This is a genomic window from Tessaracoccus flavus (assembly GCF_001997295.1).
Lineage (GTDB): Bacteria > Actinomycetota > Actinomycetes > Propionibacteriales > Propionibacteriaceae > Arachnia > Arachnia flava.
In genome coordinates this window covers 454,596-915,968 of sequence record NZ_CP019605.1, presented here as the reverse complement: position 1 = coordinate 915,968, position 461,373 = coordinate 454,596, and the positions used below count along the sequence as shown (strand labels likewise).

The following is a 461,373-nucleotide window of genomic DNA, read 5'->3' as shown; positions in this document are numbered from 1 at the left end:
CATCTCACGCCGCTGGCGGTTGCTGCTGGTGAGGTCGGGCAAATAGCGGCGTCGGCCGAGCATTGTTTCGGTGTAGCCGTCCTTGCGGGCCTGCTCCACGATCCCCTCGAGGTACGCCTTCACGCCCCCGACCCGGGAGAAGTAGTCGTCCATCAGTTCGCGGGCCTCACCGACGGAGATCTTCAGCTGGTTGGACAGCCCAAAGGCGCTCAGACCGTAGGCGAGGCCGTAGTTCATGGCCTTGATCTTGGCCCGCATCTCCCCGGTGACGTCCTCGGGTTCGACCCGGAAGACCTTGGACGCCATCTCGTTGTGGAAGTCCCGGCCTGACCCGAACGCCTCGATGAGCCCCTCGTCCCCGCTGGCGTGCGCCATGAGCCTCATCTCGATCTGCGAGTAGTCCGCCGACATCAGCGATTCGAACTCCGGACCCGGGACGAACGCAGACCTGATCCGCCGCCCGACCGCCGTGCGGATGGGGATGTTCTGCAAGTTGGGATCGGTCGAGCTCAGCCGACCGGTGGCCGCGATCGTCTGCATGTAACTGGTGTGGATGCGGCCGTCGTCCCCGACCGCGGCGAGGAGACCGTCCACCGTCTGGCGCAGTCGGATCGCATCGCGGTGTGCCAACAGGTGACCGAGGAACGGGTGCTGCGTCTTCTCGTAAAGCGACTCGAGTGCCTCCGCGTCGGTCGTGTAGCCCGACTTCGTGCGCCTGGTCTTCGGCATCCCCAGCTCGTCGAACAGCACGCCCTGGAGTTGCTTGGGTGACCCGAGGTTGACCTCGTGGCCCAGGACGTCGAACGCCGCCTGCTGGGCCGACGCCACGCTCGTGTCGAAGTCGTCGCGCAGCGACTGCAACCTCCCCGCCTCGACGGCGATGCCCAGCTTCTCCATTGTCGCTAGGGTCGTCTGCAGCGGCAGCTCCACGGAGCGCATCAGCTCAGTCCCGTTGCGTTCGTCCAGCTCGCGGTCCAACACCTCCGCGAGGTCGAACACGGCGCGCGCATGGAGCAGGGCCGTGTCGACGGCCTCCGCGTCGTCCTCGGTGAAGTCGAACGCCAGTTGCGCGTCACCGGGGGAGCTCTCCTGGGTGCTGAGCTCCCGCTGGAGGTGGCGCAGCACGAGGTCGGCCAGATCGTAGGTGCGCTGGTCCGGGCGAAGGAGGTAGGAGGCGAGCAACGTATCCTGCGCCACCCCGTCCAATTGCCATCCCCTCGCCCAGCAGGCCAGCGTGGGGCCCTTTGCCCCATGCACCGCCTTGGGGTGCTCGGGATCGGCGAGCCATTCGGCGACGGCGGCATCGTCCTCGGGGGTGAGCTCGGCCGTGTCGAGGTAGGCGCCCGCGCCGTCGGCGGCTGCCAGCGCGAGGGCAGTCAGATCGCCGGTGCCGCTCCCCCAGGTGCCCGCGAAGTGGACGGCGGTGCGCCCGACGGCGTGCTCCGCCAACCAGCCACGCACCTGCCCCTCCTGGAGGCGGGCCCCCTCGACGGTGAAGCTCTCCACCGTCACCGGCTCGGCGGGGCCGAGCTCCAGGAGACGCTCCCTCAGCACCCGGAACTCCAGCGCGTCGAACAGCTCGTGGACCCGCTCCCGGTCCCACTCGCGCCGTGCCGTGTCGTCGATGCTGATGTCGAGGGCGAGATCACGCAGGAGTGCGTTGAGCCGGCGGTTCCTCACCACGTCGGCGAGATGGGTGCGGAACGATTCGCCGGCCTTGCCAGGCACCTGCTCGGCGCGGGCGACGAGATTGTCGAGCCCGTCGAACTGATCGAGCCATTTCGCGGCCGTCTTCGGGCCCACCCCAGGTACGCCTGGAAGGTTGTCGCTGCTCTCCCCGACGAGCGCCGCCAGCTCCGGGTAGCGGGAGGGCTCCACAAGGTACTTCTCAGCAACGGTTTGCGGGGTCATCCGCGCCAGGTCCGAGACACCCTTGCGCGGGTACAACACGGTCACGTGGTCGTTGACCAACTGCATCGCGTCCCGATCGCCGGTGACGATGAACACCTCGAAGCCCTCCGCAACCGCCTGCGTCGACAGCGTCGCGATGAGGTCATCGGCCTCGTAGCCGTCCTTCTCCAGATGGACGATGCTCATGGCGTCCAGCACGTCCTTGACGAGCGTCACCTGGCCCTTGAACTCGGTCGGAGAGGCAGACCGGGTGGCCTTGTACTCCGGATACTCCGTGGTGCGGAAGGACTGACGGGAGACGTCGAAGGCCACCGCCAGGTGCGTCGGCTGCTCGTCGCGCAGCACGTTGATGAGCATCGAGGTGAAACCGAACACTGCGTTGGTGTGCTGACCCGTCGACGTCGCGAAGTTGTCGACGGGCAGTGCAAAGAATGCCCGGTACGCCACCGAGTGGCCGTCGATGAGGAGCAGCTTTCGCGATTGAGTCACGTCGCCGAGCCTACCGCCCACCACGATGGGGGGTCAGGTCTCCCGTCTGTGGGTCTGCCTATGGCAGAGTGCCGCCATGAACAGCATCCCCGACTGGGCCCTTGCGGTCGCCTCCCCCCTGGACACCAAGATGGGCCTCGACCTCACCGAGCTCAGCGCCGAGCGCGTGGTCGGCTCCATCCCCGTCGAGGGCAACCAACAGCCGTTCGGTCTCCTGCACGGCGGGGCCAGCGGGGTACTGGTCGAGACCCTCGGCAGCATGGGCGCACTCGCCTACGGCTACCCCGACCGCGCGGGGGTGGGGGTCGACCTCAACGTCACCCATGTCCGCGGCGTTCGCAGCGGCCGGGTGACGGGGACCGCGACGGCTGTGCACCTCGGCCGGACGATCGTCGTCTATGCGGTCGAGATCGTCGACGACGAAGGCAGGACGACCGCGACCGGCCGACTCACCTGCCACATGACCGCGCTGCCCGGTACCACGCCAACAGCGTGAGTCCGGTTGCCGGCAGCTACTTCTTCTTGTGGCTGATGACGCCCTCGGCGACGTCGCGCATGGACTTGCGCAGATCCATGGCCGTCTTCTGGATCCACCGGAAGGCCTCGGGTTCGGTGAACCCGAGGTCGGCCTGCAGGATGCCCTTGGCCTGATCGATGATCTTCCTCGACTCGAGTCGATCCTCGAGCGAGTTGAGCTCGTCCTCGATCGCCTTGATCTCCTGGAACCGACCCATGGCGATCTCGATGGCCGGGATCACGTCCGACGCGCCGAACGGCTTCACCACGTAGGCCATGGCCCCCGCGTCGCGCGCCCGCTCCACCAGCTCGCGCTGGCTGAAGGCGGTCAGCATGACGATCGGGGCGATCCGCTCCTCCGCGATGATCTCCGCCGCCGTGATGCCATCCATCTTGGGCATCTTCACGTCCATGATGACGAGGTTGGGCTCCAGTTCGCGGGCGAGCTTGACGGCTTCTTCGCCGTCCGCGGCCTCCCCGACCACCTCATAGCCCTCCTCGGTGAGGAGTTCAACCAGGTCGAGACGGATCAGCGCCTCGTCCTCGGCGACGATCACAGTGGGCTTCTTCTTCATGGTGTTTCAGGCATTTCTAACTAGGGGCACGGCCATTGGCGGACCGCAGACAAACCTGCGTGCATCCTACTCGCGTGGGCGACGACATGCCCACTCACGGGCAGCCGCCGCCTTGTGCAAGAATATAGGTCGCGCCCGGCCCGGGTGGCGGAATGGTATACGCGGACGGCTCAAACCCGTCTGGCCGCAAGGCCGTAGGGGTTCGACTCCCCTCCCGGGCACGACACAAGAAGGCCCCCCTCGATCACGAGGGGGGCCTTCTGTCGCGCTGAGGCGTCCCGAAGGGTCGGCGGGTCAGCTCTCGCCGAGCTCCTTCACCTTGTGGACGCGCAGGTTGTTGGTCTTGCCCGGGATACCCATCGGCGAGCCGGAGAGCATGACGATTCGCTCACCGACCTCGATCATTCCGCGGTCACGCAGGTGCTTGTCGACGGCTTCAACGACCTCTTCCTGGTTGGTGAACTCAGGCGTGATGTGCGTATCAACACCCCACGACAGGGTCATCGTCTGGCGGGTGGCGCGCTCGGGCGAGAACACCAGCATCGGGATCGGCGAGCGCAGACGCGAGAGTCGACGGCCGGTGTCGCCCGACTTGGTGAACGCGACGAGGTACCTCGCGCCGATGCGCTCGGCAACCTCCGCGGCCGCCTTCGCCAGGATGCCGCCGGTGGTGTGCGGGTCCCAGTCGATGATGTGGATCTCGGCGTGGCCCTCGCGCTCGGTCTTCTCGACGATGCGTGCCATCGTCGACACCGTCTCCACTGGGAAGTCGCCGACGGACGTCTCGCCGGAAAGCATCACAGCGTCGGCGCCGTCAAGGATGGCGTTAGCGACGTCGGAGGCTTCGGCGCGGGTCGGCCGCGGGTTGGTGATCATCGACTCCAGCATCTGGGTGGCGACGATGACCGGCTTGGCCCACTTCCGGGCGGCGCGGATGATCCGCTTCTGCACGAGGGGGACCTCTTCGAGCGGCAGCTCGACGCCCAGGTCTCCGCGGGCGACCATGAACGCGTCGAAGGAGTCGATGATCTCCTGCAGATTCGCGATGGCCTGCGGCTTCTCCAGCTTGGCGATGACGGGGAGGTGACGACCCTCCTCATCCATGATCTCGTGGACACGACGGATGTCGTCACCCGAACGCACGAAGGACAGGGCGATCATGTCGACGTCCTGGTGGAGGGCCCACCGGAGGTCGCGCTCATCCTTGTCGCTGAGCGCCGGGACGGACACGGCGACGCCGGGGAGGTTGATGCCCTTGTTGTTGGACACCGGCCCGGGGACGGTGACCTCGCACACCACGTCGGTGTCGGTCACCTCGACGGCCTTGAGGCCGACCTTGCCGTCATCGATGAGGATGTGGTCTCCGACGTTCACGTCGCCGGGGAGGCCCTTGTAGGTTGTCGAGCAACGGTGGTCGTCGCCGAGGATGTCATCGGTGGTGATGGTGAACGTGTCCCCCACCTCCAACTGCACCTTCTTGTCGTCGGCGAAACGGCCGAGGCGAATCTTGGGGCCCTGCAGGTCGGCGAACACGCCGACGGTCTTGCCGACGGCTTCGGCCGCCGCGCGGACGTTCTTCAGGCGGGTTCCATGCTCGTTGTAGTCGCCATGGCTCATGTTGAGGCGGGCAACATTCATCCCCGCGTTCAGCAACTCAATCAGGCGGTCAACGGTCTCGGCAGATGGGCCGAGGGTACAAACGATCTTTGCTCTACGCACGGGGCAACCCTACCTGACGGGCTCCCCGGACGCACCGTTGGTTCTCCGATTGCTCCCAGATTCAGCCGGCGCGGACGATCTGAAGCGCACGGTCGAGATCGTCCGGGTACTGGGAACGGAAGCTGACATACTCCCCAGTACCTGGGTGGGTGAATCCAAGTTCCACAGCGTGGAGCCACTGGCGGTCGAGGCCCAGCCTGGCCGACAGCGTGGGGTCGGCCCCGTACAACGGGTCTCCCACGCAGGGATGCCCCAGCGCTGCCATGTGCACCCGGATCTGGTGCGTGCGGCCGGTTTCGAGGTGGATGCGCAGCAAGGTGGCCGCCCGGTGCGCCTCGATCGTCTCGTAGTGGGTGACGCTGTGCCTGCCACCTTCGACGATGGCCATCTTCCAGTCCGCGCCGGGATGCCTGGCGATCGGCGCTTCGATCGTCCCCTCGAACGGGTCCGGGTGGCCCTGCACCAACGCGTGGTACGTCTTGTCCACTGTGCGATCGCGGAAAGCCTGCTTGAGGACGCTGTAGGCCGCCTCAGACTTGGCAACCACCATGAGGCCGCTGGTCCCGACGTCTAGGCGCTGCACGATCCCCTGCCGCTCCGGCGCACCGGAGGTGGAGACAGCCACCCCCGCAGCGGCGAGATGCTCCACCACCGACGGCCCCTCGAACCCGAGGCTCGGGTGGGCGACGACGCCGACCGGTTTGTCCACGACGACGATGTCGGCGTCCTCGTGGACGATCAGCACGCCGTCCGCAAGCCGGGGATCGAGTCGCACGGGCGACGGGGTCAAGGCCTCGGTCAACTCCAACAGTTCGCCGCCGCGAACACGCTGGGAGCCTTTCGTGATGACGGCGCCCGCCAGCAGGAGGTTGCCGCCGTCGATGAGGCTCTCGATGCGGGAACGGCTGTGCCCGGTGACCCGTGCCGCTGCCGCGTCGACCCGCTCCCCCGCCAACGCCTCCGGAATGAGGAAGACGCTCATGCCGGCGCCCTCTCCTCAGCCGGCTCGTCGGCCGCCTCGTCCGGGAAGAAGCTCCCCAGCAGGATGAGAGCCGCGGCGGCGGTGATGAACACGTCAGCAACGTTGAAGATGGCGAAGTACTTGAGCTGGAACATGTCGACGACGTGACCGCGCAGCGGTGAGGGCGGCTGCGTGAAGCGATCCACAAGGTTCCCCGTGATGCCCGCGAGCAGCATGCCGAGCGCGATGGCGTGCCACAGCCGCGTGATCCGGGGCAGCCCGACGACCAGGCAGGCGACGGTCGCGATGATGGCGAAGATCGTGAAGAAGATCGTGGCGTCGGCGCCCATGCCGAATGCCGCCCCCGGATTCCAGATCAGGTTGAGCCGGAACAGGTCACCGACGAGATTGATCGGCTCCCCCGGCTCGAGCTGGGCGAGCGAGATCTTCTTCACCGTCTGGTCAAGCCCGAGCCCGAACACCCCGATCCCGAACGCGATGAGACCGACGCCCCGATGACGAACGCTCAGCGTCGTTCCTCGCGCTGCTTGCACGCCACACACATCGTCGCTCGCGGGAAGACCTGAAGTCGGCCCTTGCCGATCGGCTGTCCGCAGGACTCGCAGAGGCCGTATTCGCCCTTGTCGAACAAGTGGATGGCTAGGCGCAGCTGCTCTGCCATGTCACGCACGTTCTGGGCCAGGGACAGTTCCTGGTCGCGCTCGAAGTTGCTGGAGCCGACGTCGGCGGGATCCCGGCCGGCTCCGTCGGTCCCGCCGCGGAGGATGGCCGCCAGCTCCGCCTCGGTCTGCGCGATGCGCCGTTCCAACCGCTCGAGTTCATCCTTGAGCTCGGCGCGCTGCTCTGCGACCTCCTCGGCCGTCCACGGCTCTTCCCCCTCGAGCACGGGGAGCGCAACCGCCTCGGGGGCGGTGGCTTTCTTCGACGTCGGCATGGATCCTCCTGATCGGGACTGGTTGCGGAAGGCTACCACCTCCCGGCAAGCAACACAGGCCGACACCCACAAAGGGCGTCGGCCTGTGGACCACGTGCGGTGACTAGTGCTGATCCCCCTCGGCGAGGGCGTCGAGGCGCGGGGTATCGGAATGACGCTGGGCCAACTCCGGCACGTCGTGGGGTTCGGGCTGGTCCTCCTTGACGGCGGCCAGGAGCCGCTGCAGGGATCCGGTGATGTTCTCGCGGTAGGAACGCTCGAACGAGCGGAGCGCGTCGACCTTGCCGGTCAGCACCCCCTGCTCGTGTTCGAGCTCCGCGAAGAGCTCCCGACGGCGTTCCTCGGTCTGGCGGTCGAGATCCGTGGCGCGAGCAGTGGCGTCGTTGGTCATGGCCTCGGCGTTGACCCGGGCCTCCGACTCGACGCGCTCGGCCTTCGTACGGGCGTCGGTCTTGATCTCGTTGGCGCGGGCCTCGGCTTCCTCGATCTTGCGCTGCGCCTCGGTCTGAGCCTCATTGACGAGCGTGGTGGCCTGATCGGTCGCCATCTGGAGGAGCCGGGTGACCGCCGGGGCGGCCTCCTCACTCGTGGTCACGGTGAGGTGCTCGGTGCCGCCGACAGCGGTGACCTTCTCGGAACGGGAACGGTCGAACTCGGCGCGGACCTGCTCGAGCTGGGCCCTCAGCCGCTCGTTCTCCGCCTCCAGCTCCCGCACCCGCTGATCGTCGACCTGCGGGGCGAAAGCCTCGTCGTCGCCGGACTCCGACGACGACAGGCGCTCGATCTGAGCGCGCAGTGCTTCGATCTCACGATCCTTCTCCGACAACTCAGCCTGGTGCTCGGAGCCGTCTCCGGCGTCTCCCCCGCCCTGCTGGACGGATTCGACCTCACGGCGCAGACGGTCACGCTCCTGCTCGTGCTCGGCGAAGGTCAGCTCGACCTTGTCGATGAAGGTGTCGACATCGCCGACCGAGTAGCCGGTCTCGCCGCGGCGCGCCATGCGAAAACGGATCGCGCGCACCTCGTCCAGAGTCAAGCTCATGTTTGCTCCAAGTACTTCTAGGTTCAAGCGGCCTCGCGGCCAATTCCTGGACGCTAGCCTAGCGCGTCAGAACGGGAGGAAGCGCAGCATCGACTGTAGGACCTGGAGAAGGACGAAGAGCACCAGGACGCTGAGGTCGAGTTGAGCGTTGCCCATGCGCACCGGCTTGATGACGCGACGCAGCGCCTTCACCGGTGGGTCGGTGAGGGAGTAGACGAACTCCACGATCACCAGGATCGGACCCTTCGGGGTCCAGCTGGGTGCGAACATCGGCACCCAGGACAGGATCACGCGGGCGAGCAGCAGCCAGATGTAGATGTTCAGCAGCCACCACAGGAGATATGCGACCACAGGCGATCAGCTCTGGTTGAAGAAGCCGCCCGAGGCGATGCGCTCCTTGTCCTCGGGTCCCACCACCAGATTCTGGGGGCAGAGGAGGAAGACCTTGCTGGAGACGCGCTCGATGTTGCCCTTGAGCCCGAAGATGAGACCTGCGGCGAAGTCGACGAGGCGCTTGTCCTCGCCGTCCTCCATGTCGGACAGGTTCATGATGACGGGGATGCCATCGCGGAAGTTCTCCCCGATGACGCGCGCTTCGTTGTACGAACGGGGGCGAACGCTGACGATCCGACTCAAGTCGGCCACCTCCTTCACGACCGGGGCGGCGGGCGCAGGGCGTCGCGTCGGCAGAGGCGAGACGGGAGCGACGGCCGGAGCCGGCTCCAGTTCCTCGTCGTCGGCGAAATCGGCGTCAGCGTCATACTGATCCTCATCCTGGTAGCGACCGTCCTCGACGAGTCCCATCCATGCGGCAAGCTTCCGAACGCCCACTTATGCCTCCTTGTTCGCTATGCAAGGCTAGCGCGCCGCGGCAACCGCGGATGCGACGACGCACCGGCGAGTCGGCATCACTTCATGAAGTCGGGGACGTCCAGGTCGTCGTCGTCGTACTGCGGGGCCACGGGCGCCGGCTGAGCCGGGCGCTGGCCGGGCATCGGGTTGGCCTGTGGGGCCGCCGGCTGGGCCTGTTGACGGGGCTGCTGGGGCTGGGCCTGCTGCGGAGCCGGCCGGCTCTGCTGGGGCTGGGGACGCTCCGCGGGGCGGCTCTGGCGCTTGAGCGGCTGTCCTCCGTCGAAGCCGGCGGCGATGACGGTGACGCGGACCTCGTCGCCGAGCGCGTCGTCGATGACCGTACCGAAGATGATGTTGGCCTCGTCGTGGGCTGCTTCCTCGATGAGCTGAGCCGCGGCGGACACTTCGAACAGACCGAGGTCGGAGCCGCCTGCGATCGAGAGCAGGACCCCGTGCGCGCCGTCGATGCTGGCTTCCAGCAGCGGGGAGGAAATGGCCATCTCAGCTGCAGCCCGAGCACGGTCTTCACCGCGGGCGGAGCCGATGCCCATGAGGGCCGAGCCGGCCTGGCTCATGATCGACTTCACGTCGGCGAAGTCGAGGTTGATGAGGCCTGGGGTCGTGATGAGGTCGGTGATGCCGGAGACGCCCTGCATGAGCACCTGGTCGGCCTGCTTGAACGCGTCGAGGATCGCCACCTGGTGGTCGGTCATCTGCAGCAGCTTGTCATTGGGGATGACGATCAGCGTGTCGACTTCCTCGCGCAACGACTCGATGCCTGTCTCGGCCTGTGTAGCGCGACGCCTGCCTTCGAAGGAGAACGGCCTCGTGACGACGCCGATGGTGAGTGCCCCGATCGAACGGGCGATCTTCGCCACGATCGGAGCGGCACCGGTGCCGGTGCCGCCACCTTCGCCGGCCGTCACGAACACCATGTCGGCGCCCTTGAGCGCCTCCTCGATGTCATCGGAGTGGTCCTCCGCTGCCTGGCGGCCCTTGGCCGGGTCGGCCCCGGCGCCGAGACCGCGGGTGAGTTCGCGGCCGATGTCGAGCTTGACGTCGGCGTCGCTCATCAGCAGAGCCTGCGCGTCGGTGTTCACGGCGATGAACTCCACGCCGCGGAGCCCGGCCTCGATCATGCGGTTGATGGCGTTGACGCCGCCGCCGCCGACACCGACAACCTTGATCACTGCGAGGTAGTTCTGAGATGCGCTAGCCATGTCCGCAAGGCTAGGAGAGGCGGTCGCCGCCCGTCCAACGGCGCGGCCGAATCGTCTCCGATTCACCTCAAGTGGTACTTCAGGGTTTCGTCAGCGGGTCGTCGGATGCCGTGGCGCGGAGACATCGAAGACGGTCGCGTCGATCTCCAGGAGCGCCTCGAGCACCTGCGCCTTCAGCTCAGATTCCTCGGCGCTCCCCCACACCACCGTCCGGCCCTCGGGCAGCAGCAGCGAGATCTGGTCCACCGCGTCGGCCTGGATCGCCTCCACCTCCGGACGAATCTCCCCCGGCACGTGGCGCGCCACCGTGGCGATATCGGCGAGCAACCTCTGTTCCTCGGTATCGCTGCGGGCGAGCAGTGCCCCCGACGAAGGCTCGGCGGTGCTGTGGAACACCACGCCGTCCTCGTCGATCCACTCGAACTGGCCGCCGCGTTCGCGCTGGTATTGCATCCGACGCTCCGTCACGATGATCTCGATCGCATCCGGGAACCGACGCACCACGTCCACCTCGTCGACGGGAGCCAGCTCTCGGACCCGTTCCTCGGCGGATTGCGTCGAGATCCGCAACAGGGGCTCACCGACAGGTACGGCGGCCGCCTGAGCCACCTGTTCCTCCGTGAGCAGTTCGAGGCCGCTCGTAGAGACCTGCTGGGCCGCGAAGACGGGTGAGAAGAACAGCAGCCAGGTGCCCACTGCGGCGCCCACCACGAGCACCGCGACGCCGCCCCACAGGATGAGGGTGCGCCGCTTGGCCGCGCGTCGCTTGGACTGCAGCGCCTGGACGAATCTGCCAGGCGTCAGGGGTTCACTCACCGGGCTTCCGCGTCGGGGCGTTCCTTGAGGATGTCGGCCAGGAGAGGGCCGACGATCGTGACGTCGCCGCAGCCGAGCGTGATGATCAGATCGCCGGGCTGGGCGATGTCGTTGAGTGCGGCCGGCAGATCGTACTTCTCCTGCACGTAGACCACCTCCTCCGCCCCGTGCTTCTTCGCCGCATCGACGACGAGTTCACCGGTCACGCCGGGGATGGGGTCTTCGCGAGCGCCGCAGACGTCGTTGATGACGGCGATGTCCGCCAGGGTCATCACCTCGCCGAACTCGTCGGCGAAGTCGACGGTGCGGCTGTAGAGGTGCGGCTGGAAGCAGGCGATCAGCCGCCCCGACAGCCCGGTGGCCTCGTTGCCCGCCTCAGTGGCGCGGCGCGCCGCTGTCAGCGCGGCGCGGATCTCGGTGGGGTGATGGGCGTAGTCGTCGAAGACCCGGATGCCCGCGGTGTCGGTGATGAGCTGGAACCGGCGCAGGGTCCCCTCGAACCGTCCAAGGGCGTCGACGGCTGCCTCATGGGTGAGCCCGAGCAGTCTCCCCGCCGCGTAGGCCGCCGACGCGTTGGCCAGGTTGTGGTTGCCCGGTACCTGCAACACGATGCGACCCGAGTCATCGCCGTAGCTGATGGTGGCCGAGACCCCGTTGCCCTCGGGCCGCACATCGGTGATCCGGACGTCGGCGTCTGGAGCTTCCCCGTACCGCACGATGTGTCGCGCCTCACCGACGAGATCCTCGGCCAACTGACGCGAGCCGGGATCGTCGACATTGATGATGACGTGTTGGACGGTGGGCCGTGTGGCGAAGGCGCGGAAGCCGTCGGCGTAGGCCTGGGGTGTGCCCCAGTTGACGAGGTGGTCGGCCTCGACGTTGGTGATGACTGCGATCTCCGTGGGGTACTGCAGGAAGGATGCGTCCGACTCGTCCGCCTCAACGACGAACGCCGGGCCCGTCCCCAGCTCGGAGCTCACGCCCGTGGTGGACAGCGGCCCTCCGATGACGTAGCTCGGCTGAGCCCCGGCCTCGGCGAGCATGACGGCGGTCATCGCCGTCGTCGTGGTCTTCCCGTGGGTGCCTGCCACCGACACGCCCCGCTTGCCGAGCATCAGCGCCGCCAGCGCTGCGGAGCGATGCCAGATCCGCAGCCCGCGCCGCTTCGCCTCGACCAGCTCGACATTGTCGGATCGGATCGCCGACGAGATGACAACGGTCTGTGCGTCCCCGAGCTGCTCCGGGGCGTGGCCGACGTAGGTCGTGACGCCGGCGCGGGCCAGGCCCTGGAGCGCGGTCGAATCCGATTGATCCGAACCTGAGGTCTTGACGCCGAGCTGGGCGTAGAGACGGGCGACCCCACTCATGCCAGAGCCCCCGGCGGCGATGAAGTGCACGGGCCCGACCTGGTCCGCTGGGATGACGTCGATGGGGTTGAGGAGCATCTACGAGAGCCTTTCCTTGGCAGCCGCCGCGAGGACGGCCTCGGCGAGGGTTTCCGCCGCGTCGGAGGGATACATCCCGCGGGCTGCCTGGGACATCGCCGCGAGACGGTCGGGATCGGCACACAGGTCGACCACCAGCCGCTCAAGCTTATCCGCCGTCAGCTCCCCATCTTCAACCATCACGCCGGCACCCGCTGCGACAAGGCCCGCCGCGTTGCGTGCCTGCTCGCCGTTACCGTAGGGCCACGGCACGAAGATCACCGGAAGGCCCGACACTGCGGTCTCCATGACCGTGCCCGCCCCCGCCCGGCCCAGCATGAGGTCAGCGGCGGCGTAGGCCACAGCCATGTCGTCGACGAACGCGACGGGTCGGTACCGGGCGCCATTGTCGTGCTCCACGACGACGTGCTCGGATCCGAAGTTCTTGGGGCCGAGCACATGAAGGATCTGGATACCCGCGGTAAGGATGGCCTCGCGGGCGCCCGCCACGGCCTCATTGATGCTGCGCGCTCCCTGCGACCCGCCGCTCACGAGCAGAGTGGAACGCTCCGGGTCCAGCCCGAAGGACTCGCGGGCCTGCGCCGCACCGAGCTTCGGATGGGTGATCGACGCACTGATGGGCATACCGATCAACCGCGCCCCCGGCAGGGTCGTCTCCTCGAACGTGGTGCCGACGAAATGGGCCCACCGCGCCCCGACCTTGTTGGCCACCCCCACGAGCTTGTTCGCCTCGTGCACGACGACAGGCACGCCCGACATCCGCGCAGCCAGGTACGCGGGAATCGACACATACCCCCCGAACCCCACGAGCACGTCCGCCTTCGCCTCCCTGAGTAGGCGTCGGGCCTCCCGCGTCGACCGCGTCAGCGTGTACGGAAGCTTGACCAGGTCCAGGTTGACCGAGCGCGGGAGCGGGGCCGGGGTGATGAGGCGCAACTCCAGGCCGGCCTCGGGGATGACCCTCGTCTCGAGTCCCTTTGCCGTCCCGATGCAGAGGATGGACGCATCCGGGCGCCTGGCGAGGATCGCCTTGGCGGTGGCGATGAGCGGGGAGGTGTGGCCGGCGGTTCCACCGCCGGCGAGTACGACACTGGTCATCAGTCTTCCTTGGTAGCAGCCATCACGCTGGTCATCCGCGGCCGCGCCGCCCTGGGTGCCCTCGTGGCGAGATAGGCGCGGGCCGACGGGGTGTCTCGGGCCAGCGCCATGAGCACGCCGGTGGCCATGAGCCCCGCCATGAGCGCCGAGCCGCCGTACGAGATGAAGGGCAACGGCACGCCGAGCACCGGGAGGAGGTGGAGGACGACGAAGATGTTGATGATCGCCTGGACCAGGAACCACCCCGTGATGCCCGCGGCGACGACGCGATTGAACATCTTGTCCGACCGCATGGCCACCTCGAGTCCGGCCCAGCCGAGGAGTGCGAACAGCCCCACGACGAGGAGGACCCCGAAGAGGCCCAGTTCCTCGCCGATCACGGCGAAGATGAAGTCGGTGTGAGCGCCGTCCTTCAGCCCACCCCACTTCTGCTTGCCCGCTCCCAGGCCGAGCCCCCACCAGCCGCCTGAGGCGAGCGCATAGAGCGCGGCCATAGGCTGCGAGGACAGGTCGGTGTTGGACTGCGGGTCGAGGAAGACGCTGATCCTGCTCATCCGGTTGCCGGAGCCGTAGACCAGCAGCACGACCAGACCCAGCGCGGCGGCCCCCATGGGGATGAGGACGCGCAGGGAGGTGCCGATGAACCAGAGGATCAGCACCATGATGAGGCCGACGATCAGCCCGGTGCCGAGATCCCGGCCGGCAAGGACGAGCGCGAGGATGAGTCCGCCGAGGGGGACGAGGGGAACCGCCAGTTGCGCCGGTTCGTGCAGGCGCCCCCGCTTGAGGTGGAAGACGGTGCCGCACCACACGATCAGAGCGAGCTTCGCGAACTCCGACGGCTGGAACTGCACCGGGCCGATCTCCAGCCAGTTGGTGTTGCCGTTGACGGTGACGCCGAGCGGGGTCTGCACCAGGATGAGCAGAACGACCGCCAGCGCCCAGACGAGCCAGCCGATCCGTCGGAGCAGCGCCGGCGGCGTGCGGCTCAGCGCGATGGCGAAGACGAGGCCGGCGCCCAGGAACTGGAGTTGCCGGATGGCGAAGTAGTAGGGACCGTCCTGAGTGGCCTGCGCCAGCACCGACGAGGCGCTCAACACCATCAGGGAGCCGATCACGACAAGGATCGTGACGCTACCGGCGATGAAGTAGTACGGCGCCATCGGCGACGCTGCGAGCGTCTTGACCTGGGACCAGACGGTGATGGGCCGAGCCGGGGAAGCTGCGTCGGTCGCCATCGAGCACCACCTTTCGTCTAGTTGAGATACCGGGCGACGGCCTGGGCGAACGCGTCGCCCCGGTCCGAGTAACTGTCGAACATGTCGAGGCTGGCGCAGCCCGGGGAGAGCAGCACCGTATCGCCCGGTCGGGCCATGGCCCCAGCCAGGGCGACCACCTCGTCCATCACCCCAGTGTCGGTGCTGTCCAGCACGCGGACAGGGAGGTCGGGCGCGTGTCGGGCAAGCGTCTCGGCGATGAGGTGCCGATCGACTCCGATGACCACGGCGCCGCGCATCTTGCTCCGGTGCGAGGAGATGAGCTCGTCGAAGGTCGTCCCCTTTGCCTGACCCCCAGCGATCCAGACGAACGAGTCGAAGGCCTGCATGGCCGAGTTCGCCGCGTGGGGGTTGGTGGCCTTGGAGTCGTCCACCCAGGCCACCCCACCGCTCTCGGCGACCTTCTGGATCCGGTGGCCGGCCAGCTGCAGGCGTTGGAGGCCGGCGGCAACGGAGGGGGCCCGGACCCCGTAGCTCCGCGCCAGGGCGGCGGCGGCGAGCGCGTTGGCGACGTTGTGCGGGGCGAACGGCTGCACATCGGAGATCTTCGCCAGTTCGAGGGCGGAGTCACGGCGCTGCTCGACGAAGGCGCGATCGACGATGAGGTCGTCGACGATCCCCAGCATGGAGATGGCCGGGGTTCCCAGCGTGAACCCGATCGCCCGTGCCCCCTCGACCACCTCGGCGTCCTCCACCATGCGCTCGGTGACGGGCTCATCGACGTTGTAGACGCACGAATGGGTGACGCCCTGGTAGATCTTCGCCTTGTCGTCGGTGTAGCGCTGCATCCCGTCGTCCCCGGCGTACCACTCGAGGTGGTCGGCGTGCACGTTGAGCACGACGGCCGAGTGCAGGTTGACGTTGTTCATCCAGTGCAGCTGGAAGCTCGACAGCTCGACGGCGAACACGTCGTAGTCGACGTCGTCGAGGATGGCCTCAATGATGGGCCGGCCGATGTTTCCGACCGCGGCTGCCTTCCGCCCGTCAGCGATCAGCATCGACTCCAGCATCTGGGTGGTGGTGGTCTTGCCGTTGGTTCCGGTCACCGCCAGCCACGGGATGGAACGGTCCGGCTGCATCATCCGCCACGCGAGTTCGGTCTCCCCCCACACCGGCACTCCGGCGGCGGCCGCCTGCTTGAGCAGCGGCGCGCTGGGCCGCCAGCCGGGCGAGGTGACCACGAGGTCGGTACCGGGCGGGAGCTCCGCCGTCGCTCCCCTGCCGAGCCGAACAGTGACGTCAAGGGTCTCCAGCAGGGTCGCCTTGTCGGCGTGTGACTCCGATTCGTCGAGGACCGTGACCTTGGCGCCCAGCGACATCAGCCCGTCGGCAGCGGCGAATCCGGAGACCCCCAGCCCCGCCACGACGACCTGCGCACGGCTCCAGTCCGACAGTCTGTTCGCGCTGCGGATCCACTCCCCGGTCACTGGCCGACCACCCATTCCGCGTAGAAGATGCCGACGCCAAGGGCCACGCAGAGCCCGCAGATGATCCAGAACCGGATCACCACGGTCACTTCCTGCCAGCCGAGGAGTTCGAAGTGGTGATGGATCGGCGACATCTTGAAGATCCGCTTGCCCTTGGTGGCCTTGAAGTAGCCCACCTGCAGCGCCACCGAGCCGACCTCGATGACGAAGAGGAGGCCGAGAACCACGAGCAGCAGCTCGGTGCGGGTGAGCACGGAGAGACCGGCCAGCGTCGCTCCGATGGCCATGGATCCCGTGTCCCCCATGAAGATCTTCGCGGGCTTCGCGTTCCACCACAGGAAGCCGAAACACGCTCCGGCGAACGCGATGGCGACGACCGCCAGATCGTGCGGATCACGCACCACGTAGCAGCGGGGGCCGGCAGTCGAGGCGCGGGAGCACCACTGGTTGAACTGCCAGATGCTCACGAGAGTGTAGGCGGCGAACACGAGGGTGGCGCTGCCGGCCGCGAGCCCGTCGAGCCCGTCGGTGAGGTTGACGGCGTTGGACCAGGACATGATGAGGAAGACGATGAACAGCACCGCGAGGAACAGCGGCAGGTGCAACCAGTTGATGTCGCGGAGGAAGCTGACGGCCGGGGACGCTGGGGTGAGCCCGCGGTCGTTGGGGAAGTTCAGCGCCAGCAGGGCGAAGGCGGCGCCGATGAGGAACTGGCCGATGAGCTTGCCTCGGGGGGTGAGCCCCAGGCTGCGCTCCTTCGAGATCTTCGCCCAGTCGTCGAGGAAGCCGAGCGTGCCCATGCCGATGGCCAGGCCGAGCACCAGCAACGCCGACAGGGACGGTGCCTGCCAGCGAAGCAGGTGCGCGACGAAGTAGGCGAGCACGGCGGCTCCGACGATGACCAGACCACCCATGGTCGGCGTCCCACGCTTGACGTAGTGGGCGGTCGGACCGTCCTCGCGGATGAACTGGCCGTACTGTCGCCGGGTGAGGAAGTTGATCAGCAGGGGCGTGGCCAGCATTGCGAACAGCAGTGACAGCCCGCCCGCGAGCAGGATCATGATCATGAGTCGTCTCCGTCCAGGGCAACCAGTTCAGCAGCGACGGTTTCCAGCCCGACGCCTCGCGATCCCTTGATGAGGACCACATCGCCGGGGGAAAGGTTAAGCGACGATGCGATGGAGTCGCGATCCGAGACCCGCGCGGCGAGCCCCTCCGCGGTCGCTCCGGCCACGATGCTGCTCGCGTTCTCGCCGACCGCGATCACCTCGGCCACACCCATGTCGGCCGCGAGCCGTCCCAGCTCCACGTGGCTCTCCTCGGTCAGGGGACCGAGCTCCAGCATGTCGCCGAGGACCGCGATCACCCGACCCGAAGGGTGTTCCGCCCTGGTGCTGAGCCCCAACTCGACGGCGGTCCGGAGGCCCACCTCCATCGAGTCCGGGTTGGCGTTGTAGGCGTCGTTGAGTACCAGCACCCCGTCGTGGCGCTGCAGGAGTTCCATGCGCCAGCTGGACCGCTGCGTCGCCCCGGACAGCGACGACGCGACCGACTCGACATCCAGCCCGACGGCGACGGCGGCCGCTGCAGCGGCGAGGGCGTTCATGACCTGGTGCCGGCCGATGACCGAGAGCTCCACTCTTGCCGTCCGGTCGCCGTCGTCGTCGGAGACCACCAGCTCGAAGCTCGCCTGGCTGAGCCCGTTGAGTGTGACGTCACGGGCGGAGACGCGGAGATCACCGGGAGGCAGGTCCCCTTCGCCGAACCAGGCAACCCGGGCGCTGGTCCTCTCGCGCATGGCGGCGACGGCCGGGTCGTTGGCGTTCAGCACCGCCCAGCCCTCACTGCTGAGATCTGCGACGATCTCCGACTTCGCCTTCGCGGTCGCCTCGACCCCCCCGAACTCGCCGACGTGGGCCCTGCCGACGTTGAGGCACACGCCGACGTCGAGGCCCACCAGGGAGGTGAGCCAGGAGATGTGCCCGATCCCCCGGGCCCCCATCTCGGAGACGAGGTAGGCCGTCTCGTCGTCGATCCGGCAGGCGGTCAGGGGGACGCCTACCTCGTTGTTCTGCGATCCGACGGGTGCCACGGTGGGGCCGGCGGCCTCGAACACCTGCGCCATGAGGTCCTTCGTGCTGGTCTTGCCCGAACTGCCGGTGACCCCGATGCTGATCATGCCGCGGGCCCTGGCTTCGCGGACGAGCCCGCGCGCGAGCCAGCTCAGGGCCGTCACGGAATCCTCCGCGAGGAGGTGCGGCACGTCGGCCTCGGTTGAGTACATGCCGATGATCCCCCGCGCGCCGGCCTCCACGGCCGCGCCCGCGAACGCGTGGCCGTCGACCCTCTCCCCCGGGATCGCGACGAACAGGCAGCCCTCCGTGGCCTCGCGGTTGTCGATCACGACGTCCGGGCCGACAGTCGCGTCCTCACCGAACAACTCGACCGGAGCCGGCTGCATCAGATCGACGAGTTCACTCATCAAGCGTGGCCGCATCCTGCGTCCCTTCCTCCGTCAGACGGCGCCACGCGTGCGTCGCCTCCTGTGCGTCATCGAAGTCGACCGTGCGGTCGGCCAGGATCTGTCCCCGCTCGTGTCCCTTGCCGAGGATGGCCACCACCGTACCGGGGGCGGCCCTCCGGAGGGCCTCTTCGATCGCGGCGCGTCGTCCAGGCACCTCCACAACGTCGCCGCCCGCTGCACGCGCTCCCGCGAGCGTCTGCGCACGGATGTCCTCCGGAGGCTCGCTCCGGGGGTTGTCGTCGGTGACGATCGTGAGCGCGCTCGCCCGGGCCGCCGCCGCCCCCATGTGGGGGCGCTTGTCGGCATCCCGGTCTCCCCCGCACCCGAGCACGGTGATCACGGGTCCGAGCACAGCCAACGACTCGACCGCCGCTGACACGGCCTGGGGGGTGTGCGCGAAGTCGACGACGACCATGGGGGCGGGCCCGTCGAGCGGCACGCGCTGCATCCGGCCGGGGACCTGGGCCGCCCTGAGTCCTCGGAGTGCGGCGTCCGTCGGAGTGCCGGCCGCCTCGAGCATGGCGAGGCTGACGGCGGCGTCGATCATGTTGTACTCCCCCGGCAGCGACAAGGTGAGGTCCAGCGTTTCACCGTCGCGGGTCACGGTGGCGGTGCCTCCCAGCGGATCCACCGGTCGGTAGCACTCGAGCCGGTAGTCCACCCCGGCGGCGGTGCCGACTGTCACCAGGCGACTGGCTCCGTGACCCGCCACCCTGTCAGCGAGTTCTTTCCCGCGTGGGTCGTCCACCCAGATCACGCTGACCTTGGACCGGCCCGGCTCGAACAGCGCGGCTTTCGCTTCGAAGTAGTCGTCGACGTCGCGATGGAAGTCGAGGTGGTCGCGGCCGAGGTTGAGGAACCCGACGACGTCGAACTCGATCGCCTCCACCCGGCCGAGCGCGAGGGCGTGGGAGCTGACCTCGAGCGCGACCGCTTCAGCACCCCGGGCCGACATGACCGCCAGTAGCGCCTGCAGGTCTGGCGACTCGGGGGTGGTCACGGTGGAGCGGGTCGATGGGATCTCCGCGTCCCCGAGCCTGAATCCAATCGTGCCGATGGTGCCACAGAGAACCCCGGCGGCCGCGAGCCCGGCCTGCAGCAACGCCACGGTCGTCGTCTTGCCGTTCGTTCCGGTCACCCCGAGCATGGTCATCCCTCGAGCCGGCTCGCCGAAGAGTCGCGCGGCCATGACGGCCATGACCCGCCGTACGTCCGCGGCCGCGACGACCGGCACGTCCTCCCGCCGCAGGAGCGCCAGGCCCTCGTCGTCGGTGAGGATTGCTCCGGCGCCGGATTCGACCGCGCTGCGTGCGAACTGGGCACCGTGGGCCCTCGTGCCGGGGAGTGCCACGTACAACCACCCCGGTTGGACGGCGCGGGAATCGAGCGTGATGCCGGTGAGCGACACGTCGGCCGTCGTGTCGCCCATGAGTCCCAGGCCCGCCCCCAGCACCGAGAGTGGGGCTGCTGGCGGATCGGCGGGGCGAAGCGGGCTGTCCATCAGTCGAACGTTAGCGGTAGCTCCGGCGCTTCGGCGGTGGAGGGCGCAACGTGGAACCGGGGCAGGGCCAGCGACAAGACGTTGTTGACCACGGGCAGAGCGAGGCGGCTGCCCAGGTTGCCGTTGGTCGGCTGATCCAGCACGACGTACACCACGATCTGGGGGTCCTCTGCGGGGGCCGCCCCGACGAACGACGCTGTGAAGCCGTTGTAGCACTTGCACGCGGGGTCGAACCGCTGCGCGGTGCCGGACTTGCCGATGGTCCGGTACCCCGGGATGGCGCGCGAGTCATTCAGCGTGATGACCGACTCCATCATCTCGACCACCATCGACGACGCATCCTCGGAGATGACACGCCGCGATTCGGGCGTCGGCAGTTCGATCGGCGTACCGTCCGAGGTTGTCGCGGACCGGATCAGCCTCGGCTGGTGGTAGACGCCACCGTTGACCGCTGCCGAGACCGCGGCAGCCATCTGGATTGCGTTGACGGAAAGTCCCTGCCCGAACGCGATCTGATCGCGGGTGTAGTCGGCCATGTCGGCGCCGGGCACCACCCCCGTCGACTCACCGGGCAGGCCGGTCCCCGGCTTGGTGCCGAGCCCGAACTCCTGGAGGTATCGGGAGAGTTCGGCCTTCGGCAGTTGCCTCGCAAGCTGGATCGTGCCGATGTTGGAGGACTGGGCGACAATCCCCCGCGCCGTCAGGTTGATGGTGCCGTGGTCGAACGAATCGCGCACATATCCTCCGCCGGACGCGATCCTCGGCGGCACGACGACCTTGGTCGCCGGGGTCACGAGGCCGGAGTCGGCCAGCGCTGCCATCGTCAGCACCTTCTGGACCGAGCCCGGCTCGTAGACCTCGGTCACCGCCCGGTTGCCCCTGTCCTCCTCCTCGGCCGCGCCGGGGTTGGTGGAGTCGTAGCTCGGGTAGTTGGCCAGCGCCAGAAGCTCACCCGTCTTGGTGTTCATCATGACGAGCTTGCCGGTCTTGGCCCCGGCTTCCCGGACGCCATCGGCGAGCGCCTGCTCGGCCATCCACTGCATGTCGGAGTCGATCGTGAGGGTGTAGCTGTTGCCGTCCACCGCCGGGGTCATCACGTTGGTGCCCAGGGGGATCCTGCCGTAGGTGGAGCGGTCGTAGGTGGTCTGCCCGGGAGTGCCGCGGAGGCCCTCCTCAAGCGAGTACTCGAGGCCGCCGGCGCCCTCGCCCTCGGCGTTCATGAACCCCAGCACGTTGGATGCGACGCTGCGGTTCGGGTACACGCGAATCGGGTCGGGGTCGGCGAACACGCCGAACCACGGACGCCTGCGGTCTTGGTCGATGCCCAGCTTCATGTCGGCCTGGATCGCGGTGTAGACGTCGGCCGGCACCTTGCGCTCAACGATCTCGTAGCGCGAGTCAGGCGTGGCGATGAGGTCGAGGTACGTCTGCTTCTTGCCGCCGAGATGCTTGACGAGGATCTCCGCCACGGCGTCCGGTGCCGCGGCCGCCTCCTCCTGCTTCTTCGCGCTCATCGCGTAGCGCTTGTCGGCGCCGTTGGTGCGCACCATGTCGGGATCGATGGAGATGATCATGGCCGGTTCGGTGGCGGCCATCACCACGCCGTTGCGGTCGGTGATGCTGCCCCGCGTGGCGGGCAGCTCGCGCGTCGACTGCATCTTGGCAGCGGCCTCGGCCGCGAAGGCCTGCGAATCGAGCGCCTGCAGTTGGACAGCCCGGAGACCGGCGCCGCCGAGCAGCATCGCCACCACCACCATGAAGACACGGATGCGCACGGACTGGCGACCGACGGGGAGCCGAACCGACTTGCGGTACCGCCGTGGTGCCGGCTTGGCCTTGCCGGCCGGTCGCCCGGCCGGTCGGCCGGTCGGCCGGACAGCCGGGCGAGGCTTCTTCGCCGGGTTCGTCCCGCGGGAGGCAGTCGTGGGGCGCTTCTTCGCGCCGGGCGCCGGCCGCCGCTGCCCCGTCACGGCTGCTCCTCCGTGGAGCCCGCCGCGACGAGAGCCGGATCAGCCACGGCCGGGGGCGGCTCCGGGGCCGGGGTGATGATGGGCACCGTCGGCTCCGCCGGGGAGGGGGCGATGCCCCTGAGGAACGGCATCTCATCACCGGTGGCCTTGGTGGGTTCCCCGGTGACGGTCCCGTCGGCGAGATTGACGAAGGCGGGGTACGGGTTGGGCACCATGCCCAGCTCCGTGGCGCGCAGCGCCAGCGCGTTGGCGCTCGACGCGCGCTGGAGGTTGGATTCGAGCGCCGCTGCGCGGTACCCGAGTTGGGTAGAGGTGGTGCGCAGCGACGCAAGTTCCTTCGACTGAGCCCCGACGGAGGTCGTCACGATCATCACGAGCGCCAGCCCCGCCGCCAGGAGCGACAACACGATGCCGACGAACCCGAGGGTGGAGACGGCGGCGGTCGGAGCTGCGGGCACCACCCGCAGCCGCGGGCGTGGCTGGACATCCTGGGCGATCTGCTGGGCGCTCATGCGGCCTCCTTCACTCGTTGGGCGACCCGCAGCCGCGCGGACGCGGCCCGGGGGTTGGTGTCGATTTCGTGTTGATCCGGGCGCTCGGCGCCTCGCGTGAGCAGCGCCAGCTCGGCCCGCAGGTGATCGGGCACCACGGGCATGTCCCGGGGCCCGCGGTCGGTGGCCCGTTCGGCAAACGTGCGCTTGACCAGCCGATCCTCCAGCGAGTGGTAGCTGAGGACGGCCATGCGGCCACCGACCGCGAGTGCCCCCACTGCCGCTGGGAGTGCAGCCTCAAGCGCAGCCAGTTCCCGGTTCACCTCGATCCGCAGAGCCTGGAAGGTGCGCTTGGCAGGGTGGCCGCCCGTGTGGCGCGCGGCCGCCGGAATCGCCGCGGAGATGGTCTCCACCAACCGGGCGGACGTGCGGAACGGTTCGGCCTCCCGTGCCGCGACGACGGCGCGCGCGATGCGGTCGGCGAACCTCTCCTCGCCGTAGCGGCGGAGGATCCTGGAAAGGTCGCGAGAAGAATAGGTGTTGAGCACGTCGGCGGCGGTCTGACCCTCCCCCTGGTTCATCCTCATGTCCAGTGGCGAGTCGACCCGGTAGGCGAACCCGCGGTCGGTCCGGTCGATCTGCAGCGACGAGAGGCCGAGGTCGAGGAGGATGGCGTCCACCGTGTCGACGCCCAGGTCCTCCAGGACTTCGGGCAGTTCGTCGTAGACCGCCTGCACGAGGGTGGCCCGGTCGGCCAGGTGCCCCAGCCGCTCGCGAGCCACCTCGTGGGCATCCGGATCGCGGTCGATCCCGATCAGGCGGGCGGAAGGGCAGGCCTCAAGGATGGCGATGGCGTGACCGGCCAACCCGAGCGTGCCGTCGACGTACACGGCGCCCGGCGCTGTCAGCGCGGGGCGCAACAGTTCGACGATCCGGTCGCGCATGACCGGATCGTGGACGTCGGCAAAGCCCTGCGTTGCGATGGTTTCGACCCTTCTGGTGTTGTGTGTGGTCCTCGTCTGGAGGTTCCCTTCCGGGGGACCTGACATCGGGGAAGTGAAGTCAGGGCGCCGGCCGGGAGCCACCGGACGAGGCCGCTATTGATCGCCCAACAGGGCTGTGACTGCGCTGTCCATCTCCGCGAATCCGTCTTCGTTGGCGTCGGAGTAGGTGAGCCAGGTCGAGGCGTCCCAGATCTCGGCGCGGTCCCCCGCACCGATCACGACGACGTCTCGGTCCAGTCCGGCGTAGGTGCGCAGCAACGGGGGGATCGTCACGCGGCCCTGCCGGTCTGGGATTTCAAAGCTGGCCCCGGCCGTCAGCATGCGCTGATAGTCGCGGACCTGCTTGAGGGTGCTGGGAGCGTTGAGCACGGGGCGCAGCAGCGCCTCGAACGTGGCCTTGGGGTAGACGGCGAGCGCCCGCTCCTGGGTGCGGGTGACCACAAGCCCCTCCTCGAGATCGTCACGGAAGCGCGCGGGAAGGATGAGTCGGCCCTTCTCGTCCAGCTTCGGCGTATACGTCCCCAGAAACACTGTCGGGCACCCCCTTTCCTCCCTCGAGCCACCACTTCGCTCCACTGCGCCCCACAGTACCCCACTTCCCTCCACTGGGGCACCACTTTGCGGCGTGTTCCCGGCTCGCTTCCCCCTGCAACTAGGCTGGTCCCGGCCGCATCGCCGACCACCCACCCAAAGGAGCCTCTGGTGAACGAGTCCTCAGTCACGCTGCGTGAAGTCGCGGAACTTGCCAACCGCATCTCAGCGGAGATGGCACGCGTCATCGAAGGCAAGCCTCAGCAGATCCGCACCGCCGTCACGGTCCTCCTGGCCGGGGGCCACCTCCTCATCGAGGATGTCCCCGGCGTCGGGAAGACGGTGCTCGCGAAGTCCCTGGGCCGCGCCATCCACGGCGACGTCAAGCGCATCCAGTTCACGCCGGACCTGCTGCCGAGCGACGTGACGGGAGTGTCGGTGTTCAATCAGTCCACCCGGGAGTTCGAGTTCAAGCCGGGCGGGATCTTCGCCCACATCGTGCTGGGCGACGAGATCAACCGGGCATCACCGAAGACCCAGTCGGCCCTGCTGGAGTCCATGGCCGAGGGTCAGGTCTCCGCAGACGGCAAGACGTACGCCCTCAGCAAGCCGTTCATGGTCATCGCGACGCAGAACCCCATCGAAATGGAGGGCACCTATCCCCTCCCCGAGGCGCAGCGGGACCGCTTCATGGCCCGGATCACCATGGGGTACCCCGCCCGAACCTCCGAGATCGCCATGCTCACCCACCACGCGGGGGGAGACCAGCTGGACACCGTCACGCCCGTTACTGATGCCTTGGCCGTGGCCGCAGCCGTCGAGGCGATCCGGGCGGTCTACGTGGCCCCGGTCATCAACGACTACATCGTGACGATCGTCGACAAGACCCGCACCCACGACGACCTCCGGCTCGGGGCAAGCCCTCGGGCCTCGCTGCACCTCATGCGCGCCGCCCGCGTCCAGGCTGCGCTGGCCGGGCGGGACTACGTCATCCCTGAGGACGTCTCCGCACTCGCGGTGGAGGTGCTCGCCCACCGGGTGCTCACCACCGTAGAGGCGCAGGTGGCTAGGAGAGACCCCGACGACATCGTGCGGTCCATCGTTGCCTCCGTCCCCACTCCCGCCCGGGCCTGACATTGGTCCGCAACGGCACACGGCTCACCGGCCGCGGGGTCGCGCTGGTACTGCTCGGCGCACTGGCCTCCGCCGCCGCCGCCTACATCGGTGAGCTCGACCTGCTGTGGCTGACGGTGGCCTTGGTGGCGCTGCCGCTGCTGTCAGTGGTCTACCTCGTGCTCGCACGCCCTCGCGTGCGGTACGAGCGCAGCGTCGATCCGTCTCAGATCCCGGTAGGCACCACCACGCGGGTGGTGCTTCGCGTGGCGAACCAGTCGCCGGCCCAGTCCAGCGCCCTGAGGTTCGCCGACGCCGCGCCGGAACCCCTCGGCGGGGGCGCGAGCTTCCTCATCGCGCGCGGCTTCGGACGCTGGAGGCAGGCCGTCGGCTACACCGTCGAGGCCACCCGGCGGGGCCGGTTCCACCTCGGCCCGTTGCGCGGCACCGCAACCGACCCGTTCGCACTGGCCGCCCGGACCTTCACCGCGAAGGGCGACGAATCAGTGCTCCGGGTGACGCCGAAGGTGTGGCCGCTGGGAAAGCTGTCGGGAGCCGCTGGGATGGGCTCGGCGGGTGACGCCACCCCCAGCGGCTGGGGCCGGCCGGTCAGGACGACGTCCTGGTCCGCGAACACAGACACGGCGACGACATGCGCCGGGTCCACTGGAAGCTGTCCGCCAAGCAGGACGACCTCATGGTCCGGCTGGAGGAGCATCCGTGGGACCCGTCCAGCACGCTGATCGTCGACACCCGCACCGCGGCCCACTTCGGCGACGGCCCGCGCGGAAGCCTGGAGTGGGCGGTCTCGGCCGTCGCGTCGGTGGCCGCGCTTCTGACCGAGGGCAGACATCGGGTTGCGATCCTCTCGCCATCCGGCGTCGTCCACCAATCCGGACGCGCCGTCGGTGAGTCCGCCAAGCGGGCCATGATCGAGTCCCTGACGGATCTGACCGCATCGGACATCGACTGGCTCGGAGAGGCAGTCGCCGACCCGGAGGCGATGGGATCGTCGGCGGCGGTCATCGCCGTCACCGGACTGCTCAAGCCGTCCGATGCCGCGGCACTCGTCGCCGCGAGTGCCAGGGCACGCAAGCTCATCGCGCTCGTCCCTGACGCCGACGCCTGGGGCGGCGCCCCTCACCCGGAGCACGACAAGGCCTGCCGACTGTTGCTGGGCCACGGCTGGACCGTCGAGCGCTACCGGCCGGGCGAGACCGTCCCGCTGGTCTGGGAGAGGGTGTCACGGTGAGGTTCTCCTATCACCCTCTCACTAGCGTCGTCATCGCCGTGGCGGTCTGGCTGGGGCTGTTGCCGCTGCGGACGATGCTCCAGGACCACACCTTCCTCTACGAGGCGATTCTTCCGCTCGGGGTGTCGGCCGTCGTGGGGCTGGCGCTCGCGGCGCTGCGGAGTCCGCGGGCGTTGACCCTGCTGGCCCAGTTCGTCGGCGTCGCCGGGGTCGTCGCCTGGCGCGGTCTCAGCCTCGCCGAGGGGCCGGAACCCGCCGCGGCCCTTCGTGACCTGACCTTGGCTGGCACTGCGGCGATCCGTACCGGCGTTCCGCCCCTGGAGCCGCAACCCGGCCTGGCCTGGCTGATCCTGCTCCTCACCGCCACGCTGGTGCTGGTGGTGGAGTTGCTCGTCAACGGGCTGGAGCAGCCCGCATGGGCGATAGCGCCGCTGGCGCTGAGCTTCGGCATCGCCGCGCTGGTCATCCGGGAGGATCTCCCGTGGCCCCACGTCGTCCCCGCCCTGGCGGGATTCCTCATGGTCCTGGCCAGCGTCACGGGCGTCCACGGTGACGCAGTGGGGAGGGCGTCGCGGGCCACCGCGCACCACCTCTCCAGGATGGTCGCCGCTGCTGCGATCGGAGCTGCCGCGCTCGGGGTGTCCCTCGCCGCGGCACCGCTGGCGCCGCTGGGCGAGAAGCAGCCCTGGGCCGAGGCCGGCAACGACGGCCCCATCCAGCTCAGCGACCCCACGGTCCGGCTGGAGGAGGATCTCCGCCGGCCCAGCGACCGCCCCGTGCTCACCTACCGCACCGACGACGGCGAACCCATCTATCTCCGCACGGTCGCGCTGCCGGAACTCACCACCGGCGGCGCCCGGCTGCTGCCCATGCGCCTGTCCCGCTTCGGGATGGAGAACGCCTACAGCTACCCGGGCGACGAGGTCGAGGTCGAGGTGCAGATGGCCGAAGTCCCGTCGGAGTACCTCCCGGTGCCGTTCGCGGTCGACTCGATCGACGCCGCCGGGAACTGGTCCTACGACCCCGACACCATGGCGGTCGTGGCGTCCGGGCCAGAGCGCAGCCAACAGACCGTGGGACTGGAGTATTCGGTGGTCTCCACGGTCGTCAATGCCAGCCGCGACCAGATCGCTGCGGCGGAGGCCGGGGCCGACGTCGATCCGACGAACACGACGATCCCGAACGGCCTGACCCCCGGCGTCACCGAGCTCACCGCCCAGGTGGTCGCGTCGTCCACCACCGCCGGCGAGAAGGCGCTGGCCATCCAGTCGTGGCTCCGCTCGGACGCCTTCGCCTACACGCTGGACGCCCCGAGCACCACCTCCACCGACGCCATCAGCGCCTTCCTCACCGCCGATCGCGCCGGGTACTGCATCCACTTCGCCGCCGCCATGATCACGATGGCGCGGATTGAGGGCATCCCCGCACGCATGGCGGTCGGCTTCACGCCGGGCCAACAGCTCGAGGACGGGTCGTACGAAGTGACCTCCCACGACGCCCACGCCTGGCCGGAACTGTTCCTCGAACCCCTGGGATGGGTGCCGTTCGAGCCCACGCCCGCCTTTGAGGGGCCCGGTGACTACACCGACCCGGCGGACCAGGCACCGGCCGAGCCCTCCCCCGACCCCTCGGCACCCGCCGAGCCGTCAGAGCCCGCCGAACCGTCGCCGAGCCCCACCGCGTCCCCGTCGGCCCCCGCCACGCCACAGAGCGATCCGGGGTCCTCAGTGCCCGGGTGGGTGCCCGCGCTGCTCTGGACGCTGGGCGGGCTGGTGCTCCTTGGGCTGCCGGCGCTGGTACGGATCGGTCTGCGCTCGTGGCGCCTGCGAGGCGGTCAGGATCCGGGTGCGGCTGCAGACGCGGCGTGGCGCGAGGTGGAGGATCTGTTCGTCGACCACGGACGGTCCTGGCCTCACGGTTCGCCCGTCCCTGCCGCTGAGGCGGCGTCCGACGGGCTGCCCGCATCAGCGGCGTCGTCACTGATGTCGCTCGCCCACACCGTGGAGAGGAGCCGTTTCGCGCGCGCCGGGGCACCGGCCGACGACGTTGCCAGCCATGTCCGCGCCGTGCGCTCCGGTCTGGCGGAGACCACCGACCGGTGGCGGCAGTGGCGTGCGGTCCTGGTTCCGCCGTCGCTGTTCCGGCGACGGCGACCGGCTCGCCCGGGCAGTTGACTAGCCGCCTAGAATGGCAGTCAAGGCCGACGAGGGAGATCCAATGGCGCTTTCGGAGCAGGAACGCAAGCTGCTGGAGCAGCTCGAGGCGTCGCTCATGGCGGACGACCCGAAGCTCCACGACACGTTGAGCGGTTCGTCATCCATCCGGGTGCACCGGCGACGCGCCACGCTCGCCGGGCTCGGGTTCATCGCGGGTGTCGTCGTCCTGCTGGTGGGCGTCCAGATCCATCCTGCGATCAGCATCGCGGGGTTTGTGCTGATGCTGGTGGGGGCCCTCGTCGGGATCAACTCCTGGCAGCGCGTCGGCGACGACTCCGACCAGCCCGCGCGGCCCCGGTTCACTGCGCCGTCGGGCGGACCTGCCCAGACCAGCCAGGACTTCATGGACAAGCTTGAGGAGCGCTGGCGCCGACGCCAGCAGGGCGACCTCTGACCCTGCCGCGCCTCACGCGGATGCGAGGTACGGCCGCCTGGTGAGCCGCGCACGCTGTACAGCCTGGGGCCCGAAGCGCAGCACCGCCTTATCGATCGCCGCCTCCGCCTCGTCCCAGCCGTGCACGGGCTCGTCCAGCGCAGGCTGCTGGTAGGTACTGGCCTTGGCAACCAACTTCTCCACCCGCACCCCCACCCGTCGGATCCGGGCGCGCTGCAGGTTGAGTTTGCGGAACAGCCGCATCGCTTCACAGTAGATGTCGTTGGTCCGGTCGGTGAAGGCGCCGAGGGTGCCGGTGCGCGTGATCGTCGTGAAGTCGGCGAACCGCACCGAGAGTGTCACCACCTTCCCGACCATCTGCTGGGCCCGCATGCGGGCTGCGGTGCGGTCGGCCATGCGGAGGATCTCGGTGGCCACGATCGCCTCGTCGTCGGTGTCACGGCCGAAGGTCTCCTGCGAGCCGACGCTGTGCTCGGCCGGCTCGCGGGCCAGCACGGACCGGTCGTCGCGCCCCCAGGCGAGGTCGAACAGTAGCGCTCCCTGGCCGTCGCCCAGCGCGCGCTGCAGGGTCCCCCGCGGAGTGTTGGCGAGGTCCCGCACGCAGTTCAGCCCCAGCCGGTGCAGCTTCTCGGCTGTGGCCTCCCCCACGCCCCAGATCGCCTCGACGGGCAGGGGATGCAGAAACCCGATCACGTCCTGCGGCGCCACCTGCACCAGCCCGTCGGGTTTGGCTTGTTTCGACGCCAGCTTGGCGATGAACTTGCTCGGCCCCAGCCCGACCGAGCAGGCGATGCCCTGCTCGTCCATCACCTGGGCGCGGAGTTCCTGGGCCACCCGCAGCGGGTTCCCGCCCAGCCGCCGCAACGCCGTGGTGAGGTCGATGAACGCCTCGTCGATCGACGTCATCTCCACCCTGTCGGTGAGCGTGTCGAAGATCTCCGAGACCCCGGCCGACACCGCGCCGTAGTGGTCGAAGTCGGGGTGGACGACCGCCACCTGGGGGCAGAGCCGACGGGCGCGGCTGGACGGCATGCCCGCCGAGATCCCGTAGGCGCGCGCCGGGTAGTTTGCGGAGAGCACCACGCCGCGCGTGGAACCGCCCACGAACATCGGCACCTCCCGCAACTCCGGGTGACGCGCCATCTCCACAGAGGCGTAGAACGCGTCCATATCGACGTGTGCGATAACCCTCATGTCACCTTCCTGAACTTCCCGGGCTGGAGTGCCACAGCTTGCGTGGGGCCTCCGCCGCTCCTGTGCCGGCCGGCTTGATATCGGAGTACGGCGACTGCTTGAACCCGGTGGGGTGCACCAGCACCCGGCGCCGACCCATCCCGCCGGCGCGGGTGTGCTGCTGCGGGTCGGGAGGCGGCTCGTCGCCGTCGGACGGCAGCGGCGGGGCCGATTCCGGGGCCACCCACTCCCCCACCAGGCTGTATCCCTCGGGGACGTCATCCAGCACCGCGACGACCGCGGCGATGGCTTCCGCCTCGGTGGAGCCGGCGTTGAGCGCGGCGCGCCAGGTCTCGTACAGGGACCCCAGATCCCAGGCTCCGACCGCCCGGATCGAGATCCCCCGGGGTCCGGTCCGCCGCACCCGGCCGCGCACCAGCAGCAGCCATGAGGAGAACATCGTGGACGCGTAGTGCCCCTGCACGTCCTCGAAGAAGGTCGCGTCCACCGGCCCGGTGGAGTCGTCGAGGGTGAGGAAGATGACCCGCCTGCCCGACCGGATCGGCGGCGTCTGTGTGGCCACCTTGACCCCCGCCACCAGCACGTCGGCCTGGTTGCGGTGGTTGAGCAGAGTGCGGGAGCTGGTGGCGCCCAGCGCCCTCAACAGCGGCAGGTAGCGGCCCATGATGTGCTGGCTGGCGTCGAGGCCGAGGATCTCCAATTCGGCCTTCAACCGCTGGTCGTCGTCCATCTCAGGGAGTCCCGTGGCCACGACGTCGGCCGTCGGCTCGCCGTCGTCCATCCCGAAATCGAGCGCGCCCTGCACGGCCTGGGGTACGTGTCCGGGCTTCTGCCGCTGGGCGCGCGCCAACTCGCTCGGGTCGTCGCTGAACACCTCAGGCCTCCGCCCGCGCGCCCTCGCCACCGCCCGCTCGTCGGCGCGGCGCTGACGGTGCAGGTCGGCGAGCGCAAGCAGCAGGTCGCGGCGCGTGATCTGTCCCCTCCGCTGGACGGCGGCGTGGCGGCCGATCCGGTAGAGGCGGTCGAACGCGCCAGCCAGGATGAGCCGCTCCACCACCGGCTCGGCCACGCGTGCCCGGTTCCAGAAATCGCTGAGGGACGAGTACGGCTGGCAGGCGACGATCCGCTCGATCTCCTGCTCCGAGATGCCCTTGACGTCGGCCAGCGACAACCGGATCCCCCACCCCTCCACCTGCGGCAGCCCTTCACTGACCGGGTGCTCCGCTCCGAGATGCTCCGGCAGCCGCATCCCCTCCTCCACGGAGTCCAGCCGTTCGGCCCGGTACTGACCGGTGCTGCGGTTCACATCGAGGCCCAGCACCGCGAGGTTCATCCGGCGGGCCTCTTCCAGCAGCAACCGCTTCGGGTACATGCCGGGATCGTGGGTGAGGATGCCGGCGAGGAAGTGGGCCGGGTAGTGCCTCTTCAGCCACGCCGACTGGTACGTCGGCAACGCGAAGGCTGCCGCGTGCGCCTTGCAGAACCCGAAGGAGGCGAACGAGACCAGGATGTCCCAGAGCTGCTCGATGATCGGCTCCGAATACCCCCGCTGTCTCGCCAACGGCACGAACCAGTCGCGCACCTGCGCCTGGCCCTCCGCGTCGCCGAGCGCTCGACGCGCCTCGTCGCCCTGGGCGAGGGTGCACCCGGTGGCGATCGAGATGATCTGGATGACCTGCTCGTGGAAGACCACCACCCCGTAGGTCTGTTCGAGCGCCGGGATGAGGCTCGGATGCGGGTAGTCGGGGGCCTGCCACCCCTGTCTCGCCTCGAGGAACGGGGTGACCATGTCTGACTTCACCGGTCCCGGTCGAAACAGCGAGATGTCGATGATGATGTCGTCGAACGTCTCCGGGCCGAACTTCCCGACCAGCTCGCGCTGCCCGGGCGACTCGAGCTGGAAGCACCCGAGCGTCGCGCGGTGGGCGATCATGTCGTAAACGCGCTCGTCGTCGAACGGGGCCAACTCGTCGATCGCCGGCGCCGGGCCGGTCGCGTCGGTGCGTTCGATCTCCACCAACGCGTGCGCCATGGCCGACTGCATGCGGATACCGAGCACATCGAGCTTGAGCAGGCCGAGGTCCTCCACGTCGTCCTTGTCGAACTGGCTCATGGGATAGCCGCCGTAGCTCGCCTCCAGCGGCGTGCGTTGCCGGAGCGACGAGTCGCTGAGGATCACTCCGCACGGGTGGAGCGCGATGTGCCGGGGAAGGCCGTCGAGCGACTCGACGAGGCCGAACAACACATCGAGCCGCTCCTCGCCCAGCCCTGCGGCGCGCAACTCCGGCAGATCCCGCAGTGCGGCGCGCGCATCCCTGGCGCGGATGTGCGGGAAGGCCTTGGCCATGGCGTCGATCTCGACGGGGGGCAGGCTGAGCGCCGCGCCGACGTCGCGCACGGCGTGGCGTACCCGGTAGGTCTCGATCATGGCGACGCAGGCCACCCGCTGACCGCCGAATGTCTCGAGGATCTTGTCGTAGACCTCCGTGCGGCGTGCGGACTCGACATCGAGGTCGATGTCCGGCAACGCCTGCCGCAGGGGGGACAGGAAACGCTCCATGATGAGCCCGTAGCGCAGAGGATCGACCCCTGAGACGCCGAGCGCGTAGTTGACCAGGCTGCCGGCCCCCGACCCGCGGGCGGCGCAGCGAATCTGCAGGTCGTCGCGGATCATGCCGACGACATCTGCCACGGTCAGAAAATAGGACTCGAAGCCGAGCCGACCGATCACGGCGAGCTCGTCGTCGAGGCGGTCGGCCGCCTCCCGGGTGGGCGCGCCGTACCGCTGGACCAACCCCGCCTCGCAGCGGGCCCGCAGCACAGAGGCGGCTTCGGCCTCGGTGGTGCCGAGCGTCTCGAACTCGGGTAGCCGGATCTCCCCCAGCCCCACGTCGCCCACGGGATCGAGCCGGCACCGCAGGCCGAGTTCGCGGGTCGCTGCCAGCAGCGTCGTCGCGTCGTCCCTTCCACCCAGGCGGGCGGCCTCCTCCGCCACCGCCCTCATCGAATCGGTGTCCTTGAGGTAGCCCTCGGCGTTGCGGCGGTCGATGTTTCGCACGTCGAGCGGCACTAGCCGGCGCGCCGCGTCGAGCACATCGAGGGTGGCGGCCTGGCTCCGGCGCGCCATCCGCACCATGTTGGTGAGCACCACCGGCACCCCTAGGCGATCGGCCAGCCCGATCATCCCTCCGGCCTGGTGCGCCGACCCCACTGCCCGACCGCCCGTCTGGTGGTTCGTGGCGGACAGGACAAGCCCCTCGCCCAGCTCCTCGCGCCAGTCGCCAACCACCCGCGCGGCGGGCTCGGGGAGCCCCGCCGCCACGAGCTCTCCCGCCTCGGAATCAGCCCCGAGCAGCACCACCACGTCGCGTCCAGCGCAGTGGCGGGCGATCATCTCCAGGGTCGCCACCGGATCGGACCGGTCGCCCGAGAGCTGCGCCGATGTGACCAGTTCGCACAGCGTGCCCCACCCGGAACGGGAGGTGGCCAGCACCGTCACCCTCGGCAACCGCTCGTCGCGGAGCTGCCCACCGCGCGCAGCAGCGGGACGGCGTGGGGCGCTCCACCCGTCGGGACGCACCGCCAGGTCCGCCCCGACGATGGGCGCCACCCCTGCCCGGAGGCAGGCCTTGGCGAACCTCACCGCACCGTAGAGACCTCCCCTGTCGGTGAGGGCAAGCGCGTCCAGACCGAGCCGTGCCGCCTCGCCGACGAGCGAGCCCGGGTGCGCTGCTCCGTACTGGAAGGAGTATCCGGAGGCGACCCGCAAATGGATGAACGGGTCCATCACGACGCCTCCGAAACGGCCCTCGCCTGTCGACGGAGCCACGCATACACCAGCGTCAGGAACTGCTGCGCGTCGCGCACCAGGTCCGCCGCATCCCGTTCCGTCACCTGAGCGGTAGCACCGGCCTGCACAGCGAGCGCCCGGGGGCCGATCGCGAGAAAGAAACCCGCCCACTCTGTGAACTCGGGGCTACGCGTGCCAGCAGCGGCCACACCGTCTGCCGGGAGCTCGGCCCCGGCAGCCCGGACACCACCGACAACGCCACCTGCTCGGCCGCCCTGTACGCCGTGAGGTACCTCTCGGCGGGAGAATCGATCAGGTCCGCCTCGTACGCGAGCACCCGGGCCCTGGTCAGAATGAGGTCGATCATCAGTCAAGCACCGCCTGCAGCACCCAGTCCTCGGCATCGACGGTGCGGGCCAGCTCGTACACGCCCCGGTGAGCACCGTTGCCCGCTTCGACGCGCCACACCTCCCGCTCGCGTACCAGGTCACCCTGGGTTGAGGCGACCTCCTCCCCGCGTGCCGCCCGCGCCTGCTGCCCCAGCCACCAGGGCATGGCGCGGCTCCAGCGTCCCTGCACCTCCTTGACCAGCAGCAGCCGGTCGCGCCAGATGAACTGGCGCGGCTCCTCTCGGAACAGGACGTGGATGGGTTCGTCGTAAGCGCGCATGGCTACCTCCCGGGGATCGCGGACACTGAAAAGTTGAATCGACCCGGGAAGCCCAGGCTCGGCGCAGGGGTCGAAGCTACGCCGGGCCTGGGCGGCCCCATTTCCGAGCGCTTGTGCAACCAGAGCTTCCCCGAACTAATCGCACAAGCGTTCGGAGAAGTAACTATACGACCCCTCACCGACAAAACGTCAAGGTCTGCGAGAAGAGCTTCGCGAACACCGGGATGGCCGGAACTGGTTTCCGAAGAATCCTTAGCCGCCTGAACCGCCCCTTCGGGTGATGAGAGCTCTCTTGAAGGGTCTCAACTGTCGTGTCGCCAGCCACCTACTGCCAGCTCTGCGACCCTGCCAGGCCTGACTTGGCTCATTTAGTGCCCATCGTTCGGGGCCGTCGAGCGGGCTATCGGCGCTGGTGGATCCGATCCAAGAGTTGGGTGACGTTGTCGGGTAGGGGGTCTTCGGCGGTGACGGTCTGGTCGTCTGCCTGGATGTCGCTGGTCCGGTAGCGCCGCAGCGTCTTCACAAGTTGCTTGATGCTCACGCCGGTCGATGTTTCGAGCCATCGGGCGACGGCCAGGGCGGCGAACACGATGGTCAGCTACGCCTCGATCGAGTCGCGCTTGTGGTGGTAGATCGGCCTCGCCCGGAGGTCCGACTTGGACATCCGCAAACGACTTCTCGACCTGCCAGAGCTGGTGATAGGCGCCGATCACCATCTCCGCGGTCGGGTCGGGCAGGTTCGTGATGTAGCCCTTCCACCCGGCCAGCGTGCGGGCCTTAGCCTCCAACTCGAGGTTGATGCTCTTCTTCCCGCCGTCGAGGCGGACGAACCGGTTGCGTTTGACCCACCTGCAAGAATCAGCTCAACTTCGACGCCACCGGCGCCGACCAGCCCCACACCGGCCCGTCATGAAAGATCGAGGCTAAATCAGGCCTCAATTGTGGAACTGCTCTGATAATGTCTCCCTCAACGTGAGTGAGGTTGATGATGACCGTTCGATCCCCCAGAATTTTGCTAGCTGTCGGAGTGGCTGCCCTACTGACAGCGATTGCGCCTCAGCCCGTTTGGGCAGAGAGCGAGATAGAGGACCGCTCAGCCACGCCGCTAGCGCTCGCCAATCCCCAGGTTTAGGATGATCTATTGGAATCTCTCCCAGCCTCAATCTTGGAAAATAATTCCATCTGGGTAGACCCGAGTATCCCTCCGGGTACAGCCTTCTTGATTCTCCATCCGGACGGACGCATGACTGTTGCCGAGGGTCAAACTGAACGCCAACAAGCAGATGCAGCGAAGGTGCTTGAGGCGCAACGCTTGGCCACCTGCTACACCAATGTTGCTGTTCCATCACGCACAACCATAGAGCGGTCGGCGAGTGGTTGCCCTGCCATCATTGGGACTACTCCGGACACCATGATCACGTACACGGTAGCGAGAGATCAGTATTCAAACAGTTTTGTTTCTTGGGTTCCATGGTCGTTTAAGAAGACCAGAGTCTATCCCAATCCACCTCCTTCGAACTTCTATTATTGGCGGTACACCGGTCAGTGGAATCCGAATCGGCGGGGCAAATAACATGTCGGTCCGAGTCCCGTGGGGAGCGGTCGCAGCCTACCCAGAGATCAAGTTTACCAATGGGGGGTACATCGGATGGGCCGGAAGTTTCCATGTCTGAGACGAAGGGCGCAGCCAAAAGATTGCGGGTTGCAATTGCAGGTGCCGCGGCAGGGCTAGCGGCTATGGGCCTGAGGTTATGGCAGGCCTCATTGCAGGGCGGGCCTTGGTGGGTCGCTGCTGACTTGATTGTTGGCACCCTCGTGACCATCGGCATCGCGACGGCCGCAGTGCTTCTTGGCCGGACGGCGTTTCCTCCCGGCGGCCGTCACGGCACCCGTACAACGTTCCTGGCCGGGCTCGGGTGCGTGGCCGCTGTGGCGCTCATTCGCTGGCTCTCCTTCGCGAGCAGCGGCACCAGCCCGATCCCCGGAGATGGATCCGTTTCCCTCATCCTTGATGTTCTGCTCACCTTGGTTGGGTGGTCGGGGGCATTCCTCATTGCGCTTGCGGGTGCCGATTGGTTCGGCGGACGCAGCGGACGCGGATCGCTAGATGTGCCGTCACAACGAGGGGCAGGAAGCGCGGATGCCCCAGGGTGGAGGCAGTAGGCGGGCGGCTGGCAAGGTAGCCAGCCGCCCGCCGGACAGCCCGGCCGGTCCATCGTCAGCTGGAGCGACGACCCTATCGGGGCTATTCACAGAAGTGAGTGGATCAGGGGTCTCAACCCGCCGGCGTCGAGTAGGCACCGAGCGACGTAGTTGACGATACTGCGGAACCCGCGGGCGGTCCCGCGGAGGTGTTCCAGAAGGCCATTCACGGCCTCGGTGGGACCATGCGATGTCCCGGGGTGATCGAAGAACGCCAGAATGTCATCGCGGCGACGCTTCATCGTCTGCCCCAGCGACTGCAGCTCATCGAGGCCAGTCGGGACACCGCTCTGGATGCTGGTGATCAGCCGGGTCATGATCTTCTTCCCCTCGGCCGGCTGGTCGGCTTGGTGGGCATCGATCACGTCCTGGTAGACGCTCCAGGTGACCTCGAACGCGACATGCCGCTCGTCAGCGAACACCTTCGCGAGCCGATGCTGCTGCTTCTCGGTCAGCAGCCCAGCCCTGCCACTAAGTCTGACGCGCGACAGAAGAGCCCGTTTTGTGAGAAAACTCCCACAAAGGCCTCACACGGACCTCACGAGCCTTCGGAAGTCTTCTCGTAACGCGCAGTTCACCAACGACGCCGAGGAGACACATCATGGACGAGACCACCCCCATCCGGGTCCTGCTCTACAGCCACGATTCCCAGGGGCTCGGCCACGTGCGCCGCAACCTCGCGATCGCGCACCACCTCGCCCGCGTCATCCCCGAGGAGACCGGCCGCCCCGTCTCGGGCCTCTTGGTCTCGGGCCTCCCGCGCGCCAGCCGCTTCCCCCTCCCGCAGGGCTTCGACTGGCTGACCATCCCCGGCATCGCCAAGGGCGAGGACGGCTACCACGCCCGCTTCCTCGGGACCGCCACCAAGGACCTCATCAACCTGCGCTCCTCCGTGCTCGAGGCGACGCTGCTCGGCTTCATGCCCGATCTCGTCATCATCGACCGCCACATCTACGGCGTCCGCAAGGAACTCCGTCGCCCGCTGCGCCGCCTGCGCGAGGCCAAGCCCGAGGCCCGGGTCGTCCTCGGCCTGCGCGAGGTGCTCGACGAACCTGAGGTCGTCGCCGCCGAGTGGAAGCGCCTCAAGAACCCCATGAAGTTGCGCGAACTCGTCGACGAGGTGTGGATCTACGGAGACCGCGCCGTGCACGACCCGATCGCCACCGGCGAGGCCCCGCCCGCCCTCATCGACCGCCTCCGCTTCACCGGCTACCTCGCCTCCGGCCGCGCCGACGCCCCCGCCGGCGAGGAGGGCCTGGCCGAGAACCCGCCGTTCATCCTCACCACCACCGGTGGCGGTTCCGACGGCATGGACCTCCTCCGCGCCGCCGTCGCCATCGACGTGCCCGAGGGCCACCAGCACCTCGTCGTCACCGGCCCGCAGCTGGGCGAGGACGAGGTGGCGGAGATCCAGGCGCTGGCCGGCGAGCGCACCGTCGTGCACGCCGCGCTGCCCGGCCTCGTCGAGCACATCGAGAACGCCTCGGCCGTCATCGCCATGGGTGGCTACAACACGGTGTGCGAGATCCTCGCCACCGACACCCCCGGCCTCATCGTCCCGCGCGAGGTGCCCCGCCTCGAGCAGCTCATCCGGGCCCGCGCCATGGAGCGCGCCGGTGCCATGGAGCTCATGCGCGCCGACGACGTCACCACCGACGCCCTGAGCGCCTGGGTGGCCGACGCCGTCAACCGTCGCGCCGACCGCTCGCACGTCGAGCGCGACGGGCTCGACGTCACCGCCCACTACGCCGCCGAACTCCTTCAGCGCGCGTCCGTCCGCGAACTCGTAGGAGCATCCGCATGAGCCGCATCGGCTACGTCCTCAAGGTCTACCCCCGGTTCTCCGAGACCTTCATCGTCACGGAGATCCTGGCCCGCGAGGCCCACGGCGACGACATCTCCATCTACGCGCTGCGCCCCACCACCGACGCGCGCTTCCACCCCGAGATCGCCCGCGTGAAGGGCGGCGTCACGTGGATCAGCCGCTACCCCAAGGGCGCCGACCTCTGGGCCCGCATCGCCGACGCCGTCACCGACGAGGCCATGCGCGAGCGCTTCGCCGCGATCCTCCCCGAACTCGCCACCCTCCCCGGCGACGAGGTGGCCCAGGGCGTCGAGCTGGCGCAGGCCGTCGCGGCCGACGGCATCACGCACCTCCACGCGCACTTCGCCACCCTCGCGGGGCGGATGGCGTGGATCGCCTCGAAGCTCACCGGCGTGCCGTACACGATGACGACCCACGCGAAGGACATCTACCACGAGTCCGTCGACGCCGCGTGGCTGCGCCGCCTGTGCGCCGACGCCGACCGCGTCATCGCGATCAGCCGCTTCAACGACGCCTACCTCGCGGGCGTGCTGGAGGGCACCGACTCCCGGGTGTCGCTGCAGTACAACGCGCTCGAACTCGACCGCTTCCCGTACCGCGAGCCGGCCTCGGCCGGTGAGGTGCTGCGCGTGTCCGCCGTCGGGCGGCTCGTCCCGAAGAAGGGCTTCGGCGACCTCATCTCCGCCGCCGCGCTCCTGCGCGACGCCGGCGTGCCCGTCGACGTCACGATCGCCGGCGACGGCGACCTCACGGCCCAGCTGAACGCCCAGATCGCGTCGCTCGATCTGTCCGACAATGTACGACTCATTGGGCCCCAGACCCAGAGCGAGATCCGCGTCCTCATCGCCGGCTCCGACGTCTTCGCGGCACCCTGCGTGCCTGGCGAAGACGGCAACATCGACGGCCTCCCCACCGTCGTGCTGGAGTCGATGGCCATCGGCACCCCCGTCATCGGCACCGCCGTGACGGGCCTGCCCGAGGTGATCCTCGACGGCGAGACCGGCGTCCTGCTCGAGCCAGGCGACGTCGACGGTCTGGCCGCTGCGCTCAAGGCCTTCGCCGACGGCTCGGTGCCGGCCCAGGCCATGGCCGCCAACGCGCGCGCCCTCATCGAGGACCAGTTCGACAGCCGCCGCCAGGCCGCCACCCTCAGCGCATGGCAGACCGGAGCAAGCCCCCGCTCCCTGAGCGTCGCCGGCGAGGAACGCACTTCGTCGCACGGCTCCTTCGTCGCCGCACGCTCAGCAACCGCCAGCGACGACGAAGGGCGTCGTGAACTGCAGGAGGTCCAGGCATGAGGATCGCGTACGTCTCCGTCGACCCCGGCATCCCCGTCTTCGGCACCAAGGGCGCCTCGGTGCACATCCAAGAGGTCGTCCGCGAGCTCATTGCGCGCGGCCACGACGTCACCGTCTACGCCACCCGCATCGGCGACGACGTCCCCGCCGACCTCGCCGACCTCCGCGTCGTGCCCGTCAAGGTGGCCAAGGGCGACCCCGCGGCCCGCGAGCGCGCCCAGCAGGACGCCTCCGCCGAGATGGTCACCCGGATCCTCGCCGACGGTGCCGACCTCGTCTACGAGCGTTACTCCCTCTTCAGCACCGTGCTGGCCCGCGTCACCGCGGCCAGCGACGCCGTCGGCGTCCTCGAGGTGAACGCCCCGCTGATCGACGAGCAGAAGAAGCACCGCGACATGGTGGACGAGAACGGCGCATGGGCCGCGCTCCGCGCCCAGGTGCACGCCGCCGCGGCCACCATCTGCGTCTCCGACCCGGTCTCCGCCTGGGTGCGCCGCCACACCGACGGCGACCGCGTCCACACCGTCGCCAACGGCGTCAGCGTCACCCGCATCCTGCCGCAGCCTGAGGACGACGACGTCGTGGTGACGTTCGTCGGCACCCTCAAGCCGTGGCACGGCACCTCAGTGCTGATCGACGCCGCCGGCATGGCCCGCGAGCCGTGGACCGTGCGCGTCGTCGGCGACGGCCCCGAGCGGGCCGCGCTCGAGGCGCAGGCCGCCCGACTGGGCGTCGACGTCGACTTCCGCGGCGCCGTCGCCCCCGAGGAGATGCCCGCGCACCTGGCCGGCTCGGCCATCGGCGTGGCGCCCTACCCGGCCTCCGTCGAGGACGGCGACCAGTACTTCTCCCCGCTGAAGGTCTACGAGTACCTCGCCGCCGGCCTGCCCGTGGTGGCGTCGTCGGTGGGCCAGCTCCCGGGGATCATCACCGACGAGGGCGTCCTGGTGGCGCCGTCGGACCCCGCCGCGCTGGCCCGCGCGCTCGACCGCTTGGCCGCCGATCCGGAGTCGCGCCGCGCGATGGGCGCGAAGGCCCGCGAGCGCGCGGTGTCGGACCACAGCTGGTCTGGCGTCGTGGACAGCATCCTGGGGTTGGCTCTGTCTGAGGGCGACGGAGGCCCTTCGTCCCCGCTGGCTCCTTCGTCGCCGGCGAGGCTCAGGGACCAGCACGATGGCTGACCGCTTGAAGCTCGACACCAACGCGCTGGCCCGCACGCTGCGGCTGGTGCAGCCGGACCTGCAGCCCCACAAGAAGCTGATGCTCGGCGGCACGGGCGTGCTGCTCCTAGAGGTCGTGTTCCGCGTGCTGGAGCCGTGGCCGATGAAGATCGTCATCGACGCCGTCTCCGCCTCGCTCGGCGCCGACCTCGCGACGAACCAGGCGCCCGCCACCCTCAGCCTGCTTGTGTGGTGCGGCGTCGCGCTCGTGGTGATCGTCGGGCTACGTGCGCTCAGCAACTACCTCGCCACCGTCGCGTTCGCGCTCGTCGGCTCCCGCGTCGCCACCGCGCTGCGCGCCCGCGTGTTCCGGCACGTGCAGGGCCTGTCGCAGCAGTTCCACTCCCGCAACCGCTCTGCGGACACCGTCCAGCGCATCGTCTCCGACGTCGGCCGCCTGCAGGAGGTCGCGGTCACCGCCGGCCTGCCGCTGCTGGCCAACATGCTCACGCTCGTCGTGATGCTGATCGTGATGATCTTGCTCGATCCGCTGCTGAGCCTCGTGGTGGTCGTCGCGATGCTGCTGTTCTTCGCCGGGTCCGCCGGCACGTCCAAGAAGATCGCCGTCGCCTCCCGCAAGACCCGCAAGGGCGAGGGCCAGCTGGCCAACACGGCGCAGGAGTCGCTGAGCTCCATCAAGATCGTCCAGGCCTACGGACTCGAGGACACCATCGCGGACCGCTTCTCGTCGGCCAACAACCGCTCGCTCAAGGAGGGCGTGAAGTCGCGCCGCCTCGCCGCCGGACTGGAGCGCCGCACCGATCTCATCGTCGGCATCGCCACCGCCGTCGTGCTGGTGGGCGGCGGCCTGCGCGTCATGGAGGGCTCCATGACGCCCGGCGACCTCGTGCTGTTCACCACCTACCTGCGCACCACCATGAAGCCGCTGCGCGACATGGCCAAGTACACCGGCCGCATCGCCCGCGCCAGCGCGTCGGGTGAGCGCGTCGCCGACCTCATGGATGTCGACGCCGAGGTGCGCACCCCCAACCGCGCCGTCCGCCCCCAGAAGCTGCTCGGTTGGGTGCGCTTCGACTCGGTGCTGGCCGGCTACGGCAAGGAGATCGTCCTGCGGGGCGTCACGCTGACCGCCCGCCCCGGCGAGATGATCGCGATCATCGGGCCGTCGGGGTCCGGCAAGTCCACCATGACGTCGCTGCTGGTCCGCTCGCTCGATCCAAAGCTCGGCGAGGTGACCCTCGACGGCCACCCGCTGCGCGAGCTCGACCTCGCGTACCTGCGCGCCAACGTCTCGCTCCTGCACCAGGAGGCGGTGCTGTTCACCGGGACGCTGCGCGAGAACATCCGCTACGGCCGCCAGGATGCCACCGACGAGGAGGTGGAGGCAGCCGCGCAGGCCGCCCACGCCCACGACTTCATCATGGCCCTCCCGGAGGGCTACGACACCGTGGTCGGGGAGCGCGGCGGCACCCTCTCGGGCGGCCAGCGCCAGCGCGTCGCCATCGCCCGCGCCCTGCTGCGCGACGCCCCCGTCGTCGTGCTCGACGAAGCCACCACCGGCCTCGACCCGGAGGCCGCCGTCGTGGTGCTCGACGCCATCGGCCGCCTCGTCCAGGGCCGCACGACGCTGGCCGTCACACACGACGTCGAGATGGCCATGCGCGCTGACCGCGTCGTCTGGCTGGAGGACGGCCGCATCCTGCGCGACGGCCCGCCCGCCCAACTGCTCGCCGAGGATCCCGTCTTCCGCGACTGGGTGGAGGCCAGCGGCCGCACGCCCGACGAGATCAGGAGGGGACGATGAGACAGCTCGTCGACGCCCTGCTCGACCCGGTGATCCTGGCCGAGCTGACCGGGCGCACCGTCGTCGCCGACCGGATCCGGATCAAGGCGAAGAACTCCGTGGTGCTCGCGCTGCGCGACGCCGAGACCGGGCAGCCCGACGGCTGGGCCCGGGTGCTGTGGCCGATCACGCAGGACAAGGCGTCCAAGGTGGTGGAGCGCGCCCAGCGTCGCGGTCAGCGGATCCAGACCCGCCCGCTGCACGCCGGCTTGATGATGCAGTGGGGCGAGCTCGCCTCGGACCCGCAGCTCGCGGCGGTTTATCGCGTCGCGCTCAAGGAGGGCCTGATCGAGGCCGGCGACCAAGTGCTGCGGTACAACCCGCTGCGCCGGCTGGTCGTGCGCCACGGCGACACGACGGTGCGGCTGTCGACCCAGGCCAACCCCGTGGCGCTGCCTCTCGACTGGGCGCTCATCGAGGACGGCGTGCCGCTGCCCGGGCGGCTCGATTCCGGCGCGCACCCCCAGATCGCGGTGCAGCGCTTCGTCGGCGACACCGACCTCGAGGACACCCGCGACCTCGCCGCCACCCGCACGGTCGGCGCTGCGCTGGCCACACTGCATCGCGCTGAGGTGCCCAACGCGCTGCGCGGCTGGCTGTCCAGCCGCGAGCCCGACCCCCGCGAGCAGGGCGCCGCGCACGTCGAACTGCTGAGCCTGCTCGACGACGACCTCGCCGCCCGCATGGCGTCGCTCGCCGATCAGACCGCCCGACGGTGGGACCAAGTGCGCACCGACACGCGGTTGGTCGTGCACGGCGACGCCTCGCCCGACCAAATGCTGCTCGACTCGGCCACCGGCCGCGTGTGGGTCACTGACCTGGAGCGCGCCTGCCTGGCCGACCCCGCCGTCGACCTGGGGTCATACCTGGCCAACTGCTCCGACGACGAGGGCGCCGCGCTGCTCGCCGGCTACACGGCCGCCGGGGGAGCGCTCCCGGCGTCGCGCCTGCTGGACGCGGCACGGTCCCGGGCGATCCTGCTGGCCGCCGCTGACCCGATCCGTCGCGCGGAACCCGAGTGGCGCGAGCACGTCTCGCAGCGCCTCGACGCCCTCGAGGGGACCCTCCGATGAGCCGGCCCCTGAGCGCGAGCGCAGCGAGCGACGAAGGGCCCCCGCAGCGTGCGAGCGATCGGTCCCTGAGAGCGAGCGCAGCCGTCGATCGTTCCCTGAGCGTGAGCGCTCGCGCGAACGACGAAGGGCCCCCGAGGCATGCAGGCGAACCGTCCCCACGTCGTGCTGCCGATCGCTCCCTGAACGAACCGGCGACGAAAAATCAGGCGCGCCGCGCGGCCCCCAGCCCCGTCATGCAAACACTGTGTGCAACAGACGGAATTCGGCGCGCGTGGCCGTCCCCAGACGGTAGCCTGAGCGTCGAACTCATCGACGAGTCCCACAATCTCCGCGCGGGGCGCATCGAGGTGAGCGGGATCCTTGCCTTGACCCCCATGGACAAGGATCGCAAGCTCCCTGCGCTCGGCGCGGGCCTACCTCTGGTGGTCCATCGCCTGCACAAGCGGGCGGTCGCGCTGACGCCGGATCGGGCGATCAAGATCCTGCGTCCGGGGCGTGCGCCTCGGGTCGCAGCCGCCTCGACCGCTGTCGCCGTCGCGTGCGCCGCTGCCGGCTTCGGCGCCGCCGAGGTCCTCTCCTCCACGGATGATGTCGTCGAGTTCTCCCTGCTTCCGGGTACTACGTTGTACGACCTCGGACGAGCAGGGGCACAAGGCGAGTCCTCGGACGGGCTAGGGAGCCCCTTCCCTTCGACAAGTTCGCTCGTTCCTCGCGAACGCTCAGGGCGACGCGTCGTCGCTGGCTCGTCCCTCGCCGGCGACGCTCAGGGAGCGATGGAGGGATGGCGAGCGCTCGCCGACGGCTGGCCCGACTTCGCCCGCACGACCCTCGAGCTGCCCGCGCACACCTCGGGCGACGAGATCGAGGTGCTGCGCACCTGGTACGGCCATGCCCTGCGGTTCGGCTCACTCGACCGGCTCGACGAACTGGGCGCCGCCGTCGACGAGGCGTGCGAGGCGCTCGCCGAAACCCCCGACCCCGCCGTCACCCTCCACCGCGACCTCCACGACAAGCAGGCGCTCTGGGACGGCACCCAGATCCACCTCCTCGACCTCGACACCGCCGCCCGCGGCGAGGCCGCACTCGACCTCGCCAACCTGCTCGTCCACGTCGAGCTGCGCGCGATGCAGGGCGTGCTCGATCGAGCCGACGACATCGCCGCCATCCTGATGGGCGCCGTCGACAAGCTCGAGATCTCGGCGCAGCGGCTCGCCGCCTACGCCCAGGCCAGCCGGCTCCGGCTCGCCTTCCTCTATTCGTTCCGCCCGGCGTCCGCGCCGTGGCTCGGCGCCTGGACCGACCAGGCCCTGACCAGAAAGTGATACCCATGCGCATTTCAGTGATCGGTTGCGGTTACCTCGGCGCCGTGCACGCCGCCTGCATGGCCGAGCTCGGCCACGAGGTGATCGGCGTCGACGTCGACCCCGCCAAGATCGAGTACCTGCGTCGCGGCGAGGCCCCGTTCTTCGAGCCCGGCCTGCCCGAGCTGCTGGAGAGCGCGATGGCCACGGGCCGGCTGCGCTTCGAGGAGGCGCCCGCGCTCGAGGAACTCGCCGACGTCAACGTGCACTTCATCGCCGTCGGCACGCCCCAGAAGGACGACACCGGCGCCGCGGATCTCACTTACGTGACGTCGGCCGTCGCGCTGCTCCTGGAGGCGATCCCGGAGGGGTCGCACCCGGTGGTGGTCGGCAAGTCGACGGTCCCCGTCGGCACCGCGGAGGCGCTGGCCGAGATCCTCGAGGCGCGCGGCATCACGCTCGTCTGGAACCCCGAGTTCCTCCGCGAGGGGTTCGCGGTGCAGGACACGCTCAGCCCGGACCGCATCGTCTACGGCGTCTCCAACGATCCCGAGCACGCGCAGCGCGGCCGCGCGGCCCTCGACGAGGTGTACGCGAGCCTGCTGGCGTCGGGCATCCCGCAGATCGTCACGACCTACCCGACCGCCGAACTCGTCAAGGTGGCGGCCAACTCCTTCCTGGCCACCAAGATCTCGTTCATCAACGCGATGGCCGAGCTGTGTGAGGCGACCGGCGGCGACGTCGCGGACCTCGCGGAGGCCATCGGCCACGACGACCGGATCGGCAAGAAGTTCCTGCGCGCTGGCGTCGGCTTCGGCGGTGGCTGCCTGCCGAAGGACATTCGCGCGTTCATGGCGCGCGCGGAGGAGCTCGGTGTCGCGGACGCTGTGGCGTTCCTCAACGAGGTGGACGCGATCAACCTGCGTCGTCGCGACCGGGTCGTCGACCTGGCCACCAAGGCGCTCGACGGCGACGTCACCGGCCGCCGGATCACCGTGCTCGGTGCCGCGTTCAAGCCCAACAGCGACGACGTGCGTGACTCGCCCGCCCTGGACGTGGCGCGCCGCCTGGCCGACATGGGCGCCGCGGTCACGGTGACCGACCCGGAGGCGCTGCCGACCGTGCGTCGCGTCGCGCCCGGGCTGCCGCTGGAGCCCGACACCCAGGTCGCGCTCGAGGGCGCGGACCTCGTCGTCCTGCTGACCGAGTGGCGCGAGTACGTGGACCTGGATCCGGCCTCGGTGCGGACCCTTGTGGCGCGCCCGGTGCTCATCGACGGCCGCAACGCGATCGACCCCGCCCATTGGCGCGAGGCAGGCTGGACCTACACCGGCCTCGGCCGCCCCGCTGCTCCCTGAGGAGGTCGCCATGCCGAGTCATCGCTCCCTGAGGAGGTCGCCACGCCGAGCTTGCGAGGCCGGGCGGCCGTCTCGAAGGGTAACGGCCGCGACCTCGGTCGCCGCCCTTGACCCCGACTCGGGGCGGCGTGCGGGCGAGGGTTCGTTACCCTTCGACACGCCGGTTCGCGCAAGCGCTCACGCGGCGGCTCAGGGAGCGGCCTTCAGACACGGCGGCTCAGATACCCCAGGTGTCTAAGGTGTCAAGCGGCAGGCTGGTATCGGTGTTGCCAGGCGGTGTTCTCGTCGTAGAGGGTGCGTGTTTTGAGGCAGCCGTGGAGGATGCCCGTGAGTCGGTTGGCGAGGGCCCGGAGGGCTTCATGATGCTTGTAACCGGCAGCTGTCTTCGCGTGGTAATAGTCCAGCGCCCCAGGGCTGCGCGACAGGCTACTGAAGGCCCACCGGTCCATGGCGTCGGCCAATCGCGGGGACGCACATGGCGGGCTTTGACGATCCGTTGTCGCCCAGAGGCTATCGTCAGGGGTGAGGTACCGGCGTAGTTACGACGCGCTTTGACATCCTCGTAGCGGTCGGGGTCGTCCCCGAACTCGCCAAGCACCCGGGCGCCGATCACGTGCCCCTTGCCTGGTAGCGAGAGGTAGATCTCGGCGTCCGGGTGCTGCTCAAAAGCCGCTGCCATCTCGGCCTCGACCGACTCGATCTCAGCACGGGTGGCCTGCAGGATCCTGATCAGCGTCACGGTGCGCACCGCCAGCGCCCGGGACTGCTGTGGCGGGGCCGCAAGCTGATCACTGTGGAGCACGTCAAGGATCTTGGCGGCGGTGTGATCGAGATAGCGTTTCCGGCCGGCCCGTTTCAACGTGGTGACCGTCTGCGCATGGGTCAACTTACGGCCCGATCCCGGGTCGGGTGCCTTGGCCAGCACCGCCCACACGTCACGCCGGTCGAACTTGTCGTCGAGCAGCGGTAACGCCGCCGGGTAGTACTGCCGCAGACACGCCGACAACCGGTTCAACTGCCGTCGCGGCAGACGCCAGCTTCGTCGATCCATGCGTTCTGGCCGCGGCAAATCATGCCGAAGTGCTGACCAAAAGCAGTCATCGTCGTCGCAGTCGCAACACCCCACGGTGAGCCAGAGTCGCCCCCGGTGGTTACGTAGGTAGACATCTCAACAGCAGGACCATCCCAATGGCGCTGGATCACCATGGCGATCGGCTTGCCCGTGCGCCGAGGCTCGCGCTCTTGGTGAATGCGGTCCTCGGAGCAGACGTTCAGCACTCGTTTGAGTGCCGACTGGTTCGCATACTCATGGCTAACATCGTCGCCCCTGTGACTTGGAGGAACAGAGACAGGCTGGCAAGTACCGCGGCAAAAGGTACTGAACTGATAAGCCCAGCTGCCGCGGCGGTGATGGCGGTGATGGCTACGCCAACTGCCAGGAGTGCGATCGCGGTATTTCTCAGCAGTTTCGGAGGAGAACCTTTCGACCACGAGAAGTTCCCGGAAATCAGGAGCGCTATTAAACAGGAACCGAAGATCAGCAGCGCTGTAGATACCCAACTGGTGAACGTCCAGAGCCATGAGGGGACGGTAACTTCTGAGGGACCTCCTCCACTCACCCAGATCACCACCGATAGCAATAACGCTATGCCCGCTGTCAGGCCAACTCTCATCCGCTCCCTCATTCTCAGAATCCTTCGCCGTAGACCTTTAGTCTTCACAATCGAGGTTAGCAGTCGGGGTCTGAATCCTCCGGTTTCGAGGACACTTCGGGCTATGTGGCGGGTCAGCTAGCCGTCGACGACCTGCTCCAGGCGTTGCAGGTCTGCGCTGGTGCCGATCTTCAGTGGGGTGTCGCTCAGGCTGACGTAGCTGCCGTCACTGAGTGCGGTGAATCGTCCTTGGGCCATGCCCACGGTGGCATAGCGTCCGTCCCGCACTTCTTCCAGGAAGAGCAGATCGGGCTTTGACGTTGCCAGCGGCTGAAGGTTCGCGACGCGGTGGTCGACTCCGTCCACAAGCCCACCCATTTCGACAACTTCGATGGTGGAGCGCTCAGACAACTTTCCGGCGAGACTCTCGGTAATTTCAACTGTGTATACCGTGATCGGGATGCCCATGGCCTTGATCTCCTCGGGTGAGGGAGCCTCGGAGGCACCGATGTAGGGGTTCACGCGTGGATCGTCTGACGTGTAGTCGGGAAGGTCGAGGTCGCTGCGCGAACTAATGACCCTTGCTTTCACGATGGCATCGGCCGCTGATGCCAAGTCCTCCACGGACTCGTAGTGCGGAAGGTCGACGAGGATGGTGAGGGTCTCTGTGGGCGAGGGCGCTACGGACGGGTCGCCTGGCGTCTCACGAACAGTGGCGCAGGACGCGACGAATAGCGCCAGAATGGCTGCTGCGACTGGTCGAAGATACCTCATGATTTTCCTAATAACGAGAGGAGACGTTCATTTGATCGAAATAGTAGGGAGTGATGACGGCGTTCCTGTCACGGTTGTAAGCCATGATGGAGAGGTAGTATCCCGGCGGCTTCCCTGGAGCGACGGGATTATCAATGAGATCGAGGACGTGTCCGAGTTCGTGGACTGTCACGGACCGTACGAAGTTGTGCCAGCAGTTGCTGCAATCGCGCCGGTACGCGTCATTAATCGTTCTAGAGTTGATGCTGATCTTGAAGGTTGAGGTGTACCGATAGTAGGCGCCGCACCAAGACTCCGTGTAAGAGCCGACATACATCGCGTTGGGTGTTCGCCTATAATCGGGACGCGGGTGAAATTCACCTCGGGGACTTGCTCCCAAGCGTCGTCCGAGTACTGGAGCAGCACATTCCAGCTTGGACTGTAGAGCGGTCGATAATAGGTTTGAGTTGCCGAGGGCATCCCAGTGCCGCTGTAGATCGCGGCATTAGCAGGCTGAACCGTCCCGAGTGCGAACGCCAAGGCGAGAAGTCCCACAAGCTGCTCTTATGTAGGATCGTCGTAGGATTGCGAAGCGGTGCAGGGTCCCCCTTGATGGACAGCTTCCTCAGTTTCCGATAACAGGAGTGTACCAAGCGGGTTGCCGTTGTCGGCGCCGGCTTGCGGCGGCGTGTACGGCGCATGTGAATCTGGGGCCAGCGACGTTGGTCCTCTACGACGTGTCCACGCTGTATTTCGAAATCGATCAGGGTCACTGGGTGACCCTCACTTCCGTCGCCTATCCAGTTCCACTGCCCGTCTCTGGGGGCACACGCTCGCGGTCGTCGATTCTCCGGCCCCGCCCTTCTGGTTGCATAACCGGCTCTTCACAGAGTGAGTGGATCAGGGGTCTGAACCCGCCAGCGTCGAGTAGGCATCTGGCGACGTAGTTGACGATGCTGCGGAACCCTCGGGCTGTGCCTCGCAGATGCTCGAGTAAGCCATTGATCGCTTCGGTGGGACCGTTCGAGGTGCCGGGGTGGTCGAAGAATGCGAGGATGTCATCGCGGCGCCGTTTCATGGTCTGCCCGAGCGAGCGGAGCTCGTCGAGGCCGGCAGGAACCCCGCTTTGGAGGCTGGTGACCAGCCGGGTCATGATCTTCTTTCCCTCGACCGGGTCGGGGGCTTGGTAGGCGTCGATCACATCCTGGTATCTCAAGGCGCCTCATCGGTCTCGCAATACAGGGTGGTCACGTCGGACTGCTGAGGGACCTCCTCGCGGCAGTGTGCTTCTGCCCGCCCTTGTCTCCCTCGGCCAGATGCGCGACCTTGGCTGCGACCTCCTCCACACCGGTGTCAGGATCGAAGAGCGTCCACCGGTTCTAGGCTGGCCGCCCGAAGCGACGGGTAGATTCCAGCCACCGCACCTGCCACCAGCCCGACCAGCGGACCGAGGATGACTAACAGAGGCGAAATGACGGCTGTCCACCCGAGGACGGAACATGCGATCACCACCGTGACGACGCCTATCGATGTGCCGGTCAGGCCGCCAAGAGCCCCCAGCACGGACGCCTCAACGAGGAACTGCGCCGCGATGTGCCGAGGAAGCGCTCCCATCGCCCGCCGTAGCCCGATTTCACCCGTGCGCTCCATGACAGCGACGACCGTGGTGTTCGCGATGCCGACCATACCGACCACCAGGCATACCACGGCCAGGACAAGGAAGAGTCCGCTAAGTTGAGCGTCGACCGTCTCCCGGAGACTGGTGGGATCCGGTGGCAGAGTGACGCTGAAACGGTTCGGGTGAGTCGCAGACATTGCAAGGGGCAACTGCTGACCGACGATAGGACCTGCTCCCGGCTCGACGTCGACGACGAGGTCCACCTGCATTTCAGGCATCGGATCGTGCCACAAAACGTGGGCCGTCGTCATCGGCACCACGACGGCGGAGAGTAACTCAGGCAGGCGTTGGGTGTCGTCGATGATGCCGATAACGGTGAACCAGGCACCACCGATGATCACAGCGGGCGAACGGCTGATGTCGGAGATGCCGAGGTCGTTGGCAGCGCCAATACCCATCACGGCGACCCGTGCCGTCCGCTCCTCATGTCCCGTATCGAAGCCACGGCCCTGCGAGTAGGTGGCTCCGGCCGTTTCCAAGAAGCCGGCGCTGGCTGCAAAGGGTAGCTCGATTGTTCTGGTGCTGGGTGGGTTGCTGACTGACTGTTGAAGATGCCACCGTAAACCAGCGTTCCGCACGCCGGTGATGGCCTTAGCCCGGTCTCCCGCGTTCAAGGGAAAGGCGAGCGCATCTATTCGGCTCCCGATTGAGGTGACTTCCTGGGTGACCCTCACTTCCGTCGCCTCGACGAGGCTGAAGGCCTTGGAGACTTGCACGCTCGCAGAGCTGGTGAGCCCAAGGATGGCGATGAGGACCGCGATACCGATGACGGTTCCTAGCGCCGTGAGCACCGCGCGTCCAGGACGCTGTGTGATTCCTGCAATCGCTTCGTTGAGGAGCGCAGTCGTTTGGACGCGACTGCGCTGAATCTCAACCATCGTGGACCACGCCATCGAGCAGAGTCATCCGCCGGGTGCCAATTTCAGCAATGGCAGCGTTATGCGTGATCAAGATTACCGTCGTCCCAGATCGACTGAGCTTGAGGAGTAGATCGACGATGAGTGCTGAGTTAACAGAATCCAAGTTGCCCGTGGGTTCGTCGCACAGCAGGACCGTCGGCTGAACCGCCATCGCACGCGCTATCGCCACGCGCTGCCTCTCGCCCCCCGAGAGAACTCCAGCGTGTGATTCAGAGCGATCGGCGAGGCCGACGAGTTTGATCGCCGCACTGGCACCACGCATCCTTGTTGCGGCGTCCTGGTGACGGTAAAGCCCGGCAAGACTGACGTTCTCCAGGACAGTTCGTCGAGCCATAAGGTGGAAGGCTTGGAACACGAAACCGATAGTTTGCCCACGGATGGCTGTTCGTTCCTGCTCGCGCAACTCACTCGTGTCGATGCCATTCACTAACACATGGCCCTGACTTGGGCAATCCAGGAGCCCTGCCAGGTTGAGAAGTGTCGACTTCCCCGAGCCGGAGGGCCCAGTGATAGTAACAAGTTCCCCCGACGAGATCGCGAACGAGCACGGCTGGAGCGCCTGCACTTGAGGCGGCCCTGCGAAGACCTTGGCGACGCAGCGAAACTCGAGGACGTTCATCCGACCCCGATCACCACCAAGTCGCCCTCGGCAAGCGTTCCCTCGGTGACCGGAGTCACTGCGACCATGCCGTCGCCCGACTCCCCGACCGTGACAACAACATCGCGGACCTCTTGGCCCTTCTCGACGCGAACGCGGGTCTCACCGTCCGCGCTCGTCACGAGGGCTGCCTCGGGAACCATTAATTGATCGAAAGGAGAGGTGAAAGTCGCGACATTCACCCTCATGGTCGAGCCACTAGGAATCTCGATCGGTACGTTGAGGGAAACCGTCACCTCAACGCGGTCATCGCTTTCGCTTTCGGTCTCCGACACCAACTTGACGTTGCTCACGACTCCCTCCCATCGTTCGCCGTCCGGCGCGATGAGTGTGGCATGGTTATCTATCGAAACCGCGTCTCCGACGGGGCGGGGGAAGGTAGCGATCGCGGACAGAGGTCCAGCAGCCAATTGGACCGTCCCCTCACCAACCTCACGACCAACCACAACGGAAATCTTGTCCACTGTCACTGGTAGGAAAACAAGAAAGGCCACTTCACCCAGAGGAATCTGAGGGCCGGCAGCCGCTCGAGCGGTGTTGACGGCCTCTCGAGCGGCCTCCAGATCCTCGTGCGCAAATTCGACAGCGCTGGTCGCGTCATCGACACCGTCGAGCGTTGGCCGCTCCGCTGGTCCGAGTGCTTCCGCTGCCTCCACGGCATGGTCGTAGTCGCGCTTAGCCCGCCTCAGCGCAGTTTCGGCAGTTGCGGCCGCACGGTCAGCTGCAGTGAAAGCATCTTCCGCAGCCTTCAACTCCTCACCTCCGACTTCGACGACCGAGTAGCCGCGATCTTCATAGAAGCGTGTGACGGCAGACTTGGTTGACGCCCCAAACGTGGTTTCACCCTCCTCCACGCTGTAACCGAGACTTCGGAGGCCGACTTGCAGCTGGGTCACGTCGGGCCCGTTCATACCGGGCCCTAGGGCTCGATAGGCAGCGACCCGCCCAGGCATCAGGAAAGTGGGACGTCCGCCCACATCAAGCAGTGCATCGCCCTGCGTCACCTCGTCGCCAACGTCAACCCAAAGCGCTGACACGATAGGCCGGGCAGCACTAGTCGGTATAGCAGGAGACACGAGGGCGATCTGCGTCTGCTCCAACCGAGCATCAGCAGATTCGGTACGCTGAATCTTACCTAGAGCGACTCTCGAGGTGAGAGTGGCTGGAGCCGGGGGCGCAGCGTCCGCAGCAACTTGGTCCGGCGACCGCACCAACTGGCCAGCAAGCATGCCGATGATCAACATCAACATGGCGGGAAGGGTCATAGCCAAGAGCGGACGCTTCCTGACGAGGCTCCTCAACGAAAGAGCTCCTTAGCATTCTCCAGAAGCTTCCTCTTCATCTCGAGCGCTCCGCGCAATGACGCCTCGTTTTCTGCGATCAGCCGTTCCTGTATGGCAGCGTCAAGAGACATCATTCTCGCCACGAAATTGGTCCTCTCACCACACTCCAGGTCTTCGAGTGCCATCTCTCGTTGCCTGGCTGGCGACTCTCGAAGTACTGACTCCTCAGCATCCCAGCGGTGGACAAACTCATACCCGGACTCGGCCATGCACTCTGACCACTCTGCTTCGAGTGCTGCAAACTCTTGGGAACTGAGAAGTTCCTCTTGCGCCTCGGAAGACAGTTTGTTAGGCAAATCCAAGAACGCCGCATCTGCAGTCACGCCGTCAGTGAGCCTCTGTTGCACCTCGGCGTTACAACCACCTTTAGGAAGCGGAACACCGGACACATCGACTGCCGCGACGGGATTTCCAACGGCATCCGTCCCCAGCAGCAGTTCCTTGAACCGCCTGACGTCGTCTGTTATGGGAATCTCGATAGCATCGTCAACCAATGACGACTCCCCGGAACCATAGCCGTTCTCCTCCACGGCCTCTCTATCGAAAAGACCGTATCGAAGATGTCCGCTGTCGTAAACATCCTCATATAAATCTGGCTCGAATCGCTCAGGCCTGGTTTCGAGCCCGAAGCGACCCATACATTCGACCCGAGCGTGCTGCTGGCTATCCATTATCAAGCGCCACTCATCCACCGTGGTCTGATAGCGATCAAGCGGCAAGACCAGCTGGCTCTCGGACGTTACCGGCGTGAGTCCTGTGGTTGCAGGAGTGGCGCCGACGCGCTCGTTCGGCGGCCTCGACCCGACTTCAGGAACGCATCCCGCTAGTGCGACCACAAGCAGCGCGGCACAGGCACCTCTGAAAACCATCGATATCAGGGATCCTTCTCGTGGGGATGCCGAGCGGATCCCCCTAGACACCATCACGAGATCCAGAACGAACTTGTCTGATTGTTCCAGGTGGAACCTACGTTGTTCCAACTCATCTGTGTGTCCTTGTAGGTACGGGCCCCCACTAAGCCACCATCCCAGAAAAGGACAAAGTCACATTTGTATGAGTCTTTGACCGACGAAACCACATCGTTCCATCCGGTGGGCATCACTGCGCGAGGAATTTCGGCGTCGGTGTTCTCGGCGGTCAAGCATCCATGTGGGTAACGGTAGGTGGCGACGGCTGCTCCCAACGCTGCTTTCTGGCGGCCTCGACGGTTCATTCGGCTCTCTACCATTGGATTCCTCACACATCGATCACCATGGGTCTCACGGGAGGCTACCACCCACTACGGTCAAACGCGGTTCATCAGTCTCTGGGGCTCACGCTCGCGGTCGTTGATTCTCCGGCCCCGCCCTTCTGTTGCATAACCCCACCCGCCAGCCTCGCCTATCCTGACTCTCATGCCCAGCCTCAGGATCCGCGGTGCCACTCTCGCCGGCATCGCGTGCGCCGCCCGGTTGGCCAAGCTCGGTCATATCGTCGAGCTCGACACCGGCGGCGACGACCTTGGCGCCCACTGGTCCCCCGCGCAGGACCGCCTGGCACCGGTGCTCACCCTGCCCGCTACGTGGCGCGACCTGTTCAAGAAGTCGGGCCGCACCCTGGACGCCGAGCTGGCCCGCTCGAGTCTGGAGCTGATCGAGGCGCCACCCGCCATCCACCGCTTCGTCGACGGCGCCGAGCTGCCACTGCCGACCGAGCGTGGCCGTCAGTTCGCGATCCTCACCGCCCGCTACGGCCAGCCCGTGGCCGAGCGGTGGCGCGACACGCTGGATGCACTGGACGAGGTATGGCTGGCGGCGCGTCGCTTCGGCGTCGAGAGCCCTGCTTCCCCAACCGGCGGAGCAAACCTCCGCGCGCTGTGGCTCGACCGGACCCTCGCCGACGTCGCCGAGAGGGTCGGGCATCCTCATCTTGCCGAGATTGTGCTGAGTCTGGCCCCGCTCGCGGGAACCCGCTCCCGGCGCGCTCCTGGGTTGCTCGCGAGCCGGTTGGTGGTGGAGCGCACGTTCGGCCGGTGGCGGCTCGTCGACGCCGACGGCGCAGCTCTCCCCGCTACGCGCCTCCTCGGCCTGTTGGAGGAGCGGCTGGCCACCCGTCGAGTGCGCGTGGTGGAGGGTCTCGGAGCCGAGGAGCACTCGGTGGACTGCCTGCCGCGGGCGCCGCTGCTCACCCGGGCAGCGCTCGCTCCGGCGACGAGCCACTCCTGGGAGGACAGGGCCGGTGAGGAACCGTTCTCCGAGGTGATCGACCACACGGGCAGGTGGCCGGTGGTGACCTGGCGGGTGCCCACCGCGGAGGGGGTCAGCGTGCTGACCCGCGACTACAACCACGCACACCGCGCCGTCAGCTGGGGCCTGGAGCCGCGATCGGCACGCTCCGTGCTGCGCCGGGTCCCGATCGACCGTGCGGGCGCTCCGTCCCGCGCCTCGGCCTGCTCACCCGCCGGCCCGGAGCCATGGGCGGAACTGGCCAGCGCGGCCCTGGCCGTGTACGAGGTGCACGAGCGGCTGACCGGCGAGGATTGCCGACCGACCAACCGCAGCCGCCGCTAGCGCGACCCGCGCAGCCATCCCCAGCCGACCAGCAGGACGACGACGGCGGCCGCCCCCATGACCGCGAGGTCCGGCACCGCCCGGCCCACCTCCGCCAGCCAGGACTCCAGGCGGAACTGTGCCGTGGCGTCGAGGATGCCGCCGAGCCCCGCAGTCGCGTCGGTGGCCACGAAGAGCACTCCGACGGCGGCGAAGAGCAACCCGCTCACCAAGCCCAGCACCGACGTCGTGAACGGACCGATTCTCAGCGCCCGCGCCCGACCCCACCGCTGGCCGAGCCGCAGCCGGTCCCAGACGAGCGCCAGCAGCACGAGCGGCACGACCATCCCGGCGCCGAACAACGCCAGCAGCACCGCGCCGTACCCGACGCTGCCGCCGACCGCCGCCATCGTCAGCACCGCGCCGAGGAGGGGCCCGGTGCACGCCCCCGCGAGCCCGTAGGTCGCGCCGAGCAGCACTGTGCCCAGGGCGCCCCGCGGGTCCCGGCCGCTCTGCTTCACGCCAGGCACCGGCAGCTGGATGCCGAGCGCGGTGAGCAGACCGAAGCCGATCAGCACGACGCCGCCGATCGTTGCGACAGTACCCCGGTGCGTGGTGAGTAACCCTCCCAGTGCGCCGGCCGCCACGCCGAGCGGCACCAGCGTCAGCAGAAGACCCAGATAGAACAGCGCTGTGCGCCCGAGCAGGGTGGCTTTCGAGCCGCCGAAGGCGTAGGCAAAGAAGGCGGGGAGCAGCAACGCCGCGCACGGACTGAACAGAGCCGCCGCCCCGCCGAGGAAGGCGCCAGCGTAACCGACGCCCATCAGCCGTGGAGGGCGAGCTGCTCTTCGATGATCTGCTCGAACGTCGACAGCGGCTGGGCACCCGAGACGAACTGGCTGCCGATCACGAACGACGGCGTGGACGTGACGCCGAACCCGTTGGCCTCGGCGCTGTCGGCCAGCACCGCCTCCTGATGGGCGGGGTCGGCCCAGTCTGCTTCGAACGTGGCCCGGTCCAGGCCGAGGTCGGCGACGATGCCGTACACGAGCTCGTCGGGAATGTCGGGGTGGCCCTCGTTGGGCAGCGCGCTGAACAACTCGTGCGAAAACTCGAAGAACTGCCCCTGCTCGCCCGCGGCGCGCGCAGCGGTAGCGGCCCTGATCGATTCGTCACCGAAGATGGCCAGGTCGCGGAACTCCACCCGTAGCGTCCCGTCGTCGATGTAGCGCTGGAGGCCCGGGAGCACATCCTCGGCCCACACCGAGCAGAAGGGGCACCGGTAGTCGGCCCACTCGGTCAGCACCACAGGCGCATCGATGTTGCCCATCGCGAGGGGATCGCCCTCGATCCGCCTCGGCAGGTCTTCCACCATGAAGCGCTCCATCTCCGCCACCTGCTGCGGGTCGATGGAGGGCTGGGGAGCCGGCTGGTCCGGCGCCGGTGTGGCCGGCGGCGTCGAGGTGGCCGCAGGAGCGGGCACCGCTGCGGGAGTTCCTGGCCGCATCGCCAGCAGCCCGCCGAGCACGACGACGACGAGGACGAGACCGACGATCACCGCCTTGTAGACCATGGTGGGGTCCTTGGGCGACTGATCCGGCGCACCGCTGAAGGTTTCGGCGGGGGCGGTGTCGTCCGGCTGGTCGATGGGCTGCGCGTCGGTCATGGGCTCGCTTCTGGTTCGAGGGTTCGGCCTCCACTGTGCCCGACGCCGCGCACAAATCCCAGCGGAGCCCGCGCCACGACACCGCAGGGCTGGGCGTCGCGCGCACTGCGACCCCTGCGGGGTAGTAGGCTGGACTGTCTGTCTCACCCCGAGGATGCATTGTTTTGAGTACATCGCGCGCTGATTTGGAACGCGAGATCGCGCTGGAGCAGGCCCACGTGGACAAGGTCTACGCCAACCTGAACACCGCCACCGCCAACGCCAAGTCCATGGCCCGGCAGGGTCGCGAGATCTTCCTTTCCGACCGCACGAACTTCCTCCGCGAGGAGGACAGCACCGCCCTCTTCGAGCGCGACGCCTTCGCCTACCAGGCCGCCCGCCGGCTGGCGGTGCTCGACTCGGAGCATGAGGGGCTGGTGTTCGGCCGCATCGATCTCAGCCCGGACGAGACCCGATACATCGGCCGGATCGGGGTGCGCGACAAGGAGTACGAGCCCCTGGTCATCGACTGGCGCGCGCCGGCGGCCGAGCCGTTCTACCGCGCCACGCAGGCCGAGCCCATGGGCGTCGTCCGGCGCCGGGTGCTGCGGTGCCGCGACGACCGGGTGGTCGGCATCGAGGACGACCTCCTCGACGGCTCCGCCGAGACGTCCCTGCCGATCTTCGGCGAGGGCGCCCTCATGGCGGCGCTCACGAGGGCGCGCGGCCGGACCATGCGCGACATCGTCGCCACCATCCAGGCCGAGCAGGACGAAGCGATCCGCGCGCCCTACCAGGGCGTCACGATCATCTCGGGCGGCCCCGGCACCGGCAAGACCGTCGTCGCCCTCCACCGCGCCGCCTACCTGCTCTACACCAACCGGGCACGGCTGGAGAAGGGCGGGGTGCTCGTCGTCGGCCCGTCCAACGTGTTCATGAACTACATCGAGCGCGTCCTGCCCAGCCTCGGTGAGGACTCGGTGACGCTCAAGGCCATCGGTTCGGCCGCCAACGACGTGCTGGGATTCGCCAGCGAACGGGTGGACGACGCGGCGTCGGCGACCGTGAAGGGCAGCCTGTCGATGCTCGATGTGCTGCGCCGGCTGGTGCGGCTGCCGCTCATCGACCATCCCGAGGCGCTGCGCGTCCGCGTGACGGTCAAGGGTGAGGTTCTCGGACTCGGGGAGGCCGAGCTCAACCGGATCCGCGACCACGTGCTGGCGTCGACCAAGCTCAACCGCGGCCGCGCGATGGCGTTCGACGCGGTGGTGCAGGCGCTGCTCCGCAAGTTCCCCGACGACGTGTCGATCGAGCCCGCCGAGCTGGAGGAGCGGGTCCGCGAGCACCCGAGCCTGCTGATGTTCATGAACGCCTGGTGGCCCACGCTGAGCGCGACCCGCGTGCTCGCCCGGCTGGCCGACCCGGCCGTCGTGGCGAAGGTCGGCGACCGGCTCACCGCTGATGAACGGACCGCGCTGGCCAGGTCGTACGCCTGGGTCGCCGGCTCGGACGAGGGCGCCGAGATCGTCCGCGGCTGGTCGGTGGCCGATATCGCGCTGCTCGACGAACTGGTGGACATCCTGGGCCAGGCTCCGGATGAGGCCGAGGAGATCGACCTGTTCCTCGAGGGCGGCGACGTCGCGGAGGTGCTGACCACAGCTGACCTCCTCCGGCAGGAGCGCGCCCGCGAGCCCGACGAGGATCCGGTGACCACGTACGCGCACATCCTGGTCGACGAGGGGCAGGATGTGACGCCCATGCAGTGGCGGATGCTGCGCCGTCGGGGGCCGCAGTCGTCCTGGACCATCGTGGGCGACCCTGCCCAGAGCTCCTATCCCCGCCAGGATGAGACGGCGGCGGCCATGGCTGACCTCGTCGGCCGCGGCCAGAGCCGCACCTTCACCCTCAGCACGAACTACCGCTCCCCCAGCGAGGTGTTCGAACTGGCGGCGAAGGTCATCACCCAGGTCTTCCCCGACGCCGACCTGCCACGGGCGGTGCGTTCCACCGGCGTGGAACCGCACCTCGATGCCACCTCGTCCGCCGATCTGCACGGCGCGTTGCGCGAGCACCTGATCGATCTCGCCGGCCAGGTCAACGGGACCATCGGCGTCGTGTGTCCGCCGTCGATGCTCAAGGACGTCCAACTGTTCGTCATGGAGGATGACCGGCTGCGTGCCTTCGAGGACCGGCTCATTGTTGTCACCCCGCTCCAGGCCAAGGGGCTGGAGTACGACGGGGTGCTGGTGCTCGCTCCCGACCGCATCGTGGAGGAGGTCCCAGGACGCGAGCGCGTGCTCTACGTCGCCCTGACCCGCGCCACGCAGCGGATGACGATCCTCGACGTCGACACGAGCACCTGGCGCGCCCCCCTCGACTGAGCCCGGGACATTCAAGGTTCGGCGACCGGCCACGCCTGTTAGACCGAGTCGCTGGACGGGGTGCCGCCTGATCTCGGTACGCTACTTCCAGCAATGACGCTTGGGGGAAAACATGGTGCGCTGGGCACTGCTGCTGTTGGCTGCTTGTCTCGCCTGGGGCGGTGCCTCGGCACCGGACGCGCACGCTACGCCTGGCCCAGACGATTGGCGGGTCCTCGTGGAGGAACAGGCCACCGACTCGGCCCTGAGCGGTTTCCACGGCGCCGAGAGCGTCCTCGCCGGTGACACGGTTGCCTTGCGGGTCCACAGCCCCGGGCAGCCGGTGGCCATCGATGTGTACCGCATCGGCCACTACGGCGGCACGGGCGGGCGGCTCGTCGCCCAGATCCCCTCCCAGGCAGGCACCGACCAGCCGCCCTGCACCGTCGAGGCGGACTACATGGTGGACTGCTCTGCCTGGTCCGTCACCCACTCGATCGACACCGCGGGCTGGCAGCCGGGCGTGTACTTCTTCAACCTGCGTCACCCGTCAGGACTCCGCAAGACAGTTCCGGTGATCCTGCGCTCGGCCAGCCACGCAGGCACGGTCACGATCATGTCCGGCACCGCCACCCATCAGGCCTACAACCCCACGGGCGGCTCCAGCCTCTACCAGGGGGTCGACGGAGACGGCCGGATCTCGTGGGACCACCGTTCACGGCGCGTGACGTTCAACCGGCCGTTCGCCTCCCAGGGCACTGGACGGGTCCAGAAGATCCTGAACTACGAGGTGGGCCTGATCCACCATCTCGACTCCCTGGGCGTCCCGCTGTCCTACACCACCAACTTCGCGCTGCACCGGGACGGCGCCGGGCAGTATGCGGGCTCCCCCGCGATGGTGTTCCTCGGCCACGACGAGTACTGGAGCGTCGAGATGCGCACCGCAGTCGAAAAGCTCCGCGACAGCGGCACGAACCTGCTGTTCCTGGGTGGCAACACCGCCTACTGGCGCATCAGGTGGAACGACGACGGCACGGTCATCACAAGCTACAAGGACGCAGCCGAGGACCCCGTCCAGAACTCCCGGGACACGACGACGCTCTGGCGCTCGCCGCCCGCAGCCGCCCCCGAGGCCTCGCTCCTGGGCGGGCAGTACGTCTGCGCCAGCCCATCGTACGTAGCCGCCCCCCTGGTGGTCACCGACCCCGGCTTCTGGGGGTTCGCTGGCCTGGGGGTCCGGGCGGGGTCGCAGTTCCCGGGCCTCGTGGGACACGAGATCGACCAGGTCGCAGCAGCCTCCCCGTCGACGACCAGCGTCGTCGCGAGCAGCCCGCTGCAATGCAAGAACATGATGGGACGCTCGGACCTGACCTACTACACCGCCCCCTCGGGTGCGGGGGTGGTCAACGTGGCCACGTTCGGGTTCGCCTGGGCCGTGTCGCCGTGGATCGACGTGGCACCGGCGGAGTCCCGCGCCTTTGCGCGAGGGTTCCTGCGCAACCTCGTCGTCGAGGCGGCCAAGGGCCCGCTGGCGCTCCGCTTCCCCAGCACGCCCGACCTCGAGAAACGTCCGGAACTCGTCTACGTCACCCCGGGCGAACACCTCGTCAACGGGCGGCGCTGGCGAACCGTCTGCGAGGCGTACTCGCAGACGGAGCGCTGCCGCACGGAGATCTGGGCCACCACTGTCCGGCCTAGCGGGACCGGCTTTATCCGCAGCACCGGATGGGTCTTCAACAACCTCACCTACAAGCCCCTGCCCCGCTCGGTGTGGCAGGGCAACCCACTGGCCAGGACCGGCACGTGGGTCAGCGCTGAGGGCCGTCAGTGGCGAAGCGAGTGCGACACCCCGGCGACTGGGCGGAACGCCTGCCGCAACTACCTGCGCGCCGACGTCGTCGGGCCGCGCCGGGACGGCACAGCCGGCTACGAGTGGCAGCGGCAGGTCTGGCTGTTCAACTCGCTGGTGCTCTTCCGCTGAACCGGGCCGTCAGACCCGCCCCTTGAGGGCGGCCAGCACCTCGCGCGTGGCCTTGGAGCGGTTCTGCGTGAAGAACTGCAGCCCCGGGGCTCCGGCGTCGAGCAGCTCCCGACACAACCGCACCGCCTCCGCCAGCCCATGCGCCCGGACCTCCTCCTTCGAACCGAGCGCCCGCAGTTCGCCGACGAAGCGCTCGGGCAGGGGGCATCCGGACAGGGCGGCGAAGCGTTCGATCTGGGTGATGACGGTCAGCGGCATGATGCCCGGGATGATCGGCACCTCGCAGTCCATGGCCCTCATCCGCGCGACAAGCTCGGCATAGCGCTCGGCCTCGAAGAACAGCTGCGTGATCGCGAACTCGGCCCCGGCCTCCACCTTGGCCGCAAGGATCTGGGCGTCCAGCTCCGGATCGAGCGTGGTCTCGTGGGGGTTGGCGAACGCGGCCACCCCCACGCAGAAATCGCCCTGCTCCTTGATGAACGACACCAGTTCGGTGGCGTTGGCGAGCCCGTCAGGATGCCGGACCCAGTCCCCTCCGCCCGGCATGTCGCCTCTGATGGCCAGGATGTTCGTCACTCCCACGTCCCGATAGGCGGCCAACGCCTCGGCGATCTCGGCCTTCGACTGTGCGACGCAGGTGAGGTGCCCCACGGTCAGGGGGCCGCCCGACGACGCGATCCGCCGTGTCGCGTGGATGGTCCGGTCGCGCCTCGACCCGGTCGCACCGTAGGTGACCGACACGAAGTCGGGATCCAGCGGCGCAAGCGCCTCGACGGCGGCCCACAGCACCGGCTCCTCGTCGTCCGTCCGGGGAGGGAAGAACTCGAATGAGAACAGTGGTCCGGTGGCGGCGTCGAGGAGTTCTCGCACGCTGCCGGGGGTCGGTGGAGGGGTGGGCATGCGCCCAACAATAGAGTCCGGCCGGGGGCTCGATTAAGCTCGTCCGCGTGAGACGCAACCTCGATCCCGCTGCCCCGCTCAGCACCGCGCTGATGTCAGCGATCAGCGAAACCCTCGACACGTTCCTGACCGACCAGGAGGCGTTGCTCGACGACGTGGGTGCGCTGCCGATGCTGGAGGTAGCGCGCGAGGCAACCGCCGGGGGCAAGCGTCTTCGCCCGGCCTACTGCTACTGGTCCTACGTCGCCGCCGCCGGCGAACCCGCCGACGACGCCGCCCTGCTGGCCGTCGCGTCGTCGCTGGACCTCCTGCACGTCAGTGCGCTGGTCCACGACGACCTCATCGACGACTCGGACACCCGCCGCGGCGTCCCCGCGGCGCACAAGCGGTTCGAGGAGCTTCACGAGCGTCAGGCCGGTCGTGGTTCGCGGGAGGACTTCGGCCGGTCGTCGGCGATCCTGCTCGGGGACCTGCTGCTGATGTGGAGCATCGAGCTGGCCGACGCGTCCGGCCATCCGGGCCTCGACCTCGCCCGGCCCCTGCTGAGCGTCATGCGCACCGAGGTCACGGCGGGCCAGTTCCTCGACGTCGCGGCCCAGTACCGGGTGGCGCCCGCCACCAGCTACGCCGACGAGTTGACCGTTGCCCGCCGCGTGCTCGAATACAAGTCGGCCCGCTACTCGATCCGACGGCCCGCGCAGATCGGAGCGGCCCTGGCTGCGGCCGACGCGGCGGTGCAGGACGCGCTGGGCGAGTTCGGCTCCGTGATCGGCCGAGCGTTCCAGCTTCGCGACGACGTCCTCGGGGTGTTCGGCGATCCCGCCGTGACCGGCAAGCCGTACGGCGGGGACATCCGCGAGGGCAAACGCACCGTCCTGGTTCTGACGGCGCTCGACGACGCCAACCAGGCCCAGGCGGCCGAGTTGTCGGATCTGCTCGGCCGCCACGACCTCACCGACGCCGAGGTAGACCGGGCCGCCGCCATCATCGACGAGTCCGGTGCCCGGCGGCACGTCGAGAGCATCATCGAGCGCAGCACCGATCAGGCGCTGCGCGTGCTCGAGGAGGCCTCGCTGACCTCGGAGGGCCGCACCGCACTGACCGAACTGGCGCTCAGGAGCGTACGGCGTGCTCACTGACCTCCGCGGGCTCACCTCCGCGGAGGTCGCCGAGCGCGTCGCCGCCGGCCACGTCAACACCCTGCCCGCCCGGTCCGGGCGCACCACCCTGGAGATCGTCCGCGCCAACGTGGTGACGCGCGTCAACGGCATCCTGTTCGTGCTGTTCGTGTTCGTCATGATCACCGGCCACATCGAGCAGGGCATCTTCGGCCTCCTCATCATCGCCAACTCCAGCATCGGGATCATCCAGGAGCTGCGCGCCAAGCGGACCCTCGACAACCTGGCCGTCGTGGGCGAGGCCCACCCCATCGTCATCCGTGACGGCACCCACCACCGCATCACCCGCGACGATGTGGTGCTCGACGACCTCATCGAAGTGACGCCGGGCGACCAGATCGTCGTCGACGGGTCCGTCGTCGCGGCCGACTACCTGGAGGTCGACGAGTCCCTCCTCACGGGCGAGGCTGACCCTGTGGCCAAGGGCCCGGGTGACCAGGTCCTGTCAGGGGCGTTCGTCGTCGCCGGCAACGGCGTCTACCGCGCTGAGAAGATCGGGGCGGAGGCCTACGCGGCGCAGATCACCGCCCAGGCGGCGAAGTTCACCCTCGTGTCCTCCGAGCTCCGGCAGGGCATCAACCGGATCCTCAAGGTGGTGTCGTATCTACTGGTGCCCGTGGCGGTCCTCACCATCGCGGTGCAGTTCAACCAGCCCGACACCCCGTGGCGCGAGGCGGTGCTGAGGATGACCGCCGCGCTGGTGCCCATGGTGCCGGAGGGATTGGTGCTGCTCACCTCCATGGCGTTCGCGCTCGGCGTGGTGCGGTTGGGGCGGCGCCAGTGCCTGGTACAGGAGCTGCCGGCCATCGAGGGACTGGCGCGGGTGAGCGTCGTGTGCGCCGACAAGACCGGCACCCTCACCCAGCACGCCATGACCGTAGGCGAGGTCGTCGATCTGACCGACGGCGAGGTTCCGCTGCGGGAGGTCCTGTCCCAACTGGTGGCATCCGATCCCTCCCCCAACGCCTCGATGCTGGCGATCGCTGGCGCCATCCCGCCCGCAGCAACGCGCTGGAAGGCAGTCGCGCGGGCACCGTTCACGTCGGCCAGGAAATGGTCCGGGATCAGCTTCGCCGGCGAAGGCAACTGGGTCATCGGGGCGCCGGACGTCCTGGGCGACGCGGCCCTGGCTCGACGCGCCGAGGCGATCGGCGTGACCGGGCATCGGGTGCTGCTGCTGGCCTCCTCCGACACCCGGGTCGACGCCCCCGAGGCACCGGGGACCCTTAGGCCGGCGGCCCTCATCGTGCTCGACCAACTGGTCCGGCCCGACGCCGCCGAGACGCTGGCGTTCTTCCGCCACCAACGCGTCGACATCAAGGTCATCTCCGGCGACAACGCCGCCTCGGTCGGCGCCGTCACGCGGTCGCTCGGCGTCACCACCAAGGCCCCGGTCGACGCCCGGCGCCTACCGCCCCCCGGAGACGCGTTCGCCGACACCGTCAACGACTCCGACGTCTTCGGCCGGGTGACGCCCGAGCAGAAGCGCCAGATGGTGACGGCCCTGCAGAGCCGCGGCCACACGGTGGCGATGACCGGCGACGGCGTCAACGACGTGCTCGCCCTCAAGGACGCCGACCTCGGCGTCGCGATGGGCTCGGGTGCTCCCGCCACCCGGGCCGTCGCGCAGATCGTCCTCCTGGACGACAAGTTCGCAAGCCTCCCGTACGTGCTGGCTGAGGGGCGCCGCGTCATCGGAAACGTGGAGCGCGTCGCCAAGCTGTTCCTCACCAAGACCATCTACGCGGTGACGCTCGCGTTGGTGATCGGGCTGCTGGGGCTGCCCATGCCGTTCCTGCCGCTGCAGATGACGGTGGTGGGCTGGTTCACGATCGGGATCCCCGCGTTCCTGCTGAGCCTGGCCCCCAACCGGGAGCGGGCGCGCCCGGGGTTCGTCTCGCGGACCCTCGCGGTCGCGGTGCCGGCCGGTCTCATCGTGGCGGGGGTGTCGATCGTGACCTACCTCCTGACCCGGGGCTTCGGGGACGTCTCAGACCTGGTGCAGGAGCAGGCGTCGACCGCCACGCTGACGGCGCTGATCATGACGGCGACGTGGGTCTTGGCCACCGTCGCGCGGCCGTACCTCTGGTGGCGGGTGGGGCTCGTCGCCTTCGCCTACAGCTTCTACTTCACGGTCTTCGCCACGCCGGCGTTCCGCGAGTTCCTCTCGCTCGACATCTCAGACGCGGGCAGCATGCGCACGGGCATCATCGCCGGTGTGGTGGGCATGGCCCTGGTCGAGGCCGCCTGGTGGGTCACCGCCGCCGTGCGCAGGGAACGCCCCCGGTTGTGGGGGATGCCAGCTCCCCTGGAGGCCGTGTCCCACTAGTCCACCGGTCGTGGGCGCAGCGTTGCCGTGGGGAAGTTAGGGCCGTCGCTGTCGTAGGCGTCCTCTCCATAGGAGCGAGCCCCGGGATCGCCGTCCCAGGCCTCGGCCAGCTGATCGGCGATGGCGCGCGTCGTGGCGAAGGCATCGGATCCGGAGAAGACGGCGGTTGAGACAACGACGCGACGTGCACCGGCGGCAATCACTTGGCCGACGTTGTCCGGCGTGATGCCGCCCGCGGCGAACCAGAGCGGACCCGCCGGGAGCGCCGTGGCCGGGTACAGCCGCGCCAGCTCAGCCACCTCGTGGCCCACCGCCCCACCATCGATCGCAGGGCCGATGAAGCCGAAGTCGAAGGGGTCTCCGTCGATCCTGTCGGCCTCTGCAGCACGGTCGATGGAGCGGCCGATGAGGGCGTGCTCGTGGGGCCGCTTGTAGCCGAACGGGCGCCAGCCAGGACGGCGCAGATAGAGCACGTCGGCCAGGCTGGCCTCGGCCACCTCGGAGTCGTCGGTGCCGACCACCGTCTGCAGGCCGAACAGTCTCTTGCGCGCCACGCTGATGGCTGCGGCGGCGTCGTCGACGGAACGGTCGCCCCTGGTGAAGATGAGCAGGTCGGCGCCGTGGGCGGCGAAATCCGCTGATTCCGGCCCGGAATGCTCGGGCGGGACGACGATCGCGAGCCTGGCGAGACGCAGGCGGGTCTTGATACCGACGAGTGCAGTCATCGGGCCAATCTACTGCCGATGGTCGACTGTGCGGACGGTCTTGGGTGCAACTCGCCGCGCTGGGTGGCGGAGCCCTCGCCGCCCTCCCCCTACAATCGGGGGAGCAACGGGCTCGTACGGCCTCTTCCCCGACCGTGCATGGAGTGGTATGAACAGCACTTTCGACCCGTTGGTCGGCCAAGTGCTCGACGGCCGCTACGAGATCGTGGCGAAAGTGGCGCGCGGCGGCATGGCCACGGTGTACCGCGCGCGGGATCTCAGGCTGTCCCGCGCAGTGGCGGTCAAAGTCATGCGCAGCGACCTCGGGGAGGACGACGAGTTCGCGGCCAAGTTCGACCGCGAGGCGCGTTCCGCCGCTGTGCTCAGTCACCCCAACGTCGTCAGCGTGTTCGATCAGGGATCGTCGGCCGGCCAGCCCTACATCGTGATGGAGTACATCGAGGGCGAGACGCTGCGTCGGATCATCAGCCGCGAGGCCCCGCTCCCGCCACACAGGGCGCTGGAACTCTTCGAACAGATCGCCGCGGCGCTGGCGTGCGCACACGAGTCCGGCGTCGTGCACCGCGACATCAAGCCGGAAAACGTCATGCTGACCTCCCGGGGACAGGTGAAGGTGGCGGACTTCGGACTCGCCCGCCAGGTGGGCTCGCCCCAGATGACGGCCACCGGGGTGTTGGTCGGAACCGCCAGCTATCTCCCGCCCGAGCTCGTCACCCACTCCCGCCCTGACGGGCGTAGCGACATCTACTCCGCGGGCGTCGTCCTGTTCGAGCTCCTGACGGGGAAGAAGCCACACACTGGCGAGAACAACTATCAGATCGCCTACCGCCACGTGAACGTCGACATCGAGAAGCCGTCTGAGCGGCTCGCGGAGATCGGCTACCGCGCCGACTGGACCATCCCCGACTATCTGGACACCTTGGTTCTGGCCTCCACCGCGCGAGATCCCCGGGCGCGCATCGAGAACGGCCGGGAGCTGCTGCGCGGCGTTCGGCGCGTCCGTCAGGAGCTCGCCCGAAGCGGCGGCGGGGACAACCCCCGGCTCGCCGCGGCGCTGTTGCCCGCCAGTCCGGTCGAGTTGGAGACCGAGCGGTTCAGGCCACGGACCGCCGAGCGGCCGCGTCCGGCAGTCTCCGGCACCACACCGGACACCGTCGTCGTCCAGCACCATCAGTGGCGCCGGGCGCAGTCACCCACCTCACCGGTGCCGAGCCCACGCCCCGAGCCCGTCGCTCACCGGTCCCCCGCCGAACTTGCCGGCTCCCCCCGGAGCCAGCGGACGCCGGCGTTCCCCAACCTCCACATCTCTCACGACCCCGTCCACCGACGACGACGCGGGGCGATAGCGCTCGTGCTGGTGCTACTGCTCACCGTCGGAGCCGGTGTGGGCTCGTGGTGGTGGCTCTCCGGACGGTTCACCACCGTCCCGGCGATGGTGACGCTCAACGAGGCCCGCGCCCGGGAGGCCGCCGTGGCCAACGACCTGGACGTCGGCACCGTGACGGAGTACTCCGAGACGGTCGCCAACGGGCTCGTGATCCGTACCGACCCCCGCGCCGGAGAACGGCTGTTGCGGGGGGCTCCCGTGACGGTGGTCGTCTCGCTGGGGCCAGAGCGTTACCCCGTACCGACGCTCGTCGGACTGCAGCGGGGAGACGCCGAGCGGGAGTTGATCGACGGCAGTCTCGCGGTGGGTGAGGTCACGGAGGTCTGGTCGGACGACAGGCCGGAGGGCGAGGTGCTGGCCGCCTCGCAGGAACCCGGCGAACAGCTGAAACCCGACACACCTGTCGATCTGACCGTGTCGAAGGGTCGAGAGCCCATCGCGATCCCTGACTTCCAGGGGGCGGCAGCCGATTCGGCTGTGCAGGAACTGGGCGATCTCGGCTTCGAGGTCACAGTCGAGGAGGAGAACCATCCCGACATCAGCGCGGGCCTGGTCATCCGGCAAAATCCGCGCAACGCCACCGGGTACCGGGGCGACGCCGTGACGATCGTCAGGTCGCTGGGGCCGGTGATGGTGACCATTCCGGGCGTGCGCCTGCTGTCCACCGACGATGCCGTCAAGAAGCTTGAGGACCTCGATCTGGTGGTCACGGTCGAGCGGAACACGGACTTCCCGATCCCGCTCAACATCGCCTCCGGAACTGACCCCGCCGAAGGCAGCGAGGTGCCTGTGGGCTCCGAGGTGACGCTGTACGTCGCGTGACGGGTTCGCTGAGCCTACGGCCTGTCAGACTGTCCCTCGGGAGGATTCTTCGATGCCCGATTTCATGATCATCGTGCTCATTGTGCTGGCCGTCGTCGCTGCGGGCTTCGCGGTATGGGGGGTGCTGCGCTACCGGTACGTCAAATCGTTGCGCGACAAGGGCTGGACCTTCATCACGTCGCCCGACATCTCGATCGCCTACGGCCTCAACAGGCCGCCGTTCGGCGTCGGCTTCCAGCGCTCCGTGGATGACCAGATCGTCGGGGCAGCACCGGACGGCACCCCGTTCTCCGCCTTCCGCTACCGGTCCAGCGAGTGGTCCACGAGCGGATACGTCGTCGCGATGCCGCTGGGGAGATCGCTCCCTCCCACGGAGATCACAGCGTCCGGCCCGTGGCGTGTCCAGGTCGATCACGCCTGGATCGTCCTGGTCGAGGCCCCGAAGGACGCAGAGTCGCTCGAGCGGGCCATCGTCGAGTTGGCGGAGCTGCGAGGTGGCGTCCTCGCCTCGTCCGGTCCGGATGTGATCGGCCCACCTCCCCCGCCCGGTCTGAGTTTCCACGAGCGGCCCTGGTGGCGCTACGTCCCGCGCGACGACTCGTTCCTCGACTACGTGTCCCACACGCGCGGCGGGCGCAACCATCAGGCTCACGACATCGTCCACAGCGAGAACGCCGGGCTGCCCTTCGTGCGGCTCCGCCACGACTGGGAGACCACCAGGACGGTCAGGGATTCCGAAGGGCGCACTCGCACGGAGGTGGATCACCATTCCGAAGTGCTCTGCGAGTTCCGGGCGGCGTTCCCGTTCCGGCCCCTGTCGGTGAACTGGGGCTGGCTCGGCAAGACCCAGAAGTTCGAGCTCGAGGCGTTCAACGACCGCTGCAAGGTTCGGGCCCCCGATGCGCGGTTCGCGTCCCACGTCATCCACCAGCGCCAGATGGACTACCTGCTCAGCCTGGGCCGGCCGAGCTTCACCATCGAGGCCGACGGCCGGATCCTCGTCGGTGACGCCCGCGGCTGGGAGCCGACGGACATCGACCGCGCGGACCAACTCCTGCGCGGGTTCTTCGCCCGCGTGCCGGACTACGTGTGGAAGGAGCTGGGCGCCTGGCCGCGACCCATCCCAGAGCTGGAACCAGGGCCGGCACCCGCCTGACCCGGTCGTTTACCTGGCTGGCAAGGCCGGAGCCAGCCGGAGCGTCAGTTCGCGAGCGCAGCGCCGATGGCGGCGCCCGCCGTCTGGCAGTCGGCGTCGCTGACGTCCAGGTGCGTGACGGCTCGCAGCGTCGTCGGGCCCAGCACGGATACGCGCACCCCCTGCTCGGCCAGCCGTGCGGCCACCGTCGGCGCGTTGGGCGCCTCGATGACGACGATGTTGGTCTCGACGTCGCTCTCAGCCAGGCTCCCCGGGGCGGCCTCGTTGATCGCCCGTGCCAGCGTGCGCGCCGAGGCGTGGTCCTCGGCCACCCGGTCCAGATTGTGCTCCAGCGCGTGAAGCGCGGCGGCGGCCAGGACGCCGGCCTGGCGCCAGCCCGCACCGAGGCGCTTGCGCTGGGTGCGCGCCCGCGCCATCTCCTCGGCGGTGCCCACCAGGACGCTGCCGACGGGGGCGCCCAGTCCCTTCGACAGGCAGAGGCTGACGGTGTCGAAGAGGGCCCCGTAGTCGGCGAAGGAACGGCCCGTGGCGGCCGCGGCGTTGGCGAGGCGGGCGCCGTCGAGGTGCAGCCTCAACCCCAGCCCGCGCGCGGACTCGGAGAGCATTTCCATCTCGGAGAGACTCTGCACGGTCCCTCCCCGAAGTTGTGCGTGTCCTCGACCGCGATGCACGCCGTCTCGACGAGGTAGGGGCCGCAGCCGACCGCGGCCAGGGCGAGGGCGTCGTCGGCGACAAGACGGCCGCGCGCCGAGCCCCAGGTGCGCATCGTGACGCCGTGCAGCGCTGCGTGCGCGCCCATCTCGGCGCGCGCGATGTGCGCCTGGGCATCGCAGAGCACCTCCGTGCCCGGCTTCGTGTGCAGCCACACGCCGAGGAGGTTGGCGAGCGATCCCGTCGCGCAGAAGAGTGCGGCCTCCTTGCCGAAGAGACCCGCCACCTCAGCCTCGAGCCGCAGCACCGTCGGGTCCTCGCCGTAGACGTCGTCACCGACCGGAGCCGCGGCCATCGCGGCCCGCATCGCCTCGTCCGGGCGGGTGACCGTATCGCTGCGAAGGTCGATCACAGGTCCTTGGCCTTGAACTCCTGCACCGGGTTGACCCTGTTCAGCCGGCCGGAACGCAAGCGCTGCGCCACGGTGAACGCGAGCTCGAGCGACTGGTTGCGGTTGAGGCGCGGGTCGCACACCGTCTCGTAGCGGCTGGACAGGTCCGCCTCGCCGAGGTTGTGGACGCCACCGACGCACTCGGTGACGTCGTCTCCCGTAAGTTCGACGTGCAGGCCGCCCGGCCAGGTGCCGAGCTGCTCGTGCACATCGAAGAAGCCGTGCACCTCGTCGACCACGTCGGCGAAGGACCTGGTCTTGTAGCCGTTGGCGGCCTCGAACGTGTTGCCGTGCATGGGGTCGCAGACCCAGGCCACCTTCCGCCCGCTGGCCTCGACGCCCTCGATGATGCCCGGCAGGACGTCACGCACCTTGCGGGCACCCATCCGGGTGATGAACGTCAGACGCCCCGGGACCCGGTCGGGGTCCAGCCGGTCGGCGAGGGCGAGCGCCTGCTCGGGCGTGGTCGTCGGCCCCAGCTTGACTCCCAGCGGGTTCTGCACCCGGCGAAGCAGCTCGACGTGGGCCCCGTCGAGTTGGCGCGTGCGCTCCCCGATCCACAGCATGTGGCCCGAACAGCCGTAAAGCTGCTCGGAGCGCGAATCGACGCGGGTCAGGGCACGCTCGTATTCCAGGAGCAGCGCCTCATGGCTGGCGTAGAAGTCGACGGTGCTGAGCGAATCGTCCTGGACCCCGCACGCGACCATGAAGGCCAACGCGTGGTCGATCTCCGACGCCAGCTCCTCGTAGGCGGCCTCGACGGCGGAGTCGCGCACGAACTGGGCGTTCCAGCTGTGTACGCCACGCAGATCGGCGAAACCCCCCTTGACGAAGGCGCGCACGAGGTTGAGGGTGGCGGCCGAGGAGTTGTACACCTGGAGCAGCCGACCCGGGTCGTGGGCCCGCGACTCCTCGGTGAACTCGAAGCCGTTGATCGCGTCGCCACGGTAGGCCGGGAGCGTCACATCGCCTCGGGTCTCGGTATCCTTCGAGCGCGGCTTCGCGTACTGGCCGGCGATGCGGCCCACCTTCACCACCGGGACCTGCGCGGCGTAGGTCATGACCACCGCCATGGAGAGCTGCACGAGCAGCTTGCCCTTGATGTCGCCCGCGGTGACGGCCGCGAACGTCTCGGCACAGTCGCCGCCCTGCAGGAGGAAGGCCTTGCCCTCCGCGACGTCGGCCATCTTCAGCCGCAGGTCGTCGCATTCCCCTGCGAACACCAGAGGCGGGAGGGATTCGAGAGCTGTGATGGTGCGGTCGAGGGACTCGGGGTCGGAATACGTGGGCTGCTGAACCAAGGGCAGAGCGCGCAATTCTTCCCGGGACATGATGCTCGACATGGAGGGAAGGTTACCTCAACCCGGCGTGGCCTCCCCGCGACCGCGGTTGCGGTGGAATATCGGCTCAGCCGCGGCCGGGATCGTGGAGGCCCTGATCGATCGCGTACAGCGTCAGTTCGACGCGGTTGTGCAGCTGCAGCTTGCGCAGCACGTTCTGGACGTGGTTCTGGACCGTCCGGTGCGACACGAACAGCTCGTCGGCGATCTCCTTGTACGCCATGCCCTTCGCCACCCGACGCAGCACCTCGATCTCGCGGGTGGTGAGCACCGGGCCCTCCTCGTTGCGCGCCTGCGCCGCGTTGACCATGCGCCTGAATTCGCCCAGGACCAGACCTGCCAGCCCAGGCGTGAACACCGCGTCGCCGACCGCGGTACGACGGACGCCCTCGATGAGCTCGGCCTTCGAGGCCGACTTCACCAGGTAGCCCTTCGCCCCCGCCTTCATCGCGCGGAGCACATCGTCGCGCTCACCCGACGCGGACATGACGAGCACCTGGATGTCGGGAAACTCCGCCAGGAGGGTCTCGGTGCAGGTGGCTCCGTCCGGGGCCGGGATCTGCAGATCCATGACGATGACGTCCGGCCGCACGGCCCGAGCACGCGACAGGCATTCCGTGCCGCTCTTCGCGACCGCGACGATCTCGAAGCCGACCTCGCCGAGGTCCTCGCTGAGGGCGTCGATCCACATCGGGTGGTCGTCGACAAGCATCACGCGCGTCCGATTCTTCTCCTCAGTCACTGTGCCTCTGCCTTTCTCCGTTGATCGGCACTCTCAGTTCCCACTCGGCACCCGCGCCGGGCGAGGACCTGAGCGTCGCAGTCCCGCCCACGGCACCTATCCTGCCGACGACCGAGTCCCGGATCCCCAACCTGCCGCTCTCCGCGGCCTGCCGCACGAGCTCCGCGCTCATCCCGACGCCGTTGTCCCGCACCCACAGGATCACTTCGTCGCACTCCTCCTGGTCGAGCAGGATCCACGCCTGAGCGTCAGCGCCCGCGTGGAGGTCGACGTTGGTGAGGATCTCGGCCACGGCTGCCTCCACCTCATCGACGAGAGATCGGGACGCCATCACGCCGCTCGCCATGGTGGAGACGGTGACGCGAGCCGACTGGTACTTGTCCAGCACCGCCGCCAGGTCCACCACTTCGCTGTGCTCGAGCCCGACGATCTCCCGATCCTGCAGCAGGGTCCGCAGTTGCGCCTCCGACTCCCTGGCCAGCACGGCCAACCGGGCCCCCCGTGGACCGAGCGACGGCCCTTCGCGCTCGACCAGCGCCAACACCTGGAGGGCGCCGTCGTGCACGATCCTGGAGAGACGTTCGCGCTCCGCCAACGCAGCCGAGCGCAGCCGGTCCTGCTCCTGCTCCCGCAGGGTGGCGCGGAACTGAGTGATGAGTACGCCCAGGCAGGCGGTGAACAGCAGGATGACGAAGCTCGAGCCGAGCCGCTCCATGGTGAAGTGCCCAGGCGTGAACACCAGCACGGCCGCGACGGCGGCGGCGAAGGCCACCCCCCAACGGGTGCTCCGGAAGATCGCGGCGTAGGCCGCGCACCCCCCGATCCAGTACCCCGCGAGGCTGAGTGGAGCGCCCCCGGGCCGGACCACCAGTCCCGTGGTGAGCGTGATCGCCAGGGTCACGCCAAGATCCGCCAGGTGGGCAGCGGGCGTGCGACGGTGCGCCTTGCGCATCCGCAGCGTGATGAGGGTGTGCCAGACGATGATCGCCACCGATACGGCGACGACGGCAGCCGGGTTGTGCGCGCGGGGCATGACGATAGCCAGATTGACGGCCACTGCGTGGGCGGCCAACAGCGAGCGGGCCACCGCGACCACCGTGTAGACCCGACCGAGCATGTCGTGGCGCTCACGGAACCACACGCCACGGGCGCGGATCCAGCCGAGCCCGGGACCCAGCCCCCGGCGCGCTGGGTCAGGCAACGTTCTCCACCGCCGGTTGCGGGGGCTCGCCGCCCCCGGGCCGGGGGATGACGAAGTCGTCGGAGCCACGCTCGGCCAGGTCGCCCTGCTTGACCCTGGCCGCATAGACGTCTGCGTATTCCTGACCGGTCAGTTGTTGGATCGCGGCCAGCGTCTCGTCCGTGACCCAGCGGAGCACCCTGGTGTTGCCGGGAGTACCCGCGTACGCGGAAAAGTCCAGAGGTTCGCCGATGATGACCAGCGGACGGGTGACCCACGGGATACCGAGCGGGCCCTTGCGCGACTTCGTCCCCACCACGCCGACGGGGATGACCGGGACGCGGTTCTGCAGGGCGATCCTCGCCATGCCCGTCTTCCCCTTGTACAGACGTCCGTCGGGGGATCTGGTCCCCTCCGGGTAGATGGCGACGACGTTTCCCTCGGCCAGCGTGTCGGAGATCGCGCCCAGCGCGTCCGCGCTGGCGCGCCCCCCGGTTCGATCGATCGGCACCATGTCGATGCGCTTGAGGAACCACGCGATGATCTTGGCGCCCAGCCCACCGTCGCCGCTGAACAACTCCGCCTTGGCAGGGAATCGGAGCGGTCGCGGGACCATGGCGGGGATGACGAGGGAGTCCAGTGCGCCGATGTGGTTGCTCGCGAGGATCGCGCCGCCCTGCCGGGGGAAGTTCTCGGCCCCGATGAGGCGCGCCCCATAGCCGTACTTCACCAGGGGACGAAAGATCGCAAACTTGAACAGGCGGTACCACATGGCCCGAAGTCTAGTGAAGACCGCGGGCCGCTCTACCCGCCTCCGCCACGATCGCAGTGCCTATGCTCGGGGTATGCGCGTATTCCCTGCCCCCTCCCCCACCGTCTGGCCCGAGGCTCGGCCGCTCCGACTGGGCGACGGGGACACTGGCATCGTCATCTCCCACGGGTTCACCGGCTCCGTCGCGTCCGTCGCCCCCTGGGCACGAGGCCTGGCCGAACCATCCGGCGAGTGGCCAGGTGCCCGTGTCGTCGCCCCGCGGCTACCTGGGCACGGCACGTCCTGGCAGGACCTGGCCCGCACCCGCTGGTGGGACTGGTACGGCGCCGTCGAGGACGCCTACCTGGGGCTGGCTGCGGAGTGCTCCGCCGTGTTCGTCGCCGGTCTGTCGATGGGCGGAGCGCTGGCGCTTCGACTGGCGTCGCTGCACCCAGTCGACGGCGTGCTGCTGGTCAACCCGGCCGTCGCGTCACGGGACCGTCGGATTCCCGTGGCCGCACGCCTTCGCAACGTGCTGCCGCCCCAGCGGGGCATCTCCTCCGATATCGCCGACCCCGCCCAGCGCGAGCCGGGCTACCCACGGTTCTCGGTGAAGAGCCTGGGCACGATGGACGACCTGTGGCGAGACACCCGCCCGAGGTTGCCCCGTGTCTCCGCGCCGACGCTGTTGCTGCGGTCCGCCCAGGACCACGTCGTCGACGACCTGAGCGGAGAACTGATCCGCGCCGCGGTGCCCAGGGTGGAGGAACGCGTGCTGACCAGGAGCTACCACGTCGCGACGATGGACTATGATCGCCAGCGGATCATCGACGAGTCGCGCCGTTTCATCCTGGACATCGGCGCTGCCGGACCGCGGGGAGCGAGCTGAAGAGCCAACGACCCGGCCCGAACCCCAACCGGGAGCGGCCAACGCCAACCGGTAACTGGAAACGCCAACGGAGAGCGGCAAACGCCAACCGACAAGCCAAGACGCCGACGAAACTCAGCTACGCCCGTGAGATCTCGCGGGCGTCGCTGAGTCTGGCGGGCGTCGTCGGATCTCAGTTGGCGTTGTCCCTGGTCGGTTGGCGTTGAGCACTACCGCCAGGCTCGAGAAGCGAGTCGCCTCAGCCGACGACGCGGCGTGCGCCGGTGAACGGCATGGAGTTGAGGCTCGTCACCCGGATACCGCTGCGCGGATTGGCTGCGTCGACGATCTTCCCGTTGCCGATGTAGAGCCCGACGTGGCTGACCGGCGAGTAGTAGAACACGAGGTCACCGGGACGGAGCTCGGACTTGGAGACCTTCCGCCCCACCGACGACCACTGCGCGCGCGACGAGCGGGTGAGGTTGATGCCGACCTGGCGGTAGGCGTAGCTCGTGAGCCCAGAGCAGTCGAAGGTGTTGGGCCCCGACGTCCCCCAGACGTAGCGCTTTCCGACCTGCGCGAGCGCGGCCTGCACCGCTCTCTGCGCCCGGTCCGAGCCACCTGATTCCGCGGCGGGCGCCGGCTCATCCTTCTTCGCTGCCTCCGTCGCGGAGGCCGACGGCTGAGCGCTCGCGGTGTCCCGCGACCGACTCGTGGATCCGGCCTGGGCTTCGCGCTCGCGCTGCTCCGCCTCGCGCTGCTGCTGCTCCGCCTGGCGCTGCTGCTCGTCGGCGATGCGCTGACGCTCGGCCTCGATAGCTGCGAGTCGCTGCCGCTCCTCCTCCGAGAGGCGCTCGTACACGCGCTCGGCTTCGGCTTCCTTCGCGTCGAACTCTTCGGCCAGCGCGACGGCCTTGTCCCGCTCAGCTCGGAGCGTTGCCTCGGCGGCCGCGGCGTCCTCGCGCAGCGTCGTCAGCCGTGCCTGGTCGAGTTGGAGCTGCTGGATTCCGGCGTTGGCGCGGTTCAGCTCGCTCTGCATCGTGGCGAGCCCGCTGAGGAAGCTGTCCGATGATCCGCTGGTCAGCAACTGTGCGGTGAGGCTGATGGAGTCGGTGTGCATCTGGAGGGTAGCCACGTCGCCCAGCTCGCTGGTCAGCGTGGCAACCTTGCCCTCCTGCGCGGCGAGGTCCGCACTGAGGTGCTTGAGCGTAGCCTCCGCGTCCTGTGCGCGCTCGCTCGCCTCGATGATCTCCTGGTCGATCGCCGACGCCTGCTGCTGGATACTCGCGAGCTCCTGGCGGGCCCGCTCGACGGCTTCCGGGTCCGCCTGTGCCACGGCGCCCGACGTAACGAGCAGGGCGGCTGCCACGGCGCTGGCCAGGGCGAGTCGGGCACGGTTCACAGGATCTCCCAAGGGTGGCTGTCTGAGAGAAGCTTAAGTCCCCCTCAGGTTATTCTCAAACTATCTCCGGCCCTGTGGACGGTCCCTCCAGAACTGTCAGTGGCTGCGCCTAGGGTCCGGTGCCATGTCGAGCGTCAACCTGCAACCGTCCTTCGACGATCTCGGCGTCCCGCTGGCCGACGTCACGTTCGTCGTCGTGGACCTCGAGACCACCGGCGGCTCCGCCGAGGCGGAGATCACGGAGGTGGGCGCGGTCAAGGTTCGTGGCGGCGAGGTGCAGGGAGAGTTCCAGAGCCTGGTCCGGCCCACCACCCCGATCCCCCCGATGATCCAGGTCCTGACGGGGATCACCAACCACATGGTCGCGGCAGCCCCGCCTGCCTCGCAGGTGCTGCCCGCCTTCGCTGAGTTCGCAGCGGGGTCGGTGATCGTTGCCCACAACGCCCGCTTCGACACCGGCTTCCTCCGTCGCGGTTACGAACAGTTGGGTCTGGCCTGGCCGCGCCCCACCGTCATCGACACGGTCGCGGTGGCCCGCACCGCCCTGCTGAGGGACGAGGTGCCCAACTGCAAGTTGGCCACGCTCGCCCGCTATTTCCGGTCGAGCACCGAGCCGAACCACCGCGCGCTGAGCGACGCGCGCGCCACCGTCGACGTCCTCCACGGGCTGATGGAGCGCGTCGGCAACCTGGGCGTCCACACGCTCGAGGACCTCGCCGAGTTCTCCCTGCAGGTATCGCCGGACAGGCGCGCGAAGCGGGTGTGGGCGAGCGACGCACCGGAGCAGGCGGGTGTCTACTACTTCGTCACCGACTCCGTGGATGCGAGCGGCGCCCCGAAGCGCGAGGTGCTGTATGTCGGCAAGTCGAACAACCTCCGACGGCGGGTGCGCTCCTACTTCTCCGCCGCGGAGAAGCGCGGCCGCATCCATGAGATGGTGCGGGTGGCGACGGGGGTCGAGTTCGTGGCGTGCGCCACCGAGCTGGAGGCGGAGGTCCGGGAGCTGCGGATGATCGAGTCGCTCGCTCCGCGCTACAACCGACGCTCCAAGCAGCAGCGGAGGCTGCTCTGGTTGAAGCTGACCAAAGAGGCCTTCCCGAGGCTTTCAATCGTGACGCAGGTGCGCGACGGCGACCACTATTTCGGGCCGTTCCGCAGCAGGGAATCTGCCGAGGAGGCTGCGTTGACGCTCTACGACGCGTTCCAACTGCGCCGGTGCACCGCCCGACTCTCCGCCCGCCGCGCCTCCGCACCGTGCGCCCTTGCCGAGATGGGCCGGTGCCTGGCCCCCTGCGAGCTGGGGCCGTCAGCCGAGGCCTACGCCGGGGTCGTCGGGGCCGTCACGCGGAGCTGGGAGGTCGACGTCCGCCCGGTCCTGCGCAGCGTCCGGGGCCGGCTGACCAAGCTGATCTCCCAACAGCGTTTCGAGGAGGCCGGCGCCATCTCTGGGCGGCTGTCCGCCTACCACCGCACGTCGCTCCGCTACCACCGCATCCGCTCACTCGCCCGGTGCCCCCAGATTGTGGCGGCGGTCCCATCCGCTGAGGGATGGGACATCCACGTGATCCGCTACGGCAGGCTCGCCGCAGCCACGACCGCTCCCTCGGCCCGCGCCCGAGCCGCGGCCGAAGAGGCGGTGGCGGCCGCCGAGACAGTGTTGGCACCAGTGTCGGGGCTGCCGGCGGGCAGTGTCGAGGAGGCGGAGCGGATCGCGTCCTGGCTGGAGCTTCCGGGTGTGCGGCTCATTGACGTCGACGGCGAATGGGCGTGGCCGGTCGGGGCGGGGGTTGCCGCCGACGCATTGCCGGAGGAGTTGCTGGGCTCCGACCTGATGGCCTCGACGCCCCGGTGCGACGACGAGTCGTGGCTTCAGACGGCAGACGTAAGGCGCCTCCCCGGCGGGGAAGGCGCCTTACGAGCAGCGGTCAGCTGAGGGAGACCGACTCGATGACGACCGGCTCGACCGGACGATCGCCGAAGGAGGTCGGGGTCTTGGCGATCTCGTCGACGACCTTCTGGCTGGCGGGGTCGGTGACGGCACCGAAGATCGTGTGCCTGCGGTTGAGGTGGGGCGTCGGCGCGACGGTGATGAAGAACTGCGAGCCGTTCGTGCCCGGACCTGCGTTGGCCATGGCCAGGAGGTAGGCGCGGTCGAACACGAGGTCGGGGTGGAACTCGTCGGCGAAGGTGTAGCCGGGGCCGCCGCGGCCGTCGCCACGCGGGCATCCGCCCTGGATCATGAAGCCGTCGATCACGCGGTGGAAGGTCAGGCCGTCGTAGAACTTGCCGGTCGTGGTCTGGCCCGTCTCAGCGTCGGTGTACTCCTTGGTCCCGGAAGCCAGGCCCGTGAAGTTCTCGACCGTCTTGGGCGCGTGCTCGTCGTACAGGTCGATGATGATGTCGCCGTGATTGGTATGCAGCGTAGCGGTGCTCACTGGTGTCCTTTCTGTTGTTCCGCACCAGTGTTGCAGACGGTCCTAACCCGCCGCACCGACCGCGTCCGTCCTCACTCGGCCGCGAGCCGGATCTGCTCCTCGATCTCCGAGACGAACGCCTCCACCTCATCCAGTCCGGAGACGGGCCCACCGGCCAGCCCACCGTCGGCGCCGAGGAGCACCGCGGAGACATTCCCGCTGAGCCCGAGCGCACGCGACGCGATGCCTTCGTGGTCGTACAGCGCAATAACGCCCTGCCGCTCGGTCAACTCGGACCCACCCATCGTGAACGGGACCACCAGCGAGACCTGCAGGATCGGCAGCCGCTCCTGCCACTCGCTCAGGCGGTCGATCGCCTCGCGCGCTGGCGTGCAGAGGCAGTCGATTCCGACGAGGAGTTGCGCCTGCTGGGAGGCCAGGGCACGGGCCGTCGCGGGCTCGCCGTCGGATCGGAGCAACACCACATCCGGGATGGGCCGGCGCACGTAGTCCGCTTCCACTTCCTGCTGTTTCGCTTCACTCTCGTCCTCGGGCGGGGCGGGTGTCGCGGTTGCGTTGAGGAGGGCCGTCACGGGTTCGTAGCCGACGGCGACCTTCCCGACGGGGGCACCGTCGCGACCCAACTCCACCGCGGTCGGCGTGTAGCCACCGCTGAGGGCCCGGGCCAGGTTGAATCCCGGGTCCTCGTACAGGTCCAGGTCCGCCCACCCGTCGGACATCTGGCCCGGCGCGCGCAGGACGACCACCTCCCGGCCCGGGTGCCGCTGGCGCCACTCAGGCAGATCGGCGATCACGCGTTCGCACGAGCCGCACCCGGCCAGCACGAACAGCAGCACCACGCCGTCGTGCCGGGCCGCGAGGCTGCGGATACCGATGGACTCTCCGCTGGCGACGTGCGTCACGACGGCGCCGCCGAGCCACCCCGGGCCGTCGCCGGCGACGGGACCGGGCGCGCCACCGAGCGACAGCGCGACGGCGGCACTGGCGAGGGCTGCGACGGCGACCCATCCCCAGCCCGACGCACCGAGCGTGTAGACCGACTGGTCCAGGACGGCTGCGACGACAGCAGCCACGGCAAGGAGCACGAGCACGACGTTGCGCACCAGGGTGCGGGTGGAGACGTCGTGCGTGCCCAGCGTTCCGAAGCAGGCGCAGCGCACGGGCTCGTCGAAGCCCAGTGCGCGTCCGATCACGACGGTGTAGGCGACAAACAGCGCCAGCGCAGCCACGGCCCCACCGATCAGCAGCCACCCCACACCAGCCGCAAGGACCACGGCCAGGAGCAACTCCAGCCAGGGCAGCGCGGCCGGCGCGGGCGACCGACGGAGGACCTCTGGGAGCCTGAGCGCCGTGAACGCTTCGCGGGTGGCCGCGGGCGACCGCAACTTCGCGATGCCGGAGACGGCGAGGAGGAAGGCGAGGGTCAGGCTGGCGAGCGTGAGAAAGGTCACGCTGCGATTATTCCAGCACCGGTCCGACGTCGTAAACGGTAGGCATTTGCCCGCTACCCCCTTGAGCGAACCCCACAACGAGGTAGCGTGGAGGTTGCTCGATTACGAGCCAACAACTATGGGAGGAACTTGTGGGTAAGTCACAAGAACTGAAGAAGGCCGCCGCCGACACCGCGTCCGCCGCCGCCGATTACGGAGCAGTCGCGCTGAAGGAGGGCTTGGAACGTGCGCAGCATCTGCTGAACGAAGCCCGCGAACAGGCCGGGCCGTATCTGCACGATGCCAAGGTCCGCTCCGCCAGCTTCGCGTCTCGTCGCCTCGACGACATTGAGCCCCACCTCAAGGACGCTTTGGATCGCGTTACCCCGGCCGTCGACGCCGTCCGCGGCAAGGTGGCCGACGATCTGTTGCCGAAGCTGCAGGACGCACTGCACCACGCTGCCGAGCACCCCGCGCTGGCGGAGGCCTCGAAGCGCGGTTCCGCCGCCGTGCGGGCGCTCAAGGGCGAGGTGGAGCCGGTGCGCAAGCCGAGCAAGCTGAAGAAGGTCGGCAAGTTGCTCGCCGTCGGCGCGATCCTGGCCGGTGCAGTCGCCGCTGTGCGCCACTTCCTGGCGCCGAAGGACGACGGGTGGACCGCTCACGAGCCCAGCAAGGCCTACCAGAACAACAACGACACGTTCTCGACCGCCGCGAAGTTCGCCGCCGACACCGCCACCACCGATGAGGTGGCGCCGGACGACGAGGCGAAGGCCGAGGACATGACGAGCGAGGGCGGACCGTCTGCCACCGAGACCGAGCCCATCGCCCAGCCGGGCGAGGTCGGCGCCGGCGTCGACGGCGCACCGGTCGAGGGTGACTCGGTCGACTCCGTCGAGGCCGAGGCCACGGAAGAGAAGCACTACGGTGATGGCTCCTACGTCGGGGACAACCCGCCGGAGGGCTTCAACATCAAGGGCAACGAACGGTCGAAGAAGTACCACGTCGAAGGCACGGGCGGTTACGAGCGCACCATCGCCGAGGTGTGGTTCAACTCGGAGGAAGCAGCCGAGGCTGCGGGATTCACCCGCGCTCAGCGCTGACTCCACACCACTACAAGACAGTTGGGCGGCACCTCACGGGGTGCCGCCCAACTGCGTCTGCGGGTAGGACGGGTTCTAGCTCAAAGCGCGCCCCACGTCGGCCGCCCAGGTGCCCGCGCCGCTGACCGTCACCCCGGTGAGGCCCTGCCAACTCGCGGCCTCCTGCAGCAACGGCGCGAGTCGCGTTGCCAACTGCGGTGCCCTGCGGGCGGCGTGCCCCTCGACGTGGGCGTGCTGCACCCGGAGCGCCCCGGCGCCCCGATCGCTCTTGAGGTCCACCCGGCCGACGAGTTCGTCGTCGATGAGGACGGGCATGACGTAGTAGCCGTGCTCGCGCTGTGCGGCGGGCGTGTAGATCGAGATCCGGTACCTCATCCCGAAGAGCCTCTCCACCCTCGGCCGGTACCAGATGAGTGGGTCGAACGGGGACAGGATCGCGGCGGCCGCGGTGGTGCGCGGCACCGTCGTTCCGGCGGCGAGCCAGGCGGGTCGGTCCCATCCCGCGACGACGACGGGCTCGAGTTCGCCGGCCTCCTCCAGCCGGGTGACGGCCGCCTTCGCCGTCGACACCGACAGTCGTGGATAGTCGGCCAGGTCGTCCAGTGTCGCCACCCCGTACGCCCGGGCCGCCCGGCGGATCAGTTCCAGGACGGCGTCGGCCTCGGCGACGTCAGAGCGCGCCTCCACGGGGAGGACGCTGGCCGGAGCCAACACCCTCTCGAACCGCCGGCGTCCGACCACCACCAGATCCCCGCGGCGAAACAGCGCGGTCGCGGCGCTGTGCACGCGGTTCTTGTTCCACCACCCGGAGCCCAGGGCCACGTTGTCGGGGTGGTCCAGATCACGCACGCGCGCCGGCCCTCGTTCGGCGAACTCGGCGCGCACCTCGTCGAGCAGCGAGGCGTTCTCGCGCTGCCACTGCTCGTATCGCGGCCGTTCCGGCCGTGCCCGGTGCCAAGCCCAGAGCGGCCAGTCCGCCACGGGCAGCACCGTGGCCTCGTGCGCGGTGTATTCGGTGTAGGCGCCCAGCGTCGCGCCGCCCGCATCGTGGTGCAGGAGGCGGTCGAGCACCGCCTTGTCGTAGGGGCCCAACCGCGACCAGAGGGGGATGTAGTGGGAACGTTCGAAGACGTTGACGGAGTCAAGCTGGAGCACTCCCATGCGTCCGATCGCGCGCCCGAGCGCCGCGGGTCCGATGCGGGATGGCCGCGGGGCGGCGAGCCCCTGCGCCGCGACGGCGACACGGCGGGCGGCGGCGAGTGTGAGACGTCGGGGCACCGTCGAAGCCTACGCGCCCCGGCCTCTCCGCTGGGCCGTCGGCAGGAGCTGACTTGAGCAATTGAGATGGGTCGACGCCGCGACACGCCGGGGTGACGTCGTTTTGAAACGTTCACCCATCTCACTTGCTCAACTCCCGTGCCCCAGTTATCCCCAGGCCGAAGGAAAGCAGCGGGTCGGACGGGCGCTCGCCCTAAGGTGGGGGCGTGATGTGGGAACCGGCGGTGGGCGCGGCGTTGCTGGCCGTCGCGGTGCTCGCTTGGGTCGTGCCGCGCGTGCGCGTCGCCGACCCCGAGGCGCCGGACTTCGCGTCGCTGTCCACCCCGTGGAGCTGGATCGCCATCGCCGCGACGACGCTGCTGGCAGGCCTCGTCGCGGGCGTCGAGCCGCTCCACTGGATGCTCTGGCTGCCCTACCTCGGGCTTGGGGCCCCGTTGGTCTACGTGGATCTCCGAACGACCTGGCTGCCGAAGAGACTGCACTGGCTGGCCGCCGCCGGCATGGCGGCTGGTTGGATCGCGGTGGCCTTGACGGATTGGCGCACGGCCGTCGCCGCCGCGGCCGGAGCCGCCGCGGCCGGCTTGTTCCTGTACACCGCGTGGCGCGTCACCGCCGCGCTCGGGTTCGGTGACGTCCGGCTGGCATTCCTCGTCGGCGCCGTCGCGGGCCTCGGCGGCGCGAGCGGCTGGGCCGCCTCGTTGCTGGCAGGCACCGTGCTCGGCGCAGTCCACGGGATCGCGCACGCCCTCTGGGCCCGCCGCGACCGGGCCCGCCCGGCCCACTTCCCGTACGGGCCTGCCCTCTGGCTGGGCCCGATCGTGGCGCAGGCTATCGCTGGGTAGCGGCGACCCACGTCTCGAGCGTCGTCGCCGCCCGACCCGAGTCGATGGCCTCCTGCGCTGCCTTGAGCGGCCCGCGGAGCTGATCGACGAGCGGCTCCACCGTGGAGATGCCGCGGTAGGAGAGCAGTGCGGCGGCGGCGTTGAGCACGACGATGTCGCGGACGGGGCCCGCCTTCCCGTTCATCGTGTCTCGGGCCACCTGCGCGTTGTGCGCCGGTTCGCCTCCGGCCAAGTCATGGGGGGCAGCAGGCTCCAGGTCGAGATCCACCGGGTCGAGCGTCGTGCGGTGCACGCGGCCCTCCGCGATCATCCACACGTCCGACGACGACGTCGTGGTGAGCTCATCGAGCCCGTCGAACCCGCGGAACACCATCCCGCGCGTGCCCCTCTCGGCCAACACGCGGGCGATGACGGGGGCGACAGCGTCGTTGGCCACGCCGAGCGCCATGGCGCGCGGTTGCGCGGGGTTGGCGAGAGGGCCGATGAAGTTGAAGGTGGTCTGGATGCCGAGCGCCTTGCGCACCCCGGCGACGTTCCTCATCGCGGGGTGGTAATGCTGGGCGAAGAGGAACACGATCCCCGCCTCGTCCAGGACGGTGGCCTGACGGTTCGGCTCCAGGTCGATCCTGACCCCGAGCGCCTCGAGGGTGTCGGCGGTGCCGGACTGCGACGACGCGGCGCGCGAGCCGTGCTTCACGACCTTGGCCCCAGCACCGGCGGCGACGATGGCCGCCATCGTCGAGATGTTGACGGTGTTGGCGCGGTCTCCCCCAGTGCCGACCACGTCCACGGCGTCGGGATCGAGCGCGATCGGCATGGCGTTGGCCAGCATCGCGTCGGCCAGGCCGGAGATCTCGTCCTCGCTCTCCCCCTTGGCCCGCAGGGCGGTCAACATGGCCGCGATCTGCACGTCGGAGGCGCGGCCGGCGAAGATCTCGTTGAGCGCCCACGTGGCGGCGGTGGCCTCGAGGCCCTCGCGCCGAACGAGGCCGGTGAGGATGTCAGGCCAGGTGTACCCCGACATCAAGCGACCTGCGCCAGCCGGGCGCGGATCAGGTTGGCCGCCTGTTGCGGCATCGTCACAGGGTCGATGGGGAACGGCGCGACGGCCTCGGCGCGCGCCCAGGTCGCCAGCCAGGCGTCGGCCTCACGGGAGATCAGCAGCATGATGGGGGGCGAGTCGGCGTACTCCTCCTTGACCTGGTGGGCCAGGCCGAAGCCGCCCGACGGCTGGGCATTGCCGTCGAAGATCATGAGCGCGTAACCCAGATCCGTGTCCAGCGCACGCAGCAGTGCCCCCTGGGTGGCGACCTCGAACACCTCGATGTCGGGCAGATCCGAGGCAACCTTGCGGCCCAGCGTCAGCCGGATCTGTTCGCGCACGTTGCGATCGTCCGAGAAAACAAGCACCTTGGCGGGGGCTTCGCTCATGTTGGTCATTCCTTCGCGTGGTTGTCGCTGACAGGCTCATCGTAGCCAAGTCGTGCAGCCCTGGCGCGCGCGGCGTCCTCGCGGTCGAGGGCACGGTCCACGCGCTTGGCCTCGCGGTTCGACTCCTTGATCCACTGGACGAAGATCGTGATCATCGCGGCGAGCATCGTGAGGTCGCCGGTGGCCCACATCAGCCCGCCCGCGTAGGTCTGGTCGGTGAGCGGCGCCAGGCCCCAATCGCGATCGAAAGCCAGATACCACTCCTCCGCGATGAGCCTGCTGGAACCCATGATCGTGACGCCAAGGAAGGCATGGAACGGCATGGTGAGGAAGAACAGCAGGATGCGGATCGGGTAGGGCATCTTGATCGGCACCGGGTCGACCCCGAGCAGGGGGAAGAAGAAGAGCGTGCCGACGGTGACGAGATAGAGGTGCAGCGAATCGTGGAAGAAGTCGTTGCGCAGGGTCAGCTCGTACCACCCGGTCATGTACAGCGCGAAGGGACTGGCGACCATGAGCCCGGTCGTGAGCGGCGGAAACAGCAGGATCTTGGCCACCATCGAGTGCAGGACGGCGAGCAGCCATCCTCGCTGCCGCTTGGGCAGGGCACGAAGCGCCAGGGTCGCGGGGGCGCCGTAGACGAGGAACACCGGGGCGATCATGTTGAGCAGCATGTGCTGGATCATGTGGGTCCAGAACAGCACCGTGTCGTAGACGCCGAGGAAGGAGAAGCTCGCCACGGCGATGGAGCCGAGCCCCAGGCCGACGAAGGAGATCGTGCGCACGACCGGCCAGGCGTCGCCGCGCCTGCGCAGGGTGAGGACTCCCCACAGATACAGCCCCGCCACCGTCACCAGCATCAGGACCGCCCAGGGGGGGAACTCCCAGGCCGTGAAGTAGCGGGCGCCCTCGAGCGGGATGATGTCGTCGTCGGGCTTGGCGTGCAGCGGAAAAGTGGCCAAAACCCCGGTAAACATAGGGCGCATTATCGCACTGGCCCATGGCGGATCCCAACCGGGGTCGTCTTGATTCGCGCGGTCGGCGTGACCAATACGTTTTTTCCGGCAATAATGACGGCGTGGCCACGAAACATGAAGATCTGATCGCACCAACGGAGTTGCCGTCGGGCGCGATCCACCAGTTGCCCTCTGCACGTCTGAACAAGCCCTACGGCCGACCTGACACCGTCTCGGTCGGGGTCATCGTCTGGCTCGCCAGCGAGCTCATGTTCTTCGCTGCGCTGTTCGCCGCCTACTTCTGGATCCGCAACCTCACCAATGAGGCCGCGGCCTCCGCCGGGGTGGCGTCGCTGTGGGAGACGAACACCGCTCACCTCGACGTGGCGTTCGCCAGCGTCAACACCGCGATCCTGGTGCTGAGTTCGGTCACCTGCCAGCTCGCGGCCAACGCGGCGGAGGCGCGCAGGGTCAGCGGCTCGTGGCTGAACCCCCTCAGGTGGGGCATGCGCGAGGGGTTCATCATCACGGCGATCCTCGGGTCGGTCTTCATCGCCGGGCAGGTGTGGGAGTACTTCACGCTGTTCAGCGAGGGCTACACCATCTCCACGAACCAGTACTGGTCCGTCTTCTTCCTCGCCACCGGTTTCCACGGTATCCACGTCTTCGGTGGCATCGTCGCCATGTGGTACGTGCTGGCACGCTCCTACATGACCCGCACCCACACCCACGAGCAGACCGTTGGCGCCCACGTCGTGTCCTACTACTGGCACTTCGTCGACGTCATCTGGATCATCCTGTTCGGCGTCTTGTACTTCCTCCGCTGACGAAAGACCGGGAGACTTCATCGTGCAGATCTTTTCCACCCTCAGACGGCACGGGGCGGCCAGGCCGCTCCTGCTGATCCTGGCTCTCCTCCTGGTCGGTCTCAGCTACTCCGCCGTGAGCCCGCAGCGCTCGTCCGCGGAGACCGAGATGACCCAGCAGATCGAAGAGGGCAAGGCCCTGTTCGACTTCACCTGCTCGTCCTGCCACGGGCTCGGCGGCGAGGGCACCTCCCAGGGGCCGAGCCTGATCGGTGTCGGCGCGGCCTCCGTCGACTTCCAGATGGGCACAGGACGCATGCCGGCCGCCCGCCAGGAGGCGCAGCTGCCCGCCCGCAAGGTGAACTACACGCAGGAACAGATCGAGGCGGTGGCCGCCTACGTCGCCACGCTCGGCCCCGGCCCCGGAATCCCCGCCGAATCCGCCTACACCCTGTCCCTCGAAGGCGACGAGAAGGCCGAGGCGATCGCCCGCGGCGGCGCCCTCTTCCGCGCCAACTGCTCGGCATGCCACGGCATCGTGGGCGGCGGCGGCGCAATGCCCAACGGCAAGTTCGCTCCCTCCCTGGCGGAGACCTCCGACGTCCACATCTATGAGGCCGTGCGGACCGGACCGCAGCAGATGCCGCTGTTCTCCAAGGAGGTCATGCCCGACGAGAGTGTGGCCGAGATCATCGCCTACCTCAATGGTGCCGAGGAGCAGGCCAACTACGGCGGCATCACCATGGGTGACGCCGGACCAGTCTCCGAGGGCTTCTGGGCCTTCATCATCGGCATCGGCGGCTTCGCGCTGATCGCCACCTGGATCGCTAAGAAGGGGGCTCGCGCCCGATGAGCCACGACAACCTCCCGGTGCACGACCCAGACCTGGGCCACAGCGTGGCGAACCCGGGGCTGGAAGAGCACATCCCGCGCTACACGGACGTCAACGAGGGCGCCGGGAACCGGGCCTATCTGGCGATCCTGACCATGCTCGGCCTCGTACCGCTGCTGGCCATCGCGTTCGTCGTCATCTACTTCGCGGTGCCGAAGGACATGGTGCTCGACTTCGGCATCATCCGGGCCAGCGCCCTCAACGTCGGCCTCGGCCTCACCGCAGGCCTCGCCGTCACGCTCATCGGCGTGGCCGTCATCCAATGGGCACGCGTGCTCATGGGTGACGAGGAGTCGGTGGAGTTCCGCCACACCGCGGCGACCTCCGCCGAGGACCGGGCAGCGCTGGGCGCACTGTACGACCAGGGCGTCGAGCAGTCGGGCGTCCGCCGCCGGAAGCTGCTGCTCGGGGCCCTCGGCGGGGCGCTCGGGATCTCAGTGGTGCCCGCACTCGTGCTCCTCGCGGACATGGGACCCCACCCGACGAAGCGCGTGCGCGAGCAGACGATCGAGCGGACCATCTGGGCCGAGGACGTCGTCCTCGTCAACGACGAGAACTGGGTCAAGCTCCGCCCCGAGGACATCGAGATCGGCCAGCTCGTCAACGCGCAGCCGGAGAACCTGCGGGAGTTGCACGGCGTCGAGGCGCACCAGGCGAAGGCCAAGGCCGCGATCATCGTGGTCCGGATGGATCCCAACTCGATCAAGATCCCCGAGTCGCGCAAGGACTGGCACGTCAGCGGCATCCTCGCCTACTCCAAGATCTGCACGCACGTCGGATGCCCCATCTCGCTGTGGGAGCGTCAGACGCACCACCTGCTGTGCCCCTGCCACCAGTCCACCTTCGATCTGGGCAACAGCGGTGTCCCCGTCTTCGGCCCGGCCGCGCGTGCACTCCCGCAGCTCGCCATCAAGGTGAACCAGGACGGTTACCTCGTCGCTCAGGGCGACTTCAGCGTCCCCGTCGGCCCCAGCTACTTCGAGCGCGATTCGCGCAACGATTTCAAGGACGGTGACCAGTGATGGCCAAGCCCACCAGCGTCGTTGACGCCTCCCCCGCCATCGAGGCCCAGCAGGCCCCCCGCAAGGGCGGCGGGGCTCCCGGCGCGCTCGGCTGGGCCGACGAGCGGCTCGGGCTCGGCAAGATCGGCAAAGCGGGACTCCGCAAGGTCTTCCCGGACCACTGGTCGTTCCTGCTCGGCGAGATCGCGCTCTACTCCTTCATCGTCCTGCTGCTGACCGGCGTCTTCCTGACCATCTGGTTCAAGCCGTCGATGGCGGAGATCCACTACGACGGCTCCTACCAGCTCCTCAAGGGCATGCCCGTCTCGGAGGCCTTCGCCTCGACGTTGAACATCTCCTTCGATGTGCGCGGCGGTCTCCTCGTGCGCCAGATCCACCACTGGGCGGCGCTGCTCTTCGTGGCCTCGGCCACGGTGCACATGCTGCGCGTCTTCTTCACCGGCGCGTTCCGTAAGCCCCGCGAGGTGAACTGGCTGATCGGCGTCGGGCTGCTATCCATGTCGCTGATGGCGGGCTTCACCGGCTACTCGCTGCCCGACGACCTGCTTTCGGGCACTGGCCTCCGCTTCGTCGACGGGCTGATCCGCTCCATCCCGATCATCGGCACGTGGGCCGAGTTCTTCGTCTTCGGCGGGGAGTACCCCGGCGGCCTGATCATCTCGCGCCTCTACATGGCCCACATCCTGCTGATCCCCGGGCTCCTGCTCGGTCTCATCTCGGCGCACCTGGCGCTCGTGGTCTACCACAAGCACACCCAGTACCCGGGCCCCGGCCGCACGGAGAACAACGTGGTGGGCTACCCGCTCTTCCCCGTCTACATGGCGAAGGCCGGCGGCTTCTTCTTCATCGTCTTCGGCGTCCTGGTGCTCATGGGTGGCCTGTTCCAGATCAACCCCGTGTGGACCTATGGCCCCTACGATCCGGCCAAGGTCACCGCCGGGTCCCAGCCCGACTGGTACATGGGCTGGGTCGAGGGCGCGATCCGCATCATGCCGGCCTGGGAAAGCTACCTCCTCGGCACCACGTGGACCTGGGCGGTGTTCCTCCCCGGTGTGGGGCTCATGGGCCTGCTCTTCACTGCGCTGGGCGTGTGGCCGTTCATCGAGGCCTGGCTGACCGGCGACAAGCGGGAGCACCATCTCCTCGACCGGCCGCGCAACGCCCCCACGCGCACTGCGCTCGGGGTGGCGGGGATCACCGCCTACGGGCTGTTCTTCATCGGTGGCGGCAACGACATCATCGCGACACGGTTCTACCTCGACCTGAACGCGATCACGATGTTCCTGCGAGTCGCCGTGTTCGTCGGCCCCGTGATCGCCTACATCATCACGAAGCGGATCTGCCTGTCCCTGCAGCGTGCCGACCGCGAGCGTGCGCTCCACGGCTCCGAGTCCGGCGTCATCATCCGCACGCCGGAGGGCCGCTACTACGAGGATCACCTGCCGCTCAGCCACGACGAGCAGTTCGTCCTCACGCAGCACCTGCAGCACAAGCCGCTCGTTGCCGGTGGCAGCACGGACGCCTCGGGCGTCGCCCGTCGTGGCGGCATCAGCAAGCTCCGCGCGCGCCTGTCCAGGTGGTATCTGGGCCACGAGATCGCCAAACCGACTGCGGCCGAGATCGAGGCGGCTCACCACCACGACGATGATCACGTAGCGGTCGGCTCAGGCTCGACGCCTCCGCGCGAGCTGCACTGACCCTCCCAGCCGAAAGAGGCGCCGTCCACCCGGACGGCGCCTCGTTCGCGTCGTCGGGCTGGGTAGAGGCCCCCAACTCTCCACCCAACAGGTCAGAACGCCAACGGGAATACGGAAACGCCAACGGGAATCGGGAAACGCCAACGGGAATCGGGAAACGCCAACCGTCCGTCGCTGAACGCCAAGCCGGAAGTGGAAACGCCAACAGGTAGACCCAAACGCCAATTGAGAAGGCCATACGCCGACGGCTATCAGCTTCGCCCGTGATATCTCGGGGGCGTCGCTGAGTCTCGTCGGCGTCTCGGCCCGTCCGTTGGCGTTGCGGCGGTCTGTTGGCGTTGCGGCGGTCCGTTGGCGTGGAGCGCCGACGGTTGGCGTCGCGCACTCCGCGCCGTCGTCGCCAGGCCACGACGCGGGTGCCCGCACGCCTTCCTCCCTCTCAACAGGACAGGGTTACGGCGCCCGGACCGGCGGGGTAGCATGTGGCCACGTGCGATTCCTTCACGGTGACCCCGGCTACGACCTGACCTACAGCGACGTCTTCATGGTGCCCAGCCGCTCGGCTGTGAGCTCCCGTCTCGATGTGGACCTGACCTCGACCGACGGCTTGGCCACCCCGATCCCCCTGGTGGCGGCCAACATGACCGCAGTCTCCGGGCGACGGATGGCGGAGACCATGGCGCGCCGCGGCGGTCTGGCGATCTTCCCGCAGGACATCCCCAGCGACGTCGTGGCGAAGTCGATCAGCAAGGTGAAGCGGGCCCACCCCATCTTCGACGCCGCCGTCACCGTCGCGCTCGACACCACCGTCGGGGAGACGCTGTCGCTCATCGGCAAGCGCGCGCACGGCGTCGCCGTCGTCATCGACGAGGACCGCCGGGTACTCGGCCTCGTCTCCCCCCAGGACGCAGCCGGCTCCGACCGCTTCGCCCAGGCGCGCGACGTCATGACCACCGACGTCACCCGCGTGTCCGTCAGCTCCTCCCCGGCCGAAGTCTTCGACGTCCTCTCGGAGCAGCACCAGAAGGTCGCCGTCGCCGTCGACGACGGCGGTGCGCTGGTGGGCCTCATGACCCCCAAGGGTGCACTCCGTTCCGCGATCTACTCCCCCGCCCTCGACCACGAGGGCCGCCTCCGCGCCGGCGTGGCGGTGGGGATCAACGGTGACATCCCGTCAAAGGTCCGCGCCGCGCTGGACGCCGGCGCCGACGTCCTCGTCATGGACACCGCGCATGGTCACCAGGACAAGATGATCGGCGCCCTGGAGGCGGCCCGGGTCGAGCGCGACCGGTTCGCCGGCGAGACCGGCCGCACGGTGCTGATCGTGGCTGGCAATGTGGTGACGGCAGAGGGCGTCAACGACCTCATCAATGCGGGGGCGGACATCCTCAAGGTCGGCGTCGGCCCAGGCGCGATGTGCACCACCCGGATGCAGACCGGCGTCGGTCGGCCGCAGTTCTCCGCGGTTCTGGAGTGTGCTGCAGCGGCCAAGGAACGGGGCAAGTCCATCTGGGCCGACGGCGGCGTGCGCCATCCCCGCGACGTCGCCCTCGCGCTGGCGGCAGGCGCAGGCTCCGTCATGATCGGCTCGTGGTTCGCCGGCACACATGAGTCGACCGGCGACCAACTGACCGATAGCCAGGGGCGCGCCTACAAGGAGTCGTTCGGCATGGCGTCGGCCCGCGCGGTGCGGAACCGCACCCGTGAGTACTCGGCGTTCGATCGCGCGCGTGCCGCCATGTTCGAGGAGGGCATCTCCAGTTCGCGGATGTACCTCGACCCGCGGCGCCCGGGCGTCGAGGATCTCCTCGACTGGATCACGTCGGGCGTGCGCTCGTCGTGCACCTACGCCGGTGCGCGGAGCCTGGAGGAGTTCGCGGAGCGCGCCGTCGTCGGTGTGCAGAGCGGGTCCGGGTACGAGGAGGGTCGGCCGCTCGATCAGAGCTGGTGACCCCTGCCCCCTCGACGGCGCCGGTAACGAGGCTTCAGCCGCATCGACGGCAGCGGCGGCGCCTCCAGGCGCCGGAGCTGGCCGCGGTAGCCTCGCACCCCGCCGAAGCGGTCGTCGTCGCGCTGCCACGCGTCCCTCAGTTCGACGATCTCCTCGTGGCTGCGTCCGATGAAGTTCCACCACATGACGATCCCCTCATCGAAGGGCTCACCGCCGAGCAGCATGATCCGGGCTTCACGGTCGGTGGGGTTGCTGAGGCGAAGATTCCCCAGGCCCGCGTCGCGGACCCCCATGGAGTCCTTGTCGATGAGGACACCGTCCATCTCGATTGATCCGGAGTCGACCAGCACGCCGTGCTCGAAGCCGGTGTTCACCTCGAACTCCCAGATAGCGCCCGGCCTCAGCACGATTTCGGCTCCCAGCAGCGGCGTCTCCGTGTGGATAGGTGAGACGCCCTCCTCCAGAGTCCCGACGAGCACCTTCGCGGTGCCTCCGTCGACGTCGACGGGCTCGGGCCGGAAGTGCTGAAACTCCCGCTCCATGTTCTTGGCGTGTTCGGGCAGCACCACCCACAGCTGGACGCCGTGCAGGTACTCGGTCTGATCTGTGGTGACCTCCGAGTGCGAGATGCCGAAGCCGGACGTCATGAGGTTCACCTCCCCCGGCCGCACGAGTTCGTGGATCCCGCCGGAGTCCCGGTGCTCGATCTCGCCGTCGAACAGCCAGCTGACCGTCTGCAACGACGTGTGCGGGTGCGGGGCCACGTCCATCCCGCCGGTGGCCTCTACCAGGTTGGGTCCGTAGTGATCGGCGAAGCACCAGGCGCCGACGAAGGACCGCTCCAGCTGCGGGATGGTGCGTCGCACGGTCATCGAGTCCGCTCCCTCACCTAGGCTCACGAGCCTCGGTTCAAGGCGCTGCACCTCCGACGGCGGGTGGGGCTCGTGCCCGCATTCCATCACCTGTGGTGAACTCTCGATGTTGCTCATGGCCAGTCCTCTCGGCGGATTCAACCACGCTACATCGGGACTGCCGCCCCGACGCCGGACCGGAGACGATTCACCGTGAAACGACGGGCAGCCCCAGGTTTCGTGTGCACCCGACATAGGGCAGGGTGGATGCCATGCTCGAAGTCCTAGAGGTCACGCGACGATTCGGCGATCTCACCGCCCTTGACCGTGTCTCGTTCACAGTGCCGGCAGGCCAGTTCACGGGGTTCGTCGGTGGCAACGGCGCCGGCAAGACCACCGCCATGCGGATCATCATGGGGGTGCTCGCTCCCACCTCCGGGGAGGTCCGCTGGGACGGCGCCCCAATCACCGCGGCGGATCGCGCCCAGTTCGGCTACTTGCCCGAGGAACGCGGCCTCTACCCCAAGCAGCCGATCCTGTCCCAGCTCGTCTACCTCGGCGAGCTCCACGGCATGGGCGCCCGCGAGGCTCGCCAGGCCGGCGAGCGACTGCTGGCCCGCTTCAACCTGGCCGACCGTGCCAAGGACAAACTTGAGAAGCTCTCCCTCGGCAACCAGCAGCGCGTCCAGATCGCCGGGGCCGTCATCGCCGGCCCAAAGGCGCTGATTCTGGACGAGCCCTTCAGCGGACTCGATCCCGACGCCGTGGACGAGATGTTCGGACTCCTCACGGAGTTCACGACGCGCGGGGTCCCGGTGCTGTTCTCCTCCCACCAGCTCGAACTGGTCGAGCGGCTGTGCGACAACATCGTCATCCTCCGCAAGGGCGAGGTGATCGCCGCGGGGTCGGTGGAGGAGCTGCGCACCTCCGGGCCCACCCACCACCGCATCGTGACGGACAATGACCTTGGCTGGTTGCAGACCCAGCCCGGCGTGCAGGTGGTCGACCTCGACGGACCAACCGCTCAGGTCGCCTTCTCCGACACCGCCACCGCTCAGCGAGTGCTGGCCGAGGCCCTGGCCCGCGGACCCGTCCACTCCTTCGGCCCCATCGTCCGTCCGCTGAGCGAGTACTACCGAGAGGTTGTCCGATGAATGCCACCTGGTCGTCTGGGTCACCTCCGGTGTGCGTTCGTCTGCACGTACGCCGGGGCCCGCACCCTACCGAGTTTGCGGAGCGGGCAGTCGTCGCCGTGCAGTCCGGCTCGCGGTACGAGGAGGGTCGCCCGCTCGTTCAGAGTTGGTGAGTTCAGCCTGACCCCGGCCCAGGAGCGCCCGATGTGCTCGCCACTGGCCCAGGCCGGCCACGACGTCGACAAACCCATCGCGCACGCCGACGAAGGCGACAGACCCCACTGCGACGAGGACCGAGGCGGCGGCAGCGAACGAGCCACCCAGCACGTAACCGAGGGAGAAGCCCCGCACGGACAGTGCGACGAGAGCCAACCACAGCAGGAGGGGCAGCACCACGAAGACCCCAGGTGCGGCGACGCGGTTAGCGACTTTCGGGGTGCGCGCGAACGGGATCTTGCGGTTGGTGATGCCCTGCTGCACCGACTTCACCACGCCCGCGAGGTTCACAGGGATCAGCACAAGGTTCAGGGCTTGAACCCACACGACGTCGACCGCGCGATGTCCGACGCGGCGAAGGTCAGCCGCCTGCGCCGCTAGATACGGCACGGCCGTGATGAACAGGAAGGGGCTGAGCAGCTCCCCGACCATCGGTACCAGCATCAGGATCAGTGCGGCGACGCTGGTCCATGCGATGGAGCCCAGGTAGTCCACGCGCAGGGCCACCTCGCCGATTCGGATGGGTTCTCTCCGCGCCAACCGCCCCCGGACGACGTCGAGAATCTTCGGCATGATGATCAGGCCGCCGTTGGCCCACCGCCGTCGCTGCACCACCAGGGACCCGAAGTCAGGAGGGGTGGCGCTGTAGCTGAGCCGCTCGGGATAGTTCACCAGGCTCCATCCTCGCGCCGCGAGGTCCATGCTCGACTCGGTGTCCTCGATCACGGTTCGGTCCTGGATATAGGTTCGCACTTGGAAGCCGCGCTCGGAGACGACCTGCTCGATGTCGAGCAGCGCCTGCCGACGGATGATCGCGTTAGCGCCCACCCAGAACGTGGCATTGAACCTGGTCTTCCCGAGGTGGTGCAGGTGCTGCAGGTCTGTCGTGGCTCCCGCGACCCGCTCCACTCGAGTGGGAGCTCCGGGCATCGAGCAGTAGGGCGTCTGAATCACGGCGACTCGCTCGTTGCCGGGACGCCGCAACTCATGGACCAACCGGGTGCAGTAGTCACGCACCACCAACGAGTCCGCGTCGAGAGTCAACACGTAGTCGGTCTCAGGGACGATCAGATCGGCCTCGGCGGGGCTGGACACCGCGACCAGGACGTCGCCTTGAGTGGCAGCGTCGACCCTCCACGCCTGGCCCATCAGCGACAGATAGGAGTTGAGGTTCATCGCCTTGTTCGCCTCTTGCGACAGGGAGACGTAACGCTTCCGCTCGAAGAGGTCCAGTTCGGCAGAGAAGGTCCGAACCAACCGCACGTAGCCCCTGCGCAATTCAGCCCGGCTCGGCAGGTCCGTGGTCGCCGCGCGACCCCGCAGCGCCGTGGCCTGCTGGAGCAAGTCCCCACCCAGGCCCCGGAACACCTGGTCGACGAGGAAGGCGTCGGCGTGATCCTCCACCGTCCAGGTCGCCGCTAGCCCCATCAGCCACTCGGCCGCACGCACCTGGGTCGCCGCCAAGCCCAGGACATCGTCGGGGCGCACCTCGGTGCCTTCCGCACTGCGGAAGCGCTCCAACGCATCCCGGGTGAACACCCGAGGCTCCGTGAGCGCGGCCGCGATGCTCGAGGGCAGCGCCCGGGATGCCTCCAGCTTGGCGAGTTCCGTCGGGTCGATGGGAAACGGCTTGTCGTCAACCAACAGCACGACGCGCAGCGACGGGAAGTCCTGCAAGGCCGCCGACCACAGCGTCGCGCTCACCACCCGCGGCTCTTCCTGGTACGACGGCACGAGCACCGTCATCGAGGAGGTGTCCCCGTCGAACATCGCGTCCAGTTCCTCGCGGGCCGTACGACGATGTGCTCGCAACACCGCGATCGCGCCAGCGCGGCCCAGGAGATACATGGCCGAGGAGTAGGCCAGCGCCGTGGCGGCCGACACCAACACGGCCAGCCAGAGGGCCTGCACCACGGTGGGAGCCTGATGCCGACCGAGTGTGTCGATAACGAACCAGAGCCACAGGACGAAAGTCAGCAACGGTGCGGCGACCGCTACCACGGCGCTCATGAGACCCGGCTTGCGATGGGCGAACGTGGGATAGGTGGAGGACGGGAAGGCGCGCAGAGTGCGCCCAGGCGGGTACTGCATGGGTGAGAAACCAGCTTCCGGGACCGGGGGTCCGCTCAAGAACCGATGACCCGCGGCCGCTCCCCCGAGCAGTAGGGCCAGGAATACCGAGGGTACGCGGATCTGCGTGGCCATGCCAACCCAGCATCGACGCGTCCATGGCAACACGCGGCAAGATCGTGAGGAGCCTCCAGGCCCCTCGAAGGGGCAGAATGGTGGCATGCTGGAAGTCAGGCAGGTCTCGACGGAGCCAGCGCGCAGGTGGCCTTCCCCGACACCGCCACCGCTCAGCGAGTGCTGGCCGACGCCCTGGCCCGCGGACCCGTCCACTCCTTCGGCCCAATCGTCCGTCCGCTGAGCGACCACTACCGAGAGGTTGTCCGATGAACGCCACCACCCGCCGCACACCCCCCTGGGCGATCGTCGCCAAGCGGGAGATGTTCGTCCAGCTGACAGACAAGACCTTCTGGATCGGCACGCTCACCACCATCGGGTTGATGATCGCCGCCGTCGGGTTCAGCTTCCTCATGCAGGCCGGCGACGGCTCCCCCACCCTCATCGCGGTCGACTCCGACGACGCAGCGGGCGTGGTCGCACTGGCCAACGCCCAGGGGCAGAATGTCGAGAGCGTGCGTTACGAGACCGCCGAACTCGAGTCCGCCGTCGAGAACGGGGACGTTGAGGGTGCGCTCCACCGGGGTGACGCGGGGTGGGAGATGCTGCTCAAGCCGTCGATGGGTGCCAGCCCCACCCTCGACGGCGCGGTGCGCGACTACCAGTTGGAGCAGAACGCCACCGCGTTGGGCGTCGACGCCCGCCAGCTAACCGCCGATACGGTCTTGACCTTGCGCCCCGTCGGGGCCGAGTCGGGAGACGTGCCTGCGATCATCATCGCCACGCTCGCCTTCGCGATCCTGTTCATGTTCTCGGCGCTCACGTACGGCTACATGATCGCCAACTCCGTCGTGACGGAGAAGGAGTCAAGGATCGTCGAGATCCTCGCCGCGACCATCCCGACCCGCCAGCTGCTGATCGGGAAGGTCGTCGGCAACACCGCACTTGCCCTTGGCCAGGTGTTGCTCTTCGTCGCCGTGGCCCTCGTGGGACTGTCTCTCACGGAGTACCGCTCGTTCATCGGCCTCATCGCGCCGGTCACGGGCTGGTTCGTGCTGTTCTTCCTGGTCGGTTTCGCGGCGCTGGCCTGCCTCTGGGCCGCCGCCGGGGCCATGGCCACCCGCGTACAGGACGTCCAGCAGACCACCACGCCGCTCATGATCATCATCATGGGCGTCTACTTCGCCGGATTCATCGCCACGGGCCGGGTGCAGGAGATCCTCAGCTACGTCCCCATCGCCTCCACGGTGGTCATGCCCGGCCGCCTGCTGAGCGGGGACGCCTCCTGGATCGACGCCGGCCTGGCCCTTCTCGTCGCCGTCGCGTTCATGGCCCTCGCGGTCGCCGTCGGTACGACGATCTACCGCCGCGGGTTGCTCCAAACCGGTTCGGTGCTGAGTTGGAAGGACGCCCTACGCAGAGCCTGACGCCTGGGGTTCGGGGCGCTGGTGCTGCGCGGCGCGTTCATCGCCGTCGGTGCTGTCCTCATCGAGAGCTTCTCATGGTTCCGGTACCCGTTGCCGTTGGCGGTCATCGCGAGCATCCTGACCTTGTCGGTCGTCACGAGCCTGCGGGTGACCCGCGGCACGGTCCACGTCGTGAGCGAGATCAAGCCGATCCTGCTTCCCGCGGCACGTTGCCGTCGGCGACTGGGATGCCTCGCACCCCGCTCGCAGTCCGAGAGGAACGCTGATCAGTCCGAGCGGCAGGGGCCCGGTCCGGATGGCGACGCACGTCGAGATCACTGGAAACGGAAGGGGCCAGCTGAGAGGCGCCGAGACCCTGACGTTTTGCACACGTTCCCTGACCTCCCCGGCGAGCCTGCGTCTTCCTGGCCCTCGGTCATCAGCCGGTGTGTCGGTCGCTGGGGTCGCTCAGGCGGATGAGGACGCGGCGCAGTAGAGGAGTTCGTCGTCGCCCTGAGTAGGAGTAGGGCCCTCGAGCTGATCCACTGGGCCCCCACGTTAAGAGCTCCCGTGGTCGGCCGGAAGATCTGGCTCCGCAGATGCGGTGATCGCAACGAGCGTGCCGATCGTGATGGCGAGTGCGAGCTTGCGGAAATCTACCTGCGACAGATCAGGGCTGGGATGGCGGCAAAGACGATCTGCATCGCGGCCATCCGCTGCTTGCCGGAGCGCGGACACGCACCTCGAAGTCGGGAGGGTTGCCCGGAGAACTCCCTCAGTCGCCGGCGCTGCGGACCGTGGGCTCGGGACGTCGTTGATTCCTGGTCGCGGGCCGCTGGGTCGCGCGGACGTCGGACCCCATCCACCGGTGCGCGAACATCCCAATCACTGGGCGGTTGCGAGAAACCGAGATAGCGCTGGTATATTGGCGGCGAGAACAGGCTTTACCAAAGGGGACCTCCATGACCGAACCCACTAAGTCCGGCATCACACGCCGCACTGTTGCCAAGGGCGCCGCTTGGAGCGTCCCCGTACTCGCCGTTGCGGGGGCAGCGCCGGCCTACGCCATGTCACCGACCACCACGCTGCCGCCGTGCGTCACGTACACGTTCGCTCCCACCGCCTGCAAGTGGCCTGGCAGCAACAACCTGTGGTCCTACTACTTGGTGCTCAAAATCTGCAACACCTGCCAAACGACCCAGACCATCAACTTCACAATCACCAGGCTGCAGAATAACTCCGGCAAGGTCTTCCGTGATTGCGGGGCGGAGACGCTCCCGATCACGATCAACGAGACACTTGAAGCAGGTGAATGCACGGAGATCATTCTGGGCGACTTCTCGTCCGCAAACGCAGACGGCTCGGGAAGCAGCGCCGCGTTCATTGAGGCCTACAGTGGGAACATCAAGCTCTTCAGCGTCAAGGCGCCCCCCACCGATTGCGAGGCACCCCTGGTGAACTCCTGCATCGCCCCGACCACCACGGTCGCCCCGACCACCACGGTCGCCCCGACCACCACGGTCGCCCCGACCACCACGGTCGCCCCCACCACCACGGTCGCCCCCACCACCACGGTCGCCCCCACCACCACGGTCGCCCCCACCACCACGGTCCAGCCTTAATCCGAGGAGCGAGGCCCGCGAGGAAGATCCTCGCCGGGCCTCGCTCCTCTCAGGCCTGAGGAGCCATGCAGTTTCTCATTCCCGTCCCGGATAACAAGTACTACCTCTGGCAGATGCTCGTCCAGATCGCACATTTTCGTGAGATCGGTTACGAAGAGGACGTCCATTATTTGGTGGCCTACAACGATCCGCCGTCTATTCACCTCCGCGACTTCTTTGAGTCCGAGGATTTGAAGTGCTACATCCACGCCTACCCGGATACTCGGGAGGACAGGAGCTATAGCGCGTCGATGAAACCGTGGCTGCTGGGTCAGTTCTACGGCCAGTTCCCCGAAGCGGAGGGCATGGTCTTCAACTACCTCGATCCCGACGTGATGTTCACCGGGCCCATGGATTTCAGTCCGTACGAGGCACACGACGGATGCTGGTACGGCTCCGACACGCGCAGTTACACCGGGGCCCAATACATCCGCGAGAAAGGCGAGCAGCTCTTTCTCGATCTCTGCGACATCGCAGGGGCAGATCCCGGGGACGTGCTCGCACACGATCACAACTCCATCGGTGCCCAGTATTTCATCAAGGACGCGGGCGCCGACTTCTGGTCAGATGTGGAGAAGGCCTCCGTCCGCGCCTTCAAGCACATGGTCGAGACAGCGGATCGCTACCACCCGGAGGGGCACCAGTACCCCATCCAGGCGTGGTGTGCCGAAATGTACATGCAGCAGTTCATCACGGTGCGGGCGGGCTTCACACCCATCGCCAGCCCCGAGCTTGATTTCCATTGGGCGAACCATGACGTAGCAGCGTGGGACTCCAAACCATATTTTCACAACGCCGGCCAAGTCACCGAGGATGGGACCCACTTCTGCAAGATCTCGTGGGTAGAGTCGCCCTTTAACAAGGAGATCACTGTGTCGCCGCAGTCAGCGTCTTCGAAGTATGTCGACCTCATTCGGCGCACAGAGGCCATGTTCCCAACGCTGGTGTGGGAATGAATCCGGCGATCGGCCAGGTCCTTGGTGACTATGTCCGCATCCCCAGACCTGACGCGAGTCTCCGCAGACTCGATGGCACATAGGTGACGTTACGGGCTCTGTCCGCAGAACGCCCCGTCCTCTTGCTGTGGGTAGCCTCTTCCGCCCCGGCCGTGAGACGACGAGAACACTGGCTCCGGTATGGCAGGCGCAGTTGGGTCCGCAGGTCGACGTCGTCCCGAGGAGTCTCAAGCCTCCCTGCCGGCGACATCGCCGTCAACCACTTGGCCCCCGAAGGCGCCTTCTCCCCCCTGCTCGACTCCACCAGTGTCTGGGACACGAGGAAGTCCCTGTGGGCGGTCATGGGATCTCCTTGTAGGCGGACAGCTCATCTCCCTGTCTGCGGTCAGCTGATCTCCCCGTGTTGGTGTCAGTGCAAGGGGACCGCCCCGCGTCCGGCGGTGGCTTCAGTTAGGCGTAGAGAGGTGCCTTCGGTGACGATGACGTGGGCGTGGTGGAGGAGCCTGTCGACGGCTGCGGTGGCGAGGGTTTTCGGCATGATGGTGTCGAACCCGGCGGGGTGGAGGTTGCTGGTGACCGCCAGAGACCGTCGTTCGTAGGTTGCATCGACCAGGCGGTAGAACGCTTCGGCTGCTGCTTGCCCGGAGGGCAGCATGCCGATGTCGTCTACCACGATCAGTTCGGCGCGGGTGATGCGGGCGATCACCTTGTTGACCGAGTTGTCGGCTCCAGCGCGGGTGATGGCGGCGGTGAGGGATTCCAGGGTGAACCAGGACACCCGCATGCCGGCGTCGATGACGTTGTGGGCCAGCGCCTCAACGAAGTGGGTCTTCCCGGTCCCGGAAGGCCCGGTGATGGCGAGGTTCTCGGCGCGGCTGATCCATTCCAGGCCGGCGAGGGCGGACTGGGTCGGGGCCGGGATGGAAGAATCGTGTTCCCGCCAGGAGTCGAACGTTTTCCCGGCTGGTAGTCCGGCGGCTTTGCGCCGCATGGTCTTGGTGGCTTCGTCCCGACCACGGATCTCCTCGGTCAGGAGCACCCGCAGCACTTCGGCGGGGTCCCAGCGTTGGGCTTTCGCGGTGGCCAACACCTCGGGGGCTGCGGCGCGTAGGTAGGGCAGCCGCATCCTTCGCAGCAGACCCGTGAGGTCCTCTGGCAGCGGCGGCGCCGGGTGCATGGTGGTGGGGTTCATGAGCTGTGTTCCTTCGAAGTGGTGAAGTTGGCCCAGGCTGCGGTGCCTGGCTGGGCGGAGTGGGACTCGTCAGCGATGACGAGGTCGGCGTTGGTGGCGCCGCTGGCTTGGTGTTCGACGATCGCTGCCAGATCACCTTCGGTGAACCGGCCCGCCGCGGCAGCGACACCCAAGGCGGCATCGACGGCGTCGGTGCCGATGAGGGCGGCGAGTTCGACTGCGGCGGCCATCTTCGACCGGATCCGGACCGTCCCTGCAGCTGCGGCCTCAACCAGCCACGAGACCGCCCCTGGACCCAACTGGAGGAACTGGGACTCGGCTCGGCTGCGTGGCCGTGGCTGGGGCACTCGGGGTGACCCGTCGGGGTCCTGGGGATGGTGCGGGTAGTGAGCCAGATCGATCATCGGGTTGCCGGGCGTCGAGAGCCGATGCCTGCAGACCTCCGCAAGACCCCGCCGGCCAGCAACCCATTCCGGCGCCGCTGGGAGGGCATCAAGGTCGGCCACGACCACCAGCTCGTCCCCAGCTGCCCTGACCCACACCTCAGCCCCGACAAGCCCAGGCGGGGTGGAGTAGCGCACCGACCCGAACCGGATCGTCTGGTCAGTGTTGACCGTGCGGGTCTGACCCAACGCGACCGTGTGCGGGGCGACTGGCAGCATGTGCAGCCGGTGGCGCTCATCGACCAAAGCATCGGCTGGGATCCTGGCGGTCTCGCGATGTTTGCGGCCGTTGACCTTGCCCATGAACTCGACACACGCCTGCTCCAATTCCGCGAAGGACCCATACGACTCACGCAGGTTCGCGTCCGTGGGGACCAGGTCAGCCTTCGCCAACCGGACCGTCGCTTCGGTGCCGCCCTTCGACTCCGGGTCGAACGGGACACACGTGTAGACCTGACATCCGTAGTGGCGGGCGACTTCCACGATCTGTGGATGCCTGACCGCGACACCGGCGACATGGTCGACGGTGACGGTCTTGGCGTTGTCGGTCAACAGATACGACCAGACCCCACCCAGCTGCCGCAGCGTCGCGTCCAAGCATGCGATCAACGTCGGCAACGTCGGGTCCCAGACCGGGATCACGACCCGGAACCTGGACCACGCCAACCAGGCACAGAACAACACCGTCGTGCGCAGCTGCCCGCCCGGACCGGGAACTCTGGGGCCCTGTCCCCAGTCGAACTGCAACCACAACCCCGGCTCGGTGATCCACGGCCGATACGAGCGTCGGTGCCCAGCCCGCCACGCCGCCTTCACCTGCGCGACCGCCCGGCGGGTGGTGCGCTCCGTCCCGGCGAACCCCTCGCGACCAAGCGGGCATGGACCACATCGGCGCGGACCTTGCCCTTGCCGACCTCGACCCAATCCTCGATCTTGGGCATGAACCCATCCAGCATCCTGGGCCTCTGCCCCCGACCCGTCACCGGCCGACCCGAATCCCGCGCAGCGACATAGCGACGCACCGTCTTGGGATCCACCCCCGCCAACAGCGCCGCAGAGTGCGCACTCTCCGTGGCGTCGAACGCCTCCAAGATTTCCATGATCTCCCTGGCAGACTTCTTCATGTGTCCCTCCGGTGGAACCTGCTCGTGGTGGTCGAAGACCTCGAGCAAACACCGGTTGGGTGGGCAACAAGAAGCCCGCTCACCCCGAGGGATGAGCGGGCTTGCCGCGTTTTGGAGGCGGGTCAGTGCTTGTAGTCGCCCCGGTAGAACTCGAGGACCCAACCGGACGTGGCCCAAATCCCCATTCCCAGGCCGAGCAGCGTGATCCACGCCTGCTGCAGCGCGGGGCCGAGGAAGATGACCGCGACGACCACCGCCGCCCAGAAGGGCCAGATGCTCTTCGGCGCGAAGAAGCCCAGCTCGCCCGCGGCCTCGTAGACCTCGCCGTCCTTCCGGTCCTCGGGCCGAGGATCGAAGTTCCGCGCCTGGATGTGCAGATAACCGGCGATCAGCGCGCCCAGCAGCCCCGAGAAGGCTAGGGCGAGCGTGCCGGCGATCTCACCGGACATCAGCCAGTAGACGGGCGCCACGACCCCGAAGTAGATCCCGAGGAATCCAAAGATCCAGCGTTCCGACTTCATCGGTGGGTGCCTTCCAGTTCGTTGACATCGTGGTCGAGGAGCTCACCCGGGTCGGCCTGATGGTCGACGTCGACGAGTTCCGGTCGAGCGGCGTCGAGCGCCGGGCTGATCGAGCGGACGCGCGGCAGCGAGTCGAAGTTGTGCCGCGGGGGCGGGCAGGACGTCGCCCACTCCAGCGAGCGGCCCCAGCCCCACGGATCGTTGACCGTGACCTTGGGTGCCTTACGGGTGATCCACACGTTCCACAGGAAGGGGAGCATGGAGACGCCGAGAAGGAACGCGCCGAACGTCGAGATCTGGTTGAAGACCGTGAAGCCCTCCCAGGCGCCGTAGTCCGCTATGCGGCGCTGCATGCCCTTCGTGCCGGCCCAGTGCTGGATGAGGAACGTGGTGTGGAAGCCGACGAACGTGGTCCAGAAGTGGACCTTGCCCCAGCCCTCGTTGAGCATGCGTCCGGTGAACTTCGGCCACCAGTAGTAGAAGCCGGCGAACATCGCAAACACCACCGTGCCGAACAGCACGTAGTGGAAGTGGGCGACGACGAAGTACGAGTCGGTGACGTGCCAGTCGAGAGCGGGTGCTGCGAGGATGACGCCGGTGAGTCCACCGAAGAGGAACGTGGTGAGGAAGCCGATCGCGAAGGTCATGGAGGTGTTGAGCACCAGCGACCCTCGCCACATCGTGCCGATCCAGTTGAAGAACTTCACCCCAGTGGGCACCGCAATCATGAAGGTCATGAACGAGAAGAACGGCAGGTTGACCGCGCCGGTGGCGAACATGTGGTGCGCCCACACCGACACCGACAGCGCGCCGATGGACAGCGTCGCGAAGACCAGGCCGTAATAGCCGAAGACGGGCTTGCGGCTGAAGGCGCTCAGGACCTCGGTGATGATGCCGAAGAACGGCAGGGCGATCACGTAGACCTCGGGGTGCCCGAAGAACCAGAAGAGGTGCTGCCAGAGGATCGGCCCGCCGGACGCGGGATCGAAGACGTGGCTGCCGAGCACGCGGTCGGACTCCAACACCAGCAGACCGGCGCCGAGGACCGGGAACACCAGGAGGACCATCATCGAGGTGACGAGGATGTTCCACGAGAAGATCGGCATGCGGAACATGGTCATACCGGGCGCACGCATCGTGATGATGGTCGTGACGAAGTTGACCGCGCCGAGGATCGACGACAGGCCGAGCATGTAGAGGCCCACGATCCACAGATCGTGCCCCACCCCCGGCGAGTGGATCGAGTTGCTCAGCGGCGCGTATGCGAACCAGCCGAAGCTTGCGGCGCCGTTCGGGCTGAGGAAGCCCGCGCAGGCGATGAGGGAACCGAGGACGTACAGCCAGAACGAGAAGCCGTTCATGCGCGGGAAGGCGACGTCGGGCGCGCCGAGCTGCAGCGGCAGGATGGCGTTGGCGAAGCCCGCGAACATCGGTGTCGCGAACATCAGCAGCATGATCGTGCCGTGCATCGTGAAGAACTGGTTGTACGTCTCGTAGTTCATGAACTGCATGCCCGGGTTCGCGAGCTCAGCGCGGATGCCCAACGCCAGCAGACCACCGAACAGGAAGAACGCGAACGCAGTGAAGAAGTACATGTTGCCGATGACCTTGTGGTCAGTGGTCGTCAGGTACTTCATCATGGTGGCGCCGAGCCGGTGGGGCTCAGCCTGGACGGGTGTTTCGACGAGCTGAGTGCGGCTCGCGGTCAGATCGCTGCTCACTGGTTCTCCTCGGGTGCGGCAGTGGGCAGGACGGCCTGCAAGGCCTCCTGCAGTTGACGCTCGCCGGCGTTGCCGCCCTCGGCAAGCCCCCTGACGTGCGCCTCGTAATCCTCTTCGGAGACGACGTGCACCTTGAAGAGCATGAGCGAGTGGAACTCGCCGCAGAGCTCGGCGCACTTGCCGTCGTAGGTGCCCACCTTGTTGGGGGTCACCGTCAGGTAGTTGGTGTGACCGGGGATGACGTCCAGCTTGTCGCGGAACACCGGCACCCAGAACGAGTGGATGACGTCGGCGGACTCCAGCTTGAAGCGGATCGTCTTGTCGACAGGCAGGTACAGCTCGGGGATGGTCTCGAGGGTGCCGACGGTGTAGGCGTTGGTGCCGACGTCGGGGTTGCCCTCCTCCATGTAGTTGAAGGTCCAGGACCACTTCTGGCCGATGACGCCGATCTCGACGTCGGGCTCGCCTTCGAAGTTCCGGACGCTGTCCTGGGTCTTGACGGTGTAGAAGAACAGCACGCCGATGATGAGGAACGGCACGAGGGTGTAGAGCAGTTCCAGCGGGAGGTGGTACGTGGTCTGCCGCGGAGGGGCGTCGTCGCCATTCCGGTTGCGGTACCGCACGACGGCCCAGCCGATGAGCCCCCACACCAAGCCGCCGATGACCAGGGAGGCCACCCAGGCGCCCAGCCACAGGTCGCCGACGTTCTCCGCCTGCTCGGAGGCCGCCTCGGGAAGACCGAAGAACACCGCCCCCTCTTCAGCTGAACAGGCTGTCAGGCTCGCGAGAGCGAGCGGGACGCCGAGGGCCAAGGCCGCCCGAACCGTCCGTCGACGCGACGCAGCAGGATTGCCACTCACTAGTTGCCCTTCCGTTGACCACACTTGTTGGGTGCAACCATAACGCAAAAAGCCACCCCCACGGCACTGTCTCCGAAGGGGTGGCGTAGAATGCACCGGCTCCGCGACGGGCGGCCCGGCGGGTGGCTCAGTGGAACGAGTCGCCGCAGGCGCAGGAGCCCTGCGCGTTGGGGTTGTCGATGGTGAACCCCTGCTGTTCGATCGTGTCCATGAAGTCGATGCTCGCGCCGCCGAGGTACGGAGAGCTCATGCGGTCGGTGACAACCTTCACGCCGTCGTAGTCGGTGACGACGTCGCCGTCGAGCTCACGGTCGTCGAAGTAGAGCTGGTAGCGCAGCCCCGAGCAGCCGCCGGGCTGGACGGCGATGCGGAGCGCAAGATCGTCGCGGCCCTCCGCCTCGAGCAGGGAGCGCACCTTCTGCACTGCGACGTCGGTCAGGACGACGCCGCTCTGGGTGGTCTGGGTATCGGTCACGCTTGGCTCCAAGTCGTTCGTAGAAATTGCGGTTCTGAGGGTCGAGTCTACGCCGCCGAGGCAAAGAGTTCACCACGACCACGTGGTGGCCACTCGCATCGCCACCTCCGACAGCCTCTCGGGGGTGGGCTCCTCCCCCGCAGCACCCAGAGGATAGGCCTCCTCGAATCCCGCCAGCCTCAACTCCCGTGCGGAGACGAAGTTGCGGCCGACGATCGCGATCGCGGGGCGCAGCGCCGCTCCGGCCATCGCCACCGCGCGCTTGACGATCGGCCCTCCGACGGCGTGGAAGTCGAGCGACTCCGCGGCCGTGACGACAAGGTCGGCGGCGCCCATGGTGTCCGCGAGGCCGGCCACGTCCGCGAGGTAGGTCAACGGATCGGTCATCCGTCCACCGAGCGCCTGCACGATCAGCCCGAGCCCGCCCGCCGCGCCAGCCCCGGGGAGCGTGGGATCGAGACCCAGCGACGACGCCCAACGCTCGGCCTCAGCGTCGCGGGCAAGGACGGTCGAAAGGTCGTCGCCGGCACGCCTCCCCTGCGTCGCCGCCAGCCCGTTGAGGCCGACCAACGGCAGCGCCACCTCCTCCTCCGGCACCAGCGCCACGAGGTCGCGGTCGGACCAGCGCTCGCGCGCGTCTTCCAGAGCGACGCCGGGGTCGGTCCCCAGCGCCGCCGCGAGCCCCTGAAGCTCGGGGGCCGCGGTGCCGGTGAGGTCGACTAGCGGAGATCGGTCGCTCTGGAGCACCTGCCGCAGTGCGGCCGCATCGTCGGGGCGCACGACGTCGGTGCGGGGTGCCAGGGCTTCGAGCGCCTCACGCAGCGGCTCCCCACTCACCCCCAGCGGGACGACGGCCACCTGAGCGCCGCGATCGGAGAAGGCACGGGCGATCAACGCGGACGCCGCCGCGGGGCTGAGCCCAGCGACGGCGTCGGCTGTGATGACTACTCTCAAAGGTCGGTCGACTCCGGGTCGCCCTCGTACAGTTCGTCGTCAGCGTCGGGGATCAGCCCGTAGTACTCGCTTGTCGACTGCAGCAGGGCCCGGACCTCCTCGACCGAGACGTCGACGTCGGGAAGCACCAGGTCGGATTCGGCCAGCACGTCCTCCGGCACTTCGACGCCGAGGCGGCGCACACCCTCACCCAGCCTCTCGAGAGCGGCGATCATCCCTTCCTGGTCGCCGGCCTCGACGCGCTCCTCTAGAGCACGGTCGAGTTCGTTCAGTTCGAGCAGGTGCTCGGGCTCCAGGACCCACTGGCCCTGGCCCATGATGCGCACGATCATGCCTGGCGCCCCTGCGTGTCGCCGGACTCTTGGGCGGCGGGTGCGGACTCGATCTCCGGACGGGCCGCGGGTCCGCCGGTGAGCTGCGCCTTCATGGCGGCCAGTTCGCTCTCGACGGTGGAGTCCGCCGCCAGCATGTCGAGCTCGCGGGTGATGTCGTCCTTGACGGTGCCGGTGGGGTCCTCGAGCGCGCCGGAAGCCAGAAGCTCGTCGACGGCGGACGCGCGGGCCTGCAGCTGCAGCGTCTTGTCCTCGGCCCGCTGGATCGCAAGGCCGACGTCGCTCATCTCCTCCGAGATACCGGTGAAGGCCTCGTTGATGCGGGTCTGGGCCTCGGCAGCGGAGTACGTGGCCTTGATCGTCTCCTTGCGGGTGCGGAAGGCGTCGACCTTCGCCTGGAGTCGGGAACTGGCTCGAACGAGCTTCTCCTCTTCACCCTGGAGCTGCGCATGCTGGGTCTGGAGGTCGTCCAGCTGCGTCTGCAGCCCGGCCTTGCGGGTGAGGGCCTCACGGGCCAGGTCTTCCCGGTTCGATTCGAGCGCCCGCTGCGCGGCCGACTGGAGACGCTCGACCTCGGAGTTCAGCTTGGAGGCCTGCAGCTCCACCCGCTTGCGGCTCGTGGCGACGTCGGCCACACCGCGGCGCACGTTCTGGAGCAGCTCGAGCTGCTTCTGGTACGAGTAGTCGAGGGTCTCGCGAGGATCCTCGTACTTGTCGAGGGTCTTGTTCGCCTTCGACTTGAAGACCAAGGCGATGCGTTCAAAAATGCTGGCCACGGGGTGTCCTTCCAGACGGGAGTGTGCGAACACTACGTTAGCGCGGCTGTCGACCCCCGGGGTTCTGCGAGACCCTGAAATCCGCCCTGAGCTTGCCGCCGGGGTCTTGGCCCCCACAGCGCCAACCCAGAGAGGGAGACGCCAACGGAAAGCCGGAAACGCCAACCGGGAGAGGCCAACGCCGCCGATGCTCAGCGACGCCCGTGAGATATCGCGGGCATCGCTGAGTCTGGCGGGCAACACCGCATTTCGGTTGGCGTTTGGCCCTTCCTGTTGGCGTTGCCCGTCGTCGGTTGGCGTTGCGTCCGCCCTGACAGACGCTGGGGGGTTCCCGTCGGTCCTCGACCAGGGTTGGCGGTGGTTTCGATACACGGCCGCTCGTGCTCGCGGCCGCTACTCAGGCCCAGCCGTTCCGGCACCGTGGTGAGGGAGGCTGCACGTCCCGAAAGGTGCAATTCAGGGACATGTACGACCACTATGGACGCGCGTGTCACCAAACTGACCCTTTCAGAGCGGGCGACCGCCGTTCAGAGGCGACGCGGCGGCAGGTAACATGGGCGGCCGTACTCACCACACAGAGCAGAACCGGGGCAACAGTGGCACTCTTCCGCCCGTACGAGCGCAATGAGAGCGCAAAGACCGACCGCATCCAGTCGTTGACGCCGAAGGGCGAGAAGGCCGCCGCGAAGGCCGCCGCCAAGACGGCACCTACGGCCCCCGCAGCGGCGCCCGAGGCAGAGAATCCGGGCACCCGCGCGGGTATCCGGAAGAAGCAGGGTGCCACCCCGTCGCGCAAGGCCGCGGAGGCAGCGCGCATGGAGCGCCTGCACCCGACGCTGTCGCCCAAGGAGCAGCGCCGAGCCGACGCCCGGGCCAGGTCCGCCGCACGGATGGACTCCTGGTCGCGGATCGAGCAGTCCCCCGAGCGCCAACTCCTACGCGACTACGTCGACACCCGGTGGACGGTCGCCGAGTTCATGCTCCCGCTCATGATTCTGCTCATGGCCCTGTCGATGATCTCGATCCAGGCAGCGCCGCAGATCTCCTACTACGTGACGCTGGCGCTCTGGCCGCTCATGATCATGGCGATCATCAACGTGGCGATCATGTGGCGCGGCTTCAAGAAACTCCTCGCGGAGCGTCACCCCGGCGCCTCGACGAAGGGGCTGCTCATGTACATGATGAACCGGTCCATCATGCTGCGCAGGTTCCGCCAGCCGGGGCCGAGGATCAAGCGCGGGGACCCGATCTGATGAGCTACCGCTGGGAGCCGGTCAGCGGCGCCTACTCAGCCGACGAGCTGGAGGCGGCAGGGCTGAAGAAGTCGTTCGAGGATCAGACCGCGGCCGAGGAGTGGCTGGCGCTCTTCTTCGGCGAGCTGCTCACCCACGGCGTCGCAGAGGTCAGTCTGTACGAGGAGGACCGTCTGGTCTACGGACCGATGTCACTGCTGCCCTGAACTCGGAACGCGCCACGACCGCGCCAAACGCCAGCATCCCGAGCCCGGCTGCCACGGCGAACGGGGACTGCTGGCGCGCGATCGCGATCCTGTCCTCGTAGCGCTGCACCTCACCGGTCTTCTCGTTGGTGAGGCTCGAGTACTCGCAGGTGTCCCCCGGGCCCATCTCCACGCCGCGGCACGAGGTCGACGGCGAGATCCAGGACATGGCCCCCCACACGGCGACGACCAGACCGGCGACGATGAAGGCGATGAGGCCGAGCCGTTTGAGCATGCTGGACAAGGTACCAAAGCACTAGGGTGGAGCCGTGACGCGAACTGACCCAACCTTGAACCTGACCAAGTCGCTGCCCAGGTCGGCCGACGTGCTACTGCTGGGCCTGGCGACCATCCACCAGGGGGATCGGGCCCTCGTCGGCCTCTCCCCCGAACTGGGCAAGAGCTACCAGAAGGCATACGGCCGCAGCCTCGCTGAGCTCGCCTCCGCCATGGGCGCCAAGACCGCCCTGGAGGAGGTGACTCAACTCCCTCCGCTCGGGTCCACGCGTGTTTTCGTCGTCGGGCTGGGGGACGCCGACGTCACACCTCACGGCTTGCGCGGGGCACTCGGCAACGCGTTGCGCTGCATCGCCGGGCTGGAGGATGCCCAGGGCCTCGAGGTGGCCGTCTCGCTGGAGCTGAGCGATCCGGAACTCATCCAGGCGGCCGCTGAGGGAGCAGTTCTCGGCGCCTACTCCTTCCAGCCGATCACGGGCACCGCCAAGCCCTCGCCCGTGGCCAGCATCTCCTTCATCACGCCGCTGACCGGCACCGAGCAGCGCACCGCGCTGACCACCGCCCAGCACACTGCCGCTGCCGTGTGTCAGGCGCGGGACTGGGTCAACACTCCCCCGAACCTCCTCTACCCCGAGAGCTTCGCCGAGGCCGCCAAGACCCACGTGCGCGAGCAGAAGGTCGCCGTCGAGATCCTCGACGAGAAGGCACTCGAGCGGGGCGGCTACGGCGGCATTCTCGCAGTCGGCGGCGGCTCCGCCCGCAAGCCCCGCCTCGTGCGGCTGAGCTACGCCCCGCGCGGCGCGGAGCGGCACCTGGCACTGGTGGGCAAGGGCATCACCTTCGACTCCGGCGGCCTCGACATCAAGCCCGCCGGCCAGATGGCCGGCATGAAGTACGACATGTCGGGCGCCGCGGCAGTCATCGCCGCCGTCAACGCCATCGCTGCGCTCGGACTGAAGGTCAAGGTCACCGCCTACGCGGCGCTCGCGGAGAACCTCCCCTCGGGCAGCGCCTTCCGCTCCGGAGACGTCCTGACGATGTTCGACGGGCAGACCGTCGAGAACTACAACACCGACGCCGAGGGACGGCTCGTCATGGCCGACGCGATCGCCCGCGCCGGGCAGGACAAGCCCGACCTCATCGTCGACGTGGCCACGCTCACCGGAGCGTGCATGGTGGCGCTGGGGCTGCGCACTGGTGGACTCATCACCAACGGCGAGGAGACCTCAGACCTGCTGCTCGACGCGGCGGAGGCCGCCGGCGAGGACTTCTGGGAGCTGCCGCTCACCGACGCCACACGCGAAGAGCTGAAGTCGACCGTCGCGGACATGAAGTCCGGTGCGGGCAAGCGATGGGGCGGCGCGCTCGTCGCGGGTGCTTTCCTCGAGCGCTTCGTGGGGGACGGCGTCGCATGGGCGCACCTCGACATCGCCGGGCCCGCGGAGAATCCGGAGTCCGCCTACGGCTACGTGCCCAAGGGCGGCACCGGCGTGGGCGTGCGCACGATCGTCACGCTGGCCGGGCTACTTCAGCGCTGACCCTGCTTCTTGGCGCGGAGGCCGTACTCGCGCATCCGGCGCGGGTACGGCACTACGCCGGCGTCGTAGCAGGGCACCCCGTGGGCGGCGGCGAAGTCGTACCCATAGTCGGCACTGGGTAGGCCGCGCCGCGTCGATTCCCCGTCTGCGGCGACGAGCAGGATGGATGGCTTGTTGAAGCTGGTCGGCTGCTCGACCCAGGCCTCGACGCCACGGCGGGTGGCCACGAACTCGCTCAGGTGATCGCGCAGCGCGTCCGGCACCTGCTTGGCTTCCCTGGCGAGGCTCACCTCACGCTTGCGACGACTAAACCAACCCACATCCACATTATGCAGCCCCGCCCCAACGGGCCGAGCACGGTCCCTGCCGAGAGGACGTCCATGCCAGACTGGGCGCCATGAGTGACGCGTACGACCTGGCCATCCTCGGAGCCGGTTCAGCCGGCTACGCCTGCGCGCTTCGGGCGGCGACGCTCGGGCTGTCCGTCGTGATGATCGACGAGGCCGAGGTCGGCGGCACCTGCCTCCACCGCGGGTGCATCCCCACCAAGGCCTGGTTGCACGCCGCCAAGGTCCGGCGCACCGTGTCGAAGGCCCCGTCGTTCGGCATCGGCGCCGAGCTCGGCGACACCGACGCCGAGGCGATCCGCGCCTATGCCGACGGCGTCGTGTCAGGCCTGCACCGAGGCCTCACCGGTCTGCTCAAGAGCCGGGGCGTCACGGTCGTCGCGGCGCGAGGCTCGCTCGAGGTGAGTGACGCCGGGCCGGCGATTCGGACGCCCGACGCTCTCCACCGTGCAAGCGCCGTGCTCGTGGCCACCGGCGCGGCGCCCGCCACGCTGGGGTTCGACATCGACGGCGAGCGCATCCTGACCAGCAACCACGCGCTCCGGCTCAGCACGCTGCCGGAGACGGCGATCGTGCTCGGCGGCGGAGTCATCGGCGTCGAGTTCGCCTCCCTCTGGGCCGATCTCGGCGTCAGCGTCACGCTGCTGGAAGCCACCGACAGACTGCTCCCCGGCGAGGAACCCGGGCACGTCCGCGTCCTGCGCAGGGAACTGGAGCGGCGCGGCGTCGACATCCGCCTCGGCGCGCCGGCGACCTCTGCCGAAGCAACGGACGGCGGGGTGCGGGTGTCGGCCGGCTCGGATTCCGTCTCCGCGGAACTGCTCCTCATCGCGGCGGGCAGGCGCCCCGTCACGTCGGGGATCGGCCTCGAGGAGGCGGGGGTGACTCTGAGCCCCAGCGGTCACGTCGTCGTCGACGGCAACCTCCAGACGGCCGCACGCAACGTGTACGCCGCGGGCGACCTGGTGCCCGGCCCGCAGCTGGCCCACCGGGGCTATGCGCACGGCATCTTCGTCGCCGAGCGGATCGCGCACAACCTGGGAAGGCACCCACGCAAACCCACTCCGGTTCGCGACGTCGACATCCCCCGGGTGGTCTATTCGAGCCCCCAGCTCGCCTCGGTAGGCGTCACATTGGAGGCGGCGGGGGCGGGTGCCGATTCGGTGGACTACCACCTGACGGGCAACGGACGCGCACAGATTCTGCGCGCTCCCGGGGAGCGCGAAAGCGGCGTGGTGCGTATGGTGCGAGCAGCCGACGGACGCATTGTGGGGCTGCACGCCGTCGGCGAGGACGTCTCCGAACTCATCGCCGAGGGTGCCCTCCTCGTCGGCTGGCACGCCACGCCCGAGGACGTGGCCGGGATCATCCACCCGCACCCCACCCTGAGCGAGGCGCTTGCGGAGGCCAACTGGGCGCTCGCTGGACAACCCCTGCACATCCACGGCTGAAACGCATATAGGCTGGACCCATTACCGCGGTACGCAAAGGAGCCACACTCACATGTCAACCGAAGTCACCCTCCCGGCACTGGGCGAGTCCGTCACAGAAGGCACCATCTCACGCTGGTTGAAGGCCGTCGGAGACACCGTCGAGGCCGACGAGCCGCTGCTCGAAGTCTCCACCGACAAGGTCGACACCGAAATCCCGAGCCCTGTGGCAGGGACGCTCCTGGAGATCAAGTTCGAGGAAGACGACGTCGCCGAGGTGGGCGCCGTGTTGGCGATCATCGGCGATGCTGACGACGCCCCGTCCGACGACGAGCCTGCGGCCGCGCCCGTTGCCGAGGAGGCAGCCCCCGACGACGCCGACGATGCGGCCGAGGAGGAGCCCGTCGAGGTCGCCACACCCGAGGAAGAGCCCGAGCCCGAGCAGGCCCATGACAAGCCGACGGCGGCCGCATCGTCGTCCGGCGTCGAGGTCACGCTCCCCGCGCTCGGTGAGTCGGTGACAGAAGGGACCATCTCGCGCTGGCTGAAGGAGATCGGCGACACCGTCGAGGCCGACGAGCCGCTGCTGGAGGTGTCCACCGACAAGGTCGACACCGAGATCCCCAGCCCCGCCGCCGGCACCCTCCTGGAGATCCGCTTCAAGGAAGACGATGTCGCCGAGGTGGGCGCCGTCCTCGCGGTCATCGGGGACGCCTCCGCCGAACCCGAGCCCAAGGAAGAGACCGACCCGACGCCGGCGCAGCCCGAGCCGAAGGAAGAGCCCAAGGAAGAGCCGAAGCCCAAGCCCAAGGAAGAGCCCAAGCCCGAGCCCAAGGAAGAGCCGAAGCCCGAGCCCAAGGAAGAGGCGAAGGTCGAGCACTCCCCCGCAGTCGAGGCCGCTGTGGCCAGGCGTGCCGCGGAGTCGTCGGGCGACGGTACTTACGTCACCCCGCTCGTGCGGAAGATGGCCAAGGAGCACGGCGTCGACCTGTCGTCCGTCAAGGGCACCGGCGTCGGCGGCCGCATCCGCAAGCAGGACGTCCTGGACGCGGCCGAGGCCGCCAAGCAGGCTCCCGCCGAGGAGAAGAAGCCCGCCGCCGCACCCGCCAAGGATGAGCCGAAGAAGGCCGCGGCCGAGGGCTCCGAGCAGGTGCGTGGCACCACGGAGAAGCTCTCGCGTCTGCGCAAGACGATCGCCAGCCGCATGGTCGAGTCGTTGCAGGTGTCGGCGCAGCTCACCGCGACCGTGGAGGTCGACGTGACGGCCATCAGCCACATCCGCAACCAGGTGAAGGACGACTTCAAGAAGCGCGAGGGCGCATCCCTGTCCTACCTCCCGTTCATCACGATGGCCGCGGTGGAGGCGCTCAAGGCGTTCCCCATCGTCAACGCCACCATCGACACGGAGGCGGGCACCGTCACCTACGCCGACGGCGAGCACGTCGGCATCGCGGTGGACACCGAGAAGGGTCTGCTGGTGCCCGTGATCAAGGACGCCGGCACGCTCAACCTCACCGGCCTCGCCAAGAAGATCGCCGACCTCGCCGCCCGCACGCGCAGCAGCAAGGTCGCCCCCGACGAGCTGTCCGGCGGTACCTTCACGATCACGAACTACGGTTCGGCCGGCACGCTGTTCGACACCCCCATCATCAACCAGCCGCAGGTGGCGATCCTCGGCACCGGGGCGCTCGCCAAGCGTCCCGTGGTGGTGGAGGACCGCTTCGGCAACGAGTCGATCGCGATCCGTCACATGATGTACCTGTCGATGAGCTACGACCACCGTCTCATCGACGGCGCCATGGCGGCACGGTTCCTGTCGGCAGTCAAGGAGCGCCTCGAAGACGGCGACTTCGGCGGCGAACTCGGCCTCTGACGCACGCTGACGCCAGACGCCCTGGGACACCCGTCCCGGGGCGTCTCGCCTTTCTGGTTGAATCGGGCCCGTGTTCATCGGAATCGGGACGGTCGTCAACGTCGCCACCGTGGTCGTCGGGGCCCTCCTGGGGCTGGCTCTCGGCAACCGCATTCCGGACCGCACCAAGGAGACCATCACCTCCGTGCTCGGGCTGTTCACCGTCGTGATCGGCGGGATGTCGGTGGTGTCGATGACCAGCGCCGACCTGACCGGAGCCGTCGGGTCGTTCGCGATGATCATCGTGCTCGCGTCCCTCCTCGTGGGGGCGCTTGTCGGTTCGTGGCTGCAGGTCGAGTACCGGCTCGAGCAGGGTGCAACATGGTTGCGTGGCCGGTTCACCGCCTCCGGAGACGCGGCACGCTTCGTGGACGGCCTGGTGACGTCGACGCTGGTGTTCTGCGTCGGCCCCCTGGCTATTCTCGGCTCGCTCTCCGACGGGCTCGGCCGTGGTGCCGAGCAGCTGCTGGTCAAGTCCGTGCTCGACGGTTTCGCTGCGATGGCTTTCGCCTCGACCCTCGGCTGGGGGGTGCTCGCGTCGGCCGGGACGGTCGCCCTCATCCAGGGGTCGCTGACCGCGCTCGGATACTTCGCCGGGGACGTGCTGACCGTCGCGCAGGTCGACGCGCTCACCGCGACGGGGGGCGTGATCCTGCTGGGTCTCGCGCTCCGCCTGCTCGATCTCAAGCAGGTGCCCGTGGGAGATCTACTGCCGGCCCTCCTGCTGGCGCCGCCGCTGGTCTCGGTCGCGGCGGCGGTGCTGTGATGCTGACGTTCGAGTACCTCACCGCATCCGGTCCCCTCGACTACTACCAGGTGTGGGATCACCAGCGCGCCGTGCACGCGACCGTCGCCGACGCAACGCGCCCCGGCCATGTCATCCTCGTCGAGCACGCCCCCGTCTACACCGCGGGGCGCCGGACGAAGCTGAGCGACTACCCGAAGGACGGCACCCCCGTGGTGCCCGTCGACCGCGGCGGCGAGATCACCTACCACGGCCCCGGGCAACTGGTCGGGTACCCGATCGTGCCGCTCCGCGACGGCGTCGGAGTGGTGGACTACGTGCGGGCCCTGGAGGGTGCCGTGATTGATCTGCTCGAGGGCTACGGGCTATCGGCCGGGCGGGTTCCGGGCCGCACCGGGGTATGGCTACCCGCCGAGGGCGAGCGCCCCGAGCGGAAGATCTGCGCCATCGGGGTGCGCGTGGCCAGGCGCACCACCATGCACGGCTTCGCCCTCAACGTCCTCAGCAGCGCCGAGCGGTTCTGCAACATCGTGCCGTGCGGCATCGCCGACGCCGGGGTGACGTCGCTCGTCGAGGAACTCGCGTGGCCGTGGTCGGTCTCAGCGGTGGCGGAGGCCCTCGAACCCCATCTGCGCCGCGCCCTCGAGATGGTGAGCAGCGGCGGTGTCTCGTCCAGCTGATCAGTTGCCCGCCCCATCCACCAACACAAGAGCCAGCAGTGATCTGAACGGAGGCACCGCCCCTCCCTGCCGGGCGCAGTATCCGATCCGGCACCAGGCAGCCAGGCCGAGGAGGCTGGGCACCAGCCCATCCGAGCGCGACGGGCGCTCCCGGACGGTGGAAGCTTGGACAACACCGACTAGGCTGGGCACGTGACCGCAGTTAAGCCAGATGGACGCCGCCTGCTGCGGGTCGAGGCGAAGAACGCCGAGACCCCGATCGAACGCAAGCCCGCGTGGATCAAGACCACAGCGAAGATGGGGCCGAACTACTCGGACCTCCAGACGATCGTGCGCGAGGGTGACCTGCACACCGTCTGCCAGGAGGCGGGCTGCCCCAACATCTACGAGTGCTGGGAAGACCGGGAATCGACGTTCCTCATCGGCGGCGATCAGTGCACACGCCGCTGCGACTTCTGCCAGATCGAGTCAGCCAAGCCCGAAGGCTACGACCCGTCCGAACCGTTGCGAGTCGCCGCCTCCGTCAAGAAGATGGGGCTGCGCTACGCCACGGTGACCGGCGTCTGCCGCGACGACCTCGCCGACGAGGGCGCCTGGCTCTACGCGGAGACCATCCGGCAGATCCACGCGGTCAACCCCGGCGTGGGGGTGGAGATGCTCGCGCCGGATTTCTCCGGCAAACCTGAGCTGCTCGGGCAACTGTTCGACGCACGACCGGAGGTCTTCGCGCACAACGTCGAGACGGTGCCGCGGATCTTCAAGCGGATCCGCCCCGGGTTCCGCTACGAGCGGTCGCTGGAGGTCCTGACGATGTCGCGCTCGGCCGGGCTGGTGACCAAATCCAACCTCATCCTCGGGATGGGCGAGACCCGCGACGAGATCAGCCAGACCCTCCGAGATCTCCACGACGCCGGCACCGAACTCATCACCATCACCCAGTACCTGCGGCCCAACGCCACCCTCCATCCCATCGAGCGTTGGGTGACACCGGAGGAGTTCGACGAGCTGGCGGATGAAGCCCGCGAGATCGGATATTCTGGCGTGCTGTCCGGGCCGCTGGTCCGCTCGTCCTATCGGGCCGGTCGCCTGTACCGCACCGCGATGGACGCCCGTAACACGATGCAGAGGTAGTTGAGATGGCCAGCGAAAGAGCCAAGGAGCTAGCAGCCAAGCAGAAGGCCGAGCTCAAGGCGATGAAGGAAGCCAAGAAGAACTCGACCAACCCCGCAGACTGGGGCCGTTGGCGCCAGCTGACGGAGACCTACAAGGTCACGGCGCAGTACGACAAGCAGCTGCCCTGGTTCATGATCGGATCCTTCGTCCTGGTCTTCGCCCTCCTGCTCGTCGTCGGTTTCCTCCTGGACTCCCCGCTCATCTGGGGCATCCTCGGGGTCTCTGCCGGCCTGCTGGCTGCGATGGGCATCTTCGCGATCCGCGCCCGCAAGGCCATTTACCGGCGCTACGAAGGGCAGGCGGGTTCCGCGGAGGTGGCGCTGCAGATGCTGCCGAAGAAGTGGGTCTCGACTCCGGTCATCACGGCCACCCGCCACATGGACGCCGTCCACCGCACGATCGGCCCCGGCGGCCTCGTGCTCATCGGCGAGGGCGACCCCGGCCGTCTCCGCCCCCTGCTGGCCAGCGAGAAGCGCAAGCACGAGCAGGTGGCCTACGGGGTCGAGGTAAAGACCATCCAGATGGGCAAGGGCGCCGGCCAGGTTCCCCTGGACAAACTCGCCGACCACATCAAGAAGCTGCCGAAGTCACTCACGCCGGCGAAGATCGTCGAGGTCAACCAGCGCCTCCGGGCCCTCGACGCGATGCGACCCAAGGCGCCGATCCCCAAGGGCGTCATCAACACGAAGGGCGCCCGCTCCGCCATGCGGGGCCGCTGATCCGCGGTGGCGAACCTCGTCAACCTCGAGTCCGTCACGCACGGATTCGGCACCCGGATTCTGCTCGATGACGTGTCCCTCGGGCTGGGCGCCGGAGAGGTGATCGGCGTCGTCGGCCGCAACGGCGACGGCAAGACGACCCTGCTGCGCATCCTCACCGCCAGGCTCACGCCGGACGCGGGGCGCGTGACGATCTCCAACACCGCCTCCATCGGCGTCCTCACGCAGGAGACGATCGGAGACGATCACCAGAGCATCCGCGACTGGATCGTCGACGGCGAACCCGACCACGTGTGGGCCGCGGATTCCGACAAGCGCACGGTGGTCGAGTCGCTGCTGGCCGATCTGGAGCTGGACCGACGCCTGGACACCCTGTCCGGCGGCGAGCGCCGCCGCGTCGGGCTGGCAGCCGTCCTCCTCGGCCACCACGACCTCATCGTCCTCGACGAACCCACCAACCACCTCGACGTCGAGGCCATCGCCTTCCTGGCGAGCTACCTCCAGGGCCGGGTGAAGGCCGGGCTGGCGATGCTCGTGGTCAGCCACGACCGCTGGTTCCTCGACGCCGTGTGCACCCGCATCTGGGAGGTGCACGACGGGGTCGTCGACGCCTACGACGGCGGGTACGCCGCCTACGTGCTGGCACGCGTCGAGCGCCAGCGCCAGGCGTCGGCCAACGAGGCGCGGCGCAAGAACCTGGCGCGCAAGGAGCTGGCGTGGCTCCGTCGCGGAGCGCCGGCCCGGACGTCGAAGCCGAAGTTCCGCATCGACGCCGCCAACCAGCTGATCGCCGGCGAACCTGAGCCGCGCGACAAGATCGCGTTGCAGGCCTTCGCCGTGACCAGGCTCGGCAAGGACGTCTACGACCTCATCAACGTCGACTACGCCATCGCCGACCGCGTGCTGCTCGACAAGCTGACCTGGTCGATCGGGCCCGGCGACCGGATCGGGCTCGTCGGTGTCAACGGCGCGGGCAAGACGACCTTGCTTGACCTTCTGGCCGACGAACGCGAACCCCACGCGGGAAAGATCAAGCGGGGCAAGACGATCCGTCTGGCCTACCTCTCCCAGACCGTCGGAGAGCTGGACGATGAGGATCGCGTGCTGGCCTCCGTCAAGAGGCTCAAGGAGGAGACGAAGCTCGCCACCGGCCGCGACGCGTCCGCGTCATCGCTGCTCGAGGAATTCGGCTTCACCGGAGACAAGCTGGTCGCACGCATCGGCGACCTCAGCGGCGGGGAGCGTCGCCGGCTGCAGTTTCTCCGGCTCCTGCTCACCGAACCGAATGTGCTGATCCTCGACGAGCCCACGAACGACCTCGACATCGACACCCTCACCGTTATCGAGGATTACCTCGACAGCTGGCCAGGCACGCTCATCGTCGTGAGCCACGACCGCTACTTCCTCGAGCGCATCACTGACGCCACCTACGCTCTGCTGGGCGACGGTTCCTGCGTCATGCTGCCGGGCGGCGTGGACGAGTACCTCGACCGACGAGCCCGCGCCAAGTCGGCACCCCCCGCTCCCGCGACGGCCCCTGCCGGCAAATCGGACGCCGCCGCGGAACGCCAGCGGAAGAAGGACCTGACGCGGATCGAGAGCCAGCTCGACAAGGTCACGGGTCAGATCGATCAGCTGCACGAGGCGATGACCGCCCACGCCAGCGATTTCGAGAAGCTCGCGGAGCTGGGCGCCGAGCTCCGCACGGCCGAGGCACGCCGGGACGAGTTGGAAGAGGCCTGGTTGGAGACGGCCGAGCCCTGATCCGTCTCCCGGCGAGGGGCGCGTCAGCGCGTCACGCGGCGGGGCGCCTGTTGACGACCACGGTGCCGAGGAGAAGGTCGTTCAGACCTCGCCTCTCGGCTCCGATCACAATCGCCGGAATCACGAGACACTTCAGTGCGGTGCGGACCACTGGACGCCACCATCCAAGAGGCTGGCCGTCCAGTCGGATGATTCCGATGCGGGCGATGAGCTGACCGAAGGAGGCGCCTGTCAACGCCGTGAGCACGCTGGCCTCGACGAAGTAGACCGTGAGGATCATGAAGGAGCGCCAGTCGTTGCCGACCAGCACCTCGCTGCCGAAGATGAGCGTGGCGACGATCATGCTCGCCGCCCAATCCCCGATCATGGCCGCGACCCGCGACCGCCAGGACGCCAGTGAGCCTGGTCCGACCGCCGGGAGACCGATGGACTCGCCGGGGCTGAGGGGGGTGTCGGTCACGTCGCGCAGCCTAGCAGCCGCAGATCGGGCGACGACCCGCCCGGCTCAGCCCTCAGCGAACCGGCTTGACCCGTGGGATCGGCTCATGGGAGGGTTCAGCCATGGCTTTGCTCGTCGGGCGACCTTGGGTCGATCTCTGCCGCGTCACCAGCACCTCCTGTTGACGGTGGTCCACGACCCCTCATCCGGTTGAGGCGCGCGCAGTGGTGCGCCCGATCCCCCTCCCCCAGCAAAGGAAACCTCCATGTCCACGTCCCTGTCGGAACGCCGCTCAGAGCGTGCGGTCGAACCCCGCAAGCCCTTCTACACCGGCCTCGGCTTCCAGATCATCGTCGGCCTCATCGCCGGCCTCATCCTCGGCCTCGTCGCTCTGAGCCTCGGGCCCACGGCCGACGGCGAGCGCAACTGGCTCACCACCACTCTCAGCGAGGTGGGCAGCGCCTACGTGAAGCTCCTCATGCTGCTCGTGGTGCCGCTGGTGGTCACCGCCGTCATCTCCTCCATCTCACGCCTCACCCAGGTGGCCAACGCGGCACGCCTTGCCGTCCAGACTCTCCTCTGGTTCGCGATCACGGCCCTGGCGAGCGTCATCGTCGGCATTCTGGTCGGGGTCTTCTCCGCTCCGTGGCTGACCGCCGGCGTGTCCGGTGATGCCGCAGCCGAGCCCAGCCGCGTCGGCTCCTGGACGGCTTTCATCCTCGGCATCATCCCGAGCAACTTCCTGGGCCTCGGCGTGAACGCCTCGGCCAGCGGCGAGGGTGCGGTCACCGCCTCGCCTAGCTTCTCGGTGCTCCAGATCCTGTTCGTCTCCATCCTCTTCGGCATCGCCGCGGTGAAGGTGGGCGACAAGGCCGCCCCGTTCATCGGCTTCATGGAGTCCGCGCTCAGCGTCATCCAGAAGGTGCTCTGGTGGATCATCCGCCTCGCCCCTATCGGCACCGCCGCCCTCATCGGCCGCGCCGTGGCCACCTACGGCTGGTCGTCGCTGGCGTCACTAGGGGCCTTCGTCGTCGCGCTCTACGTCGGGCTGGCGATCGTCTGGCTCGTGGTCTACCCGACGATCCTGAAGCTGAACGGTCTCGGGGTCAGGCAGTTCTACCGCAACGCCTGGCCCGCCATCACGCTCGGCTTCTTCACCCGCTCATCGATGGGGACCATGCCCGTCACCGAGCAGGTGATCGAGCGCAACCTCGGCGTGGAGCGCGGCTACGCGAGCTTCGTGGCGCCGCTCGGTGCCACGACGAAGATGGACGGCTGCGCGTCGGTCTTCCCCGCCATCGCCGCCATCTTCGTGGCGAACTTCTACGGTATCGATCTCAACGTGACGCACTACCTGCTCATCGCGTTCGTCGCGGTTCTCGGCTCGGCCGCGACGGCCGGCACCACCGGCGCGACCGTCATGCTCACGCTCACGCTATCCACTCTGGGGCTCCCCCTCGAGGGTGTCGGACTCCTGCTGGCGGTCGAGCCCATCATCGACATGGGTCGCACCGCGCTCAACGTGACCGGCCAGGCACTTGTGCCCACCATCGTCGGAAAGCGCGAGAAGGTGCTCGACCGGGGCATCTATGACGCGAAGCCTGTCTTCAGCGCCTGATCGCTGTGCCGTAGAGGGGGCCCCGCCGGGTGCGGGGCCCCCTCTGCTATCCGTATCAAGTGTTAGAAGGCGGGACACGGTCCTCGATGGCTGTCCCCCCGACCTGTAACAGCGCTGTTACTCATCGGCAACTACCGGGCAATGAGCTGCCGTTAGGCTGGTCCACATCAGCTAGGACAAGCAAAGGACCACAATGTTCAACAGCGCAGAGGAACTGCTCGCGTACATCCGGGACGAAGGCATCGAGACCGTCGATGTCCGGTTCTGTGACCTCCCCGGTGTCATGCAGCACTTCACGGTGCCCGCCAGCTTCTTCGGACCGGAGGTGTTCGAAGACGGCCTCAGCTTCGATGGTTCGTCCATCACGGGCTTCCAGAAGATCCACGAGTCGGACATGGCGCTCATGCCCGATCCCACCACTGCCTATGTTGACCCGTTCCGCAAGTCGAAGACCATCAACGTGAACTTCTTCGTCCACGACCCGCTGACGAAGGAGCCCTACTCCCGCGATCCCCGCAACATCGCGCGCAAGGCCGAGGCGTATCTCGCCTCCACCGGGATCGGCGACTCCGCCTTCTTCGCGCCGGAGGCCGAGTTCTACGTCTTCGACGACATCCGCTTCGAGACCACCGCGAACTCCTCCTACTACCACATCGACTCGGAGGCCGGCGCCTGGAACACCGGCCGCGTCGAGGACGGCGGCAACCGCGGTTACAAGGTCAAGTTCAAGGGTGGCTACTTCCCCGTGGCCCCCGTCGATCACTTCGGGGATCTCCGCGACGACATCGTGCGCCACATGGGCAACGCCGGCCTCCAAGTCGAGCGCGCCCACCACGAGGTGGGCACCGCCGGCCAGGCCGAGATCAACTGGCGCTTCAACTCGCTGCTGAAGTCCGCTGACGACGTGATGAAGTTCAAGTACCTCGTGAAGAACACCGCGTGGGAGGCCGGCAAGACGGCCACGTTCATGCCGAAGCCGATCTTCGGCGACAACGGCTCCGGGATGCACGTGCACTCCTCCATCTGGAACAACGGTGAGCCGCTGTTCTACGACGAGGGCGGGTACGCAGGGCTCTCCGACATGGCGCGCTGGTACATCGGTGGCATCCTCAAGCACGCCCCAGCGCTGCTGGCCTTCACCAACCCGTCTGTGAACTCCTTCCACCGGCTGGTGCCGGGCTTCGAGGCTCCGGTCAACCTGGTCTACTCGCAGCGCAACCGCTCGGCGTGTATCCGCATCCCGATCACCGGGTCGAACCCCAAGGCCAAGCGCATCGAGTTCCGCTGCCCCGACCCGTCGTCGAACCCCTACCTGGCGTTCGCGGCGATCCTGCTCGCAGGCCTCGACGGCATCCAGAACCGGATCGAGCCGATGGACCCGATCGACAAGGATCTCTACGAGCTGCCGCCGGACGAGCACGCGCAGGTGCCGACGGTGCCCGCATCCCTCGGCGCCGTGCTGGACGAGCTGGAGGCTGACCAGGAGTTCCTGCTCGCCGGCGACGTGTTCACGCCCGACTTGCTGGAGACGTGGATCGAACTCAAGCGGGCCGAGATCCAGGCCATCGCGATGCGCCCCCACCCCCACGAGTTCGAGCTCTACTACGCGCTCTGACCTCCATTTGACACGTGGCCCGGGCCCCGACGCCCGGGCCACTGCCATGCCTGGACCCGGTTGTGCCCCGCCCACCACCACCCATCGCGATCCGGCGGGTCGTTGCCGCTCAGCCCATTCTTCGTCTAAGGTTTGTCCAACTTAATCAACCGTTCGGACGATCCCTGCGCTGGTCGTCGGAGCGCCTCAGGAATCTAGGCTGACCACGTGACCACGAACCGATTCGCACGCATCGCCATCCCGCTCGCCCTCATCATCGTCTGGCTCGTCGGCGCCGGAATCGGCGGGCCCTACTTCGGGCGCGTGAGCGAGGTGGCCACCAACGACCAGGCCACCTTCCTCCCCACCAACGCCGAGGCCACCGTCGTCGGCGAACGGTACCTCGACTTCGTCGACAGCTCATCCCTCCCGGCGATCGTGCTGTTCAGCTCGGACGACGAGGCACTGAGCCCAGAGACGCTCGGCGAATTGTCGGCGACGGCGGAGTCGCTCGCCGGAATCGACGGGATCATCTCCGTGTCACCGCTCATCCCCTCAGAGGACGGACTGGCCGCGCAGGCGTTCGCGCTGGTGGACTCAGACGGCGACATCGCTGACATCGTCGGGGAGCTACGTGCCGAACTTGAGTCATCCCCTAGTGGGGTGACCACCCACGTCACGGGTCCCGGTGGTTTCACCGCTGACATCACCGAGGCCTTCGGAGGCATCGACGGGCTGCTCCTGATCGTGGCGCTCGTCGTGGTGCTCGTCATTCTGCTCATCGTCTACCGCTCCGTGGTGCTGCCCTTCGCCGTGCTGGTCACCAGCACCTTCGCCCTCTGCGTCGCGCTCCTCCTCAACTGGTGGCTGGCCAAGGCCGACATCATCACGCTGACGGGGCAGACGCAGGGCATCCTGTTCATCCTCGTCATCGGCGCCGCCACCGACTACTCGCTGCTCTACACCGCGCGGTACGCCGAGGAACTCAAGCGGCGCGAGTCCAAAGGCGAGGCCACCAAGGCCGCCCTCAAGGGAGTCATCGAGCCCATCCTCGCCTCCGGCGGCACGGTCATCGCCGGCCTCCTCTGCCTGCTGCTGAGCGATCTCGGCTCCAGCCGCTCGCTCGGCCCCGTCGCCTCGATCGGCATCGTCTTCGCCATGCTGTCGGCGCTCACGCTGCTGCCCTCGATGCTCTACCTCATGGGCCGGGCCTCCTATTGGCCGCGTCGGCCCCGATTCGACCCGGCGCGCGGAGACGATGCGCAGCTGAGCGACGGGATCTACGCCAAGACGGCTCAGCTCGTGTCGCGGCGGCCCCGTCTCGTGTGGGTGCTGTGCGTCATTGCCCTTGCAGCGGGGGCGGCGTTCGTCCCGACGCTTCGTGCCGACGGCGTACCGCCGAGCGAGTTCGTCATCGGCCCCTCGGAAGCCCGCGACGGCCAGGCCGAGCTCTCGGAGCACTTCCCGGGCGGATCGGGCACCCCTGCCCAGGTGCTCACCGATGAGGACCAGCTCCAGGAAGTGGCCTCTGCCCTCCTCGCCAGCCCAGGCATCGCGTCGGTGGACGTCGTCTCGGAGGCGTCGCCGTCGGGTAGCGCACCGGTCACCGACCAGGGCGTGCAGCCGCTGGGCCCGCCGGGGACACCCGCGCCCGAGCCCACGATCAGCGAAGGGCAGGTCATGCTGCTCGCGACTCTGGCCGACGCCCCGGACAGCGATGAGGCCACCCAGGTGGTCCGCGATCTTCGCGAGCAACTCTCGGGCACCGCGCAGATCGGCGGCGAGACCGCCACGAACATCGACACACGGGACACGTCCATCCGCGACCGCAACGTCATCATCCCGCTCGTGCTGGCCGTCATCCTCGTGATTCTGATCTTCCTGCTGCGCAGCGTCCTTGCTCCGGTCCTGTTGATCCTCACGACGGTGCTGAGCTTCGGGACCGCGATGGGCACGGCCGCGATCGTGTTCAACCACATCCTCGACCTACCTGGCGCCGACCCGTCGGTACCGCTCTACGGCTTCATCTTCCTCGTCGCCCTGGGCATCGACTACAACATCTTCCTCATGACCAGGGTCAGGGAGGAGTCGCTCATCCACGGGACCAGGGAGGGCATCAAGCGCGGCCTGGCCGTGACCGGCGGCGTCATCACCTCCGCCGGCCTCGTCCTCGCGGCCACCTTCGCGGCGCTCGCCGTCATCCCGATCCTGTTCCTGCTGCAGCTGGCATTCATCGTCGCGTTCGGCGTCCTCCTCGACACGTTCCTTGTGAGGACCCTGCTGGTCCCCGCGCTCTCCTACGACATTGGCCCGGCCATCTGGTGGCCCGCGCGACTGAAGGCAGACACCCAGGGCCGCCACGGTCTCGTCGAATCCGGGCCGCGGCACGCCCTTATCGAAGACTGATCGCTGCTCATCGGTGACTGAGCTGAGGGACAATCCCCTCTCTTGACGATCTCGTGCAGACGAATCGCCAATCCGCAGACCATGCCGCCCCCGAGAATCAGCGACGCCACCGATACATCGGCGGCGTCGCTGGATGCCGTCGGCATACTGCCTTGTCGATTGGCGTTTAAGGGTTGTCGGTTGGCGTCTAGCGACAGTTGGTTGGCGTACCCCGAAACCGGCTGGCGTTCCGACTTCCTGATTGGCGTTGCGTGTCTCACAGTAGGGGCGCGACGACGGCTCCTCCCCTCACCCGGAGGTGGACCAAGCGACCGTCGCCCTAGACTGGCGGCATGAGAGCGATTGTGGTCAGAGATGAAGGCGTCCAGATTGAGCAGATCGACGACGAGTTCCTGGGCGACGGACCAGTCACCGTCGATGTGGCCTATTCGGACCTCAACTACAAGGATGCGCTCGCCGTCACCGGAAAGCCGGGGGTGGTTAGGAAGCGGCCGCTCATCGCCGGCGTCGACCTGGTGGGCCGCGTAGCGGAGTCCAGCGACGACCGTTGGTCCGTTGGCGAATGGCTGATCCTCAACGGAGCAGGGCTCTCGGAGACCAAGCACGGCGGATACGCGGAGCGAGCGGTGATCGACGCCGAGCACGCGGTCAAACTACCGGAAGGGCTCTCCCCCGAGCGTGCGGCCGCCCTCGGCACGGCTGGCTACACGGCCGCCCTCGCCGTCCTGAGGCTGGTCATGGAGGGGGTCTCCCCGACGCAGGTCCCGTCCTCGTCACCGGTGCAACTGGTGGGGTCGGGTCGGTGGCGACGATGCTTCTGTCCGCTGCCGGCTTCGAGGTGGCCGCGCTCACTGGGCGCGTGGATGAACTGGGCGACTACCTCCGCGGGCTCGGCGCCGACACGCTGGTGGCCCGAGAGGATCTCGCCAACCCCGGCAAGCCGTTGCAGGCCGCAACGTATGCGGGCGTCATCGACTCAGTCGGCGGACAGATTCTGGCCAACGCCATCGCGCAGACCAAGCCTGGCGGCCTCGTCGCCGCCTGCGGGCTGGCTGGTTCACACGACCTCCCCTCCACCGTGATGCCGTTCATCCTCCGCGGCGTCACGCTGGCAGGGATCGACTCCGTCTGGGCCTCCCTTGACGACCGCGCCGACGCCTGGCGCGTCCTGGCTCGCGGGGTGGATCTCGATCAACTGGACGCCATGACCAGCACGATCAACCTCGGCGAGGTGCAGGAAGCGGGCGAACAACTGCTCGCAGGACGCAGACATGGCCGCACCCTCGTTCGACTCGACGCGTAGGCAAGGACTGGAGCCAGGGATGAGTGTCTCGCTCAGGCTCCAGCGGACGGTGAGCTGCCTGCTCGCCTGGTGCCTGCCGCTGATCGGCAACCGCCTGGCCTTGATGGTTGCCCCAGCCGGTGAGGGGCAACACGTCGACATGTTCGGCATCACGAGCGTCCAGTTCCAGGCCGCGTTGATCGGCACGGCCGTGGGGGCGGCTGCTGGAGTGGCGGTCATCGTCGTCAGGAAGCTGGGCTGGCGCTGGCTCGCAGTCGCTGTGCCGCTGGTCATCGCAGGCACCTGGGCGGCCGGTGCCCTCGAAGAGACCCCACTGGTCACCGACGGCCGACCAATCGTGCTCGCCGCGATGCTGATCGCTCCGATCGTCGCTGCGTGGGTGACTCAACCGCCACGCGGCACGCGGCACGCCCGCTAGCGCGCTGGGGCGGGCGTCGCCACGCAGTTCAGCGGTTACGCGATGTAGAAGTCGCTGGGCGGAGCCTCGATGATTCCGACGTCGGTCAGGAGGGTTGCCATCCGGTCCATCGCGGCCGCGTCGACGGCGACCGACACCTCACCGTTCGGCGCCCAGAGCTCAGTGGTGGCCAGCAGGACCTTCTCCGCGGACTCTTTCTGGGCGGGATCAGCCAGCGCCGGCACTTCGCGGGCCGTCGCGTCGAGGGCCAGCTCGGGGTCTGCGATGACGGCCTCCTCGGATTCCTTCATGGCCGCGGCGAGCGCTGCCAGCACGTCGTCTCCGAGTGTGGTGCCGCGCGTCAGCAGCCCGGGACCGACCAGGCTCGGCGCGGACGGGTCCTGGATAGGGAGGACGGCCAGCGGGATCCCCTGGGCCTCGAGCTGGATCACCTCGTTGTTGCTGAAGGCCATGGCGAAATCGACCTTCCGGCCCGCGATGGCCGCCACGGTCGTGAAGCCGATGTCGGTCAGCTGCACCTCATCCTCGCTCAGACCTGCGTTGTGCATCGCCACCAGCGCCGCGTAGTAGCTCGACCCGAAGTGTCCGGGTATCCCGAGGCTTCGGCCAGCGAGCATCTCGAGCCCGCCAGAAGGGTCGACGCCGGCAGCCCGCGCGTCGCCGACGACCTCGATCGGGTAGCGCTGGTAGGACGTCGCGAAGGTACGCAGATCGTTGCCCTGGGCGGCAGCGACCACCCCCTCATCGGCTGATGCGAAAACGACGTCCTCCTCGCCCCTGAGGATGGCCCCGAACAGGTCCTCCTGCTGGCCGTGGTGGCGAAGTTTCACGTCGAGCCCGTGCTTGGCGAAGATGCCCTCAGCGACGCCGACGTAGAAGGCACTGAACTGGACGTTGGGGATGTAGGTCAGGCCCACTGTGAGTTGCTCGCTGGTGCTGGGCCTCGAAGGCGCGCAGCCGACGGCTGAGGCGATGCCGACTGCGGCGGCGCCCCGGATGAAGTTGCGGCGGTTGATCATGTGCTTTCTCCTTGCAGACGGGTCACTGCCGCGCGCTCCAGCATCTGGATGAAGCCGTACAGGACCATGGCGGAGAGACTGATCCAGGCGACGACGGCGAACATGCCGGCCGTGTCTGCAGCCTCTCGGGTCAACGTGAGCAGGGTGCCGAGCCCGGCGCCTCCCATGACGAGCTCGCCGACAACGGCCCCCGTCATCGCCAGCACCACCCCTCCGCGCACCCCGGCCAGCACCGCTGGAGCCGCCATGGGCCCCTCGATGTGGATGAGCCGCTGCCAGGAGTTGGCGCCGTCGAGGAGCGCGTTCTCCACCACGCGCATGTCGAGGGAGCGGAAGCCGACGATGGTCGTCGTCACCATGGGGAAGAACGCCACGATGGCGCACAGCACCGCGATGGGCACCGTGCCGTAGCCGATCCACAGGACCAGGAGTGGCGCAAGCGCCACGAGTGGCACCGTCTGCGAGATCGCCACCACGGGTTCGACGATGGACGCCAGAAGCCGAGAGTGGGTGACGACGACGCCCAGCGGCAACGCGACGGCGACGGCGATCGCTGCACCCAGCAGGGCGGCAGCCAACGTCGGCGCCAGATACCGCAACGCCACGCCGGTCTCGGCTTGGGTGACCATCCGACCGACGACGTCGAGTGGGTTGGGCAGGTAGAGCGGATCAATCGCCCCGAGTGTGGTCACCGCGAGCCAGAGGGCTGCCACGGCTATCACGGCGACGGCCGCTGGGATCCAGCGACCCTTCGCAGGCCTGGTCCGGGCGGGGTAGGCAGACCACACGCCGAGGTGCGCGAGAGTGCGCGCCCTGCGCTGTTCCTGGGTGGTCATCGCCCCGCTCTTCCTTCTCCAGGCCCGGGGCTCGCGCCAGCGCGGTCGGACTCGCCGACAACGTCGACGAGCACCGCCACGAATGGCGCGTGTTCCTCCCATCCAGACTCTGACTGTCGGTCTCGGAATTTCACCGAGTCAGCCCGTTGGCCCGAAGGCCGCGGGGGTCGCGGACTATAACCGCCGGTTCGGACTTTCACCGACCCCGGAACACGTTGCCCCAAACACTAGCACCGAGACATCCACGCACCGCCGATGTCTCGCTCTGCTCCGCTCAAAGCCCCCAGAAGAGCTCGTCGACGACGTCCGAGGCCCGCCTCAGCAGCCGTCTGGTGTCCTCGACCAGGCGGGACGCCTCGCCGGGGCCGTAGCCGAGCAGGACCGCGATCGCGGCGAGCTCGCGCATGTCGGCGGGAAGGGCGTCGTTGGGTCTACCCCGCACCAGCATGTTGGCGTCGCGCAGCATAGACGCGCGCGTCCAGGCGTCGGCGAGACGCTTGGCCTGCTGGTCGCCGAACACGCCGAGCTTGGCGAGCGCCGCCAGCGCCTGCAGCGTCGAGGTGGTTCGCAGGGATGGATGGTCAGCGGCGTGTTGCAGCTGGTGCAGCTGGACTGTCCACTCCACGTCGGACAGTCCACCGGGGCCGAGCTTGAGGTGCCGTTCACGGGGAACTCCCTTGGGGATGCGCTCCTGCTCCATCCGCGATTTGAGCCGACGAATCTCAGTCACCTGCTCCGAGCGGAGTCCGTTGAGCGGATAACGGAAGCTCTCCGCGTCGTCGAGCACGGCAGCCGCGAGCTCACGGGACCCGGCTCCGGGCCTGGCCCGCAGCAGCATCTGCGCCTCCCACGTGGACGCCCATTTGCGGTAATAGGTTCCGTAGGAGGAGACCGTGCGCACCTGCGGGCCGCCCTTGCCTTCCGGGCGCAGGTCCGTGTCCACCACGAGCGCCGGGTCGGGCCCGGGCGCGCCGATGATCTGCGAGGCGCGGCGCACCAGATCCGTGGCGGCCGACAGTTCCGGTCCCTCGACGCCGTCGGGCACGACGAACATGCAGTCGGCGTCCGAGGAGTAGCTCATCTCCGAGCCGCCCCAGCGCCCGAGAGCTATCACGCCGATATCGGGCGCCTGGATATCGCGGCGTGCCAGCATCAGGCCCGCGTCGATCGTCGCCGAGGCCAGGTCGCTCAGCGCGACCCCCACTGCCGACAGGTCGGCGTGGCCGAGCACATCGCTCAACGCGATGCGGCAGAGTTCCGCCCGGCGGACGGCGCGCACCGACGCGATGGCCTTATCGGTGTCCTCCTGCCTCGCCGCGGCCCGGGTCATGGCGTCGGTCAGTTCGTCGGCAGACCGCGGGCGCAGGTCGTCGTTGCCCGCCAGCATCCGGATGTGGTCGGGGTTTCGTTTGAGGAGGTCGACGACGTAGCGGCTCGACGAGGCGATGCGCGCCAGGCGGGGCGCCATGTATCCCTCGTCGCGCAGCGCGCGCAGGTACCAATCGGTCGTGCCGAGAGCCTCGGACAGCTGGCGGAAGGCCAGGAGACCGAAATCGGGGTTGGGCCCCTCCGCGAACCAGCCCAGCATCGCGGGCAGAAGTTGGCGTTGGATCTCCGCTCCGCGTCCGGACCCCTTGGTGAGCGCCTGGATGTGACCGAGCGCGGCCTTGGGATCGGCGAAACCGAGGGCGGACATCCGGGTCTGGGCGGCGTCGGGGGTGAGTTTCAAGCCGTCGATCGAGACGCTGCTCACTGCATCGAGCAGCGGAGAGAAGAAGATCCTCTGCTGCAGCCGCTGCACCCGTCTCGTCGAGTCCCGCCAGCGCGCGACGAGTTCGTCGCCGCCCATCTGGAGCGAGCGACCGAGCTGGTCCAGCGCGGTCTGGTCGTCCGGCACCAGATGTGTGCGACGTAGCCGTCGCAGCTGGACGCGGTGCTCGAGGACCCTCTGGAACCGGTACGCCTCCGCCATCTCCGCACCATCCGCCCGGCCGATGTAGCCCGCGCCGATCAGTTCCGCGAGACCTGTGAACGTCCCGCGGACCCGCAGCCGCTCGTCGTGTCGTCCGTGGACGAGTTGAAGCAGTTGAACGGAGAACTCGGTGTCGCGGAGGCCCCCGGCCCCGAGCTTGATCTCGCGGTCAGCCTGCTTGGCGGGGATGAGGGAGATGACCCGGTCCCGCATGCCCCGGATCTCGGCGAGGAACCCCGGGCGCTCGCCAGCGGCCCACACCAGAGGCCACACGAGGTCGACGAACTCCTGCCCGACGTCGAGGTCACCTGCGGCCGGTCTGGCCTTGAGGAGAGCCTGGAACTCCCAGTTCTTCGCCCACTTCTCGTAGTACGCGCGGCAGCTGGACAGAGTCCGCACGAGCGGGCCGGCCTTCCCCTCGGGCCGAAGCGCCGCGTCCACTTGCCAGATGGTCCCCTCGCCGGTGTGGGCGGAACAGATCCGGGACTGCGCAGCCGCGAGCCTGGTGGCGATGGAGATGGCTTCGTCTGTCCCCGCCCCGTTGGCCGGCTCCGCAACATAAATGACGTCGACGTCGGAGATGTAGTTGAGTTCGGACGCCCCGGTCTTGCCCATGGCAAGGACGGCCAGCCGGGCCTTGTCCCAGTTGTCGACCTCCGCGCGGGCATACGCCAGTGACGCCTCCAGTACCGCGTCGGCGACGTGAGCGAGCTCCGACGAGATGCTGTCGACCACGGAGAGCGGCTTCTCCGACGCCAGGTCGCGCGCCGCGATCTCGATGAGGGCGACCTTGTTGGCCAGGCGGAGGTCGTCCGCGCTGCCCTCGGCCACACCGTCCACCACGCCGCACCGGCCGTAGAAGAAGTTGATCCATCCACCGCGGCCACGCGCCTGCGGCTCCTCCTCCAGCGCTCGACATTCCCCGGGGTGGCGGACCAGGGTCTGCGCGAGCACGCTCGATCCCCCAAGCACCAGCACCAACCGGCGGAGCCACCCCGGGTTCGCCGCCACTTCTTGGAAGAGCCTCGGGTCTGCTGCGGCGATCCGCTCCAGGGAATCGAGAGCCAGGTCTCTGTCGGCCACCGGCTCGAAGATTCCCAGCTCGACCGGGGGTTCCCCGTCGGTGCGGCCCAGCCAGCGCTCCCAGACCCGGGCCGCCGACGTCGCCGAGTCGAAGCCGCGGCGGGCGAACTCCCCCGTCTGCGACTGGTACCTGCTCACCCGCCTACCCTACTCAGCGCACCCGTGACCGGAGCCCCTTGCGCGCAAGAGTTGCCCCCTGAGCTTGTCGCTTCCTGCTCCCTGAGCTCGTCGCTTCCTGCTCCCTGAGCTCGTCGCTTCCTGCTCCCTGAGCTTGTCGCCTCCTGTTCCCTGAGCTTGTCGAAGGGTAACGGCCCCGATCCCTACCGCCGCCCCCGCCCTAGGGCGGCGATCATAGTCGCGGCCGTAACCCTTCGACGGACGGGCTGCTCGCAAAGCGAGCCGGCCCTGCTCAGGGATCAACCGCGACCCACGGGCTGCTCCCTGAGCGAGCTGGCCATGCTCAGGGACCGGTCGCTACCCTTCGACGAGCCCAGGGAACCGGCGCGTATCCTTGCGCGCATGTTCAAGCCGTCCCCCGCTGTGGTTGCCGCGCTGCGCGCACGATTCGAGGACCACGCAGAACTGGACGCGGTGCTGGCCGGCCGCCGTCCAGACCTGACGGGACTGCTGCTGCAGGCCGCCCAGGCCCCCGAGCCGCTGGGGGCCGTCCTGTTGGCGGCCGTCGCCCGCGCCGGGTGTTCCCTCCTCGGCGAGCGGCACCCGGGGGCGAGTATCGAGGTGCGGGTCCCGCCCTACGCAGCGGTCCAGATCGGGTTCGACTCAGGGCCACGACATACCCGCGGTACTCCCCCCAACGTCGTGGAGATGGACCCGGAGACGTTCGCCGCCCTTGCGGCTGGACGTCTCGACTGGGCAGAAGCACCGCTCCGGGCGAGCGGCGCCCACGCGGCTGAGACCGAGCGCGCGTTCCCTCTGCTCTAGCGGCAGGAGGCTCACATCACGCGGATGTGACGCTCCAGCTCCCAGGGCGTGACCTGCCGGCGGTAAACCGCGAACTCCTCGCGCTTGTTCCTCAGGAAGTACTCGAAGACGTGCTCGCCGAGTGTCTCGGCGACCACTTCGCTCTCCTCCATGAGGCGCAGCGCCTGGTCCAGGTTCCTCGGAAGCTCACGGATACCGATCGCCTGCCGCTCCCGGTCGGTGAGCCGCCACACCTCGTCCTCGGTCTCCTCCGGAAGCTGGTACTCCTCCTCGATGCCCTTGAGTCCGGCATTGAGCATCAACGCGTACGCGAGGTAGGGGTTGACCGCGGCGTCCACCGCCCGGTACTCGATGCGCGCCGACGACGTCTTGCCGGGGGTGAACTGGGGGATGCGGATGAGCGCGGACCGGTTGGAGCGACCCCAGCAGGCGTAGGACGGCGCCTCGTCGCCTCCGACGAGGCGCTTGTAGGAGTTGACCCACTGGTTGGTGACCGCGGTGATCTCGGGTGCGTGGCGCAGGAGCCCCGCGATGAACTGTTTGGCCGTCTTCGACAGGTGATACTCGTCGGCGGCGTCGTAGAAGGCGTTGGTGTCGCCCTCGAACAGTGACATGTGGGTGTGCATTCCGGAGCCCGGATGCTCAGAGAACGGCTTCGGCATGAAGGAGGCGTGAATGCCCTGGCTGACCGCCACCTCGCGGATGACGACGCGGAACGTCATGACGTTGTCAGCCATCGTGAGGGCGTCGGCGTACCGCAGGTCGATCTCGTGCTGCCCCGGCGCCGCCTCGTGGTGGCTGAACTCCACGGAGATGCCCATCTGCTCGAGCATGGTGATGGCGTCGCGCCGGAAGTCCGTGCCGTCGCCGAGCGTCGTGTGGTCGAAGTATCCGCCCTCGTCGAGCGGCGTCGGCGGGTTGAGCGTCCGCAGCAGGAAGAACTCGATCTCCGGGTGGATGTAGAAGGTGAAGCCCTTGCGGCCGGCCCCGTCGAGAGCGCGCTTGAGGACGTAGCGCGGGTCGGCGAAGCTCGGCGACCCATCCGGGAGACGGATGTCGCAGAGCATCCGCGCCGTCGAGCGGCCCCCTTCGCGCCAGGGCAGCACCTGGTAGGTCGACGGGTCGGGGTGCGCCACCATGTCCGACTCGAAGACGCGCGCGAACCCTTCGATCGCGGACCCGTCGAACCCGACACCCTCCGCGATGGCCCCTTCGACTTCGGCGGGCGCGATCGCCACCGACTTCAGCGAGCCGAGCACGTCGGTGAACCAGAGCCTGACGAACCGGATGCCGCGTTCCTCCATTGAGCGCAGCACGAACTCAGTCTGCCTATCCATGGGCCCAGTGTGCCCCGAGATTGTTTCAGGCGCGTGACATCCCACGCATCTGCACACTTCCGGGCCCCCGTCCGACGATCTGGGGTGCGACGTCGGCCTGACTACACTGGCCGCATGGCAGAGCCGGGCTGGTACGCAGATCCGACGGCGCCCTCGGGGCGGCGTTACTGGGATGGCGCGCGCTGGGCCGACCTCGACACCCGCACCAGCCGGCGCCCCAACGCCTGGCTGTGGTTCGTGCTCGCGCTCGTCGTCGTGGGTGCGCTGGTGGCGGCGCTCGTCTTCCTGCCCAACAGCTCCAGCCCTTTCGGGGCGACCCCCGTCGATACGCGGACGGCCCGGCCGACCGGGAGCCAGTGGAACGAGCTCGTGCCGAGCGAGACGCCTTCGCCCACCGCCATCGAGAGCGGATTCGGCGCTCCGATCGACTGCCCCATCTCGGACGAGTTCCCCCGCAGCGAGGTGCGTGGCGGCGAGATCAGCGGCGGGGGTCTGACGATCCAGGAACCGCCCGGCCGCGAGTGGAGGGAGAGCCCCGCCTGGATCGACTGGATGTACGACTACAACTCCGTCATCCGCGACATCGCCCCCGGCTGGATCAGCAACGTCGGGGTGGGCTACATCAAGGTCTCGGACGGATTCGCCCAGAACCCGGCCACGATGGCGGAGCAGTTCGTCACGTGCATGGCCTCGTCGGGGATGTTCCTCGGCTTCACCAAGCGGGAGATCCTCATCAACGAGGAGTACGTGGTGTCGGACCGGATCGGCTGGCGTCTGCAGTCAAACGTGTACGTCGGCAACCAGATCCACAACGGCATCGAGGGTGACGTCGTCGACATCATCGTCGTCCCCACCGACGACGAGGACAGGTTCTCCGTCTACGTGTCGTGCGCCACCATCGGCCACGAGGAGAACCTCGAGCAGGTCGCCGTCTCGCTCGAAACGTTACGCTACGACGGCTGATCGTCGCGGGAGCACCGCGGGCTAGACTGGATGACCGTGACCCCCATTACTCCGTTCGACATCACCCCCCTCCGCGACGTCCCGCGCACCATCCGCCGCCCCGAATACGTGGGCAGGCCCGCGCCGAAGCCGTACACCGGCTCCGACGTGCAGACCTCGGAGATCATCGAGAAGATGCGGGTGGCAGGGCGCATCGCGGCCGACGCGATGCATGAGGCCGGCAAGGCCATCGCACCCGGGGTCACCACCGATCAGCTCGACGCCGTCGCTCACCAGTACATGCTCGACCACGGCGCCTACCCGTCCGCGCTCGGCTACCGCGGGTTCCCGAAGTCGGTGTGCACCAGCGTCAACGAGGTGGTCTGCCACGGGATCCCCGATCTTCGACCGCTCGAGGACGGCGACCTGGTCAAGATCGACGTCACCGCCTACAAGGACGGCGTGCACGGAGACAACTGCTACACGTTCTTCTGCGGAGATGTCGACGAGGAGTCGCGGCTGCTGACCGAGCGCACCCAGGAGGCGCTCAACCGCGCGATCAAGGCGGTGCGTCCGGGCCGTCCCGTCTCGGTGATCGGCCGCGTCATCGAGGCGTACGCCAAGCGGTTCGGCTACGGGGTCATCCGGGACTACACCGGCCACGGCGTCCACACGGCGTTCCACTCTGGGCTGGTCATCCTCCACTACGACGAGCCCCGGATGGACACCCTCATGCAGCCGGGCATGACCTTCACCATCGAGCCCATGCTGACGCTGGGCGGACACGACACCGATGTGTGGGACGACGACTGGACCGTGATCACCACCGACGGCTCGCGGGTGGCGCAGTTCGAGCATTCCCTCGTCGTGACCAACGACGGCGCGGAGATTCTGACGCTCCCCTCCTCACCGCCTCCCCCGATGTGATCCGCCCTTCGCCTGCAGGCTAGATTGTGGCGGTGACCAGCCGCCATGTCTCCAGCACCCTGATCGTCGACGTTCGCCAGCCGGCCGACCTGGTGTTCTCCGTTGCGGTCAGCAGCGAGTACCCGGAGGTGCGGGAGACCCTCTCCTTCAGAGTCGGCGACGAGGACGTTGCCGTCGAGGAAGTCGTCGCGCCGTCGGGCAGCCGCCTCCATCGGCTCCGGGAGACCCCCGTGGGGAGCCTCACCGTCGACTACACCGCGGCCGTACACGGCCGCAGCCCCGAGCCGCCGCTGCTCGGCATCGATGAGATCCTCTACACGCGACCCTCCCGCTACTGCGACTCGGACCGGCTCGCCAACCTGGCACACGCCCACTTCGAGGGTCTCACGGGCCGGGAGTTGGTCCGGGCGGTGACCGACTGGGTCAGCACGAACATCGCCTACCGGCCGGGGTCAAGCCGGGTCGTCGACGGCGCCCTGGAGACCTATCTCGATCGCGCAGGCGTCTGCCGGGACTATGCGCACCTCGTGGTCGCGCTCCTGCGGGGTCGCAACGTTCCCGCCCGGATGGCGTCGGTCTACGCTCCGGGTCTGAAACCGATGGACTTCCACGCGGTCGCGGAGGTCTTCCTCGAGGGTCGCTGGCACGTGATCGACGCCACCGGGCTGGCTCCCCGTCAGTCGATGGTGCGGATCTGTACCGGGCGGGACGCGGCCGATACCGCGTTCATGACCACGCTCGGCGGCCGCACCGTGCTGACATCCATGACGGTGAACGCGTGGGTGGACGGCGATCTTCCGGTCGACGATCGCTCAGAGCCCGCGACACTCAGCTGAGGCTGAGTCCCAGCACGCTGATCGGGGGCGCGTCGTCGCCGACCATGGGCAAAACGTCGACCCCGACCGACATCCTCGACGACGCGGCCTCCGTCACCACCACCCCCCGGAGGGGGCTCACGTCGGCGAAGTCACGGCCCCAGGCGGTGACGATGTAGCGGGAGTCCGCGAACTGGGCATTCGTCGGGTCGACGTCGATCCAGGCTCCGTTCGGAGCGAGCGCCGAGATCCAGGCGTGTGACGCGTCCGATCCCTCCAACTTCTGCTTGCCTGGGGCGGGCCGGGTCTCGATGTAGCCGGAGACGTAGCGGGCGGGGATGCCGAGGCTGCGCAGGATCGCCAACCCGAGATGGGTGAAGTCCTGGCAGACGCCGGCACGCAGGTCGAGCAGTTCCCCCACCGTCGTGCGGACGGACGTGACGCCGGGCCGGTATGCGAAGTCGCGGTGGATGCCGCGGGTGAGCTCCACCAGAGCCTGCCCGAAGCCCAGGTTGGGGGCGAGGATCGTGTCGGCGTACGCGTCCAGACCGCCGGGGGCGTCGACGTAGCGCGACGGTAGGCCGTACATCGCTCGATCAAGCCGGAGCGCCGCATTGCCGGCGATCGCCCTCTGCGCGGACCCCAGGGTCCACTGGTCGAGCTGGTCCGTGTGGATCTCTGGCCACGCGACGTCGACGATCGCCTCCTTGACGACCTCGAGCTGCGTGTGGGGGTAGTGGATCTCCAGGTAGTGACTGGTGTTACCGAAGCGGTCGGTGTGCACGCTCTCCAGCAGCGGCTCGGGTGTCACGCGGGTGCCGTGCGCAAGCACGGTCTGGCTCGGAGCCTGCCGTGGGGTGAGGAACCCGCGCTCGTGGCAGAGGGTGACCGGTTCGGAGTAGAGGTAGCTGGTCCTGTGCTTGACGAAGTAGCGGCGGGCAGCCAGATTCTCGGGTGCCTGCCTCACGTGTCCTCACCTTCGCCCCACCCGGCCAGCATCGCCCGCCGGGGGGCGGAGCGGGTCAGGTGGCGCCTGACCAGGTCATCGGAGAACGCGCGCAGCTCCTTCAGTTGGGCGGCGACGAAGTGGGCGAAGTCGCGCCGGGGTCCCTCGATGAGGACCTCCATGTCGGCGCTGGTCAGGGCCAGGCCGGAGAGGGCGGCGGCCAACTCCTCGTCCCCGGCGATCCTCAGGTCGTCGGCCAGTCGGGCAACCTGGAAAGCCGCCGACCGCGGGTTGGCAGGATCAGTGACGAGGAGGGACGCTGCCGCTGCTGCGGGGTTCCGGGGCCCCTCACCCGACGCAGAACGGCGTCGATGCGTGATGAGCGACTCGCTGAACTCGAGGATCGCATCCACGAGTTGCGCCTCCACCACCGCCGCCCGATCTTCGCCGAGGGTATGGAGCACGACGCCCAGGGTGCGCTGGGCGCGCTCGATCCGCATCCCCGCGTCGACGAACGCCCACGTCGCGTCGCGGGTCAGGCTTTCGTTGTTGATCCCCGCGACGGCAAGTGTCCCCGCGAGCAGGTCGTCGAGCACGCCCGGCAGGTCGCGTCGGTGACCCGCGTCGTCGACGGTCCGCGCCAGCTGCCCGAGCACGTGCCAGAGGTCGGCCGACATCAGGTCCGGCACCTCGTGCGCCGCTCTGGTGAGTTTGCGAACAGCATGGGCCACAGAACCGGGCAGCCGTTGATCGACGATCGCGGGCCGCATCAGCGTGAGTGCCCCGCCAACGTCTCCGCTGCTGAGGTCCAGGCCGGTGATGCGCTCGCCCGCCAGCAGCACCGCGCCCAACACCTGGGCGCCGCGGGAATCGGGCCGGCCTCCGTAGTCGCCCGCCAGGTCGACTGCCCGACGCAGTAGCCTCGCGGCGCCGTCGGCCCGCTCAACGTACCGGCCCAGCCAGTAGAGGTTGTCCGCGATTCTCGGCGCGAGGCGTCCGACCCGCTGGATCGCGATGGGTCCCCCCTCGAAGGTGGGTGTCCAGGTCTCGGCCACCTCCTCTGGGTCGAGCACCCAGACGTCTTTGCTCAGGGCCCCCTCCGCGCTGGAGATGCGGAACCGGTCATCGGCGGCAACCCTGGCGAGTCCACCGGCCAGCACCTCGTGGCTGTGATCGACCTGGGCCCCGAAACAGCGCAGCACGAAGCGTGCCGGGCGAACGCCCTCATCGGTGACCAGGGGCGTGGTGGAGAGCTCGAGGGGTTCCTGAGCGCACCACGCCCACGGCTCGGCCTCGATCCGGGCGAGGAGCGACTCCCGTTGGTCGGTGGTGAGTTCCCATCCGGCGCGCGTTTCACCCCCACGGCCTCGGCCCAAGGGCTTGATGAGGAGCCGGTCAAGGTGGGCCGCGACGTGCGAGCGGCCGCTGTCGTCGCCGCACCACCAGGTCTGGGCCGTGGGAAGCAGAAGCTCTTCGCCCAGGAGTTGTGGCGCCAGCGATGGCATCAGCGCGAGAAGCGCCGGGTTCTCAAGGACCCCGCTCCCCAACGGGTTGACCGTCACGACGTTACCCAGCCGCGTCGACTCCAGGAGACCGGCGATCCCGACTTGCGACTCGGACCTGAACTCGAGCGGATCGGCGAGTTCCGACGACACCCGGCGCAGGATGACGTCGACGAGGGTCCGGCCTTCAGGCGCGTTGACCCAGACTCTCCCCTCGCGGAGCACCAGATCCTCGGCCTCGACGAGGGCGTAACCCAGGAGCGTGGCCAGAAAACCCTGCTCGTACGCGGTCTCGCTGGAGGCCCCGGCCCACAGGAGAACTCCGCGGGGGGTGCGGCCGTCGTGAGGGGACAGCTGCTGCAGGCCGGCCCGCATGGCGGAGAAGTAGCTGCGGAGGCGGGCGGGCCGGGCATCGTGGTGGAGGTCGCCCATGACGCGGGAGGTGAGGCGGCGGTTGGCCATGGCGTAACCGGCTCCCGCGGGGGTGCCGGTCCGATCCGCGAACACCGTCCACCGGCCGTCCTCCCCACGGCCGAGATCGGTCGCGGTGAGGGGCAGCCATCGATCGCGAGGCACCGGCACTCCGCACGCCTGGTGGAGGAATCCTGGATGCCCCCAGACGATCTCCGCCGGCACCGCGCCGGAGGCGAGGAGGCGTTGTTCCCCGTACAGGTCGGCGAGGACGAGGCTGAGGAGCCGCGCGCGTTGCTGCAACCCGGCCTCGAGGCGCGCCCACTCCTCGGCTCCGAGCACGACGGGGAGGGGGTCGACGCGCCACCCCCGGCCTCCCTCGGTTCCGAAGTGGATGCCTTCGTCGTCGACAAGAGAGGCGAGGTCGTCGCGTGCGGAGAGGAGACCGTCGAGACCATTTGCGGCGATCGCGTCCGCGATGAGCTGCTGATCGGCGCGTACCCCCGTCGGGGCCATTAGCTCGTCCCAGCCTCCGCTCAGTCGGGCGCGGTAGTCCGCTATCTCGCGTCTCGCGGTCGCTTCGGCACTCACTCGATACACCCTAGCGGGGCGGGGCGGGGCGACAGTGCGCCGGGAATGGGGACGAGCCGGCCGGTAAGCCGGATTCTGTCGAGGATGATCATCTATCTGAGGCCCGTCGTTGCCGGCGGGATCATGCAACCTACCCGGATGTCTCGCGCGAGCAGCGCTCAGACGACATCCGCGGCCCCGAAGGGCCTTCTTGGTCTTGCTCCGAGTGGGGTTTACCCAGCCGCCCCGGTCACCCGGAGCGCTGGTGGTCTCTTACACCACCGTTTCACCCTTACCTGTTGCCAGGCGGTCTGTTTTCTGTGGCACTGTCCCGCGGGTCACCCCGGGTGGGCGTTACCCACCACCCTGCTCTGTGGAGTCCGGACTTTCCTCAGCCATTGCTGGCCGCGATCATCTGGCCGACTCGTCCGAGGGTGAGTCTACCTCAGCGGCGGCAACTCCATCCGACGGCCGCCGTGACGCCAACGGTTGGCCGCAAACGCCAACAGACATCCCGCCACGCCAGCCGTCAGCCCCGAACGCCAATCGTCAGCCCCGAACGCCAGCAGACATCCCGTGACGCCGGCGAGACTCACCGACGCCCGTGACACATCGCGGGCATCGCTGAGTCTCGTCGGCGTTTACGCTTATCAATTGGCCTTTCTCGCTGCCCGTTGGCGTTGACACGTTCGCGTTGGCGTTCGCACGTCTCCCTTGGCGTTTGACGACAAGTGCTTGGCGTCTCCTGTCCCCGATTGGCGTTCGCCCAATCCGGTTGGCGTTCGCCCAATCCGGTTGGCGTTTGGAGCCAGAGCACAGGCGGACGACTCTGGGATCGTCCGACGGCTCAGCGGTCAGTTGGGGCGGGACAGAGTGACCCGGCCCGCTCGGACGTCGACCTTGTCGACCCGCACGCGGATCTCCGAGCCGACCTCCTTCTGCTTCGCACCGACACGCAGCTCAACTGCGGGGTCGGGGATCTGCACGGTGCCGACGCCGGTCTTGGGGTGGACGTCGGTCAGCACCCCGGTGAAGATCTGGCCCACGCGATCACGCATGACCAGCGCCTCGGTGAGGTCCACGACGCCGTTCTCGTAGGCCCGAGCCGTACGTCCGGAATCGGACATCTCCTTCGGCAGAACCGCAAGGTCTTCGCGCGCCCACTGTGGGACGTCAATCCCGTTGAGGAGCGAGTGACAGATCTCCAGCACGTACCGATCGACGAGCCGCCGTAACGGAGCGGTGGTGTGGGCGTATGGCGCGGCGAGAGCAGCGTGCAGAAGGTTCTCGTCGGGTACCTCGCCGTCGAAGGACAGATATCCGGCACCCCTGAAGAGCATGGTGCACTTCGTGAGCGCCGCCAGCTCCTCGGGGCGCTCCGGCGACAGCGACCGCACAAACTCCGGATACGGCATCGACGTCGGCCACTCCACACCGAGGGAACGCACCGAGCGACGGAGCTTCGCGATCGACCAGTCCTCGGCCGGCGGCAGGGTCCGGAGGATGCCCACTTTCCCCTCAAGCATCGTCTGTGCCGCGGCGAACCCCGTCAACAAAGAGATCTGGGCGTTGTAGTTCTCCACGGGGACGAGCGCACGGAACTCCAGATCCCACGTGTGGCCGTGCTCCACGATCTCCTGCTCCGGGAGGTTGAGCGAGATGCCGCCGCGCTCGATCTCGAGCTGCTGCCGCTTCAGTCCCACCTCAGGAAGAAGCTCGACGCTCGGGTGCGCACGGCCCGCGTCGAGGTCCGCCTGCACCCCTTCGTAGTTGAGCTTCGCGCGGCTCACAACCATCGCGCGAGTGAGGGAGACCTCCGTCAACTCGCCGTCGCGATTCAGCCGATGCTCCCAGACCATGGCAGGGCGGGGCTGACCGTCGGCCAGTAGCGAGGCGGCATCCTCGCTCAACGCGGGGGGATGCAGCGGGATGCGGGCGCTGGGCGCATAGAGGGTCTGTCCACGGCGGTGGGTCTCGGCTTCCAGTGCGGTGCCGGCGCGCACGAAGTGCGCGACGTCGGAGATCGCGTAGCGCACCAGGTAGCCATCGCCGTCGCGCTCGATCTGTAGCGCCTGATCCAGGTCCTGCGACGAGGGCGGGTCGATCGTCACAAACTCGATCTCAGTGAAGTCCTCATGTGACTCCGGCGGAAGCTGCGCCGCCAGCTCCGCCTCCGCGGCCACCTCCGCAGGGAACTCGCGAGGAAGGCCGAGGCGGCTTTGCAGATCGATCAACCCCTGCCGGAGGTCCTCGGGAATGTCGCGGATATCGAGATGCGTCGACGGCATCAGAGACCCGACTCCGCAGTGCGCACGAGAATTCGATCACACTCCGCGCACCGGATCACCTGATCGGCGGGTGCGCGGCGATAGGAGTCGAGATCGGAGAGGGTCAGCTGAAGCTGACAACCGCCGCAGCGCCCGGCACGCAGCAGCGCGGCGCCCATGCCGGAGGAGGCTCGTAGCTTCTCGTAGAGGGCCAGCAGATCCGCGGGCATTTTCGCCGCGATCGGCGCGCGCGTGGCGGCCAGATCCTTCGCCTCCTGGCTGAGCTTCTTCACGGCCGCGTCGCGGGCAGCCACCTCGTCGCGGAGTCGGCTCTCGATCTCGGCCTTCTGTGCGGCCACCTTGTCGCGATGAGCTGTGGCGTCCTCGAGCCGACCCATCAACTCCAGCTCGTCATCCTCCAGGGAGTTGATCCGTCGCTTGAGGTGCTCCACCTCTTCGGTGAGCGAGCGCAGGACCTTGCCGTCTGAGATGGACCCGTCCGAAACCCGCTGTTGGTCGCGCTCCAGGCGCGCGCGCACCGGCACGAGGTCCGATTCGGCCTTGCGGACTGCGACGCCCAGATCGTCGACGGCGGTGACGGACGCCACGAGTTCGTCAGTGACGCGCTGCCGGGCCGCCATGAGGTCGGCGATGACCTTGTGCTGAGGCAGGGACCGGGCGGCGTGCTGCACCCGGGCCACCTCCGAATCGAGGTCGGCGAGAGTGAGGAGCGTGCGTTGGTCGACCGGGTCAGCGAGCATCGGCTAAGTCCTTATCCAGTTGGGTTGAGGGCCCAGACTACTAGTCCCGCGCGGCGACCGTTGTGCCATCGCGACTGGCGACGAGCCGCCCAGCTCAGAGGGCGAGCCTGACGCGGACCATCTCCGCGAGTTCCCCGGCGATCTGCTCGGCTTCGTCGGTGGTGGGGGCCTCGACCATGACGCGGACGACAGGCTCCGTTCCTGAGGGGCGCAGCAGCACCCGCCCGGTGTCACCCAACCGCCGCGCGGCGGCCGTGACCGCCTGCTGCACCTCGTTGTCGATGCCCGCGCGCAACTTATCGACGTTGCGGACATTGATGACCACCTGCGGCAGCACTGTCATCACCGACGCCAATTCCTTGAGCGACTTGCCGGTGGCTACCATCCGCGACGCGAGGTGCAGTCCCGTCAGCGTGCCGTCGCCGGTGTTGGCGAACTCGGAGATGATGACGTGGCCGGACTGCTCGCCCCCCAGCGCGAATCCGTTCGCGTTCATGGACTCCAACACGTAGCGGTCCCCGACCTTGGTCTGGTCGACTCGGATGCCGTGCTCGCGCATCGCGTTGGTGAGACCGAGATTGCTCATCACTGTCGCGACGACGGTGTCGGAGTGGAGCCGGTGCTCCTCCTTCATGGCGATCGCAAGGATGGCCAGGATGCGGTCGCCGTCCACAAGCGCTCCCTCGTGGTCGACGGCGAGGCAGCGGTCGGCGTCGCCGTCCAACGCGATCCCCAGATCGGCACCCTCGCTGACCACGCGATCGATCAGGTCCCCGAGGTGGGTCGAGCCGCAGTTGTCGTTGATGTTGAGCCCGTCGGGCTCGGCGTGGATCGGGATGATGTGCGCGCCCTGGGCGGCGAACGCCTCGAGCGCCGTCAAGGAGGCCGCGCCGTTCGCGCAGTCGATGACAACGCGCAGACCTTCGAGGTTCGACTCTTCACCAAGCGATGAAACCAGGTGCGCGACGTAGCCTTCGACGGCGCCGAGGTCGGAGGTGATCCGCCCGACTGCTCCGCCCGTCGGACGTTCCCAGTGCTCCCCCATCCTCGCCTCGATGGCGTCCTCGAGGTAGTCGTCGAGCTTGACCCCGCCGCGGGAGAAGAACTTGATGCCGTTGTCGGGCATGGGGTTGTGGGAGGCGGAGATCATGACGCCGAGGTCGGCGTTCATGTCACTGACAAGGTAGGCGACGGCCGGCGTCGGGACCACCCCGAGACGGACCACGTCGACGCCTGCGGAAGCCAGGCCGGCGATCACCGCCGCCTCGAGGAACTCCCCACTGGCGCGTGGGTCGCGTCCGACGAGGGCCAGGGGCCGGTGCCCGGCGAAGGCTCCCGCCTCGCCGAGGATGTGTGCTGCGGCGACCGCCAGGTCGACCGCCAATTCCGCCGTGAGGTCGACGTTCGCCACGCCACGCACGCCATCAGTACCAAAGAGTCTCGCCACCGGATCCACACTACCGTCGCTCAACACGGCTGAGCGAATTTAACGCTGGAGTCCGTGTCCGCGTCGCCGTCGACAGTGGTCCGCCCGAACAGTCGGCAGGTTGACGGGCGACGCCAACGGGTAGGAGCCGACGCCAACGGTCCATTGGCGACTCTGGATTCTGTCGGCGAGAGATCGGGAGCGTTGGCGTCTGGTGAGGCAGGCGGCGCGGTGACTGATCAACCACTCCACCGGGGAACGCGGAACGCCCGCCCCAACAGGGACGGGCGTTCGGCGGAGCAGGGTCAGCGCTTGCTGTACTGCGGAGCCTTGCGGGCCTTCTTGAGACCAGCCTTCTTGCGCTCGATGATGCGCGAGTCGCGGGTCAGCATGCCAGCCTTCTTCAGCGCGGGGCGCGAGGCCTCGGTGTCGACGGCGTTCAGCGCCCGGGCGACTCCCAGACGAAGCGCGCCGGCCTGGCCGGTGATGCCACCGCCATGGATGCGCACGATGACGTCGTAGGAGCCCTCGACACCGGCGACGGTGAAGGGGTCGGTCACCAGCTGCTGGTGCACCTTGTTGGGGAAGTAGTCCTCGAGGGTGCGGCCGTTGATGGTCCACTGGCCGGAGCCAGGGACGATGCGGACGCGGGCGACGGCCTCCTTGCGGCGACCCGTCGCGGCGCCGGGGGCGACGACGGCGGGACGCACCTCGATGCCGGCAGCAGCGGCTGCGTTGGCATCGGAGCGGTAGGCGATTTCGCGGTTCTCGTCGTCGACGAACGAGGTGATCTCCTCGGCGCCGGTCTCTTCGATCTCGTTCACGTTCTCAGTCATGTCTAAAGGTCCTCGGCTCACTGGGCGATCTGGGTGATCTCGAACGTCTGCGGCTTCTGCGCAGCATGGGGGTGCTCGGGGCCCGCGTAGACCTTGAGCTTGCTCATCATCTGACGGCTGAGCTTGTTCTTGGGGAGCATGCCCCAGACGGCGCGCTCAACGGCGCGACGCGGATCCTTCTCCAGCAGCTCGCCGATGGCGACGGCGCGGAGCCCGCCCGGACGGCCGGAGTGGGTGTAGCGCATCGAATCGGCGCGCTTGTTGCCGGTGAGGGCGATCTTGGAAGCGTTGATGACGACGACGAAGTCTCCGGTGTCGACGTGCGGCGCGAAGCTCGGCTTGTGCTTGCCGCGCAGCAGCGTGGCGATCTGGGCCGCGAGGCGTCCCAGAACGATATTGTCGGCGTCAATGACGTGCCAGTTGCGGGCGATTTCGCCCGGCTTTGGGGTGTACGTAGACACAGTCCCACTTCCATTCATGATCTAGTGATGGGGGTTGCACCGTCGACCTACAGCCGACTTCAAGCACAACAGCTGCCAATCTTACGTCCGGCCCGGCCCCTGCACAAAATCGAACTGGTTCCCGCGTGCCCGCAGCTTTTCCGGGGGGCCGGGTCACCTCACCGAAGGCGTGGCACTAACGTGTGGTCATGGCCTCAAAGACGAGTACCCACATCGCCATCTCGACGCCAGACGACGTTCGCAACGTCGTTCTGGTCGGCGCGAGTGGCTCGGGCAAGACAACACTGTTCGAACATCTTCTGCGCGCCCGGATCGAGGGCTATCGCGGTGAGAAAGACACCCCGGAGCGGGCGGCGTCGCTGACGCTGGCCTCGATCCCCTCCAAACACGCGCAGATCAACATCCTCGACGCCCCCGGGCACCCCGATTACGTCGGCGAGCTGCGTGCCGGACTCCGTGCCGCAGATGCCGCCGTGTTCGTCGTTCCCGCCGGCGACGACATCCTCCCCTCGACGCTCAGCCTGTGGGAGGAGTGCGAGGCCGCGAATCTGCCGCGCATCATCGCCATCACCAAGCTTGACCAGGGCAGGGCCGACTTCCTCACCATGGTTGAGGTCTGCCGGGAGGCGTTCGGCGACGGCGTGGTCCCCGCGCTGCTCCCGATCCGTGAGGGCGACCGCACCATCGGCAACCTCTCGCTCCTCAACAAGCGCGCCCACATCTACAAGGGCAGCGACCGGATCTCGCGCGACGCGGACGAGTCCGAGCTGGCTCTCATCGACGAGCATCGGGCCCCGCTGATCGAGTCCATCATCACCGAGCTCGGGGACGAGGACCTGCTGGAGCGCTACCTCGAGGGGGAGGAGATCGCGGTCAGCGAAGTCCACGACGGCCTCCAGGAGGCACTCCTGGGCTCGCGCTTCTACCCGCTCATGCCGGCCCACACCACCAGCGACGTCGGCACCGAGGAGCTGCTGCGCTGGATCGAACGCGGGTTCCCGGCCCCGTCGATGCGGCCCATCCCCCAGATCACCACCCCGGGCGGGGCGACGCTGCCGGAAGGCTCCTGCGACCCCGACGGCCCGCTCGTCGCCGAGGTCATCCGAACGACCAGCGACACGTACTCGGGCCGCACCAGCGTCGTCAGGATTTTCTCCGGCACGCTACGCACCGAGGACGTCGTCCACGTCTCCGGGCACCGCCACATGTTCGGAGATGACTCCGAAGCTCGGCCCGATCACGACGACGAGGACAGGGTCGGACCACTCAGCGTGCCGTCGGGCCTCGATACGGCCTCCAAGGATGCCGCGATCGCCGGTGAGATTGTGCTCGTGACGCGCCTAGCGCACGCGGAGACGGGCGACACGCTGTCCTCAGCCGACCGTCCGGCCCTCGTGCGCCCCTGGGACCTGCCGACGCCGCAACTGCCCGTCGCGCTGAAGGTCACCCAGCGCGGCGATGAGGACAAGCTCGCCTCCGCCCTGCACCGGCTCTCGCTCGAAGACACGACGGTGCGTCTCGAACGCAACGCCGAGACCGAGCAGCAGGTCCTCTGGGTGATGGGGCAGGCACACAAGGAGCTCCTGCTGGCCCGACTCAAGGAGCGCTTCGCCGTCGCCTTCGAGGAGGAGCCCGTCCGCGTGGCTCTGCGCGAAACCTTCCTCGCGCCCGCGAAGGGACTGGGGCGTCATGTCAAGCAGTCGGGCGGCCACGGCCAATTTGCGGTGTGCAACATTGAGGTCGAGCCCCTCCCCCGCGGCGCGGGATTCGAGTTCGTCGACAAGGTCGTGGGCGGCGCTGTCCCTCGCGCTTACATCGGCTCGGTGGAGAAGGGAGTCCACCAGCAACTGGCTCTCGGCACCTCCTTCGGCTCGCCGATGGTCGATATCCGGGTCACGCTCTACGACGGGAAGGCTCACTCGGTCGACTCCTCCGACATGGCCTTCCAGGTGGCGGGGCAACTGGCGCTCAAGGATGCCGCAGCGAACGGACGCGTCGGCCTCCTGGAGCCTCTCGACAAGGTGACCGTGACGGTGGGAGACCCCTTCATGGGCGCGGCCCTCACCGATCTCGCCGGTCGTCGGGCCCAGGTGCTGGGCAGCGACCTCGACGGGGCCGGGCACGCGACGATCGAGGCTCTCGTGCCGCAGGCGGAGCTGTCGAGCTACCCCATTGATCTGCGCGGCGTCGCGCAGGGCACCGGTAGTTTCACCCGCCAGTTCCACGGCTACGAGCAGATGCCTCAGGAGAATTGGCCCAAGAAGGCGTGATCTGAGAAGAGCGAGGGCTGTGTTCCATGTGAAGTGGGCCGGAATGCCAACGAAGAGACCGCAACGCCAACGCAGTGACCACAACGCCAACGCAATGACCGAAACGCCAACGTTGATCGCAGCTCGCCGCCGATAACCATCGACGCCCCTGATATCTCGGGGGCGTCGATGGGTTCTGGGGGCGTGTGGGCGTGGTCGTTGGCGTTCCCGCGAAACCGTTGGCGTTCCCGCGAAACCGTTGGCGTTCCGGTGAAACCGTTGGCGTTCCCGCGAAACCGTTGGCGTTGCGGTCGTCCCGTTGGCGTTCGCGGGGACCCGTTGGCGTTTCGAGGAAGGCATTGGCGTCGGGGGCTCCCCTTTTCGGGAGCGATCGCGCTCAGATGAACGAGCCGGAGTCCGTGATCCGCTTGCCGAAGGGGAAGCAGGTCACGGGGATCATCTTGATGCTCACGACGGCGTTGGCGAGGCCCACGATGGTCAGCGACTGGGCCAGGGCCGTCGCGACGTGAAGCACGGCCAGCCACCACCCGGCGACGAGGAACCAGATGCCGTTCATGATCGCCGAGCCAGCGCCGGCCCCCTCCTTCTTCACGACGGTCTTGCCGAAGGGCCACAGCACGTAGCGGGCCATGCGGAAGGACGCAATTCCCACGGGGATCGTGACGATGAGCAGGCAGGCGAGGACACCCGCCACGAAGTATCCGAGGGCCAGCCAGAACCCGCCGAAGATAACCCAGATGACGTTGAGCAGGGTGCGCATGTTTCTCCTCGTCTCGCGCCTACGGGGCCAGTCTACGAGCGTCGGCAACCGCGGCACTAGGCTGGCCGGGTGGATCCCCTACCCCCTCGCCTGCACCGCGACGTCGTCAGCTTCGTCCGTCGGAGCGCACGCATGAATGAATCCCAGCAGAAGAACTGGGACCGGCTTCACAGCGCGTTCGTCGTCGACATCCCTCGAGGCGACATGTCCACCTCCATTTCGGACGACGCCTCGGTCGACTGGGCCGCAGAGTTCGGGCGCGACGCCCCGTTGATCGTTGAGATCGGCTCCGGCGCGGGCGACTCGCTCGTCCCGATGGCCTCGCAGCGCCCCGACGCCAACGTCGTGGCGTTCGAAGTGTTCGAACCCGCGGTCGCCTCCACCCTGGGGCGGATCGGCCGGGCGGGCATCTCAAACGTGCGCGTCGTGGTGGGCGACGGGGCGCAGGGCCTGGCGAAGCTCTTCGCCGATGGGACAGTCAGCGAACTGTGGACGTTCTTCGCGGACCCGTGGCACAAGAAGCGCCACCACAAGCGGCGCCTGGTGGCTGGCGACTTCGCCGATGTGGTGTGTGCCAAGCTGACGCCCGGTGGGCTGTGGCGGCTGGCCACAGACTGGGAGGACTACGCCCTGTGGATGCGTGAGCATCTGGATGATTTCCCCGGCCTCGAGAACGTCCACGGCGGGTGGGCCCCCCGGCTGGCCGACCGCCCGGTCACCAAGTACGAGGGCAAGGGGCTCGCGGCCGGGCGCACGGTGCACGACCTCACCTACCGGAGGACCGATGCGGCTCAGAATTGACCTCGCCTACGACGGCACCGATTTCCGGGGCTGGGCCGTGCAGCCCGGTCTCAGGACGGTGCAGGGCGAACTCGAGGGCTGGATCGGTCAGGTACTGCGGCTCACCGAGCCGCCCACCCTGGTGGTGGCAGGGCGAACCGACGCCGGGGTCCACGCGCGGGGACAGGTCTGCCACGTGGACCTTCCCGACGCCGCAGGTCCCGACCCCGACGTCACCGCCGCGACCCTGCACCGGCGCCTCACCCGGGTGCTGGGCAGCGACGTCGTGGTGCAGAAGGTGTCCCCGGCACCGGCCGGGTTCGACGCCCGGTTCTCCGCGCTGTGGCGGCGCTACTGCTACCGCATCTCCGACGACAGCGCCCCGGCCGACCCCCTGATGCGCGGCCACGTCGCCCGGGTCCGCTATCTCCTCGACCTCGACACCCTCAACGCGTCCGCCGCCACTCTGGTCGGGCTACGCGACTTCGCCGCGTTCTGCCGACCGCGCGAGGGCGCCACGACCATCCGCGAGCTCCGTGAGCTGCGCGCATCGCGTCGCGGCGACGGCGTCATCGAGGTCCACCTCCTGGCCGACGCCTTCTGCCATTCGATGGTCCGATCGCTCGTCGGCGCGCTCACCGCCGTGGCGGCCGGCAGACGCTCCCAGTCCTGGCTGGAGCTTGCGGCGACCAGCCCGTCGCGGCACAACGAGATCAACGTGATGCCGGCGCACGGGCTGACGCTGGAGGAGGTCGGCTATCCGCCCGACGACGAACTGGCCTCCAGGGCCGACGTCGCCCGCGCCGTGCGCACGCTTGATCCAGACCGCTTCCAGCAGGAGGAACAGTGACCCACTACTTCCACACCCCGCAGGATCCCCTGGTGACCCACGAGTTCTCCGCGACGATCTTCGGCCGCGAGCTCACGTTCACAGCGGCGCGGGGCGTCTTCTCGGGGGGCAGGCTGGACCTGGGCACATCGGTGCTGCTGCGGGAGGTGGAGCCACCCACCTCGGGCCACGTGCTCGACCTGGGGTGCGGAGTGGGCACGATCGCGATCGGTCTGGCCGTTGCATCCCCCGCGCTCACCGTCGATGCCGTCGACGTCAATGACAGGGCGCTGGAGTTGACCGGCCTCAACGCGCGCCGCCACGGTGTGGCGGACCGGGTGCGAGCGCTCCGACCCAGCGAGGTGGATCCGGCGGTCGCCTACGACGAGATCTGGTCCAACCCGCCGATCCGGATCGGCAAGCAGGCCCTGCACGAGCTTCTGCTCATGTGGCTAACCCGCCTCACCCTGGACGGCGCGGCCTACCTCGTGGTCGGCAAGAACCTCGGCGGCGACTCGCTGCAGCGCTGGCTGGACGACCAGGGCTTCCCGACGGGCCGCGTCGCCTCCGCCAAGGGGTTCCGGGTGCTGCGGGTCACCCCCTCCTCGGAGTGACGCCACGTCGCCGTCGCCGTGCGCCAGCGGCGAACTCTGAACCACTGACAGCCACCCCGGCACCCGCATAGGATGGACGAGACAGCGCGCCCGCCAGGCGCGACGCCGACGTGAATAGGAGTCACGCATGACTTACACCCTGCCCGATCTCGACTACGACTACGGCGCACTCGCGCCGCACATCGCCCCCGAGATCATGGAGCTTCACCACAGCAAGCACCATGCCGCGTACGTCAAGGGCATCAACGACGCCCTGGAGCAGCTCGCGGCGGCCCGCGACAAGGGCGACCTCGGTGCCGTCAACAAGCTCTCCAAGGACGCTGCCTTCCACCTCGGTGGGCACATCAACCACTCGGTGTTCTGGAAGAACATGTCCCCCGATGGCGGCGGCGAGCCCGACGGAGACATCGCGGCGGCGCTCGACGAGTACTTCGGCTCGTTCGACGGCTTCAAGAAGCACTTCAACGCCGTGGCCAACGGGATCCAGGGCTCCGGTTGGTCGATGCTGGTGTGGGACACCCTCGGCCAGCGGCTGAACATCAACCAGCTGTTCGATCAGCAGGGCAACCTGCCCGCGGGCCAGATCCCCGTGCTGCAGCTCGACATGTGGGAGCACGCCTTCTACCTGCAGTACAAGAACGTGAAGGGTGACTACGTCAACGCGTGGTGGAACGTGGTCAACTGGACCGACGTGAACGAGCGCTTCGCCAAGGCGAAGGCTGCCAGCGACGCCCTGGCCTGACCTCGATACCTAGAAGGCGGCGTCCCCGATCGGGGGCGCCGCCTTCTGCATGCGCGAGAGCCGCTGAGCGCAGCTGAGCCGAGCTGACTCAGTCCAGCCCGGCGCGCAGGAGTTCCTGCAGCACTGCCTCGGCGGTCTCCTTTCCGTAGGGGTCGACCAGTACGTGACTGCCGTCCGGGCGCAGGAAGCCTCCGGGGCGGCTGTCGTCACACAGGGCGGGGGCGGTGACCGCGGAAGGTTCGTCGTCCTTGCACAGCAGCGGATCCATCCGGAAGGTCGCCACACGGGGGTCGGACTGCGCCAGGTCCACGACGAGTTGGTTCCAGCGGCGGCGGTGCTCGTCGTGGTTGGTCATGAGGTCCAGCAGCGGATGACAGTCGTCCTCGGTGCAGCGGCTGAGCATCCCCTGCCCGGGTCGTTCGGTCTGGGCGATGACGAGGGTCGCTCCGGTCGACGTGAGGCGGTCGACCGAGGCGGCCAGGTCCTCCTCCAGGGCCGTCCAGAACTCCTCCTCGTCCGGCCCGACGATGCGGTCCCCGATCCACCGCTGGTGGATCTCGTAGCGCGACCACCACAGCACCAGGTCGGGCTTGACCTGCTCAATCTTCTCCGTCTGCAGGTCCGCGATCATCGTGCAGTCCCCGACCCCCTCGTGGTCGGGCTTGCCGTACTCCTGCAATTCGATCGACAGCGGCGGACAGCCTCCGCGCGACGCATTGTCGATGACGAGGTCGTTCTCCGTCGCTGCCTGATCGAGGGACTCCATCAGCCGGTAGGGCACGGAGTCCCCCACGACGACGATGGTGCGGTTGTCCCCGGTCGCCCCGGGGGCGAGACGCAGCATGGTCGCCCAGGTCAGGATGACCGCCATCACGATCGCGACCGCGCCGAGCACGCGGCGCAGGGAGAACCACTTCGAGAGGCGCCCGCGGCGGATCGGCTCCTCGACGAGGTGGTACGACGCGACCGCGCAGATCAGCGTCCCCGCCAGGGCTGCGGGAGCGCGCAGCATCCGGAACTCTTCCTGGTGGGCCACGTCGAGCCACACGCTCCACGGCCAGTGCCACAGGTACAGGCCGTAGGAGATCTGCCCGAGGTACGCGACCGGTCCCCACGAGAGCGCGCGGCTCATCGTCGTCGGCGCGGGCTGGGCGACGAGTCCGCCGATCACCAGAACCACCCCGATGCTGAGGACGACCGCTCCCCCCTGGAAGTAGAAGGCGCTGGGACCGGCCAGGAACGGGAGGACCGCGATGCCCACAACGCTGCCCACCAGCGTGACGAGTCGGTGGTGCGCGGCGAAGAACGCGTGCACGCGTTCATTGGACAGGGCGATGGCCAGCACCGCGCCCATCAGCGGTTCGAAGGCCTTGGTATCGGTGCCCATGTAGGCCCGGTCGGGTGCCTCCGGGTTGTAGAGCACCATGAGGAGCACGGCCGACGCCACGATCAGCCCCATCCCCACCACGCCGAGGATGAGCACCGTGCGATGCCGGGCGCCCTCCCTCGCCGTGATCAGGGCGACCGCGCCGATGATGAGCGGCCAGGCGAAGTAGAACTGTTCCTCCACGGCCAGCGACCACATGTGCAGCAGGATCGACGGCGTGCCGTCGGAGCTGAAATAGCTGTTGGCCCCCATGAAGTGCCAGTTGCCGAGGTAGATGGAGGTCCAGAAGACATCCCACGAGACCGCTGCCTTGCGGAACAGCGGGACGAAGAAGGTCCCGTAGATCAGAACGACAAGCAGGACCAGCGTGGCGGCCGGCAGCAGACGTTTGAAGCGCCTCTGCCAGAACTTCCCGTACTGCGGCTTGCCGTGGATGACCGTGTCGCGGAGAAGCCCCGCGGTGATGAGGTACCCCGACAGGACGAAGAACACGTCCACACCCGCGAAACCCAACCCCATGCCCGGGACGCTGAGGTGGAATGCGATGACCAGACCGACGGCGATGGTGCGGAGCCCGTCGAGGCTGGGCACGTAGGTCACGGTCGCGGGAGGGGTCTGCACGCGCCAGAGTCTAACGGCGCACCCCAGAATTCCCGAGGGCGCGCCACGATCGTCATCGAGTCAGTGAGGTCAGGTGGTGCCCCGGGGCCCGTAGACCCAGGGCGCCACCGACTCTCCCGTCAGCCATGAGCGCCAGACTGCGACGACGACGAACGGTGCGAGTGCCAGCGCCACCGCCCAGCGCGTCGACAGGCGCACCGGCAGCACCGGGGTCAGCGGCACGAACGGGCTCCTACCGACGACGTTGTCCAACCTTGACGCGCACGCGTCCACCTCGTGCCCGTCGATCATCACCCTGACCCAGGTGTGCCCGGCCAGCCACCACGGGTGCCCGAAACCGCGCACGCGGGCCGCATGCACCAGCCTCGCGTCGAAGCCCAATCCCTGCAGGACCTTGAGCAGCACCGTGTTGTACTGCTGGGACCAGCCGCGGCCGCGCGCCAGCGCCCGCTCGGGGACTCCCACAGATGCCACACGGAGTGATCGCCGAAGGCTTGCGCAACAGCCCCGACCGCCGCATCAGCCAGGGGCTTCCCCGACAGGCCCAGGCCCGCGCACCGACCCACGAGATCGCTGACCGTTTGACTGCCGCGCGCGGGATCCGCTCGCGGAGCTTTCCCCGCCACCGGGGCGACGAACGCGACGACCGCCACCACGAGATGCCGGAGCTTCATCGCAGCCTCCCCTCACGCTTCGGCCCTGACCGCGGAACCCGGAACGCGACGGTGCGTGCGAGTTCTTCGTGGAGGGCCAGCATCCGCTGTGTGGTACGGCTCCAAGAGTAACGCTCGGCCCGACGCCGGGCAGCCGCTCTGAAATCTGCGCCCAGGCGGGGCAACAGTTCTTCCACCGCGTCCGCGAGCGCAGCCGGATGCGGGTCCGCCGAAGCTCCTGAGGTGTGGTCCACCAGCTCGCGTGCCCCTCCCCTGTTCGACGTGACGACGGGGGTGCCGCACGCCAGCGCCTCCAGGACGGCGAGGCCGAAGGTCTCGGCCGGGCAGACCGACAGCGAGATGTCGGCAGCCGCGTAGCGCTTGGCGACCTCGTCGCGTCCGGCAACGAAACCGTGGAAGACGACCTCCACGTCTCCTGCGGCCTCGCGCAGCATGGCCTCGTCCGGGCCGGTGCCGTACATGTCGAGCCGCACCAGGTGCCCTCTGCGATGAAGTTCGACAGCCGTGCCCACCGCGAGCTGCGGACTCTTCTCGTGCGACAGGCGGCCCACGTAACAGAGCTTGAGGACGCCGTCGTCGGCCGGAGCCCCGACTTCGGGCCGAAAGGTCTCGAGGTCCACGCCCAGGGGGACGAGTTCGAGCCGCGCTCCGGTACCTGCAAACTCCTCGGCCGCGAACTCGCTGGTCACCACGACGGCTTCGAAGGCCTTCGAGAGCCGGCGGTTGAGCGCGCCGACCGCGACCTCGACCCCGAATGACTGCCTGGCCCACATGGCCAGCATGTCGGAGAGCCGCTCGTGGCTGAACAGGATCGAACCGACACCACGCCGAGCAGCCCAGCCCGCTGCGGGCGACAACGTCCACTTGTCCGAGACCTCGACGGTCGTCGGGCGGAAGCGATCCAGCGCGTCAAGGGCCCGCCACGGCTTGAAGATCATGCGGTACTGATCGGTCACTCGTGGCGCACGGACATACACGAGGATCCCGGACTCGGTCTCGATCACCTCGTCCCTCACGCCCGGAGCTACGAAGACCCTCTCGTGACCCGCCTCGACGTAGCCCTTGCCCAGGTTCTCGATGACGACCTTCATGCCACCAGACGTCGGGCCGACGAAGTTGGCAAGCTGAGCGATGCGCATGACCGCTAGTCAAGCAGAGTTCGGTCGGCGAGGCTCGCGCCCTTGATCTTCGAAAATTCGGCCAGCAGTTGGTCGGCGGTGATCGTCTTCTTCGCGGCCTCGTCCACCTCGAGCACGATCCGCCCCTCGTGCATCATGATGAGACGGTTGCCCAACTCGATGGCCTGATGCATGTTGTGGGTCACCATCAAGGTGGTGAGGTTGTGGCGAGCGACGGCGTCTGCGGTCAGCTTCGTGATGAGTTCGGCCCGCGCAGGGTCGAGGGCCGCGGTGTGCTCGTCGAGGAGCAGGATGGCCGGTTCGGCGTAGGTGGCCATGAGGAGGCTCAGCGCCTGACGCTGCCCGCCGGACAGCATGCCGACGCGCATCTCAAGCCGGTCCTCGAGCCCCAGCTCGAGCGTCTCCAGCGCCTCGCGGAACACTGCGCGCTTCGGCTTGGTCACGGCCATCCGCAGCCCGCGACGTCCTCCGCGCTCGAACGCGATCGCCAGGTTCTCCTCAATGGTGAGATGTGGGGCAGTTCCCGCCATGGGGTCCTGAAACACCCTGGCCACCTGACTCGCGCGACGGTGCTCGGGTGAGCGGGTGCGGTCCTTCCGGTCGATGACGACACGACCCTCGTCGCACGGGTAGCGGCCGGAGATGACGTTGAGCATGGTGGACTTGCCGGCACCGTTGGAGCCGATGACGGTCACGAAGTCCCCCTCGTGCAGCGTCAGGGACACGCGGTCGAGAGCGACGCGCTCGTTGACCGTGCCGGGGAAGAAACGCTTGGTGACGTTGTCCAACTCGAGCATCAGCGGGCTCCTTCCGCGACGGCGGCTGCGCGTCGGCGCCTGGCCCGCAGCCGCTTCACCGGGCCCCACGCGGGCAGGATCAGGGCGGCCACCACCAGCACCGCGGAGATGAGCTTCATGTCGTTGGGGTTGAACCCGGCGTTGAGAGCCAGCTGGATCACACCGCGGTAGACGATCGACCCGAGCGCCGCGGCCAGCACCGCCTGCCAGACGGCTGTCATGCCGAAGATCGCCTGCCCGACGATGACCGAGGCGAGCCCGGCGACGATGAGACCGATCCCCATGGAGATGTCGGCGTAGCCGTTGTACTGGGCGAGGATGGCGCCGCAGAAGGCCACGAGAGCGTTGGAGATCATGAGCCCGACGGTCTTGGACACTCCGGTGTTGATCCCCTGGGACCGGGCCATCATCTCGTTGTCGCCCGTGGCCCGCAGGGCCACGCCGTACTGCGTCCCGAGGAACCAGTACACGAGCGCACCGATGACGGCGATCACGAGGGCGTAGATGCCGACCGAGACCCAGGTGCCCCAGAGCCCGGCCTGCCTGATCGGCGTGAAGAGGTTCTCCAGGTCGCGCGGGACCGGCAGGTTGGCCCTACCCATGATCCGAAGGTTGATCGAGTAGAGCGCGATCTGGGTGATGATGCCCGCCAGCAACGGGTTGATCTTCCCCCAGACGTGCAGCAGTCCGGTGATCGCTCCGGCGAGCGCCCCCGCGACGGTGGCCGCGGCCATCGCCACCGCAATGGGCGCCCCCGCGACGAGCAGAGTGACGCAGGTCGCCGCGCCCGTGACGAAGGAGCCGTCCACCGTCAGGTCTGGGAAGTCGAGCACCCGGTAGGTGAGGTAGACCCCCAGAGCCATGACGGCGTAGAGCAACCCGATCTCGAGCGCGATGATCATACGGACGTGCCTCAGAACTGCTTCGTGGCGCGGGACACGATCGACTCGGGAAGAGCGAGGCCCTGGGCCTCGGCGGCAGCGGTGTTGACGAACAGGTCGAACTCCTTCTGCGTCTCCACCGGAATGTCGGCCGCGCTCGTGCCCTCGAGCATCTTCAGCAGCGCGGCGGCGGCGTCACGCCCCTGCTGGGTGTAGTTGACGCTCAAACCTGCAGCCGCGCCGCGCTCCATCGTCGACTCGTCGGAGGCGAACACTGGCGTCTGCTTGGTCTCGGCCACCTGGATGACGGCCTCGGCCGCGGACACGACCGTGTTGTCGGTGGGGATGAGGTAGGCGTCGACGTCGAGCGAATCAGCCGCCTGCTGCACTTCGGACGAGTTCGTCACGGTCGCAGCCACGACCTCGAGGCCGAGTTCGGCGGCAGCCTTCTCCGCCTCGTCGAACTGCACCTGTGAGTTGACCTCGCTGGAGGTGTAGATGATTCCGACGGTGGCCGCCTCAGGCAGCGCCTCCTGGATGAGCTCGAGCTGCTCCCTCATCGGGTTGAGATCCGACACACCGGTCACGTTGGCGTCGGGGGCCTCCCACGAGGAGACGAGCTCGGCGGCCACCGGATCGGTGACGGCGGCGAAGACCACCGGCTTGTCGGTGATGACGTTGGACAGCGCTTGCGCGGTCGGCGTCGCAACGGCGAGGAAGCCGTCGTAGTCGGAGCTGCCGAACGTGTTGGCGATGTTGGTCAGCGTCGACTGGTCGCCCTGCGCGTTCTGCCGGTCGAACTCGATGTTGACGCCCTCCTCGTAGCCAGCCTCGGCGAGGGCCTCGATGAACCCCTCCTGTACGGCATCGAGTGCGGGGTGGGCGACGATCGTGGCGATGCCGATCTTGTAGTCGCCGTCGTTGCCCGCGTCTCCGCCGCAGGCGGTGAGCGCCAGCGCGGCGGACACCCCGAGCGCTGCTAGTGCCTTGAGCTTCATTGGTTCTCCTTCTGGGTCAGCGGGGACAAGCCTAGGTTCTCCGCGGCCGCACGCCGCGCCGCGTCCACCGCTCGTCGGGTCAGCCGACGGTACGGTCCGCCTTCGCCAGCACCTCATCCGGGATCGTGACGCCCATCCGCTCTGCGGCGCTCGGATTGACGACGAACTCCAGCGACTCCTGGACCTCCACGGGGGTCTCGGCCGGGTCCGCTCCCTCGAGGATCCGCACGATCATCGCCGCGGTCTGTAGGCCCTGGGACCTGTAGTCGGTCGACAGCGCGGCAGCCGCTCCGATCTCGACGGAGTCCGGATCAGAGGTGACGAGCAGCGACTGCTTGTCCTCTGCGATCTGAACCATGGTGGCCATGGCTGAGACCACCGTGTTGTCCACCAGGATGAAGTACGCGTCCACGTCCAGGGACTCAGCAGCCTGCTGCACTTCCGAGGAGTTCGCGACCGTCGCGGTCTCGACGGTGATGCCGAGCTCGTTGCCGGCCACGACCGCGGCCTCCGCCTGCACCTGCGCGTTGACCTCGGCCGACGAGTACACGATGCCGACAGTTTCCACCGTGGGATCGATCTCCAGGATGACCCGCAACTGCTCGTCGGTGGGAAGCTGGTCGCTGGTTCCCGTCACGTTGCCTCCCGGGGCCTCGAAGGAATCGACGAGGCCTGCGGCCACTGGATCCGTGACCGACGCGAAGACGATGGGCCGGTCCTGGATCACCTGAGCCAGCGCCTGCGCCGGCGGCGTGGCGAGTGCGACGAAGAGGTCCGCGTCCGAGGCGGCGTAGGTGTTGGCAATGCTCGTCAGGGTGGACTGATCCCCCTGCGGATTCTGGAACTCGAGCGACAGGTTGTCCCCGTCGACGTAGCCGGCATCCGCAAGGCCCTCGCGGATGCCGTCATACACGGCATCGAGTGACGGGTGGGACATGATCGTGACAGCAGAGATCGAAACGCTCGACTCGTCGCCTCCCTCCGCGCAGGCCGTCAGCAACAGGCCGGCGATGCACGCGCCTGCCAAGGCTCGTCGGATCATCGTGGGCTCCTCTCGACCGGCTCACAGTCGCCGGAACGGGTGAAGGGGCCCCGCGGGGCCCCTTCACAGTGGTTCAGATCACTTGGTCTGATCGGTCTCCGCGGGAGCAGTGGGCTCCGCAGCGGCTGTCTCGTCGGCCTCGGCCTCGGTCGCCTCCGCGGCGGCCTCGTCCTCAGCGATCTCCTGCTCGGGAGCCTCGGCAACCTCGGACTCCTCCACGGGGGTCTCGGTCTCGTCAGCCTTGGCCTCCGCCTTCGGAGCAGCCTTGGCGCTCTTGGGCTTCGGGGTGACGGCCTCAGTGATGATCTCGATCACGGCCAGCGGCGCGTTGTCGCCCTTACGCGGACCGATCTTCGTGATGCGGGTGTAGCCGCCCTCACGCTCGGCCATGGTGGGAGCGATCTCGTCGAAGAGGTGCTTGACCACGGCGACGTCGGTGATCGACTCGAGCACCAGTCGGCGCGAGTGCAGATCCCCACGCTTCGCCTTGGTGATGAGCTTCTCGGCGAGCGGCTGCACGCGGCGAGCCTTCGTCTCAGTGGTGGTGATGCGGCCGTGCTGGAACAGCTGGGTGGCCAGGTTACGCATCATGATGCGCTCGTGGGTCGGGCTGCCGCCCAGGCGAGGGCCCTTGGTTGGCTTAGGCATTGGTTTTTACTCCAGGGTTCAGTGAGTGGGTGGGCGGTCAGTACTGCTCGGTCTCGGCGAAGTCAACGTCGTCGTCGTTGTCCTCGTCGTAACGCTCGATGGCCTGCAGCGGGTCGAAGCCGGGGTGCGAGTCGCGCAGCGACAGGCCGAGGCCGACCAGCGTCTCCTTGACCTCGTCGATCGACTTGGAGCCGAAGTTGCGGATGTCGAGGAGGTCTTCTTCGCTGCGGGCGACGAGCTCACCGACGGTGTGGATGCCCTCGCGCTTGAGGCAGTTGTAGGACCGCACCGACAGCTCGAGGTCTTCGACCGGCAGGTTGAGCGACTCGGCGATCTGCTCGTCCACCGGGGACGGGCCGATCTCGATGCCCTCGGCGTCGACGTTGAGTTCGCGCGCCAGCCCGAACAGCTCGACGAGCGTGTGCCCGGCCGACGCAACCGCATCGCGCGGCGCCATCGACGGCTTGGTCTCCACATCGATGATGAGGCGATCGAAGTCGGTGCGCTGGGCCACGCGGGTGGCCTCCACCTTGTAGGTGACCTTGAGCACCGGCGAGTAGATCGAATCGACGGGGATGCGACCGATCTCAGCGTCGGGGTCCTTGTTGAGGACGCTCGACACGTAGCCGCGGCCGCGCTCGACCACGAGCTCCATCTCCAGCTTGCCGCTGTCGTTGAGCGTGGCGATGTGCATCTCCGGGTTGTGGATCTCGACACCCGCAGGCGGCTGAATGTCGCCGGCCGTCACCGTGCCCGCCCCTGCCTTGCGCAGGTACATGACGACGGGCTCGTCCTCCTCCGAGGAGAGCACGAGTCCCTTGATGTTCATGATGATCTCGGTGACGTCCTCGACGACGCCCTCCAGCGTGGAGAACTCGTGCTGGTTGCCCTCGATCTTGATGCTGGTGACCGAGGCCCCTGGGATCGACGACAGGAGGGTGCGACGCAGCGAGTTGCCGAGCGTGTAGCCGAAGCCCGGCTCCAGCGGCTCGATGATGAACCGCGAACGGTGATCGGAGACGACCTCTTCCGAGAGCGTCGGGCGCTGTGCGATAAGCATGTACTTTTCCTTCCCACACCAACCGCTATTTGATGGCGTGAATTCTTCAGGTGGTGCCCGGCTGGCCGGGCGGCGCTTCGGGCCGACCGGCGCAGAACCGGTCGGCCCGAAGCCGCGTGAGCCTTACTTGGAGTAAAGCTCGACGATCATCTGCTCCTGGACGTCCACCACGATCTGTTCGCGGACGGGGAGCTGGTGAACGAGGATGCGCATCCGGTTCGGGCGGGCCTCGAGCCAGGCGGGCACCGAGCGCTCACCGTGGGTTTCGCGGGCCACGACCAGCGGGTGCAGGTTCATCGACTTCTCAGCGACGTCGATGATGTCGTGGGCGCGCACGCGGTACGACGGGATGTTCACTCGCTGGCCGTTGACCAGGAAGTGACCGTGAACGACGAGCTGACGTGCCTGGCGGCGCGTGCTGGCGAAGCCAGCGCGGTACACGACGTTGTCCAGACGCGACTCGAGGATCTGGAGCAGACGGTCACCGGTCTTACCGGGGTGACGGTCGGCCTCCTCGTAGTAGCGACGGAACTGCTTCTCAAGCACGCCGTACGCGTAGCGAGCCTTCTGCTTCTCCTTGAGCTGCAGCGAGTACTCGGAGTCCTTGGTGCGGCCGCGGCCGTGCACACCCGGGGGTACGGACGGCGCTCGAACGCCTTGTCGTTGCCGACGAGGTCAGTGCCCAGACGGCGAGACTTCTTGGTCAAAGGGCCGGTGTAACGAGCCATTTTCTTAGTCCTCTACTTCTCTCGGGCGATCAGACGCGACGGCGCTTGGGCGGACGGCAACCGTTGTGCGGCACCGGGGTCACGTCAGAGATCGCCCCGACCTCGAGGCCGACAGCCCCGAGCGAACGGATCGCGGTCTCACGGCCGGAGCCGGGTCCCTTGACGAACACGTCGACCTTCTTCATGCCGTGCTCCATGGCGCGACGACCAGCAGCCTCGGCGGCCATCTGTGCGGCGAACGGGGTCGACTTGCGGGATCCCTTGAACCCCACCGTTCCGGCGGAGGCCCATGCGATCACGGCACCGTTGGGATCGGTGATCGAGATGATGGTGTTGTTGAAGGTGCTCTTGATGTGTGCCTGGCCGGCGAGCACATTCTTCTTTTCCTTGCGGCGCACCTTGGTCTTGGCGGCCGCCTTGCGGCTTGCAGTAGCCATTAAGTCTTTCTCCTAAAGTCCTGTAAGAGGGGCTGACCGGGGGTCAGCGCGCCTTCTTCTTCCCAGCGACGGCCTTCTTCTTGCCCTTGCGGGTGCGCGCGTTGGTGCGCGTGCGCTGACCACGAACCGGAAGGCCACTGCGGTGGCGACGGCCCTGGTAGTTGCCGATCTCGACCTTGCGGCGGATGTCGGCGGCAACGGTACGACGGAGGTCACCCTCGATCTCGTAGTTGCCTTCGATGTGGTCGCGCAGCTGGACGAGCTGGTCGTCGGTGAGCTGGTGGACGCGGAGGTCGCCACTGACTCCAGTGGCGGCGAGGGTCTCGGCGGCGCGGGTCTTGCCCATGCCGAAGATGTAGGTGAGTGCGACCTCAAGGCGCTTTTCGCGCGGGAGGTCAACACCAACGAGGCGTGCCATCAGGCGGTACCTTTCTATGGTTTCGGTCGTCGGCTCTGCCGGTTGGACCGCGAAGGTGTGCGGCGTGAAGCGTCCCCGCCGCCTGTGGTGCTCTCTTGTCGCACCGGCGAGGCCTTGGCCTTCGTCCAAGGGTGGGAACCCCGAAGGGTCCTTGCGTTCACGTTGTTGTGGAGTTGTCGGCGGTACCGGGCCTGAGCCTTCGTCCGCGGTGGCCTGTGATCAGCCCTGGCGCTGCTTATGGCGCGGGTTGTCGCAGATCACCATCACACGACCGTGCCGGCGGATGACCTTGCACTTGTCGCAGATCTTCTTGACGCTCGGCTGAACCTTCATTCGAGCAACCTTTTCAATCGGCGACTGGGAGCGTGAAAGCACCCAATCTGGTAGGTGGATGGATCGGCCGTCGGGTATGGGCACGCGAGCGTGACCGGACGTAGACGACCGAGGGACAACTGTACGCGAGCGGATGCGATTCGCCCAAATCGGCCGTCGGCGCAGCTCCGCACACACAAACACGGGCGCCGCCGCGGCCCTGAGGCCGGGCGACGCCCGTGTTGCTGGCGGTTGGTCCGCCGGCGGTCACTTGTGGCGGTAGACGATGCGTCCACGCGTCAGGTCGTACGGGGACAGCTCCACGACGACGCGATCCGCGGGCAGGATGCGGATGTAGTGCTGCCGCATCTTTCCGCTGATGGTGGTCAGAACCTTGTGGCCGTTGGCCAGCTCCACGCGGAACATCGCGTTCGGCAGTGCCTCGACCACGGTGCCCTCCAACTCGAGGGCTCCTTCTTTCTTCGCCATGTACTCTCTTCTTCGTCTGCCCAACGGCGCCTCGTGCGCCGCCGGAACTCAGCTCAACAGGCAATTTTACGCTCAACTGCGCCAACGGCCAAACCGCGGAGCCACGACGAGCAGGCTGGGCGTGATCAGGAAGCGACCGCCGCCCGCCGCGGGGATTCCGACTCGGCGCGCGCCGAGGCAGGATCCTGGAACCCACGGCGCTGCTTCCACCCCTCGATCATGCGGTAGAGCACCGGCACGATGATGAGGGTGATGAGCGTGGAGGCCACGAGCCCGCCGATGACGGCGACCGCCATGGGTCCCGACACGAAGCTGGACTGGCCGGACAGGCCCAGCGCCGGCGGGATCATCGCCATGATCGTTGCCGCCGCAGTCATGATGATGGGACGCACTCGGTTCTGGCCGCCGCGCAACAGCGCCTCGTCCAGATCGAGGCCACGCAGCCGGTACTGGTTGACCAGGTCGATGAGCACGATCGCGTTGGTCACCACGATGCCGATCAGCATGAGCATGCCCACCAGGCTGGGCAGGCCCACGGGCGTCCCGGTGACCCACAGCGCGAGGATCGCGCCCGTGGCGGCGAAGGGGATCGACATCATGAGGATGGCCGGTTGTAGGAGCGACTTGAACAGCCACACCAGCACCACGTAGATCAGCAGGACGGCGGCAGCCATCGCCAGGGCGAGCTGCCGGAAGGCCTCGTCGACGTCGGCGGTGACCCCGCCGATCTCCCAGGTCACGCCGTCGGGAAGGTCGAGGCCCTCCATGGCCGCGCGGACCTCATCGCCGACCGAGCCCACGTCGTCGCTGTTGACGGGGGTGGCCGAGATCGTCACCGTTCGCACCGCGTTCACCGTCGAGATCGACGGCGCCACGTTCACCCGCTCCACGTCCGCGATGGCCGACAGCGGCAGCCCGCCGAGGTCGAGATTCTCCACGTCCTCGACCGTCGCGACGCTCTGCCCGGAATCGATGTAGACGCTGAGGTCGGCTCCGTCGATGGCGACGCTCCCGACGGGGAAGTCGGCCGTGTTGAGGGCGATCAGGCCCACCGCATCGGTGACCGAGAGGCCCAGGGCGGACGCGTCAGTACCGCGCACCGAGATCTCGAGGCTCGGGGCCGTCGCCGCCAGATCGGAGGTCGCGGCGCGCACTCCCCCCAACCCCGTCAGGGCATCCAGCACTGCGTCGCTGGCAGCAGCTCTCGTCTCGTCGTCGAGGGCCGTGAGGGTCACGTCGACCGTGGACGACCCCAACAGGTTCCCCCATCGATGACCTCGACCTCCCCCGCGCTCTCGGAGGCCTCCTCATGAGCGTCGAGAGCCTCGGTGATCTGGCGCACCAGGTCCTGCTGCTCAGCGTCCTCGTCGGTGGTGATGGTGTAGCTGATCGAGTTGGCTCCGCCGCCTGCGCCCGGAGGACCGAACCCGCCGCCACCCACGGAGGTCTGGATCCCCTCGACCCCGTCGACGCCCCTCAGCACCTCCTCGGTGCGCTCGGACTCCTCCACGGACGTGGCGAGCAGCGTGCCCGCCGGGAGGATCTGCCGTGCCTGCACCGTATTCATGCCCGACTCCCCCAGGAGGTTGATCTTCAACAGGGGCACGAGGGCGAGGCTTCCGGCGAAGATCAGTGCCGCCAGTGCGGCGGTGAGAACGCGGTGACCCAACGCCCAGGCCAGCGCCGGACGGTACAGCCGCGCGAGCCAGCCGCCGGAGACCTCGAACCACTCGGCATCCTCGGACTCGTCGTCCGACTGGCCCTCGGCCTTGCCCCTCATGAACCAGTAGGCCAGCACGGGGACGATCGTCAGCGACACCAGCAGTGAGCCCGTCAGGGCCAGCACGGTGGTCAGCGCGAACGGGCGGAAGAGTTCGCCTGCGATTCCGGGGACCAGCGCGATCGGCACGAAGACCAGCAGCGCAACGATCGTGGAGGAGATCACGGCACCGGCAACCTCGGTCACGGCGTCGACGATGGTTCGGAACCGCGATCGTGTGGACGTGGCGAGGTGACGAACGATGTTCTCGATCACGACGATGGAGTCGTCCACCATACGCCCGATCGCGAGCATCAGCCCCGCCAGAGACATCATGTTGATCGTGGTGCCAGTGGCCAGCATGCCGATGAACGCGAAGAGCAACGACAGCGGGATGGAGATCGCGGTGATGATGGTGGGCCGCACGGCGAGCAGGAATACGAAGATGACGACGACCGCAAACACCAGGCCCCAGAGGCCCTCGTTGGCGATACCCGCGATGGACTCCTGGATGAACGGTGCCTGATCGAAGATCACGCTGAATTCCGTCGCCCCGCCGAGCGTCGCCGCGGAGTCCTCCAGGATCTGCGTGACCGCGTCGGAGAGTTCGACGAAGTTCGCGTCGGTGGACGGGAGGATCAGCATCGTGATCGAGTCGCGACCGTCCGTGCGCGAGATCGACTGGGCCTCGGCCACCGTGCGCTCCACCGTGGCGACGTCGCCCAGTCTGACCGGGGACGCCCCCTCGGCGGCGGGGAGGATGACCAGGTCGGCCAGATCCTCGACCGAGTCGAAGCTGTTGCCGACCGTGATGTCGAGTTCGAACTCGCCGTCCGTGACGGTGCCGCCGGGAATCCGAAGGCCGGCGTCGTCGAGGCTGCCGATGATCTCACCCTGCGTCACCTGGTTCGCGGCCATGGCCGCGTCGTCGAGCGTCAGGCGCACGATCTCATCGGCCGACCCGACCAGCTGGACGGTCGAGACGCCTTGGACCGTGTCGATGTCCGGCAGCGTGGTGAGCTCCAACCGTCTCGCCAGTTCCGGGGTGGGGAGGTCGGAGGCCACGGCGACGATCATCGCCGGCAGGTCACCCGAGCCGCCGGTCATGACCTGGGTGCTGGTCCCCTCCGGGAGTTGATCCTCCACTCTCCCCAGCAGCACATCCGCCTGGGACGCTGCCCTGTAGATGTCGGCACCGTACTCGAGCTCGACGCTCACCATGGTGAAGTTGGAGTTGCTCACAGCGCTCGTGCCCTCGATGCGGTCCAGCGTGCGGAGCTGGCGCTCGATCGGGTCGGCCACGGCGTCGGCCATCTGCTCCGACGACGCTCCCGGATTGGTGGCCACCACCGCGACGGCGGGCAATGAGATGGAGGGGATGAGCTCTTGGCGCAGCGTGCTCATCGCCACCCCGCCCAGGACGGCGATCACGACGCAGACAAGGGCGATGAAGGAGCGGTTCTTGAGGCTCAGCAGGGGCAGACCGGTCACTGTGACCTTTCGGGCGGGCGGTGAGGCGGGCCGCCCTGACTGCGGCCCGTCTCAAATGTAACCGTGATACGAAAGCCGACCGAACCGGCTCGTCGATCGCTACAGGGAGAGGTCGACCACAGCCCTGCCGCGGATCTTGCCGTGGTGGAGCAGGTCGTAGCCTTCGGCAACCTCGTCGAGTGAGAAGCGCCGACTGACGATGTGCCTGTAATCGATGACGCCGCTCGCGGCCATGCGGACCACCTCGGGCAGATCCAGCCTGGTGCGGGCACCGTAGGAGCCGATGATCGACTGCGAACGGCGCACCGTGCGGTTGATCTCCACTTCGGCCTTCTGGATCCCTGCACCCAGCCCGATCGGCACCATCCTGCCGCCGTCGCGCAGCGCATCGAGCGCTGTGAGCCACGTCTCGGGGCGCCCGAGCACCTCGAAGGCCACGTCCACGCCGCGCCCCTCAGTGATGTCGAAGACCGCCTCGCGGACGTCGGTGGTGGCCGAGTTGACCGCGTGCGTGGCTCCCAGACCCATGGCGTCGGTGAGCTTCTCATCGGAGATGTCGATTGCGATCACCCGCCGCGCCCCGAACGCCCTGGCGATCTGGATCACGTTCGACCCGACGCCGCCGGTCGCGACAACCGCCACATCCTCACCGTGGCGCAGGTCGGCTCCCCGACGGACGGCACCGTACGCCGTCATGGCCGCGCACCCCAGGATCGCGCCGGCGACGGGATCGACTCCGTCGGGAAGCTTGGCCGCGGACGTCGTCGGAATCACGCAGTACTCCGCCAGTCCACCCATGGAGTACATCCAGATCGGCTCACCGTCGCGTGAAAAGAGGCGGGTGTTCCCGTCGTACAACTGACCCTTCAACCTGTTGAGAGAGAAGAAGTTACTGCACAGGTCGTCCCTACCCGCCGCACAGGATTCGCATTGGCCGCAGGGCATCAGAAACGCGCCCGCCACCCGGTCGCCCACCTTGAGGGTGGTGTGCTCGTTGTGCGGCCCGATCTCCACAACGACCCCCGCCACCTCGTGGCCGAGTACGCACGGCGTCGGGAACGAGATCGCCCCACCAAGGACGTGCAGATCCGAGTGGCACATGCCGCAGGCAGACACCTGGATGAGGATCTCACCCTCCTTGGGTCGAGGAGTCCGGATCTCCTCGACGGCGAACCCCCTGGAGACGTCCCGCAACACCGCCGCGCGCATCAGGTTGGGAATGGTTTGACTGGACATGGTGGCCCCTTAGAGCTGGGAGGGATGTCGTCCGGCTGGACCCTGAATCAATCCTACGGCCTGTCGTAGAAAATGTCATCACATTGTCACAACTCACGTTCCGTTAGGATCGAGCCGTGGACCTGACGATCACCGCGCTGGTCGTGCTGATCGCGGCCGCGCTGCTCATCGGCATCGCCAAAACGGCACTGCCTGGAGCCGCGACGCTATCGGTCGCGGCGTTCGCCGCCATCCTCCCGGCACGGGAGTCGACGGCGGCGCTGCTCGTGTTGCTGCTCGTCGGCGACATCGTCGCCATCTGGAGCTACCGGCGCGACGTCGACTGGCGCATCCTGGCGCGCCTGCTCCCCACCGTCGTCGGCGGGATGATCGTCGGATGGCTGTTCCTGGCCTCAGCCGACGATCCCCTGGTCCGCCGCGGGATCGGAGCGATCCTGTTGACGCTCACTGCGCTGACCCTCACGCTGAGGAGGCGGGGCCATCTGACCGCCGAGCGGGCGCTCACCAATCCCTGGATTCGAGGCGTTTTCGGCAGCCTGGGCGGCTTCACGTCCATGGCGGCCAACGCGGGCGGGCCGGTGATGACGCTGTACTTCGTTGCCGCCCGCTTCGACGTCCTGCGGTTTCTCGGCACCCAGGCGTGGTTCTTCTTCGTGCTGAACGCGGTGAAGCTGCCCTTCTCGATCGGCCTGGGCCTCCTTCAGCCATCGATGCTGCCCCTGCTCGGCGCCCTGGCGCCGGTGGTACTCGCCGGCGCCTTCGCGGGGCGGGTCTGGGCGCGACGGATCGACAAGACACTGTTCGACCGCGTCGTCATAGGACTCACGATCGCGTCGTCGCTCTACCTACTGGTGTGACCGGCGAAGCCCCAGACGTCACGCGTTGTATGTGACCGCCCCGGTGACCTCCGGCACATCGTGCCAGCGGCCGTCCGCCGCGGACTGGAGCGCCGCCTCGTCGATCTCAGCGGCCGACCAGCCGTCCGCGACCGAGGGCGCCAACTGCCGACCGGTGAGGACCGATTCGATGAACTTTGCCGCCTCGACCACCTTCATGTCATCGAATCCCATCGACGTGCCAGCACCCGGCTGGAAGGTGGCGAACCGGGGGAAGTCGCCCCCTGCCATCACACGGGTGTAGCCGAGGAACTCACTGTCGCGGCCGATGCAGACCTGGAGATCGTTGAGGTGCTCGAAGTTCCACCGGATCGAGCCGTCCGAACCGTAGACCTCCACGATGTATTCGGCGCGCGGGCCGATGGCCACCCTGCTGGCCTCCAGCGTGGCGAGCGCACCGCCCTCGAGGCGCCCCAAGAGAGCGATGTAGTCCTCGTTCTCGACCGGGCCCTTCTCGTCCGAGAGCTCATAGCCGAAGTGCCCGACGCCGCTCTTCAACGGGATGGGACGCTCGGTGATGAACTGGCCCGTCAACGCGGTCACGGACTCGATCCTGCCGACCAGGTACTGCACGAGGTCGGCACCGTGGCTCATGAGGTCACCGATGACGCCGCTGCCGCCCCTCTCCCGGCTGTCCCGCCAGGTCAGGGGCCCCTCGGGAGATGCCGCGTAGTCCGCAATCAGCCAGCACCGGACGTTCATGATCCGCCCCAGGCGACCGCTCCGGATCAACTCCCTGGCCTTCTCGATCGCCGGCACGTGACGGTAGTTGAAGCCGACGGCGGTCACCAGCCCGGCGTCCTCGACGGCCTCGGCTATCTGGCGGGACTCCGCGGCGCTGACGCCCATCGGCTTCTCGATCCAGAACGGCTTACCCGCCGCAGCGGCGGCCAGCGCGACCTCCTTGTGCAGGAAGTTGGGCGAACAGATGCTCACGACGTCGACGTCGGGATCCGCGATGAGTTTGCGGTAGTCGTCGTACGCACGCTCGAAGCCCATCTCGGTGAGCGCCGCCGCACAGGTGGCCTCGTTGCTGTCGGCGGCGGCCACGAGCCGCACATCCGCGCCCAAGTGGGGGAACTTCTCGGCCAGCGCCCTGTAACTACGAGCGTGCAAACGGCCCATCCAGCCGAGACTCACGACTCCGACCCCGATTGTGCGAGCAGACACAGTTCACGCTCCTTCGCGCTTGACAGGCGCACCCGCGCCACGACTTTTCTTGTCCTAACATACACGAGTTCATCCGGGCCGCAACACTCTCTCGGAGGTCAACGGCCGGATCGATAGCAGGAGCAGCCAGGGCCGCCTACCCACCGCTAGGAACGCGGCCTTTGACAGTACATAAATGGCGGGTTACCCTGATTCCAAAAGCCGCCTACAGTGCTGAAAGGATCCGCAATGACGCAGATCGACAAGTCCCGCAACCCTGATCCCCGCTACAACAAGCTCACGGTGGGAGTCTGCCCCGACCAGTGGGGCGTCTGGTTCCCCGAGGACCCGCTCCAGATTCCATGGGAGAAGGCCCTCGATGAGATGGCCGAGGCCGGCTTCTCGGTGATGGAGACCGGACCGTTCGGGTACTTCCCGACCGATCCGAAGCGGCTCTCCGAGGAGATGGCCAAGCGCGGCTTCCGCGTCGTGGCCGGCACGGCCTGGGGCGTCCTGCACCAGGAGGACGCCTGGGCCGCCACCGAGGAACTCTTCCGCCGCGTGGGCGAGACCCATGCAGCGGTTGGCGCCGAGTACGTCGTGCACCTTCCCCCCATGTTCCGCGACGAGCACACTGGAGACTTCACCGACGTGCGCCACCTCGACGGCGCCGCGTGGGACCTGTACGTCAACAACGCCAACCGTCTCGGCAAGATGATGAAGGACGACTACGGGCTGAAGCTCGTACTGCACCCCCACGGCGACTCGCACATCGAGACCCGCGACGACATCGACCGCATCTTCCAGGCCACCGACCCGGAGTACGTGGGCTTCTGCCTCGACACCGGCCACATCGTCTACGGCATGGGAGACAACATCGACCTCATCCGCACCTACCCGGACCGCATCTCCTACGTCCACATCAAGGCCATGGACCCTGCGATCGTGAAGCAGGCGCACGACGAGGACTGGCCGTTCGTCAAGGCCGTCAAGGCCGGCTGCTCCGTACCCCCGCCCGAGGGCGAGCCCGACATGCCCAGCCTCGTCGAAGCGCTGGCGGACCTGGACAAGGAGCTCTACGTGATCTGCGAGCAGGACATGTACGGTTGCGACCCGTCCTACCCGCTGCCCAACGCCATCAAGGTGCGCGAGTACCTGGCCTCCATCGGCCTCGGCCAGCTCTGAGAGGGACCCGAACCATGACACTTCGTATCGGAATGATCGGCCCCGGCGGCATGGGTCGCGCGCACATCGAGCGCATCCACTCCGTCATCTCGGGCGGTCGTGTGGTGGGCGTCAGCGACGTCAACGCCGACAACGCGCGGGCGGTGGCAGAGCAGATCGGCGGCACCGCCTTCGACAGCAGCACCGATCTCATCAACTCCCCCGACATCGACGCCATCATGATCACGAGCCACGGCCCCGCTCACGAGCCAGACGTGATCGCGGCCATCGAGGCCGGCAAGTACGTCTTCTGCGAGAAGCCCCTGGCGCCCACGGCCGAGGCCTGTGTCCGCATCATGGAGGCCGAGCAGAAGGCCGGACGTAAGCTTGTGACCGTGGGGTTCATGCGCCGCTTCGACGCGTCGTACCGCGAGATGAAGCAGATCATCGACGACGGTGAGATCGGCGAACCCCTCATGGTCAACTGCGCCCATCGCAACCCGACCGTGCCGGAGTTCTACACCTGGGACATGGCGATCAACGACACCGCAATCCACGAGATCGACACGATGCGCTGGCTGCTGGGCGAGGAGTTCGTCTCCGCCCGCGTCGACAAGCCGAAGAAGACATCGCTGCGCTTCGAGCACCTGCAGGACCCGCTCGTCCTCATCCTCTACACCGAGTCCGGCGTCCGGGTTTCCGACGAGGTCTTCGTCAACTGCCAGTACGGCTACGACATCCAGTGTGAGGTGGTGGCCGAGACCGGCGCGGTCCGGCTCAGCGATCAGGAACTGGTGCAGCGGGCCGACAAGCTCGGACGCCGCAACCGCCTGACGATGGACCACAACCAGCGCTTCGGGGGCGCCTTCGTCACGGAGGTCCAGGAGTGGATCACCGCCGTGACCGAGGACCGCCACACCGGCTCGTCCAGCTGGGACGGCTACGCCGCCGCCGTGGTGTGCGACGCCGGCGTGCAGGCCCTGACCGCCGACGGCGAGGTGCCCATCTCCATGATGGACAAGCCCGCCCTCTACGCCTGATAAGGAGCGACCATGGTCAAGATCCTGCTGGACCCGTCGATGTACCACCCCCACCTCACGGTGGCGGAGGAGTGCCAGAAGGCGGCCGACCTCGGCTACGAGTACATCGAGCTGTCACCACGCGCCGACTTCCACGAGTGGCACCACTACCCCAAGGTGGACGATGCGGAGATCGCTAAGGTGAAGAAGGCCATGGCGTCGACGGGCGTCAAGATCTGGTCGCTCAACCCGGTCTACAACTGGGCCTCTCCCGACGAGGAGGAGCGTCAGCACCAGGTGCGCAACTTCAGGCGGACGCTTGAGATCGCGCAGGAGCTGGAGATCCCGCTGATCGCGACCGAGTACTCCGGTGATCCGAACCAGCCGGTGCGGAGCGAAAACCAGTTCTACAAGTCGATCGAGGAACTCATCCCCGAGTTCGAGTCCCGGGGGTTGGAGTGCGCCGTGGAGGCACACCCCTACGATTTTGTCGAGACAAATGACCGCGCCGTGCAGGTGGTCCGGGGAGTGAACAAGCCCTGGTTCAACTACCAGTTCTGTCTGCCGCACATGTTCCACCTGTCCAGTGGCTCCTACGACGCCCGGTCCATGATGGAGTACGCGGGCGAGCGTCTGAAGCACCTTCATATCGCCGACGGGTTCAACCATCTCGCCAACGTCGGGAACCGGTACATCATCAATCCCCCAGGGGTGGACGCGCGCATCCATCAGCACAACGAGATCGGCAACGGCGAGGTCCCGTGGGGCGAGGTCTTCGACTACCTCCGGGAGATCAACTACGACGGAGCCCTGAGCGTCTGCGTCTTCGGCTGGGAGGAAGAAGCGGACGCAATCCACATCCGGATGCGCGAACGCCTCGAGGCCGAGTTCAGATAACGAAACGGCAAAGATTTTCCAAATTGTCTTGACATAAACTGACCCCACCACCAAGATAGGCGTGTCGCCCCCGTGACACTCCCTCGCCCCCGCGGAGTCGCCCGACATCCGCTTCCACCACGGAAGAGAGATTTGCAATGAAGCAAGCAATCAAACTCGCCAGCGTTATCGCTGCCGCCGCGATGGCGCTCAGCGCCTGCGGCACGACCGCCAGCACCACACCCACCACGACCCCGGCCGCCGAGGGTTCGAGCGACGCCACCGCGCCGGCTGCGTCCGGAGGCGGCACCGTCACCTTCGCCCCGGCCGACGTCGTCAAGCCGGCAGACGGCGAGTCGATCAAGATCGGCGTGACCTTCCCGATCCTCGACCAGTTCCTGCAGAACGTGGCCGACGGTATCGAGGCCCGCGCCGAAGAGGCTGGGGTCGAGGTCACCATCGTGTCCGCCCAGGAGAAGGCCGACACCCAGCTCGGACAGGTGGAGAACTTCATCTCCCAGGGCGTCCAGGGCATCATCGTGATCCCCGTTGACACCGACGCCGCTGGCCCGATGACCGAGAAGGCCATGGACGCGGACATCCCGCTGGCCTACGTCAACCGTCGCCCCGCGGACCTTCCCGCCGGCGTCCCCTACGTCGGCTCCGACTCGCTGGTCTCCGGAATCCTTGAGATGGAGGCCCTCGCCGAACTGGCAGGCGGCAAGGGCAAGGTGGGCATCCTCCAGGGTGACCCCGCCAACGAAGCCGCACGTCTCCGCACGCAGGGCTGTAAGGACGTCGTCGCGGAGTACCCAGATATGGAGGTCGTGCGCGAGCAGGCCGGCAACTGGTACCGCGAGAAGGGCCTCCAGATCACCGAGAACTGGATCCAGTCCGGCGACGAGATCGACATCATCTGTGCCAACAACGACGAGATGGCACTGGGCGCAATCCAGGCCCTGAAGAACGCCGACATGCTCGATGACGTCCTCGTCGGTGGCGTGGACGCCACGGCCGACGCGCTCGCCGCGATGGAGGCCGGCGAGCTCGAGGTCACCGTGTTCCAGGACGCGGCCGGCCAGGGCGCAGGCGGCGTCGACGCCATCATCAACATGTACAACGGCGACGAGACCCCGGCCGTCATCGACGTGCCGTACCAGCTCGTGACGCCCGAGAACATGGCAGACTTCAAGTAACAACCGAGCGGTGGCCGGGTGCGGTGAGCGCCCGGCCACCTTTCTTCGGTAGGGAGGAACGAGGATGCAGGAAGTGATTCTGCGGATGCGAGACATCCGCAAGACGTTCCCTGGTGTGGTGGCACTCGACGGAGTGCAGTTGGACGTGCGAAGCGGCACGGTCCACTCACTCATGGGAGAAAACGGCGCCGGCAAGTCGACGCTGATGAAGTGCCTCATCGGGATGTACACCCCGGATGCGGGCACCATCGAACTGGCAGGCGATCAGATGCAGTTCAAGGACACCAAGGACGGTCTCGAGCACGGCATCTCCATGATCCACCAGGAGCTCTCGCCGGTGCCGGAGATGATGGTGGCGGAGAACATCTGGCTGGGTCGCGAGCAGCGCGGCAAGTTCGGCCTGCTCGACCCTAAGCTCATCATCCGCAAGACGCAGGAACTCTTCGACGAGTGGGACATCAAGATCGACCCCCGCGCGAAGATGAAGAACCTGACCGTTGCGCGGCAGCAGATGGTGGAGATCGCCAAGGCCATCAGCTACGACGCCAAGATCATCATCATGGACGAGCCGACGTCGGCTATCCCCGAGCGCGAGGTGGACCACCTGCACCGGATGATCAAGCGGCTGACCGACTACGGCGTGGCGATCATCTACATCACGCACAAGATGGACGAGGTCTTCAAGATCTCCGACGACATCACGGTCTTCCGCGACGGCAAGCACGTCGCGTCCCTGCCCGCCAAGGAGCTCAACCGCGACAAGCTCATCCAACTCATGGTGGGTCGCGAACTGACGAGCCTGTTCCCGAAGCTCGACGCTGAGATCGGAGACGTGGCGCTCTCGGTGCGCAACCTCAACCGCGGCAAGTTGGTGCGAGACGTCAGCTTCGACGTCCGCGCCGGGGAGATCCTGGGTTTCGCGGGGCTGATGGGCGCGGGACGCACGGAGGTGCTGGAGACCATCTTCGGTATCCACCCCGCCGAGAGCGGCGAGATCCTGGTGCACGGCAACCCGGTGAAGATCCGCGAGCCGAAGGACGCGATCGCCGCAAACATCGGCATGCTGACTGAGGACCGCAAGCACAACGGCATCATGGGCGTGCTGTCGGTGCGCGACAACATCACCATCGCCGCGCTGCCGCAGTTCAGCCCGAAGGGCTTTCTCAAGATCAGTGAGCTCAACCGCGTCAGCGAGGAACAGCGCCAGGCGCTGCGCATCAAGACCCCGACGCTCAACCAGCTCATCAAGAATCTCTCGGGCGGAAACCAGCAGAAGGCTCTGATCTCCAGATGGCTCCTCACTGTGCCTGACGTGCTGATGATCGATGAGCCCACGCGCGGCATCGACGTCGGCGCCAAGAGCGAGATACATCGGTTGATGTCGCAGCTCGCCCAGCAGGGCAAGGCCGTCATCATGGTCTCGTCCGAACTCCCTGAGGTCCTCGGGATGAGCGACCGGGTCATCGTCATGCACGAGGGCCGAATCTCCGGTGAGCTCTCCCGCGCGGAGGCCAACCAGGAATCCATCATGCATCTTGCCACCGGCGGCGACGCGGCCGCCGCCTAGGAAGGAACCACTCCCCCATGTCTGACCCCGCAGTTGACAGCAAGCCCAAATTCGACACCACGGGCTTCATCAAGACCTACGCGATCCTGCTGATCCTCATCGCGTTCATGGTGATCCTCGCGATCATCACCCAAGGAACGTTCCTCCAGCCGCGCAACCTCATCAACGTCGTCGTCCAGGTGGCCCCGATCGGCATCATCGCGCTGGGCATGATGTTCGCCATCATCACCAAGGGCATCGACCTGTCTGTCGGATCGACGGTGGCGCTCGTCGCCGTCGTGTCGGCCAGCCTGGCTCAGGTACAGAGCGACTCGATGATGTTCCCCGGCCTCCCGCCGATGCCCGTCTTCGTCGCGGTCATCGCCGGCCTTCTCGTCGGTGCGGCCGTCGGCGCCGTCGTCGGCAGCCTCGTGGCGTACTTCCACATCCCGCCCTTCGTGGCCACGCTCGGCATGATGACGGCCGCCCGCGGTCTGGCCAACATCTACACCGGCGGCCGTCCGGTCTCGAACCTCGCCGACGGCTTCAACTGGATGGGCCAGGGCGACGTGTTCGGCATCCCGGTGCCCATGATCATCTTCATCATCATCGCCGCCATCATCTGGGTGGTGCTGAACCGCACCCGCTTCGGCCGCCACGTCTACGCCATCGGCGGCAATGATCAGGCCGCCCGTGTGTCCGGCATCAGCATCGGCCGCGTGCAGTTCCTGATCTACACCCTCATCGGTCTACTCGCGGGCTTGGCGGGCATGATCCTGGCCGCACGCATCGGCTCCGGGCAGCCGACGCTCGGCGTGATGCTCGAGCTCGACGCCATCACGGCGGCGGTTATCGGTGGCACGTCGTTCAACGGTGGCGTCGGCACCGTCTGGGGCGTCGTCGTCGGCGCCCTCATCATCGGCGTGATCAACAACGGCCTGGATCTGATGAACGTGTCTCCGTTCATGCAGATGGTGGTCAAGGGCGCGATCATCGTGATCGCCATCATCATCGACGAGCGGAAGAACCGCTAGCGACCCCGACATCGAAGAGAGCGCCCTCTCGGGGGCGCTCTTTTCCGTTTGGCCCCCCGGCGCGACTGAACGCCACCTGCCAACGGGCAGGACCAAACGCCAACGGGGAGGACCGAACGCCAACTGAGAGCGGGCGACGCCCGCGAGACTCAGCGTCGCCCGTCAGATATCAGGGGCATCGCTGAGGGTCGTTGGCGTTCCCGGCTATCCGTTGGCGTTCCCGGCAATCCGTTGGCGTTCGGTCCCGCGCGTTGGCGTTCGGAACGTAGGGTTGACGATTCCGAGACCGACGGCGCCCAGAGCTCAGCGTCATCCCCGACGACACCGTGCGACAGCAAAAAGGCGGAGGGCCCGGCGCTGCCGGACCCTCCACCTCAGAGCTACGTGACGCTCACTCCTCACGCATGAAGGACATCGTCGCTTCGAAGGTGCGCTCGGAGGGCCAGCGGGACGTGATGGCCTTCAGCTTGGTGTAGAACTTCACGCCTTCCGGCCCGTGGATGTGGGTGTCGCCGAGCAGCGAGTCCTTCCATCCGCCGAACGAGTAGTAGGCGACCGGGGTCGGGATCGGCACGTTGACGCCGACCATGCCCGCCTCCACGTCCAGCTCGAAGCGGCGGGCCACGCCGCCGTCGTTGGTGAAGATCGCAGCGCCGTTGCCGTACTCCGACGAGTTCACCTGGTCGATGGCCTCCTGGTAGGTGTCGGCGTGGACGATGGTGAGCACGGGCCCGAACACCTCCTCGTGGTAGGCCGGGGCGTCGAGCGGCACGTCGTCGAGGACCGTGGGACCGACCCAGAAGCCGTCCTCGTACCCGTCGACCTTGATGTCGCGGCCATCGAGCACGACGCTCGCGCCGCGCTCCTCGGCATCGGTGATGATTGCCTTGATGCGCTCCTGCGCCTTGCGGGTGATGACCGGGCCCATCTGCACGCCCTCGTCGAGGCCGTAGCCCACCTTGATCTTCTGGGCGTGCTCCTTGACCAGCTCGGCGAGCTTCGGACCGACCCCACCGACAGCGACGACGACGGGCAGCGCCATGCAGCGCTCACCGGCCGCGCCGAAAGCCGCAGCGGAGATGTGCTGGGCGGCGAACGCGAGGTCGGCGTCGGGCATCACGATGGCGTGGTTGTTGGCACCGCCGAGCGCCTGGACGCGCTTGCCGTTGGCCGTGCCCTTCTCCTGGATGATCCGGGCCACGGGGGTGGAGCCGACGAAAGAGATGGCGTTGATGCCCGGGTGCTCCAGGATGTTGGTCACGATGTCGCGGTCCCCAGCGACGACGTTGAACACGCCATCGGGAAGACCCGCCTCCTTGTACAGCTTGGCGACCAGCAGCGACGCGGTGGGCGTGGGGCTAGCCGGCTTCAGAATGAAGGTGTTGCCGGTGGCGATGGCGACGGGATGCATCCACATCGGCACCATCACGGGGAAGTTGAAGGGGCACACGCCCGCGACCACGCCGACGGGCTGGCGCACGGTGTGGATGTCGACGCCGGTGGAGATGTCGTAGGAGAACTCCCCCTTGAGTGCAGCGTTGATGCCGCAGGCGAAGTCGAGGGTCTCGCGGCCGCGCTGGATCTCGCCGATGGCGTCGTTGTAGTCCTTGCCGTGCTCGTTGACGATGGCCTTGGCCAGTTCGTCCTGATTGGCGAGCACGAGCTCCCGCATCTTGAACATGATCGCGGTGCGCTTGGCCAGGGACGTCTTGGACCAGATTTTGAGCGCCTCGCGGGCGACCTCGACGGCGTGGTCGAGATCGGCCGCGCTTGCCGAGAGCAGTTCGCCCTCGACCTTCCCGGAGGCTGGGTTCTCGACGGGGATGCGGTGGTCGGGGCTTCCCTCGTAGGGAGCTCCGCCGATCCAGTGGGTGATGGTCTGAGTCATGTGGCCTGGGCCCTTCCTCTGTCAGTCTTGGCGCCGCAATCACTGCCGGCACGATGAATTGTAGTAACAATATCACGCGGGACCCGTTTGCCCAAGAGGTTTGTGGCCCGTGGATCGCTCCTCGCCGGGGACTGCGATTGACCTGACAACGACGCGGTTCTAGGGCTTCAGCACCACCTTGATGCAGCCGTCACGCTTCTCCTGGAACATCGCGTACGCCTCGGGTGCCTCCTCGAGGGGGAGCCGGTGGGTGACAAGGTCATCCACGCCGAAGGGGTCGCCATGGGTGAGGATGTCCAGGAGTTCACCCGTCCACCGCTGCACGTGGCACTGCCCCATCCGCATCGTGATCCCCTTGTCGAACATGTCCATGAGCGGCATCGGGTCCAGCGCTCCCCCGTAGACACCGGAGAGCGACACCGTGCCGCCCCGGCGGACCGCATCGATCGCCGTATGCAGCGCCGCCAGGCGGTCGATGCCGGCGTGCTCAATCGCGCCCCTGCCGAGCGGCTTGGGGAGCCGCGCGGCCATCTTGATGACGCGCTCCGCGACCGGGCTTCCGTGCGCCTCCATCCCGACGGCGTCCACGACGGAATCCGGTCCCCGCCCGTCGGTCATCTCGCGCAACGTCGCAGCCACGTCGTCGACGGCGGTGACGTCGACCACCTCGGCCCCGTTTGCGCCCGCCCGCTCGAGACGTTCGGGGACGAGGTCGACGCCGATCACCCGGCCCGCGCCTTGTCGGCGGGCGCAGGTGACAGCCAATTGACCCACGGGCCCGAGTCCGAGGATTGCGACCGTCGACCCCTGCTCGACGTCGGCCCAACGAATTCCCTGCCAGGCGGTGGGGAGGATGTCGGACAGGAAGAGGAATCTCTCGTCAGGCGTGCCTTCCGGCACCTTGACCGGCCCCACGTCGGCGTGCGGGACGCGGACCAGCTCCGCCTGTCCGCCCGGCACCTGTCCGTACAGGCTGGTGTATCCGAACAGCGCCGCTCCCTTCCCGTGCTCCCGGACCTGCGTGGTCTCGCACTGCGCGTGGAGACCGCGTCGACACATCCAGCACGCGCCGCAGGCGATCGTGAACGGCACGACCACCCGGTCGCCTGGGGCGATCGTCGTCACTGCGTCGCCCACCTCGGTGACGATGCCCATGAACTCGTGACCCAGGACATCGCCCCGGGTCAGGAAGGGCGCCAGCACTCCGTAGAGGTGCAGGTCGGAGCCGCAGATCGCGGTTGAGGTGACGCGCACGATCGCGTCGGTGGGGGCCAGCAGCGCCGGCTCGGGCACATCCTGGACTCGGACGTCCTCGATTCCGTGCCACGTAAGCGCCCTCATCACCTCCCGGCCTCCACGACGCCGCTCTCGCCAGCGTCCGGCTCCGAGTCCCCCACCATTCCCTTCACCATCGCAAACACTGATCCGACGGCGCTGGGCGTGTCCCAGTACGCGATGCTGTCCGCAGCGACCTTGATCAGTACGGCCTGGGGATCCTCGGGATCGGTCTGCATGAAGGCTTCGACCGAGGCGTCCCACAGTTCGCGCTTCTTCGCGACGTCGTTGACGACGGCAGCCGTGCCGGTGACCGAAAGGTAGTCACCATCGGCCAGCGAGACGTTGACGCGGGGATCAGCGCCCACCTGGTGGGCCACGTCCGAGTCAGCCTTCGCAAAGAACCACAACGTGCCGTCGCGGTCGGGATCCTGCATGCCCATCGGCCGGCTGACCAGCCGGTCCCCCTCGTGGGTGGTCAGCATGCCGACCTTCTGCTTGCTGATGAGATCGATGACGTCGTTCAGTGTCTTCTGTTCGTTCATACCCCACCCTTGCACCGCCACCCTCGCCGCGTCGGCACCCTTTTAGGTGTACCGCTAGCGGGTGAAGAGCTGTGCGATTTCAGGGTGCGCTCGGCTGTAGCCGTCCAGCAACTCCTTGCCGAGCCTGGGCGACCGCACGAGGGGGTGGGTGGAGAAGCCCTCCCAGGCCTTCTCCGGATCGCCGGTGCGGGCGGCCTCGGCGATTGCCTCCTCCGAGGCGCGGAGCGTCGACATCGCGCCGAGCTGCGACAGGGTGAGCGGAGCGACCGGGAGCGGGTGGACGCCCCCCTCGTCCACCACACACCCGACCTCCACCACGACATCGTCAGGCAGCTCCGGGATGATCCGTTCCCCCTCGCTGAGATTGCCGACGTCGAGGATCATCCGTTCAGGGCTGCCGGTGGCCAACGCGGTCATGAGCCGGAGCGCCACCTCCTGATAGCCGCCACCCGCCGCGTCCTCCGCCCGGCGCTCCTCACTGTCCTCGCGTGCCTCGGCCATGTAGGTCGATTCCCGCTCGTGCAGCGCCTCCTGCCACAGGGCCAGGGGCGAGTCGCAGCAACCCACGGACTCGTAGAAGTCGCCCTGTTGCGCCTGCAGGTACTGGCCCCGCGTCTGCGCCGAACGCCTGATGTTCGCGATCGCCTCGTCGGTCTTGAGGTAGTAGTAGAGGTACTCGTTGGGCAGTGCGCCCGTGGCGCGCACCCAGTCCTTGCCCACCACGCGGGCTTCCTCGATCTCGTCCAGGGCGGAGTCCGAGCCGAGGACGTCGGGAAGACGCTCGACGCCGTCGATCCTGACCGAGCGGAGCCACCCGAGGTGGTTGAGCCCCACGTAGTCGTAATCCACCCGCGCTGTGTCATGCTCCAGCGAGACGCCCAACAGTCGCGAGACCCGGCGAACCAGACCGATCGGCGTGTCGCAGATGCCCACGACCCGGTCGCCCAGCACCTCCCGCATCGACTGGGTCACGATTCCCGCCGGGTTGGTGAAGTTGATCGTCCAGGCGTGAGGAGCGACCTCGGCCGTCACCCGTGCCAGCTCACGCATCACCGGGATCGTCCGGAGCGCGTAGGCCAATCCCCCAGGGCCGATCGTCTCCTGCCCGAGGAGCCCGAGATCGAGCGCCACCCGCTCATCGGCGATGCGGCCCTCGACCCCGCCGACGCGGACAGCGGCGAAGATGAAGTCCGCACCGGTCAGCGCGTCGCGAAGGTCGGTCGTCACCTTCAGGGTCGGAGCGTGATCGAGCTGGGCGGCCCGCTCCCGGATGACCCTGGCGATGCCCTCCAGCCTCGCCGCCGAGGCGTCATGGAGCACCACCTCGTCGATGTGCACAGCCGGACGGCCGGCGGCGGCCAGAGCGTTCGTCGCTACGGCGTCGTAGACGAGGGGAACCCGGAAGCCGCCCCCACCGGTGATCACGAGTTTCATGGCGTCAGTACCTCCAGGGTCGAGTCGGGCGGCAGACGGAGCTGGGCTGAACTGGGCGGACGGTCCGTGATGAGTCCGGCGAACCGGTCGATCGGAACCACCTGCAGGAAGCCCATGCCCGGAAATTTCTGGTGATCGGCAAGCAGCCAGGCCTTGCGGGCGACGTCGATCATCGCGCGTTTGACCGGGACTTCGCTCGGCGTCGAGTCGATCACAGCTCCGTCAGCGTGGATCCCAGCCGCGCCCAGGAAGGCGATGTCCACACGCACCTGGCGAAGGCACGATTCCGTCAGCACTCCCACCAGTGAGTCGTAGTTGGGACGCAGCACCCCGCCCATCACCACGATGTCCATGTGGGGGGCGTCCGAGAGAGCACGAACCACTGCCAGCGAAGCCGTCACGACGGTGATCGAGCGCTCCTTGAGATGTTCACACATCGCGAAGACCGTGGTGCCGATGTCGAGCGCGACGACGTCTCCGTCATGGACGAGCGCGGCGGCACGCTTCGCGATGGCGCGCTTCTCGTCGCTTTCCTGGGCCGCAACCACTGCGAACTCCGACGCGTCGGCTTCCGGGCGAATGGGCCGACGCAGAGCGCGGGCGCCGCCGCGGATACGCTCGACGACGCCGGTGCTCGCCAGTTGATCGAGGTCCCGCCGGGCAGTGGCCTCGGAGACACCGAACGCATCGGCGACGCCCAGCACGGAGACGGAGCCCTCGCGGCGCACCCAATCGGCGATGCGTTGATGGCGTACGTCAGTCAGCATTGGGGGACCCCCGGATCGTGATGCCACAAGTTTTACCAGAATTCGATCAAGATCGAGCAGATGGTGGCAGAATCAGCCACAACCCGCAGTCCTAGGAGGACCCATGACGCTCCGTCCTATCCATCGCCGCCACTTCCTGCTGGGGGCCTCCGGCCTCGCATCCGCCGCCGTGCTCGCAGCCTGCGCTCCGGGGGAGACGGCCCCCACGACGACTGCCGCCCCCGGCGACACGACCGCCGCCGCACCGGAAGCGACTGACCCTGCCGAACTGGGCGATGTCGAACTCGTGGTCTGGGACCAGGAGGTCCGCGGCAGCCAGAACGACGCGTTGGTCGCGCTGATCGCGGCGTTCGAGGAGAAGTACCCCAACATCACGATCAACCGCACCAGCCAGTCGTTCGACGACCTCAAGGCGCAGGTATCCCTGGCGCTCAGCGGAAACGACGTCCCAGACGTCGTCCAGGTCAACAACGCGCGTGGCGACATGGGCCAATTCGTGAAGGCCGGCCAGTTGCTCGACCTGAGTCCCTACGCGGCGCAGTACGGCTGGGAGGATCGCTTCCCCGCTTCCGTGCTGGGCAAGGTGCGCTACTCCTCCGACGCTACAACCTTCGGCGAGGGCAATCTCTACGGACTCCCCCAGACCGGCGAGATCGTCGGCATCTTCTACTCGCAGAAGAAGTTGGACGCCCTCGGCGCGTCGGCACCTGAGACGTGGGAGGACTACTTCGCCATCCTCGACGCCGCCAAGGCCGCCGGCGAACAGCCCATGGTGCTAGGCAACATCGAGAAGTGGCCGGCGCTCCACGTCTTCGGACCCCTGCAGGCCCACTACGTGGAGCCGGAGGACGTGGTCAAGCTCGGCATGGGCAACGAGGGCGCCTCGTGGACGAGTGAGGGCAACACCGCCGCCATGGAACAGTTCGCCAAGTGGGGGCTCGAAGGGTACTTCGGAACCTCTCCCAACGGTCTCGACTACGACCCGGCCTGGACCGAATTCACTCAGGGCACCGGCGTCTTCCTCCCCGGCGGATCGTGGCTCGGAACCGACATGGAAGCCGTGATGGGCGAGGACCTGAAGTTCATGGCACCGCCGCCCGCCACCAACGGCGAACTGGCAACCACCGGCGGAACCGGTATCCCCTTCTCCATCCCGGCCAAGGCCAAGAACGCAGCCGCTGCAGCGGCCTATATCGACTTCATCACCAGCGACGAAGCCATGGAGATCATCGCCGAGAACGGCGGAATGCCCGTTCTCCGAACCGCCGAACTTGCGCCGGAGGCCGGGGTCCAGAAGGACATCTACGAGGCGTTCGACACTGTGTCGCAGGAGGGCACCCTGCTGCCCTACCTCGACTACGCCACTCCGTCGTTCAGCGACACGGCCGGGACCGGCCTCCAAGAGGTCCTGGGCGGGCAGAAGACCCCGGAGGAAGTGCTCGCCGACTTCGAGGCTGACTACCAGGCCTTCATCGGCGGCTGACATGGCCGCCAGGACGAGGCGGGCGAGGAGGCCGTCCGCGGTGGTGGAGGGACGGCTGACCCCGTACCTCTACATACTCCCCGCCTTCCTCGTCTACGGGATGTTCCTGCTCTATCCCCTCATCCGGGCAGGTCAGTTCTCTCTGTACGACTGGCCGGGTTTCGGCGCGTCGCGGTTCGTGGGGCTCGGCAACTATGTCGACCTGATGAGCGACGACCGCTTCCTCGATGCGATCACCCACGCCCTGACGTTGATCTTCTTCTACTCGATCATGCCCCTGGTGGTGGGACTCGTCCTCGCCGCCATTCTCCGGCGCGGGCAGGTGCGGGGCCTCAGCTTCTTCCGCGTCGTCATCTTCATGCCGCAGGTCATCGCCCTTGTCGTCGTGGCAGTCGCCTGGCACCAGATCTACTCCCCCAACGGCCTCCTCAACGACGCCCTTGACGTCGTTGGCCTCGGCCACCTGGCCCGCGGCTGGCTGGGCGATCCGAACCTCGCTCTGCCCGCCGTCGGCATGATCGGGTTCTGGCTCTCGACGGGCCTCGTCATGCTCCTGTTGCTCGCCGGCATGGGCCGCATCCCCAACGACCTGTACGAGGCGGCCCGGTTGGACGGAGCCGGCCCTGTCCGCGAGTTCCTCGCCATCAGCCTCCCGAGCGTCAAGGCTGAGATCACCACTGCCCTGGTGCTGACCATCATCGCGGCACTGAAGACCTTCGACCTCGTCTACGTGACGACGTCCGGCGGTCCCGGAACAGCGACCACCGTGCCGAGCTACGAGGTCTACAACCGTGCGTTCAACCTGAAAGAGGTCGGCTCGGCGTCAGCGGTGGCGATCGTGCTGACGATCCTGGTGTTCGGCATCAACGTCGTCATCTCCCGGATCGGCGAGGAGAAGGTGGTGGCACGATGAGGGTCGGCACTGGCGAGAAAGTCCTCAACTACGTCATCTTGGCGCTCTTCGCTGCATACGCGCTCTTTCCCATCATCACGATCGCCGTGACTGCACTCGGGCCGCAGAACGGGGTGACGGAGCCCGGGCCGCACTTCTACAACATCGCCGACGCCTGGGAGATCGGCGGTTTCGCCGGGGCGCTGACCCGCTCACTCATGGTGGCGGCACTGGTGGTCAGCGTCGCCCTGACGCTGTCCGTGCTCGCCGGCTACGCCTTCGGCACGATGCGCTTCAAGGGCTCGACCTTCCTCTTCTACCTCTTCCTCCTGGGACTCATGGTCCCAGCGGAGGCGATCGTCATCCCGCTGTTCTTCGACCTGCGAACGGTGGGACTCACCGACACGATCTGGGCAGTGGCATTGCCCCAGATCGCCCAGTCAGTTGCCTTCGGCACATTCTGGATGCGCGCGCAGTTCCGGGCCCTCCCGCCGAACCTCGTCGAGGCCGCCGCCATCGACGGGGTGAGCGGAATGCGGACCCTCTCGAAGGTCGTCGTACCGCCGTCGCTCCCCTCCATCGCCACCGTTGCGGTGCTGATGTTCATGTGGACCTGGAACGAGTTCCTCATTCCCCTCATCATGAGCCCCGGCGCGCAGTGGCGGACGGCGCCACTCGGGCTCGCGATCTTCAAAGGTCAGTACACGGCGGACAACGCGCTGATCGCGGCTGCCGGCGTCATCATCGCCGCTCCGATCATCGTCGTCTTCCTCCTGCTGCAGCGCTACTTCATCAACGGGATGCTGGAAGGTGCGGCGAAGGAATGACAAACGACCACGATCATGCCGACGACGGGGGGATCTGCGAGTTCTGCTGGGCCTGGGACCCGCTGGCCGACACCCGCCGGGAGGGGGATCCCCCGCTCGACGTACTGACCACGGGGCCTCTGTTCTTCGACATCATCTTCACGGGCCTGCCCCGGCTCCCCGAGCCCGGCGAGGAACTGCACAGCGCGGGCATGGGTTCCTGCCCCGGCGGCATCGCGAACTTCGCGACTGCGGCGGCGAGGCTCGGCCTGAGAACCGGACTCGTCGCGGGCTTCGGCGACGACGCCTACGGCGACTGGATGTGGGAGACACTCGAGGGGCAGGAGAAGATCAACCTCAGCGCCTCGCGCCGATTCGAGAACTTCCACTCGGCCATCACGGTCTCGATGGCCTTCCACGGCGATCGCGGGATGGTGACCCACTCCCACCCCCTGCCGGAGGACCTCGACGACAACTACCTGGCGGCGCCCGCCGCCCGTGCCGCGACGGTGGACCTCGCCAGCAACTCGTCCTGGTGGCACAGCATGCGCGATCGGGGCACCCTGCTCTTCGCGGATCTCGGCTTCGACGAGACCGGGAAGTGGGATCAGTCCGTGCTGGCGCGCCTCTCCGAGTGCCACGCGTTCACCCCCAACGCCGTCGAGGCGATGAACTATACGCGCACGGACAGACCGACCGACGCCGTGCGCAAGCTCGCGGAACTCGTGCCCCTGGCGGTGGTGACCGACGGGCCGAGCGGCTCCTACGCGATCGACCAGTCCACGGGCGAGGAGGCGTTCTGTCCCTCGGTCACCGTCGACGCCATCGACCCCACCGGAGCGGGCGATGTCTTCGCCGCCTCCATCGTGCTGGGCACCTTGGCCGGATGGCCTCTGGAACACAGGCTCCGGTTCGCGTCGCTCAGTTCGTCGCTCGCCGTGCGCCAATTCGGAGGCTCCCTGGCCGCTCCCGGGTGGGGTGACATCGCCGACTGGTGGCGGCAAGGGTCGAGACGCGCGGCCGACGGCGACCTCAAGGCCGCCTTCGTCCTGCGTGACTACGCCTTCCTTGCCGACCTCATCCCCGAGCACCAGGTGCAGGGTGTCCGCCGCGCGCAGGGGACCTTCGCGAGCGCGTCTGACGCCGGGCGCCACTGACAAGGCTCGGGACCAATTTCAGCCAAAAGTTGACACTATCCTCCAAACCCTTGCACCTCCTCGCAGGGCCGACATACGTTGCCGGTACGTCACACCGAGCGTGACGGCTTTGGCTAGGCGGACATCGTTGTCCGCCGATCAGGAGGTAGTTCGGATGACCGTCAAGAAACGTTTCCTCGCGCTGGGAGCCATTGCGGCTCTCGCGTTCGGCTTCGCCGTACCGGCGACGGCCGAGGAATCCCTACCCACGCAACCCTCATCAACGACGGAGGTCTCGCCCAACAAGATCGATGTCATGGGCATCTGGGCCCACCCCGACGACGACGCCAGCTTCACCACCCCCTGCGGCGTGTGGAACGACCTGTACGACGTGTCGTGCGGTGTCATCATGCTCACCAGGGGCGAAGGCGGCTCCAACTCCGTCGGCAACGAGGCTGGCCCCGACCTCGGACTGCGCCGGGAGAACGAGGACCGGGCATCCCACTACCGGTCCGGGACCGTCGACATCTACAACATCGATGCAGTCGACTTCTTCTACAACACGAGTGCCGCCCTCACCGAGGAGGTGTGGGGCTCCGAACGCATCCAGCGCCAGGTCGTTCACGTCATCCGCCAGACCCAACCCGAGATCCTCACCGGCTTCTCGCCGTCTCCGGCTGGTCACGGCAACCATCAGTACGCGGGTCGGGTGATCTGGGAGGCAGCCGCCATGGCCGCCGACCCCAGCGTCTTCCCCGAGCAGCTCACCGGCCCCCACGCCGTCGACCCCTGGACGGTGAAGATGATCACGTCCGGAGCGAGCACCGCCGGAGAGGGCGGCGTCGCCGGCCCGGAATGCAATGCCGGCTTCGTACCCGCACCCACCAATCCGTTCACCGTGGTCGGCACCTGGACCGGGCACAACTCACCCTACGTGTGGCTGGAGGGCAATCTTCAGGGCCAGGAGCCGGGCACGCCCATGACTTGGGCGCAGGTGGGACGTGAGGGCAACCGGGGCCACCCGACCCAGGCCCGCACCAAGCTGACAGAGGTCTGGGATCCGAGCTGCCAGCGCTACGGCATCGCCCACTCGATCGTCCCCTTCCAGCCGAACGGGGACCCCGACAACGCCCGCGACGACGCCATCCTCTTCGGTTCGGTGATCCAGGATCCCGGGGGCTTCCCGCTGGGTTCGACCTACATGATCGACGTCGAGGACTACTTCCAGGCACCCGGTGAGCCGTTCGAACTCACGGTGTCCAGCCGATCAGCCGCAGGCACCATCGCCGCGGGCACCGTCACACTGAACCTTCCCGAAGGTTGGACCTACACGGTTGCCGAAGGGCAACCCGCGCAGTTCGGACCTATCCGCACGTACGCCACGTCGAGTCAAACCTTCATCGTGACGCCGGATGCAGAGGCCGATCTCGCCCGGTACCGGGTCTCGGCCTCCTTCGACAACGGCAACGTGACCGCCTACAACGACACGCGAGTCGAACTCGTCGCAGGTGTCGAGGGCAGGTTCCAGCGCTGGGGCAACTACGCCGAGTACGAGGAGTGGGCTGCAGAGTTCACCTGGGTTGCCGGCCGCGCCCGCGCCGAACGCCAGATCGGTGCCGGAGAATCCATCACGATCCCGGTGGTCGTCAGCAACCGCACCGCAGCCTCCCAGAGCGGCAGCGTGACGATTGACACTGCCGCACCGCTCGTCGTGAATCCGGCGAGCGCGTCCTTCACGGACCTGGCGCCGGGAGGGGAGACCACCGTGGAGCTGGTCGTCACGCACACCGACGTCGCCGATGCGGGCGGCCGGACCGTCGACGTTCCCATCACCACGACCACCGATACCACCACCAGCATTGAGAGCCTCCGGCTGTACGTCGTCCCCACCACTGTCATCCCCAAGGCTGAGGTGGCTCCCACCGTCGACGGCGCTGCCGACGACGCTGGCTACGGTCCGGAGTTGAACATCGGCCGTCGCTGGGAGGGCCGCGAATGTCAGCCCGATGGCACGGACTGCGGCACCGGAAGCACCGTGAAGCTGGCCTGGCACGGCGACGACCTCTACGCGGTCGCGTACGTCGTCGACGACGTCGCCAGCGCGGCTGCCCCGCCCGAGCGATGCTTCGGCCACTGGCTGGTCGACTCCGTCGAATTCCTCCTCGACCCGATGTCCGGCTCGCGCGACACATCGACGACGTTCAAGAGCGGTGTCATGCCGTTCACCGACGATCCCTCCGGCGCCGCCGGGCAGGGTGTGGACGGTCCCTGCTGGAGCCGGGACGCCGACAACCACCAGGGCTTCTCCTCCGGTCCGCTCGCCGCGACGGTGGAGGGCGCTCCGAACGCTCCCGGCCAGCAGGTTGCCGTCGACGTGACCCGCACCGCTGAGGGGCTCTACGCCGGCGGAGGCTACACCGTCGAGGTGAAGCTTCCCCTGGCCAACCTGCCAGCGGCTGTGGTGAGCAGCCTCGCCCCGACCGGTAATCAGGCCACCAACACCGTCGACCCCCGGTACCTCGGGCTCAACGTGACCCCCTACGACTCTGACGTGCAGACGTTCATCGGCAAGACCCGGACTGCCTGGTCGCCGTTCGGCAGCCAGCAGTCCGAGCCCTACCGTTGGGGGCACGCGTACCTGGCTGGCTACACCGCACCGGCGACCCGGCCAAGCGAGCCGGTCACAGCGCGGATCCCGGACACCGCGCTCAAGGGAGTCGAGTCGCCGCAGAGCATCTACCAGTCCGCGGTGCGCGGCGTCACGATCGCCGGCCTGCCGGCGACAACCGGGCTGAGCATCGATGAGGTTTCCCTTGTGGACGGCACACTGAACCTCGACGTCACCGCCACGGAGGCCGGAACCGTTCGGGCCTACGTCTATCTCGGCAACCCCGGGTTTACTCCGGTGTGGGTGAGCAGCTGCGTCGGCGACACCGACGGCTTCTCAGCCTGCTCCCCCGACGACGTGACCACCCCACCGTGGTCACCCGACATGGGCGGCAGACTGGTGGCGGCGGAGGTCAAGGCCGTGAGCATGGGAGCGGGATCCGTGACCATCGATCTCGGCGACGCAGACCTCGCCGAACTGGTTGCGGACGGATCGGTGCTCATCTCGTTCGAGTCCGAGACAGGGGTGAACGCGTGGTACTACCCCGTGCCCACCGCAACGACGACGCCGACCGAGCCGACCACCCCGGTGTTCGTGCCCACCGCGCCCTACACCAAGCCCGGACTGCACACCATCAACGGTCGCGAGTGGCGCACCACCTGCGAGCCCTACTCGCAGACCGAACGGTGCCGCACCGAAATCTGGGCCTCCGTCGTCAAGCGCACCGGCAACACGGTCACCATCGAACGGGGCTGGGCGTTCAACAACCTGACCTACCTGCCCTACATGACCAGGGCACAGTGGGCCACCAACCCGCTGGGCCACACCGGCCAGTGGACCGCCGCTGACGGAACCAAGTGGCGCACCGAGTGCGACACCCCCGCCACCGGCGGCAACGGCTGCCGCACCTACCGCTGGACCACCGTGTACAACGCGGTGAGGTCCGAGAAGGGTGGAGGCTACGACTTCACCCAGGAGAACAAGTGGGTGGTCAACAACATCGTGATGTTCAAAGCGAACTGATCGACCACGACAAACCGGGGGCCCAGTGCATCGCACCGGGCCCCCGCCTGTCGTCAGCTCAGGCTCACCGAAGGTAGTGGCGCTGAGGCTGCTTCTTCTCCTCGTACCACTCCCGCGCTTCCTGCGTGGAGCTGATGCGCGACGTCTCCGAGATCGGGACGTCCCACCAGCTGGTTCCAGGAGGGTTGGGGCCCATCAGGTCGGTTTCGATGTGGATCATCACCGAGCGGTCGTACGCCGCTGCCTCCTGGTAAGCGGCCTTGAACTCTTCGATGCCGTTGACGCGGAGCACCTTGATGCCCCACGACTCGGCGTTGGCCGCGATGTCGACGGGGAGCAACTCCCCTTCCGCGTTGTGCGCCTCACCGCCGCCCTTGCGGTACCGGGTGCCGAAGCGCTGAGAGCCGTGCGACTCAGATAGTCCACCGATGGACGCGAAGCCGTGGTTCTGGAGGAGCACGAAGATGACCTTCAGACCCTCCTGCACGATGGTCGCGATCTCCATGGGGAGCATCTGGTAGGTGCCGTCGCCGACGATGGCGACCACCTCGGAGTCCGGCAGCGCGAGCTTGACGCCCATCGCAGCGGGGATCTCGTAGCCCATGCAGCTGAAGGCGTACTCGAGGTGGTACTGCTTCGGCGTCTTCGCGCGCCAGAGGGCCTGCAGGTCGCCGGGCATGGAGCCGGCCGCGTTGATGACCACGTCGTCGTCGCCCATGAGTTCGTTCAGGGCCCCGAACACCTCGGTCTGCGCCGGCAGAGGTCCGTGATCGCGGTGGTAGCACTCGTCGGTGAGGCGGGCCCACTCCTCGCGCAGCTCCGCGATCCGGCCTGTGTACTCCTCGTCGACCCGGTAGCCGTCGAGTGCGGCGGTGAGGCTGACGAGGGCCTCCCGGGCGTCGGCCACGACCATTTCGGCGGCGTGCTTGGCAGCGTCGAAGGCGCCCACGTTGATGTTGACGAATTTCACGTCCGGGTTGCGGAACTGCGTGTGGGAGGCCGTGGTGAAGTCCGAATAGCGGGTCCCGATGCCGATCACGACGTCGGCCTCCTCGGCCAGGAGGTTGGCCGACTTCGCACCGGTCGAGCCCACACCGCCGACGGCGCACTCGTGGTCGAAGTTGATCGCGCCCTTGCCGGCCTGGGTATCGGAGACGGGGATGCCGGTGGCCGACGCGAACGCACGCAGCTCCTCGCTTGCCAGGGAGTAGATCACGCCGCCCCCGGCAACAACGAGAGGCTTCTTCGCGCCCCGGATGATCTCGGCCGCCCGCTCGATGGCAACCTGCTCCGGCGCCGGGCGACGGATCCGCCACACGCGCTTGGCGAAGAACTCGACGGGGAAATCGAAGGCCTCGGCCTGGACGTCCTGGGGCAGTGCCACGGTAACGGCGCCCGTGTCGACGGGGTCGGTGAGCACACGCATCGCCGCCATCAGCGACGGGACGAGCTGCTCAGGGCGTTCGATCCGGTCGAAGAACCGCGATACGGGGCGGAAGCAGTCCGTGGCCGCCGTCAACGGCGAGGCGGGGTCCTCGACCTGCTGCAGCACCGGGTCGGGGTAGCGCGTTGCGAACTGGTCCGACGGGAACAGCAACACGGGCAGGCGGTTCGTGGTGGCGACGGCTGCACCGGTCACCATGTTGAGCGCACCGGGGCCGATCGAGGACGTGCACATCCACGTCTGGCGCCGGTTCATCGACTTCGCGTAGGCGGCTGCCGCGTTGACCATCCCCTGCTCGTTGCGCGGCATGATGTAGGGCATGTGCCCGCCGTCGGCGTCGGGATCGAGTTCGTTCTGCAGCAGCGCCTGCCCGATGCCCGCGACGTTGCCATGGCCGAAGATGCCGAAGGCGCCCGCGATGAGCCGCATCTCCTCCCCATCGCTCTCGACGTACTGGTGGACGAGGAAGCGGATGACGGCCTGGCCGACTGTCAGTCTCACTGTTTCGGACATTGGTTTCACTCCTGGGTGTTGAGGGGGGTCATCGGGAGCCGCGGATCGACCTCGTCGGTCTCCCACTCCTGGCGCAGCCAGGTGTAGTGCGGATCGTCTGTCATCAGCCACGCTGCGCCCTCGGCAGGGCCCGCCATGACATTGAGGTAGTACAGGTCGTAGCCGGGAGCAGCCACCGACGGGCCGTGGTACCCGAACGGCATGATGACCACGTCGCGGGAATGCACCTCCGCGCACACGTCGATCTCGCCGGCCGGGGACGGGTAGATCCGCTGGAGGGCCATGCCGGTGGTGCCGTTGGCCGCGGGACGTACTTCGTAGTAGTAGATCTCCTCAAGGACCCGCTCAACGTCGGTGTGCTCGTCATGCTTGTGAGGCGGGTAGCTGGACCAGTTGCCGCCCGGGGTCAGCACCTCGCACACGAGCAGGTGGGACGTCTCCACATCGTTACCGAGGGCGTAGTTGTTGACCTGGCGGGAGCAGTTGCCGGCGCCCCGAAGCCCCGTCAGCACCTCGGACGCCGGGCAGTACCGGACGGGCAGATCCTGGGTGGCCTTGGAGCCGGGAAGGGCGAACCGACCACCATCGGCGCTCCTGATGGTGAACGCGGTGTGGCGAGGTACGTAGAGGTAGTCGGTGATGGAGGTCCACACCTCGGTCCGTCCTGCGAGCTCGTACTCCCGACCGTCGATCTCGACGACGCACCCACCCTGCAACGGCAGCACGAGCAGTTCCTGCTCGCCGGAGTCGAGCGCCTCGGCACCGCCGGCGGAAAGAGCCAGCACGCGGATGGAGCACCATTCCCAGCCGGCGCGCTGCGCGCTGACATCTGTCTCGTACTGCCCGTTGGCCGTGCTTCCCGCCCGGATCACGTACTTGTCGTTGTCGCTCATCTTCGCCTTCCTGTCGGCCTCGCTGCCGAAGCGGACCGGCCGCTGCTTCTTCACCCCCAGTCTGCCTCAGCCTCTCGTCCGGGTCAAACTTTTGTCCACACAATCGGGAGCCACGGGCAGGCCGCGGCGAGCACGCCACGAGAGGCGTCGCGACAACAAGGAGCGGGAAGCCGCATCGCCTCGAGCCGGCGCCCCCGCCGCCGAGCGCGCCCTTTTGTATGTACAATGGCTTGACATAGGGCCGCGACCGGGGATTAACTAGTGACCACGCAAGACCTCCGGCATCGCAGCCGGCCGCACGAGTCACGCAGGAGCGATGAACATGACCGACCAGTACACCCCAGGGCCGTTGCTCGAGGCTGCCCGCAACACACCCACCGCGCTGTGGAACGACTCTTCCGACCTCGAAGAGCTCAAGCAGTCGATCTCCTTCGGCGGCGTTGGGGCCACCTGCAACCCGGTGATCGCCTACACCACCATTTCGCAGCACCTCGACGTGTGGAAGCCACGCATCAAGGCGATCGCGGACGCGAACCCGACGTGGGGCGAGTCCGAGATCGGTTGGCAGGCAGTCAAGGACATGTCCATCGAGGCAGCCGAAATCCTCAAGCCCATCTACGACGAGCACAAGGGCCGCAACGGTCGACTCTCCGTGCAGACGGATCCCCGCCTCCATCGCGACGCCAAGGCGCTCGCCGACCAGGCAGAAGAGTTCCACCAGCTCGCTGAGAACATCGTGGTGAAGATCCCCGCCACCAAGACCGGACTGGAAGCCATCGAAGACGCGACCTCCCGCGGAGTCAGCATCAACGTCACCGTCTCCTTCAGCGTTCCGCAGGCGGTACGTGCCGCCGAGGCCATCGAACGTGGTCTGCAGAAGCGCGAGGCTGAGGGCCACGACGTCTCGGAGATGGGCCCCGTCGTGACCATCATGGTGGGCCGTCTCGACGACTGGCTGAAGCATGTGGTCGCGCGCGACAAGCTCTTCATCGACCCGTCTGCACTCGAGTGGGCAGGCGTCGCCTGCATGAAGAAGGCCTATCAGATCTTCAAGGAGCGCGGCTTCCGGGCCCGCGTGCTGTCGGCGGCCTTCCGCAACGTGCACCACTGGTCTGAACTCGTGGGCGGCGACCTCGTCGTGTCTCCCCCGTTCAAGTGGCAGCAGATCATCAACGGCTCCGACTACGAGCCGACCTCACGCATCGAGGAGCCTGTCCGTCAGGAGTACCTGGACGAGCTGATGAAGATCGAGGACTTCCGCCGCGCCTACGACGTCGACGGCATGACGCTCGAAGAGTTCGAGGAGTTCGGGCCCACGCGGAAGACGCTGCGCCAGTTCCTCCAGGCCGACGCCGATCTCGACGCGCTCGTCCGTGACGTCCTCGTCCCCGCCCCCTGAGCCAGGAGAATCGTTTCCCATGCTGCGAGTTGCAGTCATCGGCGCCGGCCGCATCGGCCGCGTGCACTCTGAGGCCATCGCGTCTCACCCCCAGGCAACGCTCGTCCTCGTCTGCGATCCCATCGGGACCGCCGCCGAGGACCTTGCGGCCAGCTACGGAGCCCGCAGCTGCAAGGACGCTTCGGAGGTCTTCGCCGACCCCGAGGTGGACGCCGTTGTCATCGGGTCGCCCTCGACGTTCCACGCCGAGCACCTCCTCGCCGCCGCCCGCGCCGGCAAGGCCGTGCTCTGCGAGAAGCCGGTGGCCATCTCCGTCGAGGAGGGCCGGAAGCTGGAGGCCGATCTCGCGCAGTTCGACCATCCCCGATCATGATCGGGTTCCAGCGCCGGTTCGACCCCTCGATGGCGAAGGCCAAGCGACTGCTGGAGGAGGGGTCGATCGGCGAGCTGAACCAGGTCAACATCATCTCCCGCGACCCCGGCCCGCCGCCTGCCTCCTACATCGCGCAGTCCGGTGGCATCTTCAAGGACATGACGATCCACGATTTCGATCTGGGCCGCTTCTACATGGGTGAGATCGAGTCGGTCACCGCCTTCGGCCAGGAGCTACTCCCTGAGGTCACCGAGGCCGGCGACTACAGCGCCGGTGTCGTGGTCCTGCGAGGCAAGGACGGCGCCATCACGACGGTGACGTTCAACCGGAAGTGCGCCACAGGGTACGACCAGCGCATCGAGCTGCACGGCTCCGAGGGATCGCTGCGGATGGAGAACCAGACCGAGACGTCGCTCACCGTGTTCTCGACGAGTGCCGCCGCAGCCCAGGAGCCGTACCTCAACTTCTTCCTGACGCGGTACGCCGCGGCCTACCGGAACGAGTTGACCGCTTTCATCGACGCGATCAACAACGGCACGCCAGTCTCCCCCACGGTCGCCGACGGCGTCGCAGCTCTCGTCATCGCCGAGGCGGCCGCCGAGTCCGCTCGGACTGGAGCCACCGTCACCCTCTGACCACCTACGCTGAGGCGACACACCGCACGGGCCCGCCCGCCTCCACCGCTTCGATGCGGAGGAGCCGCGGGCCCTGCTCGTGCTCCTACCGGGCGCGAGCGGATCGGTCGAGGCCCCCGACCTGCACGTGGCGGCACGGGCCGCCCAGGCCGCTGGCGTCACAACGATCCTGGTGGAGCCGCCGTACCGGCTCGCCGGACGCAGGACGCCACCGCGGGGGCGGGTCGACGGGGAGGTCCTCGCCTCGGTCGTAGAACAGGTCCGCCCCAGGGCTCTGCCGCTCGTGCTCGGGGGCCGCTCCTACGGCAGTCGGATCGCCTGCCGCGCCGCCCGACCGCTGGGGAGCAGCGGAGTTCTGTGCCTCGCCTTCCCCCTGCACCCGCCCGGCAAGCCGGAGAAGTCTCGGCTGGAGGATGTGGAAGCGCCTGGCGACCTGCCGGTGCTGGTCATCCAGGGCCGAAGCGACGCATTCGGCCGGACCCCGGATTCGGATACCCGGGAGGTGTTGCTCGTGGAGGGGGACCATTCACTCAGGAAGGATCACGAGCTGATCGCGAGCACGATCGTGGATTGGCTGGGCCGCCTCATCTGACGGGCCGGCGCCGTCACGCCACCGCCTGAGCGGCGACCACCCACGTGTTGCAGTCGCCCATGGTCTCGGCGTAGAGCCCCCTCATCCCCCAGTACCGCAGCGAGTCGCGGCTTCCGTGGACCCCGTCGACCAGCATCGTCTCCAGGCGAGCGGTCCACGACGCGAAGTCCGCGGCGTCGAAACCCACGGACTCGTTGCGATAGGTCATGGCGCCGGACCAGCAGGTCGCCTGCAACTCAACGCGGCGCTCCACCTCATCGGAGGACTTCAGCCCCATCTTCACGTCCGTGATGCCGGCCAGCTTCTGCAGGTGGTGCCCGTACTCGTGATTGACCATCTCGTTGATGGACAGGTCCCACTCCCCCGCCATTCTCAGGTGGCGCGAGCCGAAATGAGCCGATCCCCCGCCCGTGGAGCAGTAGAAGGCAGGAGCCTCAAGATAGCCGCATTCGCTGGCGGTTCCGAGCCCATCGAAGAAGTGAAGTTCGGGGGGTTCCGTGGACCAGCCGAGACTCACGAGGTGCGGCGTCCAGGCCAGGTGCAGACATTCCCACTGCGCTGTCACGGCGCTACGCCACGCGGCCTCGTCAGCCACGACGCCCGGCTCGGGACAACCGACGAGGGCCGCGGGTTCCACCGCATCCAATGCCGTGGCCTGAGCCTCGTACAGCGGCGACTGGGGGTCCGCTGCGGGTAGCGCCGGCCATTCCTGCTCGGGGAGCTGCCACTGCAGCGCGCCCGCAGCGGGGTCCGCCGTCGCAGTGGGGCTCGGGGCTGCCGAGGTTCGGTCCGCTGCGATCGGTGGCCGGAGCAACTGCGCGGCAACGACGACGAGCGCGGCCGCGACCGTCACGCCCAATACCGCGGCCCCCAGCCGCATCCCGGGCGACATGACGGATCGTCCGCGTTGAGAGGCCGGATCAAGGGCACGTCTGGGGCTCGCCGCACTGCCCTGCGGCGAACCTGCTGCCCTGCGGGGGAGTTCGGCGATCAGCTGCCCCCTGGGACACGTGCGCCGGTCACAGGATGACCACCGCCAGGATCAGCAGCAGGATCGTCAGCAGTGAGATTCCGACGAGTCCCACTCCGATCGCCACCGGCACGAGATTGCGGGACTCGGCCACCCGCCCTGCAGGGGGCCCTCCCTGCTGAACGATCGCGGGCACGTCCACCGCTGCGGCCGGGAGCCGCTCGATGACCGGCACCAGGTCGCCGAGGACGCGTGCCCCATAGACGGTGTCCATCGCTGCGGCATAGTCGTCGTGCGTGATCCGACCGTCCGCGAAAGCGGCGTTGAGCCGCCTGTTGAGGGAGTCGCGCTCAACCTCATCGACCGGGTCGTTCGCCCGCTGCAGGTACTTCGAGGAGGGAGGTAGCGCCATGGGTCACATCATACGTGCGACCCCGGTTTCATCGCCTGAAAGCTCAGTCGCCGAGCGGCCCGAAGAGGTCGCCCAGGCGTTCCTCTCCCCCATCGGGTTCCGTGAGCACCCACAGGCCGCGCTCCGTGATCGCGACCGTGTTCTCCCAGTGCGATCCGCGGGAGCCGTCACGGCTGACCACGGTCCACTCGTCGTCGAGTTCGAGGGTTTGGTTGCTTCCGGTGGTGAGCATGGGCTCGATCGCCAAGGCCATCCCGACGCTCAGCCGGGGGGTGGGGCGCATGCGGTACCAGTTCGGCACGTCCGGTTCCATGTGCATCTCGGAGCCGATGCCGTGCCCGGTGTACTCCCGCAGCGTGCCGTAGCGCTCGGGCAGCCTCTTCACGTACGTTTCTATCGCGCGTGACACGTCGCCGACCCTGCCGCCGTCACGCATGGCACGCGCCCCCGCCCACATCGCTTCGCGCGTGGCGTCGATGAGGCGCGAGTCCTCGTCGGAGATCCGACCCACGGCGACGGTACGCGCAGCGTCCCCGTGCCATCCCTCGACGATTGCGCCGAAATCGATGCTGACGATGTCCCCCTCGGCGAGCACCCGCTCGCCCGGAATGCCGTGGACCAACTCGTCATTGACGGAGATGCACGCCACCCCCGGAAAGCCCGTGCCGTAGTCGGCACCGTAGTTGAGGAAGGATGAGTCCGCGCCGTGGCCGGCGAGCACATCCCGGCCGATGGCGTCCAACTCTGCAGTCGTGATCCCTGGTGCCGCCGCGGCGGTCATCGCGGCCAGCCCCTCCGCGACGACGAGGCCCGCGCGGCGCATGAGACGCAGCTGATCCGGCGTCTTGACCTCGATATTCACCGCTCGCGCACGTGTGCGTCGACCATGTCGAACATCCGCTCGCGCACGTCCTCGACGGACCCGGTGCCTTCGACGTCGACGAGCAGGCCCTTGCTCTCGTAGTGGAAGATGAGCGGCGCGGTCTGGCCCGCGTAGACCTCCATCCGCCGTCGAATGGTGTCGGCGTTGTCGTCGGCGCGACCTTCGAGGGCCGCACGCGTCAGGAGGCGTTCGACGAGGGCGTCGGGCTCAACATGGAGCGACACCACCGCGTCGAGCGACTGTCCGCGATCGGCGAGGTAGCGATCGAGGAAGTGCACCTGATGCATCGTTCGGGGAACCCATCCAGGAGGAATCCCCCGGCGCAGTCGTCCTCCGCCAAGCGGGAGGCGACGATCTCCTCGGTGACGTCGTCTGGAACGTACTCGCCGGCGTCGATGAGGGCCTTGACCTTGATGCCCAGGGGCGTCTGGTTGCGGATGTGGTGCCGGAAGATGTCTCCCGTCGAGATCGCGGGCACGCCGTAGCGTTCAGCCAGAGCTGTGGCCTGGGTGCCCTTGCCGGCACCCGGAGCCCCCATGATGAGTAGCCTCACCGCAGGAAGCCCTCGTAGTTGCGCTGCTGCAACTGGCTCTCGATCTTCTTGACCGTGTCAAGACCGACGCCCACGATGATGAGGATCGAGGTGCCGCCGAACGGGAAGTTCTGGTTGGCACCGACCGCCATGAACGCGATCGTCGGGATGAGTGCGATGGTCGCCAGGTAGAGCGAACCGGGCGCAGTCAACCGCGACAGCACGTAGGCGAGGTAGCGCTCAGTGGGCTTGCCCGCACGAATACCCGGGATGAAGCCGCCGTACTTCTTCATGTTGTCGGAGACTTCTTCAGGGTTGAAGGTGATCGACACGTAGAAGTAGCAAAACGCGATGATGAGGACGAACTGCACGAGGTTGTACCAGAAGCTCGACAGCATCCCCTGGCCTGCGAAGTTCTGCTGGATCCAGACGGACACCGCACCCTCGGGCCGGAAGGTGGCCCACAGCACGGGCAGGTAGAGGATCGACGTGGCGAAGATGACCGGGATGACGCCCGACTGGTTGACCTTGAGGGGGATGTACGTGGTGGATCCACCCACCAGACGACGACCGACCATGCGCTTGGCGTACTGGACGGGGATGCGCCGCTGCCCCTGTTCCACCCAGATGATGCCCAGCATGACCACGAGGCCGATCCCGATGACGAGGAAGAAGAGGAACCAGCCGACGGCGCCGGGGTGGCTCTGCTTGATGGCCCAGAGACCAGCGGGGAACGAGGCGGCGATCTGCGTGAAGATCATGATCGACATGCCGTTGCCGACTCCGCGTTCGGTGATCAGCTCACCCATCCACATGATGATGCCGGTGCCGGCGGTCATGACCAGCACCATGGTGATGAGCGGGAACAGCTCGTTGGTGTAGAGGATGCCGTCACAGCCGGGGAACAGCTGCCCGGTGCGCGCGAGCGTGACGAACGCCGTCGCGTTGAGGACGGCCAACACCAGGGTCAGATAACGGGTGTACTCCGTGATCTTGGCGGTGCCGGAGGCCCCCTCCTTCTTCAGCGCCTCCAACCGCGGGATGACCACGGTGAGCAGCTGGAGAATGATCGACGCGGTGATGTACGGCATGATGCCCAGCGCGAAGATGGTCAGCTGGAGCAGTGCTCCACCTGAGAACAGGTTGACCATGTTGTAGATGCCGGCGCTCTCGCCAGCCGTCGCCAGCGCAAGGCACTCGTCGATCCGGGCAATGTTGACGTTCGGCGACGGAATCGTCGAACCCAAGCGGAAGATGACAATAATGCCCAGCGTGAAGAGGATCTTCTTCCGAAGGTCCGGCGTCTTCAACGCGTTAGCGAAGGCGGAGAGCATCCGACCCTACTTTCGACGATAAGTACAGGAAAACACCGTGCTGAGCACGGCAACCAGCCAACCCTATCAAGGGGGCGGCGTGGGCCAAAACTAACCGACCCGCTGCCTGAGTGTTTGGCCTTGACACCTCGGCGCAGATGCAGCGACGGGGCGGACCGGCGAACCGGTCCGCCCCGTCGGAGCGAGTTTGACCTCAGGCGAGGGTCGCGGAGCCGCCGGCCCCTTCGATCTTCGCCTTGGCCGATCCCGAGAAGGCATCGGCGGTGACGTCGAGTGCGACATCGACGTCTCCGTTGCCGAGCACCTTGACGAGCGAGCCGGAGCGCACGGCACCGGCGTCGACCAGGTCAGCCACCGACACAGAGCCACCCTGCGGGAAAAGCTCGGCGAGACGGCCGACGTTGACGACCTGGTATTCGACGCGGAACGGGTTCTTGAACCCCTTCAGCTTCGGCAGGCGCATGTGGATGGGCATCTGGCCACCCTCGAAGTTCTGCGGCACGTTCTTGCGAGCGCCGGTTCCCTTCGTACCGCGACCAGCGGTCTTGCCCTTGGATCCCTCACCACGGCCAACACGGGTCTTAGCCGTCTTGGCGCCGGGGGCGGGGCGTAGATGATGCAGCTTCAGCGACATGGTCACTTCACCTCTTCCACGGTAACGAGGTGGGCCACTGCACGGATCATGCCACGGACCTCGGGGGTGTCCTGACGGACAACCGAGGCGCCGATGCGCTTGAGACCGAGAGTGCGCAGCGTGTCCTTCTGGTTCTGCTTGCCACCCACCCCAGACTTTGCCTGGGTGATCTTGAGGTCAGCCATCAGCTAGCCACCTCTTCCTTCTGCGCGCGCAGGAGGAACGACGGGACGACGTCCTCGACCGGCAGACCGCGACGCTTCGCCACGGCAGCAGGCTCTTCGAGCTGCTTGAGCGCGTCGACGGTGGCGTGCACCACGTTGATCGCGTTCGCGGAGCCGAGCGACTTGGCGAGCACGTCGTGCACGCCTGCGCACTCGAGAACGGCGCGAGCCGAACCACCTGCGATGACACCGGTACCGGGCGACGCGGGACGCAGGAGAACCACGCCCGCCGCCTTCTCACCCTGCACCGGGTGCGGGATCGTGCGCTGGATCAGCGGCACGCGGAAGAAGTGCTTCTTGGCCTCTTCCACACCCTTGGCGATAGCGGCCGGCACCTCCTTCGCCTTGCCGTAACCGACACCGACCATGCCTTCGCCGTCACCGACGACGACCAGAGCGGTGAAGCTGAAGCGCCGACCACCCTGCACGACCTTGGCGACGCGGTTGATGGTCACCACGCGCTCGAGGTACTTACTTTCTTCCTTGGGAGCCTGGCCACGACGATCGTCACGGCCACGACGCTCACCACCGGCACCGGAGCCCCGGCGCTGTTGGGTTTCACTCATCGCGAAATCCTTCCTTTCGTCGTTAGAAGCCGAGCCCGGCCTCGCGAGCGGAATCCGCGAGAGCCGCGATCCGCCCGTGGTACTTGTTGCCCGCACGGTCGAAGACGACCTGCTCGACGCCGGCAGCCTTCGCACGCTCGGCGATGAGAGCGCCGACCTTGCGAGCCTTGTCCGACTTGTCGCCCTCGGCGGAACGCAGGTCAGCCTCCATGGTGGAAGCGGACGCGAGCGTCCTGCCCTGGGTGTCGTCGATCACCTGAACGAACAGGTGGCGGGACGAACGGGTCACGACCAGGCGCGGGCGATCGCCCGAGCCGCTGATCTTCTTGCGTCCACGCAGCTGGCGGCGGGCCTTGGAGGCCGCCTTCGGTGCCAGCGACTTGGAGTTGCTAAGCGAAATGGCCATTGTTACTTACCAGCCTTTCCAGCCTTGCGGCGGACCTGCTCGCCCGCGTAGCGGACACCCTTGCCCTTGTAGGGCTCAGGCTTTCGGAGCTTGCGGATGTTGGCCGCTGTCTCTCCCACGAGCTGCTTGTCGATGCCGGACACCGAGAATCGGGTCGGGGTCTCGACGTTGAACGTGATGCCCTCAGGGGCGTTGATGACCACCGGGTGCGAGAAGCCGAGCGCGAACTCGAGCTGCTGCGGGCCCTTGGAGATGACTCGGTAACCGACACCGACGATCTCGAGCTTCTTCTCGTAGCCCTCGGTGACACCCGTGATCATGTTGTTGACCAGGGTGCGGGTGAGGCCATGCAGGGACCGGCTGAGGCGCTCGTCGTTGGGACGCGACACCTCCAGCTGGCCTTCGTCGTTCTTCTCGATCGTCAGCGGCTCGGCCACGGTGAGCGACAGGGAGCCCTTGGGGCCCTTGACGTCGACCTTGCGGCCGTCGAGCTTCACGTCGACACCGGACGGGATGGCGATGGGGAGTCTGCCAATACGCGACATAACTGTTTCTCCTTACCTTCGCCCGGTCACCAGACGTAGGCGAGGACTTCGCCGCCTACGGACTTGGCCTTGGCTGCCTTATCGGTCAGCAGGCCCTGCGAGGTCGAGATGATCGCGATGCCCATGCCGTTGAGCACCTTGGGGAGCTCGTTGGCCTTGGCGTAGACGCGGAGCCCAGGCTTGCTGATGCGGCGGATGCCGATGATGGAACGCTCGCGGGAGTCGCCGTACTTCAGCGTCAGCTTCAGCACCTGGCCAACCTGGCCCTCGACTTCGGTGAGCTCATAGTTCGAGATGTAACCCTCGGCCTTCAGGATCTCGGCGATTCCCACCTTGATCTTCGACGACGGCATGGTCGTCTCTTCGTGATACGCCTGATTGGCGTTACGCAGACGCGTGAGCATGTCTGCGATCGGATCAGTCATGGTCATGACTTGTTGTCCTCATTTCTCGCGCTGGTTTCCGTGGAGTGGACCTTGCGCAACTCAAAACTTCTGTTCGGGGTGGGGGTCACCAAGACGACTTGGTCACGCCGGGCAGTTCGCCCGCGTGTGCAAGTTCACGCAGGCAGATGCGGCAGAGACCAAACTTGCGGTAGACCGAGTGGGGTCGGCCGCAACGCTGGCAACGCGTGTAAGCGCGCACACCAAACTTCGGCTTGCGGGACTGCTTGACCTTGAGTGCTGTCTTCGCCATGGGTCAGCTCACTTCTTCTTCTTGTAGAACGCAGGGCCACGCTTGGACTTCTGCTTCTTCGGGTCGTCGACTGCCTTGAAGGGAAAGCCGAGGTGCTTCAGCAGCGCACGGCCCTCTTCGTCGTTGTCGGCGGACGTCACGAAGGTGATGTCCATGCCGCGAACGCGATCGATCTTGTCCTGGTCGATCTCCAGGAACATGACCTGCTCCGAGAGCCCGAACGTGTAGTTGCCGTTACCGTCGAACTGGCGACCGTTGAGGCCACGGAAGTCGCGGATACGGGGCAGAGCCAGGGTCAGGAGACGGTCGGCGAACTCCCACATCCGGTCACCGCGGAGGGTGACGTGGCAGCCGATCGGCATGCCCTCACGGAGCTTGAACTGGGCGATCGACTTGCGCGCCTTCGTGACGGCGGGCTTCTGGCCGGTGATGGCGGTGAGGTCCTTGATGGCGCCCTCGATGATCTTCGAGTCGCGCGCGGCCTCGCCGACGCCCATGTTCACAACGATCTTGACCAGACCGGGGATCTGCATGACGTTGTCGTAGGAGAACTCCTCCTGCAGAGCAGGAACGATGGTCTCGCGGTACTTGGCCTTCAGGCGGGGCATCGTCGTGGTGGTGGCGGTGTCAGTCATCAGAACTCCTCACCGGTCTTGCGGGCGATGCGCACCGAGCGCTGCGCGGTGTACTCGGAGCCGTCGGGACGGCGCTTGGTGACGTCGACGCGCTTGTAGCCAACGCGCGTGACGACCTCCTTGCCGTCGACCTTGACCACGGGCTGGACGTTCGAGACGTGAATCGGCGCCTCGACGTTGATGATGCCGCCCTCGACCCTGCGGCCCTGAGCGGTCTGCGACTCGCGACGGTGCTTCTTGACGAGGTTGACGCCCTGCACGGTCACGCGCTGCGTTTCGGGGTGCACTGCGATGACCTCGGCCACCACGCCCCTGTCCTTGCCAGAGATGACCTTGACGCGGTCACCCTTCTTCACATGGAGGGTAGCCATGGTCAGATCACCTCCGGGGCGAGAGAGACGATGCGCATGAACTTCTTCTCGCGAAGCTCACGGGCAACGGGGCCGAAGATACGGGTGCCACGGGGCTCGCCGTCAGTCTTCAGGATGACCGCTGCGTTCTCGTCGAACTTGATGTAGGAACCGTCGGCGCGCCGACGCTCCTTCTTGGTGCGGACGATGACGGCCTTGACCACATCGCCCTTCTTGACGTTGCCGCCCGGGATCGCGTCCTTGACGGTGGCGACGATGGTGTCGCCGAGGTAGGCGTAGCGGCGCTTCGAGCCACCGAGAACGCGGATGCAGAGGATTTCCTTCGCACCAGTGTTGTCGGCGACCTTCAGTCGCGACTCCTGCTGGATCATTACTTCTCCTTGTCTCACCGGTTCCCTGGCAGGGCCTTGCGAAACTAGAAACCGACCCCCTGGATTTTGCCAGGAGGCACCCGTCAGCTCGAGAGAGTGAAGGGCACGTGTATACCCGGAAAAGGTCCCCCCGAAGGGGCACAGTTCCAAGGCAACCGGTTCAGTCTAGCTGTAGACGTCCCCGGCGGCGAAATCGCCTTCAGCGTCAGCGACGTCCCCGACCGCGACCGGTCGAGGCAGAGAAGGCTGCGGCCCCACCTGTCCCGACGGGCTGCGCCGACCGTGAGCGGGGCTGACCCTGACGGCGGCCCGACGGCGCATCGCCCTGGGCTGCGCCGCGGGGGCGCTCAGACCTGCTCTGGGCACGCCCTTCGGTACGGTTGGCACCCCTCCCCTGCTCGGCTCCGCGCGAGCGGTCACCTGCGGGGTTGCGCCGGCGTCCGCCGGTGGGCTGCTGGGGCTCCGGCTTGACCAGTCCGCCAGGGAACGTGCGCTCCCCGGGTGCGATCTCGACGAGAACGGGGTGGCGCTCGTCGGCGCGCGTGATGGTGGGCTTGACCCCCGCCTTGCGGGTGAGGTCGCGGACGTCGGAGCGCTGGGCATCGAGCATCAGCGTCACGACCGTGCCCTCGGCTCCGGCGCGGGCGGTACGGCCGCTGCGGTGGGTGTAGGCCTTGTGCTCGACCGGCGGGTCGGCGTGGATGACCAGGCCGACGTCGTCGACGTGGATACCGCGTGCGGCGACGTCCGTCGCGACGAGCGTCTGCGCCGTCCCGGCGTGGAACGCGGCCATGGAGCGCTCACGCTGGCCCTGGCTCATGTTTCCCTGCAGTTCGACGGCGGGCACGCCCGCGGCATTGAGTTGCTTGGCCAGCTTCTTGGCGCGGTGCTTGGTCCGCGTGAAGACCACCGAGCGTCCTGGGGCGGCGGCCAGGTTCACCAACACGGGCAGGTGCGCATCGTTCGAGACGTGGAGCACGTGGTGGTGCAGCGTCGGCACAGGGGACTCTGCGGAGTCCGCCTCGTGGACCTTGGGCTGGTGCAGGAACTGCTTGACCAGCGTGTCGACGGCCTTGTCCAGCGTCGCGGAGAACAGCATGCGCTGGCCGGTCTGGGGAGTCGCCCCCAGCAGCCGGCGCACAGACGGGAGGAATCCGAGGTCGGCCATGTGGTCGGCCTCGTCGAGGATTGTGATCTCGATCGCGTTCAAGGTGACGAACCCCTGGGCGATGAGGTCCTCGAGCCGGCCCGGGCAGGCGACGAGCACGTCCACGCCACGGGTCAGCGCCGCGACCTGCGGGCGCTGGTTCACCCCGCCGAAGATGGTTCGCGAGGTCAGCCCCGCTGCCTCAGCAAGCGGTGCGAGGGCTTCGTCGATCTGTGTGGCGAGCTCGCGGGTGGGGGCGAGGATGAGGGCGCGGGGGCGCTTCGGGGCGCGCTTCGTGCCCGATTCGGTGAGGCGGGCCACCATGGGCAGCAGGAAGGCGTAGGTCTTACCGGAGCCCGTGCGTCCGCGGCCGAGCACGTCGCGCCCGCTCATGGAGTCGGGCAGCGTCGCCGCCTGGATCGGGGTCGGGGTGGTGATGCCGCGAGCCTCGAGGACTGCAGCAAGGTGAGTGGGCACGCCGAGCGCGCGAAAGGCCGATGAGGTCATGGTGTGGGTCTCCCTGGTGGGGCGATGCAGCGGTTCTGCCCGGCGCGGTGATGACCGCAGCGCGATGGCATCGTAAGAATGAAATCTATGGGGCCCGGAGCAGAACATCCCGAGCGCTGTGCAGCAGTCTACCGTGCGCACGGCCGGATTCCCGCATCGATGCTTCGCGGGCCTGGCAGACTCGGCGTATGACTAAGCGCAGAATCCTCATCACTGGGGCCAACGGTGGCGTGGGGACCCTCCTGTCGGAGCGGCTCCGAGACGAGTACGAGCTCATCCGGCACGCCCACAGGCCCGACGAGAACGATCCAGATCTGCTTGCGGCCGACCTGGTCGACTACCCGGCGGTGCTCGCCCTCATGGACGGCGTCGACACCGTTGTGCACATGGCGGGAGCCGCTTCCCCGGAATCGTCCTGGGACGCAGTGCTCAACGCCAACATCATCGGCGTGCGCAACGCGCTCGAAGCGGCCCGCGAGGCGGGGGTCCGGCGCTTTGTCTTCGCCTCGTCGAACCACGTCATGGGCATGTACGACCGCGACGAGGAGTGGCCCGTGTACCCGCATATGCTGCCGCGACCGGATTCGCTCTACGGGGTGTCGAAAGCGTTCGGGGAGACGATCGGTCGCTACTACCACGACGAGTTCGGTCTGGAGTTCATCGCGCTGCGCATCGGCTGGATATCGGATGATCCGGACGCGGGAGCCGACGTCGACCTGCTGAGGGCGATGTGGCTGAGCTACGACGACACCGTCGACGTGGTGCGCTCCGCGATCGAGGCGGACGTCACGTTCGGGCTGTACTACGCGGTCTCCGACAACCCACACCGCCGGTGGTCGACGACCAACACGCGCCTGGAGCTCGGGTACCGCCCCGCGCACGACGTGACGCGCCACTCATCGAGGCCCGAGAACCCGGACGAGCCGACCCCGGACGACTGGCCAAGGAACTCGTAGTCGGAGGCGGCCGCGCCGACTAGCGATCGATCCCGTCGAGCTCCAGGCTCGGCCACACGACGTTCTTCGCCAGCGGCAACTGATGCGATGCGCTCTCAAGGATGTGCATGAGGTAGCCGCCGGTGTTGATCAGCGCGATGACGTCACCGGCCGCCACGCCGTGCGGGAAATGCATCCGCCGACGCAGAATGACCTCGTCCTCGATGCAGTAGGCACCGACGAGGAATCCGTCGAGGGGCTCTCCCGGGGCGTTGGTCCTTACCAGGACGGGGTCGACCATGAAGTCGTCGGAGGTGGAGCGGCACTGGGTGCGGTTCATCTCCAGACCGATGAGCGGCACCCCGTCGCTGCGGCGCTTGATGAAAGCCACGCGGGCGAGAGTCACTCCGCAGCCGTCGGCGAGGCTCCGGCCAGGTTCGAGGTGCAGCGCCAGCCCCGCCCGACGCAGGAGGCCTGCGCACGTGTCTCCACTCTCGGGGCGGGCGGAGAGCAGCTCGCGGAGCCACTCGCCCCGCGTCGGGGCCTGGTAGTAGGGGTAGACGGTGCCGAGCCGGTGATCCCGCCACGTGATGGACTCCGGCTCGCCACCCGCCCCCAGGACGTCCCAGAACTCACGCCACTGGGTCTCGTCGGTGAGGTAGCTCATCGGCACTCCCCCTCCCAGATCGAGGAAGGTCGGAGCATGGCCGAGACTCCGCAGCTCATCTGCCATCCGGACGGACTCCGCTATCGCCGTGGCCCGGTCGGCCACGGCGTACCCGTGGAGGTGGACGTGGAGGCCGGTGACGCTGACTCCCGGCTGAACCTCAGACAGCGCCGCGATCCAGGTGTCACGCAGTTCCCCGAAGCGGGTGGGAGGGACCCCGGAGGCGGGGTCTGGAGCCAGCCGGGGGGCGACGGCGACAAGCCTCCCGGGGGAGGCGAGGCGCTCGATTCGACGTAGTTCGGACACGTGGTCGACGGAGATCGTCGCGCCGCTGTCCGCGGCGAGGGCGAGCAGCTGATCGGTTTTGACCGCGGCGCTGACGATGATCCTGGCGGGAGGCATGCCCAGATCCAGCACCTGACGGAGTTCGGCGTGGCTGGCGACGTCCACACCGTGACCGTCCTCGATCGCACGCTTCACAAGGGCGTGGGTCTTGTTCGCCTTTCGCGCGAAAAAGACCCTGGTCTCAACGCCGGACTCTCGGCCCGCGGCAACGAGCTCCGCGGCGTTTCTCCCGAGCGGCGAAGGGTCCAGGACGTTGACCGGGGACCCGAACTGGTCCAGTAACCCCGTGACGGTCTCTGGATCACCCAGCAGTTCGTCCATCCAGGGCTCGCGCCGCCCCGTGAGTGGGGGCGCTCCGTGCACTGCGGTGTTCATTGGCTACCTTTCTGGGTGATGCGGCGCGCCCACAGGTCAACAGCTGGGTGAAGCGCGCGGTTGAGGGTGTCGTTGCCGATGACCACATCTTCGGTGGCGCGTCCGATGCAGGCCAGACCGGGCACCGGCACGCCATCGCGGTCGAGGCAGTTGGCGTCCGGGGCCACCGCCACTCCGCGACGGCCCGCCGGGGAGACGATCACCCCGTCGTCGACCAGTCTGCCGACCAGCGATCCGGGGACCACCCCGGGGGGAGGCAGCACGGCGTCGACGATCACGTCGGGCGCTGCTGGGAGGCCGATCGGGGAGGCGCCGTCGAAGTGCGCCCGCTCGAGGGATGTGGGATCAATGAGGCCGGCCTCGATGAGGGCCAGGATCTTGGCGGCATTCACCGGGGGCGGCCCGAAGGCCACTCGCTCCAGCGTGCTGGCGAGCCGGGCGAACGGGGCGAACCCCTCGACGGTCCCTTCGAAGCGGTACCGCAGGGCGTCGTAGAGCCCACGCCAGGCGTGCCCCAAGGCCCAGGAGGTGCCGGGATCGGAAGAGCCCGCCACTGCGGTGAGACGCTGGCGCAGCGCCTCCGTGGCATCGCCCCGGCCGGGGTCGAGCAGGCTCGCCAGCCGGTCCGGGTCCGCCCCCAGCGCCACCGCCGTGGTGTGCACGGCCCCGAGCGACGCCGTCGGGGTCTCCGCACTCAACACTGCGGCCCTGCCGACGCGCAGGATCTCGGGGTCGGCCTCGGCCAGCAGGGTTCCCGGCTGGGGTTTCGGATCCATCCACCGCCCGGAGCGGCCCACCGGCCACAGTGTGCGCGGTTCCCGGCCTGAGCGCTCGTAGGCCAGGCCCGTCGCCCAGTCGCCGATGAACCTTCCCCCGCGACCCTCGGTGAGCGCCAGCGCTGCGTCGATGAAGGTGAGCGCCGCGCCGCGGAAGGCCACTCGGCACCCCGGCGGGACGTCGTCCTCGCCCAGCCACCGCTGGACCGGAAAAACGGCGGGGATAACCCCGTCGCCGTGAAGTTGTCCCGGCCAGCTCCCTTCATGCCCGGTGGCGAGCAGGACCTCGTCGAAGATCTCTCCGTCCACGACCCAGCCGGCTCCGGACGCGGCGAGCTCGGCGACGTTCAGGCTGCGGTGAGCGAGCAAGGATCCGCTCGGCGTCTGCTGGTTCAGCCATCCCCAGAACCAGCCGAGATAGCGTCCCACGAGGGCCCGCGGCGGAAACGGCTCCAACGGTTCGCGCTCGCCCGTGGACAGCCTCCAGGCGTTGAAGGATGGGATGGTGTCTTCTCCTGGCCAGGCGGCGGAGACGACGGCGGAGTTGACGTTGAGCCTCAGATACTCCGGCTGCGTAGGGTCGTAGGCGGCCCCCACCCCCGGGTCGCGGGGATCGAAGAGGACGACGTCGAGGCACGTCCCCGGCGCGGCGTGTGCCCAGAGTCGCTCCACTGCGAACAGCCCGCGGGGCCCGGCTCCGACGATGGCGACCCTCATGGGGCGGCGGCGAAGTCGGCCACCCGTGCCCGGAGCTCAGCGCGCGTGACCTCGAAGGTTCGGCACACCCAGTCGTCGTCGTAAACGGTGTCGAGGTAGGGCATGCCCCCATCGTGCACCATCACCACGACAGTGCTGCCCGCCGGGAGGTTGGCATAGTCAGCGCGCAGCGCCGAGATCACCGCTCCGGTCGAGGCTCCGGCCAGCAGACCCTCGGTGAGCGTCAGCGCGCGGGCCCCGATGACCGCACTGAGGTCGTCGACGCGCGCGACGCGGGCGGGGCTGGAGTACTGGGAGAGCGGCGGCACGAAGCCCGCGCCATAGCCTGACAACATCCTGCGGCCGCGAGTGCCTCCGAAGAGGACGGACCCCTCGGCGTCGACGGCCACCACATCGGTGCGCAGGGCTCGCTCGCCCACCACGCGAAGGCAGCCACCGACCGTGCCGGTCGTGCTGGTCGCCACATAGAGCAGGTCCGGCTCCCCCGCCTGCTCAAGGATCTCCCGCATGGTGCCGTCCGCGTGGGCCCTGATCGCCGCAACGTTGGAGTACTGGTCGAGCGTGATGGCGCCCGGGATCGACCCGAGCAGTTCCCGCACCCGGGCGAGTCTGGCGACAAGCCAATCCCCGGTCTCAGGGTCCGGCTCCGCGATCCGGTGGACGCGGGCCCCGTAGGCCTCGATCGCCGCGATCGTGCGGGCGTTGGCCCTGGGGTCGACCACGCACTCGAATGAGAACTCAAGCAACGCGCTGAGACGAGCGCAAGCCATCGCGAGGTTGCCCGAGCTCGACTCGACAACGACGGTCCCAGGCTTCAGCCGGCCACTCTCCCAGGCCTCTCGGACGATGCCCAGAGCAGAGCGGTCCTTGGCGCTTCCCGTCGGGTTGCGATTCTCCAGCTTCCCGAAAACCCGGACGTCCGGCCTGCGGAAGAGGCGCTCCAGGGAGGCCAGCGGCGTAGACCCAACGTCCGCCCCGATGGAGGCTGGGAAGCGTGCGCTGCTCATGCGCCGACACCGGAATTCACCCTCACACACTAGCGCCGAGCCGGATCCCCGGGTTCACCCGCGAGGGTGCAGACGATCATCTGCATTCCTTGGACAGTGCATACCCCCAGGGGTAGCATGGCGGGCATGAGAGAAGTCGATATCCCTACGCTCCGCGCTGCGCTCGACCAGGGTGCGTTCCTGCTGGACGTGCGTGAACCGCACGAGTACGAGGAGGTGCACGTCCCCGGCGCCGTCCTCATTCCCCTCGGCCAGGTGGCCGACCGGGTTGACGAGCTACCCGAGGATGTCTGGGTCATCTGCCGCAGCGGCGTCCGCAGCCTGAAGGGGGCCGAGGCGGTAGCGGCGTCGGGCCGTAGCGCCTGCTCCGTCGCGGGCGGCACCCTCGCGTGGATCGACGCCGGGCTCCCCGTCGCCACAGGAACCCAGCCCAACTGACCGCCAGGAGACTGATCATGCCCACCATTCACACCATTGAGACCAAGTCCCTCGGGGACCGGAGCTACCTCGTCCACGACGGCGACGTCGCCTTCGTCATCGACCCGCAGCGCGACATCGAACGTGTGCTCAAGCTCGCCACTGACGAGGGCGTTCGCATCGAAGCCATCTTCGAGACCCACATCCACAACGACTACGTCACGGGCGGCTATGCTCTGGCGCAGCAGGTCGGAGCCAAGTACTACGTCAACGGCGACGACGACGTGAGCTTCGAGCGCACGCCCATCGCCGACAAGGACGTTATCGACGTCGGTTCCATGAAGGTGCAGGCCCTGCTCACGCCCGGGCACACGTTCACGCACCTCTCCTACGCCCTCCTGGACGACGCAGAGCCTGTGGTCTTCACCGGCGGATCCCTCCTCTACGGAGCGACCGGGCGCCCTGACCTGCTCGGCAAGGAGCATGCCGAGGCGCTGGCCCGTCATCAGCACGCCTCCGCCCACAGGCTGGCGAGCGAACTCCCGGACGAGACCCAGATCATGCCGACCCACGGCTTCGGCTCGTTCTGTTCCGCGACCCCGACCACCGGGGATTCCTCGACCATCGGGCTCGAGAAGAAGCAGAACCCCGCCCTCACCCAGGGTGAGGAAGAGTACGTCGAAGCTCTCCTCGCCGGCCTCGACGTCTTCCCCGCCTACTACGCACACATGGGGCCCGCGAATGCCTCCGGCCCTGACGCTTCGGACCTCTCCCCGGTTCACCGCGCCGACAAGCAGGAGCTCCGCGCCCGCCTGGAAGCCGGCGAATGGCTGGTTGACCTGCGCACCCGCACCGCCTTCGCGGCCGGGCACGCACCCGGCACCTACAACATCGGCCTCGACGGACAGTTCTCGACCTACCTGGGTTGGCTGATCCCGTGGGGAACGCCGGTGACACTGCTGGGCGAGTCGGAGGAGCAGGTGGCTGAAGCTCAGCGCGAAATGACCCTCATCGGTATCGACCGCGCCGCGGCGTCGGCGACGGGCGGGCCGTCGGACTGGACCGACGACGAATTGGGGACACTGACCCGCGCAACATTTGCCGATCTGGCCCAGGTCAAGCACCACCGCGAGGTGGTCATCCTCGACACCCGCCGCAAGCAGGAATGGGACGAATCCCACATCGAGGGCGCCGTCCACATCCCGCTCCACGACATCCTCAAGAGGATGGATGAGGTTCCCGACGGCGAGCTGTGGGTGCACTGTGCCGGCGGTTACCGGGCGTCGATCGCCTCGTCGATCCTCCAGGCAGCGGGCAAGACCGTCGTTCATGTGGATGACAGCTTCGATGAGCAGGCGCGGGCGGCCGGGCTGACGCTCGTCTGATGGCCTGGCCCTGGGCGATCCCCCTCGGCCTCCTGATTGGCGCCGTGCTCGGCGCCATCGGGGGCGGAGGGGCGATCCTCACTGTCCCTGCCCTCATCTACATCTTCGGGCAGGGCGCTGGCGCCGCGACCACCGGCGCGCTCATCATCGTTGGCTTGACGTCACTGGTCGGGGTGATCCCCCACCAGCGCGATGGCAACGTCAGATGGCGGGAGGGACTCACCTTCGCGCTCCTTGGGATCGCCGGAGCTGCGGCCGGGTCCATCGCGTCGGTTCGCGTCCCAGATACGGTGCTCACCGCCGCGTTCTCGGTGCTGATGCTGGTGGTCGCCGCCGTCATGCTTCGACGCCTCCGGGGCACCCGCCCGGATCCGCAACGTAAGGGGTGGCTGGCGGTGATCGCGACCGCGACGGCGGTGGGCCTCCTGACTGGGTTCTTCGGCGTAGGCGGCGGCTTCGCGATCGTGCCGGCGCTGACACTGGTTCTGGGATTCTCCATGCCCGCAGCGGTCGGGACGTCTCTCTTGGTGATCAGCATCAACGCCGCCACGGCCCTTGGCACCCGGCTGCTCGGTGGCACAGGAGGTCTGGACTGGCCCCTGCTCCTGGCGTTCAGCGTCACCGCGGCCGCGGGCAGCCTCCTAGGGGCCCGGGTCGGCAAGAGGCTCGGCCCCCGGGTCCTGACAATCTCGTTCGTCGTCCTCATGATTGCCGTAGGGCTATTGATGGCGGCGGGCAGCATCCCCGAACTGCTCTGACGGGCCTGACGGTCCTCCATTTCCCCCTGAGTTTGCGAGGGACGTCCGACCGTCCCCGTCGCTTCTCTGAGGGCCCACGAGAGGTGACATTCAGCGACATGTACGACCACTGTGGTCCCGCGTGTCACCAAACTGCCCCTTTCAGAGTGGGTAAGGAGAAGCCCCACTTCCAGGTGAGGGAGACGGGAGAGGCCAACCGCTTTAGAGGCCGGCTGGGCCGGGGGTTATCAACAACGACAAGACACGGCGGGAAAACCACTCGTCCGGTGACGACACTGCAATCGCGGCCCGCTGGAGGCCGCTCGGAACTGTAGGAGTTCACGTGCGCAGGCTCACCGTATTCGTCATTCTCATCGGGCTACTGATGGCTCTTCTCGCGGGCGGACAACAGGCCCAGGCACGGCCACAAGACGGTCACCTCACAGGCTCGGGACACTGGGTGGATCTGCCCGGGACCGGGCGGTCATGGTACGGAGCCCAACACCTCGGTCCGGCCGTCGCCTACTGCGCCGACCTGATGTCCGCCCCGCCGCGCACGGCAAGCGCCTGGGTCGCGGCGCCCCTGGGGGCGCCGATCAGCAAACAGGCAGGCTTGGCCCAGGGAAAGCTTCTTCCACACGGCGAAGGCGGCGCTGACCTCAATGAACGCGAGCGAGCGGAACTGGCGTGGGTGCTGAGTCGTACCGGGCACTCCCCCTCCCCAGACCTCGGCGCGGCTGTCGAGCACTTCGTCCGGCTACGCACAGTCGGCGACGCCGCCCAGGAACGCAGAGAGGCCATTAGATGGCAGGCAGTAACTCAGAGTCACCCAGGAGCTCAGAAGGAGTTCGACCGCATCACGCGGGAAGCCACCCGCTACGCCGGACCCTACTCCGCGAAGCTCGTCTGGGCGAAGCGCCCCTCGCTCGACGATGTGCACGGGACGCTGATGGTGGAGGTGAGGTCGCACGCGGGTCACTCGGTCAAGCACCTGCCTCTCAGCGCAGCCGGCGATGGTGACCTCGTCGTCGACAGTGCCGACCCAACCACCGGACCGACCGGTCTCGCCCTCGTCCACGTGACCCTCGAGGCCCCTCAGATCGCCAGCACCCGGGGGGCCGTCTCCGTCACGGTCTCAGGTCTGCCTGCCGTATCCCCTGAGCTCCATGTTCCTGCCGAGGCGACGGTCCAACGTCTGCTCGTTGCGGCCCCGGACACACGCCTGACCGCCACGGCCACCACTGAGCTGACCCCGCAGTTTCGGCCGAAGGTCACCACGCGTACCCGAGACATCGTCGCGGTCAGTGGGGAGCCTGCGGTCGACATCATCTCGGTTGAGGGAGGCCGCCCCGGAGCCGTCTTCGACGGCAGCACCAGCCTTTACGGACCGTTCGCCAGCCTCGAGGCGCTCAAGGCCGGCTCCCCCGAGGACGCAGCTGTCGTGGGCACCGCCAGTTTCACGGGACGCTACGACAACCAGGGCAACGCCGAGGTGGCTTCAGAGGCCCTCGTCTTCCCCGCGCCCGGGTACTACACCTGGGTTGAGAGCTTGTCCCCGGCCGAATTCGTGACGCCACCCCAGCCGCCCCAATGGCCGCAACTGCCGGAAACCAGCCTGGTCATCGATCCGGCCGTGTCCACGACGCTGACTCCACACCGTCACGCCAAACCGGGTGTGGAGGTCAGCGACACCATCCACCTCGCGGGCGTCCCAGGACGTCTCGTGCCCGACGGGTCGACCTTGATGGTGACCGCCAGTGGACGCGTCGCAGGGCCCATCGAGCCGCTCGCCGGTAGGGATGGCGCTCTCTCTTGCGATGGACTGGACTGGTCCACGGCGCCCACGATCAGCGCCTACCGGGACGAGGTCGTGGCCACCGACCGCCTCGCGGGCCTGGCACCAGCCAGGCTGGAGTCCCCAGGCTGCTACTCCGCCGAGACCACCCTGGCGATCCAGCACCCGTCACGACCGCCCTTGGTCGTGGAGCATCCCCTGGGCCATCCCGACCAGACGATCCTCGTCACAGCCCCAGATCCTGAGCCGGAGCCTGCGCCGAGCGCGCCCGCGACCCCGACACCCACGCCGACTCAGCCGTCGCGTCCGACAACTCCTGCGCCCGAGCCCGAGAAGCCGGGCCTTCCGTCGACCGGGCGCTGAGGCCACAGCCATACTGAGGACCCTGCCTCGGGCAGACTATGCACCCATGAGAACCCAGAGCCTTCGCCTCGTCCTGCTGGCGATCCTCAATTCGATCGTGCAATTTCTCGGGGTGATGCTGTGGCGTTGGCCCATCGGAAACGTCTTCCTCCTGTTCTGGGTGGAGAACGTCATCATCACCATCATGTCCATCGCCCGGGTCGCAGCGGTCCCGCGCGGAGACGGCGGTGAGCTGGCGGGCAAACTGATCGCGTCGTCCGTGCTGGCCATCTTCGCGGTGGTGCACGGGGCGTTCACCGTCGCGCTCGCACTGGCGACGGGATTGAACCTCGGGGCCGCCTTCTTCGCCGTGCCCGTGGTCGTGCTCATTCTGCGGTACGCGGTGGAGGCACTGGGCTGGTTCGGTCCGCGCGCGCCTCGGCCGTCCTCGATCGATGACGGCTACCGCTTCGCCCTCCGGAGAATCGTCACGCTCCACATCGCCATCATGGCCAGTTGGTTCGTGCTGGTCTTCGGGATCATCCGCCTGGTGCAGGACGGAGGAGCAGCGGCACCGCTCGGCGCCTCGCTGCCGCTCGTGGCGCTGGCAATCCTTCTCCTGGCCAAGACCGTGTCGGAGATCTCGTCGCTCCGCGGCCAGGCAGCGGTGCAACCGGCTCCATCCCCGTAGAGCCGCACGATACGACAAGAGCGGCCCTCCCCTTCGGGGTGGGCCGCTCCTGTTGTGCTGGTGACTACTTGGCGCGCTCGACGATTTCGACGAGACGCCAGCGCTTCTGCGCCGACAGCGGACGGGTCTCCATGACCCGAACGCGGTCGCCGGTGTTGGCGTCGTTGTTCTCGTCGTGGGCCTTGACCCGCGACGACTTGGTCATGACCTTGCCGTACAGCGGGTGCTTCACGCGGTCTTCGACGAGGACGACGATGGTCTTGTCCATCTTGTCGCTGACGACGACCCCGGAGAGCACCTTGCGGCGGCTGCGCTCTGCAGTGGTGGTTTCTTCACTCATGTTCACTTCTCCTGTGCGGCCGGCTCGTCAACGATGCCGAGGTTGCGCTCCTGCAGCACGGTGTAGATGCGCGCGATGTCCTTGCGGACGTTGCGCAGCCGGCTGCTCGACTCCAGCTGGCCGGTGGCCGCCTGGAAGCGGAGCCCGAACAGCTCCTCCTTCAGCTCAACGACCTTGGCGTTGAGCTGGTCACGCGACAGACCACGGAGGTCGTGTGCGGTGAGAGACTTACTCATCAGATGTCACCTGCTTCGCGCTTGATGAAGCGTGCCTTGAAAGGCAGCTTGTGGATGGCCAGACGCATGGCCTCTCGGGCCACATCCTCCGGGACGCCGGAGAGCTCGAAGAGCACGCGGCCCGGCTTGATGTTGGCGACCCACCACTCGGGCGAGCCCTTGCCGGAGCCCATGCGGGTTTCGGCCGGCTTCTTGGTCAGGGGACGGTCCGGGTAGACGTTGATCCAGACCTTACCGCCACGCTTGATGTGGCGGGTCATCGCGATACGAGCCGCCTCGATCTGCCGGTTGGTCAGGTACGACGACTCGAGCGCCTGGATTCCGTACTCACCGAAGGCCAGCCTGGTGCCACCCTTGGCCGCGCCATCCCGCTTGGGGTGGTGCTGCTTACGGAACTTAACTCGACGAGGAATCAGCATGATCAGGCTCCTGCGTTCTCAGTTGCGGGCGCAGCCTGCTCGGCTGCGTCGGCGCGGCGTCGACCGCCGCGCTCGGGACGGTCCCCACGACCCTCGCCGCGAGCCGGACGACGGCCCGGACGCTGACGGTTGCCGGGGGCGGAGGCGCGGGCGGCCTTCTGGGCGGCGCGCTCGGCACGAGTGCCTGCGACGTCACCCTTGTAGATCCACACCTTGACGCCGATGCGACCGAACGTGGTGCGGGCCTCGTAGAAGCCGTAGTCGATGTCCGCGCGGAGCGTGTGCAGCGGCACCTGGCCGTCGCGGTAGCCCTCGGAGCGGGACATTTCCGCACCACCGAGTCGGCCGGAGCACTTGATGCGGATGCCCTTGGCACCAGCCCGCATCGCGGTCTGCTGAGCCTTGCGCATCGCGCGGCGGAACGCCACGCGGGCACCGAGCTGCTCGGCGACGCCCTGGGCGACCAGCTGCGCGTCGATCTCCGGGTTCTTCACCTCAAGGATGTTCAGCTGAACCTGCTTGCCGGTGAGCTTCTCCAGCTCGGCGCGGACGCGCTCGGCCTCGGCACCGTTACGGCCGATGACGATGCCCGGACGGGCAGCGTGCAGGAAGATCGTCACACGCTCGGAGCGACGCTCGATCTCGATCGAGGACACGCCGGCGCGCTCAAGGTTCTTGGTCAGGTACTCCCTGATCTTGACGTCCTCACCGACGAACTCCGAGTACTGCTTGTCGCTGTACCAGCGGGTCGTGTGGTCGGTGGTGATGCCGAGACGGAAGCCGTTCGGGTTGATCTTTTGGCCCATTATCAGGCTCCCTTCGTCTCGCGGGGTTCGACGACCACGGTGATGTGCGACCCACGCTTGAGGATGCGGCTGGCCGAACCCTTGGCGCGGGGGCGAATACGACGGAGCGTCACGCCCTCGTCGACGAACGCCTTGGAGATGTACAGGTCGTCGGACCGCAGCGCCTCAGCCGACTCCGCGTTGGCGATCGCCGAGGCGACCACCTTGTAGACCGGCTCGGAAGCGGCCTGCGGGGCGAACTTGAGTGCGACCAGGGCGTCCTTGACGTCCATGCCGCGGACCAGATCGACGACGCGACGGACCTTGGTGGGGCTCATCCGGACGTGGCGCGCGATGGCGTACGAGCCAGGACGATCCCCGAGCAGGGTCTCGCGACGACGGCTGTTGCCGTTCTCGTTGCTCATAGTTGAATCAGTTCCTTTTCTCGCGCCTCAGCGGCGACGGGCCTTCTTGTCGTCCTTCACGTGCCCCTTGAAGGTGCGCGTGGGAGCGAACTCGCCCAACTTGTGACCGATCATCGACTCGGTGACGAACACCGGGATGTGCTTGCGACCGTCGTGCACCGCGATGGTGTGCCCGAGCATCTCGGGAATGATCATCGAGCGGCGCGACCAGGTCTTGATAACGTTCTTCGTGCCCTTTTCGTTCTGCACGTCCACCTTTTTCTGCAGGTGGTCGTCGACGAAGGGGCCCTTCTTCAGGCTGCGTGGCATAGTTCTTCAGGCTCCCTATCAGCGCTTCTTACCGGTCTTGCGACGGCGGACGATCAGGCGGTTGCTCGCCTTGTTCTTGTCGCGGGTGCGGCCCTCAGGCTTGCCCCACGGCGATACGGGGTGACGGCCACCGGAGGTGCGGCCCTCGCCACCACCGTGCGGGTGGTCGACCGGGTTCATGACGACGCCACGGACGGTCGGGCGGACGCCCTTCCAACGCTTGCGGCCGGCCTTGCCCCAGTTGATGTTGGACTGCTCGGCGTTGCCGACAGCGCCGACGGTCGCGCGGCAGCGGACGTCGACCATGCGCATTTCGCCCGAGGGCATGCGCAGGGTGGCGTACTTGCCCTCGCGGGCGACGAGCTGGATCGCTGCGCCGGCCGAGCGGCCGAGCTTCGCGCCGCCGCCCGGGCGCATCTCCACCGCGTGCACCGTGGTGCCCACAGGGATGTTGCGCAGTTCGAGGTTGTTGCCCGGCTTGATGTCGGAGCCCTCACCAGCGGTCACCGTGGTGCCCTGGGTGAGCCCGTTCGGGGCGATGATGTAACGCTTCTCGCCGTCCAGGTAGTGGAGCAGCGCGATGCGGGCGGTGCGGTTCGGGTCGTACTCGATGTGAGCGACCTTGGCCGGGACCCCGTCCTTGTCGTAGCGCTTGAAGTCGATGATGCGGTAGGCCTGCTTGTGGCCGCCGCCGATGTGACGCGTCGTGATTCGGCCGGTGTTGTTGCGGCCACCGGTCTTCGGCTTCGGCGCGAGCAGCGACTTCTCCGGCGTGGAGCGCGTGAGTTCAACGAAGTCGGCGACGCTGGAGCCGCGACGGCCCGGCGTAGTCGGCTTGTACTTACGGATACCCATGAGTGTTTCTCAGTCCTTCTCTTCTAGCGCTCCGGTCAGCCGACCGGGCCTCCGAAGATGTCGATGCTCTGACCCTCGGCCACGGTGATGATCGCACGCTTGGTGTCGGCCTTCTTGCCGGACCCGTAGCGGGTGCGGCGGCGCTTGCCCTGGCGGTTGAGGGTGTTCACGGAGGTGACCTTGACGTCGAAGATGGCCTCGATGGCGATCTTGATCTCGGTCTTGTTGGCGTCCGGCGCGACGACGAAGGTGTACTTGCCGTCGTCGAGCAGGTTGTAGCTCTTCTCGCTCACCACGGGACGCAGGATGACGTCGCGGTGGTCGCGGATCTTAAGCGCTTGCGTCACTTGTCCGTCTCCTCGGTCTTCTTGGCCTTGGCCTTGGGAGCCTTGGCGGGCTTCTCGTCGGTTTCTGCGACGGGCTCCGCTTCAGCGTCAGCCTCGACGGCAACGTTCCTGCCACCGGCCGGCCCGGCCACGAACGCGGCGAGGGCGGCGGAGGTGAACACGACCTTGTCGTTGACCAGCACGTCGTAGGTGTTGAGCTGATCGACGGCCAGTGCGTGAACCGTCGCCGAGTTGCGGACGCTCAGCCAGGCGACGTCCTCGAAGCGATCAAGCACGAGGAGCACCTTGCTGACGTCGCCGGCGACGGCGGTCAGCGCGGCCAGCGCGGCCTTCGTCGACGGCTTGTCACCGGCAACGACCTCGGAGATGACGTAGACCTGGCCGTCGCGGGCCCGGTCCGACAGGGCGCCACGGAGGGCGGCCGCGATCATCTTCTTGGGGGTGCGCTGCGAGTAGTCACGAGGGGTGGGGCCGTGGACCACACCACCGCCGGTCCAGATCGGGGAACGCCGCGAGCCGTGGCGGGCACGGCCGGTGCCCTTCTGACGCCAGGGCTTGGCGCCACCGCCACGCACTTCGGCGCGGGTCTTGGTGTCGTGCGTGCCCTGACGGGCAGCAGCGAGCTGGGCCACCACGACCTGGTGGATCAGCGGAATGTTGGTCTGCGCGTCGAACAGCTCGGCGGGCAGGTCGGCCGTGCCGGCCTTCTTGCCCTTGGCGTCGACCACGTCAACGGTCAGGTCGCTCATGATGCAACACCCTTCTTGGCAGCGCTGCGGACGACGACGAGCGACCCGTTGTTACCGGGGATGGCGCCGCGGACAAGCAGCAGGCCACGCTCCACGTCGACAGCGTGGATCTTCAGGTTCTGGACAGTGATCTTCTCGTTGCCCATGCGGCCAGCCATGCGGAGGCCCTTGAACACACGGCCGGGGGTGGCGCAGCCACCGATCGAGCCGGGTGAACGGTGCTTACGGTGCACACCGTGCGAGGCGCGCAGACCGTGGAAGCCGTGGCGCTTCATGACGCCGGCGGTGCCCTTGCCCTTGCTGGTGCCGGTCACGTCGACGAACTCGCCGTCGGCGAAGACCTCGGCGGTCAGCTCCTGCCCGAGGGTGAACTCGGAGGCATCGGCGGTGCGCAGCTCAACGAGGTGCTTACGGGGGGTGACGTCCGCCTTGGCGAAGTGGCCAGCGGCGGGCTTGGTGACCTTCTTGGCCTTGATGGCGCCGAAGCCGAGCTGAACGGCGGAGTAGCCGTCGACCTCGGGGGTGCGCACCTGCGTGACCACGCAGGGCCCGGCCTGGATCACTGTTACGGGGACGACCTTGTTGTTCTCGTCCCAGAGCTGGGTCATGCCGAGCTTCGTGCCCAGGATGCCCTTTACAATTCGTTCACTCATCTTCTCAGACCTCACGGAAGCTTGATCTCGATGTCAACACCGGCTGGCAGGTCGAGACGCATCAGCGAATCGACGGTCTTCGGCGTCGGATCGAGGATGTCGATCAGGCGCTTGTGCGTGCGCATCTCGAAGTGCTCGCGGCTGTCCTTGTACTTATGGGGCGAACGGATAACGCAGAACACGTTCTTCTCCGTCGGCAGCGGCACTGGGCCGGCCACCTTCGCGCCCGTGCGAGTCACGGTGTCGACGATCTTGCGCGCCGAGCTGTCGATGACCTCATGGTCATACGCCCGCAGCCTGATGCGGATCCTTTGTCCAGCCACAGTCGTTCCTTACTTCTAGCCCTTTGGAAATTTCAAGTTCCTGTGGGGTAAAACCCCTTGTCGCTCCGTACCCCGCGGTCGGGAGTGTCGGAACCTTCCCACATGCCCGATCCGCCTCCCTCGACTCGCGTCGAAGGGGCCGAATCTCGTATGTGAGTGCTGTCTCGACCACAATCGGGGAGGTAACAGGGCGTTTTCAGCCTCGCACCCCTCGCGGAGCAACCCTCCTATTCTGGCACGGCCCGAGCGTGACGCAAAATCAGGGTGCCCCGACGGCCTGCGACACGCCCGACGGCGTGTGCAGGGGTCGCATGGCACCCTCACTCACGCAGGCGGAGCGCCAGCGACCAGGAGGCCGCCCGCGGCCGCAGCTGATATTCCGGCCGCACGTCTGGTCCGCAGCTGCGTGACCCCAGCCCGTGCTGCGCCACGTCGAGGTACAGATGGGTCGCCGTCGACTCCGGCAGTTCGTAGGGATGCGCGGCGCCCGTGACCTCGTGGGCATCGTGCGCGCGCAGCGCGAACCCCGGGAGGTCGCCCCCGGCCCGCTGGGCGCGGATCTCGAGGTCGATATCGGGTAGCTGCAGCTCACGGAGCTGCATTCGAAGACCGCTCTCCTGCGGGACCGCGTAGTCGACGATGAGGTCACTGACGTTCGAGGCGAAGCGCCCGACGCGCGCAGCGACATTGGAGTCGGCGTAGTTCTCCGCCGGCCCTGTCCCGAACCACTCGGCGCGGCTGAGCCCCTCCGGCAGCCGGAAGTGCAGGCCGATGCGTGGCCACGTCCCGGTCCACCCCTTGCTCGGCACTGCCGAACCCTCCAGGATCAGGGACGCGCCGTCCCACGTCCACGCAAGCTCCACCACCACGGCCTCCCTCGATGCCGCCGGTGCATACCGGTGGACGACCGACAAGCTTCCGGGGCCCGGCGTCACGCTGACGACGCGGCGCTGGAGGCGGTCGATGCCGGCGGCGCGCCACTGATCGGCCCACGAGGGGGCAGGGGCGCCGACGCCCCGGGATGCGGTCGGCTCGACGGCGACGTAGGAGTTGGAGAACGCGAGCAGATCGTTCTCGATGGGAGCCCGCCACAGCTCGAGCCGGGGGCCGCCGATCGGTCGTCCGCCGAGTTCGACGAGGTCTCCGGTGTGGGCATCGAAGCGGGCGCCGCCGAGGTGGTACTCCCCCGCCACCTCCGTCGGGATCTCGGTGACCGACGGGCGGCGCGGCGGCACCGGCGCTTCTGCCAGGAGCAGCTGCTGGGACGCAACCACGTGACCTTCGTCAGCCCAGGCCGACCCGGCCGCGGTGACCGCCTCCACGGTCCGCCACAGTTCCCCGGACTCGGGGACCTGGTACGACGGCATCGACACTGCGATCAGTTCGCCCGCCTCGACCGGTCGGGCTTCGACCACTCCGGATCCGACTTCACGCCCGTCCACCTCGTCGCGCCAGAGAATGCGCAGATCGGAGGTGTCGCCGTCGTGGCGTCGGTTCTCGATCGACGTTGCCACCCTAGCGAACTCTTCTGCGTTCCACCCTTCGAGGACGCCCGAGTCGGTAGTGTGCACAGAGCCAAGGAGATCGAGGGAGATGCCATGTCCGAGCTCGCAGAGATCACGCAGTTCCTCGCGGCGCGCGAGCCCTGGTCGCTCCTGTCCCCGGGTCAGATCTCGGCCTTCGCACAACGCGCCGTCGGCCAGTACGTGCGGCGGGGCACGGTCGTTCTGGCAGCCGGGGCGGCCCCCACCGCTATGTATGTCGTCAGGTCCGGTGCCATCGAGATCGTCGACGCCGACGGCAACCTGGTCGATCACGACGAGCAGGGGGCCTGTTTCGGGCAGTCCTCGATCATCGAGGAGCGACCTTCCCGTTTCACGTTCACCGCTATCGAGGACTCGTTGCTGTGGGGGTTCAGCCCCGAGACGGTCCGTGAACTGGTGGCGACGCCGGAGATCCGAAGGTATTTCACCGAGGCGCGGCTGGCCGACGCCACCCGCCACGTCCCCGACGGGGGGCCCGTCCTCCAGGTGCCGGTGGCCGACATGGTCACCCGGGCGCCGGTGACCATCACCGCCGACGCGACGGTCGGACAGGCTGCTGCGGTCATGGACGAGAACAGGATTTCGGCGATCCTCGTCACCGAGGGCGACGCACTCGTCGGAATTCTCACCGACAGGGATCTTCGCCGCGTGGTGGCCCACGATGTGTCCCCCTCCTCACCGCTCGTCGAGGCCATGTCCCGCGACCCCTTCCGCATCTCTCACGACGCGCTGGCCCTCGACGTGCTGCTCAGCCTTGTCCAGCACAAGATTCACCACCTTCCCGTCATGGACGGTGACGCGCTGGTAGGCATGGTCACCTCCGGCGACCTCATGCGCCTCGAGCGGTCCAGCCCCCTCTACGTGGTGGGCGACCTGGCGCGTCAGGACGACGTGGCGGGACTGGCTCGCGTCATGGCCCGCGTGCCCAAGCTGGTCGGACGACTGCTGCGGCAGGACGCCACCGCTGAGGACATCTCCAGGATCGTCAGCAGGACGACCGAGGCGCTGTGGCAACGCCTCCTCGACATGGCGCAGGCCGAACTGGGCGCACCGCCCGTGCCGTACTGCTGGGTGGCGCTCGGATCCCTGGCTCGCAACGAGCAGGCGCTGGCTTCCGACCAGGACCACGCCCTGATCCTCGCCGACGATGCGCTTCCCGAGCACGACGCCTACTTCTCGGCGATGGCCGAATACGTCACGGCCGCCCTGGTCGAGTGCGGATTCCCACGCTGCAAAGGCGAGGCCATGGCCACCAACCCGCAGTGGCGCAAACCCCTTGCTGCCTGGCAACGCGAGTTCTCAACCTGGCTCAGCGCCCCGACGTCGGAGGCGGTCCTCAACAGCTCGATCTTCTTCGACATGCGGCCCATCCACGGCGACCACACCCTCTTCACCGCACTGCAACAGCGGGTGCTCCGCACGGCGCCCCAGTCGTCACGGTTCCTCGGCCACCTCGCCAAGCACGCCAACGACGCCGAGGTGCCGATCGGGTTCCTGCGCGGGTTCGTCGTCGAGAAGAAGGGCGAGCATCGAGACCGCCTGGACATCAAGCTCGGAGGCATCAACCCCATCGTCGACGTCGCCCGCATCTACGCCCTGCGGTGGGGCCTCCCCCAGGTCTCGACCCGCGGACGGCTGCTCGCCGCCGCTGAGCACGGTGCCGAGGTCGGCAACCTCCTGGACGCGCACGAGTTCCTGGGGTACACACGGCTGCAGCATCAGGGATCGCAGGTGGCCCGAGGCGAAGCGCCGCACAACTACATCGATCCCGAGACCCTGTCGGAGTTCGATCGCCGCCACCTGCGCGATGCCTTCTCCATCGTCGCGAAGGCGCAGTCGGCTCTGACTGTGGCGTTCCAGACGCAGTTCATCTCGTGAAATGGCCGTTCCGCCGCACCAACGCGGCATTGGCCGATGACATCCCGGAGGGAGGGCTGCGTCAGTTCCTGACCGCTCCTCCCCCTCCCCGATCAACCCCTCTCGGCGAAGCCCCCTCCTCGCCGTCGACTTCGAGACCACCGGGCTCACCCCCGGTGTGGACCACGTCATCTCGGTTGGCATGGTCGACGTCGACGGGTTCAGGATCCCGCTTGGAACAGCGACCAACTTCCTCGTCGACCCCGGCGTCGGAGTGGGCCAGTCCGCCATCATCCACCAGCTCACCGACGACGAACTGCTCGCCAAGGGCGCGACCCCCGAGGAAGCTCTCGATCGCGTCTTCGGGCGGCTCGCGGGGCGCATTCTCCTCGCGCATCACGCCGCCATCGAGGTCGGATTCCTGGCCGCGGCCGTGAAACGCCTCTACGGCATCACCATCGAGATACCGGTGGTTGACACCCTGGGCCTGGGGCATCGCGCCCTGGGCTTCGGCGAGGACCACCCCCGCGACGCTCTGCGCCTCTGGAAGCTGCGCGTCCGCGCGGGCCTGCCCAGTTACAAGGGGCATGACGCCGTCGTCGACGCGCTCGCCTGCGCCGAGTTGTACCTCGCGTTGGCCCAGGAGCTGGACCTGACCACGCTGGGCCAGGCGATCCGGCTGTCCTGACCTTGGGGTCAAGTGGACACGCAGGCGTTTCCCAACGTCGGAGACGGCCGCTAGAGTCGCCGACCGTATGTCGTCCTCCGCTCTGGAACACCTCTCCCCCGCATTCCCCGGCCGCGCGGCCTGGGGCACGGCGTCGTCGCTGCGCGCCTGGCAGCAGGCGGCCCTTGATCAGTACGAGCAGGAGTCCCCGCGCGACTTCCTCTGCGTCGCGACGCCGGGGGCCGGCAAGACCACCTTCGCGCTGCGGGTGGCGGCCACACTCATGAGCGCCCGCACCGTCCGGCGGATCGTCGTCGTCACCCCGACCGAGCACCTGAAGGTGCAGTGGGCCGACGCCGCCGCCCGGGTGGGCATCCAACTCGATCCGGGGATCGGCGGCTCCTCCAGGGCAGGCCGCTCCAAGGAGTTCCACGGGTCGGTGGTGACCTACGCCGGTGTCGCCGCCCGCAGCTACGTCTACGAGGCCCTGTGCCATTCCAAGGAGACCCTCGTCATCTTCGACGAGATCCACCACGCCGGCGACTCGAAGAGCTGGGGCGAGGCCATCGAGTACGCGTTCGGCCATGCCACCCGCCGGCTGGCTCTGACCGGGACCCCCTTCCGCTCCGACGACCACCCCATCCCCTTCGTCGCCTACGACGAGCTGGCCCCCGGCGTCAGACAATCGCGGGCCGATTACACCTACGGGTACACAGAGGCGCTGACGGACCACGTCGTCCGGCCGGTGCTGTTCATGAACTACGGCGGCGCGATGCGCTGGCGCACCAAGGCCGGCGACGAGCTCGCCGCCGATCTCGGTGTACCCCTCACGAAGGACCTGACGGCCCAGGCCTGGCGCACCGCCCTCTCCCCCACCGGTGAGTGGATTCCGGCCGTCCTGCGCGCTGCGGACAAGCGCCTGACCGAAGTGCGCCGTCACGTGCCCGACGCGGGCGGTCTCGTCATCGCCACCAACCAGACCTCGGCCCGTGCCTACGCGCGCATCCTCCACGATCTGACGGGCACCAAGCCCGTCGTCGTGCTCTCGGACGACGCGAAGGCGAACGTCCGGATCGAGGAGTACTCAGAGGGCACGGACCGCTGGATGGTCGCCGTCCGAATGGTCTCGGAGGGGGTCGACGTACCGCGGTTGGCCGTCGGTGTCTACGCCACGGCTACGTCCACCCCGCTCTTCTTCACCCAGGCTGTCGGCCGCTTCGTGCGAAGCCGACGCCGCGGAGAGGTCGCCACCGTCTTCCTGCCGACCGTGCCGGTGCTGCTCGCCCACGCCGCCACGATCGAACGCCAGCGGGACCACGTGCTCGGCCGGCCGACGTCGGACGAGGGCGACATCTGGGCCGAGACCGAGGCGCTCATCGAGCGCGAGAACCGCGCCGACAAGGCGTCCGACGACCTCCTCGGAGAGTTCGAGGCCCTCGAGTCGCAGGCGACGTTCGACCACGTCCTGTTCGACTCCCAGGCGTTCGGCATGCACGCGGAGCCGACGTCGGCCGACGAGCAGGACTACCTGGGCCTGCCAGGCCTGCTCGAACCGGCGCAGGTCAGCGTCCTGCTGGCAGAGCGGCAACGCCGCCAGCTCCGTCGGCGCGAGAAACAGGACCGACGTGCAGAGCCTGAGGTTGCGCTCCACCGGGCGCTCGCCTCGAAGCGCAAGGAGCTCAATTCGCTCGTGGCGCAGTACGCCCGCCTCAAGGGCGTCCCGCACAGCCATGTGCACGCCGATCTGCGACGCGAGTGCGGCGGCCCCAAGCTCGCGCAGGCGTCGCAGCACCAGGTGGACGAGCGCCTGGCCGCGATCCGCGCCTGGCTCCGCTGAGCACCCGCTGCACCGGTTCGGGGTTACCCTGGGCCCATGACCGGTCATCGGGAGGGCAGGTGCCACCCGGCAGACGGAGATCCCCGGCCCCGACGGGAAGACGCTGGCGATCACCGACGTGTATCGCCGGGCCCACTCCGGGGCGCTCGGGGCCGAGCCGGCGGATGCTGCCACGGATCGCGTCGACGCAGTCAAGGAAACCTACGGAGCTCTCCGGGAGGACGTGGTCTACAGGATCGAGAACTCCGCCCTCTTCGATACGACTGTGCCGCAGACGAGGGAGTTCCACGTTGCGCTGATGGGCTGGGACGACTCCGCCGCCACGCTGTCGCCCGGCGAGCAGGCGAGGCTCGCCGCAGAGATCCAGGTGAGGTTCGACGCCGCCCGCGCACATGCGGAGACGCTCGGCCTTCATCATCTTCCCGCCACCGCGCGGGCCGTGGCCCAGCGTGCCGCCGGGAGCCTGCGGCTGGCTCAGCGGAGCCAGAGTGACGGGGAACGCGCGGCGGCGTTGGAGAGTGCCGCGCGGCTCCTCAGCTCCCTTGCGCTGTACTACCTTCCGGACCCGCAGGTGGTGCGGGAGTTGGCCCCACCACGCGCCGGGCACGGCGCCGATCCGGGCCAATCCGTCGACGACAGTCCTTCGCGTTAAGTTGAATGCTAAACTATTTCCATGAGCGAACGCAATGAACACAGCAAGGGCGGCGTCTACTCCGTCAAGGGCAAGGAATTCAACCGGGACTCGCGCTACATCGAGACGCGGATCGTGGCCGAGCCGCGCGAAGGAACCGACGACTACCCCGTCGAGCCCCACCGCTACCGCCTGGTCGCCGCCTACGCCTGCCCGTGGGCCAACCGCGCGATCATCGTGCGCGACCTGTTGGGGCTCGACCAGGTCATCTCCATGGGTAATCCCGGCCCCACCCACGACGAGGACTCCTGGACGTTCGACCTCGACCCGGGTGGAGTGGACCCGGTCCTGGGCATCGCGAAGCTGAAGGAGGCCTACGAGCGGCGCTTCCCCGGCTACGACCGTGGCATCACCGTCCCGGCCATCGTCGACGAGACCACAGGCGAGGTGGTGACCAACAACTTCCCGCAGATCACCGAGGACTTCTACGTCGAGTGGAAGCAGTTCCACAAGGCCGACGCCCCTAACCTCTGGCCGGACGAACTCCGTGACGAGATGGACGACGTGATGCAGCGGATCTACACCGAAGTAAACAACGGCGTCTACCGGTGCGGTTTCGCGGGTTCGCAGGAGGCCTACGACGCGGCCTACGACCGGCTGTGGACCGCGATGGACTGGCTCGAAGAGCGCCTCGCCGAGCGTCGTTACCTCATGGGCGAGCAGATCACCGAGGCGGACGTAAGGTTGTTCACCACCCTGGTGCGCTTCGACCCCGTCTACCACGGCCACTTCAAGTGCAATCGCAACAAGCTGACCGAGATGCCGAACCTGTGGGGCTACGCCCGGGATCTCTTCCAGACGCCCGGCTTCGGCGACAACGTCGACTTCGAGCAGATCAAGGCGCACTACTACGTCGTGCACACGGATCTGAACCCATTGAGCATCGTTCCCAAGGGACCCGACCTCGCCAACTGGCGCTCCGAGCACGGCCGGGGCTGAGTCCCGCCGCGCCGCCAGCGATCCTCACAGACGCCAACCGACAGCCCGCTTCGCCGACCGGACTCAGCGACGCCCCCGATACCTCGCGGGCGTCGCTGATACTCGTTGGCGCGACGGCGGGACGGTTGGCGTCCTGGTCTCCCGATTGGCGCTGGCCGGGTCAGCCCAGCTGGGCGCGGAGGGCTTGGAGGCGAGCGAGCGACGACTCGCGGCCCAGGATCTCCATCGACTCAAACAGCGGCGGGGACACCTTGCGGCCGGAGATCGCCACGCGCAGGGGCGCGAACGCAAACTTCGGCTTGATCCCCATCGCCTCGACGATGCGCTCCCGAAGCCCCGCCTGGATCGCCTCTGCCGTGAAGTCGACCGATCCGGCCACCTCCATGGCCGCGTCGAGGACGGCTGGGGCGTCGTCGGTCAGGCCGGCCACGGCGTCGCCGTCCAGCGTCACCTCGTCGTCGGCCGCAAAGAGGTAGTCCAGCTGCGGGAGGGCGTCCTTGAGCAGGACGAGCCGCTCCTGGATGATCGGCACGGCGAGCCGGAGCACCTCGAGCTCACGCTCGGACGGGTCCGACCACTGGCCGCTCTCCTCAGCGAATGTCGCGATGCGGTCGGCGAGCTCCTCGGTGCTGAGTTCGCGGATGTAGTGCCCGTTCAGCCAGTCCAGCTTCTTGAGGTCGAAGATGGGGCCGACGGTGTTCACCTTCTCCCAGGCGAACTCGGCGACGAAGTCGTCGAAGCTCTTGACCTCCCCGGAGTCGTCCCCCGCGTAGCCGAGCAGCTGGAGGAAATTCCGCACCGCCTCGGGCAGGTAGCCCTGTTCCTTGAACCACATGAGACGAGCGGCCGGGTTCTTGCGCTTGGAGATCTTGGACTTGTCCGTGTTGCGCAACAGCGGCATGTGGGCGAACGACGGCAGGTCCCACCCCAGCCACCGGTACAGCAGAACGTGCTTGGGGGTCGAGGAGATCCACTCCTCACCGCGGACGACGGTGTTGATCCCCATGAGGTGGTCGTCGACGACCACTGCAAGGTGGTAGGTCGGGAAACCGTCAGCCTTGAGGATGACCTGGTCGTCGGGGCGGGGCGCCTTGACGCGACCCCGGACGATGTCGTCGAACTCCAACTCGACGTCGTCGGGGATGAGCATCCGCACCACGGGCGTCTCCGAGAAACCGGGCAGCTCCGAGCGCTCCTCGCGTGACTTCCCCAGGCAGAGCCGGTCGTAGCCGGTCACCGACAGCTTGGCCGCCTCCTGTTCCTTGCGGAGCTCGGCCAGCCGGCCCGGCGAGCACCAGCAGTAGTAGGCGTGCCCGTCGGCGATCAGCCGGTCGACGAAGGGCCGGTACGTGTCGAGCCGCTCCGACTGGCGGTACGGTCCGTGCTCACCGCCGACGTGGGGGCCCTCGTCCGGTTGCAGCCCGAGCCATTCCAGCGAGTCGTAGATCTGCTGCTCGCTGCCTGCCACCAACCGCGCCTGGTCGGTGTCCTCGATCCTGAGGACGAAGGAGCCGCCGGTCTTGCGCGCCCAGGCGACGTCGAACAGCGCCATGAACGCCGTGCCGACGTGGGGGTCTCCGGTGGGCGAGGGTGCTACCCGCGTGCGGGCTGGAACCAGATCAGTCATAGTGCCCCTCAGCATACGGTCCGGCCTCACGGCGGGGCCAACGCCGACCGATGGCTGCAGCGTGAGGCATTCTTGGCCTATGACACTCGAACCGACGCAGGGCTCGGCGATCGACCGCGCCCGCAAGGCCGCCGAGCAGGCCCTCGCAGGGACAGGGACCGACCCGACGTTGAAAGCCAGGCGCGACGAGGCCAAGGCCCACCTCGGCGAGGTCCCGAGGCCTGCGCGGATGACGCGCGCGTTCAGCTATGTACTCGACGACCTCGTCCAGGTGCCCGGCACCCAGGTGCGCATCGGCGTCGACCCGCTCCTGTCCCTGATCCCCTGGGCGGGCACCGCCGTCGGTGCAGCGTTCGGCGGGGTCGTGCTCATCGACGCGATCCGGCTCCGCGCACCCGTCCCCGTGGTGGCCCGGATGGTCGGCAATTCGGTCGTGGACTGGCTGCTGGGAATGGTGCCCTTCGTCGGCGCCCTCTTCGACGTGACGTTCCGCGCCAACAAGAAGAACCTGCGTCTGCTCAACCGCACGATCGAGAACCGGGAGCTGGTGAAGAAGGCCTCGCTGCGCTACTGGATTGCCGTGGGAGGGCTGATCCTCCTGGTGATGGCCGTGATGATCGCGATCCCCGTGGCCATCCTCCTCGGACTGGACGCCCTCGTCCGCGGCTGAGCCTGGGACGAGGCGTGCTAACTTACCGAGCATGACCGACGCGATGCCCTCGAACTTCATCTACGACGCCGTGCGAGCGGACGTCGAACAGGGCCGGCGCGGCGGGCGCGTACAGACGCGGTTCCCACCCGAACCGAACGGTTACCTCCACATCGGCCACGCGAAGGCGATCGTCGTCGACTTCGGGGTGGCTGCGGACTTCGGCGGCATCTGCGTGTTGCGCCTCGACGACACCAACCCCGAAACCGAGGAGAGCAGCTTCGTCGACGGCATCATCTCCGACATCGAGTGGCTCGGCTACGAACCTGCGGACGTGCGCTACGCCTCGGACTACTTCGACCAGCTCTACCGCTGGGCCGAGGAGCTGATCGAGAAGGGGCTGGCCTACGTCGACGACCAGGACGGCGAGGCCATCTCCGCCGGCCGCGGCGGCTATGGCAAGCGCGGGATCAACTCCCCGTTCCGGGACCGCCCGGTCGATGAGAACCTCGCTCTGTTCCGGCGGATGAAGGACGGCGAGTACGCCGACGGGTCGCGGGTGCTCCGGGCGAAGATCGACATGAATCACGAGAACATGCAGCTGCGCGACCCGATCATGTACCGCATCCGCAGGGTCCCGCACCACCGCACGGGAGACACCTGGTCCATCTACCCCACCTACGACTGGGCCCACGGACAGTCCGACGCCATCGAGGGCGTCACGCACTCGCTCTGCACGCTGGAGTTCGAGTCGCACCGACCGCTCTACGACTGGTTCCTCACGAAGCTCGCCATCCCCGATGCTCCGCGGCAGTACGAGTTCGCGCGCCTCGAGCTGACCCACACCGTCACGTCCAAGCGACGGCTGGCCAAGCTGGTCATGGACGGCCTGGTGGACGGCTGGGACGACCCGCGGATGCCGACGCTCAGAGGGCTACGGCGCCGAGGCTACCCGCCGGTCGCGATTCGTTCCTTCTGCCGCGAAGTGGGCACCACGCGGACCAATTCGCGCCAGTCGATCGAGGCCCTCGAGTCGTATGTGAGGCGGGAACTCAACGCGACGGCCCAGCGACGGATGGCGGTGCTCAAGCCGCTCAAGCTGCGCATCACCAACTGGCCCACCGACGCCTCGGGCGCCCCTGTCGTCGAGCACTTCGAGCTCGCGAACAACCCCGAGCGCCCCGAGGACGGCACCCGGCTGGTCCCCTTCAGCGGAGAGCTCTGGATCGAGCAGGACGACTTCCAGGAGGTGCCTCCACCGAAGTACTTCCGCCTCTCCCCCGGCCGGGAGGTGCGCCTGCGCGGCGCCTACTTCGTGACCGCCACCGATGTGGTCAAGGACGACGACGGCGCGATCGTCGAGGTGCTGGCCACCCACGACCCAGAGACCAAGGGCGGCAACGCGCCCGACAACCGGCGCGTGAAGTCCACCATGCACTGGGTGTCCGCGGCCCACGCCCAGGACGCCAAGGTCTTCCTCTACGACCGTCTGTTCAGCGCCGAAGCCCCGGGCGAGCGCACGGGCGAGGCCCTGGACGACCTGAACCCGAACTCACGCGAGGAGGTCGCCGGCTGCAAGGTCGAGGGCGCACTCGCCGATGTGCGTCCCGGCGAGGTGGTGCAGTTCGAGAGGTTGGGCTACTTCGCAGCCGATCTCGACCACCCGATGCTCTTCCATCGCACCGTTGGGCTGCGCGACGAGTGGGCTGCGATCCAGAAGCGCGGCTGACCACCCTCACCTCAGCCAGGTCGCGACGAGGGCCCCGCCAATCCGATCGGCGGGGCCCTTCCCTGTCACGTGGTGGTCAGCGCGTGCGGAACATCACGATGTTGTTGACCTACCGCCGCCCCCGACCACGCTGCTCCCTGAGCTTGTCGAAGGGTAACGGCCCCGATCCCTACCGACGCCCCCGACCACGCTGCTCCCTGAGCTTGTCGAAGGGTAACGGCCCCGATCCCTACCGCCGCCCCCGACCACGCTGCCCCCTGAGCTTGTCGAAGGGTAACGGCCCCGATCCCCACCGCCGCCCCCGACCACGCTGCCCCCTGAGCCTGTCGAAGGGTAACGGCCCCGATCCCTACCGCCGCCCCCGACCACAGGGCGGCGATCAACCACCGGCCGCAACCCTTCGGCGGACGGGCTGCTCGCAAAGCGAGCTGGCCCTGCTCAGGGATCAAGTTCCCTGAGCTTGTCGAAGGGTAACGGCCCGCTCCCTACCGCCGCCCCCGACCACGCTGCTCCCTGAGCTTGTCGAAGGGTAACGGCCCCGATCCCTACCGCCGCCCCCGACCACAGGGCGGCGATCAATCACCGGCCGCAACCCTTCGACGGACGGGCAGCTCGCAAAGCGAGCTGGCCCTGCTCAGGGACCAATCGCGACGGACGGGCTGCTCGCAAAGCGAGCCGGCCCTGCTCAGGGACCCATGACGACCGACGGGCCGGAAACGGCAGAGGGGCCGTGCAGCAGATGCTGCACGGCCCCTCTGGGCGCGGGTGTCAGATCACTTGAGGATCTTGGTGACGTTGCCGGCGCCGACGGTGCGGCCGCCCTCACGGATGGCGAACTTGAGGTTCTCCTCCATGGCGATCGGCTTGTTGAGGTGAACGGTCATCTCGGTGTTGTCGCCGGGCATGACCATCTCGGTGCCCTCGGGGAGCTGGACAACGCCAGTCACGTCCGTCGTGCGGAAGTAGAACTGGGGCGAGTAGTTCGAGAAGAACGGCTTGTGACGGCCACCCTCATTCTTGTCCAGCACGTAGACGTTGGCCTCGAAGTCGGTGTGCGGGGTGGTCGAACCCGGCTTGATGACGACCATGCCGCGCTCGACGTCTTCCTTCTTGGTGCCGCGGAGCAGGAGACCGACGTTCTCGCCAGCGCGACCCTCGTCGAGGATCTTGCGGAACATCTCCACGCCGGTGACGGTCGAGGACTGCTTCTCCTCGCGGATGCCCACGATGTCGACGGTGTCGCCGGTGCGGACGATGCCGCGCTCGATACGGCCGGTGATGACGGTGCCACGACCGGTGATCGTGAAGACGTCCTCGACGGGCATGAGGAACGGCTTGTCCGTGTCACGCTCCGGCTGGGGGATGTACTCGTCGACAGCGTTCATGAGGTCCATGATGGTGTCGGCCCACTTCTCGTCGCCCTGGAGGGCGGGGAAGGCGGCGACGCGCACGATCTTGGTGTCCTCGAAGCCCTGGGCGGAGAGGATCTCGTCGAGCTCCATCTCGACCAGGTCGATGAGGTCGGCATCGCCCTCGTCGATCATGTCGCACTTGTTGAGGGCGACGACCATGGCGGGCACGCCGACCTGGCGAGCCAGGAGGATGTGCTCGTGGGTCTGCGCCATCGGGCCGTCGGTGGCGGCGACCACGAGGATCGCGCCGTCCATCTGTGCGGCACCGGTGATCATGTTCTTGACGTAGTCGGCGTGGCCGGGGCAGTCAACGTGCGCGTAGTGGCGCTTCTCGGTCTGGTACTCGACGTGCGCGATCGAGATCGTGATGCCGCGCTGGCGCTCTTCGGGCGCCTTGTCGATCTGGTCGAACGCCGAGACGGCGTTCCACTCGGGGTAACGGTCATGGAGCACCTTGGTGATCGCCGCGGTCAGAGTGGTCTTGCCGTGGTCGACGTGTCCAATGGTGCCGATGTTGCAGTGCGGCTTAGTCCGCTCAAACTTGGCCTTTGCCACGAGGGCTCCTCCTGGATTACACCACGCTGTTGCGTGGCGACGTGTGTTCGCACCTCGCGGGTGCGAGGCGAATTTTCTCAGCGTTATCGACGAGACACATGGCCCCATTCGAATCAACCTTCATAATCCTAACGGCTCACCGTCCTGAGTCAAACCGGTAGTCCCCATTGCGCCATCTGAGCGTGAAACCCTTGATACGGTTATACGGTTCCACCGATACGGGAGACGCATGAAGACCACGATCGACATCCCTGACGCCCTCGCCGTCCGAGCGAAGAGGTTCGTCGCCTCTGGCGGGCCGGGCACCACCCTGCGGGATCTGGTGATCGCCGGGCTCGAAGCTGAACTGAACAGGCGCGAGCGACCCGCGCGCGTCGACTTCAACTGGGTCACGCAGGACGGGCAGGGCTTGGCTCAACCTCAGGCGTCGACGACCGACCGGCCGGGTGGGACGCCGTGATCGCGCTCGACGCACCGTTGCTGGTCTACGCCCACCGGGCTGACAGCCCCCATCACGAGAGGGCGCTGGCGACGCTCACCACCCTGGCGGCAGAACCGGTTCCGTTCGCCGTCCCCTGGGCCTGCGTCAACGAGTTCCTCAGCACTGTGACCCACCCCCATGGCTACGTGCCGCCGACGAGTCCAGACACTGCGCTGGCCGCGGTACAGAGCCTCCTGTCGCTGCCCCACGTGAGGACGCTGACGGAAACAGCCGACCACCTGAGGTTGCTGAGCACCCTCATCGCCCCGGGTGTGATCGGCCCGAAGATGCACGAGGCCCGGGTGGCGGCGATCTGCCTCGGCCATGGCATCACGGAGTTGTGGACCGTGGATCGCGACTACTCGTACTTCCCGGCGCTGCGCACCCACAACCCGCTGGCCTGAGCCGGGATCCACGCTGAGCTCAGCCTGGATGCACCGATTGGTCGCGCAGCGAGCGGCACCAGGTGGGTGCACCGGCAAGACGATGCCGCGAAGAGCTACCGGGCGTACCTTGAGCGTGATCGGCGATGCCGGTGTGCCTGCATGGGGTCGCGTAGCAACGGGGAATCGGTGGATCCAGGCTCAGTAGACGGTGAGTCCCTCCGAGCGGAATTGAGCGCGTACCCGCTCCAGCAGTTCGGGCGTCGGGGGCTGCGTACCCTCCAGCTCGTAGGTGAGCCCGAGGTTGGCCCACTTGTCCCGGCCCATCTGGTGGAAGGGCAGCACCTCGACCCGCGAGACGCTCCCCCAGGCTGCGACGTGGCGGGCGGCCAGTCGCACGTTCGCCTCGTCGTCGGTCAGCCCGGGCACCAGCACGAAGCGCACCCACGTTTCCACGCCCGCCCGGGACAGACGATCGCCGAATTCCAGCGTCGGCGCCAGGTCGGCACCGGTTACTCTCCGGTATGTCGCGGGGTCACCGGACTTGACGTCGAGCAGGACGAGGTCCAGGTCGTCCATGATCTCGGAGTTGACCCTCCCGCCAAGATTGCCCGAGGTGTCCATCGCGGTGTGGATGCCCAGTTCCTTCGCCGCGCGCAGCAGCCTCTGGACGAAGGCCGGCTGCATCATCGGCTCGCCGCCCGAAATCGTCAGGCCGCCTCGCGTGGCGCGGAAGACGCGGCGGTAGCGGTGAAGCTTCGCGACGATCTCCTCGAGCGAGACCAGCTGCCCCTGCCGGGTGCGCATGGTGTCCGGGTTGTGGCAGTACTGGCAGCGCAGCGGACACCCGTTGAGGAAGATCGTGAGCCGCGTGCCCGGCCCGTCCACGGAGGTGACCAGCTCCCACGAGTGGAGCCACGCGGCCGATCCGTCACGGACACCCGCCAGTTCGTCGCTGCGCCCCAACTCGAGCAGCGCGGGCAGATCGCCGAAACCCCGGCCGCGGGGGCGCTCCACGGCAGCGGACCTGCCGGGCCGGTATTCCCCCGTGACCCCTTCGCGAACGTCGATGCTCACCGTCACACGCGCTCGTGGAACGTCCGGGAGATGACGTCGAGTTGCTGCTCGCGGGTCAGGCGCACGAAGTTGACCGCATACCCGGACACGCGAATGGTGAGTTGCGGGTAGTTCTGCGGATTCTCCATGGCGTCGTAGAGGGTGTCGCGGTTCAGCACGTTGACGTTCATGTGGAAACCGTTCTCACCCATGTAGGCGTCGAGGAGTCCGCTGAGCGCCGACACCTGCTCGCCGAGCGTCCGCCCGAGTCCCTGCGGAACGATGGTGTTGGTCAGCGAGATGCCGTCCTGCGCCTCAGCGAAGGGGAGCTTGGCGACGGACAGGGCCGAAGCCAGCATCCCGTGGTTGTCCCGGCCGTTCATCGGGTTCGCTCCGGGCGCGAAGGGCTCCCCCGCACGCCGCCCGTCGGGGGTGCTTCCGGTGTACTTGCCGTACATGACGTTGGAGGTGATCGTGAGGACGGATTGGGTGTGGATCGCGTTGCGGTACGTGGGGTACGCGCGAACCTTCTCCATGAACCGGCTCACCAGGTCCACCGCGATCGCGTCGACCCTGTCGTCGTCGTTGCCGAAGTGGGGGAAATCGCCCTCGATCTCGTAGTCGACGACCAACCCCGTCTCGTCGCGGACCGGCTTCACCTTTCCGAAGCGGATCGCCGAGAGCGAGTCGGCCGTGACCGATAGACCCGCGATACCGCACGCCATGGTCCGGATGACGTCCGGATCGTGCAGCGCCATCTCGAGCCGCTCGTAGGCGTACTTGTCGTGCATGTAGTGGATGCAGTTGAGTGCGTCGACGTAGGTGCGCGCAAGCCAGGACATGGTCGCGTCAAAACGGCGCATGACGTCGTCGTAGTCGAGTTCGTCGCCCGAGACCGGTTCGCTGGGCGGCGCGACCTGCTTGCCGGTCTTTTCGTCACGGCCGCCGTTGATGGCGTAGAGCAGCGCCTTGGCGAGGTTCACTCTCGCCCCGAAGAACTGCATCTGCTTGCCGATGGCCATCCCCGACACGCAGCAGGCGATCCCTGCGTCGTCGCCCATCGTGCACCGCAGCAGGTCGTCGGATTCGTACTGCACCGACGAGGTCTGGATCGAGGTGCGCGCACAGTAGTCCTTGAAGCCCTGCGGGAGGGCGTCGCTCCACAGCACCGTCATGTTCGGCTCGGGGGCCGGTCCCAGGTTGTGCAGCGTCTGCAGCATGCGGAAGGAGTTCTTCGTCACGAGCGGGCGACCGTCCTCTCCGACGCCGCCGATGGATTCGGTCACCCACGTCGGGTCCCCCGAGAAGATCTCGTCGTAGTCCGGAGTGCGCAGGAACCGGACGATGCGCAGCTTGATGACGAAGTCGTCGATGAGTTCTTGCGCCTGCTCCTCGGTGAGCGTCCCCGCGGCCAGGTCGCGCTCGATGAAGACGTCGAGGAAGGTCGAGGTCCGGCCGAGCGACATCGCGGCGCCGTTCTGCTCCTTGACCGCCCCGAGATAGGCGAAGTACAGCCACTGCACCGCCTCTCGCGCCGACACCGCCGGGCGTCCGAGGTCGAAGCCGTAGCTCGCGCCCATCCGCTTGAGTTCCTGAAGGGCGCGGATCTGCTCAGCCATCTCCTCGCGCGTGCGGATGACCTCCTCCGTGGACCAGTCGCCGTCGAGGGCGAGCTTGTCCAGGGAGCGTTCGTGGATGAGTCGGTCGACGCCGTAGAGGGCGACGCGGCGATAGTCGCCGATGATGCGGCCGCGCCCGTAGGCGTCGGGAAGTCCCGTGACGATGTGGCTGCTGCGCGCCTTGCGGACCTGCTCGGGGTAGACATCGAAGACGCCGGCGTTGTGGGTCTTGCGGTGCACGGTGAAGATCTCCCGGATCATCGGGTCGACCTCGAAACCGTAGGTCTCCAGCGCCTGTTCCACCATGCGCCACCCGCCGTTGGGGATCATCGCGCGCTTGAGCGGCGCATCGGTCTGGAGACCGACGATGAGGGTGTCGTCCCGGTTGATGTAGCCGGGCTCGAAGGCGTCGATGCGCGAGATCGTCGTGTTGTCGACGTCGTAGACGCCGCGCTCGCGCTCCTTCGGGAACATGTCGACGATCGTCTGCCAGACGCGGCACGTGCGCTTCGTCGGGCCGCACAGGAACGAGTCGTCACCCTCGTAGGGCGTGTAGTTGCGCTGGATGAAGTCGCGCACATCCACGCTGTCTTGCCACGGGCCGGACTCGAACCCCGCCCATGCTTGGGCGGTCGAATCGTCGGTGTGCGTGGGCATGCTCATATCAAGCCGCTCCTTGGCTTCGTCGGGGGTGGGAGTGGACTAAAACTAACACGTTCGTTCAAACGCTCTTCAGCGGGGTCGGACTACGGCTTTCACCGGCAGATCAGCTCACGCATCCTGTCCATTTCGCGGCCGTTCGCCCCCCGCGTGGGCGTCTGCGACCCCGCCATGCCCGGGAGCGCTCACCGGTGCTGAGCGGTCGCGAGAACACAAAACTGGCCGGGAACCTACGTTCCCGGCCAGTTTCGTAATGAGCGTCAGATCACTCGACGCCGCGAGCCTTCGCAACGATCTCCTCGGAGATGTTCTTCGGAGTCTCGGCGTAGGAGTCGAACTCCATCGAGTAGGAGGCCTGGCCCGAGGTCTTCGAGCGGAGGTCTCCGACGTAGCCGAACATCTCCGACAGCGGCACCAGAGCGCGGACGACACGGTTGCCGTGCTGCTCGTCCATCGACTGGACGTGGCCGCGCCGCGAGTTGAGGTCGCCGATGACGGTGCCGAGGTAATCCTCGGGGGTGGTCACCTCGACGGCCATCATCGGCTCGAGGATGGCGGGATCCGCCTTGCGGGCCGCCTCCTTGAACGCCATCGAGCCGGCCAGCTTGAACGCGAGCTCGGACGAGTCGACGTCGTGGTAGGCGCCGTCGGTCAGCGTCACCTTGATGTTCTCCACCGGGTAGCCGGCGAGAACGCCGAACTGCATCGCGTCCTTGACGCCCGCATCGACCGCTGGGATGTACTCGCGCGGAATGCGGCCGCCGGTGACGGCGTTGACGAACTCGTAGCCGGAGCCGGGCTCGGTGGGCTCGAGGTCGATGATCACGCGGGCGAACTGGCCGGAACCACCGGTCTGCTTCTTGTGCGTGTACTCGACCTTCTCCACCTTGCGGCGGAGGGTCTCACGGTAGGCCACCTGAGGCTTGCCGATGTTCGCCTCGACCTTGAACTCGCGCTTCATGCGGTCGATCAGGACGTCGAGGTGGAGCTCACCCATGCCGGCGATGATCGTCTGGCCGGTCTCTTCGTCGGTGTGGACGCGGAAGGTCGGGTCCTCCTCGGCGAGACGCTGGATGGCGTTGGACAGCTTCTCCTGGTCGGACTTCGTGCGGGGCTCGATGGCCTGCTCGATGACCGGGTTGGGGAACTCCATCGACTCCAGAACGATCGGGTTCTGCGGGTCGCAGAGGGTCTCGCCCGTGGTGGTGTCCTTGAGGCCCATCACCGCGCAGATCATGCCGGCGCCGATCTGGTCGATCTCCTCACGCTTGTTGGCGTGCATCTGGTAGATCTTGCCGATCCGCTCCTTGCGGCCCTTGGTGGCGTTGAGCACCTGGGAACCCGAGTGCAGCACGCCGGAGTAGACGCGCACGAACGTCAGACGGCCGAGGTGCGGGTCGGCCGCCACCTTGAACGCCAGCACGGACAGCGGCTCGTCGTCGGAAGGGTGACGCTCGAGCTTGACCTCTTCATCGCCCGGCTTGAAGCCGTCGATGGCGGGCACGTCGAGCGGGGTCGGCAGGTAGTTGACCACGGCGTCGAGCAGGGGCTGCACGCCCTTGTTCTTGAACGAGGTGCCGCAGACGACCGCCGTGAACGTGTTCGTGATAACGCCCTTGCGGATGGCTTCCTTGATCTGCTGCACCGACGGCTCTTCGCCCTCGAGGTACATCTCCATGATCTCGTCGTCCACGTCGGCAACGCGCTCGATCAACGTCTGGTGGGCAGCCTCAGCGGCGTCCTTGAGATCGGCGGGGATCTCCTCGACGTCGTAATCCTCACCCATCTTCGTCTCGCCGCGCCACGTCAGGGCGCGCATCTCGACGAGGTCGACGACCCCGAGGAAGCCGCCCTCAGACCCGATCGGCAGCTGCAGCAGCACGGGATCGGTGTTGAGGCGCTCGCGGATGGTCTTGACCACATGGTCGAACGACGCACCGGTGCGGTCCAGCTTGTTGATGTAGCAGATGCGGGGCACGCCGTACTTGGTGGCCTGACGCCACACGGTCATCGACTGAGGCTCCACACCGGCCACGCCGTCGAACACGGCGACGGCGCCATCGAGGACGCGCAGCGAGCGCTCCACCTCGACGGTGAAGTCCACGTGGCCAGGCGTGTCGATGATGTTGATGAGGTGGTCTTTCCAGAAACAGGTCGTGGCAGCGGACGTGATCGTGATGCCGCGCTCCTGCTCCTGCTCCATCCAGTCCATCGTCGCGGCGCCATCGAGCGTCTCACCGATCTTGTGGTTCTTACCGGTGTAGAAGAGGATGCGCTCGGTCGTGGTGGTCTTGCCGGCATCGATGTGGGCCATGATGCCAATGTTGCGAACCTTTGCCAGGTCGGTCACTGTGCAGTCCTTCGGGTCTGTTGTAGATAGACAGGTGAAGGCCCCCGGCCGCCTGGCCGGGGGCAGTCAATCACCAGCGGTAGTGGGCGAAGGCGCGGTTGGCCTCGGCCATCTTGTGCGTATCCTCACGGCGCTTCACCGAAGCACCGAGACCGTTGGACGCGTCCAGGATCTCGTTCATGAGACGCTCGGTCATCGTCTTCTCGCGGCGAGCGCGCGAGAACGAGACCAGCCAGCGCATGGCCAGGGTGTTCTGACGACCAGGCTTCACCTCGATCGGCACCTGGTAGGTGGCGCCGCCGACGCGGCGGGACTTGACCTCGATCGAGGGCTTGACGTTGTCGAGCGCACGCTTGAGCGTCTGCACGGGATCAACGCCGGTCTTGGCGCGGGTGCCCTCAAGGGCGTCGTAGACGATCGACTGCGCGACGGTCTTCTTGCCGTCGAGCAGGATCTTGCTCACGAGCTGGGAGACGAGCGGCGAGCCGTACACCGGGTCAATGGCGACGGGGCGCTTCGGGGCTGGACCCTTGCGAGGCATTACTTCTCCTTCTTGGCGCCGTAGCGGCTGCGAGCCTGCTTGCGGCCCTTGACACCCTGGGTGTCGAGCGAGCCGCGGATGATCTTGTAGCGCACACCGGGGAGGTCCTTCACACGACCGCCACGGACGAGCACCATCGAGTGCTCCTGGAGGTTGTGGCCCACGCCCGGAATGTAGGCGGTCACCTCAATGCCGGAGCTGAGGCGCACACGCGCGACCTTGCGGAGCGCGGAGTTCGGCTTCTTCGGGGTGGTCGTGTACACGCGGGTGCACACCCCACGGCGCTGGGGGGAACCCTTGAGCGCCGGGGTCTTGTTCTTCGAGACCTTGTCGGTACGGCCCTTGCGGACCAGCTGCTGAATAGTTGGCACCTGTTGGTATCACTTTCGTTGTCTAAGAGGAACGTGGTTTCCCTGGCGCAGGTCAAGAGGGCTTGTGATTCGAGGTCACCGTTCCGGCACACAAGCATCAATCGCTGCCGTGCGAACTCCGCACAAGCCGCCCCTCGCAACGTTTAAGGGCGGGGGTCATGCCAGGGCACGCACAAATGGGCCCGAGCAACCGGGCACGCCCACCAAGGTTACCTGAGGCGCAGGGGCTGGTCAAAGCGTGGCGCCCGGGAAACACAGCGCCTCTGGCAGCCCGAGGCCCCCACCGCGCTTGGTGGCGCGATGGGGGCCTCGGGCTGTTGGGCTCAGCGCCAGGCTAGCGGGCCCGGAACTTGACGATGTTGTTGAAGACCCACTTGTCCACCAGCGTGTAGGTGTAGCCACCCTCGGCGCGGGGTTGGGACTCCACCACGTTGTGCACCCAGAGGTAGCTGCGGCAGCCGTCGCGGCCGGAGCGTTCCGTGTCGCACTCTGTCATCCACTTGCGTCCGTCCGACGTGAACTCGCCGGTGTAACCGAGCGGGTTGGCGGACCACTGCTGACGCGTCATGAACGGCAGGTAGGTGAGGTTGTTGAAGTGCCACCCCGTGTCGCGCACGAACTGGCCTCCGCCCTTGTACCAGACGATGGTCGCCCAGATCTCGGTGCGGCACCGGACGGTCTGCGAGTACGGCTCGCACTCGGTCTGCCACCAGCGCCCGTTGACGTTGTGGAAGCCGGGTGTGGTGTAGACGTCGACCGGGTTCGGTGTCGGCTTGGGTGTCACCGGCGGATCCGTGGGGTCGCTGTCCTCCCAGCTCAGGCCGAATCCGTACTCGTACTCATTGCCCTCGGTGTCGACGTAGGCGTCCATGTCGTGAGGCAGGTCTTCGAGCTGCGCCTCGACGGCGTCCATGTCCCGCGGGAAGGCGATCGGCAGGCGGCCCTGCGGATCGTGCTGCCCGAGGATGACGTCGAAGAGCGCCCCGTCGGAGACGGAGAACCCCACCACGAGGGCGTCGATCGCCGGCTCGAACTCGGCCGGAATCGTGGGGTTGACCGCCTTGAGGGCGACGATGACGGGGATCGAGTCGTCGACCGCGGCGACGGCGTCGAGCACGGCGTCAAGGTCGCGCTCGTTGGCGATCCGTGACGTTTCGCCGTAATACGAACGGTTCTGCTGGCTGCCGTCGGGGAGGATGTCTCCCGCGATCGACACGCGGCGGACGTTCGGCCCGTCAGCGGTGTACGGCCGGTACTGCAGCGAGAGCGGGTAGAAGGTGCCGTCCGGCGCCAGCCCAGCGCTGCTGAAGTTGGTGCCGTTCATGGGGCTGCGCATCCCGGCGACGACGAGGTCGACGTCGGTGAGATCGGGCATCGTGAAGTCGATGACGTTGCCGTCGTCGTCCAGGACGGGCTCGTCGGTGAGGACCGTTCCGAAGTACCGCTCGGCCGTCGCCACATCCATGGTGGGACCGGACGTCGCCCCGGAGATCCCGCCGAACAGGCTCGGGAAGCCGGAGTTCATCGAGGACGGGATGTAGACCGTCTTGTCCGCCCAGTAGGCGAGCTCGCGCTCCTGAATGGTTCCGTCGGCGTTCTTGAGCATGACGACGGAGTTCAGCTGCGCCTGGTAGCCGGCGGCCACCTTGTCCGGGCTGGCCACGATGGCCTGGGACTCGGCGAGATCCAGGTAGGGATCGTCGTAGATGCCTGGCGCGAAGAACATGCGCAGGATGCGCTCGGCGGACTTGCGGAAGCGCTCGTCGGCGGAGATGTCCAGATCGCCGGCCTCATAGGCCGCCTGCCACAGGTCGTAGGCGGCGAGCACCGGCGCCTTGTTGTTGTTGCCACCGAACATGTCGAGGCCCGCAACGAGGATGAGGAAGTGGCGCTGATCCACTGACGCCCCGTCCATGCCGTGTGCGATGAAGGACGTGACGCCCCAGTCGGTGCAGATCACGCCGTCGTAGCCGTACTCGGCGCGGACGATGTCGATGAGCTCCTTGTTGTATGCGGAGCCCACGCGGTTGCCGAACATCGGCTCACCGTCAGCATCGATGGAGATGGAGTACTTGGACATCATCGACATGGAGTCGAGGCCGGCGATGAACGGGGCGAGATGCCCATCGAAACCGTCGCCCGGGAAGACGTTGTACCGGCCGGCGCCGGTGTGCGCCTCCCGGCCACCCTCGCCAGCCGCGTCCCCTGGGACGTGCTTGATCATCGTGTTGATCGAATCGCGCCCCCAGCCGAGCGGATTGCCATCCTCATCGAAGCTGTTCTGTGAGGCGTGGACGTAGGCCGCAGCAGCATCGGCGGACTGGTCGAAGTCCTCGCCGAAGGTGCCGTCGACGCGGAGCCACCGCGGGTCGGTCGACGTGTCGATCTGCGGCCCGAGCGCGGTGGCGATACCGAGGGCGCGGTACTCCTCCGACGCGATGCGCGCGAAGTCGTGGATGACGTCGGTGTCGTGGATGGCCGCGAGACCGAGGTGTGACGGCCAGCGCGAAATGTCACCTGACGAGTCGTACTGGGCGCGGCCGGCGGTCGACCGCGGATCGGAGGAGAAGTTCACCGGGATGTACGGCTCGTCCCCAGTGGCGAGACCCTCCACGAAGGCCTGCACCTCGTTGTTCCAGGTGACGTTGTCCTCGACGTCGTTCGGCCCCGCGTTCAGGACGTTGCGGAGCTCGTCGTTGCTGAGGAAGGCCCGCTGCGCATCGGTGAGCCCTGCGGCCTGGTCCCTCTGGTGGGACGAGAACAGCATCAGGCCGGCGATCTGGTCGATCGACACCGACTGCGCGAGAGCCTGGGCGCGAGTCTCGTAGTCCTCGCGCCAGTCCTCCCACGGATCCAGTTCGCCGTTGCCGTTGGAGTCCTTGAACGCCAGAGTGGCGTCGCCGTCGGCCAGCGTGATGAGCTCCGTGTCCCCGGCGTAGCTGAGGGTGGCTCCCCCGTTGGGGTTCTGGACGCGGACGAACGATGTCCTACCGTCCGTGTGGGTGGTGGTGGTGTAGGTGGTGCCCGCTTGAGCGGACAGTGGAACCGAGGTTGCTAGCAGTGCGATACCAACGCTCGGCACCAACCACTTCCAGCGACGTTGCTGGGTCATGGGTGTCCTCCTTCGGAGGCGGCTTTACCCCCTGCAGCCCTTGCCGGGGGAGGGCTCACGGCCCAGGCGACACCTTAGGTGGACGATAGGAGTTCCGCACGTTATTGGCGGATATTTTAGCCGAAAGTTGTTCGATACCAGCACATATCGGGCTTATGTCAGGCCATAGGGCACGATTCATGGCTGATCATCATCGGAAACCTCAGCGGACCAGCTCGGCCGCTGCCTGCAACGCGCCGACGAGTTCGGCCCGGACGCCGAGCCCAGCCGGCACCACGTCGAGCCCGGCCCCTGTCGCTGGCTGGGCCTCCCTGAGCAGACTCATCCTGACGCTGTCGACGAACGAGGGACCCGACGCCCCCAGCTCCCCGCCCAGCACGAGCACCGAGGGGTTGAGGAGGTTGCAGAACATCGCCAGCGCATCGCCGAGTGTGGCCCCAACCTCGGCCATGATGCGCGCGGTGACGGCGTCCGCGGGCTGGGACACAGTGATCTCATCGGGGGCAACGCCCGGGTGGGAGTGGCGGATGCGCTGCAGCACGGCGCCGACCGACACCACCGTCTCGAGGCACCCGCGGCGCCCGCACCGGCAGGGCTCGCCCCCTCCCCCGCCCGGCACAGCTGTGTGTCCGATTTCACCGGCTATCCCTGTCGCTCCGCGGTAGAGCCGTCCATCGAGGATCAGACCTGCGCCGAGTCCAGCCGTGGCCCGGATGTAGAAGACGTTGGAGTGACCCCGGCCCGCACCGAGCCGCTGCTCGCCGAGCGCGCCCAGGAGCGCGTCGTTCTCCGCGTGGGCGGCCGTACCCAGACGCCGGGACAGTTCCTCGGCGGGATTCAGGCCCACCCAGCTCGACAGGATCGTCGCGGAACAGACCAAGCCCGTCCGTGAATCGAGCGGCCCCGGGATCCCGGCGGCGACCGCCGACGGGGCACCGATGCCGAGCGTGCCGGCCAACCCGATGAGCAACTCGCAGGCCTGATCCATCGCCTCGTGCGCCCGCAGGTCCACATCGGTGTCGACGCTGTCCTCCGCTATGCACTGACCGGTGCCGTCGCCCAGAGCCACGGCGATGCGGTCATGCCCGAAGTCGATCGCGCCCACGATGGCCTCCCCGGGAGCCGCCCTGAGGGTGGTGGCCGGGCGGCCACTGCCTGAGCCGACCCCCTTCGGCTCCTCGCCCGCCTCGACGACGCGGCCCGTCCGGATGAGGCCGGTCACCGCAGAGTTGACCGTGCTCCGCGAGAGGCCGGTGGCTTCCACCAGCGCGGAGCGTGATGTGGCCGCCCCTGACCGGATGAGGTAGTACAGGCGTTCCCGCGTCCGGTCCCGTGCGGGCACCGGCTCATCAGAGGGGATGATCATGCGGTCATGGTAGACCTAGGCTGCCCAGCCCCGGCCGTTCCGTCGCGAGAGGGCTCGGATGTGTATTTCGTCCATCGGTCGCGCTAACCGCCAACAAGAGGCCGTACTTTTGCTTAATGAGTACACGATTGCCCTCGGCGGACTCACAAGCACGCCACGCGCGGGCACACCGTCCTACTCCGACCGATTCTGTCCGTGATCGAGGGGTCCTCTTGCAGCGCCCGTCGGATGGTCCACAGAATTCGTTATGAAATCGAGACTGTCCGAATCGGCTTTTCGCGTTGACGTTGCGTCGTGAAGTGAGCACGATTAGGCGCGTGGAGAAACATGGAGGTTGTCACCGCCGACCTTCCACGATGTAGCACAACAGCACGAGCCCACCTCCCCCGAGCGATGGGTTCACCCGGTCGACAACCACCCGGTTGGCGCCCATATCGGATCGCCGAGTCCGGCGATCCCAAACCGTTTTCTAGGAGGAAACGTTCATGAACATCAACCGACGTGGGTTTATCGGCCTCGGCGCTGTTAGCGCTGCCGCCATCGGACTCGTTGCCTGTGGTGGCGACGAGACCCCCGGCGCCACCACCGCCCCCACCACCGCCACCGGCGGCGAGACCAGCGCTCCCGCAGGCGCGGGCGGCAAGGTCGGCGTCTCGATGCCCACCCAGACCTCCGAGCGGTGGATCGCGGACGGCGAAGCCGTTCAGCAGCAGCTCCAGGACGCCGGGTTCGAGGTCGATCTGCAGTTCGCCAACGACGACATCCCCACCCAGTCGCAGCAGGTTGATCAGATGATCACGCAGGGCGTCAAGGTCCTCATCATTGCCGCCATCGACGGCACCGCGCTCGCGCCGCAGCTCGACGCCGCCGCCGCGGCCGGCATCAAGGTCATCTCCTACGACCGCCTCATCCGCGACTCGGAGAACGTCGACTTCTACGTGTCGTTCGACAACTTCAAGGTGGGCGTCGCCCAGGGCCAGTCCCTCATCGACGGCCTCGCCGAGCGCTTCCCCGATGAGAACCCCGCCAACATCGAGCTGTTCGCCGGCTCGCTGGACGACAACAACGCGCACTTCTTCTTCAGCGGCGCCATGTCCGTGCTGCAGCCGAAGATCGACGCGGGCGAATTCGTCGTCCAGTCCGAGCAGACCAGCATCGAGCAGGCCGCCATTCTCCGCTGGCAGCAGGAGACCGCCCAGAAGCGCATGGAGGACCTCCTCACCGCGCACTACGGCGACAAGAAGGTGCACGGCGTCCTCTCCGCCTACGACGGCCTCTCCCGCGGCATCATCACCGCGCTGGAGAACGGCGGCTACTCGGGCGAGACCTTCCCGATCGTCACCGGCCAGGACGCGGAGATCGCCTCGGTCAAGCTGATCGTTGACGGCGTGCAGTACTCCACGATCTTCAAGGACACCCGCCTGCTGGCAGAGCAGGCCGTGAAGGCTGCCGTCGCGCTGCTCGAAGGCAACGAGCCCGAGGCCAACGACACCGAGACCTACGACAACGGCGTGAAGGTCGTCCCGTCCTACCTGCTCGATGTCACCACCGTGACCGACGACAACGTCGTCGAGGCTCTCGTGGACACCGGCTACTGGACCCAGGCAGAGGTTGACTCCGGCGTCGCTGAGTGATCCGGTATCTGACTGACGAGGGGCCGGTGGTTGAATATCAACCGCCGGCCCCCTCCTAATTGAAAGCAGGTCTACCTTGAGCGACATCATTCTCGAGATGCGCAACATCACCAAGGAGTTCCCGGGCGTCAAGGCTCTCTCCAACGTGAACCTCAGCGTCGAGCGCGGCGAGATCCACGCCATCTGCGGTGAGAACGGCGCCGGCAAATCGACGCTAATGAAGGTGCTCTCGGGCGTCTATCCACACGGCACCTACGACGGCGAGATCTTCTTCGACGGTGAGACGGTCAAGTTCAACTCCATCAACCAGTCCGAGGCCAAGGGCATCGTCATCATCCACCAGGAGTTGGCGCTGGTCCCCACGCTCTCGATCGCCGAGAACATCTTCCTCGGCAACGAGCAGCGCGAGCAGGGCCACATCAACTGGAACCGCACCAACCAGAAGGCAGCGCAGCTACTGGCCAGGGTCGGGCTCGACGAGAACCCCACCACCCTGATCCAGGACATCGGTGTGGGCAAGCAGCAGCTCGTGGAGATCGCGAAGGCGCTCTCCAAGGAGGTGAAGCTCCTCATCCTCGACGAGCCCACCGCCGCCCTCAACGACACCGACTCCGCCCATCTCCTCGGCCTGCTGCGCCAGCTCAAGGAGCAGGGGATCACGTCGATCATGATCTCCCACAAGCTGAACGAGATCATCGCGATTTCCGACGCCACCACGATCATCCGTGACGGCATGACGATCGAGACGCTCAGCCGAGGTCCGGAGATGAGCCAGGAGCGCATCATCAAGGGCATGGTCGGCCGCGACCTCGAGCATCTGTATCCCGAGCACACGCCTAGCATCGGCGAAGAGCTGTTCCGGGTCGAGGACTGGTCGGTCATGCACCCGACGATCCCCGGCAGGCGCAGCATCGACGGCGCGAGCTTCAACGTGCGTGCCGGCGAGATCGTCGGCATCGCTGGCCTCATGGGCGCCGGGCGGACCGAGCTCGCGATGAGCGTCTTCGGGCAGGCCTGGGGCCACAAGGTGAGCGGCAAGGCGTTCCTCCACGGCAAGGAGCTGAACCTCAGCAGCGTCCACGAAGCCATCCGGGCAGGTCTTGCCTACGCCACCGAGGATCGAAAGCGGTTCGGTCTCAACCTCATCGACGACATCCGTCGCAACATCTCCGCAGCCTCGCTCGACCGCATCAAGACTCCCCTGGGTGCCGTCAACGCCAACGAGGAGATCAAGCGGGCTGAGGAGTTCCGCGGCAGCATGCGCATCAAGACGCCCAGCGTCATGGCGCTCGCCGGCCAGCTGTCTGGTGGCAACCAGCAGAAGGTCGTGCTCTCGAAGTGGATGATGACCGAGCCAGAGGTGCTCATCCTCGACGAGCCGACGCGAGGCATCGACGTCGGCGCCAAGTACGAGATCTACACGATCATCAACCAACTCGCCGACGCGGGCAAGGGCGTCATCGTGATCTCGTCCGAGTTGCCTGAGCTGCTCGGCATCTGCGACCGGATCTACACACTGGCTTTCGGCCGGATCACGGGCGTGCTGGATCGCGCAGACGCGACCCAGGAAAACCTCATGACACTTATGACCAAGGAAAGGGAGGCTGCCTGAGATGGCTAGCGTCAAAAACATGCTGGGGGCGGTGAATCTCCGTCAGAGCGGCATCTTCCTCGCCCTGGTGGCCATCGTCATCCTCTTCCAGATCTGGACCGGTGGCCTGCTGCTCAGCCCGCCCAACGTCACGAACCTGGTGCTCCAGTACTCCTACATCCTGGTGCTCGCCATCGGCATGCTGTTCGTCATCGTGGTGGGTCACATCGACCTGTCCGTCGGGTCGGTCATCGCGCTCGTCGGCGCTATCGCCGCGACGCTCGTCATCAAGATGGGCCAGTCCTGGTGGGTCGCTGTGCTCGCCGGTCTCGGGGTCGGCCTCCTCATCGGCATCTGGCACGGTTTCTGGGTCGCCTACGTCGGGATCCCCGGCTTCATCGTGACCCTGGCCTCCATGCTGCTGTTCCGCGGCGCGACGTTCATGGTGCTCGGCTCCATCTCCCTGTCGCCCATGTCGGAGGAGTACAAGCAGATCGCGACGGGCTTCATCAACGGGCTGTTCGGGAAGATAGGCGACGCTGACATCTTCACGCTGCTCGTGGGTGCCCTCGCCGTCGCAGGCTTCATCGTCGGGGCCCTCCGCACGCGCGCTGCCCGCGTCCGCTACGAGCAGCCCGTCGAGAGCATGACCGTGATGCTGCTGAAGTTCGTCGCCGTCGCCGCGGCCGTGATGTTCTTCGCCTACCAGCTGTCGGTGAGCCGCGGCATGCCCATCGTGCTGTTCATCCTCGGCGCGCTGGTCATCATCTATGCCTTCGTCGCCCAGAACACGGTCTACGGACGTCACACCTACGCCATCGGTGGCAACATCCACGCAGCGCGTCTCTCCGGCGTCAACGTCAAGCGGACGATCATGCTCGTCTACGTCAACATGGGGCTGCTGTCGGCGATCGCCGGCATCATCTACTCGTCGCGAGCCAACGGCGCCCAGCCCGCGGCCGGTAACGCCGTCGAGCTCGATGCGATCGCCGCCTGCTTCATCGGTGGGGCGGCTGTCACCGGCGGTGTCGGTCGCGTGGTCGGCGCCATCATCGGTGGCACCATCATGGCCGTCATGACCAACGGTATGCAGCTGCTGGGTATCGATACCCCGACCCAGCAGATCGTCAAGGGCCTGGTGCTGCTGCTGGCAGTCGCCTTCGACCTGGTCAACAAGCGCCGCGCGGTCTCCAAGAAGTAACCCAAGCGCGCACGCGGAGGCGGGCGGTCCCACTGGGGCCGCCCGCCTTCTCTGTTCCCGAGGTTCGCCCGCCACGGCCCACCCGAGTGTCGGCGACCGGCAGGGCCAACGCCAACGGGCACAGCCGAACGCCAACAGGCACAGCCGAACGCCAACAGGCCCAGCCGAACGCCAACAGGCCCAGGCCAACGCCAACCGACATCTCGTGACGCCCGCGAGACCCAGCGACGCCCCCGATATCTCACGGGCGTCGATGGGTCTCGCTGGCGAACAGTCATGTCCGTTGGCGTTTCCAGCTACGGGTTGGCGTTTCCAGCTTCCGGTTGGCGTTTCCGTTTTCGCGTTGGCGCGTCCTGACGCCGTTGGCGTTCCGATCCGACGGTTGGCGACCCTTCGGCTCCTGACTCGCGGAGGGCTCCCCTCAGCGCCCGCATCCAGGCTCAGGCAATGAGAAAGGCCCCGAGACCGTGCGGTCTCGGGGCCTTCTCAGCTCAGGATCAGCGGATCTCGCCGAAGTCCATTTCGTCGAGCGGGACGGCGGGGCCGACCACATCGGAACCGAACGAGTAGTCGTACGGGTCGTAGCTCATCGTGAACGCAGAAGCGCGGGCTTCCTCCGTCGGCTCCACACGGATGTTGCGGTACCGCTCCAGGCCGGTGCCGGCCGGGATCAGCTTGCCGAGGATGACGTTCTCCTTGAGGCCCTGCAGCGTGTCCGTCTTGCCCTGGATCGCCGCGTCGGTGAGCACCTTGGTGGTCTCCTGGAAGGAGGCCGCCGACAGCCACGACTCCGTCGCGAGCGACGCCTTGGTGATGCCCATGAGCACCGGGCGACCCTCAGCGGGCTTGCCGCCCTCGGAGAGCGCCTGACGGTTGGCCGCCTCGTAGGATCCACGGTCGACGAGCTCACCGGGCATCATCATCGTGTCGCCCGAGTCGATGACCGTCACGCGGCGCAGCATCTGGCGGATGATGATCTCGATGTGCTTGTCGTGAATCGGCGCACCCTGCGTCCGGTACACCAGCTGAACCTCATCCACCAGGTGCTCCTGCACCTTGCGGAGGCCACGGACGCGCAGGACATCCTGCGGGTCCACCTGACCAGCGGTCAGCTGCTGCCCGATGCTGACGTGCACGCCGTCCCTGATCGCGATACGGCGGCCCTCGTGGTCGTCGAACTCCAGACGGGTACGACGGGCCACGGGGTACTCGAGGTCTTCACCGCCGTCATCGCGGACGATGACGATCTTGCGGGAACGGTCCCCGTCCTCGATGCGCACGACGCCGTCGGCCTCAGCGATGGGCGCCTTGCCCTTCGGCTGACGAGCCTCGAAGAGCTCGGTGACACGAGGCAGACCCTGAGTGATGTCGTCGCCCGCCACACCACCGGTGTGGAAGGTACGCATCGTCAGCTGGGTGCCGGGCTCACCGATCGACTGGGCAGCGACGATACCGACGGCCTCACCCACGTCGACGGTCTTACCCGAGGCCAGCGAACGCCCGTAGCACATGGCGCAGGTGCCGACGGTGGACTCACAGGTGAGGACCGAGCGGACCTTCACCTCCGTAACGCCGGCGGCGACGAGCTTGCTGATTTCGGCATCGCCGAGATCGGTGCCCGCAGCCACCAGGACAGTGCCCTTGTCGTCCGCGACGTCCACCGCGAGGGTCCGTGCGTACACGGCCGTCTCGACGTCGACGGGAGTCTCCACCGAGGCGTTCTTGGCGAACGGCTCTGCGGGCACGCGGATGTCACGGCCCTCCTCGTCCTTGCCGTCGGTGGTCCACTTCGCGATGACCTTGGTGAGGCCACGCTCGGTGCCACAGTCCTCTTCGCGGATGATGACGTCCTGGGAGACGTCCACGAGACGACGGGTGAGGTAGCCGGAGTCGGCGGTCCGCAGGGCGGTGTCGGCCTGTCCCTTACGGCCGCCGTGCGTCGAGATGAAGTACTCGAGGACGGACAGACCCTCGCGGAAGTTCGACTTGATCGGACGCGCGATGATCTCACCCTTCGGGTTGGCCACCAGGCCACGCATGGCGGCGATCTGGCGCATCTGGGTCATGTTTCCTCGGGCGCCCGAGTCCACCATCATGAAGATCGGGTTGTCGCTCGTGAAGTTCTTCTGCATCGCCTCGGTGAGTTCGGCCGTCGCCTCGCCCCAGAGGTCGATGAGCTCCTGACGGCGCTCGTCCTCGGTCACGTTGCCACGGTCGTACTGCTGGTCGATCTTGGACGCGCGACGCTCGTAACCCTCCAGCACCTCAGCCTTGTTGGGCGGGGTCTGGACGTCGGAGATCGAGACGGTCACGCCGGAGCGCGACGCCCACTGGAAGCCCATGTCCTTGAGGTTGTCAAGGGTGGTGGCCACCTCGATCTTCGGGTAACGCTCCGCCAGATCGTTGACGATCTGCCCGAGCACCTTCTTCCCGACCACGGCATTGACGTAGCCGAAGTCGGAAGGCAGTGCCTCGTTGAAGAGGGCGCGGCCCAGCGTGGTCTCGACGAGCACCGAGCCATCGGCGCGCGGCTCGACGCCCTCGACGATGACGTCGTTCAGGCGGATCTTGATGTTCGAGCCGATGGAGAGGTCTCCGCGGTCGAACGCCATGATCGCCTCGGCGAGCGAGGAGAACATCCGGCCCTCCCCCTTCCCGGGGCGAACCGAGGTGAGGAAGTAGTGACCGATGATCATGTCCTGCGTGGGCATGGTGACCGGGCGTCCGTCGGCGGGCTTGAGGATGTTGTTGGTGGACAACATCAGCACGCGCGCTTCGGCCTGGGCCTCCGCCGACAGCGGGAGGTGGACAGCCATCTGGTCGCCGTCGAAGTCGGCGTTGAACGCCGTGCACACGAGCGGGTGGATCTGGATGGCCTTGCCCTCGATGAGCTGCGGCTCGAACGCCTGGATGCCGAGGCGGTGCAGCGTCGGAGCACGGTTGAGCAGCACGGGGTGCTCGGCGATGACCTCTTCGAGGACATCCCACACCACTGGACGCTGGCGCTCGACCATGCGCTTGGCTGCCTTGATGTTCTGAGCGTGGTTGAGGTCGTCCAGGCGCTTCATCACGAACGGCTTGAAGAGTTCCAGAGCCATCGCCTTCGGCAGACCGCACTGGTGAAGCTTGAGCTGGGGACCGACCACGATGACCGAACGGCCGGAGTAGTCGACGCGCTTGCCGAGCAGGTTCTGACGGAACCGGCCCTGCTTGCCCTTCAGCATGTCCGAGATCGACTTCAGCGGCCGGTTGCCGGGCCCTGTGACCGGGCGCCCGCGGCGGCCGTTGTCGAACAGCGAATCCACGGCCTCCTGCAGCATGCGCTTCTCGTTGTTGACGATGATCTCGGGAGCGCCGAGGTCGAGCAGTCGCTTGAGGCGGTTGTTGCGGTTGATGACGCGGCGGTACAGGTCGTTGAGGTCGGAGGTCGCGAAGCGGCCGCCGTCCAGCTGGACCATCGGACGCAGGTCCGGCGGGATGACCGGGACAGCGCCCAGCACCATCGCCGACGGGTGGTTGCGCCCGGTGAGGAACGCGTTGACGACCTTGAGACGCTTGAGGGCGCGGGTCTTGCGCTGGCCCTTGCCGGTGGCGATGGTCTCGCGCAGCGACTCGGTCTCGGCCTTGAGGTCGAACGACTCGAGGCGCTTCTGGATCGCCTCGGCGCCCATCGAGCCCTCGAAGTACTTGCCGAAGCGCTTCTTCATCTCGCGGTAGAGCGTCTCGTCGCCTTCGAGGTCCTGGACCTTGAGGGTCTTGAAGCGCTGCCACACCTCGTCGATGCGGTCCAGCTGACGCTGCGAGCGGGTCCGGATCTGGTTGGCCTCACGCTCGGCCGCTTCGCGGACCTTGCGCTTGATGTCGGCCTTCGCGCCCTCTTCCTCCAGCTGCGCGAGGTCCTCCTCGAGCTTCTGCATGCGCGCTTCGATCTCGGCGTCGCGTCGCTGGGCGACCTGCTTGGTCTCCACTTCGACCTTCGCCTGCAGGCTGCTGAGGTCGCGGTGGCGAGCCTCCTCGTCGACCGCGGTGATCATGTGCGCGGCGAAATAGATGACCTTCTCCAGGTCCTTCGGCGCGATGTCCAGCAGGTAGCCCAGCCGGCTCGGCACGCCCTTGAAGTACCAGATGTGGGTCACGGGCGCAGCCAGCTCGATGTGGCCCATGCGCTCGCGGCGCACGTTGCTGCGGGTCACCTCGACGCCGCAGCGCTCACAGATGATGCCCTTGAAGCGCACGCGCTTGTACTTGCCGCAGTAGCACTCCCAGTCCCGGGTCGGGCCGAAGATCTTCTCGCAGAAGAGGCCGTCACGCTCGGGCTTGAGGGTTCGGTAGTTGATGGTCTCCGGCTTCTTGACCTCGCCGTGCGACCACTCGCGGATCTGATCGGCGCTCGCGAGACCGATCCGCAGTTCGTCGTAGAAGTTCACGTCCAGCACGTTGCTTCTCTTTCCCCTACCTCAGGGGCAGGAAAGTTGTAAAGGAAAAGTCTGAGTTGTTGGGGGTTGACTGAGCTGGTCACTCAGACTTCGCCGACGTCCAGGAAGTTGTCGCTACCCGGACGACGACCGAGGTCGATGCCGAAGTCCTCGGCGGAACGGATGTCGTCCTCCGACTCCCTCAGGTCGATGACGCGGCCGTCGTCGGAGAGCACCTCCACGTTCAGGCAGAGCGACTTCATCTCCTTGACCAGCACCTTGAAGGACTCAGGGATGCCGGGCTCGGGGATGTTCTCGCCCTTGACGATGGCCTCGTAGACCTTCACGCGTCCGGGGACGTCGTCCGACTTGATCGTCAGGAGCTCCTGGAGCGCCCAGGCGGCGCCGTACGCCTCCAGAGCCCACACTTCCATCTCACCGAAGCGCTGGCCGCCGAACTGGGCCTTACCGCCGAGCGGCTGCTGCGTGATCATCGAGTAGGGCCCCGTGGAGCGGGCGTGGATCTTGTCGTCGACAAGGTGGTGCAGCTTGAGCATGTACATGTAGCCGACGCCGATCTTCTCCGGGTACGGCTCGCCGGAGCGGCCGTCGAAGAGCCGCGCCTTGCCGCTGCCGTCGATCAGTCGATCGCCGTCGCGGGTCTCGAGCGAGTGCTCCAGCAGACCTGAGATCTCATGTGCGTCGGCACCGTCGAAGACGGGGCTCGCCACTCGGGCGTCTCCCTCTACGCGGCCGAGGCCGACGTCGCGCAAGCGCTCGGCCCACTCTTCCTTGACGCCCGTGACGTCCCAGCCGGTCTTGGCGATCCAGCCGAGGTGGTTCTCGAGCACCTGGCCGAGGTTCATTCGCGACGGCACGCCGAGCGGGTTGAGCACGATGTCGACGGGGGTCCCGTCCTCGAGGAACGGCATGTCTTCAACCGGCAGGATCTTCGAGATGACGCCCTTGTTGCCGTGGCGGCCGGCGAGCTTGTCGCCGTCGGAGATCTTGCGCTTCTGCGCGACGTGGACCCGCACCAGCTGGTTCACACCCGGAGGCAGCTCGTCGTCGTCTTCGCGGTTGAACACCCGAACGCCGATGACCGTGCCGGACTCGCCGTGGGGGACCTTGAGCGAGGTGTCGCGCACTTCGCGCGCCTTCTCGCCGAAGATCGCGCGCAGCAGCCGCTCCTCAGGGGTCAGCTCGGTCTCGCCCTTGGGCGTGACCTTGCCGACGAGGATGTCTCCGGCCGAGACCTCAGCACCGATGCGGACGATGCCGCGTTCGTCGAGGTCCGCGAGCATCTCGTCGGAGACGTTGGGGATCTCACGGGTGATCTCCTCGGCGCCCAGCTTGGTGTCGCGGGCGTCGACCTCGTGCTCCTCGATGTGGATCGAGGTCAGCACGTCGTCCTGAACGATGCGCTGCGAGAGGATGATCGCGTCCTCGTAGTTGAGGCCCTCCCACGGCATGAACGCCACGAGGAGGTTCTTACCGAGCGCCAGCTCGCCCTGATCGGTGCAGGGGCCGTCAGCCAGCGGGGTGCCCACCTCGACACGGTCGCCCGGACCGACCAGCGGTCGCTGGTTGATGCAGGTGCCCGCGTTGGAGCGCACGAACTTGTCGAGCTTGTACGACGAGTAGGTGCCGTCATCGTTGGTGATCTCGAGGATGTCGGCCGACACGGCCGTCACGACACCGGGCTTCGCGGCCAGGGTCACATCGCCGACGTCGACCGCGGCGCGGTACTCCATGCCGGTGCCGACGATCGGAGCCTCGTTGCGGATGAGCGGCACCGCCTGGCGCTGCATGTTGGCGCCCATCAGGGCGCGGGAGGCGTCATCGTGCTCGAGGAACGGGATCAGCGCGGTGGCGATGGACACCATCTGGCGCGGAGAAACGTCCATGTACTCGACGTCGGCCGCAGGGATCGAGTCGGCGTCGCTGTGCTTCATCCGGACGAGCACGCGCTCTTCCGAGAGGCGCCCGTCGGAGTCCACCTTCGCATTCGCCTGGGCGATCGCGTAGCGGTCCTCCTCGTCGGCGGTGAGGTAGTCGATCTGATCGGTGACGAAACCGTTTTCGACCTTGCGGTACGGCGTCTCGATGAAGCCGAACGCGTTGACCCGGGCGAAGGACGCCAGCGAGCCGATGAGGCCGATGTTCGGGCCTTCAGGGGTCTCGATGGGGCACATGCGGCCGTAGTGCGACGGGTGGACGTCACGGACCTCCATGCCGGCGCGGTCACGCGACAGACCACCGGGGCCGAGCGCGGACAGACGACGCTTGTGGGTCAGGCCCGCGAGCGGGTTGTTCTGATCCATGAACTGGGAGAGCTGCGAAGTGCCGAAGAACTCCTTGAGGGCCGCGGTGACGGGCCGGATGTTGATCAGCGTCTGCGGGGTGATCGCCTCGATGTCCTGCGTGGTCATGCGATCGCGCACGACCCGCTCCATGCGTCCCAGACCGGTGCGCAGCTGATTCTGGATCAGCTCGCCGACGGTGCGGAGGCGACGGTTGCCGAAGTGGTCGATGTCATCGGCCTCGACGGGCAGATCGCCCAGCATCTGCTGGTGCTCGTGGAGCGCCACCACGTAGCGGATGGCCGCGACGATGTCGTCGAGCGTCAGGACCTGCTGGTCGTAGGGCAGCTCGAGACCGAGCTTCTTGTTGATCTTGTAACGGCCAACCTTGGCGAGGTCGTAGCGCTTGGGGTTGAAGTAGTAGTTGTCGAGCAACTGCTGAGCCGCATCGCGTGCCGGCGGTTCGCCCGGACGCAGCTTGCGGTAGATGTCGAGGAGCGCCTCGTCCTGGGTCTTGACGGTGTCCTTCTCGAGCGTCAGGCGCATCGATTCGTAGTCGCCGAACTCCTCGAGGATCTTGTCCTCGCTCCAGCCCAGGGCCTTCAGCAGCACGGTGACGTTCTGCTTGCGCTTGCGGTCGAGGCGCACCGACACCATGTCGCGCTTATCGATCTCGAACTCGAGCCACGCGCCGCGCGACGGAATCACCTTGCAGGTGAAGATGTCCTTGTCGGAGGTCTTGTCCGGGGTCTGCTCGAAGTAGACGCCGGGAGAGCGCACGAGCTGGGACACGACGACACGCTCGGTGCCGTTGATGATGAAGGTGCCACGCTCGGTCATGAGCGGGAAATCGCCGATGAAGACGGTCTGGCTCTTGATCTCACCGGTGTCGTTGTTGACGAATTCGGCGGTGACGAAGAGTGGGGCGGCGTACGTGACGTCGCGATCCTTGCACTCCTCGATCGAGTACTTCGGCTCCTCGAAGCGGTGGTCCCTGAACGAGAGGGACATCGTCTCGTTGAAGTCCTCGATGGGAGAGATCTCGGCGAAGATCTCCTCGAGTCCGGAGCGGGTATTGACGTCAGTGCGGCCCGCGGCCAGTTGACCCTCGACCTTCGTTCGCCAGGTCTCGTTACCGACCAGCCAGTTGTACGCGTCGATCTGGAGATCCAGGAGGTTGGGTACCTCGAGGGGCTCGTGGATCTTCGCGAACGACAGACGGCCGGTGGACGAGACGATATTGGTGTTCTTCAACGCAGAGCGCGAGGCGGCCAAGATTCGGTCCTTCCAAGAACGCTTAAATGCCAAGTTTCCGTGCATGGCGACGATCCCGTGTCAAATCACGGGGTCAGCGCATAGCGGGGCAAAGAATCACTATAGGCCAAGATTCCAGCCACGGCAACCGCCGCAGGCCATCGCGGCCCTGCGGTGCAGGTGATCGCCATTGATCACCGCGGTCGATGATAGCGACACCCCAGTGCAACGCAAGCACCGTGCTGCGTGTCGAGGTCCGCATGAAGTGGAACGGCCCGCCCCCGAAGGGACGGGCCGCTCTCAGCGTGTCGCTAGCGACAGGTCACTTGACCTCGACGGAGCCGCCGGCGGCCTCGAGGGCCTCCTTGGCCTTGGCCGCGGTGTCCTTGTCGACCTGCTCGAGGACGGGCTTGGGAGCACCCTCCACGAGGTCCTTGGCCTCCTTCAGGCCGAGGGAGGTCAGGGCGCGCACCTCCTTGATGACGGCGATCTTCTTGTCGCCACCGGAGGTGAGGATGACGTCGACCTTGTCGGAGCCACCCTCGTCGTCGGCACCGGCGTCGTCGCCACCGGCGGCCGGGGCCGCAGCGGCGGCGACGGCGACGGGAGCGGCAGCGGTGACACCGAAGGTGTCCTCGAACAGCTTGACGAACTCGGAGAGCTCGATGAGGGTCATCTCCTTGAAGGCGTCAAGGAGCTCTTCGTTGGTGAGCTTAGCCATGAGGCTTTCCTTTCAGATTTGTCCGCAGCGGGTGCGCGGAACTTATTTCATTCCGCAGCTTCTGCTGCTTCGGGTGCCGCATCCGCGGCGGGGGTCTCGTCCGTGGCCTCGGTGGCAGGCGCGGAGCCGGCGCCACCGATCAGGGAGGGATTGGCCTCTGCAGCGGTAGCCAGCGCGCCGAGGGCGCGGGCGCCCTGCGACAGCGGGGCAGCGAGCAGGTAGGCGGCCTTGGCCAGGTTGGCCTGCATGGCGCCGGCCATCTTGGCGAGCAGAACCTCGCGCGACTCGAGGTCGGCGAGCTTGAGCACGGCCTGGGCGTCGAGGAACTTGCCCTCGAGAACGCCACCCTTGATTGCCAGGGACGGATGGGCCTTCGCAAAGTCACGCAGCCCCTTGGTGGCGGCTGCAATGTCCCCGCTGACGAACGCGATAGCCGTGGGGCCGGTGAGGGTATCTTCGATGCCCTCGATCCCGGCTTCCTTGGCAGCGATCGCCGTCAGGGTGTTCTTCGCGACGGCGTAGCTGGCGTTCTCACCCAAGGATCGGCGGAGTTCCTTCAGATCCTTGACGGTGAGACCGCGGTACTCGGTGAGAACTGCCGCCGCCGAGTTGCTGAACTGATCAGCGAGCTCTGCGACCTTGGCAGCCTTGTCCGGCCTCGCCATAAACGTCTCCTTCCGGTCTAACAACCCGGAGCTCCCCCGACGAGGGGGCTCCAGGACCTTCCGACCAGAGGAAAAAGAAAACGCCCCGTGCCGGTGGCGCGGGGCGAGCCCAGCAAGCTGGGAAGCTCTACGATCACCTGCGCGGGTGCCCTGGGGCTTATGACGTTTCCGTCACCTGCGGTCTTCGGCTCGGCTGACTATACGCTGCGCCCAGACGAACCCCAAATCGACCCCTTCGCTTCCGGGCCCGGGAACCCGGCGCGGCTTGCCTGCGGCCGGTGCATTATCGTGGGGTGGTTGATCCGCCCCCCTTGAGAGGACCCCCCCATGCGTCGCCTTGTCGCCACCGGCCTGCTTGCCGCCCTCGCCCTGACTGCCTGCGGGCAGGATTCCTCGACCCCCGCCGACAGTAGCGCGCCCGCCGACAGCACCGACCGCACCTACGACGTCTCCGGCGTGGAGAAGGTGGACGCGATCGCGGCGCTGGTGCCGTCGTCGATCAGCGAGAAGGGGACGCTCACCGTCGGCGCCTCGACCGACTACGCGCCGGCCGAGTTCAGGGCCGAAGACCTCCAGACCGCGATCGGCTACGACGTGGACCTCAGCAAGGCGCTGGGAAGGGTGCTCGGCCTCGAGGCGGAGGTGGTGGACGCCGAGTTCGCGTCCATCCTCCCCAGCATCGGCACGAAGTTCGACCTCGGCATCTCCTCGTTCACGATCACCGAGGAACGGACCGCCAACTACAACATGATCTCCTACATCACGGTCGGCTCGAGCTACGCGGTCAAGTCCGGGAACCCCGACGAGTTCAACCCTGACGACGTGTGCGGCGAGACGATCGCGGTGCAGACCGGCACGTGGCAGGACGAGGAACTCGCCTCGTTCAGCCAGCAGTGCACCGACGAGGGCAAGGAGGCGATCGAGGTGCTGCAGTACGGCCGCCAGTCCGATGCCACCACGAACGTCGTGGGCGGGAAGGCGACCGCCTACTACGCCGACTCAACCGTCGCGAGCTACTCCGCGGCGCTGACCAACGGCCAGCTCGAGGTGGTCGGCGGGATCCGCGATGCTGCCCCGCAGGGAATCGTGGTGAAGGGCGACGACGAGGAGATGACCCAGGCCGTGCAGCAGGCGATGCAGCACCTCATGGACGAGGGCGTCTGGCAGGAGATCCTGGATGCCTGGGGCATCGAGGACGCCGCCCTCACCACGGCCGAGATCAACCCGGCGGGCTGAGCCGACCATGTCCCCCAGCGCGCCTGAGTTGATCCGCGCCCGCCCCGTCCCGCGACCCGGCCTCTGGATCTGGGCCGCGGTGGTGCTCGTCCTCGTGGCGATGCTCGTCAATGGGCTCGTGACGAACCCGAACTACCACTGGGACGTGGTGGCGGAGCATCTGTTCGATCCCCGTGTGCTCCGGGCCATCGGCTGGACCCTCATCCTGACCGTCGGAGCGATGGCGATCGGCATCGTCATGGCGGTCACCACAGCGGTCATGCGGATGGGCAGCAACCCCATCCTGCGCTCGGTGGCGTGGGCCTACATCTGGTTCTTCCGCGGCACCCCCGTCTACACGCAGCTGCTGTTCTGGGGACTCATCGCGGTGCTCTACCCCCGGCTCAGCCTGGGCATCCCGTTCGGACCGGAGTTCCTCGTCTTCGACACCCAGGACGTCATCACGGCCTTCGTCGCCGCGCTCTTGGGGCTCGGCCTGAACGAGGGTGCCTACCTCTCCGAGATCGTGCGGGCCGGCCTGAACTCGGTGGACAAGGGTCAGTGGGAGGCGGCCTCAGCGCTCGGCATGAAGAGATCGACGACGCTGTGGAGGATCGTGATCCCGCAGGCGATGCGCGTCATCGTCCCGCCGACCGGCAACGAGACCATCTCCATGCTGAAGACCACCTCCCTGGTCACGGCCGTGCCGTTCAGTCTGGAACTGACGTTCGTCACGATGGCGATCGGCAACAGGAACTTCCTGCCGCTGCCGCTGCTCATCGTCGCGGCCATCTGGTATCTGCTCATCACCTCGATCCTCATGGTCGGCCAGCACTACCTGGAGCGTTACTACGGCCGCGGCTTCGACGGCGACGACCAGACCCGTGGCTCCGCGAAGGGCATGTCCAAGCGCCAGCAGTCGATCCTCGCGGCAGGAACCGTGCACGCCGACCCCAACCTGGAGGTGACCCCGTGAGCTCGATGGTCGAGGTCAGCGGCGTCCACAAGTTCTTCGGCGACCTGCACGTCCTCAAGGGCGTGGATCTCACGGTCGGTCGCGGCGAGGTGTGCGTGCTGCTGGGGCCATCAGGCTCCGGCAAGTCAACCCTGATCCGTTGCATCAACGAGTTGGAGCAGATCAGCGCCGGCCGCCTGTCCGTTGACGGCGAACTGATGGGGCTGCGGGAGAAGGACGGAGTACTGCACCGGCGCAGCGACAAGGAGATCGCCCAGCAGCGCTCCAAGATCGGCATGGTGTTCCAGCGGTTCAACCTGTTCCCCCACCTGACCGCTCTCGGCAACGTCATGGAGGCCCCGAGGCAGGTGCGCGGCCTGAGCAGGTCCGCCGCCGAACGCCTGGCCCGCGAACAGTTGGAACGCGTTGGGCTTTCGGACAGGGCCGACCACTACCCGGCCCAGCTGTCGGGCGGTCAGCAGCAGCGGGTCGCCATCGCCCGGGCGCTGGCGATGGGACCGGAACTCATGCTCTTCGATGAGCCCACCTCGGCGTTGGATCCGGAACTGGTGGGCGAGGTCCTGGCCGTGATGAAGGAGCTGGCGGCCAGCGGCATGACGATGATCGTGGTGACCCACGAGGTGGGCTTCGCACGCGAGGTGGCCGATCAGGTCGTGTTCATGGACGACGGACTCATCCTCGAGGCCGGACGGCCCGGGGAGGTCATCGACGCACCCCAGCATCCCCGCACCCAGGACTTCTTCGGCAAGGTTCTGTAGAACGCAGAAGCGCCGGCCCCCTGAGGGGGCCGGCGCCTGTTCATGTCGCGCTGCGGTCGGGCGTCAGAAGACTCTCATGCCCTTGCCGCCACGGAAGGGCACGAAGTTGAGGATCAGGCCGACGACGATCAAGATGATGCCGATGGTGGTCAGCGGGAGCCCGGTGTTGACGAGCAGTCCGATGATGAGCAGGATGACGCCGAGCGTAACCATGTAGTTCCTCCTGATAGTGCGCCCGACTGATTCGGGCCGCCTTCGTCAATCCTTGCGGGCTGTGCAGGGGGCCTCTACACCCAGAGGGATGTGTTAATCGTCCTTTCTGAGGTGCTAGTCGTCAGCCGATCTCCAGGAGCGCCTGCGGGATCTCGGCGGGCAGTTCGCCCGCCAGGTAGCCCGTGGGCCCGAGTCGCGACGCGAGCCTGCCGCCGATCGTCCCGTGGAGATGCGCGGCCCACACGGCGGCCTGGTCAGGGCGTGCCCCGCGGGCGCAGAGCCCCAGGATGATGCCGGCCTTGACGTCTCCCGATCCGCTGACCCCGAGGCCTGGATTTCCCTCGTCGCTCCTGTAGAGCGCCCCATCGGGCGTTGCCACGAAGCTGCTGCTGCCTCCGGACGTCACGACGGCGCCCGTCGCCGCAGCCAGTCGGAGGGCGGCGGCGGCCGGGTCATCCTCCACCGCCGCCTCGTCCTCGCCCAGTGTGAGGGCGAGTTCGGTGAGGTTCGGCGAGATGACCAGCGCGTCGAACTGCCGTCCCCTGGACGGGTCCTGGGTCAGCCACGCCAGCGCCAGCGCATCCATCACGATTGTGCCTCTGAGCGACGACGCCACGGCGGCAACCGTCGCTGACGCGACGTCGGGATCAAGCATCCCTGGGCCGATCAGCACCGCGTCGGCGCGCTGCGCGTACTCCTCCACGATCGCGGCCGCCTCAGGGGACAGATCTCCCGAGGGCGTGCACGGCGCACCGCGGACGAGGGCCTCGGGCATGGCGACCGCCATCGCCACAGCGACCGGCTCGGGGACCACCAACTGGACCTTCCCCGCCCCGGACCGCATGGCCGCGCGCGCGGCCAGCAGCGCGCCCCCTGGATTGGCGACGCTTCCGCCCACCACAAGGGCGCGCCCGCGCGACTCCTTGTCGTCCTGCTCGGTGGGCAGCGCCCACCCGCGCAGCACCGCGGTGGTGACGACCGTCGTCTCAGTCACTGGTCCCCCTCCTCCGCGTGACTGGGTTCACGGGTTACTGCGGACTCGTCCTCGATGGCGCTGACGTCGTCGCGCGCCTGAAGTTCGAGCGCCCCGTCGCGGTCCGCGTACCGGGTCATGGAGCAGTTGGCGATCGGCTCCTCCTTCTGGAGGGCGAGGACGCGGCTGACCTCCAGCCCCTCGAGGACGTAGCGGAAGGCGAGGATCACGGCTTCATGACTGAAGAGCCACACCCGTTCGCCCGGGTAGCGGGCCTGCAGTTCGACGAGCAGGGAGCGGATCCTCAAGACCACATCGGCCCATGACTCCCCGCCCGGAGGCCGGTAGTAGAACTTCCCGACCCGATCACGGCGGTCGGACTCCTCGGGGTGATCAGCTTTGATGCCGTACCACGTGACGCCGTCGAAGATTCCCAACTCGCGCTCGCGCAGGCGCTCGTCCAGCAGTACCTCGAGGTCCAGGCCTGCCAGGGCCCGTTCGGCGGTCGAGCGGGCCCTCTGGTAGGGAGAACTGATGACGACCGTGGGACGCTCCTCAGCGGGGAGCCTCCCGAGGTGTCGCCCCAGCGCGTCCGCCTGCCGCTGCCCTTCCTCGGAGAGGTCGATCATCTCGTCGTTGGCCGGCAGGTCCAGCCGGTGCGCCTTCGCGGCGATGGCCGCTCTGTCCGCAACGTTGCCGAGCGATTCCCCGTGACGAACCAGCACTATCTCTGCCGGCCCTCGTGTGCTGCCCTCGGTCGCGACGGTACTCATGGGTCTCCTTCGTCGTTGAACACTTCTCGACCAAGACTACGAGCCGCGCGGTCACCCGCGCCCGGATCGGGGCCGACTCTCCCTCCCGCACGGGCGCCGGCTAGGCGGGACGCCAGGAGAAGACGGGGGCGCGGCGCTCGGTGAAGGCGCGCTTCCCCTCGGCGAGGTCCGGTCCCGTGGCGGCCCTGGAGACCCAGGCGATCGCCGTTTCAGCGCTGAGATCGCGTGCGACGAGACCGTCGACGATCTCCTTCGACGCACGGATCGTGAGTTGGGACAGCCCCGACATGTGTTCGGTCAGCTGCAGAGCGATGGGCAGAGCATTGCCGTGGTCCACGACCCGGTTGACGAGGCCGACCCGGAGCGCTCTGGCCGCGTCGAGCTGCACGGCGGTGAGCAGCATCTCCTTGGTGACGGCCGGGCCCATGAGATCAATCATGCGCTGGGTGGCCGACACGGGGTAGACGATGCCGAGCCGGGCCGGCGGCACGGAGAACGTGGCCGACTCACTCGCGATGCGCAGGTCGCAGGCCACGGCCAGCTCCAGCCCACCTCCGAAGCACGGGCCCTCGATCGCGGCGACCACAGGCTTGGGGCTGCGGGCTATCGCGAGCTCAGCGTTGACCGGCGATTCGGCGTGGCCGAGCTCGTCCAGACTGCTGATGTCCGACCCGGCGCAGAAGGACTCCCCCGCTCCCGTCAACACGATCGCCGTGACGTCGACGTCGCGGTCGAGGTCGGCCATGACGGTGGGCACCGCCCGCCACATGTCGTCGGTCATCGCGTTGCGCTTACCCGGCTGGTTGAGGGTGACGACGGCGATGCTGCCGTGTCTGCTGACATCCACTGTTCCCATGGTCGCCAGGCTACTGGCCCCGCACCCCACCGGGCGGCGGTGGCCCAGTCTGAGCGGACCGCCCGCCAACTGGCTACCCGGGGGCGATCTGCAGACCCGCCAGCGCAGCGGCGATACCGGCGGCGACGACCGACGTCGATATCGTCGCCCGTCGGGTCGAGCCGCCCTCATCCGTCTCGGCCCCGACCAGGGCGGTCGTGTGATCTGGGCGGATGGCTGGGACGTGGATGAAGGTGGCGGGGCCCTCGAAGTGCCGCAACACGGCGCGGTAGACGGCGTTGCAGACGAACCGACCGGCGTCGTCGGAGGCGCGCGCAGGGGTGCCTGCGCGGACCAGCGCCACCACGAGGGCATCGGTGTCGAGGCGTGATCCGATCCTGTCCGGGCCGTCATCGAGGGCCAGCATCCGGGGTTGCGAACCGTCGTTGTCGGGGATGCGCGCATCGGCAACGGCCCCAGCCCACCGTTCCGGGGTGACCACATCGCGGCCGCCCGCCTCTCCGAGGCAGACCACAGCGTCGGGGCGCTGCTCCTCGATTGCGGTCAACAGTTCCCGGGGCGCCCGCTCGAAACTGACGGACAGGGTGGCGGTGACCAACTCCCCCGGTCCGGCCCACAGGTCCCGCACGGCTCTCGCCACGTCGAGGCTGGCGTTGACGGTGTCTCCACCGAACGGTTCGAAGGCGGTGAGGAGGATCTTCATGCCTCCACCCTGCCACGGGTAGATGTCCGGCTCCAGAGACAAAACGGGGCGGGAACCCATGGTTCCCGCCCCGTTCAGAGAGCTGCTGATCAGTCCTCGGCCGGCTTCGTGGCCGACTGATCCACGTGGACGCTCGGGCTCATCGTCGCCGACACCGCGATCTTGCGCAGGTAGCGGCCCTTCGAGGACGACGGCTTCAGTCGCAGGATCTCCTCCAGCACGGCGAAGTAGTTGTCCACGAGGTGCTCCTGCGGGAACGACGCCTTCCCGATGAGGAACTGCAGGTTGGCGTGACGGTCCACTCGGAACTCGATCTTGCCGCCCTTGATGTCGGAGACAGCCTTGGCCACGTCCATCGTGACCGTGCCCGTCTTCGGGTTCGGCATGAGGCCGCGGGGGCCGAGCACGCGGCCCAGGCGGCCGACCTTGCCCATCATGTCGGGGGTGGCGACGACGGCGTCGAAGTCGAGGTAGCCGCCGGCCACCTTCTCGACGAGCTCGTCGGTGCCGACCTCGTCGGCTCCGGCCTCGCGGGCTGCGTCGGCCTTCTCACCGGCGGCAAAGACGAGGACCCGTGCCGTCTTGCCAGTGCCGTGCGGAAGGTTGACCGTGCCGCGGACCATCTGGTCTGCCTTACGGGGGTCGACGCCCAGGCGGACGGCGACGTCGATGGCCTCGTCGAACTTCGCCGACGCCATCTCCTTAACGAGGCGGAGAGCCTCTTCCGGGGTGTAGAGCTGTGCGTCGTCGCGCTTCTCAGCGGCGCTGCGGTAAGCCTTGCTGTGCTTCATGCTGGTTCCTTTCAGCCGGTCCCGAAGACCGGTCCACCAGTTCTGGTGTGGGGAGCACTCCCCTGCCAGTGATGTGTTGTGGGGGTGGGGTCAGATCACTCGACGGTGACGCCCATGGAGCGGGCGGTACCTTCGACGATCTTCATGGCGGCCTCAACGTCGTTGGCGTTGAGATCGGGCAGCTTCGTGGTGGCGATCTCACGGACCTGGTCCTTGGTGAGCTTGCCGACCTTGTCCTTCAAGGGGTTGGCGGAGCCGCTCTTGAGACCGGCGGCCTTCTTGATCAGCTCAGCCGCCGGGGGCGTCTTGGTGATGAAGGTGAACGTACGGTCCTCGTAGATCGTGATCTCGACGGGGATGACGTTTCCGCGCTGGGATTCGGTCTGGGCGTTGTACGCCTTGACGAACTCCATGATGTTGACGCCGTGCGGGCCGAGGGCGGTACCGACCGGCGGCGCAGGGGTGGCAGAGCCAGCCTGCAGGGCGACCTTAACGAGGGCCGCGACCTTCTTCTTGGGAGGCATGGATGGGTCCTTTACCTGTTGTGTTGGATGAGCCCAGATGAACTGGGCAGGCGCTCAATCTTAGACGACCTTTTCGACCTGTTTGAATTCCAGGTCGACAGGGGTCTCCCGGCCGAGAATCTCGACCAGGGCCCTGAGCCGCTGAGTGTTGGCGTTGATCTCGGTGATCGACGCGTGAACCCCGGTGAAGGGCCCGTCGATGACCATGACGGAGTCGCCGACCGCGAAGTCGACCACCTCGACCTTCCTCTTCCGAGCCACCGCGGCGCCCGCCTGAGCGGCGTTGACCTTGGCGACGATGGAGGGGGTCAGCATGTTGATGACCTCGTCGATCGACAGCGGCACAGGCTGCTGTCCATGGCCGACGAAGCCGGTCACCGACGGGGTCTGCCGGACGACGCTCCAGGAGTCGTCCGTGAGCTCCATGCGGATCAGTACGTACCCGGGAAGGACACATCGCGTGACGGTCTTGCGGGTGTTGTTGCGGATCTCCACGACCTCTTCGGTGGGGACCACCGTCTCGAAGATGAAGTCCTCCATGTTGAGGGACTGGGCGCGGGAATCGACGTTCTGCTTGACGCGGTTCTCCATGCCCGAGTACGTGTGGATGACGTACCACTCGCCGTACTTGGACTCGAGTTCCTCACGGAGTTCGGCCAGAGCGGCGGCGAGGGCGTCGTCCTTGCTGACTTCGCCCTCCTCCAGCTCCTCTTCGTCCGCGGGCTCTTCCTCCATCAGCGTCAAGGTGGTGTCCTCGTCGCTGCTGGACTCCTCGCCGAGCAGGCCCAGGTCGATCTCGACGTCGTCGTTCTCGGTCTCCTCGAACGTGCCGAGGTCGATCTCGAAGTCGTCGTTGGTGTTGTCAGTCATGGTGATCAGTTTCCAAACAGCTGCAGAAGAGCCCAGCCGAAGGCCAGGTCCAGCAGCGCGACGATGGTGATGATGATGAGCACGAAGATCAGCACCGCGGCAAACATCCGCGTGAGCTGCGGCCAGGTGGGCCACACGACCTTCTTCAGCTCCGCCGCCGACTGGCCGACGAACTCGGCCGGGTTGGAGGCCTTGTAGGGATCCTCCTCCTCAGCGAGTGCGGCACTGCGGCGCCGGGTCGGGGCGTCCTTGCGGCGGACGGGAGCCTTGGCCGTCTTGCGGGCGATCCCGGGCGCCGCGGCTGCGGCTGCCTGCTCCTCGGGGGTGAAGTCCTCTTCGAGCTCGGCGATGCGCTCGTCGTCCTCGCGGGTGGTATCGCGCGCCTCGGGCCCGGCGTGGTCGCCCACCCGACCGACGAGCTGGGGATCCCCCTCGAGTTCCGGGTCCGAGACGGCTGCTTCGGCGGCGGCCAGATCCTCGGGCTCGTCAACGAGGCCGTCAGGGGTCACGTCCTCTGGGGTCGCGTCGGGATCGCGGTCGACGATCTCATCGTGATCCGGCTCAACGTCGCGCGACTTGTCGCTCACGTGAGAACTTCCCTTCGCTTGACAAATAAAACGCCTGCCGGCCTATGGCCGGTAGGCCTACGAGGCGGCCGTTGATACGACTACCTAGCAGGGCAGGAGGGACTCGAACCCCCAACCTGCGGTTTTGGAGACCGCTGCTCTGCCAATTGAGCTACTACCCTTTGGCGGTTGGATCACCAGGAAGAAACGTGGGTTTTGTGCACGCTCCGACCTTGGCAACTTGTACCGGGACACCAAACTATAGGCCGTTTCCAGCGCTGAGTCGAACCGGCGCTCACCCGGAATCCGCAGGTCGGCGGCCTCCCCGATCTGCAGCGCCCAGCGCCGGCCCATCCGGCTGCACGCCCGCGGACCGTCGTGTCCCATGCGCGTCGACACGCCAACGGCTCCGCCGCAACGCCAACGATGACGTGCGCTCGCCGACGAAACTCAGCAACGCTCCCGACATCTCGCGGGCGTCACTGGGTCCGGTTGGCGAGTGGCCGTAACGGTTGGCGTCTCGGACGGCGGTCCCCTACGCCAGGGAGGCGATCCAGGCCCGGTGCAGGTCCGCGTAGCGGCCCTCACCTCCGACGAGGTCACTCGGTCGCCCGTCCTCGACTATCTGGCCGTGCTGCAGGACCAGAACCCGATCGGCGATCTCCACCGTGGAGAGTCGGTGGGCGATGATGACGGCGGTCCTGTCGGCGAGGATCGTGGACAGTGCCGCCTGGACGAGACGCTCGGTGGGGATGTCCAGCGAGCTGGTGGCCTCGTCGAGGATGAGCACCCTCGGATCGGCCAGCACGACACGGGCGAAAGCCACCAACTGGCGCTGGCCGGCGGACAAGCGCGACCCACGTTTCCCGGTATCCGTGTCGTAGCCCGCCGGCATCTGCTCGATGAAGGTGTGCGCGCCGACGGCGTGGGCGGCCGCGACGACCTCCTCGCGCGTGGCGTCGGGCCGCCCGAACGAGATGTTGTCGGCGATCGATCCGGCGAAGATGAAGTTCTCCTGGGTGAGCAGGGTGACGTGCCGACGCAGCGTCTCGTCGGCCAGGTCGCGCACATCGATGCCATCGAGGCTGACCGTCCCCCGCTGCGGGTCGTAGAAGCGCGCGATGAGCTTCGCGATGGTCGTCTTCCCCGCCCCGGTGGTGCCCACGAGAGCGACGGTCGTCCCCGGCTCCAGCTCCAGGTCGAGCCCGGGAAGCACCGTCTTGCCCTCCACGTAGCTGAACTCGACGCTGTCGAAGCTGATCCGCCCCGCCGCAACGGGGAGTTCCACGGGATGCTCCGGGTCGGCGACCTCATCGTCCTCGGCCATGACTCCTGAGACCTTCTCCAGCGCGGTGAGAGCCGACTGCAGGGTCGAGATGAACTGGCTGAGGTCCTGCATCGGGTCGAAGAACATCCGCAGGTACAGGACGAAGGCGGCCATCGTGCCGACGCTCACTGAACCGTCGAGCGCAAGGTATCCACCGGCGAGGACGACGAGCACCACGCCGAAGTTGCCGATGAACTGGATGCCGGGCATCGCGCGAGCGAAGATGCGCATGGCGCGGACGTTGGAGTCGCGGTAGGCCGACGCGACGCCCTCGAAGATCTCCATCGACCGGGGTTCGCGACGGAAAGCCTGGACCGCCTTGATGCCGGTCATCGTCTCGATGAACTGCACGATCACGATGGCCGAGTGTGTTCTGACCGTGCGGAACGCCCTCGTCGACGCCCGGGCGAACCAGCGCATGAGCGCGATGAGCAGGATGTAGGAGAGGAAGGCGACCAGCGCCAGCCGCCAGTCGAGGGTCAGCATGAGGATCGAGGAGCCCACGATCGTGAGCAGCGCGATGACGACCACATCGAGCCCCTGCAGCACCAGCTCCTGCACGGCCTCGACGTCGCTGGTCATCCGCGAGACGGCGCGTCCCGAGGTGTAGCGGTCGTGGAACCCGATGCTCAGCTTCTGGAACTTGCGAAACAACCTGCGTCTGAGGTCGAGGAGGATGGCGTTACCGACGCGCCCGGAGCGACGGACGAAGATGACGCGCGCGATGGTCTGGGTGGCGACGGCCCCGGCCATGAGGAACACCGACGGCCACAGAGTGTCCCCGGCGGTGGGGCCGCCGAGACCGTCGTCCAGAACACGCTGCACCAGCAGCGGGATGACCAGGCGCGCGGCCGCCTCGGCGACGACCACTCCGACGAGGATGAACAGCCAGGTCCGGTGAGGACGCACGAGGTCGGAGAGCAGACGACGGCTCGGCGCGCGGAGCCCGACGGTCGCGTCGGTCTCCTCCGAGATCTCCTGCTTCACGCCGCGCCACTGGTCGTTGGGATCGGTGCTCACGCCTCACCTCCCAGGTCCGGCTGGATGCTGTAGTCCGCACTCAGCAGCTCGCGGTACTCGGGAACTGTCGAGAGCAGTTCGGAGTGCGTCCCGACGTGCGCGATCCGGCCCTCGATCAGCATGGCGACCCGGTCGGCCAGCATCACCGTCGACGCCCGGTGCGCCACCACGATGCCGGTGACTCCGACGAGAGTCGACTTCAGCGCCGCCTCGACTTCCGCCTCCGTGTGGATGTCCAGCGCGCTCAGGGTGTCGTCGAGCACGAGCACCTTGGGCCGCACGAGGATCGCCCTGGCGAGGGCGAGTCGCTGACGCTGCCCTCCGGACAGGCTCAGCCCCTGCTCCCCCAGCCTGGTGTCGAGCCCCCAGGGCAGGTCGTAGACGAACTCGGCCCGCGCGACCCGGACGGCGTCGGCGATATCGGCCTCGCTCGCGTCCGGCCTGCCGAGGGTGAGGTTCTCCCGCGCCGACATCGAGAACAGGATCGGGTCCTCGAAGGCCGTCCCGATGAGGCTGCGGAGCTGGGTGAGGCTCAGATCCCGCACATCTACGCCGTCGAGAAGGATCTGGCCGCCCGTCACGTCGACGAGGCGCGGGATCAGCGACACCAGGGTGGACTTGCCTGAGCCCGTGCCCCCCACGAGCGCGACGGTCTCCCCCGGAGCGACGTCGAGGTCGAGCCCATCCAGGGTGGGCTGATCCGCGTCCGGGAACTGGAACGTGACGTCGCGGAGGCTGAGGGCGCCCCGCGGGTCGGCGATGACCGCATCGCCGGAGGTGATCGTCGCCGGAGCGTCGAAGACCTCCGACACGCGGTCAGCAGCCGTGGCGGCCTCGCGGGCGAAGGAGAGCAGGAAGCCCAGCCCTCCCACCGGCCAGGCCAGGGACAGCAGCAGGGTGACGAACGTGACCGCCCCTCCCAGCGTGAGCGTCCCGGCGGACACGCCGAAGCTGACGCCGATCAGCACGACTATCAGCAGCACCGACGGGAACACCTCGAGGAGAGTCCACAGCACCGAGGCAAGGTTCGTGCGGCGGATGCCCGACTGGGCCAGCGTCGTGGCCCGCTTGTCGTATTCCTCGAACGCGTACGCCGTACGCCCGAACGACCGGATCACCCTCACTCCGTGCAGCGATTCCTCCGCGGCCGACGCAGCATCCCCGGTGTCGTCCTGCAGCGTGCGCGACAGCGGCCCGAAGCGCCTGAGCAGCAGGTAGGTCGCGATGATGACCGGCACCACGAGCGCCAGCACCGCTACGCCGACCTGCCAGAGGGTGGTGACCATGATCGTCAGGACGACCACGATGTGCAGGGCACTCATGAACAGCATCACGAGTCCGAACGACATGAACCGCCGGAGCAGTCCGAGGTCGCTCATCACGCGGCTGAGGAGCTGCCCTGATTCCCAGGACTTGTGGAAGCTCATCGGGAGCCGTTGGAGTTGGGCGAACAGGTCAAGTCTGATGTTGGTTTCGATGTGCGAGGTCGCCCGCGACATGATCCATCGGCGGATCAGGGAGATGAGAGCCTCCGCGGCGCCCACCACCAGCAGGAGAAACGCGTACCAGAGCACCCCTCGGGCGTCACCGTTGCGGATGGGCCCATCGACGACGTCGCCGAGCAGCCGCGGGATGGTGATGCTCAGCAGAACCCCGATCGGTGCCATGGTGAAGGAGAGGGCGAACTGCCGCCAGAAGGGCCGGATGTAGGGCAGGAACCGGACGACGTTGGGACGTCCGGGGCGCGCCGAGGCCAGCTGGGGAGGGCGGGATCCGGCGTTGAGCACCCGAGAACCCTATGCCCGGCCAAGTCAGGTGACAAACCCCCTCGGCCCCCGAGCTTGTCGCTTCCTGTTCCCTGAGCTTGTCGCTTCCTGCTCCCTGAGCTTGTCGCTTCCTGTTCCCTGAGCTTGTCGAAGGGTTACGGCCCCGATCCCTACCGCCGCCCCCGACAACAGGGCGGCGCCCACAGTTGCGGCCGTTACCCTTCGACGGACGGGCTGCTCGCAGAGCAAGCCGGCCCTGCTCAGGGACCAAGTGCGACGGACCCCGACCGGGGAGACGGTCCGGGACGCGGAGGGGCCCCGCCGAACTGGGGGATTCGGCGGGGCCCACACCTGTTTTACACGGCGCGCCTCACCAGCGGCGGAACATCACCATGTTGTTGAACACCCACTGGTTGTCCTGACCGAACGTGTACCCACCACCCGGCTTCGGCAACGCGTGATACACCGTCGTCCACCCGTACGACCGACACGCGTTCGAGCCGGTCACCTCCGTGTCACACTCAGTGCGCCACAGCGACTCATCCGACGCCTTCCACGAGTTCGCGTACCCCAGCGGGTTCGCCGACCACTGCGCCCGGGTCATGAACGGCAGGTAGGTGAGGTTGTTGAACGCCCACCCACGCTCAATCGAGTACGAAGTACCCGACCGCTTCACCACAGACGCCCAGATATCAGTGCGGAACCCCTGAGTCTGAGAATACGGCTCACGGCCGCGACGGCGGCCCTCATCGTCTTCGCACGGTGGACTAAGCGCATCGGGTCTCCTCAGATCGGCGGTGATCGCGTTTGGGCCGAAACTACGGTGACGTCGATCGGCCCGACAGGTTTCGCGTCGAATCGCGCAGGGCCATTGCGCTGTTGAGCACCGGGGGCCGCTCAGACTGGCAGTAGTCTGAGCGTCTATGACGGGTGAATTGCTCCGGGGGCTGGTAGCCGGGATCGACCGCGCTCTGCCCCACGCCGCAGCCCTGCGGCGCGAGATCCACGCGAACCCGTCGCTCAGCGGTCATGAGGAGCCCACTCGTGCAGCCTTCATCGACGCCGCCGACCATCTGCACTGGCGGGAAGTTGCCCACACCGGGGCGTGGGCCCGGATGGGGCCGGACGGACCAGCAGTGGGGGTCCGCGCCGAACTCGACGCACTTCCCATCAATGAGTCCACCGGGGTGGAGTGGGAGTCCAAGGTCGCGGGAGTCATGCACGCCTGCGGGCACGATCTCCACCTGGCCGCCCTGTGGGCACTGACGGAGGCAGCCCGCGACGTCGACCTCCCGGTCGGGCTGGTGCCGATCCTCCAACCACGCGAGGAGATAACACCGCCGGGGGCGGGCGACGTCGTCGCGTCCGGGCTGATCGAGGACGAACAGATCGAGGCCATGATCGGCGTGCACGTGCAGCCGGCCGTCGAGCGTGGGGTCGTCTCCACCGGCACCGGGGCAGTCAACGCCGGCTACGACTCCTTCGAGATCGTGGTCAAGGGCAGGCCAGGCCACGGGGCGTATCCCCACATCGCCATCGACCCCATCACGACGCTGGCGGACATCGTCGGAGCGCTGAGCGGCCTACCGACCCGGGTGATCGATCCCATCCGTCCGACCGTCATCTCGGTCGGTCAGATCAGCGGTGGGACCGCGCCCAACGTCATCGCCGACGAGGCGAGCTGCCGAGGCACGATCCGCACCTTCACGGAGGCCGACCGGGACCTGCTGCACGAGGCCATCACGCGCACTGCGGAGTCGATCGCGCTCGGCAGGGGCGCCTTGGCGACGACAAGGTTCGTGCGCGGAGGTCCCCCGCTGGTCAACGACCCGGGACTGGCACACCGCGTCGATCGCGAACTGTCCTCCCTCGGGATCACCGTTGCGGAGACACCCTTCCGGTCGTGCGGCTCGGACGACTTCGCCGAGTACGGGTTGGCGACGGCGTCAGTCATGTGTTTCGTGGGCACCGGACGGATCGACGGCATCGGGCTTCACCACGGCGCGTTCCTGCCCGGGCGCGAGGCGCTCCAACTCGCGGCACACACCATGGCCGCGGGCTATGTGGCCGCGGCCGGAATGCTGCTCTAGGGAACCACTGATCAGTCGCCGCGAGGCGCCAACTCAGCCGAGCAGTCGGGCCCAGGTCGCCAGGCCCACCGCACCGTTGGGCTTGATCCGCTGCCGTTCCTGGAAGCTTCGCACGGCCGCCTCCGTCGCCGGGTCGAACGTCCCGTTGACGGTGACGGCGAGGCCTTCCGCCTTGAGCTCGAGCTGGAGCGCTGAGACACGCTCCCCGGAGTCCCCGGCGCGCAGCGACGGCAGCAGCCGGGACCAGGTCTGGTCGTCGACGGCGCCGGTGGCCGGGAGTCCCTGCGACGACTGATAGGTCTTGACGGCACCCTCGGTGAGCGCGCCGTAGCTGCCGTCGACGAGCAGCGTGCTCCCAGCTGCGTTGAGCAGCGTCTGGAGGCTCTCCACCACGGTCCCGCGGCTGCCGCGGCTCAGCGCCGGGAAGTCTGACCCGGACTTGAACACAGGGTCCACCACCACCGGCGTATCGGTATCCGCTCCGCTCGGATATCCCGGGCCGGCCCCGGAGACGTTGTACTGGTACAGGCTGTAGCTGCGCATGATCGAGATGACCAGCTCCGAGTACTTCGGGTCGGTGGCGTACCCGGCCCTGCGCACCTCGGTGACGAACTGATCGGGATACCGGGTGTAGTCGAACGCAGGGGCGTACCGCGACAAGGTGGTCAGGAACCTGCCGAAGTCGAGCATCGAATCCGCCCAACTCGCATAGGTGCGAAAGTTCGACACCTTCAGGTACTTCGTGCCGTCGGCCCGGTACTCGTAGGACGAGACCGGCACACACCCCGTCTGGTAGGGCGACGGCGTCGAGGTGCACTTGATGTTGAACAGGGTGTTGACCTTGTAGACGGTGCCGTTCACGGTCATGGTGCCGGCCATCGTCGAGCGACCCCAGCCGCTCTCCAGCGCAGCCATGCCGATCGTCACCGACGCGGGGATGCCGGTGCGACGCTCGTTCTCGCGGGCGCCCTCGACCAGCTTGGCGATGAAGTCCTGCTGCACCGAGGCACGCGCTGGGTTGGTCACGGACGCGGCCGTGGCGAGAGCTATGAGGACCACCACCACGGCGAGCTTGAACCAGCGCATCTGTGCCTCCCTGAACTGTTGCCGTGAGGCTATCGCCGCAGACGGCGACGCTGAAAGTTTCTCAAGCTGAGGTTGAGGTGGTCAGCCCGATGAGATTGACCTCGGGCACCAGCTGGATCCCAAAGCGATCGGCAACGCCGCGCTGGACCTGCCCGGCCAACTCGGCGAGGTCCGCTGCGCTCGCCCCGCCGCGGTTCGTCAGAGCCAACACGTGCTTGGTGGACAGCGACGCCCGCTCGGTGCCGAAGCCCTTCTGGAACCCGGCGTGCTGAATGAGCCAGGCCGCGCTGGTCTTGACCAGGCCTCCCTCTGCGGGGAATCGGGGGGCGTCGGCAGGCAGCGCTGCGGCTTCGTCGGCGCTCAGGATGGGGTTGGTGAAGAACGAGCCTGCGCTCCAGGTGTCGGGGTCGGTGGGGCTGAGCACCATGCCCTTGCCGGCGCGAATGGACAGGACGGCCTCGCGGATGGCGCGAGCGGGCGCCCGGGTGCCGAGTTCGACTCCGAGGTGTCGCGCCAGTTCCGGATAGGCCACGGGGCTCCCGAGTGCGCCGAGTTGGAACTGGAAACCGACCTCCAGCACGAGGTAGCGGCCGGGCTCGCGCTTGAACCGCGAAGTGCGGTAACCAAAGCCGCAGTCCGCGAGCGCGAATGTTCGCTGCCTGCGCTCCAGGCGGTCCCAGGTGCGCACCGAATCGATGGTGTGGGACACGTCGGACCCGTAGGCCCCGACGTTCTGGATGGGGGTGGCGCCAACCAGTCCCGGGATGCCGGAGAGCATCTCGATCCCGGTCCACTCCTGCTCCACGGCGTAGGCGACGAACGTGTCCCAGTTCTCCCCCGCCGCGACCTTCACCGACGCCCCGCCGCAGGCGGAGACATCGGCCTGCAGCCCGGTCATGGCCACGCGGACCACCGTGCCGGGGAACCCATCGTCGGAGACGAGGAGATTCGAACCGCCGCCGAGGACGAGGACCGGCTCGCCACGACTGTCGCAGTCAGTGACCGTCTCGACGAGTTCGGTTTCGGTGGTCGCCACGACGAAACGTCCGGCCGGCCCTCCGACCCGGAGGGTGGTGTGGTCGGCCAGCAGCGTGGAGTCAGGCACCGCCGTGGTGGTCGGATCCGCGCTCAGCCGGTCGATTCTGCACTCAGTCAATCCGGACCTCGGCCCTGGCTGCGCCGAGGACAGCTTCGCCGTCGCACGATGCGGTGATGGAGATCTTCGCGGTGCCTTCGACGACATCGGTGACGGTGGCGGTGTAGACGACCTCGGTGCCCTCGTCGGTGTCAGGGACGACGACGGGGCGGGTGAAGCGCACCGTGTAGGACAGCACTCGGGCGGGATCGCCGATCCAGTCGGTGACGACCCTCAGGCCCGCCCCCATCGTCCACATGCCGTGCGCGACCACTCCGGGCAGGCCGATTGCCTGGGCGTGGCGCTCGGAGAAATGGATCTCGTTGAAGTCCGTGGAGGCACCGGAATACCGAACGACCGTGGAGCGGGTGACGCGGACACGCAGTTCTGGCAGGCCCTGGCCGGGGGCGGCTTCAGTCATGGGATGCCTCCCGGGTGTGCATGAGGGTTGACCGGGATTCGCAGACGGTCTGCCCGTCCACTGTCAGATCGACCAGCACCGTGATCCAGTCCATCTGTCCACGGTTGCGGACCTTCTCGATGGTCAACCGGGAGATGACGGCGTCGCCGTCGGTGAGCGGCCGGTGAAAGGTGAAGTTCTGTTCGCCGTGGATGATGCGGTTGAGCGCCAGGCCCAACTCGGCGTCGGAGAAGAGGGCCCCCCAGGCCTGGGCGGCGATGACGGCGGCGAACGTCGGCGGTGCGATCGGATGATCGCCCGCGTAGGCGGGGTTGTCGTCGCCCAGCGCCGCGGCGAACTCCGCTATCTTCGCGCGGCTGACCACATACTCGGGGGTGTCGGGGTACCGGCGCCCAACGTGTTCGGCGGTGATTGGCATGCGTAAAGGGTAGCGTCCCGGCAACGAAAAGACGGCCGCCCGGACAGGGACGGCCGTCTTCTGCGACTGGGTTCAGCGGGTCTCGCGGTGCGCCTGGTGGGTGCGGCAGCGCGGGCAGAACTTCTTCAGCTCGAGACGATCGGGATCGTTTCGACGGTTCTTCTTCGTGATGTAGTTACGCTCCTTGCACTCAGTGCACGCGAGCGTGATCTTCGGACGAACGTCCTGAGACTTCTTGGCCATTAATCATTCCTTAGCTAGCTGCGCGGCGCGCGGGTGGCAAGTTGTGGTGACGAGGGCGGGACTTGAACCCGCGACACAGCGATTATGAGCCGCTTGCTCTACCGACTGAGCTACCCCGTCAGGAGTTCATCCCTGGTGGAGCCCAGGGATGAACCGAGCCCCCATGCGGAATCGAACCGCAGACCTTCTCCTTACCATGGAGACGCTCTGCCTACTGAGCTATAGGGGCCAGCCGACGACCAAACATACACCAGCGATTCGGCGCACCACAAATCGGGGCTGGTCGACGGAGGACGCCGGTGGATCAGGCGTTGAGACCGGCGATCGCGGCGTCCAGCGCGCCCTGGAAGAGGGTCTCCCGCTCCTCCGGGGAGAGGTCGCCGGAGCCGTCCTTGAGGTGGTCAGACACCGTCAGGACAGTCAGCGCCTCGGCGCGGTGCTTCATGGCGCACGCGTAGAGCCCAGCGGCCTCCATCTCGACGCCGAGGGTGCCCAACTGGTCGAGCGCCGGGATGATGTCGCTCCGAGAGCTGTAGAAGAAGTCGCTCGAGTACACCGAACCGACGTGGACGGCGCGATCGCCGGCGCGCGCGGCGTCGACGGCGGCGCGGAGCATGTCGAACGACGCGGCCAGAGACAGCGTGACGCCGGGTAGGTCGATGGTGGACACCGCGGAGTTCGTGTGCGCTGAGGCGGCGACGATGACGTCGCGCACCTTTACGTCGTCGGAGATCCCCCCGCACGTCCCGACCCGGACGATCCGACGGACGCCGAACTGCGAGAAGAGTTCGGTGGCGTAGATGGAGATCGACGGGATGCCCATGCCGGAGGCCATCGCGGTCATCTCGACGCCGTCGAGCGTGCCGGTCCAGGCTCCGATTCCGCGCACGTCAGAGACGAGGCGCACGTTCTCCATCCGGGTCTTGGCGATCCGCTCGGCGCGCTTCGGGTCGCCGGGCATGATGACGAGCGGGGCGATGTCGCCGGGTTCGCAGGCGATGTGGGGGGTTGCCATCATTGGCACCTTTCGCTGGTCGGAAAGAAGTTAGGCCTCGAATCAATCCGATCCGAGGCCTGGTGGCAGGTGTTGGATTTGAACCAACGTAGGACTACGCCGACGGTTTTACAGACCGCTCCCTTTGGCCGCTCGGGCAACCTGCCATGCTGTTGCCAGCGAGTGGAAATATAGCAGCGGCCACGCACGGCCACAAAAAGACCCGGGCGCAGCGCCAACGGATGGCGGCAAACGCCAACCGGCAACGCCGAACGCCAACCGCCACGCGGTGTCGCCCGCGAGACTCAGCGACGCCCGCGATATCCCACGGGCATCGCTGCGACTCGTCGGCGTTCCGACCTGTCCGTTGGCGTTTGAAGCTGACCATTGGCGTTCACGCTTCTCGGTTGGCGTTGGGCCCTCCCGGTTGGCGTTGGGCATCTCCCCGTTGGCGTTGGGCCCTCTCTGTTGGCGTTCGTTCGCGCCGGTTGGCGATTCCCACGCTTCCTGGGGAGAGCCCCTGCTCCGGTCAACCCAAGGGCCTGTGCGACCCACCCGGTGGATCCAGGCTCAGTCACCGATGGTGAGCAACATCTTGCCCGCCGCCACGAGCAGCACCACCCCGAGCAGACGCTGGATGTGGATGTTGCGCGGGGTCCGCGACCCGTACCGGGATCCCAGGAAGCCGCCCAGCACCGCGAGCGGGACCCACACCGCGATGGCGTCGAGCGGGATCGAGTCCAGCAGTTGCAGCTGACCGGCCAGGCCGGACGCCGAGTTGAGCAGGATGAACGCCGCCGCGACGCCGGCCGTCGTCTTGGTGTCGGCCCAGCGCCTGAAGAGCAGGATCGGGCTGAGGAAGATCCCGCCTCCGATGCCCGTAACGCCGGACAACAACCCCACGAATGCGCCGATGGCAAGAGCCGGGAGGACGGGGGGGCGCATCCCCGGATCATCGGCGGGATCGGCTTTGGGCCAGAAGAGGTAGCCCGCCGAGTAGATCAGCACCGCCGCGAGAAGCGGCTTGTACACCACGCCCGGGACATGGATCAGCCCCCCGACGAACGCCATCGGGACGGCCGTCACCGCGAAGGGCCACAGCACCCGCCAGGAGAAGGCGCCGCGCCTGTAGAACGCGGCGAACCCGATGGCCGCGACGGCGATGTTCAGCACGAGAGCCGTCGGACGCATGACCTCCGTGGTCACGGAGAACAGCGCCATGACCGCGAGATAACCCGACCCTCCGCCGTGGCCGACCGAGCTGTAGAGAATGGCGGACAGTCCGATCAGCAACCCGACCGCGACGATGATCTCCAGCTCCATGGGCGACACCCTAGTGCCGGCCGGCTGGCACAATGAGCAGCAGGAGCCTGGCGCGCGCGGGCCGACCCATCCGCCCGGATGATCGTCCGCAAATCCGACCCACTGCGTGCCAGGCGCAGATCGTCCAGTCACCAGGAGAGACACCATGGCCGCAGACAGCTCATTCGACGTCGTCAGCAAGGTCGACCGCCAGGAAGTCGACAACGCCCTCAACCAGGCCGCCAAGGAGGTCAGCCAGCGCTTCGACTTCAAGGGCACCGACGCGAAGATCGCGTGGTCCGGGGAGAACATCGACATGGAGGCGGTCTCGGAGGAGCGCGTCAAGGCGGTGCTCGACGTGTTCCAGTCGAAGCTCGCCCGCCGCGGCGTCAGCCTCAAGGCACTCGACGCCGGCGACCCGCGCCAATCGGGCAAGCTGTGGAAGATCACCGCGTCCATGAAACAGGGCATCAAGCAGGAGGACGCGAAGAAGATCTCCAAGCTCCTCCGCGACGAGGGCCCCAAGGGCGTCAAGTGCCAGATCCAGGGCGACGAACTCCGGGTCTCCAGCAAGAGCCGCGACGACCTGCAGGCCGTGCAGGCGCTCATCAAGGAGCAGGACTACGACTTCGCGGTGCAGTACGTGAACTACCGCTGACCGGCCACCGCCGTCACGTCCGCACCGGACCGACCGGCCTCACGCCCGGGGGCAGACGACCGGGTGACGGCACCCCCCTTATCCGCCTATCCGAAAGTAGCAGTCACTCCGTCAGGAACTCGGTCACTTCCCGCACGACAGGCTCAGCCCACAGCACCTTGTAGTGGCCCAGCCCCGACGTCCGGTGGACACGCGCGCCGGGCCACGAGCCCGCCAGGACATCGGACCCCGCCACCGGTGTCTCAGTGTCGTCCTCGTCGTGGACGAACAGCGCCCGCGGAAACGGCAGGTCACGCCGGCCCAGCACCGCAGGCACGTCGAAGTCAGCGGCGTGGAGACCGTAGTCACGCTCGAGAGCGGCGAGCATTTCGCCGACCGTCCGGGGGCCCCAGTCGAGTCGCCCTCCCAACAGCTCCAGGATGTCGTCGAGAAGCACCGAGGGGGCGATGAACGCCACTCGAGCAACGTCGAGCCCCTCCGCCACCGCGAGCGACGCCGCCATGGCGCCGCCCGAGTGGGCGACCAGCCCGTGGACCTCTCCGACGGACTGCGCAACCGCGTCGATGGCGTCCTTCAGTTCGGGCATTCCCGAGCGTCCCCGACCGAAGATGCCCTCGGGCGAGTCACCGTGGGCCGGTGCGTCCGACGCCACGACCCGGTGCCCCGCGGCCACGAGGGGCTCCACGTAGACACCCAACTGCTGCCACCACCCGGACCAGCCGTGGACGAGCAACACCGTCGGCCCCTCGCCCCAGGAGTAGGCCGCGATCGGTCGTCCGTTGACTGCGATGTCCAGACGCTCGCCCGGACGAACCCCTCGATCGCGCTTCGTCGGAGGTGGCGCCGGAGGCACGCGGAACCACAGCGCGGAGGCCGCCCTGGCCGTCAGACGGGGCGCGAGCCGCTCCCCGAGCCGGAAACCTGCCTTCATGCCGCCGAGGGCTGCGCGTTCGGCGAGCTTCGCTGTTGTCTTTCGGACGTTCATGGGTGCCATCCTCCACGCCGTCGGGCACTGGGTGCAAAAGGTCACTGGGTAGCATCGGGCGCCATGACCCTGCGCATCGGCACCCATAACGTCAACGGCATCCGCGCGGCACTGCGTCGAGGCTTCCGCGACTACTGGGACGGTTCTGGTGCTGATGTGGTGGCGCTGCAGGAGGTGCGCTGCCGGGTGGATGACCTGCCGCTCGACGCGTTCGAGGGCTTCCACGTCAGCCTCGACGCGGGGCAGCTCGCCGGCCGCAACGGGGTGGCTGTCCTGACGCGCCAAGCGCCGGTGCGGGTGCGATCGTTGTCGGGCGCCGTCACCGCAATCGCGTCGGATCGGGCGACCTCGGCGCTGGCCGCGGAGCGCATCGTGAACCGGGATCTGGCCGTTTTCGCCGACGAAGGTCGCTACCTCGAGGTGGACCTCGCCGACGCACCGCTTCGGGTGGCCTCGCTCTACCTGCCCAAGGGCGCCGCGTGGCCGTTCGACGACGGCGCGGAGGTGAAGTACCGCCGCAAGATGCGCTTCCTGAAGGGGCTGGCCCGCCAGCTCACCGCATCACGGCGCGACGCCGCCGCCGAGGGTCGCGAGTTCCTCATCATGGGCGACTTCAACATCGCCCACACCAGGCAGGACCTGCGGAACTGGCGCAGCAATCAGCGATCGGAGGGGTTTCTCCCCGAGGAGAGGGAGTGGTTCGCGTCGATCCTCAGCCCTCGCACCCTCGTCGACGTGACCCGCCGACTGCACCCGGAAGCCGACGGTCCCTACAGCTGGTGGTCGTGGCGCGGCCAGTCCTTCACTCAGGACACGGGGTGGCGGATCGACTACCACCTGGCCTCTCCCCGGCTCGCACGCTCAGCGTCGGCGTCCTGGGTGGCCAGGGAGGCGACCTACGACCTCCGGATGAGCGACCACTCCCCCGTGCTGGCGGATTATCGCCTCTGATCCTGCGCCAACTCGGGCGCCGGCTCGTCCGGGTCCATCGGCTGGCTGAGCTCGTGCGAGTGCATGATCCAGTAGGTGGCGCCGAACAGCAGCAGGACGAGCATCCACCAGCCGTTCCGCAGCCCGAAGTTCATGGCGTTGAACCCGAGCAGGACCACCGTCGCGACGATGGCTCCGCGCAGTAGCCGCTGCGAAGGGTGCGTCATGGGCAACAGCACCGCCCCCCACAGCAGGTACCAGGAGTGGATCGCGGGCGCGCACAGAGCAAACCAGATCAGCGACCAACTGATGAAGGTCAAGGGACGCTGCCCGAGGTGGCGCACGGCGAAGTAGATCATGCCAAGCACTGCGGCTGCGGCCCCGATCCCGCGGAAGGTGGTCACCCAGCCGCGTCCGGTCATGTCGCCGCTCGCGAGGTTGAAGGGGAACTGGACGAGGTGCCCCAACACCGTGAACGGAGACACGGTGTCGACCATGCCCGGCACGTTGATCGCATTGACCCAGCCGAAACCGAGGCCGCTGCCAAGCGAGATGGCGGCGAACACCGCGACCGACAGGCCCAGCGATCCCAGCGCCCGGAACATGGCGATCGTGAAAGGCCGGGGTCGCCACGACGACCAGGGTGTGACGAGGAACGGCAGCGCCACGGCCGCCAGGAACGCGGGCTGCTTGATGGCGGCCGCAACCCCGATGACGAGCGCTCCGAGCCACCAGGCCCGGTACCGCATCGTCAGCCAGATGCCGAGCAGCATGAGCCCGGTCATCTGTGAATCGTTGTGGGCTCCGCCGATGAAGTCGATGACCAGGATCGGGTTGAGGACCGCGAACCAGCTGGCGGCCGCCGGATCGGCGCCCACCCGTCGGGCGATGGCCGGCACGAGGATGCCGATGAGGATGACCCCGGCGAGCGCCGGCAGCCGCATCAGCAGGGCGGACACAAACGGATCGAACCCGGCCGCTTGAACGATGCCGTGGCTGAGCCAGAGCGACAGCGGGCCGTAGGGGGCCGTCGTTTCGCGCCAGACCCAGGCCACCTGGTCGGCGTAGTAGCCCGGCAGAATCCCGGGACCGACCTGATAGGGGCTGAGGTTGTTGTGGATGAGCCATCCGTGCGCCGCGTAGGAGTAGGCGTCGTGCGAGAAGATCGGGGGGCCGAGGAGCAGCGGGGCGGACACGATCGCCAGCACCGCCCAGTGCCGCAGCTGTGGACGCCCTCGCGCCCGGCGTCGCGACGGCCGCAGCCGGAACCACGACTCCAAGAGGAGTGCGAGGCCCACGAGGGTCGCGATGGTGCCGATCCACCGCGTGGTGGGCCCGTCGATGCCGAACGTGCGGAGCGTGTCCCACACCGGGGACGCCTGCGGCAGGTAGGCGGGGCTGAGCGAACCGATAAGGATGCCGACGCTGCCCAGGAAGCCTGTCCACACCGCACGGGTCCGCCCCGCCTGCGCCAGCCCTCGCACGACCTCCGACGCGAGGCTACGCATCCGGCGCCAGCTGCTCGCGCTGGTGCACCAGATCCACGAGGCTGTCGGCCGACGGGACGTGCGAATCGCCCCACTCCAGCGCGTCCGTGGGGCACTGCTCGATGCAGACCCCGCAGTACATGCAGAGCGACCAGTCGATGGTGAACGTATCGAGCACGTTGTGGGTCCGGGGTCGGGCCCCTGGGGCGGGCACCGTCTGCTCCTGATGGGAGGTGAGCCGGATGCACCAGGTGGGGCATTCCCGCGCGCAGATCATGCAGGACGTGCAGCGGTCCTCGATGAGGCGGATGGAGCCGTGGATCATCGCACCCTCCTCACCCTTGCCCCCGTGGCCGACAGGGCGATGTCGGCGGCCGTGGCGGCCGGGTCGGCGAGGAGGCTCGGATCGGGGACGCCCGGGGGCACCAGCTTGCGCCGGCCCGGCGCGGCGTCGGATTCACCCGGCTCGAGGGCCCCGGGCCAATGAACCTCCTGACGCTGCTCGAGGAGGACGTCCTTGCGCAGCGGAGCGCCGCCACCGTGGTGGATGAGCGGACGGTTGTCGCCCCCGTTGAACTCGACACCGAAGAAATCGTGAACCTGACGCTGCAGCCAGGCCGCACCGGGGAAGATGTCGGCGATGTCCGGGAGCGACGGCCGGTCTCGATCGACGAGCGCCTCGATCCTGGCTGGCTCGCCGTCGTCCGGGCGCTCGAGCCAGAGCAGCACCCTGATGTGGTCGGAGTGACCCACCTCGTCCACGGCCGTCAGGTTGGCCAGGAAGGTGAAACCAGCCTCCCTCGCCGCCTCGACCTCAGCCCGCCACGTGACCGGCACGACGCACCTCCTCCAGGTAGCTGTGCAGCGCATCAGGAGGAGGCGGGCACCCGGCGATGAAGTGGTCGACGTCGACGATCTGCCCGCCGCCTGCGACCACCGAGTAGGAGTCCCAGTAGGGTCCTCCGACGCAGGCGCACGCTCCGAAGGCGACCACCGTCGGGTCCGCCGGCAGCTGATCCAGCGCATGCCTGACCGCTGGCACCGCCGCCGTGGTGAGCGTCCCCGACAGCGTCACCACCACCACGGCTCCTGCGGGTAGCTGCTCGAGATCGACGGCGCGCCGACCCTGGGCTGCCGCCTGCGTCTCCAACGCGCAGCAGGCCAACGGCACATCGACGACGAAGACCGAGCCGTCGTCGAACCAGTCTGTGGCGTGCATGCGCGGCAGTCTACGCCGGACCGCGACGAAGCCGCGCCCCCCTGCGGGGGGGCTAGAATCAACCCTTCATGACTGACATCCCCACCTGGGCGCGCACGCTCACCGACGGCGACCTGCTGAGGGCGTTCGGAGCAGCGACCCTGGTGCGAGGGCGACAGTATGCCGCGATGAACCGGGTCACCAGCGTCAGTACGACCGCGGATGGAGCCAGGGCGACGGTCCGCGGCAACGCGATGCGCACTTACGAGACCACGCTCTGGCGCACCCACGACGGCACACCGCACAGCTACTGCTCCTGCCCGGTCGGACGGAACTGCAAGCATGCCGTCGCGCTGCTGGTGACCATGCGCGACAGCACCGCCGGTGCCGACTGGAGGCGCGCCCTGTCCCGGTTCGCACCGTCCGCGGCCCCGACGGGCCGCACTCCGCTGGCGCTGTCGGTCGATCAGACCGTCGAGGGATTCACGCTGCGCCCGCTCCGCCCCGGCAATCGTGAGCCGTGGATCCGGTCCGGCGCCTCCTGGGATGACGTCAGAACCTCACCGGTCGTCTTCCACGCGGAACACCGCACAGCCCTGCTCGCACTCCTCGAGACGAGGCAGGCCGACCGCTTCGGTGGCGCGACGGGCGGGGGCACCTTCGCGCTCGACCGCATGCGGGTTGACGGGTGGCGCCACCTGGCCGACGCGGTGCGGGCGGGGGTCGAGCTGATCCCGGGTCACGACCTCGGCGGCCGAGTTCTGCCGCCAGTCCGCCTGGCCGAGCACCCGGTCACCGCGGTGATTCGCGTCGATGAGACTAACGACGGTGCCCGCGTGTTGCCGTTGTTGGAGGTGGATGGTGAGGAGCTCCCGCCGTCGACCCGTTCCCTGCTCGGCTATCCGGCCCACGGTGTGGCGCTGCGGCTCGACGACTGTCTCCTCCTGGGTCCCCTGCGCGTGGCACTGGGCGAGGCGGAGCACGCACTCTTCGGGACCGGTGAGGTGGTCGTGCCCGAGTCCGATCTTCCCGTCTTCGCGTCCGCCTTCCTGCCCAACCTGAGCCGACGGCTCTCGGTCCACGTGGCCGACGGCATCGACCTGCCCACGGTGGAGCCGGTCCGGGCGCTCGCGCGGATCACGTTCGACGCGCTGCACGCCACCGTGAGCTGGGGCTACCGCTATCGCGTCGGGGCGGAGGTCCACGACGTGGGCCTGATCCCCACCAACGAGGATCCTCCGGTCCGCCAGCCCCACGAGGAGCAGCTACTCGCCCACTCTCTCCGCGACGGGCCCTGGGGCGAGTCGTTGGCCACCGTCCGGCTGAGCGGGCGTCAACTCATCGACTTCGTCTCATCCGGCCTCCCCGCGTTGGAGCGTCGTGAGGATGTTGCGCTTGAGGTCTCCGGCACGCCCCCGAGTTCCGGGAGGCGGACGAGGCGCCCCAGGTGAGCCTGACGGTTGGCGACTCCCGGACTGGGGACTGGTTCGACCTCGATGTCACCGTCACCGTCGACGGCGAGGAGGTACCTTTCCTGGCCTTGTTCAGTGCGTTGAGCGCCGGGGACGAGTTCCTGTTGCTGGATTCCGGCACCTGGTTCTCCCTCGACAGCCCGGAGCTGACCCAGCTGAAGACCCTCGTCGCGGAGGCCCGCGCGATGGTCGAGGAGGATGGCCCCGGCCAGTTCCGGCTGCGGCCGGAGCACGCCGGCCTGTGGGAGGAGCTGAGCGCGCTCGGCGTCGTCGCCGAACAGTCTGCGGCGTGGCAGTCGGCGGTGGCTGCGCTGCTCGACGTCGACGAGTTACCCGCGGTTGACCCGCCGGAGCGGCTCCGCGCCGAACTCCGCCCCTACCAGCAGACCGGATTCGAGTGGCTGCGGTTCCTGTGGCGCTCGCGGCTCGGGGGCATCCTGGCTGACGAGATGGGCCTAGGCAAGACGATGCAGGCGTTGGCTCTGATCCAGTCGGCCGTCGAGGCGGACGAGCTGGAGGCCCCGGTTCTCGTCGTGGCGCCCACGTCGGTGATCGGCACGTGGGCCGCGGAGGCTGCGGCGTTCGCTCCGGATCTCAACGTCGCCATCATTACGGAGACCGGCGCCCGGCGCGGCGCACACCTCGGCGAAGCCATCCAGGACGCCCACATCGTCCTGACGTCGTACACCCTGCTCCGGCTGGAAGCCGACGACTACAGGGACATCGCCTGGTCCACGGTGCTCCTGGACGAAGCCCAGTTCGTCAAGAACCACTCCTCGAAGGCCTACCAGGCGGTGCGCAAGCTCCGCGCGCGGCACAAGATCGCGCTGACGGGCACCCCGCTGGAGAACAACCTCATGGACCTGTGGTCGCTCCTCTCGATCACTGCGCCGGGGCTCTTCCCGGACCCCCGCGCGTTCACCGAGGCGTACCGCAAGCCGATCGAGTCAGGCGAGGCCACCGCGCTGGAACGCCTGCACCGTCGCATCCGTCCCCTGATCCTGCGGCGCACCAAGTCGGCCGTCGCCACCGAACTGCCCGAGAAGCAGGAACAGTTGGTGCCGGTGGAACTGTCCTCCCAGCACCGTCGCATCTACGACCGACACCTGGCCCGGGAGCGACAGAAGGTCCTCGGGCTCGTCTCGGACCTCCACCAGAACCGCATCACGATCCTCCGATCGCTGACGATGCTCCGCCAACTCAGCCTGTCGCCCGCGCTGGTCGACGCGAGCTACCCGGTCGTGTCGGCCAAGGTCGACGCGCTGATCGAGATGCTCGCCGAGACGATCGCGGAGGGGCACCGGGCATTGGTCTTCAGCCAGTTCACGAGCTTCCTGGCGTTGGTCAAGCAACGCCTCGACGCGGAGGGGATCGGCTACCAGTACCTCGACGGACGCACCCGCGACCGGGCCCGCAGGATCTCCGAGTTCCGCGGCGGGACCGACCCCGTGTTCCTCATCAGCCTCAAGGCAGGCGGGTTCGGGCTCACGTTGACCGAGGCCGACTACGTCTTCATCCTCGATCCCTGGTGGAACCCCGCCGCCGAGAACCAGGCCATCGACCGCACCCACCGCATCGGCCAGGACAAGCCGGTCAACGTCTACCGGCTGGTGGCGGCCGACACCATCGAGGAGAAGGTCATGGCGCTGCAGGAGTCCAAGCGACACCTCTTCGACGCCGTGGTCGGGCGCGCCGCCAACGTCGCGGCCCCGCTGACCGCCGACGACATCCGCGGCCTGCTCGACTGACGCAGATGCGGGCACCGGTCTTGACCGGGTGGGCAGATAGGGTGGCTGCCGCGCGCATCGGAGCGCGGGAGTTGGAGAGCACTCCATGAAGCACGTCCATGTCATCCTGCTGGCCGCAATCCTCGCGGTGGCGGGTCTGGTGCTGCCCTCATCCCAGTCTCCGGCCTCGGCGCTCGACGTGTACGTCACCGAGGGCACACACCTCCACAACGGGCGTCAGTGGAGGACCGTCTGCGAGCCCTACTCGCAGACGAGGTGATGCCGCACTGAGATCTGGGCGACGGTGATCCGACAGGAGGGTGGCCGGTTCAGCGCCTCGAACGGATGGGCCTTCAACAACCTCACCTATGCCGCCTCCCCGCGCGGCCTGTGGACCACCAACCCGCTGGCCGCCTACGGGAAGGTGGGCGGAGCCGCCACCTGGACCGGCACCGATGGACGCACCTGGCGCACGGAGTGCGACACGCCGCTGACCGGCAACGGCGGCTGCCGCTCGTTCATCGTCGCCTCGGTCATCGTCGCCTCGGTCATCGAGGCCTCGGGCTCCGGGTACCGGTGGGTGACGAAAGAGATCTTCAACAGCATGGTCCGCTTCGGCAGCACCGCACCGCCGAGCTACCCGACCGCTCCCCCGATGACGCAGGCGCCGTCGTTCCTCCAGGGCCGGACGCACTTCCGGCTGGGCCTCATCGTGACCCAGGCAAACGTCGGCACGCAGGCCAAGGGCCACGCGCGTCTGTCCAACATCGAGCTGGATCCGGGCGGGAAGGTCGGCACGTTCCGGGAGAACTACTGGACGTACTCGATGGACATGGCCGCTGGCGAATACGACTTCGGCCAGTTCCGCGCCACCCTCGCGAACCTTCCCTCAGGGTGCGTCACGAGCAGCAGGGAGACCGCCGACCGCGCGTCGATCGGACTGCCCCCGTTGCCACCCGGCGCCTGCGACGTACGCGCGGCGCGCACCTTCCTGGGCGCGCCGACCGTGCGGACCGGCACATATCACGCCTCCTCCGGCGCGACGGGCAACCGGATCCAGCTCTTCTTCGAGGGCAGTTCCGTCACCGAGACCTACCTCGATGCCTCCGACCCGGGACGGGCGTACAGCGAACTACGGCTGTCGGCCCACACACATCCGGGGGCGATCAACTCGATCGGCTTCCTGTTCGGCTCCACCACTGCACCCACCGTCGGCCAGTCCCTGGCACCGCTGGTCCAGCAGCTGGCCGAGTGGCTACCGCCGCGCTCCGTCAACCCGGCCCACGTCAACCAGGCGCTGTTCCCCTCTCCCGCCGGGGGTGCTGACAAGTCCTTGTGGGTGCAGTCGCTGGGCAGCTCAGCCCTGCCGGGCCACCCCCAGTACTTCCGGTTCCGCCAGTACGTCCCCACGCAGGGCAACCCGGGCTGTATCGCCACCGAGCCGGCGGTGCGGAGCCGCATCGACTATGGCTGGCACTCCTACCTCTGCCCGCTGGGCAGCGACGGCAAGATGGCGTGGCATCACATGGTGAGTCCGCTGGTGGCCGAGCGCCACGGCCTGTGCACCGACGCGTCGTCCTACGCCTGCAAGCAGGCCGGCACTCAAACTGCCGACTACACGATGCCCGCGCGGGCGGGCGGCCACGTCAATCAGACCCTCCAGGTGATCGACGACGACGGGCGGCTCGTGGGCATGGTCGGCCTCGAGACGAGCCTCTACTCGCTCAAGGCCACCTCTCAGTCGCAACTGAGCCTCATCGCGGTGGTGGCCAGCCGCTGACCCGGGGCAAGCGAGCAGCCCGTTCGCTGGGCTGGATCCGCCGAGCGGTCGCGTAGTCGCAGCACCGGACCGAGTCCGCCGTGAGCCTGATCGACCACGTCAGGCTTCCTGCAGGACGGCGCCTGGCAGCGGGGAATCGATGGATTCAGGTCGGGTGCCTAGAATGGCCACGATGCTCTCTAGGAACCCTGAGGTACCCACACGTGGCTGATCAGCTCTCCCTCGATCGAGTTGTGATTCGGTTCGCCGGCGATTCCGGCGACGGCATGCAGCTGACCGGCGACCGCTTCACCGCGGAGACGGCGAGCTTCGGCAACGACATCGCGACGCTGCCGAACTTCCCCGCGGAGATCCGCGCGCCCCAGGGCACCCTGCCAGGGGTGTCGAGCTTCCAGCTCCACTTCGCGAACTTCGACATCGTCACCCCCGGGGATGCGCCCGACGTGCTGGTGGCCATGAACCCGGCCGCCCTCAAGGCGAACCTCCGCGACCTGCGCAAGGGCGGGGTCATCATCGTCGACACCGCCGACTTCACGAAGCGCAACCTTGCGAAGATCGGCTGGGCCCACAATCCGCTCGAAGACGGGTCGCTCGGCAACTACTCGGTGCACGCCCTCGACCTGACCGGTCTAGCCACGGGCGCCGTCGCCGAGTTCGATCTCAGCCGGAAGGACGCGTCGCGCAGCAAGAACATGTTTGCGCTCGGCCTCCTGAGCTGGCTCTACTCGCGGCCCGTCGAGGGCACGCTGAAGTTCCTCTCCGAGAAGTTCGCGAAGAATCCGACCATCCGGGACGCCAACATAGCGGCGTTCAAGGCCGGGCACGCCTACGGCGAGACCACCGAGACCTTCGAGGTTCGCTACCAGGTCGACCCCGCCCCGATGCCGGAGGGGCGCTACCGCCAGATCTCAGGCAACCTCGCCACCGCCTACGGCCTCATCACCGGCGCGCACAAGGCCGGGCTCCAACTCTTCCTCGGCTCCTACCCCATCACCCCCGCCTCGGACATCCTGCACGAGCTCTCGCGCCGCAAGGACCTCGGCGTCATGACGTTCCAGGCCGAGGACGAGATCGCGGCCGTCGGGGCGGCACTGGGCGCCTCATTCGGTGGATCCCTCGGAGTGACGACGACGTCGGGCCCCGGCATGGCGCTCAAGGCCGAGACGATCGGTCTGGCAGTCATGACCGAGTTGCCCCTCGTCGTGATCAACGTCCAACGCTCCGGCCCGTCCACGGGAATGCCGACCAAGACCGAGCAGGCAGATCTGCTCCAGGCGATGTACGGCCGCAACGGCGAGTCGCCGCTGCCGGTGCTGGCGGCGAAGTCGTCCACCGACTGCTTCGATACTGCGCTCGAGGCGTGTCGGATCGCGGTCAAGTACCGCACCCCGGTCATCATGCTGTCCGACGGCTATCTCGCCAACGGCGCGGAGCCGTGGAAGCTGCCCGACCTCGACTCCATCGAGCCCATCGAGCCGAACTTCGCCACCGGGCCGAACGGGCAGGGCGCCGACGGCAAGGACGTGTTCCTGCCCTACGAGCGCGACCCGGAGACGCTGGCCCGCGCCTGGGCCGTGCCCGGGACCGCAGGACTCGAACACCGCATCGGCGGCATCGAGAAGGCCGCACGGACGGGCAACGTCTCCTACGACCCCGACAACCACGAGCTCATGACGCTGACCCGGCGCGACAAACTGCGCCGGATCGTCGCAGACATCCCCGACATCGAGGTGGACGATCCCAGCGGGCGGGCCCGGGTGTTGGTGCTGGGCTGGGGCTCCACGTACGGCCCCATCACCGCGGCCGCTCGTCGGGTGCGTCTCGGTGGCCGCGACGTCGCTCTGGCCCATCTGCGGCATCTCAACCCCATGCCCGCCAACCTCGGCGATGTGCTGCGCTCCTACGACAAGGTGATCGTGCCGGAGATGAACCTCGGCCAGTTGGCCGTCGTCCTCCAGGCCCGCTACTTCGTCGACATCACCCGCTACTCGCGTGTCCGAGGCCTCCCCATCTCGCTCAGCGAGCTCGAGGTGGACCTGAACGCCGAGATTGACTCCCTCAAGGAGGAGAACTGATGACCCAGGGCCTCGCCGGTGTGCCGCTCAGCCTGGAGCCGCTCACCAAGAAGGACTACACCAGCGACCAGGAGGTGCGGTGGTGTCCCGGTTGCGGCGACTACGCCGTCCTGGCGACCTTCCAGTCGATGATGGCCACCCTCGGGATCAAGCGGGAGAACACCGTGATCATCTCCGGCATCGGGTGCTCATCACGCTTCCCGTACTACGTCGACACCTACGGCATGCACTCGATCCACGGTCGCGCGCCGTCGATCGCAACCGGCGTGGCCATCTCGCGGCCCGACCTCAACGTCTGGGTGGTGACCGGCGACGGGGACGCGCTCTCCATCGGCGGCAACCACCTCATGCACACGCTGCGGCGCAACGTGAACGTCACCATCATGCTGTTCAACAACCGGATCTACGGGTTGACCAAGGGCCAGTACTCCCCCACGTCCGAGCTGGGGAAGGTCACCAAGTCGACTCCCTACGGCTCGCTGGACACGCCGTTCAACCCGGTCTCGCTGGCTCTCGGGGCGGAGGCGACCTTCGTGGCGCGCACGATCGACTCCGATCGCAAGCACCTGGCCGAGGTGCTGACGGCTGCGGCAGAGCACCGGGGAGCCTCGCTGGTGGAGATCTACCAGAACTGCCCCATCTTCAACGACGACGCGTTCGCGACACTCAAGGGTCCCGACGGCGTCCTCATCTCGCTGCGCCACGGGGAACCCATCGTTTTCGGCGGTGGCGAATACTGCGTCATCCGCGATGCGCAGGGAGAGATCCGGGTCGCCCCGACGGCTGACGTCGACCCCTCCCACATCGTGGTGCACGACGAGACTCGGACGGACCCCTCGCAGGCCTTCGCCCTGTCCCGGCTCACCGAGCCGGGCGTGTTGCGGCAGGCCCCGATCGGGATCTTCCGCCGCGTCGAGCGCCCCACCTACGACGACCTCGTCCGCGACCAGATCGCGGCGGTGAAGGCCGACGACACCGAGGCGGCCCTCAAGTCGGTGATCGCCGGGTCGGCCACCTGGGAAGCACACGAACGCCCCGCCTAGGCGAGCGATCGGCCCGAGTGACGTCAGGCGATTCACTTTCGTCCTGAAGAAATGACGCGCCAGGGACCCAGAGCGTCCTCGAGGCGCATTATCTCAGGGCGAGCCTCCGGCACCATGGGGATCGAAGCGGGAGGAAGCGCCTCCAAGCTCAGCGACCTGGCAGGCCGGACCCCCTATAGTGGAGACGAACGCCACTGACTAGGAGCTATGCATGTCGACCACCAGCACGCCACATCCGGAGCATTCGAGCAAGCCCGACAGCCCGACCGACATCAAGCCGCCGAGCTGGAAGTTCGTGTTCAAGAATGCCGCGCGGGAATTCGGCGACGACGGCCTGTCGGACGCGGCTGCCGGCTTGACGTACTACACGGTCTTGTCGCTGTTCCCGGCGATCATCGCGCTGGTGTCGATCCTCAGCCTGTTCGGTCAGAGCGGCGATCTGCTGCGCAACCTCATCACCGATCTCCAGGACCGCGGAGCCATCCCCGTTGACGCACTCGACGTCATCATGCCCGTCATGGAGTCGCTGCTGGAGACCCCGGCGCCCGGCATAGGTCTCATCCTCGGCCTTCTGGTGGCCATGTGGACGGCCTCGAATTACGTCAAGGCCTTCTCCCGCGCCATGAACCGCATCTACGAGATTCCCGAGGGTCGCGGCTTCGTCAAGTTCAACGCGAGCATGTACGCCCTCACCGCCGGGATGCTGGCCCTCCTCGCGCTGGTGCTCGTGCTCATCACCGTGTCGGGTCCCCTGGCCGAGAGCATCGGGAGCCTGATCGGCCTGGGCGAGACCGCCCTGACGGTGTTCAACTACGCGAAGTGGCCGATCCTCCTGGTCATCGTCATCCTCATCGTGAGCATCCTCTACTGGGGTACTCCCAACGTGAAGCAGCCCAAGTTCCGCTGGCTGACGATCGGCGCCGGCATCGCCATCATCGGCACCATCCTGGCCTCGCTCGCATTCGCGTTCTACGTCAGCAACTTCGGCTCCTACGACGAGACCTACGGCACCCTGGCTGGTGTCATCATTTTCCTGTTCTGGGTCAACATCATCAACAGCGTCCTGCTCTTCGGGGCCGAGATCGACGCCGAGCTGGAGCGCGGCCGGCAGCTGCAGGGCGGGATCGCCGCCGAGAAGGAGATCCAGCTGCCGATGCGCGACGACAAGGCCGCCATCAAGAAGCAGAAGAAGGCTCGCGAGGCCGTCGCGGAGGCCCGCGAGCTGCGGCTGACCGCCGGGGCCTCCTCCGACCCGGACGAGAAGGACGAGTCGAAAAGCTGACTAGGCTGGGCTGCATGACAGCCATCAGTTTCGAGCACTCCGATCCCGCCGTTCGCCCGCAGGACGATCTGTTCCGCCACGTCAACGGCACGTGGCTCGCGAACGCTCAGATCGCCCCCGACCGTTCCGCCGCGGGCAACTTCATCGACCTCGTCGACCAGGCCGAGCGGGACGTGCGAATCATCATCGAGGAGCAGCCCGTCGACGGGGACCCGACGACGGACTCGGGCAAAGTGGCTGCCCTGTACGCCAGTTTCATGGACGAGGACCGCATCCAGGCGCTCGGCACCGAGCCGTTGCGGCCGATCCTCGCCTCCATTGACCAACTCGCCGAACCGAGCGACGTCGCCCGTCACCTGGGCTGGTCACTCCGGCACGGGTTGAGCCCGCTCGTGCACTTCAGCGAGGATGCCGACCCCGGCGAGCCGAGCCGGTACGCCCTGTTCGCGATGCAGGGCGGCCTGGGGCTGCCCGACGAGGCCTACTACCGTCTCGACGACCACGCCGACGTCAGGGACGCCTACCGCTCCCACCTGCGGCGCGTCTTCGAGCTGGCCGGCCTCACCGACGCTGAGGACCAGGCCGACGCCGTCATGAAGCTGGAGACGGCCATCGCATCTCACCACTGGGACGTGGTGCGGCGCCGCGACCTGCGCGCGATGTACAACCCCATGACGTTGGCCGACCTGCGCGACCTCTCCCCCGGCTTCGATTGGGACGCCTACCTCGACGGCGCGGCCATCCCACACGACAAGGTGGCCGAGGTCATCGTCGCCCAGCCGTCGTTCCTCGAGGGCGCTGCGTCCCTGCTCAAGGACGCACCCCTGGAGCAGTGGCGTTCCTGGGCGCGGTGGAAGGCGATCGCGGGACTGTCGCCGTACCTATCGGCCGAGTTCGTCGAGGCCAGCTTCGACTTCTACGAGAAGACCCTGCGCGGCAACGAGGAGCAGCGCCCCCGGTGGAAGCGCGGCGTCGCCCTGGTCGAGGGAGTGCTCGGTGAGGCCATCGGCAAACTGTACGTCGAGCGCCACTTCACCCCGTCGGCGAAGGAGGCGATGGACGCGCTGGTGGCCAATCTGCTGGCCGCCTATCGAAACTCCATCGAGGAGCTCAGCTGGATGACCGATGAGACCCGCGAGGAGGCGCTTCAGAAGCTGTCGGCTTTCACACCGAAGATCGGCTACCCGTCGAAGTGGCGCGACTACACGGCGCTCTCCGTCTCTCGAGACGACCTCGTCGGCAATGTGCTGGCGGCCAACTCATTCGAGCTGGACTACACCCTGTCCAAGGCTGGGGGCCCTATCGACCGCGAGGAATGGGGCATGTTCCCCCAGACCGTCAACGCCTACTACCACCCGCTGCGCAACGAGATCGTCTTCCCCGCAGCCATCCTGCAGCCCCCGTTCTTCAACGCCGACGCCGACGACGCGGTCAACTACGGCGCGATCGGCGCGGTGATCGGCCATGAGATCGGCCACGGCTTCGACGACAAGGGCTCCACCTGCGACGGCGAGGGGCGGCTGCGCGACTGGTGGCAGCCCGCCGACCGCGAGGCCTTCGAGGGGCTCGCTGAGAGCCTGGTCCAGCAGTACGACGGCCTGGTGCCCGAGGGCGTGGAAGGGGCGTCGGTCAACGGCAAGCTCACCGTCGGCGAGAACATCGGCGACCTCGGCGGCCTGGGCATCGCGTACAAGGCGTGGCTCCTGGCAGGTGGGGACCCCGACGGCGAGCAGATCGACGGACTCACCCCGGCCCAGCGGTTCTTCACCGGCTGGGCCCAGGCCTGGCGAACCAAGCGCCGCCCGGAGGCGCTGAAGGTGCAGTTGGGGACCGACCCCCACTCCCCCGACGAGTTCCGCTGCAACCAGATCGTGCGCAACCTCGACGCCTTCTACGAAGCGTTCGGAGTGACTGAGGACGACGCGCTGTGGTTGGACGAGCAGGATCGGGTCACGATCTGGTGATTCGGCCCGGCGAAGGAGAGTTCCATGAGAAAGCTGCACAAACGATTGGCGGGCCCAATCGTCGCGCTCGTCTCCACTGCGGCCTGCGGGCGACCAGGTCAACGCTGGCGGCGGCTATCTCGGGCTGGACGAAGTGTCGGGCCTGATCGGCGAGGATGCGGCCGAGGACCTGAAGCAGTGCCCCACAGACAAGGAAATCGCGGTGGTGATGACGCTCTCCTGAGTGCTGACGTCGTCAGCGGGCCTGCTCAGGGAGCAGTGAGGGTCAGTTGGTCCGGTCCACCAGGTCGGCACACACGCGCAGCAGGGCGTCCTTGGCCTCGCCGTCGGGCAAGGGGTCGAGGTGGCCGCGGGCGATCTCGGCGCGACGTTCGACCTCGGCCTTCGCCCGCTGCATCACCGGATGGGCGCTGAGCCCCTCCAGCGCCCTCGCAAGCGCCTCATCGGAAGCGAGGTCGCCGTCGATCAGCGCCAGCAGCTCCGCATCGGCAGGGTTGTTCTCGGCCCGAAGCATCAGCACCGGTAGGGTCGGGACGCCTTCGCGGAGATCGGTCCCGGGAGTCTTACCGGTGGTCTCGGAGGTGATGTCGATGAGGTCGTCGCTCAACTGGAACACCAGCCCGACCTCCTCCCCGAAGGCCGCCAGCGCATCGAGCGTCTGCCGATCGGCACCGGCCACCATTCCACCGAACAGCGCCGAGGCGGCGATGAGCGAGCCGGTCTTGTCGGCGATCACCTGGATGTAGTGCGCCAGGGGATCCTCCAACTCACCGGGCCCCTTGGTTTCCGCGATCTGACCCTGCACGAGGCGTGCGAAGGTCTCGGCCTGAAGCTTGACGTACTCGACGCCCAGCTCGGCCACCTGTGTCGATGCCCTGGCGAACAGGAAGTCGCCGACGAGGATGGCCACCGAGTTTCCCCATAGTCGGTTCGACGACGGGGCGCCGCGGCGCAGGTCGGCGTCGTCCATGACGTCGTCGTGGTACAGGCTGGCCACGTGGGTGAGCTCCATCACCATGGCCGCCCGCATCAGGTCGCCCTCGGTGGCACCCGCGCCGAAGCGCGACGCCAGGAATACCAACAGCGGACGGAAACGCTTCCCCCCGGCCGCGACCAGATGGCGCGCCGCCTCAGTGACGAACGGGGAGTCGGCCACCGCTGCGGTGACCAACTGCTCCTCGAACGTCTCGAGCAGCATGCTCAGCTGCTCATCGAGTGGGGACTCGCCCACGACACTCAACTCCTATTAGCGAATGAACTGGGCTGCATCCGCGATCAGCTGAAGCACCCCGCCCGGGATCAGGCCGAGGACCAGCGTAGCCACACCCGTGACGACGAGCACCGACCACGTCCACAGGGACGGCGTCTCGACCGTCCCGACGGTCGCGTCGTCGGCATCCTGGAACCACATGGCCACGACAACCTTGAGGTAGAAGAAGGCGGCGATGACGCTCATGACGACGGCGACGAGCACGAGCCAGCCGTATCCGCCGGCCCAGGCCGCCGCGAAGACGGTCAGCTTGCCGATGAACCCGGCGGTGAGCGGGATGCCTGCGAAGCTCAGCATGAACAGGGTCATGAGGGCGGCAACGATCGGGTTACGTCGGCCGAGGCCTCGCCAGGCGTCGATCCCGTTGGCCTCGCCGCCCGAGCGCCGCACCATCATGACGATGGCGAAGGCGCCGAGCGTGGCCAGCCCGTAGGTGAGGAGGTAGAAGCCGATCGAGCCGACGCTGGACACGTAGACGTTCTCGCCGGCCGCCACGGCACCGACCACCGCGACGAGGATGAACCCGGCGTGAGCGATCGATGAGTAGGCCAGGAGGCGCTTGAGGTCGTTCTGCGCCAGGGCGACGGTGACGCCGAGCAGCATGGTGAGGACGGCGACGACGGCGAACAGCAGCTGCCAGTCCCAGGCGAGCCCGGCCAGCGCCACGTAGAAGACGCGCAGCAGCGCGGCAACGGCGGCGGTCTTCGTGGCCACGGCCATGAATCCCGTGACCGGGGACGGGGCGCCCATGTAGGCGTCCGGGGTCCAGGCGTGGAAGGGCACCGCACCGATCTTGAAGAGCAGACCGACCGACAGCAGCAGCATGCCGATGAGCAGCAGCCACGAGTGCGAGGAGGCCGTCTGGGAGACGACCGCCTGGTCGATGTCGGCCAGCGCGAAGCCCCCGGCGAACCCGTAGAGCATCGCGATGCCGTACAGCATGATGGCCGACGCGAGCGAGCCCAGCAGGAAGTACTTGAGGGCCGCTTCCTGGCTGAGAAGGCGGCGACGTCGCGCCATGCCGGTCATGAGGTAGAGCGGGAGGGAGAAGATCTCCAGCGCGACGAAGAGCGTCAGGAGGTCGTTGGCCGAGGCGAAGATCATCATCCCGAACAGCGCAAAGAGCAGCAGCGGGAAGATCTCGGTGTGCTCGCGGCGCATCCGATCGGCTTCACGTTCCAGCGGCGATCCGGGCACGGTGGCCGCCGACGAGGCGAAGGCCGACTGTCCCCCTCCGAGTCCTCGCTCCGCGAAGAGCGCGACTCCGCCGAGCCCTGCGATGAGCAGCAGGGTCCAGAAGACGTAGGCGGGGCCGTCGATGGCCAGCAGATCCATCGCGACCAGCTGCTGCTGGCCCTCGATCCAGTTGATGATGGTGAGGCCCAGAGCGGCGATGACCGCGATGAAGGCCACGCCCGACTGGACGATGTAGCGGTAGTCCCGGGGCACCACGGCCTCGAGCAGCACGCCCAGGCAGGCCGCCGCGAAGAGGACCAGCAGTGGCGACAGCAGCATCCACTCCAGCTCGGGGAGGGGGAGCTGGGGAAGAGTCTCCAGGAGCGCGATCATCGGTTGCCTTCCTTGACCTGGGGGGCGGGATCGTCGACACCGACGACGGCCATCGTGCGCTGGGCGGCGTCATCGGCCACCGTCAGCAGCGGCTTCGGGAAGAAGCCGAAGATGACCAACAGGACGAGCAGCGGCGCGATGACCGCCTTCTCCCGGAAGGTGACGTCGGTCGTGACGTGGGTGGCGACCTGCTCGGTCACCGGGCCGGTCATCGTGCGCAGGTACATCCGCAGCACGTAGACGGCAGCCAGAACCATACCGAGCGTGATGACGGCGGTGTGGATCGGGAAGCGTTGCCAGGCGCCAGCCATGACGAGGAACTCCGAGACGAAGCTGCCCATGCCCGGCAGAGCCAACGCAGAGAGGCCCGAGATCAGCAGCACGCCTGCCAGCACCGGCGCCACCGTCTGCACGCCACCGAAGGCGTCGATGTGCGCCGAGCCGCGACGGCGGATGAGGAACCCGACGACGAGGAACATGGCGGCGGTCGAGAGGCCGTGGTTGAGCATGTAGAAGATCGAGCCGCTGAGCGACTGCGACGTGAGCGCGAAGATGCCGAACACCATGAAGCCGAAGTGGCTGATGGAGGTGTAGGACACCAGGCGCAGCAGGTCCTTCGCGCCGAACGCCATGAAGGCGCCGTAGAGCACTGAGACGATGGCCCACACCAGGATGACGGGGGTTGCCCACTGGCTCGCCTCGGGGAACATCTGGAGGCAGATCTTGATCATGCCGAAGGTGCCGATCTTGTCCAGGATGCCGACGAGCAGCGTCGACGTTCCCGGGGTGGCCTGCTCGGCGGTGTCGGGCAGCCAGGTGTGTAGGCCGACGAGCGGGGCCTTCACCGCGAAGGCGAAGAAGAACCCGGCGAAGAGCCAGCGGCCCATCCCGGTGGACATCTCCAGATCGACGAGATCGCCGATGAGGAAGCTCGGGCCGCCCTGCGCTGCGGACGCGGCGTACACGCCGGCCACCGCCACGAGCATCACCAGTCCGCCGGCGAGCGAGTAGATGAGGAACTTGATGGCAGCTGCCCGCCGGGCCGGCCCGCCGAACCCACCGATGAGGAAGTAGGTGGGGATCAGCGTCGCCTCGAAGGCGAGGTAGAACAGCAGGACGTCGGAGGCCATGAAGACGATCAGGGCGAATCCCTGCAGCAGCAGCGCCAGCGCGAAGAACACGTTGGTGCCCCACCTGGCGTCGAGCTGATCACCGACGTGCCACTCGGCGAGCAGCACGATCGGGACGATGATCACCGTCATGAGCACGAGGATGGCGCCCATGCCGTCGAGGTCGAGGGCGTAGTGGGCCCCGACGGCCGGGATCCAGGGCACTTCCTCGGCCAGCACCTGGCCGCCGGCGTGCAGCACGAACGCCAGCACACCGAGGATGGTCGTGGTCAGCGCGATGCCGAGACCGACGAGGCGCGCGGTGTGTCCCTTGAGGAAGAAGAGCACCAGCGCACCCACGATGGGCACGAGGGCAAGGATGGTCAAAAGAGGCAAAGTCATGTCTTTCTCGTAACTCCCTTAGCCCAGCTGTCCGACGATGACGACGGCGGCCAGGATGAGGACGCCGACAGCAAGCGTGAGGCCGTAGCTGCGCACGTACCCGTTCTGCGCGCGACGCAGCCACTCCCCCAGGCCCAGTGCCATCGACGCGCTGCCCATGGCGGCACCGTCGACGGCGCCGCGGTCGAACGCGGTCAGCCCTGCGGCCAGCCCCTTGGCGGGGCGGATGATGGCGTGCTCGTTGAACGCGTCGCCGTAGAGGTCGTTGCGTCCGGCGAGGACCAGCGGGTTGCGGGTGGCCGGCTCGTCGCGCGGGATGCGGCCCTTGTGCAGGAACCAGCCCAGGGCCACGCCCACCGCCACGACGGCGAGCGTGATGAGCCCGATCGTGGTGAAGTTGATCAGTGGCGTGTTGTGCGGCTCCTGACCGGTGGAGCTGGCCAGCCAGTCCTGGATCCAGCCGTTCATCGCGAGGCCCGCGACGATGGACAACACGGCCAGCACGATGAGCGGGACCGTCATCACGAGCGGCGACTCGTGCGGATGCACGTCGTCGGCCCAGCGCTTCTCGCCGAAGAACGTCATCATCATCAGTCGCGTCATGTAGTACGCGGTAACGCCGGCGCCGATGAGTGCCAGCACGCCGATGATCGTGTTCTCGTGGAAGGCGGCCTCGATGATGTGGTCCTTCGAGTAGAAGCCGGACGTGAACGGGAAGCCGATGATCGCCAGGTAGCCCATGGCGAAGGTGAAGAAGGTGATCTTCATCGACTTCGCCAGGGCTCCGTAGTGGCGCATGTTGACGTCGTCGTTCATCCCGTGCATGACGGATCCGGCGCCGAGGAACATGTTGGCCTTGAAGAAGCCGTGGGTCAGCAGGTGGAAGATCGCGAACGACGCGCCCACCGGACCCAGCCCGGCGGCCAGCATCATGTAGCCGATCTGCGACATCGTCGATCCTGCCAGCACCTTCTTGATGTCGTCCTTCGACGTACCGATCCAGGCACCGAAGAGCAGCGTCACGGTACCGACGATGGCCACAGCCGTCGTGGCGACCTCCGTCTGGGCGTAGATGGCGTTGGAGCGGACGACGAGGTAGACGCCGGCGGTGACCATCGTCGCGGCGTGGATGAGGGCCGACACCGGGGTGGGGCCCTCCATCGCGTCGAGCAGCCAGGACTGCAGCGGCACCTGGGCGGACTTGCCGCACGCGCCGACGAGCAGGAGGAATCCGATGAGCGTCGCCCACAGGGGCGTGAGGTCTGCGGCTCCGGCGTTGACGTCCTCGAAGCGGACGCTGCCGAACATGGCGAGCATCGAGAAGATGGCCATGCTGAGCCCGAGGTCACCGACGCGGTTGACGATGAACGCCTTGTTGCCGGCCGCGGATGCGGACGGGCGGTGGGCCCAGAAGCTGATCAGCAGGTACGAGGCCAGGCCAACGCCTTCCCAGCCGAGGAAGAGCACCAGGTAGTTGTCCGCCAGCACCAGCGTCAGCATCGCGGCGATGAAGAGGTTGAGGTAGGCGAAGAACCGGCGACGGCGCTCGTCGTGCGCCATGTAGCCGATCGAGTACACGTGGATGAGCGAGCCCACTCCGGTGATGAGCAGCACGAAGAGGATCGACAGCGGGTCGACGAGCAGCCCGATGTTGATCGACCAGTCGCCGGTGGCGATCCACTCGTACAGCTGCACGTTGATGGGCCGGGACTCTTCGGCGGCACCCAGCATTTGGAGGAACAGGAGAAGACCGAGCACGAAGCTCACGATCGGGGCGAAGGTGCCGAGGTAGTGGCCCCAGGCATCGGTGGCGCGGCCCGCGAGCAGCAGGAACGCCGCGGACGCGAGTGGCACTGCGATGAGCAGCCAGACCATCAGGCCCGTGCCCGACACGGCGGAAACGGATTCGAGGAGTTGCACGTTTCTTGACCTCTTAGAACTTCATCAGGTTGACGTCGTCGACCGAGGCCGAGCGGCGGGCGCGGTACACAGCGACGATGATCGCCAGGCCGACCACGACCTCGGCTGCCGCCACCACCATCACGAAGAACGCCGCGATCAGACCGTCGAGGTTGCCGTGGTAGCGGGAGAACGAGACGAAGGCCAGGTTCGTGGCGTTGAGCATCAGCTCGATGCTCATGAAGGCGATGATCGCGTTGCGTCGCAACAGGAAGCCCGCCACGCCCACGGTGAACAGGATCGCCGACAGGATCAGGTACCCCTCGGGGCTCATTCGTCGTCTCCTTCGATTTCGGAGGTCCGCTTCTCCACGACCGCGTAGGCGGCGTTGGTCGGCGCACGGAGTTCGTTCACGTCGACGATCACGCCGCGCATGGCGAGCGTCTTGGAGATGGACTTCTCAGCCACTGAGCCGTCCGGCAGCAGGGCCGGGGTGGAAATGGCGTTGTGCCGGGCGAACACGCCCGAGTTGGGCAGCGGGCCGGGGTGCTCGCCGGTCTCCGCGTACGCGCGGACACGATCGGTCAGGGTCTCGATCTGGTTGCGCTTGCGCTTCAGTCGCTCGCCGTGTGCGAGCAGCATGGCGCCGACCGCGGCGGTGATCATCAGAGCCGCGGTGGCCTCGAACAGGAAGACGTACTTCGAGAAGAGCAGCGCCGCGATCGACTGGATGTTGCCGCCGTACTCGGCGTTCGCAGCGGCCAGTCCGGCCGGCTCGCCGTAGACGGCGTTCTGGCCGACGGCCAGGACGAGGAGCACACCGACGCCCACAGCGACCAGCGCCGAGGTGACTCGGTGGCCCCGGATCGTCTCGACCACAGAGTCGGTTGAGTCCACGCCGATCAGCATGACGACGAAGAGGAACAGCATCAGGATCGCGCCCGTGTAGACCACGATCTGGATGACGAACAGGAACGGGGCGTCCTGCGCGGCGTAGAGCACCGCGAGCGAGATCATCACGCCCGCCATGAAGATGGCGGAGTGGACCGGCTTGCGCGACAGGAGGAAGCCGAGCGCGCACAGCACCGCGATCGGCGCGCACACCCAGAAGGCCACCTCCCCCGCGGTCACCAGCGGGACAAGAGGCATCATTGGGCCCCTCCTGAGGTCGTTGCGGTACGGGTGTCGGGCGTGCCGGTCTCCGGCAGGCCCAGGAAGTAGGTCTGCTCGTCGTCGCCGAGGCGGCGCGGGTGGGGCGGCTGCTCCATCCCGGGCAGCAGCGGCGCCAGGAGATCTTCCTTCTCGTAGATCATCTTCATGCGGGTGGTGTTGGACAGCTTGAAGTCGTTCGTCATCGTGAGCGCACGCGTCGGGCACGCCTCGATGCACAGACCGCAGAAGATGCAGCGCAGGTAGTTGATCTGGTAGACGTGGCCGAAGCGCTCGCCGGGCGAGTAACGGTTGTCGTCGGTGTTGTCGGCACCCTCGACGTAGATCGCGTCGGCGGGGCAGGCCCAGGCGCACAGCTCGCAGCCCACGCACTTCTCGAGTCCATCCGGCCAGCGGTTCAGCTGGTGGCGGCCGTGGAAGCGCGGCATGGTGACCTTCTCCGCGCCCTTCTTGTGCGGGTAGGACTGGGTGAACGTCTTACGGAAGATCGTGTTGAGGGTGATGCCGAAGCCGGCCCACGGGTCGAGCAGTCCCATCAGAACTCCTTCCCTTCGGTGGTCGTATCGCTGGTGTCGGTGTCGACCTGCGGTTCAGCGCCGGTCACCACTGAGGCGAACTCGGGCAGCGTCTGTCCCGGACGGGGCGGAATGGGATAGCCGCCCGCGAACGGATCGAAGACGTCGTCCATGGCGAACTCCCGCTCGAGAGGCTTCTCAATGGCGCGGTTCTTGCGGTGGATGAAGAAGAACCAGTAGAGGGCTGCCATGAGCCCGACGCCCAGGAGGATCGTCGAGTTCCTGAACGACGTGCGCGCCACGACGGCGACGATCACGATCCACACGAGCGAGACCTCGATCAGCACCTTCCAGCCGAGGTTCATGAACTGGTCGTAGCGCAGACGCGGCAGGGTGCCGCGCAGCCAGACGAACACAGAGATGAGCAGCTGGACCTTGATGATGAACCAGATCGGCCCGAGCCAGGCGTTGTTGAGGAACGGGATGAGGTTGAGCGGCCACGGCGGCAGGTAGCCGCCGAGGAAGAGCGTGGTGCACACCGCGGAGACCGTGGCCATGTTGATGTATTCAGCGAGGAAGAACATGGCGTAGCGGAAGCCCGAGTACTCCGTCAGGTAGCCCGAGACGAGCTCCGACTCACACTCGGGCAGGTCGAACGGCGCACGGTTCGTCTCACCGACCATCGAGATGGCGTAGATGATGAACGACGGGAACAGCAGCAGTGCGTACCAGCCGGTGATGCCCAGATCGAACTGGATGTCGGTGAAGGGGATGCCCAGCGGGAGAGTCTCCGCCTGTCGCTGCACGATGCCGTTGGTGGACATCGTGCCCGCCATGAGCAGGACAGCGACGATGCTCAGCCCCATGGAGATCTCGTAGGAGATCATCTGGGCGGTGGAGCGGATCGAGCCGAGGAAGGAGTAGGTGGAGTTGCCCGCCCAGCCTGCCAGCACGATGCCGTAGATGCCGATCGACGCAACAGCCAGGATGAAGATCGTGGCCACCGGCAGATCGGCGACCTGCAGCCGCGTGGTGTACCCGGCGATGGTCACCTCCCCACCGAACGGGATCACCGTCCAGGCGGTGAAGGCGGCGACGCCGGTGAGGATCGGCGCGAGGTTGAAGATCCACTTGTCGGCGTTCTTCGGCCGGAAGTCCTCCTTGGCCAGCAGCTTGGCGCCGTCGGCGAGGGCCTGCCCGAGGCCGAACGGACCGTTCATGATCGGGCCGAGGCGGTGCTGCATCTTGCCGACCAGCCGCCGCTCGTACCACACGTTGAAGATGGTCCACACCAGCAGGATGACGAAGAGCGCCACCACCTTGATGAGGATCAGCCACCAGGGGTCCTGGAAGAAGATGTCCATGTCCGTTTACTCTCCTTCGTCCACAGAGACGGCCGACACGGAGACCGCGGCGCCGGGCGTCACTGTGATCCGTTCGGTGGTGCTGGGGTTGAGCGGGACCCACACGACGTCGTCGACCATCGGGTGGGTGATCTCGACGGGCAGCACCATGGTGCCGCTCGGCGTCGTGACCGTGGCCACCTCGGTGAGGCCCAGGCGCTCCGCAGTCTCCGCGGAGACGCGGGCGGCGGGCGGACGTGCCGTCGCGCGAAGTGCGAGCTCGTAGTCGTTGCCCTGGCTCGCGTCCAGCAACTCGCGCCAGCCGGCGGCGATCACGCCTCCGGGAACCTCGCCCGCCTCGACTGACGGAGCCGCAGCTCGCTGTCCGTCCCAGGCCCCGAGTTCCACGAAATCGGCGAAGGCCTGCTTCGACGCCCGGAAGCCGAGGTCGGAGCCCATGGCGTCGGCCAGCGCGGCCAGGATCCGCAGATCCGTCATCGGCGACGTCGTCGCCTTGTTGACGATGCGGACCCGACCGAGGCGGTGCTCCCAGTTGTAGAAGTAGCCCGACTGCTCCTCGAGCAGCGCCGCGGGGAAGACCACGTTGGCCCGTTCGGTGACCGCGGAGGCGCGCTGTTCGATGCTGACGACGAACTCGGCGTTCTCCAGTCCCGCCAGAGCGGCGGCAGGGTCCGCCAGATCGTAGGGATCGACGCCGGCGACGACGAGGGCCTTGAGCGAACCGTCGGCCGCGGCGGCGAACTGCTCGTCGGCGGTGAGCCCAGGCTCTCCGGGGAGCGACGAGACGCCCCAGTGGGAAGCGACGTCGACCCGCGCCGTGGCGTCCGAGACCAGTCGCCCGCCGGGCAGCAGCGTCGGCAGGCAGCCGGCCTCCACCGCACCGACGTCGCCGGCGCGGCGTGGGATCCACGCCAGGCGGGCACCGGTGGCGGCGGCCGTTGCGGCAGCGGAGCTCAGCAGGCCGGGCAGAGCAGCGGCGCGCTCCCCCACAAGGATGACGGTGCCCGCATCGAGCCCGTCGAGGCCGCGGAGCGCCCCGGCCTCCTCACCGGGAGCGACCGGCACGAGGGTGGCCTTGAGCTTCTCCGAGCCGCGAGAGGCGAACGGGGCCAACGTGGTCACCTTCAGTCCCGTGCGGACCGCCTTGCGGAGCCGCAGGAACACGATCGGAGACTCGTCCTCGGGCTCGAAGGCGACCAGCACGACGTGCTTGGCGGCCTCCAGCGCCTCGTAGGTCACCGAGGACTCGAGTGTGCGCCCGGCCACGGTGGAGGCCAGGAAGTCGGCCTCCTCGGCCGAGGAGGGGCGCGACCTGAAGTCGATGCTGTTGGTACCGAGGACCGCGCGGGCGAACTTGGAGTAGCCGTAGGCGTTCTCCACCGTCAGCCGGCCACCCGTCTGCACACCCACCGACGTGCCGGCCGCGCGCAACCCGAGCACGGCGGCATCGATGGCCTCTGGCCAGGACGCCGGCTGGAGCACACCGTCACGCCGCACGAGCGGGCGCAGGATGCGGTCGTCGCCGCGGCCGTACATGAAGCCGAAGCGACCCTTGTCGCAGTTCCACTCCTCGTTGACCTCGGGCTTGCTGCCGGCCAGGCGGCGCTTCACCTGATGGTGACGGTGGTCGCTGCGCAGTTCGCAGCCGGCCGCGCAATGCTCGCAGGTGGTCGTCGTCGACACGAGGTCGAAGGGACGGGCCTGGAACCGGTAGGCGGCCGAGGTGAGGGCACCGACGGGGCAGATCTGGACCACATTGCCGGAGAAGTACGAGTCGTAGGGGTCCTGCTCGTAGCTGCCCACCTGCTGCAGCGCGCCGCGCTCCACCAGGGCGATGAACGGGTCGCCGGAGATCTGCTCGGAGAAGCGCGTGCAGCGGGCGCACAGGACGCACCGCTCGCGGTCGAGCAGGATTTGGGCCGAGATGCTGACCGGCTTCGGGAAGGTGCGCTTCGCGCCGTAGTACCGGCTCTCTGCACGCCCGTTGGACAGGGCCTGATTCTGCAGGGGGCACTCGCCGCCCTTGTCGCAGATCGGGCAGTCAAGAGGGTGGTTGATGAGGAGGAACTCGATCATGCCCTCCTGCGCCTTCGCCGCGACGGGCGAGGTCACCTGGGTGTTGACCTTCATGCCTTCGGCCACCGGCATCGTGCAGGACGCCTGCGGCTTTGGGAAACCGCGGCCGTTGCCGGCGTCGGGGATGTCGACCATGCACTGGCGGCAGGCGCCGACCGGGTCGAGCAGCGGGTGGTCGCAGAAGCGCGGAATCGCCGTGCCGATCATCTCGGCGGCTCGGATGATGAGCGTCCCCTTCGGAACGCTCACCTCCACGCCGTCGATGGTCAGGGTGACCAGATCAGGCTTCGGCGCCACCTCACCGGAGGTCGTCTTGGCGTCGACAGTCATCGCGGGTCTCCTTCCACAGCGAACAGTGCGCTCTTCTCGTACGGGAACAGCTCCCAGGCGGGCGTGTGGTAGCCCTGCTCGAACTCCGAGCGGAAGTGCTTGACGGCACTGGTGACGCAGGCGACGGCGCCGTCGGCCAGGGCGCAGAACGAGCGCCCGCCGATGTTGTCGCAGATGTCGAGCAGCTTGTCGACGTCGCCCTCTTCAGCGGTCCCCGCCTCGAACTTCATCAGAAGCTGGACGAGCCACCACGAGCCCTCCCGGCACGGGGTGCACTTGCCGCAGCTCTCGTGCTTGTAGAACTCGACGAACCTGAGCGTCGTGCGGACGATGGACGTGGTGTCGTCGAAGACCTGGAGCGCCTTGGTGCCGAGCATCGTGCCGGCCGCCGCCATCCCCTCGTAGTCGAGTGGGATGTCCAGCCCCTCCGCCGTGAGGATGGGGGTGGACGAGCCGCCCGGCGTGAAGAACTTCAGCTCGTGCCCGTCACGCATTCCACCGCCCAGCTCGATGAGCTGGCGCAGCGTGATGCCCATGGGGGCCTCGAACTGTCCGGGCCGCTTGACGTGCCCCGACACGGAGTAGATCGTGAAGCCCTTCGACTTCTCGGTCCCCATCGACTGGAACCAGGCGGCGCCGTTGTCGACGATCGCCGGGACGGACGCGATGGATTCGACGTTGTTCACGACGGTGGGCGAGGCGTAGAGACCCGCCACCGCGGGGAACGGGGGCCGGAGTCGCGGCTGGCCGCGGCGCCCCTCCAGCGAGTCGAGCAGCGCCGTCTCCTCGCCGCAGATGTAGGCGCCCGCGCCGGCGTGGACGATGATGTCGAGGTCGTAGCCGGTGCCGAGGATGTTCCTGCCGAGGTAACCGGCCGCGTATGCCTCGCGCACGGCCTGCTGCAGGCGGCGGATGACGTGCAGCACCTCGCCGCGGCAGTAGATGAAGGCCGTGTGACAGTTGATGGCGAACGACGAGATGATGATGCCTTCGACCAGCGTGTGCGGCGAGGCCATCATGAGCGGGATGTCCTTGCAGGTGCCGGGCTCCGACTCGTCAGCGTTGACGACGAGGTACTTCGGGTTCGGGTTGTCCTGCGGGACGAACGACCACTTCATGCCGGTCGGGAAGCCTGCGCCACCGCGACCGCGGAGGTTCGCCTCCTTCACCAGGTCGACGATGGCCGCGGGCTCCATCTCCAGCGCCTTGCGCATCGCGCGGTAGCCGCCGGTCGCCTCGTAGCGGGAGAGCTTCCACGAGTTGTCCTCGCCCCAGTGGGCGCTGAGGACGGGGGTCAGCAGGTCGGTCACTTGCCCTCCTCCGGCTTCTGCTCGGCCGGCTTGGCGTCGGCGGGCGGTGCGGTCCAGTCATTCTCACGCGCGATCTCCAGACCGAGCACGGACGCCGGGCCGGCCGAGGGTCCCTCGTCGGCGCGCCCATCCGGGAAACCGGCGAGCACCCGCTCGGCCTCCCTCCAGGAGGTGATGGTGGCTCCGCGGGAGGAGACCACCTCCTCCCCGTCGAGGAGGCGCTGGATGAGGTCGTCCATCTTGGCCGGGTCCATGTTGTCGAAGAACTCCCAGTTGACCATGGCCACGGGCGCGAAGTCACAGGCGGCGTTGCATTCGAGTCGCTCGAGCGAGACCTTGCCGTCAGGGGTGGTCTGGCCTTCGTCGATGCCGAGGCGCTTCTTGGCGCGATCGAGCAGGATGTCGCCGCCCATCACGGCGCAGAGCGCGGTGGTGCAGACGCCGAGGTGGTGCTGGCCCGCGGGACGGCGCTTGTACATGGTGTAGAACGTCGCCACGCCGGACACCTGAGCCGTGGTGATGCCGAGCACGTCGGCGCAGACCTCGATACCGCGGGGGCTGACGCGACCGTCGACAGACTGCACGAGGTGAAGCATCGGGAGCAGCGCCGAACGCGGCTGCGGGTAGCGCGCCGCGAGCTCACGCAGCTCGGCGATGGTGGTGTCGTCGATGTTGCTCGACTGATCGCTGTAGTCGACCGAGCCGGAATCGGGGAAGTGGCTGGCAAAGTGGCCGCTCATCGGTCCACACCTCCAAGGACGGGGTCGAGGCTCGCGATCGAGACCACGACGTCGGACATCATGCCGCCCTCACACATGAGGGGAACGGATTGCAGGTGGTTGAAGCCGGGGTCGCGGAAGTGCACGCGGTAGGGCCGGGTGCCGCCGTCGGAGACGACGTGGCAGCCGAGCTCACCCTTGGGCGACTCGATGGCCTGGTACACCTGGCCGACCGGCACCTTGAAACCCTCGGTGACGATCTTGAAGTGGTGGATCAGCGCCTCCATGGACTCGCCCATGATGTGCTTGATGTGCTCGTTCGAGTTGCCCTGTCCGTCGGGACCGACGGACAGCTGGGCCGGCCAGGCGATCTTCTGGTCGGCGACCATGACCGGCTGCCCCTGCGTCGCCTCGAGGCGCTCGTAGCACTGCTCGACGATCTTGAGGCTCTCCCAGCACTCCTGGAGCCTGATCCGGAACCGGCCGTAGGAGTCCTCGGAGTCCCAGGTGACGACGTCGAAGTCGTAGGTCTCGTAGCCGCAGTAGGGCTGGGTCTTGCGGAGGTCCCAGTCGTAGCCGGTGGAGCGCAGCGGCGGGCCGGACATGCCCATCATGGTGGCCGCGGTGAGGCTCATGACTCCGACGTTGGACAGTCGGCCGAGGAAGATCGGGTTCTCGTTGCAGAACGTCGCGTACTCGGGCAGGTGCTTCTTCAGCCAGTCGATGACGGTGCGCAGGTGCGCCAGCCCGTCCTCGGGCAGGTCGTTGGCGACGCCGCCGGGCCGGATGTAGGCGTGGTTCATGCGGAGGCCGGACAGGCCCTCGAGGAAGTCGAGGATCATCTCGCGCTCGCGGAAGGCGATCGTCATGACCGTCAGCGCGCCGATCTCCATGCCGCCGGTGCCCATCGCCACGAGGTGGGAGGCGATGCGGTTGAGCTCCATGACCAGGACGCGGATGATCGTCGCGCGCTCCGGGATCTCGTCGGTGATCCCGAGCAGCTTCTCAACGGCCAGGCAGTAGGCGGCCTCGTTGAACAGGGGCGCGACGTAGTCCATGCGCGTCACGTACGTGACGCCCTGGGTCCAGGTCTTGTACTCCATGTTCTTCTCGATGCCCGTGTGCAGGAAGCCGATGGCCGGGCGGATGGACTCGACCGTCTCGCCGTCCATCTCGAGGATGAGGCGGAGCACGCCGTGGGTCGACGGGTGCTGGGGACCCATGTTGACGACGATGGTCTCGTCGCCACGCTCGGCCTGCTCGGACGCGATGTCCGCCCAGTCGCCGCCCTGGGCCAGGTAGACCCGGTCGGCCTGGTCCTCAGCGGTGCCGGCGAAGACGTCTTCGGATGCTGCGTGTGTGCTCACGAGTAGGTCCTCCGGTTGTCGGGGGCGGGAACCTTCGCGCCCTTGTACTCAATGTCGACGCCGCCCAGCGGATAGTCCTTGCGCTGCGGGTGGCCGCGCCAGTCGTCGGGCATGAGGATGCGGGTCAGCGACGGGTGGCCGTCGAAGATGACGCCGAACATGTCCCACGTCTCGCGCTCGTGCCAGTCCGCCATCGGGTAGGTGGCCACGATCGACGGCACGTGCGGGTCGTCGTCGGAGCACGTGACCTCGAGCCGGACCCGACGGTTGTGGGTGTAGCTCAGGAGGTGGTAGACGACGTGGAGCTCCGCGCCCTTCTCCTCCGGGTAGTGCACGCCCGAGACCGAGACGCAGACCTCGAACCGCAGATGCGGGTCGTCGCGGAAGGCGCGGACTGTCTCCGGCAGCTGCTCGCGGGGGACGTAGATGGTGAGCTCGCCGCGGTCGAAGAGGAAGCGTGCCCCGGTCAGGCCCGGGAGCACCTGGAGGGCGCGCCCGTGGATGGCATCGTGCTCGTCGTCGAACGGGGGTTCGCTGAGGCCCGGCATCGCCAGGTCACGCTGGAGACCGCCGTAGCCGGACGTGTCGCCGGCCCCCTTCGACCACATGCCCTTGCGGCTCGCGAAGTTCGATCGCGGGGTGGGAGTCGACGTCGTCGGTTCGACGGCGCGGCGCGGGTCCTGCTCGGTCATCGCATGAGCCCCTTCATCTCGTACTTCGCGGGAGCCGCCAGCGCTGCGGCCTCGGCCTCTTCGATGGCTAGGGTCTCGTTGGCGCCGATGGGACGGTGCTGCACCTGCTCGCGCAGCTTGAACATCGCCTCGATGAGCATGTCGGGCCGCGGAGGGCAACCCGGGATGTACATGTCGACGGGCAGAAAGTGGTCACAGCCCTGCACGATGGCGTAGTTGTTGAACATGCCGCCCGAGGACGCGCAGGCGCCCATCGAGATGACCCACTTGGGGTTGGGCATCTGGTCGTAGACCTGGCGGATGACCGGGGCCATCTTCTGCGAGACGCGGCCCGACACGATCATGAGATCGGCCTGGCGCGGAGACGCGCGGAAGACCTCCTGGCCCCACCGACCCGCGTCGTAGCGGGGGGTGCCGTAGGCCATCATCTCGATCGCGCAGCACGCCAGACCCATGGTCGCGGGCCAGAACGACGCCTTGCGGAGCCAGCCGAAGACACCCTCGACAGTCGTCAGGAGGATGCCGCTGGGGAGCTTATCTTCGATTCCCATGTGATTCTTCCGATCATTCCCAGTCGAGGCCGTTACGGCGCAGGACGTAGAAGTAGGGGATGAACACCGCGACGATGAAGACGATCATCGAGACGACGGCGAACGTGGTCAACTGGTTGTAGGCGACCGCCCACGGCAGGAGGAACACGACTTCGATGTCGAAGACGATGAACATCATGGCCGTGATGTAGTACTTCACCGGGAACCGGCCGCCGCCCACGGGCTGCGGCGTCGGCTGGATGCCGCACTCGTAGCTGTCGTACTTGGCGCGGTTGTAGCGCCGCGGGCCCAGTACGAGGCTCAGCACCATGGACACCACGACGAAGGCGGTGGCAAGCAGCACCATGCCCACGATGGGGATGTAGAGATTCATGGCGTAGTTGTTCCTTCCCGATCAGACCGACGGAACGGCCTTGGAGAGTGCGTTGATGATCCGGTCCGTGGCGTCGCCGTCATGGGAGTCGGTCAGGTGCGCAAGGAGCTTCATCACGAAGTTCATCAGCGTCTTGCGGGGCAGCCCGTACTTGACGCACAGGTGCATGATGCGCGGATCGCCGATCAGCTTCGAGAAGGTGACCCCGAGGCGATAGTAACCGCCCAGGCTCTCCTTCATGACCGCAGGGTAGGCCTGCATGGCCCGTTCGGCCGATCCGGTGCCGACGCCACGCGAGATGGCCTCCGCAACCGCGCTGGCCGCGGCCTCGGCCGCCTCCATCGCGTAGGCGATGCCTTCACCGTTGAACGGGCTGACCATGCCGCCGGAGTCACCGACCAGGAGCAGGCCCCGTCCGTAGTGCGGGGTGCGGTTGAACGCCATCGGGAGCGCGGCGCCCTGGATCTTGCCGATCTCCTCCGCGTCGCGGTACCCCCAGGCCTCGGGTGCGCTGGCCGCCCAGTTCTTGAGCAGGCCGCGCAGATCGGTCTGCTGAACCGACTTGCCGGTGTTGAGGACGCCGAGGCCGACGTTGGCGATGCCGCCGCCGAGCGGGAACATCCAGCCATAGCCGGGCATCTGGTTCGACTTGCCGGGCTCGCCGTCCCAGAGCGTCAGGTAGGACTCGAGGTGGTCGTCGTCGCCCTTCGGAGTGCGGTAGTACGTGCGATAGGCCACACCCATCGGCCGGTCCTCGCGCTTGGTGATGCCCATGGCCACCGCCAGGCGCGAGCTCACTCCGTCGGCTGCCACGACGTAGGGGGCACGGAAGCGCCGCCCGTCCTTGGTGACAACCCCCTCGATCCTGCCGGTGCGGTCGTTGAGGATGGGCGACTCTGCCGCCGCGCCCTCGATGAGAGCTGCGCCCTGAGCCACGGCGAACCGGGCCAGCACTTCGTCGAAGTCCTTGCGGGCACGCGCCACGCCGAACGGAGGAAAGTCCGTCAACTCCGGCCACTTGAACTCAAAGGGGTAGGGATGCACACCCCACGACCGAAGGCCGATGTTGCGGTGCCACTGCGTCTCGTCGGACAGATCGATGCCGAGCCTGGTCAACGCCCTTGTGGCCCTGGGCGTCAGCCCATCCCCGCAGACCTTGTCGCGAGGGAAGGTCGACTTCTCCAGCATGGTGACCGACAGGCCGTACCGGGCAAGGTAGGCCGCGGTGGTGGCACCCGCGGGACCGGCGCCGACGACGATGACGTCGGCCTCCTCCGTCGGGTATGCAGGCGCCGCGCCGTCGGGCATGGCGAACGACATTTCCGGCTCCCGTCATCAGACTTCCGGCTCAGTCTAGGGGTGGCCGAACAATTCGGCCACCCAGCCCACCGGCGCGTTACCCACGGGGCAGATTACCTAGTCGCAGCGCATTTAAGGCACCCGAATGTTTCGTAAATAACAGGGTTCCCGTTCTGGGCAGAATGGCTCTGAGCCGACCGCACAGCTATGCTCGCGTAGGTGATTCTGGACTTCGGGAGCGCTCGGATGCGCGCCACGACCGTCGCCGTCGACGACCCCGGACCGCTGGAGCGCTTCCTCCCCGAGGCTGGCCTCAGCAGCGCGTTCATCCGCCGCGGTGAGGGTTTCATCACGCTGGGCGAGGTGGCCCGGTTCGAGACCGACCGGGCAGAGGCTGCCGACGTGTGGTGGGACGAGATCTCGGCCCAGATTGACCACGATTCGGAGATGCCGGGCGAATTCGGCACGGGACCGATCGCGGTTGGCTCCTTCACCTTCGACCCCGACCGGTCGGAGGAACGCTCGGTACTGACCGTCCCCGAGCTCATCCTGGGGCGACGCGGAGGCGTCTCCTGGCTGACGCGTCTGGGCACCAACCACACCGACTGCTCGCTGCCGCCCAGGGGCGAGCCGGTGCGGGCCCCGTCCGGCCTCGAGGTGCTCGGCGGGTCGATGGGCGAGGACGTCTGGACCGACATCGTCGCGGAGGTCGTCTCCCTGATCAGGCGCGACGAGGTGCACAAGGTGGTGCTCGCCCGCGACCTCCGCGTCCGCGCCGACCAGCCCTTCGACCTGCGGTTCCTGCTCGGTCGGCTCATCGACTCCTACCCCACGACGTGGGCCTACCTCGTCGACGGCCTCGTCGGGGCCACGCCGGAGCTGCTGCTGCGTCGCCAGGGTGGGCTCGTGACCTCACGGGTGCTCGCCGGGACCGTCTCTCACGACGCCGACGCCGATCCTTTGGCGCGCGCAGCCGAGTTGGCGCGCTCAAGCAAGGACATCGGCGAACACGAGTTCGCGGTCGAGTCCGTCGCCCAGGCCCTCGCGCCGTTCTGCCAGGCGATGAACGTGCCGGAGGCGCCGTCGGTGCTGAAGCTCCCGAACGTCATGCATCTGGCCACCGATATCACAGGCGTGGCGAAGCCGGAGAACAGCGCGCTGGCGCTGGCCGCTGCCCTGCACCCGAGCGCCGCGGTGTGCGGCACACCGACGCATCTGGCGCTCGACATCATCGCCGAACTGGAGTCGCTCGACCGGAGCCGGTACGCCGGGCCCGTCGGCTGGGTCGACACCGAGGGCGACGGGGAATGGGCCATCGCTCTACGCGGCGGCCAGGTCCGGCCCCAGTGCCCCGACGAGATCCAGCTCTTCGCCGGGGCCGGCATCGTGGCCGACTCGTCCCCGGACGCCGAGCTCGCCGAGACCGGCGCGAAGTTCGTGCCGATGCTGCAGGCCCTCGGGCTCGCCTGATCCCTCCACCGCGCGCGTCGAACGAGTCGGCGCCGGTCGTCAAGGGTCAGCGCTTACGCTGCACCTGGATCTTCTGCTTGGGGGCGTTGCCCGCGCGGCGCGCGCGTTCCTCGTCGAGGAGTCGCTTCTGCTCCTCCTGCTGCGCCATGAGCTCTTCCCGATCGAGTCCGGAGCGCAGGAAGTAGAAGGCGATGAGGCCGATCAGCAGGGACACCCACACCGGCCAGCCGAGGACGATCGGCAGGGTGACGAGGGCGACCATGTCGATGCCTCGCAGCAGCGAGAACATGAGCCCCGGCGGCATGGCTCCGAGGCCGGTCGCGACGATGGGGCCCGAGTAGTCCGCGGGCTTCGCGCTCACCCAGCGCACTGCGGCCAGGAAGCCTGCGAGCCCGGTCACCAGCGCCGCAGAGCCGGCGGCGACGGGATCGACGACCACTCCCCCGCCGACGCCGAGGAAGGCGGGGAAGGCCGCGCCCGCCCACGCCGCAGCGAGGAGCGCCGGCACCACCATGGCCGCCTGCTTGACCTGTGCGGGGTCGAACGGGAAGCAGCGCTGGAGGCCTCGGGTGCGGGTGAGCACCCTGAGCGAGTTCATGAACGGGATGAGGGCGGCCATCAGCACCAACGCCGAGATCGGCGGGTTGAGCGCGGCCAGCCCGAGCGCCTGGATCGCGTACGGCACGATGACGGTCGCGGCGAGAATCAGCAGTGGAAGCGGCTGTCGCCACAGACGCTGCACGTCCCGCATGACGAGCGCCCGCATCCCCGAGCCGGAGCCTCGCGTCGGGCGCACATGCCCCCGCTCCTTGGACTTGGCCTCGACGAGGATGTCGCGGATCAGGGCGAACTCCAACGCGAAGGCCGCGCCCTGGAGGCCGCTCAGGAGAGAGCCGCCGGAGGTGAGCCGCTGCCGGCGGATCCTGCCGAGCCTCAGGAACGCGATGATCCCAGCCCCCACGATGAGCAGGAGCCCGACACCGGCGACGATGTAGGCGAGCTCAACCGACAGTTGGGCGGCGGCGCCGAGATCGAACCACCCGGCCGCCCCGCCGACGAGGATGACCATCGTGCCGATCGCCGCGGCGCCGATGACCCACTGCACGAGCCCCACCAGCCAGCGCCGGTCCGCGCCCTGCTCGGCGGCGGCGAAGGCGATGAGACCAGCCGAGCCCAGCCCTCCGGCCAGGGACCAGATCCCGACGTGCGTCAGCGGCGATCCGGTCAGCGCGGCGATGAGGGCACCCAGGAGGGCCCCGAGCACCAGCGCCAGCGCCACGGCCGCGACGAGGCGCCCGGCCAGGAGCCTGCGCCGGTCGGTGGGGCCGTCCATGAGCCAGAAGCCCTCCGCCGTCGAGGCGACGATGGGCCCGAACATGCGGGCGAGGATGAGCGTCGAGGCGAGGATCCCGGCCACCGCCGCCCACGGCAGCAGGCCCCGCGCGGCGAGGCAGCCGTCGGTCTCACAGACGGCCACCACCTGCTGGGCCCGAACCACCGACGAGATGATCATGGCGCCGATCATCAGCAGGGCGAAGACCATGATGTAGGCGTCGGAGAGTGCCTGCCAGAGGTTGCGGTCGGCGCGTCCCCGGCGCCAGTCCCTCATCAGCAGTTTGAGTTGTTTCTCGTCGACGACGCCGATCGGTCCGAGTTGGTCGGTGGTCATCAGATACCCAGCCTGATGGTGCGCGCGCCGATGGCCTCGAGGAGTGCCGGTTCGTGGCTGGCCAGGACGATGGCGAGGCCGCCGGCGAGATCCGACTTCAGCCTCTCCCCCAGCCACTGCACGCCCTCGACGTCGAGCCTCTGCTCCGGCTCGTCCAGGACGAGCAGCTGGCGCGGGCGGACGAAGGCCGTGGCGAGGGCGAGCCGTCGGCGTTGGCCGGACGACAGTGTGCTGGGCAACTGACCCGCTTGCGGTACCAGTTGAACCTCCTCGAGCACCTCGTCGACGAGATCGTCGGGGTCCTCCAGGCCGTGCGCCCGGGCAAGCAGGTCGAGGTGCTCGACCACGCTGAGGTCGGGGAAGAAGTCGAGGTCGTCGATGACCGTGGCCACGTCACGACGGATGCGCGCGTTGGTCTCGGACACCTTGATGCCGTTGACGGTGACCGTGCCCTCGTCGGGCCGATCCGCCCCCACCAGGCAGCGCAGCACCGTCGACTTACCGGCGCCGTTGCGCCCCGTCAGGGCCACCGCCTCGCCGGCGTGCACCTTCATGCTGAAACCCTCAACGATGGTGACGGGGCCATAGGCCTTCTTGAGGTTCTCGACCTGGAGCACGACGTCTTTCTTAGCCACGGGGCCATTGTTCCCCATCGGCCCAACCTGGTCACATCCGGGGAACCGGGACAATGGGGCCATGATCGTCATCGTCGTCTTCTCGCCCCGCAGCCACGCCGACGAGGTCCGTGCCGCCCTGGCCGCGGCCGGGGCGGGCACCCTCGGCAACTACACGGCCTGCAGTTTCTCCGCGTCCGGCGAGGGGCGGTTCCGCCCCGAGGAGGGCGCAGAGCCGTACCTCGGCGAACCCGGCCGTCCCGAGGTGGTCGACGAGGTGCGCATCGAGTGCGTCTGCGACGACGCTCTGGCCAAGGGCGCAGTCGAGGCCATGCTCGCCGCCCACCCGTACGAGGAGCCGGCGTACCACTGCTACCGGGCTCTCACCCTCGGCGACCTCTGACCGCCCGGGGAGCCCGGTCCGCCTCGCTACCGCCCCTCTCCCCTGGCAGGCGAGGAGTTGAGCAAATGAGATGGGTCAACGAATCCAAACGCTGTTATCCCGGCGTGTCGCGACGACGAACCATCTCATTTGCTCAAGTTCCACCCACGCAATCCCTGGGCAGCGCCAACGCCCGGGGACCACAGGGCGCCTCAGGCTCGCGTGCCCTTCAGGAGCGGCTCACAACCCGAAGCGACGGATCGCCTCGGCGACCTCGGGCGCATGGGTGAGCGGCGCGAAATGCGAGGCGCGGGGGACGATCTCCAGCGCCGAGCCCTCCACCCGAGCGAGATAGCGGCGCTCGTCGGCCCGCATCTGATCGAACTGACCGTTGATGAACAGGACCGGGCACCCGACACTGCGCAGCACGCTGGGCGGGCAGTCCCGCATGACCGACTCCCAGATGGCGGGCAGGGTCGTGTAGTCCGGTCTTGCCGGTAGCAGCTCTGGGCGGACCCCGAGCAGGCGCGCCACCCCGCCCCGTAGGCGCGCGAGCACGGAGTGATCCACCCGCCGGGTCAGCCCGGCGAAGCCCCGGTACGTCCAGGCGAGGCGACCGCGCGGGTTGCCCGTCGCCCCCATGAGGACCAGGCCTCGGAGCCGGTGTGGCCGGGTCCCGGCGAAGAGCCCAACGAGGTACGCGCCGAGGCTGTGTCCCGCCAGGACCACGGGGACCGCGCCGTCGACCGCTTCCGCGATGGCGTCGAGAGCGGCCTCCGTCGTGAAGGGTGTGCCACTTTTCGAGCCGTGGCCGGGCAGGTCGATGGCAACGACGTCGAACTCCGGCAGCAGCGCCGGGTAGTCCGCCCATTGCTGGGCCGACGACATCGAGCCGTGCACAAGGACCAGTTTCGGGATCACAGCTCCAAGACTGCCAGCACCAACCTCGTCGGTGCGGGCCGCTAGGCTGCAGCAATGCAGAATCAGCGGGCCACGATGCAGAAGCGGCGCGGCGATGTGGCCGCCATGTTCGACGGAGTGGCGAAGCGCTACGACCTCTTCAACTCCGTGCTCAGCCTCGGGCAGGTGCACGCCTGGCGGCGGGCGACCGTCCGGGCGATCGAACCGCGGCCGGGCCAGCGCATCCTCGACCTGGCTGCCGGCACCGGCACGTCGACCGCGGCCATCGCGGAGTCGGGGGCCTACGTGGTGGCCTCCGACATCTCGATCGGCATGCTGACGCAGGGTCGCAAGCAGCAGCCCCACCTCGACTTCGTGGCCGGCGATGCGCTCGCGCTCCCCTTTCCCGACGACACGTTCGAGGCGGTGACGATCTCCTACGGGCTCCGCAACGTGGAGCGAACGCTCGACGCGCTCGTCGAGATGCGCCGCGTCACCCGCCCCGGGGGGCGGCTCGTCATCGCCGAGTTCTCCACGCCCACCAACCCGGCCTTCCGGCACGTCTACACGAACTACCTGGTGGGGGCGCTCCCCACAATCGCGAAGGCTTCCAGTAACCCGGTGGCCTACGGCTACCTCGCCGAATCGATCATGGCGTGGCCCGACCAGCGCGGACTCGCGGACCTGATGGTCGAGGCCGGATGGACCGACGTCGAGTGGCAGAACCATGCCGGAGGCATCGTCGCGCTCCATCGGGGCTGGAAGCGCTGATGAACCAGTTCGTCTTGGACGCCTACGCCGCCCGCAGCTGCCCGGTCAAGACGTTTCACACGTTCGACCCGACGGTCGCCAAGCCGCAGACCCCCCTGGACGAATCGCTGAGGGAGTCGTTCGGCGGCGGCTCCGACTTCCGTGACGGAGTCCTGTCACGGCTGGTCGACGGACCGCCCGGCGCAGTGGATCTGCGGGGCCTGCATGACGCGGGCGCAACCATGGCTGAGCGCGAGACGGAGTGCCTGGCAGCGATGGGCGCCGGGGCACCGGTCATCATCGGCGGCGTCCTGCCGCTGGATCTCGACGGCCACCGCAGCGGCCGCCCCGACGTCCTGGTGCGCGGTCACGACACGGAGTCCGGGGCCCCGGGATACTGGCCGCTCAAGGTCAAGCCCTACCGCGTCAGGGAGAAGCAGCTCGGCTCAGCGACGCTCCAGACATCACCACTCGACGCCATCTCGGCGCTCAGACCGCTCCCCGACCTCCGCTACCGAACGTACCGTGAGGGCGTTCTGCTCGAGCTCGCGCACCACTGGCGGCTGCTGGAGTCGTGCGGGTTCGCCTCCGCGACACCGCTGGCCGGCGTCGTCGGAGACGACCGGGCCGAGGGACAGGATCCGAGCGTCACCTGGGTGGACCTCACGACGAAATTCCTGCGCACCTACTCCAAGACAGCCGGGCACAAGCTCCGCTCCGCGCTGGAGCGCTACGACCACGAGCACGGCTTCCGCGTCTACGTGGCGCAGCGCGCCGCTGAGCGGACCGGCGAGGGCGACCCGCCCCCGGTCGTGCGACCGATCCGAGTGAAGGAATGCGACTGGTGCGCCTGGTGGCAGGTCTGCCGGCCGCTCATTGACGACGACGACCTCTCGCTGCGCATTTCCAAAGCGCCCTTGGACGTCCGCGAGCTCCAGACACTCATGAGCCTCGGGATCACGACCGTCGCGCAGCTGGCTGAGGCCGACGTCGACCAGATCCTCCCGGCCTACCTCCCGCTCACCGGCCACCGGGACCGGTCAGAGCAGCGGCTGCGCCAGGCCGCACGGCGGGCGCGCATGCTCGCGCGGGGAGTGGAGTTGGAGCGCGTGTCCGTCGAACCGATCGGCGTGCCCAGCGCTGAGGTGGAGATCGACCTCGACATCGAGACAGCCGACGACGGCTCGGTGTACCTGTGGGGCGCGCTCGTCACCGACGCCGCCGGGACGAGGTTCGCGCACTTCAGCCGGTTCGAACAGGCGACTGGCCACAGTGAGGTTGAGCTGGCCGCCCAGTTCGCCGAGTGGCTGCTGGACCTGGTCGAGGCGCACCCGGACCTTCTCGTCTTCCACTACTCCGACTACGAGACCATCCACCTCAGCAGGCTCGCCGAGCGGAGCGGCCACCCCGCACTGCTCCGGGTCTGCGATCTCATCCGCGACCACTTCGTCGACCTCTTCGGGTTCGTGCGGGACAACTACGTGGGCGTCGACGGCCTGGGACTCAAGGTGGTGGCCTCCCGCGGCGCGGGGTTCGAGTGGCGCGACGAGGAGCCTGGAGGTCTCGCATCCCAGACGTGGTTCGCCGAAGCCGTCACTGGTGCGACGCCACAGGCGCGTGACTCCGCGCGGCGCCGGGTGCTCGAGTACAACGAGGACGACGTGCGGGCCACCCTGGCCGTGCGCCGCTGGTTGCGGGACCAGGACTCCTCCTAGCCTTGCCCGTCTCTCCGGGTAGGGAGCGTGGAACGATCTCCAGCATCCGTCTCCCTCACCTGGAAGTGGGCTTCCCTTCACCCACTCTGAAGGGGTCAGTGTGGTGACACGCGCGACCATAGTGGTCGTACATGTCGCTGAATGGCACCTCTGGGGACGCCGGCTTCCCTCAGCCGCGGGGAACAGAGACGACGACGAAGTCCGCGTCCGAGGACAGGGCCTTAACCAGGCCGCCGCGGTCCTGCACGCGCACGGCGGTCCAGCCGAGAGCTGATGCCACCGCGACAAGGTCCAGGCCCTGCGGAGTGCCGAAAACGCGCTCGAAGCTCCCGTCGAACTCCGGGGCGCCCTGCTCCAGTCCGTGGAAGATCGATCCGCCGTCGTCATCCGCGACGACGACGCGGAGGTCCGGCCACGGCTCCAGAGTGGGCTTCACCCAACCACCCAGATCATGCTGTGCCGTGAGATCGCCCAGCAGGACGGTCGTCGGCCGGCCAGTGGCGAGTCCGATCCCGACCGCAGTCGACACCGTCCCGTCGATCCCAGCCACGCCCCGGTTGGCATAGACCAGCGGAGGCCGCGGGGCGACCGGGCTGAGGTCGGCAGCGCGGATGATCGAGCTCGACCCGAAAACCAGGTTGGTGTCCGGGCCCGCGCAACTCACGACCTCGTCGGCGATGAACTGCTGCGGGCCGTTGGAGCGCCGCACGTCGGCGCGCTGCCAGCGGTCCAACCACCCGTCGTCCTGCGTCGGGATCTCCACCGCCCTGGCCACGAGCGTGGCCCGGTGCCCGGGGTCGGGCCACGTTGCGCGGTCGGTGACGACGACGAGCTCGACGTCGTCGCGGGAGAGCAGCGAGACCACGGGCCTGGAGAGCGTCGGGTGCCCGAAGACGACGACCCGCTCGATCTCGGGCGCCAGCTCAGCCAACACCTCGCGGTAGGCGGCGATCGCGCACTCACCGGCGCGCGCGTTGGACGACGGCTCCGCAAGCAGCGGACTTCGGGTGAGTTCCGCGAGGGCGCGGGCCTCCGCTCCAACCTGGGGGGTCGCGTCGCCGGCCAGAACGACCGTTCGAGCGGGGTGCTCGAGGACGTGCGGCTGCGTCGGTCCAGACTCGGCGTGTACGTCGAGGACGCGCTGGACGGCTGCGGGCAGGGGCCCGACCAGCGGAGGGGCGAACTCCACATTGAGCTGCACCGGTCCGGGCTCGCCGCTCAGCTTGCCGCTGGCCAGCGTGACCGCGCGGTGGACCCCGGCGGCCCACGCGGCGGCGTCACCCGACTCGGAGGAGAGCCGCACGACTCCCAGCGCAGACGCGCCGAAGGCACCCACCTGATCGGCCACCTGGTTGGCCCCGGTACCGACGAGATGGGCGGGGCGGTCGGCCGTGATCAGGACCAGCGGCACGCCCGAGGCCCTCGCCTCCATGGCGGCCGGGGCCAGGTTGGCCACGGCGGTGCCGGACGTCGTCACGACGGCGACGGGTTGCTGCCCCGCCTTGGCCAGGCCGAGGGCGGTGAACCCCGCCACCCGCTCATCGATGCGGACATGCAGACGGACGCGGTGATCGGCCGCGGCCCTGTCGACGGCGAGAGCCAGCGGAGCGCTCCGGGAGCCCGGGGCGAGCACCACGTCGCGCACGCCGACCCCGACGAGGGCGTCGACGATGGCCGCGCCCATCTCGATGCTGCTCATCCCTGGTCCTCCACGATCCGGCTGACTCTCTCCCACCGATCCAACCAGAAGCTCGTCAGGTCCGGACCAGCCCGGTGCACCCGCAGGAGGGCCGGGTCCGGTGTGACGTCCCGCACGACCAGCCAGCCGTCGTCCGGCACGAGCGGTTCCGTGGCGACGTCGCCCGCGAGGAGCCGTCCGGTCTCGAGGCCGCAGGCGAAGGGCAGGTCGGGGAGAGCCCCGGCCAGGGCCAGCCCGGAGGCGAGCCCCACCGATGTCTCGACGGCGCTCGACACGACGACCGGTAGGCCGAGCTCGTCCGCGAGTCGGAGGCAGGCGCGCGCGCCGCCCAGCGGTTGGACCTTGAGCACGGCGACATCGGCGGCCCCGGCGTCACGGACACGGTACGGGTCGTCAGCGCGACGGATGGACTCGTCCGCAGCGATGAGGACGCCGGTCTCCATCGCACGCAGCGACGCGAGCTCGCCGAAGGTGGCGCACGGCTGCTCCGCGTACTCGAGTCCCATCGGCTCGAGCAACCTCAACGCCTCGGCGGCCTGCGCGAGGGTCCAACCGCCGTTCGCATCGACACGGAGCCGGGCTGAGGGAAGCGCTTCGCGGACCGCCGCGACCCGCGCGACGTCGTCGGCCACCGGATCCCCCGGTGCGGCCACTTTGATCTTGATGGTCCGGCAGCCGGAGGTGACGGCGCGGGCGGCGGCGTCGGCGGGGCTCAACGCCGGCACGATGCCGTTGACCTCGACCCGGTCCCGGACCGTCGCAGGGTGGCCGTGCGTGGCGGTCTCCAGCGCTGAGCGCAGCCATTCTGCCGCCTCCTGATCGCCGTACTCGGGGAACGGACTCCATTCGGCCCAGCCCGCCGGACCCTCGAACAGCACCCCGCTGCGCCTGGAGAGGCCGCGGAAGGGCACGGACAGCGCGATGTCGTAGACGAACGGGGTCATGCGAGGAAGGCCGCGGCGAGCAGGCCCATCGACAGGGCCACCTCGGCCATGCCGGTGGATTGGATCACGGGGATCAGGTCCCGCCCCGTCGCCCCGCCGAGGACCAGCTTCAAGCCGGGCAGGATCAGCACGACGCCGAGGAGGCCGAGCAGCGCCCACCACGACGTGAGCGCGGCGTAACCGACCACTGCGAGCGCCGCCACGGCGCACAGCGCGGCGTAGAAGAGCCGGGTGTTGCGATCGCCGAGCCGCACCGGGAGCGTCATCTTGCCGACGACGGAGTCGGTCGCGATGTCTCGCAGGTTGTTGGCCACCAGGATTCCGCTCGCCAGCACTCCGACGGCGGTGGCGGCGAGCCAGGCCTGAGCCGGGGCGGTGCCGGCGATGACGTAGGTGGTGCCCACCGTTGCCACCAGACCGAAGAAGATGAACACCATGAGCTCACCGAGCCCGAGGTATCCGTACGGCTTGGCCCCGCCGGTGTAGTACCAGGCGGCCAGCACGCTGAGGGCCCCGACGCCCAGGAGCCACCAGTGTCCGCTCAGCGCCACGACGGCGAGCCCGGCGACGGCGGCCACACCGAACGAGAGGAATGCCGCGGTCTTCACCGCCCTGGGTGAGGCGAGGCCCGACGCGACCAGCCGGGTCGGGCCGACGCGCTCGTCGTCGGTGCCGCGGACGCCGTCGGAATAGTCGTTGGCGTAGTTGACGCCCACCTGCAGGGCCAGCGCCACCACCAGGCAACCCAGCGCCACCCACCAGTGGTATTCGTCCACGGTGGCTGCGCTCGCGACCCCCGCAATGACCGGGGCGACGGCGGCGGGCAACGTGCGGGGGCGGGCACCGACAGCCCAGATGGCGGGGGAATTCTCCATGGCGCGCCCAACTCTAGCCGTGGCCGGCAGTGCGCTGCGCGAGCTCGACGAGCGCCGGCCGATCGGGCTTGCCGCCCGGGGTTAGCGGCAGCGACGCGACATGCAGCACCTGGCGGGGCAGGGACGTCGATGGCACCAGCGCCCGGAGACGCTGCCGCCACTGCTCCAAGGGCCCCGACGCCGCGACCAGCACCACCCTCGAACCCCACTCGTCGTCGGGCACGGCCACGACGTCGGCCCCCGGGTCGATCGTTGCCACGGCCCGCCGCACCTCGGCAAGGTCGACGTTGACCCCTCCGCTGATGACGACCTCGTCCAGTCGGCCGTCGATGACGAGCCTTCCGTCGTCCCACCGCCCGCGATCCCGCGTGAGCACCGCCCCGTCGACCAGTGCTGCGGCGGTCGCGTCCGGATCACCGAGGTAGCCGTCGAACACGGTGGGCCCGGCGATCGTGACCCGGCCACGCTCGCCCAGCCGCACGTCGACGCCGTCCAGCGGGCGGCCGTCCCAGACGACGCCACCGCACGTCTCGCTCATGCCGTAGGTCTCGATGACGCGAATGCCCGCAGCCTCGGCTCGCTGCCGCAGGTCTGGCGCCAGCGCCGCCCCCCGACCAGCACGGCGTCGAAACGCGCCAGCCTCGCGGCGCGCGAGGGGTCAGCCACAGCGCGATACAGCTGCGTGCCGACGACCGACACCGCATTGGGGCCGGCGACCGGATCTAGATCGTCGAGAGAGGGCGACGCCTGCCGCACACCTCCGCCGAGCTCGCCCCGCACCAGCACCATCAGTCCGGCCACGTAGGTGGGCTGCAGCGCCAGATGCCAGGTGGCTGCGGCTCCGAGCCGGGCCGCCGCCATCTCCGCCGCGGCGATCAGCGCGCCCCGGCTGAGCACCACGAGCTTGGCGCCGCCGGTTGTCCCGGACGTCGCCACGACCACGCATCCCGGCGGAGGGGTGCCGTCACCGGGGGCCAGCCAGAGGCCCGGCCCGCCAGCCAGGAAACCTCGCACCCTGCGTCGAAGATCGTCCATGTGGTCACCCTAGCCACGGCGGGTAGACTGGTTGCGTGGCTCGGGTTCTGTTGATCATCGCAATCGTGATGCTGACCGTGTACTGCGTTGTGGAAGTCGCGCAGGCACGGGGGTACAAGGTGCGCCTGATGCCACGATGGCTGTGGGCCTTCGCGGTGGTCTGCCTGCCCGTCCTCGGGCCGGTCGCCTGGCTGACGTTGGGCCGCCCCATCAAGTCGAACCCCTCGATCGACCGTGGCCCCCGAGCCCCCGACGACGACGAAGACTTCCTCCGGGGCCTGCGTTAGCGCTAGCATTCCGGCGCGACAACCGGCAGGAGTGGATAGATGGCAGACGGAGTGATGGCGGTGACGCAATGGCTGCGCGAATGCGCAGAGGTGTTCGACGCCCGAGCCGACGAACTGAACAAACTCGACAGGCTGCTGGGGGACGGCGATCACGGCACCAACATGGCTCGCGGCCTCGCCGCTGCGCGTGAGCTCGACCTCACGCCCGTCGCCGCCGCATCCGATGCCCTACGCCATGTCGGCATGGCCCTGGTCAGCACCGTGGGGGGCGCGTCGGGCCCCCTCTTCGGGACGTTCTTCCTCCGCGCCGGGGCAAACTGGCCCCGGCCGATCCAGACCGCGGGCGTGGCCTCCGCCTTCGAGGCGGGCCTCGCCGGGGTAATGGCCCGCGGCAACGCCGAACGCGGCGACAAGACCATGATCGATGCTCTGGCACCGGCCTCGGATGCGCTGCGGGAGGCCGCGCTCGCCCACATCTCGCTGGGGGAGGCCATGGACACAGCGGCCGCGGCCGCCGAACGGGGCCGCGACAACACGCGCTCGATGATCGCCAAGCGCGGCCGCTCGGCGCTGCTCGCCGATAAGTCGATCGGCGTCGTCGACCCCGGTGCGGTGTCGGTCGCGATCATTCTGCGCACTGCCGCTAATCACGTCGGCTGATCGTTTGCTCACTCATCGCGCAGCCGCAATAGGCTGTCGCCATGACCTATGAGGCACCCCACAAGGCAGTGATTCTGGCCCGCGGACTCGGTTCGCGAATGCGCAAGGAAGCAGAGGGCGTCGCCCTCAACGACGAGCAGAGCAAGGCCGCCGAAGCGGGCGTCAAGGCGATGATCTCGGTTGGCCGCCCCTTCCTCGACCACGTCATCACGGCTCTCGCCGATGCCAATTTCACCGACGTGTGTCTGGTGATCGGCCCCGAGCACGACATGATCCGCGACTACTACGACACGGTCGATAAGCAGCGCGTCACGATCTCCTACGCCGTCCAGGAGGAGCCGCTCGGCACCGCCAACGCCGTGCTCGCCGCCGAGGAGTTCGCCGGCGACGACCGCGTCCTGGTCATCAACTCCGACAACTACTACCCTGCCGAAGCGCTGGAGTCGCTCGCCACAGTGCCGGGGTCGGCGCTCGTCGGCTTCACCCGCGAGGGGATGCTGACCAAGTCGAACATCGCCCCGGAGCGCCTCGCTGCGTTCGCCCTCGCCACCGCCGATGAGCAGGGCAACCTCGCCGAGCTCGTCGAGAAGCCGGACCAGGACGCCATCGAGCGCCTCGGTCAGGACGCGGTCATCTCGATGAACTGCTGGCTCTGCAGCCCGGCCATCTTCGACGCCGCCCGCGCCATCCCGAAGTCCGCCCGCGGCGAGTACGAGATCACCGACGCCGTCCGCCGCGCGATCGACGACGGCGACCCGTACTTCGTCGTCAAGGCCGACGTCGGGGTGCTGGACCTGAGCAACCGCGGCGACATCGCCTCCGTGGTGGAGGCACTGGGTGATCGCGAGGCCCGTCTGTGAAGTGGTTCGTCCCCGGCCGACTCGAGGTGCTGGGGAAGCACACGGACTACGCCGGGGGCCGGTCGCTGCTCGCCGCCGTCGACCGCGGCGTCACCATCACGCTCGAGGACGCAGACGAGGCGATCGCCGCGTCGACGACGGCGGTGCCCGGCAGGCTGCGGCTGCTGCCCGGCGTCGAGCCGGGCCTCCCGCAGGGCCACTGGGGATACTACGTCCAGGCCGTGCTGGACCGGCTGCACCTGAACTTCGGCGACCTCAAGCCCGCCTCGCTGCTGTTTGATTCCAACCTTCCGCTGGCCTCCGGTATGAGCTCGTCCTCAGCACTCGTCGTCGCTGCGGCGTTGGCGCTGATCGATCACAACGGCATCCGCGACACCGACGAGTGGAAAGCGAACATCCGCACCGACATCGACCTGGCCGGCTACCTCGCCACCATGGAGAACGGGCTCACCTTCGGCGCTCTCGAGGGGTTCCGTGGCGTCGGCACGTTCGGCGGGTCCGAGGACCACACCGCGATGCTGTGCTGCAAGGCCGACCACCTCACCGAGTTCACGTTCTGCCCGATCGAAGAGCAGCGTTCGGTCCAGTTCCCCGCGGACTGGACGTTCGTCGTCGCGGTCTCCGGTGTGCTGGCCGAGAAGACCGGATCGGCGCTGGAGTCCTACAACAACGCCTCGCGGAAGGCGCGGGAACTGGCCGAGGCCTGGAACTCCGCGACCGGACGTGATGATGCCGTCCTCGGCGACGCCCTCGCGAGCAGCGACGACGCTCTGGAAGGACTGCGGGCGATCTCCGCCCACGACGATGCGCTGACGGCGCGGCTGACAGCCTTCGTGACGGAGTCCGAGGTTGCGATCCCCCGGGCGATCGACGCGCTGGAGCGAGGCGACATCAAGGGGTTCGGTGAGGCCGCGGAACTCAGCCACCGCAACGCCGACGAGGCGCTCGGCAACCAGATCGACGAGACCAACCGCCTCCAGTGGCTCGCCCGCGAGCTCGGGGCCCCCGCCGCCGCCGGATTCGGTGCCGGCTTCGGCGGATCCGTCTGGGCGCTGGTCGAGACGGCCGAAGCGGAGTCCTTCGCCGACCGCTGGCTCGCCGCGTACCTCGCTGAGTTCCCAGCCGTCGAGGGACGCGCCTCCACCATCGTCACCCGCCCCGGGGGTCCGGCGCGCCGCCTGGACTCCTGACGTTCAGGCCAGCGGGCCCTCCCCGAACGTCAACGATCGGGCGCAGACGCCAACTGACACGGCAGGTCGCCGGCGAACTTCGAAGTCGCCCGTGACACTTCACGGGCGACGCTGGATTTCGCCGGCAGTCCGGTCTCCGCGTTGGCGTTGCGTGCTCCCGGTTGGCGTCGACCGGTCCGGTTTGCAGGAGGCGCCCGACGGCGCCCCGCGCGGCGGGCTAGTCGAGGTGTTCGTCGTCGTAGCTGCGCGGGTCCTCGATCGGCTCAAGGTGGCCGATGACGTGCAACTCGGCGAACTCACCCCGGATCTCGTCGACGATGTCCTCGAGCTCGTCGTGCCCCCGCTGGACCGTCCAGGCCCCCGGCACGAGCATGTGCATCTCCATGAACGCCCGCGCGCCGGACACGCGCGTTCTGAAGGCGTGGAACTGGACCTCATCGGTCGTGTGCCGGGCCAGGATCTCACGGAGTCGGTCGTTGTCCTCCTTCGGCAGCGACTCATCCATGAGGCCTGAGGAGGATTCCGAGACGAGCTTCCAGCCCGTCCAGAGGATGTTGAGCCCCACGAGGATCGCGACGATCGGGTCGAGCCTCACCCAGCCAGTCGCCCACACCAGAGCGATACCGACCAGTACCCCGGCTGAGGTGATGACGTCGGTCATGAGGTGGTGAGCGTCGGCGCGCAACGTGATCGAGTTGTAGCGCCGCCCCGCGCGGAGGAGCACCAGTGCGACGGCACCGTTGATGAGCGCCGCGATGACCGAGATGACCAGGCCGAGCCCGATCTCCTCGAGGGGGCGGGGCGCCAGCAACCGTTGGATGGCGAACACCAGGATGGCTGCCGCCGCGACGAAGATCATCACCCCTTCGATAGCGGACGAGAAGTACTCCGCCTTGGAGTGGCCGAAGTGGTGGTTCTTGTCGGCCGGCCGTGCGGCCACCTTGAGCGCGATGAGCGCGACGATCGCCGCCACCAGGTTGACCACCGATTCGGCCGCATCGGACAGCAGACCCACCGAGCCGGTGACCAGCCACGCCCACGTCTTGAGCGCGATCGTGGCGAGCGCAGCAGCGATGGACAGCCAGGCGAACTTCGTCAGATCGACGCGGGTACTGGTCACCGGGCGAGCCTAGCCGGTGCGCCGCGCCCTTACGGACATGCCTAATCGGGCCAGCCTGGGTAGCATGCTGGGGTGCTGACCATGCAAGATGCCCTGCGCCGCCTCTCCGACTACTGGACCTCGAAGGGGTGCCTCACCTGGCAGCCCTTCAACACCGAGGTCGGGGCCGGCACGATGAACCCCGCCACCGTGCTGCGCGTTCTCGGCCCGGAGCCATGGGACGTCGCCTACGTCGAGCCGTCGGTCCGGCCCGACGACTCCCGCTACGGGGAGAACCCCAACCGCCTGCAGATGCACACGCAGTTCCAGGTGATCCTCAAGCCCGAGCCCGGCAACCCCCAGGAGCTGTATCTCGGATCGCTCGAGGCGCTCGGCATCGATCTGGCCAAGCACGACGTCCGCTTCGTCGAGGACAACTGGGCCCAGCCGGCCATCGGCGCCTGGGGCCTTGGCTGGGAGGTGTGGCTGGACGGCATGGAGATCACGCAGTTCACCTACTTCCAGCAGGTGGGCGGGCAGAACCTGGACCCCATTCCCGTGGAGCTCACCTACGGCGTCGAGCGCATCCTGATGGCGCAGCAGGGCGTCACGCACTTCAAGGACATCGTCTACTCGATCGCCAGCGACGGCCGGCCCGTCACCTACGGCGAGGCGTTCGGCCAGCAGGAGTACGAGATGAGCCGCTACTACCTCGACGACGCCGACGTCGAGGCGAACCGTCGCCTCTACGAGACCTACGTCGGCGAGGCCACCCGCATGGTGGAGGCGCGCCTCCCGGTGCCGGCCCACGGCTACATCCTGAAGTCGAGCCACGCCTTCAACGTGCTTGACGCGCGTGGGGCGATCTCGACCACCGAGCGCGCGAAGGCGTTCGCGACGATGCGTCGCCTCATGCGCGACACCGCGGCCCTCTGGATCGAGCGACGCGAGGAACTCGGCTTCCCGCTCCTCCGCGAGGCCGCTGAGCCCACCGGCGATCCCGCGCCCGCCGTCGACCGCGAGGCGCTGGCGAGAACACCCCAGACGCTGGCGTTCGAGATCGGGGTCGAAGAGCTCCCCCCGCACGTCGTGCCGCAGACCATCGACGCCGTCCGCGACGCCCTGACCGCCAAGCTCGGCGCCTCGCGGCTCGCCCACGGCGCGATCACGGTCGACGGGACCCCGCGGCGCATCGTCGCCGTGGTGGAGGACGTCGCAGCGAGCGAGCCCGACGCCGAGCAGCTCCGCAAGGGCCCGAAGTGGGCCGCAGCGTTCGACGCCGACGGCAACCCCACCAAGGCGCTGCAGGGCTTCATGCGCGGCCAGGGTGTCGGCGCCGACCAGATCGTGCGCGCCGAGATCGGCGGAGCCGAGCATGCCGCCGTGTCGGTGGCCCTGAGCGGACGCCACGTGCTCGACGTGGCCAGCGAGGCGCTCGCCGACGTCGTGAGCGGCCTGCGCGCCGAGAAGAACATGCGCTGGAACGACGCCAACCTCTCCTTCTCGCGCGCCATCCGCTGGCTGCTCGCGCTGTGGGGAGACACGGTCGTCCCCGTCGACGTGTCGGGGCTCACCTCCGGCCGGACGACCTACCTCCAGCGGCCGGTCGCGGCCGACGCCGACGGAACCCGCTCCGACGGCGCCCTCGTCGGTCACGTCGAGGTCGCCTCCGCCGACGACCTCCTCGAGACCATCGCGTCGGGACGCATCGAACTGGCCACCCACACCCGCCGCGCGTCCGTCGTCGACCAGGCGATCCGACTGGCCGGGAGCGTCGGCGGCACCGTCGACGTCGAGGCCGAGGCCGCGGTGATCGACGAGATCACGAACCTGGTCGAGGAACCACGCGGGGTTCTGGGCCACTTCGACGAGCGCTACCTGGAGCTGCCCGAGAAGATCCTCACGACGGTGATGCGCAAGCACCAGCGCTACCTGCCGGTCTACGTCGACGGCAAGCTCGCCCCGCACTTCATCACCATGGCCAACGGACTGTGTGACGAGCAGGTCGTCGCCACGGGCAACGCCTCGGTCATCCGAGCCCGGTACGAGGACGCGCTGTTCTTCTGGAACGCCGATCTGACCGCTGACAACGTCGAGGGCTTCGTGCCGGGTCTCGATCAGTTGACGTTCGAGGACCGGCTGGGCTCCGTGGGCCAGCGCGCCCGCCGCATCGCCGACGTCGCCGGAAAGTTGGCGGACCGAATCGGCCTGGCCGGCGACGATCGCGAGACCTTGACCCGCGCCGGGCAGCTGGCCAAGTTCGACCTCGCCACCCAGATGGTCGTCGAGATGAGCTCGCTCGCCGGTTTCATCGCGAGGGAGTACGCCGTCAGGAAGGGCGAGACACAGCAGGTAGCCGACGCGCTGTTCGAGATGGAACAGCCGCACACCTCCGCCGACCCCGTGCCCGCCTCGACGGCCGGTGCCCTGCTGGCGCTGGGCGACCGCTTCGACCTGCTGGCGTCGATGTTTGCGCTCGGCGCCAAGCCCACCGGATCCTCCGACCCGTTCGGTCTGCGCCGCGCGGCGCTGGGCGTGGTGCGCATCCTGCGCGAGTCGGCAGGCACCCCGCTGGAGACGCTCACCGTCCGGGCCGGATTGGAGGACGCCGTCGCGCGGCTCGCCGAGCAGGGCGTGACGGTGGCCGACGATGCCGTGGAGGGGGCGCTGGAATTCACCGTCGGACGGTTCGCCCAACTGCTGCGTGATGAGGGGACCTCGGCGGAGCTTGTCGCGGCCATCCTCCCCGCCGCCGACGCGCCAGGACGTGCTGCCCGTCTGCTCCGGGAGCTCGACGCCGCCAGCGAGGACGCGCGGCTCCGTCCGCTGGTCGAGACACTCGTGCGGATCACCCGCATCCTGCCCGCCGAGGCGCCCTCGGGCTTCGATCCCTCCGCACTGAGCGAGCCGGCCGAGCTCGACCTCTTCACCGCGATCGAAGCAGTGCCCGCCGATACCGCGAGGGAGCCCCTCCCCACGGTCCTGGAGCGCACTGAAGCTGTGGTGACCACGTCGGCACGGTTCTTCGACGAGATCCTCGTCAACGCCGACGACCCGGCGGTCCGCGCGTCGCGCCAGGGCCTGCTCGCCGCCGTCCTCGCCATGGCTCCCGCCGATGTCGATTGGAAGGCGGTCGACATCGCCCTAGGCTGAGACCATGGCCGTCAACCGACGCTTCACGATCCCGTTTCTCACCCAGGATCCACGCGACGAGACGGTCGCCTGCGTCCTGTCGGGTGGAGGGTCTCGCGCCAGCTTCCAGCTGGGCGCACTCGACTATCTCTACCGGCACGACGAGTCGTTCAGCCCCACGGTCTTCGTCGGCACGTCCGCGGGCTCCATCGTCGCCTCGGTGCTGGCCCAGGATGCGAGGCGGGATCAGCAACACGCGTACCTGCTGCGGCTGGCCGAACTCTGGTCGGGGATGACGACGCCGGCGGACATGTTCACTCCCCGTCCCTGGTACGAACGGCTCCAGGAGGAGGGGCCGGGATGGCTGACGATGGTGAATCCGCCACGGCCCGCCCCCAAGCCCCGCACTCCGCTGTTGCCGTTCCTGCGCCAGCCGGATCAGGCCCCCGACCCCGAGGCGAGGAGCGAGACCGCGCCGAGCCCGCTCGAGCTGGCCCTGCTGCCCGATGAGGAGGTCCGCTCCGAGTGGTCCCTGGCCGCGCTCTCCGGCCTCGCCGGGAACGTGGGCCGGCTGCCCCGGATCGGCAGCGACCTCAACACGATCTGGCAGGGGCTGGAGCGCACGCGCTCGCTCTACCGGCCGGGCCCGGTGCTCGGCAGGCTCCTGGAACCCGAGACGTTCGACCCGGCCCGCGTCCGCCTCTCCGGCTCCACCCTCAGGGTGGCGATGGTGGCTCTGGAATCGGGGGAGCTTCGCTACATGACCGAGCGCGGCACGCTGGTCGACCGGCAGAACCGGCCGCTCGGCAACACGGCCCACGACCTCACGGTCGGGGTGCTGGCGAGCTGCTCGATCCCCGCCGTCTTCCGGCCAGTGCCCATCGGCGACGAGACCTACGTCGACGGCGGCGCCCGCGAGAACCTCCCCGCGGAGCTCGCCCTCAACCATCTCGGTGTGGGCCGCACCTACGTCATCTCGTCGCAGTCGCTGGGCGTGCAGAGGCGGGCCAGCATGGCCAACGCGGACCTCTTCACCGTCGTGATGCGCTCCACCGAGATCCTCATCGACGAGGCCGGCCGCGACGAGTTGGCCTACGCCGAGGCGACCGGAGCCACGGTGGTCTACCCGGAACTGGGGGTTCACGACGCCATGGTCGTCCATCCGGGGCTCATCGCCATCAACATGGCATACGGCTGGTTCCGTGCGGCCGAGCAGCATCTCGAGCTGGACGACCGCGCCGCCGCCCAGCATCGCCGCATCATCGATCTGCGCATCCGGATCCTCGATCTGGAACAGCGGTTCCTCGGCCTCGAGTCCCCCACCAGCCGTGACCTCATGGTGCTCCGCAGCGCGAAGGTGGAGCTCCGCGACGCGGTCCGCGGGGCCCACACCACTCCCCTGCCCGACGGCGCGGAGCAGTGGTGGACGCAATGGGAGCGCCACCCCGAACCTCCGACGATGCAACCGCCCTGGATGCCCATGCCGGCCCAGGGCTGACCGTTAGGCTGGTGCCGTGAAGACGACCTTCGACCTCAGGTGGGAACGCTACGGCGACGACCTGACGACCGCCCTGACCACCGTGTACGCGGAGCGCTCCGCCGATCTTGCCCGGAGGGTGCAGGAGTTGGTGCGCCTGAGGTTCGAGCAACGCAGCGACGAGTTGCGCCTCCTCGACGAGGCCAGGCTCCTTCGCCCGGACTGGCTCCAGCAGCCCAGCCAGGTGGGCTACGTCGCCTACACCGATCGGTTCGCCGGTACGCTGCGCGGGATCACCGACCATCTCGACTACCTCCAGGATCTGGGGGTGACCTACCTGCACCTGATGCCGCTGCTGCAGCCCCGTGAAGGCGCCAACGACGGCGGTTACGCGGTGGCCGACTACCGCACCGTCCGCCCCGATCTCGGCACGATGCAGGATCTGGAGGACCTCACGCGTCACCTGCGGGCCAAGGGCATTTCTCTGGTCGTGGACCTCGTCCTCAACCACGTGGCGCGCGAGCACGAGTGGGCGGCCAGGGCCCGGGCCGGCGAGCGGACCTACCGCGACTACTTCATGGTCTTTCCCGACCGCACCGTGCCCGACCGGTACGAGGAGACGCTCCCCGAGGTCTTCCCCGACTTCGCCCCCGGCAACTTCACCTGGGACGACGACCTTGCCGGGTGGGTGTGGACGACGTTCAACGACTACCAGTGGGACGTCAACTGGGCCAACCCGGACGTCTTCCTCGAGTACCTCGACATCATCCTGGGTCTCGCAAACCGGGGCGTTGAGGTGCTGCGGCTCGACGCCATCGCCTTCATCTGGAAGGAGATGGGGACCGACTGCCAGAACCAGCCGCCCGTTCACGCCATCACCGAGGCCCTGCGCGCGGCCGTTCGGATCGCAGCACCCGCCGTCGCGTTCAAGGCCGAGGCCATCGTCGGACCCAAGGACCTCATCGCCTACTTCGGCCGGGGCGAGCACTACGGCAAGGTCTCGGACATCGCCTACCACAACTCGCTGATGGCGCAGCTGTGGTCGACGATCGCCTCGCAGGACACCACGCTCCTGCGCCGGGCACTGGGCGGATTCCCGCCCAAGCCGTCGACCGCCACCTGGGGCACCTACATCCGGTGCCACGACGACATCGGCTGGGCCATCGACGACGTCGATGCCGCGACGGCCGGGCTCAACGGCTTCGCCCACCGGGCCTTCCTCAGCGATTTCTACTCGGGCGAGTTCCCAGGGTCCTTTGCGCGCGGTCTGGTCTTCCAGGCGAACGAAGCCACGGGGGATCGACGCATCTCGGGATCGCTCGCCTCACTCGCCGGCCTGGAGCGCGCCCTCGAGCTCTCCGATGCCGGGGAGGTCGACCTCGCCGTGGCGCGCATCAATCTCCTCCACGCGGTCATCTGCGGCTGGGGAGGGGTTCCTCTGCTCTACATGGGCGATGAGGTGGCGATGCTCAACGACCACGACTTCGCGCGCGACCCGGCGCATGCCGACGACAACCGTTGGGTGCACCGCCCGGTGATGGACTGGGACGCCGTTGCCGGGTTGGGGGAGGATCCCACCTCCCCCGCCGCGCGGGTCAACGCCTGGCTGCGCCACGTGCTGGATATCCGGCGGGCGACGCCGCAGCTTCACGCCTCACGCGAGTCGGAGATCATCGAGACGGGCGACCCCGGAGTGCTGGCCGTCAAGCGCGACCATCCCATCGGTCCCATGGTGCAGGTCTACAACATGACCCCGAACGAGATCACCCTCCCGATGGCCTGCCTCAGCGAGACCATCGGAGAGACGGCGTTCGAATTGCTGGATGGAGTCGAGTGGGATCTGACCCCCTGGACGATGACGCTTCGACCCTACGCGGTGCACTGGTTCCGGTGACGAAGGGCGGCGACGGTGCCCCCAGCGGGGCTCGAACCCGCGACCCATGGATCAAAAGTCTGACAGCACTGTCCGGAACTGTGCGCTCAAGTGCGATCTACAGCAGCCGATGCTTTGAGTCGTCCGGTCTGGGGCGGCTTGTTGGTCACAGTTCCGGATCGGTTTGTGACCAAGTTTGTGACCAAGTTTTCGTCCACGCCGTGAGCCTCCCGGGCCTCCTGCGCCCAGCTCGCAGCCGTGCGGGCTGACACCGGCTGACCGGCCACCCACGCAACCATGAGCGCCTGAAGTGCAGCACTGAAGGTCAGCAGGTCAATGGGTGCGGGCGGCGAGGCGGCGCGCGGTCAGCAACGGGAGAACGACCTGGCGGGCCGATTCGCGGGCGGCTGACAAGGCCCCCAGCGACACGACGTCTCCCCCGAGCCCCGAGGCGACGATGCCGGGCGGCGGCAGCTCCAGCTCGCCTGCCACGTGCGCGACGGCGATCTCGATCACCTCGCCCAGCGTACCCGCGATGGCCCCGCACACGACGATGACCTCGGGATCGAAGAACCGCGACACTACGGTACAGATCCGCCCGAGCGTGCCCCCCAGCTCCTCCACCAGCGGCCGCGCCACAGGGTCCGCCAGCCGCGCGCGAGAGAGGACCGCCTCGCCGGTGACGGCGCCCCCACTCAGGGCGGCCCAAGGGTGGTCAGCAGGAATCGCGCCCATGCCGAGCTGCTCCCTCAGCCACTGCTCCGCCAGATAGCCGAGACCCCAGGTGCCGCCGACACCGGGCACATAGGCAAGTGCCTCGAGCTCCCCGACGCCGCCGTGCGCGCCGCGCACCAATCGCCCCTCCAGGACCACGCCCGAGCCCAGGCGAAGCCCCGACAGCATCGCGACGTAGTGTTCGCGCCCCTGCGCCTCGCCCAGGGACCCCTCAGCGACAGCGGCGAGGGAAGCGTCGTTCTCGACACGCACGACAGGGAACTCCCCACTCAGCGCCTCACGGAGGCCTGCGTTCATATAGCTCCAGAAGCCGGACGGGTGCGCGGGCGAGGCCCCCTGGCCGTCGACCGGGGCAGGCACGCCCACCCCGACGGCGATCACCTCATCTCGGCTACCCCCGGCAGCGGCGAGCACCGCGTCGATGGCCCGGAGGGCCGCGGTGTGCCGGGTGGCCGGGTCCGGAGCCTCCAGCTCGAAGAAGCTGGTGAGGTCGAGGTGTTCGCGCGCGAGGATCCGGCCGCTCAGATCGGCGGCTATCGCGGAGAAGCGTCGGCCGCCGGCGTCGAGGCCCACGATCAGTCCGGCCTCGCCTCGCAGCTCGAATCGTCGAGCAGGCCTTCCCAGCCGCTGGGCGGGCCCCGCGGAGCTCGTCAGCTCCTCGATCAGGCCGACGTCGATCAGCTCATCGAGCGCGGAGAGTGCCGTGGATCGGGTCATTCCGAGGGCGGAAATGACGTGGTCCGCCCCGAAGGCGCCGGAGTCCCACGCGTGGTCGAGGACCGCCTCTGTGCTCGCGCGGTGGCGCGTCTGGCGCTCGGACACACCCACTTTCCGCACCCCCCTTGACGATCCCTCAACCGTGATGCATCCTAGACCCAGATGACTTTCTTCGATAGTTAAATCTATTGCTCGAAAACAAATCAGCTACAACGTGAGCTTCGCGTCGTACCTCATGGCCATGGCCCCTGCCATCGTCGTCTACCTGTTCGCGCAGCGCTGGGTCATGTCCGGCCTGACCCAGGGCGCCATCAAGTAGCGTCGAGCGAACCATCCAAGGGGTGAGCCGGGGCGCACCGGCCCACCCCACCCTCACCATCCCAGCCAAGGAGAACCATGACCGCAGAACGCCATCAGACCGCCCCAGCTTCCCGCCCGGACGGCTGGTGGCGCTCCGCGGTGGTCTACCAGGTCTACCCCCGCTCGTTCCAGGACTCCAACGGCGACGGCATCGGCGACATCCCAGGCATCACCAGCCGCCTCGACCACCTGGCCGAGCTCGGGGTCGACGTCATCTGGCTGTCGCCCGTCTACCGCTCGCCGCAGGTGGACAACGGCTACGACATCAGCGACTACCGCGACATCGATCCCCTGTTCGGAACCCTCGCGGACCTCGACGAGCTCCTCGCCCAGGCCCACTGGCGCGGGATCAAGCTGGTCATGGACCTGGTGGTCAACCACACCTCGGACCAGCACCCGTGGTTCGTCGAGTCCCGCGACCCGGCCTCCCCCAAGCGGAGCTGGTACTACTGGCGCCCCGCCCGTCCCGGACACGAGCCCGGCACGCCTGGCGCCGAGCCCGACGACAGCGCCGCGGCCTTCGCGCCGTCGGCCTGGACGTTCGACCCGGCCAGCGGCCAGTACTACCTGAGCATGTTCAGCCCCGGGCAGCCGGACCTCAACTGGGAGAACCCCGAGGTTCGCGAGGCCGTCTACGACATGATGCGGTGGTGGGTGGACCGCGGAGTCGACGGCTTCCGGATGGACGTGATCAACCTCATCTCCAAGCCACACGACCTCGCCTCCGGCGGCCCGATCGAGCCCGGCTCGGCGGACTTCCGCCAGATCGCCAACGGTCCCCGTCTCGACGAGTTCCTCGCCGAAATGAACCGCGAGGTGGGCCTCGACGACCAGAATCTGCTCACCGTCGGCGAGATGCCCGGCGCGACCGTTGAGTTGGCCCGGCGGGTCACGGACCCTGCCCGGCGGGAGCTGAACATGGTCTTCACGTTCGAGCATGTCAGCCTCGACCAGGCCTCCGGTAGCAAGTGGGACCTGATGGCACTGCCCCTGCCCGCGCTGAAGGGCAACCTTGCCCAGTGGCAGTACGGTCTGGCGGAATCGGGCTGGAATTCGCTGTACCTCGACAACCACGACCAGCCGCGGGCAGTGTCCCGCTTCGGCGACGACTCCCCCGAGCACCGCGTCAACTCCGCCAAGACGCTGGCCACCGTCCTGCACCTGCACAAGGGCACCCCGTACGTGTACCAGGGTGAAGAACTCGGCATGACGAACTCCCCCTTCACCGAGATCGGCCACTACGTCGACGTCGAATCGCTGAACCACCACACCCTGGCCACGGCCATGGGCACCGCCGAGGCCGAGATCCTCCGCTCGCTGGCCGCGAAGAGCCGCGACCATGCACGCACCCCCGTCCAGTGGAACGACGGCCCGCACGCGGGCTTCACCACCGGCGTGCCCTGGCTGCCGGTCAACCCCAACTACCGCGACATCAACGCCGAGGCGGCCCGCCTCGACCCCGCGTCGGTGTTCGCCCACTTCCAGAGACTGATCGCGCTTCGACACACCGACGAGGTGGTCCGCGAGGGCCGCTTCGAGCTACTTCTGCCCGAGCACGAGCAGCTCTGGGTGTTCACCCGCACCCTGGGCGACACCACACTGCTCGTCCTCGCCAACTGTTCGTCGACCTCGGCGGAACTCCCGCTCGACGCCCTCCCCAGCCTCGACGGCGCCGAATTGATCCTGGCCACCCACGATGCCGCCGACCCCTCGTCGCTCGCGCCGTGGGAGTCCCGAATCCTCCGCCTGGCCACCCGCTGACCCTCACCACTGAAGGACCTTCCCCCATGCAGGACATCACGGACCAGGCGACCCTGGTCTCCGACCAGAGCGCCCAATGGTGGCGCCAAGCCCTCGTCTACCAGATCTACCCCCGCAGCTTCGCCGACAGCAACGCCGACGGCATCGGCGACCTGCGCGGCATAGCCTCGCGGCTCGACTACCTCTCCGGCCTCGGCATCGACGCGGTGTGGCTGAGCCCCTTCTATCCCTCCGCCCTCGCCGACGGCGGCTACGACGTCATCGACTACCGCGGAATCGACCCGCGCATCGGCACCCTCGATGACTTTGACGAGCTCGCCGCCGGGCTGCACGCGCGTGGCATCCGGATCCTCATCGACATCGTGCCGAACCACACCTCGAACCTGCACGACTGGTTCCAGCAGGCGATCGCGGCGGGCCCCGGATCGGCCGAGCGGGAGCGCTACATCTTCCGCGACGGCACCGGCCCGGACGGCTCCGAGCCGCCCACGGACTGGGTCTCGATCTTCGGTGGCAGCGCCTGGGAGCAGGTGGCCGACGGACAGTGGTATCTCCACACCTTCGCCGTCGAGCAGCCGGATCTGAACTGGGCCAGCGATGAGGTCCGGGAGGAGTTCCTCAGCATCCTGCGCTTCTGGGCCGATCGCGGCGTCGACGGCTTTCGCGTGGACGCCGCCCACATGCTCGCCAAGGACCTGACGGAGCCGCTGCCCACGCAGGCCGAGCTCGAGGCCCACCCGAGGGACGGCAGCCATCCCACGTGGGACCGCGACGAACTCCAGGAGATCTACGCCGAGTGGCGCGGGGTGTTCAACTCCTACGACCCGCCGCGCACGGCGGTCGCGGAGGCTGCGGTGCACTCGTCACGCGTGCCGCTCTACGCGAGCCCGTCCACGCTGGGGCAGTCGTTCTTCTTCGACCTCCAGCTCGCCAACTACGACGCGGCAACCTTCCACCGGATCATCGACGAGTGCCTGGGTGTCGCGGCCGTGTCCGGATCGTCGGTCACCTGGGTGCTCAACAACCACGACACGATCCGGTCGGCCAGCCGCTACGGCACCCCGTTCCCTGGGACCAACCCCGACGGGACGCCGCTGCGCAAGCACGGCGGCGACTGGCTGATGGCCGGCGGCGACCCTGTCCTGATCGACGCGGCCACCGGCCTGCGTCGGGCGCGTGCGGCGACGCTGCTTCTGATGGCGCTACCCGGCTCGGCCTACCTGTACCAGGGCGAGGAGCTCGGCCTCCAGGAGGTCGCGGAGATTCCCGACTCGCTGCGCGCCGACCCCTCGTTCTTCCGCAACCGTGAGCTGGAGGTGGGCCGCGACGGCTGCCGGGTGCCGCTGCCGTGGACGCGGTCCGGGTCGTCGTTCGGCTTCGGCGACGACGGCTCGCACCTGCCGCAGCCGCTGTGGTTCGAGCACTACTCCGTCGAGGCGGAGTCCGAGGATCCGGGCTCGACGCTGTCGATGTACCGACGGGCGGCGCAGCTGCGGCGGGAGCTGCAGACAGACGAGTCCATGGTGTGGATTCCGACCGAGTACGACGAGGTGCTGCGGTTCCAGCGGTCGGGCGGCTGGGAGGTGGTGTCGAACTTCGGCAAGGATCCGGTTCAGCTGCCCGAGGGAGAGATTCTGGTCGCCTCGGGCCCGTGGGGAGACGAGCTTCCGGGCGAGACCACCGTCTGGCTGCGCGTCTGACCGCCCGCCGCGCCATCTTCGCTCCCTGAGGAGCTCCGCGTCGCGTAACGACCGTGGAGCGTCTCGAAGGGTCGTATCGTGACCTTCCCTCGGGCTGAACCCCTTCGCCCTGTCCGCCTCGCCCTGGTCCGCCTCTGGGTGCGGGGATCCGGGTTCCGCTGCACGGGCGGCCTCACCGCCCAACCACCCTCCGAGTCCGGAGGACGTGCAGACGGTGGACAACGGCCGCCCGGGCCTCGGGTCACGGCTCCCCGCACCGGAAGCCATGCTTGACCGCGTCACGACCCGCGGGGCAGGCCTCAGCCGACGGTGGCGAACACGTAGGCGACGAACGTCACCACGCTGATGACCGTGTACAGGCTCAACACGTTGTTGGAGTAGGCCACCTCGTCGCGTCTGTCGGCGGGCAGGAAGATCGGGACGATGAAAGGCGGCGGAAGGATGAACAGCATGAAGACCGCCGCTTGGGCGAACTGGTCAAGGCCAAAAGACGTGGCGCTGCAGCGCAGCCCAGCCGATCCGGAGCGCTACTACGCGTACTACGGGACGTGGAGCGCCATGGCCAGGATGCAGGACTTCGCCCCCTACAGCACCACGCCTCGTGCCGCGGAGCGGTGGGACGAAGACGCGGACGACGACGAAGCGCGCGACAGCCGGGGGTGGCGATGAAAGGCAACCGGGCCGCTCTCCCCGCCGACGCGATGAAGCGCTGCCCCGCCTGCGGGACCGCACGCGGCACCGTGAAAAAGGACTGGACCGCGATCCACCAGGACGGGGGCATCGTCGGCTTCACCTGCACGCAGTGCCCCACCTGGACCGAACCGATCCGGCGCGAGACCTCGCGGGCGGGCGTGCGGTTCGTGGCCGTCGTTGCTGGACGGGTCGCCGGGAAGCGTCGTCAGCTCAAGCGGCGTTTCGACACGCTGGAAGGGGCCCGCGCGTGGGTGGAAGAGATGCGCGGGCTCGCTGCTACAGGGCAGGCTGGCGATCCGTCGCTGCTCACGGTCCGCGAGGTGCGAGCGCTGGATGGCGCACCGCGAGGCGGAGGCCTCAACCCCCGGCGGACTGCGCCCCAGCTCGCTGGAGGGCTACCGGTTGACACTCGTGAGCCCGCTTCAGCTGATCGGTGATCGACGGGCCCGGGAGCTGACCCCCAGCGACATCGAGGCGGCCCTGCGGAAGCTCGCCACGGTGGGAGGGATCAAGGGCAAGCCGCTCAGCCACCGCAGCCGCACGTACGCGCTGGGGGCGCTGCGCCAGGCGTTCAAGTTCGCCCAGCGGGAGGGTTGGCTTCAGGGCAACCCCGCCGCGCTCGCGAAGGTCCAGGGAAAACCGGCCAAGACTCGCCAGTCCCAGCGCTGGACGGTGGCGCAGCTCCAAGGCTTCCGCGCCTACGTGGATTCGGCCTACGCCACTCCCGCACGACTCGCTGCGGAGCCGTGGGTTCCGGCTGCGATGAGGCTCGCGCTCTGCGGGCTCCGCCGGTCGGAGGTGCTGGGGCTGGGCTGGGGCTCGGTTGACATCGAACAGGGCACGGTTGACATCCACGTGAGCCGCACGGCGTCAGGCCCGGGCCGCTCCACCGCGATCGGGGCACCCAAGACGGCCAACTCCGTCCGGCGCGTAGCCGTGGAGACGCTCCACCCCGGCACCCACGCGGTGCTGCGGGCGCTCTGGTTGGCGCAGGGGCAGCCTGCCGAGGGGCTTGTCATCCGCGACTCGCTGGGCGACCCGGTCCACCCGGACACGCTCTCGTGGCGCTTCAAGACGCTCTGCTCCGAGGCGGGCGTCCCCTTCCCGGGCGCGATCCACGCGACCCGCCACACACTGGCGACTGCGCTGGAGGAGGCTGGGGTCCCGTCGAACCAGGGCGCCGCCCTGCTGGGGCACGACGTGCAGACCTACCAGCGGTTCTACCTTGTGACCGACCAGGATGCCGCCGGGGCAGCCGCCACGGTGGCCGGGAGCATCTTCGCGACAGCTTCCGGATAGTGGCGAAGATGACCGATTCTCAACGGTTTGTGACCAAGTTTGTGACTACGGACCGCCGGGAACGCACAGCACCACCGATCATTCAGGTTGCTCCCCTAGTCAGAAGCGTTTCAGCTGTGCCCCCAGCGGGGCTCGAACCCGCGACCCATGGATTAAAAGTCCACTGCTCTACCGGCTGAGCTATAGGGGCGGTGGCAGTCTACCGGAGGTGAGTGTTCGGCGCGATGAGCGGCCTACGCGTCGGCTGGGCCATCCAGGCGCTACCGTCAAGCCATGAGCACATCGCCCCGCCGCGCACTGGCCCTCCTCCTCGTACCGCTGGTGCTGCTGTTGTCGTCATGCATCCGGATGACCGCGGACTACGACATCGTCAGCGAGAACGAGGTGACCCTCGTCGCCGACTTCGGGATCCAGAACTCCGCCGCGGCCCAGATGGGCTCCGAGGTGCCCGATCTCTGCGAGCAGGAGGGTTTCGACGACGTTCAGGGGGCCACCGCCGAGCCGTACGCGGAAGAGGGTGACGGCGGCTACACGGGATGCCGGATCTCCGGCACCGCCAGAACCAGCGACCTCAGCGGCGACGGCACGACGATCGAGCTGGCCGACGGTGTCTGGACCTTCGCGATGGAGGGTACGCCCGGGGAGGAGGAGATGAGCGCCGAGATGTTCAGCGACTTCCGGGTCAGCGTGACCTTCCCGGGCAAGGTGCTCAGCCACAACGGGACCTCCACCGTCGAGGGCACTACCGTCACCTGGTCCACCGCCGCCGACATGTTCACCGCCGACGGCCTGCTGGCCACCGCCGAGGACGGGGCGGGCGGCGTCGACTGGCTGTGGATTGCGCTGGGAGCGCTCGTGATCGCCGGCATCGCTGCCGCCGTCGTCGTCGCCACCCGGAATCGACGACGCCACGAGCCGGAGCCAACGTTCCAAGACGGTTCCACGCCGTACCCGTATCCGCACCCGCCCGGACCGGGCCAGCAGTACGCACCCCCACCGCCCGGTCAGGCGTACCCGCCGCCGACTCATGTCCCACCCATGACACCGACGCCGCAGCAGCCCGAGGCGGATCAGCCCTTCCCCGCCCGACCGCCCGCCCAGGATCCCTGGGCCCAGGCGGCCCCGGAGTCTCAGCCGACCCCGCCCCGCGCGCCCGCTGACCAGCCGCCGCCCAGGCCCGCCGCCGGTCCGGGGCCGGATTTCCGCGATAACCCTCCGCCGACGCCCTGATGCCCGCCTGGGGCTGGTTCCTCGTCGCCCTGGCGGTTGGATCTGCGCTTCTCGCAGTGGCGGTCACCGTCGACGTGCGCGCGCGCCGTCGGGCGGGCGGGGTCGGTGAACCTGCACCCCGCCGGGGCATCGACGCGGTCGACGCTCAGGTGCCCCGGTACGTCACGCAGGATGACGTCGATGCGCTCCCGAGCCCTGGGCGGGGCCGACCCAGGGAGCCCGGCCATCCGGGCGAGGGATTCTCCTTCGGCCACGCACACGCGGACTTCGGCACGAACCCCGACGGAGCAGCGCTCACCAACCCACAGATCCTCGTCGTGGACGGGGAGGTCTCGAGCATGCGCGAGCTCCTCGGCCCGCTGTCCGCGGCTACGGAAGCACTCCCGCTGGTCGTCGTCGCGGACGGGTTCCATCCCGAGGTCATCGCGACGCTGGCGGCGAACCGTCGGGCGCTCGCGTTCCCCGTCGTGGCAGCAGTGGCGGGGGCCAGGGACCGGACCCGGCTGGCCGAACTGACGGGGGCCGAGGTGCTCTCCCCAGCGGACCTGAGAGCCGGCTACGTACCGGCGACGGCTCTCGGCTCTGCACGCCGCTGGACCAGCACCCCCACCCGGGCCTGGGTGCAGACCTGATCCCGGGCCCGCCGACCTCGGTCCCCGTGCTCGTCGACGGGTCACGCCGTCACCCCCCGGGTGGGGATGCCCCGAAGGAGTCCGTTCCGGTGCCGCGGATGGGCGCCCACCGCACAGCGTGGCGGAGACACCAACGGCCCCGGGAGAACGCCAACCCGGACCGGGGAACGCCAACGGAGAAGCGCGAACGCCAACAGGTAACCGGAAACGCCAACGGCCCCGGCAAAACGCCAACCGCAACCGGGGAACGCCAACAGACAGGGGCGAACGCCGACGACGCTCAGCGATGCCCGCGACATCTCGCGGGCGTGGCTGAGGCTCGTCGGCGTCACGCGAGATCGATTGGCGTTCTGTCCTGCCGATTGGCGTTGTGGACGGTCATCGCCTCGGAGGTAACCCTTCGACAAGCTCAGGGGCCGACACGACAATCTCAGGGGCCGACACGACAATCTCAGGGGCCGACACGGGGCCGAGAAGACGAGCTCAGGCAACAGCTAAACCTGAAGTTCGACTTGACCTGGGTTGATTCTGAGACGTCCAAGACTCTCTCAAGCACACTCAGGAATCCTCAGGAACCCGAGCTTCCAGGTAAACCACGCAGTCAGGCGGATTTGGAGGCGCAACTCACAGCCCCGTCTGGCGCGGGGAAATCCCGCCAAACTCGGCACGTCGGCTTGCTTTCCCTCAGCAAAGTCTCAAGCAAATTGTGCACGGCCCTCCGATTCTTCCTAGTGTCCGGGCCAATGGCCGGACGTGTCGGGGGCGCGCAAGGGCCCCGGGGAAGCGGCACGTCCGTCCCCCATTCGACTCGACGAGGAGAGACGTGAAGACAGCACTGAGGAGCCTCCGCGGACTGGCCGTCGCCACTGCGGCAGCCATCCTGATCCAAGGCCTCGGCAGCATCGCGCTGGGCCCTGCGGCGGATGCGCGCGACGGCGATGTCACCGCAACCGCGCGGGTGCACGTCCGATCCGGGCCGAGCACCTCGAGCCAGAGCCTGACCGTGCTGGACAAGGGTGACGTGCTGCCGGCGCTCGGCTCCGAGGGCTCGTGGACCAAGGTGACCTTCGAGGGTCGCACGGCCTACGTCTTCTCGGCCTACCTGACGGGCGCTTCCTCCGCCCCCTCCTCCGAGACGAGCAACGGCACCTCGACCGGAACCGCTGGGACTGTGGCCACGACGGCCAACCTCAACCTCCGCGTCGGCCCGTCGATCCGAGACCGGGTCAGCGTCGTCGCGCCGACCGGCACCCGCCTCACGCTCACCGGTTCGGTGAGCGGAGAGTACGCGCAGGTGACGTACGCAGGACAAACGCTGTGGGCATCGACGCGATACCTGAGCGACCCGGCAGCCAACTCCGGTTCGACCCCCCAGGTCGTCGGCAAGGGGCGCGCTCTCGCGAACCTGCTGATCCGCACAAGCTCGGACACCGCGTACTCGGTCATCACCACAGTCCCCCGGGACACGATCCTCGAGATGACGGGGGTCCAAGCCAACGGGATGACGCAGGTCGTCTTCCGCGGGGTCGCCCGCTGGGTCAACGGCAGCTACTTCGCGCCGTTCGGCGGCGCCGCCGTGGCGCCCCAGCCGCAGCCCCCCGCGACGCCCGAGACCAGCGACCGCTACGCCACAACCGTGCTCAACATCTGGACGGCCAGCACCGGCACTGCGTACATCCGTGACATCCCCCGCGGGACGGTCGTGAAGGTGACCGGCGTCGTCGAGAACGGCCGCGCGGCGATCGTCGACGACGGCGCGATCCGCTGGGTCACCGCCCGCTACCTGTCCACGACCCCGCCGTCGAGCGGCGCCTCCGGTGGCGCGGACGATTCTCTCAACCGCGGCGGCTCGAGCGGCCTCGACAAGACCAACGACAACGTCAAGGCAATCGCCCTCGACATCTGGGAACGGTACCCGCAGATCACGACGATGTACGGATGGCGCCGTGACGTCACGCCCGACCATCCCGCCGGCCGCGCCGTCGACGTCATGATCCCGAGCTACGGGAGGAACCAGGCGCTGGGCTGGGAGATAGCGAACTACTACCGCGACAACGCGGAGCAGTACAACATCAACTACATCATCTTCGCGCAGCGCATCTGGTCGGTCGCCCGCGACAAGGAGGGCTGGCGCTGGATGGCCAATCGTGGCAGCGACAACGCCAACCACTACAACCACGTCCACATCAACACCTACGGGTGATCCGTAGCACACTGCTCGCACGAAGCACTGATTGACCAGAGACCCCGTGCCAGCCGACCCCGGGCGGACAGATATCCTGCCCGGGGTTCGGAGCGTCCGGACCGCCGATCCACGAGGTCCCACATGAACGCCGTCGTCGTCTCCGTCATCGTCATGCTCGCGCTGTCCGTCGCGCGCGTGCACGTGGTCCTGGCTCTGTTCCTCGGGGCATTGACAGGCGGCCTTTTAGCGGGGCTCGGCCTCGAGGCGACGATGGTCGCTTTCCAGGACGGACTCGCGGGCGGCGCCAAGATTGCGCTGAGCTATGCGCTGCTGGGCGCGTTCGCCATGGCGGTCGCGCACTCCGGACTCCCCCAGTTGCTCGCCAACTGGCTCATCACCCGGCTCGACGCGGACGACATGACGACATCGCAGAAGGTCCGCGCCTGGGCGAAGTGGGGAATGATCGGCGGGATCCTGGCGATGGCCGTCATGAGCCAGAACCTCATCCCGGTGCACATCGCCTTCATCCCGCTGCTGATCCCGCCGCTGCTGGTCATCATGAGCCGGCTCCGGCTGGACCGCCGCGCCATGGCCTGCGTGCTGACCTTCGGACTCGTCACCACCTACATGTTCCTGCCAATCGGGTTCGGCAAGATCTTCCTCACCGACATCCTCTACGGCAACATCATTTCGTCCGGCCTCGACGTCAGCGACGTCCCCGTGATGAGCGCCATGGGCATCCCGGCCCTCGGCATGCTGATCGGCCTGATCGTCGCGCTCACCGTCACCTACCGCCGGCCCCGCGACTACAACCCGGACGCCGCGATCGACACCGACGCGCCCACCGTCATCCGAACGAAGAACATCGTCATCGCGCTGATCGCGATCGTCGCCTCGTTCACGATCCAGACCTGGCTGACGCTCATCGACTCGCAGGCCGACTCTCTGCTCGTGGGCGCGTTGGCGGGGCTCTGCCTGTTCATCATCACCGGAGCTGTGAAGTGGACCGACGCGGATGCGGTCTTCACCGGCGGCATGCGCATGATGGCCCTCATCGGGCTCATCATGATCGCTGCGCAGGGGTTCGCCGCCGTCATGCAGGCCACCGGCCAGATCGCGCCGCTCGTCGAGGGCGTCGCCGGCGCTTTCGCCGGCAACAGGGCGGTGGGGGCGCTCGCCATGCTGTTCGTGGGGCTGCTCGTGACGATGGGCATCGGCAGCTCGTTCTCGACGCTGCCGATCATCGCGGCCATCTACGTCCCGCTCTGCGCCGCCCTGGGGTTTTCCCCCGTCGCCACCGTCTCGATCATCGGCACAGCGGGCGCCCTGGGCGACGCCGGATCCCCGGCGTCCGATTCCACCCTGGGCCCGACCGCGGGCCTCAACGCCGACGGCCAACACGACCACATGCGCGACACGGTCATCCCCACCTTCCTTCACTTCAACCTGCCGCTGCTGGCCGCCGGCTGGGTTGCGGCCATGGTGCTGTAACGCTCTTTGCGCAGGTTTGTCGGAAGGTCCCGATTCCCCCTATGCTTGGCGTTGCTGGTCCCCATCGTCTAGCGGCCTAGGACCCCGCCCTTTCACGGCGGTAGCACGGGTTCGAATCCCGTTGGGGATGCTACGCGCCTCCTCCCCCAGGAGGCGCAAACCGGTAGCGACAAGGGCTTTTGGTCGATTTCCCATCGAGGCAAAAGTCACGCTATAGTTACCGGGCTGGCTCAGCCAGCAGGTCAAGAAATTGGCCCCGTAGCGCAGTTGGTTAGCGCGCCGCCCTGTCACGGCGGAGGTCGCGGGTTCGAGTCCCGTCGGGGTCGCTAGGTCGGTCATCGGCCTGATGGCCAGGTAGCTCAGCTGGTAGCAGCGTTCGCCTGAAAAGTGAAAGGTCGCCGGTTCGATCCCGGCCCTGGCCACCACCCCGCTCCGGCGGGGTTTTTTCATGCCTCGACGGGCCCGCTCCCAGCGCCTCAGCTCGGCAGGCCGTGATAAACCCTCACCTCCGCCTGCCTCACCCGCGACATGGAGCAGGCGACGAGTTCGCCGGGGACGGTGACGCCGTCGAAGGTGGCGGTCGCCTGGCAATCCCGCTCCCAGCCCTTGGTCCCCTCCAGCCACATGACGTAGCGGTCCGTAACATGCGTCCGCTCGTCGATGCGACGGGTCGGCCCGGACCCGCTGAAGGAGACGTCGACCTCGACCGTTGCCTCCGACCCTGTGCCGGACACCCAGTCGCTCACCTGGACGGGGACCAGTGCCGTCGCGTGCGTCTGGTCGAGGCGTGGATCGACGGCCACGTCGACGTCGACCGCCCTCCCGAACTCCTCTGTGGCCGGCAGACACGTCCGCTCGACGACACCAGGATCGACCTCGAAATCGGCGACGGTGCACGTGTAGCTGAAGATCTTCACCACCCCGCTCTTGCGATCGTGAAGGTGGAACTCGCTGCCCGCCTGCTCGCGCCCCGAGGAGTAGAAGGCCATGACATCCGCCCCCGAGCACATGTCACCCACATCGGCAGCAGACAGATCGGGACATGTGCTCCACGAGGCCATGGAGGCGTAGCCGGAGAAGGTGAGTTTGAAGACCCCGGCGCCCTGAGCGGGTGCGGCGGCCGCACCCGATGAGAGAGCTGTCAGGGTTGCCAGAGCGAGGATCGCAAGCGTGCCTGATGCACGGATGCTCCGGCTGGCTGAACGGATGGACATGGCGTAGCTCCTGTTCCAGGCCCGGTCGCCTGATCTCAGAGTGCGCCTGCTCTGACGCGTTGTCAATGGTCAGTCTGCGCCGCCGTTCCAGGCGGGCCGGACCACGGTCAGGCGACGCCCACCAACGCCAGCTTCTCGTCGATCTCGGCGGGCGACAGCGCCCCCTTGTGCACGGCCCTGATGACTCCGTCCGCGTCGACGAAGAAGTGGGTGGGCACCGATGTGGCCAGGTAGGTGAGCGAGATCTCTCCGATGGGGTCGGGCACGCTGCGGATGGTGAGCTTCATCCGCTCCGCGTAGTCGGTGACGAGGTCGCGGTCCTCCCGCATGTAGAAGGCCACCACGTCGATCCTGTCGGAGGCCTCCTCAACATCGGGCAACTCAGCTCGGCAGATGGAGCACCACGTGGCCTGGAACAGGAGCCAGAGCGGTTTGCCCGCGTAGTCCTCGAGCTGGACGGGGACTCCGTCGAGGTCGAGCCCCCTGAAGTCCGGCGCGCTCGCCCCGACCTTCGGCCCGTCTCCGGGGACGCCCTCCGCGGCGTCCGAGGCTGCGGTGGCGTCGCTCCCCCGCACGAGGTGAATGGCGCCGAGCACGAGCGCGGTGAGCAGGACCAGCCCCAGGACGCCCACCAGGCGCCCCCTGAGCAGTCCGCCGGGATCACGCATACGAATGCAGCCCACCGAAGAAGTGGTTGCCGAAGTACGCGAAGAGCACGGTCAGGAATCCCAGCACCAGCAGCCAGGCGGCTCGGCGCCCGCGCCAGTCGCGCACCACCCGCGCGTGGAGGAAGGCACCGTAGACGAGCCACGTGACCAGAGCCGCAGTCTCCTTCGGGTCCCAGCCCCAGTAGCGCCCCCACGCGGTCTCAGCCCACACCGATCCGAGCACGATCATGATCGTGAGCAGCGGGAAGGTGACCACGGCGGCCCGGTAGCCCACGTCGTCGAGCACCTCCTCGCGCGGCAGCGGCAGGCGCCGCATCATCGGCTTCACGAGATAGAGGACGGCCGCGCCGAACGACACACATGCCGCACCGTAGGCGATGATGGCGAAGCCCACGTGAAGGCTGAGGAGCAGGTTGTTCTGCAGCGCCGGGATGAGCGGGCGCACGCCGGTGTCGAGGCTGAGCGCATACACGAGCATCACCGCAGCGACCGGGAGGACGATGAGCGAGAGCATCCGCACGCGGTACTTCAGCTCGAAGAAGAGGTTGACCACGAGGATGCCCCACGTGAAGGCGACGGCGAACTCGTGCTGGTTCGCGAACGGGCCGTGCCCCGTGACGCCGGCCCTGACCGCCATGTAGACGGTGAGCAGCACGATGGCGATCACCTCGAAGGCCGTGGCGTACCAGGAGAGGCTGCTCCGCTTCTCCTTCACCGTGACGGCGGGGGGTGGCTCGGTGGCCTCCAGCGGCCCGCCACCCACGCTGACCGTGGCGCGGCTCTGCGCCTGCCGGGCAACAGGTCGCCGCTTGCGGCTCGTGACCAGGACGATGTCGCTGATCAGGCCGAGGAGCACGAACACCGCGGCCGCGGTGACTAGATATTCAGCCCACTCAAGCATCGAGGAGCTCCTTCCTGGCGTCCGGGGCGGTCGCATCAATCTGTTCCACGAGTGCGCGGAAATGTCGCTCGAAGGTCGAGTCAAGTTTCTCGGCGGAAGCGATCCGGACGATCGATCCGCCCTCGTCGGCCACGGCGCGCACCCAGAGGCGGCGGTGGCGCAACATGAAGGTCATGGACATGCCGATGATCAGGAGAGCCGATCCGACCCACATCCAGACGGCGCCCGGATCCTGGCGGGCGATGATGCCGGTGTAGCGCTGCTCCCGCTCGAAGGTCAAGCTCAGGGCCCCGCTGGTGACGGTCTCGCCCTGCGCGGCGGGAACGACGTCGAGCTTCTCGCCGCTCGCGACGCTGTAGAGCTCGAAGACGGCGCTGCCTGCCTCGATGTTCGCATCCATCGCGCCTGACGCCGGGGTCACCACCAGCACCTCGATCCCGGTGCCCTCCGGCGTGACCTTACCGATGGCGTAGCGCCCGTCGGTGCTCGACCACTTGAGCGGGACCGAACCTGCGAACAGCGTGGAGCCCGCCGCGTCGGCGATGGAGACGGCCGCAGCGATCCCGAAGGAGGCCTGGTGCAGGGCGGTGTCGCCGACTCTCAGCGGCGTGTTGACCCGCACGTCCTGGGCTGCCACCTGTGCCCCGTCCTGCAGCACCACCAGGTGGCTGACGTAGTCGGTCGGCCGTCCCATGTCGTCGTACGAGTCCTTGAACGAGTCGGCCCGCACTGTCAGCCCCGTGCCGTGACCCACCTCGACGGTCTCACCGACCGCGATGTCGAGGTTCTCCTCGAAGCCCGTGAAGGCCGAGACGGCAAAGGCGGCCAGGATCACGACCATGGCCGCGTGCGCGATGGCGGTGCCGAACGGCCCCCAGCGGAAACGGTCGGCGTAGAAGCCGACGGCCTGACCGCCGACCAGCTTCTCGTCGGGCAGCCACCTGTACCGCTGCTTGGCCAGTGCGCGCAGAACGTGATCCGCCGCCTCGTCGGGAGGCAGCGGAAGGGCCAACTCGGCCCGGTACTGGGCGCGCTCGAAGAACTTCTCGGTGACGTGGGTGCGCGGACGGGTGGCGCGGGCCCAGAGCTGCGGCAGGCGGTGGACGGTGCACGCGATGATGCTGAGCGCCAACAGCACCGCCGTGCCGAGGAACAACGGGGACGACCAGAGGTTGAAGAAGCCCAGGTAGTCGAACACCGACGTCCACCCGCCGTAGCGGGGACGCACGGATTCCACCCAGTCGGCACGGGCCGCGGAGTCCGTGAACGTCGGAGCCTGCTGGATCATCGTGCCGAGCAGCGCGAACACGGCAAGCGCCAGGATGACCACGACGGCCAACAGCTTGGAGCGAAGGAAACGGTAGATCGCGTCGAACAGTTCTCTCACCGGGTCACTCCTGAGTCTGCGACGGCGACGGCGCCGCGGAGGGTGCCTCGAGGGCGGCCAGGTGGGATTCGACAGTCGCCGCCAGGTCTGACTCCGGGGCCACCTCAAGCACCTGCTCCCAGTCGGCCCGCGCGCCCTCGACGTCGGGCGGGTCCTGAGCCAGGTGGACGAAGCCGAGGTTGAACCAGGCCTGCGGGTTGCGCGGGTCCACGTCGGTGACCTTCGTCCACAGCTCCTCGGCGCGGGGGATGTCTCCGGCGTTGAACTTCAGCACGCCGAGTTCGAGGTTGACCGCCACATCATCGGGTGCCTCCGCCAGCATCTCCTCCAACTCGGCCATGCGGCTCGTGGTATCGGCTGCGTTCGCGGGGGCGGCGGTGTTCATGCCCGGATCTGCGGTTTCCTGCGGCCGGCCCAGCTGGAAGATCCCATAGACGAGCGCGACGACGACCAGCAGACCCACCAACGGAACGAGCGGGCTCGAGCGGCGCTGGGGCGCGACGTAGGTGGGCTCCTTGTCGCGGGGAGTATGCACGAGGGGCCGACGGCGGGGCTCGTCGTCGTGCTCCCCCAGTTCGGCCAGGGCCAGGTCCGCCGGGTCATCTGCGGCGGGCCGAGCAGGCGCAGGTGCGGGGCCGGCCGCCGCACGGATCTCAGCGGCGCGTGCCGCCGCCCAGTCGCGCACGGACGGAGGTGCGCTCTCCAGGAAGTGGAGGATCTCCGCGTCGTTGTCGTTCGGGGCAGCGGAAGGGACGGGGCCTCCGACCTGGTCGGAGGCCCCGAACCTCATGCCGTCATCGGTTTCCACGTTCCGCGGTCTTCTGCTCGTTCTCGAGCGAGAGTTCGGACGGCTCCAGGGACTCCGGGTCAACACCCTGCAGCACCAGCTGACCCTTGCGGGAGGCATCGAGCGAATCGGCCAGGATGCGCTGGATGTAGGCCGGTGCGTGGAACCCGTAGGAGTTCTCCGAGTACACGTAGTCGAGGTAGAAGCTGGCCTTGTTCTGGAACTCGCGGGCGGCGTCGATCTGCTCGGCCGGCGTCCCATCCGTCTGCGCGGTCTCCAGCGCGCGGATGAGCGCCACGAGCGAATCGAAGGCGACGTCCCGGGTGCCGATGAACTGATCCTGAATCGACACCACGCGATCCTCCATCTCCTCGGCCGAGGTGTGGTGGCAGGTCATGCACGAGCTGTTGACGGCCAGCAGCGGGGACTGGATGTGGTGGTCGGTGACCTTCCGGGCCCCTTCGCTCTTGTAGGGCATGTGGCAGTCGGCGCAGCTCACGCCGTTGGCCGCGTGGACGGAGTTGGACCAGAAGATGTCGAACTCGGGATGCTGCGCCTTGACGACCTCCGCACCCGTCGTCGCGTGGGTGAAGTCCTTGTGGCCGTCCTCGCCGTAGTACTCCCAGATCTCGTCGATGTCGAGGCCCTTGCTCCACGGGAACGTGAGCTCCTTGGTGTCCTTCTCGAAGTAGTACTCCACGTGGCACTGGCCGCAGACGAAGGTCCGCATCTCCTGGCGGGTGGCGTCGCGGTTGACGTCGTAGTCGTCGATTCCCTCAGACTTCTTGAGCGCCGCGATGCCCTTTTCGAACGCCGGCCGGGTCACCCGCAGGTCCATGGTCTCGGGGTCGTGGCAGTCGATGCACGCCACTGGGTGGTCGACCAGCTGCGTCACCTCGTTGTACGGCATCTGGTTCATCGCCTGGAAGCCGGCCTCGCGGTCTCCGTCGCCGAGGTCGTTCATCAGCTTGACGGTGGACGCGTGGCAGTTGAGGCAGGTGCCGGGCTGCTCGAAGTCGGCCACCCGGATGGTGTAGCGCTGGTCCTCCAGCATGTAGGCGTGGCCGCGGGCGTGGCGGTAGTCCTCCGCGAAGGGGTAGCCGGCCCACATGTCGACGAGGCGCGGGTCCTCCTCCAGCCGGCTCGTGGCTGTGATGGTGCGCGGATCGAGTTCTGTGGCCTCCCGCTCGGAGGGCTGCGAGCCGGCGTGGGTGGTGCCGTTCATCTCGGACGTCTTGAGGTACGAATCGTACTGAGACGGGAAGTTCTGCCCCCAGACGGCCGGGTCCACGACGGTGTCGTCGAGGTCGACCACTTTGGTGTAGGAGTCCCTCGCCTCCCCCATCCTCTCGATGACGTTGGCCAGGATCGCCGTGATGCCTGCCGTCACGATCGCGGTCAGTGCGATCGCGGCGATGATGAAGCCGATCCTCCGGTTACTGGTCCTCCTCGGTGTTGGCTCAACCTGGGAGCTGCCGGTGTCGTCTGACATGTTCCTCACCTGCTCTTGTGACCGACGTTGACGTGGCAGCTGGTGCAGTTGATCTGCTCGCTGCCAGAGGTCATCCGCATAGTGCTCGTGAAGTCCGCATGACAGTAGAGGCACGCCTCGTTGGTCACTTTGCGGTTGGACTCACGGATCTCGATGTTCTCGGGGTACCAGCCGGTGGTGAACTTCAGCCCGTGCCAGAACCCGTTGTCTGCCTTGACGTAGTACTTGTGGATGATGTTGTCGTGCGGCGCGTGGCAGTCGTTGCACCCAGCCACGTTGCTGTGGCTGCCGGAGATCCAGGCGCTGTACTGACGTTCCATCACGTGGCAGTTGACGCAGGCAGCAGGATCGGAGCCTAGGTACGAGATGCCCTTTGCGTACACGAAGGTGAAGAGACCGACCCCGATCAGTGAACCCACAACGAAGATCGCTGCGGCCATCAAGATCCGAGGCCGCGTGAACCACGCTCCGATGCGCTGAATAAGGGTCATAGCAACTTCTCCTACTACGAAGCGTAGTGCCATGAGGGCTCACAGGGGCGAGGTGGGGGCAGTTAATCGCAGTTTTTGTGAATCAAACGGCGGGTGCCGGGAGGCTCCTGGTCAGGAGGCGTAGCAGCGCAGGAAGCGTGCGTACTCATCGAGCACCTTCGCGCGCACCTGGGGGCCGGACAAGACGAGATCGTGCATGCCATCGACGAACTTGGCGATCGTCACATGCCGGCCCAGCTTGGGCGCGCGCACTGCGATGCGTTCCACGTCGAGGACGATGTCGGCCAACTTCAACGCGTCGTCCCAGGTGCGGCGGAAATCGCTGCGGTCGGCAATCACGACGAGGACCGGACAGTCGATGTCCAGCCCCGCTGCGACCTTGGCGTGGCCTTCGAGGATCGCGGCCAACCAGCCCACGCGAACGGCGAAGGCCGGATCTCCCTTGAGGTTGAGGTTGTACTCCCACTCTCCCCCATCGGCCTTGGAGATGGAGCGGCGGTAGAACCCGCTGTCCGGCAGCTTGAGCGCCGTCGTCGGCGCCACTGCACGGGCCGCGGCCACCACCGGCTGCGTGGCGGGCCTCACGACGGCGTTGCCCTGCAACTCCAGCCACGGGGCGTTGAGCACCAACGCCGCGAAGGTGCCCGGACGCTCGCTCGCGTACAGCGACGTCACGAGGCCGCCCGTCGAGTGCCCCATCAGCACGATCTTCTCGTGTCCGGCGTCCCGCAATTCCTGGACGGCGAGGTCGAGTTCTGTGTAGTAGTCAGTCAGATCGGCGATGTAGCCGGCCAACTGCTGCGGGCGCAGCGACCGTCCGTATCGGCGGAGCTCGAGGGCGTAGAAATCGAAGCCGAGATCATCCATCGCGTCCGCCAGGTGGGTCTGGAAGAAATAGTCGCTCCAGCCGTGCACATAGAGGACGGCCTGGCGCCTTGTCGGCGGGTTCCGCCGGACCAGGGTGGCGACGAGGCTCCCCTCGGGCTCCTGCGCGTAGGTCGGCTCATCGGGCAGCGCAAACTCGCGCGCCTGGTAGCCGCTGAGTTCTACGTCAGCGGCCCAGCCCAGCGTCGGATCAGGACGAGCGTCGTTCGTCGTAGTCGTCGTCGTAATCGTCGCCCGCCAGATCTGCGTAGGCATCGGGGATCTCATGAACAGCGTCGTCAGCACCACTCACGGTGTCGTCGACGAATGCGTCGCCGCGGAGCTCACGCTCCAGTGACGCGAAATCGGTGTCGATCGCGCGATACTTCAGATCACGCGCCACCCTCGTCTGCTTCGCCTTTGCTCGGCCGCGCCCCATATCGGGTCGACCCCCTTGCTTTGTCCCACGCGGACTGGCCGCGGATCTGTCAGATACTCGTGGGGTACAGGCTACCTAATCAGTTCGACTAAGCCAAAGGCGCGTGGATTGGTGGAACTACAGGTTGACGGTCGCCGGGATGGGCGGGCCCGACCAGCCGCGTCGGGCCGGCGGACAGCGCACGGTTGCCGAGCGGCACTCGACGGATCAGGGCTAAGCTGAGGGGCGCATTCAACCTCGAGGAGTTCCCGAAGCACCATGGGCAAGATCATCTACACCCTCACCGACGAGGCCCCCCTTCTCGCCACGTATTCCTTCCTCCCGATCGTCGAGAGCTTCGCCGGTCAGGCTGGTGTCGACGTCGAGACCCGAGACATTTCGCTGGCCGGACGCATCCTGGCGCAGTTCGCCGACCGTCTCCCCGCCGAGCAGCAGGTCGACGACGCCCTGTCCGAGCTGGGCGAGCTTGCGAAGACGCCGGAGGCCAACATCATCAAGCTGCCGAACATCTCGGCCTCCGTCCCGCAGCTCAAGGCCGCGATCACGGAACTGCAGGCTCAGGGCTTCGCACTACCGGACTACCCGGAAGATCCCCAGACCGACGAGGATCGGGAAACCCGCGCACGCTACGACCGGGTGAAGGGGTCCGCCGTCAACCCGGTTCTCCGCGAAGGGAACTCTGACCGTCGGGCGCCCGAGTCGGTCAAGAACTACGCGAAGAAGAACCCGCACCGCATGGGCGCCTGGGACGCTGGCTCCAAGACCGCCGTCGCCACGATGGATGAGGGCGACTTCCGCCACAACGAGCAGTCTGTCGTGCTGCCCGCCGCCGATGTGCTGACCATCCGGCACCGTGCCGCGGACGGCACCGAGACCATCCTCAAGGACGGTCTCAAGGTGCTCGCGGACGAGGTGGTGGACGCCACCGTCATGCGTGCGGCCGCTCTCGACGATTTCCTCCGCAACCAGGTGGCGGCCGCGAAGGACTCCGGGGTTCTCTTCTCGGTCCACCTCAAGGCGACGATGATGAAGGTCTCCGACCCGATCATCTTCGGCCACGTCATCCGCGCCTTCTTCCCCGCGGTGTTCGAGCAGTACGGCGCCGACCTCGCCGCGGCGGGCCTCTCCCCCAACGACGGCCTCGGCGCGATCCTCGCTGGCCTCGACGCCCTCCCCAACGGGGCGGAGATCCGCGCGGCGTTCGAGCAGGGGCTGGCGGACGGGCCGGAGCTTGCCATGGTGAACTCCGACAAGGGCATCACCAACCTGCATGTGCCCTCCGACGTCATCGTGGACGCCTCGATGCCCGCGATGATCCGGCAGTCGGGCCACATGTGGGGCCCCGACGGCGAGGAGGCCGACACGCTCGCGGTCCTGCCCGACTCGTCGTACGCCGGCGTCTACCAGGCCGTGATCGAGGACTGCAAGGCCAACGGCGCCTTCGACCCGACGACGATGGGCACGGTCCCCAATGTCGGGCTCATGGCGCAGAAGGCCGAGGAGTACGGCTCTCACGACAAGACCTTCGAGATGAAGGCCGACGGTGTCGTCGAGGTGGTCAACTCGGCCGGAGACGTGCTGATGAGCCACGAGGTCGGCGCGGGCGATATCTGGCGCGCCTGCCAGGCCAAGGACGCGCCGATCCAGGACTGGGTTAAGCTCGCCGTCAGCCGAGCCAGCGCCACCGGGTGGCCGGCGGTGTTCTGGCTCGACCCCGAGCGCGCGCACGATCTGAACCTCATCGAGAAGGTCAAGACCTACCTGGCCGACCACGACACGGAGGGCCTCACGATCGAGATCCTTTCGCCCGTCGAGGCCACGAAGTACACGATCGAGCGCCTCCGGCGCGGCGAGAACACGATTTCGGTCACCGGCAACGTGCTGCGCGATTATCTGACCGACCTGTTCCCGATCCTCGAACTTGGCACCTCCGCCAAGATGCTGTCCGTCGTACCGCTCATGGCCGGCGGAGGCCTGTTCGAGACGGGTGCCGGCGGATCGGCGCCCAAGCATGTCCAGCAGTTGGTGGAGGAGAACTATCTGCGATGGGACTCGCTGGGCGAGTTCCTGGCGTTGGCCGCGTCGTTCGAGCACCTGGCTCAGGCCGAGGGCAACGATCGGGCTGGCGTGCTGGCCACGACCTTGGATCGGGCGACCGGGCAGTTCCTCGACAACGACAAGTCCCCCACGCGCCGGCTGGGCGGGGTCGACAACCGCGGATCCCACTACTGGTTGGCCCGCTACTGGGCCGAGGAGCTCGCCACGCAGTCCGACGACGCCCGACTGGCGGAGATCTTCCGCCCCGTCGCCGACGCCCTGACCGAAGCAGAGGAGACCATCGTCTCGGAACTCATCGCAGTCCAGGGATCCCCCGCCGACATCGGCGGCTACTTCCGTCCCGACGACCAGAAGGCGGCGGCCGTCATGCGCCCGTCGGCCACCTTCAACCAGATCATCGACAGCATCGGCTGATCGACCCATCGCCGAGCGGCGCCACCCTCCCGGGGGGCGCCGCTCGTGCGTTCCGTCCCTCGCGCGGCCGCGAGGAGCGAGCGGACACCCCACCACCGTCCACGTCACCTGGCTTCTATTGACCCACTCTGAAAGGGTCAGTTTGGTGACACGCGCGACCACAGTGGTCGTACATGTCGCTGAATGGCACCTCTCGGCACATGCCTCCGCTCCCTTACCCACGGTGCCGGAACGGCGGGAAAGTGGGGCGAGACGGTGAGGGACGCCCCTCGATACGGTCGCTCGCCCCTCGCTCCCTACTCGGGGAGACGAACAAACCGCCGCTCTTACCTCGCTCCCTACACGGGGAGACGAACGGTGTCAGGCGGCTTCGCGGGAACGCCAACGGGGTCACCGCAACGCCAACGGTCTCCCCGGAACGCCAACGGTTTTGCGGGAACGCCAACGGTTTCGCGGAAACGCCAACGACCACAACCACACGCCCCCGGAGTCCATCGACGCCCCCGAAATATCCGGGGCGTCGATGAATATCGTCGGCGAGTTCCGATCATCGTTGGCGTTGTGGTCTCTGCGTTGGCGTTTCGGCCACCACCCCGTTGGCGGTGCGGTGACTGCGTTGGCGTTCAGGGCTCACCGCGACGTCCCCCTCACCCGGGAAATAGCCGTCCTTCACCCACGGTGCCGGCACGGGCAGACGTCCCCGCCAAGCAAGTGGGGCGAGACGACGGGGGACGCCCCTCGATACGGTCGCTCGTCCCTCGCTCCCTACTCGGGGAGACGAACAAATCACCGCTCTTACCTCGCTCCCTACTCGGGGAGACGAACAAATCACCGCTCTTACCTCGCTCCCTACTCGGGGAGACGAACAAACCACCGCTCTTACCTCGCTCCCTACTCGGGGAGACGAACAAACCACCGCTCTTACCTCGCTCCCTACTCGGGGAGACGAACAAACCACCGCTCTTACCTCGCTCCCTACTCGGGGAGACGAACAAACCACCGCTCTTACCTCGCTCCCTACTCGGGGAGACGAACGGTGTCAGGCGGCTTCGCGGGCCGCGGTCCAGACGCGGAGTCGCAGCGGCCAGCCTCGCTCGACGGCCAGCCTCAAGCCGTCGTGGAGGACCAGGTACGCGAGCACGCCGACGACGGTCAGACCCGTCGCGACCGCGCCGACGGCGATGGACGCGCGCGGACCCCAGACCTCGCCGATCCACCCGATGATGGGCGCGCCCAGCGGCGTGCCTCCCACAAAGATGGCCACGTAGATGGCCATGACGCGCCCGCGGTACTCCGGAGCCGTCGCCAGCTGCACGGAGGCGTTGGCGGTAGTCATCACAGTCAGGGCGAAGAACCCGGCGGGGATCAGCAGAAGCGAGTAGCCGGTGTAGTTGGGCACGACCGTCAGCAGCGCGGAGCTGACCGCGAAGCCCGCCAGCGAGAGCAGCAGAGTACGGAAGCTCGGCTTGGCTCGCCGGGCCGCAAGGAGCGCCCCGGCCAGCGTGCCGACGGCCATGACGGTGCCCAGCATGCCGTACTCGGTGGCACCCTTCTGGAACACCTGGGTGGCCATCGTGGCGTTGTAGATCTGGAAGTTCATCCCGAAGGTACCCAGCATGAAGACGATGACCATGACGATCATCAGATCCGCCCGCCCCGTCAGGTACTTCAGCCCATCCAGGGTCGCGCCGCGCGCCTTGACGGGAGGGGCCGGCTGCAGTTCTGCGGCGTTCATCGACGCGATGGCGACGATCATGGGCAGGAAACTCAGCGCGTTGAACAGCAGCGCCGGACCCACTCCGAAGGCGGCGATGGTCAGTCCTGCGACGCCGGGGCCGACCAGGCGCGCGCCGTTGAAGGAGGTCGAGTTCAGCCCGACTGCGTTCGACAGCAGGCCGGGCGGCACCATCTCGGACACGAACGATTGACGCGCCGGGTTGTCGAAGGCGCTGATCACGCCCTGGAGGAACGCGAAGACGAAGACGTGCCACAGCTGCACGACGTCGAGTGCCACCAGCGCCCACAGGCCGAACGCGGTCGCCGCGAGGAGGATCTGGGTGACCATCAGCAGCTTGCGCTTCGACACGCGGTCCGCCACGGCCCCCGCGTACGGGGCCAGAAGCGGGATCGCGAGGAACTGCAGCGCCGTGACGATGCCCAGGGCGGCGCTGGAGCCGTCGGTGAGTTCGGTGAGCACCAGCCAGTCCTGGCCGATGCGCTGCACCCAGGTGCCGACGTTGCTGACGAGGGCGCCGAGGAAGAAGTAGCGGTAGTTGCGGACGGAGAACGAAGCCAAGAGACGTGAACTACTCGGCACTGGCCACCTCCGAGAGCAGGTCGGCTGCCTGACGAAGCAACGCCAACTGATCCGGCGCCAGACCGGCGATGTGGTGCAGCATCCAGGTGTCGCGGCTCGCGATCGTCTCGTCGATCACCGTGCGGCCGCCGTCGGTGAGCTGGACCAGGATCTGGCGGCCGTCGTCGGGATGCGGGAGCCGCTCGACGAGCCCCTTGTCGGCGAGGCAGTTGACCGACCGCGTCATCGAGGGGGTGCTGACTGAGTCACGACCAGCCAGCTGGGTGGGCGTCTGCGGCCCGTCGTTGTGCAGGCCGACGAGGACGGAGAACAGGTGGGGTGCCACGTCGCTGGTGCTCTCGAAGCGTACGCGGCGGGCGATGCGCTGGCAGGCCACGCGCAGGTCGTTGGCCAGCGTCAGCAGGTCGGAGTCAAAATCAGGCACGGGATCCTTTCGTCGGATCCTTAGCCTAGTTCATTACCCTCGCTAATTCAAGCTTCAACCAGTGAGCGCCACGTACGTGATGAAGGCGGCGACGCTCACCACAGTGTGGAGGCTCAACACGTTGTTCGCGTACGTCATGTCGGCGGCCCGGTGCTTGGGCAGGAAGATCGGCACGATGTAGGGCGGCGGCAGGATCAGGAGGGTGAAGAGGGCAGCCTCGACGATGGGCGGCAGCCCGAGCCACTGCCGAATGACGACGTAGTTGAGGAGCAGTGCCAGCGAGAGCACCACCGCGAACCTGGCCGCGACGAGCGGCGCCGCCTGGCGCACGCCCGCTGCACCGAGCCGGGTGCCGTGGCCGACGACGATGAGGATGATCGGGACGATCGTGGCTGCGAGGTACTGCGTGGCCACGAGCAATGCCCCGCCCACGGCCGTCTCACCGAGCGGGCCACCGACCCCCGTCACGTTAAGGAGCAGCCCGAGCGCGATGGCGATGATCACCGGTGAGGTGGCGAACGAACGCAGCGCCTCCCCCGCACTCACCGCACCCGTCGTGGCCCGCCGCAGCAACGTGACGAAGACGAACCAGATGAAGAACTCGTGACCCAGCCCGACCATCCCGGCCACCGGAACGTTCTCGAGACCGTAGGCGGCCGTGAACAACGCCAGACCCACCATGCCGAACTCGAAGCCGGTGAAGAGGAAGGGGGTCACCTCGCTCGATGAGGGCAGGACACGCTTCGCCACATAGCCCAGCGCCAGGAGCGCCAGGCACACGAGCGGCACGAGGATGATGATGGCGAGGTACTCGGCCTGGAACTCGATGCCGAGGAAGGCGTTGAACAGCACCGCGGGAAGCACGACGTTGACGACGAGCGTCTTGAGGGTGTCCACCCCGGCGTCGGACAGCACCCGGGTGGCTCGCAGCAGCCAACCCAGCCCGATCAGCAGAATGATCGGTAAAACGCTCGCGACGATGTGTCCCATGGGGCACCTCCTGCCAGGACGCTAGCAGCCGGGACGCGGGGTCACCCTGTCGCGGCGACGTAAGCGATGAACAGCCCGACGCTGACCACCGTATGGAGGCTGAGCACGTTGGTGGCGTAGGTGAGATCCGACTGGTGGCGCCGCGGGATGAGGACGGGGAGGATGAATGGAGGAGGCAGGATGAGCAGCGTGAAGAGGGCGGCCTCCACGATGGGAGGCAGCCCGAGGATCCCGTCGACGACGACGTGCCCCAGCCCCAGCGCCAGCGGGACGAGGACCGCGACGCGGACCGCGACGAACGGCGCCGCCTGACGTACCCCGTCGCGGCTGAGCCGGGTCCCATGGCCGACGAAGATGAGCATGAGCGGCACTGCGACGGCCGCCAGGTGCTCGATCGTCGCCAGCACCGCCGCCCCGAGCGCCGCCTCCCCCAGGCGTGCTCCGAGTCCGGTGACATTGACCAGGAGGCCCGCCGCGATGCTGAAGACCACTGGCGAGGTGGCGAACGCCCGCAGCGCCTGACCTGCCGACGACCCCTGCGTCAGCCTCTGCACGAGCGGCACGAACACGAGCCAGATGAACAACTCGTTCCCCAGCCCCACCATGCCGATGGCCGGGAGCTCGCCCAGCCCATAGGCCGCCGCGAACAGCGGGATTCCCACCATCCCGAAGGCGAAGCCCGTGGCGAGGAAGGGGGTGAGCGGATTCAGCCAGCCGACGGCGCGGCGCGCCGCGTAACCGGCCGCCAGCAGCGCGGCTGAGACCGCCACCACGACGCCGACGAGCGCGAGGTACTCCGCGCGCAGCTCGATGGACACGAACGCCTGGAACAGCACCGCGGGCAGGACCACCTTGAAGACGAAGTCCTTGATGGCGTCGACGGCGACAGCGTCGAGCACACGCGCCGCCCGCAGAGCCCAGCCCAACACCAGAAGGAGCAGGATGGGAAGCACGCTGGCGACGATCGCGCCCATCGCGGGAGCCCGTTCCTAAACGAGCACTGCGGTGCCAGGCCCTTCCAGAGCCTGGATCTCACCGATCGTCCAGCCATCGACACCGCGCGCCGCCAATGCCGACAGCGCGCCGTCGACCTGGTCGGGCGGCAGCACCGCGACCATGCCGACCCCCATGTTGAGGGTTGCCTCGATGTCTCGCTGGGAGATGCCGCCGACGCGCTGCACCAGATCGAACACAGGCGGCGGCGTCCAGCTTGAGCGCTGAAGCACGGCCACCATGTCACCAGGGATGACGCGGGCCAGGTTGTTCGCGAGACCACCACCGGTGATGTGGCTCAGCGCGTGCACCTCGACCTTGCCGATGAGGTCGAGGACGTCGAGTGCGTAGATCTTTGTGGGCTCCAGCAGCTCCTCGCCGAGGGTCCGGCCCAGCTCGTCGATCTGGCGGTCGAGGGACCAGCCCGCCTGGTCGAGGAGGACGTGCCGCACCAGGGAGTAGCCGTTGGAGTGCAACCCGGAGGAGGCCATCGCGATCACGGCATCCCCGATGCGGATCCGGTCGGAGCCCAGCATCTTCGAGCGCTCGACCACCCCGGTGGTGGCACCGGCGATGTCGTACTCGTGCGGTTCGAGGAGGCCGGGGTGCTCGGCGGTCTCGCCCCCCACCAGGGCGGCGCCCGAGGCGACGCAGGCGTCGGCGATACCTCCGACGATGGCAGCGATGCGCTCGGGCACCACCTTGCCGCACGCGATGTAGTCCGTGACGAACAGTGGTTCGGCCCCACAGACCACGAGGTCGTCGACGAGCATGCCGATGAGGTCGAAACCGATCGTGTCGTGCTTATCCATGGCCTGGGCGATAGCCACCTTCGTCCCCACCCCATCGGTCGAGGTGGCCAGCACCGGGTGGTCGTAGCCCTTGAGCGCGGAGGCGTCGAAGAAGCCAGCGAATCCGCCCAGGCCCCCGAGCACCTCGGGCCGACGGGCTCGGCCCACCGACGCCTTCATGAGTTCGACGGCGCGGTCGCCGGCCTCGATGTCGACGCCTGCCGCGGCGTAGGCGCTCTGGTTCATGACTTGACCTCCAGGTTGAGCAGTTCTGCGTGGGCTGGCGGTATCGCCACGGGGTAGTCGCCGTCGAAGCAGGCCCGGCACAGGTTCTCAGCGGGCAGCTGCGTGGCCTCGGTCAGGCCGTCCAGCGAAATGTAGCCGAGCGAATCTGCCCCGATCGATCGGCAGATCTCCTCGACGGTCAGTCCGGGCGCGATGAGTTCGGCGCGGGTCGAGAAGTCGATCCCGTAGAAGCACGGCCACTGCACCGGCGGCGACGAGATCCGGACGTGGACCTCCTTCGCACCGGCCTCCCGCAGCATTCTGACCAGAGCCCGCTGCGTGTTGCCTCGGACGATCGAATCGTCCACCACCACGAGCCGCTTGCCGTCGATGACCTCTCGCAGTGGATTGAGCTTCAGCCGGATGCCCAGCTGGCGGATGGTCTGCGTCGGCTCGATGAACGTGCGCCCGACGTAGTTGTTCTTCACCAGCCCCTCGCCGTACGGCAGGCCCGATCCCCGCGCGTAGCCGATGGCGGACGGGATGCCCGACGACGGCGTCGGGATGACCAGGTCCGCGTCGGCGGGGCTCTCTCTGGCGAGGATCTCGCCGATCCTCACGCGCGTGGTGTGCACCCCGCGGCCGGCGATCGTGGTGTCGGGCCTGGCGAGGTAGACGTACTCGAAGATGCAGCCCTTGGGGCGGGAGTCGGCGAAGCGCTGGGACCGCAGCCCCCGTTCGTCGATGGCGATGAACTCGCCCGGTTCGACCTCCCGGACGAAGCTGGCGCCGACGATGTCGAGCGCGGCCGTCTCCGAAGCCACCACCCAGCCGTGCGAGAGTCGACCGATGACGAGCGGCCGGAATCCCTGGGGGTCGCGCGCCGCGAACAGCGTGCGCTCAGTCATGAACGTGAGGCAGAAGGCCCCCTTGAGCCGGGGCAGCACCTTCATCGCGATGGATTCGACCGGTTCCTCACCGAAGCTCGACATCAGCGCGGTGACGAGCGAGGTGTCGTTGGTGGAGTCCATCGTCTTCTTCGCCGGCACCTCGGCCGACGGCGCGAGCTCGGCCAGCCAGGCCTCAAGCTCGTGGGTGTTGGTGAGGTTGCCGTTGTGGGCCAGCGCCAGCCCGCCCCCGGCGACCGCCCGGAACGTTGGCTGGGCGTTGTGCCACACGCTGGCACCGGTGGTGGAGTAGCGCGTGTGGCCGATCGCGAGGCGACCCGGCAGGGACTTGAGCGTCGCCTCGTCGAAGACCTGCGCCACCAGCCCCATGTCTTTGTAGACCATGATGCGAGAGCCGTTGCTGACCGCCATTCCCGCCGACTCTTGGCCGCGGTGCTGGAGGGCGAAGAGCCCGAAGAACGTCAGCTGGGCCACGTCCTCGTCGGGGGCCCAGACGCCGAAGACTCCGCATTCCTCTTTGGGGCCCTCAAGGTCTTTGAGTTCGTCAGTGGCGAGCACGGCCCGACTCTACCTGTCGTCGGCCGTGACGCCACCACTCGACAACTCCGGTGAACAACCCGCCTGAGGATCCCGCATGCCGACCGGGCGTTCGGATTGTCTCTGCGCCGGGGGCACCGGAGGGCCGTAGAGGAGCCGAACCGTGTGGAAGACCGCTCGACGCCACCCCTGAGCGCGGCGCCCCGCTGAGACCCCCCGTCGAGCGGGCTTCCACACGGTTCCGAGCGCTAGCCCGGCGCAGATCCCGCCTGACGCCGCCTCGATCGAGGCCCGGTCAGGAACCTCAGGGATAGGGTTGCGGCCATGACGACGTGGTGGGGCTGGGGCGTGCGACGCGCGCGCTCATCACTCGTCCTGCTCCTCACCCTCGTCGCGCTGGTGGCCGTTACGAGCGGCATCCTGGCGTTCGTCCTCGGTAACTCCGGCGCGCAGGCGACAGCAGCGGCGCGGGCCGCGCTCACCTCTGCGGCGCCGGGTGAGGTGGGGATTCAGGCCCAGACCCGTCTCGGCTCCGATCCCCTGGCGCAGGACGAACTGGCCCGCGACCGGCTGGTGGCAGGATTCGCCCCGGCGCCGATCTCGATCTGGAGCACCATCGTCTCCGAGCCGCGGCCGGTCGCCGTCTCGGGCCAGCCGCTCCGGCAACGTCTCGTGCTGTGGTCAGGGGCGCACCTCCTGCCGGGCGCGCTCGACGTCGACGGACGATGGCCGGCGAATCCTGGCGAGGCCGCCCTCCACCGCGACGCGGCCGACGCGCTCGGTATCGCACTCGGAGAGGCACTCACGATCGACGGACGCCGCCTCACCATCTCCGCCCTGTGGAGGCCGGCGGACGTCAGCGATCCGCGCTGGCTCGGGAACGAACTTGCGCTGCGCGGCGTCGACGGCGCTCATTTCGGCCCGCTCGTGGTGGAGAAGTCGGCCATCGAGGGACAGCAGCCGTTCATTCGCTGGGCAGTGGTTCCTGAGGCCGATCGCATCTCCGGGGAGCATCTGAGCGTGCTGGCGCAGGGCGCGGAGCGCGCGAAGGCTCTGGTGGCCGACGCGGACGTCACGGGACGGGGCATCACCACCGAGGGAGATCTCGCGCCCACCGCGGCGCGGGCCGCCCGTGAGCTCGCTGTTGCCGAGGCCTTCGGAATCCTGCCCGTGTCCCTCCTCCTTCTGGTGGCCGTCGTCGGGCTTGCCCAAGTGGCAGGGCTGCTCGACGCCACCCGGGAGAAGGAACTCCAGCTTCTGATCGCCCGGGGCTCCAGCACCCGGCAATTGGTGGGAGCTGCGGTCGCCGAGACGGTGCTGTTCGCCACGGTGGGGACGGCGCTGGGGGTGGCTGCGGCCGCGGTAGCGGTTCGCCTGGTCGCCGGCACGTGGACGCACACGGCCGCCGTCCTGAGCGGTGGGCTGCTGAGCCTGGCGTTGGCGCTGGCCTGCCTCATCACGGTGGCGGTCAACGGCACGCTGCGCGCCGCCCGCGGCGGCAGACCGCGCTCCGATCGGGTCAGGGCAGTGGCCGGAGCAGCCACCCTCGTGGTGGTGGGCGGTGTCGCGGCGCTGGCCACCTGGCAGTTGCGCCGAGAGGTGACCTTCGTCCGGACGCTCGACGGCGCCGTCACGGCAGACCTGATTCCGGCGCTCGCCCCAGCCTCACTCCTCACCGCGGCGGCGGTGGTGGGGCTCGTCGTTCTCGCGCCGGTCAGCCGCGTGCTGGAGTTGGGCGCGAGGCAGCTGCACGGGGCCGGTGTCTGGCTCGCCGGCGCACAACTCGCTCGCGGTCTGGTCGTGCAGGCCGTGCCGGTGGTGTTGACGATTCTGGCCACCGGCACCGCGACCTTCGCAGCCCTCTATTCAGGCACCGGGGCCGCGCTGGCTCGTGATTCGGCCATGGTCGGTCAGGGCGCTGAGCTGCGCGCCTCCCTGAGCTCCGCGCCGCCGAGGTCGCTGGAGTTCCCGACGCTCGAGGGGGTCCCCGGCGTGGCCGCCAGCGCGCCCGTCTGGGTGGATCCCAACGCATCGATCGGCAACCTGACGCTCACCTCACTGGCCGCCCCGATGAGCGTTCTCGGCAGCGTGGCGGAGGTACCCGGCGGGCGGCCCCTGCCCGCGGCGGAGTTGGCTCCCGGGCTGCCGGAGAGCCACGCTCCCCTGCCGATTCCCCCGGCTCGGGCACGCTTCTCATCGAGGTGGGCGCGACGGTCCAGCTCGACGCGTGGGCGCAGGAAGCGCTGAGGCTCCTGCCGTCCTACCACCGGGCCGCCACCGATCTCCTGCCCGACGAGGTTCCCGACGATGCCCGGGAAGAGATGGCGCGGGCCGCCATCGAGGCGGACCTGGCCAACATCTCCCGGCCGGTCACGGTAGCCACCACGCTGACACTGCGAGACGCCGATACCGGTGAGTCGTCCACAGTCGCGGGACCGGTGCTGACGATCGCCGCGGCCGAGACCACCGCGAGCGAGGACTTCTCCGAGATCGGGTTCACCGGGGGCGAGGGGCGGGCCTCGCTTGAGATCGACCTGCCCGCCGACCGCGGCTTCCTGATCGACGCCGTGTCGATCGAGCCGATGCGCCCACTGGCGCTGGGGTTCTCCGTCGTCACTCCCACCGTGGCGGTCACGCTGGCCGTTTCGGCTGACACCGAGCCGCTTCTCGGGAGCGCGACGGCCGATTGGGGAGCCGACACTGCGCTGGCCCACGGCGCGGCCGAACCGTATCGGGCCGCCGAGGCCTCCGTGACCCCAACGGTGGAACTGGTCGATGCACCCGTCGAGACGGGGTCCGGAGAGATCATGGGCAAGCAGTTCAGCTCCAACCGCCCGGTTCCGCCCATCTCCACGGTCGACACGACCGCATCGCCCTGGCAGCTCACGTTCGCGGATGCGGCCGACCCGCTCGTCGTCGGCCCCCGCGTCGAGCTGGACCCCGCTTATGACCCCCTTGGTGTCGCCCCACCACGGACTCCCCCGCCGCCTGCGCCTGTCCCGGTGGCGATCACGCCCGCCCTGTCCGAGGCGACCACGCTGGACACCGGGGACACGTTCGAGCTCACCCTCTTCGGCCGCGGGGTCCCTGCGGAGGTGGCGGCGATCACCGGCTCGGTCCCGGGGCTGACCACGCCGCTGGGGCTCCTTCTCGACAGCGGCGCCTGGGCGTCGATGCGCGCCACCAGCCTCGACCGGTTGGTGGCACCTACTGAACTGTGGGCCAAGCTCGACGGCGACCCCGCCCTGGCGAGCAGCGCGGCGGGCGCCCTCCCGTGGGTGGCGACGGTGGCGTTGACCGACGGCGGAAGCGACCGGGCCGCACCCGCCACCCAGTCCTTCTGGGTGGCAGCCGCGAGCGCCCTCATCCTCGCGGTCACCGGCCTCGCAGCCGCCACGGCCACCCAGGTGGCCCACCGTCGGCCCGAGGTGGCAGTGCTCCGCGCCATAGGGATGCCGCCCGTGGCTCAGGGTCGGAGCCGGGCGTGGGAGGTCGGGGGCATTCTCCTGCTGGCAACCCTCGCGGGCGTGGGCTCGGGGTGGGCGGTGGCCTGGCTCACGGTTGATCCGGTCACCCGCTCAGCGAGCGCCGAACCCGTCGCCTTCGCCACCCGGTTGACCCTCGACGCCGCAGGTTGGCTCGTCCTCCTCGCCGTTGGCGCGGCGGCTGTGGCGGCGATCCTCTGGCTCCTGTCGGCTGCCGTCCGCAGACAGGCGCTGGACTCCGAGTACCGGGAGGAGGTCAGGTGAACGCGGTGACATGGCTCTGGCGGCAGTTCAACGAGGAGCGCTGGCCCGCGCTGATCCTCGCGCTGAGCGTCGCGCTCCTGGCCGCCGTCGCCGGTGTCACGCCGCGCCTGATGAGCGACCTGGACGACCGGCAGTTGGGGCAGGCACTGGCGGGCTTGTCGGCGATCCAGGGGGACGTGCAGGCGTCCTGGGCACACTCTCAGGCCGTCGGACCGTCTGGCCCCGATGGGGTCGATGATCCCTGGCCGGCTCGGCTCGAGGCCGCCCGTGCCATCAGGGACGAGCAGCCCGAGCCCCTGCGATCGTTGCTTGCGGACCCCGAGTTCGTGGGCCGAGCCAATCGCGAGGTCGAACTGGTCCCAGAGCCCGAGACCGGCTATTACCTGGCCGTTCTCGCGCTCTTGGTCTACCCGCACCTGAGCGACCACGCCATCCTCGTCGACGGTGCCTGGCCGGTCTTCGGCACCGGCAGCGAGCGGACCCAGGTTGCCGTGCTGGAGGGCGTTGCCGAGAAGATGCGCTGGACCGTGGGGTCCAGCATCGGTGAGGACTACGTGGTGTCCGCCACGTTCCGGCCGGCCGATCCGTCCGCCCAGCGCTGGGAGCACGTGCCGCTCGGGCGGACCTACACCGAGCCGCTCGACCCCAACCTCGGGGTGGCGATGAACGCGGGCCTCTTCCTGCCGGAGACCTACACCCCCAGGCCGGGGACCTCGGGACGCCCCGCAGCTGGGACTCAGGGATGACGATCCGTATGTGGTTCGGTCTTGATGTCGAGTCGCTGCGCTCCTCCGGGGTTGACGTCGACGGTTTGGCGGCGCAACTCACTTCGCTGCTGGCCCAGCGGTATGAGTCATCAACGGCGGAGGGCTCCCCCGACATCCGGCTCAACTCGGAGCTGGGGTCGACCCTGACCCGGGTGGTGGCGCAGCAGACCCTCACGCGATCGATCCTCACGATTGCCGCCCTCGGTCCGATCGCGGTCGCCGTGGCGCTCGTGATCCTGGCGGCGCGGCTGGTGGTACAGCGCCGGGAGCCCTGGCTCGAGCTGCTCCACGCCCGCGGCCTCACCCCCGCGCAGGCGCGCCGGATGGCGGTCGTCGAGGGCACCGTCCTGACCGGCCCGGCTGCGGTTGCCGGGCACCTCCTCGCCGTGGCCGTCATCCCCGGCCCGTACCCTGCCGTCGCCTGGCTTACGACGCTGTTTTCGGCCGCCGTCGCGGTAGTCGCCCTCGGCGTCGGCGCTGTCCACGCCGGGGCCAGGCGCACCCGCACGGACCTCTCCCTCCACGCCAGCCGGTGGCGCGTCGCGGGCGAAGCGCTCGCCTGGACGGCCACAGCGGCGGCCACGTTCCAACTGCTCAGCCGCCCCGATGACGAGGCCGCCCCCGGCGTCGACCTGCTGGGAGCCGCCACTCCGGTGCTCTGGACCCTCACCGCAACTCTCCTGGTGCTGCGCCTCTACCCCCTTCCCCTCGGGATCCTGGCCCGCTGGACCCGGGGTCGGCCGGGGCTCACCGGATTCCTCGGTGCGGCCCGGTCGCTGCGAGACCCTGCAGGAGGGGTGGTCCCTGTCACCACCGTCCTTCTCGGAGCGACCCTGGCGGTGATGGGAGCAACCCTGGTGGGCACTGTCGCCACGGGAACAGAGCGGGCGACGTGGGCCAGCACCGGATCCCACATCCACCTCAGCGGTCCACGCGTTCTCGACCCGATGGTGGACGAACTCCGGGCGGTCGACGGCGTCGCCACGGTCGCCCGACTCTACGAGGCGAGCGACAATGCCAAGGTGACGCTGGGCGGGGACGAGCGTTGGGTGCGGGTCCTGCTTGCCGACCCGGAGCTGATGTCCGTCTACCAGCCGATGCCTGGCGGCTCACCCGTACCCGCCGCCCTCTTCGAGGAACCGGCCCTCGTCCTGGGCGGCGACCTGAGCACCACCTCGGGCCGGGCAACCGTCGTCGGGCTCGGGGAACTCCGCGTGGCGGGCGGATTGCGCGTTCTCCCGGGAGCCTCCCCCGGGTCTGCCTGGGTGCTGGCAGACGTCAACCGCTGGCGGGACCGACAGCCCACGGCCACCACAGCCCTGATCTCGGTGGACCCCGACGCCGACCTGCGTGAGGTTGCCGCGGCGATAGCCCAGCTCGTCCCCAACTCCCGGGTGACGAACGTCGCGGATCAGTTGGCGCAACTGCGCGACTCGCCCACCATCGACGGCCTCAGCCGCGCCTTCTGGATCCTCTCGGGTACCGCCGCCGTTCTCATGGCGCTCAGTGTGATCGGGTCGCAACTGCTCGGCGGAGGCGAACGGAGGCACCTCGCCGCGATCCTGCGCACTCTGGGGCTTCGGCCCGGCCAGCTCCGGGCGCTGGCGGCATGGGAGGTGGGCCCGGCCATCGCGCTGGCGCTGGTCGTCGGCGTGGGGACGGGCATCGGGCTCGCCGCGCTGATGCTGGCCGGTCTCGACTTCCGGACCCTCACCGGGGGCGGCTACTCCCCCACACTGCATGTGCACTGGCCCACACTGGCCAGCGTCGTCGGGGCGCTCCTGGCCACGATGACGATGGCGGTCGCGGTGACCTCCTGGTCCGCGGGGCGGACCGACCTGGCTCAGGAACTGAGAATTGGAGACCAGAGATGACCGAACTGTCTGCACGGCGGGCGTTGGCTGCTGCGGAGCGCACCCACGCCGGTCCCGACATCTGGTGCGAGGACCTCGTGCGCATCCACGTGACCGACGGCATCGAGGTGCAGGCCCTGCAGGGGCTCAGCCTCACCGTCGATCCCGGCGAAGTGGTGGCCGTCGTCGGGGCCTCGGGGTCGGGAAAGTCGACACTGCTGAACATCCTGTCCGGCCTCGACAAGCCGACCGGCGGCCGGGCCCGCGTCGCAGGTCAGGACCTCGGGACACTCAACCGACGTCAACGCATCGACTTCCGACGCCACACGGTGGGCTTCGTATTCCAACAGACATCCCGCAACCTGCTCCCGTTCCTCACCGCCGCCGAGAACGTGGCGATGCCGATGGTGATCGCCAACCGCGCCGGTCGCCGCCAGCGGGCCCGCGACCTCCTCGACCTCTTGGAGGTGGCCGACGTGGCCGGCCGGAGGCCGGGCCAGCTGTCCGGCGGTCAGCAGCAACGGGTGGCCATCGCGACGGCGCTGGCCAACTCCCCGGCCGTGCTCCTCGCCGACGAGCCGACCGGCGAGCTGGACGAGACCAACTCCGCATCGGTCCTCGAGATCATGCGGGCCGCCGCCACTGAGGTGGGCACGACCGTGCTCATCGTCACCCATGATCCGACGGTCAGCGAGCACGTGGCCCGCACGGTCCAGATCCGCGACGGCCGCACCTCCACCGAGGTCCTCCGCCGAACCGAGCGGGGCGCCGACGGTGTCGAGCGCGAGATCGCCGAGGAATACTCGGTGATCGACCGCAACGGCCGCCTCCAACTGCCCTCCACCCACGTTGACGAGCTTGGCCTTCGGGAGCGGGTGCGGGTCTCGAGGGAGGACGACCACGTCGGGGTCTGGCCCGACACCCCCTCCGCCCGGCGAGGCGTCGAGGAGGACGAATCATGACGGGACTTGCCCGCGTGGCCGGACGGGGCTTGGTACGCACGTTCGGCGCTGGTGCCACCGCGGTCCACGCCCTGGCCGGCGTCGACATCGAGGGACACGCCTCGGAGCTCACCGTCGTCACCGGCCCGTCCGGGTCCGGGAAAACCACCCTGCTCAACCTGCTCGGCGGACTCGACCGACCGACCGCCGGCCACGTGGTTCTCGACGACGGTCGCGTGCTGTCCGAGCTGCCCGAGGCCGAGGTTCTTGCCACCCGCCGCGCTCGGATCGGGTACGTGTTCCAGAGCTTCGGCCTCATCCCGGTGCTGTCGGCCGCAGAAAACGTCGAGGTGCCACTGCGCCTCGCCCTGACCGATCCGAGGGAGAGGGACGAGCGGGTCGCCACCATGCTGGAGCGCGTCGGGCTCGCCCGACATGCCCGGCAGCGTCCCTACGAACTCTCCGGCGGCCAGCAGCAACGGGTCGGCGTGGCCCGCGCGCTGGTCGGACGCCCCGACATCCTCATCGCCGACGAACCGACCGGGCAGCTGGACTCCGACACCGCCGCCACCATCATGGACCTCATCGTCCACCTGACCCACGAGTTGGGGATCGCCACGATCGTGTCCACGCACGACCCTCTCCTCATCGAGCGCGCCGACCGCGTCCTGCGGCTGCACGACGGCGTCGTCGACGCCAACGGGGGCGGCCGAACGCCAACGGACTGAGGAACTCGCCAACCGACCTCAGCGACGCCCGCGAGATCTCGCGGGCGTCGCTGGTCCTCGTCGGCGTGACCGGCGAGCGGTTGGCGTCGAGGTGCCCGCGACGGCGGAGCCCCGCGCAGTAGTCTGGCCGTCATGAGCTATTCCGCCGCCGTCATCACCTGCTCCGACCGGGCCGCCGCCAGCGTCTACGAGGACCGATCCGGCCCTGTGCTCCGCGAGGCACTGGCCGAGTTGGGTTTCGAGGTCGCCGACGGCGTCGTCGTTCCAGACCATCCGGAGCAGATCCGGCGCGCCATCCAGGACGCGGTGCGCGAGGGTGCGCGTGTCATCTTCACCACCGGCGGCACAGGGATCAGCCCCACCGACCTCACCGTTGAGATCACCCGCGAGCTCATGGCCTACGAGGTGCCCGGACTCATGGAGGAGGTGCGGCGGGTGGGCTCCCAGAAGGAGCCCAGGGCACTGTTGTCGCGCGGCCTCGCCGCCATCCTCGCGCTTCCCGGTCAGCAGCGGGCGATCATCGTCAACGCGCCCGGGTCCAGGGGCGGGGCGCGGGACTCGGTCGAGGTCGTCGGCCCGCTGCTGCATCACATCGTCGAGCAACTCGACGGCTCGGATCACCCGACGGATGCGCCCGGAGCCGGCGCCGAGTAGCGCCGACTGTGCTCGTTGGGTCAGCGCGTCCAGTCGCCTGACCTGCCACCGCTCTTGGCGACGACCTTCGCCGAGACGATCTCGCTGAGCTTGTCGACGCCCTTGATCATGTCCACCACGGCCAGGGCGGCGACCGTCGCGGCCGTGAGCGCCTCCATCTCGACCCCGGTTCGGTCCGCGGTACGGACCGTGGCGGTAATGTCGATGCCTGTGTCGACGATGTCGAGGTCGACGGTCACGCCGTGCACGCCGATAACGTGGGCGAGCGGGAGCAGGTCGGGCACCTTCTTTGCCGCCGCGATGCCGGCCACCCTCGCCACCGCGAGCACGTCCCCCTTCGGCACCGTCCCCTCACGCAGCGCCGAGACCACATCCTGCGAGCAACGCACGCTCGCAACGGCCGTCGCGGAGCGCACCGTCGGCTGCTTCGCGGTGACGTCGACCATCCGCGCGTGCCCGGCAGAATCCAAGTGCGTGAAACCCATGTCGGCAGCCTATCCCCGGGTCAGGTCCCTGAGCTTGTCGTCGCCCTGCCCCCCTGAGCTTGTCGCCCTGCCCCTGAGCTTGTCGCCCTGCCCCCTGAGCTTGTCGAAGGGTTACGGCCGCAACCGTGGTCGTCGCCCCCTGGGTCGGGGGCGGCGGCAGGTAGAGAGGTCGTGACCCTTCGACGGACTTGGCGGAGCACGACACATCGTGCTCCTGGGGGACTGAAGATTGGGGTGTGACACTTCTCGTGGACAGTCGTTACCAGGAAGGAACGACGAGACGAGATGTCATCGAAACGCAGGAAGTACACCGCAGAGTTCAAGGCTGACGCGGTCCAGCTCGTGGTGGTCGCTCAGCGGCCGATCGCGCAGGTCGCGCGGGAGTTGGAGATCAATGAGAGCTCGCTGGGCTACTGGGTCAAGATCTACCGGGAACAGCACCCTGACCCGGTGAAGGCCCCGCCCCCGGTGGAGGCGGCCCGCCTGGCCGCGTTGGAGGCCGAGGTGCGCCGGCTGTCGGAGGAGAACGCGTTCCTGAAAAAAGCCGCGGCCTTCTTCGCCAGGACGCAACCGTGACCGACATGTTCACGCTGATCCACGCGGAGAAGGCCACCCACTCGGTCGAGTTGATGACCCGCCTGCTGGACGTGTCGCGGGCCGGTTACTACTCGTGGGTGAAGCGAGGCGATACCCCGGGCCCGGCGGCGACCCGACGGGCGGAGGTGACCGCTGCGGTGATCGACAGCCACACCGCCTCCAACGGCGTCAACGGGCACCGCCGGGTGCGCGCCGATCTGACCGCCGACGGCGTGCCCGCCTCGGAGGGGATGGTGCGCTCGATCATGCGCCAGGCCGGGATCGCCGGCATCCAGCCGCGGACGAAGAAACGCACCACGATCCCCGCCGACGACGCCGAACAGCGCCCTGACCTGGTCAAACGCGACTTCACCTCCGACACGCCAGGGACCAAGCTGGTCGGTGACATCACCTACCTGCGCACTGGCAAGGGGTGGCTGTTCCTGGCCACCGTGATCGATCTCCACTCCCGGATGGTGGTCGGTTGGGCAATGGCCGAGCACATGCGCACCGAACTGATCAGCGCCGCTCTGCGGATGGCCCACACCCACGGACACCTCGCCCCTGGAGCGATCTTCCACTCCGACCGCGGATCTCAGTACACCTCAGCCGACTACGCCGCCGTCGCCAGCCAACTCGGGGTGCAGCTGTCGGTCGGGCGGACCGGATCGTGCCACGACAACGCGGTGGCCGAATCGTGGTTCTCGATGCTGAAGAACGAGATGTACCACCGGCACAGGTTCGCGACCCGAGCCCAAGCCAGGCTCCACGTCATGCAGTACATCGAGGTGTTCTACAACCGACGCCGCCGTCACTCCACCCTCGACTACCAAACCCCAGCGGCGGTCCACGCGGCCCACCAACCTCAGACCGCAGCCGCGGCCTGACCAACAAAACACCTGTCCACGAAACTTGACGTAGAGGATGTAACCGTCCCCCGGCAAGGGGGCGTGTGACCCGAAACTTGACTGGCGGCCCGCAGGGGTCTGTCTTTGATCTGAACCGTCCACGACCCCTTCGCCGGTGGGTGACCGACGAGGAGCGCCGGTCGAAGGCCTTGCATGACTTCATATGAGCTTGGAGAGCCCCATCAACGTCTTGTCTGCCCGGCCCCCGACCGGCGTGCCCACCATCAGGAAGGCGCGCCACCATCATGACAACAACGACAATCGACCGCGACACGAGCAACGCCGTCGTTGCTGGTGTCGACACACACAAAGACACCCATCACGTCGCGGTGCTCGCGGCCGGTAGCGGTGCCCGGCTCGGGGACCTGCAAGTGCCCGCGACACCCGCGGGCTATGAACGACTGCTCGGGTTCGTCGCATCGTTTGGTGCAATCGCGCTGGTCGGCGTCGAGGGCACGAACTCCTACGGCGCGGGCCTGGCCCGCTACCTCGCCGCCGCGGACGTCACGATCCGTGAGGTGATCCGCCCCAAGAGGGCGCAACGGCGCCGCGGGAAGTCCGACCCGATCGACGCCTACGCTGCCGCTCAGCAGGCCCTCGCCGAGCCGGAAATCCTGCCGATCGCGAAGACCAGCGACGGGCCAGTCGAGCAGATTCGGGTGCTGATGGCCGTGCGCCGCAGCGCGATGAAGGCCCGCATCGCCGCGCATCGACAGATCACATCCCTGCTGATCACCGCCCCGGACGCCGTCCGGACCCGCTTCGCTCACCTCGACAGCGACCCCTTGATCGACACGCTCGCCGCCACCCGGCCAGGCCCCGCTGTCAACAGTGTCACCGCCGCGACCGGGCAAGCGCTACGCCGGCTGGCACGGCGCCACCAGAACCTCACCGCGGAGATCGCCGACATCGACGCCGAGCTACGCATCCTGACCACCCAGTCCGCGCCCGCGATGCTCGCCACCAAAGGGTTCGGCGTGATCACCACCGCAACCCTGCTCATCACCGCGGGTGACAACCCCGCCCGGCTCCGCACCGAAGCATCCTTCGCCGCGCTGAGCGGAGCCGCCCCGATCCCCGCCAGCTCCGGGAAAACCACCCGGCACCGCCTCAACCGCGGCGGCGACCGGCAAGCCAACTGGGCCCTACACCAGATCGCGCTCGTACGGCTGTCCACCGACCCACGTACCAAGGCCTACGCCGCCAAACTCACCGCCGCGGGCAAGAGCAAGAAGGACGTCCTGCGCTGCCTCAAACGCGCCATCGCCCGCGAGGCCTGGCACCTCATCGTCCACCCCGCACCCACACCACGCATCGACGACCTCCGTCCCCTCCGACACCTGCGAGGGCTCACCCTGACCCAGGCCGCCGAGCACCTCGGAACCGTCCCAGCACGCATCAGCGAACTCGAACGCGGCACCCGCCTGAACATCCAACTTGCGAACGCCTACCGCGACTACCTCAACGCCGCTTGACATCCATAGGAGCATCACAGCCCAGATCGTCACCGTGACTCATCCGTCGCGTGCCGACTGGCGCAACCCGTTGGCCGATGTCTCACCACTGGTGGCGCGAGCACTCGAGGACGGCCAGAAGCTGTCCTGATTCATTTCCACGGTGAAGGCTTGACGCCATCGGTGGGTAGCAGAATCCACCCACCGATGGCGTCAACGTGTCGTCCGCTGTGACACGGTGGCGATCTCCAGCGCGGCGAAGAGTGTGGTGGTGCCGTGTCGGACGTAGTCGTGGCTGCGTTGCTCGTTATGGCCGGGCTGCATCGGCAGCACCTTCTGGGTGCGGTTCAGCGCCTGGATCTGGGACTTCTCATCCACGCACAGCACCACCGCGTTCTCCGGCGGATTCAGGTACAACCCGACAACATCAGTGACCTTGGCCACCAGTTCGGGGTTCGGTGGAGAACTTAAACGTCTCAGCCTTCCAGGGCCTGACCCCGTACTTCTTCCACGCCTTGGTGATCGTGGAGTGGTGCACCCCCAGACGGGGAGCCAACAGCCGGCTCGACCAGTGCGTCACCCCCAGTCTCTTAGGCGGCGGCGTCAACGTCGCGGTGATGATCTCCGCATCATCAACCACTTTCGGTCGGCCGGGACGCTGCACGTCGACCAGCCCGGCCATCCCGTGTTCGAGGTAGCGGCCCCGCCACAGATTCACCGTCGGACGTGACACCCCCGCCAGTTCAGCGATCAGGGCATTCGTGGTCCCCTGAGAGGCCAGCAGAACGATCCTGGCCCGCTGCGCCGCACCGGCGGTGGTGCTACTGGTGCGCAGCACCTTCTCCAATATCGCTTGGTCTCCCTCACGAAGCGGCAGGGCTGGTGCTGGTTTGTTTGCCATGCCCCATTGTCTCACCCAACCGTATAGTTACTTCGACGCCACGCCACTAGATTGATATAGAACGCACGTTCGACCATTCGACCCGGTAGAACGTGCGTTCCTCATCTCTACTGATCCTTGTCTACTGGCCCTTGTTGGGACGCCGAGCCCAGCCGTCGTCAACACAAGTCCGAGCATGCCCGTCGCGGACGCCTTAAAGAAAATAGACGAAAACCAAGCGACCCATCAGGATCCACCGTACACGGAGTTCGCCGCATAAGCACTAAAGTAACAGGAAGGGATTCAACCATGCGACCTCAACAGTTGCGCTCCAAACTCAGAAAGATGGCCGCCGCAGGCGCCCTGGCCACCTGTATCGCCCTGACGCCGCTCCTTGCCCACGCGGAAGGAAGCTGGACCGGTTCGATGTCGGCCGTCAATACTGGGTTCACCTCCCGATCGTGGACGGATAAGAACGCAGACGCAAACGGGACAATCATTTGGCACAAGTACTGCACTGGCGTGTACAGTTCTATCAGCACTGTTCACTACAGGCTGGAGAAGACAGGTCTTCTCGTCGAAAATCGTGGGGAAGCGAGTTTCGGGTGCTTCAGTGGTAACACCTACCGAGAGTACAACTACGGACGTCAACCTGCCGGAAACTACCGCTTCATGGTCACCAAATTCAACGGTTCGACCAACTCGAACGGCAATCGCCTGACCGTCACCGAAGTTGGGGTAAAGTACTGATTCTACGCAGTATTCTCCCATCGGCTTGGATGGTGCGCCGTGCAGTAGAGCGCACCACCCAAGATGGCGATGAGAACCGACCCTGCCCACGCGGGAGTGTTTTGACCTCCATCGGCCGGCCAGGCCCAAAAGTCGTAATGGTCGCCAGACCGACCGAGGACAAGAGAGGCAACGAACCACCCCAAGGATGGGACACTAGCCCAGGCGGGGGGCAAGAAAACGCTGCTTATGAGCACGACCCCTATCAGGCTAATCCCTGTCCTGATGGCAGCCATTAGAGGAGTCGCAGACATTGCGACACCTATCAGACAGACTGGGGTCAGGAATGCAAGTAAGATGTCCCAGATCCAGACCTGACGCACGTTCCGTATCTCGAAGGCTTGCCAGCGTCTACTAATGCAGACACCTGCGACAAGCGCGGGGGCTGCCATCATCAAGGTTGTCAGCGGGACGTGGCTGAGCGTCCCGTTGCGGATATCTGGGACTGCGATCGTCACGGTCGGGAAGAGAACAGAGATGCCTAGGCACGCAGCAACTGCGGCCAGGGTCGCCCACACCAAGCGGTTCTTTGCCCAGAGTGTCATGAGCACTCATCTCTCTGCTCGATGACACTATTTACCCATAGGCTCGCATCGCCACCACTAGCTAGAAGTTCTTGGAGTTTTTCGGCTGCAGGAGGCGTCGACTCGTTGAGTACGTCGGCTGGGTCCTCGCCGGCGACAACGAGTAGCCACCCCATCGCCGCTAACCCATCTTGGCTCGACCCTTGCGCTTCACCCATCACTACTCCGTCAGGGCAAGTTCGATTCGTCATAGCAAACGCGAATGAGGATAACCAGTATTCGCTCGGCGCGGTTCCCTGAATTACGAGTGGAACGTGGCCCTCTGCGGCAACTTCGACACCTTCATCGAATCTCTCCGGCATCGTGACTCCCGCAGCGTTCCACGCAGAAGCTGCCTCATCGAGAGTGTGGCGAACCTCGCCCCGTACCAGCTCATGCTCATCCCACATGCACAGCTCGGGCACCAGCCCATCACAAATAGTGGCGTCCTTTCTAGGTACGCCTGGGCTATACCCGAAATCCTTCACTAGGTTAGCCGCCACAAGGGTGATCGATGCCAGTACGCAGATGGTTAGGAACGTGATTCCCCTGATTGAGTTCGGCCGACGCAGACGGAGTGTTGCGGCCCAGCAGAGCAAGATCCCTGCAAGACCAACTCCTAGGTTGAAGATGACGGCGGCCGCTAGGGGCTCTGTGGCAATCGTCTGATTTGTGAAGCAACACCCGGTCCAGGCCCCCGTAAGGTGGCGCAGCCAAAGAGGTTCGTAAACACGCGCAAATATCAGCCAGACGGCGGGGAGCAGCATGGCCAAAGGCAACGAGACCACAGGGGGCATCACACAGCCGAATCCCAGCCCAAGCAGCCCCCATGCCGTCAAAGTTACGACACCGCTCATGATGAGGAGCCAATCCGCCGATCCTACTGCTGGACCGTCAAACATCGTGAAGAGCGTTAGGATCAGGGCGGCTGGCGCCACCGATACAGCCATTGGGGCAGTGAGGATTCTCAGCATCGACCTCGATCTAGGCATGGTCAGAATGCGCGCGTAGCGGAGCTTTGTCCCCTCCCAAGCGGCGGATAGCGCCACTAGGGGTGCGATGAACGTGACACTCGATATATTCATGAGTGTCACGGCAGTATGATATCCTTCGCCTGACTCCTCCGTCCCTTGAATCCGGGACACCAACACGGCGAGGGCCATCGGGACGACCCACACACCCGGGCTTTTCAGGAGGGCAGTGGAGAAGTTCATTCGGAGAGGCCTTCCTGCTTCATGACAACCTTGAACGCGAGTTCGGCTTGGTGAGGACCTTCGGGGGCGAGGGAGACGAACTCGCGAGGCGTCCCTTCCCAAACAACCTGTCCGGAGAGCAACACGGCAACGTTCGAGTAGATTGCTTGGATATCATCCACCTGATGGGTAGAAATGATCATCTCCGAATCCGAAACTTGGGCAATGAGTTCACGGAAGTTTGATCTTTGCGCTGGGTCTAGGCCGGCTGTTGGTTCATCGAGGATGAGAACCTTTGGCTCGTGCACCATGGCCATTGCCAATCCCATACGACGGAGTTGGCCCCCAGAGAGGTTCTTGGCGCTGTCAGCCATCTTGTCTTCGAGTCCCAGCCTGCACAGGAGTTCCCGGGACTTAGCCTCCGTGTCGCGTTGCCGCATTCCCTTCAGCCACCCGGCGTAGCGCACCTGCTCTATAACGGTCAGCCCAGGGAGGTGACGAATATCTTGGGGCATGAAGCCTACGGTTCCCGGAGCCAATGCATGTGCGCGTCTTGATGCGGACCGCTTCGGGCCCACATCCGGACCGAGACTCACTGTGCCTGCCTGCGGAGTCCTCCAGCCGACGGCAAGGGACATGAGAGTTGACTTGCCTGCACCATTAGGCCCCAGCAGGACTGAGCGCCCAGAAGGAAATTCGTAAGTGAAGTTTCGAAGTACAGGTGCACGCCTGCGCGCGTAGGAGTACGTGACGTCTTCGAACCTGAGCAAATCAATCTCCTTAAGAGGGGTAGTTACTGAAGCGTACCGGTCGCCTCGTCTACCGAGGGCGGACGAGAGGCGATTTGACGTGGGTTGCGGGAGCCGCTGTCGTGGGCTTCGAGCCCACGCGGTTGTGACGGTAACTGATTCCCACTGATTCGCAACCCGGGACCCGGATGGGAGCGTTGTCCTTGTACCACACCAGACGCCTGATTTCGTCGGGGCAAGCGGGCAGGTAGACGGGGAGGCTATCGATGGAAGCCACGATCGCCCAGCCGCCGTAGCTGGAGACCAGGCGGTCGCCGAGGTCACGATGAGTGCTCGGTCGTCCCAGCCAGATGCCGCTTCGTGAGCAACTGCTCGTGTCAGCGCCGCCTGAATACTGACCCCCAGGTGCCGAGCGAAAGTTGACCCCCTCGGTCAGAGTGAGGGAGTGATCAGCGTGGAGGATTGGGCCGAGATCAGACGGCTTCATAAGTCGGAGAAGATGGCGATCAAGGCGATCGCGCGCCAGTTGGGGGTGGCGAGGAACACGGTCCGGGCGGCGTTGTCCTCCGATGGGCCCCCGAAGTATGAGCGTGTCCCGGCGGGGTCGGTGGTCGATGAGTTCGAGCCGCAGATCCGGGCGTTGCTGTCGAAGACGCCGACGATGCCGGCCACGGTGATCGCGGAGCGGATCGGGTGGACCCGGTCGCCGTCGGTACTGCGGGCCAAAGTCGCCGAGCTGCGGCCGTTGTTCGCGCCGTCGGATCCGGCCGATCGGACCGAGTACCGGCCTGGGGAGGTCGTGCAGTGTGATCTGTGGTTCCCGCCCAAGGTCGTGCGGGTGGCTGCGGATGTGTGGACCGCGCCGCCGGTACTGACGATGGTCGCGGCATGGTCGGGGTTCATCGCCGCGGTGTTGCTGCCTTCCCGCACTACCGGTGATCTGCTGGCAGGGATGTGGCAGCTGCTGTCGGGCAGCTTCGGAGGAGTTCCGAAGACGCTGGTCTGGGACAACGAGGCCGGTATCGGTCAACACCGCCGCCTCACCGTTGCGGCACGAGCGTTCGCAGGGACGTTGGGAACCCAGATCTACCAGACCAGACCCAGAGACCCGGAGGCCAAGGGGGTGGTGGAACGCGCCAACGGCTTCTTGCAGACCTCGTTCCTCCCGGGCCGCGAGTTCGGATCCCCGGCCGAGTTCAACACTCAACTCGGAGCTTGGCTGCCGCGGGCTAACCAGCGGCTGCTGCGCCGCACCGGCGCTGCTCCCGCGGCACGGTTGGCAGCCGAAGTGGCAGCGATGACCGCGCTGCCGCCAGTGCCACCCGCGGTGGGGTTCAGCGACCGGATCAGGCTGGGCAGGGACTACTACGTCCGGGTGATGGGCAACGACTACTCCGTGGACCCGACGATGATCGGCAGGTTCGTCGACATCACCTGCAGCCTGGAACACGTCACTGTCCGCTGCGCCGGGACTGTGGTGGCCCTGCACGAGCGTTGCTGGGACCTGCGACGCACCATCACCGACCCCACCCATGTCGCGGCCGCCAAACAGCTGCGCGCAGCCTTCCAGTCCCGCACCACCCCGACGCCCGGAAGGGCGGAGCCAAGCCAGCAAGTAGGGCTGCGGCCGCTGAGTGACTACGACGCACTGTTCAACCTGAAGGCTGCCCCCGCGCAGTCGGTGAAGGAGGTGGCCTGATGACCACCGGAAAGAACATCGCAGCCGAGATCGCGTTCCTGGCGCGGGAACTGAAGACCCCGGTGATCACCGAGACCTTCACAACCCTGGGCGACCAAGCCCGCCAAGCCGGCTGGTCCCACGAGGAATACCTCGCCGCTGTCCTGGGCAGGCAGGTCGCATCCCGCACCGCCAACGGCACCAGGATGAGGATCTCAGCAGCCCACTTCCCACAGGTCAAGACCATGCAGGACTTCACCTTCGATCACATCCCCGCCGTCACCAGGGACGTGATCGCGCACCTGGGGACCTGCACCTTCATCGCGAAACGGGAGAACGTGGTCCTGCTCGGGCCACCCGGCACAGGCAAGACCCACCTGGCGATCGCCTTGGGCATCAAGGCCGCCGAAGCGTCCTACCCGGTGTTGTTCGACTCCGCGACCGGCTGGATCCACCGGCTGGCCCAAGCCCACGCCAAAGGCAGCCTCGAGCGCGAACTCCGACGGCTGAACCGCTACCGACTACTCATCATCGACGAAGTCGGATACCTACCGCTGGACGCGGCCGCGGCGGCGTTATTCTTCCAGCTCGTCGCCTCCCGCTACGAGACCGGCTCCATCATCGTGACCTCGAACCTGCCCTTCAGCCGCTGGGGCGAAACCCTCGGCGACGACGTCGTCGCCGCCGCCACCATCGACCGCCTCGTCCACCACGCCCACGTCATCGCCCTGGACGGCGACTCCTACCGAACCCGCGGACACCGCGACAGCATCAACCAGCAAAACAAGTAGCCAACCAATAAGAAACACGCCGAGAGGGGTCAATTTTCAATCAGCACAGGGGGGTCAGAATTGGGCCGGCGTTGACAGCTCGGCCGAGCCCTTTTCCATGTCCGCGTCCCGAGCCGTACCAGCGGTCAGCGCGGCCCAAATACGGCGGATCAGCGATCGCCAGCCTCACCCTGCTCCTCCTTCGCAGCCAAGTTTCGTGACACGGAGGCGTCGCTTTTGTGACTCGCCTGAGAACGCTGGAGTGCGCGATAGAGAGTGGACCTGTCGACAGCGAGGTCGCGGGCGACCCGTGCTTTTGACACCCCGGCCGCGATCTTCTCCTGAGCCGTGTTCAGCTGCTCGGCCGTGAGCTTCGGCGCTCGGCCTTTGTACCTGCCTGCGGCTTTAGCCAGCCGGATCCCTTCGGCCTGACGCTCCTTGATGAGGTTGCGCTCGAACTCCGCGAACGCGCCGAGGACCTGAAGCATGAGCCTAGCCATTGCGTCGGCCTCTCCCCCGCCATAGGTCTGGTCCTCGCTGTCAAACGGCCCGGGCCAGGCCGACCACGCACCCGCCCTGAGGCGGTGCTGGGCGATAAGGCCTACTCCGGTCGCGGCAACCGGACGCTGCTGCGCAGCAAACGCATCACCGCCGTGATCCCGCAGCGGGCCGACGAGATCGGACACCGGCAACGCCGCGGGTCCGCAGGCGGACGCCCTCCAGCGTTCGACAAGGTCACCTACAAGAACCGCAACGTCGTGGAGCGCTCCTTCAACGACCACAAGCAATGGCGCGGCATCGCTACCCGATACGACAAACACGCAGCCATCTACCGAGGAGGCGTTGTCCTACGCGCGATCACCCTCTGGCTTCACGCATAAGGAGACACGCCCTAGTGATCCGTGTATGACAAAGCGGCGGCACGCATGCGCATCGCAACCCAGAGCCGACTCGCACTCTCGCAAGGCGCGGCAGTTGAGTGCGTCACTGGCCGTAGGAGAAGCGGAGGTCAGCGAACAGCAGGTGGTGTCGTCGTCTCCGCATGTGTCCGAGCTTGCTGGCGTCGGGTTCCTCGTCGGGCGTCGACAGGATGAACCGCAGCAGCGTGCCACCGTCCTTGGGGCTGAGCTCGAGGTCCACGAGGTCGTTGGGCCGCGAGGGCCACAGGGAGCTCCACTGGACACGGTGCGGCTCGTGACTGCTGAGGATGACGGGTGGCACCTCGTCGTCCAGGAGCACCAACCAGGGACGCGCACAGGGAAGGCCTGGGTGTGTCAGGGAGGTGAACACGACGTGCGGCGGCGCCGGCAATTGTCGGGTCCTATCTCCCAGGATCTGCATGGGGCAAGGCTAGACAAGGGTCCGTGAGCGTCGCGCGAAAGCTCGCTTCTCGGCATGAGAGTGAAGCGGGGGAGTGTCCAGGGAGGCCTCCGGCCGGACCCGGGGACGATTCGAGGCCAAGCCCGCCGACCTCTTCAGAGAGGGAGTTGGGTGGCGGCGTTCTCTTCCCAGGCGTCTTCGATGCGGGTGTAGATGCCGATGGAGGCCAGGTCCTTGTGCCGGGTCTGTCTGGCGATCTGCAGGGAGGTGGCGCCGCGTTTCGCGGCGTAGGTGACGAACCCCGCCCGAAGGGAATGCGCCGAGAAGCCGGTGGCGTCGAGACCGGCCCGGGTGACTGCCTGGGTGATCAGCCGAGACAGGCCGTCGGGGGTGAGGCCACGGGCGCTGACCCGGTTGCCTTTGGAGACGGACCGGAACACCAGGCCTTCGGTGATGCCGGCGACGGTGAGCCAGTGGCGTAGCGCGGTGACGGGGCAGTAGTCCTGGCGGGCACCCCAGGGGAGGACCACGAGCTCAAGGTCTCCGGTCTGGTTGGTTTTGGAGCGGGTGAGCTCGATCACCAGCCCCCGTTCGTGGGGTTTGATCTGATCAACCTCGAGGGCGGCGAGTTCGGAGGCGCGCAGCGCGGACACGAACCCGACCAGCAGGAGTACCCGGTCCCGGATCCCGCTGAGCGAGGGCTCATCGTCGCGGGTCTTCCATTTCGTCATCGCCGGGCAAGCATCAACGACGTCGAGGAGGAGTGGGGGCATGAGGGGGCGGGCCTGGTCCGGGGGAGCCCCGAGCTGTCGGCGGATCCCTTCCCACACTGCGATCACGCGCGCGGTCTGGGTGGGGTCGGGATGGTTACGGACCTTGTGGGCGAACCGGATCGTCGACAGACGCCGGCTGATCGTGCCGACCTTCGCCCCGGCGGTTGCCAGCACCGAGATGTAGCGGGAGATCGCGATGTCGGTGGCGGGCAACGCCGTGTGATGGTTGTCGCGGCACCAGGTGACGAACTCGGTCCAGTCGGAGCGGTATCCACGCAACGTCGACGACGCCCGGGAGGCCGAGGCGAACGCGGCCTCGGCCGCATCCAACGACAGGTCCTCCGGCAGCAACATCCCCGCCTGCTGATCAACCGCGACCAGACCACCAGCCGCACTGTGCAGGGCCCCTGGCTGGCTATCAGACATGCGACTCGTCGGGTAGCTCGAGTTGGTCGGCGAGCCAGATGCGGGCAGCGGCCTCGGCAGCCGGTTTGGCGGCTGTCAGGGTGGGCTGGACGCCACAGGCGATGCGGGTCACCTGGTCGGTGCTGCCGGTGCGGTAGATGGTGAGCGTCCAGGTCCAGCGGCCGGCGGTGCCGCGCTGGGCCATCAGCTGCAGATCGTGGCGCTCCGAGATCGGCAGGTTCACACCCCACGCCGACTTCGACCCGGAGCGGTCGTGGCTCCACTCGTACGGCGGCAGCGGCACGTCGTCGCGGGTGACGAGTGGCTGTCGGCGTCGGGTGGCCATGCCTGGACTCTACTCGGTTATTACATCGGATTCTCTGGATAATCCGATGTAATACTTGGGCGCGCGATACCTCTTCACCCTGGTCGCAACACCCATTTGTCTCAGGCTGGGGTTGTGACACTTCTTGTGGACAGTCGTTACCAGGAAGGAACGACGAGACGAGATGTCATCGAAACGCAGGAAGTTCACCCCGGAGTTCAAGGCTGACGCGGTCCAGCTCGTGGTGGTCGCGCAGCGGCCGATCGCGCAGGTCGCGCGGGAGTTGGAGATCAACGAAAGCTCGCTGGGCTACTGGGTCAAGCTCTACCGGAAACAGCACCCCGACCCGGTCAAGGCCCCGCCGCCGGTCGAGGCGGCCCGCCTCGCCGCGCTTGAGGCCGAAGTTCGTCGTTTGTCGGAGGAGAACGCGTTCCTGAAAAAAGCAGCGGCCTTCTTCGCAAGGACGCAACCGTGACCGACAAGTTCACGCTGATCCACGCGGAGAAGGCCACCCACACCGTCGAGTTGATGACCCGACTGTTGGACGTGTCACGGGCCGGGTACTACGCGTGGGCGAAGCGAGGCGACACCCCTGGCCCGGCGGCGACCCGGCGGGCGGAAGTGACCGCGGCGGTGATCGAGAGCCACGCCGCCTCCAACGGCGTCAACGGGCATCGGCGGGTGCTGGCTGACCTGACAGCCGACGGGGTGCCGGCCTCGGCGGGGATGGTGCGCTCGATCATGCGTCAGGCCGGGATCGCCGGCATCCAGCCCCGGACGAAGAAACGCACCACGATCCCCGCCGATGATGCTGAACAGCGCCCTGACCTGGTCAAACGCGACTTCACCTCCGACACGGCAGGGTCGAAGCTGGTCGGTGACATCACGTACCTGCGCACCGGTGAGGGATGGCTCTACCTGGCCACCGTGATCGATCTCCACTCCCGGATGGTGGTCGGCTGGGCGATGGCGGAGCACATGCGCACCGAACTGATCAGCGCCGCTCTGCGGATGGCCCACACCCACGGACACCTCGCCCCCGGGGCGGTGTTCCACTCCGACCGCGGATCTCAGTACACCTCCGCCGACTACGCCGCCCTGGCCGGCCAGTTCGGGGTGCAGCTGTCGGTCGGGCGGACCGGATCGTGTCACGACAACGCGGTCGCCGAGTCGTGGTTCTCGATGCTGAAGAACGAGATGTACTACCGGCACCGGTTCGCGACCCGAGCGCAAGCCAGGCTCCACGTCATGCAGTACATCGAGGTGTTCTACAACCGACGCCGCCGCCACTCCACCCTCGACTACCAAACCCCAGCCGCGGTCCACGCCGCCGCCCGTCACCATCAGACCGCAGCCGCGGCCTGACCAACAAAACACCTGTCCACGAAACTTGACACAGCCCAGTGGTCACCGCCGGCACCGGGGTGGACCCCGGCAATCCCGTCACCGCGGTGGTGACGGTGACCGGCCTGGCCTGCGGGTTGAAGCTGGTGGTGGCGGTGCGGGCCACCGCCCCGGAGGTCTCAGTTTCGGTGGCCGGGGCGCCGTGCCACAGATAGTTCGAGGTCCGCGTGACCGGCAGCGCTACGCCGGAGGGTTGGGAGGCGGGGCCTTCGCTGCAGATGTAGGACCCGGGGCGGTTCAGAGGAGCCATGGTTGCACAGATGCAGGCAACTCCATGTGGCGTGCACCACCCTGCAGCAGAACGCTGACTACATGGGTAGCACGACGGCGACCTCGCTCGCTTCCACGAGTCCGCAACTCACGAAGGACCATCCATTTCATCCCATTCCCAGCGGTAACAGCCAAGACTGGAACCAGATTACCGTCCTCATATCGATCCGTCGCTACATTGAAGGTTCGAGCCTGCCCTGCTCCCCGGATCCGAGCCCACGAAACAAAACCACTCAACCGCCAGATCCCTCGCCGCCCACAAAACACCGCAAACGGAAACCCCGTGGCTACCGCAACCATGACCCCCAGCAACCATGCGCCGAAAATGCCCCAATCCCAATCAGCGACTAGAAGGACAGGGCAAGCCACAGCAAGCAGCGTCGGCACAGCGCCGAGAGCGAGCCCCTGCCCGCTGATTAGGAGTGCTGGTCGAACTTGAATGGAGTGCATTGAAGAGGGCTGCGGTTCTCCAACGATCAGCTCGGGACGTGGCCAAGACCGCCTCACGAGTACCACCCAGAAACTAGGTAGCTGGACGCCGACATGGCCGTGTTCGCGACCCCTGAGAATATCCGTCGATTCCACCTGTTATGGTAGCTACCCCATCGGTGAATCCCTAGAGCCTGCGCCCGATTCACGCTGTACTCCGCCCGAGCCGCTATGTAGCCTTTGCGGAACCCGCGATACACCGACTTACCGACGACGCCTCCGACCTTGTTCCCCAGAAGCTCTAGCCCAGTCTTCTTGATGCCCTTCCGCCAGCCGTAATGAGCGACATTCGCCACGGTGCCCACAGCAAGGCAGCCTGCACCAACCCAACTGACGCGCACGAGCGAGCATGCAAATTGAATAGCCTTTCCTGCCCGCGAGGTGTTGTACCACGCCCCGAAGGCTTTGACCGCTCTCGCGGTCCGTTTGACCCATTCACCCCGCCTGCCGGTTACGTCTTGTTTGTTGATGGGGTCGTTGGGATAGACGTATGGGGTGTCGTTGCCGCCGTAGACGGGGTCGAGGCTGGTGAACAGGCCTGTGGCGGTGTTGTAGAGGCGGGCTCCCATGAGGAGGAGGCCGATGGTGGTGGTGGTGCGTTGTTTGGCGCCGAGCCAGCCGTAGCCGTTGCCTGCTGCGCCGGTGGTGGCTTGGGGTTGTGGGGTGTCGGGTTGGCCGTATTCGGTGTAGCGGGTGTAGGAGTCGATCCCTGATGCCGCCGTTCCTGAGGTGGTGAGGGTGGTGGTGGCGGCGATGTCGCCGCGTGGGGTGGTCAGCGCCAACTCCCCGCGCTGGCCGGTGGTGTCGGTGATCAGCGACAGGCTGAGGTCGGAGCCGACGAGGTCGGCGAACACCGTGGTGGCGGTCGCCCCTGCTGTGAGGGTGGTGATCCAGCCCGGACTGTCGGATGTGTCGGTGTAGTGATTCGTGACCACCGATGTGGTGGCGGCGTTGACGGTGGTGGTTTGGGTGTCCCGGCGGCCGGCGACGTCCAGGCTGTAGGCCAGCGTGGTGTCGGCTTGGGTGATGGTCTTGGCCGTGTCGTCGTCGTAGTACCCGAGTGTGATGTTCCCACCTGCCGGGGTGGGCGCATCAACCGCAGGAATGGCGGTTTGCCGGCCGAGCTCGTCGTAGACGTAGGTGCCTTGCCCATCGGCGGCGGTGACAGGCCGGTCAGCCGCGTCGTAGGCCCGCGACACGCTGCTCGTGGCGGTCGTGGGGCAGGTCCCGTCGCCGTTGGTGCCGCTGCCTTGGCTGGTGCGGTTGCCTTTGAGGTCGAAGCCGTAGGTCCGCAGCGTGCAGGAGGCGTCGGTGTGGTCTGTGACGGCGGTGAGGCGTCCGGCGGGGTCGTAGGTGTAGGTGAGGTCGGCCTTGACCGCCGCGGGGCCGTCGAGCTGGCCGGTGTGGGCGGCGCCGTCGGGGTTCCATTCGTGGACGATGCGTCCGGCGGCGTCGGCTTCGATGCTCCATCCGAGCCACGGCAACACCTCGGTGGTGCTGGTGTCGGGGTCGGTGACGGGGCCGAAGTATTGCTGGGAGACCAGTTCCCCGGTCAGGTCATAGAGCGTGTCACGCCGGATCTGTCCGGGCAGGACTTCGCGGGTGACCGCGCCGTGTGCGTCGTAGGCCGCTGACGCCGTCCACGCCTGACCCCCGGTTGGGGTGGTGACGGTGCGGGTCAACAGGCCGCGATACTCTTCGGCGCCGTTGGCGTCGAGGCCGTCGTAGGTGTAGCTGGTGGTCGATTTCGGGGTGGTGATGGTGACCAGGTCCCCGAGCGCGTTGTAGGTGCTGGTGGTGGTCTCCGGGCTGCCTGCGGGTGGGGTGATCGTGTAGGTCAACTGCCGACCCCACGAGTCATACGTGTAGGCAGCCACACCAGCCGTCGAGGTGGTGCTGGTCACCTGGCCGTAGGCGTCGTAGGCGGTGGTCACCGCCGGCACCGGGGCGGACCCCGACAATCCCGTCACCGCAGTAGAAACAGTGACCGGCCGGGCTTGGGCGTTGAAGCTGGTGGTGGTGGTGCGGGTCACCGCCCCCGAGGTCTCAGCCTCGGTGGCGGCGGCGCCGTGCCACAGATAGTTCGAGTAGCGAGTCACCGGCAGGAGTGTGCCGGAGGCGGGGCCTTCGCTGCAGATGTACCCGGCCCAGGTCGGCTTGTTTCCGCACGCCCCGTCGACCGGGTTGGTGCCGGCGGTCCAGTACACGGTCCGCCTGGTCCCCGGATCCGTGGAAGCAGCGCCGGGTTGGCGTTGTTCGATGACCCGGCCACGCTGGTCGTAGCGGGTCACCCGACGAACATCAGACCCGTCGACGCTGCCGTTGTTGTTCATGTCGAGGGTCACCGACGTGGCTTGGCGTAGATCCCACCCCGACTTCGCATCGGCGGTTTCGGTTTTGTCGTAGCCGGTGAACGTGGTCGACAACGTCTCGGCCACTACCCCACCGGGTCGTTCGGCGGTGATGGTCACGGTGGTCGGCAGCGACAACCCCGGGGTGGGGGCGCCCTGATCGTAGACGGTCGCCACATGGCGGCGCAGCATCTCCGCCGTGGCAGCTCCGGTAGCGCGGATCATCGCCGCCGGCGTCAACACATCGGTGACCCTCGTCCGGGCCGGGACCGCGACGGTGACACCATCGGCGGCCAAGATCGGGTCGGGGTTGAACACCGTCGTCGTAGCGGCCGCCGCAACATCAACGATGTCACCGTTGCGGATCGCGGCGGTGGCGCGGGTGTCCCACGAGTGGATCACGTTGTCGGAGGCGTCATACACGTTGGCGGTCAACTGCCATCGCCCGGCACCGTAGCGGCCCTGATGAATGGTGTAGCCCTGATCGTCGGTGAGCCACACATCCGCGCGCCGCCACCGCTCATCCTCCTTGTCAGGGAGGGTGGTGATCAGCGTGTCAGGTCCGAACACCGCAAACCCGATGCTCGCGGCGCGGGGAAGCTGGTAGCCGTTGAACTGGGACAGATCCAGCCCTCCGATCCCGGACGGCGCGACCTGATACAAGATCGAGGCCAGTTGCGCGGTCCCGCCTCCCGCCGTGGCGGGCACCGGGCGAGTCACCTTCACCAGCTTCCCGTCATCGTTGTTGTATAGGTAGCTGATCGGCGCCTGGCCGGGTGGGGTCACCGACGCCAACCGACTCGAGGTGCCCTCCCAGGTGTAGGCGGTGGTCAACCCGGTGACGGTGTCGGTCTGCGAGATCAGCCGACCCAGCGTGTCGTAGGTGAACGACGTCAGTTGGCGCGTCTCTTGGTTGATCTGCGCGGTCACGGTCTTCAACCGGCCGGTGTAGTCCCCGCCGCCGGTGGCGGTGGCGTAGTCCAGCCTCAGCAGGCGGCAGCCATCCACGAGGGTGCCCGGGGTGCAGGCAGCGGTGACACCATCCGGATTCGGGGCGATGATCGCCGACACCCTACCCGCCGCGTCATAGCGATACGAGGTCTTCTCCCCCGTCACCGCATCGGTAACGCCATCGACGATCAACTCCGCATCCGACGAGCCGGTGGCCGCGGTCCGGACCTTGAACACCGTCTCGATCCCATCCCCATCACGGGCCGTGACAGTCAGGGCGATCCCCGTGCCGGTGACGTGCAGGGTGAGGTCGGAGGCTTCCGCGTCGGGCCCCACCGGCCCATACACACCCGTCGGGATCGTCGCCGACGTGCGCACCGTGGCGTCGTCTTGGGCGAACGGCAGCACGCCGCCATCTGCGTCGACCAGCACCAAGGTGCCATCAACACGGGTGTTGTCGACCAACTCCATGTGGGACACCCCCGACGGGCCACCATCCAGCGACGCGGTCCACCCGGGCCCGAACACGCCCTGGGCGATGCTGGGGTCGCCGGCGAACGTTGAATGCGTTCGCGATATCGACAACCCGCCCCCCGGGGTCGCCACCTCCGCATCGGTAGCTGAGGTTTGCAGTTCCCCGGTCCACAACGCCACCTGACCGCCCGTCACCTCGGTGACCGGGAACCCGGCCCCGAACGCGTGCGGGACCCGCACCACCTCCCGGCTCCCCGTGAACACCGCGGTCGAGCCATAGAGGAACTTCGCGCGGACCTCGAACACCACAGAGGTGCGCGTCGGCAGACTCGGATCCGCCGCCAACACCGCATCCGTATCAAACGACCCCAACAATGTGGATTCCGTAGCACCCGCGGTGACGGTGGCCGCCGTGTCCTGCCAGGCGGTGGTGCCCTGGCGGCGCCACTGCACCGCCCCGGTCACCGACACCGCGCCGGCCTTCGGCGCCCCCACCCCGGTCACGGTCACCGCCCCGTGGGTGGTCACCGTCGAGGCCGGGGCCGTCAACGACGGCGCCCCATACCCGAACCCGTACGACGCTGTCGCTGAGGCGATCCCGCCCGGGGACTTCGCGTACGCCTCCACCCGATGCCCACCCGCCGTACCCCCAACAGTGACCGTCTTGGCCAGCGTGTTAGCGGTGATCTGGGTCAACGACACGCTCTGCCACGACCCACCATCAACCCGGAACCACACACTCGTCGGCGCAGAGACCGCATTCCCGGCGTCGAAGCGTGCGGTGATCGTGCACGACTCCGACGCTCGGACGGTCTCGGACCAGGACCCGTCCCCGCTGACACACGCGATGGTCGGGGTCAGGGGGGTCGCGAACGCGGTCCTCACCTCCACCGCCGGCCCCCACGCGGACCAGGACCTGCCGTCGTACGCCGTGCCCCGAATCCACACCGTGGTGTTTCCCGGCAGATCCGTGGTCGGGGTGCACGACACCGTGCCACCGCTGGCCGCCGAACCCCGACACACCTCCACCCCGCCCGTGGTCGCCGAAGCGGAGGTGAACCGGTGGAACACTGCCGTGACCGTATCGGCATCCGGATCCTTGACCGGCACCCACACCACCGGCCGCTTCACCCCCACAAACCCCTTCACCCCAGCAGACGTGGTCGCGCTGGTCAGGCCCGCCACCGACGGCGCCACCGGCACATCCGGAACCCGGCTATACGACACCGACACCACCGGCTTATACGAGCCCTCCGACGAATGGAACCTCTTCCAATACGTCGAATCAGTCTCCGAATCCGCCCGCAGCATCATCCCCACCGTTGACGCGGTGGTGGCCGACCATGCCTGCGCCTGCCCAGTCATATCCAGCGACACCGCGACACAGACCCATCCCCCGCCGCGACCAGAGTGGTGTCGATCTCACGCCACCCCTCCGAGCCCGCCTCGTCGCGGAACCGCACCGGCGCGAACGCCGTCTCCTCCACCACAGTGCCATCCGCGTTCACGAACACCTGCGTGGTCTCCGAACGCTCCGACAACACCTCCACCCGCACACCCGACGCGCGCGCAGTCACCGACGCTGAGACCCAATCCGGCCGCACCACCACATCGGCCGCCGGCGGCGTGTCCTCCGGGTCATCCGCCCGAGCCGGCGACGCGACACCCAACCCAGTGATCAACGCCACCGACACCGCCAACCACAACCCACGCACCAACGAGCCAGCCACCGCGACACTCCCCCAACCCCGACGCGGCAATGCGCCGACCACACCGCACCCCCAGCGAGAACGACAGCCGTAGTATCACATGCGCCCCGGGTCACTCGCGGCCCCACAAGCCGAAACTCTGGCCGAAAGTCAGTCCCTCCTTGAGGCCCTGATCTGGGGCACCCCCCTGGACATGTAGCATCTGCTCGAATAGTATTTCGCGATGGGTGAGCTGTGTGTCGATGAACTGGACGGTCTGCACGCGGTGGCAGAGGCCATCCGTGACGAGGTGGAGTGCCATACGCACACCATTCAGGCGGCGTTGGATCGTCACCCGGCGTACAGCGAGACGGAGCATATCGCCGGTGAGATGGTTCGAAGCCTTGTGCTCCACGGTGCCCGTCGATGCGGGGCTCTGGTTGGACTTCCTCCTGCCTCGACGTTCGGGGGTGGGATCTGGTGTGGTGCGACGAGGACGTGTACCGCCGGTACCGAGTGAAGAAGGCCACCAGGAGTGAGGAGACCGGAGAGTTCGAGATGCTGATGGGTGCCAATTCGAACCTGTTGAAGCCAGCCATCGATGCTGACTCTTTGATCCGGGAGGAGCAGTGGGTCCTGGGATACACGGTCACGCCGCTGCGCACGATCGATGAAGTGTTCGTCGCCGAGATTCTGGGGTCCACCGCCTCGCGGGTGGGGCACCTCCTATTGGGGCCCCATGTCTCATTGGGGCCGACATCCTCGCGCGATGGTGGGCGGTTCCTCTCCGATGCCGAGGACCAGCTTCCTGGTTTCGATGACGACAGCCTGGTCGGTCGGGGGATGCTTCCCGGCCTGTTGGGGGTGAACTCGTGATTGACAGCGCCTCGGTGGGAGAACGAGTGCGTCGTCTGAGGGTTGCCACCGGCCTCTCCCAAACCGAGCTGAGCCGTCAGCTCGGCATGGCTGGCAACGCTGTGGTGTCGAAGCTGGAGACCGGTCGACTCGCGCCGGACGAGGGACTGCTCAGAGCATTGGCCGATCGTCTGGGGTGCACGACCCACTACCTGAGCCGCTCCGGGTTCGACGGCGTGTCGACTAGGCCGTGGCTCCGTGCCTACGCCGATGCTTCCGCGAAAGTGGTCGACAGTGTGCTGGCCGACAATCTGGTGGCTTACGAGTTCATCGATGGTGTCGGGCTGCATCGTGTCCCCGACAGCCTTCCTCTGATGGTCGGTGACCCGAACGACGAGGACGCGATTGAGGAGTTCGCCGGGGAAGTGCGGGCTGCGGCGGAGATCCCCGAAGGCGGTGTCGTCCGCAACGTCATTCGAGCCGCTGAACGCGTCGGGTGCACCGTGTTGCCGATGGACTCAGAGCTGGGCAGGCATCTCGGGTTGTCTCAGCGGATCGACGGGCGGCCGTTCGTCCGGGTCGCTGGCCCGGGGCGCACCGGGGTTCCTGGTGACCGTCAGCGGTTCACCGTCGCCCACGAGATCGGTCACCTGGCGATGCACTCGGAGCTGGCACCGCCGCGTACCCCTGACGAGGCCAAGAGGCTGGAGAATCAGGCCCACCGATTCGCCGCCGCGTTCCTCACGCCCGCCGCACCCCTCCTGGACGACTGGCACACATCGGCTGGGGGACGCGTCACTCTCGGGGCCCTGCAGAGGTTGAAGATGACCTGGGGAGTTGCGATCAAGATGCTGGTCACCCGGTTCCGTCAGCTGGAAGTGATCGACGACGACCACGCGCGCAGCCTCTACCGTCAGATCTCCGCGCGAGGCTGGAACCGCAACGAGCCCGTCGAAGTGTCCGCCGAAACCGCCATCTGGTTGACCAAGGCACTCTCCAAGGCCTTCCCACGCACAGACCTGCACCACAGCATCCACCTCGCCGCCGCCCACCACGGACTAGACGCCCGCTACGTAGCCAGCTGGACGACGTGGGCCAACGACGCTTCTACGGTGATTCGGCTCGATCGCCGCCCGCAGGACCCTGAGCCGGCTCAGACACCACCGCAACAACTCGCAGAGGTGGTCCATCTGCCTCGTAACCGTCAGCACTAGAAGGACATGATGAGTTTGATCGAGATCGGCTCCGTGCTCGGGAGCTTCTTTGAACGCGGCCAGGGACCCTCTCACGACGAGCTGGATCGCGCAGTTGAACGCTCCCACCTGCAGGCCGGAGACCCAGCCCCATCAGGCCGTTCACCAGAAGGCTCCGCCATCGGCAAGACCAAACGGATCAGGCAGATCATGACCTACGCCGCGGACCACGACCCAGCCGCGGGACTGCAACTCTGCAGACACCTGGTCGACCTCATGCGCGCGGATGGCATGTTCACCACCACCCTCGACAACCATGCAGGCAGCGACAAGATCACACGCCTCCAGGAAGCTCTCAGCCGAGCCGGATACACGCTGACATCCGGGGGAATCCTCCACCCAACGGTGATCGACAACCTCACCGGCACAGAACTCACCGATGTCCTGCGGGCATACGTCAACCGCGTGAACCTCAACCCCGACGATGCCCCACTTCAGATCGGCACAGGGAAGGAACTCGACGAGGCAGCCGCCCGCCATGTGCTCCAAGACAGACACGGTCACTATCCTGTCGGCGGTCACGCGGGAAGCTACCCCGTGACCCTTGCGGCCGCGTTCACCGCCCTAGGGTTGGAAATCGCACCAGACCTCACCACCCAACTCCACCCGAACCCCCACAAGCAGGTTCAACAGTGCCTCTTCCTGCTGGGTGTGGCCGTCAACCGACTGCGCAATGACGCCGGCACCGGCCACGGACGCCCCGACGAACCGCGACGCTCCGGTCGACTCTCAGCAGCAGAGGGCCGCCTTGTGGCACGAGCCACAGCACTCCTCGCCGGAATGCTCCTGGACTCATGACAAGGCCCGATGGACCCATACGCGTATCGGCGCCGCTCAGCCCTATCGGCGAATAGAGACCAGTGAACCCCCATCACGACAGGAAAGGGCAGCAGCCGCCGGAAAGCCCCTTGTCACGCTCGGGCTCACAAACGGACAGGAAGACGCCAGAGGGCGAGCGTGTCCTCGGCGTCAGGCGTCCGGTCGACATCCTCATCGAAGAGGTGCCGGCGCCGCGCCGCCCCATCCGCGTGGCGGGTGTGGGCGGCTCTCCCGGGCCAGGGTTGGTGTTTCTCGTCGCAGGCTCGGCGTTGGTCGCGGGTGCGGTCGAGGTAGCCGGGCAGTGTGTAGCGGTGCCATTCCTCGAGCGCCATGGGGCTGGTGGCTTCCCCGGCTTGGTAGCGCATCGCGGCGAGGGTGCCAAGTTCGCGGACCAAACCTGGGTGTTCGGGCCAGCAGGCCGGGGTGTGGTCTGCGGAGTACCAGGCGTGTTGGGTGTTGAGCCAGATCACGAAGGCGTCGAGCCACTGCCAGGTGTCCAGACGCAGATCGGGGTCGGCGATCGAAGTGATGTCCCAGAGTCGGGGCAGGATCTCGCCGGTGGCCATGATCGCCTCGGCGGCGTCTCCCCCGCGGGCGAGGATCGCGAGATCGACCAGGGCAGCGAGCATCCGCTCCGAGGGTTCGGGAAACGGCTCCAGCAGGTGAGTCATCGGGGCAGATCCCTTGTCTAGTCGGTGAGGCCGAGTTGGCGGGAGTAGGAGTGAGCCAGCGCGGTCTTCTCCCCCGCCGTCATCGGATGGGGAGCCGCACCCTCGGATGTGGTGAGGAGGCGGCGGGCTTGGCGCTGCTGGTCGAGGAGGTGTTTGCCGGGTTTGCCGTCGATGGCGCGGTGGAGGGTGGCGAGGATGGGTTTCCCGTTCTCGGCCACGACCAGCGCGGTACGGGCGGGGAGTTCGCGGAGCTGTTCGGGGCGGATGACGGGGGTGTCTTCGCCGTGGGTGGAGATCGAGCCGTGTCCGCCGTGTTGGTGGTTGCGGCGGGTGATGCGGCGGGTGCCGAGGAGGTCGCTGATCTCTCGGTTGAAGCCGGCGTCTTTGGAGCCTCCGAAGATGATCAGGGAGTTGGTGAGGTCCTTGATCGCACGGGCCTGCTGTTCCCCGAAGATGCGGGTCAGCTGCGCCCAGGTCTGGGAGGCCCAGATGAACGAGATCCCCAACGCCCGCTCATTCGCCATCCGCGTCGCAAGAGTCGGCAGCGGGGCCGTGGAGGGCAACTCATCCAGGCAGGCCAGCATCGGCGGACACAACCGGCCGAACCCACTCTCGTTCGCGAGCTGGAGGGCGGTGTCGAGGACGTGCTCGGCGACCGCGGTCATGAGCGGTGACGCGGAGACGTAGGGGTCTTCTCGGCCGAGCAGGTAGATGGTGCCGTTCCGGCGGATGAGGTCGGCGATGTCGACGGCTGGGCGGCCGTCGCTGGGGACGCAGCGTTCTCGGCGGGCTCGGGTGGCGAAGAGGGCCAGTGCTTGGTCGACGGTGGATTTGGTGTTGCCGGCGGTGCGTTCGTCGGTGTTGCTGACGGCGCCGGTGAGGAGTCCGGACCAGTTCGGTTCCGCCATCGGGTGCGAGCGCAGGATCTCACTGGGGAGGGTGGCGGTGCGGGGGTTGGCGGACCATTCGAGGACGTCGTTGAGTGTGTAGCCGGCGAGTGCTGCGGCGTGGAGGTAGCACTGGATGACTTTCGCGGCTTCGGCGGCGTAGAAGCGGGCGGCCGAGTCGGCCCCGTCTCCCCCGCTGCCCAGCGTGCCGGCGCAGAACGCTTTGGCGCGCTTCTCCGCCACCGTCGCGTCGACGCAGCCGTCGATCGGGTCCCAGATCAGCTCCGGCAACCCTGGCGCGGCGCCGAACGGGTCGAGTACCGCCACCGGGCCTCTGGCTTGGCGGGTGGCGAGGGTGAGGAGGAGGTCGTCGGGTTTGGTGAGGGTGACCAGCGCCGCGCCGGGGGCCTGGAGCAATGCCGGTGTGAGGATGTCGAGGGTCTTGCCCGATCCTTGGGGGCCGATGACCCCGGCAGTGCGGTCCCACGGCTGCCACAACGCCACCCCGACCGGCACCTTGCTGGTCCCGATCCGCCACCCCACCGCTGTGGGCTCAAACCGGCCCCTCATCGCCGGTGGCCCTTCCTGCAGAGGTCGGGGCGGATCACGGCCCGGTTCGCGCGGAGCCGGCCCAGGCCGAGGAGCTGTTCGGCCTGCCCGGTGGTCGCCATGCCCTTGAAGCGGCGGCCGGCCGTGACCCGCAACGCGAGGACGATGGCGGCGGTGAGGCCGGCGATGAACACTGCCGCGGCGATCGCCCACGCCACCCAGACGGCGTCAGTGCCGTGGGTGGTGAGGCCGGCGTGGAGGTTGCCGGTGAGGATGCCCCAGCTGCTGGGGACCAGGACGGCCAACGGTGGCCAGTGCCAGCCGGCACCGGCCGCGGCGAGGGTAAGGCTGCGGCCGACCTGGACCGCCACCACGGCCAAAAGGGCGACGGTAGTGAGGATGCCGACGGCGGGTTCCCACGTCCAGGCGTAGCCGTCCTCATGCTGCGAATCAGTCATACCCCCTACCAACCCGGACCAAGCGGGCCCACAGCGTGACGGTCGGCAGAGTCGGGCCGTGTTTGTCGATCACGGGACTTGTCGTCCTGGTCCGGGTACACGGAAGCCTCCGGCGATGGGGGGTCGCTGGAGGCTTCCGGCTGGATGGTGTCGATGGACGTCGACACCGCTTTGGGTGTGTGCAGCACGTTACCCGGCTCGGCGGGGCCCGGATACCTACCATCGGCTGCCCTTCGTGCGCCGCGAGCCACCCACAGCTCGGTTGGGTGGGCTTGTCAGGGGGTGATGGCGATGGCGATCCAGCCATGTGTGCTGTCGGGGTCGAGGATGAGGGTGACGTCGACGACTGTGCCGGTGTCGAGGCGGTGGCGGGTGGTGATCTGCATCTGATCGGCTTCGACGACATGGGCTGGGCCGTGCTGGGTGCCGGCGGCGGGGGTGAAGCGGGGGTCGTCGAAGGCGGCGATCAGCGCCTCCGCAGCCACACCCTCGAGGCGCTGACGCCGGAGCTGCTGGTCGGCGGTCAACCAGCCGACGACGAACGCGGTGGCCGCGGTGACCGCCGAAGCGATCTGGGCATCCTCGGGCGGGTCGTGGCGATCCGCCTCCATCGAAGGCTGGGTGGTGTCGAGTTCGTCGGCGCCCACCCAGCCCTCGGCTGGGTCGCTCTCCCCCACCGATGCCGGCGAGGTGACTGGGTGGGAAGCAGGCGTGGTCGAGTGTGGGGTGGGTGCCTGTGTCGGCGTGTCGCTGCAGCCGGCGAGCAGCAGCGCGGCGAGCACTGCGGTGAGGAGGCGGGTGGGGGGTGGGGTCATGGGGTGATTCCTCGGCTGCGGAACCAGCGGTCAGGATCGGTCGGGATACCGCCGACGCGGACCTCCAGGTGGAGGTGGGGTCCGGTGACGTTCCCGGTGGCGCCGACCCTTCCGATCACGGTCCCGGCGGTCACTCTCTGGCCGACCCGGACCATGGTGGTGGATTGGTGGGCGTAGTAGATGACGGTGCCATCGGCGGTGGTGAGGGTGGTGAGGTTGCCGTAGGCGCCGGCGGGGCCGGCACGGGTGATGGTGCCGTCGGTGACGGCTTTGATGGGGGTGCCTGTGGGGGCGGCGAAGTCGAGTCCGGTGTGGGCCTTCTTCCATCGGGGTCCGGTGTCGCCGAAGCGGGAGGTGAGTCGGTACTGGTCGACGGGCAGCACCACCGAGCCCACAGCAGCGCTGGTGGTGCCGGTTCCTTGGGTGCCGTGGACGGAGATGTGGACGTGGTCGAGGTGGGCGGCCGACGGGTCGGGGCCGGTGTAGCAGGACGCGGTCTGGCCGCAGCGTCGCCACCCTTCGTCGGCGCGGGCGGTGGACCAGAGGTGTTCGCGCCAGATGATGTAGGTGACGCCGAGGGCGGCGGCGTTGGCGCGGGCCCATTCCGCGATCTCCGTGCCGAGCGTGATGCCGGCTGGGGAGAAGTAGTTGGGGATCATCACGTCGACGGCGCGACCGGTCCCGTGATCTTTCGGGTCGCCGGGGCGGACGCCGAGCAGCGACCGGATCTGAGGCCATCGGCTGTGGATGCAGCGCATCACGCGCAGCGCGTCGGGGGTCTGGCCCTGCTCGGACGCCATTCCCGTCGGGGCACAGTCCAGGCTCGGATCCACCGGGCCGCAGTTGGCGAGGCCTGCGGGTTGGCCGGCGAACAGCGCGACGAGGCTGCGGGCGATCCCTTCGTGCTTGGCGTAGGCGTCGGGGTAGGCCGACACCTGCACCGCCTGCGCCGCCTGGGCGACCGTCATGTGCTGCCAGCCGTCGATGTCGGTGAGGCCGGGGATGTGCCATCCGCTGAGGGTGGTGTGGCCGAGGTAGAAGGTGCGGGCCTGGTAGGCGTCGTCGGCGAGGATCTGGAGGTTCTCTTGTTGGGTGGTGCCGTCGGCGTACCAGCCGACCAGGGAGCGTTGCTGGAACAGGCCGACATCCCCATCCTCATTCGGTGTGGCCGCGGCCGGGTGGGCGCCGAGGAACGATTCCTGCATCGCGGTCGCGATCCCGACCACCGCACCCGCCGCCCCGACACCGGTCTCGAGGGCCGCCGCGTAGACGAGGGCGGCGCGGTTCATCTGCCCCGCATCCAACTCGATGCCGACCGGGGTGTCGCCGGCCCAGCCGGCGCACGTGGCGCTGATTGTCTGGGTCTGGACCTGGGGACCGGTCAGGGCGCCGGCGAACACGAGGATCGGTGCCAGCGGCACCGTCAGCGCCGCCCCGATCGCGGCCAGTGCCTTCCACATCAGGTCTGCAGTTTCTGGTTGGTGTCGGTCAGGGGCAGTTCGAGGTCGGGGTGGAGGGTGAGGGCGACTTTGTGGAGGCGTGGGCCCACGGCGATGAGGGCTCGGCCTTTGCCGCCCATGGCCCAGCCGGTGACGATGTCGCGGGCGACCGGGCCGAGGTCGAGGAGTTGCTCCAGGTCGTCGGCGACTTCGGCGTCCTGGCCGAAGAGGACCTTGATGTCGCCGAGGTGGAGGAGGTCTTTGGCGATCTGCTGCGCCTGCGACCCGGCATGCCCCGCACCCAGGTAGTCCGAGGGTTTGTGGGCGTTGGCGATCTCAATATCCCCATGCGACCGTGACAGCCGCAGATCGGCATCAAAGGAGGACACGGCGCCGGTGCCGAGGCGGAGTTGGCGCCAGACTTCGTCGCGGACGTTGATCCTGCGCCGGCCGCTCACTTGGCGCATGGCGGTGCCCCAGGAGTTGAGACACATCAACGCCATCCCGACCGCGTCATCGCCCAGCGGCATCAGTCTCGAGAGGGACAGGGATTGGATCGGCGCGTTCCAGTCGATGGTGACGGTGGTGGGGGCGTCGAAGATCCCGGCGAACACACCCGAGATGAGCTGCGCGACCGCATCGCGGAGCAGGCGGGTGTCGTCGAGGAAGGTGTGGCGGTCGGGGTAGCGCAGCTCCGCGATCAACGCGTCGCTGGGTGAGTGGAGCTGTTGCCACACCTGCGGGATCACGATCGGCCGCAGCTCGCGGCTGTCCGAATTGGTGTGGGTGAGTTCAACGAGGACGGCTTTGAGGACCTGTTCCTCCGTCGGCCCTACCGCGACCTTCCTGTCGCCGATGCTCTGGGAGCCGATCAACGAGCGGAGGAGGACGAGCCAGCGTCCGAAGATGACCGCCGAACGCCGCTCCTGCTCATCGCGGTTCAGTTGGCCCCAGTTCGATGCGAGGGGTCCGGGGTCGAGGGGGTTGAGGCGGGTGGGCATGCCGGGGCCGATGGCGAAGGGTTCGACGCCGAAGTGAAGGCACATCAGCTCGTACTCGTCCTTCGGATCCCCCAGGATCAGGGCCTGGTAGCCGAACGCGAACATGCGGTTGAGGAACGCTTTCACCCAGGCCGACTTCCCCCGCCCCGGCTTGCCGAAGACGAAGATGTTCGGGTTGGTGACGGGTATGGAGTCGTTGAGGACCCAGCCGTGGGGGTCGACGTAGAAGGTGGCGCCGTTGCTCATGTCGGTGCCCATCGGGGCCCCGGTCGGCGGCAACGGGCTGGCGGTGAGGAAGGGCCAGAACACGCCGGCCTGGTCGGAGGTCATCTGGTACCGCTTCACCGCAGGACGAGACGCCACCCACCCCGCCCCCCTCGCGGGTTTGCCGCGCCAGGGCGGGGCGGAAGTGAACTCACGGGGAAGCTTTGGCTGCTCTGGTGAGGGTTTGGTGGGCAGGGTGTGGCCGAAGTCCGCCAGGAGGCGGTTGATGCTGCGGGCCATCACTGGTGCCTGGTGGTGAGGCTGACCCCGAGGGGGAGGGTGGCGGTGACGAAGGCCAGGTCCTGGGACATGTCGAGGCGCTGCGGGGCCATGCCACCGCGACGGATCGCCGCATCCAACCGTCGCCCGAACTCCGCCACCGGCGCCGTCGCGGGAATCGTCGTGGAGCAGAGGGCGTAGGGGTGGCTCATGGTGGCGCCCATCGCGAGCTGCACCTCGACCCGGTCCAGTTTCGCCTGCCGGCGGTGGTCCTTGGCGCCGGTGCGGACCCCGAGCCGGTCCTTCAACCCCTGGCCGAGGCTCTGGCCGAACTCCTGCTGCGCCGCCTTCCGATCCGCGGCGGACTGCTTCTCGATCGGGAACACGACCGCCACACTCCGCCGCTCCACCGCCTCAGACGGGGCCAGCACGTGTCCCCAGCCGCCCATCGACGCGCCACGCTCGGGAAGCTTCACCGTCGCAGTGACCGTCGCCCACGCATCATGCGCATAATGCCGAACCGCCGCATACGCCTGCGACGGTCCCGCCAGAGCCCACGGCACCCCCGGGTTCACCGACGAGTCTTCGGTGGCGTCGTGTTCGGCGGCCACCAGGCCTGCGCGGTCGCCGGGGGCGAACCCGAGCCGCACGACCTGCGCCAACTCTGGGGAGGTGAGCCATTCGATGTTGCGTGCGCCGATGGGGCCTGTGACTACTGCTCCGATCTCGGCGGCCAGGGAGAGGAGGGTGTTCATCCGGCCATCCGTGGCGCCGCCCATGTGTCTGGCCTCTTTGCTGAGGCGGGCCTCAGGGATGACCAGGGTGATGAAGGCTTCGGTGCGGACCCCGGCCTGGGACCAGCGCAGGTGCTCGATCTGCGTGGCCACGGACGTGACCGGCGCATCCGCGGTGATGTTGGCGCGCAGCCACAGTTCCCGCTCGGTGCAGTCATCGGGGGTGGTGCGCACCATCAGGTGGATCTCCGAGATCAACTCCCCGCGGGCTGCGGTGTCCAGCAGTTCGGTCAGGCCGTCGGCGTACCGGTTGCACAGGGCGTCGGTGGCCATCGCGATCCCGTCATGCTCGATCCGGGCAGTGATCGCCCACGTCCTGGCCGCGCAGTGTTTGATCACCGCCACCCTGCGCTGCTCGAGTCCGATCGGGGGGCCGTCCAACACTTCGACGCCGGTCAGGGCGCCGGGCATGTCCAGCTCGTCGAGGTCCCGCAGTGTTCCGGTGGCGGCCTTCGACCGGAAGGCGAGCCACCCGCTCAGCCCGGCGACGGCGAAGCTGGCGGCGGCGGCGAGCCAGCCGACGGCGGAGCGGCCGCCGAGGGGCACGACGGTGAGGAACAAAAGCAGCAGCCACACCGGCACCCACATGATCCCGGCCAGCCAGCGCTGGGAGCTGATCGCCATCCACGCCGGGAACGTCGCCACCGACAGAAACAGCAGTTGGGGGACGGTCAGTCCCCAGATCACGCCGGCCTTCGGGGTGGTGAACGCGTCAAAGGTTCTGGCCGCCATTGTGGTCCTCCGCTTCTCTCACAGCCACAGGAGGCTGCGCCGCACGCTGCGGCTGGGTCGATGTCGTCTGGGTGGCGACCTGCGCCGGATGAGGCTGCGCCGGATGAGGGGTGCGGCGGATGTCGCCGGCCGGGTCGTACGGGTAGGACGGGTCCCCGGCCCCCATCCCGGAGGTGGTGTCGTTGACCAGCCCGGTGGCGCGGGCGCCGACCTGCTGGAACCCGTCGACGAGCTTCTTCGCGCCGAGGATCACCCCCGCCGCCACCACCCCCACCGGCCCCGCCACCGCACCCACACCAGCAGCAGCCCCAGTGGCCGCTCCCCCACCAGCAGCGGCACCACCAGCGGCCGCGCCACCAGCAGAAGTACCACCTGCGGCCGCGCCACCAACACCAGCCGCGGACCCGCCGGCGCCGCCGCTCGCCGCGGCTCCCCCGGCTGCGCCGGGGCTGAGGCTGGAGCTTTGCGCCGCGGCGGTGCGGCTGGCCGTGGCCGACTCCCCCGCACCAGCTACTCCCCCGCCCCCAGAGCCGCTGCCGCTGCTGCGGGTCATTGCGGTGTGGGCGTAGCTAGCGGCTGAGGAGGCGCCGGTGGTGCCGGCCAGGCCGGCGCGGAACGAGGCCCCGCTGGTGGTGCCCGGATCCACGAAGGCCAGCAGCCGGAACAAGGCCACCGGGGACAGAGCTGCCACCGCGATCATCACCACCGACGGCAACGCCAGCGCCACGGCCTCCTGGCCGGAGTCCTCCATCCCGAGGGAAACGCCGGTGGCGAGCCGCACCCCCAACCCGAGCATGAGCGTCATCAGCAGCGGGGCGATGGCGGCGGCGTGGAACCAGCGAAACGCCTTCCAAAACCAGGATTCGAACGGCTTGAACATCAGCCCGGCCGCGGCGATCGGGGCGGTGGCTGCGATCACGATCAGCGACACCGCCCGGCCCAGCATCACCACCAGATGCGCCAACGCGGCCAGCCACAACACCAACCCCAGCAGCATGAGCACGGTGGCGGTGGTGCCGGTCATCACCCCTTCGGTGAAATCCAGACCCGTCGGCTCCCAGTCGGCCAGATCAGCGGTGCCCAGCAACTGGAGGCGCAGCGCCGTGTTCAGCCCTTCGACGGCGGTCACCAGCGCGGCGCCGTAGGTGTACCAGAGGGTGCACACCAACAGAAACTTCACCGACCCCCACACAGCCGAGGCCAGGGAGAGGGCGTCTCGGCGGAGCACGGTGCCGACCAGCTGCACGATCAGCAGCATCAACGCCAACGAGAGACCGAGCCAGAGGGTGACGCCGTAGACCGACCACAGCGCCGACGAGGACCCGTCAGGGTTGAGGTTGGGGGTGAGGAACCAGTCCCCCAGCTGCAGGATCGCGCGCATCACCCACAATCCGGCGCCCCACACCGCTATGCAGATCGCCACCCACGCATCCACCACAATCTGACCCCCGGCCGCAGCCAGATCCCCGAACAACTCCCCGATCTGCTCCCACATGGCTTAGGCGTCCCGCCACGTCAGCCAGCCCGCTTTGACGGCGAGTTCGGTGCCCGGCCACGTCGACGGCCCCGGCACCGGATGCGCACCCGCCCCGATCAGCCACCGGTCTTCTTGCCAGGTCATGCGTTCGCAATGCCCGTAGGCCAGGCGGGCCTGGTCGCGGAACGTGTAGGTGATCTCCACCAACACGCACGCCACATGCCAACCGTCGCCGTCGGAGCCTTTCACCTGGCCCGCCGAGGGGATCACCGTCAGTGACGCCCCCGGTTGCAGACCTGCCGGCATTCTCCCGGCGGTCAGGAACGACTGAATCAGCCCCAGCACCGGCCACGACCCCGCCGTGCCAGTGGGGTCCTCGAACCAGGACTGCTGCACCCGCTGCGCATGCGCCAGATCCATGGAGCTCAGGACGGAGACCAGGATCTCCCCCAGCTGCCCCATCGCGCCCTCGGGCGTCTGCGGGTAGCCGGTGGGGATCCCCTCCGCCCCGATCTGGTCCACCAGGGGGATGTCGATCGTCGGGAGGGTTCCGAGGGCCGGGGTGCCGCCTGTGGCATCCGATGGCGACACTGCCAGCATCGGGGCGGCCGCGATCTCGTCACGCACCGTGACGCCGCCGGCCGGTAGCGAGTCGACGACCTGCCCCGTGGGGGTGGTGGTGGGGTCGGCGAGGGCGAAGTAGACGGCGAACCCCAGGCCGGAGAGCAGCAGCAACGCCACCGACGTGACGGCGGCCAGCAGGGTCAGGTGCGCGCGATCGGGCCTCATGGTTAGCGGGTGACGCAGCCGTCGCCGAGGAATCCCGACAGGATGCCCGGGATCACGAGATAGAGCAGGGCGGCGCCGAGGACGACGAACACCCCGATCAGGCCGCCCTTGGAGACGTGGGGCATCGAGAACACCTTGCCCAGGATCACCGCCGCGACCGCGGCCAGGATCCCTGCCGGGAACGCTACCCACACCAGGGCCCAGGAGAACCAGCCCAGGAACTCATCGACCAGGACCTGCGCCCCCGCCGGCGCGACCGGGCACACCATCCCCCGCCCCTCCGCCGGCACCACCACACCCGCAGACACGGCCTCGACTACGAACTGAACGATCATGAGATTTCCTCCACACACGATTTGATGACGTCGACCGCGGACTGCAGCCGACGAGGAAGCGGATCGGCAGTAACCCCACCGACCCGAAGAGACGCACATTCCGGCACCAGCAGCAGCAGCCCGTCGGCCGCTGCGGCGCGCAGCCTCGGCCCGCACACCGAACCGACCGGCTTGGGCAGTGCCCGACCCGGGACCCCGGTGATCACCGGCACCACCCGCAGGCCGTGGAGGACCTCAAGGCGGGCGTTGAGACGCCGCACGCTCGGCACCGAACACGACGCGACCACTACCAACACAGACACCGCCGGGAGAGGCTCTGCCCAAGCGCCGAGGTCCAGGACCGTGACCCCTGCGGCGGTGTCGGGGAGGATCGTGGCGTCGGGGTCGGTGCGGCGCTCCAGCCGCAGCCCGTCGCGGGACCCGATACTCCAGCCGTGCTGGGTGCCGAGTTCAGCCGACGACGCGGCCGCCAACCCAGAGGTGTGCGGCACGCTGAGCTCGACCAGGCGGCCGGCGGCGAGTGCTTCGGCGATCGCCAACGCCACCGTGGTCGTTCCCACCCCACCCGAGACACCGACCACACCCACCACCGCATCCGCAGCCGCAGCTGGCAGTTCCGCCACTGCTGCGGTGGCCGTTTCGGGTTGGGGGGTCGGGTCGGTGGTGAAGGCTCCGGCGTGGAGGGCGGTGTAGGCGGCGCGCAGCTCAGCCAGCGAGAACGTGGCGGTGGTCATCGCTGCGCCTCCAGGGCGGCCTTCAGTTCCTCCGGGGGAACGTCCAGCAGCTGGCGGCGGGCATCCAGCGCGTGCTGCAGGCGCTGGGTCCAGAACACCAACTGGTCGCAGGCCTCCGCCTCGCCCTTCGCAGCAACGATCAGCTGCTGCGTCTCCTCATCCGACATCTCCGTGGCCCCTTTCGCTGTCCTCGTGCTGTCCTGCCCCCTATGAACCCGGGCCAATCCAGACCAGCGCGTGAACAGATCTCAGGTGGTGCTTCCCAGCCCAAGTCACCGGAGGGAGGTGATGCAGATGCGGATCAGCGACCCAGCCCTCCAAAGTGGGAGCATGAGAGGGTGAACACCGATGCACTCTGGAACTTGATCGACGCGGTCTCCGGCGGGCGGCAGGTAGAGAGGTCGTGACCCTTCGACGGACGGGCTGCTCGCTACGCTCGCCGGCCCTGCTCAGGGATCAACCCAGGTCCCTGAGCTGTCGCCCTGCCCCCTGAGCTTGTCGAAGGGTAACAGCCGTGACTGTGGTCGCCGCCCTGGGTCGGGGGCGGCGGCAGGTAGAGAGGTCGTGACCCTTCGACGGACGGGCTGCTCGCTACGCTCGCCGGCCCTGCTCCGGGACCGATTCGACGGACGCTCCTCGCGCAGAGCGCTCGTCACTGCTCGGGGACCGATTCGACAGCTGCTCCAGAGAGACGGATCAGGCAGTGATGGAGTGCACCGTCAGAAGGTCGCCGGGCTGCACCTGCTCCACATCCTCCGGCACGACGGCGAGGCCGTCGGCAAGGGCGAGGGTCGCGACGAGGTGGGACCCGGAGCCCAGAGCGTGGACAGGGGTGGCCAGTCCGTCGGCAACGGCGACCGGCACGTACTGCCGGCGGCCGGGCGGCGTCGACCAGCCGACGGCGGCGCGCGCCTGCACCGACGGCCACCGGTCAGCGCGTCCCGCGAGGCACGCGATGAGCGGGCGGACGAAGACCCATGCGGAGACGAAGGCGCTCACGGGATTTCCGGGCAGGCCCAGCATCGGCACCTTCCTCCCGTCCGGCGCGGCGAGCACCCCGGAGGCCTGGGGTTTGCCGGGCTGCATCGCCACCTTCGTGAACTCGATCTGGCCTTCGGTCACCTGCCGGACCACCTCGAAGGCGCCGACGGATACCCCTCCGGTGGTGACGACGAGGTCTGCGGCCAACGCGACGTCCAACGCCGCGCGGAACTGGGCGGGGTCGTCGCCCACCGCCCGCGCCGAGATCACCTCGGCGCCGAACTGCCGGCACAGCCCTGCGAGGAGCACCGAATTAGAGTCGGGGATCTGCCCGAAGCCGAGCGGTTCGCCTGGAGCGACGAGTTCGGAGCCCGTGGACAGCACAGCCACCCTCGGCCGCCTGATCAGCGGCACCTCGGCGTAGCCGAGTGAGGCCGCCGAAGACGCGGCGGCCGGTGACCACGCCAGCCCGGCCGGGAGGCCGGGTTCTCCGACGCGGACGTTCTCCCCCTTGCGGCGCACGTGCTTCCCGACGGCGACGGCCTCGGTGATTCTCATCCGCGCGGGCAGCTCAGCCTGGCCCCAGGGCTGGTCGGTGAGCTCCACCGGCACGACGGCGTCCGCGCCGGGCGGCAGCGGGGCGCCGGTCATGATGCGGGCGCACTGCCCCTCTCCAACTTCAGGGACGGAGGTGGCACCGGCCGGGATGTCCCCGACGACAACGAGCTCGACGCCGGCGGCGAGATCCCCGGCCCGGACCGCGAAGCCATCCATCGCCGAGTTGTCGAAGGGAGGCACCGCGAACCGCGCGGGCAGGTCCTCGGCCAGCACGCCGCCGACGGCCGAAACAATCGGTGTGACCTCTGCGGCTAGCGGTTCTGCCAGCGACAGGATCCGGGCGCGCTGCTCCTCGACCGTCCTCATCCCGCGCTCCGCGTCTGGCGGGGTGCCTTGCGGAGGCTGAGGACGTCCCACCGCCCCCGCAGGGCGTCGAGGACCATCACCCTGCCGACGAGCGGCTCGCCGAAGCCAGCCAGAAGCTTGATCGCCTCGGTGGCCTCCAAGGCACCGATCTGTCCCACCATCGCCCCGAGCACCCCGATCTCGGTGGCCTTGGGGTAGTCGTCGGGATCGGGCTCGGTGGGGATGAGGTCGCGAAGGTACAGCCGTTCACCGTGCTCGTCGGGGACTCCGAACACAGAGCATTGCCCTTGCATGCCGACCGCAGAAGCCCAGATCAACCTGGCGCCGACTGCCTCGGCGGCATCGGAGAGCATGAACTTGGCGCCGAACGTGTCGCAGCAGTCCATCACCAGGTCATAGTCAACGAAGAGTTCGCACGCGCGCTCGTAGGTGAGGAACTCGGGGAAGACGTCGACGTGCACGTCAGGGTTGAGCGCCCGGAGGCGCTGCGCGGCGGACTCTGCCTTGTTGCGGCCCAGTTCGGTGTGGAGCACCTGCCGCTGCATGTTCTTCAGCTCAACGGCGTCCCCGTCGACGACGCCGATCCGGCCGACGCCGGCAGCGGCGAGGTACGGCAGGGCCGCTGACCCCAGTCCTCCGGCACCGATGACGAGGACGGACGAATCGAGCAGCCGCTCCTGTCCGTCGGTGCCGAAGCCCACGACGTCGATGTTGCGCAGGTAGCGCTCCCGCTGCGCTGTGCTGAGCCCCATCACGGGCACTGCGACCATTCGTGGGTGCCGTCCGCCAGGAGCTGCTTCTTCCAGATGGGCAGCACCTCCTTGACGCGGTCCACCAGACCGGAGGCGCAGTCGAAGGCCTGCGCGCGATGCGACGCGGCGACAGCCACGTACAGTGCCACGCCGCCGATCCCCAGCATCCCGACGCGGTGTTGCGCGACGATCGCATGCACCCCGTCCCTGCCCGAGAACTCGGCGACGACCTCACGCAGGACCTCGTCGGCCGTGGGGTGGCCGACGTACTCGATGCCCGTGACGGTCTTGCCGTGGTCGTGGTTGCGCACGACGCCGGCGAAGCTCACCACCGCCCCGGCGCGGTCGTCGGAGACGCTCGCGAGCAGCGCGTCGGTGTCGATGTCAGCCGTTGTGACCCTGGTCAGCTCCATGCGCCCCAAGGTTACGTCAGCTCGGCTTCGGGGCGCCGGGGCGCGCGTAGCGGAACCAGGTGATGGCGATGCAGCCAACGGCCCACACCGCACCGATGATGTAGAACAGCGTCGGGCTCATGATGGTGAGCCCCACGCCGAACAGGAACGGCCCGAACGCGGCGATGGCTGCGGTCCACCCGATGACCCCGCCCGCTTGACGCTTCTCGAAGATCATCGGCATCTGCTTGAACGTCGACGCGTTGCCGATGCCGGAGAACAGGAAGATCGCCAGCATGCCCCAGAGGAACTGGTTGAAGTCGCCCTGCAGCGCCTCGGCGCTGGACAGGTCCGGCGTCAGCGCCGGGATGGTGAACAGGATCGACGCGAGGACCCCGATCCCGGAGATGAGCGTCCAGATGGCGCCGCCCATCTTGTCGGTCAGCGGCGAGAAGACCACGCGCGCGCCTGCGCCCACGAGCGGGCCGAGGAAGACGAACTTGACGGGATCGGGCAGCGTGTAGCCCTCGATGAGGATGGTGGCGGTGGAGCCAGCCCCCTCGACGATCGCCGAGTTGCCGGAGCCGTACAGGTTGAGCATCAGGAGGCCGAACTGGGCGGAGAGGCCGGAGAACGTGCCGAACGTCATGATGTAGAGAATCGTCATCCACCAGGTGTCCTGGTTGCTGAAGATGTCGAACTGCTGCTTGATGTTGGCCTTGACCGGCACCGAGCGCAGCACGATGTAGGCCCAGATGGCGCCCGCGACGATGAACGGCAGGTACACCAGAGCCGAGTTCTGGTACCACACGACGACGTCCGAGGCACCGGCCGTCGTCATGGTCTGGGAGCCGAGGAAGCCGAACATGCCGAAGCTGATCAGCCAGGGGGTGAGCAACTGCACCAGCGAGACGCCGAAGTTGCCGATGCCCGCCTGCAGGCCGAGCGCGGTGCCCTGCAGGCGCTTGGGGAAGAAGTACGACGTCGAGGGCATGAAGCCGGAGAAGGCGCCGCCGCCGATGCCGGACAGGATCGCCAGCCCCATGAGGCGCCAGTACGGCACGTCGGGGTTGGTGACCTCGAACCCCCACCCGAGGACGGGCAGGATGAGGAGCAACGTGGTGAGCGTCACCATCTTCCGCGTGCCGATCTTCGGTGGGAGGACCATCCACACCAGACGAAGGAGCCCACCGGAGAGGCCCGGCATGGCCGCCATCCAGTAGAGCTGCGCCTTGGTGAACGTGAACCCCAACGCGTTGAGCTTCGGCACGATGGCGCTGGGCAGGAACCAGGCGACGAACGCCAGCGTGAGCGTGAACGTCGTGACGGTCAGCGTGTTCCACGCCAGCTTCTGGTCCCACTTCTCGGGATCCTCGGGATCCCACGACTGCAGCCAGTCGCCCTTGGTCTCCAGCTTGGTGCTCATGCGCGGGCCTCCTCGAGGGGCAGTTCAATGGTGCCGGCAAGCTCGGGCGAGTTGTCGTGCAGCATCTTGACGATGGTGAGGTGCATCCACACCGCGCAGACGACGGTGAGGAGGAAGATCACGAAGAAGGTCGAGGTCGGGAACCCGGACCAGACCTTCGTGTAGGCGAACAGCGGCGGCAGGATGAAGCCGCCCAGCCCGCCGAGGGTGCCGACGAGGCCGCCCACGGATCCGACGTTGTCGGGGAAGTATTCGGGAATGTGCTTGAAGACCGCGGCCTTCCCGAGGCCCATGGCGCAGCCGAGGAGGAACACCAGCGCGGCGAACGCCCAGACGCTCAGCTGGTAGGCCAGATGCTGGGTCTCGGAGCCGTCGGCGTGGGTGATGACGATGTAGCCGTTGGGCATCATGAGGATGCCGGAGGTGGCCAGCATCAGGCCGAAGGTCCAGTACATGACCCGGCGGGCCCCGTAGCGGTCAGCGAGCGCGCCGCCCACGGGCCGCAGGAGCGAGGCGGGGAAGATGAAGGTCGCCGTGAGCAGGCCCGCGGTGCCGAGGCCGACGTCGAAGTTGTCGACGTAGTACTTCGGCAGCCAGGCCGACAGCGCGACGTAGGCGCCGAAGACCGCCACGTAGTAGAGGCTGAAGCGCCACACGCGCACGTGCTTGAGGGGCACCAGCATCTCGCGGATGGGCTTCGCGCTGCCCGGCGCGCGATCCTGCCGCGGCACGATCAGCCAGGTGGCCACACCGACGACGATGAGGAGCGCCGCGTAGATGACCGGTACCAGCCGCCAGCCGCCCTCGACGCCGAACGCGTAGGTTGCGCCGGCGGTGCCGGCGATGAGCGGGGGGCCGATGAACTTGGTGACCGACGCCCCGACGTTGCCCGCACCGAACACGCCGAGCGCTAGGCCCTGCCGATCCCGGGAGAACCACGCGGCGTTCCAGGTGGTGCCCACCGAGAACAGGTTGCCGGCGAAGCCGACCAGGAACGCGAGGATCAGCAGCGACGCGTAGCTGTCGGCCCTCGACACGAAGTAGGCGGCCACTGCGGTGGAGAACACCAGGAACAGCGTCACCCGCCGACCGCCAATGCGGTCGGCGAGGATCCCTGCCGGCAGTCGCCACATCGAGCCGTTCAACACCGCCAGCGCGGAGATCCACGACAGTTCAACGTCCGTCAGCCCCAACTCCTGCTGGATCGGGACGCCCAGGATGCCGAACATCAACCACACCGCGAACATGAGGGTGAACGCGATGGTGGACATGGTCGCGACGCGACCGGCCCCCTTGCCCGTGTCGTGGACGGGGGCCACCTCGATCAGCTTGGCCATGGGCTAGCGACGGCCCCTTTCGCGGTCGGAGGTGCCGATGGGATCCCAGCCGCGCCGCTGACCGCTGGTGGAGCGGGTCGGCTGCAGGTCACGGGAGCGGTACACGATGTAGGGGCGGAACAGATAATGCAGGGGCGCAGTGAACGCGTGCACCAACCTGGTGAAGGGCGTGATGGCGAACAGCGCGAAGCCGATGAGGACGTGCACCTTGAACTGCCAGGTCGCGGCGGCCATGGCCTCGACGTTGGGCTGCAGCACGAACAGGGAACGGAACCAGATCGAGACCGTCTCGCGGTAGTTGTGGTGCTCGCCGCTCGGTGTCGTCTCGCCTGTGAACGTCGCGATCAGCCCGGCGAGGATGACCGCGCCCAGGACGAGGTACATGAACTTGTCGTTGGCGGTCGTGGCGGCGAACACCTTGCCGGTGCGGCGACGTCGCCAGATCAGCATCGCCAGGCCGGCGATCAGGGCCAACCCCGCCAAGCCACCGCCGTAGAGGGCGCCGGCGTGGTACATCTCCTGGCTCAGACCGATCCTGTCGGTGAACGCCTTCGGGATGAGCAGGCCGACGATGTGGCCGATGAGCACGGCCAGCAGCGCGAAGTGGAACAGCGGGGAGGCGATCTTCAGCAGCTTCGACTCGTAGAGCTGGGAGCTGCGCGTCGTCCACCCGAACTGGTCGTACTTGTAGCGCCACACGAGGCCGCCGACGAGGATGATGACGGTGAGGTAGGGAAGGATTCCCCACAGGAGGAAGTTCATGCTGGCCTGCCTGTCTGGATCTGATAGGTCTCAAGGCCGACCTGCTCGATCGGCGGGGCGTCCACGAACATGGCGCCGTACAAGGTCTGCACGTCCGCACGGTCCCGGGCCATGGGTCCGGGCAGGCAGCGACAGACCGCCTCGACAACGCCCTCGTGGGGGAGCTTGTCCTTGCGGAGTCCGAGCCGGAGGAGCTCGAGGCTGGCGCGGTAGCTGTTCAGCAGGCCGAGCCCCCGCTCCTGGTCACCGCGGGCAGCGAACTCCAGCACCATCGGTAGGTAGTCGGGCAGCTCGCCGTCGAGGTTCACGAGCAGACCCGACTCACGGTAGGTCTGCTTGATGGCGGCCAGCACTTCGCCGCGCCGGCGCGTGTCGCCGTCGGTCCAGTAGGTCAGGTGCAGCGCGTGGCGCCGCGAGAGGTCGAACTCCTGCACGTGAAACTCCTGCAGCTCGCGCAGCGGCTTCGCACGCAGATGGGCGAGCACCGGGGCGAACAGCGGGGCCGACGGCGTCGCCGCCACCGCGTCCTCCACCAGATCCAGGGTCGACAGAAGCTGCTCGTCGGGATAGCTGAGCAGCAGGCCGGCAGCCTGGAAGCAGATCTGGGTGTCGTTGCTCACGTGCTCAGTCCATGCTCGTGTCGTTCACCGCGGCTTGGCGGTTGCGGTAGCTCTCGATGGTGACCGGCACGGGCCGCCCCGAGGAGCTGCCGTACGGGCCATCCCCCGCGTACATGGGATCGCCGTCGAAGTCGACCGAACAGCCCATCTCCTCCAGGTTATGCGCCTGCTCGCGGTGGGCGGTCGGGATGACGTAGCGCTCGTCGTACTTGGCGATCGCCAACAGGCGGTACATCTGTTCCATCGCCGGGCCCGTCATGCCGACGGCGGCCGCGATCTCCTCGTCGCCGCCGCGGCCGAGCGTCACGTCGCGCATGTAGCTGCGCATCGCGGCGAGCTTCTGGAGCACTTCGACCACCGGCCGGGTGTCGCCCGCGGTGAAAAGCTCTGCGAGGTATTCCACGGGAATCCGCAGCGTGTCGATCGCCCCGAACAGGTTGCCGGCGGCCTCCCCGTCATGGCCCTGCTCCTTGAGGAGGTCGACGACGGGCGACAGCGGCGGGATGTACCAGACCATCGGCATGGTCCGGTACTCCGGGTGCAGCGGGAGCGCAACCTTGAAGTACTTGCACAGCGCGTAGATCGGCGACTTCGCAGCGGCGAGCAGCCAGTCCTCCGGGATCCCGCTCTCGCGAGCGGCGGCGATGACCTCAGGGTCGCGCGGGTCCAGCATGAGATCGAGCTGGGCTTCGTAGAGGTCCTTGGGATCCTCGACGGCGGCCGCCTCGGTCACGCGGTCGGCGTCGTAGAGCACGATGCCGATGTAACGCAGACGGCCGACGCAGGTCTCGGAGCACACCGTCGGCAGCCCGACCTCGATGCGCGGGTAACAGAAGTGGCACTTCTCTGCCTTGCCGGTGCGGTGGTTAAAGTAGATCTTCTTGTACGGGCAGCCGGTGATGCACTGGCGCCAGCCCCGGCACCGGTCCTGGTCGACGAGCACGATGCCGTCTTCCTCGCGCTTGTAGATCGCGCCCGACGGGCACGCCGCCATGCAGGACGGGTTGAGGCAGTGCTCGCAGATGCGCGGCACGAAGAACATGAACGTCTTCTCGTACTCCGCCTTGATCCGCATGTTCGACTCGTCGCGGAGCTTGGCGATGATCGGGTCGTTCTCGATGGTCTCGTGGATGCCGCCCAGAGCGTCGTCCCAGTTGGACGACGACGTGATGGCGATGTTCTCACCCGTGATCAGCGACTGCGGCTGCGCGACGGGGAAGTCGTCGATCAGCGGCGACTTGATGAGGTTCTCGTAGTCGTAGGTCCAGGGCTCGTAGTAGTCGTCCATCCCCGGCTGCACCGGGGAGGCGAAGATGCTGAGCAGCTTCTTGAACCGACCGCCCGACTTCAGCTTGAGGCGACCGTTGCGGGTGCGGACCCAGCCGCCCTGCCACTTCTCCTGGTCCTCGTACGTGCGGGGATAGCCGAGACCCGGCCGGGTCTCGACGTTGTTGAACCACACGTACTCGATCCCGGCCCGGTTGGTCCAGGCCTGCTTGCACGTCACCGAACACGTGTGGCATCCGATGCACTTGTCGAGGTTCATCACCATCGACACCTGCGCCATGACTCGCATCAGTACTGAACCTCCTGGGAGCGACGGCGCACCGTCGAGACGATGTCGCGCTGGACACCGGTTGGGCCGAGATAGTTGAACGCGTAGCTGAGGTGGGCGTACCCACCGATGAGGTGCGTCGGTTTGAGCAGGATCCGGGTGACGGAGTTGTGGATACCGCCGCGGCGGCCCGTCGCCTCCGACTTCGGGACGTCGATCGTGCGCTCCTGCGCGTGCTGCACGTACGCCACGCCGTCGGGAAGCTTCGGGGAGACCACAGCTCGGGCCACGAAGACGCCGTTGGCGTTGGTGAGCTCGATCCAGTCGTTGTCCTTGACCCCGATGGAGGCGGCGTCGGCGACGCTCAGCCACGCCTGGGGGCCACCGCGGCCGAGGCTCAGCATGAACAGGTTGTCCTGGTACTCGGAGTGGATCGACCACTTGTTGTGCACCGTGAGGTAGCGCAGCGTGATGGTCTTCTCGCCGTTCGGGCCCAGTTCGGGCTCGCCGTACCCCCGTGTCATATCCAGCGGGGGCCGGAAGATGGGCAGGTTCTCGCCTGCGTCGGTCAGCCAGTCGTGGTCGAGGAAGAAGTGCATCCTGCCCGAGAGCGTGTGCCAGGGCTTCAGCCGTTCGACGTTGATCGTGAACGCCGCGTAACGCCGACCGCCCGTCTCGGAGCCGGACCATTCCGGTGACGTGATGACGGGCTGCGGAGCCTGTTGGGTCTCGATGAAGGTGATCTGCTTCTCCTCGAGGCCCGCGGAGAGGTCCGCCAGCTTGCGGCCGGTCTTCTTCTCCAGGTCGTGGAAGCCCTGGGTGGCGAGTTCGCCGTTCGTCGTGCCGGAGAACATGAGGATGGCTTCCGCGAACCGCTTGTCGGAGTCGACGGCGGGGCGACCGGCGGCGACGCCGTCGGGGAAGACGCCGTGCTTCTTCGCCAGCTTCTCCACCTGGTGGGTGATGTCGTAGGTGATGTTCTTCACCGTGAAGCCGAGGCGGTCCGCCAGCGGTCCGACGGCGACGAGCTTGTCAGCGATCGCCGTGTAGTCGCGCTCCACCAGCATGAGGCTCGGCATGTTGACGCCGGGCTGGGCCGGGATCTCGGGCTTCTTCCAGTCGCGCTCGATGCCTCCGGGCTGCTTCACCTGCCCCGGCGTGTCGTGCTGCAGAGGCACGGCCACGACGTCGTAGCGCGTGTCGAGCCGGCCCTTGGCCATCTTGGAGATGGCGCGGGCCAGATCGACGAACACATCGAAGTCGGTCCGGGTCTCCCACGGCGGGTTGATGGCTGGCGTGAACGCATGGACATACGGGTGCATGTCGGTGCTGGAGAGATCGTGCTTCTCGTACCAGGTGGCGGCGGGGAAGACGAGATCGCTCAGCATCGTCGAGCTGGTCATGCGGAAGTCGGCGGTGATGAGCAGGTCGAGCTTGCCCTCCGGCGCGTCCTCGCGGAAGCGCACCTCCTTGGGGTGCATCCCGGCGCCGTGCTCGTTCGGCATCACGTTGTTGTGGGTGCCCAGCAGATGCTTGAGGAAGTACTCGTTGCCCTTCGCGGAGGACCCGAACAGGTTGGATCGCCACAGGATCATCGTGCGGGGCCAGTTCTCGGGCGCGTCGACGTCCTCGATCGCTGAGCCCAGCTCCCCGGACTTGAGCTTGGCCGCCACCCAGGAGCTGACATCCGGGGCCTCCCCCGCCTCGACGGCGGCGCGGGCCTCGTCGGCGAGGTCCAGCGGGTTGCGGTCGAACTGGGGGTAGAACGGCATCCAACCCTGCCGCCACGACTTGGCCATGGCATCGGCGCTGTGCAGCCCGTCGAGCGAACCGGTCGACAGCGGGCTGGTGATCGCGTCGGCGGAGTAGCCGTCGGTGCGCCACTGGTCGGTGTGCATGTACCAGTACCCGGTGCCGATCATGGTGCGCGGCGGGCGCGACCAGTCGAGCGCGTTGGCCATGTTGAACCAGCCCGTCATGGGGCGGCACTTCTCCTGGCCGACGTAGTGGGCCCAGCCACCGCCGTTGCGGCCGATGCATCCGGTCATCATGAGCAGCGCCATGATCGCGCGGTAGGTGGTGTCGGCGTGGTACCAGTGGCAGATACCGGCACCGATGATGATCATCGTGCGGCCCTGGGAGTCCTCGGAGTTCTTGGCGAACTCGCGCGCGATCCGGAGACAGGCCTCCGCGGGCACCGCGGTGATGGGCGCCTGCCAGGCGGGGGTGTACGGGACTGTCTCGTCGTCGTAGCCGCTCGGCCAGAGACCCGGCAGCCCGTCGCGCCCGACGCCGTACTGGGCGAGCATGAGGTCGAACACGGTGGTGACGAGATGGTCGCCGATGCGCATCGTCGGCACGCCGCGCTGGAGGATCGAGCCCTTGCCGCGCGGGTCCTCGAAGCACGGCAGCGCGATCTCCGCGGCGTCGGCCCCATCGGCGTCGAGCAGGGAGAGTGCGGGGTCGAGATCGCCGAGCTCGAGGTTCCACTTGCCCTGGCCGTCGTCGTTGTAGCGGTAGCCGATGGAGCCGTTCGGGACCTGGGGCGTGCCCGTAGCCTTGTCCCACAGCACGGTCTTCCAGGCGGCGTCGGGGACGTCCTGACCCAGGTCGGCGGCGGTGAGGAACTTGGCCGCGGTGAGGCCATGACCGTCGGGGTGCTCGACGAGGCGCACCAGCATGGTCATATCGGTGTACTGCTTGACGTAGTCCTCGAAGAACGGGACGCGACGCTCGACGAAGTTCTCCTTCAGCATCACGTGGCCCATCGCCATGGCGAGCGCACCGTCGGTACCGGCCTGGGCGGGCAGCCACTCGTCGGCGAACTTGACGTTGTCGGCGTAGTCGGGCGCGACGGTGACAACCTTGGTGCCGCGGTAGCGCACCTCGGCCATCCAGTGGGCGTCGGGGGTGCGGGTGACCGGGACGTTGGAGCCCCACATCATGAGATACGTGGCATCCCACCAGTCGCCGGACTCCGGCACGTCGGTCTGGTCGCCGAAGACCTGTGGGGAGGCAACGGGCAGGTCGGCGTACCAGTCGTAGAAGCTCGTCATCGCGCCGCCGAGCAGGTGGGTGAAGCGGGTGCCGATGGCGTGGCTGACCATGCTCATGGCGGGGATCGGGGAGAAGGACACGAGCCGGTCGGGCCCGTACTCCTTGATGGTGTTGACGTAGCTGGCTGCCGCGATCTCGAGTGCCTCGTTCCAGGAGATCCGCACCAGGCCGCCCTTGCCGCGGGCCTGCTGGTAACGGCGGCGCTTGTCAGGATCAGTCGAGATCTCCTTGAAGGCGGCGACGGGGTCGCCAAGGCGCTTCTTGGCCTCGCGGTACATCTCGATGAGCACGCCACGCCCGTACGGGTAGCGGACCCGGGTGGGCGAGTAGGTGTACCAGGAGAAGGCCGCGCCGCGGGGGCAGCCGCGCGGCTCGTATTCGGGGCGGTCGTTGCCCGTCGTCGGATAGTCGGTCTGCTGGGCCTCCCACGTGATGATCCCGTCCTTGACGTAGACCTTCCACGAGCACGAGCCGGTGCAGTTCACGCCGTGGGTGGAGCGAACGACCTTGTCATGGCTCCAACGGTCTCGGTAGAAGACATCCCCCTCGCGCCCGCCGTCCCGGAACACCGCCCGGTTGTCGTCGGTGGTGTCCCACTTCGAGAAGAACTTCCCGAGGTTCAGCAGTGCGTCGGAGGCCGGTCCGTCGAGGCGCGCGGAATCTGTGCTCATGGCGTATAGCTTGGCACGACAATGACCATTGCGTCGAAGTTGTCGGACAAAATCTCCGACGTGTCGTCGTAAGATTATTCGGCGCCGAGTCTCTGTGCTTGTCCGGGCGTATCGAGGTCCTCGGTGACCGATTTAGGTGCGGACAAAATTGCCAAATTGAGCGGGCCCAGGAGTCGGCGCACCGCCACGTCGCGAACGTCCCCAGCGAGGGCCCGCGTGAGGGGTTCCTGGCGGTAGCGGCCACACAGGTACTGCGGCCAACCCTCCTCGTCGCGGAGCACCACCCCGTCGCCCTCGAGGGCCTCGGCGGCGAGCAGATCGACGGCAGACTGAGGCAACGCCAGGTCGCCCGCCAGCACGAGGACCTCATCGCCCGCAGGAAGCGCGTCGAGGGCGGCCGCCAGCCCGGCGGCGGGGCCTGAGAACGGGGGATCCTCGCGGACGAACGAGATGCCGTCGGGCACACCCTCGCGCTCGGGGCCTGCGACGACGACGTGGTCGGCGAAGGTCAGCGCCGCAGCGCAGGCGCGGGCGAGCAGCGACTCTCCCTCAAGGCGTAGCGCCAGCTTGTCCGCGCCCATCCGCGAGGAGCGGCCACCGCCCAGGACGACGGCGTGACGGACGGTCATCCCCCGGCGAAGGGAGGAAGGACGTCCAGCCGTGAGGTGCCCGTGAGGTCCGCATCCAGGTCGCTGATCCGCGCCCCGTCGGCCAGCAGTGAGCTGACGGCCAGCACCCGCGCCAGCCGCGGATTCTGGTCAGCCAGCCGGGACGCGACCTGAGCGGCGGTGAGGCCCTCGACCTCCATCTCCATGGTGTCCACTCCTGCCGCCTCCGCGGCACCGGCGAAGAATCTGATCTCCATGTCTCCCCTATCCACCGATCGCGCTCATCGTGCGTTCGGGCTGAACGAAACTCTCGTCGTCGATACCGTGCGCCCTGGGCTTGGCCAGATGCGTCCCCACCCAGGCCTCGACGATGTCGTCGTCGCTGGCACCGCCCCGCAGCAGTGCACGCAGGTCGGTCTCGGCCCGCGAGAAGAGGCAGCTGCGCACCTGCCCGTCGGACGTCAGCCGCGTGCGGTCGCACGCTGCGCAGAACGGGTTGGTCACCGAGGCGATGACCCCCACCCGGCCCCCGGGCTGACCGTCGTCGGCGGCGACGTCCCAGAGTTCGGCGGGGGCGGTGCCACGGGGCTCGCTGGCGGGGGTCAGCGTGAATCGCTGGCCGAGCAGTTCGAGGATCTCCGCAGCCCGGACCATGTCGGCCCGGCTCCACTCGTGCTTGGGGCCGAGCGGCATCTGCTCGATGAAGCGCAGCTGATAGCCGCGGCTGAGGCAGTACTCCGCCAACGGTACGACGTCGCTCTCATTGGTTCCGCGCATGACGACGCTGTTCACCTTGAGCGGCCGTAGCCCGGCGCGGTCCACGGCCTCGATGGAGGTCAGCACGTCCCCCAGCCGGTCGCGACGGGTGAGCTGGGCGTACCGGGCGGGGTCGAGTGAGTCTAGCGAGATGTTGACGCGGTTCAGCCCCGCGTCCTTCAGACGGTCAATGCGCTTGTCGAGGCCGAGCCCGTTCGTCGTCAGCGCCGTTTCGGGCGATCCCTGCAGCGCCACCGTCGCCGCGATGATCCGCTCCAGCCCCGGCCGCAGCAGCGGCTCGCCGCCGGTGAATCGCACCCGGTTGACGCCGAGCCTCTCGACGGCCACTCGGATCAGCCGAATCACCTCGTCGTCGGACAGCGTCTCCTCGGTGGGCAACCACTGCAGCCCCTCGGCCGGCATGCAGTAGGTGCAGCGAAGGTTGCAGCGGTCGGTGAGAGACACACGGAGGTCGCGTGCGACCCTCCCGTGCGCGTCTGCCAGCCCGATCACCATGTGCTGCATCGTATCTGCCCGGCCAAGCGTCCCGGCAGGGTGCTCCCCCAGCTCAGTCACGGAGCCTCTTGGGTGCGTCCTTCTCAGCCTGCCGGGCCCTGCGTCGGGTCCGACGGTCGGTCACGACGATCGACACGACCAGCGCCAGCCCCCCGAGGGCAGCGGCGAGGAAGAACAGCAGCGCCACCAGTGGATAGCCCAGCAGGCGGGGGCCGGCCTCGATGCCGGACATCAGCGCCGCCGCGACGGTGACCGCGGCGAGCACGAGCCCAACAGTGAGCCTGTTGGCGGCCTGGTGAAGGGTCTCCAGAAGGCGGTCCTCGTCGATCGCGTTGACCCTGAGGGTCAGCTCCCCGCTGCTCAGGGCGTCCATGATGCGATTCGCGCGGCGAGGCAGGTTCTCGGTGAACTCCTTGGCTTCCAGGGCACCGGCCACCGCGCTCCCGGCCGAGACCGAGAAGCCGGACTTGAGGATCGTTGCGACGTTGTCGCGGATGGCCTCGCCGGGCGCGAACGAAGGGTCGAGGTGCGCCACAGCCTTGTCGAGGTTGAGCAGCGCCTTACCGATCATCGACATCTCGGCGGGGGGACGCAGCCCGTGGGCGCCCGAGGTGCGCGCGAGCGCGACGAGCACGGATCCCGCCTGCAGATCGTTGCCGAGTGCGAGCGCGCCGGAGACGAGGTGGCTGACGTCGTCGCGGAACGCTGCCGCATCGTAGTCACTGGTCGGGTGGCCCATCGCCGCAAGGACGTTGGCTGCCTCTTCGCCCTCCCCCTCGCCGATCGCGAGCAGCAACCGCACGAGCTGTTGTCGGACGCGCTTGGACACGCGCGCCACCATGCCGAGATCGATCAGGCCGAGGCGCCCGTCGGGGGTCACGAGCAGGTTTCCGGGATGGGGGTCGGCGTGGAGGAGACCGTGGTTCAGCAGCGTTTCCAGGAAGAACCGGAAGATCGTCTCAGCCAACGCCTCGCCGTCGACGTGGAGCAGACCGATGCTGTCCACATCGGTCACCTTGCGCCCGCCGATGAACTCCATCGTCAGCACGCGCGAGGTGCTGTAGTCGCGGATGGGTTCGGGGACGACGATGAGGTCCTCCGACACGGCGAGCTCGCGGAGTCGCTCCAGGTTGGACAGTTCCTTGCGGTAGTCGAGTTCGTCGGCCAGCGAGCGCCGGAACTGCGCCAGTAGCGCGGCCGTGCCGATGCGCTCCCCCGCCGACGTCCGGTTGTCGATGAGTTCAGCTGCCTGGGTCAGCAGCTCCATGTCGCCCTGGACGGTCTCCCTGACGTCCGACCGCTGCACCTTGACCACCACATCCCGGCCCGAGCGGGTGCGGGCCCGATGCACTTGGCCGAGGGACGCGGCGGCCAGCGGTTCGTCGTCGAACGATTCAAAGAGAGCCTTGACGTCTGCACCGATCTCGTCGGTGATGATGCGATGCACTTCGTCGGCGGGGATGGGGTCGACGTCGTCCTGGAGGCGCGTGAGAGCCTCCGTGTACGCCTGGGGAAGCAGATCGTGTCGCGTGGACAGGAGCTGGCCCAGCTTCACGTAGGTGGGGCCCATCGACTCCAGGTCGGCGGCCAACTGCTCCGGCCCGGAGCCCGCGTCGGCCGCCTCGTCAGTCTGGGTAAGGAACTCGTCGGCGCCGCCGGAGCTCAGGATCCCCGATCCGCCGTGCCTAGCCAGCAGCTTGACGAGGTCGGCCACCCGGGTCATCGTTCCGCTCATACGGGCCAGCCTAAGCGAAAGCCGCGCTGAGCCGCGGCCGGGAGGACCGCGGCGACCCTAGACGTCCGCCTGAGTAGCGGACGTAAGGAACGAACCACGCCCCCAATAAAGTCTCCCTCACCAGGAAGTCAGCCTTGAGGCGGCGCGAAGGCAAGACCCGCAAACTGCTCGCAGTGTCCGGAAACGCCCCCGACGCCAATGGCTTCATCGAAACGCCAACGGATCCCCGGGAACGCCAACGGGTCGACCGTAACGCCAACGACCACACCCACACGCCCCCGGAAACCATCGACGCCCCCGAGATATCAGGGGCGTCGATGGTTATCGTCGGCGAGTTCCGATCAACGTTGGCGTTTCGGTCTCTTCGTTGGCATTCCGGCCCGCTTCTCACGGAACACAGCCTTCACTCAGTCACCGAGCCGACACGGCACCCTGAGCGAGGGAGGGCGGCACATCCCGAGAGGTGCCATTCCGCGACATGCACGACCACTGTGGTCGCGCCTGTCACCAAACTGACCCCTTCAGAGTGGGTAGAGCGAAGCCCGCTTCCAGGTAAGGGAGACGGTGAACGCGCTAAGCCTGGCTCCACCGATTGGTCGCGCAGCGAGCGGCACCAGGCGGGTGCACCGGTAAGACGATGCACGCGAAGAGCTACCGGGTTTACCTTGAGCGTGATCGGCGATGCCGGTGTGCCTGCATGGGGTCGCGTAGCAGCGGGGAATCGGTGGATCCAGGCTAAGCACCCCCGGGTGTGGCTCCCACTAGCGATGATGCGAAAATAGCTCGATGGGGACCCCTAACCATGGGCTTGGCCCGACCCGCGCACGGGTGCTGGCCCTGCTGCAGTCTGCAGGAGTTGCCATGTCCGTGGTCGACGTGGCAGACCGACTGGGCATGCACAAGAACTCCGCGCGCTTCCATCTGGATGCCCTTGTCGACGCCCGGTATGCGGAGAGGTGGGCCCAACCTACCGGTCACCAGGGGCGCCCTCCGCTACTGTTCTCCGCCACGGATGCCTCGCCCACGTTGACCAACATCCACCTGCTGGAGTTGACCGACGTGCTGTTCGCCAGCTTCGTCGCCCCGGCACCGGACGCCGCGCAGCGCGCGGCCGAGGCGGGACGCGCCTGGGGAGCCTCGGTGGCTCGCTCCGATCCCGACGACGGGGCTGCCAGCGTTGACGACCTCGTCGGACACCTCGGCCAGCGGGGGTTCACCACCGTCCGGGACGAATCGACCCTCACCTTCACCCGTTGCCCCTTCCGCACGACCGTGCGGCCCGACATCCTGCCGCTGCTGTGCACCATGCACAAGGGGTTCCTGGACGGCTACCTGGAGGCCGGCGGCACCGGTGTCGGGGCCGGACCGATCGACGTTGGCCCATTCCGCTGCGTGTGCGCTCTAAACGAAACCGAACCACCTGAGGCAACTGAGTTTTCTCAGCATCCGACGACGATCGACGCTCCGGACAAGCAGCGATAGAGGCCACAGACCGCAGTTCCTGAGAGATTTTTTGGAATCTCTCAGAATGGGTGTTACGTTTCCGTGGTACAACCACGGAAGGTTCACCGCATCCCATGCTGAAGAAGACGCTCCACCTGGCGCTCGCCACGGTTACCGGCGCAGTCCTCGCGCTGGCCCCCTCGGGCCCGGCGCAGGCTGCCGACACCGATGTCTACACCGTGCCCGGCCATCATCTGGTCAACGGCCGGTACTGGCAGACCGAGTGCGAGAAGTACTCGAGCACCGTGGTGCGCTGCAGCACCGAGATCTGGGCCAAGAAGGTTGTCCAGCACAACGGCCGCTACGTCTCCCACGAGGGTTGGGTGTTCAACAACCTCACCTACCTCCCCTCCAACCGGGGCGACTGGACCGGCAACCCCCTGGCCACCCCGGGCACCTGGAAGGGTGACGACGGCCGCAGCTGGCGCACCGAGTGCGACACGGACGCCACCGGCCGCAACGGCTGCCGCACCTACGTCGTCACGACGGCGCTCAGCCAGACCTACGACGGCATCGTCTCCTCGAAGACGTGGGCGGTCAACAACATCGTCCAGTTCGCCACGTCCACGAAGCCGGCCGTGACCACGATCCCCGCTGCTGCGCCTGCTCTGTCGGGCGTCCCGGTCGAGCAGCCGATCCGCAGCTCCATCGGCCAGCAGGTCGTCGACTACGCGCTGAGCAAGGTTGGCTCCCGGTATGTGTACGCCACCGCCGGTCCGAGCACCTTCGACTGCAGCGGTCTGACCAGCTGGGCTTACCGCCAGGTGGGCATTGATCTGCCTCGCTCGTCGCGCACCCAGTACAGCGCCGGCACCCGGATCTCCAAGAGCCAGCTGCAGCCGGGCGACCTCGTGTTCTACTACTCCCCCATCAGCCACGTCGGCATCTACGTCGGCAACGGCAAGATCGTCGACGCCGCGAACCCCCGCACCGGCGTCCGCACCGCGAGCCTCGACTCGATGCCGTACGCAGGAGCCGTCCGGGTCACTGGCTGACCTCAGAGCCCCAGACACAAGAACACCCCCGGCCACCCCGCCGGGGGTGTTCTCTTTGACCGACGGCGCCAGCGAGCTCTCGAGCAGCCCGCCGGCCGAGCAACGACCCTCTTGAACCCAGGCGCTGGCGGCGAGGAGAGAGTTGAGCAAATGAGACGGGTCAACGACGCCCCCTCCGCTCAACTCTTGGCTGCGAGAGCCGGACACGCGAGCGCGATAGGTCCCACAACGCCAACCAGGAACAGCGAACGCCAACGCAGAGGCGCGAACGCCAACAGGCATGAGGAAACGCCAACCGATAGAGGCGAACGCCAACCGACAAGGCCACCCGCCGACAAGAACCAGCGACGCCCGCGATATCTCAGGGGCGTCGCTGAGTCCCGTCGGCGTCGAGCGCTGCCGGTTGGCGTTTCGAGCTGGCGGTTGGCGTTTCGCGCTGCCCGTTGGCGTTACGGGTGGCCGGTTGGCGTTACGGCACAAAAGAAACACCCCCGTTGCCGGGGGTGCTTCTGGTCGGGTGTCTGGATCAGCCCTTGACGCCGCCCGCGGTCAGACCGGAGACGATGTACTTCTGCAGGTACATGAACAGCAGGATGATCGGGATGGCAGCGAGGACCGCACCGGCAGCGAAGAGGCCCCACGGGGCGTTCCGCTCGTCGGAGCCCCAGACGTACAGGCCGACTGCCAGCGTGTAGTTCTCCGGCCGTGCAAGCACGATCCGGGCGAGGATGAACTCGCCGTACGAGCCGACGAAGCTGAGCAGCCCGACGACTGCGAGGATCGGAGTGACGAGCCGCATGATGATGCCCCAGAAGATCTGGGCGTGCGTGGCGCCATCGATCTTCGCGGCCTCGTTCAGTTCGTGCGGAATGGTGTTGAAGAACCCGTACATGAGGAACGTGTTCGAGCCGAGCGCTCCGCCCAGGTAGATGAGGATCAGCTGCAGGTGCGAGCCGACGCCAAGTGCCGGGAAGATGTCGCCGATCAGAAGTGCCAGCAGGAAGATGGCGACGAAAGCCAGCATCTGCGGGAACATCTGGATGATCAGCAGCGCCGTCAGGCCTCCGCGGCGACCCGTGAACCGGAACCGGCTGAACGCGTACGCGGCTGCAGCGCCCATGACGACGGTGCCGATCGCGGTCACGCTGCTCACATAGAAGGAGTGGAGCATCCACCGCACGAAGTCGGAGTCCATCAGTTCCTGGTAGTTGACCAGGCTGAAGGATCTGAACAACTGGTTCGAGCCGGTCAGTGTGCCGCCCTCGTTGAGGGAAGCGGACAGCACGTACAGGATCGGGAAGATGCAGTACACGATCATCGCGACAGCGAGGACGTGCTTCCACCCCACCTGCGCCCACCACCGGCCGCCGCGCAGCCTCGTGTCGTTCTCGTTCTCGAGGACAACCCTCTTCTTGGCCATCACACGATCTCCTCAAGTTTGCGGGTCTGGCGGAAGCCCAGCCACGAGACGACACCGACGACCACGAAGATGAGAATCGACATGGCGCTCGCCAGACCGAACTGGCGGTTGCCCGACTCGAACGCGATGGCGTAGACCATCGAGATCAGGATGTCGGACTCGCCGATCGGGAACGGTGCACCCGGATAGTTGGGGCCACCGCCGGTCAGCATGTAGATCAGGGAGAAGTTGTTGAAGTTGAACGCAAAGCTCGCGATGAGCAGCGGCGCCACCGACACCAGTAGCAGAGGCAGCGTGATCGACCAGAATCGCTGCCACGGGTTGGCGCCGTCCACGACGGCTGCCTCCGCCAGCTCGCCGGGGATGGACTGCAGCGCACCAGTGCTGACGAGGAACATGTAGGGGAAACCCAGCCACAGGTTCACTCCGATGATGGCCAGCTTCGCCAGGAACCCGTTGGTGAACCACTCGACGGTCGTGCCCCCCAGGAGAACCTCGTTGATGAAGCCGAACTCCTGGTTCAACATGCCCTTCCACACCAGTGCGGCCAGGAACCCCGGAAACGCGTACGGCAGGATGAACATGGCCCGGTAGAACGTGCGGCCCTTGACCCGCGGATCGTTGAACACGACGGCGAGCAGCAGGCCGAGCGCGAACGTGGTCAGCACGGACAGGATCGAGAATGCGAATGTCCAGATCAGGATCGAGACGAACGGACCCGAAAGCCTGGAGTCGGTGAAAACGCGCGTGAAGTTATCCATGCCAACACCGACACGCCATCCAGGGCTGAGCGTGGTGCCGTCGTCGGCGACGAACAGGCCCTGTTCGGGGTCAGCGGTGTAGACCTTGCCCTCGGCGCTGGTGAACGTGTCCGCAGCCTCGTCGTAGACCAGCGTCGACTTGGCGACGTAGGCCATCGCGGCGTTGTCGGTGCGCAGCCAGCCGTCATCCGGATTGTCCGTCATCGACACGCGCAGATCGAGCACCTCGTTCTGGCGCTGCTGAATCTCGCTGATGTTCAAGATGGTGGCCCCGGGCACCTCCGTGACGCGGTCGCCGTCGGCAACAGCGTCGTCGACGACGGTGAGCGGCTCGTCGATGTCGCCCACCTTCACCTCGTCGCCGTCGACGATCGCGAAGGCGATCTCGCCGTCGCGGTCCAGCACGGCAACCGGGTAGGTCGGAGTGTCCGGAACGCGGCCGTCCGCCGTCTTCATGATCTGGGTGATCGCGGGGCCCTTGGCGTCGTTGTGCCCGTCACCGTAGTTGGTGAAGGCGACGTAGGCCGTGTTTGCCATGACATAGATCTGGAAGACGATCAGGAAGAGCAGACCAGGGACCAGGTACTTGGCGGCGATCGCCCGCTTGGAGAAGTAGACGTAGTTGACCACGATCAGGGTCACTACGAGAAAGGCGAGTACTCCCCACTCCTCTTGGCCGTAGGAGGCCATGATGCCGTAGATGCCGAGGGCATTGACGAGCGCCATGAGGATGAGCTTCACGATGAAGCCCGGGCGCGAGAGGTCCCGCGCGTGGGAGAGCCTCGGCGACTGCTGTGTCGAAGTGCTCACGATAGTTGTTCCTTCGCTTCGTTGCGATGCAAAGCGGGGGCTGCGTCACTCGCGCGGCGCAGCCCCCGTTCAGCTACTACAGCCTAGCTCAGAACGCGCCCTCAATGTTCGCGATCATGTCTTGCCACGCGGGGACGGGCTCGGCAGCACCGGTGAGGATTGCAACCTGACCGTTGCCCCAGAAGGTCCACACGGCGCCCATCTGCGGAATGCCCGGCATGGGCTCGCCCTGCGCACCGGCCTCGGCGAAGCCGGCGAGGATCTCGTCCTCAACGGCGTCAGCGGACTCGGTGAGAGCCGGCATCAGGCCGCGGAGTTCGTACATCTTGTCCTGGGCCTCCTTGGAGGCCATGTAGTCGAGGAACTGGTTGGCGAGCAGCGGGTTCTCCGACTGCGAGGAGGCGAACACGGCCTGGACACCGACGAACGGGGCAGCGGGCTGGCCACCGGCCGACGGGACCGGGAGCACGCTGATGTCCATGCCCGCAGCAGCGAACTCGGTGGTGTTCCACGGGCCGGTGATCATGTACGGGGACTTGCCGTCGAGGAAGGCCTGCTTGGCCTGGTCGCCGCCGATGGAGGCCGACAGAACGCCCTCGTCGACGAGCTTCTTCATGTAGGTGGCGAAGGCTTCACCCTCGGCGCCGCCCATGGCAAGCTCGCCGATGTAGTCGCCGTTCTCGTCGGTCTTGAAGACCGGTGCACCGAACGAGGTCTGCAGCGGGTACAGGTGGTAGGGGTCGCCGCCCTCGCCCTGCTGGATGACGATGGGGAACTCCGCGCCCTCGACGGCCTTACCCTGAGCGATCAGCTCGTCGAAGGTGGCCGGGGTGTCCTGGACCAGGGCGTTGTTGCGCACGAGGCCGATGTTCTCAACACCGTAGGGAACCGCATACATGGTGCCCTCGAGGCTGACCGCGCGGGTCGCGACGTCGGAGAAGGCGTCCACCTTGTCGCCGAGCTCGACCGCGCTGATGACGCCGTTGCTCACCAGGTCGCCGATGGCGTCGTGCGCCGTGACGATGAGGTCGGGGCCTTCGCCGGTGGGAGCCTGCGCGATGAAGTCGGTCTTGATGTCGCCGGTGGGCTTCTGGACGACGTCCAGGGTCACACCGGTCTGGGCGAGGAAGTCCTCGCCGAGGGTCTTGAAGGCATCGACGCGGGTGTCGTCGACCCAGATCGTCAGCGTGCCAGCGGCGCCGGGGGCGGCGGTCTCAGAGGCAGTGGTGGTCTCGGTGGCAACCGCGGTGGCGGTGTCCGTGGGGGTGGGGGTGGTCGTCGTCTCGCTGGCGTCGCCTCCACAGGCAACGAGCGTCAACGAAAGCCCAACCGCGGCAGCGGCGAAAAGGCTCTTGCGCATGTGGTTCTCCTTCTGTGTCCGGATCGCACCAATGCAACCCGTCCTTCCAGAAGCGTAACGGATTTTGAAACGCTTGCAACATCGTTGCATAACGAAGTTGTAACGATCCAAAGAATGGGGGCGCTCAGCCCTCCGGAGTGACGGCACCGGTCCGGGTGTCGACCCGCAGCTCCACGTCGTCGCCACCATCGGTACCGTCCAGCTCGACGCTCCAGTAGAGGACACCGTCGTCGGTCTCGAGCTCCACATCGTCGATGACGCCGGGTGAGTGCCCCAGCGCGGCCTCGGCTGCGGCGATCAGGTCGCCGGGCTGGGCGGTCTCTCCGTCGTCGAGAGCATCGTCATCCGCGGTCTCGAGCACCTCGGTGCCCTCCCGGTTCACCTTCACCTCGACCACCCGGTTCCCGACGAGCACATCAATCTCCCAGGCCCGGTCGAAGTCCTCGTCATCGAGCTTGACTGCCGCGCCACCTGCGGACTCCTCCGCCGTCGACACCGCCTGCAGGGCAGAGGCGTTGATCTCCTCGGCGCCCTCGCCCGTCGACTGAACCGGAGCCGACGACGGCTCAGAAGCCGCCGCGGCCGGTGATGAGGACGTGGGCGACGCGCCGTCACCCACTCCCCCGTCGGGGGACGACGTCGTCGCGACGACGGGACCGGGGGTGATCGGAGACGTGTCGCCGGTGGGCCCCTCGGAGGCACCGCACGCCACGACGGCCAAGGCGGAGCTTGCGATGAGTGACAGTGAGACGCGTCGGATGTTCATGCCTCGACGGTACCGACACAGTCAGCGAGAGCCAAGGAGATGAAACAACCCTCACATTGGGCTCATCCGCTGCAATTCCGTTGTAAAGTCTTGCAAGCGGCTGCAAAGCGGACGCACTATGAACATCTAGAACTGTTCATCTCGAAGGGGAGTAACCGTGATTCCGTCGCGCGCGAGGTTGGCCGACCTGGCCACCGCCGCAGGTGTATCCACCGCTACCGTCTCCCGCGTGCTCAACGGCAAGCCGGGCGTAGCCAAGACCACCAGGGCGCAGGTGATCTCCACGATCGAGGCACTCGGCTACCAGTTGGAAGACGAGACGCCCGCTCACGAGGGCTTCGTCGCCGTCATCCTCCCCGAACTTGCCAATCCGTCGTTCGCCGCGTTTGCAACGGAGCTGTCGCTCCAGCTGTCAGCCGCCGACAGGCACATGATCCTCTGCACCTCCGGTCCCGGCGCGACGAGCGAAGTGAGCTACCTCGACGCGCTCCTCAGCGTGAATGTCGCCGGGATCATCTCGGTCTCCGGCACCCTCGCCGACAGCCTCGCCTCCCCCGAGCACTACCGCCGCGTGGCGGGGGATGTGCCGGCAGTCTTCATCAACGGGTACGACGAGACTGTGCCCGGCGCGTTCTTCTCGTCCTCGGACGCGGGGGCTGTCGCCATGTCGGTGGCGCATCTGCGCTCCTTCGGCCACGAACGAATCGGGCTGGCGGTCGGCCAAGAGCGTTACCTGCCGACGCAGCGCAAGGTGGCGGCGTTCCGGGCGCTGGGGTTCCCGCGCACGTCGATCGCCTCGACGATCTTCTCCGTCGAGGGTGGGCAGGCGGCCGCCGCCCGACTCTACGAGAGCGGCCACACCGCGATCATCTGCGGCTCGGACGTCATGGCGCTCGGCGCCATCCGCGAGGCGCGGGCCCGCGGGCTCGACGTGCCGGGCGATATTTCGGTGGTCGGCTACGATGACTCGGCGTTGATGGCGTTCACCTCGCCCGCGCTCACCACGGTGCGGCAGCCGCTGCCGGCCATGTGCCAGGCAGCCGTCAGCGCTCTGCTCGCCGCCATGCGCGGCCTGCCGTTGGAACACACCGAAATGATGTTCCACCCCGACCTCATCATCCGCCAGTCGACAGGACCTCACACGTGACAGCACAGTGGTGGCGAGACGCCGTCATCTACCAGATCTACCCCCGCTCCTTCGCCGATTCCGACGGCGACGGCTACGGCGACCTTCCCGGCGCGATCGACCGGTTGCAGTACCTCGTGAACCTCGGCGTGGACGCCGTCTGGTTCTCGCCGTTCTACAAGTCCCCGATGGCCGATGCCGGGTACGACGTGGCCGACTACGAAGCGGTGGACCCGCTCTTCGGTGATCTCTCCGACGCCGAGCGGCTGATCCGCAGGGCCCACGAACTGGGGCTCAGGGTTCTCGTCGACCTCGTCCCCAACCACACCTCGGATGAGCACCGGTGGTTCCAGGCCGCGCTCGCGGCCGGGCCGGGATCCCCGGAGCGTGAGATGTATCTCTTCCGCGACGGCAAGGGGCCCGACGGGTCCGAGCCTCCGAACAACTGGACCTCCGTCTTCGGCGGGAAGGGATGGACCCGGCTCACCGCCCCCGACGGCACGCCCGAGCAGTGGTACCTCCACCTCTTCGACATCAAGCAACCCGACCTCGACTGGTCCAACGAGCGCGTCCGCGAAGCCTTCGACGGCGTGCTCCGATTCTGGCTGGACAAGGGCGTGGACGGGTTCCGCGTCGATGTGGCCCACTCCCTGGTCAAGGCCGACGGCCTCCCCGACTTCGACGCGGAGCAGGCGCTCCTCGATGGCGGAGGCGGCCCCATGTGGGATCAGGACGGCGTCCACGACATCTACCGCCGGTGGCGGAAGGTGCTCGACGAGTACGACGGCGACCGCACCCTTGTCGCGGAGGCCTGGGTGGCCGATCCCGAGCGGCTCGCCCTCTATCTCCGGCCCGACGAGATGAACACCGCGTTCAACTTCCAGTTCCTCGACAGCCGCTGGGACGCCGCGAGCTACCGCGACATCATCACCCGCACGATGGCCGCGGACGACGCCGTCGGTGCTCCCACCACGTGGGTGCTCAGCAACCACGACGTCGTGCGTCACGTCTCCCGCTTCGGGCTCTCCGATCCGGGGTCGAGCCACGAGGGACTCGGTATCCGCGACGAGCAGCCGGACAACGAGGTGGGCCTCCGCCGGGCGCGGGCAGGCACCCTCCTGATGCTCGGGCTGCCGGGATCCGCCTACATCTACCAGGGAGAGGAACTCGGGCTGCCCGAGCACACGACCCTGCCCGACGAACTCCGACAGGACCCCACCTGGTTCAGGTCCGAACACGCGCACGTCGGTCGCGACGGTTGCCGGATCCCCATCCCGTGGGAGGCCGACGCTCCGGGCCTCGGCTTCTCCCCCACCGGCGAGACCTGGCTCCCCCAACCCGAGTCCTACAGGGCACTGGCCGTCGATCAGCAGATCGACCAGCCCGGCTCCACGTGGACGATGTACCGCGACGCGATCGCGCTGCGCAGGCAACTCGGTCTCGGCTCCGGCGAGATGACGTGGGTGGAGGCGGGCGACGACATCGTCGCGTTCGACAACGGGCCGATCCGGGTGATGACGAACGTGCTCGGCGCACCCATGCCGCTGCCCGAGGGCTTCGACGTCGTACTGTCCAGCATGCCGGTCGACGACGAGCTCCCGACCGACGCCACCGTCTGGCTCCGGCGATCCTGATCTGTAGCCGCTGATCCCTGAGCTTGGCGCCTGATCCCTGAGCTTTCGGTCCCTGATCCCTGAGCTTGTCGAAGGGTTACGGCCTGATCCGCGATCACCGCCCTGTGGGCAGGGGCGGCGGAAGGCAGCAGGGCCGTTACCCTTCGACAAGCTCAGGGAGCGATTGGACAAGCTCAGGGACCGAGTTCGACAAGCTCAGGGAGCGACTCGACAAGCTCAGGGAGCGATTCGACAAGCTCAGGGAGCGGTACGACTACCGAGTCAACTCAGCCCTGGCCGCCTCACGGGCGGCGGCGGCCGTCGGGGCTGACAACGCCTGCTGAGCGGCCGCTCGGCACTGCGCCAGCGTGACCTCGGCCAGCTGCACACCCACCGATGGGACCGACAGGTGCGCCATCGACAACGAGGTGACGCCGAGGCCCACCAGCACGCACGCCAGGATGGGATCGGACGCCGCCTCTCCGCACACGCCGACCGGCTTGCCGGCACGCTGGCCCGCGTCGGCCGTCATCGCCACCAGCTTGAGCACCGCCGGCTGCCACGGGTCGGTCAACGGCGCCAGCTCGGGCGAGAGCCTGTCCGCGGCCATCGTGTACTGCGCGAGGTCGTTCGTGCCGATCGAGACGAAATCCACCTCCTCGAGGAAGCGGTCCGCCATCAGCGCGGCGGCGGGCACCTCGACCATGACCCCCGGGGTGAGTCCGCGCGAGCGGCATTGCGCCGCGAACTCCGCCGCCTCGTCGACGGTGGAGATCATCGGGGCCATGACCCAGGGCGCCGGCCCCTCCGCGGACGCGAGGGCGATGGCGTCGAGTTGGCGGGAGAGAAGCCCCGGCTGGGCACGGGTGAGGCGGTGGCCGCGCACGCCCAGTGCAGGGTTGGGCTCATCGGGGAGCGATGCGAAGGGCACCGGCTTGTCGGTTCCGGCGTCGAGAGTGCGGACCACCACTTTGCGGCTACCGAAGGCACGCAGCACGGCGGAATACCGCTCCGCCTGGTCGTGCACGCTGGGCTCGGTCGGCGCGCCGAGGAAGCCCAGTTCAGTCCGGAAGAGCCCTGCTCCCTCGACCGGGGCCGCTGCGGCCGCCACGGCCGAGTCGCCGTCGGCCACGTTGGCCAGCAACTCCACGTTGACGCCGTCCGCGGTATGGGCGGGTCCGTGCCAGCCATCGGTCACGGCGCGGCGTCGGGCGTCGGAGTCGAGCAGCCGGGTGGCTTCGGCGTTACCGAGATCGCGGTGAATGACGCCGGCCTCGCCATCGAGCACGACCGTCTCCCCGTCGCGGATCTCGTCGAGGTCGGTCACGCCCACCAGGCACGGCAGGCCTCGTTGGCGCGCGATGATCGCGGTGTGGCCCGTCGGGCCACCGAGGCGGGTGGCGATGGCGATGAAGAGCTCGGGGTCCAGATCCGCGGTGTCTGCGGGTGCCAGGTCGTCCGCGAGCAGGATCGAGGGCTGGTCTGGGTGGGGAAGCCCCGGTTCGGGGTTGCCTGCCAACCTCGCGGCGATGCGGTTGCGGATGTCGCGGAGGTCCGCCACGCGCTCGGCCATGACGCCGCCGATCTGGGTGAAGACTGCGACAAACTCATCGATCGCGGACGCCATCGCCGCCACGGCAGGGCGGCCGGCGCTGACTTGACCCAAGGCCGGCCGCAACCAGCCGCGGTCCCGGGCCAGGGCCGCCGTGGCGGACAACACCTCTGCTGCCTGGCCGTCCGCTCGGGCTCCCCGCCCCTCGTACCCCAGGGCCACCGCCTCGACCGCCTCGCGCAACCGCTCCGCCTCCGCCTCCCTCTCCTGCTGCTCGACCGGTGCGCACGGCTCGGGAGATATCTGCGCGGTCCGTAACCACACCACCGGCGCCTTCACGACGCCTGCCACAACTCCGGTGCCGCTGACGGTCCGCCCCATGCTGCTCCATCCACTCGGTGATCTCCCAGCAACCTACCGCCCCGAACGGGTGCCCCAAAGTCTCTTCTCACGGCCGGGTATGCTTGCCCAGTGCCTTCCGCAATGAGGCGGATCGGACCCCCGAAAGGAGCCTGATATGGCTAACAAGACTGTGAAAGTTGGCTCCGGCGTCGGACTCCACGCCCGCCCCGCAGCGTTGATCGCGGCTGCCGCAGCCAACTTCAACGAAGACATCACCATTTCCATGGACGGCACGAGCGTCGATGCCGCCTCGTCGCTCCTCATCATGACGTTGGGCGCCGAGAAGGGTGCCGAGGTCAGCATCGAGTCGGAGAACGCCGAGGCCGTCGAGCTCATCTCGTCGATGGTCGCGGAAAACCTCGACTCCTGACCGAGCCGCAGCGGCCACTGTGGTCCTGACGCCAATGCAGAACGCCTGACGCCAACGTTGACGCGAACTCGCCGACGACCACCATCGTCACCCTCGACATGTCGCGGGCGACGATGGGTCTCGTCGGCGTTGTCGCGTCCCGGTTGGCGTCGCCCCATCCCCGTTGGCGTCTGCAACGAGGGTGCCGACATCCTGAACAAACCCGCCCGAACTGAGGAGAACCAATGCCGATTCCCGCGCCCCTGAAGGATCGACTGCGGCTGCCCGTCGTGGCCGCCCCGATGTTCCTCGTCTCAGGGCCTGAGCTGGTGGTCGCGGCCTGCCGTTCGGGGGTCATCGGGAGCTTTCCCGCCCTCAACCAGCGCACCACCGCCGGTCTCGACGAATGGCTGGCCGAGATCGAGACGGCACTCTCCGACGACGACGCCCCCTACGCCGTCAACCTCATCGTCCACCCCACCAACACCCGGCTCCAGGACGATCTCGCCGCCGTCGTCGCCCATCGGGTGCCGGTTGTCATCACCTCGCTCGGCGCGGTCCCGGAGTTGGTCGAGGCCGTCCACGGCTACGGGGGCATCGTCCTGCACGACGTGACGACCCTGCGTCACGCACGGAAGGCGGCCGGTGCTGGAGTGGACGGGCTCGTGCTCGTGGCGGCCGGCGCGGGCGGCCACGCCGGCACGCTCAATCCGTTCGCGCTCCTCGCCAGCGTCCGGCCCTGGTTCGACGGCATCATCGCGCTCTCGGGGTCCCTCTCCTCCGGCTCCGACGTCGCGGCCGCCCTCGCCATGGGCGCCGATCTCGCATACATGGGGACACGCTTCCTGGCGACGAGGGAGTCGGCCGCGCCGGAGGCCTACCGGCAGCAGGTGGTCGCAGCCGCCGCCTCAGACATCGTCTACACCCCCGCGGTGAGCGGCATCCCTGCCAACTTCCTCTCCTCCAGCCTCAAGGCCGCGGGCGTCGATCCGGCCGGTCCCCCTGCGGAATCCGAGGACGTGAAGGCGTGGCGCGATGTGTGGTCGGCCGGGCACGGGGTCGCCGCCATCGACGACGTGCCGTCGGTGGCCGAGCTCGTCGACAGGCTACGACGAGAGTACGACGGGGCCATCGATCGGCTGTGCGGCGGTCACGCCTCGTTGTGACGGTCGGCCTCGTCCAGCCGCTTCTCCATCTCGGCGATCAGCTCGGGGGTCATCCGCGGCATTGGTCCAGTGTCGAAGATGCCACCGGACAGACCCGACGGCTCCAGCGCCCGCTCCACCTCTGACTCGCTGAGCAGGCCCCGGTCGAGGACCAGATCACGGATCGACGTCCCTCCCTTGAGCGCCTCCTTCGCAAGCTTGGCCGCATTGAGGTATCCCAGCTGCGGCATGAGCGCGGTCACCACCCCGACGGACTGGTCCACCTGGGAGCGGAGCCGCTCCTCGTTCGCGGTGATGCCGTCGACGCAGTTGATGCGCAGCGTCCGTACCGCCCGGCGTAGCCAGGTGGAGTTCTGCAGCAGGACGTGCGCCATCACCGGCTCGAACGCGTTGAGCTGGAGCTGGCCGGACTCCGACGCCATCGAGATCGTGACGTCCGCGCCGGCGATGATGAAGGCCACCTGATTGACGGCCTCCGGGATCACCGGGTTCACCTTGCCGGGCATGATCGAACTCCCCGCCTGGACAGCCGGGAGGTTGATCTCGCCGAGGCCGGTCTGCGGGCCGGAGCTGAGGAGGCGCAGGTCGTTGCAGATCTTGGAGAGCTTCATGGCCGCCCGCTTCATCGCCGACGACACCGACATGAACACGCCGGTGTCGCTCGTCGCCTCGATGAGATCGGCGGCTTGCCTCAGCTCCTCGTAGCCCGTGATCTCGCGCAGGTGCCGCATGACCGCCTCGCCGAACCCCTTCGACGCCGCGATGCCGGTGCCGATGGCCGTCGCACCGAGGTTCAGCTCCAGCAGCATCTCGCGGACGTCCTCCAAGCGGTCGACGTCCTCCCCGATGGTGGTGCCGAACCCCCGGAACTCCTGGCCCAGCGTCATCGGCACGGCGTCCTGGAGCTGGGTGCGGCCCACCTTCAGGACATCCCGGAACTCCCTGCCCTTCTGCGAGAACGAGTTACGCAGCAGCCGCATCTCCTGCATCAGCCCATAGACGCCGTAGGCGACGCTCAACTTCACGGCGCTCGGATAGGTGTCGTTGGTCGACTGGGACTTGTTGACGTGGTCGTTCGGGGAGATGAACTCGTAGTCGCCGAACGGCCTGCCCGCAAGGTCGAGGGCGCGGTTGGCGATCACCTCGTTGACGTTCATGTTCGTCGAGGTGCCGGCTCCACCCTGGATCACGCTCACGACGAACTGCTCGTGCAGTTCGCCGTCGATGATGTCCTGGCAGGCCCGGTCGATGAGGCCCGCGCGCTCGTCGTCGAGCACCCCCAGCTCATTGTTGGCCCTCGCGGCGGCCTGCTTCACCTGGGCGTACGCGATGAGGAGGTCGGGATAGACGCTGATGGTGCGGCGGCTGATGGCGAAGTTCTCCATGGCCCGTGCGGTGTTGATGCCCCAGTAGGCGTCGTCGGGGATGCTCATCTCACCGAGGGAGTCGCGCTCGATCCGCATTGACCGGTCCTTTCGTCCGCGCCAACGCTACCGGGTTAGATGGGCACATGGAGCTGATCGCCTGGGTGGCGCTGCGAGACGACGCCGACCGTGTACTGCTCGCGCGCCGCAGCGGGACCTCGCTCGCCGACGGGCTGTGGAACCTGCCCGGCGGGCACATCGAGGACGCGGAGCCGGCCCCGGTGGCCGCCGCACGCGAGGCCGGCGAGGAGGTCTGCGCCCGCCTGTCGCCCGACGACCTCGTGCACGTCGGGCTGCAGCGCTTCGACGTGCCCTACACCCTCGGACGGGCCCAGGGGTTCAACTTCTTCTTCGAGGCCAGGCGGTGGTCGGGCGAGCTGGCCCCGGGAGAGGCAACCTCCGAGCTGGCCTGGTTCGCCCTCGACGACCTCCCGGCTGACATCCTCCCCTGGCTCCCCGCCGCCCTACAGACGCATCTGGTCGAGCGCAGGTTCTACGTCGAGACCGTCGGCTAGGCAACGGAGGCGGACCGCCGCTTCCAGCGCCATCCAGGCCTGCAGCTGGGTGGACAGTTCCACGCGGTGAGGGACGCGCGGGTCTCCTGTGTCGCTGGGGAAGACTGTAACCGGGCGGCCCCGCCAGCCCCGGGTCTCCCTGCCCCGCCACAGCTCTTCAGCCGTGTCCCTCACCAGAACCGACGCCTGCTCCCTCGCCGACGACGGCAGTCGCGCGTCGCAGGCGGCGAGAGCCAGATAGCGCGTGAGGATCCCGGTGAACAGTCCGCCGTCCCCCGACCCGTGGGTGATCAGCACGGACGTGCCGGGGCGGACGAGGTGCCGGGCGACGTCGTCGACGAGTTCGGCTGCGGCCGTGAGGCTCGCCCGGTCGCCGAGGGCCAGCATCGCTCCGAGGATCGGCCCCTGGTTGTAGGTGAACACGTGCGGCACCAGCACGGGACTCGGCCCACCCTCGAGCCGTAACCCGTCCCTGACAAGCCCCGTACCCGGGTCACGAAGGTGGGTCTGCAGCCAGCCCACAAGCGTGCGGGCAGTCCCGTGGTCACCGGACCGGGCCAGGTACAGCGCGATGGGTCCCGTCGCCGCCGTGTTCTTGAAGTCACGCGCCCGGTGCCAGAAGGCGCCGCCTCCCCACTCGTCGGTGACCGCTGAGCGCAGATCCGCGTGAAGCCGCCCCGTCGACAGCCCAGCGCGCTGGCAAGCGAGCGCGAGCCAGGCCATGTCGTCGAAGTACGAGTTACGAAACCGCATGCCGTTGCGGAGCCAGATCCCCCGGTGCTGGCGGCCGATGAGCCCCGTGGACACCGACGGGGAGTCTCGCTCGGCCGCGTCGAGCAGGCAGTCGAGGAAGTGCGCCTGCCACCAGTAGTGCCACTCGCCACCGTCCGAGCCAGGGCGCGCGACCGCGCCCAGGTGGGTGCCCGGCACCCACCCGAATACACGCTGCCCGAAAACCTCGACGACCGAGCGCGCGGCCTCGTCGGCCCTGCGCACCGCTGCGTCGGCAGCCGGGAGGCTCATGTGGCCAGGTTGGCCAACAGGATCGTCTCGGCGAGCGCCGCCTTGGCGAAATCGCCCATGTCCAGCGACTCGTTCAGGCCGTGCATGCGCGACGTCGGATCGACGACTGCGGTCAGGAGCACCAGCGACCCGGGGTTGCGCTCGGCGAACTCGTTGGCGATCGGGATGGAGCCGCCGACCCCCATCTCGACCGGGGCGACGCCGAAAGCCTCCTCCAGCGCCTCGACGGCGACCCTCGCGCGTGGGTCGCTCAGATCGATCCGCGTGCCGGACCCGCCGCGCTCCGGGTCGATCTCGACCCGCGCGCCCCAGGGAGCGTTGGCGGTCAGGTGCTCGCGCAGCGCGGCCTCGGCAGCGACCGGGTCCTGTGACGGCGCGATGCGCACGCTGACCTTGGCGCGGGCGCTCGGGATCAGCGTGTTGGACGCGTCCTTGATGCTCGTCGTGTCGATGCCGACGATGGAGACGGCCGGCCTCGTCCACATGCGCGCCGAGGCCTTGCCGTCGCCGAAGAGTTCGACGCCGTCGAGGACGCCCGCCTCCGCGCGCAGCGCGTCGTGGTCGTAATCCACCTCGGGGTCGGGGTCCTGCACGAGGCCCTTGATCGCCACGTTGCCCTCCTCGTCGTGCAGCGTCGACAGGAGCCGGCACAGAGCCGTGACCGCGTCCGGCACGAGGCCTCCGTACTGTCCGGAGTGGACGCCCGACTCCAGCGTCGACACGGTCACCACGGCATCGATGAGTCCGCGGAGGGTCGTCGTGAGGGCAGGCTGGCCGACCTGCCAGTTCATGGAGTCTGCAATGATGAACAGGTCCGCGCTGGTCTCCTCCGGATGGGCGTCGAGGAGGTCCTTCATCGACGGCGAGCCGATCTCCTCCTCGCCCTCGATGAACACCTTGACGCCAACCGGCGGCTTCCCGTCGAAGGCGCGCAGCGCCGCCAGGTGGACGGCGATGCCGCCCTTGTCGTCGGCAGATCCGCGCGCGTACAGACGGCCCTCGCGCTCCATCGGGCTGAAGGCGTCGGTGGTCCATCCCGCAGCGTCTCCTGTGGGCTGGACGTCGTAGTGGGCGTAGAGCAGCACCGTCGGCGCGCCCTCGGGGGCCGGGAAGTGACCGTAGACCGCAGGCTTGCCGCCACCGTCCAGCAGCCTGACCTCCGGGCACCCAACCCCGCGGAGCAGGTCGGCGACGGTATCTGCGGCGGCGAGCACGTCGTCGTGGTGCTCGGGCAGAGACGACACCGACGGGATGGCGATCAGTCGCTTCAGATCGGCGATGACAGACGGCAGGACGGCGTTGACGGACTCGGTGACACTCATGGCCCCAGCCTAGCCACCGCCATTCTCCGGCTCTCGCTACCGTCGCCACTTCCGGGAAGCGGGAGAGTTATTCTGTTTCTGTGAAACAAGCACCGCCCACCCTCGCCCCGCTGCTGCGAAGCGACCTCCAGGGCGAGTTGCTCGCGTCGCTGTTCCTCCACCCCGACGACGAGCACACGCTGAGTGATCTTGCCCGCCTACTCAAGGCCCCTCTGACGACGGTGCACAGCGAGGTCGAGCGACTGGCGGCCGGCGGGCTGCTGGAGGAGCGGCGGGTGGGTAGGGCGCGTCTGGTGCGGGCCAGCGGGACCCATCCGCTGGCCCCGCCTCTCACCGAACTGCTGACGCTGACCTACGGCCCGGTGGCGGTGCTGCCCGCCCTGCTGCGTGACCTGCCGGGGCTGGAACGGGCCTACGTGTATGGATCGTGGGCGGCGCGCCGTCTCGGGGAACCTGGCCCACAGCCGGAAGACGTAGACGTGCTGCTCGTCGGGAAGGTGTCCCGCCGAGCCGCGGCCAAGGCTCAGGGCGCAGCGACCGCGGCCCTACGCCAGGAGGTCAACCTCACGATCCTGGATCCCGGGGAGTGGGAACGGCCCAGCTCGGGGTTCGCCAGCACGGTCAAGGCCGGCCCGTTGGTGCCGATCGATCTGGGCGAGAAGTAGGCTCGGACGATGGTGCGACAGGATCTGGCCGACCTCATCCGCGAGCGCCGCATCGAGACGGTGGCCCGCGACCCCGAGCAGGTGGCGCTCCTGCGCGAGCAGGCGCGGGCGCATCTCCAAAGCTCCAGGATGATCGGCCACACCGACCCCGCGGGCGCGTTCTCGCTGGCCTACGACTCGATCCGCAAGCAACTCACCGCCCTCCTCTTGGACCACGGTTTCCGCGCCAAGAGCGCCGGCAGTCACGCGGCGACGGGTCAGGCGGCTGCGAAGCTCCTCAAGGGATTCGACACGGACGGCTTCGAGTGGCTGCGGCTGGTGCGCAACGCGACCGCCTACGGATCCGACAAGCAGCCCCCGGCCGGCCTGGCCGACCTCGAGGACGCCTGGGAGTTCGCCAGCGAACTCGACGCCCTCCTCCCACCAATAACGTCTTCCTGAGTAGCGGCCGTAAGGGACGAACGGCTCCGCGTTCAACGTCTCCCTGAGTAACGGCCGTGAGGAACCAGCCACGCCCCCACACGCCTCCCTGAGTAGCGGCCGTGAGGAACGAACGGCTCCGCATTCAACGTCTCCCTGAGTAGCGGCCGTGAGGGACGAACGGCCGCGAAGGTCTTATGGTCTGTCAAGTGGTGTGGGGGAGGTTGTTGAGGTCTGTTTGGAGGGCGGTCCAGAGGTCTCGGGTGACGTGTCGTTTGAGTGCTCGGATGGCTTCGGAGCGGGTCTTTCCTTCGGATACTCGGCGTTGGATGTAGGTCTTGGATCGCGGGTCGGTTCCGAGGCGTCCGATGACGACGCGGTGGATGACGCTGTTGGCTTGCCGGTCGCCCGAGCGCGACAATCTCCACCGGCTGGACTTTCCGGATTGAACGGGCAGTGGTGCCACGCCGACAAGTTTGGCGAACGCGTCACCGGAGGTGATCCGGCCGGGGTGACCGGCGGTGATCAACAACTGGGCAGTGGTCACTGGCCCGACATGATGCTGGGCCAGCAGGGTCGGCGCGATCGGGGTGAGGATCCTGAGCAGTTGCGCATCGATCTCGACGATGGCCCGATCATGGTCGAGGCAGGCACGGGCGAGGTCCCTGAGGGCGAGTTTGTAACTGTTGACAGGGTCGTGGAGACGAGTCAGGTCGGGACGCCACGCGGCGATCCGGGCCAGTTTCTGGGCCGAGTTCAACCCCCGCACCTGGTCAGCGAGGTCGTCGGGACAGGTCACCAGCATCCCGCCTACACGGCCCCAGGCCCGCTGCCTGGAGCTCCGGTGATGGGCCCGCAGCACCATCAACGGTCGTAGCGCGGCGATCGCGGGATGATAGTGCTTGGCTAGGCCCTTCTGGGTGCCGGCCGCCGCCGCGGTCGCCGCCCGGTACGCGTCGAGCTCATCGGTCTTCCCGTGCCGGGCCCGGTCACCTCGTTCGGTGTGGTTGATCTCGATCACCTCGATCCCGGCAGCATGCAACACGGCGCTCAACCCGGCACCATAGGTGCCGGTCTGTTCCACCCCGGCCCGCGAGACCCTGCCATGACCCACAGCCCAGTCCAGCAACTCAAGATAGCCGGCCGGGGTGGCCGGGAACTGCTGGTCAGCCACCGGAGCACCGGTCGCCGCATCCACCAACGCCGCGTGATGGATGTCCAGATGGGTATCGATACCCACCACCACCGATCCTGATGGGGGGTTGCGGTGACGGCGCGTGTGTGATGTCTTGTACATGTTGCCTCCCTCAAGGCTTGTCACTATCAGCCGGGAGGGATGGCTCAGCAGGCCGGGGACCGGAGCACTACAGAGATGAGCCCCACACACGCGGGGCACGGTCTTATCAAGCTACCGCCCCGGCCTGACCCATCCCCCAACCCGCACGCGGGGTCAGACACCGGCCCGGATCTCCCAGGGATCAACGAGGCAGGGCACATCGCAGCAACGCCCTCCAGGGCAGTATCGAAGACAGCCACCACCACAAGACCACCGGAAAGCCCGGCACCCTCATCCTTGCTGATCCCCGGGAAACCCGGTACCCCCAATCCTCTCTGTATCGAAGGGCCCCGCACCCAACCGCTCACCCGAGACAGCGGAGCCCCGCGGCAGCCCCTCGATACGGTCACTCGTACCTCGCTCCCTACTCAGGGAAACGGAGAACGCACTCGTACCTCGCCCCTACTCAGGGAAACGGAGAACGCACTCGTTCCTCGCCCCTACTCAGGGAAACGGAGAACGCACTCGTTCCTCGCCCCTACTCAGGGAAACGGTGAACGCAATCGCAAGCGGTCGGAGGAAACGGTTCTCAGTTCAGCGCGTTCGGGAGGGTGTCCCGCCACGCCTGCTTGGCGTCGCCGAGCGGCACCGTGAACAGGCCCACGAACTCCATCTCCGGATCGCCTGTGACCTCGCCCAACCTGGTTGAGGTCACCCCGTGTTCGGCGCACAGCGCCTCGAACTCTCCCACCTGGGCTCCGCTCAGCGAGACGACGGCGCGCGCCGCGGACTCGGCGAACAGCTGGACCGTGGGGTCGCCGTCGGGCAGCGTGACGGCGAAGCCGGCGTCGTTGCGGAAGGCGGATTCAGCGAGCGCGACGGCGAGGCCGCCCTCGCTCACGTCGTGGGCCGACGACAGGAGCCCGCGGCGCGCCGCCTCCCCCATCACGCGGGCCAGCGCCATCTCCTTATCCAGGACTACAGCCGGCGGCATGCCGCCGAGGTGCCCGTCGTGGAGCGCGCTCTCCCAGATCGAGCCCGAGAGTTCCTCCCGGGTCTCCCCGAGCAGCAGGATCGCGTCGCCCGCGTGCGTGAACGCGGAACGGTTCCGCGTGGACACGTCGTCGATGACCCCGAGCACGCCGACGGTGGGGGTCGGCAGGATCGGTGTGGCCGCCGTCTGGTTGTAGAGGCTGACGTTGCCGCCGGTCACCGGGATGCCGAGCTCGCGGCACCCGTCGACCAGCCCGAGGATGGCCTCGGCGAACTGCCACATCACTTCGGGGTCCTCGGGGGAGCCGAAGTTCAGGCAGTCGGTGATCGCCACGGGCTCCGCGCCGCTGACGGCGACGTTGCGGTACGCCTCAGCCAGCGAGTGCTGCGCGCCCAGGTAGGGGTTGAGGAAGGCGAAGCGGGAGTTGGCGTCGAGCGAGAGCGCGATGCCGAGACCCGTCTCCTCGTCGATGCGCAGCATCCCCGAATCCTCGGGCTGCGCGAGCACCGTATTGCCGCGCACGTACCGGTCGTACTGCTGCGTGACCCACGTCTTGTCCGCGACGTTGCCGTGACCCAGCACCTTGAGCACGGCGTCCCGCAGCCCGCCGGGGGTGTTGTCCCGGGGCAGATCCTCGGCACGGTTGGCGTTGACCTGATCGAGCCAGTGCGGCCGATGGTAGGGACGCTCGTAGACGGGACCCTCGTGGGCCACGGTCTTGGGGTCGACGTCGACGATCGTCTCGCCGTGCCACTGGATGATCAGCCGGTCGCCCTCGATGACCTCCCCGACGACGGTGGCCAGCACGTCCCACTTGGCACAGATCTCCATGAAGCGCTCGACGTTGGCGGGCTCCACCACCGCCATCATGCGTTCCTGCGACTCGCTCATCAGGATCTCCTCAGGCGCGAGGTTGGGGTCGCGCAGGGGGACGAGGTCGAGGTCGACGAACATTCCGCCGTCGCCGGCGGAGGCGAGCTCGGAGGTGGCGCACGAGATGCCTGCCGCGCCGAAGTCCTGAATGCCGTTGATGATGCCCGCTTGGAACAGTTCCAGCGTGCACTCGATGAGGAGCTTCTCCATGAACGGGTCGCCCACCTGGACGCTGGGGCGCTTGGCAGGGCCCGTCTCGTCGAAGGTCTCGGACGCCAGGATGGAGGCGCCGCCGATGCCGTCGCCACCGGTGGCCGCGCCGAACAGGATCACCTGGTTGCCGACCCCGGAGGCGTGTGCGAGGTGGAGGTCCTCGTGGCGCAGCACCCCGACGCACAGCGCGTTGACGAGCGGGTTGCCGAGGTAGGACGTGTCGAACTGCACCTCGCCGCCGATGTTGGGCAGGCCGAGGCAGTTGCCGTAGCCGCCGACTCCGGCGACGACGCCGGGCAGCACGCGCCGGGTGTCGGCCTCGTGGAGCGGCCCGAAGCGCAGGGAGTCCATCACGCCGATCGGGCGGGCGCCCATCGCGAGGATGTCGCGCACGATGCCGCCGACGCCGGTGGCCGCACCCTGGTAGGGCTCCACGTACGACGGGTGGTTGTGCGATTCGGCCTTGAAGGTGACCGCGTAGCCCTGGCCGATGTCGACGACGCCCGCGTTCTCACCGATGCCGGCCAGCAGCGGCCCGCGCGGGGTCTCCTGCGACAACGCGCCGAACTTCTTCAGGTGCACCTTGGAGGACTTGTAGGAGCAGTGCTCGGACCACATGACCGAGTACATCGCGAGCTCGGCGGAGGTGGGTCGGCGACCGAGGATCTCGCGGATCCTCGCATACTCGTCGTCCTTGACGCCCAGCGCCGCGTAGGGCTGCTCGACGTCAGGGGTCTGGAAAGCGTCATCAACGGTGTCTGCCACGAGGCACAATCTACCGCTGAATTCGGCTTTCGTAGATTCGCGGCCACCACCGCTCAACACCCCCGTCAGGCCCTTCTAGACCCTCCTCGTAACGGCGATGTTAAATCTCACGATGCGAAAAAAGCCTTGTCGTAGGCCCAATGCGGCTGACAGGATGCACCAATGCACCAGGGGCGACGAAGCCATCGCCCGCGTCTATCTGAGGAGTTTTCATGACGCAACCTCGACCAGCCCGCATCATGCGGGCCCTGGGTGGGAGCCTGCTGGCCGCCGCATTGTGCGCCGGCACCGTGGGCACCGCCTCCGCCGATCAGGCTCTTCCCGAGCCCATCGGCCCCGCCGCGCCCTCCGCCGAAGCCCCCTCGATCGAGGAGATGCTCGCCACCCTCGGCGACGACGTCCTCGCGGGCCGTTGGCTCGTGGAGGTTGAGGGCTCCGCCAAGATCCAGGGCGGCAACGCCGCCAAGGCCAAGCAGGCCCAGGACAAGGTTGTGGCCGCCGCCAAGGCTGAGGGCATCGCCGTCACCGTCGGCAAGAGCTACACCAACACCTGGAACGGCGTCGCCGTCTCCGCGAGCAAGGCCGACGCCGTCAAGCTCGCCGGCATCGCCGGCGTCAAGGGCGTCTATCCCGTCGTCGAGGTCACCAAGCCCGCCGAGGATGCCGCCCGGCCCGACATCGACTACGCCCGCACCCTGACCGGCGCCGACGTGGCCAACGAGGAGCTCGGCTTCACCGGCAAGGACATCAAGGTCGGCATCATCGACTCGGGCATCGACTACAACCACCCCGATTTCGGCGGCTCCGGCGTCAACGCCGAGACCAGGGACTTCCCGGGCGAGCGAGTGAAGTGGGGCCACGACTACGTCGGCGACGTCTACGACGCCAGCAGCGACGACCCGGCCATCAACACCCCCAAGCCCGATCAGTGGCCTGACGACTGTGGCGGCCACGGCACCCACGTCGCCGGCATCGTCGGCGCCGACGGCGGCGTCACCGGTGTGGCCCCCGACGTCGAGTTCGGCGCCTACCGCGTCTTCGGCTGCGACGGCTCCAGCGACTCCGAGATCATCATCGCCGCCATGGATCAGGCCTACGCCGACGGCATGGACATCGTCAACATGAGCCTCGGCGCCTCGCTGCAGACGTGGCCCACCTACCCGACCGCCACCGCGGCCGACCGCCTGGTCGATGCCGGCGTGGTCGTCGTCGTCTCGCAGGGCAACTCCGGCACCAGCGGCACCTTCTCCGGTGGCGCCCCGTCGGTGGCCCACAACGTCATCTCGGTCGGCTCCGTCGACAACTCCGAGTACATGGCCGACTACATCTCCACCGCCGGTGGCGTGGAGACCCCGTTCATGACCTCGACCGGCTCGCCCGAGCCGACCCCCGGGGCCTCCTACACCCTCGTCGCCGGTGACCCGCTGAACGCCTGCGCTCCCCTGGCCGAGGCCACGGGTGAGGGCCAGGCAGTGATCGTCGACCGCGGCACCTGCTCCTTCCACCTGAAGGCCCTGGCCGCTCAGGTGGCGGGGTACGACGCCGTCATCGTCGCCAACAACGCTCCCGGCGTCATCAACATGACCGTCGAGGGTGCGGACGAGATCACCATCCCCGCCGTCTCGGTCCTGCAGGCCGACGGCGCGGCGCTGAAGGCCGAGATCGCGGCCAACGGCGGCTCGACCACCATCGACTTCTCCGAGGAGCCCAAGCGCTTCGACAACCCGACCGGTGGCTACCAGTCCGACTTCAGCTCCTACGGCCTGGCCGCGGACCTGACGCTCAAGCCCGACGTATCCGCCCCCGGCGGCAGCATCTACTCCACCTACCCGCTGGAGAAGAAGGGCTACGCCACCCTCGGCGGCACCTCGATGGCCGCCCCGCACGTGGCCGGCGCCGCGGCGCTCCTCCTCGAGGCGCGCCCCGATCTCGACCCGTACGAGGTCCGCACCATCCTCGCCAACACCGCCAACCCGTTCACGTGGGGAACCCTCCCTGAGGCCGGCGTGGCCGAGCCCGTGCACCGTCAGGGCGCTGGCCTGATCGACATCCCGCACGCGCTGACCACCACCACGACGGTCACCCCGCACAAGATCTCGCTCGGCGAGGGTGAGGCCGGCCCGGTCACCACCACCCTGACTGTGCACAACGCCTCCGACGTCGAGGTCACCTATGCCCTCGACGTGGAGCACGGCGTGGCCACCTACGGCCCCACCGATGTCCCTGGCTTCTACGTGCTGGATGCAACCGTCGAGTTCTCCGCTGATTCGATCACGGTTCCCGCCGGCGGCACCGCCACCGCGACCGTCGTCATCAGCGAGGACTTCACCGACACCGATGACAACGGCGTCGAGTTCAAGGTCCACGGCGCCATCTACGGCGGCTGGATCACGCTGACCTCGGAGACCGAGCAGCTGGTCGTGCCGTTCGCCGGCCTCTCGGGCGACTACCAGGCTCTCCAGGCCGTGGAGCTCGCCGCGCTCACCTACCGCAACGCGAATGGCGGCCTCTCGGTCGCCGCCCCGTGGCGCACCTTCACGATGGTCGACGGCGACATCCCGCTGATCGCCCTCTACCTCGGCGTCCCGGTCTCCGGCCTGTACGTCGACGTGTACAAGGCCAACCCGGACGGCACCAAGGGCGCGAAGGTCCACTCGAACTTCATCAACTACGCCACCGAGTTCGATCTGGGCCGCATGGGCGCCGTCGCCACCATCGCGTGGGACGGCACCTATCAGGGCAACTCCGGCAACAGCAAGCTGCGTCGCGTGGCCGAGGGCAGCTACGTGCTCGAGCTCCGCGTGCTCAAGGCGCTCGGTGACCCGACCAACCCGGATCACTGGGAGACCTACGACCTGGCCCCGCTGACCATCGATTACGCCGACGGCGCCGACACCAGCGCCGGCAACGGCCCCGGTGCCGGCAACCCCAACAAGGGCAAGGACAACAACAGCGGCAAGGGCAAGGGCAAGGGCAAGCCCTGATCCGCTAGCGACCTAACTCAACCTGAAGGCCCCCACCCTCCCGGGTGGGGGCCTTCGACCGCAACGCCAACGGAAAACCGCAACGCCAACGTGGATCGGAACTCGCCGACGATAACCATCAACGCCCCTGATATCTCGGGGGCGTCGATGGGTTCCGGGGGCGAGTGGGCGTGACCGTTGGCGTTGCGGTGGGAGCCGTTGGCGTTCCGGTGAAACCGTTGGCGTTGCGGAGAGAGCCGTTGGCGTCCCCGTGGAACCGTTGGCGTCAGGGACATCGTCGGGCACTGCCACCAGATTCCGAGCCCTTACCCTCGCGCCGACTCAAGGCCGACTTCCAGGTGAGGGAAACGTGAAGTCAACCGCTCGTTCTTGCCCGCTACTCAGGAAAACGTTGCAGGGCCGACGTCGGGACCGCGACGGACGCGATCGGCGACCGCAGACTCGTGCGTGGCCTCGGTGACCAACCGACGCAAGGTGGCCGGCGCGTCCGGGTGCTCGGCCAGCCAGCGGTAGCCGTCCTCGTGACCGTCCGCGGGGAAGCCCCCGGAGACCAGACGCATCGCGATCTCGATCGGCTGGTCGCGCCACACCGATTCGAGACGCTCGAAGTAACGCTCGGCGAACGGCTGCCGCAGATGCTCCTGACCGAGAGCGTTGAAGCCCGCCAGCAGCGCCCCCACCGCGTCGTTGGTCTCACCGCCGACGGAGTGGGCGCGGCGCCACGCCTCCTCCTTGACCTCGGCGTCGGGACGGGAATGGACCGCGCGCAGGTGGGCCGTGCGGCCGGCCGCCGTGTCGTCAGCGTTCAGGGCGGCGTCGAGTTCGACGTCGGTCGCGGAGCCCTGCGTGGCCAGCGACTCCCACGCGGCCCACGAAATGTCCACCGAGACGTCGAGCCCCGGCACTTCGCCGTTGAGCACCCACCGGACGTCCTCGGGCGCGAGCGAGGCAGCGCTGAGGTAGGCCTTGGCCCAGAGCATCTGCTCGGCCGAC

Annotated in this window: 407 protein-coding genes, 9 tRNA genes, 1 other RNA gene, 10 pseudogenes and 1 riboswitch (2 of these 428 running past the window's edge); of the genes and pseudogenes, 159 read left to right on the top strand and 268 right to left on the bottom strand. The window is 67.8% G+C overall.

All coding sequences use genetic code 11. The features are described from left to right. Positions 1-2,400: the 5' portion of a DNA polymerase I gene (polA, locus tag RPIT_RS04050; RefSeq protein WP_077340902.1), read on the bottom strand. The gene continues 276 nt to the left of window position 1, outside the view; only the first 2,400 of its 2,676 coding nucleotides appear in the window; its start codon is at positions 2,398-2,400; the stop codon falls past the left edge of the window. Positions 2,401-2,476: 76 nt separating this feature from the next. On the opposite strand from polA, the gene RPIT_RS04045 reads away from it, so the two are divergent. Further along, the gene (locus tag RPIT_RS04045) at positions 2,477-2,896 is read left to right on the top strand and encodes a PaaI family thioesterase (protein WP_218121515.1); all 420 of its coding nucleotides are present in this window, start codon (positions 2,477-2,479) and stop codon (positions 2,894-2,896) included. 16 nt (positions 2,897-2,912) lie between these two features. Here RPIT_RS04045 and RPIT_RS04040 read toward each other — a convergent pair whose 3' ends face one another. Further along, positions 2,913-3,491 carry an ANTAR domain-containing response regulator gene (locus tag RPIT_RS04040; protein ID WP_077340898.1) on the bottom strand — a complete coding sequence of 193 codons (579 nt, stop codon included), beginning with the start codon at positions 3,489-3,491 and terminating at the stop codon, positions 2,913-2,915. 138 nt (positions 3,492-3,629) lie between these two features. Between RPIT_RS04040 and RPIT_RS04035 the strand changes: the two genes are divergently transcribed. Continuing rightward, positions 3,630-3,712 (top strand) — tRNA-Leu (locus RPIT_RS04035). Positions 3,713-3,785: 73 nt separating this feature from the next. Here RPIT_RS04035 and pyk read toward each other — a convergent pair. The 20 genes from pyk to mraZ form a co-directional block, all read right to left on the bottom strand. Then, entirely contained in the window at positions 3,786-5,210 is a 1,425-nt protein-coding gene (pyk, locus tag RPIT_RS04030) for a pyruvate kinase (protein ID WP_077340896.1), read from the bottom strand. Positions 5,211-5,271: 61 nt separating this feature from the next. Beyond that, positions 5,272-6,192, bottom strand: a complete 921-nt coding sequence (locus RPIT_RS04025) for an RluA family pseudouridine synthase (protein WP_077340894.1) — start codon at positions 6,190-6,192, stop codon at positions 5,272-5,274. Then, complete coding sequence (lspA, locus tag RPIT_RS04020) at positions 6,189-6,725, bottom strand: signal peptidase II (protein WP_077340892.1); 537 nt, start codon at positions 6,723-6,725, stop codon at positions 6,189-6,191. The genes RPIT_RS04025 and lspA overlap by 4 nt, the downstream gene beginning before the upstream one ends. Next, positions 6,698-7,126: a TraR/DksA family transcriptional regulator gene (locus tag RPIT_RS04015; RefSeq protein ID WP_077340890.1), complete on the bottom strand. Its 429-nt coding sequence runs from the start codon at positions 7,124-7,126 to the stop codon at positions 6,698-6,700. The genes lspA and RPIT_RS04015 overlap by 28 nt, the downstream gene beginning before the upstream one ends. A gap of 103 nt (positions 7,127-7,229) precedes the next feature. After that, complete coding sequence (locus tag RPIT_RS04010) at positions 7,230-8,168, bottom strand: DivIVA domain-containing protein (RefSeq protein ID WP_077340888.1); 939 nt, start codon at positions 8,166-8,168, stop codon at positions 7,230-7,232. Between the two features lie 66 nt (positions 8,169-8,234). Beyond that, entirely contained in the window at positions 8,235-8,519 is a 285-nt protein-coding gene (locus RPIT_RS04005; protein ID WP_077340886.1) for a YggT family protein, read from the bottom strand. Positions 8,520-8,525: 6 nt separating this feature from the next. After that, on the bottom strand, positions 8,526-8,972 hold the full coding sequence (locus RPIT_RS04000; protein ID WP_077340884.1) for a cell division protein SepF: 447 nt from the start codon (positions 8,970-8,972) through the stop codon (positions 8,526-8,528). A 104-nt stretch (positions 8,973-9,076) separates the two neighbouring features. Beyond that, on the bottom strand, positions 9,077-10,240 hold the full coding sequence (ftsZ, locus tag RPIT_RS03995; RefSeq protein ID WP_077340882.1) for a cell division protein FtsZ: 1,164 nt from the start codon (positions 10,238-10,240) through the stop codon (positions 9,077-9,079). A gap of 90 nt (positions 10,241-10,330) precedes the next feature. Beyond that, the gene (locus RPIT_RS03990) at positions 10,331-11,056 is read right to left on the bottom strand and encodes a cell division protein FtsQ/DivIB (protein WP_077340880.1); all 726 of its coding nucleotides are present in this window, start codon (positions 11,054-11,056) and stop codon (positions 10,331-10,333) included. Beyond that, a complete protein-coding gene (murC, locus tag RPIT_RS03985) occupies positions 11,053-12,501 on the bottom strand; it encodes a UDP-N-acetylmuramate--L-alanine ligase (RefSeq protein ID WP_077340878.1) in 1,449 nt (482 codons plus the stop codon). The genes RPIT_RS03990 and murC overlap by 4 nt, the downstream gene beginning before the upstream one ends. After that, positions 12,502-13,599, bottom strand: a complete 1,098-nt coding sequence (gene murG, locus RPIT_RS03980; RefSeq protein WP_077340876.1) for an undecaprenyldiphospho-muramoylpentapeptide beta-N-acetylglucosaminyltransferase — start codon at positions 13,597-13,599, stop codon at positions 12,502-12,504. It abuts the gene before it with no gap. After that, positions 13,599-14,837 (bottom strand): putative lipid II flippase FtsW, encoded by a 1,239-nt coding sequence (gene ftsW, locus RPIT_RS03975; protein WP_077340874.1) that lies wholly within the window; start codon positions 14,835-14,837, stop codon positions 13,599-13,601. The genes murG and ftsW overlap by 1 nt, the downstream gene beginning before the upstream one ends. A 17-nt stretch (positions 14,838-14,854) precedes the next feature. Next, entirely contained in the window at positions 14,855-16,318 is a 1,464-nt protein-coding gene (gene murD, locus RPIT_RS03970; protein WP_077340873.1) for a UDP-N-acetylmuramoyl-L-alanine--D-glutamate ligase, read from the bottom strand. Continuing rightward, positions 16,300-17,370, bottom strand: coding sequence for a phospho-N-acetylmuramoyl-pentapeptide-transferase (gene mraY, locus RPIT_RS03965; RefSeq protein WP_077340871.1), 1,071 nt, complete (start codon positions 17,368-17,370; stop codon positions 16,300-16,302). The genes murD and mraY overlap by 19 nt, the downstream gene beginning before the upstream one ends. Further along, positions 17,367-18,785 carry a UDP-N-acetylmuramoyl-tripeptide--D-alanyl-D-alanine ligase gene (locus RPIT_RS03960; RefSeq protein WP_226996330.1) on the bottom strand — a complete coding sequence of 473 codons (1,419 nt, stop codon included), beginning with the start codon at positions 18,783-18,785 and terminating at the stop codon, positions 17,367-17,369. Before RPIT_RS03960 ends, mraY begins: the two co-directional genes overlap by 4 nt. Further along, complete coding sequence (locus RPIT_RS03955) at positions 18,778-20,328, bottom strand: UDP-N-acetylmuramoyl-L-alanyl-D-glutamate--2,6-diaminopimelate ligase (protein WP_093664682.1); 1,551 nt, start codon at positions 20,326-20,328, stop codon at positions 18,778-18,780. Before RPIT_RS03955 ends, RPIT_RS03960 begins: the two co-directional genes overlap by 8 nt. Beyond that, entirely contained in the window at positions 20,328-22,085 is a 1,758-nt protein-coding gene (locus RPIT_RS03950) for a peptidoglycan D,D-transpeptidase FtsI family protein (RefSeq protein ID WP_077344195.1), read from the bottom strand. Before RPIT_RS03950 ends, RPIT_RS03955 begins: the two co-directional genes overlap by 1 nt. Positions 22,086-22,294: 209 nt before the next feature. Beyond that, a complete protein-coding gene (ftsL, locus tag RPIT_RS03945; protein WP_077340866.1) occupies positions 22,295-22,810 on the bottom strand; it encodes a cell division protein FtsL in 516 nt (171 codons plus the stop codon). Then, the gene (gene rsmH / locus RPIT_RS03940) at positions 22,807-23,733 is read right to left on the bottom strand and encodes a 16S rRNA (cytosine(1402)-N(4))-methyltransferase RsmH (RefSeq protein ID WP_226996379.1); all 927 of its coding nucleotides are present in this window, start codon (positions 23,731-23,733) and stop codon (positions 22,807-22,809) included. Before rsmH ends, ftsL begins: the two co-directional genes overlap by 4 nt. A 153-nt stretch (positions 23,734-23,886) precedes the next feature. Beyond that, positions 23,887-24,324 (bottom strand): division/cell wall cluster transcriptional repressor MraZ, encoded by a 438-nt coding sequence (gene mraZ / locus RPIT_RS03935; protein WP_077340862.1) that lies wholly within the window; start codon positions 24,322-24,324, stop codon positions 23,887-23,889. A 171-nt stretch (positions 24,325-24,495) separates the two neighbouring features. Here mraZ and RPIT_RS03930 point away from each other — a divergent pair, with 171 nt between their 5' ends. Genes RPIT_RS03930 through RPIT_RS03910 form a run of 5 tightly spaced genes read left to right on the top strand, consistent with a single transcriptional unit; the run spans position 24,496 to position 29,299 of the window. Next, the gene (locus tag RPIT_RS03930) at positions 24,496-25,458 is read left to right on the top strand and encodes an AAA family ATPase (protein WP_418361369.1); all 963 of its coding nucleotides are present in this window, start codon (positions 24,496-24,498) and stop codon (positions 25,456-25,458) included. 2 nt (positions 25,459-25,460) lie between these two features. Continuing rightward, positions 25,461-26,180, top strand: a complete 720-nt coding sequence (locus RPIT_RS03925; RefSeq protein WP_077340860.1) for a hypothetical protein — start codon at positions 25,461-25,463, stop codon at positions 26,178-26,180. Then, positions 26,090-26,689 (top strand): DUF58 domain-containing protein, encoded by a 600-nt coding sequence (locus tag RPIT_RS03920; protein WP_077340848.1) that lies wholly within the window; start codon positions 26,090-26,092, stop codon positions 26,687-26,689. The genes RPIT_RS03925 and RPIT_RS03920 overlap by 91 nt, the downstream gene beginning before the upstream one ends. Then, on the top strand, positions 26,686-28,863 hold the full coding sequence (locus RPIT_RS03915) for a transglutaminase TgpA family protein (RefSeq protein WP_077340846.1): 2,178 nt from the start codon (positions 26,686-26,688) through the stop codon (positions 28,861-28,863). Before RPIT_RS03920 ends, RPIT_RS03915 begins: the two co-directional genes overlap by 4 nt. Positions 28,864-28,906: 43 nt before the next feature. Beyond that, a complete protein-coding gene (locus tag RPIT_RS03910; protein WP_162274485.1) occupies positions 28,907-29,299 on the top strand; it encodes a DUF3040 domain-containing protein in 393 nt (130 codons plus the stop codon). A 12-nt stretch (positions 29,300-29,311) separates the two neighbouring features. On the opposite strand, the gene dinB is transcribed toward RPIT_RS03910, so the two are convergent. The 7 genes and pseudogenes from dinB to RPIT_RS03880 all read right to left on the bottom strand — a co-directional run. Further along, positions 29,312-30,493: a DNA polymerase IV gene (gene dinB, locus RPIT_RS03905; protein WP_077340842.1), complete on the bottom strand. Its 1,182-nt coding sequence runs from the start codon at positions 30,491-30,493 to the stop codon at positions 29,312-29,314. Position 30,494: 1 nt separating this feature from the next. Continuing rightward, positions 30,495-34,280 (bottom strand): DNA polymerase III subunit alpha, encoded by a 3,786-nt coding sequence (locus tag RPIT_RS03900; RefSeq protein ID WP_218121514.1) that lies wholly within the window; start codon positions 34,278-34,280, stop codon positions 30,495-30,497. After that, entirely contained in the window at positions 34,280-34,411 is a 132-nt protein-coding gene (locus RPIT_RS16090) for a hypothetical protein (protein ID WP_418361368.1), read from the bottom strand. The genes RPIT_RS03900 and RPIT_RS16090 overlap by 1 nt, the downstream gene beginning before the upstream one ends. Next, the gene (locus RPIT_RS15575) at positions 34,384-34,650 is read right to left on the bottom strand and encodes a hypothetical protein (protein ID WP_077340840.1); all 267 of its coding nucleotides are present in this window, start codon (positions 34,648-34,650) and stop codon (positions 34,384-34,386) included. Before RPIT_RS15575 ends, RPIT_RS16090 begins: the two co-directional genes overlap by 28 nt. Continuing rightward, positions 34,650-34,952 (bottom strand): DUF6504 family protein, encoded by a 303-nt coding sequence (locus RPIT_RS03890; protein ID WP_077340838.1) that lies wholly within the window; start codon positions 34,950-34,952, stop codon positions 34,650-34,652. Before RPIT_RS03890 ends, RPIT_RS15575 begins: the two co-directional genes overlap by 1 nt. Positions 34,953-35,352: 400 nt before the next feature. Beyond that, positions 35,353-35,797, bottom strand: a pseudogene (locus RPIT_RS15570) (IS1634 family transposase); the annotation flags it as partial. Between the two features lie 1,404 nt (positions 35,798-37,201). Further along, a pseudogene (locus RPIT_RS03880) lies at positions 37,202-37,618 on the bottom strand (transposase); the annotation flags it as partial. A gap of 137 nt (positions 37,619-37,755) precedes the next feature. On the opposite strand from RPIT_RS03880, the gene RPIT_RS03875 reads away from it, so the two are divergent. The 7 genes from RPIT_RS03875 (at position 37,756) to RPIT_RS03845 (ending at position 47,033) form a co-directional block, all read left to right on the top strand. Next, positions 37,756-38,958 (top strand): glycosyltransferase family protein, encoded by a 1,203-nt coding sequence (locus tag RPIT_RS03875; protein WP_077340834.1) that lies wholly within the window; start codon positions 37,756-37,758, stop codon positions 38,956-38,958. Further along, positions 38,955-40,277, top strand: a complete 1,323-nt coding sequence (locus RPIT_RS03870; RefSeq protein ID WP_077340832.1) for a glycosyltransferase family 4 protein — start codon at positions 38,955-38,957, stop codon at positions 40,275-40,277. Before RPIT_RS03875 ends, RPIT_RS03870 begins: the two co-directional genes overlap by 4 nt. Beyond that, positions 40,274-41,458 carry a glycosyltransferase family 4 protein gene (locus tag RPIT_RS03865; RefSeq protein ID WP_077340831.1) on the top strand — a complete coding sequence of 395 codons (1,185 nt, stop codon included), beginning with the start codon at positions 40,274-40,276 and terminating at the stop codon, positions 41,456-41,458. Before RPIT_RS03870 ends, RPIT_RS03865 begins: the two co-directional genes overlap by 4 nt. Beyond that, entirely contained in the window at positions 41,451-43,262 is a 1,812-nt protein-coding gene (locus RPIT_RS03860) for an ABC transporter ATP-binding protein (protein ID WP_077340829.1), read from the top strand. The genes RPIT_RS03865 and RPIT_RS03860 overlap by 8 nt, the downstream gene beginning before the upstream one ends. Continuing rightward, positions 43,259-44,374, top strand: a complete 1,116-nt coding sequence (locus RPIT_RS03855; protein ID WP_077340827.1) for an aminoglycoside phosphotransferase family protein — start codon at positions 43,259-43,261, stop codon at positions 44,372-44,374. Before RPIT_RS03860 ends, RPIT_RS03855 begins: the two co-directional genes overlap by 4 nt. Positions 44,375-44,748: 374 nt before the next feature. Then, the gene (locus RPIT_RS03850; RefSeq protein ID WP_077340825.1) at positions 44,749-45,696 is read left to right on the top strand and encodes a phosphotransferase family protein; all 948 of its coding nucleotides are present in this window, start codon (positions 44,749-44,751) and stop codon (positions 45,694-45,696) included. Positions 45,697-45,701: 5 nt separating this feature from the next. Beyond that, positions 45,702-47,033, top strand: coding sequence for a UDP-glucose dehydrogenase family protein (locus RPIT_RS03845; protein ID WP_077340823.1), 1,332 nt, complete (start codon positions 45,702-45,704; stop codon positions 47,031-47,033). 217 nt (positions 47,034-47,250) lie between these two features. On the opposite strand, the gene RPIT_RS03840 is transcribed toward RPIT_RS03845, so the two are convergent. The 8 genes and pseudogenes from RPIT_RS03840 to RPIT_RS03810 all read right to left on the bottom strand — a co-directional run bounded on the left by RPIT_RS03840 (position 47,251) and on the right by RPIT_RS03810 (position 55,017). Next, the gene (locus RPIT_RS03840) at positions 47,251-48,084 is read right to left on the bottom strand and encodes a transposase (RefSeq protein WP_077340821.1); all 834 of its coding nucleotides are present in this window, start codon (positions 48,082-48,084) and stop codon (positions 47,251-47,253) included. Next, positions 48,045-48,614, bottom strand: coding sequence for a hypothetical protein (locus RPIT_RS14890; protein WP_143028173.1), 570 nt, complete (start codon positions 48,612-48,614; stop codon positions 48,045-48,047). The genes RPIT_RS03840 and RPIT_RS14890 overlap by 40 nt, the downstream gene beginning before the upstream one ends. 209 nt (positions 48,615-48,823) lie before the next feature. Next, the gene (locus RPIT_RS03835; protein ID WP_077340819.1) at positions 48,824-49,459 is read right to left on the bottom strand and encodes a hypothetical protein; all 636 of its coding nucleotides are present in this window, start codon (positions 49,457-49,459) and stop codon (positions 48,824-48,826) included. An 871-nt stretch (positions 49,460-50,330) separates the two neighbouring features. Continuing rightward, positions 50,331-50,648: pseudogene (locus RPIT_RS03830) on the bottom strand (transposase); the annotation flags it as partial. 143 nt (positions 50,649-50,791) lie between these two features. Then, a complete protein-coding gene (locus RPIT_RS03825) occupies positions 50,792-52,009 on the bottom strand; it encodes an ABC transporter permease (protein ID WP_077340815.1) in 1,218 nt (405 codons plus the stop codon). Next, entirely contained in the window at positions 51,987-52,655 is a 669-nt protein-coding gene (locus RPIT_RS03820) for an ABC transporter ATP-binding protein (RefSeq protein WP_077340813.1), read from the bottom strand. Before RPIT_RS03820 ends, RPIT_RS03825 begins: the two co-directional genes overlap by 23 nt. Then, a complete protein-coding gene (locus RPIT_RS03815; protein WP_162274482.1) occupies positions 52,652-53,590 on the bottom strand; it encodes an efflux RND transporter periplasmic adaptor subunit in 939 nt (312 codons plus the stop codon). Before RPIT_RS03815 ends, RPIT_RS03820 begins: the two co-directional genes overlap by 4 nt. Positions 53,591-53,991: 401 nt before the next feature. Further along, positions 53,992-55,017 carry a hypothetical protein gene (locus RPIT_RS03810; RefSeq protein WP_143028169.1) on the bottom strand — a complete coding sequence of 342 codons (1,026 nt, stop codon included), beginning with the start codon at positions 55,015-55,017 and terminating at the stop codon, positions 53,992-53,994. Positions 55,018-55,431: 414 nt separating this feature from the next. On the opposite strand from RPIT_RS03810, the gene RPIT_RS03805 reads away from it, so the two are divergent. Next, the gene (locus tag RPIT_RS03805) at positions 55,432-56,586 is read left to right on the top strand and encodes a phytoene desaturase family protein (RefSeq protein ID WP_077340807.1); all 1,155 of its coding nucleotides are present in this window, start codon (positions 55,432-55,434) and stop codon (positions 56,584-56,586) included. Here RPIT_RS03805 and RPIT_RS03800 read toward each other — a convergent pair. Then, positions 56,583-57,389 (bottom strand): cytochrome c biogenesis CcdA family protein, encoded by an 807-nt coding sequence (locus tag RPIT_RS03800; protein ID WP_218121513.1) that lies wholly within the window; start codon positions 57,387-57,389, stop codon positions 56,583-56,585. The genes RPIT_RS03805 and RPIT_RS03800 overlap by 4 nt on opposite strands. Then, positions 57,389-58,231, bottom strand: coding sequence for a DsbA family protein (locus RPIT_RS03795; protein ID WP_162274481.1), 843 nt, complete (start codon positions 58,229-58,231; stop codon positions 57,389-57,391). Before RPIT_RS03795 ends, RPIT_RS03800 begins: the two co-directional genes overlap by 1 nt. Positions 58,232-58,395: 164 nt before the next feature. Between RPIT_RS03795 and RPIT_RS03790 the strand changes: the two genes are divergently transcribed. Continuing rightward, on the top strand, positions 58,396-60,591 hold the full coding sequence (locus RPIT_RS03790) for a HelD family protein (protein WP_093664672.1): 2,196 nt from the start codon (positions 58,396-58,398) through the stop codon (positions 60,589-60,591). A 112-nt stretch (positions 60,592-60,703) separates the two neighbouring features. After that, positions 60,704-62,551 carry a N,N-dimethylformamidase beta subunit family domain-containing protein gene (locus RPIT_RS03785; protein WP_143028168.1) on the top strand — a complete coding sequence of 616 codons (1,848 nt, stop codon included), beginning with the start codon at positions 60,704-60,706 and terminating at the stop codon, positions 62,549-62,551. Between the two features lie 9 nt (positions 62,552-62,560). On the opposite strand, the gene RPIT_RS03780 is transcribed toward RPIT_RS03785, so the two are convergent. After that, the gene (locus RPIT_RS03780; RefSeq protein ID WP_077340788.1) at positions 62,561-63,451 is read right to left on the bottom strand and encodes a methylenetetrahydrofolate reductase; all 891 of its coding nucleotides are present in this window, start codon (positions 63,449-63,451) and stop codon (positions 62,561-62,563) included. A gap of 92 nt (positions 63,452-63,543) precedes the next feature. Between RPIT_RS03780 and RPIT_RS03775 the strand changes: the two genes are divergently transcribed. Both RPIT_RS03775 and RPIT_RS03770 read left to right on the top strand, forming a co-directional pair. After that, a complete protein-coding gene (locus RPIT_RS03775) occupies positions 63,544-64,590 on the top strand; it encodes a polyprenyl synthetase family protein (protein ID WP_077344191.1) in 1,047 nt (348 codons plus the stop codon). Next, positions 64,580-66,958, top strand: a complete 2,379-nt coding sequence (locus RPIT_RS03770) for an HAD-IC family P-type ATPase (RefSeq protein WP_077340787.1) — start codon at positions 64,580-64,582, stop codon at positions 66,956-66,958. The genes RPIT_RS03775 and RPIT_RS03770 overlap by 11 nt, the downstream gene beginning before the upstream one ends. Here RPIT_RS03770 and RPIT_RS03765 read toward each other — a convergent pair. Then, positions 66,955-67,683: a thiamine phosphate synthase gene (locus RPIT_RS03765; RefSeq protein ID WP_077344190.1), complete on the bottom strand. Its 729-nt coding sequence runs from the start codon at positions 67,681-67,683 to the stop codon at positions 66,955-66,957. The genes RPIT_RS03770 and RPIT_RS03765 overlap by 4 nt on opposite strands. 148 nt (positions 67,684-67,831) lie before the next feature. Between RPIT_RS03765 and pknB the strand changes: the two are divergent. The 3 genes and pseudogenes from pknB to RPIT_RS03755 form a co-directional block, all read left to right on the top strand. Next, a pseudogene (gene pknB / locus RPIT_RS03760) lies at positions 67,832-69,622 on the top strand (Stk1 family PASTA domain-containing Ser/Thr kinase); the annotation flags it as partial. A 78-nt stretch (positions 69,623-69,700) separates the two neighbouring features. Beyond that, positions 69,701-69,892, top strand: coding sequence for a PASTA domain-containing protein (locus RPIT_RS16085; protein WP_418361375.1), 192 nt, complete (start codon positions 69,701-69,703; stop codon positions 69,890-69,892). Positions 69,893-69,944: 52 nt separating this feature from the next. After that, positions 69,945-71,048 (top strand): hypothetical protein, encoded by a 1,104-nt coding sequence (locus RPIT_RS03755; RefSeq protein ID WP_077340784.1) that lies wholly within the window; start codon positions 69,945-69,947, stop codon positions 71,046-71,048. A 44-nt stretch (positions 71,049-71,092) separates the two neighbouring features. Here the strand turns inward: RPIT_RS03755 and RPIT_RS03750 are convergent. The 5 genes and pseudogenes from RPIT_RS03750 to RPIT_RS03730 all read right to left on the bottom strand — a co-directional run bounded on the left by RPIT_RS03750 (position 71,093) and on the right by RPIT_RS03730 (position 76,184). Then, positions 71,093-72,054 (bottom strand): annotated as a pseudogene (locus RPIT_RS03750) (threonine aldolase family protein). A gap of 53 nt (positions 72,055-72,107) precedes the next feature. After that, positions 72,108-73,493, bottom strand: a complete 1,386-nt coding sequence (locus tag RPIT_RS03745) for a class II 3-deoxy-7-phosphoheptulonate synthase (protein ID WP_077340782.1) — start codon at positions 73,491-73,493, stop codon at positions 72,108-72,110. Positions 73,494-73,557: 64 nt separating this feature from the next. Further along, positions 73,558-74,202, bottom strand: a complete 645-nt coding sequence (locus tag RPIT_RS03740) for a response regulator (RefSeq protein WP_077340780.1) — start codon at positions 74,200-74,202, stop codon at positions 73,558-73,560. Between the two features lie 22 nt (positions 74,203-74,224). Beyond that, complete coding sequence (locus tag RPIT_RS03735; RefSeq protein WP_143028167.1) at positions 74,225-75,433, bottom strand: sensor histidine kinase; 1,209 nt, start codon at positions 75,431-75,433, stop codon at positions 74,225-74,227. Next, the gene (locus RPIT_RS03730) at positions 75,426-76,184 is read right to left on the bottom strand and encodes a lysophospholipid acyltransferase family protein (protein WP_077340776.1); all 759 of its coding nucleotides are present in this window, start codon (positions 76,182-76,184) and stop codon (positions 75,426-75,428) included. The genes RPIT_RS03735 and RPIT_RS03730 overlap by 8 nt, the downstream gene beginning before the upstream one ends. Positions 76,185-76,257: 73 nt before the next feature. Here RPIT_RS03730 and RPIT_RS03725 point away from each other — a divergent pair, with 73 nt between their 5' ends. After that, complete coding sequence (locus tag RPIT_RS03725; protein WP_077340774.1) at positions 76,258-77,052, top strand: alpha/beta hydrolase; 795 nt, start codon at positions 76,258-76,260, stop codon at positions 77,050-77,052. Positions 77,053-77,290: 238 nt separating this feature from the next. On the opposite strand, the gene RPIT_RS03720 is transcribed toward RPIT_RS03725, so the two are convergent. Further along, entirely contained in the window at positions 77,291-78,433 is a 1,143-nt protein-coding gene (locus RPIT_RS03720) for a C40 family peptidase (RefSeq protein ID WP_077340772.1), read from the bottom strand. Between the two features lie 124 nt (positions 78,434-78,557). On the opposite strand from RPIT_RS03720, the gene RPIT_RS03715 reads away from it, so the two are divergent. Continuing rightward, positions 78,558-80,366: a DEDD exonuclease domain-containing protein gene (locus tag RPIT_RS03715; protein ID WP_077340770.1), complete on the top strand. Its 1,809-nt coding sequence runs from the start codon at positions 78,558-78,560 to the stop codon at positions 80,364-80,366. Here the strand turns inward: RPIT_RS03715 and RPIT_RS03710 are convergent. Further along, complete coding sequence (locus RPIT_RS03710) at positions 80,359-80,868, bottom strand: peptidylprolyl isomerase (protein WP_077340768.1); 510 nt, start codon at positions 80,866-80,868, stop codon at positions 80,359-80,361. The two genes, RPIT_RS03715 and RPIT_RS03710, sit on opposite strands and share 8 nt — an antisense overlap. 71 nt (positions 80,869-80,939) lie before the next feature. Next, complete coding sequence (locus tag RPIT_RS03705; RefSeq protein ID WP_077340766.1) at positions 80,940-82,319, bottom strand: TlpA family protein disulfide reductase; 1,380 nt, start codon at positions 82,317-82,319, stop codon at positions 80,940-80,942. A gap of 131 nt (positions 82,320-82,450) precedes the next feature. Here RPIT_RS03705 and RPIT_RS16005 point away from each other — a divergent pair, with 131 nt between their 5' ends. Further along, complete coding sequence (locus tag RPIT_RS16005) at positions 82,451-83,398, top strand: sunset domain-containing protein (RefSeq protein WP_077340763.1); 948 nt, start codon at positions 82,451-82,453, stop codon at positions 83,396-83,398. A gap of 75 nt (positions 83,399-83,473) precedes the next feature. Here RPIT_RS16005 and RPIT_RS03695 read toward each other — a convergent pair whose 3' ends face one another. Next, positions 83,474-84,676 (bottom strand): winged helix-turn-helix domain-containing protein, encoded by a 1,203-nt coding sequence (locus RPIT_RS03695; protein WP_077340761.1) that lies wholly within the window; start codon positions 84,674-84,676, stop codon positions 83,474-83,476. A gap of 206 nt (positions 84,677-84,882) precedes the next feature. On the opposite strand from RPIT_RS03695, the gene RPIT_RS03690 reads away from it, so the two are divergent. Beyond that, the gene (locus RPIT_RS03690) at positions 84,883-85,518 is read left to right on the top strand and encodes an A24 family peptidase (RefSeq protein WP_143028165.1); all 636 of its coding nucleotides are present in this window, start codon (positions 84,883-84,885) and stop codon (positions 85,516-85,518) included. Here RPIT_RS03690 and trpD read toward each other — a convergent pair. From trpD to RPIT_RS03675, 3 genes are read right to left on the bottom strand one after another with little or no spacing between them, the layout of a single operon-like run. Then, positions 85,505-86,542 (bottom strand): anthranilate phosphoribosyltransferase, encoded by a 1,038-nt coding sequence (trpD, locus tag RPIT_RS03685; protein ID WP_077340757.1) that lies wholly within the window; start codon positions 86,540-86,542, stop codon positions 85,505-85,507. The two genes, RPIT_RS03690 and trpD, sit on opposite strands and share 14 nt — an antisense overlap. Next, positions 86,542-86,949, bottom strand: coding sequence for a response regulator transcription factor (locus RPIT_RS03680; RefSeq protein ID WP_077344189.1), 408 nt, complete (start codon positions 86,947-86,949; stop codon positions 86,542-86,544). The genes trpD and RPIT_RS03680 overlap by 1 nt, the downstream gene beginning before the upstream one ends. A 5-nt stretch (positions 86,950-86,954) precedes the next feature. Beyond that, positions 86,955-87,926 (bottom strand): cytochrome c oxidase assembly protein, encoded by a 972-nt coding sequence (locus tag RPIT_RS03675; protein ID WP_077340755.1) that lies wholly within the window; start codon positions 87,924-87,926, stop codon positions 86,955-86,957. Between the two features lie 101 nt (positions 87,927-88,027). Here RPIT_RS03675 and ctaE point away from each other — a divergent pair, with 101 nt between their 5' ends. The 5 genes from ctaE (at position 88,028) to RPIT_RS03650 (ending at position 94,273) form a co-directional block, all read left to right on the top strand. After that, positions 88,028-88,732 carry an aa3-type cytochrome oxidase subunit III gene (ctaE, locus tag RPIT_RS03670; RefSeq protein ID WP_226996326.1) on the top strand — a complete coding sequence of 235 codons (705 nt, stop codon included), beginning with the start codon at positions 88,028-88,030 and terminating at the stop codon, positions 88,730-88,732. Positions 88,733-88,754: 22 nt separating this feature from the next. Beyond that, a complete protein-coding gene (gene qcrC, locus RPIT_RS03665) occupies positions 88,755-89,564 on the top strand; it encodes a cytochrome bc1 complex diheme cytochrome c subunit (protein WP_077340751.1) in 810 nt (269 codons plus the stop codon). Further along, the gene (qcrA, locus tag RPIT_RS03660) at positions 89,561-90,625 is read left to right on the top strand and encodes a cytochrome bc1 complex Rieske iron-sulfur subunit (protein WP_077340749.1); all 1,065 of its coding nucleotides are present in this window, start codon (positions 89,561-89,563) and stop codon (positions 90,623-90,625) included. Before qcrC ends, qcrA begins: the two co-directional genes overlap by 4 nt. Then, positions 90,625-92,322 (top strand): cytochrome bc1 complex cytochrome b subunit, encoded by a 1,698-nt coding sequence (gene qcrB / locus RPIT_RS03655; RefSeq protein ID WP_077340746.1) that lies wholly within the window; start codon positions 90,625-90,627, stop codon positions 92,320-92,322. The genes qcrA and qcrB overlap by 1 nt, the downstream gene beginning before the upstream one ends. 544 nt (positions 92,323-92,866) lie before the next feature. Beyond that, positions 92,867-94,273 (top strand): GuaB1 family IMP dehydrogenase-related protein, encoded by a 1,407-nt coding sequence (locus tag RPIT_RS03650; RefSeq protein ID WP_237267856.1) that lies wholly within the window; start codon positions 92,867-92,869, stop codon positions 94,271-94,273. On the opposite strand, the gene RPIT_RS03645 is transcribed toward RPIT_RS03650, so the two are convergent. Then, positions 94,261-95,262, bottom strand: a complete 1,002-nt coding sequence (locus RPIT_RS03645; protein ID WP_077340740.1) for a pirin family protein — start codon at positions 95,260-95,262, stop codon at positions 94,261-94,263. The two genes, RPIT_RS03650 and RPIT_RS03645, sit on opposite strands and share 13 nt — an antisense overlap. 134 nt (positions 95,263-95,396) lie before the next feature. Between RPIT_RS03645 and RPIT_RS03640 the strand changes: the two genes are divergently transcribed. Continuing rightward, a complete protein-coding gene (locus tag RPIT_RS03640) occupies positions 95,397-96,278 on the top strand; it encodes an ABC transporter ATP-binding protein (protein WP_077340737.1) in 882 nt (293 codons plus the stop codon). A 66-nt stretch (positions 96,279-96,344) separates the two neighbouring features. On the opposite strand, the gene RPIT_RS03635 is transcribed toward RPIT_RS03640, so the two are convergent. Then, positions 96,345-98,564 carry a glycosyltransferase family 2 protein gene (locus RPIT_RS03635; protein WP_077340735.1) on the bottom strand — a complete coding sequence of 740 codons (2,220 nt, stop codon included), beginning with the start codon at positions 98,562-98,564 and terminating at the stop codon, positions 96,345-96,347. Positions 98,565-98,926: 362 nt separating this feature from the next. On the opposite strand from RPIT_RS03635, the gene RPIT_RS03630 reads away from it, so the two are divergent. The 3 genes from RPIT_RS03630 to RPIT_RS03615 all read left to right on the top strand — a co-directional run bounded on the left by RPIT_RS03630 (position 98,927) and on the right by RPIT_RS03615 (position 102,680). Then, a complete protein-coding gene (locus RPIT_RS03630; RefSeq protein WP_143028164.1) occupies positions 98,927-100,084 on the top strand; it encodes an ABC transporter permease in 1,158 nt (385 codons plus the stop codon). Positions 100,085-101,025: 941 nt separating this feature from the next. Next, on the top strand, positions 101,026-101,685 hold the full coding sequence (locus RPIT_RS03620) for a hypothetical protein (protein ID WP_077340728.1): 660 nt from the start codon (positions 101,026-101,028) through the stop codon (positions 101,683-101,685). 65 nt (positions 101,686-101,750) lie between these two features. Beyond that, positions 101,751-102,680, top strand: a complete 930-nt coding sequence (locus RPIT_RS03615) for a hypothetical protein (RefSeq protein WP_077340726.1) — start codon at positions 101,751-101,753, stop codon at positions 102,678-102,680. A gap of 409 nt (positions 102,681-103,089) precedes the next feature. Here the strand turns inward: RPIT_RS03615 and istB (RPIT_RS03605) are convergent, their stop codons facing one another. The 9 genes and pseudogenes from istB (RPIT_RS03605) to RPIT_RS03565 all read right to left on the bottom strand — a co-directional run bounded on the left by istB (RPIT_RS03605) (position 103,090) and on the right by RPIT_RS03565 (position 111,078). Next, on the bottom strand, positions 103,090-103,872 hold the full coding sequence (gene istB / locus RPIT_RS03605; protein ID WP_077340720.1) for an IS21-like element helper ATPase IstB: 783 nt from the start codon (positions 103,870-103,872) through the stop codon (positions 103,090-103,092). Further along, positions 103,869-105,439 (bottom strand): annotated as a pseudogene (gene istA, locus RPIT_RS03600) (IS21 family transposase). Before istA (RPIT_RS03600) ends, istB (RPIT_RS03605) begins: the two are co-directional and overlap by 4 nt. Positions 105,440-105,561: 122 nt before the next feature. Beyond that, positions 105,562-105,960 (bottom strand): cytochrome c oxidase subunit 4, encoded by a 399-nt coding sequence (locus RPIT_RS03595; RefSeq protein ID WP_077340718.1) that lies wholly within the window; start codon positions 105,958-105,960, stop codon positions 105,562-105,564. Continuing rightward, complete coding sequence (gene ctaD / locus RPIT_RS03590) at positions 105,957-107,600, bottom strand: aa3-type cytochrome oxidase subunit I (protein WP_077344188.1); 1,644 nt, start codon at positions 107,598-107,600, stop codon at positions 105,957-105,959. Before ctaD ends, RPIT_RS03595 begins: the two co-directional genes overlap by 4 nt. A 77-nt stretch (positions 107,601-107,677) precedes the next feature. Beyond that, on the bottom strand, positions 107,678-108,430 hold the full coding sequence (ctaC, locus tag RPIT_RS03585; protein WP_077340716.1) for an aa3-type cytochrome oxidase subunit II: 753 nt from the start codon (positions 108,428-108,430) through the stop codon (positions 107,678-107,680). Between the two features lie 238 nt (positions 108,431-108,668). Continuing rightward, on the bottom strand, positions 108,669-109,016 hold the full coding sequence (locus RPIT_RS03580) for a HesB/IscA family protein (protein WP_241389330.1): 348 nt from the start codon (positions 109,014-109,016) through the stop codon (positions 108,669-108,671). A 69-nt stretch (positions 109,017-109,085) separates the two neighbouring features. Next, on the bottom strand, positions 109,086-109,970 hold the full coding sequence (locus RPIT_RS03575; protein WP_077340712.1) for a glycerate kinase: 885 nt from the start codon (positions 109,968-109,970) through the stop codon (positions 109,086-109,088). Then, positions 109,967-110,302 (bottom strand): PspA-associated protein PspAA, encoded by a 336-nt coding sequence (gene pspAA / locus RPIT_RS03570; RefSeq protein ID WP_077340710.1) that lies wholly within the window; start codon positions 110,300-110,302, stop codon positions 109,967-109,969. The genes RPIT_RS03575 and pspAA overlap by 4 nt, the downstream gene beginning before the upstream one ends. After that, the gene (locus RPIT_RS03565) at positions 110,299-111,078 is read right to left on the bottom strand and encodes a PspA/IM30 family protein (RefSeq protein WP_077340708.1); all 780 of its coding nucleotides are present in this window, start codon (positions 111,076-111,078) and stop codon (positions 110,299-110,301) included. The genes pspAA and RPIT_RS03565 overlap by 4 nt, the downstream gene beginning before the upstream one ends. A gap of 596 nt (positions 111,079-111,674) precedes the next feature. Here RPIT_RS03565 and RPIT_RS03560 point away from each other — a divergent pair. Further along, a complete protein-coding gene (locus tag RPIT_RS03560; protein ID WP_162274479.1) occupies positions 111,675-112,331 on the top strand; it encodes a DUF3043 domain-containing protein in 657 nt (218 codons plus the stop codon). Next, positions 112,331-112,537, top strand: coding sequence for a hypothetical protein (locus RPIT_RS03555; RefSeq protein ID WP_077340704.1), 207 nt, complete (start codon positions 112,331-112,333; stop codon positions 112,535-112,537). Before RPIT_RS03560 ends, RPIT_RS03555 begins: the two co-directional genes overlap by 1 nt. On the opposite strand, the gene RPIT_RS03550 is transcribed toward RPIT_RS03555, so the two are convergent. Beyond that, a complete protein-coding gene (locus RPIT_RS03550) occupies positions 112,482-112,811 on the bottom strand; it encodes a hypothetical protein (protein ID WP_077340701.1) in 330 nt (109 codons plus the stop codon). The two genes, RPIT_RS03555 and RPIT_RS03550, sit on opposite strands and share 56 nt — an antisense overlap. A 34-nt stretch (positions 112,812-112,845) precedes the next feature. On the opposite strand from RPIT_RS03550, the gene RPIT_RS03545 reads away from it, so the two are divergent. Further along, positions 112,846-114,351, top strand: a complete 1,506-nt coding sequence (locus RPIT_RS03545; RefSeq protein ID WP_077340699.1) for a leucyl aminopeptidase — start codon at positions 112,846-112,848, stop codon at positions 114,349-114,351. Here RPIT_RS03545 and RPIT_RS03540 read toward each other — a convergent pair. Further along, the gene (locus tag RPIT_RS03540; protein WP_226996325.1) at positions 114,342-114,671 is read right to left on the bottom strand and encodes a hypothetical protein; all 330 of its coding nucleotides are present in this window, start codon (positions 114,669-114,671) and stop codon (positions 114,342-114,344) included. The genes RPIT_RS03545 and RPIT_RS03540 overlap by 10 nt on opposite strands. Positions 114,672-114,748: 77 nt before the next feature. On the opposite strand from RPIT_RS03540, the gene RPIT_RS03535 reads away from it, so the two are divergent. From RPIT_RS03535 to RPIT_RS03505, 7 genes are all read left to right on the top strand, one after another. After that, positions 114,749-116,149, top strand: coding sequence for an FAD-dependent oxidoreductase (locus tag RPIT_RS03535; RefSeq protein ID WP_077340695.1), 1,401 nt, complete (start codon positions 114,749-114,751; stop codon positions 116,147-116,149). Positions 116,150-116,201: 52 nt separating this feature from the next. Continuing rightward, positions 116,202-118,001, top strand: a complete 1,800-nt coding sequence (gene sucB / locus RPIT_RS03530; protein WP_077340693.1) for a 2-oxoglutarate dehydrogenase, E2 component, dihydrolipoamide succinyltransferase — start codon at positions 116,202-116,204, stop codon at positions 117,999-118,001. A gap of 70 nt (positions 118,002-118,071) precedes the next feature. Then, positions 118,072-118,806, top strand: a complete 735-nt coding sequence (locus RPIT_RS03525) for a DUF554 domain-containing protein (protein WP_077340691.1) — start codon at positions 118,072-118,074, stop codon at positions 118,804-118,806. Then, positions 118,806-119,465, top strand: a complete 660-nt coding sequence (gene lipB, locus RPIT_RS03520; protein ID WP_077340689.1) for a lipoyl(octanoyl) transferase LipB — start codon at positions 118,806-118,808, stop codon at positions 119,463-119,465. Before RPIT_RS03525 ends, lipB begins: the two co-directional genes overlap by 1 nt. Before the next feature lie 192 nt (positions 119,466-119,657). Further along, complete coding sequence (lipA, locus tag RPIT_RS03515) at positions 119,658-120,596, top strand: lipoyl synthase (RefSeq protein ID WP_093664664.1); 939 nt, start codon at positions 119,658-119,660, stop codon at positions 120,594-120,596. 5 nt (positions 120,597-120,601) lie between these two features. After that, positions 120,602-121,357 (top strand): DUF4191 domain-containing protein, encoded by a 756-nt coding sequence (locus RPIT_RS03510; protein ID WP_077340687.1) that lies wholly within the window; start codon positions 120,602-120,604, stop codon positions 121,355-121,357. A 6-nt stretch (positions 121,358-121,363) separates the two neighbouring features. Further along, entirely contained in the window at positions 121,364-123,121 is a 1,758-nt protein-coding gene (locus tag RPIT_RS03505; RefSeq protein ID WP_077340685.1) for an ABC-F family ATP-binding cassette domain-containing protein, read from the top strand. Positions 123,122-123,152: 31 nt separating this feature from the next. Here the strand turns inward: RPIT_RS03505 and RPIT_RS03500 are convergent, their stop codons facing one another. Then, positions 123,153-123,581: an RDD family protein gene (locus tag RPIT_RS03500; protein WP_077340683.1), complete on the bottom strand. Its 429-nt coding sequence runs from the start codon at positions 123,579-123,581 to the stop codon at positions 123,153-123,155. 244 nt (positions 123,582-123,825) lie between these two features. Between RPIT_RS03500 and RPIT_RS03495 the strand changes: the two genes are divergently transcribed. From RPIT_RS03495 to RPIT_RS03475, 6 genes and pseudogenes are all read left to right on the top strand, one after another. Next, entirely contained in the window at positions 123,826-125,178 is a 1,353-nt protein-coding gene (locus tag RPIT_RS03495; RefSeq protein WP_077340681.1) for a dicarboxylate/amino acid:cation symporter, read from the top strand. 193 nt (positions 125,179-125,371) lie between these two features. Beyond that, the gene (glnA, locus tag RPIT_RS03490) at positions 125,372-126,793 is read left to right on the top strand and encodes a type I glutamate--ammonia ligase (protein ID WP_077340679.1); all 1,422 of its coding nucleotides are present in this window, start codon (positions 125,372-125,374) and stop codon (positions 126,791-126,793) included. A gap of 207 nt (positions 126,794-127,000) precedes the next feature. Continuing rightward, the gene (locus RPIT_RS03485) at positions 127,001-129,178 is read left to right on the top strand and encodes an MMPL family transporter (RefSeq protein ID WP_077340677.1); all 2,178 of its coding nucleotides are present in this window, start codon (positions 127,001-127,003) and stop codon (positions 129,176-129,178) included. 332 nt (positions 129,179-129,510) lie between these two features. Further along, positions 129,511-129,780, top strand: a pseudogene (locus tag RPIT_RS16080) (alcohol dehydrogenase catalytic domain-containing protein); the annotation flags it as partial. 209 nt (positions 129,781-129,989) lie between these two features. Continuing rightward, the gene (locus RPIT_RS03480) at positions 129,990-130,481 is read left to right on the top strand and encodes a zinc-binding dehydrogenase (RefSeq protein WP_237267843.1); all 492 of its coding nucleotides are present in this window, start codon (positions 129,990-129,992) and stop codon (positions 130,479-130,481) included. Between the two features lie 19 nt (positions 130,482-130,500). Then, positions 130,501-130,899, top strand: coding sequence for a hypothetical protein (locus RPIT_RS03475; protein ID WP_077340675.1), 399 nt, complete (start codon positions 130,501-130,503; stop codon positions 130,897-130,899). Between the two features lie 35 nt (positions 130,900-130,934). Here the strand turns inward: RPIT_RS03475 and RPIT_RS03470 are convergent, their stop codons facing one another. The 3 genes from RPIT_RS03470 to RPIT_RS03460 form a co-directional block, all read right to left on the bottom strand. Next, the gene (locus RPIT_RS03470) at positions 130,935-131,918 is read right to left on the bottom strand and encodes an ABC transporter substrate-binding protein (RefSeq protein ID WP_077340673.1); all 984 of its coding nucleotides are present in this window, start codon (positions 131,916-131,918) and stop codon (positions 130,935-130,937) included. Next, the gene (locus RPIT_RS03465; protein ID WP_077340671.1) at positions 131,915-132,754 is read right to left on the bottom strand and encodes an ABC transporter permease; all 840 of its coding nucleotides are present in this window, start codon (positions 132,752-132,754) and stop codon (positions 131,915-131,917) included. Before RPIT_RS03465 ends, RPIT_RS03470 begins: the two co-directional genes overlap by 4 nt. A gap of 86 nt (positions 132,755-132,840) precedes the next feature. Continuing rightward, positions 132,841-132,971, bottom strand: a riboswitch (FMN riboswitch). 57 nt (positions 132,972-133,028) lie between these two features. Then, entirely contained in the window at positions 133,029-135,947 is a 2,919-nt protein-coding gene (locus RPIT_RS03460; RefSeq protein WP_077340669.1) for a bifunctional [glutamine synthetase] adenylyltransferase/[glutamine synthetase]-adenylyl-L-tyrosine phosphorylase, read from the bottom strand. A gap of 381 nt (positions 135,948-136,328) precedes the next feature. Here RPIT_RS03460 and RPIT_RS15200 point away from each other — a divergent pair, with 381 nt between their 5' ends. Continuing rightward, a complete protein-coding gene (locus RPIT_RS15200; RefSeq protein ID WP_218121512.1) occupies positions 136,329-136,751 on the top strand; it encodes a sterol carrier family protein in 423 nt (140 codons plus the stop codon). A gap of 11 nt (positions 136,752-136,762) precedes the next feature. Here RPIT_RS15200 and RPIT_RS03450 read toward each other — a convergent pair whose 3' ends face one another. Further along, on the bottom strand, positions 136,763-138,055 hold the full coding sequence (locus RPIT_RS03450) for a glutamine synthetase family protein (RefSeq protein WP_193432235.1): 1,293 nt from the start codon (positions 138,053-138,055) through the stop codon (positions 136,763-136,765). A 147-nt stretch (positions 138,056-138,202) separates the two neighbouring features. Here RPIT_RS03450 and RPIT_RS03445 point away from each other — a divergent pair, with 147 nt between their 5' ends. Genes RPIT_RS03445 through RPIT_RS03435 form a run of 3 tightly spaced genes read left to right on the top strand, consistent with a single transcriptional unit; the run spans position 138,203 to position 140,793 of the window. Then, a complete protein-coding gene (locus RPIT_RS03445) occupies positions 138,203-139,051 on the top strand; it encodes a DUF2510 domain-containing protein (protein WP_077340665.1) in 849 nt (282 codons plus the stop codon). Between the two features lie 36 nt (positions 139,052-139,087). Beyond that, a complete protein-coding gene (gene map / locus RPIT_RS03440; protein WP_218121511.1) occupies positions 139,088-139,957 on the top strand; it encodes a type I methionyl aminopeptidase in 870 nt (289 codons plus the stop codon). Between the two features lie 32 nt (positions 139,958-139,989). Then, a complete protein-coding gene (locus RPIT_RS03435) occupies positions 139,990-140,793 on the top strand; it encodes a transglutaminase-like domain-containing protein (RefSeq protein ID WP_093664660.1) in 804 nt (267 codons plus the stop codon). On the opposite strand, the gene RPIT_RS03430 is transcribed toward RPIT_RS03435, so the two are convergent. The 8 genes from RPIT_RS03430 to rplM form a co-directional block, all read right to left on the bottom strand. Continuing rightward, positions 140,786-141,739, bottom strand: coding sequence for a transglutaminase family protein (locus RPIT_RS03430; RefSeq protein ID WP_077340659.1), 954 nt, complete (start codon positions 141,737-141,739; stop codon positions 140,786-140,788). The genes RPIT_RS03435 and RPIT_RS03430 overlap by 8 nt on opposite strands. Next, on the bottom strand, positions 141,736-144,222 hold the full coding sequence (locus RPIT_RS03425) for a circularly permuted type 2 ATP-grasp protein (RefSeq protein WP_143028163.1): 2,487 nt from the start codon (positions 144,220-144,222) through the stop codon (positions 141,736-141,738). Before RPIT_RS03425 ends, RPIT_RS03430 begins: the two co-directional genes overlap by 4 nt. Before the next feature lie 48 nt (positions 144,223-144,270). Beyond that, an RNA gene (rnpB, locus tag RPIT_RS03420) (RNase P RNA component class A) lies at positions 144,271-144,628 on the bottom strand. Between the two features lie 427 nt (positions 144,629-145,055). Continuing rightward, entirely contained in the window at positions 145,056-146,489 is a 1,434-nt protein-coding gene (locus RPIT_RS03415) for an RNB domain-containing ribonuclease (protein ID WP_077340655.1), read from the bottom strand. Then, the gene (locus tag RPIT_RS03410) at positions 146,489-147,229 is read right to left on the bottom strand and encodes a zinc ribbon domain-containing protein (protein WP_077340652.1); all 741 of its coding nucleotides are present in this window, start codon (positions 147,227-147,229) and stop codon (positions 146,489-146,491) included. Before RPIT_RS03410 ends, RPIT_RS03415 begins: the two co-directional genes overlap by 1 nt. A gap of 94 nt (positions 147,230-147,323) precedes the next feature. Then, the gene (gene glmM, locus RPIT_RS03405) at positions 147,324-148,676 is read right to left on the bottom strand and encodes a phosphoglucosamine mutase (RefSeq protein ID WP_077340650.1); all 1,353 of its coding nucleotides are present in this window, start codon (positions 148,674-148,676) and stop codon (positions 147,324-147,326) included. A gap of 284 nt (positions 148,677-148,960) precedes the next feature. Beyond that, entirely contained in the window at positions 148,961-149,491 is a 531-nt protein-coding gene (rpsI, locus tag RPIT_RS03400) for a 30S ribosomal protein S9 (RefSeq protein ID WP_077340648.1), read from the bottom strand. A gap of 17 nt (positions 149,492-149,508) precedes the next feature. Next, on the bottom strand, positions 149,509-149,952 hold the full coding sequence (gene rplM / locus RPIT_RS03395; RefSeq protein ID WP_077340646.1) for a 50S ribosomal protein L13: 444 nt from the start codon (positions 149,950-149,952) through the stop codon (positions 149,509-149,511). Between the two features lie 188 nt (positions 149,953-150,140). On the opposite strand from rplM, the gene RPIT_RS03390 reads away from it, so the two are divergent. Next, positions 150,141-152,222 carry an elongation factor G-like protein EF-G2 gene (locus RPIT_RS03390; protein ID WP_077344186.1) on the top strand — a complete coding sequence of 694 codons (2,082 nt, stop codon included), beginning with the start codon at positions 150,141-150,143 and terminating at the stop codon, positions 152,220-152,222. A gap of 376 nt (positions 152,223-152,598) precedes the next feature. Here RPIT_RS03390 and RPIT_RS03385 read toward each other — a convergent pair whose 3' ends face one another. Next, positions 152,599-152,982, bottom strand: coding sequence for a YccF domain-containing protein (locus RPIT_RS03385; RefSeq protein ID WP_077340644.1), 384 nt, complete (start codon positions 152,980-152,982; stop codon positions 152,599-152,601). 132 nt (positions 152,983-153,114) lie between these two features. Between RPIT_RS03385 and trmB the strand changes: the two genes are divergently transcribed. From trmB to RPIT_RS03365, 4 genes are all read left to right on the top strand, one after another. Further along, the gene (gene trmB, locus RPIT_RS03380) at positions 153,115-153,783 is read left to right on the top strand and encodes a tRNA (guanosine(46)-N7)-methyltransferase TrmB (RefSeq protein WP_077344185.1); all 669 of its coding nucleotides are present in this window, start codon (positions 153,115-153,117) and stop codon (positions 153,781-153,783) included. Continuing rightward, entirely contained in the window at positions 153,767-154,612 is an 846-nt protein-coding gene (truA, locus tag RPIT_RS03375) for a tRNA pseudouridine(38-40) synthase TruA (protein WP_077340642.1), read from the top strand. Before trmB ends, truA begins: the two co-directional genes overlap by 17 nt. Further along, positions 154,609-155,205: a class I SAM-dependent methyltransferase gene (locus RPIT_RS03370; protein WP_077340640.1), complete on the top strand. Its 597-nt coding sequence runs from the start codon at positions 154,609-154,611 to the stop codon at positions 155,203-155,205. The genes truA and RPIT_RS03370 overlap by 4 nt, the downstream gene beginning before the upstream one ends. 127 nt (positions 155,206-155,332) lie before the next feature. Beyond that, positions 155,333-155,947 carry a superoxide dismutase gene (locus tag RPIT_RS03365; RefSeq protein ID WP_077340638.1) on the top strand — a complete coding sequence of 205 codons (615 nt, stop codon included), beginning with the start codon at positions 155,333-155,335 and terminating at the stop codon, positions 155,945-155,947. 88 nt (positions 155,948-156,035) lie between these two features. Here RPIT_RS03365 and RPIT_RS03360 read toward each other — a convergent pair whose 3' ends face one another. From RPIT_RS03360 to RPIT_RS03280, 17 genes and pseudogenes are all read right to left on the bottom strand, one after another. Continuing rightward, positions 156,036-157,955 (bottom strand): acyltransferase family protein, encoded by a 1,920-nt coding sequence (locus RPIT_RS03360; RefSeq protein ID WP_093664658.1) that lies wholly within the window; start codon positions 157,953-157,955, stop codon positions 156,036-156,038. Between the two features lie 69 nt (positions 157,956-158,024). After that, positions 158,025-158,429, bottom strand: a complete 405-nt coding sequence (locus RPIT_RS03355; RefSeq protein ID WP_157633330.1) for a hypothetical protein — start codon at positions 158,427-158,429, stop codon at positions 158,025-158,027. 196 nt (positions 158,430-158,625) lie between these two features. Next, positions 158,626-159,768, bottom strand: a complete 1,143-nt coding sequence (locus RPIT_RS03350) for a glycosyltransferase (protein ID WP_077340632.1) — start codon at positions 159,766-159,768, stop codon at positions 158,626-158,628. A 5-nt stretch (positions 159,769-159,773) separates the two neighbouring features. Beyond that, on the bottom strand, positions 159,774-160,565 hold the full coding sequence (locus RPIT_RS03345) for an ABC transporter ATP-binding protein (protein ID WP_077340630.1): 792 nt from the start codon (positions 160,563-160,565) through the stop codon (positions 159,774-159,776). Then, positions 160,565-161,467, bottom strand: a complete 903-nt coding sequence (locus tag RPIT_RS03340; protein ID WP_077340628.1) for an ABC transporter permease — start codon at positions 161,465-161,467, stop codon at positions 160,565-160,567. Before RPIT_RS03340 ends, RPIT_RS03345 begins: the two co-directional genes overlap by 1 nt. A gap of 11 nt (positions 161,468-161,478) precedes the next feature. Further along, positions 161,479-162,444 carry an ABC transporter substrate-binding protein gene (locus RPIT_RS03335; RefSeq protein ID WP_077340626.1) on the bottom strand — a complete coding sequence of 322 codons (966 nt, stop codon included), beginning with the start codon at positions 162,442-162,444 and terminating at the stop codon, positions 161,479-161,481. A gap of 79 nt (positions 162,445-162,523) precedes the next feature. Next, complete coding sequence (locus tag RPIT_RS03330) at positions 162,524-163,486, bottom strand: ABC transporter substrate-binding protein (RefSeq protein WP_077340624.1); 963 nt, start codon at positions 163,484-163,486, stop codon at positions 162,524-162,526. 78 nt (positions 163,487-163,564) lie between these two features. Continuing rightward, positions 163,565-164,134 carry a 50S ribosomal protein L17 gene (gene rplQ / locus RPIT_RS03325; RefSeq protein ID WP_077340622.1) on the bottom strand — a complete coding sequence of 190 codons (570 nt, stop codon included), beginning with the start codon at positions 164,132-164,134 and terminating at the stop codon, positions 163,565-163,567. 37 nt (positions 164,135-164,171) lie between these two features. Next, entirely contained in the window at positions 164,172-165,194 is a 1,023-nt protein-coding gene (locus RPIT_RS03320; RefSeq protein WP_077340620.1) for a DNA-directed RNA polymerase subunit alpha, read from the bottom strand. 123 nt (positions 165,195-165,317) lie between these two features. Further along, positions 165,318-165,922: pseudogene (gene rpsD / locus RPIT_RS03315) on the bottom strand (30S ribosomal protein S4). Positions 165,923-165,951: 29 nt separating this feature from the next. After that, positions 165,952-166,359: a 30S ribosomal protein S11 gene (gene rpsK / locus RPIT_RS03310; RefSeq protein ID WP_077340618.1), complete on the bottom strand. Its 408-nt coding sequence runs from the start codon at positions 166,357-166,359 to the stop codon at positions 165,952-165,954. Positions 166,360-166,402: 43 nt separating this feature from the next. Next, positions 166,403-166,777: a 30S ribosomal protein S13 gene (gene rpsM / locus RPIT_RS03305; RefSeq protein WP_077340616.1), complete on the bottom strand. Its 375-nt coding sequence runs from the start codon at positions 166,775-166,777 to the stop codon at positions 166,403-166,405. Positions 166,778-166,996: 219 nt separating this feature from the next. Next, positions 166,997-167,110, bottom strand: a complete 114-nt coding sequence (rpmJ, locus tag RPIT_RS03300; RefSeq protein WP_002514836.1) for a 50S ribosomal protein L36 — start codon at positions 167,108-167,110, stop codon at positions 166,997-166,999. 246 nt (positions 167,111-167,356) lie between these two features. Continuing rightward, a complete protein-coding gene (gene infA, locus RPIT_RS03295) occupies positions 167,357-167,578 on the bottom strand; it encodes a translation initiation factor IF-1 (RefSeq protein ID WP_068749455.1) in 222 nt (73 codons plus the stop codon). Positions 167,579-167,703: 125 nt separating this feature from the next. Continuing rightward, entirely contained in the window at positions 167,704-168,813 is a 1,110-nt protein-coding gene (locus RPIT_RS15910) for an efflux RND transporter permease subunit (RefSeq protein ID WP_162274477.1), read from the bottom strand. Beyond that, positions 168,810-170,828, bottom strand: coding sequence for an efflux RND transporter permease subunit (locus RPIT_RS15905; protein WP_077340612.1), 2,019 nt, complete (start codon positions 170,826-170,828; stop codon positions 168,810-168,812). Before RPIT_RS15905 ends, RPIT_RS15910 begins: the two co-directional genes overlap by 4 nt. A gap of 99 nt (positions 170,829-170,927) precedes the next feature. Further along, a complete protein-coding gene (locus tag RPIT_RS03280) occupies positions 170,928-172,064 on the bottom strand; it encodes a zinc-binding dehydrogenase (protein ID WP_077340610.1) in 1,137 nt (378 codons plus the stop codon). Between the two features lie 116 nt (positions 172,065-172,180). Between RPIT_RS03280 and RPIT_RS03275 the strand changes: the two genes are divergently transcribed. After that, the gene (locus RPIT_RS03275) at positions 172,181-172,921 is read left to right on the top strand and encodes a sulfite exporter TauE/SafE family protein (RefSeq protein WP_077340608.1); all 741 of its coding nucleotides are present in this window, start codon (positions 172,181-172,183) and stop codon (positions 172,919-172,921) included. Positions 172,922-172,939: 18 nt separating this feature from the next. On the opposite strand, the gene RPIT_RS03270 is transcribed toward RPIT_RS03275, so the two are convergent. Beyond that, positions 172,940-174,085, bottom strand: a complete 1,146-nt coding sequence (locus RPIT_RS03270; protein WP_237267842.1) for a Gfo/Idh/MocA family protein — start codon at positions 174,083-174,085, stop codon at positions 172,940-172,942. Between the two features lie 273 nt (positions 174,086-174,358). On the opposite strand from RPIT_RS03270, the gene RPIT_RS03265 reads away from it, so the two are divergent. From RPIT_RS03265 to RPIT_RS03240, 6 genes are all read left to right on the top strand, one after another. Then, the gene (locus RPIT_RS03265; RefSeq protein WP_077340604.1) at positions 174,359-175,294 is read left to right on the top strand and encodes a TIM barrel protein; all 936 of its coding nucleotides are present in this window, start codon (positions 174,359-174,361) and stop codon (positions 175,292-175,294) included. A gap of 14 nt (positions 175,295-175,308) precedes the next feature. Then, a complete protein-coding gene (locus tag RPIT_RS03260) occupies positions 175,309-176,313 on the top strand; it encodes a Gfo/Idh/MocA family protein (RefSeq protein WP_077340602.1) in 1,005 nt (334 codons plus the stop codon). A gap of 12 nt (positions 176,314-176,325) precedes the next feature. Then, positions 176,326-177,189 carry a sugar phosphate isomerase/epimerase family protein gene (locus RPIT_RS03255; protein WP_077340600.1) on the top strand — a complete coding sequence of 288 codons (864 nt, stop codon included), beginning with the start codon at positions 176,326-176,328 and terminating at the stop codon, positions 177,187-177,189. Between the two features lie 137 nt (positions 177,190-177,326). Beyond that, positions 177,327-178,364 (top strand): sugar ABC transporter substrate-binding protein, encoded by a 1,038-nt coding sequence (locus tag RPIT_RS03250; RefSeq protein ID WP_077340598.1) that lies wholly within the window; start codon positions 177,327-177,329, stop codon positions 178,362-178,364. A 64-nt stretch (positions 178,365-178,428) separates the two neighbouring features. Then, on the top strand, positions 178,429-179,931 hold the full coding sequence (locus RPIT_RS03245; protein ID WP_077340596.1) for a sugar ABC transporter ATP-binding protein: 1,503 nt from the start codon (positions 178,429-178,431) through the stop codon (positions 179,929-179,931). A 17-nt stretch (positions 179,932-179,948) separates the two neighbouring features. Then, positions 179,949-180,944, top strand: a complete 996-nt coding sequence (locus RPIT_RS03240; protein ID WP_077340594.1) for an ABC transporter permease — start codon at positions 179,949-179,951, stop codon at positions 180,942-180,944. 391 nt (positions 180,945-181,335) lie between these two features. On the opposite strand, the gene RPIT_RS03235 is transcribed toward RPIT_RS03240, so the two are convergent. The 5 genes from RPIT_RS03235 to RPIT_RS03215 all read right to left on the bottom strand — a co-directional run bounded on the left by RPIT_RS03235 (position 181,336) and on the right by RPIT_RS03215 (position 186,853). Then, positions 181,336-182,832, bottom strand: a complete 1,497-nt coding sequence (locus tag RPIT_RS03235) for a CoA-acylating methylmalonate-semialdehyde dehydrogenase (RefSeq protein ID WP_077340592.1) — start codon at positions 182,830-182,832, stop codon at positions 181,336-181,338. 159 nt (positions 182,833-182,991) lie between these two features. Continuing rightward, positions 182,992-184,173, bottom strand: coding sequence for a zinc-dependent alcohol dehydrogenase (locus RPIT_RS03230; protein WP_077340590.1), 1,182 nt, complete (start codon positions 184,171-184,173; stop codon positions 182,992-182,994). Further along, positions 184,173-184,652 carry a pyridoxamine 5'-phosphate oxidase family protein gene (locus RPIT_RS03225; protein WP_077340588.1) on the bottom strand — a complete coding sequence of 160 codons (480 nt, stop codon included), beginning with the start codon at positions 184,650-184,652 and terminating at the stop codon, positions 184,173-184,175. Before RPIT_RS03225 ends, RPIT_RS03230 begins: the two co-directional genes overlap by 1 nt. 54 nt (positions 184,653-184,706) lie before the next feature. After that, on the bottom strand, positions 184,707-186,086 hold the full coding sequence (locus RPIT_RS03220; RefSeq protein ID WP_077340586.1) for a family 4 glycosyl hydrolase: 1,380 nt from the start codon (positions 186,084-186,086) through the stop codon (positions 184,707-184,709). Then, on the bottom strand, positions 186,083-186,853 hold the full coding sequence (locus tag RPIT_RS03215) for a DeoR/GlpR family DNA-binding transcription regulator (protein ID WP_077340584.1): 771 nt from the start codon (positions 186,851-186,853) through the stop codon (positions 186,083-186,085). The genes RPIT_RS03220 and RPIT_RS03215 overlap by 4 nt, the downstream gene beginning before the upstream one ends. A gap of 103 nt (positions 186,854-186,956) precedes the next feature. On the opposite strand from RPIT_RS03215, the gene RPIT_RS03210 reads away from it, so the two are divergent. The 5 genes from RPIT_RS03210 to RPIT_RS03190 all read left to right on the top strand — a co-directional run bounded on the left by RPIT_RS03210 (position 186,957) and on the right by RPIT_RS03190 (position 194,801). After that, the gene (locus RPIT_RS03210; protein ID WP_093664650.1) at positions 186,957-188,336 is read left to right on the top strand and encodes an extracellular solute-binding protein; all 1,380 of its coding nucleotides are present in this window, start codon (positions 186,957-186,959) and stop codon (positions 188,334-188,336) included. A gap of 43 nt (positions 188,337-188,379) precedes the next feature. Then, positions 188,380-189,249: a carbohydrate ABC transporter permease gene (locus RPIT_RS03205; protein WP_226996323.1), complete on the top strand. Its 870-nt coding sequence runs from the start codon at positions 188,380-188,382 to the stop codon at positions 189,247-189,249. Beyond that, a complete protein-coding gene (locus tag RPIT_RS03200; protein WP_077340580.1) occupies positions 189,246-190,055 on the top strand; it encodes a carbohydrate ABC transporter permease in 810 nt (269 codons plus the stop codon). Before RPIT_RS03205 ends, RPIT_RS03200 begins: the two co-directional genes overlap by 4 nt. After that, on the top strand, positions 190,052-191,191 hold the full coding sequence (locus RPIT_RS03195; RefSeq protein ID WP_077340578.1) for a carbohydrate kinase family protein: 1,140 nt from the start codon (positions 190,052-190,054) through the stop codon (positions 191,189-191,191). The genes RPIT_RS03200 and RPIT_RS03195 overlap by 4 nt, the downstream gene beginning before the upstream one ends. Before the next feature lie 154 nt (positions 191,192-191,345). Next, a complete protein-coding gene (locus RPIT_RS03190; RefSeq protein WP_077340576.1) occupies positions 191,346-194,801 on the top strand; it encodes a PIG-L family deacetylase in 3,456 nt (1,151 codons plus the stop codon). A gap of 64 nt (positions 194,802-194,865) precedes the next feature. Here the strand turns inward: RPIT_RS03190 and iolD are convergent, their stop codons facing one another. After that, on the bottom strand, positions 194,866-196,758 hold the full coding sequence (iolD, locus tag RPIT_RS03185) for a 3D-(3,5/4)-trihydroxycyclohexane-1,2-dione acylhydrolase (decyclizing) (RefSeq protein ID WP_077340574.1): 1,893 nt from the start codon (positions 196,756-196,758) through the stop codon (positions 194,866-194,868). A gap of 5 nt (positions 196,759-196,763) precedes the next feature. Beyond that, the gene (gene iolB, locus RPIT_RS03180) at positions 196,764-197,651 is read right to left on the bottom strand and encodes a 5-deoxy-glucuronate isomerase (protein WP_077344183.1); all 888 of its coding nucleotides are present in this window, start codon (positions 197,649-197,651) and stop codon (positions 196,764-196,766) included. A 322-nt stretch (positions 197,652-197,973) separates the two neighbouring features. On the opposite strand from iolB, the gene RPIT_RS03175 reads away from it, so the two are divergent. The 4 genes from RPIT_RS03175 (at position 197,974) to RPIT_RS03165 (ending at position 200,650) form a co-directional block, all read left to right on the top strand. Then, positions 197,974-199,050, top strand: coding sequence for a transaldolase family protein (locus RPIT_RS03175; RefSeq protein WP_077344182.1), 1,077 nt, complete (start codon positions 197,974-197,976; stop codon positions 199,048-199,050). 19 nt (positions 199,051-199,069) lie between these two features. After that, the gene (locus RPIT_RS15555; RefSeq protein ID WP_226996322.1) at positions 199,070-199,423 is read left to right on the top strand and encodes a Gfo/Idh/MocA family protein; all 354 of its coding nucleotides are present in this window, start codon (positions 199,070-199,072) and stop codon (positions 199,421-199,423) included. Further along, entirely contained in the window at positions 199,420-200,058 is a 639-nt protein-coding gene (locus tag RPIT_RS15550; RefSeq protein WP_226996321.1) for a Gfo/Idh/MocA family protein, read from the top strand. Before RPIT_RS15555 ends, RPIT_RS15550 begins: the two co-directional genes overlap by 4 nt. A 79-nt stretch (positions 200,059-200,137) precedes the next feature. Further along, the gene (locus tag RPIT_RS03165) at positions 200,138-200,650 is read left to right on the top strand and encodes an alpha/beta hydrolase family protein (RefSeq protein ID WP_218121510.1); all 513 of its coding nucleotides are present in this window, start codon (positions 200,138-200,140) and stop codon (positions 200,648-200,650) included. A gap of 13 nt (positions 200,651-200,663) precedes the next feature. Here the strand turns inward: RPIT_RS03165 and RPIT_RS03160 are convergent, their stop codons facing one another. The 16 genes and pseudogenes from RPIT_RS03160 to RPIT_RS03085 form a co-directional block, all read right to left on the bottom strand. Further along, entirely contained in the window at positions 200,664-201,542 is an 879-nt protein-coding gene (locus tag RPIT_RS03160) for a neutral zinc metallopeptidase (RefSeq protein ID WP_077340572.1), read from the bottom strand. 127 nt (positions 201,543-201,669) lie between these two features. After that, complete coding sequence (locus tag RPIT_RS03155) at positions 201,670-202,032, bottom strand: DUF1707 SHOCT-like domain-containing protein (protein ID WP_077340570.1); 363 nt, start codon at positions 202,030-202,032, stop codon at positions 201,670-201,672. Between the two features lie 43 nt (positions 202,033-202,075). After that, positions 202,076-202,855, bottom strand: coding sequence for a type I methionyl aminopeptidase (map, locus tag RPIT_RS03150; RefSeq protein WP_237267855.1), 780 nt, complete (start codon positions 202,853-202,855; stop codon positions 202,076-202,078). 35 nt (positions 202,856-202,890) lie between these two features. Then, a pseudogene (locus RPIT_RS03145) lies at positions 202,891-203,468 on the bottom strand (adenylate kinase). Further along, complete coding sequence (gene secY / locus RPIT_RS03140) at positions 203,465-204,781, bottom strand: preprotein translocase subunit SecY (RefSeq protein ID WP_077340566.1); 1,317 nt, start codon at positions 204,779-204,781, stop codon at positions 203,465-203,467. The pseudogene RPIT_RS03145 and the gene secY overlap by 4 nt, the downstream one beginning before the upstream one ends. Positions 204,782-204,974: 193 nt before the next feature. Continuing rightward, positions 204,975-205,415 carry a 50S ribosomal protein L15 gene (gene rplO, locus RPIT_RS03135; RefSeq protein ID WP_077340564.1) on the bottom strand — a complete coding sequence of 147 codons (441 nt, stop codon included), beginning with the start codon at positions 205,413-205,415 and terminating at the stop codon, positions 204,975-204,977. A 2-nt stretch (positions 205,416-205,417) separates the two neighbouring features. Next, positions 205,418-205,600, bottom strand: a complete 183-nt coding sequence (rpmD, locus tag RPIT_RS03130; RefSeq protein WP_077340562.1) for a 50S ribosomal protein L30 — start codon at positions 205,598-205,600, stop codon at positions 205,418-205,420. Beyond that, complete coding sequence (rpsE, locus tag RPIT_RS03125) at positions 205,600-206,205, bottom strand: 30S ribosomal protein S5 (RefSeq protein ID WP_077340560.1); 606 nt, start codon at positions 206,203-206,205, stop codon at positions 205,600-205,602. Before rpsE ends, rpmD begins: the two co-directional genes overlap by 1 nt. 22 nt (positions 206,206-206,227) lie before the next feature. Continuing rightward, a complete protein-coding gene (gene rplR, locus RPIT_RS03120) occupies positions 206,228-206,611 on the bottom strand; it encodes a 50S ribosomal protein L18 (RefSeq protein ID WP_077340558.1) in 384 nt (127 codons plus the stop codon). A 2-nt stretch (positions 206,612-206,613) separates the two neighbouring features. Continuing rightward, positions 206,614-207,156, bottom strand: a complete 543-nt coding sequence (rplF, locus tag RPIT_RS03115) for a 50S ribosomal protein L6 (protein WP_077340556.1) — start codon at positions 207,154-207,156, stop codon at positions 206,614-206,616. A 26-nt stretch (positions 207,157-207,182) separates the two neighbouring features. Then, the gene (gene rpsH, locus RPIT_RS03110; protein ID WP_077340554.1) at positions 207,183-207,587 is read right to left on the bottom strand and encodes a 30S ribosomal protein S8; all 405 of its coding nucleotides are present in this window, start codon (positions 207,585-207,587) and stop codon (positions 207,183-207,185) included. 79 nt (positions 207,588-207,666) lie between these two features. Then, a complete protein-coding gene (locus tag RPIT_RS03105) occupies positions 207,667-207,852 on the bottom strand; it encodes a type Z 30S ribosomal protein S14 (protein WP_077340552.1) in 186 nt (61 codons plus the stop codon). Between the two features lie 8 nt (positions 207,853-207,860). Continuing rightward, positions 207,861-208,487 carry a 50S ribosomal protein L5 gene (gene rplE, locus RPIT_RS03100; RefSeq protein WP_077340550.1) on the bottom strand — a complete coding sequence of 209 codons (627 nt, stop codon included), beginning with the start codon at positions 208,485-208,487 and terminating at the stop codon, positions 207,861-207,863. After that, on the bottom strand, positions 208,487-208,858 hold the full coding sequence (gene rplX, locus RPIT_RS03095) for a 50S ribosomal protein L24 (RefSeq protein WP_077340548.1): 372 nt from the start codon (positions 208,856-208,858) through the stop codon (positions 208,487-208,489). The genes rplE and rplX overlap by 1 nt, the downstream gene beginning before the upstream one ends. A gap of 2 nt (positions 208,859-208,860) precedes the next feature. Beyond that, positions 208,861-209,229 carry a 50S ribosomal protein L14 gene (gene rplN / locus RPIT_RS03090; protein WP_077340546.1) on the bottom strand — a complete coding sequence of 123 codons (369 nt, stop codon included), beginning with the start codon at positions 209,227-209,229 and terminating at the stop codon, positions 208,861-208,863. A gap of 205 nt (positions 209,230-209,434) precedes the next feature. Further along, on the bottom strand, positions 209,435-210,883 hold the full coding sequence (locus RPIT_RS03085; RefSeq protein WP_077340544.1) for a DEAD/DEAH box helicase: 1,449 nt from the start codon (positions 210,881-210,883) through the stop codon (positions 209,435-209,437). A 188-nt stretch (positions 210,884-211,071) separates the two neighbouring features. On the opposite strand from RPIT_RS03085, the gene RPIT_RS03080 reads away from it, so the two are divergent. Further along, positions 211,072-211,839: an NAD-dependent epimerase/dehydratase family protein gene (locus RPIT_RS03080; RefSeq protein WP_077340542.1), complete on the top strand. Its 768-nt coding sequence runs from the start codon at positions 211,072-211,074 to the stop codon at positions 211,837-211,839. Between the two features lie 19 nt (positions 211,840-211,858). On the opposite strand, the gene RPIT_RS03075 is transcribed toward RPIT_RS03080, so the two are convergent. From RPIT_RS03075 to RPIT_RS03065, 3 genes are read right to left on the bottom strand one after another with little or no spacing between them, the layout of a single operon-like run. After that, positions 211,859-213,205, bottom strand: a complete 1,347-nt coding sequence (locus tag RPIT_RS03075; protein WP_077340540.1) for a type III PLP-dependent enzyme domain-containing protein — start codon at positions 213,203-213,205, stop codon at positions 211,859-211,861. Further along, complete coding sequence (locus tag RPIT_RS03070; protein ID WP_077340538.1) at positions 213,202-214,698, bottom strand: FAD/NAD(P)-binding protein; 1,497 nt, start codon at positions 214,696-214,698, stop codon at positions 213,202-213,204. Before RPIT_RS03070 ends, RPIT_RS03075 begins: the two co-directional genes overlap by 4 nt. Further along, positions 214,695-215,705, bottom strand: a complete 1,011-nt coding sequence (locus RPIT_RS03065) for a pyridoxal-phosphate dependent enzyme (RefSeq protein WP_077340536.1) — start codon at positions 215,703-215,705, stop codon at positions 214,695-214,697. The genes RPIT_RS03070 and RPIT_RS03065 overlap by 4 nt, the downstream gene beginning before the upstream one ends. Positions 215,706-215,831: 126 nt before the next feature. On the opposite strand from RPIT_RS03065, the gene RPIT_RS03060 reads away from it, so the two are divergent. The 5 genes from RPIT_RS03060 (at position 215,832) to RPIT_RS03040 (ending at position 221,072) form a co-directional block, all read left to right on the top strand. Continuing rightward, entirely contained in the window at positions 215,832-216,143 is a 312-nt protein-coding gene (locus RPIT_RS03060; RefSeq protein WP_077340535.1) for a rhodanese-like domain-containing protein, read from the top strand. A 17-nt stretch (positions 216,144-216,160) separates the two neighbouring features. Beyond that, positions 216,161-217,507, top strand: a complete 1,347-nt coding sequence (locus RPIT_RS03055) for an MBL fold metallo-hydrolase (protein WP_077340533.1) — start codon at positions 216,161-216,163, stop codon at positions 217,505-217,507. After that, entirely contained in the window at positions 217,507-218,265 is a 759-nt protein-coding gene (locus tag RPIT_RS03050; RefSeq protein WP_077340531.1) for a sulfite exporter TauE/SafE family protein, read from the top strand. Before RPIT_RS03055 ends, RPIT_RS03050 begins: the two co-directional genes overlap by 1 nt. A 322-nt stretch (positions 218,266-218,587) precedes the next feature. Continuing rightward, on the top strand, positions 218,588-220,402 hold the full coding sequence (locus RPIT_RS03045) for a hypothetical protein (RefSeq protein ID WP_077340529.1): 1,815 nt from the start codon (positions 218,588-218,590) through the stop codon (positions 220,400-220,402). Positions 220,403-220,448: 46 nt separating this feature from the next. Beyond that, positions 220,449-221,072 (top strand): DUF6498-containing protein, encoded by a 624-nt coding sequence (locus RPIT_RS03040; RefSeq protein ID WP_077340527.1) that lies wholly within the window; start codon positions 220,449-220,451, stop codon positions 221,070-221,072. A gap of 64 nt (positions 221,073-221,136) precedes the next feature. On the opposite strand, the gene rpsQ is transcribed toward RPIT_RS03040, so the two are convergent. The 12 genes from rpsQ to RPIT_RS02980 all read right to left on the bottom strand — a co-directional run bounded on the left by rpsQ (position 221,137) and on the right by RPIT_RS02980 (position 228,084). Beyond that, the gene (rpsQ, locus tag RPIT_RS03035) at positions 221,137-221,412 is read right to left on the bottom strand and encodes a 30S ribosomal protein S17 (RefSeq protein ID WP_077340525.1); all 276 of its coding nucleotides are present in this window, start codon (positions 221,410-221,412) and stop codon (positions 221,137-221,139) included. Positions 221,413-221,414: 2 nt separating this feature from the next. Continuing rightward, positions 221,415-221,648: a 50S ribosomal protein L29 gene (gene rpmC, locus RPIT_RS03030; protein WP_077340523.1), complete on the bottom strand. Its 234-nt coding sequence runs from the start codon at positions 221,646-221,648 to the stop codon at positions 221,415-221,417. After that, on the bottom strand, positions 221,648-222,067 hold the full coding sequence (gene rplP / locus RPIT_RS03025; protein WP_077340521.1) for a 50S ribosomal protein L16: 420 nt from the start codon (positions 222,065-222,067) through the stop codon (positions 221,648-221,650). Before rplP ends, rpmC begins: the two co-directional genes overlap by 1 nt. A gap of 2 nt (positions 222,068-222,069) precedes the next feature. Next, on the bottom strand, positions 222,070-222,873 hold the full coding sequence (gene rpsC / locus RPIT_RS03020) for a 30S ribosomal protein S3 (RefSeq protein ID WP_077340519.1): 804 nt from the start codon (positions 222,871-222,873) through the stop codon (positions 222,070-222,072). Positions 222,874-222,875: 2 nt separating this feature from the next. After that, a complete protein-coding gene (gene rplV, locus RPIT_RS03015; protein WP_077340517.1) occupies positions 222,876-223,277 on the bottom strand; it encodes a 50S ribosomal protein L22 in 402 nt (133 codons plus the stop codon). A gap of 27 nt (positions 223,278-223,304) precedes the next feature. Next, positions 223,305-223,586, bottom strand: a complete 282-nt coding sequence (rpsS, locus tag RPIT_RS03010) for a 30S ribosomal protein S19 (protein ID WP_077340515.1) — start codon at positions 223,584-223,586, stop codon at positions 223,305-223,307. Positions 223,587-223,604: 18 nt separating this feature from the next. Beyond that, the gene (rplB, locus tag RPIT_RS03005) at positions 223,605-224,441 is read right to left on the bottom strand and encodes a 50S ribosomal protein L2 (RefSeq protein ID WP_077340513.1); all 837 of its coding nucleotides are present in this window, start codon (positions 224,439-224,441) and stop codon (positions 223,605-223,607) included. Between the two features lie 35 nt (positions 224,442-224,476). Then, entirely contained in the window at positions 224,477-224,788 is a 312-nt protein-coding gene (gene rplW, locus RPIT_RS03000) for a 50S ribosomal protein L23 (protein ID WP_176789281.1), read from the bottom strand. Then, a complete protein-coding gene (gene rplD, locus RPIT_RS02995) occupies positions 224,785-225,537 on the bottom strand; it encodes a 50S ribosomal protein L4 (protein ID WP_077340511.1) in 753 nt (250 codons plus the stop codon). Before rplD ends, rplW begins: the two co-directional genes overlap by 4 nt. Next, entirely contained in the window at positions 225,534-226,190 is a 657-nt protein-coding gene (gene rplC / locus RPIT_RS02990) for a 50S ribosomal protein L3 (protein ID WP_077340496.1), read from the bottom strand. The genes rplD and rplC overlap by 4 nt, the downstream gene beginning before the upstream one ends. 11 nt (positions 226,191-226,201) lie before the next feature. Beyond that, positions 226,202-226,513, bottom strand: coding sequence for a 30S ribosomal protein S10 (rpsJ, locus tag RPIT_RS02985; protein WP_077340494.1), 312 nt, complete (start codon positions 226,511-226,513; stop codon positions 226,202-226,204). A gap of 320 nt (positions 226,514-226,833) precedes the next feature. Continuing rightward, complete coding sequence (locus RPIT_RS02980; RefSeq protein WP_162274476.1) at positions 226,834-228,084, bottom strand: beta-galactosidase small subunit family protein; 1,251 nt, start codon at positions 228,082-228,084, stop codon at positions 226,834-226,836. 27 nt (positions 228,085-228,111) lie between these two features. Between RPIT_RS02980 and RPIT_RS02975 the strand changes: the two genes are divergently transcribed. From RPIT_RS02975 to RPIT_RS02955, 5 genes are all read left to right on the top strand, one after another. After that, complete coding sequence (locus RPIT_RS02975) at positions 228,112-229,935, top strand: DUF294 nucleotidyltransferase-like domain-containing protein (protein ID WP_077340490.1); 1,824 nt, start codon at positions 228,112-228,114, stop codon at positions 229,933-229,935. A gap of 157 nt (positions 229,936-230,092) precedes the next feature. Beyond that, positions 230,093-230,602: a 3'-5' exonuclease gene (locus RPIT_RS02970; RefSeq protein ID WP_237267841.1), complete on the top strand. Its 510-nt coding sequence runs from the start codon at positions 230,093-230,095 to the stop codon at positions 230,600-230,602. Positions 230,603-230,669: 67 nt separating this feature from the next. Beyond that, a complete protein-coding gene (locus tag RPIT_RS02965; RefSeq protein WP_077340486.1) occupies positions 230,670-232,418 on the top strand; it encodes a DEAD/DEAH box helicase in 1,749 nt (582 codons plus the stop codon). A gap of 118 nt (positions 232,419-232,536) precedes the next feature. Further along, positions 232,537-233,070 carry a hypothetical protein gene (locus RPIT_RS02960; protein WP_077340484.1) on the top strand — a complete coding sequence of 178 codons (534 nt, stop codon included), beginning with the start codon at positions 232,537-232,539 and terminating at the stop codon, positions 233,068-233,070. A 21-nt stretch (positions 233,071-233,091) separates the two neighbouring features. After that, positions 233,092-234,048: a glutathione S-transferase family protein gene (locus tag RPIT_RS02955; protein ID WP_077340482.1), complete on the top strand. Its 957-nt coding sequence runs from the start codon at positions 233,092-233,094 to the stop codon at positions 234,046-234,048. A gap of 160 nt (positions 234,049-234,208) precedes the next feature. On the opposite strand, the gene gltX is transcribed toward RPIT_RS02955, so the two are convergent. Beyond that, entirely contained in the window at positions 234,209-235,600 is a 1,392-nt protein-coding gene (gltX, locus tag RPIT_RS02950; RefSeq protein ID WP_237267854.1) for a glutamate--tRNA ligase, read from the bottom strand. A gap of 154 nt (positions 235,601-235,754) precedes the next feature. On the opposite strand from gltX, the gene RPIT_RS02945 reads away from it, so the two are divergent. Beyond that, positions 235,755-236,345 (top strand): DUF4112 domain-containing protein, encoded by a 591-nt coding sequence (locus RPIT_RS02945; protein WP_162274475.1) that lies wholly within the window; start codon positions 235,755-235,757, stop codon positions 236,343-236,345. Positions 236,346-236,376: 31 nt separating this feature from the next. Further along, complete coding sequence (locus RPIT_RS02940) at positions 236,377-238,053, top strand: glutamine--tRNA ligase/YqeY domain fusion protein (protein ID WP_077340478.1); 1,677 nt, start codon at positions 236,377-236,379, stop codon at positions 238,051-238,053. A gap of 773 nt (positions 238,054-238,826) precedes the next feature. On the opposite strand, the gene tuf is transcribed toward RPIT_RS02940, so the two are convergent. Beyond that, positions 238,827-240,020 (bottom strand): elongation factor Tu, encoded by a 1,194-nt coding sequence (gene tuf, locus RPIT_RS02930; RefSeq protein WP_077340474.1) that lies wholly within the window; start codon positions 240,018-240,020, stop codon positions 238,827-238,829. A 229-nt stretch (positions 240,021-240,249) separates the two neighbouring features. Here tuf and RPIT_RS02925 point away from each other — a divergent pair, with 229 nt between their 5' ends. Then, the gene (locus tag RPIT_RS02925) at positions 240,250-240,480 is read left to right on the top strand and encodes a hypothetical protein (RefSeq protein ID WP_077340472.1); all 231 of its coding nucleotides are present in this window, start codon (positions 240,250-240,252) and stop codon (positions 240,478-240,480) included. Further along, positions 240,477-240,905 (top strand): type II toxin-antitoxin system VapC family toxin, encoded by a 429-nt coding sequence (locus RPIT_RS02920; protein WP_077340470.1) that lies wholly within the window; start codon positions 240,477-240,479, stop codon positions 240,903-240,905. Before RPIT_RS02925 ends, RPIT_RS02920 begins: the two co-directional genes overlap by 4 nt. Positions 240,906-241,085: 180 nt before the next feature. Here RPIT_RS02920 and pflA read toward each other — a convergent pair whose 3' ends face one another. From pflA to RPIT_RS02885, 7 genes are all read right to left on the bottom strand, one after another. After that, positions 241,086-241,961: a pyruvate formate-lyase-activating protein gene (gene pflA / locus RPIT_RS02915; RefSeq protein ID WP_077344179.1), complete on the bottom strand. Its 876-nt coding sequence runs from the start codon at positions 241,959-241,961 to the stop codon at positions 241,086-241,088. Positions 241,962-241,963: 2 nt separating this feature from the next. Continuing rightward, a complete protein-coding gene (gene pflB / locus RPIT_RS02910) occupies positions 241,964-244,222 on the bottom strand; it encodes a formate C-acetyltransferase (protein WP_077340468.1) in 2,259 nt (752 codons plus the stop codon). A gap of 262 nt (positions 244,223-244,484) precedes the next feature. Further along, positions 244,485-246,533, bottom strand: coding sequence for an elongation factor G (gene fusA / locus RPIT_RS02905; protein ID WP_077344178.1), 2,049 nt, complete (start codon positions 246,531-246,533; stop codon positions 244,485-244,487). 106 nt (positions 246,534-246,639) lie between these two features. Next, positions 246,640-247,110: a 30S ribosomal protein S7 gene (rpsG, locus tag RPIT_RS02900; protein WP_077340466.1), complete on the bottom strand. Its 471-nt coding sequence runs from the start codon at positions 247,108-247,110 to the stop codon at positions 246,640-246,642. Beyond that, positions 247,110-247,481 carry a 30S ribosomal protein S12 gene (rpsL, locus tag RPIT_RS02895; RefSeq protein WP_077340453.1) on the bottom strand — a complete coding sequence of 124 codons (372 nt, stop codon included), beginning with the start codon at positions 247,479-247,481 and terminating at the stop codon, positions 247,110-247,112. The genes rpsG and rpsL overlap by 1 nt, the downstream gene beginning before the upstream one ends. A gap of 334 nt (positions 247,482-247,815) precedes the next feature. Next, positions 247,816-250,593 carry a glycoside hydrolase family 3 N-terminal domain-containing protein gene (locus RPIT_RS02890; protein ID WP_077340451.1) on the bottom strand — a complete coding sequence of 926 codons (2,778 nt, stop codon included), beginning with the start codon at positions 250,591-250,593 and terminating at the stop codon, positions 247,816-247,818. Between the two features lie 202 nt (positions 250,594-250,795). Further along, positions 250,796-251,959 (bottom strand): ROK family transcriptional regulator, encoded by a 1,164-nt coding sequence (locus RPIT_RS02885; protein ID WP_077340449.1) that lies wholly within the window; start codon positions 251,957-251,959, stop codon positions 250,796-250,798. A 485-nt stretch (positions 251,960-252,444) separates the two neighbouring features. Here RPIT_RS02885 and chvE point away from each other — a divergent pair, with 485 nt between their 5' ends. The 3 genes from chvE to mmsB all read left to right on the top strand — a co-directional run bounded on the left by chvE (position 252,445) and on the right by mmsB (position 256,385). Beyond that, complete coding sequence (gene chvE / locus RPIT_RS02880) at positions 252,445-253,593, top strand: multiple monosaccharide ABC transporter substrate-binding protein (RefSeq protein ID WP_077340436.1); 1,149 nt, start codon at positions 252,445-252,447, stop codon at positions 253,591-253,593. Positions 253,594-253,669: 76 nt separating this feature from the next. Further along, on the top strand, positions 253,670-255,205 hold the full coding sequence (gene mmsA, locus RPIT_RS02875; protein ID WP_193432233.1) for a multiple monosaccharide ABC transporter ATP-binding protein: 1,536 nt from the start codon (positions 253,670-253,672) through the stop codon (positions 255,203-255,205). A gap of 1 nt (position 255,206) precedes the next feature. Continuing rightward, entirely contained in the window at positions 255,207-256,385 is a 1,179-nt protein-coding gene (gene mmsB, locus RPIT_RS02870) for a multiple monosaccharide ABC transporter permease (protein ID WP_077340434.1), read from the top strand. Between the two features lie 497 nt (positions 256,386-256,882). Here mmsB and rpoC read toward each other — a convergent pair whose 3' ends face one another. The 4 genes from rpoC to rplJ form a co-directional block, all read right to left on the bottom strand. Continuing rightward, entirely contained in the window at positions 256,883-260,821 is a 3,939-nt protein-coding gene (gene rpoC / locus RPIT_RS02865; protein WP_077340432.1) for a DNA-directed RNA polymerase subunit beta', read from the bottom strand. An 83-nt stretch (positions 260,822-260,904) separates the two neighbouring features. Next, positions 260,905-264,378: a DNA-directed RNA polymerase subunit beta gene (gene rpoB / locus RPIT_RS02860; RefSeq protein ID WP_157633329.1), complete on the bottom strand. Its 3,474-nt coding sequence runs from the start codon at positions 264,376-264,378 to the stop codon at positions 260,905-260,907. Positions 264,379-264,679: 301 nt separating this feature from the next. Then, a complete protein-coding gene (gene rplL / locus RPIT_RS02855) occupies positions 264,680-265,078 on the bottom strand; it encodes a 50S ribosomal protein L7/L12 (RefSeq protein ID WP_077340428.1) in 399 nt (132 codons plus the stop codon). A 47-nt stretch (positions 265,079-265,125) separates the two neighbouring features. Then, positions 265,126-265,743, bottom strand: coding sequence for a 50S ribosomal protein L10 (rplJ, locus tag RPIT_RS02850; protein WP_077340426.1), 618 nt, complete (start codon positions 265,741-265,743; stop codon positions 265,126-265,128). 327 nt (positions 265,744-266,070) lie between these two features. Here rplJ and RPIT_RS02845 point away from each other — a divergent pair, with 327 nt between their 5' ends. The 3 genes from RPIT_RS02845 to RPIT_RS02835 are packed head-to-tail and all read left to right on the top strand — an operon-like array spanning position 266,071 to position 268,692. Then, the gene (locus RPIT_RS02845; protein ID WP_077340424.1) at positions 266,071-266,979 is read left to right on the top strand and encodes an ABC transporter substrate-binding protein; all 909 of its coding nucleotides are present in this window, start codon (positions 266,071-266,073) and stop codon (positions 266,977-266,979) included. Then, a complete protein-coding gene (locus RPIT_RS02840; RefSeq protein ID WP_418361367.1) occupies positions 266,921-267,934 on the top strand; it encodes an amino acid ABC transporter permease in 1,014 nt (337 codons plus the stop codon). The genes RPIT_RS02845 and RPIT_RS02840 overlap by 59 nt, the downstream gene beginning before the upstream one ends. A 5-nt stretch (positions 267,935-267,939) precedes the next feature. Then, the gene (locus RPIT_RS02835) at positions 267,940-268,692 is read left to right on the top strand and encodes an amino acid ABC transporter ATP-binding protein (protein WP_077344176.1); all 753 of its coding nucleotides are present in this window, start codon (positions 267,940-267,942) and stop codon (positions 268,690-268,692) included. A 63-nt stretch (positions 268,693-268,755) separates the two neighbouring features. On the opposite strand, the gene RPIT_RS15310 is transcribed toward RPIT_RS02835, so the two are convergent. The 13 genes from RPIT_RS15310 to RPIT_RS02775 form a co-directional block, all read right to left on the bottom strand. Then, entirely contained in the window at positions 268,756-268,905 is a 150-nt protein-coding gene (locus RPIT_RS15310; RefSeq protein WP_169835146.1) for a hypothetical protein, read from the bottom strand. A 121-nt stretch (positions 268,906-269,026) separates the two neighbouring features. Further along, entirely contained in the window at positions 269,027-269,899 is an 873-nt protein-coding gene (locus RPIT_RS02830; RefSeq protein WP_077340409.1) for an NAD(P)H-hydrate dehydratase, read from the bottom strand. Further along, positions 269,896-270,651 carry a histidine phosphatase family protein gene (locus RPIT_RS02825; protein ID WP_077340407.1) on the bottom strand — a complete coding sequence of 252 codons (756 nt, stop codon included), beginning with the start codon at positions 270,649-270,651 and terminating at the stop codon, positions 269,896-269,898. Before RPIT_RS02825 ends, RPIT_RS02830 begins: the two co-directional genes overlap by 4 nt. Before the next feature lie 100 nt (positions 270,652-270,751). Next, positions 270,752-271,507: an enoyl-CoA hydratase/isomerase family protein gene (locus RPIT_RS02820; RefSeq protein ID WP_077340405.1), complete on the bottom strand. Its 756-nt coding sequence runs from the start codon at positions 271,505-271,507 to the stop codon at positions 270,752-270,754. A gap of 73 nt (positions 271,508-271,580) precedes the next feature. Further along, the gene (locus RPIT_RS02815) at positions 271,581-272,210 is read right to left on the bottom strand and encodes a pyroglutamyl-peptidase I (protein ID WP_077340403.1); all 630 of its coding nucleotides are present in this window, start codon (positions 272,208-272,210) and stop codon (positions 271,581-271,583) included. A gap of 89 nt (positions 272,211-272,299) precedes the next feature. Beyond that, a complete protein-coding gene (rplA, locus tag RPIT_RS02810) occupies positions 272,300-273,001 on the bottom strand; it encodes a 50S ribosomal protein L1 (RefSeq protein ID WP_077340401.1) in 702 nt (233 codons plus the stop codon). A gap of 95 nt (positions 273,002-273,096) precedes the next feature. After that, positions 273,097-273,525: a 50S ribosomal protein L11 gene (rplK, locus tag RPIT_RS02805; RefSeq protein ID WP_077340399.1), complete on the bottom strand. Its 429-nt coding sequence runs from the start codon at positions 273,523-273,525 to the stop codon at positions 273,097-273,099. 60 nt (positions 273,526-273,585) lie between these two features. Then, the gene (nusG, locus tag RPIT_RS02800) at positions 273,586-274,395 is read right to left on the bottom strand and encodes a transcription termination/antitermination protein NusG (protein WP_077340397.1); all 810 of its coding nucleotides are present in this window, start codon (positions 274,393-274,395) and stop codon (positions 273,586-273,588) included. Between the two features lie 5 nt (positions 274,396-274,400). Next, entirely contained in the window at positions 274,401-274,982 is a 582-nt protein-coding gene (secE, locus tag RPIT_RS15545) for a preprotein translocase subunit SecE (protein ID WP_226996319.1), read from the bottom strand. Between the two features lie 88 nt (positions 274,983-275,070). Continuing rightward, positions 275,071-275,143, bottom strand: a tRNA-Trp gene (locus RPIT_RS02790). A gap of 353 nt (positions 275,144-275,496) precedes the next feature. Beyond that, positions 275,497-277,308 carry an ABC transporter ATP-binding protein gene (locus tag RPIT_RS02785; protein ID WP_077340395.1) on the bottom strand — a complete coding sequence of 604 codons (1,812 nt, stop codon included), beginning with the start codon at positions 277,306-277,308 and terminating at the stop codon, positions 275,497-275,499. Further along, on the bottom strand, positions 277,305-279,095 hold the full coding sequence (locus RPIT_RS02780; RefSeq protein ID WP_077340393.1) for an ABC transporter ATP-binding protein: 1,791 nt from the start codon (positions 279,093-279,095) through the stop codon (positions 277,305-277,307). The genes RPIT_RS02785 and RPIT_RS02780 overlap by 4 nt, the downstream gene beginning before the upstream one ends. 349 nt (positions 279,096-279,444) lie before the next feature. Then, positions 279,445-279,750: a hypothetical protein gene (locus tag RPIT_RS02775; protein WP_077340391.1), complete on the bottom strand. Its 306-nt coding sequence runs from the start codon at positions 279,748-279,750 to the stop codon at positions 279,445-279,447. A gap of 247 nt (positions 279,751-279,997) precedes the next feature. Between RPIT_RS02775 and RPIT_RS02770 the strand changes: the two genes are divergently transcribed. After that, positions 279,998-281,164: a M20 metallopeptidase family protein gene (locus RPIT_RS02770; protein WP_077340389.1), complete on the top strand. Its 1,167-nt coding sequence runs from the start codon at positions 279,998-280,000 to the stop codon at positions 281,162-281,164. 33 nt (positions 281,165-281,197) lie between these two features. Here RPIT_RS02770 and RPIT_RS02765 read toward each other — a convergent pair whose 3' ends face one another. The 10 genes from RPIT_RS02765 to RPIT_RS02720 all read right to left on the bottom strand — a co-directional run bounded on the left by RPIT_RS02765 (position 281,198) and on the right by RPIT_RS02720 (position 286,784). Beyond that, positions 281,198-282,250: a peptidoglycan-binding protein gene (locus tag RPIT_RS02765; protein ID WP_077340387.1), complete on the bottom strand. Its 1,053-nt coding sequence runs from the start codon at positions 282,248-282,250 to the stop codon at positions 281,198-281,200. A gap of 61 nt (positions 282,251-282,311) precedes the next feature. Next, positions 282,312-283,406: a UDP-N-acetylmuramate dehydrogenase gene (locus tag RPIT_RS02760; protein WP_418361366.1), complete on the bottom strand. Its 1,095-nt coding sequence runs from the start codon at positions 283,404-283,406 to the stop codon at positions 282,312-282,314. Continuing rightward, entirely contained in the window at positions 283,399-283,806 is a 408-nt protein-coding gene (locus RPIT_RS02755; protein ID WP_077340383.1) for a MaoC/PaaZ C-terminal domain-containing protein, read from the bottom strand. Before RPIT_RS02755 ends, RPIT_RS02760 begins: the two co-directional genes overlap by 8 nt. After that, entirely contained in the window at positions 283,799-284,224 is a 426-nt protein-coding gene (locus RPIT_RS02750) for an FAS1-like dehydratase domain-containing protein (protein WP_077340381.1), read from the bottom strand. Before RPIT_RS02750 ends, RPIT_RS02755 begins: the two co-directional genes overlap by 8 nt. A gap of 72 nt (positions 284,225-284,296) precedes the next feature. After that, a complete protein-coding gene (gene rpmG, locus RPIT_RS02745; protein ID WP_077340379.1) occupies positions 284,297-284,467 on the bottom strand; it encodes a 50S ribosomal protein L33 in 171 nt (56 codons plus the stop codon). Positions 284,468-284,511: 44 nt separating this feature from the next. Continuing rightward, a tRNA-Met gene (locus tag RPIT_RS02740) sits at positions 284,512-284,587 on the bottom strand. Positions 284,588-284,623: 36 nt separating this feature from the next. Beyond that, a tRNA-Thr gene (locus RPIT_RS02735) sits at positions 284,624-284,696 on the bottom strand. A 75-nt stretch (positions 284,697-284,771) separates the two neighbouring features. Then, complete coding sequence (gene deoD / locus RPIT_RS02730) at positions 284,772-285,482, bottom strand: purine-nucleoside phosphorylase (protein WP_077340377.1); 711 nt, start codon at positions 285,480-285,482, stop codon at positions 284,772-284,774. 60 nt (positions 285,483-285,542) lie between these two features. After that, a tRNA-Tyr gene (locus RPIT_RS02725) sits at positions 285,543-285,628 on the bottom strand. Positions 285,629-286,031: 403 nt separating this feature from the next. Further along, a complete protein-coding gene (locus RPIT_RS02720; protein ID WP_077340375.1) occupies positions 286,032-286,784 on the bottom strand; it encodes a sulfite exporter TauE/SafE family protein in 753 nt (250 codons plus the stop codon). Between the two features lie 145 nt (positions 286,785-286,929). Here RPIT_RS02720 and RPIT_RS02715 point away from each other — a divergent pair, with 145 nt between their 5' ends. Further along, positions 286,930-287,421, top strand: coding sequence for a YajQ family cyclic di-GMP-binding protein (locus tag RPIT_RS02715; protein ID WP_077340373.1), 492 nt, complete (start codon positions 286,930-286,932; stop codon positions 287,419-287,421). Between the two features lie 103 nt (positions 287,422-287,524). On the opposite strand, the gene RPIT_RS02710 is transcribed toward RPIT_RS02715, so the two are convergent. Beyond that, positions 287,525-288,406 carry an alpha/beta fold hydrolase gene (locus RPIT_RS02710; RefSeq protein ID WP_077340371.1) on the bottom strand — a complete coding sequence of 294 codons (882 nt, stop codon included), beginning with the start codon at positions 288,404-288,406 and terminating at the stop codon, positions 287,525-287,527. Positions 288,407-288,475: 69 nt separating this feature from the next. Between RPIT_RS02710 and RPIT_RS02705 the strand changes: the two genes are divergently transcribed. Beyond that, positions 288,476-289,357, top strand: coding sequence for an exodeoxyribonuclease III (locus tag RPIT_RS02705; RefSeq protein ID WP_077344174.1), 882 nt, complete (start codon positions 288,476-288,478; stop codon positions 289,355-289,357). On the opposite strand, the gene mptB is transcribed toward RPIT_RS02705, so the two are convergent. The 4 genes from mptB to RPIT_RS02685 are packed head-to-tail and all read right to left on the bottom strand — an operon-like array spanning position 289,345 to position 292,042. Beyond that, complete coding sequence (gene mptB / locus RPIT_RS02700; RefSeq protein ID WP_077340369.1) at positions 289,345-290,844, bottom strand: polyprenol phosphomannose-dependent alpha 1,6 mannosyltransferase MptB; 1,500 nt, start codon at positions 290,842-290,844, stop codon at positions 289,345-289,347. The two genes, RPIT_RS02705 and mptB, sit on opposite strands and share 13 nt — an antisense overlap. Continuing rightward, on the bottom strand, positions 290,837-291,148 hold the full coding sequence (locus RPIT_RS02695; RefSeq protein WP_077340367.1) for a 4Fe-4S binding protein: 312 nt from the start codon (positions 291,146-291,148) through the stop codon (positions 290,837-290,839). Before RPIT_RS02695 ends, mptB begins: the two co-directional genes overlap by 8 nt. Further along, positions 291,145-291,660, bottom strand: coding sequence for an NADH-quinone oxidoreductase subunit C (locus tag RPIT_RS02690; protein WP_162274474.1), 516 nt, complete (start codon positions 291,658-291,660; stop codon positions 291,145-291,147). The genes RPIT_RS02695 and RPIT_RS02690 overlap by 4 nt, the downstream gene beginning before the upstream one ends. After that, positions 291,638-292,042: an NADH-quinone oxidoreductase subunit B gene (locus RPIT_RS02685; RefSeq protein ID WP_077340363.1), complete on the bottom strand. Its 405-nt coding sequence runs from the start codon at positions 292,040-292,042 to the stop codon at positions 291,638-291,640. Before RPIT_RS02685 ends, RPIT_RS02690 begins: the two co-directional genes overlap by 23 nt. A gap of 68 nt (positions 292,043-292,110) precedes the next feature. Between RPIT_RS02685 and RPIT_RS02680 the strand changes: the two genes are divergently transcribed. From RPIT_RS02680 to RPIT_RS02650, 8 genes are all read left to right on the top strand, one after another. Beyond that, on the top strand, positions 292,111-293,472 hold the full coding sequence (locus tag RPIT_RS02680) for an SWIM zinc finger family protein (protein ID WP_077340361.1): 1,362 nt from the start codon (positions 292,111-292,113) through the stop codon (positions 293,470-293,472). After that, complete coding sequence (locus RPIT_RS02675; RefSeq protein ID WP_077340359.1) at positions 293,469-295,241, top strand: DEAD/DEAH box helicase; 1,773 nt, start codon at positions 293,469-293,471, stop codon at positions 295,239-295,241. The genes RPIT_RS02680 and RPIT_RS02675 overlap by 4 nt, the downstream gene beginning before the upstream one ends. Before the next feature lie 85 nt (positions 295,242-295,326). Next, positions 295,327-295,500 (top strand): hypothetical protein, encoded by a 174-nt coding sequence (locus RPIT_RS14880; RefSeq protein WP_157633328.1) that lies wholly within the window; start codon positions 295,327-295,329, stop codon positions 295,498-295,500. A gap of 24 nt (positions 295,501-295,524) precedes the next feature. Further along, positions 295,525-297,000, top strand: a complete 1,476-nt coding sequence (locus tag RPIT_RS02670; RefSeq protein ID WP_077340358.1) for a hypothetical protein — start codon at positions 295,525-295,527, stop codon at positions 296,998-297,000. A gap of 203 nt (positions 297,001-297,203) precedes the next feature. Further along, positions 297,204-299,075, top strand: a complete 1,872-nt coding sequence (locus RPIT_RS02665) for a 2-oxoacid:acceptor oxidoreductase subunit alpha (protein WP_226996318.1) — start codon at positions 297,204-297,206, stop codon at positions 299,073-299,075. Beyond that, positions 299,075-300,118, top strand: coding sequence for a 2-oxoacid:ferredoxin oxidoreductase subunit beta (locus tag RPIT_RS02660; protein ID WP_077340356.1), 1,044 nt, complete (start codon positions 299,075-299,077; stop codon positions 300,116-300,118). Before RPIT_RS02665 ends, RPIT_RS02660 begins: the two co-directional genes overlap by 1 nt. Before the next feature lie 211 nt (positions 300,119-300,329). Beyond that, positions 300,330-301,400, top strand: a complete 1,071-nt coding sequence (locus RPIT_RS02655) for a YihY/virulence factor BrkB family protein (protein ID WP_077340354.1) — start codon at positions 300,330-300,332, stop codon at positions 301,398-301,400. Between the two features lie 14 nt (positions 301,401-301,414). Further along, complete coding sequence (locus RPIT_RS02650) at positions 301,415-303,364, top strand: M13 family metallopeptidase (protein WP_077340352.1); 1,950 nt, start codon at positions 301,415-301,417, stop codon at positions 303,362-303,364. A 265-nt stretch (positions 303,365-303,629) separates the two neighbouring features. Here RPIT_RS02650 and RPIT_RS02645 read toward each other — a convergent pair whose 3' ends face one another. The 16 genes from RPIT_RS02645 to RPIT_RS02570 form a co-directional block, all read right to left on the bottom strand. Next, entirely contained in the window at positions 303,630-304,604 is a 975-nt protein-coding gene (locus RPIT_RS02645; protein WP_418361365.1) for a polyprenyl synthetase family protein, read from the bottom strand. A gap of 6 nt (positions 304,605-304,610) precedes the next feature. Then, complete coding sequence (gene nuoN / locus RPIT_RS02640) at positions 304,611-306,203, bottom strand: NADH-quinone oxidoreductase subunit NuoN (protein WP_077340350.1); 1,593 nt, start codon at positions 306,201-306,203, stop codon at positions 304,611-304,613. Continuing rightward, entirely contained in the window at positions 306,200-307,714 is a 1,515-nt protein-coding gene (locus tag RPIT_RS02635) for an NADH-quinone oxidoreductase subunit M (RefSeq protein ID WP_077340347.1), read from the bottom strand. Before RPIT_RS02635 ends, nuoN begins: the two co-directional genes overlap by 4 nt. A gap of 18 nt (positions 307,715-307,732) precedes the next feature. Then, positions 307,733-309,589: an NADH-quinone oxidoreductase subunit L gene (gene nuoL / locus RPIT_RS02630; protein WP_077344171.1), complete on the bottom strand. Its 1,857-nt coding sequence runs from the start codon at positions 309,587-309,589 to the stop codon at positions 307,733-307,735. A gap of 58 nt (positions 309,590-309,647) precedes the next feature. Continuing rightward, the gene (gene nuoK, locus RPIT_RS02625) at positions 309,648-309,947 is read right to left on the bottom strand and encodes an NADH-quinone oxidoreductase subunit NuoK (protein ID WP_077340345.1); all 300 of its coding nucleotides are present in this window, start codon (positions 309,945-309,947) and stop codon (positions 309,648-309,650) included. Further along, on the bottom strand, positions 309,944-310,765 hold the full coding sequence (locus RPIT_RS02620) for an NADH-quinone oxidoreductase subunit J (RefSeq protein WP_077340343.1): 822 nt from the start codon (positions 310,763-310,765) through the stop codon (positions 309,944-309,946). The genes nuoK and RPIT_RS02620 overlap by 4 nt, the downstream gene beginning before the upstream one ends. Further along, positions 310,762-311,319: an NADH-quinone oxidoreductase subunit NuoI gene (gene nuoI, locus RPIT_RS02615; RefSeq protein ID WP_077340341.1), complete on the bottom strand. Its 558-nt coding sequence runs from the start codon at positions 311,317-311,319 to the stop codon at positions 310,762-310,764. Before nuoI ends, RPIT_RS02620 begins: the two co-directional genes overlap by 4 nt. Further along, complete coding sequence (nuoH, locus tag RPIT_RS02610) at positions 311,319-312,662, bottom strand: NADH-quinone oxidoreductase subunit NuoH (protein ID WP_077340339.1); 1,344 nt, start codon at positions 312,660-312,662, stop codon at positions 311,319-311,321. Before nuoH ends, nuoI begins: the two co-directional genes overlap by 1 nt. Positions 312,663-312,668: 6 nt before the next feature. Next, on the bottom strand, positions 312,669-315,068 hold the full coding sequence (locus RPIT_RS02605) for an NADH-quinone oxidoreductase subunit G (protein ID WP_077340337.1): 2,400 nt from the start codon (positions 315,066-315,068) through the stop codon (positions 312,669-312,671). Then, the gene (nuoF, locus tag RPIT_RS02600; protein WP_077340335.1) at positions 315,065-316,378 is read right to left on the bottom strand and encodes an NADH-quinone oxidoreductase subunit NuoF; all 1,314 of its coding nucleotides are present in this window, start codon (positions 316,376-316,378) and stop codon (positions 315,065-315,067) included. The genes RPIT_RS02605 and nuoF overlap by 4 nt, the downstream gene beginning before the upstream one ends. Further along, a complete protein-coding gene (nuoE, locus tag RPIT_RS02595) occupies positions 316,375-317,118 on the bottom strand; it encodes an NADH-quinone oxidoreductase subunit NuoE (protein WP_077340332.1) in 744 nt (247 codons plus the stop codon). Before nuoE ends, nuoF begins: the two co-directional genes overlap by 4 nt. Then, positions 317,115-318,395, bottom strand: a complete 1,281-nt coding sequence (locus RPIT_RS02590) for an NADH-quinone oxidoreductase subunit D (protein ID WP_226996374.1) — start codon at positions 318,393-318,395, stop codon at positions 317,115-317,117. The genes nuoE and RPIT_RS02590 overlap by 4 nt, the downstream gene beginning before the upstream one ends. A 65-nt stretch (positions 318,396-318,460) precedes the next feature. Then, positions 318,461-319,156 carry an NADH-quinone oxidoreductase subunit C gene (locus RPIT_RS02585; RefSeq protein ID WP_077340328.1) on the bottom strand — a complete coding sequence of 232 codons (696 nt, stop codon included), beginning with the start codon at positions 319,154-319,156 and terminating at the stop codon, positions 318,461-318,463. Continuing rightward, positions 319,153-319,707, bottom strand: coding sequence for a NuoB/complex I 20 kDa subunit family protein (locus tag RPIT_RS02580; RefSeq protein WP_077340326.1), 555 nt, complete (start codon positions 319,705-319,707; stop codon positions 319,153-319,155). The genes RPIT_RS02585 and RPIT_RS02580 overlap by 4 nt, the downstream gene beginning before the upstream one ends. Positions 319,708-319,720: 13 nt before the next feature. Beyond that, entirely contained in the window at positions 319,721-320,080 is a 360-nt protein-coding gene (locus RPIT_RS02575) for an NADH-quinone oxidoreductase subunit A (RefSeq protein ID WP_077340324.1), read from the bottom strand. Between the two features lie 21 nt (positions 320,081-320,101). Beyond that, a complete protein-coding gene (locus RPIT_RS02570; protein WP_077340322.1) occupies positions 320,102-321,400 on the bottom strand; it encodes a geranylgeranyl reductase family protein in 1,299 nt (432 codons plus the stop codon). Between the two features lie 198 nt (positions 321,401-321,598). Here RPIT_RS02570 and RPIT_RS02565 point away from each other — a divergent pair, with 198 nt between their 5' ends. Next, positions 321,599-322,849, top strand: coding sequence for an isochorismate synthase (locus RPIT_RS02565; RefSeq protein WP_077340320.1), 1,251 nt, complete (start codon positions 321,599-321,601; stop codon positions 322,847-322,849). A 46-nt stretch (positions 322,850-322,895) separates the two neighbouring features. On the opposite strand, the gene RPIT_RS02560 is transcribed toward RPIT_RS02565, so the two are convergent. Both RPIT_RS02560 and RPIT_RS02555 read right to left on the bottom strand, forming a co-directional pair. Continuing rightward, positions 322,896-324,518, bottom strand: coding sequence for a DUF6297 family protein (locus tag RPIT_RS02560; RefSeq protein WP_077340318.1), 1,623 nt, complete (start codon positions 324,516-324,518; stop codon positions 322,896-322,898). Continuing rightward, positions 324,518-325,171, bottom strand: a complete 654-nt coding sequence (locus RPIT_RS02555) for an ABC transporter ATP-binding protein (protein ID WP_176789277.1) — start codon at positions 325,169-325,171, stop codon at positions 324,518-324,520. The genes RPIT_RS02560 and RPIT_RS02555 overlap by 1 nt, the downstream gene beginning before the upstream one ends. A 43-nt stretch (positions 325,172-325,214) precedes the next feature. On the opposite strand from RPIT_RS02555, the gene RPIT_RS02550 reads away from it, so the two are divergent. After that, complete coding sequence (locus tag RPIT_RS02550; protein ID WP_077340314.1) at positions 325,215-325,535, top strand: YqfO family protein; 321 nt, start codon at positions 325,215-325,217, stop codon at positions 325,533-325,535. 219 nt (positions 325,536-325,754) lie between these two features. Here the strand turns inward: RPIT_RS02550 and RPIT_RS02545 are convergent, their stop codons facing one another. Next, a complete protein-coding gene (locus tag RPIT_RS02545; protein ID WP_077340312.1) occupies positions 325,755-326,435 on the bottom strand; it encodes an alpha/beta fold hydrolase in 681 nt (226 codons plus the stop codon). Between the two features lie 54 nt (positions 326,436-326,489). Here RPIT_RS02545 and RPIT_RS02540 point away from each other — a divergent pair, with 54 nt between their 5' ends. Both RPIT_RS02540 and RPIT_RS02535 read left to right on the top strand, forming a co-directional pair. Beyond that, the gene (locus tag RPIT_RS02540; protein WP_077340310.1) at positions 326,490-327,185 is read left to right on the top strand and encodes a demethylmenaquinone methyltransferase; all 696 of its coding nucleotides are present in this window, start codon (positions 326,490-326,492) and stop codon (positions 327,183-327,185) included. Then, positions 327,185-328,879 carry a TM0106 family RecB-like putative nuclease gene (locus RPIT_RS02535; RefSeq protein WP_077340308.1) on the top strand — a complete coding sequence of 565 codons (1,695 nt, stop codon included), beginning with the start codon at positions 327,185-327,187 and terminating at the stop codon, positions 328,877-328,879. The genes RPIT_RS02540 and RPIT_RS02535 overlap by 1 nt, the downstream gene beginning before the upstream one ends. Positions 328,880-329,048: 169 nt before the next feature. Here the strand turns inward: RPIT_RS02535 and menD are convergent, their stop codons facing one another. From menD to RPIT_RS14870, 5 genes are read right to left on the bottom strand one after another with little or no spacing between them, the layout of a single operon-like run. Then, the gene (gene menD, locus RPIT_RS02530) at positions 329,049-330,578 is read right to left on the bottom strand and encodes a 2-succinyl-5-enolpyruvyl-6-hydroxy-3-cyclohexene-1-carboxylic-acid synthase (RefSeq protein ID WP_077340306.1); all 1,530 of its coding nucleotides are present in this window, start codon (positions 330,576-330,578) and stop codon (positions 329,049-329,051) included. After that, positions 330,575-331,522: an o-succinylbenzoate synthase gene (locus RPIT_RS02525; RefSeq protein WP_077340304.1), complete on the bottom strand. Its 948-nt coding sequence runs from the start codon at positions 331,520-331,522 to the stop codon at positions 330,575-330,577. The genes menD and RPIT_RS02525 overlap by 4 nt, the downstream gene beginning before the upstream one ends. After that, positions 331,519-332,397 (bottom strand): 1,4-dihydroxy-2-naphthoate polyprenyltransferase, encoded by an 879-nt coding sequence (locus RPIT_RS02520; protein WP_077340302.1) that lies wholly within the window; start codon positions 332,395-332,397, stop codon positions 331,519-331,521. The genes RPIT_RS02525 and RPIT_RS02520 overlap by 4 nt, the downstream gene beginning before the upstream one ends. 13 nt (positions 332,398-332,410) lie before the next feature. Continuing rightward, a complete protein-coding gene (locus RPIT_RS14875; RefSeq protein WP_335755109.1) occupies positions 332,411-332,935 on the bottom strand; it encodes a class I adenylate-forming enzyme family protein in 525 nt (174 codons plus the stop codon). Continuing rightward, the gene (locus RPIT_RS14870; RefSeq protein WP_157633326.1) at positions 332,932-333,432 is read right to left on the bottom strand and encodes a hypothetical protein; all 501 of its coding nucleotides are present in this window, start codon (positions 333,430-333,432) and stop codon (positions 332,932-332,934) included. The genes RPIT_RS14875 and RPIT_RS14870 overlap by 4 nt, the downstream gene beginning before the upstream one ends. Before the next feature lie 35 nt (positions 333,433-333,467). Between RPIT_RS14870 and RPIT_RS02510 the strand changes: the two genes are divergently transcribed. Genes RPIT_RS02510 through RPIT_RS02495 form a run of 4 tightly spaced genes read left to right on the top strand, consistent with a single transcriptional unit; the run spans position 333,468 to position 336,429 of the window. Then, the gene (locus RPIT_RS02510) at positions 333,468-333,719 is read left to right on the top strand and encodes a PLD nuclease N-terminal domain-containing protein (RefSeq protein WP_077340300.1); all 252 of its coding nucleotides are present in this window, start codon (positions 333,468-333,470) and stop codon (positions 333,717-333,719) included. A gap of 39 nt (positions 333,720-333,758) precedes the next feature. Continuing rightward, positions 333,759-334,379, top strand: a complete 621-nt coding sequence (dhaL, locus tag RPIT_RS02505; RefSeq protein WP_077340298.1) for a dihydroxyacetone kinase subunit DhaL — start codon at positions 333,759-333,761, stop codon at positions 334,377-334,379. A 41-nt stretch (positions 334,380-334,420) separates the two neighbouring features. Continuing rightward, positions 334,421-335,239 carry a nucleotidyltransferase family protein gene (locus RPIT_RS02500; RefSeq protein ID WP_077340296.1) on the top strand — a complete coding sequence of 273 codons (819 nt, stop codon included), beginning with the start codon at positions 334,421-334,423 and terminating at the stop codon, positions 335,237-335,239. Then, positions 335,236-336,429, top strand: a complete 1,194-nt coding sequence (locus tag RPIT_RS02495) for a GHMP family kinase ATP-binding protein (RefSeq protein WP_077340294.1) — start codon at positions 335,236-335,238, stop codon at positions 336,427-336,429. Before RPIT_RS02500 ends, RPIT_RS02495 begins: the two co-directional genes overlap by 4 nt. 217 nt (positions 336,430-336,646) lie before the next feature. Here RPIT_RS02495 and RPIT_RS02490 read toward each other — a convergent pair whose 3' ends face one another. After that, positions 336,647-337,549 carry a cation diffusion facilitator family transporter gene (locus RPIT_RS02490; protein WP_077340292.1) on the bottom strand — a complete coding sequence of 301 codons (903 nt, stop codon included), beginning with the start codon at positions 337,547-337,549 and terminating at the stop codon, positions 336,647-336,649. An 81-nt stretch (positions 337,550-337,630) separates the two neighbouring features. Here RPIT_RS02490 and RPIT_RS02485 point away from each other — a divergent pair, with 81 nt between their 5' ends. The 3 genes from RPIT_RS02485 to RPIT_RS02475 are packed head-to-tail and all read left to right on the top strand — an operon-like array spanning position 337,631 to position 344,031. Continuing rightward, positions 337,631-340,681: a glycine--tRNA ligase gene (locus RPIT_RS02485; RefSeq protein WP_226996373.1), complete on the top strand. Its 3,051-nt coding sequence runs from the start codon at positions 337,631-337,633 to the stop codon at positions 340,679-340,681. A gap of 4 nt (positions 340,682-340,685) precedes the next feature. Then, complete coding sequence (locus RPIT_RS02480) at positions 340,686-342,158, top strand: patatin-like phospholipase family protein (protein WP_077340289.1); 1,473 nt, start codon at positions 340,686-340,688, stop codon at positions 342,156-342,158. A 16-nt stretch (positions 342,159-342,174) separates the two neighbouring features. After that, positions 342,175-344,031, top strand: a complete 1,857-nt coding sequence (locus RPIT_RS02475) for an alpha-amylase family protein (protein ID WP_077340287.1) — start codon at positions 342,175-342,177, stop codon at positions 344,029-344,031. A 312-nt stretch (positions 344,032-344,343) separates the two neighbouring features. Here the strand turns inward: RPIT_RS02475 and RPIT_RS02470 are convergent, their stop codons facing one another. Beyond that, the gene (locus tag RPIT_RS02470) at positions 344,344-345,567 is read right to left on the bottom strand and encodes an ROK family protein (protein ID WP_157633325.1); all 1,224 of its coding nucleotides are present in this window, start codon (positions 345,565-345,567) and stop codon (positions 344,344-344,346) included. A gap of 291 nt (positions 345,568-345,858) precedes the next feature. Between RPIT_RS02470 and RPIT_RS02465 the strand changes: the two genes are divergently transcribed. Then, positions 345,859-347,583 (top strand): glycoside hydrolase family 13 protein, encoded by a 1,725-nt coding sequence (locus RPIT_RS02465; RefSeq protein ID WP_077340283.1) that lies wholly within the window; start codon positions 345,859-345,861, stop codon positions 347,581-347,583. Between the two features lie 26 nt (positions 347,584-347,609). Beyond that, positions 347,610-349,283, top strand: a complete 1,674-nt coding sequence (locus RPIT_RS02460) for a glycoside hydrolase family 13 protein (protein WP_077340281.1) — start codon at positions 347,610-347,612, stop codon at positions 349,281-349,283. 299 nt (positions 349,284-349,582) lie between these two features. Here RPIT_RS02460 and RPIT_RS14860 read toward each other — a convergent pair whose 3' ends face one another. Next, positions 349,583-349,735, bottom strand: a complete 153-nt coding sequence (locus tag RPIT_RS14860; RefSeq protein WP_157633324.1) for a hypothetical protein — start codon at positions 349,733-349,735, stop codon at positions 349,583-349,585. On the opposite strand from RPIT_RS14860, the gene RPIT_RS02455 reads away from it, so the two are divergent. The 3 genes from RPIT_RS02455 to RPIT_RS02450 are packed head-to-tail and all read left to right on the top strand — an operon-like array spanning position 349,734 to position 351,275. Further along, positions 349,734-349,952, top strand: coding sequence for a hypothetical protein (locus RPIT_RS02455; protein WP_077340279.1), 219 nt, complete (start codon positions 349,734-349,736; stop codon positions 349,950-349,952). The two genes, RPIT_RS14860 and RPIT_RS02455, sit on opposite strands and share 2 nt — an antisense overlap. Beyond that, positions 349,949-350,413 carry a hypothetical protein gene (locus RPIT_RS15195; RefSeq protein ID WP_162274473.1) on the top strand — a complete coding sequence of 155 codons (465 nt, stop codon included), beginning with the start codon at positions 349,949-349,951 and terminating at the stop codon, positions 350,411-350,413. The genes RPIT_RS02455 and RPIT_RS15195 overlap by 4 nt, the downstream gene beginning before the upstream one ends. Beyond that, positions 350,388-351,275: a tyrosine-type recombinase/integrase gene (locus tag RPIT_RS02450; RefSeq protein WP_162274472.1), complete on the top strand. Its 888-nt coding sequence runs from the start codon at positions 350,388-350,390 to the stop codon at positions 351,273-351,275. Before RPIT_RS15195 ends, RPIT_RS02450 begins: the two co-directional genes overlap by 26 nt. A 117-nt stretch (positions 351,276-351,392) precedes the next feature. Here RPIT_RS02450 and RPIT_RS02445 read toward each other — a convergent pair. Continuing rightward, a tRNA-Lys gene (locus tag RPIT_RS02445) sits at positions 351,393-351,465 on the bottom strand. Positions 351,466-351,548: 83 nt separating this feature from the next. On the opposite strand from RPIT_RS02445, the gene RPIT_RS02440 reads away from it, so the two are divergent. The 7 genes from RPIT_RS02440 to RPIT_RS02410 all read left to right on the top strand — a co-directional run bounded on the left by RPIT_RS02440 (position 351,549) and on the right by RPIT_RS02410 (position 357,238). Beyond that, the gene (locus RPIT_RS02440) at positions 351,549-352,505 is read left to right on the top strand and encodes an LppM family (lipo)protein (RefSeq protein ID WP_077340275.1); all 957 of its coding nucleotides are present in this window, start codon (positions 351,549-351,551) and stop codon (positions 352,503-352,505) included. Further along, positions 352,505-353,137: a TCP-1/cpn60 chaperonin family protein gene (locus RPIT_RS02435; protein WP_077340273.1), complete on the top strand. Its 633-nt coding sequence runs from the start codon at positions 352,505-352,507 to the stop codon at positions 353,135-353,137. The genes RPIT_RS02440 and RPIT_RS02435 overlap by 1 nt, the downstream gene beginning before the upstream one ends. 823 nt (positions 353,138-353,960) lie before the next feature. Next, positions 353,961-355,340: an SH3 domain-containing protein gene (locus RPIT_RS02430; RefSeq protein WP_162274471.1), complete on the top strand. Its 1,380-nt coding sequence runs from the start codon at positions 353,961-353,963 to the stop codon at positions 355,338-355,340. Positions 355,341-355,463: 123 nt separating this feature from the next. Beyond that, positions 355,464-356,813, top strand: a complete 1,350-nt coding sequence (locus tag RPIT_RS02425) for a Na+/H+ antiporter family protein (protein WP_077340269.1) — start codon at positions 355,464-355,466, stop codon at positions 356,811-356,813. A gap of 57 nt (positions 356,814-356,870) precedes the next feature. Then, positions 356,871-356,943 (top strand) — tRNA-Glu (locus RPIT_RS02420). A gap of 122 nt (positions 356,944-357,065) precedes the next feature. Continuing rightward, positions 357,066-357,139, top strand: a tRNA-Asp gene (locus RPIT_RS02415). Between the two features lie 22 nt (positions 357,140-357,161). Next, positions 357,162-357,238, top strand: a tRNA-Phe gene (locus RPIT_RS02410). Positions 357,239-357,289: 51 nt separating this feature from the next. On the opposite strand, the gene RPIT_RS02405 is transcribed toward RPIT_RS02410, so the two are convergent. The 9 genes from RPIT_RS02405 to RPIT_RS02365 form a co-directional block, all read right to left on the bottom strand. Beyond that, on the bottom strand, positions 357,290-358,027 hold the full coding sequence (locus RPIT_RS02405) for a hypothetical protein (protein ID WP_077340267.1): 738 nt from the start codon (positions 358,025-358,027) through the stop codon (positions 357,290-357,292). A gap of 107 nt (positions 358,028-358,134) precedes the next feature. Continuing rightward, positions 358,135-358,695: a TlpA family protein disulfide reductase gene (locus tag RPIT_RS02400; protein ID WP_077340265.1), complete on the bottom strand. Its 561-nt coding sequence runs from the start codon at positions 358,693-358,695 to the stop codon at positions 358,135-358,137. Continuing rightward, complete coding sequence (gene ccsB, locus RPIT_RS02395) at positions 358,688-359,596, bottom strand: c-type cytochrome biogenesis protein CcsB (protein ID WP_077340263.1); 909 nt, start codon at positions 359,594-359,596, stop codon at positions 358,688-358,690. Before ccsB ends, RPIT_RS02400 begins: the two co-directional genes overlap by 8 nt. After that, a complete protein-coding gene (locus RPIT_RS02390; protein ID WP_218121508.1) occupies positions 359,589-360,983 on the bottom strand; it encodes a cytochrome c biogenesis ResB family protein in 1,395 nt (464 codons plus the stop codon). Before RPIT_RS02390 ends, ccsB begins: the two co-directional genes overlap by 8 nt. Positions 360,984-360,987: 4 nt before the next feature. Further along, entirely contained in the window at positions 360,988-361,791 is an 804-nt protein-coding gene (locus RPIT_RS02385; protein WP_077340261.1) for a tetratricopeptide repeat protein, read from the bottom strand. Further along, positions 361,778-363,262 carry an ammonia-forming cytochrome c nitrite reductase subunit c552 gene (locus tag RPIT_RS02380; RefSeq protein WP_077340259.1) on the bottom strand — a complete coding sequence of 495 codons (1,485 nt, stop codon included), beginning with the start codon at positions 363,260-363,262 and terminating at the stop codon, positions 361,778-361,780. The genes RPIT_RS02385 and RPIT_RS02380 overlap by 14 nt, the downstream gene beginning before the upstream one ends. Before the next feature lie 5 nt (positions 363,263-363,267). Next, positions 363,268-363,753, bottom strand: a complete 486-nt coding sequence (nrfH, locus tag RPIT_RS02375) for a cytochrome c nitrite reductase small subunit (protein WP_077340257.1) — start codon at positions 363,751-363,753, stop codon at positions 363,268-363,270. 111 nt (positions 363,754-363,864) lie between these two features. Beyond that, positions 363,865-364,893 carry an alpha/beta hydrolase gene (locus tag RPIT_RS02370; protein WP_077340255.1) on the bottom strand — a complete coding sequence of 343 codons (1,029 nt, stop codon included), beginning with the start codon at positions 364,891-364,893 and terminating at the stop codon, positions 363,865-363,867. Next, on the bottom strand, positions 364,829-365,056 hold the full coding sequence (locus RPIT_RS02365) for a DUF3073 domain-containing protein (protein ID WP_077340253.1): 228 nt from the start codon (positions 365,054-365,056) through the stop codon (positions 364,829-364,831). Before RPIT_RS02365 ends, RPIT_RS02370 begins: the two co-directional genes overlap by 65 nt. Before the next feature lie 258 nt (positions 365,057-365,314). Here RPIT_RS02365 and RPIT_RS02360 point away from each other — a divergent pair, with 258 nt between their 5' ends. Then, the gene (locus RPIT_RS02360; protein ID WP_077340251.1) at positions 365,315-367,528 is read left to right on the top strand and encodes an NADP-dependent isocitrate dehydrogenase; all 2,214 of its coding nucleotides are present in this window, start codon (positions 365,315-365,317) and stop codon (positions 367,526-367,528) included. 1,039 nt (positions 367,529-368,567) lie between these two features. On the opposite strand, the gene RPIT_RS02355 is transcribed toward RPIT_RS02360, so the two are convergent. The 6 genes from RPIT_RS02355 to purF are packed head-to-tail and all read right to left on the bottom strand — an operon-like array spanning position 368,568 to position 374,734. Beyond that, a complete protein-coding gene (locus RPIT_RS02355) occupies positions 368,568-369,824 on the bottom strand; it encodes an MFS transporter (RefSeq protein WP_226996317.1) in 1,257 nt (418 codons plus the stop codon). Between the two features lie 10 nt (positions 369,825-369,834). Further along, positions 369,835-370,269 (bottom strand): MarR family winged helix-turn-helix transcriptional regulator, encoded by a 435-nt coding sequence (locus RPIT_RS02350; RefSeq protein ID WP_093664632.1) that lies wholly within the window; start codon positions 370,267-370,269, stop codon positions 369,835-369,837. A 54-nt stretch (positions 370,270-370,323) separates the two neighbouring features. Further along, positions 370,324-371,259, bottom strand: coding sequence for an AEC family transporter (locus tag RPIT_RS02345; protein ID WP_077340245.1), 936 nt, complete (start codon positions 371,257-371,259; stop codon positions 370,324-370,326). A 41-nt stretch (positions 371,260-371,300) separates the two neighbouring features. Further along, positions 371,301-372,233: an AEC family transporter gene (locus RPIT_RS02340; RefSeq protein ID WP_077340243.1), complete on the bottom strand. Its 933-nt coding sequence runs from the start codon at positions 372,231-372,233 to the stop codon at positions 371,301-371,303. Positions 372,234-372,248: 15 nt separating this feature from the next. Beyond that, positions 372,249-373,289, bottom strand: coding sequence for a phosphoribosylformylglycinamidine cyclo-ligase (purM, locus tag RPIT_RS02335; protein ID WP_077340241.1), 1,041 nt, complete (start codon positions 373,287-373,289; stop codon positions 372,249-372,251). Then, a complete protein-coding gene (purF, locus tag RPIT_RS02330; protein ID WP_077340239.1) occupies positions 373,286-374,734 on the bottom strand; it encodes an amidophosphoribosyltransferase in 1,449 nt (482 codons plus the stop codon). Before purF ends, purM begins: the two co-directional genes overlap by 4 nt. A 303-nt stretch (positions 374,735-375,037) precedes the next feature. On the opposite strand from purF, the gene RPIT_RS02325 reads away from it, so the two are divergent. The 7 genes from RPIT_RS02325 (at position 375,038) to RPIT_RS02295 (ending at position 383,405) form a co-directional block, all read left to right on the top strand. Continuing rightward, entirely contained in the window at positions 375,038-376,960 is a 1,923-nt protein-coding gene (locus RPIT_RS02325; RefSeq protein ID WP_077340237.1) for an FtsX-like permease family protein, read from the top strand. Then, positions 376,915-378,462 carry an ABC transporter permease gene (locus RPIT_RS02320; protein WP_077340235.1) on the top strand — a complete coding sequence of 516 codons (1,548 nt, stop codon included), beginning with the start codon at positions 376,915-376,917 and terminating at the stop codon, positions 378,460-378,462. Before RPIT_RS02325 ends, RPIT_RS02320 begins: the two co-directional genes overlap by 46 nt. A gap of 5 nt (positions 378,463-378,467) precedes the next feature. Next, positions 378,468-379,208 carry a hypothetical protein gene (locus tag RPIT_RS02315; protein ID WP_157633323.1) on the top strand — a complete coding sequence of 247 codons (741 nt, stop codon included), beginning with the start codon at positions 378,468-378,470 and terminating at the stop codon, positions 379,206-379,208. Further along, a complete protein-coding gene (locus RPIT_RS02310) occupies positions 379,205-381,103 on the top strand; it encodes an ABC transporter permease (RefSeq protein WP_157633322.1) in 1,899 nt (632 codons plus the stop codon). The genes RPIT_RS02315 and RPIT_RS02310 overlap by 4 nt, the downstream gene beginning before the upstream one ends. After that, on the top strand, positions 381,100-382,044 hold the full coding sequence (locus RPIT_RS02305) for an ABC transporter ATP-binding protein (protein ID WP_077340229.1): 945 nt from the start codon (positions 381,100-381,102) through the stop codon (positions 382,042-382,044). Before RPIT_RS02310 ends, RPIT_RS02305 begins: the two co-directional genes overlap by 4 nt. Further along, positions 382,041-382,751: an ABC transporter ATP-binding protein gene (locus RPIT_RS02300; RefSeq protein ID WP_077340227.1), complete on the top strand. Its 711-nt coding sequence runs from the start codon at positions 382,041-382,043 to the stop codon at positions 382,749-382,751. The genes RPIT_RS02305 and RPIT_RS02300 overlap by 4 nt, the downstream gene beginning before the upstream one ends. 132 nt (positions 382,752-382,883) lie before the next feature. Then, positions 382,884-383,405, top strand: coding sequence for a MogA/MoaB family molybdenum cofactor biosynthesis protein (locus tag RPIT_RS02295; RefSeq protein WP_077340225.1), 522 nt, complete (start codon positions 382,884-382,886; stop codon positions 383,403-383,405). Between the two features lie 20 nt (positions 383,406-383,425). On the opposite strand, the gene moaC is transcribed toward RPIT_RS02295, so the two are convergent. After that, positions 383,426-383,890 (bottom strand): cyclic pyranopterin monophosphate synthase MoaC, encoded by a 465-nt coding sequence (gene moaC / locus RPIT_RS02290; RefSeq protein ID WP_077340223.1) that lies wholly within the window; start codon positions 383,888-383,890, stop codon positions 383,426-383,428. Between the two features lie 285 nt (positions 383,891-384,175). Here moaC and RPIT_RS02285 point away from each other — a divergent pair. Both RPIT_RS02285 and RPIT_RS02280 read left to right on the top strand, forming a co-directional pair. Continuing rightward, positions 384,176-385,353, top strand: a protein-coding gene (locus RPIT_RS02285) for an IS3 family transposase (protein ID WP_093664625.1) whose coding sequence is annotated in 2 segments (ribosomal slippage) — positions 384,176-384,434 and positions 384,434-385,353 — 1,179 coding nt in all. Because the reading frame shifts where the segments join, the coding sequence is not laid out codon by codon here. Positions 385,354-385,619: 266 nt separating this feature from the next. Beyond that, entirely contained in the window at positions 385,620-386,849 is a 1,230-nt protein-coding gene (locus tag RPIT_RS02280; protein ID WP_077340210.1) for an IS110 family RNA-guided transposase, read from the top strand. A gap of 192 nt (positions 386,850-387,041) precedes the next feature. On the opposite strand, the gene RPIT_RS16075 is transcribed toward RPIT_RS02280, so the two are convergent. Continuing rightward, positions 387,042-387,272, bottom strand: coding sequence for a hypothetical protein (locus RPIT_RS16075; RefSeq protein WP_418361364.1), 231 nt, complete (start codon positions 387,270-387,272; stop codon positions 387,042-387,044). Next, a complete protein-coding gene (locus RPIT_RS02275; protein ID WP_418361363.1) occupies positions 387,256-387,729 on the bottom strand; it encodes a helix-turn-helix domain-containing protein in 474 nt (157 codons plus the stop codon). The genes RPIT_RS16075 and RPIT_RS02275 overlap by 17 nt, the downstream gene beginning before the upstream one ends. Before the next feature lie 324 nt (positions 387,730-388,053). On the opposite strand from RPIT_RS02275, the gene RPIT_RS14855 reads away from it, so the two are divergent. Then, positions 388,054-388,458 (top strand): hypothetical protein, encoded by a 405-nt coding sequence (locus RPIT_RS14855; RefSeq protein WP_143028157.1) that lies wholly within the window; start codon positions 388,054-388,056, stop codon positions 388,456-388,458. Positions 388,459-389,038: 580 nt separating this feature from the next. On the opposite strand, the gene RPIT_RS14850 is transcribed toward RPIT_RS14855, so the two are convergent. Together RPIT_RS14850 and RPIT_RS02265 are read right to left on the bottom strand one after the other, a co-directional pair. Then, positions 389,039-390,274, bottom strand: a complete 1,236-nt coding sequence (locus RPIT_RS14850) for a DUF7224 domain-containing protein (protein WP_143028156.1) — start codon at positions 390,272-390,274, stop codon at positions 389,039-389,041. Continuing rightward, a complete protein-coding gene (locus tag RPIT_RS02265; RefSeq protein ID WP_226996316.1) occupies positions 390,271-391,326 on the bottom strand; it encodes an ATP-binding cassette domain-containing protein in 1,056 nt (351 codons plus the stop codon). Before RPIT_RS02265 ends, RPIT_RS14850 begins: the two co-directional genes overlap by 4 nt. 121 nt (positions 391,327-391,447) lie before the next feature. On the opposite strand from RPIT_RS02265, the gene istA (RPIT_RS02260) reads away from it, so the two are divergent. After that, a complete protein-coding gene (gene istA, locus RPIT_RS02260; RefSeq protein ID WP_077340204.1) occupies positions 391,448-392,701 on the top strand; it encodes an IS21 family transposase in 1,254 nt (417 codons plus the stop codon). After that, the gene (gene istB / locus RPIT_RS02255; RefSeq protein ID WP_077340202.1) at positions 392,701-393,471 is read left to right on the top strand and encodes an IS21-like element helper ATPase IstB; all 771 of its coding nucleotides are present in this window, start codon (positions 392,701-392,703) and stop codon (positions 393,469-393,471) included. The genes istA (RPIT_RS02260) and istB (RPIT_RS02255) overlap by 1 nt, the downstream gene beginning before the upstream one ends. Before the next feature lie 149 nt (positions 393,472-393,620). On the opposite strand, the gene RPIT_RS15190 is transcribed toward istB (RPIT_RS02255), so the two are convergent. Next, positions 393,621-393,950: a recombinase family protein gene (locus tag RPIT_RS15190; RefSeq protein WP_162274470.1), complete on the bottom strand. Its 330-nt coding sequence runs from the start codon at positions 393,948-393,950 to the stop codon at positions 393,621-393,623. Positions 393,951-394,034: 84 nt separating this feature from the next. Between RPIT_RS15190 and RPIT_RS15185 the strand changes: the two are divergent. Next, positions 394,035-394,331 (top strand): annotated as a pseudogene (locus RPIT_RS15185) (transposase); the annotation flags it as partial. Positions 394,332-394,434: 103 nt separating this feature from the next. Here RPIT_RS15185 and RPIT_RS02245 read toward each other — a convergent pair. From RPIT_RS02245 to RPIT_RS02235, 3 genes are all read right to left on the bottom strand, one after another. Next, a complete protein-coding gene (locus RPIT_RS02245) occupies positions 394,435-394,791 on the bottom strand; it encodes an SRPBCC family protein (RefSeq protein ID WP_077340198.1) in 357 nt (118 codons plus the stop codon). A 134-nt stretch (positions 394,792-394,925) separates the two neighbouring features. Beyond that, the gene (locus RPIT_RS02240; protein WP_077340196.1) at positions 394,926-395,969 is read right to left on the bottom strand and encodes a site-specific integrase; all 1,044 of its coding nucleotides are present in this window, start codon (positions 395,967-395,969) and stop codon (positions 394,926-394,928) included. Continuing rightward, the gene (locus RPIT_RS02235) at positions 395,962-396,294 is read right to left on the bottom strand and encodes a hypothetical protein (RefSeq protein ID WP_077340194.1); all 333 of its coding nucleotides are present in this window, start codon (positions 396,292-396,294) and stop codon (positions 395,962-395,964) included. Before RPIT_RS02235 ends, RPIT_RS02240 begins: the two co-directional genes overlap by 8 nt. 163 nt (positions 396,295-396,457) lie before the next feature. On the opposite strand from RPIT_RS02235, the gene RPIT_RS02230 reads away from it, so the two are divergent. Further along, a protein-coding gene (locus RPIT_RS02230; protein WP_093664621.1) for an IS3 family transposase occupies positions 396,458-397,638 on the top strand; the annotation gives its coding sequence in 2 pieces (ribosomal slippage) (positions 396,458-396,719 and positions 396,719-397,638; 1,182 coding nt in all). A gap of 812 nt (positions 397,639-398,450) precedes the next feature. Here RPIT_RS02230 and RPIT_RS02225 read toward each other — a convergent pair. The 3 genes from RPIT_RS02225 to RPIT_RS02215 all read right to left on the bottom strand — a co-directional run bounded on the left by RPIT_RS02225 (position 398,451) and on the right by RPIT_RS02215 (position 404,315). Further along, the gene (locus RPIT_RS02225) at positions 398,451-403,445 is read right to left on the bottom strand and encodes a DUF6531 domain-containing protein (RefSeq protein ID WP_143028155.1); all 4,995 of its coding nucleotides are present in this window, start codon (positions 403,443-403,445) and stop codon (positions 398,451-398,453) included. A 128-nt stretch (positions 403,446-403,573) separates the two neighbouring features. Then, positions 403,574-403,900 (bottom strand): hypothetical protein, encoded by a 327-nt coding sequence (locus RPIT_RS02220; RefSeq protein WP_143028154.1) that lies wholly within the window; start codon positions 403,898-403,900, stop codon positions 403,574-403,576. Positions 403,901-404,033: 133 nt separating this feature from the next. Continuing rightward, positions 404,034-404,315: a hypothetical protein gene (locus RPIT_RS02215; protein ID WP_157633321.1), complete on the bottom strand. Its 282-nt coding sequence runs from the start codon at positions 404,313-404,315 to the stop codon at positions 404,034-404,036. A 101-nt stretch (positions 404,316-404,416) separates the two neighbouring features. On the opposite strand from RPIT_RS02215, the gene RPIT_RS02210 reads away from it, so the two are divergent. Genes RPIT_RS02210 through RPIT_RS02200 form a run of 3 tightly spaced genes read left to right on the top strand, consistent with a single transcriptional unit; the run spans position 404,417 to position 406,806 of the window. Beyond that, on the top strand, positions 404,417-404,776 hold the full coding sequence (locus RPIT_RS02210) for a hypothetical protein (protein WP_157633320.1): 360 nt from the start codon (positions 404,417-404,419) through the stop codon (positions 404,774-404,776). Continuing rightward, positions 404,773-405,969, top strand: coding sequence for an XRE family transcriptional regulator (locus RPIT_RS02205; RefSeq protein ID WP_077340173.1), 1,197 nt, complete (start codon positions 404,773-404,775; stop codon positions 405,967-405,969). Before RPIT_RS02210 ends, RPIT_RS02205 begins: the two co-directional genes overlap by 4 nt. Before the next feature lie 9 nt (positions 405,970-405,978). After that, positions 405,979-406,806, top strand: a complete 828-nt coding sequence (locus RPIT_RS02200; protein ID WP_077340171.1) for an abortive infection family protein — start codon at positions 405,979-405,981, stop codon at positions 406,804-406,806. A 125-nt stretch (positions 406,807-406,931) separates the two neighbouring features. On the opposite strand, the gene RPIT_RS02195 is transcribed toward RPIT_RS02200, so the two are convergent. The 25 genes from RPIT_RS02195 to RPIT_RS02080 all read right to left on the bottom strand — a co-directional run bounded on the left by RPIT_RS02195 (position 406,932) and on the right by RPIT_RS02080 (position 434,083). Continuing rightward, positions 406,932-407,498 carry a hypothetical protein gene (locus tag RPIT_RS02195; protein ID WP_077340169.1) on the bottom strand — a complete coding sequence of 189 codons (567 nt, stop codon included), beginning with the start codon at positions 407,496-407,498 and terminating at the stop codon, positions 406,932-406,934. A gap of 17 nt (positions 407,499-407,515) precedes the next feature. Beyond that, positions 407,516-408,955, bottom strand: coding sequence for a type IV secretory system conjugative DNA transfer family protein (locus RPIT_RS02190; protein ID WP_077340167.1), 1,440 nt, complete (start codon positions 408,953-408,955; stop codon positions 407,516-407,518). Beyond that, a complete protein-coding gene (locus tag RPIT_RS02185) occupies positions 408,952-409,392 on the bottom strand; it encodes a hypothetical protein (protein WP_077340165.1) in 441 nt (146 codons plus the stop codon). The genes RPIT_RS02190 and RPIT_RS02185 overlap by 4 nt, the downstream gene beginning before the upstream one ends. A 275-nt stretch (positions 409,393-409,667) precedes the next feature. After that, entirely contained in the window at positions 409,668-410,207 is a 540-nt protein-coding gene (locus RPIT_RS02180; RefSeq protein WP_077340163.1) for a hypothetical protein, read from the bottom strand. Beyond that, positions 410,204-411,667, bottom strand: a complete 1,464-nt coding sequence (locus RPIT_RS02175) for a M23 family metallopeptidase (RefSeq protein ID WP_218121507.1) — start codon at positions 411,665-411,667, stop codon at positions 410,204-410,206. The genes RPIT_RS02180 and RPIT_RS02175 overlap by 4 nt, the downstream gene beginning before the upstream one ends. After that, positions 411,667-412,992, bottom strand: coding sequence for an ATP-binding protein (locus RPIT_RS02170; protein ID WP_226996315.1), 1,326 nt, complete (start codon positions 412,990-412,992; stop codon positions 411,667-411,669). The genes RPIT_RS02175 and RPIT_RS02170 overlap by 1 nt, the downstream gene beginning before the upstream one ends. A 158-nt stretch (positions 412,993-413,150) precedes the next feature. Beyond that, positions 413,151-414,656: an SCO6880 family protein gene (locus RPIT_RS02165; protein ID WP_077340159.1), complete on the bottom strand. Its 1,506-nt coding sequence runs from the start codon at positions 414,654-414,656 to the stop codon at positions 413,151-413,153. Beyond that, positions 414,637-416,151, bottom strand: a complete 1,515-nt coding sequence (locus RPIT_RS02160) for a hypothetical protein (RefSeq protein ID WP_077340157.1) — start codon at positions 416,149-416,151, stop codon at positions 414,637-414,639. Before RPIT_RS02160 ends, RPIT_RS02165 begins: the two co-directional genes overlap by 20 nt. Before the next feature lie 3 nt (positions 416,152-416,154). Further along, complete coding sequence (locus tag RPIT_RS02155) at positions 416,155-416,922, bottom strand: hypothetical protein (RefSeq protein WP_077340155.1); 768 nt, start codon at positions 416,920-416,922, stop codon at positions 416,155-416,157. Positions 416,923-416,924: 2 nt separating this feature from the next. After that, positions 416,925-417,257 carry a hypothetical protein gene (locus RPIT_RS02150; protein WP_077340153.1) on the bottom strand — a complete coding sequence of 111 codons (333 nt, stop codon included), beginning with the start codon at positions 417,255-417,257 and terminating at the stop codon, positions 416,925-416,927. Continuing rightward, positions 417,254-417,991 (bottom strand): hypothetical protein, encoded by a 738-nt coding sequence (locus RPIT_RS02145; protein ID WP_077340151.1) that lies wholly within the window; start codon positions 417,989-417,991, stop codon positions 417,254-417,256. The genes RPIT_RS02150 and RPIT_RS02145 overlap by 4 nt, the downstream gene beginning before the upstream one ends. Continuing rightward, complete coding sequence (locus RPIT_RS14845; RefSeq protein ID WP_157633319.1) at positions 417,988-418,158, bottom strand: hypothetical protein; 171 nt, start codon at positions 418,156-418,158, stop codon at positions 417,988-417,990. Before RPIT_RS14845 ends, RPIT_RS02145 begins: the two co-directional genes overlap by 4 nt. A gap of 529 nt (positions 418,159-418,687) precedes the next feature. Next, positions 418,688-419,896 carry a molybdopterin molybdotransferase MoeA gene (locus RPIT_RS02140; RefSeq protein ID WP_077340149.1) on the bottom strand — a complete coding sequence of 403 codons (1,209 nt, stop codon included), beginning with the start codon at positions 419,894-419,896 and terminating at the stop codon, positions 418,688-418,690. Further along, a complete protein-coding gene (locus RPIT_RS02135; RefSeq protein WP_077340148.1) occupies positions 419,893-420,666 on the bottom strand; it encodes a HesA/MoeB/ThiF family protein in 774 nt (257 codons plus the stop codon). Before RPIT_RS02135 ends, RPIT_RS02140 begins: the two co-directional genes overlap by 4 nt. Further along, positions 420,648-421,061 carry a molybdenum cofactor biosynthesis protein MoaE gene (locus RPIT_RS02130; protein ID WP_077340146.1) on the bottom strand — a complete coding sequence of 138 codons (414 nt, stop codon included), beginning with the start codon at positions 421,059-421,061 and terminating at the stop codon, positions 420,648-420,650. The genes RPIT_RS02135 and RPIT_RS02130 overlap by 19 nt, the downstream gene beginning before the upstream one ends. A gap of 16 nt (positions 421,062-421,077) precedes the next feature. Further along, positions 421,078-422,466: an MFS transporter gene (locus RPIT_RS02125; RefSeq protein WP_077340144.1), complete on the bottom strand. Its 1,389-nt coding sequence runs from the start codon at positions 422,464-422,466 to the stop codon at positions 421,078-421,080. Then, complete coding sequence (locus RPIT_RS02120; protein ID WP_077340142.1) at positions 422,463-423,803, bottom strand: MFS transporter; 1,341 nt, start codon at positions 423,801-423,803, stop codon at positions 422,463-422,465. Before RPIT_RS02120 ends, RPIT_RS02125 begins: the two co-directional genes overlap by 4 nt. A 3-nt stretch (positions 423,804-423,806) precedes the next feature. Further along, positions 423,807-424,565, bottom strand: coding sequence for a respiratory nitrate reductase subunit gamma (gene narI, locus RPIT_RS02115; RefSeq protein WP_077340140.1), 759 nt, complete (start codon positions 424,563-424,565; stop codon positions 423,807-423,809). Next, positions 424,562-425,185, bottom strand: a complete 624-nt coding sequence (gene narJ, locus RPIT_RS02110) for a nitrate reductase molybdenum cofactor assembly chaperone (RefSeq protein WP_077340138.1) — start codon at positions 425,183-425,185, stop codon at positions 424,562-424,564. Before narJ ends, narI begins: the two co-directional genes overlap by 4 nt. Positions 425,186-425,189: 4 nt before the next feature. Next, positions 425,190-426,761 (bottom strand): nitrate reductase subunit beta, encoded by a 1,572-nt coding sequence (gene narH / locus RPIT_RS02105; protein WP_077340136.1) that lies wholly within the window; start codon positions 426,759-426,761, stop codon positions 425,190-425,192. Then, complete coding sequence (locus RPIT_RS02100) at positions 426,761-430,468, bottom strand: nitrate reductase subunit alpha (protein WP_077340123.1); 3,708 nt, start codon at positions 430,466-430,468, stop codon at positions 426,761-426,763. Before RPIT_RS02100 ends, narH begins: the two co-directional genes overlap by 1 nt. Positions 430,469-430,542: 74 nt before the next feature. Further along, positions 430,543-431,097, bottom strand: coding sequence for a molybdenum cofactor guanylyltransferase (gene mobA, locus RPIT_RS02095; RefSeq protein ID WP_077340121.1), 555 nt, complete (start codon positions 431,095-431,097; stop codon positions 430,543-430,545). Then, a complete protein-coding gene (locus RPIT_RS02090) occupies positions 431,094-431,333 on the bottom strand; it encodes a MoaD/ThiS family protein (RefSeq protein ID WP_077340119.1) in 240 nt (79 codons plus the stop codon). Before RPIT_RS02090 ends, mobA begins: the two co-directional genes overlap by 4 nt. A 7-nt stretch (positions 431,334-431,340) precedes the next feature. Continuing rightward, the gene (moaA, locus tag RPIT_RS02085) at positions 431,341-432,348 is read right to left on the bottom strand and encodes a GTP 3',8-cyclase MoaA (RefSeq protein ID WP_077340117.1); all 1,008 of its coding nucleotides are present in this window, start codon (positions 432,346-432,348) and stop codon (positions 431,341-431,343) included. A gap of 52 nt (positions 432,349-432,400) precedes the next feature. Further along, positions 432,401-434,083, bottom strand: coding sequence for an ABC1 kinase family protein (locus RPIT_RS02080; protein WP_077340116.1), 1,683 nt, complete (start codon positions 434,081-434,083; stop codon positions 432,401-432,403). An 861-nt stretch (positions 434,084-434,944) separates the two neighbouring features. Between RPIT_RS02080 and RPIT_RS02075 the strand changes: the two genes are divergently transcribed. Together RPIT_RS02075 and RPIT_RS02070 are read left to right on the top strand one after the other, a co-directional pair. Beyond that, positions 434,945-435,565, top strand: coding sequence for a helix-turn-helix transcriptional regulator (locus tag RPIT_RS02075; RefSeq protein WP_237267840.1), 621 nt, complete (start codon positions 434,945-434,947; stop codon positions 435,563-435,565). 95 nt (positions 435,566-435,660) lie between these two features. After that, a complete protein-coding gene (locus tag RPIT_RS02070; protein ID WP_077340112.1) occupies positions 435,661-436,581 on the top strand; it encodes a C40 family peptidase in 921 nt (306 codons plus the stop codon). A gap of 526 nt (positions 436,582-437,107) precedes the next feature. Here RPIT_RS02070 and RPIT_RS02065 read toward each other — a convergent pair. From RPIT_RS02065 to RPIT_RS02050, 4 genes are all read right to left on the bottom strand, one after another. Further along, positions 437,108-438,001: a sugar ABC transporter permease gene (locus RPIT_RS02065; RefSeq protein ID WP_077340110.1), complete on the bottom strand. Its 894-nt coding sequence runs from the start codon at positions 437,999-438,001 to the stop codon at positions 437,108-437,110. Then, on the bottom strand, positions 438,001-439,572 hold the full coding sequence (locus RPIT_RS02060) for an ABC transporter permease subunit (protein WP_226996314.1): 1,572 nt from the start codon (positions 439,570-439,572) through the stop codon (positions 438,001-438,003). Before RPIT_RS02060 ends, RPIT_RS02065 begins: the two co-directional genes overlap by 1 nt. Positions 439,573-439,660: 88 nt before the next feature. Next, complete coding sequence (locus tag RPIT_RS02055) at positions 439,661-440,932, bottom strand: sugar ABC transporter substrate-binding protein (protein WP_077340108.1); 1,272 nt, start codon at positions 440,930-440,932, stop codon at positions 439,661-439,663. A 124-nt stretch (positions 440,933-441,056) separates the two neighbouring features. Continuing rightward, complete coding sequence (locus RPIT_RS02050) at positions 441,057-441,698, bottom strand: PepSY domain-containing protein (protein ID WP_077340106.1); 642 nt, start codon at positions 441,696-441,698, stop codon at positions 441,057-441,059. Between the two features lie 157 nt (positions 441,699-441,855). Here RPIT_RS02050 and RPIT_RS02045 point away from each other — a divergent pair, with 157 nt between their 5' ends. Further along, positions 441,856-442,845 (top strand): LacI family DNA-binding transcriptional regulator, encoded by a 990-nt coding sequence (locus RPIT_RS02045; protein WP_226996313.1) that lies wholly within the window; start codon positions 441,856-441,858, stop codon positions 442,843-442,845. Continuing rightward, entirely contained in the window at positions 442,842-444,458 is a 1,617-nt protein-coding gene (locus RPIT_RS02040) for a glycoside hydrolase family 13 protein (protein ID WP_077340104.1), read from the top strand. The genes RPIT_RS02045 and RPIT_RS02040 overlap by 4 nt, the downstream gene beginning before the upstream one ends. 253 nt (positions 444,459-444,711) lie before the next feature. Here the strand turns inward: RPIT_RS02040 and RPIT_RS02035 are convergent, their stop codons facing one another. Then, complete coding sequence (locus tag RPIT_RS02035) at positions 444,712-446,370, bottom strand: phosphoenolpyruvate--protein phosphotransferase (protein WP_077340102.1); 1,659 nt, start codon at positions 446,368-446,370, stop codon at positions 444,712-444,714. Positions 446,371-446,506: 136 nt separating this feature from the next. On the opposite strand from RPIT_RS02035, the gene RPIT_RS02030 reads away from it, so the two are divergent. Both RPIT_RS02030 and RPIT_RS02025 read left to right on the top strand, forming a co-directional pair. After that, positions 446,507-446,761 (top strand): HPr family phosphocarrier protein, encoded by a 255-nt coding sequence (locus RPIT_RS02030; RefSeq protein ID WP_077340100.1) that lies wholly within the window; start codon positions 446,507-446,509, stop codon positions 446,759-446,761. 224 nt (positions 446,762-446,985) lie between these two features. Further along, positions 446,986-447,906: an NAD(P)H-dependent flavin oxidoreductase gene (locus tag RPIT_RS02025; protein ID WP_077340098.1), complete on the top strand. Its 921-nt coding sequence runs from the start codon at positions 446,986-446,988 to the stop codon at positions 447,904-447,906. On the opposite strand, the gene RPIT_RS02020 is transcribed toward RPIT_RS02025, so the two are convergent. After that, the gene (locus RPIT_RS02020; RefSeq protein WP_077340096.1) at positions 447,891-449,369 is read right to left on the bottom strand and encodes an aspartate ammonia-lyase; all 1,479 of its coding nucleotides are present in this window, start codon (positions 449,367-449,369) and stop codon (positions 447,891-447,893) included. The two genes, RPIT_RS02025 and RPIT_RS02020, sit on opposite strands and share 16 nt — an antisense overlap. A 47-nt stretch (positions 449,370-449,416) precedes the next feature. Between RPIT_RS02020 and RPIT_RS02015 the strand changes: the two genes are divergently transcribed. After that, positions 449,417-449,845 carry an NUDIX domain-containing protein gene (locus tag RPIT_RS02015; RefSeq protein ID WP_077340094.1) on the top strand — a complete coding sequence of 143 codons (429 nt, stop codon included), beginning with the start codon at positions 449,417-449,419 and terminating at the stop codon, positions 449,843-449,845. On the opposite strand, the gene RPIT_RS02010 is transcribed toward RPIT_RS02015, so the two are convergent. After that, positions 449,795-450,868: a glycoside hydrolase family 76 protein gene (locus RPIT_RS02010; RefSeq protein ID WP_077340092.1), complete on the bottom strand. Its 1,074-nt coding sequence runs from the start codon at positions 450,866-450,868 to the stop codon at positions 449,795-449,797. The two genes, RPIT_RS02015 and RPIT_RS02010, sit on opposite strands and share 51 nt — an antisense overlap. Further along, positions 450,865-452,190 (bottom strand): dipeptidase, encoded by a 1,326-nt coding sequence (locus tag RPIT_RS02005; RefSeq protein ID WP_077340090.1) that lies wholly within the window; start codon positions 452,188-452,190, stop codon positions 450,865-450,867. The genes RPIT_RS02010 and RPIT_RS02005 overlap by 4 nt, the downstream gene beginning before the upstream one ends. Positions 452,191-452,270: 80 nt before the next feature. Here RPIT_RS02005 and RPIT_RS02000 point away from each other — a divergent pair, with 80 nt between their 5' ends. Both RPIT_RS02000 and RPIT_RS01995 read left to right on the top strand, forming a co-directional pair. Then, positions 452,271-452,855, top strand: a complete 585-nt coding sequence (locus tag RPIT_RS02000; RefSeq protein WP_077340088.1) for an ArsR family transcriptional regulator — start codon at positions 452,271-452,273, stop codon at positions 452,853-452,855. A 9-nt stretch (positions 452,856-452,864) separates the two neighbouring features. Next, positions 452,865-453,296: a hypothetical protein gene (locus tag RPIT_RS01995; protein WP_077340086.1), complete on the top strand. Its 432-nt coding sequence runs from the start codon at positions 452,865-452,867 to the stop codon at positions 453,294-453,296. 184 nt (positions 453,297-453,480) lie between these two features. On the opposite strand, the gene RPIT_RS01990 is transcribed toward RPIT_RS01995, so the two are convergent. Then, on the bottom strand, positions 453,481-454,572 hold the full coding sequence (locus RPIT_RS01990; protein WP_077340044.1) for an IS110 family RNA-guided transposase: 1,092 nt from the start codon (positions 454,570-454,572) through the stop codon (positions 453,481-453,483). Between the two features lie 568 nt (positions 454,573-455,140). Next, on the bottom strand, positions 455,141-457,396 hold the full coding sequence (gene purL, locus RPIT_RS01985; RefSeq protein ID WP_077340084.1) for a phosphoribosylformylglycinamidine synthase subunit PurL: 2,256 nt from the start codon (positions 457,394-457,396) through the stop codon (positions 455,141-455,143). A 212-nt stretch (positions 457,397-457,608) separates the two neighbouring features. Between purL and RPIT_RS15985 the strand changes: the two genes are divergently transcribed. Further along, positions 457,609-460,380, top strand: a complete 2,772-nt coding sequence (locus RPIT_RS15985) for a S8 family serine peptidase (protein ID WP_077340082.1) — start codon at positions 457,609-457,611, stop codon at positions 460,378-460,380. Positions 460,381-460,760: 380 nt separating this feature from the next. Here the strand turns inward: RPIT_RS15985 and pepN are convergent, their stop codons facing one another. After that, positions 460,761-461,373, bottom strand: the 3' end of a protein-coding gene (gene pepN, locus RPIT_RS01975; protein ID WP_077340080.1) for an aminopeptidase N. The gene runs 1,892 nt beyond the window's last position; the window shows 613 of its 2,505 coding nt (coding positions 1,893-2,505); its start codon lies beyond the right edge, outside the window; the stop codon is at positions 460,761-460,763.

Bases quoted from the DNA above. Each gene is read 5' to 3' on its own strand.
- RPIT_RS02720 (WP_077340375.1), bottom strand. From the start codon at position 286,784: ATGGAGCTGGAGATCATCGTCGCGGTCGGGTTGCTGATCGGACTGTCC.
- RPIT_RS04010 (WP_077340888.1), bottom strand. From the start codon at position 8,168: ATGAGCTTGACTCTGGACGAGGTGCGCGCGATCCGTTTTCGCATGGCG.
- RPIT_RS03730 (WP_077340776.1), bottom strand. From the start codon at position 76,184: ATGTGGTACCGCCTGTTCAAGTTTGCGATCTTTCGTCCCCTGGTGAAG.
- RPIT_RS02075 (WP_237267840.1), top strand. From the start codon at position 434,945: ATGTCCGTGGTCGACGTGGCAGACCGACTGGGCATGCACAAGAACTCC.
- pspAA (WP_077340710.1), bottom strand. From the start codon at position 110,302: ATGATCGTGCGCATCATGGGCCAGGGCCAGTGGGTCCTGGAGCCCGAG.
- fusA (WP_077344178.1), bottom strand. From the start codon at position 246,533: ATGGCCCACATCGATGCCGGCAAGACCACCACGACCGAGCGCATCCTC.
- RPIT_RS02680 (WP_077340361.1), top strand. From the start codon at position 292,111: ATGACTGACATCCCCACCTGGGCGCGCACGCTCACCGACGGCGACCTG.
- rpmG (WP_077340379.1), bottom strand. From the start codon at position 284,467: ATGGCCAAGAAGTCTCAGGACGTTCGTCCGAAGATCACGCTCGCGTGC.
- map (WP_237267855.1), bottom strand. From the start codon at position 202,855: ATGCGCCGCGCGGGCCTCGTCGTCGCGGAGGGGCTGGCCGCGATGACC.
- RPIT_RS02770 (WP_077340389.1), top strand. From the start codon at position 279,998: ATGACGGGTGAATTGCTCCGGGGGCTGGTAGCCGGGATCGACCGCGCT.
- RPIT_RS03465 (WP_077340671.1), bottom strand. From the start codon at position 132,754: ATGACCACCCAGGAACAGCGCAGGGCGCGCACTCTCGCGCACCTCGGC.
- RPIT_RS02840 (WP_418361367.1), top strand. From the start codon at position 266,921: ATGCCTGGGGCATCGAGGACGCCGCCCTCACCACGGCCGAGATCAACC.
- RPIT_RS02120 (WP_077340142.1), bottom strand. From the start codon at position 423,803: ATGGCCAAGCTGATCGAGGTGGCCCCCGTCCACGACACGGGCAAGGGG.
- RPIT_RS03230 (WP_077340590.1), bottom strand. From the start codon at position 184,173: ATGAGGGCGCTTACGTGGCACGGAATCGAGGACGTCCGAGTCCAGGAT.
- RPIT_RS03445 (WP_077340665.1), top strand. From the start codon at position 138,203: ATGGCAGAGCCGGGCTGGTACGCAGATCCGACGGCGCCCTCGGGGCGG.
- RPIT_RS02570 (WP_077340322.1), bottom strand. From the start codon at position 321,400: ATGTCGTTCGCCATGCCCGACGGCGCGGCGCCTGCATACCCGACGGAG.
- RPIT_RS02305 (WP_077340229.1), top strand. From the start codon at position 381,100: ATGACCGAACTGTCTGCACGGCGGGCGTTGGCTGCTGCGGAGCGCACC.
- RPIT_RS02190 (WP_077340167.1), bottom strand. From the start codon at position 408,955: ATGAGGGGCCGGTTTGAGCCCACAGCGGTGGGGTGGCGGATCGGGACC.
- RPIT_RS02650 (WP_077340352.1), top strand. From the start codon at position 301,415: ATGACAGCCATCAGTTTCGAGCACTCCGATCCCGCCGTTCGCCCGCAG.
- RPIT_RS03335 (WP_077340626.1), bottom strand. From the start codon at position 162,444: ATGAAGCTCAAGGCACTAGCAGCGCTCGGGGTGTCCGCCGCGCTGGCG.
- rplB (WP_077340513.1), bottom strand. From the start codon at position 224,441: ATGGGTATCCGTAAGTACAAGCCGACTACGCCGGGCCGTCGCGGCTCC.
- RPIT_RS02055 (WP_077340108.1), bottom strand. From the start codon at position 440,932: ATGCGCAAGAGCCTTTTCGCCGCTGCCGCGGTTGGGCTTTCGTTGACG.
- rpsI (WP_077340648.1), bottom strand. From the start codon at position 149,491: ATGACTGAGAACGTGAACGAGATCGAAGAGACCGGCGCCGAGGAGATC.
- RPIT_RS03875 (WP_077340834.1), top strand. From the start codon at position 37,756: ATGGACGAGACCACCCCCATCCGGGTCCTGCTCTACAGCCACGATTCC.
- RPIT_RS02035 (WP_077340102.1), bottom strand. From the start codon at position 446,370: ATGGGGCGGACCGTCAGCGGCACCGGAGTTGTGGCAGGCGTCGTGAAG.
- RPIT_RS02500 (WP_077340296.1), top strand. From the start codon at position 334,421: ATGACCTATGAGGCACCCCACAAGGCAGTGATTCTGGCCCGCGGACTC.
- RPIT_RS03255 (WP_077340600.1), top strand. From the start codon at position 176,326: ATGGTCAAGATCCTGCTGGACCCGTCGATGTACCACCCCCACCTCACG.
- iolB (WP_077344183.1), bottom strand. From the start codon at position 197,651: ATGAGCGACAACGACAAGTACGTGATCCGGGCGGGAAGCACGGCCAAC.
- RPIT_RS03190 (WP_077340576.1), top strand. From the start codon at position 191,346: ATGACCGTCAAGAAACGTTTCCTCGCGCTGGGAGCCATTGCGGCTCTC.
- RPIT_RS02380 (WP_077340259.1), bottom strand. From the start codon at position 363,262: ATGTCAGACGACACCGGCAGCTCCCAGGTTGAGCCAACACCGAGGAGG.
- RPIT_RS02365 (WP_077340253.1), bottom strand. From the start codon at position 365,056: ATGGGGCGCGGCCGAGCAAAGGCGAAGCAGACGAGGGTGGCGCGTGAT.
- menD (WP_077340306.1), bottom strand. From the start codon at position 330,578: ATGAGCAGCATCGAGATGGGCGCGGCCATCGTCGACGCCCTCGTCGGG.
- RPIT_RS03240 (WP_077340594.1), top strand. From the start codon at position 179,949: ATGTCTGACCCCGCAGTTGACAGCAAGCCCAAATTCGACACCACGGGC.
- istB (WP_077340202.1), top strand. From the start codon at position 392,701: ATGACCACCGGAAAGAACATCGCAGCCGAGATCGCGTTCCTGGCGCGG.
- RPIT_RS02150 (WP_077340153.1), bottom strand. From the start codon at position 417,257: ATGATCGTTCAGTTCGTAGTCGAGGCCGTGTCTGCGGGTGTGGTGGTG.
- RPIT_RS02005 (WP_077340090.1), bottom strand. From the start codon at position 452,190: ATGAGTGTCACCGAGTCCGTCAACGCCGTCCTGCCGTCTGTCATCGCC.
- RPIT_RS03245 (WP_077340596.1), top strand. From the start codon at position 178,429: ATGCAGGAAGTGATTCTGCGGATGCGAGACATCCGCAAGACGTTCCCT.
- RPIT_RS03800 (WP_218121513.1), bottom strand. From the start codon at position 57,389: ATGGGCGTCGGTTACGCTGGCGCCTTCCTCGGCGGGGCGGCGGCTCTG.
- nuoH (WP_077340339.1), bottom strand. From the start codon at position 312,662: ATGGACATCTTCTTCCAGGACCCCTGGTGGCTGATCCTCATCAAGGTG.
- rplE (WP_077340550.1), bottom strand. From the start codon at position 208,487: ATGACTGACACCGCCACCACCACGACGATGCCCCGCCTGAAGGCCAAG.
- mraY (WP_077340871.1), bottom strand. From the start codon at position 17,370: ATGATCATGATCCTGCTCGCGGGCGGGCTGTCACTGCTGTTCGCAATG.
- RPIT_RS01995 (WP_077340086.1), top strand. From the start codon at position 452,865: ATGGTGCGACAGGATCTGGCCGACCTCATCCGCGAGCGCCGCATCGAG.
- rplC (WP_077340496.1), bottom strand. From the start codon at position 226,190: ATGAGTGAACGAATTGTAAAGGGCATCCTGGGCACGAAGCTCGGCATG.
- RPIT_RS03210 (WP_093664650.1), top strand. From the start codon at position 186,957: ATGACGCTCCGTCCTATCCATCGCCGCCACTTCCTGCTGGGGGCCTCC.
- rplX (WP_077340548.1), bottom strand. From the start codon at position 208,858: ATGGCTACCCTCCATGTGAAGAAGGGTGACCGCGTCAAGGTCATCTCT.
- RPIT_RS02180 (WP_077340163.1), bottom strand. From the start codon at position 410,207: ATGACCCCACCCCCCACCCGCCTCCTCACCGCAGTGCTCGCCGCGCTG.
- iolD (WP_077340574.1), bottom strand. From the start codon at position 196,758: ATGTCCGAAACAGTGAGACTGACAGTCGGCCAGGCCGTCATCCGCTTC.
- RPIT_RS03270 (WP_237267842.1), bottom strand. From the start codon at position 174,085: ATGGGCCGTTTGCACGCTCGTAGTTACAGGGCGCTGGCCGAGAAGTTC.
- RPIT_RS03345 (WP_077340630.1), bottom strand. From the start codon at position 160,565: ATGCTCGAGTTGGACAACGTCACCAAGCGTTTCTTCCCCGGCACGGTC.
- RPIT_RS02435 (WP_077340273.1), top strand. From the start codon at position 352,505: ATGCCCGCCTGGGGCTGGTTCCTCGTCGCCCTGGCGGTTGGATCTGCG.
- RPIT_RS03155 (WP_077340570.1), bottom strand. From the start codon at position 202,032: ATGGCGCTACCTCCCTCCTCGAAGTACCTGCAGCGGGCGAACGACCCG.
- truA (WP_077340642.1), top strand. From the start codon at position 153,767: ATGCGGCTCAGAATTGACCTCGCCTACGACGGCACCGATTTCCGGGGC.
- RPIT_RS02140 (WP_077340149.1), bottom strand. From the start codon at position 419,896: ATGAGGACGGTCGAGGAGCAGCGCGCCCGGATCCTGTCGCTGGCAGAA.
- moaC (WP_077340223.1), bottom strand. From the start codon at position 383,890: ATGGGTTTCACGCACTTGGATTCTGCCGGGCACGCGCGGATGGTCGAC.
- RPIT_RS02340 (WP_077340243.1), bottom strand. From the start codon at position 372,233: ATGGGCGCGATCGTCGCCAGCGTGCTTCCCATCCTGCTCCTTCTGGTG.
- narH (WP_077340136.1), bottom strand. From the start codon at position 426,761: ATGCGAGTCATGGCGCAGGTGTCGATGGTGATGAACCTCGACAAGTGC.
- rplN (WP_077340546.1), bottom strand. From the start codon at position 209,229: ATGATCCAGCAGGAGTCGCGACTGAAGGTCGCCGACAACACTGGTGCG.
- RPIT_RS02200 (WP_077340171.1), top strand. From the start codon at position 405,979: ATGAGTTTGATCGAGATCGGCTCCGTGCTCGGGAGCTTCTTTGAACGC.
- nuoK (WP_077340345.1), bottom strand. From the start codon at position 309,947: ATGAGCCCCGAGGGGTACCTGATCCTGTCGGCGATCCTGTTCACCGTG.
- gltX (WP_237267854.1), bottom strand. From the start codon at position 235,600: ATGGCGCTGTTCGACGTCGCCTGGGCGCGCAAGACCGGCGGCTCCTTC.
- RPIT_RS02360 (WP_077340251.1), top strand. From the start codon at position 365,315: ATGGGCAAGATCATCTACACCCTCACCGACGAGGCCCCCCTTCTCGCC.
- trmB (WP_077344185.1), top strand. From the start codon at position 153,115: ATGAATGAATCCCAGCAGAAGAACTGGGACCGGCTTCACAGCGCGTTC.
- RPIT_RS02815 (WP_077340403.1), bottom strand. From the start codon at position 272,210: ATGAAGATCCTCCTCACCGCCTTCGAACCGTTCGGTGGAGACACCGTC.
- RPIT_RS03040 (WP_077340527.1), top strand. From the start codon at position 220,449: ATGAGAACCCAGAGCCTTCGCCTCGTCCTGCTGGCGATCCTCAATTCG.
- RPIT_RS02145 (WP_077340151.1), bottom strand. From the start codon at position 417,991: ATGACCACCGCCACGTTCTCGCTGGCTGAGCTGCGCGCCGCCTACACC.
- RPIT_RS15985 (WP_077340082.1), top strand. From the start codon at position 457,609: ATGACGCAACCTCGACCAGCCCGCATCATGCGGGCCCTGGGTGGGAGC.
- RPIT_RS03850 (WP_077340825.1), top strand. From the start codon at position 44,749: ATGGACAAGGATCGCAAGCTCCCTGCGCTCGGCGCGGGCCTACCTCTG.
- RPIT_RS02155 (WP_077340155.1), bottom strand. From the start codon at position 416,922: ATGAGGCCCGATCGCGCGCACCTGACCCTGCTGGCCGCCGTCACGTCG.
- RPIT_RS02715 (WP_077340373.1), top strand. From the start codon at position 286,930: ATGGCCGCAGACAGCTCATTCGACGTCGTCAGCAAGGTCGACCGCCAG.
- RPIT_RS14845 (WP_157633319.1), bottom strand. From the start codon at position 418,158: ATGTCGGATGAGGAGACGCAGCAGCTGATCGTTGCTGCGAAGGGCGAG.
- secY (WP_077340566.1), bottom strand. From the start codon at position 204,781: ATGCTCTCCGCCTTCGCTAACGCGTTGAAGACGCCGGACCTTCGGAAG.
- RPIT_RS03675 (WP_077340755.1), bottom strand. From the start codon at position 87,926: ATGTTTACCGGGGTTTTGGCCACTTTTCCGCTGCACGCCAAGCCCGAC.
- nusG (WP_077340397.1), bottom strand. From the start codon at position 274,395: ATGACTGACAACACCAACGACGACTTCGAGATCGACCTCGGCACGTTC.
- rpsK (WP_077340618.1), bottom strand. From the start codon at position 166,359: ATGGCTACTGCAAGCCGCAAGGCGGCCGCCAAGACCAAGGTGCGCCGC.
- RPIT_RS02835 (WP_077344176.1), top strand. From the start codon at position 267,940: ATGGTCGAGGTCAGCGGCGTCCACAAGTTCTTCGGCGACCTGCACGTC.
- RPIT_RS03785 (WP_143028168.1), top strand. From the start codon at position 60,704: ATGGTGCGCTGGGCACTGCTGCTGTTGGCTGCTTGTCTCGCCTGGGGC.
- RPIT_RS03330 (WP_077340624.1), bottom strand. From the start codon at position 163,486: ATGATCCGACGAGCCTTGGCAGGCGCGTGCATCGCCGGCCTGTTGCTG.
- rpsH (WP_077340554.1), bottom strand. From the start codon at position 207,587: ATGACCATGACTGATCCGATCGCAGACATGCTCACGCGTCTGCGTAAC.
- moaA (WP_077340117.1), bottom strand. From the start codon at position 432,348: ATGGTGATCGGGCTGGCAGACGCGCACGGGAGGGTCGCACGCGACCTC.
- RPIT_RS03745 (WP_077340782.1), bottom strand. From the start codon at position 73,493: ATGTCGAGCATCATGTCCCGGGAAGAATTGCGCGCTCTGCCCTTGGTT.
- RPIT_RS16085 (WP_418361375.1), top strand. From the start codon at position 69,701: ATGGTGACCATTCCGGGCGTGCGCCTGCTGTCCACCGACGATGCCGTC.
- RPIT_RS03840 (WP_077340821.1), bottom strand. From the start codon at position 48,084: ATGGATCGACGAAGCTGGCGTCTGCCGCGACGGCAGTTGAACCGGTTG.
- RPIT_RS02425 (WP_077340269.1), top strand. From the start codon at position 355,464: ATGAACGCCGTCGTCGTCTCCGTCATCGTCATGCTCGCGCTGTCCGTC.
- RPIT_RS02100 (WP_077340123.1), bottom strand. From the start codon at position 430,468: ATGAGCACAGATTCCGCGCGCCTCGACGGACCGGCCTCCGACGCACTG.
- RPIT_RS03225 (WP_077340588.1), bottom strand. From the start codon at position 184,652: ATGAACGAACAGAAGACACTGAACGACGTCATCGATCTCATCAGCAAG.
- RPIT_RS03175 (WP_077344182.1), top strand. From the start codon at position 197,974: ATGACCGACCAGTACACCCCAGGGCCGTTGCTCGAGGCTGCCCGCAAC.
- RPIT_RS02245 (WP_077340198.1), bottom strand. From the start codon at position 394,791: ATGCAGATCCTGGGAGATAGGACCCGACAATTGCCGGCGCCGCCGCAC.
- RPIT_RS03555 (WP_077340704.1), top strand. From the start codon at position 112,331: ATGAGCTACCGCTGGGAGCCGGTCAGCGGCGCCTACTCAGCCGACGAG.
- nuoN (WP_077340350.1), bottom strand. From the start codon at position 306,203: ATGATCGCGCTCCTGGAGACTCTTCCCCAGCTCCCCCTCCCCGAGCTG.
- RPIT_RS02520 (WP_077340302.1), bottom strand. From the start codon at position 332,397: ATGGAGAATTCCCCCGCCATCTGGGCTGTCGGTGCCCGCCCCCGCACG.
- rpsM (WP_077340616.1), bottom strand. From the start codon at position 166,777: ATGGCACGCCTCGTTGGTGTTGACCTCCCGCGCGAAAAGCGCCTTGAG.
- RPIT_RS03620 (WP_077340728.1), top strand. From the start codon at position 101,026: ATGACCGAACCCACTAAGTCCGGCATCACACGCCGCACTGTTGCCAAG.
- RPIT_RS03725 (WP_077340774.1), top strand. From the start codon at position 76,258: ATGCGCGTATTCCCTGCCCCCTCCCCCACCGTCTGGCCCGAGGCTCGG.
- RPIT_RS03765 (WP_077344190.1), bottom strand. From the start codon at position 67,683: ATGACTGCACTCGTCGGTATCAAGACCCGCCTGCGTCTCGCCAGGCTC.
- mptB (WP_077340369.1), bottom strand. From the start codon at position 290,844: ATGCGTAGCCTCGCGTCGGAGGTCGTGCGAGGGCTGGCGCAGGCGGGG.
- RPIT_RS03060 (WP_077340535.1), top strand. From the start codon at position 215,832: ATGAGAGAAGTCGATATCCCTACGCTCCGCGCTGCGCTCGACCAGGGT.
- RPIT_RS03680 (WP_077344189.1), bottom strand. From the start codon at position 86,949: ATGAGCGAAGCCCCCGCCAAGGTGCTTGTTTTCTCGGACGATCGCAAC.
- RPIT_RS02460 (WP_077340281.1), top strand. From the start codon at position 347,610: ATGCAGGACATCACGGACCAGGCGACCCTGGTCTCCGACCAGAGCGCC.
- RPIT_RS03105 (WP_077340552.1), bottom strand. From the start codon at position 207,852: ATGGCGAAGACAGCACTCAAGGTCAAGCAGTCCCGCAAGCCGAAGTTT.
- RPIT_RS04000 (WP_077340884.1), bottom strand. From the start codon at position 8,972: ATGGGACTCGTCGAGGACGGTCGCTACCAGGATGAGGATCAGTATGAC.
- RPIT_RS03740 (WP_077340780.1), bottom strand. From the start codon at position 74,202: ATGCTTGTCGACGACCACCCGATGTGGATCGACGCCCTCAGCGAGGAC.
- RPIT_RS01990 (WP_077340044.1), bottom strand. From the start codon at position 454,572: ATGTACAAGACATCACACACGCGCCGTCACCGCAACCCCCCATCAGGA.
- RPIT_RS02965 (WP_077340486.1), top strand. From the start codon at position 230,670: ATGTCGTCCTCCGCTCTGGAACACCTCTCCCCCGCATTCCCCGGCCGC.
- RPIT_RS02015 (WP_077340094.1), top strand. From the start codon at position 449,417: ATGGAGCTGATCGCCTGGGTGGCGCTGCGAGACGACGCCGACCGTGTA.
- qcrB (WP_077340746.1), top strand. From the start codon at position 90,625: ATGGCCAAGCCCACCAGCGTCGTTGACGCCTCCCCCGCCATCGAGGCC.
- RPIT_RS03410 (WP_077340652.1), bottom strand. From the start codon at position 147,229: ATGCTCGCTGACCCGGTCGACCAACGCACGCTCCTCACTCTCGCCGAC.
- rpsQ (WP_077340525.1), bottom strand. From the start codon at position 221,412: ATGAGTGAAGAAACCACCACTGCAGAGCGCAGCCGCCGCAAGGTGCTC.
- RPIT_RS03855 (WP_077340827.1), top strand. From the start codon at position 43,259: ATGAGACAGCTCGTCGACGCCCTGCTCGACCCGGTGATCCTGGCCGAG.
- RPIT_RS15190 (WP_162274470.1), bottom strand. From the start codon at position 393,950: ATGGCTAGGCTCATGCTTCAGGTCCTCGGCGCGTTCGCGGAGTTCGAG.
- RPIT_RS02025 (WP_077340098.1), top strand. From the start codon at position 446,986: ATGCCGATTCCCGCGCCCCTGAAGGATCGACTGCGGCTGCCCGTCGTG.
- RPIT_RS03085 (WP_077340544.1), bottom strand. From the start codon at position 210,883: ATGACCTCATCGGCCTTTCGCGCGCTCGGCGTGCCCACTCACCTTGCT.
- RPIT_RS03385 (WP_077340644.1), bottom strand. From the start codon at position 152,982: ATGCGCACCCTGCTCAACGTCATCTGGGTTATCTTCGGCGGGTTCTGG.
- RPIT_RS03845 (WP_077340823.1), top strand. From the start codon at position 45,702: ATGCGCATTTCAGTGATCGGTTGCGGTTACCTCGGCGCCGTGCACGCC.
- RPIT_RS03495 (WP_077340681.1), top strand. From the start codon at position 123,826: ATGTCCACGTCCCTGTCGGAACGCCGCTCAGAGCGTGCGGTCGAACCC.
- RPIT_RS02685 (WP_077340363.1), bottom strand. From the start codon at position 292,042: ATGCACGCCACAGACTGGTTCGACGACGGCTCGGTCTTCGTCGTCGAT.
- RPIT_RS04040 (WP_077340898.1), bottom strand. From the start codon at position 3,491: ATGAAGAAGAAGCCCACTGTGATCGTCGCCGAGGACGAGGCGCTGATC.
- rplA (WP_077340401.1), bottom strand. From the start codon at position 273,001: ATGAAGCACAGCAAGGCTTACCGCAGCGCCGCTGAGAAGCGCGACGAC.
- RPIT_RS02535 (WP_077340308.1), top strand. From the start codon at position 327,185: ATGAACCAGTTCGTCTTGGACGCCTACGCCGCCCGCAGCTGCCCGGTC.
- RPIT_RS03635 (WP_077340735.1), bottom strand. From the start codon at position 98,564: ATGCAGTACCCGCCTGGGCGCACTCTGCGCGCCTTCCCGTCCTCCACC.
- RPIT_RS02465 (WP_077340283.1), top strand. From the start codon at position 345,859: ATGACCGCAGAACGCCATCAGACCGCCCCAGCTTCCCGCCCGGACGGC.
- RPIT_RS03195 (WP_077340578.1), top strand. From the start codon at position 190,052: ATGACAAACGACCACGATCATGCCGACGACGGGGGGATCTGCGAGTTC.
- RPIT_RS03365 (WP_077340638.1), top strand. From the start codon at position 155,333: ATGACTTACACCCTGCCCGATCTCGACTACGACTACGGCGCACTCGCG.
- RPIT_RS02280 (WP_077340210.1), top strand. From the start codon at position 385,620: ATGACAACAACGACAATCGACCGCGACACGAGCAACGCCGTCGTTGCT.
- RPIT_RS02165 (WP_077340159.1), bottom strand. From the start codon at position 414,656: ATGGCGGCCAGAACCTTTGACGCGTTCACCACCCCGAAGGCCGGCGTG.
- RPIT_RS02030 (WP_077340100.1), top strand. From the start codon at position 446,507: ATGGCTAACAAGACTGTGAAAGTTGGCTCCGGCGTCGGACTCCACGCC.
- ftsL (WP_077340866.1), bottom strand. From the start codon at position 22,810: ATGAGCGCCCAGCAGATCGCCCAGGATGTCCAGCCACGCCCGCGGCTG.
- RPIT_RS02560 (WP_077340318.1), bottom strand. From the start codon at position 324,518: ATGACCACCGACCAACTCGGACCGATCGGCGTCGTCGACGAGAAACAA.
- narI (WP_077340140.1), bottom strand. From the start codon at position 424,565: ATGAACTTCCTCCTGTGGGGAATCCTTCCCTACCTCACCGTCATCATC.
- RPIT_RS02845 (WP_077340424.1), top strand. From the start codon at position 266,071: ATGCGTCGCCTTGTCGCCACCGGCCTGCTTGCCGCCCTCGCCCTGACT.
- RPIT_RS03415 (WP_077340655.1), bottom strand. From the start codon at position 146,489: ATGCCGTCGACGCATCTCGATATCCGCGACATTCCCGAGGACCTCCGG.
- RPIT_RS15555 (WP_226996322.1), top strand. From the start codon at position 199,070: ATGCTGCGAGTTGCAGTCATCGGCGCCGGCCGCATCGGCCGCGTGCAC.
- RPIT_RS02825 (WP_077340407.1), bottom strand. From the start codon at position 270,651: ATGAGTACCGTCGCGACCGAGGGCAGCACACGAGGGCCGGCAGAGATA.
- RPIT_RS02235 (WP_077340194.1), bottom strand. From the start codon at position 396,294: ATGGCCACCCGACGCCGACAGCCACTCGTCACCCGCGACGACGTGCCG.
- ftsZ (WP_077340882.1), bottom strand. From the start codon at position 10,240: ATGGCTAGCGCATCTCAGAACTACCTCGCAGTGATCAAGGTTGTCGGT.
- RPIT_RS02160 (WP_077340157.1), bottom strand. From the start codon at position 416,151: ATGTGGGAGCAGATCGGGGAGTTGTTCGGGGATCTGGCTGCGGCCGGG.
- RPIT_RS02400 (WP_077340265.1), bottom strand. From the start codon at position 358,695: ATGCGTGATCCCGGCGGACTGCTCAGGGGGCGCCTGGTGGGCGTCCTG.
- RPIT_RS03070 (WP_077340538.1), bottom strand. From the start codon at position 214,698: ATGAGGGTCGCCATCGTCGGAGCCGGGCCCCGCGGGCTGTTCGCAGTG.
- RPIT_RS03825 (WP_077340815.1), bottom strand. From the start codon at position 52,009: ATGGCGTGGTCCACGATGGTTGAGATTCAGCGCAGTCGCGTCCAAACG.
- RPIT_RS02525 (WP_077340304.1), bottom strand. From the start codon at position 331,522: ATGACCCCGTTCGTCTACGACATCGCGCTGTCCGTGCCCTTCCGCGGC.
- sucB (WP_077340693.1), top strand. From the start codon at position 116,202: ATGTCAACCGAAGTCACCCTCCCGGCACTGGGCGAGTCCGTCACAGAA.
- RPIT_RS03160 (WP_077340572.1), bottom strand. From the start codon at position 201,542: ATGTCGCCCGGGATGCGGCTGGGGGCCGCGGTATTGGGCGTGACGGTC.
- RPIT_RS02010 (WP_077340092.1), bottom strand. From the start codon at position 450,868: ATGAGCCTCCCGGCTGCCGACGCAGCGGTGCGCAGGGCCGACGAGGCC.
- RPIT_RS02975 (WP_077340490.1), top strand. From the start codon at position 228,112: ATGTCCGAGCTCGCAGAGATCACGCAGTTCCTCGCGGCGCGCGAGCCC.
- RPIT_RS15310 (WP_169835146.1), bottom strand. From the start codon at position 268,905: ATGGTTACGCTCGGCGTCATCCTGCTCATCATCGGACTGCTCGTCAAC.
- RPIT_RS14875 (WP_335755109.1), bottom strand. From the start codon at position 332,935: ATGAGCGAGACGTGCGGTGGCGTCGTCTGGGACGGCCGCCCGCTGGAC.
- RPIT_RS03835 (WP_077340819.1), bottom strand. From the start codon at position 49,459: ATGAGGTATCTTCGACCAGTCGCAGCAGCCATTCTGGCGCTATTCGTC.
- RPIT_RS02125 (WP_077340144.1), bottom strand. From the start codon at position 422,466: ATGAGCACCAAGCTGGAGACCAAGGGCGACTGGCTGCAGTCGTGGGAT.
- RPIT_RS03715 (WP_077340770.1), top strand. From the start codon at position 78,558: ATGTCGAGCGTCAACCTGCAACCGTCCTTCGACGATCTCGGCGTCCCG.
- RPIT_RS02555 (WP_176789277.1), bottom strand. From the start codon at position 325,171: ATGGGGAACAATGGCCCCGTGGCTAAGAAAGACGTCGTGCTCCAGGTC.
- rplP (WP_077340521.1), bottom strand. From the start codon at position 222,067: ATGCTGATTCCTCGTCGAGTTAAGTTCCGTAAGCAGCACCACCCCAAG.
- RPIT_RS03510 (WP_077340687.1), top strand. From the start codon at position 120,602: ATGGCCAGCGAAAGAGCCAAGGAGCTAGCAGCCAAGCAGAAGGCCGAG.
- mobA (WP_077340121.1), bottom strand. From the start codon at position 431,097: ATGACCGTCCGTCACGCCGTCGTCCTGGGCGGTGGCCGCTCCTCGCGG.
- murD (WP_077340873.1), bottom strand. From the start codon at position 16,318: ATGGGTGGTCGGCCAGTGACCGGGGAGTGGATCCGCAGCGCGAACAGA.
- RPIT_RS03755 (WP_077340784.1), top strand. From the start codon at position 69,945: ATGCCCGATTTCATGATCATCGTGCTCATTGTGCTGGCCGTCGTCGCT.
- RPIT_RS03960 (WP_226996330.1), bottom strand. From the start codon at position 18,785: ATGAGTGAACTCGTCGATCTGATGCAGCCGGCTCCGGTCGAGTTGTTC.
- ctaD (WP_077344188.1), bottom strand. From the start codon at position 107,600: ATGATGAAGTACCTGACGACCACTGACCACAAGGTCATCGGCAACATG.
- RPIT_RS04025 (WP_077340894.1), bottom strand. From the start codon at position 6,192: ATGAGCGTCTTCCTCATTCCGGAGGCGTTGGCGGGGGAGCGGGTCGAC.
- rpmJ (WP_002514836.1), bottom strand. From the start codon at position 167,110: ATGAAGGTTCAGCCGAGCGTCAAGAAGATCTGCGACAAGTGCAAGGTC.
- trpD (WP_077340757.1), bottom strand. From the start codon at position 86,542: ATGTCGGGGTACACCTGGCCTGACATCCTCACCGGCCTCGTTCGGCGC.
- RPIT_RS03950 (WP_077344195.1), bottom strand. From the start codon at position 22,085: ATGGTGGTGGTGGCGATGCTGCTCGGCGGCGCCGGTCTCCGGGCTGTC.
- RPIT_RS03390 (WP_077344186.1), top strand. From the start codon at position 150,141: ATGGCCTCAAAGACGAGTACCCACATCGCCATCTCGACGCCAGACGAC.
- RPIT_RS02925 (WP_077340472.1), top strand. From the start codon at position 240,250: ATGAAGACCACGATCGACATCCCTGACGCCCTCGCCGTCCGAGCGAAG.
- RPIT_RS02080 (WP_077340116.1), bottom strand. From the start codon at position 434,083: ATGAGCGGAACGATGACCCGGGTGGCCGACCTCGTCAAGCTGCTGGCT.
- RPIT_RS03080 (WP_077340542.1), top strand. From the start codon at position 211,072: ATGACTAAGCGCAGAATCCTCATCACTGGGGCCAACGGTGGCGTGGGG.
- murC (WP_077340878.1), bottom strand. From the start codon at position 12,501: ATGCTCCTCAACCCCATCGACGTCATCCCAGCGGACCAGGTCGGGCCC.
- rplF (WP_077340556.1), bottom strand. From the start codon at position 207,156: ATGTCGCGTATTGGCAGACTCCCCATCGCCATCCCGTCCGGTGTCGAC.
- RPIT_RS03865 (WP_077340831.1), top strand. From the start codon at position 40,274: ATGAGGATCGCGTACGTCTCCGTCGACCCCGGCATCCCCGTCTTCGGC.
- rpsS (WP_077340515.1), bottom strand. From the start codon at position 223,586: ATGCCACGCAGCCTGAAGAAGGGCCCCTTCGTCGACGACCACCTGCAG.
- RPIT_RS14860 (WP_157633324.1), bottom strand. From the start codon at position 349,735: ATGCTGTTCATCCTTCCGCCGCCTTTCATCGTCCCGATCTTCCTGCCC.
- RPIT_RS03955 (WP_093664682.1), bottom strand. From the start codon at position 20,328: ATGGACAGCCCGCTTCGCCCCGCCGATCCGCCAGCAGCCCCACTCTCG.
- RPIT_RS02550 (WP_077340314.1), top strand. From the start codon at position 325,215: ATGATCGTCATCGTCGTCTTCTCGCCCCGCAGCCACGCCGACGAGGTC.
- RPIT_RS15550 (WP_226996321.1), top strand. From the start codon at position 199,420: ATGATCGGGTTCCAGCGCCGGTTCGACCCCTCGATGGCGAAGGCCAAG.
- RPIT_RS15575 (WP_077340840.1), bottom strand. From the start codon at position 34,650: ATGATCGACCTCATTCTGACCAGGGCCCGGGTGCTCGCGTACGAGGCG.
- mmsB (WP_077340434.1), top strand. From the start codon at position 255,207: ATGGCTAGCGTCAAAAACATGCTGGGGGCGGTGAATCTCCGTCAGAGC.
- RPIT_RS02885 (WP_077340449.1), bottom strand. From the start codon at position 251,959: ATGATCATCCCCTCTGATGAGCCGGTGCCCGCACGGGACCGGACGCGG.
- RPIT_RS03890 (WP_077340838.1), bottom strand. From the start codon at position 34,952: ATGCGCGCTTACGACGAACCCATCCACGTCCTGTTCCGAGAGGAGCCG.
- RPIT_RS02455 (WP_077340279.1), top strand. From the start codon at position 349,734: ATGAAGACCGCCGCTTGGGCGAACTGGTCAAGGCCAAAAGACGTGGCG.
- rpmC (WP_077340523.1), bottom strand. From the start codon at position 221,648: ATGAGTAAGTCTCTCACCGCACACGACCTCCGTGGTCTGTCGCGTGAC.
- RPIT_RS02890 (WP_077340451.1), bottom strand. From the start codon at position 250,593: ATGACCCAGCAACGTCGCTGGAAGTGGTTGGTGCCGAGCGTTGGTATC.
- RPIT_RS02710 (WP_077340371.1), bottom strand. From the start codon at position 288,406: ATGAACGTCCGAAAGACAACAGCGAAGCTCGCCGAACGCGCAGCCCTC.
- RPIT_RS02370 (WP_077340255.1), bottom strand. From the start codon at position 364,893: ATGCCTACGCAGATCTGGCGGGCGACGATTACGACGACGACTACGACG.
- RPIT_RS02295 (WP_077340225.1), top strand. From the start codon at position 382,884: ATGAGCTATTCCGCCGCCGTCATCACCTGCTCCGACCGGGCCGCCGCC.
- RPIT_RS03550 (WP_077340701.1), bottom strand. From the start codon at position 112,811: ATGCTCAAACGGCTCGGCCTCATCGCCTTCATCGTCGCCGGTCTGGTC.
- RPIT_RS03640 (WP_077340737.1), top strand. From the start codon at position 95,397: ATGCTCGAAGTCCTAGAGGTCACGCGACGATTCGGCGATCTCACCGCC.
- rplD (WP_077340511.1), bottom strand. From the start codon at position 225,537: ATGAGCGACCTGACCGTTGACGTGGTCGACGCCAAGGGCAAGAAGGCC.
- RPIT_RS03320 (WP_077340620.1), bottom strand. From the start codon at position 165,194: ATGCTTATCGCACAGCGCCCGACGCTCTCGGAAGAGGTCGTCTCCGAT.
- RPIT_RS03795 (WP_162274481.1), bottom strand. From the start codon at position 58,231: ATGACCGACGCGCAGCCCATCGACCAGCCGGACGACACCGCCCCCGCC.
- RPIT_RS02750 (WP_077340381.1), bottom strand. From the start codon at position 284,224: ATGCCAATCACCGCCGAACACGTTGGGCGCCGGTACCCCGACACCCCC.
- RPIT_RS03200 (WP_077340580.1), top strand. From the start codon at position 189,246: ATGAGGGTCGGCACTGGCGAGAAAGTCCTCAACTACGTCATCTTGGCG.
- purM (WP_077340241.1), bottom strand. From the start codon at position 373,289: ATGAACCAGAGCGCCTACGCCGCGGCAGGCGTCGACATCGAGGCCGGC.
- rplQ (WP_077340622.1), bottom strand. From the start codon at position 164,134: ATGCCTAAGCCAACCAAGGGCCCTCGCCTGGGCGGCAGCCCGACCCAC.
- RPIT_RS03265 (WP_077340604.1), top strand. From the start codon at position 174,359: ATGACGCAGATCGACAAGTCCCGCAACCCTGATCCCCGCTACAACAAG.
- RPIT_RS03900 (WP_218121514.1), bottom strand. From the start codon at position 34,280: ATGGACCCGTTCATCCATTTGCGGGTCGCCTCCGGATACTCCTTCCAG.
- rpsE (WP_077340560.1), bottom strand. From the start codon at position 206,205: ATGAGTGAAACCCAACAGCGCCGGGGCTCCGGTGCCGGTGGTGAGCGT.
- RPIT_RS02755 (WP_077340383.1), bottom strand. From the start codon at position 283,806: ATGACTGAAGCCGCCCCCGGCCAGGGCCTGCCAGAACTGCGTGTCCGC.
- RPIT_RS14880 (WP_157633328.1), top strand. From the start codon at position 295,327: ATGAAGCACGTCCATGTCATCCTGCTGGCCGCAATCCTCGCGGTGGCG.
- rplR (WP_077340558.1), bottom strand. From the start codon at position 206,611: ATGGCCATTTCGCTTAGCAACTCCAAGTCGCTGGCACCGAAGGCGGCC.
- RPIT_RS03820 (WP_077340813.1), bottom strand. From the start codon at position 52,655: ATGAACGTCCTCGAGTTTCGCTGCGTCGCCAAGGTCTTCGCAGGGCCG.
- RPIT_RS02090 (WP_077340119.1), bottom strand. From the start codon at position 431,333: ATGGAGATCAGATTCTTCGCCGGTGCCGCGGAGGCGGCAGGAGTGGAC.
- lipB (WP_077340689.1), top strand. From the start codon at position 118,806: ATGCTGACGTTCGAGTACCTCACCGCATCCGGTCCCCTCGACTACTAC.
- deoD (WP_077340377.1), bottom strand. From the start codon at position 285,482: ATGGCAACCCCCCACATCGCCTGCGAACCCGGCGACATCGCCCCGCTC.
- RPIT_RS03910 (WP_162274485.1), top strand. From the start codon at position 28,907: ATGGCGCTTTCGGAGCAGGAACGCAAGCTGCTGGAGCAGCTCGAGGCG.
- RPIT_RS02695 (WP_077340367.1), bottom strand. From the start codon at position 291,148: ATGATCCACGGCTCCATCCGCCTCATCGAGGACCGCTGCACGTCCTGC.
- RPIT_RS03235 (WP_077340592.1), bottom strand. From the start codon at position 182,832: ATGACTCAGACCATCACCCACTGGATCGGCGGAGCTCCCTACGAGGGA.
- RPIT_RS02325 (WP_077340237.1), top strand. From the start codon at position 375,038: ATGACGACGTGGTGGGGCTGGGGCGTGCGACGCGCGCGCTCATCACTC.
- murG (WP_077340876.1), bottom strand. From the start codon at position 13,599: ATGACCAGTGTCGTACTCGCCGGCGGTGGAACCGCCGGCCACACCTCC.
- RPIT_RS03065 (WP_077340536.1), bottom strand. From the start codon at position 215,705: ATGAGCAGCGCACGCTTCCCAGCCTCCATCGGGGCGGACGTTGGGTCT.
- nuoI (WP_077340341.1), bottom strand. From the start codon at position 311,319: ATGGGACTGCTCGACCCGTGGGCCGGCTTCGGCATCACCCTCAACACG.
- RPIT_RS02240 (WP_077340196.1), bottom strand. From the start codon at position 395,969: ATGTCTGATAGCCAGCCAGGGGCCCTGCACAGTGCGGCTGGTGGTCTG.
- RPIT_RS02655 (WP_077340354.1), top strand. From the start codon at position 300,330: ATGTCGACCACCAGCACGCCACATCCGGAGCATTCGAGCAAGCCCGAC.
- RPIT_RS02575 (WP_077340324.1), bottom strand. From the start codon at position 320,080: ATGAATCTCTACATCCCCATCGTGGGCATGGTGCTGCTTGCCACCGCC.
- RPIT_RS03480 (WP_237267843.1), top strand. From the start codon at position 129,990: ATGCTTCTGTCCGCTGCCGGCTTCGAGGTGGCCGCGCTCACTGGGCGC.
- RPIT_RS02540 (WP_077340310.1), top strand. From the start codon at position 326,490: ATGCAGAATCAGCGGGCCACGATGCAGAAGCGGCGCGGCGATGTGGCC.
- RPIT_RS03250 (WP_077340598.1), top strand. From the start codon at position 177,327: ATGAAGCAAGCAATCAAACTCGCCAGCGTTATCGCTGCCGCCGCGATG.
- RPIT_RS03350 (WP_077340632.1), bottom strand. From the start codon at position 159,768: ATGCGCATCGCTCAGCTTGCCAACTTCGTCGGCCCGACGTCTGGTGGC.
- RPIT_RS03215 (WP_077340584.1), bottom strand. From the start codon at position 186,853: ATGCTGACTGACGTACGCCATCAACGCATCGCCGATTGGGTGCGCCGC.
- RPIT_RS02940 (WP_077340478.1), top strand. From the start codon at position 236,377: ATGACCGACGCGATGCCCTCGAACTTCATCTACGACGCCGTGCGAGCG.
- RPIT_RS03260 (WP_077340602.1), top strand. From the start codon at position 175,309: ATGACACTTCGTATCGGAATGATCGGCCCCGGCGGCATGGGTCGCGCG.
- RPIT_RS14890 (WP_143028173.1), bottom strand. From the start codon at position 48,614: ATGGCTCTGGACGTTCACCAGTTGGGTATCTACAGCGCTGCTGATCTT.
- rpsC (WP_077340519.1), bottom strand. From the start codon at position 222,873: ATGGGCCAAAAGATCAACCCGAACGGCTTCCGTCTCGGCATCACCACC.
- RPIT_RS02485 (WP_226996373.1), top strand. From the start codon at position 337,631: ATGCAAGATGCCCTGCGCCGCCTCTCCGACTACTGGACCTCGAAGGGG.
- rpsG (WP_077340466.1), bottom strand. From the start codon at position 247,110: ATGCCTCGCAAGGGTCCAGCCCCGAAGCGCCCCGTCGCCATTGACCCG.
- RPIT_RS03615 (WP_077340726.1), top strand. From the start codon at position 101,751: ATGCAGTTTCTCATTCCCGTCCCGGATAACAAGTACTACCTCTGGCAG.
- RPIT_RS03630 (WP_143028164.1), top strand. From the start codon at position 98,927: ATGAACGCCACCACCCGCCGCACACCCCCCTGGGCGATCGTCGCCAAG.
- RPIT_RS02820 (WP_077340405.1), bottom strand. From the start codon at position 271,507: ATGGGAACAGTGGATGTCAGCAGACACGGCAGCATCGCCGTCGTCACC.
- istB (WP_077340720.1), bottom strand. From the start codon at position 103,872: ATGAACCCCACCACCATGCACCCGGCGCCGCCGCTGCCAGAGGACCTC.
- RPIT_RS15200 (WP_218121512.1), top strand. From the start codon at position 136,329: ATGTTCAAGCCGTCCCCCGCTGTGGTTGCCGCGCTGCGCGCACGATTC.
- infA (WP_068749455.1), bottom strand. From the start codon at position 167,578: ATGGCGAAGAAAGAAGGAGCCCTCGAGTTGGAGGGCACCGTGGTCGAG.
- RPIT_RS15195 (WP_162274473.1), top strand. From the start codon at position 349,949: ATGAAAGGCAACCGGGCCGCTCTCCCCGCCGACGCGATGAAGCGCTGC.
- pflB (WP_077340468.1), bottom strand. From the start codon at position 244,222: ATGAGCATGCCCACGCACACCGACGATTCGACCGCCCAAGCATGGGCG.
- qcrA (WP_077340749.1), top strand. From the start codon at position 89,561: ATGAGCCACGACAACCTCCCGGTGCACGACCCAGACCTGGGCCACAGC.
- RPIT_RS03535 (WP_077340695.1), top strand. From the start codon at position 114,749: ATGAGTGACGCGTACGACCTGGCCATCCTCGGAGCCGGTTCAGCCGGC.
- RPIT_RS02620 (WP_077340343.1), bottom strand. From the start codon at position 310,765: ATGATGCCTCTTGTCCCGCTGGTGACCGCGGGGGAGGTGGCCTTCTGG.
- RPIT_RS02635 (WP_077340347.1), bottom strand. From the start codon at position 307,714: ATGACTTTGCCTCTTTTGACCATCCTTGCCCTCGTGCCCATCGTGGGT.
- RPIT_RS03075 (WP_077340540.1), bottom strand. From the start codon at position 213,205: ATGAACACCGCAGTGCACGGAGCGCCCCCACTCACGGGGCGGCGCGAG.
- RPIT_RS02070 (WP_077340112.1), top strand. From the start codon at position 435,661: ATGCTGAAGAAGACGCTCCACCTGGCGCTCGCCACGGTTACCGGCGCA.
- RPIT_RS03860 (WP_077340829.1), top strand. From the start codon at position 41,451: ATGGCTGACCGCTTGAAGCTCGACACCAACGCGCTGGCCCGCACGCTG.
- RPIT_RS02945 (WP_162274475.1), top strand. From the start codon at position 235,755: ATGACACTCGAACCGACGCAGGGCTCGGCGATCGACCGCGCCCGCAAG.
- RPIT_RS02130 (WP_077340146.1), bottom strand. From the start codon at position 421,061: ATGGAGCTGACCAGGGTCACAACGGCTGACATCGACACCGACGCGCTG.
- RPIT_RS03780 (WP_077340788.1), bottom strand. From the start codon at position 63,451: ATGCCCACCCCTCCACCGACCCCCGGCAGCGTGCGAGAACTCCTCGAC.
- RPIT_RS03050 (WP_077340531.1), top strand. From the start codon at position 217,507: ATGGCCTGGCCCTGGGCGATCCCCCTCGGCCTCCTGATTGGCGCCGTG.
- RPIT_RS03775 (WP_077344191.1), top strand. From the start codon at position 63,544: ATGTCAGCGATCAGCGAAACCCTCGACACGTTCCTGACCGACCAGGAG.
- RPIT_RS02345 (WP_077340245.1), bottom strand. From the start codon at position 371,259: ATGGGACACATCGTCGCGAGCGTTTTACCGATCATTCTGCTGATCGGG.
- RPIT_RS02310 (WP_157633322.1), top strand. From the start codon at position 379,205: ATGACGATCCGTATGTGGTTCGGTCTTGATGTCGAGTCGCTGCGCTCC.
- RPIT_RS02020 (WP_077340096.1), bottom strand. From the start codon at position 449,369: ATGCGGATCGAGCGCGACTCCCTCGGTGAGATGAGCATCCCCGACGAC.
- RPIT_RS02065 (WP_077340110.1), bottom strand. From the start codon at position 438,001: ATGGCCAAGAAGAGGGTTGTCCTCGAGAACGAGAACGACACGAGGCTG.
- RPIT_RS14850 (WP_143028156.1), bottom strand. From the start codon at position 390,274: ATGAACTTCTCCACTGCCCTCCTGAAAAGCCCGGGTGTGTGGGTCGTC.
- RPIT_RS02050 (WP_077340106.1), bottom strand. From the start codon at position 441,698: ATGAACATCCGACGCGTCTCACTGTCACTCATCGCAAGCTCCGCCTTG.
- RPIT_RS02955 (WP_077340482.1), top strand. From the start codon at position 233,092: ATGAGCGAACGCAATGAACACAGCAAGGGCGGCGTCTACTCCGTCAAG.
- RPIT_RS03920 (WP_077340848.1), top strand. From the start codon at position 26,090: ATGCGCCGGGTCCACTGGAAGCTGTCCGCCAAGCAGGACGACCTCATG.
- rplJ (WP_077340426.1), bottom strand. From the start codon at position 265,743: ATGGCGAGGCCGGACAAGGCTGCCAAGGTCGCAGAGCTCGCTGATCAG.
- RPIT_RS03645 (WP_077340740.1), bottom strand. From the start codon at position 95,262: ATGAGCAACATCGAGAGTTCACCACAGGTGATGGAATGCGGGCACGAG.
- RPIT_RS14855 (WP_143028157.1), top strand. From the start codon at position 388,054: ATGGCCGCCGCAGGCGCCCTGGCCACCTGTATCGCCCTGACGCCGCTC.
- rpmD (WP_077340562.1), bottom strand. From the start codon at position 205,600: ATGGCTGACCTCAAGATCACCCAGGCAAAGTCTGGGGTGGGTGGCAAG.
- nuoE (WP_077340332.1), bottom strand. From the start codon at position 317,118: ATGAGCGGCCACTTTGCCAGCCACTTCCCCGATTCCGGCTCGGTCGAC.
- rplL (WP_077340428.1), bottom strand. From the start codon at position 265,078: ATGGCTAAGCTCACCAACGAAGAGCTCCTTGACGCCTTCAAGGAGATG.
- RPIT_RS02275 (WP_418361363.1), bottom strand. From the start codon at position 387,729: ATGGCAAACAAACCAGCACCAGCCCTGCCGCTTCGTGAGGGAGACCAA.
- RPIT_RS02175 (WP_218121507.1), bottom strand. From the start codon at position 411,667: ATGTGGAAGGCACTGGCCGCGATCGGGGCGGCGCTGACGGTGCCGCTG.
- nuoL (WP_077344171.1), bottom strand. From the start codon at position 309,589: ATGGTCTGGCTGCTCATCGCAGTGCCACTCGCGTCCGCGGCGTTCCTG.
- RPIT_RS03595 (WP_077340718.1), bottom strand. From the start codon at position 105,960: ATGAAGTCGGAACGCTGGATCTTTGGATTCCTCGGGATCTACTTCGGG.
- RPIT_RS02135 (WP_077340148.1), bottom strand. From the start codon at position 420,666: ATGGTCGCAGTGCCCGTGATGGGGCTCAGCACAGCGCAGCGGGAGCGC.
- RPIT_RS03055 (WP_077340533.1), top strand. From the start codon at position 216,161: ATGCCCACCATTCACACCATTGAGACCAAGTCCCTCGGGGACCGGAGC.
- RPIT_RS03340 (WP_077340628.1), bottom strand. From the start codon at position 161,467: ATGATCATCGCGCTCGAGATCGGGTTGCTCTACGCCGTCATGGCTCTG.
- chvE (WP_077340436.1), top strand. From the start codon at position 252,445: ATGAACATCAACCGACGTGGGTTTATCGGCCTCGGCGCTGTTAGCGCT.
- RPIT_RS02605 (WP_077340337.1), bottom strand. From the start codon at position 315,068: ATGACTGTCGACGCCAAGACGACCTCCGGTGAGGTGGCGCCGAAGCCT.
- RPIT_RS02185 (WP_077340165.1), bottom strand. From the start codon at position 409,392: ATGACTGATTCGCAGCATGAGGACGGCTACGCCTGGACGTGGGAACCC.
- RPIT_RS02765 (WP_077340387.1), bottom strand. From the start codon at position 282,250: ATGCGCTGGTTCAAGCTCGCCGTGGTGGTGGTCCTCATAGCTCTCGCC.
- rplV (WP_077340517.1), bottom strand. From the start codon at position 223,277: ATGAGCAACGAGAACGGCAACAGCCGTCGTCGCGAGACCCTGCTCGGG.
- RPIT_RS03450 (WP_193432235.1), bottom strand. From the start codon at position 138,055: ATGGAGGAACGCGGCATCCGGTTCGTCAGGCTCTGGTTCACCGACGTG.
- RPIT_RS04015 (WP_077340890.1), bottom strand. From the start codon at position 7,126: ATGCCGACGTCGAAGAAAGCCACCGCCCCCGAGGCGGTTGCGCTCCCC.
- RPIT_RS04045 (WP_218121515.1), top strand. From the start codon at position 2,477: ATGAACAGCATCCCCGACTGGGCCCTTGCGGTCGCCTCCCCCCTGGAC.
- rplK (WP_077340399.1), bottom strand. From the start codon at position 273,525: ATGCCTCCCAAGAAGAAGGTCGCGGCCCTCGTTAAGGTCGCCCTGCAG.
- ccsB (WP_077340263.1), bottom strand. From the start codon at position 359,596: ATGCTTGAGTGGGCTGAATATCTAGTCACCGCGGCCGCGGTGTTCGTG.
- ftsW (WP_077340874.1), bottom strand. From the start codon at position 14,837: ATGGCGACCGACGCAGCTTCCCCGGCTCGGCCCATCACCGTCTGGTCC.
- RPIT_RS03220 (WP_077340586.1), bottom strand. From the start codon at position 186,086: ATGAAACTCGTGATCACCGGTGGGGGCGGCTTCCGGGTTCCCCTCGTC.
- RPIT_RS02300 (WP_077340227.1), top strand. From the start codon at position 382,041: ATGACGGGACTTGCCCGCGTGGCCGGACGGGGCTTGGTACGCACGTTC.
- rplO (WP_077340564.1), bottom strand. From the start codon at position 205,415: ATGTCGCTGAAGCTGCATCATCTACGCCCCGCCCCCGGCGCCAAGACG.
- RPIT_RS03280 (WP_077340610.1), bottom strand. From the start codon at position 172,064: ATGTCCAGTCAAACCATTCCCAACCTGATGCGCGCGGCGGTGTTGCGG.
- RPIT_RS02660 (WP_077340356.1), top strand. From the start codon at position 299,075: ATGACCCAGGGCCTCGCCGGTGTGCCGCTCAGCCTGGAGCCGCTCACC.
- rsmH (WP_226996379.1), bottom strand. From the start codon at position 23,733: ATGCGCGACCGGATCGTCGAACTGTTGCGCCCCGCGCTGACAGCGCCG.
- RPIT_RS03650 (WP_237267856.1), top strand. From the start codon at position 92,867: ATGGTGCCCAGCCGCTCGGCTGTGAGCTCCCGTCTCGATGTGGACCTG.
- RPIT_RS03805 (WP_077340807.1), top strand. From the start codon at position 55,432: ATGCCCAGCCTCAGGATCCGCGGTGCCACTCTCGCCGGCATCGCGTGC.
- RPIT_RS03870 (WP_077340832.1), top strand. From the start codon at position 38,955: ATGAGCCGCATCGGCTACGTCCTCAAGGTCTACCCCCGGTTCTCCGAG.
- RPIT_RS02585 (WP_077340328.1), bottom strand. From the start codon at position 319,156: ATGACCGAGCAGGACCCGCGCCGCGCCGTCGAACCGACGACGTCGACT.
- RPIT_RS02480 (WP_077340289.1), top strand. From the start codon at position 340,686: ATGGCCGTCAACCGACGCTTCACGATCCCGTTTCTCACCCAGGATCCA.
- dinB (WP_077340842.1), bottom strand. From the start codon at position 30,493: ATGAGGGTTATCGCACACGTCGATATGGACGCGTTCTACGCCTCTGTG.
- RPIT_RS03475 (WP_077340675.1), top strand. From the start codon at position 130,501: ATGAGTGTCTCGCTCAGGCTCCAGCGGACGGTGAGCTGCCTGCTCGCC.
- RPIT_RS14870 (WP_157633326.1), bottom strand. From the start codon at position 333,432: ATGGACGATCTTCGACGCAGGGTGCGAGGTTTCCTGGCTGGCGGGCCG.
- RPIT_RS02580 (WP_077340326.1), bottom strand. From the start codon at position 319,707: ATGGGAATCGAAGATAAGCTCCCCAGCGGCATCCTCCTGACGACTGTC.
- glnA (WP_077340679.1), top strand. From the start codon at position 125,372: ATGTTCAACAGCGCAGAGGAACTGCTCGCGTACATCCGGGACGAAGGC.
- RPIT_RS02195 (WP_077340169.1), bottom strand. From the start codon at position 407,498: ATGACTCACCTGCTGGAGCCGTTTCCCGAACCCTCGGAGCGGATGCTC.
- RPIT_RS02405 (WP_077340267.1), bottom strand. From the start codon at position 358,027: ATGTCCATCCGTTCAGCCAGCCGGAGCATCCGTGCATCAGGCACGCTT.
- RPIT_RS03470 (WP_077340673.1), bottom strand. From the start codon at position 131,918: ATGATCAACCGCCGCAACTTCATCCGGGGCGCCGCCGCAGTCGGCATC.
- dhaL (WP_077340298.1), top strand. From the start codon at position 333,759: ATGGCAGACGGAGTGATGGCGGTGACGCAATGGCTGCGCGAATGCGCA.
- nrfH (WP_077340257.1), bottom strand. From the start codon at position 363,753: ATGACCCTTATTCAGCGCATCGGAGCGTGGTTCACGCGGCCTCGGATC.
- RPIT_RS02440 (WP_077340275.1), top strand. From the start codon at position 351,549: ATGAGCACATCGCCCCGCCGCGCACTGGCCCTCCTCCTCGTACCGCTG.